Source organism: Pseudomonas sp. LB3P58 (assembly GCF_054897895.1).
On record NZ_JBUBVE010000001.1, the window covers coordinates 1,421,625 to 1,874,852 of the forward strand.

Below are 453,228 nucleotides of genomic sequence, written 5' to 3' on the forward strand. Positions count from 1 at the left end.
GATCATGCCGCCCCAGCTTGGTGCCAGCAGGATGATCGACATCGCCATGCCCAGCGACTGAGCCCAGTCCGGCAGTGCGGTGTAGTGCAGGTGGTGCGGACCGGCCCAGATGTACAGGGTGATCAGCGCCCAGAAGTGCACGATCGACAGACGATAGGAGTAGATCGGACGCTCGGCCTGCTTCGGAACGAAGTAGTACATCATCCCCAGGAAGCCGGTGGTCAGGAAGAAACCCACCGCGTTGTGGCCGTACCACCACTGGATCATCGCGTCAGTCGCACCGGCGTAGGCCGAGTAGGACTTGAAGAAACTGACCGGCAGGGAAGCGTGGTTGACGATGTGCAGCATCGCCGTCACAACGATGAAGGCACCGTAGAACCAGTTACCCACATAGATGTGCTTGGTTTTGCGCTTGGTGATGGTGCCGAAGAACACCAGACCGTAAGTAACCCAGACGATGGCCAGCAGAATAGCCAGGGGCCATTCCAGTTCCGCGTATTCCTTGGTGGTGGTGTAACCCAGCGGCAAGGTAACGATCGCGCCGACGATCACCGCTTGCCAACCCCAGAAGGTGAAGGCGGCGAGGCTGTCGGAAATCAGTCGCGTTTGGCAGGTTCGCTGCACGACGTAATAAGAAGTGGCAAACAGAGCACAACCACCGAAGGCGAAAATCACCAGGTTGGTGTGCAACGGGCGTAAGCGTCCAAAAGTCGTCCACGGCAGACCGAAGTTCAATTCCGGCCATACAAGCTGTGAGGCGATGAAGACACCAAGCCCCATGCCAAGGATCCCCCAGACCACCGTCATGATGGCGAACTGGCGGACTACCTTATAGTTATAAGCAGTCGGACTGATTGCTGTGCTCATTCTAAGGTTCCACGGTTTGGGTGTTTTATTAGGAGTAAAAATCGGCCGCAAGTATGGAGAAAGCGGGGGGTCATTGCAACGCGCCATGACCTGGGTCAATGCTTTCAAAAGCTGATTCTGCGGCCTTTCCATGCGCCGCGTAGGGACAAAATTGCCCAAGGGCAAAATGTCGCAGCGGACGAAAATGGTGAGGGGGTCAGGTCGGATGTAACGGGGTGTGTTCAAACGCAACGATCGGGTGACAGATGGCAATTGGCACGACAGCCGGTATCTACCAGCCTTTGCGGCCTGTCATCGAGCAGATTCGTCGAACACATCGGGTTGGGTCGACCTGGAACCGGCTCATGCCAGTCCGCATCGGGGGAAGCTTAGACCCGAATCTGGTGAACCGAAAGGAGGACCAACGGAGGGGTGCGACAATGGGTCGCAAAGGGGCAGGGAACTGCCGCATCCGGGAGAATGCGGCAGCAGAGCGGTCGAGATTTATTCGTGTTTGCCTTCAGCCTGCAAACGCTCGGTGTTCAGCCCATGAGACAAGCTGTAAACGTAAGCGGCCAGCAGTTGCACCTTGTCGTTGCCGAGCATTTCGTTCTGCGCCGGCATATGGCCTTGGCGACCATGACGAATCGTCTGTTGCAGTTGCGCCAGGCTTGTCCCGTAGATAAAACCGGCCGGTTGCGTCAGATTCGGCGCGCCCATGGCTTCAGTGCCCTGGCCGTTTGCGCCATGACAGGCTACGCACATAGTGCTGAACGTTTGCTGTCCTGCGTGCAGGTCGGCACCGCTGTCGGCAGCCAACGGCAGGCCGGCCAGGTCATGGCGCACATAAGCCGCGACGTTCTTCACGCCAGCATCACCAAGGATTTCACCCCAGGCCGGCATCGCCGCCATGCGACCACCCATGATCGTGGTTTTGATGGTGTCGGCGTTGCCGCCCCAGCGCCAGCTGGTGTCCGTCAGGTTGGGGAAGCCAAAGGCGCCCTTGGCATCCGAGCCGTGGCAGACCGCGCAATTGGAGGCAAACAGGCGACCGCCCATTTTCAACGCTTGCGGGTCCTGGGCCACTTCTTCCACGGGCATCGCCGCGAATTTGGCGAAGATCGGCCCGAACTTCGCATCGGCCTTGTTCATCTCCTTTTCCCACTCGTGGACGCCGGTCCAACCGTCCTCGTAACCCGGCAGAATGCCTTTCCAGTTGCCCAGGCCCGGGTAAAGCACCAGATAGCCCACGGCAAATACCAGCGTGCCGGCGAACAGCATGAACCACCACTGCGGCAGCGGGTTGTCGTACTCCTCGATGCCGTCGAAGCTGTGGCCCATGGTCTGGTCGACGCTGCCCTTGGTTTCGCCCTTGCGGGTGCCGATCAGCAGCCAGGTCAGGCCGATCAGGCTGCCGATGGTCAGTACGCAGATCCACGTACTCCAGAAGGTGGTCATGGCCGGGTACTCCTTGTTTCAGGTTCTTGGGTGGCGTCATCGGGTAGCGGTTCATCGGCGAACGGCAGCAAACGCGCTTCGGCGAATTCCGGATTGCGCTTGCTGTTGAACACCCACAGCGTCAGGCCGACGAAGGCTACGAACACCACGACCGTGCCCAGGCCGCGGATCATTCCACTGCTCATCTCACTCATTATTTCAAAGGGCATGGCTCACCTCTTGCTCTTGATGGATGTGCCCAGCACTTGCAGGTAAGCGACCAGTGCGTCCATTTCGGTCTTGCCCTTGAGCGAGGCGACTGAGCCGGCGATGTCGTCGTCGGTGTATGGCACGCCCAACGTGCGCATGGCGCGGATCTTGGTTTCGGTGTGGCTGCTGTCGAGTTGATTGGCCACCAGCCACGGATAGCCGGGCATTTTCGATTCCGGCACCACGTTGCGCGGGTTGTACAAGTGCGCACGGTGCCAGTCTTCGGAGTAGCGACCGCCGACCCGGGCCAGGTCCGGACCGGTACGTTTCGAGCCCCACAGGAACGGGTGATCCCAGACGCTTTCACCGGCGACCGAGTAGTGGCCGTAGCGTTCGGTCTCGGCGCGGAACGGACGGATCATCTGCGAATGGCAACCGACGCAGCCTTCGCGGATGTAGATGTCGCGACCTTCCAGTTGCAGCGCGGTGTAGGGCTTCATGCCTTCCACCGGTTTATTGGTCACGTCCTGGAAGAACAGCGGGACGATCTGGGTCAGACCGCCGATGCTCACGGCCAGCACCATCAGCAACATCAGCAGGCCGACGTTTTTCTCGATTGTTTCGTGTTTCATGGCGGCCTCCTCAGGCGATCTGCGCAGCAGCGGCGACTTCGGCAGGCTGCGAGGCCCGCACGGTGCGCCAGGTGTTGTAGGCCATCAGCAACATGCCACTGAAGAAGATCGCACCGCCTACCAGGCGCACGACGAAGCCTGGGTGGCTGGCCACCAGGGTTTCGACGAAGGAGTAGGTCAGCGTGCCGTCTTCATTGATAGCGCGCCACATGAGGCCCTGGGCGATGCCGTTGACCCACATCGACGCGATGTACAGCACGGTGCCGATGGTCGCGAGCCAGAAGTGCGCGTTGATCAGGCCGATGCTGTGCATCTGCGTGCGGCCGAAGATTTTCGGGATCATGTGGTACAGCGCGCCGATCGAGATCATCGCGACCCAACCGAGGGCGCCGGCGTGAACGTGGCCGATGGTCCAGTCGGTGTAGTGGGAGAGGGCGTTGACCGTTTTGATGGCCATCATCGGCCCTTCGAAGGTCGACATGCCGTAGAAGGCCAGCGAGACCACGAGGAAGCGCAGGATCGGGTCGCTGCGCAACTTATGCCAGGCGCCCGAGAGCGTCATCATCCCGTTGATCATCCCGCCCCAGCTCGGTGCCAGCAGGATCAGTGACATCACCATGCCCAGCGACTGTGCCCAGTCCGGCAGCGCGGTGTAGTGCAAGTGGTGCGGACCGGCCCAGATGTACAGGGTGATCAGCGCCCAGAAGTGCACGATCGACAAGCGATAGGAATACACCGGACGCTCGGCCTGTTTCGGCACGAAGTAGTACATCATCCCGAGGAAACCGGCAGTGAGGAAAAAGCCTACGGCGTTGTGCCCGTACCACCACTGAACCATGGCATCGGTCGCACCGGCGTACACCGAGTAGGACTTGGTGAAACTCACCGGCAGCTCAAGGTTGTTGACGATGTGCAGAATCGCCACGGTGATGATGAACGCACCGAAGAACCAGTTGCCGACGTAGATGTGCTTGGTTTTGCGCTTGGCCAGCGTGCCGAAGAACACCACGGCGTAGGCAACCCAGACGATGGTGATCAGAATGTCGATCGGCCATTCCAGCTCGGCATATTCCTTGGAACTGGTGTAACCCAGCGGCAGGCTGATAGCGGCCAGCAGAATCACTACTTGCCAGCCCCAGAAGCAGAACGCGGCGATTTTTGGCGCAAACAGTTGTGTCTGGCAGGTGCGTTGCACCGAATAGAACGAACTGGCGAACAGGGCGCAACCGCCAAAGGCGAAGATCACCGCGTTGGTGTGCAACGGGCGCAGGCGCCCGAAGCTGGTCCACGGCAGATTGAAGTTGAGTTCAGGCCAGACCAATTGAGCCGCGAGAAAAACCCCGAGCCCCATGCCGACGATGCCCCACACCACCGTCATAATGGCGAATTGGCGGACCACCTTGTAGTTGTAGGCGGTACTGATAGAAGTGTTCATGGTTCCCCATCCACGGTTCAGCCGAAGTGAAGGCCTGTCTTTGCGAGTAAGCCGCACGGCAGACGCTCCCTTCGCCTGGAGTTATAGGCAGACTAAAAGCGAGGCAAGCATGGACAAAGAGCACAAGGCCAGTATTGACGGGGATCAATGGGCGCGGTGTGTGCAGGATCATGGATGGTTGTGGAATGAGGCGGCTTCAAAGGCCTCGGTGGAACCTGTGACGCTGATTCTCGCCCATGGCGCGGGCGCACCAATGGACAGCGGCTGGATGAACGATATGGCTGCGCGCCTTACTGCATCTGGGATCAACGTGCTGCGCTTCGAGTTTCCGTACATGGCGCAACGGCGTGTCGATGGAAGCAAACGCCCACCGAACCCGGCCCCGAAACTGCTCGAGTGCTGGCGTGAGGTGTATGCCGTGGTGCGACGCCATGTCGCTGGACGTCTGGCCATTGGCGGCAAGTCCATGGGCGGGCGGATGGCCAGTTTGCTGGCGGATGAGTTGGGCGCGGATGCGCTGGTGTGTCTGGGGTATCCGTTTTATGCGGTGGGAAAACCGGAGAAGCCGCGAGTCGAGCATCTGGCCGGGTTGAAGACGTCGACGTTGATCGTTCAGGGTGAGCGTGATGCGCTGGGCAATCGTGAGGCGGTCGAGGGGTACAGTTTATCCCCGAGCATTGAAGTGATCTGGCTGGTGACGGGAGATCATGATTTGAAGCCTTTGAAGGCTTCGGGGTTTACACATGAGCAGCATCTCACGGCTGCGGCGAGCAAGGTGGCTGAGTTTCTTCTGTGATATTTGCGGTGCCGGTCAGGGCCTCTTCGCGAGCGAGCCCGCTCCCACCTTTGGAATGCATTCTCCTGTGGGAGCGAGCCTGCTCGCGATAGCGGTTTAGCAGACGACATCCTTCATTGATCGTCTCTTGTCAGTTTGAATGTGCCGTTTGGCTTCAAGCGGTAGCCTTCGCTTTTGAAAATGGCGTTGAAATCGCCTTGTACCGTTCCCTTGATCGGGTCAAGTGTGATTGTCAGTTCGGCATCATCCGCATCGACGGTTCTAAAACCGGTGAATCCAGGAGGGGCGGGGATCGAGTGGCTATGGGATAAATGCAGACCCTTCCCGTCCCCGAGCTTGTAGGTGTACTCCAGCACGTTGTCGTCGATGTAAGGCACCATCAACAGAAAGCTGAAAAAGTTCTCTTCATCGCCCGAGCCAGTAGAGCCGTCGAAGACCCAGCTTTTTTCGCCGGTAGGCTCGAACAGGCTTCGGAAAAAAGTGGTGTTCTCCGCAGGTATCGGGTCAGCCCCTAAGCTCCAGTGAAAATCGTTTCCCGGTGCCTGAATGCTGTTCTCTTTCGGGATGAAAATATCTTTTGTGCTCATTGCGAAATCCTTCTCTGTCCACATGGGTATGAAGCAAATGCCGACGGGTATGTCGGCACTCGATTGATATCCCGCCCATGCGGGTGCGTCTACTGTCAAACCTGACAGCTATACACCGGGTTTTAGATGTGTATGACGCTTGCCAACGTCCAATCGCGCGCCTCGGTATTGCTTTCCCTGACGCAATAAAAAACCCGGAAGTATCACCTTCCGGGTTTTTGCCCTGCTTGCAGAGATCAGCGGTTAAACCGCTCCACCAACGAATACTGGGTATTCGCTGTCTTCGTCAGCTCTTCACTCAACAACGCCGAGTGTTGCGCCTGTTCCGAGGTCTGATCCGCCAGGTGCGAGATGTTACTGATGTTGCGGCTGATCTCTTCGGCCACAGCACTTTGCTCTTCAGTCGCCGCAGCGATCTGGGTGGTCATATCGGTGATGTTGGCCACCGCTTCGCTGATCCCCACCAGTGCCTGATCTGCTTCCAGAACCCGCGCCACACCTTCTTCGGCCTGGCGATGCCCAGCTTCCATGGTTTGCACCGCCGTGCTGGCGGTTTGCTGGAGCTTGGCGATCAGGGCGTGGATCTGCCCGGTGGATTCGCTGGTGCGTTGCGCCAGTTGACGGACTTCGTCGGCGACCACCGCAAAGCCACGACCCATCTCACCGGCACGGGCCGCTTCAATAGCAGCGTTCAAGGCCAGCAGGTTGGTCTGGTCGGCGATGCCTTTGATCACATCGACCACGCCACCGATTTCGTCGCTGTCCTTGGCCAGTTGGGTCACGGTCAGACCGGTTTCACCGACCACCACCGACAGGCGCTGGATGGCTTCGCGGGTTTCCCCGGCGATGTCGCGACCGCGACCGGTCAAGCGATTGGCTTCCTGAGTCGCATCAGCCGTGCGCTGCACGTGGCTGGCGACTTCCTGCGTGGTGGCAGCCATCTGATTGACGGCGGTGGCCACTTGCTCGGTTTCGACGCGTTGGCGTTCCAGACCGTTGGAGCTTTTATGCGCCAGGGTGTCGGACTGTTTCGCTTGGTCGCTCAGGTGCTCGGCGGTGTCCTGCAGACGGGTCAGGCAGGTTTTCAGGCGGGCTTCCTGGCTGAGGATCGACATCTCCAGGCGTGCTTGAGCGCCGCGGCTGTCGGTGTACATCTGCGCGATCAGCGGGTCGGAGGTGGTCTGTCCGGCCAAGTGCAGCAGACGCTTGAGGCCGCGCTGTTGCCAGCTCAACCCCAACAGACCCAATGGCACCGACAGGCCGGCGGCCAACGCAAAACCCCATTGGGAGTTGAGCGACGCACCGATCATGAAGCTCAGCTGGCTGACCAGAATGAACGGCAGCCAGTCCTGCAGCACCGGCAGCCATTTGTCTGTTGAAGGAATCGCCGACTTGCCCTGGTTGATGCGTTGGTAGAGCGCTTCGGCACGGCGGATCTGCTCGGCGGTGGGTTTGACCCGTACCGATTCGTAACCGACCACCTGATTGCCTTCGAAAACCGGCGTGACATAGGCGTTAACCCAGTAATGATCACCGGTCTTGCAGCGATTCTTGACAATGCCCATCCATGGCAAGCCTTGTTTCAGTGTGCCCCACATGTGCGCGAACACCGCGGCCGGGACGTCAGGGTGACGGACCAGGTTATGCGGCGCACGGATCAGTTCCTCACGAGAATACCCACTGATCTCGACGAAGGCGTCGTTACAGTAGGTGATCACGCCCTTGGCATCGGTGGTGGAAATCAACCGTTGCTGAGCCGGGAAGGTCCGTTCGCGTTGTGTGTTGGGCTGGTTATTACGCATGGTGTTTTTTAATCCGCAAGACTTTGCAAGGCTTTGTCAGGTTGTCGGCAATGGGGGGGATTTATTGAAAATATTTTTCAATAGTGGGTGCTGTGTCTCAGAAATGCGTTGTTGGTAACACTCAGAGCTCAGTGCTTGGCAGCGTACGATTCGCCGCCGATTTGTACTCAAGGCATTTCTGCGAACGTAAGCTTGGCCATGAGTTTGGCCGAGTGGTCACGGTGTGGCTGTAGGTGAGCGTGCCAGGTCTCGTATTTTGGTGTGATCAGTATGGTTGCATCATTTATGGGGTGACGTGCTGATATTGGATTTCAATTCATCGCTGGATCGCGATATTCAGCAATGGCGATGGCGTGTGCCTGGTGACTACCCTGCGAGGAAGGGGCTGGTGGTCTGGCGAGACCGGCATGGGCAAAAACTGCAGGAAGAGGTCGTTGGCTATCAGCGTAATTTCGCTGATATTGTCCGGGACGCCGGGACGCCGCCGATATTCATCATCGAGGCTGCGCCGATCGAGCATCAGATGATTGATCATGATCTGGAAGAACCAACGGGCGTACGCCCCCTTTTATATGAACGAAATTGGTTTTAGCGACGAAGAAATTGCCGATCATGATCATGCCGGCCCGAAGGGCATCAAGCGCCTGACAAAATGGTTGTACGAGGCGCTTTTCTGTCCTCCCAATTCGCTGACCTGTTTGATGGAGTCAAAGGCTTAGCGCCTCTGATCTGCGGTATCGGAGGCGTGCTGGATTTAAAGCCTGAGCAGGCGTCGAAGGTCTCTCAGCGGGCGCGTCCAGCGCCATGAGTGGCTCTCGAGCAGGACGCGGTTGATTTGCGTAATTGCTTCGAGCTGTTGGCTCATGACGCTCATTTGCGAATCGCGCTCTGCCAGTGAAGCCCCCAGTGCATCGAGTTGATCGTCTTTTGCCTGCGTTACATCAGCCAACGCCACGCGAGCCGCTTCCAGTTGTGTGTTCTTCTCCCTCGTTACATCAGCCAACGCCACGCGAGCCGCTTCCAGTTGTGTGTTCTTCTCCCTCGTTACATCAGCCAACGCCACGCGAGCCGCTTCCAGTTGTGCGTTCTTCTCCCTCGTTACATCAGCCAACGCCACGCGGGCCGCTTCCAGTTCCGCGTTGTTCTTCCTCGTGACATCGGCCAACAACATTTGTGCGGCCTCTAGCTGTTGCTTTTTTTCCTGAATCACATCCGTCATTAGCAGGAGCTGTTGTTTCTCGATCAGGAGATCCTGTGTGGTCTGATCCAACTGCAGTTTGGTCTGCTGGTCCTGGGCGATGAGCTCGGCGATGCGTTCATTGTTTTTTGCCCGGGTGGCTGTCAAGTCCTGGATCTGTTGTTCCTGGATATGGATGCGAGGAAGGGTTTCCTGCAGTTGCTCTGCGATATCTTTGGAGTGCTGCTGCAGGATCAAGGACTGCTGAGCATACTCTTGAAGGTCAGCTTCGAGCGTCTGGATGTATGACTGGCTTTGCACAAGCTTGAGGCTATCGTCGGCACGGAGCGCCGCAGACTGCTCTAGCTCGTGCATCAGCGCTGCGCTTCCTTGAGCCAGATCGACAATACGGGTATCTCGTTCAGTCAAGGCGACGACGTGTTCGGTGTATTGCTTGTTTCGCGTATCGAGGTGCTCAGTCAGGGATTTTTCCATCAGCGTGAGCCGCTCGTTATTGTTCTTCAGCTCCTGGATTTGTTCGTCGCGCGTGTTTATGGCGTGTCGATAATCAACGGCTGCACGCTGGCTGATGCCAGCAAGTACAGAGGGGAGTGCGTCGATATCCTCAATGGGCAGGACCGAGTAAATTTCCGATATCGGGAGTTCTATGCGCCCCAGTTCCTCCCAGCTTTGAAGGTCCAGTGCCACCAGGTTTGCATTCACGATGGCACTGCTATCGATATTGCGTGAGCGACTCAAGCCGATGTACAGAATGTTGTCCTGAACGCAGATACCTCGGGTGTAACCGTCCAGCGTTTTGCTTCGCAACAGTTTTGCGCTGCCGTCGTATTCCCGTAACTCCCTGGTTTCGGAGTTGGCGAGTAACAGCTTGTCGCCAAACGGGACCAGGCTATGGGGTTGCGACAACGCCTCGATCAAGCGTTCTCCAGTGTGCAAATCCTGGACGAAACCGGCTTGGGTTGTATTGCCTTTGTACTCACGGTGGTCCGTGAAGTCACCAAAGGCGCTAAAGACTATGCGCTGATTCCAGAGCGCCAGGCAGTTGATATGTTTTGCGTCGTTTTCACCGGGAAAGGTCCATCGGCGCACCGGGATTGCATTCATATCCAACTGCAGGACTTCATTAGCGTTCGTCCCTACAGCGTAGAGAGAAGAGTCCACGATGAGCACATCATGGATGTCGGGAATTGACGTTCCCGAGTCCTCTGAAGTTTGGTTTCCCTGGTAAAAAACCAGCCCCTCAGGCTGAAAACCCCTCAAAAATTTGTCACCACTAAGGCTGATGCCCGTGGTGTTGATGTCGTCCAGACGAAATACCAGGCCATTGTGGATAAGGAGCAGCCCCCCTCCATTGGGCGAGGAAATCAGCAGATTTTCGAATGCATTGGGCATGCTTGGCGTGTTCCTGAGGCAGGCAGGGAAGGGTAAAAAGATGCGGCTGTAAACGAGGCCATGATAGAAGTAGTCGCTTCGTTGATGCGAACTATCAGCTGTGCGTTATCAGCAGCTATGAGGGTTTTTGAATCCTGAGGGGGTAGTTGGGATCAATTATGGCGAGCAGTTGATTGACCGATTCGTCCAGCGTCGAAATATTAGTGTCGATTCTCAGGTCAGGCTGCTCAGGTGCTTCATAAGGCGAGGAGATGCCAGTGAATTCCGCCAGGGTTCCCGCTCTCGCCTTGCTATACAACCCTTTTGGATCGCGAGACTCGCAAACGGCCAGAGAAGTGCTGACGTGTACTTCCCGAAAGTTGGCAGCGCCTATGATTTCGTGTGCCTGTTGGCGGTCATGATTAAAGGGGGAGATGAAGGCCGCGATGACGATCATGCCGGCGGAGTTCATCAGTTTCGCTACTTCCGCGACTCTGCGGATGTTTTCCGCCCGATCCTCCGGGCTGAATCCAATATTGTTGTTGAGTCCATGACGGACATTGTCGCCATCAAGCACGAAGCACATGCGTCCCATGTCCATCAAGGACCGTTCGAGAGCGTAGGCGAGGGTAGACTTGCCCGAAGCGCTAAGTCCCGTGAGCCAAAGCGTTACAGGCTTCTGGCCCAACAGTTGACGTCGTTCCTCGGCAGTGACCTGGCTGCCATGCCATACCAGAAGGTTAGGTTGTTTATGTGCCATGAAATGACTCAATCCAATCGTAATGTTGAAGCGGGTTTAGGGGAGCGCGATGACGTCAAAACAGCGCTACGCCGGGTTTTGCTGTGTGCGTAGGTCGAACTCGGTTCGAGCGGCGTATACCTGTGTTTGCATGTGCGTCGCAGAGAAACGGTTCGCCCAGAGATTGTTCTGGCGAAATTGATGAATAGTTGAATGATCGCTGTGACTGGCGAGCGCCTCAAGGGTGGTTTTACGCAAATCAGTTCCTTCATCCACTATCCAAACGCCAGGCTCTTGGCCACGTTGCGCCATTTCACCGAAACGGGTGGATATGACGGGCAAGCCGAGGGCGCGGTATTCATAGTATTTGATCGGGTCGACCGAAGCGGTCAGCCGGCTGAGTCTGAAAGGAATCAATCCTACCGAAAACGTTGCCATGGCTGCTATTGCACTGGCGTGGGAGCGCTCGGGGAGCAGCTCGATATTGGCAGGCAATACGCAAGGCGCCGGAGAGAATATGGGGCCGATCAGCCGGATTTTATTTTCAGGATTGGCTCGTGCTAGCGCAATGACCAGATCCCAATCGAACCACCGGCCCACCGTGCCGACGTAGCCGAGTACCTGTTGTTTTGCGCCCAGGTCAAGACTCTCGATCGGCGCCAGTTCCTGCACGTCACAGGCATTGAGGGCCAGTTCTACCTTGTCCGTCACGCTCAAGTGCTTGTCGCGAAGGGCCGTGGAGGACACCAGCACGTTAGATACCCGACGAATGAGGTGTTCCTGGCGACGTTCCATGGACCACCGTGACAGGCCCTGATAAAAGGCCGGAAAGTCATCCATGGCATCGTAGACGGCATAGCTTTCAGGCATGCGCGACAGCAACTGCAGCGCTAGTTCGGAGGGTTTTCCGACACAAATCATGCACGGTCCTCCCGCAGAAAACGCCGCGGTTTTTTTGAAAATGTTGCGCCAGAGTTGCTTTAGTAGCATCGCCGAGCCCGGAATGGGCTCGATCGGTAAGGTCTGGAGTTTGCAGACCTGCAGCCAGGGCGGAACGCTGACGCTTTGCTGATCGGCAACAGGCAGCTTGCGTCTGAAATCGTTCAGCGATGGCAAGCGTGTCGGGTACGGATCGATCCAGAACACGGACTCCCCGGTCTGGTTGTGATACCAGTTGACGAAATGATGCGAGCGCTGGCTGAAGCTGGCCCACGGCACCGGGGATAAGTAGATCATTCGCATTGTTGGAAGTGCTGCCTTAAAACGCCGACTATGCGCGCTGCGGCCTTGCCGTCGCCATAGGGGGAAACCCCACGTGCCATGCTCCGATAAGCCAGAGGGTCATCAAGCAAACGTTGTGCTTGTTCGATGATGGTGTCTCGGTTGGCACCTACCAGCTTGACCACGCCAAGGTCGACCGCTTCCGGGCGTTCGGTTTCCTCCCGGAGTACCAGAACGGGTTTACCGAGGGCTGGTGCTTCTTCCTGCACGCCGCCGGAGTCGCTGATGATCAGGTACGAGCGTTTCATCGCGGCAATGAACGGTGCGTAATCCAGTGGCGCACACAGAATGATGTTCGGTGTCTGGCCGAGCAACTGATATGCGACATCCTTGACGTTCGGATTGGGGTGTACGGGGTAAAGAATCTGGATGTCCGGGTTCCGTTCTGCCAGGCTCTTGAGTGCCTGGCAGATATTCTGGAACGGTTCACCGAAGTTTTCTCTACGGTGGGAAGTCACCAGTACCAGACGTTTGCTCGAATCCAGCTCGATATCGAGTGGCAGCGTCCGCGCAGCAGTCATCAGCAAAGCATCAATGACGGTATTGCCGGTCATGGTGATATTCGCTGGGGCTACGCCTTCGCGCAGTAGATTGTCCATGGAACCCTGAGTCGGTGCGAAATGCCAGCGGGCCAGTTTACCGGCGATCACTCGGTTGGCTTCTTCGGGGAATGGGTTGTAGATATCCCCGGTGCGCAGGCCTGCTTCGATATGACCGAAAGGAATCCGCAAATAGAAACACGCCAGCGCAGCGCTCATCACGGTGGTCGTGTCACCTTGAGCCAGCACTACATCCGGTTTCTCGGACTGCAGGACGCCATCCAGATCCAGTAGCAAACGTGCGGTCAGCGTCGTCAATGACTGATTGGGGCGCATGATGTCCAGGTCCAGATCGGGAGTAATTCCGAAGAACTCAAGCACTTGGTCAAGCATGCCGCGATGCTGGGCGGTGGCCAGAACCCGACAATCGATATTTTTTTCTGCCTGCAGAGCCTTGATCACAGGTGCCATTTTGATGGCTTCCGGACGTGTGCCGACGATGCAGAGTACCTTACGAATCATTACTTTTGATTTCCTATCGTTGTTGCAAGTGAACGCCCTATCCGGTCCGCGTTGGCCATGATAGTCAGGGTGTGCGATTTCTCGGTAAGGCTGGGCAGGCAAGCCCCGTCGACAATATGTATGCCGGGAAGTCCCGCCACTTCGCCAAAGATATCGGTCTGCCCGATCCCGGGCATCGAGTGCATGGGGAGGGTTCCCGCATAGTGGATATCCGCCCCTGGCTTTCCGACGGTGAAACTCATGGGCATCAACAGCGCGCCCATTTTCCAATAGATTCGACGCAGCTTTGCCTCGGCAGTTTTCATGAGCGTCGGTATCTCTGGTTGCAGATCGCCGTTGATGCTCAACGAACCATCGGGGCGCAACGCTGCCGTATTGTTGGACAGGTGGCCAGGAAGGAAGATATTTCCGACAAGGCAAGAGCTGAGCAGGTTTTTCAGCAGTTCGATGCTATAGCGTTTGCTCATCGGAACCCGGCTGACAAACTCGCTCATCGGCAAGCCTGTGGTGCTGAACGTCGAGCCGAAAGCCGTAGCATCAGAAGTCAGCTCCAGGGCGAACGATAGCTGGCCCAGACCAAACGCCGAAACTCTTGGGGTGCCGAGCATTTTCGGCATCCATAGCAGGAAGGCTGCCGTTGGCGACGATAACAGTGGTAATGGAGCTGAATAATTCAGGTGCTTAAGGGCGAGTCTGGTCGACGCAAGAGTTCCTGCCGCCAGCAGTAGGCGCGTACCAGAGAACCGTCGGGAGGAGCGATGGTCGGTGATTGCCCACGAACCGTCCTGTTTCAAGAGGTCATCCACCAGGAAGTCTTGAACGTGCTGGAATCCCGGGTATTGCTTGAGTTTCGGAAGCTCTTGCGATGCGCAATACAACGCCCGATTCTCACATTCCCACAAGCAGTTTCCAGACAGATCGCAGGCTTTGCGTTCTTCCAGAGGCTGGCTCAAGACTGCCACCCTGGAGCGGCCAAGACGAAACCCCGAATCGGGAAACGCCTGTCGGCGTCGAGTGTAGTTATCAAGTAGTCGTTGATGCAGTTTGTCCAGTGGCAAAGGCGGTTGCGACCACTCATCGAGGCCGAAGTAGCTTGAAAGATCGTCGTCGATCTGACCACTGATACCGATCCGGCGAGAGACCGTTTCGTAGGACTTCTCCAGCTCGGAGTAGTCGATGGGCAGATCGGAAAAATCGCTGGCGGGGAGACGCGCAACGCCGCAGCCCCAGGCATTCGACAGGCCACCGGTTGCCAATGATCCTATGCCGATAAAGTTGTTGGCTTCGATGCGATTGCTCGCGCTGAACCCCTGAAAGACATGGGCATGGGTCGGCGTCTTCAGTTTGGGTGATACCGCATCCAGTTGATTCAACGCGTGGAAGTTTTCGCCGATCATCCATTTCCACTGAAGCTCGTCGTTTGTCCTGCTGGTGAGGAACGGACGGGTCGGCGCTGCCGCTGAGCCAGCATCGGCCTGGGCATCCACCATGAGTACTTTCAGGCCGGCTTTAACCAGCGGATAGGCGGCCGAAGTCCCGGCCGGGCCGCTACCGACAATGATTACATCGAATTCAGTCTTCACGCTGGGCTTCCCTTCCAAGAAAAAGCTGGCGGGCAAAGGGTCGGCACAACAGGGTTGATATCCGCCACACAAGCTCTTTGACCGAGGTCAATCCCAGCGCTATCAGCGTGGTGACAAGGTTGCGCTGCTGCAGGGTGCCGAGAAACGTCTTCGCTCCCTGGGGGCTGGCTTCGGCAATACTGAGTGCAACCTGAAGCCGCCAGGAGAGATCCTGAGCGCAGGGCTCCTTCAGGACGCGGTGATTGTCGAGGAGTGTCAGGAGTATCGGCCAGCGCATCAACAGGCGTGAGCTGATGACCGGTCGGGTTTTGCCTGCGCGTTCCAGTGCTCTTGCGTACCGACTGACCAGGCTTCTTTGCGGCGGGTTTTTGAGCAGGTAGTTCAAGAGTACGGCGGCCTCTTGAAGGAGTTGCCGGCGTTGGCCACGGCCAGAGCGGTGCATGCCATGAGCAAGGGGACGCAACTTGACACCCAGCTTTTGCAGGGAGCGCTCGCTGTCCATGTGCGGGAGACTGATGAGTGAAAAAATCCGCTCCAAGCCCAGTTTCGTGCTCAGCGATTGCCCGAGTGACAGGCTGAGCAATTTGAGCAGTGCCACCGGCAGGGGGACTGGCAGGCGAGCGGCATGGATTCGGTGTACTGCGATCGACATGAGAAAGCGGCCAAACGAAATCGGCTGCACCGCGCCGAGATTCAAAATCTCGGCGCGAATGTCTTCCTGCTCGACCACGGCCAATATTGAGGCTGCAAGGTCGTCGACATGGATGGGCTGCACGCAAGGCGCAGGGATTAATATCGGAATGATGGGGAATCGGCGAACCAGTCTTGCCAACACACCAAACAGCCCGCGTTCGGGGCCGCCATACACTTGTCCGGGGCGGATCACGACTCCTCCGGCGGCAAGCACCTCCTGCTCGATACGCCATTTTGTCCGGCCGTAAGCACTAGGAGCGGTGGCCTCGGCAGTCTGGCTGGAAATGAAGATGAACCTGGCCGAGCCTTGATGGGCGCAACGGATTAGCGCTTGAGCTGCCCTTACTTCGTCGTCCGCGCCAGTGTGAGCGCCTGTCGATGTATCGGCAGCCAAATGGATAAGCGCCTGAATTCCTGTCGGGCAATCAGGGGGCGGCCCCTGCAGGTCGTAAGCGAGCCAGGTATAGGCTGCGGGACACGGTTGGCGCGTGGCGCAAATGACCTCGTGTCCGCCCGCTGCCGCGAGAGATGTCAGCCGTTGTCCGATGTAGCCCGTCGCACCGGTAATGAGCAGCTTCATCGTCATACGCCTTCAGTGCGGTCAGACGCGGCAGACGTGTGCGCATCGGACTTAAACACGAACAGTTTGCTGATCCAGTAAGTCACGACTACACAGACCACGTCGGAGACAAACTTCACCGGGGTAGGGCTATTGACGAAATACAGACCCGCGCTGAACAAGGCCGAAGCAACCGGGATATTAATGGCGAGCAATGAGAAGTAGCTGAGTGCTTGAGCTTTGCCGCTGCCACGGGTCGACTGGAACGTAAAGTACCGATGCAAAAAGAAAGCGAACACACCGGCGACCCCTTTGCCGGCGATATTGGCCAGGACCGGTTGATCCTTGAATAAAGAGATCAAAAGCAAAAAAGTTCCCATGTCCAACGCATAGGCTAGGAGCTGGATAGCGCCATACCTGATAAAGGTCAAGACTTCCTCCTGATGACCACGATGTGATGGAGTGCGAGCACACGCCGCAAGGGATAAAGCAGTTTTTCAACGACTTTAATCAAGGGGATCAGCGAATCAGGGAGCAACTGGCGAAAGTTTAATCCGCCCGAAATCAGGTAGCGGGGATAATTACCGCAAATTTCCTGATGGACGATCTCCAGACCAGGGTGCTTGAGCTCGAATGCGTTCCTGTCCCGAACGAAGACGATATAGCTGAGGGCCTGATTGGCGCCGTTCATGGGGCCGGTCGACGGTGTTTCCCACGACTCGAAGTGCATGTCGAATCCCTCGGACTTGAACAGACGCTTATAGAGAAAAGCGGCAAATGGTCCGTGAAAGGGTTCTATTAAAATGGCCCCGCCACCTGGTTTGAGCGTCCTCTCCAGCTCTGTGAAAAACCGATCGGGATGAGGAAAATGGTGAAAGCAGTTTTGGCCATAAAATGCTTTGACCGAGTGGTCGTCCAGGCTCATTGATTCAGCATTCAGTGCCATGTCCAGTTGCTCGGTGGAGACAATGTCCGTGGCCAATACTTCAGGGTACGAATTGCGCATGGGCGCGATGCCCGCACCCAGCTCCACCTCAAGACCTTTGACCTTGAAATACCGGTCGGCCAGGCGATGAAACGAATGATGGAATTCGATGAATACTTCCCGGAGCATTCGCTTGCGCTCAAGAACTCTCTCATGAAGTTCAAGGCGCTCGACGCCATCGACGTCCAATGCCTTTAGCGATGGATCGGCTAGAAAATCTCTCAGTGCCTTCATAGGTTTTTTTCTCGCAATGGCATTGCCTTACGGCGCCTGGAATGCCTTGGCCTGCTTGGCACGGAGGCGATGTCATGGCCGAGGAATGCCATGATCAACTGCAACCCCAAGAGCATGGGCAGAGCGCTAAGCATAACGGTCCCGGCTGGCGTCGCGATGGCATTCTGAGCGGATTCAAGCCAGTGATAGCTGCCGAAGAGGGTCCCGAACAAGAACATGAGAATCCCGATCGGTAATTCGATCGAGGCCAAAGACATGTCTCGCAGGTAGTAGTTGTAGAACACTCGTTTGGTAAAGTTTCGCAGGTGTTTGAATAGAAACTCGCCAATGATTTTCGAGATTTTAAGATTGCTGACTTCGTCGCCGTATCTGGCTTCCATTGGGATATCGACAACCACGGCGCGCACGGTGTTCAAGCGGAACAGAATGTCGGTCTCGAAAAAGTAGCGTTGGCTGACCTTGTCGAGGGGCAATAGCTTGGCGACGTCACGATGAATCGCGGTATACCCGTTAGTGGGGTCAAACAGATCCCAATATCCCGTCGACAGTTTGGCCATCAGCGACAATATGGCATTGCCGAAGAGGCGAACCCGCGGCATCGATTGAACTTCTTCCAGATCGAAAAAGCGATTGCCTTTTGTGTAGTCGGCTTCTCCCGCAAGAATCGGCTCAATAAAAAGCGGGATCAGAGCCGGATCCATCTGACCATCGCCATCGACTTTAACGATGATGCTCGCACCATCCTCAATGGCTGCTCGATAGCCGGTCATTACTGCACCGCCCACCCCTTTGTTGACGTCGTGGGGCAGCACCTTGACTCTCGGGTCGGTACAGGAGGTCAGCACATGCCCACCTGAACCATCTGGGCAAGCATCGTCAATGACATAGATACGCCACACTTCCGGGCCTATGGCTTCAATGACACCTGCGATGTGCGCAGTTACCCGGTAGCTTGGGATGACTACCGCAACTCGTTGTTCTTCCGTGAAAAGCTCTGTTTTTGAGTTCATCGATATCGCTGACTATTGTCTGAATGAAAGTGATTTGAACTCCAGAGGAGTATCGGTATGGCCGGACGCATAGATGATTACGGACGAGGCATTCAGAGGTGCGACTACGTTCATCTCGTGTGTCTCCCATTCCGTCGTGCAGTCAAACGTCTCGATGTCGGTAGTTATGAAGGCGTCTTGGGCATCCATCCAGTTGGCCTGGACTCTTCCGGGAGTGGGCGTCGTTGCGCAGCGTGCAGAGACGCTGTTTATGTAAGGTTGTCCCGGCATCACTTCGACACGCTGTGTTGCCGGTGTCTTTACATTGACGGTCAGGATTTTTCGAGACGCGTCATAGGTCGATGGCGAACTGAGACTCCAGCCTTCGAGGTTGGATAGCTCGGGGTTGAGCAACCGTTCGTAGTAAGTGTCATTAAGTTTGCGCAGGTCCAGATCACCGTTTTTTGCATACGAAGTGGACACATTGAGCAGTAGTTCGAGTTGAGCCTTGGGAGTGTTCTTGAGGTCGATAATCAGCCAGTCCACCTGACGGCGGCGTAATAGCTGCGTAAGTTTTGGTTGCGAGGTCGCCGCGTCGAATTCGGCTTTCCATTTCACGTTGTACCACGACGTGTAAAGGGCATCGCTGTTCAAACCCGCCATCAAGGGGGACGCAAAAACCGCCACGGGATGATGTTCGGTATTTAAAGCGTTGACTGCGTCGACCATTTTTCTGATGGGCAAACGCTCTGATAGATAGGCATCTCGACCGGCCGCACTGAACAGCGAAGATGGATTTATTTGACCATAGTAAGTCGCCGCCTGAATGAATCGGGTATTGGTCAGGACCAACAGGACACCGGCAATGATTGCGAGGGTCCGCGGGAAGACCTTACTGTCGGAGAAGGGCAGGGCGAGAATCACTGAAAACAGAGCGAAAGAGGGGAATATATAACGCAAATACGCTGTTGAGTGGAACGTCATGATCATCGCGCCGACGGCGACCAAGAGGATGCACAACGCTTTTTTGTTTCCGCTCAATACCAGGGCGGCGGCAGTCGTGGGCAGCAGTAGCCATTGGAAACCTGCCGCGCCAACTTGTCCTTCAATGAACTGATTCGACTTGAAGACCATTCGATAGAGGGTATCCCAGGTAACCCCTGTGCCGAAGATTGCCGGTGGTTCGAAGTTTTTGTTCGGCCATAGCGGCGATTGGAAAATGGCATTGAAAAACGGGAAGACGGGATTGCCCGTCAGACACCAGGCAGAGACGTAAGGTGTAACCCCCGCCAGTATCAAGCAGAGGCAGCCCAGGATGAGCGTCCTGACTATCCCTTGGAGGGCCCAGGCTTTGTATTGCAACAAGAGAAAAACCAGGAGGACCGGTAGAATATTCAGTGTCACGGCCTTGGCCGCCATGGCGAAGCCCAGCATTGTCCCTGCCAGGAGCAGGTGCGACATACGCTCTTTGGCATCAGGTGTGAAACTTGAGACTTTTAATATCGCGAGTGATCCGCCCATTATGAAAGCGGTCCACGCCGACTCTATATGCAGGCTGCTGCTTTCAGCGAAGGCGAGGGGAGTCGACAGGAAGATAAGGGTTGCCCACCGGGAGCTTGTGGCAGTTCCTCCGGCCCAAATTGTCATGTTCCGAACTTGCCACGCCAGCAACAAAGTAAATGCGGAGTTGGTCAGGCGCGATGCTGTCTCACCGGCCAGCATATAGGTAATACTGTAGATCCAGTCGACCAGCATGGGCATGACAGCCCACACATAAGTGTTTGCGTCGAACTTCCACTGATGTAGCTGTGCCAGATGTGAAGGGACGAAGAGGTGCATAGCCAGCGCGTCGTGCCCTACCTCCGGCATGAAGGCTACCAATACGTAAAGGCATGCGAAGCTACAAATCAGTACGTCAAGTACAGTCTGGGTTGTTGTTTCTGGGAGGCGGACGGCTCGAATTCGCGTCAGAAGTTCACGACATATCGACGTGGTGTGTTTGTGCCCCAATAAAAGCGGCAATAACAGCAGCGCTGAATACAGCCAGGGGTAGTTGATCGGGAAGTACGCCGCCAGGCCTGTCAGCGTGCCAAACGTACCCGCTCCGATCAGGAAGTGGACGGTCCAGTCGGCGGATATTCTTTGCCCCAGCATCCATCTGCCGAATACGGTTGAAGACAGCGCGAACACAGCGACGACAATCATTGGCCAAGCCTGTCCGAAGGCAATGGACAGGCATGCAATCAAACCGAAGCCCAGAACTATCGGTGACTGGCGGGTGATGACAGTGAGGGCGGTCAGACCTGCCACCGACAGCAATATCGTCCGGATGTCGCTGTTCATACTCGGAAGTTCAAGCGTCGAAAAACCGTACAGGCTGATAGCCGTACTTGCTAATAAAACGGACAGTACCACTGCGTATTTCAGGCTATCTCTATGCAAAATATCGTCTCTGGTGTTCAACACATCAGTGTCGTGCAAAGGGGCGCATAACGGGCTGCTTATACGTCTCGATACGTGTGCGGGACCCAAGGTCCCCACTTGCGCTCGTAAATCGCTTTGTTTTTTTCGAAAAGTGCCTGTTTTTTCTCTGCGCCTAATTTGTTGAACGAGGCGGACAAGTGGTGGTGAACGAAGACATCTTCGGCACAGGCAGCACGCATGCCGCTGTGCTGCACGCGGCGACAGTAATCGTCATCTTCGAAGAACCCCAGACCATACTCTTCGCACAGGCCACCTATTTGCTCATAGGTCGAGCGCGGGAACATTACGCAGAAAAAGGCCAGGGTATTGATTTCGAACCACTGGCCCATACGGACGCGGGTCATTTCTGAAGACTCGGTGTGCATGTCTTCTATCCGGCAATAACGGGTGCTGACTTTTGCTTCATTGCCGATGTTGTTAGTGATCGGGCCGATGATCCCGATGTCTTTGTTGTCCTGCAGGTGACGGATCAAGCCTTTGATCCAGCCGGCGGTGACCACTGTGTCATTGTTCAGGACAACCATATAATCGCCGCTGGCCGCTGCGAGACCCACGTTATTGCCCGCTGCGAATCCCTTGTTGTCAGGGTTGAGGATGACGATCCGGTCTGGATGTCCATCTGCCCAGCCGGTGAGGAATGCAGGGGTGTGGTCGCTGGAGTTGTTATCGACGACGATAATCTCAAGGTTCGCGTAGTGACTCTGGGTCAACAGGCTGTCGAGGCAGGCCTTGGTGAGCTCCAGATTGTTATAGGTCAACACCACGACGCTGACTTTAGGCAGGGGCAAGGTGTCGATGGCCTGACGCAAGCTTGCGGCCCGATGCTGCCAGGTCTGACCCTGTGCAAACGATTGACGCGCTTGCAGCGTGGAGTCGGCCTCTGGCAATGTTTCCAGAATATTGTGTATTGCCGAGATGAAGTCAGTCGGGTTTTTAGCCGTCCAGACCAGTTCCCCGAACTGGCTCAGCTCCGGTAGTTTCACCGACACCACGGGTTTCCCCGCGCTCAAGTATTCATAGACCTTTACCGGATTGGTGGCCAGGGTCAACGGAATGACTTTGAACGGAAGCAGGCAAACGTCTATGGCATGGAGATAGTGCGGTAGTGAGGCATACGGAACTTCGCCTTCCATGACCACATTCGGACAGGCCTTGAGGTGTCTTTTCGCCTGCACCGTATCATTGCCAATCAGCAGTATCAGGTGCTGCGGGAAGGATTGGGCGACTTGCTTGACCAGGTCCAGATCGAACCATTCGGCAATGGCGCCGTAATAACCGATGATTTTTCTATTTTCAGGATCCCGGTAGACGTTGTCGGGACGTTGGCTGAAGAAGTTGTACTCAGCGGCATTGCGGATCACTTCTACGTTGCGGTTTTCTCGCTTGGCGTGCTGTTCAATCCAGTCGGACGTCGCTACCAGCAGATCCGCTCTGCGCATCAAGGCGATTTCAAGGTCGAGCAATTCCTGCGCAACGTTGCCAAAGCCTTCATGATGATCCATGCAGTCATAGATCAACGTGGAATTTGGGATACGTCTTGCCAGCGGGAACCAGTAGGCATGCTGGACGATGCAATCCACAGTATCGACTTTCGCCCATTGCAGGAGCATGGCGATACTCTGGCACAGCTGGCTGATCGCGGCAGTTGAGGGCGGAGCATGATAAATAGCCGGTGCGCCGAGGACCTTAAGGCGGATCTGGAATAGTCCGCTGGACTCATCCAGTGGTTCTACTTCGAAGCCGGGGGCTTCGTCGTCGATAAAATGATTCGAGATATAAAATGTCGTCTGTCCCGCTCTGGCCAACTCTTTGGCCAGGTTTTGCGGGCGCTGAATGCGGAAGTGCCAGTCAATGACTCCGAACATCAGGACCGTGGGATGCGCAGTGGAGGACTGTACTTCAATGTTTGCTTGAGGTGGCGGGAGCGGCAACGATGTAACGCCCGACGATGTCAGTGATTTGCCCGACGTTGCCTTGCGTGGTTTTAGCCAACTGCGAACACGACGCGCCAGTCTGCTTTTTTGGTTTGCGGTGAGCGGCAGGTGCGCGTAGATGCTGCGCGATAATTTAAACAGTAGTTTGCGTATCGAATAATGCAGCGGTGCGCGCTCGATGGCGCTGCTCCAGTCAGAGAGCTTAAGCAGCTCTGCTTGCTTTGCAGCCAGTCGAGTGCGCAAATCCACCGCCCAATCGGAAATGGCGACAGCCTCGCGTTCTTTTGCCTGGAGTAACACACCGGCATCTTTCAGATACTGTTCAGTCGCCTGCAACTGCTCGTGCAGCAGTTCGATCTCGCGTTCCTGAAGCGATACGCGAGTCCGAAGTTCTTTTGAATCAAGGCGTAGTTGATCGATAAGCCTATCTCGATTCTCGATTTCCTTGACGAGCTGCAAGGCTTCGACGGATCTGGATTCTGCTGAACGAGTCAGTTGGTCGATGCAATCAACAAGACGATTGATCTGTTCCATGCGATTTTCTGGTCCTATGGTAAATGCGGTCAACTCAGGCGCGGCATCTACCGTTCGCGAGTCGCACGTTTTAAAACAAATTTTGAGCCGCGAGGTGTTGTCTCGCTCGGTTACTGCTGACCATTCGACGCAAGCTCATAGTCGAACTCCAGCAGTGCCTCACTGGCTCTTGCAACCCACGGGAAGCTGGCCGCGTCGCCGAGATTTTTCCAGGCGTAGCAACGGTTGTTCAGTGGTGGTTGGCCGAGATTTTTGTGATGGGGCAAATGCCGCAAATCCTTGCCGAGGCTCTGCCAATCCAGCATTCGATCATCGAACGCCACGTCAAGGAAATTGCACAAGGGCTGGAGTATGGACTCAGGGCCCGCCACGAGGTCCTCATAACGGACGAAAAAGTAATTCTCCGGTTTTTGAGTGGCGAACCGTCGGAGGTTGAGGTTGGTGTTGTTCCAGATGCCCGGGAATGTCTTCTCAATGTTTTGAGGTGCCCAAGCGGTACTTTGCAGGGACAGTACGACGTCACGTACATCCCGCACGATATGGATCACCTTGATGTTCGAGTTGAATACCTGGGTATTGCGCAGGATTCCGAATGAGCCCAAATCATTGGGGGATTTATCCCCGGCAATGGAGGCTCCTGTTTTCTCGGCGACCAGTGCGTACAGGCTTTCGAGTATGGCAGGCACGTTGTAATCAGCGCTATAGACGCAATTTTCGACTTCACTCGGGGCAAGGTAGCAGCCAATACTGGCGGTAAAGTCTTTGGTCGAAACAATCATTTCAGCAGCGAGTCTGCGACCAACTTGTTCATCGCGTATGCGGTCGATCAAAAACGCGAGAGGAACGATGAAGTCGGTTTCGTGAGGAATGACGATTGCCGGGTTCTGGTTCAGCGATTCTCTGAGGAACGTCGTACCCGAACGTGGGCTACCAAAGATTATGAACATTGCGGCGCTCGCTGAAGGCTGAACTCGGTATCGAAACAGGTCATGGTGCTGATTTTCTTGTGGCAACTTACGCTGAAGACGATCGCGTTGATAATTCGGTCGGCTACTATCAGTTGCAGCTCGCCGTCCTGTTCATAGGAGGTGCCGACGCTGATCGAGTAGTGCCCTGGATGTAGCAGAGGTATGTGGATTCGCGCTTCGACCGTAATGCGCTCGCCGAGGGTCGTGAATCGTTCCGCGGCCATGCCTTCGAGCCGCGTGTTGGTCGCCGCGATTTCCTCGCCTCTGAAGTTCCTGACGATGTAGCCGAATACCAGTGAATGTTCATGGGGCAAGCTGACGTTTGTCGCGGTGAATCTGAGGATGACATCAGAACCACCTTGTACCTCGTCGGTCGGGTTTCTGTCTTTATCGTACAGACGTGCACCAATTATCTGGCAGCGCTGATCGCCCAGGCGCCTGTCGATGTTTGCAATATGTTCTTCGTCGTTGCCCGCCTGCAAGCGGGGCGCTGGCTCAAGGCCCTTTGTTTCACTGGCGACGGGCATTTGAAAGAGCCACGCCAGGTAGTCATCAACCACGCCGTTGGCTGCGCCGATGCTTTGCACTTTGCCTTGATGCAGCCATATCGCGCGATCACAAAAGCGTTTGACCAGCATGCTGTCGTGGGTCACGAGCAGGATGGAAGTTCCTCGTTCCTGGAGTTGATGCAGGCGGTCCATGCAGCGATGGACGAAATGGGCATCACCGACCGCGAGCGCTTCGTCGACAATCAGGATTTCAGGGTCGATGTTGGCTTGAATTGCAAACGCCAGGCGGACGTACATTCCGCTGGAATAGCTCTTGACCGGTTGTTCAATGTATTCGCCAATTTCAGCGAAGGCTTCGATGGCGGCATAGCGCTCGTTGATCTCTGCAGTGCTGAGGCCCAGCATCGCACCGTTGAGATAGATGTTCTCACGCCCCGTGAACTCAGGATTGAATCCAGATCCAAGCTCCAGCAATGCAGCGATACGACCGTGGGTGGTGACCTGGCCGCTGCTTGGGTTCAGCGTGCCGCAGATCATCTGCAGCAACGTTGACTTGCCGCTGCCATTGCGGCCGATGATGCCCACCGTTTCGCCTTTTTTTATCTCGAAGCTCACGTCGTTCAGTACAGGGAAAACCTTGAAGTACTGCTTGCGCTGCCTTGAAAACATCTGCAGCAGGCGGTGAACGGGTTTTTCATAGACGTGATAGCGTTTGCTGAGCTGTTCAACACGGATAACAATTTCAGATGACATCGGCAAAGCCTTTGCGTGTTTTCTGGAACCAGGTAAAGCCTGACCAGGCAATCAATACAGACACTGCCGAATAAGCGGCCAGGCTGCCCCATTGCGGCGTCTTGCCCCAGAAAAGTACATCGCGAGCCATTTCTACTGGAAGGGTTAGAGGGTTTGCCTGCAAGACGGTTTGATAGCTTTCCGGAAGCGTCGAAAGCGGATAGAAAATCGGTGAAAGAAATAGCATCGCCGTGGTGAGAATGCCGATGAGTTGGCCAATGTCACGCAGGTAAACGCTGATTGAGGCGAGAAACCAGGAGATACCCAGCGTTAGCAATACCAAGGGAAAAAGCACCAGCGGTAGTAGAAGAATGGTTGCCGGTGGGATTCCGAACAGTACGACATAGAAAACCAGCCAGGCCAGGAGGCTGACAGTCGTGTGGAACAGGGCTGCACCGAGCGACACGAGGGGCAGTATTTCAAGTGGGAACACAATTTTCTTGACGTAATTGGTATTCGCCAATACCAATCCCGGCGCACGATTCACGCATTCGGAAAACAGGTTGAATACCAGCAGGCCAGCGAACAGTACCAGGGCGAATTCGCTCTTGGAGTCACCGCCACCAGCCCAGCGGGCCTTGAATACAACACTGAATACAAACGTGTAGACCACCAGCATGAACGCGGGCGTGAAGAACGACCAGAAAATGCCGAGCATCGAGCCTTTATAGCGACCGATCACTTCTCTGCGGATCAAGACATGGATCAAGTTTCGATTGATCAGAACACTCTTGATCATGGCTGCGGGGGAAGTGCTGAACGGCTGCATCGGTTGCTTGATCCTTAAGGCGATGTCGATCACATGCTCCCTGAGCGACGTCCTCATGGAGTGGTAGGCCAGATGTAAATCTATTCGGTGTAGTGGCGCATTCGACGTGAAGCGATGAGCTAATATTATTCAATCTTAACTGTCGAGCCACTCAAAACGAATCAACCTCCGTGTACCTGTTCGTTTGTAGCACTGCATGCTGACTTGCTGTGCTATCAGGCTGGTCCAGGCCTGCCGATGCTGTCGACTTCCTTTTTCGATACTACTACTGATTCCGTTAGTAGAGGGGGCGATACATTACGCGTACTGAAGTTTTCCTACAATCAAAACTCGTTTTTCTGCAGAGCCTTTTTTTGAGGATTGGGCGATCAGGTGCGTCCGAGTATTAGTCAGTTAACTGACGCCAGCGATAGGCGCGCTAGTTCATTGTGCCGGATCATTTTGGGATCGTTCTTTAGGTGTAAGTGGCAAACTCAAGAGGAGGCTGGGCGAAGATCGTGTTTTCATCGCGTCTGTGCTCAACTAGTTCGCAGCGCCCTGCTCAGTACTATTTTCAGGGTCCGTCGAAATAACGGTAGTGACGCACAGAAGGGTTTAGCCGATGTCGTTTGAAATGGCCATCAGCGCCGAAAACCTGAGCAAGTGCTATCAAATTTATGATGCGCCCAAGGACCGCCTGCTGCAGATGTTGGTGCGTGGCAGGAAGCGTTTTTATCGCGAGTTCTGGGCCCTGGACGATGTTTCCCTGACGGTCGGAAAGGGTGAGACAGTCGGTATCATCGGTCGTAATGGCAGTGGCAAATCTACGTTGTTGCAACTGATTTGCGGGACGTTGATGCCAACCCGTGGCAGTGTCCGGGGGCATGGCCGGATTGCTGCGTTGCTGGAGTTGGGGGCTGGTTTCAATCCAGAGTTCACCGGCAGGGAAAACGTCTATATGAATGCGGCGGTGCTGGGCTTGAAACGCTCGGAAATCGACGCTCGCTTTGATGAAATCATCGCCTTCGCCAATATCGGCGACTTTATCGATCAGCCCATTAAAATCTACTCCAGTGGAATGCTGGTACGGTTGGCCTTCGCTGTTTCGGTCTGTGTAGAGCCCGATATCCTGATCGTCGATGAGGCCCTCTCTGTCGGCGATGCATCCTTCCAGTTCAAATGCCTGAATCGACTGGAAGAGCTGACCACGAAAGGCACGACGCTGTTGTTCGTCTCTCATGACATGAGCATGGTTAAACGTTTTTGCCATCGGGTCATTTATTTGCGCGAAGGCCGGGTAGTAGCCAGCGGCGCGCCCGATGAAATGGCGGAGTTGTACTTGCTCGATATGCGCGACGAGCAACGCCGATGGGCAAGTGGCGGTGTCATACCGGTTACGCGCAAATCATTCATGGGTGGCCAGGACGGCATTGCTTTCGGTACCGAAGAGGGACACATCAGCTCTGCCTGTTTCACCAACACTCAGGAGCTTTCATCAAGTTACATGTATGGCGACGACATTGAGATTCGTGTTGAGGCGTTGCTTCATCAGTCGATCAGTCAACCCAACATCAGTTTCACCATCCAGGAGGCAAGGCTGCTGGTGATTGGTGGGGCGAATTTTGCGCTGCAGGCTGGCCCCGTCGAAAATGGCTGGCGGCGTACAGCGATCACCGTGCGCTTCCCGGCCAACCTCGCGGCGGGTCGCTACCACGTCACCCTAAAGCTCCTGCACGGAGTGACTGAAGACACCTCGCAATTGATCGAGAAGCAGGTAGCGCCGTTGGCGTTCGATATGTTGCCGAACCAAAGAGACTTTCTGGGCATGGTTAATCTGGGCCTGCAGAGTGTCAGCCCTCGGCCGAGTGAAAAGCTACTCAAGGTTGATCGAATACCCGAGGGCGGACTCAAGGTGAGTGAGGTTTTGGCAGAGCACATAAACGAGCCCGTGTGGCAGGTTGCTATATTCGGTACCTTTGACGTAGAAAACTACGGCGATCTGTTGTTTCCGATCATTGCCGAAGCGGAGCTGACTCAGCGTTTGGGCTCAGTTAACCTGCATCGTTTTTCCTACAATGCGAAAACCCAACCTGAATGGCCGTATACGGTGACGTCACTGACGGAACTGCCAAGTATTGCCGGTAACCTGGATGGCGTTCTGATCGGCGGTGGTTTTCTCATCCGCTTCGATAAAGTCGTTGCTCATGGCTATGGCCCGACAACCCACGACATCCATCACCCTACGGGCTATTGGCTTACACCTGCGCTAATCGCCTTACAGCATGCGGTCCCGGTAATGTGGAATTCCCCCGGGATGCATTGCAACAGTATTCCCACCTGGGCCAGGCCGCTATTGACGATGGCCCTTGAACAAAGCCAGTACGTGCGAGTACGCGACGCTTTGTCACGTGATGCCCTTGGCGCGCTCGCTCACCAGGCCGAGATCGAAGTATTGCCTGATACTGCGTTTGGCTTGCCCCGCTTGATCGATGAGCAGCAACCCTCCCGTGAATTCACTCGCCTGCGTGAGCAAACAGGGCTGACCGGGCCATATATCGTGATTCACGCCATTCACGTGGTGGAATCCTTTGTACAGCTGTTCGAAGACTACCCGGAGGCGTTCCAGCACTATCGGTTTCTGGTTATTCCGATTGGCCCCGTTCTGGGTGACGATCCATCGATCATTGCCAAGCGCCTGCCCCATGCCATCACCTTGTCGTTTTGGCCGCAGCCTTTGCTGATGGCTGAAATTCTCAGTCAGGCGCAAGCCGTGATCGGACATAGCTACCATCTGGCGATAACCGCACTGGCGTTTGGCGTCCCGGTGTTTTGCTCGGCGGATCTGACAACGGGCAAATACACGGCGCTGGCTGAATTCGACTCACTCCATGCGTTGCCGGACGTGGTGACCGTCGACCCTCAATGGTTTATTTCGCGTGTGGGGAAAACCAGTCCATCGCCCGCGGCTCGCGCAGCGGCGGATAAGTTGGTTGAGCACTGGGATCGGGTCGCTGCGATCATTCGCCAGGGCAAAACCTCGTCCCAGCCAGTGTTGGGCGCATTTTTGCAAAATCTGCCGAATCTGCTCGAAGCCGCAGTCGAGGGCAGTGATGCATTGCAAGCTGAATGTCCGGTACACCCCGTCGTACCTGAGATCATCAATCCAGCGCAAAACCTGCCAATACAAGAGCTGGCTCAGCAGCAACGGATTTTTCAGCTCAGTCAGCAGCTAGCACTAAGTGATGCTAGGGTTCTTGAATTGCAAAATTCCAGCTCATTCCGAATGACCGCACCACTGCGCTCCATCGCGCGTGGCATCAGAAACCTGGCAGCGAATAAGAAAAAATAATGTTAGATCTCTCTCGTCTCAAGCCCGCCGCTCTAAAGGCTCACCCTTTCTCATGGGCTGAAATCGGTAGTCTGTATTCAGTCAAGGATGCCGCAGCGCTGGCACAGTCTTTTCCCCATGATCACTTCAAGACGGTGAGTGGTTACGGGGGCGAAAAAAATTATGACTATGAGGCTCGTGCCTTGGTGGGCATGGGGACTAATACCATTGCTTTTCCCGAAGAGCTGAGCGAAGCGTGGCTGAGTCTGGCGCAAGATCTTGGTTCAGCTGACTATCGGGATGCCATGTCGCGACTGACGGGGATCGATCTGCGCAATGTGCCGATGGAGGTCAACGTGTTTCATTACGGACCTGGCGCCAGTCTGGGAGCCCATCCGGATCTGCCAGACAAATTGGTCACCCATATCCTGTATTTCAATGAGTCATGGAACCGCAACGACGGCGGTTGCCTGAATATTTTACACAGCAATGATCCCGCCTCTGTCGCTGCCGAGATTGAACCCCTGGTTGGCAACTCGGCGATCCTGGTGCGCTCGGATAACTCCTGGCATGCCGTCTCGCAGGTGGTGGGCGGCTGCAGTTCCTCACGCCGCAGCTTGACTGCAACGTTCTATCGCCCTGGCTCCGTCAGCTCCATGTGGCCGCAGGGCGACACTACTCTTTTGCATGGGTACCCACGTGGCTGAGCTCGATAGCATCTTGATCGACCGCGACGCGGCCTTGGCCCAGCGAGATTCAGCCATCAATGAGCGCGATACCGCGCTGGCAAAGATCGACTTTCTGCAAAATACTCGCTCGTGGCGCATCACCCGACCACTGCGCTCTCTTGTCCGGCTGATGCGTTATGGTTTTACAACTAGGCAAGATCTGCCCGAGACGGTGGGCGCAATCGTGTACCCCGCAGCACCAGAGCCGTTACTGATGCCTGAGGTGGATCCGGATTTCGTAACAGCAGGGCGCCTGGATATTCTCTGCTTCGCCAATATTGATTGGGCCGCACGATTCCAGCGACCACAGCAGTTGATGAGTCAGTTTGCGCACAATGGTTATCGGGTGTTTTATGTCGTCCCATCCAGTGTGCCTGAACAAGGACAGCTCTATAGGTTGACGTCCGTAGCACCGAATATTTTTGAGGTGGCACTGCAGCGCGATGTCCAAGAGGAGTATTACGAAAAAATAGTGACGCCTGAGAATAACCGGATTTACCTGCGAGCCGTTGCTGCGCTAGTAGCCGACATGCAGATAAAAAACGCTCTCTTGATGATTCACATTGCTTACTGGAGCCCGTTGGCACTCAGGCTGCGATCCGCGCATGGCTGGCGAATCCACTATGACTGTATGGATGACTGGGACGGCTTTCCGAACATCGGCGAACAGCTACTGAGTGAGGAGAAGATCCTGGTTGCCCAGGCTGATCTGGTGACCGTTTCTGCCGCCTCGCTTTATCAGAAGTGGTGCGCCTGTAACGCGCGATGCTTGCTGGTCAGAAACGCAGTAGATTTCGCTTTTTTCCAGCAACACTGTTTTGCCAATGAAGTGCTGAGTGGACTTACCGGGCCTGTGATTGGCTACTATGGTGCCTTGGCGCAATGGCTGGATTATCCATTGTTGGCGGCGTTGGCGGACAGGCGACCAGAGTGGAATTTCATTCTGGTGGGGGATATTTTCGTCGAAGATCTGGCGGGCCTTGAGCAGAAGCCCAATGTGCAGTTGCTGGGCAGGAAGCCTTACTCGCAAATGCCACTTTATCTGGACCATTTCGATGCCTGCCTGATCCCCTTCCGGCTCTACAACGTGACGCACGCGGTCGATCCAGTTAAGTTTTATGAGTACATCAGTGCGGGCAAGCCGGTGGTATCCACTCCGCTCAAAGAAATTAGCGTCTATAAAGACCTGCTGTACTTCGCAACCGGGGTCGATGAGTTCATCGAACAGATAGAGTGCGCTTTGGCTGAGTGCGATCTTGCCATGTACAAAAGGCGAGTTGAGCTCGCCCGTGCCAATGACTGGAAGGATCGATTCAATAGCATGCAACTTGCCATCGTCGAGCTGTACGAAAAAGTCTCCATCGTGGTCATTACGTACAACAATTTCAATCTGACGGTTCAATGTGTAAACAGTATTCTGCGTAATACGACCTGGCCCAACTACCAGCTCATTGTTGTCGACAATGGCTCTGACGATGGCACGTGTGACTATCTTGAGCGCCTGCGTCAAGAAGTGCCGTCGGTTAAGATCATCCTGAACCCGGAAAACCGGGGTTTTGCTGCCGCCAACAATCAAGGCTTGCGAGAAGCCAATGGCGACATTCTGCTGCTGCTCAATAATGACACTGTGGTTCCTAAAGGATGGTTGGACCCGTTAGTCCATCATTTAAGAGACTCAAGTATTGGCTTGGTCGGACCGGTCACAAACGCTGTAGGAAACGAAGCGAAAATCAAAGTTTCCTACACCGATATTCAACAGATGCAAGACTTTGCAGATGGTTACACCGAAGCTCACAAGGGACGGCTGTTCGATATTTCGATGCTTGCCATGTTTTGTGTTGCCTTTCGCAGGGATGTCCTGGATGAGGTCGGTTTTCTGGATGAGGCATTCGGTATCGGTATGTTCGAGGATGATGACTACAGTCGTCGCGTGCAGGCTAGTGGCTACCGAACGGTCTGTGCCGAAGATGCGTTTATCCATCATTACGGGCAGGCATCGTTCAGGAAGCTGATCGCCAGTGGCGAATATCAGGCACTCTGGGACAAAAACCAGGCGTACTTCGAAAGCAAATGGGGAGCCTGGCAAGCCCACGTTCATCGCGACGAGCTTGTTCCGGAAAAGACTGGGAGGGGGTAAGCCACACCTTGATCAGATGTTCCAGGGGCTGAGTCAGGCAGAGACCGGAAGGCCCGTTGCTAAATGTGATTTCAATGTCCTGGCAAGTCTTCGGGTGTCAAATGAAACGGTCTGGGAGAAAAGCCAAGCCGATCACTGGCGTCCGTATGGTCAAATACCAAATTCTGGTTCATGCGCTCCACCAGCGCGCTTGAAAGATGCCGGTAGCGTGGCAGGCACCGCATGATCGAAACAACCATGCTCAATGTCTTCGCGGAGAGGGCCAGTGTTCGCTCTGGACGTCCCTGAGCCTGGAATATTCGTCTCACCATTGCGTGATAAGGCAAGGTTTCTCCCCCTGAAAGGTTGTAACCGCCACTTTGCAGGTCAGGAATTCCAATGGCTGACAGACACGCCTGAACGACGTCATCACTATGTACCGGCTGGCGCAATCCGGTACTGCCACCGATCAGCGGGAAGAATCCGAAACGTTGAATGAAGCGTGCTACTTCAGTAATGTTTTTGTCGCGCCCATGTCCGTAGATCATTGTCGGTCGCAGGATCACCCATTCGATTTGTCGTTCGATCGCCCATTTCTCGAGATGCTCTTCTGCACTTATCAAGCGCTGCGCCAAGACCCTTTCTCGGGCGTCAGGCGATGCTTCTTTGGCAAAGCGGCTCGTGGAGGACAAGACGATAACGCGCTTGACGTTTGTGCTGGCGAGGCGCTCAAGGTAGTCCGGTAAAACCCAGATGGGGGCAAATGACAGGAAGGTGTCCAGTGCCAGTCCGTGCCAGTGGTCAGCATTTTTCCAGGTAGCGCCGGGGCAGGAAGCTTTGGGTCGCCCCCGAGTAAAGGCGGTTACCTGAATGCCAGCTTGTGCCAGCAATGGCAGTGCGCGTTCACCCAAGAGGCTGGAACCACCTAATATTCCTATCCGCAACTCAGGTCTCTTTCTGTAGGTTCAATACATTTAAAAGCTGGATAACAGCATGGCGAATGACCATCAGGCTGAATCGAAACCAGACCCCGATAACCACGCTGATCCACAAGAGGACAGAGTATTTGCTGCGGAAAAATTTGCTGTAGAAACGCAGGATCCCATGGTGCTTGTGCCACTCGACGAAATAGGGGCGATTACGACTGCAGCCACCGAATACATGAGTTATCTGAGCATCCGGCACGAATAGAACGCTCCAGCCTGCCTGGCGGAAGCGCATGCACCAATCGAGGTCCTCGCAGTGGAGAAAATAGTGTTCATCCCACAGTCCGACGCTTTCGATAGCTTCGCGCTTGACCAGCATGCAAGCCCCGGAAATGGCTTCAACGACAATGGGGGCGGCAGGTAGAGGCTCCTTATGCAGTAAAAAGTCGGAAAACGCAGATGGGAAAAACACGGCGAGCCGCGAAAGCCCGAAAGCCCGCATGAAAGCGCGTCTGGGTGTCGGAAACACTCGGCGCCCGCCGGCTTGTTCACTGCCGTCTGGGTTGCACAGAAATCCTCCGACCATACCGATCTCTGGCGACTTGTGCAGAGCCAGTAGCATACGGTCTATGGCATTTACGGCGAGTACGCTGTCCGGATTCAAAAACAATACATTGGGGGCCGCTGACCGGAGGGCGCCTTGGTTGCACGCCACGGCGAAGCCGAGGTTGGTTGCATTGCGTACGATTTGAAGCGAGTCGTCGGTAGTATGGGTTCGCTCCAGCGTCCTCAAACTATCATCGTGGGAGCTGTTATCCACCACAATGACCCTGGAAGCACCGGCGGCAAATGCTGACCCTACACAAGCAACCAATAGTTCACCTGCGTTGTAATTGACGATGATCACATCACACTCGCCATGTAGAGGCGACTTGACCAGTTCATCAATGGTGGGCAGTTCCACTGCTTTCAACTTCATCACTCCATTGGTCAGGCTTGGATGCATATTGGGTTGCAAGTACTTTCAGGTAAATGGTGACTGACTGGAGGCCGACAGGTCTTGGATCTGTAAGATGTGCAAAGGGTACCATCGTATCAATGGCATTACGCCACTTTTGTGAAATAAAACTGGCTACTGAATCGTTAGTCGAAAATCGTACCTTTAGTCAAGTGGTTGGCGACTCTATTGGCCATGATGAAATACAACCTAATCAGGCGGTTGAGGAATACGTAAGGAATGGGTTGTACTCCCAGCTGATTGCTCATTTTTTGTCTTTGTTTGATAGAGATAAAATTCATTTGCAAAGTGCGATGATTTGTAAACATCCGAATTACATCGCCTTGAAACTCAGACCTTAATATCCTTCAACCATTGATTGACGCGCTCCCATTCGAAAACCGTTGGACCGAAGCTATCTCCATGCCACTCCAACATGTCGTCATGATCTGGGTGGCTGGGATCAGTCATCGCGTCAAGAAACTCGGCATATCCTGGCGCACCGCCGATATCTTCCGGCGGGCAAGCATTGGCACCGTCGATGCAGTACGGCACTTGAGTACATGCCCCTGAGGGCAGTTTCTTTTCGACTTTTATCCGATGATCCCAGCCGTCGCCAAAGTCGTAGAGATAGCTAAACTTCTTTTTCCCGTACAACGCTTTGATCAGGGTCTTGCGGGTTTCCGAGTTGACGGGTGGCCCCATCCATCGGGGTCGGGGATGCCATAGTTTTCACCGGCTATTTCAAACTCGTGCATATGTCCTCCCTCCCGATTGAGGGCTACTGCACATTGAATTGAAATGGATCGAACCTGCCATTTGGCGCCGCGTGGCGGTACCCGAGAACATCACGTTGGGCAAATTGCACGCCTAACTCCGATTTTTTCGACAGTTGAGTCAGCGTCTGGCTGAGCCACGTGTTTATTGGTCAAGCAGTGGGCTTGTCCGGCTTTGTCGAACGGTTCTTCGTTGATCGGGTGGTTGCCCGCGAATCTCGCTTTCGATGGCATACAGGGCCGCTATCCGTTGCGCCACCTCGGCGGCAAGTCGTGAAGCCTGGTCTTTATAGACATCGTAAAACTTGCTGCGGGCGTGAGCCCAGCATGCGGCTTCCTGAATGGAGCCTGTGGCACACAGCTGAGCAAAGCCGGCGTAGCCTGCAAGATCCCGCTGAAGCTCTTGAGATGAGCACGGGGATGTTGCCCCTTGCGATCCGTCGAGTAGGCAAACCATACCGCCGCCGGCGTCGTGTAACCGGCAGGTCGGTCGTCACGCACGTATGTCCACAAGCGAGCCGTTTTGGTTTTGCTGTTGCCCGGCGTGAGTCCGCCAATCGGCGTGCCGTCGGCATGGACTTTATGGCTGCTCATGACGTGACGCTCAAGGGCGTTGATCAGTGGTCAATGGCGAAGCTGCCCACCGCAACCAGAACACTGCGACTCGGGCTGATGGACGTGTATTTCGCGTGGCAGGTGTTCAGGTAATGGCTTGTGCCGAGAGATTGTACGAAGTGGCGCTTCAGTTGGCGGCGTCAGTTCAGTCTGGCTGACTTCCAGCTCCTCAAGACTCAACTGGAGCTGGTCGATCATCGCTTCCAGTTGCTCGGAGCTGCGATCGAACTGCGTGCGACGCAGCTTGGCGATCATCATTTTCAACCGCTCAAACTCTGCCCGCAGGGCAGAGACCAGGGCCTTCAATGCTTGAAAATCGTTAGGCAGAGATTCGGTCACGAGAGTCATGCCCGAACGTCGCCGTCCCACCGCAGTAATTTGATCCGTTCACCGCGCCGTCCACGAAAGGCGAAGATTTGACCGGAGAATGGGTCAGCTTCAAGTTGGGTTTGCACCAATGCTGCCAGGCCGTCGAAGCCACGGCGCATGTCCGTGACGCCAGCGGCGATCCAGATACGGGTTCCAGCAGGAGGCGCAATCATCGCAGTAACTGCTATTCGTCGATGCCTGCATGAAGCTCATCAAGGTCGTTAAATTTATTCAGATAAAAGAATTCGGACTTCAGTGTGCCGAAGAAACTCTCCATGGCCGCGTTGTCATAGCAGTTGCCATTGCGCGACATGCTTGGCGTCACGGAGCTTTTTTTGAGAGCCCGCAGGTAAATGGGCATTCGGTACTGCCAGCCTTGGTCTGAATGCAAAACCGGTTTTTCATGCGGCTGAAGCCGCTCGAATGCGCCTTTGAGCATCTTCCCGGCCATATCGAACAGCGGTCGCCTGGCAACCTCATAGGAAATGATTTCACCGTTGTACAAATCCAAAATGGGCGACAGATAAAGCTTCTGACCTCCAACTTTGAACTCAGTAACGTCGGTTACCCACTTTTGATTGGGGGGCGGAGCTTCAAACTCACGCTTTAAAAGATTAGGCGCTGCCTTGCCTGCCTCCTCTTTGTAGGCTCGGTATTTCTTCACGCGCAATCGAAATCGACGATACTGACTTGATTACTCTTAAGGACTTATTTAGAGCAGATATTGAAAAAATATGGAGTTGGCTGGGCTGGAATTTTCGGATTGGTTTTAAGGTGAAAGTGGTTCGTCGACATAAATTGGCGTGATTTTTAATTGGGTTTTTTTTAGCTTTATTCAGGTTGAAAAAGTTGCGCTACTGTTTTCGGTTGCAGTTCTAGCCGCATTAACTGGTTGTGGGGTTGAAGAGCTGCGTATCCCACACCACGGGCGCGTCCAATCCAAGAAGATCAGGGTTTAACATGGACAATTTCCCTTGTCGCAATACGCAATTTATGTGAGCGAATATGAAAAATACTATTTAAATCATTGGGCTTGATTATTTTTTGTATTAAATCACAATCTGCGACATGTTTTCTTTCGAAAGCTCCCACATTGCAGCACTACGTCAGGATGATTGACGGTGCCTACACACTGGCGGGTGTCTCGACTGGTTTGCCCACACGGATGTCCAATACCTATGACCGCCTTTGCCTCTCCTGCACGCTGCATCGCCATCGTCGGCGCAGGTTTCAGTGGAACCCTCACGGCAATCAACACGCTTAGAGCCAACCCGGCAGGGGGACTGCGCATTCTGCTCATCGAGAAAACCAGTCAGACCTGTCGTGGTCTTGCCTATCGGTTCGATGACGATAATCTTCTGCTCAACGTTCCAGCAGGCAACATGAGCGCCATTGCTGATGAACCCAACGATTTCGTCGCGTTTTGCGAAGAGCTGGATCCGGCGTTCAATGCCAAGTCATTCATTTCGCGCCGGCTGTATGGCGAGTATCTGGAGCAGAAGTTAAAGGACGCCATGGATCAGTACCCCGGTGTCATTTCAATCGTGAATGCGCAAGTGAATGCCATACATCTTTCTACTGACTGCAAACCGTACCGGCTGCAACTGGAAAACGCTGAAGACGTGATGGCTGACAAGGTTGTGCTGGCACTAGGTCACTTTGCCCCGAAACTGCCAGCTGGAATCCCAATCGCAGTGAGCAGCCAGGTGGTAAATGCCTTGGACTTCGCCGCCATCGACGCCCTTGACCGAGACGCTCCAGTGGCTGTCCTCGGGATGGGCCATACCGCTATCGATGCGGTGTTCAGGCTGACCAGCTGTAACCCGGGCCGCAAGGTCTACATGATTTCCCGCCGTGGTCTTTTGCCTTTTGGTCACCGCTTCAATCCCCAGCCGCCACGCACCAGCGGATTCCCGTCCTGGCTTGTTTCCCTCCCCATGACCATACGCGCCTATACCCGTGCAGCGCGGGAAGAAGCAAGGGTTCGTGAAGCGGATGGCGGCAACTGGCGGGACATGCTCAATGAGCTTCGCCCTCACACAGCTACGATCTGGAAGAACCTTTCAGACTCGGAACGGGGGAAATTCCTGCATCGGGTCGTGCCGTACTGGGATATCCACCGCCACCGCCTGGCACCGGCCTCCGAGCGCCGTATCAAGCAGCTGATCGAGTCGGGGCAGGTTGTTCAACTGGCCGGCAAGGTGAGGGGGGTAGAGCAAACCTGCTCAGGTCTGCAGATCGAGGTGGCGCTCAGAGGTCATCAACGCGTAAGTAGTCTCCAGGTCGGCGCTCTGATCAATGGAACCGGCCCCAGCTACGACATTGCAGCTGTGGATCAGCCTATTCTCAATCAGCTGCTACGTGATGGCTTGATCAAGCAGGACCAACAGAAAATTGGACTTGAGGTGGATGAGCATTACCAGCTCATCACGGCGGGTGGTGATTCCTTACACGGGCTGCACTACATCGGCCCGATGCTCAAGGCAAAGTTTTGGGAGGCGATTGCAGTCCCCGAACTTCGCATCCACGCGCAACAGCTTGGCCGTCGGCTGGCGAGCCAGTCCTGATCAAGAGGCATGTCTGAAACCTTCGTCCGGCTTTGCAAAAGCCTGCTCAGCAGCCCGATACGTTGTCTGGATTACCACCTACAAAAACACCGCCCGAAGGCGGTGTTTCAGGTCGGGTGGATTTACGACGCAATCAACTGTCGCAACACGTAATGCAAAATTCCCCCCGATTTGAAGTACTCCACTTCATTAAGGGTATCGATCCGGCACAACACCTCGACTTTCTCGCGGCTGCCGTCTTCACGGGTGATCACCAGTGTCAGGTTCATCCGCGGCGTCAGCTCGACGCCGGTCAAACCCAGAATATCCAGCGTCTCCTTGCCGGTCAGGTTCAGGCTCTTGCGGTTTTGATCCAGCTTGAACTGCAACGGCAACACGCCCATGCCCACCAGATTGGAGCGGTGAATCCGTTCGAAACTTTCGGCGATGACCGCTTTGACCCCCAGCAGATTGGTGCCCTTGGCCGCCCAGTCACGACTCGAGCCGGTGCCGTATTCTTGCCCGGCAATCACCACCAGCGGCGTGCCCGAGGCTTGATAACGCATGGCCGCGTCGTAGATCGGCATCCTCTCCCCGGTGGGAATGTAAATCGTATTGCCGCCTTCTTCGCCGCCGAGCATTTCGTTACGAATGCGGATGTTGGCAAAGGTGCCGCGCATCATCACTTCGTGGTTGCCGCGACGCGAGCCATAGGAGTTGAAGTCCCGTGGTTCCACGCCTTTCTCGCGCAGGTAGTGGCCTGCGGGGCTGTCAGCCTTGATGTTGCCGGCCGGGGAGATGTGGTCGGTGGTCACCGAATCGCCGAGCAATGCGAGGACTCTGGCACCTGCAACGTCTTTGACCACCGGCGGCGGCCCGCCGATGTCATCGAAGAACGGTGGATGCTGGATGTACGTCGAGTCGTCCTGCCAGACATAGGTCGCCGCTTGCGGCACTTTAATCGCCTGCCATTGCTCGTCACCAGCAAACACTTCGGCGTATTCCTTGTGGAACATCGCGGTGTTGACCTGGTTCACCGCGTCGGCAATCTCTTTGGTGCTTGGCCAGATATCCCGCAGATAAACCAGATTGCCCTCTTTGTCGGTACCCAACGGTTCGCTGCTGATGTCGATGCGCACCGTACCGGCCAACGCATAAGCGACGACCAGCGGCGGGGAGGCCAGCCAGTTGGTTTTCACCAGCGGATGCACGCGACCTTCGAAGTTGCGGTTGCCCGACAGCACCGAGGCGACGGTCAGGTCGGCGGCCTGAATGGCTTTTTCGATCGGCTCCGCCAATGGCCCGGAGTTGCCAATGCACGTGGTGCAGCCGTAACCGACCAGGGCAAAACCCAGTTCATCAAGGTATTGAGTCAGGCCGGCAGCCTTGTAGTAGTCGGTGACCACTTTCGAGCCTGGGGCCAGCGAACTCTTGACCCACGGTTTGCGCTTGAGGCCTTTCTCCACGGCTTTCTTCGCCACCAGGCCGGCGGCCATCATCACGCTCGGGTTGGAGGTGTTGGTGCAGGAGGTGATCGCGGCGATAACTACCGCGCCGTTTTTCAATCGATAGGTCTGACCGTCGTATTCGTAGTCGGCTTCACCGGCCAGATCGGCATTGCCCACCGCAACGCCACCGCCGCCTTCACTTTCGAGACGACCGACTTCCTTGCTGGTGGGTTTGAATTGCAGGTCGACGAAGTCACTGAACGCTTGTGCGACATTCGGCAGCGAAACCCTGTCCTGCGGGCGTTTCGGCCCGGCAAGGCTGGCTTCGACGCTGCCCATGTCCAGCGCCAGGCTGTCGGTGAACGCCGGTTCCTGGCCCGGCAGACGCCACAGGCCCTGGACTTTGCTGTAGGCCTCGACCAGTTTCACGGTTGCGCTGGGGCGACCGGATAAACGCAGGTATTCCAGGGTGATGTCGTCCACCGGGAAGAAGCCGCAGGTGGCGCCGTATTCCGGGGCCATGTTGGCGATGGTCGCGCGGTCGGCCAGCGGCAGGTCGTCGAGGCCGTCACCGTAGAACTCGACGAATTTGCCGACCACGCCTTTCTTGCGCAGCATCTGGGTGACGGTCAGCACCAGGTCGGTGGCGGTGATGCCTTCCTTGAGCTTGCCGGTGAGCTTGAAGCCGATCACTTCCGGGATCAGCATCGACACCGGTTGGCCAAGCATCGCTGCTTCCGCTTCAATCCCGCCGACGCCCCAGCCGAGCACGCCGAGGCCGTTGATCATGGTGGTGTGGGAGTCGGTGCCGACCAGGGTGTCGGGGAAGGCATACGTGCGCCCGTCCTCGTCCTTGGTCCAGACCGTGCGCCCCAGGTACTCCAGATTCACCTGGTGACAGATGCCGGTGCCCGGCGGTACCACGCTGAAGTTGTCGAAGGCGCTTTGGCCCCAGCGCAGGAACGCATAACGTTCACCATTGCGTTGCATTTCGATGTCGACGTTCTGTTCGAAGGCGCTGGCACTGGCGAATTTGTCGACCATCACCGAGTGGTCGATCACCAGATCCACGGGGGAGAGCGGATTGATCCGCTGCGGGTCGCCACCCGCCTTGGCCATGGCGGCGCGCATGGCGGCCAGGTCGACCACGGCGGGAACGCCGGTAAAGTCCTGCATTAATACCCGCGCGGGACGGTATTGAATTTCACGGTCGGAGCGACGCTCCTTGAGCCAGGCGGCAATCGCCCTGAGGTCGGCGCCGGTGACGGTTTTTTCATCTTCCCAGCGCAGCAGGTTTTCCAGCAGCACTTTCAACGACATTGGCAGCTTGTCCAGATCGCCCAGGCTTTTGGCGGCATCCGGCAAGCTGAAATAGTGATAGGTCTTGTCGTCAACTTGTAAGGTTTTAAGGGTTTTCAGGCTATCGAGGGACGGCATTGAAATGACTCCTTTGAGTCCGCACGGCTACGGACTGACGGGACAGACAGAGCCTTTAACCTAGCCCTGTTCATTCGTTAAAGCTAATAACTGGACTCTATGGCCAAGTCCAAGGTTCCGAACTCGGCTATCATGCGCCCGTTTTCGTGACAGGCTTTGCTTCAACGCAAGTCTGGGCATCGCGCAGTGGTTGAATTTCTCGCCATCTGCCCAGGAGTAAGAATGAACACCCTCTTTATGCATTGCCGGCCGGGCTTCGAAGGCGAAGTCTGTTCCGAGATTTCCGAACACGCCGCGCGGCTGAACGTGGCCGGTTATGCCAAGGCCAAGACCGCCAGCGCCTGCGCCGAATTCATCTGCACCGAAGAAGACGGCGCCGAGCGCCTGATGCGTGGCCAGCGTTTCGCCGATCTGATCTTCCCGCGCCAGTGGGCTCGCGGGATCTTCATCGATCTGCCGGAAACCGACCGCATCAGCGTGATCCTCGCTCACATGGCGGACTTCCCGCTGTGCGGCAGCCTGTGGCTGGAAATGGTCGACACCAACGATGGCAAGGAACTGTCGAACTTCTGCAAGAAGTTCGAAGGCCACCTGCGCAAGGCGCTGATGGCCGCTGGCAAACTGGTTGAAGATGCCCACAAACCGCGTCTGCTGCTGACCTTCAAAAGTGGCCGCGAAGTGTTCATGGGGCTGGCCGAGTCGAACAACTCGGCGATGTGGCCGATGGGCATTCCACGCCTGAAGTTTCCGCGTGAGGCGCCGAGCCGTTCGACGCTGAAACTGGAAGAGGCGTGGCACCATTTCATCCCGCGTGATCAGTGGGATGAGCGTCTGCACAGCGACATGACGGGTGTCGACCTCGGCGCCGCACCCGGTGGCTGGACCTGGCAACTGGTCAACCGCGGCATGCTGGTGACCGCGATCGACAACGGTCCGATGGCCGAAAGCCTGATGGACACCGGTTTGGTGCAACACTTGATGGCCGACGGTTTCACCTTCAAGCCCAAGCAACCGGTGGACTGGATGGTCTGCGACATCGTCGAGAAACCGGCGCGTAACGCCGCGATGCTGGAAGAGTGGATTGGCGAGGGGCATTGCCGCGAAGCGGTGGTCAACCTCAAACTGCCGATGAAACAGCGTTACGCCGAAGTGAAGCGCTTGTTGGAACGCATTGCCGACGGGTTCAAGGAACGCGGCATTCGGGTCGAGATCGGCTGCAAGCAGCTGTATCACGACCGTGAAGAAGTGACCTGCCACCTGCGCCGGCTCGACGTAAAGAAACCCAAGTCCCGCTGATCCACGCGGACCCATGTGGGAGCGAGCCTGCTCGCGATGAGGCCATTACATTCAACATCTTTGTTGACTGATACACCGCTATCGCGAGCAGGCTCGCTCCCACAGGGAAGGCGTTATGCCACAGATGACCGAACACCCGGCAATGCGCGACAATGCCGGCAAGTTTCAGGAGTGAATCATGAGTGAAATGATTGATACGCCGGTTGACGGCACCCTCGACGCCACCGGCCTCAACTGCCCGGAACCGGTGATGATGCTGCACCAGCACATCCGTGACCTGGTGCCCGGCGGCCTGCTCAAGGTGATCGCCACCGACCCGTCGACCCGTCGCGACATTCCCAAGTTCTGCGTGTTTCTCGACCACGAACTGGTGGCGCAGCACGAAGAGGCAGGCACCTACCTCTACTGGATCCGCAAGAAACTCGCTTAACCCGCCGAATGGCTGATGCGAATCCGCTTGCGTGCACTGCGCGTCAGGCGGATCGACAGCATCAGCGCTGCGCAACTCAAGCCCACGATCAAACCCTGCCACAGCCCGCTCGGGCCGCTCGGCGCGCCGAACCAATCGGTCAGGCCCAACGCGTAACCCACCGGCAAACCAATCCCCCAGTAAGCGAACAGTGTCAGGATCATCGTCACCCGAGTGTCCTGATAGCCGCGTAACGCGCCAGCAGCCGTCACCTGGATCGCATCGGAAAACTGGAACAGCGCTGAATACACAATCAGCATTGCCGCGACATGAATCACCGTCGGATCAGACGTGTAGATCGTTGCGATGTGTTCACGCAGCAACAGCATCATGCTCGCGGAGATGCACGCATAGGCCAGCGCCGTGCCCATGCCGACACCGGCGGCGAAGCGTGCTTCACGCGGCTCCTGACGGCCGAGCGCCTGGCCAACCCGCACGGTCACGGCCATGCCGAGGGAGTAGGGGATCATGAACACCAGCGAGCTGAAGTTCAGCGCGATCTGATGCCCGGCCACCACCGTCGCGCCGAGGCTGCCGATCAGCAGCGCAATGACAGCGAAGATGCTCGACTCGGCGAACACTGCGATGCCGATCGGCAGGCCGATGCCCAGCAGGCGTTTGATCACCGACCATTGCGGCCAGTCGAAACGGCTGAACAACTCACTCGACTGATACGCCGGCGCCCAGCGCTCCCACCCGGCCATGCCCAGGGCCATCACCCACATCACGATCGCCGTGGCCCAGCCGCAACCGACACCGCCCATGGCCGGCACACCGAAGTGGCCATAGATGAAGACGTAGTTCAGCGGAATGTTCAGCGCCAGCCCGCACAGACCCAACACCATGGCCGGACGCGTGCGCCCCAGGCCGTCACTGAAGCAGCGCAGCACATGGTAGAACGCGACGGCGGGCAAACCGCTGGCGATGCCATGCAGGTATTGCATGCACGGGCCAATCAATTCGGGATCGACCTTCATGATGTGCAGAATCGGTTCGGCGCTGAACAGCATGCCGGTCGCCATCAACCCCACCACCAATGCCAGCCACAGTGCCTGGCGCACGATCGGGCCGATTTCGCTGTGGGTGCCAGCGCCGAAACGCTGGGCGACTTTCGGGGTAGTAGCCAGCAGCGTGCCGGTCATCAACAGAAACACCGGCACCCAGATCGAGTTGCCCAGCGCCACCGCCGCCAGATCCCGTGGCCCGACCCGGCCCGCCATCACTGCATCGACGAAGCCCATGGCGGTGGTCGCCAGTTGCGCGATCATGATCGGCAAGGCCAGGCCGAGCAGGTTTTTCAGCTCCAGGCGAACCCGGGCCGGGCGGGTGAGGGAAATAGCGGCGGGGCGGTCAGTCACGGAATTCAAGGGCGAAACGTCCAAAGATGTTGATGCGCAAGGCGGCGCATTCTACGCCCTGACGCAGTGGTCAGGAAAAGTCCTGTGTTGCGGATTTGTAATCGGATTTTGAATGTTTCTGCATCCCCGGTGGCCCAGCACCTCCATCTCCGCCTACACTGCCGATCCGCCAAAGGAGCCTGCCATGCTGATTGTTGCCGACGAAAATATCCCGCTGCTCGATGCCTTCTTCGAAGGTTTCGGTGAAATCCGCCGGGTGCCGGGACGTTCCGTTGACCGCGCCACCGTCGAACAGGCCGATGTGCTGCTGGTGCGCTCGGTGACCAACGTTAACCGCGCGTTGCTCGAAGGCAGCAAGGTACGCTTTGTCGGCACTTGCACGATCGGCACCGATCACCTGGATCTGGATTACTTTCAGCGGGCCGGCATCACCTGGTCCAGCGCACCCGGCTGCAACGCCCGGGGCGTGGTCGACTACGTACTCGGCAGTCTGCTGACCCTGGCCGAAATCGAAGGCGCCGACCTGACTCAACGCACCTACGGCGTCGTCGGTGCCGGTGAAGTGGGCGGCCGGTTGGTCAAGGTTCTGCAAGGTCTGGGCTGGAACGTGCTGGTCTGCGATCCGCCAAGACAAGCCGCTGAAGGTGGCGATTACGTCAGTCTCGAACAGATCATCGAGCAGTGCGATGTCATCAGCCTGCACACGCCGTTGAAGAAACACGGCGCCCAGTCGACCTGGCATCTGTTCGATAAAAACCGTTTGAACCAGCTCAAGTCCGGCACCTGGCTGATCAACGCCAGTCGTGGCCCGGTGGTGGACAACGCCGCGCTGCGCCAGGTGCTGCTGCAACGTGAAGACCTGCAAGCAGTGCTGGACGTCTGGGAAGGCGAGCCTGAGGTCGATGTGGCCCTGGCCGAACTCTGCGTGCTGGCGACGCCGCACATTGCCGGTTACAGCCTCGACGGCAGACAGCGTGGCACCGCGCAGATCTACCAGGCGTATTGCGATTTTCTCGGGCAAGCGGCCCAGATCAGCTTGAACGATTTGCTGCCCGCACCCTGGTTGTCGCAAGTGACCTTGAACGCTAACAGCGATCCGGCCTGGTCGCTGGCCATGTTGTGCCGCGGCGTGTACGACCCGCGCCGTGATGATGCGGATTTCCGTCGTAGCCTTGTAGGCAATGTGAATGAGCAGCGTGCAGCGTTTGATTCACTGCGTAAGCATTATCCGCTGCGGCGTGAGATTGATGGTTTGTCGGTGCGGATCGATGGGGATTCGCCGGCATTGCAGCGGATCGTGGCGGCGTTGGGTGCTTCGGCTGTCTGAATATCGAGTTGGCCCAATCGCGAGCAAGCTCGCTCCCACAATTGATCTGTGTCGTACATAAAGTTTGTATGCACTGAGAATCTACTATGGGAGCGAGCTTGCTCCGGGCGGCGTTCCGACGATTGGGTGCGCAGCACCCTCAAAAGGCACCCATAAAAAACCCGGCCATCAGGGGCCGGGTCAAGAAGACGGTGGCTATATCACTTTTGTTCGGCAGGCTTGACCAATCGCTTTTCCAGTTCGCGGCAAGCGTCCTGGATCATGCCTTCAGTGATCGGTACTTCGCGCCCATCCTTATCGATAATCGAGCAACCCAGAGACTGGTCTGGTTGTGTGCGGATCACTTCAATCTTGTCTTCGCTGCTGTTTTGCAAGGACATTGCCTGTCTCCTCTTCAGGTTGTGTGCTTACTGTAGAACCGCCACGTGACCGGGCTGTGACAACTCCCTGCGATCTTTCCAGGGCGACAACATCAGTCCATCAGAAATACCGCGGTGTTGCCACCCGGACTTTAGACCAATACCGTCTAGGATCTAGTCTTTGCGGTCATATTTAACCTGACTCATTATGATTTACAGCGTTCAAGCCCATCGACCGGTGTAGGCTTGATCGCGTCAAAACCCTACTGGTTGTGCCATCGAATGATCTCCATCCTCTCATCCCGTCAACGGCGCGCCATGCGTCTGGCCCTGCGTTTCATCGCGCCTTATCGCTGGCCGGCCGTCGGTGCCTTGCTCGCATTGATCGTCACGGCGGGCATCACCTTGTCCATGGGGCAGGGGATTCGCCTGCTGGTGGATCAGGGTTTCATGACCCAGTCACCGCATTTGCTCAACCAGTCCATCGGCCTGTTTATGTTGCTGGTGGTCGGGTTGGCGATTGGCACCTTCGCGCGTTTCTATCTGGTCTCATGGATCGGTGAGCGCGTCGTCGCGGACATCCGCCGTCAGGTGTTCAACCATCTGATCTACCTGCATCCTGGGTTCTACGAAGCTAACCGCAGCTCCGAAATCCAGTCGCGGTTGACCGCTGACACCACGCTGCTGCAATCGGTGATCGGCTCCTCGCTGTCGCTGTTTTTGCGCAATCTGTTGATGGTGATCGGCGGGATCGTCTTGCTGTTCATCACCAACCCCAAGCTCACCAGCATCGTGGTGGTCGCGTTGCCGTTGGTGATCGCGCCGATCCTGATCTTCGGCCGTCGGGTGCGCAGCCTGTCGCGCCTGAGCCAGGACCGGATTGCCGATATCGGCAGCTATGTTTCCGAAACCCTGGGCCAAATCAAAACCGTGCAGGCCTACAACCATCAGGTCCAGGACGAGCAGCGCTTTGCCGCAACGGTGGAGGAGGCCTTCAACACGGCTCGCAAACGGATCTTCCAGCGGGCCTGGCTGATTACCCTGGTGATCGTGCTGGTGCTTGGCGCGGTCGGGGTGATGCTCTGGGTCGGCGGAATGGATGTCATCGCCGGGCGGATTTCCGCGGGCGAGCTGGCGGCGTTTGTGTTTTACAGCCTGATCGTCGGCAGCGCATTCGGCACGTTGAGCGAAGTGATCGGCGAACTGCAGCGTGCCGCCGGCGCCGCCGAGCGGATTGCCGAGTTGCTGCGCTCGGAAAACATTATCCAGTCACCGACTACTGGCCTGGTGACCTTGCCTGAACGGGTGAAGGGTGACCTGGTGCTGCAAGACGTGCGCTTTTCCTACCCGTCGCGTCCCGAAAGCTATGCGGTCGATGGTTTGAATCTGACGATCAAAGCCGGTGAAACCCTCGCATTGGTCGGGCCCTCCGGTGCCGGCAAGTCGACGGTGTATGACTTGCTGCTGCGCTTTTACGACCCGGCCGAAGGGCGCATCCTGCTCGATGGCGTGCCGCTGACTCAACTTGATCCGTTGGACCTGCGCCGCTGCTTCGCCCTGGTCTCGCAATCCCCGGCGCTGTTCTTTGGCAGCATCGAAGAGAACATCCGTTACGGCAATCCGACGGCAACCCTGGCCCAGGTTCAGGAAGCGGCGAAAATCGCTTACGCCCACGACTTCATCGAACAAATGCCCAACGGCTACCAGACCCACCTTGGCGACGGTGGCCTCGGGTTGTCCGGCGGCCAACGCCAGCGCCTGGCCATCGCCAGGGCGCTGCTGGTGGACGCACCGATTCTGCTGTTGGACGAAGCCACCAGCGCCCTCGACGCCCAGAGCGAACACCTGATCCAGCAAGCCCTGCCGAGCCTGATGAAAAACCGCACGACGCTGGTCATCGCCCACCGACTGGCCACGGTGAAAAATGCTGACCGGATCGCGGTGATGGACCAGGGGAAACTGGTGGCAGTGGGGACGCATCAGGAATTGATTGCGAGCAACGCGCTGTATGCGCGGTTGGCGGCGTTGCAGTTCAGTGATGGGCACAGCGCTCTCACCGACCCAGTAACCGACTAAGTAATCGACCCAGTAGAGCCGCCCAAAAAAAATGCCCGCATCAATCGATGCGGGCATTTTTGTCAGTGCTTCAAAGCAGGTTCATTGATCGTCAAAGTAGCGCTCATGCCAATCCACCAGCGGTTGCGGTGAGTTGAGCTTCTGGCCGTAGATCACCGAATACGACAGCACGTTTTGTACGTACTGGCGGGTTTCGTCGAACGGAATGCTTTCCACCCAGACGTCGAAGCTCAGGTGGTCCGCACCGCGCAGCCACTGACGCACGCGACCCGGGCCGGCGTTGTAGGCGGCGGAGGCGAGGACGCGGTTGCCGTTGAACTGGCTGTGGACCTGGCTCAGGTAAGCGGCACCGAGCTGGATGTTCTTGTCCGGGTCCAGCACTTGCTGCGGCGAGGCCAGTGGAATGCTGAACTTGCGCGCGGTTTCCTTGGCGGTGCCGGGCATCAGTTGCATCAGGCCGCTGGCGCCGACGCCGGAACGGGCGTCGTCCATGAAGGCACTTTCCTGGCGGGTGATGGCGAACACCCAGCTCGAATGCAGGCCACGAATCTTGGCTTCGCGCACCAGGGTTTCGCGGTGGGCCATCGGGAAGCGGATGTCCAGGTCGTCCCAGTACTGCGCCTGACTGATGGTGCGGATCGCCGGGAAATACCATTTCAGGTCGTAGGCCAGTTTCGCCTGGGCGACCATTTCGTCGCGGCTGAAGTGGCGGCTGACGTGGTACCACTCGCGGCGACCATCGACGATCTGCCCGCGAGCGTGAAACTCAAGTGCCCGACGCACGCCTGGGGTATTGCGGACCTTGTTGATCAGTGCCTGGCTCAATACCAAGGGTTTGTTGACCAGCGAATAAGGTGATTGCGAACGATCAGCGGCGAGGAAGCCATAGAAATCTCGCTCGCGAGCCAGGTTCTTGTAGAGCGCTTGCGCTTCCGGGTTCTGCGGCTGCGCCAGTTCCAGGCTGCGGGCCTGCCAGTAGCGCCAGCGGTTGGTGGTCGCCAGATCCTGTGGCAAGCGGCGAGTCAGCTGATAGGCGTCGTCCCAGCGGGCCAGGCGCAGCAGCAGACGCAGGCGCCATTCGGACACGGTGTTGTCGCGCAGTTCCGGATCGTACTTGGTCATCACGTCCAGCGCGCGAGGGTCGAAGCGGCGGGCGAGGGTCAAGCCGATTTCACGGGCGATGGCCACTTTCTCATCACGGGAGAAGTGCATGCTGCTGGCGTAACCGTCGAGCAGTTCCATGGCCTTGTCCGGGTCTTGCTTGGCCAAGCGGCGCAGGCCGAGGCTGACGATGTCAGACATCGGTTCATCGGCCGGGGTGAAACGCGACGGCTGGTTGAGCAGTTCGGGTTTCTGCGCCACATCGATCAGCAAACGACCACGAGGGGCGAGGGTGGTCAGACCGTTGACCAGGCTGTTGGCCAGCGGATAGTTGCGCGCCTGGGCGGCAAGTTTGGTGCGCTCCCAGCGTTTCTGCTCGGTCAACTGGCCTTCGGCAGCCCATTGCCCGAACAGCGCATCGCACGCGGCGGGTTGGGATTTGCCGGTCAGCCAGAGTTTGTTGGCGTTGGCGTAGCCTTCGGCTTTCTGGTTATGCCCGATCTGATACTGCGCGTTCAGGCAGTCCAGTTCGGTGAAATTGAGCTTGGGGTCGTAGTACTTGACGAAGGTCGCCCAGTCGCCGCGTTCGGCCAGCCAACGCAACCAGCGTAACTTCATCCAGTTGGCCTGGGGCAGGTCACCGTGCTCGGCGAGGAATTTCTCGATTTCGGCATTGCTCGCGGTTTTAAGGCGAGCGGTCAGTTCGTCATACGCCAGGTACGGCTCCAGCGGGTAATCACTGAGCGCCTGGCTGTAACGGAAATAAGGACCGGTATCCCCCTTGGCGAGGGCACGCTTGGCTTCATCGTAATACTGGCGCTGGGTGGACAGGTCCACCGCCTGGGCGGTTTGAACGGCAGTGGCAGAAAGAAGAAAACAGGATAAAAGACTGAAAAGGCGACTGCGCATGAGACGTCCGGGCAGAGAAATCATGACAAGCGCGGGCAATGCCCGCGCTGAATTGTCTGTAGCTTAGCCTTTTGCCAGCAGCGGGCGAAAGCTTTGCCGGCCTGTCAGCATCAGTTCGCAACATTTGTCATGCAGAGTGTCGCGAAGGTGAAATTGCCGGCCTTCTGAAGCCTCAAGTCAGGTAGAATGCGCGCCCGGTTTTTGGAGAAGCTCATGACCCTGCTCAAATTCAGCGATGTGTCCCTTGCTTTCGGCGCTATGCCGTTGTTGGACAAGGTGTCCTGGCAGATCGCCCGTGGTGAGCGGGTGTGCATCATCGGCCGCAATGGCACTGGCAAGTCCAGCATGATGAAGCTCGTCAAGGGCGACCAGAAGCCTGATGAGGGCTCCGTTTGGCGCGCACCTGGCCTCAAGATTGGCGAATTGCCGCAAGAATTGCCGGTAGCCGACGAGCGGACCGTGTTCGACGTGGTGGCCGAAGGCCTGGACGGTGTCGGCGAGCTGCTCGCGCAGTATCACCACCTCAGCCAGAACATCGTCACCGACGCCGACCTGGACAAACTGATGCACGTCCAGCATGACCTCGAAGCCCGTGACGGCTGGCGTTTGCAGCAATTGGTCGACAGCACGTTGAGCCGTCTGCAGTTGCCGGCCGACAAGACCCTCGCCGAGTTGTCCGGCGGCTGGCGTCGTCGTGTCCTGCTGGCTCAGGCTCTGGTTTCCGAACCCGATCTGCTGCTGCTCGACGAACCGACCAACCACCTGGACATCGGTGCAATTGCCTGGCTCGAAGAAGCGCTGAAGGATTTCCAGGGCGCCGTGCTGTTCATCACGCACGACCGTTCATTCCTGCAGAACCTTGCAACCCGCATTCTCGAACTGGACCGCGGTGGCCTGATCGACTGGAACGGCGACTACGCCAGCTTCCTCGTGCACAAAGAGGCCTCGCTGGCCGCTGAAGACACCGCCAACGCGCTGTTCGACAAAAAACTGGCGCAGGAAGAAGTCTGGATCCGCCAGGGCATCAAGGCTCGCCGCACCCGTAACGAAGGCCGCGTCCGCGCCCTCAAAGCCCTGCGCAACGAGCGTAGCGAGCGTCGTGAGCGCACCGGCAAAGCCAACATTCAGCTGGATACGGCTGACAAGTCCGGCAAGCAGGTGATGGTCCTCGACAACGTGAGCTTTGCTCACCCGGGCGGCCCGTTCCTGATCAAGGATTTCTCGATGGTCCTGACGCGCGGCGACCGTATCGGTCTCCTGGGCGCCAACGGTACCGGCAAAACCACACTGCTGAAGCTGATGCTCAGCGGTCTGCAGCCAACCAGCGGCACAGTGGAAGAGGGGACGCGCATCGACGTGGCCTACTTCGACCAGTTGCGCCATCAGCTGGACCTGGAAAAGACCGTAATCGACAACGTTGCAGAAGGTCGCGACTTCATCGATATCGATGGTCAGAGCCGTCACGTGTTGAGCTACCTCGGCGATTTCCTGTTCAGCCCGCAGCGTGCCCGCACGCCGGTGAAGGCGCTGTCCGGTGGTGAGCGTGCTCGTCTGTTGCTGGCGAAACTGTTCAGCAAACCGGCGAACCTGCTGGTCCTTGACGAACCGACCAACGACCTCGACGTCGAAACCCTCGAGTTGCTTGAAGAGGTCTTGCTGACCTTCAACGGCACCGTGCTGATGGTCAGCCACGACCGGGCATTCCTCGACAACGTGGTCACCAGCACCCTGGTCTTCGAAGGTGAAGGCAAGGTTCGCGAATACGTCGGTGGTTATCAGGACTGGCTGCGTCAGGGCGGCTCGCCGCGCCTGCTGGGCGTGACCGAGAGCAAGTCCGGCAAAGCCGACCTGACCTCCGCTGTCGTGACGGCCGAAGCTGCGCCAGTCGCTGCTGTCGTCGAAGCGCCGGTGGCGAAGAAGAAGCTCAGCTACAAGTTGCAGCGTGAGCTGGAAATGTTGCCGGGCCAGATCGAAGCCATGGAGCAGCAGATCGCTACCGTTGAGGCGCAAATGGCCGATGCCGGTTTCTATCAGCGTCCTGCTGCCGAGACCGCTGCAGTGATCGCTCAGTTGGAGCAGTTGCAGGCTGAGCACGACGTAATGGTCGAGCGCTGGGCCGAGTTGGATGCCTGATTGATCCTGCTATAAAAAAAGCCCGGCGTTCAGTGATGAGCGCCGGGCTTTTTGTAGGCGCTGTGGTTTAGTTTTTGATCAGGCGCACCGCGAGCACATCACAGGGCGCACCATGCAGCACGTCATTGGCAGTCGAACCCAGCAGCAATGCCAGGCCGTGTCGGCCATGACTGCCCACCACGATCAGGTCGCAGGTTTGTTCCTTGGCCAGGTGGTGAATCTCCTGGCGTGGCTGGCCGTAGGTCAGGTGGCTGTATTCCTTGGAGAGTTCCGGATACTTCACGATCAGCCGGTCCAGGCGTTCCTTGGCCTGGTCGAACTGCTGCTGTTGCAGTTGTGACAGGTCCATGGGCACGTCGCCGCCAAAGGCCATGGCCATTGGTTCGACAATGTGCACCAGGGACAGCTTCGCCCCGTTGCTCACCGACAGTTCGCGAGCGCGGTGGATTACAGGATCGCACTCTTCGGTTAGATCTACAGCGACCAGAATGTGGTTGTAGGGCATGAGGTGCTCCTCCTGAGGGTTGCAATATTGGTAAGTATGGCTGGTTTCAAGCGCATTGTTTTCAAAGTGACTCAATGCGCTCATCAAGAATCGGGAGTACAGATATGACGGTCTGGATAGTGGTGTCAATCATGTTGGTGGTACTGAGTCCGCTGGCATGGTTGCGGCCGTCACGCCACCAGAGCGGCCGCATGGCCCTGCGCATGGAGGCGCGACGCATCGGATTGGCGATGCAACTGGCGCCTCAGGACTGGCCGCACTGGCTGAGCCAGGAGCCACCGAGCCCTTGCGCCCAGTACCATCGACCGCGGCGTGGCAATCGGCCGGCGTGCTGGAGTTACTGGCAAAAAGCGCCGGGTGTGTGGGTCAATCAGTGGCAGGAGGTCTGCGAGGAGCCTGCGTTACTGATTCATTTCGAAAAGTTGCCAGACAACGTTTACAAGGTCGAAGCAGACAAGCAGATGATCACGTTGTATTGGGGCGAGAAGGGCGAAGCGACGGTTTTGCAGGATATTGATGCGGTGCTGAAAGCGCTGGCATAAATCGCGGAAATTTCGCGCCGCAATGGCGCGAAACGTCCGGCAGACAGGCAATAAAAAGCCCGACATCATCGGGCTGGAGTTGGCCAGGCAGGCCGGTAATTCTGTGTGGCGCTGATATTACGCTGGGCATTCGCCAAAAGCGTTCATGTTTTTTCCTCAAGGTCCCGCCAGCGTAGCTTGTTAAACAAAGGCTGCAGCGAATTAGGGCGACTTTTCTAACTATTGATCCTATGAATGGCCTCACATGCAGCCGCGTGTTGCAGGGCTTCGCGGTACGGAAATGACCGGAAAGTCGCATTTCAACCCGTATTTTGGGCGATTGACAATTGTCGGAAATTCCGTGAAGGTGACGTACCCAAATCAAACGGGCGTATGAATTGAGCGTTTGTATTACAAACCGCTCCTACAGAATCCCGACTATCGCGTTGGCGGGTGTGCCGGGTGGATGGGCGTAGCATTGACGATAAACGTCCCTGCCGAGCCATTCGCCTGCGTCCGACGTGTACTGTTCAGCTTCCATATCGTGGAGATCAGTTGATGATTTACGAAGGTAAAGCCATCACGGTTAAGGCTCTTGAAAGTGGCATCGTCGAATTGAAATTCGACCTCAAGGGTGAGTCCGTCAACAAGTTCAACCGTCTAACCCTGAACGAACTGCGTCAGGCCGTAGACACCATCAAGGCAGATGCTTCGATCAAGGGTGTGATCGTCAGCAGTGGCAAGGACGTGTTTATCGTCGGCGCCGACATCACCGAATTTGTCGAAAACTTCAAGCTGCCTGATGCAGAGCTTGTTGCTGGCAACCTGGAAGCCAACAAGATTTTCAGCGATTTCGAAGACCTCAACGTCCCGACTGTCGCCGCGATCAACGGCATCGCCCTGGGTGGCGGTCTGGAAATGTGCCTGGCGGCGGACTACCGCGTCATGTCCACCAAGGCCAAGATCGGTCTGCCGGAAGTCAAGCTGGGCATCTACCCGGGCTTCGGCGGTACCGTGCGCCTGCCGCGCATCATCGGTGCCGACAACGCCATCGAATGGATTGCCGCCGGCAAGGAAAACCGTCCTGAAGACGCGCTGAAAGTCGGCGCAGTCGACGCAGTGGTTGCTCCCGAGAAACTGCAGGAAGCGGCCCTGGAGCTGATCAAGCGCGCCATCTCCGGCGAGTTCGACTACAAGGCCAAGCGTCAGCCGAAGCTTGAAAAGCTCAAGCTCAACGCCATCGAACAAATGATGTCGTTCGAAACCGCCAAGGGTTTCGTGGCCGGTCAAGCGGGCCCGAACTACCCGGCACCGGTCGAAGCGATCAAAACTATCCAGAAAGCCGCGAACTTCGGTCGCGACAAGGCGCTGGAAGTCGAAGCCAACGGTTTCGTCAAACTGGCCAAGACCTCTGCCGCGCAGAGCTTGATCGGTCTGTTCCTGAACGATCAGGAACTGAAGAAAAAGGCCAAGGCCTACGACGAAATCGCCAAAGAAGTGAAGCAGGCTGCTGTTTTGGGCGCCGGTATCATGGGTGGCGGTATCGCTTATCAGTCGGCCTCCAAAGGTACGCCGATCCTGATGAAAGACATCAACGAGCACGGCATCGAGCAAGGTCTGGCCGAAGCTGCCAAATTGCTGGTGGGCCGCGTTGATAAAGGTCGCATGACCCCAGCAAAAATGGCTGAAGTGCTCAACGGCATTCGCCCGACCCTGTCCTACGGTGATTTCGGTCACGTTGACCTGGTCGTTGAAGCTGTCGTCGAGAACCCTAAGGTCAAGCAAGCCGTTCTGGCTGAAGTGGAAGGCAAGGTCAAAGAGGACACCATCCTCGCGTCCAACACCTCGACCATTTCCATCACCTTGCTGGCCAAAGCCCTCAAGCGTCCGGAAAACTTCGTCGGCATGCACTTCTTCAACCCGGTGCACATGATGCCGCTGGTTGAAGTGATCCGTGGCGAGAAGTCCAGCGAAGTGGCTGTTGCCACCACCGTTGCCTACGCCAAGAAAATGGGCAAGAACCCGATTGTCGTCAACGACTGCCCGGGCTTCCTGGTCAACCGCGTGCTGTTCCCGTATTTCGGCGGCTTCGCCAAGCTGGTCAGCGCCGGTGTGGACTTCGTTCGTATCGACAAGGTCATGGAAAAATTCGGCTGGCCAATGGGCCCGGCGTACCTGATGGACGTGGTCGGCATCGACACCGGCCACCACGGTCGCGACGTGATGGCTGAAGGCTTCCCGGACCGCATGAAAGACGACCGTCGTTCGGCCGTCGACGTGCTCTATGAAGCCGAGCGCCTGGGCCAGAAGAATGGCAAGGGCTTCTACGCCTACGAGACCGATAAGCGCGGCAAGCAGAAGAAAGTTGCCGATCCGTCGGTACTGGAAGTGCTCAAGCCGATCGTCTTCGAACAGCTTGAAGTCACCGACGAAGACATCATCAACTGGATGATGATCCCGCTGTGCCTGGAAACCGTGCGTTGCCTGGAAGACGGCATTGTCGAAACCGCTGCCGAAGCCGACATGGGTCTGGTCTACGGTATTGGTTTCCCTCCATTCCGTGGCGGTGCGCTGCGCTACATCGATTCGCTCGGTGTTGCAGAGTTCGTTGCCCTGGCTGACCAGTACGCTGATTTGGGCGCGCTGTACCACCCGACCGCAAAACTGCGTGAAATGGCCAAAACCGGCCAGCGGTTCTTCGGTTAAGCGCCCCCAACTAGAGTGAGAGTGAATATATGAGCTTGAATCCTAGAGACGTCGTGATTGTCGACTTCGGTCGTACTCCGATGGGCCGCTCCAAGGGCGGCATGCACCGCAACACCCGCGCCGAAGACATGTCGGCGCACCTGATCAGTAAACTGCTGGAACGCAACGTCAAGGTTGATCCGGGCGAAGTTGAAGACGTGATCTGGGGCTGTGTGAACCAGACCCTGGAGCAGGGCTGGAACATCGCCCGCATGGCGTCCCTGATGACTCAGATCCCGCACACCGCTGCCGGCCAGACCGTCAGCCGTCTGTGTGGTTCGTCGATGAGCGCTCTGCACACTGCTGCGCAAGCGATCATGACCGGCAACGGTGACGTGTTCGTGGTTGGCGGCGTCGAGCATATGGGTCACGTGAGCATGATGCACGGTGTCGATCCGAACCCGCACATGTCCCTGCACGCGGCGAAAGCCTCGGGCATGATGGGCCTGACCGCTGAAATGCTGGGCAAAATGCACGGTATCACTCGCGAACAACAGGACGCTTTCGGCGTACGCTCCCACCAGCTCGCTCACAAGGCGACCCTGGAAGGGAAGTTCAAAGACGAAATCATCCCGATGCAAGGCTACGACGAGAATGGTTTCCTGAAACTGTTCGACTACGACGAAACCATTCGTCCGGAAACTACCCTGGAAAGCCTGGCGGCGCTGAAGCCAGCGTTCAACCCTAAGGGCGGCACCGTGACAGCCGGTACTTCGTCGCAAATCACCGATGGTGCTTCGTGCATGATCGTGATGTCGGCGCAGCGTGCACAGGACCTGGGCATTCAGCCTATGGCGGTGATTCGTTCGATGGCGGTGGCAGGTGTGGACCCGGCAATCATGGGCTATGGTCCAGTACCGGCCACACAAAAAGCACTGAAGCGCGCGGGTCTTGGCATTAACGATATCGACTTCTTCGAGCTCAACGAAGCTTTCGCCGCACAGGCCCTGCCAGTGCTGAAAGATTTGAAAGTGCTCGACAAGATGAACGAGAAGGTTAACCTGCACGGCGGCGCGATCGCCCTGGGTCACCCATTTGGTTGCTCCGGTGCGCGTATCTCCGGCACTCTGCTGAACGTGATGAAGCAAAATGGCGGCACCTTCGGGGTAGCTACCATGTGCATTGGTCTCGGCCAAGGCATCTCCACCGTCTTCGAACGCGTTTAAGCGTTTCGTTGAAGGAAGCCGGGGCCAAGTGCCCCGGTTTTTGTTTTTCTGAATTTATTTTTGTTTTTATTTTGAAAAGATTTGAGCGAGGGCCAAACCATGCCGATACAACCTGGGCTCTACCAACATTACAAAGGTCCGCAGTACCGCGTATTCAGTGTTGCGCGGCATTCGGAAACCGAAGAAGAAGTGGTCTTCTACCAAGCCCTGTATGGCGATTACGGCTTTTGGGTGCGTCCCTTGAGCATGTTCCTGGAGTCGGTCGAGGTTGACGGCGAACAGGTGCCACGCTTTGCTTTGGTGCAAGCCGAACCGAGCCTTTTTTTCAAGCCATAAGCTGAGTGCGCGCAATACCCTGCGCTTGACCTCACCTTGTAGCCACTATATATAGCGGTGCCGCGTCAGGCGCCAACCGCCTTTCACTTCTAGAATTCAGGAATTTTCTGATCCATGGGCAAATCGCTGGTCATTGTGGAATCCCCGGCTAAGGCCAAGACCATCAACAAGTATCTGGGTAACCAATACGTGGTGAAGTCGAGTATCGGCCATATCCGAGACCTGCCCACCAGCGGTTCGGCTAGCGCCAGCAAAGAGCCAGCCGCCAAGCGCGGCAAGGCCGCTGCGGGTGAAGGTCCGGTGCTCACGCCAAAAGAGAAGGCGCGCAAGCAGCTGGTCTCGCGCATGGGTGTCGATCCCGATCATGGCTGGAAAGCCAAGTACGAGATCCTCCCGGGCAAGGAAAAGGTCATCGAAGAGCTGCGCCGGCTCGCCAAAGATGCTGACACCATCTATCTCGCAACCGACTTGGATCGCGAGGGGGAAGCCATTGCCTGGCACCTGCGCGAAGCCATCGGTGGTGACGACAGCCGCTACAAGCGCGTGGTGTTCAACGAAATCACCAAAAAAGCGATCCAGGAAGCCTTCTCCAAGCCGGGCGAGCTGGACATCGATCGTGTAAACGCACAACAAGCGCGTCGTTTCCTCGACCGCGTGGTGGGCTATATGGTTTCGCCACTGCTGTGGGCCAAGGTCGCTCGTGGCCTGTCCGCCGGTCGAGTGCAATCGGTTGCCGTGAAGCTGGTCGTCGAGCGTGAGCGTGAAATCCGCGCGTTCAACCCGGAAGAGTACTGGGAAGTTCACGCCGACCTCGGCACTGCCAAGGGCGCAACCGTGCGCTTTGACGTGGCTCGCGAGAAAGGCGAAGCCTTCAAGCCGCTTAACGAAGCTCAGGCCATGGCCGCGCTGGAGAAGCTCAAGGCTTCCAGTTACAGCATCGTCAAGCGCGAAGACAAGCCGACCAGCAGCAAGCCGTCGGCACCGTTCATCACCTCCACCCTGCAACAGGCCGCAAGTAACCGCCTGGGCTTCGGCGTGAAGAAAACCATGATGATGGCCCAGCGTCTGTACGAAGCCGGCTACATCACTTACATGCGTACCGACTCCACCAACCTCTCGGCCGATGCCGTGACGATGGCGCGTACTTATATTGAAGGCGAGTTCGGCAAGAAATACCTGCCGGAAAACCCGAATGTCTACAGCAGCAAGGAAGGCGCACAAGAGGCTCACGAAGCGATTCGTCCCTCCGATGCCAACACCGAGCCAAGCAAGCTGTCGGGCATGGAGCGCGATGCAGAGCGGCTCTACGAGCTGATCTGGCGCCAGTTCCTCGCTTGCCAGATGCTGCCGGCCCAATACCTGTCGACCACTGTCACCGTCGGTGCCGGTGACTTCGAGTTGCGCGCCAAAGGCCGCATCCTGAAGTTCGACGGTTACACCCGCGTCATGCCGCAGATTGCCAAGCCTGGCGATGACGACGTGCTGCCGGACATGGCTCAGGGCGACGCGATGAAGCTGATCAAGCTTGATCCGACCCAGCACTTCACCAAGCCGCCGGCGCGTTACTCGGAAGCGAGCCTGGTTAAAGAAATGGAAAAACGCGGCATCGGTCGTCCTTCGACCTACGCGGCGATCATTTCGACCATCCAGGATCGTGGCTACGTAGCGCTGCACAACCGTCGTTTCTACTCGGAAAAGATGGGCGACATCGTTACCGAGCGTCTGGCCGAGAGCTTCTCCAATCTCATGGACTACGGCTTCACCGCCGGCATGGAAGAGAACCTCGATGACGTTGCTCAGGGTGAGCGCGACTGGAAGAACGTGCTCGACGAGTTCTACGGTGACTTCAAGAAGAAACTCGAAGTAGCCGAAAGCGCTGAAGGCGGCATGCGCGCCAACCAACCGGTGATGACTGACATTCCGTGCGTGTTGTGCGGTCGTCCGATGCAGATTCGTACCGCATCGACTGGCGTGTTCCTCGGTTGCTCGGGCTACAGCCTGCCGCCGAAAGAACGCTGCAAGGCCACCGTCAACCTGGTGCCGGGCGATGAAATCGCGGCGGACGACGAGGGTGAATCGGAATCGCTGGTGCTGCGTGGCAAGCATCGCTGCCCGATCTGCAGCACGGCGATGGACGCATACCTGCTGGATGAGAAGCGCAAGCTGCACATCTGCGGTAACAACCCGGATTGCTCTGGCTACGAAATCGAAGAGGGCACTTATCGCATCAAAGGCTACGAAGGTCCGAGCCTGGAATGCGACAAGTGCGGCAGCGAAATGCAGCTCAAGACCGGCCGTTTCGGCAAGTTCTTCGGTTGCACCAATGCGACCTGCAAGAACACCCGCAAACTGCTGAAAAGCGGTGATGCAGCACCGCCGAAGATGGATCCGGTGAAGATGCCTGAGCTGAAATGCGAAAAGGTCAACGACACCTACATCCTGCGCGATGGTGCTTCCGGCCTGTTCCTGGCGGCCAGTCAATTCCCGAAAAACCGCGAGACGCGTGCTCCGCTGGTCATGGAAATTGTGCCGCACAAGGATGAGATCGATCCGAAATACCACTTCCTCTGCGAAGCGCCGAAGAAAGATCCGGACGGCCTGCCTGCTGTGATCCGTTACAGCCGTAAAACCAAAGAGCAGTACGTACAGACTGAAGTCGACGGTAAGCCGACTGGCTGGAAGGCGTACTACGACGGCGGCAAGTGGACGGTTGAAGACAAGCGCCCGGCGAAGACCGCCAAGGCTTAACAGGCGCTGTACTGAAAAGGCCGCATGACAACCCTCGGGTTTTCATGCGGCCTTTTTGTTTTGTGCTTGCGGGAAGCGGAGCTGATCCACGACACTGTCTGACCTGCGTGAAGCAATTATTTCGTTGTGGAGGCTGCCGTCATGGCCCACGAACTCTATACCCGTACCAACCAGAAGATTTACTTCGCCGGCTTGTCGCTGGAAGCGCTCGCCAGAGCCGAAGAGGGGCGGGCGATGAACTCCCTGGCGCTGATCCAGGCCGGACGCGAGTCGGCCCTGTTTCATTTGTACGGTGCGCTGCTGGGGCTGTGCCATGAAATCGCCGGTTTCTATCGCTTGCCTCAGGCCAATGCGCCTCGGGCCGAGTTGTTGCTGACGCGCGAAGTGCTTGAAGCTATCGCGATTCCGGAAATGGCCGAGATGGTCGAGTTGGCCAATAATTCGGAAACCTGGCTGGCCAAACTGCTTGCGGCCCACGCTGCGCTGTTTCAGCCGCCACGGGCGCCGCACAAGCCTAAGGGTGACGTGACGCAGCCGCTGATCCTGGCCGTTAACCTGGATGAAGAAGAGGCTCCTCAAGAGCTGAGCCGGGAAGAGCTGGAGAGCTGGCGTCAGAACCTCAAGGGGCTGGCGATTCGGTTTCGCGAAGGTTTGAACGAGTGTTGAGGGAAGGATGACCCGATGGGTTGTCCGCTCAGGGATGAGTGCTAGCAGATATTTCTTCGCAATGACATCCGGTCAAGTTACCGAGCGAAGCCTGGCCGATGCCTATATAATCCCCGCCTTTCGTGGAGAACAGACCTTTATGCCAACGTCCTTTCTAGAAATCGTCGAGTTACCAGACGGCCGTATTGAGCTGCGCAGGGCTGAGGACGAGGGTTCTCTGGTTACTTTGGATTTCTCCGAGGATGCCAAAGCGTTCCTGCAGGGCCAGCACGTGGAAGTCGCCAAGGCGATGTTGAGCGTCGGCGTTCAGATGGCCGGACGCTTGGTCGAAGGCGATTTCAATACGGACGAGGCGTCTCGGGTTCTTCATTGATCCCGCCCGTCGGTTTTTTGCTGATATCGCTACAGGTTGGCTTCTCTTTCCTTGGAGAAGCCCCGCGCTGTTCAGCGCGCGCATTGTTTGTCAGTTAACCCAATCGAATATTCAGGCTTTGTGCGTCCCCGATCCGGGCGGCGCTGATCAACTGTTGCCGTGAGGTTGTGCTCAATGGGTTGAGCCAACTGACTACCGTGTGACTACGGCCCAGGCGCAAGGCCTCGCAGGTCAACTGCTGAGCGCTCTGAGTGCCGCGCGGTTGCAGCAGCAGGATGCGTTCGCGGTTAAGGCCGGCGTCCCGCAACCAGGCCTGGGTCAGGCTGGCGGGCGGCGCGATCAGCGTCAGCCAGCGCGCGTCCTGGTCCTGACTCAATTCCCTGAGAATCGGCGCAAGAAGGTTCAGGCAGTTCCCGGCTGCACCACGCAGCGACAGCTCACTGAAGACTTCGGGCTCGGTGCTCCAGGGGGACTCGACCACGTCTTTCAGGATCGGCGCCAATGGCTGCACCATGAAAGCCTCGAACAACGGCAGTTGGGCTTGCTGTGATGTGTGTGGGAACTGCATAAAGCCTCCTTTAGCGGCGAATGACGCCGACACTCAAGCCTTCGATCACCAGTTCCTGATCTTTCAGGTTCACTTCGATAGGGGCGAATTCAGGGTTTTCGGCAATCAGCCAGACTTTGCTACCATCGCGCTTGAAACGCTTGACGGTCACTTCGTCGCCGATCCGCGCTACTACGATCTGGCCGTTGCGGGCTTCGCGGGTGGTGTGCACTGCCAGCAGGTCACCGTCGAAAATGCCCACATCCTTCATGCTCATGCCATGAACCCGCAGTAGATAGTCGGCGCGAGGATGGAAGAACGACGGGTTGATGTTGCAGGACTCTTCGATGTGCTGCTGGGCGAGGATCGGAGCGCCGGCAGCCACTCGGCCAATGATCGGCAGGGTGGATTCGTCGGCCTTGGCTTCGAAGCCGGGAATGCGAATGCCACGGGAAGCGCCAGGCGTCATCTCGATCGCACCCTTGCGGGCCAGCGCCTTGAGGTGTTCTTCCGCAGCGTTGGGCGACTTGAACCCCAATTCCTGAGCGATTTCCGCGCGGGTGGGCGGATAGCCGTTGTCTTCGAGGCAGCGTTTGATGAAGGCCAGAATCTCTGCTTGGCGTGGCGTCAGCTTTAGCATATTGATCGCTCTGTCTTTTTATACAGTGACTGGGATTATATACAGTGAAACGGTCTTGGCAATGCTCCTTTTTTTGCCGGCCGCCAGACGGTCGATGAGCCTGCTGATTCAAGCTAGGGAGTTGTATGGTTAAATAGGTGACCGACCATTCCCAAAACGAACCGTCAGGCTTGACAAGGCCTGGGCTGAAACGTATGTTTCAAACAAGTGTTTGTCAGGCGGAGTAGCCATGGCCCAGTCGGAAACCGTTGAACGCATTCTTGATGCTGCCGAGCAATTGTTCGCGGAAAAAGGTTTTGCTGAAACCTCATTGCGTCTGATCACCAGCAAGGCCGGTGTCAATCTGGCGGCGGTGAACTATCACTTCGGTTCGAAGAAAGCGCTGATCCAGGCAGTTTTCTCGCGCTTTCTCGGGCCGTTCTGCTTAAGCCTTGATAAAGAGCTGGAGCGGCGTCAAGCCAAGCCGGAGAACAAACCGACGCTTGAAGAGCTGCTGGAAATCCTCGTCGAGCAAGCCCTGGTGGTGCAACCACGCAGCGGCAACGACCTGTCGATTTTCATGCGATTGCTGGGTCTGGCTTTCAGTCAGAGCCAAGGACACTTGCGACGTTATCTGGAAGACATGTACGGCAAGGTGTTCCGCCGCTACATGATGTTGGTCAACGAAGCTGCACCGCGTATTCCGCCGATCGAGCTGTTCTGGCGCGTGCACTTCATGCTCGGCGCCGCTGCGTTCAGCATGTCCGGCATCAAGGCCTTGCGCGCGATTGCCGAGACCGACTTCGGTGTGAACACCTCGATCGAGCAAGTCATGCGTCTGATGGTGCCGTTCCTGGCAGCGGGCATGCGCGCCGAAACCGGCGTGACCGATACGGCCATGGCCACCGCGCAGTTGCGTCCACGCAGCAAATCAACCCCGGTTGCCGCCAAGGTTTAACCGTGCACGGGTGGGCGCGGCAGCTGACATCCGCTAAGCTAGCCGCCCATGCCGACTCTCGTTCTGAACCCGCTCCCCATTTGTATCGCCGACCTGCCGGGCATTGCCCATGGCGGCGATTGCGTGCGAGCCGGGTTTATCGTTATCAAGGAATCTCTATGACTGCTGGCCTGCAAGGCTCGTTGATGGTGGACGTCGCCGGTACCTGGCTGACGGCTGAAGATCGCCAATTGTTGCGCCAACCCGAAGTGGGCGGCCTGATCATTTTCGCCCGCAATATCGAACACCCGCGCCAGGTGCGCGAGTTGAGCGCCTCAATCCGCGCCATTCGCCCCGATCTGCTGCTGGCAGTCGACCAGGAAGGCGGCCGGGTTCAGCGTTTGCGTCAGGGCTTCGTGCGACTGCCAGCCATGCGCGCCATCGCTGACAACCCGAATGCCGAGTACCTCGCCGAACAGTGCGGCTGGATCATGGCGACTGAAGTGCTGGCCGTCGGCCTCGATCTGAGCTTCGCTCCGGTGCTGGACCTCGACTTCCAGCGCAGCGCCGTGGTCGGCACCCGTTCATTTGAAGGTGATCCCGAGCGTGCAGCGTTGCTGGCGGGTGCATTTATCCGTGGCATGAACAGCGCCGGCATGGCCGCCACCGGCAAGCACTTTCCCGGTCACGGCTGGGCCGAGGCCGATTCCCACGTTGCGATCCCTGTTGATGAGCGCAGCCTCGACGAAATCCGCGCCAATGACCTGGTGCCGTTCGCCCGACTGAGCAAGCAATTGGCCGCGGTCATGCCGGCCCACGTGATCTATCCGCAAGTCGATGCCCAACCCGCCGGCTTCTCCCGTCGCTGGTTGCAGGACATCCTGCGTGGCGAGCTGCAATTCGACGGTGTGATCTTCAGCGATGACCTGTCCATGGCCGGCGCCCACGTGGTCGGCGATGCTGCCAGCCGTATCGAAGCGGCGCTGACTGCCGGTTGCGACATGGGCCTGGTGTGCAACGATCGCGCGGCCGCTGAATTGGCACTGAGCGCCGCCCAGCGTCTGAAGGTCAAGCCGTCCGAGCGCATCGCGCGGATGCGCGGTCAGTCGTACGCCAACATCGAATACCGCCAGAACCCGCGCTGGCTCGCAGCGGTTGGGGCGCTCAAAGAAGCTCAACTGATAGATTGAGGACTTTTCGTTATGACGGTTTACGCGATTATCGGCGGCACCGGCCTGACTCAACTCGAAGGCCTGAGCATTCGTCAGTCACTGGCGGTGGACACGCCGTACGGCGCGCCTTCGGCTGAAGTGCAGATCGGCGAGTACGCCGGCAAGGAAGTGCTGTTTCTTGCGCGCCACGGTCATCCTCACCGTTTTCCCCCGCATCAGGTGAACTACCGCGCCAACCTCTGGGCGCTGAAACAGGCTGGCGCCGAAGCGATTCTCGCGGTCAACGCCGTGGGTGGGATTCATGCCGTGATGGACACCGGATATTTCTGCGTACCGCATCAATTGATCGACTACACCAGTGGTCGCGAACACACCTATTTCGCCGATAATCTCGAACAAGTTACCCACATCGATTTCAGCTATCCCTACAGCGAAGCCCTGCGTCAGCAGCTAATCGCGGCATTGGCGGCTGAAGGCGTTGGTTTTGCCAGTCAAGGCGTGTACGCCTGCACTCAAGGGCCACGGCTGGAAACTGTCGCTGAAATCGCCAGACTGGAGCGCGACGGATGCGACATCGTCGGCATGACCGGGATGCCGGAGGCGGCATTGGCTCGTGAGCTGGAACTGGATTACGCCTGTCTGGCGCTGGTAGTAAACCCGGCGGCGGGCAAGTCGACGGCAGTGATTACCATGGCCGAGATCGAGCAAGCGCTGCATGACGGGATGGGCAAGGTGAAGTCGACGTTGGCTCGGGTGCTTAAAGGTTGATCAATCGTTAAACCGAGTTGACCCTTTCGCGAGCAGGCTCGCTCCCACAGGTACAGTGATAACCCTGTGGGAGCGAGCTTGTTCCGGGCGGCGTTCCGACGATGGCGATTTAATAATCGCCGCTATTTTTCCAACTTGTCCGGCAGCGGCGCAAACAACGCTTCAATATCATCACTCTGCAGCTTCCAGTCCCCGGTCTTGCGTCCATCCAGCACACCAGCCGCCAAGTCGGATTTTTCCTTCTGCAGATGCTGAATCTTCTCTTCCACCGTGCCCCTGGCAATCATCTTGTAGACGAACACCGGCTTCTCCTGACCAATGCGGTACGCCCGGTCAGTCGCCTGATTTTCCGTCGCCGGGTTCCACCACGGATCGTAGTGAATCACCGTGTCGGCTTCAGTCAGGTTCAGGCCGACACCACCCGCCTTCAGGCTGATCAGAAAGATCTGACGCTTGCCGCTCTGGAAGTCTTTTACCGGCGCGCGCCGGTCGCGGGTCTGCCCGGTCAGCAGCGCATAATCGACTCCACGTTTTTTCAGCTCATCTTCAATCAACGACAGCATCGAAGTGAACTGCGAGAACAGCAGAATCCGCCGACCTTCATCGAACAATTCCTCAAGCATTTCCATCAGGCTGTCGAGCTTGCCCGACGTGCTGCCGCGAGTGGGCAGGGTGGCATCGTTGACCAGGCGCAAATCGCAGCAGACCTGACGCAGCTTCAGCAGCGCCTCAAGAATGATGATCTGGCTGCGCGCCACGCCCTTGCGGGTGATCTCGTCGCGGACTTTCTTGTCCATCGCCAGGCGCATGGTTTCGTACACGTCGCGCTGGGCTTCGTTGAGCTCGACCCAATGGATGATTTCGGTTTTCGGCGGCAACTCGGTCGCCACTTGTTCCTTGGTTCGACGCAGCAGGAACGGTTTTATCCGGCCGTTGAGGTGCTGAAGTCGTACTTCGCTGGCGCGCTTTTCGATCGGCACGCGGTAATCGCGGTTGAAGCTTTTCACGTCACCCAGCCAGCCGGGCAGCAGGAAGTGAAACAGCGACCACAGTTCTCCCAGGTGGTTTTCCAGCGGCGTGCCGCTCAGGCACAGACGCTGACGGGCATTCAGCTCGCGGGCAGCGTGGGCGGCCTTGCTGTTGGGGTTCTTGATGTATTGCGCCTCGTCCAGAACCAACACGTGAAAAGGCTGCGCCGCCAGACGTTCGACGTCCTTGGGCAGCAGCGCATAGGTGGTCAGGATCAGGTCGTAATCGGCCAGCGTGTCGAAATGCTTTTTGCGACTGGCGCCGTACAGCGCCAGCACGTTGAGTTGCGGTGTGAAGTGCGCTGCTTCATCCAGCCAGTTGGGGATCAGGCTGGTGGGCATCACCACCATGCACGGCCGATCGAGGCGTCCGGCATTCTTTTCACTGAGAATGTGCGCCAGGGTCTGTAGGGTTTTGCCCAGACCCATGTCGTCCGCGAGAATCCCGCCGACTTCCAGTTGTCGCAACGACTGCATCCAGCTCAAGCCTTCCAGCTGATAGGGGCGCAAGGTCGCGTTCAGACCTTCCGGTGCGGTCGCGGTGAAGTCCTTGATGTCCCGCAGCCGCTGGGCAAAGGTGCGAATTTGCTCTCCGCCCTCCCAAAGCAACGGCAGGTCTTCCAGCGGATTCAGTCGCGTGGCATCGGCTTTGCTCAGGCGTAGCGTGGTTTCGCCGGGCCCTTGCAGGTAGAACTCGCCGAGGGTCGCCAGTACCGGTTTTAATCGGCCGAAGGGCAGGGCGACTTGCAACGGGCCGTACTCGGAGTTCGGGCGATTGGGAATGTTCACCAGGATCAACTCGTCGTCGCGACGTCGGGCCAGTCGCTCCGGGTTGAGGATTTCGGTGTGAGAGCGCATCAGGTTGAGCAGGATCGGTAGCAGACTCAGCCGCTCGCCGTTGACGATGATCCCCAGTTCCAGATCGAACCAGTCACGCTCCGGCGCTTGTTCGACGGTGGCGTACCAATCGTCCACGGCAGTCAGGTCGAAACCGAAATCTTCGTCGATCTGCAACTCCCAACCCTGAGTGCGCAGCTTCGGCAGTTCATTGAGAGTGAAGGTCAGCCAGGCACTGTCGTTGACCATCTCGAAAAGTTCGCCAGCACTTTCCGGCAAGGCTTTGCTTTGCCGGGTGGCGACCTTGAAGCCGAGGATTCGCAGCTGTTCCCTGTAGGTCTGTTCGACTTCCGGGTGGCGTTTTATCCGTAACGTTTGCGTCTCCTGACGAATCAGGATGTCAGCGTTCTTCTGCCCGGAAACGTATTCATCCAGATAGCTGAAAGACAGCGCCGCGCGATGCTGAATATAACGCTGCATCTTGCCGTTGCGCGGTTCGAAAGCGCTGAACTCGATGCTCGCCAGCCACAGGCGCGGCACCGGTTGCACGTTATCCACCAGCACTTGCGGCGGCGCCTTCGGGCTGCGGTTTTCCAGTACGGCTTGAAGTTTCTCGAGTAGCTCGGCGTCTTGCGCGGCGGCTGGATAGGCCAGGGTTTCTTGAACTTTCAGCAGCACCGCCGCGCAGTGTTTGCAGTTGCTGTGGACCGGGCAGGTGCAGGTGGCGTCAATCATCAGCAACGTGGCTTTGGCTGACTCGCGCAGGCGAATGGTCTGACGGTAAACGTTACCGCCAGAGCCCTCGCAGGCGGCAATGATCGTTGCGTCGCCAGCCTCGACGATCCTGACGCGGTTCTCCAAAGCGTAGCGACGGCCGCGCTCCAGGCTCTGTTCCTTGAATCGGCTGACCCAGGAAGGTGCCAGGGGTTTGCTCAGGGTCGCTGACATAAGGACTCAATCAGTCCGGAATTTCATCGGGGACTGGCCGAGGCGCAGGGGAAGTCAGCGAGGTGATCTTGATCAACATGCCCAAGTGGCCGTTGTCGAGGAAGTTCAGCTGGCCGTTCTTGGTGTGGCTATCCTGGTTCATGCGTTCGCTGGCGGTGACCATGCCGTTGGCGTCGATCTGGTTGACCCAGAAGTCTGCATCCACATCGGTGAATCGTCCCAGTTTCATGCTCAGCGTGCCCTCGATCGGGAACTGGCCGAACTGTTCTTTGCCCTCGCTGATCGCAACTTTGCTGGCTTCTTCGCCAAGGTTCTGTTGCCAGGCTTTGTGCAGCAACACTGTGTATTCATTGCTGGCGGTGAGTTTTTCCACTTCAGCATTGAGGCTCGGTGTGCGCAGGCTGTCGGGGTTGATGGGCTGGGCTCCGGCAGCCCAGTCTTCCGGCGCGGCGCGGCTGACGATAGCGGGCACGGCGTTTTGGCGGACCAGAATCATTTCTATCTGGTACAGGTCATCGGCAAACGTCGTCGGCGCAACGAGGGTCATCAACAGGATCAGTGAGCGAAACAGGCGCATGCGGCGTCCTTCAAGCAGTTTTCGGAATGAGGTGCTCAAACAGCGCCTCTACAGTATTAAAGCGCTCTTCCGGGCGCTCCATTGGCACCTGGAATTTAAACATCGTGGCGCCTTCGAATTTGTAGCGTTTGGGCTGGCTCTGGATCAGTTTGATCAGCGTCAGCGGGTCGACCGGGGTTTGCGTCGCGAACTCGATTCGGCCACCTTGCGGGCCGCCGTCGACTTTCTTGATGCCCAGTAGCTCGGCCTGCAATTTCAGCGCGGTAATGCGCATCAGGTTCTTGGTCGGTTCCGGCAACAGCCCGAAACGATCGATCATCTCCACCTGCAAGTCCTTGAGGCCTTCCTCGTCGGTGGCCGAGGCAATGCGTTTGTAGAGAATCAGTCGGGCATGCACGTCCGGCAGATAGTCCTCGGGAATCAACGCCGGTACTCGCAGATTGACTTCCGGACCACCGCCGAGCGGTTGATCGAGGTTCGGTTGTTCGCCCTTGCGGATCGACTTCACCGCGCGTTCGAGCATTTCCATGTACAGCGTGAAACCGACGGCCTGGATCTGCCCGCTCTGCCCGTCGCCGAGCAATTCGCCGGCGCCACGGATTTCCAGGTCGTTGGTGGCGAGCACGAAGCCCGCACCGAGGTCCTGGGTATTGGCGATCGCTTCCAGACGTTTTTCGGCGTCAGGCGTGATTTGCTGACGCGGGGGCGTCAGCAAATAAGCGTAAGCCTGGTGGTGACTGCGACCGACCCGGCCGCGCAACTGGTGCAGCTGCGCCAGGCCGAACTTGTCGGCACGCTCGATAATGATGGTGTTGGCGCTCGGCACGTCAATGCCGGTCTCGATGATGGTCGAGGCGATCAGCACGTTGAAGCGCTTGTGGTAGAAGTCGCTCATCACTTGTTCGAGATCACGTTCGCGCATCTGCCCGTGGCCGATACCGATCCGTGCTTCCGGCACCAGTTCGGCGAGGTCGGCGGCGCATTTCTCGATGGTCTTCACGTCGTTGTGCAGGTAATAGACCTGACCGCCACGCAACAGCTCACGGAGCAAGGCCTCTTTGACCGTACTCTTGTTCTGCTCCATGACGAACGTCCGTACCGACAGGCGACGGGCCGGCGGCGTGGCGATGATCGACAGATCGCGCATGCCCGACACCGCCATGTTCAACGTTCGCGGAATCGGCGTGGCGGTCAGGGTGAGGATGTCGACTTCACTGCGCAGGGCCTTGAGCTGTTCCTTCTGACGGACACCGAAACGGTGCTCTTCGTCGATGATCACCAGCCCCAGGTTTTTGATTTTCACGTCGTCCTGCAGCAGCTTGTGCGTGCCGATGACGATGTCGATCTTGCCTTCGGCGAGGTCCGCGACCGCGGCGTTGACTTCCTTGGTCGATTTGAAGCGGCTCATCACTTCCACGCTCACCGGCCAATCGGCGAAGCGGTCGCGGAAGCTGTTGTAATGCTGCTGGGCGAGCAGGGTGGTCGGCACCAGAATCGCCACTTGACGACCGCCGTGCACCGCGATGAACGCTGCGCGCATCGCCACTTCGGTCTTGCCGAAACCGACGTCGCCGCAGACCAGACGATCCATTGGTTTCGGTGCGAGCATGTCGGTGCGCACCGCTTCGATGGTGGTTTGTTGGTCCGGAGTTTCTTCGAACGGGAAGCCGGCGCTGAAGGTCGCGTAATCGGCTTTCGGGTCGGCGAACGCATGACCTTCGCGAGCGGCGCGGCGGGCATAGATGTCGAGCAGCTCGGCGGCCACGTCGCGCACCTGTTCGGCGGCTTTGCGTTTGGCTTTCTGCCAGGTCTCGGAGCCCAGACGGTGCAGCGGGGCCAGGGCATCGTCGCTGCCGGTATAGCGCGCGATCAAATGCAGGTTGGCCACCGGCACGTAAAGCTTGGCGTTTTCGGCGTATTCGAGGGTCAGGAATTCGGCGGCCTGACTATCGATTTCCAGAATCGTCAGCCCGAGATAGCGACCGACGCCGTGATCGATGTGCACCACCGGCGCGCCTTCGCGCAGCTCGGTGAGGTTCTTGATGACGGCATCGTTGTTGGCATCGGCGCGTTTCTCGCGGCGACGGCGCTGCATCACGCGCTGACCGAACAGCGGGCTTTCAGCGACCAGTGCCAGGGCTGGATCGTCAAGCACCAGGCCTTCGTCGAGCGGCGCGATAGTGATCGCCAGGCGATCCTTGCTCGCGACGAAGTCCGGCCAGCTGTCGACGGTTTTCGGTCGCAGCTTCAGGCGTTCGAGCAATTCCAGCAACACTTCACGACGGCCCGCGGACTCGGCGGTAAACAGCACGCGACCGGGAAACTCGTCGAGGAAACCGGCCAGCGCCGCCAACGGCTGGGTGGCCTTGGCTTCGATGGCCAGGTTCGGCAGCTCCCGAGCGGGGAAGCGCTCGCGGCCAACGCCGGTTTCCACGTCCTGTTGACTGGCAACCACGCGCGGCCAGTTTTTCAGCCGAGCGAAGCAATCTTCCACTGGCAGGAACAACTCGGCCGGCGGTAATAAAGGACGGGCCGGATCGACGCGACGCTCTTCATAACGATTGCGAACGTCGTTCCAGAAGTTTTCCGCCGCCTGCTCGATGCCGGGCAGGGAAAACACTTGCGTGTCCTGGGGCAGGTAATCGAACAGTGTGGAGGTTTCATCGAAGAACAGCGGCAGGTAGTACTCGATACCGGCCGGGGTAATCCCGCTGCTCAAGTCCTGGAAGATCGGGCAGCGACGGAAGTCGACATCGAAACGCTCGCGGAAGCGCGCCTTGAAGCGGGTGACCGCATCCTTTTGCAGCGGAAACTCTCTCGCTGGCAGGAGGCGAACCGTTTCAACCTTGTCGATGGAGCGCTGGTTTTCCGGATCGAAGGTACGAAGGGTCTCGATTTCGTCGTCGAACAGGTCGATGCGGAAAGGCAGTTTGCTGCCCATCGGGAACAGGTCGATCAACGAGCCGCGCACGGTAAATTCGCCATGCTCATAGACGGTGTCGACGTAGCGATAGCCGCTGGCCTCAAGCCGGGTGCGCATTTGCTCGACATCGAGCTTCTGGCCGATGTCCAGCACCAGGCTGCTGCCGAGCAGGAATTTGGTCGGCGCCAGGCGATGCAGGGCCGTCGTGATCGGCACGACCAAAACGCCATGACTCAGCTCCGGCAATCGATACAACGCGGAGATTCGCTGGGAAATAATGTCCTGGTGCGGCGAAAACAGATCGTAGGGCAACGTTTCCCAGTCCGGGAAATGCAGCACTGGCAAATCCGGGGCGAAGAAACTCAGCTCCTGTTCCAGCCGTTCGGCACTTTGGCTGTCGGCAGTCAGCAGCAGGGTGAAGCGCTTGGCAGCGCTGGCGGCCTCGGCAATGGCCAGGCTCAGGGCGGCACCGGGCAGGTTGCCCCAGTGCTGTTTACCTGCCGCGGCAGGGAGAAGCGGTAGACGCAGAACGGGCACGGAAGGTTGAGCTCCAAGCGTTGCGACAAAGTCGGTAATTGTAGCGGTCCCGGGTGCCGCCTGTCAGTTGCAGATGTGTCTATTACGCAGGTTGGGCGAAATGTAGTGGTAAAGACAAAATCGGCCCGTTTTTTAGTAAAAAAGACTGAATATGTAGTGGCAAAACGACTGAGTGTTACGGAGGGTTACAGACAAGACAGCGTTGTCTCCCAAAAAATGACTGCGCTGCAGGCCACGGTTTTATTGGGCTTGAGCCGTGCGTCATTTTTTTGAAGCGGATTTTGTTACTGGTCGCGCGACAGGCGCGCATTGCTACGGGAGGCACTCGGCGGCATAATGTAGCCCCTTTTTTCTGCCCCTACATGTGGAAGGTTCCCGTGACTCAGAAGCCCGACCAGTGTCTTGGTGAATGGATCGACCGTGAAGCACTCGCAGAAGCGATGATTCCGCTTATCGGTCAGCTCTACCGCAATAACAACGTGGTGAGCTCGATCTATGGCCGCAGTCTGATCAACCAGTCTGTCATCGCGATTCTCAAAGCTCACCGCTTTGCTCGCCATCGCCAGTCCGATGACAGCGAATTGTCCGTCCACGAAACATTCCCGCTGCTCAAGGCAATGAGCGAGCTCAAGCTCGGCGCTGCTTCGGTAGACCTGGGCAAGCTTGCAGTTAAGTTCAAGGCTGAAGGCAATGGCCGCACTGCCGAGCAGTTCGTCCGTGAAGAACTGGCTGACGTCGTTGGTCAGCAAAATGTTTCCGCCCGCAAAGGCACCGATGTTGTTCTGTACGGCTTCGGTCGTATCGGCCGTCTGCTGGCGCGCATCCTGATCGAGAAAACCGGTGGTGGCGACGGCCTGCGTCTGCGCGCCATCGTTGTCCGCAAGGGCGCCGAAAACGATCTGGTCAAACGCGCCAGCCTGCTGCGCCGCGATTCGGTACACGGTTCGTTCAATGGCACCATCACCATTGATGAAGCCAACAACACCATCACCGCCAACGGCAACCTGATCCAGGTTATCTACGCGAAAAACCCGACTGAAGTGGACTACACCCAGTACGGCATCAAAAACGCGCTGCTGGTGGACAACACCGGTGTATGGCGTGACGCCGACGGTCTGGGCCAGCACCTGGCTTGCCCGGGTATCGATCGCGTTGTTCTGACCGCGCCTGGCAAAGGCAAGCTGAAGAACATCGTTCACGGCATCAACCACGGTGAAATCACCGCTGATGACAAGATCGTTTCCGCGGCTTCCTGCACCACCAACGCCATCGTGCCGGTGCTCAAAGCCGTCAACGACAAGTTCGGCATCATCAACGGTCACGTTGAAACGGTTCACTCGTACACCAACGACCAGAACCTGATCGACAACTTCCACAAAGGCGATCGTCGTGGCCGTAGCGCCGCGTTGAACATGGTGATCACCGAGACCGGTGCTGCCACCGCTGCTGCCAAGGCGCTGCCTGAACTGGCCGGCAAGCTGACCGGTAACGCGATCCGCGTTCCGACGCCTAACGTGTCGATGGCCATTCTCAACCTGAACCTTGAGAAAGCCGCCACCCGTGAAGAGATGAACGAGTACCTGCGCTACATGGCGCTGCACTCCGATCTGCATAAGCAAATCGACTACGTCAATTCGCAGGAAGTGGTTTCCACCGACTTCGTTGGTTCGCGCCACGCAGGCGTGGTGGACGCTGAAGCAACCATCAGCCAAGACAACCGCGTTGTTCTGTACGTTTGGTACGACAACGAATTCGGTTACAGCTGCCAGGTGGTTCGCGTGATGGAAGACATGGCCGGTGTAAACCCGCCTGCATTCCCGCGCTAAGCGTTAGCTGCACATGAGAACGCCCCGACTTTGGTCGGGGCGTTTTTGTTTGTGTGGTTTGTCAGGTAGAGATGTGGTGTTTGTGATGGCCTCATCGCGAGCAGGCTCACTCCCACATTTAACCGCGTCCGCCTGGACAACTCGATCAATGTGGGAGCGAGCTTGCTCGCGATGGCTATCTATCAGGCGCCGCCGCTAACGATTGCTGCCTGCGCCGTCCGCAGTTCATGTTTGTTACCCCGGAACAACACTAGCGTCGCGATCAACCCCAACACTGCCGCACCGCTGAGCCAGATCCCTGGAGCAGCCTTGTTATCCAGCACATGAATCAGGTACGTACACGCCGCCGGCGTAAACCCGCCGAAGGTCGCGGTTGCCAGGCTGTAGGCCAAAGAGAATCCAGTCGTACGAACTTCCACCGGCATTATCTCGGTCAGCGCCACGACCATAGCGCCGTTATACGAGCCATACAGGAACGACAGCCATAACTCGACGATCAGCAAGTGGCTGAAGCTCGGGTTTGCTACCAGCCATGACAGGGCAGGGTAGGCGGTGAGGATCGCCAGAATCGTCGCCGCCAGCAGTAAGGGTTTTCGTCCGATCCTGTCGGACACAGCACCCATGACCGGCAGCCAGAAGAAGTTCGACAGCCCAATGCACACCGTCACCAACAACGCGTCCAGGTCCGACAAATGCAGTTCGGCTTTGCCGAAGGTCGGGGTGTAAGCGGTGATCAGATAGAACGACACCGTGGTCATCACCACCAACGCCATGCCAGCGAGGACGATGCCGAAGTTCTGACCAATCGAGCGGACGATATCCCGCAGGGTAGGGCGATGTTTGCGCGCCTGGAATTCCGGGGTTTCTTCCAGCGAGCGTCGAATCACGAAGATCACCGGCACGATCATGCAGCCAATCAGGAACGGCACACGCCAGCCCCAATCACCCATTTGTTCCGGGCTCAGCCAGTGGTTCAAACCCACGCCGAGCAGGCCGGCGAATACCACCGCCGCTTGCTGACTGGCGGACTGCCAACTGACAAAGAAGCCTTTGCGGCCCGGGGTGGAAATCTCGGCGAGGTAGACCGACACACCACCCAGTTCCACGCCGGCCGAGAAACCTTGCAGCAGGCGACCGAACAGCACGATCAGCGGCGCCGCAACACCCAGCGTGGCGTAACCCGGCACGCAGGCAATCAGGACCGTGCCGGCGGCCATCATCGCCAGGGTGATGATCAGCCCTTTGCGTCGACCATGGCGGTCAATATAGGCGCCGAGGAAAATCGCCCCCAATGGGCGCATCAGGAAGCCGGCACCGAAGGTGGCCAGCGATAACATCAGGGAAGCGAAAGCGCTATCGGCAGGGAAGAAGGTTTTGGCAATGGCCGTGGCGTAAAAGCCGTAGACCATAAAGTCGAACATCTCGAGAAAGTTACCGCTGACAACGCGAAAAATCGCTTTGCCTTTGCTCGTATTGGAAGACATTTGTAGGTACTCACGCTGGTAAATCTTGTTTGAGACGCTGCACCTGTGGGAGCGAGCAGGCTCGCTCCCACGCGCTCTGAGGCCCATAATGGCGGGCGCGGTTTTGAGGGGGGATGAAGAATTGTTAACTGGACGGTGGAGTGGACTTGTGGTGCTGGCCGGCATTTTGGCCGGTTGTGGCAACGGCGACAGCCTGGAACGCTTCGACGGTCCGACCATGGGCAGTCGTTATTCCATTCAATACGTAAGACATTCCTCCACGCCCGGCCCGAAAGCGGTGCAGGCCGAAGTAGAAAATATCCTCGCCGAAGTGGATCGACAATTCTCGACCTATCGCAGCGACTCGGACATCGAACGCTTCAATGCACTGCCGGCCGGTCGCTGTCAGGTCATGCCTGGCCCTGTGCTCGAATTGATCCGTGTGGGCGAGCAATTGTCATCCCAAAGCGAAGGCTCCTACGACCTGACCGTGGAACCGCTGCTCAATCTCTGGGGATTTGGCCCGCAAGGCCGTGAGGAAAAAGTCCCGACTGCCGAAGCGCTCGCCGAAGTAAGGCAGCGCGTCGGTCACGCGCACCTGCGCATCGACGGCGATCAACTGTGCAAGGACGCCGCGGTCGAGGTCGACTTCAACAGCATCGCCGCCGGTTACGCGGTCGACACGATTGCCGCAAAACTCGAAGCAATGGGCATCCACAGCTACCTCGCCGAAGCCACCGGTGAACTCAAGGCCGCCGGCAAGAAACTCGATGGCTCACCGTGGCGCGTCGCCCTGGAAGAGCCCCGCGACGACCAGCAAGTAGCCGAGCGCATCATCGCCGTCGACGGCTACGGCGTTTCCACTTCCGGCGATTACCGCAACTATTTCGAGCAGGACGGTCGGCGTTATTCCCACACCTTCGATGCCCGCACCGGTGCGCCGGTCCTACACACCCTGGCGTCAGTCACAGTAATTCATCCTTCCGCGTTGATGGCCGATGGCTTATCGACGCTGTTGCTGATTCTGGGGCCTGAAAGGGGTTGGGACTATGCCCAAACGCATGACATCGGTGCATTCTTTGTGATTCGTGCCGATACGGGTTTCGTCACACGAACCAATCAGGCTTTTGAGCGACTGAGTGGCGGAAAAACCGAGTGACGACGGCGATTCAAGCAGCAAAGACTGGCGTTGTAGTGCAGGCAAAACTAGCCTACGACGCGACCAAGGGTTAATGTGCGCGGCGTTGACGCTTATATAGACTGTGTCCGGGTTCTGCACTGGCCCCAAATTGTTCCTTCACGCCGCAGATCGGCGTGATTTAGCCGCAGGTGCCGAGGGCGCCGCGGCCTGTTCTGAGGAGTATGCATGGCTGTCTACAACTACGACGTGGTGGTGCTGGGTTCCGGCCCGGCGGGAGAAGGCGCGGCAATGAACGCCGCCAAAGCAGGGCGCAAGGTGGCGATGGTCGATAGCCGTCGCCAGGTCGGCGGCAACTGCACCCACCTGGGCACCATCCCGTCCAAGGCACTGCGTCACTCGGTCCGGCAGATCATGCAGTTCAACACCAACCCGATGTTCCGGGCCATTGGTGAGCCACGCTGGTTCTCGTTCCCGGACGTATTGAAAAGCGCCGAAAAAGTCATCTCCAAACAAGTCGCATCGCGCACGGGCTACTACGCCCGTAACCGCGTCGACGTGTTCTTCGGCACCGGCAGCTTCGCTGACGAGCAAACCATTGAAGTGGTCTGCGCCAACGGCGTGGTCGAAAAACTGGTGGCCAAACACATCATCATCGCCACCGGCTCGCGCCCGTATCGTCCGGCGGACATCGATTTCCACCACCCGCGTATCTACGATAGCGACACCATCCTCAGCCTCGGCCACACCCCGCGCAAACTGATCGTTTACGGCGCCGGCGTGATCGGTTGCGAATACGCCTCGATCTTCAGCGGTCTGGGTGTGTTGGTTGAACTGGTGGATAACCGCGGTCAGTTGCTGAGCTTCCTCGACTCGGAAATTTCCCAGGCCCTGAGCTATCACTTCAGCAACAACAACATCACGGTTCGCCACAACGAAGACTACGACCGCGTCGAAGGCGTGGACAACGGCGTGATCCTGCACCTCAAGTCCGGCAAGAAGATCAAGGCCGACGCCTTGCTCTGGTGCAACGGTCGTACCGGTAACACCGATCAACTGGGTCTGGAAAACGTCGGCGTGAAGGTCAACAGCCGTGGCCAGATCGAAGTCGACGAGGCCTACCGTACCTGCAAGCCGAACATCTACGGCGCCGGTGACGTGATTGGTTGGCCGAGTCTGGCCAGTGCTGCTCACGACCAGGGTCGTTCGGCCGCTGGCAGCATCGTTGACAACAATAGCTGGCGCTTCGTCAACGACGTGCCGACCGGCATCTACACCATTCCGGAGATCAGCTCGATCGGCAAGAACGAGCAAGAGCTGACTCAGGCCAAGGTGCCGTACGAAGTGGGCAAGGCGTTCTTCAAGGGCATGGCGCGTGCACAGATCGCCGGCGAGCCTCAGGGCATGCTGAAGATTCTGTTCCACCGCGAAACCCTGGAAGTGCTGGGCGTTCACTGCTTCGGTTATCAGGCGTCGGAGATCGTTCACATCGGTCAGGCGATCATGAACCAGCCGGGTGAAATGAACACGCTGAAGTACTTCGTCAACACGACGTTCAACTACCCGACCATGGCCGAAGCCTATCGGGTAGCGGCGTACGATGGCCTCAACCGGCTTTTTTGAGCGGCTCCGGCCGGTGGCCTGAGCCGGCCGGGGAGACCGATTTCAGCAATTCTCGAGCGTGGCGCTGGCCAAACCGGGAAAGTCTGTAATCAGGCTGTCAACGCCGAAGTCGGCGAGTCTGCGCATTAGCGCGGGCTCGTTGACTGTCCATACCGACACATGCAGCCCCTGACGCTGCGCCTTCTGCAGGCGTTCCGGCGTACACAGGGTCCAGTTCAGCGCCAGAATCTCACAGCCATAGCTTTGCGCGACCTTCAATGGGTCGAGCCAGGCGTACTCGGCCACCAATCCGCGAGACACATCTGGCACGAAGTCCAGGGCGGCTTTCAATACTTCCCGCGAACTCGAGGTGATCGTGACCTTGTCGAGCAGGCCGAAACGCTGAGCCATTTCGCGAATCGCCAGCACGGTAGTCGCGGCGCGGGTGCGCGAAGCGCTTTTGACTTCCAGTTGCCAGTGCTCGAAATCGCATTTCTCGAACAGTTCTTCCAGTGTTGGAATCGGGCACGGTTTGATCCAGCCCGGGCCGCCAGTGCGCGCGTCGTAGGTCACCAACTCGGCCGCCGTGTGTTCGACGACTTTGCCGCGACGGTCGGTGGTGCGCTTGAGCGTCGGGTCGTGGATGACCATCAACTCGCCGTCCATGGACAGGTGCAGGTCCAGTTCGCAGCGGCGCACGCCGTGCTTGAGGCATTGCTGAAAACTGGTCAGCGTATTTTCCGGTGCTTCGCCCTTGGCGCCGCGATGGCCGTAGATGAGAGTCACGGTTCTTCCTTAAATTAAATGCCTGATTCGTTTTGTTCGCGGGCCAGACGTCGTTCCTGGGCCTGCTTCTGCAAAATGTAGCGAGCCAGCAATTGGCGCTGGGCATCGGTCGGGTATTCGAACTCGGTGCCAACGTCGTAGCCGTCGCCTTTGCGATCGCAATGGGTGACGCGAGCCCGCAACAAGAGTCCGAGGGCTTGCGGCATCAGCACCAGTTTGACCGACAGGTGCGCGCCCTCGGCAATGGGCGTCGGATGCTGAAATTCGATCCCGCCTTCGGAAATGATCACCGGCTGCGGCTCGCCGATCTGCCCGAGCACGGTGATTGCGATCACCTGGCTGAGCAAATCGATGCGTTTATTCTGGGATTTCAGGAACGCCGCGAGATTCCGGTCGCGCTCACTGATCTGGCGCAGCAGGTGCTGTGACTCGAATTCGCTCAGGTGCAGTTCGCTGAGCAAGTTGAACAGAGGGGAAGCATCCTGCAACACTTCCTGGCCTGCGGCTTCGGGAGCGGACAGGGGCCGAATTTCCAGTGCGATCGTGTCCTCGATACGGTAGTATTCGCGGCGATCTTCTTCATCTAATGTCGACATGGCGAACCCATGGTAGCGGCGGTGGTCTGAGTGTAAAGCTGGTTATCGACCCCCGCCACAAGGACGTTCCTTTTCCCTCCGAACAAGCCCCGACATGTTCAGACCTCTCTTCGTATTTATTGGCACGCGTTATACCCGTGCAAAGCGTCGCAATCATTTTGTGTCATTCATTTCCCTGACCTCGATGATCGGACTCGCCCTTGGCGTGGTCGTGATGATCGTGGTGCTGTCGGTCATGAACGGCTTCGATCATGAGATGCGCACCCGCGTGCTGGGCATGGTGCCCCACGCGACCATCGAGTCCGGTGAACCGATCAGCGACTGGAAAAGCCTGGCCGCCAAGGTCAAGCAGAACCCGCAGGTGACGGCCGTGGCGCCGTTTACCCAGATGCAGGGGTTGCTGACCAACAACGGCAAGGTGTCCAAAGTCCTGCTCAATGCCATCGACCCTGCGCTGGAACGGCAGGTCTCGATCATTGATAACTTCATGCAGCAGGGCAAACTCGATGACTTGGCGCCGGGCAGTTTCGGCATCGTCATCGGTGACAAGGCCGCGGCCAAGCTGGGTGCGGCGATTGGCGACAAACTGACGTTTGTGGCGCCGGAAGTCACCGTGACCCCGGCCGGGATGTTCCCTCGCATGAAACGCTTTACCGTGGTCGGCATCTTCCATGTCGGTGCCGGTGAGCTGGACGGCTATCTGGGTATCACCAATCTGCAGGATCTGGCCAAGCTGCATCGCTGGAAACCGGATCAGGTCCAGGGCATCCGCCTGAAGTTCGACGACCTGTTCCAGGCGCCACGCGTGGCGTGGAGCATCGCCCAGCAACTCGGCGAAGACCATTTCTATGCCCGCGACTGGACGCGCACCCACGGCAATCTGTATCAGGCGATCCGCATGGAAAAAGCCATGATCGGCTTGCTGTTGCTGCTGATCGTCGCCGTTGCTGCATTCAACATTATTTCCACGCTGGTGATGGTGGTGAACGACAAGAAGGGCGACATCGCGATTCTGCGTACCCTTGGCGCCACGCCGGGTTCGATCATGGCGATCTTCATGGTGCAAGGCACCGTCATTGGTGTGGTCGGTACGTTGATCGGCGCCGTGGTCGGGATCTTCGCCGCGCTGAACGTCAGCGCCGCGATCTCGGCCCTCGAAGGGTTGATCGGGCACAAATTCCTCAACGCCGACGTGTACTTCATCGATTACCTGCCGTCGCAAGTGCAGAGCCAGGATGTGTTGATGGTCTGCGCCGCCGCGTTGGTCCTGAGTTTCCTCGCCACCCTGTATCCAGCCTGGCGTGCCGCGCGCACCCAGCCTGCGGAGGCGCTACGTTATGAGTGAGTTGGGCATGAGTGATAAAGCAATCTTGAGCTGCCGCAACCTGGGCAAATCCTACGAGGAAGGCCCGGAGTCGGTAGAGGTTCTGGCCGGTCTGCAACTGGAGCTGCATCCGGGTGAGCGTGTGGCGATTGTCGGTACGTCGGGCTCGGGCAAAAGTACCTTGCTCAACCTGCTGGGCGGCCTCGATACACCGACCAAGGGCAGCGTCTGGCTGGCCGGTGAAGAGCTGTCGGCGCTGAACGAAAAAGCTCGCGGTTTGCTGCGCAATCGGTCGCTGGGTTTCGTTTACCAGTTCCACCACTTGCTGCCTGAGTTCACCGCGCTGGAAAACGTCTGCATGCCGCTGCTGATCGGCAAGACGGCTATCCCGGAAGCGCGTCAGCGTGCGACGGCATTGCTGGAGCGGGTAGGGCTGGGTCATCGCCTGGAACACAAACCGGCCGAATTGTCCGGTGGTGAACGTCAGCGCGTGGCCATCGCCCGCGCTCTGGTGAACAAGCCGGGCCTGGTGATGCTCGACGAGCCGACCGGCAACCTCGACTCCCACACCGCCCAGGGCATTCAGGATTTGATGCTGGAACTCAGTACCTCGATGCGCACGGCGTTCCTGGTGGTGACTCACGACATGAACCTGGCTCGCCAGATGGATCGCGTCCTGCATTTGCAGGAAGGTTACCTGACGCCCATCTGATTGACCGAAACCCGACGTACTGAACAGTACGTCGGGTCTTTTATTTTTATACGGTGCCCAGCGAATGTTCAGACCGTTATCGATCTTTATCGGCGCGCGCTATACCCGCGCCAAGCGCCGCAATCGCTTTGTTTCCTTCATCTCGATGACCTCGATGATCGGCCTCGCCCTGGGCGTGCTGGCGATGATCGTGGTGCTGTCGGTCATGAACGGCTTCCAGCGCGAAATGAGCTCGCGCATCCTCGGCATGGTGCCTCACGCGACTATCGTCGGTGTCAATCCGATCGACGATTGGCAGCCTGTCGCTGCGGCGGCCATGAAGAATCCTGAAGTGACAGCCGCCGTACCGTTCACCGAGATGGAAGGCATGCTGTCCTACAAGGGGATGATGCAGCCGATCCAGGTCAGTGGCGTCGACCCAGCGCAGGAAGGCAAGGTGTCGATCGTTGCCCAGCACATCGTTCAGGGCCGTCTCGATGCCTTGAAGCCGGGTGAGTTCGGCGTGGTGATCGGCGAGATCACGGCACGCCGCTTCCGCTTGAACGTTGGCGACAAGATCACCCTGATCGTGCCGGAAGTCAGCACTGCACCGGGCGGCATCACCCCGCGCATGCAGCGCTTGAACGTGGTTGGCGTGTTCAAGGTTGGCGCCGAGCTGGACGGCTCCATGGCGCTGATCCACGTGGCCGATGCCGCGCAGATGCAGCATTGGGCGCCGAATCAGGTACAGAGCGTGCGCCTGGCGGTAAAGGATTTGTACGCTGCACCGAAGGTTTCCAGCGATATTGCTGGCGGGCTAGGCACCGCTTACAAGGCTGATGACTGGACTCACACTCAGGGCAGTCTGTTCAGTGCGATGAAAATGGAAAAAACCATGATCGGTCTGCTGCTGTTGATGATCGTCGCCGTGGCGGCGTTCAACATCATCGCAACCCTGATCATGGTGGTGAACGACAAGGGTGCGGACATCGCGATCCTGCGGACCATCGGCGCCACGCCGCGGCAGATCATGGCGATCTTCATGGTGCAGGGCACCGTGATCGGGGTTGTGGGTACGTTGATTGGTGGCGTGCTTGGCGTGATTGCGGCGCTGAACGTCAGTGAACTGGTGGGCTGGATGGAGCGGGTCAGTGGGCAGCACATCTTCAGTTCCGACGTGTACTTCGTCAGTAACCTGCCGTCCGAACTGCAGGGGGCGGATGTGCTGTTGATCTGCTCCGCCGGGTTCATTCTGAGCTTCCTCGCCACGGTTTACCCGGCATGGCGTGCGGCGAAAGTCGAGCCGGCTACCGCGTTGCGGTACTCGTAAGCCGTTACACCGCCTTCGCGAGCAGGCTCGCTCCCACAGGTGACCGAGTTGAATCACACATTTGTGAACGACTCAGATCTGATGTGGGAGCGGGCTTGCTCGCGAAGGGGCCAGTCCTGCTGGCCTCAATCTCCCTTGGGCAACTCAATCACAAACCGCGTCCACCCGTTATCCGATTCGCAACGAATCTGCCCGCCATGGGCGCGGATGATTGACTGAGTGATCGCCAACCCCAATCCCGCATGTTCACTACTGCCTTCCTGTCGCGCCGGGTCAGCCCGGTAGAAGCGATCAAATAAACGCGGCAGCAACGCCCCGTCAATTCCGTCGCCGCTGTTCTCCACCGTCAAGCTCAACCCCTTAGGCTGATCAACAATCCGCACCCGAACCTCGCCTTCGACCGGCGTAAACCGCAATGCATTGTCCAGCAAATTGGAAAGCGCCCGACGCAACATGCTGCGATCACCCTCCATGCGCGCACTGCCTTCACGACTCAACCTGACCTGAGCGTCCTCCGCCAACGGCGCAAAAAACTCCAGCAACAGATCCGCTTCTTCCGCCAGCTCCAGCGGTTCGCGCTTGGGCATCAACAACCCGTGGTCGGCCTTGGCCAGGTACAACATGTCGTTGACCAGTTGCGCCATCCATTGCAGTTCTTCGAGGTTGCTGTGCAGTGCTTCGCGATAATCCTCGATGGGACGTGGGCGGGTGAGGGTGACCTGGGTGTGAGTCAGCAGGTTCGACAATGGCGTGCGCAATTCATGGGCGATGTCGGCGGAGAAGGCCGATAGCCGCTGAAAAGAGTCGTCGAGGCGTCCGAGCATGGCGTTGAAGTTGTGGGCCATTTCCGCGAGTTCTGGCGGCATGTTTTCTTCGGGCAGGCGAGCATTGAGCGATTGCGCTGAAACGCCGCTGGCAACCGCACTCATGCGCCGCAACGGCCGCAACCCACTGCGTGCGGCCCAGGCACCGAGCAGGGCGGTGGCCAGTGCCGACAAACCGACCGTCAGCCAGATCAGGTGCTGCATGCGTTGCAGAAAGTGCTGGTGATGGGTGATGTCCAGCAGCAAGGTCAACTGTGGCGAGTCAGGTTTGTCGAGGTACAACGGAGCGTTGAGGACGCGGTAGTCGGTACCTTCGCTGCTCACCGTGGACAAACCCGGTTGGGTCGGCAATGCCTGGGGCAGGTTCGTCGAGCTGTCATACCAGCGCTTGCCGTCGCTGCCGGTGATCCGCAGCGACAGATCAGCCTGTCGGCTCAATTCATCGGCCAGTTTGATTTCGCTTTCATTCGACTGAATGTCATGAAGTGCTCGACGCAAACCAATCAACTTGCCATCCAGCAACTGCTGATCGAGTTCAACGAAATGCGCTTCACTGGCCCGGCTGAACAACACCCCGGCAAACAGCGACACCACAGCGGTGCACGCCGCAAACAGCAGCGCCAGGCGACTGCTTAACGAAAGTCGACGCATCAGGCGGGGCGCTCTTCAAGGACGTAACCCATGCCGCGCACGGTGTGAATCAACTTGTTGGTGAATTCATCGTCGATCTTCAGGCGCAAACGACGGATCGCCACTTCGATGACGTTGGTGTCACTGTCGAAATTCATGTCCCAGACCTGGGAAGCGATCAACGACTTGGGCAGGACTTCGCCTTGCCTGCGCAGGAGCATTTCCAGCAGGGCGAATTCCTTGGCCGTCAGGTCGATGCGCTGACCGCTGCGTTCGACCCGGCGGCGGATCAGGTCCAGACGCAAGTCCGCCAGTTGCAGGCTGGTTTCCTGAGGTGTGGCGTTGCCACGGCGCAACAGGCTCCGGACCCGGGCCAGCAGTTCGGAGAAGGCGAACGGTTTGACCAGGTAATCGTCGGCGCCCAGTTCGAGGCCGTGGACCCTGTCCTCCACCGCGTCGCGCGCTGTCAGAAACAGTACCGGCGTATCGAGGCCGGCGCCGCGCACCGCTTGCAGAATCTGCCAGCCATCGCGACCGGGCAGCATCACATCGAGGATCAACAGCGAGTAATCGCCGGTCAACGCCAATTGTTGGCCGGTGCTGCCGTCCGCCACCAGTTCAGTATTGAAACCGGCTTCGGTCAGGCCTTGGCGCAAGTAGTGGCCGGTTTTCGGTTGGTCTTCGACGATCAGCAGTTTCATGGGCGACTCGAGGCAAATGGAACGAACGCTTTATACCGTGGGCAGCGTTAATACAGGTCAACCTGACAAAGTTGTAATCTGGCTGTCAGGTTGCGGGCAGTCGCAGCAGTTTAGAGTTTTCCACAGGCTGAACCTTATCTTGTTGGAGTACGACTATGTTTTTGCGCAAATCATTGGTGCGCGTCGCGTGTTTGCTGGCGTTGAGCTCGCCGGCGTGGGCTTCCCCGGCGCATACCTACGACTTCGGCCAGCCGGCCCCGGCGGCCAAGGCGACTCGCAGCATTGAAATCGTCATGGGCGACATGTCGTTCACGCCCAAGGCGATTGATATCAAGGCCGGTGAGACCGTTCGTTTTGTGTTGGTGAATAAAGGTCAGTTGTTGCACGAATTCAACCTCGGTGACGCGGCAATGCATGCCAAACATCAGCAAGAAATGATGAAGATGCAGCAAAGCGGCATGCTCACGCCTACAGGTATGAAAGAAATGGACCACGGCGCCATGGCCGGTATGGAGCATGGAATGAAGCACGATGACCCCAACAGTGTGCTCGTCGAACCAGGCAAAACCGCCGAGCTGACCTGGACCTTCACCAAGGCCACCAACCTGGAATTTGCCTGCAACATCCCCGGTCATTACCAGGCCGGCATGGTCGGCAAGATGACTGTCAGTCAGTAAGCACTCAAAGGCGGGAGCAAAGGCTGGTAGAATCCGCTGATTCTTCAGTCAGGTTTCCGCCATGCATCCCGCAGCCGAACACTCGCCGCTGGGCAAATCCAGCGAATACATCGCCACCTACACGCCGTCTCTGCTGTTCCCGATCCCGCGCACCGCGAAATGGGCCGAGCTGGGCCTGACGGCTGAAACCCTGCCGTACAAGGGCGTGGATTTCTGGAATTGCTTCGAACTGTCGTGGCTGTTGCCGTCCGGCAAGCCAGTGGTGGCGATTGGCGAGTTCAGTATCCCGGCGGATTCGCCGAATATCATCGAATCGAAGTCGTTCAAGCTGTACCTCAACTCCCTGAACCAGACACCGTTTGCCGACACCGCGAGCCTCGAAGCGACGTTGGCGAAAGACCTGTCGGCCGCTGCCGGTAAACCGGTCGGTGTGCGGATTCGCAGCCTGAAGGACGTCGAGGCCGAAGGCGTTGTGGCGTTACCCGGCGTATGTATTGATGATCTGGACATCAGCGTCAGCAACTATGAGCATCCGCGTCCGGAACTGCTGCGTTGCGATGAATCGCGCATCGTGGAGGAGAGCGTGCACAGTCATTTGCTCAAATCCAACTGCCCGGTCACCAGTCAGCCGGACTGGGGCAGCGTGGCGGTGGAATACCGTGGTGCGGCGCTGGATCACGCGAGTTTGCTGGAATACATCGTGAGCTTCCGTCAGCACTCCGACTTCCATGAACAGTGCGTGGAGCGGATCTTTCTCGACCTGCAACGGTTGTTGAAACCGGAGAAATTGACGGTGTATGCGCGGTATGTGCGGCGCGGTGGGTTGGACATCAACCCGTATCGCAGTACTGAAACCGTTCAACTGCCAAACCACCGCCTGGTCCGCCAATAAGATCAAAAGATCGCAGCCTGCGGCAGCTCCTACAGGGAAATGCATTCCAATGTAGGAGCTGCCGCAGGCTGCGATCTTTTGATTTCAACGCTGGACATTAAAAAGCCCCGCTATCACTAGCGGGGCTTTTTTGCATCTGGGGGGTTCAGATCCCCATATTCGCCAAGGCTTGCACGATGTTGCGCAAGGTGCCGGCCAGGGTCGGGTGTTCGATTTCGAAGCGCTCGACGGCCAGGTTCACATTGTCGGCGAGGCTGGAGTCCTGGGTTTTAGTTTCGAGCTCAATTTCGAGTTCGATCTGTTGCATCAGCGCGTGCAGGTCTTCGCGCTCGGCTTCGGTCAGCGGTGGATTCTGTTCCAATTGCTCGCGCAGAGTATTGAGTTGTTGTTGCAGTTCGCGGGCAGGCATGGCGTTCTTCCTTTTATCGATAGGCACTGGCATAGACCGCAGCAGCATGCCAAAGGTCTATGGCTTGACCTTTAGATTAATCCACTCGCGCGCAACCTGCATGATCTCGATCAGGGCTTTTCGCCCTTGAGCCGGCGCAGGCTGATGTCGGCCAGACAGGTGTCGAGTTCACCGAGGTGATCGATCACCGAATGCACACCCAGGCCGAACAGTTGCACCGTTGCCTTGCCGCGTTTGAATTCCCGTTCCTGCTGAGTCAGCGCCTGCCAGTCGTTGGGCGCCAGGCCGCAGAGTGAGCCGCAGGACGCCAGCCCAATCGTCCACAATCCGGCATTGAGCCCCGCTTGCAGTAACCGCGGTTCGCCGCTGACCAGCACGCAACCCTCCAGTCGTTCGACATTCAACGTCATCAAGGCTTGCCAGCAGGCATGCGGTGCCGGCCATGGATTGATTGTTTCGGGGTGTTGCGAGGGTTTGATCCATGAAGGCAAGGCAGCGGCCAGGGAATGGCTGAGGGCAGGGGGGAGTTCATCGAGCCAGGCACAGGGAATCTGCTGATGTTGCAAGCTGCGCAGGCTATCCAGCGCACCGGGCGTGGCCTCGGCGTGTATGGCAGAGGGGATGCCGTGGGCGCGTGTGCGGGCACCGAAATCCACCAGGCAACCACTGAGGCCGAACAGGACGGCGGTCAGGCTGGGCGCAATGTGGGGCAAGGTTTCGGCGTGCGGCATATCAACGTCCCTGAAATAGCCTCAAGGCTAGGGGGCGACGGTGACAGTTGAGTGACACTGATATGAATCGCTCACAATCATGCCTCGCGCGGTGCTGCCTAAAGCGGCTATTCCGTCTTATACTAGCCCGCTTAACGCTTGGGCCAAGGGCCCGCGCCAGTACAATCCAAGGAGTTTTTCTATGCGCTGGAGCAATCATCTAGCTCAGTTTTGTGTGTTTACCAGCGTATTGCTGGTTCCGTTCGTTGCCCAGGCAGCCTCGGAAGACGACCCTTGGGAAAGCATCAACCGCCCGATCTACAAGTTCAACGATGTGCTCGACACCTATGCGCTGAAGCCTTTGGCCCAGGGTTATCAGTTCGTGACGCCGCAGTTCCTTGAAGACGGCATCCACAACATGTTTCGCAACGTCGGTGAAGTCACCAACCTTGCCAACGATATCTTGCAGGCCAAACCGGCCGCCGCTGGCGTCGACACCGCACGCTTGATCTTCAACACCACTTTCGGCCTGCTGGGCTTCTTCGATATGGGCACCAAGATGGGCCTGCAACGCAATGACGAAGACTTCGGCCAGACCCTCGGCTACTGGGGCGTAGGTAGCGGCCCTTACGTGATGCTGCCGCTTCTCGGCCCAAGCACCTTGCGTGACGCGCCGTCCAAGTATGTCGACGGCTACACCGGCCCGTACCCTTACATCAACGACGTGCCCGTGCGTAATTCGATCTTTGGCCTGAACATCATCGACACCCGCGCCAATCTGCTGTCGAGTGAGAAGCTGATCACCGGCGACAAGTACACCTTCATCCGCAATGCGTACCTGCAGAACCGCGAATTCAAAGTCAAAGACGGCCAGGTCGAAGACGATTTCTGATCTCGACCGGTAAAACGAAGAAGGCGGCCCGTTGGCCGCCTTCTTTCGTTTGGCTTTCCTGGCTGGTTTCACTCGTGGGTTTGAACCTTCCATTACGTTACGGTTTTGCCGGTTCTTATAACTCCCGGTGATTTGAAATGGAAAGACGTCAAGCGACCATCGGCGTGAGCTTGAAACGCCCCGCGGATGGGAGTACCGTCTGCGCCTTAGAAGGGCACCTCTGGTGTACCTGTGTGTAGGGCAAATGCTCGAAAACAGTGCAATAGAGAGGCTAGAAAGCGAATCCAGTAGTGTGAGCCGGGACAAAGCCCCTGCCTGCTACGCCAACCTAATTCTGGCGCCGTTTGCCCACATGCCAAAAACCAGTGCCACGCTGCTGATAATCGATGATGACGAAGTAGTGCGCGCGAGCCTCGCGGCCTACTTGGAAGACAGTGGTTTCAGTGTCCTGCAGGCCAGCAATGGCCAGCAGGGTCTTCAGGTATTCGAGCAAGACAAGCCCGACTTGGTCATCTGCGATCTGCGCATGCCACAGATGGGCGGACTCGAACTCATTCGCCAGGTCACCGAGCTGTCGCCACAAACCCCGGTGATCGTGGTTTCGGGCGCCGGCGTGATGAACGACGCGGTCGAGGCCCTGCGCCTGGGCGCGGCGGACTACCTGATCAAGCCTCTCGAAGATCTGGCTGTGCTCGAGCACTCTGTGCGCCGGGCCCTGGATCGTGCGCGCCTGCTGCTGGAAAACCAGCGCTACCGCGAGAAGCTGGAAAAGGCCAACCGCGAGCTCGCTGCCAGCCTGAACCTGCTCCAGGAAGACCAGAACGCCGGTCGCCAGGTGCAGATGAACATGCTGCCGGTCAGTCCCTGGACCATCAACGAGTTCCAGTTTGCTCACCAGATCATCCCGTCGCTGTACCTGTCGGGTGATTTCGTCGACTACTTTCGGGTCGACGAACGTCGGGTAGCCTTCTACCTGGCGGACGTTTCCGGTCATGGCGCCTCCTCAGCCTTCGTTACCGTGCTGCTGAAGTTCATGACCACGCGCTTGCTGTTCGAGTCCAAGCGCAGCGGTACATTGCCGGAATTCAAGCCTTCAGAGGTCCTTGGTCATATCAACCGAGGCCTGATCAGTTGTAAGCTGGGTAAACACGTCACAATGGTCGGTGGAGTCATCGACGAGGAGACAGGTTTGTTGACCTATAGCATCGGTGGTCATTTGCCGTTGCCTGTGTTGTACACGCCAGACAGTGTTCGTTATCTGGAAGGGCGTGGTCTGCCGGTGGGCCTCTTCAATGAAGCCACCTACGAAGACCACGTACTGGAGCTGCCGCCGACGTTCAGCCTGACGCTGATGTCCGATGGCATTCTGGACCTTTTGCCAGAACCTACACTCAAAGAAAAAGAAGCGGCTTTGCCCCAACGGGTCAAGGCAGCGGGCGGCAGCCTGGATGGTCTGCGGCAGGTTTTTGGATTGGCCACGCTAGGGGAGATGCCGGATGATATCGCCCTGTTGGTGTTGAGCAGGAATCTTTAATGAGTACCGGTAGAATCCAGTTCGCCGAGCAGGATGGCACCTTCGTCCTGAAGTTCGTCGGTGAAGTTCGCCTGACCCTGTGTTCGGCGTTGGATGCGACTATTGAGCGGATCTTCACGGCGTTGAACTTCAACGCAATCGTGATCGACCTGACCGAAACCCGCAGCATCGACAGCACCACCCTTGGTCTTTTGGCCAAGCTGTCGATCCTGTCGCGGCAAAAGGTCGGCTTGCTGCCGACCGTCGTCACCACCCACGAAGACATCACCCGTCTGCTGCAGTCCATGGGCTTCGAGCAAGTGTTCAACATCGTTGACCGCCCGATCCCGTGCCCTGAGTGCCTGACCGACCTGCCAGACCAGGATCAGTCCGAAGAAGTGGTACGGATCAAAGTGCTCGAAGCGCACAAGATCCTCATGGGCCTGAACGACTCCAATCGTGAAGCGTTTCATGATCTGGTGAACGCCCTCGAGCGTCACTGATTCCATAAGCGACCGCGCACAAAAAAGGGCGAACCTGTGAGGGTTCGCCCTTTTTGCGTTTGCTCTTATTGGATCAGAGCTTGGCTTGCAGCAATGCTTCGAGTTTTTCCTGGTCCCGAGCGAACTGACGAATACCTTCAGCCAGTTTCTCGGTCGCCATCGCGTCCTCGTTGGACAACCAACGGAACTGCGCTTCATTCAAGCTCAAACGCGCTTCACCGGCCTGACCCGGTGCCAATTTGCGCTCCAGCTTGCCAGTGTCCGCCGCCAGCTTATCAATCAGATCCGGGCTGATGGTCAGACGGTCGCAACCGGCCAGTTGCTCGATCTGATTCAGGTTACGGAAGCTCGCGCCCATGACCACAGTCTTGTAGTCATTGGCCTTGTAGTAGTTGTAGATGCGGGTCACCGACTGCACGCCCGGATCATCCGCGCCGGTGTAGTCGTTGCCGTTGGCCTTCTTGTACCAGTCGTAGATGCGACCCACGAACGGCGAAATCAGGAATACGCCTGCATCAGCACACGCCGCAGCCTGAGCGAACGAGAACAGCAACGTCAGGTTGCACTGAATGCCTTCCTTTTCCAGCTTCTCGGCAGCGCGGATGCCTTCCCAGGTGGAAGCGATCTTGATCAGCACGCGGTCACGGCCAATGCCGGCCTTGTCGTACAGCTCGATCAGACGGTGCGCACGCTTCAATACGGCGTCAGTGTCGAACGACAGGCGCGCATCCACTTCGGTGGAAATACGGCCAGGGATCACTTTCAGAATTTCTTGCCCTACCGCGACGCCAAAACGGTCGCTGGCCAGGCCCACATCGCCCTTGCAGTCGCTGACGCATGCGTTCAGCAACTCGGCATAACCGGGAATCGCCGCCGCTTTCAGCAGCAGGGAAGGGTTGGTGGTAGCGTCCACGGGTTTAACGCGAGCGATAGCTTCGAAGTCGCCGGTGTCGGCAACCACGGTAGTCATTTGTTTGAGTTGTTCCAGCTTGGAAGTCATGGGCGTGCTCTGTCCTATGGGTCTAATGACATTACCCGAGCGCTGACAGCCACTCAAGGGTGCGTGTACGTATCGAGGGCCCCAGCGGCAACATCCGGAAAACGGCTGTTTGAATGGCGGGGCGCGGTATCGATAAATACGATGCCAAATCAGACCACAGGTTCAACCGGTCTGACGGCTAACGCGGCTTAATGCCGATGGAGCTGAGGCTAAGTGACATTGTTCAAGATGAAATACGTCTTCCACGCCTCCATGCATTCCTGAGCGAGCTCAAAACAGCATTCATCGCCTCGTTCAGTCTCAATTCTTGCCTCGTCGATGCTAACGATCGAGGTAGTCCCAATTGGACCGACAGTCATCGTAGATGTGATCATGAAGACTCCAGGCTCTAACCCGCTTCGCAACTTCCTATCAAGCTTCCTGTGCTTAAGTTTGTTACAGACGTCGGCGCATATTCTCAGTGCAGGGCTTTGGCTTATGTAGTCTTCCACGTTGCTGAGCGAGGCGTAGCTAGGGGAGTGTTTCACCCAGTCTTTGAGGTGATAACAGACCTCAAAGAAGCTAAATAACTCAAACTCGATGTTCCCACCGTAGGCCGGAAAGATGCCATCGCGGATAGGTTGGAGTTTATTGAATTGATACTGAAGGCGAGCTCGGTGGTATTCCATTTCTCTCCTGGGCGTGTCGCGCTACGAATGCAAAGCGGTTGATTTGAGCGTGCCAAGTCACGCCAGGCGACGCATGCCTGCCGTCTTGGCGGCCTTGCTGTCGAAGGTGACGATGTACTCGCAGCCTGCCGCGTTGGCGCTGCGCTCAATCAAGCAATCTGCGAAGTCGGCGTTGGCCTGTGAGTATCTACGCAGCGCCTGCCAAACAATTTCGGAGTTTTCCACCGTCAATTCACGAGTCCGCAAAAGCGTTTCGAGGACAGTAATGATCTCGCTTTTTGCGCTCTCGTAGCAGGATTGAAGTACCCAGACCAACTCGACTATCGAAACCATCGTGATGAACCCAGGAGAAGCTATTGTCAGCGACTCAATCAGTTCGGAGGCTTTAGCTGACTGCTTTGGATCATCCTGAGCGACATACCTGACCAGTACGTTGGTATCCAGACCTATCATATGGCTTTGGATCCTTGTACCGCGATGGCCTGGTTCATGTCCTCGATGCTTACAGCTTTAGCGGGCTTGCGTATGAGTCCTTTGAGGTCGCGGGCCGAATGAGTCGCGGCCATAATGGCAAATTTACCATCGCCTATGGCTACAAATTCAATGCGATCCCCCGTGTCGAGGCCAAGAGAAGCCCGAACCTGTGCCGGAATTGTGATTTGTCCTTTTGAGGTCAGTGTGGCGGTTGCCATGGTGGATACTCCGTCAAATCAGATTTTCCTTACATTATGGTAAGGGGTTTTTGAAATCAACGTTCAAAGGGACACCGCGATGAATGGCACTGCCAGCGGCTCATAATCTCAGCGTCGCTTATCGTTTTTTTGAAGATTTCTGTGAGACGCATGGCCTTTTGGAAAGTTAATGCTGCACAGTCTGTCCGACGAGTGACTCGCTTAAAAAAGCGGGGATAAAGCTGAATCTTCTATCGACGAGAATTAGGTCTATCCCCATTTTTGTAGATCAGCAAGTAGACCCGTTAACGCCCCTCCAACAACTCCGCCGCCTGATCCAGCAACACCAAAGGCTCTTTAGCCTTGTGAATATCCACCGACAACAACTGCCGAAACTTGCGCGCACCGGGAAACCCGGTGCCCAGCCCCAGCACATGCCGAGTGATGTGGTGCATCGAGCCTCCCGCATCGATGTGCGCGGCGATATAAGGCCGCAACTGCGCCAGCGCCTCGGCCCGGCTGATCACCGGCGCCGTGCTGCCGAACAGTTGCTGGTCCACCTCAGCCATCACATAAGGGTTGTGATAGGCCTCGCGCCCAAGCATCACGCCGTCGAACGTCTGCAAATGCTCGTGACAGGCTTCCAGCGTCTTGATCCCGCCGTTGAGAATAATCTCCAGCTCCGGAAAATCCGTCTTCAACCGCGCCGCCACGTCATAGCGCAGGGGTGGAATGTCGCGGTTCTCCTTCGGCGACAACCCCTCCAGAATCGCAATCCGCGCATGCACCGTAAAACTCGTGCACCCGGCATCCCGAACCGTGCCGACGAAATCACACAACTCCTCGTAACTGTCCCGCCCATTAATCCCGATGCGATGCTTCACCGTCACCGGAATCGAAACCGCATCACGCATCGCCTTCACACAATCCGCCACCAACTGCGGATGCCCCATCAGGCACGCACCGATCATATTGTTCTGCACCCGATCACTCGGGCAGCCGACATTCAGATTCACCTCATCGTAACCGTGCTCCTGCGCCATACGCGCACACATCGCCAGGTCCAGCGGCACACTGCCGCCGAGTTGCAGGGCGAGCGGGTGCTCAGCTTCGTTGTGACGCAGGAAACGGTCGTGATCGCCGTTGAGCAGCGCGCCGGTGGTTACCATTTCGGTGTAGAGGAGGGCGTGCTTGGAGAGCAGGCGCAGGAAGAAACGGCAATGGCGATCGGTCCAATCCATCATCGGGGCGACGGAGAAGCGGCGGGAAAGCGGGGCGGGTGTGGCGGTGATTGGGGGCATTGGCGGTTCTGAGATGGGTGGGGCTGGGAGGTAGGGAGTTTATCAGGATTGGGGTTGCAAGGTTTAGGCGGGCCTTTCTGCGATTGTTCAGGACATCTGAACAATCGCATGGAGGAAATCGACGGGATAGTTACGAGTAAATAAGTCTGTCCCCATTTTTCGGTCAAATGTTCCCCCGGTCACATGTTGCGTATTGCGTCGTTCTCGTCAAGCACGAACTCCAGTCCAATGCCCACTTCCTTTAGCACCTCGGCAGCGCGATCAATGAAAAACTCGCCTTGCTCTGGAAGCTCATACAGACCGTTGATGCGAATGATGGGATGCTTCCCGAGTGCATTGGGTATCTCGGTGTAGATCTCGCCGCTTTCGATGAACGCAACGTAGGTATTGAGCTTGTCTTGCAGCAATTGCAGGTGCTCGCCTTGCTCAGCTTTGCCGCCCCATTCAAGGTGGTCAGAGATAATCAACACGACGTTGTCCGGTTCCCAAGTAGGGATTGCCCAGATATCTATCACCTGTGGATTTGTAATGGACATGTCTGCTCCCTCAGGGCTTTGGTCGAACAATTTCGACTCTGGTTGGTGGGATTACGGTGCCACCGGGAAAGCCGGGTTTCCCTTTGCCTACAACGACTGCACCGCTTTCTTCAATCTCTGGATACGCAAGTTTTTGGTTGCGAGTCAGTGGCGCCGTATCCGACGATTTGCATTCGATGCAGGAAATGTTGCCGTCTGCATCCCGCCCTAGCATATCGAACCTCGTGCGGACTCCGCTTTTGGTCTTGGCCGTCACTTCTCGGCCCACTTCGGGCGTTGTTTCGCGTAGCTCGTCATACTTGGAGTCTTCAAAAGCCTTGCCCTTCTCCTTGTTCTTCTCCAACTGCGTACTGAGCACAATGTAGATTGGCTCAATGCCCGAGTCAGGGAACCAGATAATTGCATCTTGGAACTCAGGGGGATGCGAAGGATTCGCCAGCACCGTGTCAGATTGTGCTGTCGGCGGATACACCCACACGGGGGGCAATTGTGGGGCGCCTTCCAGGGCAGGAATACCCAGCACACCGTCAGGATTTGCCGCTGGGGTCCAAGTGAGCCCAATCCCGTTGCCGATGTCAGCGACATATGTTTCGCCGACTTTCTCGCCCTTGATGACGGGGACATTTTCCCATTCCGCTTTACCGCCCGTGTAGAAGCCGTAAGCGTTGACGGAGCCGTCCGGCAATGTCTTCACGTTGACCCGCACACGGGTGCGGCCAGTTTCAAGCGTTGCGTACTGGTCGTTCGTGTAGAAAGCGCTGTCTGGTGAAATGCTGGTGTTCGGTATCAGCATCCCAACGATGCCCGTTACAAAGCCAGCAGCAACAACGCCTGATCCTTCCAGTAGACCCAGTGACAGCGATCCACCGAGGCGTTGAGCAATTGCACTGCCAGTAGCAGACCCGCCCACCAGTTGCAGTGGAGTGCCTTCGGCGGTAATCGCTGCCCCGGTGCCAAGCACAGCCCACAGTCCGTAGTCGGCCAGTTTCTCAACGGGCACAAACCCGGCGGGGTTCTTGTGATTGATTACACCGTCAGGAAGGTTGCAGCTCTTGGCAAACACACAGCCCATGGTGTCTGGCTTGTCTTCTGGTTCCGGAGCCAGGTCTTTGTATTCCGCCCAACGCTGGGCGTGGGTGTCGACAGGCTCGCTGCCGCTATAGCTATAGCCTTTCGGCGGGTTGGGCACATAACCGCTCATGCAGCGTCCTTGTTCGTCCTTGGAGGTTCCCGGCCTGAGGCGGGGGCAGAATGACGTTAACGGGAAGCACAAGCGCTGGCTGTAAGTGCTGACTTCCCTGTTCCATGTCATTGCAGAGAGCGGATGGTAACCGCACTAGCATGAGGGTTTGAATGGTGGCCTTTTGCGCACTCGCTGTCATTGTTACGAAAGTTGGCTTCTGGCTGATTGCAATCATCATCGCGGGCCGGACAGGGGAGTGGCGAAGAGGTGATCATGACCTGGCAACCTTCAGCGTTGGGAAGGCTGTGGCCGATGTTCAGGTTTGTTGCGGAGAGGGGTGAGTCTCGTCGAAGCGCTGGTGTCTGTTTCTATTCGGTCGGTGTCTTAGAAAAACAGAAACAGACACCTGAACAGACACCTAGTTGAAGCGGGTAAGGCTGGAGGCCTTGAAAACAGTGGAGCGGGTGAAGGGAATCGAACCCTCATTATCAGCTTGGGAAGCTCGCAACGAGAATCGATCTGGGCAGTACCACGAGTGACACCTATGATCAGATCACATCCATCTGCGTTCATCTAAAAGGGAAACAGTCATGCAGGTTGAACACCGCCGACCAACCCAAGCGACAGTGAAAGAGCTTTATGCAAACGCATTCAGATGCGCGTATCCGTCTTGCCGACGGCCGCTTTACAAGGTCGACTCGGAAACAGGTGAACGATCATTAAACTCCAACGTTGCCCATATATGCGCTCGTAGTGAAGGTGGTGAGCGCTGGGACGCCGAAATGTCCGAGGAGGAGAATCGTTCTACAGGCAACCTCTTAATACTCTGCCTTGAACATGCTTGGGAGGTCGACCGACCGAACAGAGCAATGGCGTTTCCCCCCGCGCTGCTTAAGGCATGGAAGCAGGAGCAACTCAACGAGTTTGATGCTATTGGAGGTCAAGGTTGGATGCTTACGTCTGAGATGGCAGACGACGCATTACGCGCCTCTGAAGAGCCCATCAACATCATTAACTCTGTATTGAACCTTGGCGCCCACGGCGGCAATGCCCCCGGTGCTGGAGGTGGAGGCGGGGGAGCGTTCGGGGCGAACTCTAGTGGAGGCGCCGGAGGAAAAGGTGGAGATACATATTACGACGGCGTACCAATAAGCGAATTTGCTTTTGATTACAAACTGCCTTCTGGTGAATACGCAGGTGCAGGTGGCGGCGGAGCAGGCGCGGAAGGTGAAAATACTGTGGGTGGCGGCGGTGGAGGAGGGGGGGATAGAGTTATCACGGCGTTCTCATCGAACGAGCTTGAATCTCTGGAAGGGCCATTGAAGATAGAAATACACGTTGGAGAAGGTGGACGTCCTGGGCAGCATCCTGGTGAACATTCTGGGAATGGGGGGGACTCAGAGCTTCGGTTCGTTACAGCCGATGGGAAAACAGTTAGATCCATCATGGCTAAGGGAGGAGTACGAGGACTACCTGGTTTTGCGATATCTCCAGAAGCTCGGGAAGCGACGCCTGTCGATATTGATTCAGGGCTCAGCGTGTCGACGCTTATGGTTGCAGATGCGTTTCATACAAAAAACGGTCTACTTTATGTAATGGGGGGGGCCGGGGAGTGCTGGTTATATCCAGAACTACCAGCAGCTATATTTTGGCCAACGACCATCGTTGTCTCGATGGGGCAGGTGCCCGATTCGCTTTTACTTACCTTTTATGTGGTTGTTGACGATCCGGATGGCCAAGAGGTTTTTCGACTCCCCTTCAATGTAATCAAGGGAGTAGAGCGACCTGTTGCTAATTTCACTCAATCCATATTGGTGCAGTTCAACGCAAAGGCCGCAGGCGTTTGGGTTCTACGGATTCTGTCGGGCGACTACGAATTTGCTCGGTTGCCCCTCGGTATCCAAGTTCAGGAAGCTTGAGCCACTATTTATGGCCACTCAGGTTTCACCGGGAGGAAGTGAGCGATACCTTCGTGGGGTGGTGTCCGCTCCTGGCCGATTTCTGCCTTTCATGAAGGGCAACCCACAGCGGACGTTCGCGAGAGACAGATATCAGCCAATCGCGACCCGTCGAAAAAGGGGCTGGCTTGGATGCTGGAAAAAACAATAGATAAAGCACGGTTAATGGCTTATGGCTACCAGTCGTGACATGATCAGAGTGTCTACACAATAGATGCTTGACTAAGATTTAAGAGTTGTTATTCCGCAGTTATGAGGATGGCTGTATTTTTTAAAGTGAGATTGTTAATGATATGAAAATTAGAATAATACGCCACACTAGCCATTCAAAAGCTATAGAGCTCGCAAAAACAGGAAAGTTTGTACTGAAATTTAAAGATCCGCTCAATCCGGATCACGGCTTCAATGGCTTTATTAAATCCAGAATGGAAGAATACAACCAGGATCAAATATTTACAGGTGTAGGGGCGGTAATGGAGTTTGAGTGGACTGGTAAGTTTATAGAGATACCTAGTAAATCTACTTCTTCACTCCCCACAAATATATTAATACACCAGCCAGGTTGGCGTGCGCACATCCGCGGCCTTGTCGATGAGAATAATCTTAAGTTGGTAGGTATAAGATTTAAAAATCGCGAAGAAATAAATGATTTAATTGATTATCCTGGCTGGGTATGTTTGGTTCCATTCTTTGGTAAGTTAATCAGGCGTCGCTTGAAGCTGAAATTCATTAAATTCTTTCGGGATTCGTATAAAAAAAGGGATTGCTTTGTTCGGTTTGTCATTGATGGCTCTTCTTTATAATACTTAGATTTGGATGATCACTAATTAGCGGTAAGTGCGATGAGTGCGATAAGTGCGATAAGTGCGATAAGTGCGATAAGTTCGCGGATAGCGGAAGCACGAGATCTGATTCGATCGCGGCGCGGGTGTGGCGGTGATTGGGGCATTTACGCGGAGCTTCTTTTCGCTGCCAGTTTCCATAAATCTGAAGGGGCGTCCGAGGAAGACGCCCCGTTGTGACGTCAGGACGGTTCAGCATCCATACGTCTGGCAACGACATCCAGCACATCACATCCATCGCGCAAGGGTATGCAGCAAAGCATTGCAAAGTCGCTGAGGATCACCGAGTCGGTGGTGATATCGCCGCGCATCGCGAGGTTTTCCAGGATCTGCGTTACCGCGCCAATTCGGTAGCGTGCGGTGCTAAGCAGTGAGTGCAGCGGTTGGGTGGTGTTTACATACAGCGAGGGAAGGTCGTCGGCGTTGCTGGTTAAAGCCATAAATTCTTTCATGAGTGATTGCCTTGAAGTGAAGTGAGATCACCTACCACTCGTTGTCGCCAAACAAAGGGTGGTAGCTGTACGCGGGTTGGCGAACCGGACAAGGCACAAACCGGCAGACCCGAAGATCTCCCACGCACAGCCACCAAAAAAAAGGTAGCCAAGTGCGTTTAGAAACTCTCCGAGCTGGCTCGGAGGTTTCTGTGCCTTATCACCGAGTCGCCAAACCCGATACGCCATTTTGGCGTGGACCGGACTATAGGCTTCGTGACAAAAGCACAGCAATGGACAAGTGTACGGACAATTCCCAGAGTCGTGTAGGACGTTGCTCTTTTAACAGTTTGTCTGGGACACGCCCTTTTTTGCCTCAAGCAATCACTACCTGAACCAACGCTGTCACCCAGCAAAGTTTCATAATTCCCGGCGGGCATGCGGCATAAGATGACTACCTAAGGTCACCGCGCTTCCAACCCAAAGGAAACTGAAAAATGATCTCGAACCTCTTCAAAGTCGCTCTGATCGCCGGCGCATTGCTATTGAGCGCCTGTTCGGGTGCAAGCACCCATAGCGAATATTCGGAAGCCAGCCTGCCGTCTGCCGGTTTTGGTCCGGGGCCTACCAACAACCCCAATAAGATGAATTTCCATGGCAGTGCGCTCGGCAACAGCTTCGGCGAGTACAGTTCGGGGTTGTTGCACGACGATTAACGGCGGAAGTGTTTCCGCCGTTTTGCGTTTTGCCTGATGTGCCGTGTGCTTTGGGTTGGCGACTGCTGCGCAGCCGGACGCAGGCTGCGTCAGTTGCTACATGGATCGAGTAGGTGGCGGCTATTTGGGCTCGGGTGTCGCTATCCATTGGCCCAAAACTTTTTGGTAGTTGCCTGTGACTTTGGCCAGGTGCAGCCACTGATCGACGTACAGCTTCCAAGTCATGTCATCACGCGGTAGCAAGTAAGCCTTCTCGCCGTATTGCATGAATTGCTTCGGGTTCACCGCGCACAGGCCGGGTTTGAGTTTCTGCTGATACAGCGCTTCAGAAGCATCGGTGATCATCACGTCAGCCTTCTTGTCCAGCAGCTCCTGGAAGATGGTCACGTTGTCGTGAAGGCGCAATTGCGCCTTGGGCAGGAAGGCGTGAACAAAGGCTTCGTTGGTGCCGCCGGCCGGTTCGACCAGACGAACCGAAGGCTGGTTGATTTGCTCGACGGTCTGGTACAGCGCCTGATCTTCGCAGCGCACCAGCGGGATTTTGCCGTCGACGTCCAGCGTGGTGCTGAAGAAGGCTTTTTTCTGGCGTTCCAGCGTGACGGAGATGCCGCCGACGCCGATGTCGCATTTGCCCGCGAGCATGTCGGGCATCAGGGTTTTCCAGGTGGTCTGCACCCACTCGACCTTGACGCCCAGGCTGTCGGCCAGCGAGCGGGCCATGGCGATGTCGATGCCCGAGTATTCGCCGTCCTCGGCTTTGACGGTATAGGGTTTGTAGTCGCCTGTTGTGCACACGCGCAGTTGGCCCTGTTGGAGGACGCTGTCCAAGTGCGATGGCTCTGCCTGAGCACCAAACGATAGAGCGAGCAGGCCACCGAGCATCATTGTGGTTTTCAGGTTGTTCATTGTTATCCGGCTTCCATGATGGAGTGGGGGCTGAGAGTACTTACTTTCTGCTGCCCCGCTCAACATTGGCGTGGATGTTGTAGAACTTGATTTGCTGCAGCCTGACCATTACTCGTGAGAGCTATTGCCCCACCACCTCCATTTCCGGACTCAACGTCCCTAACCAAGCCACCAACCCAACAATCAACACCGCCGCCGCCAATTCAACCACCACGCTGCGCCGCAACGTATTCGCTGCCACCCGATACTGACCCTCACGCAACGAGCGCTGCAAAAACGGCCCCAGGTGAAACCGGTTCAACGCGGCGAGCACTAGCATTCCGGCAAACAGCGCGATTTTGATGGACAGCAAAATCCCGTAGGTACTGAGCAAGACTTCGTCGAGCGTTGGGCCCACGATGAACAGGTAGTTCACGACGCCCGTGACCGTGATGACGGCCACGATCACCGCACCCACCCATTCAAATCGGCTGACTGCCCGAGCCAGCAATCTGATGCGTTCCTCGGTTTGCAGATCGTTGAACTTTGCCATCAAGGCAAGCGCGACCAGCGCACCGAACCAGGCCCCCGAAGCCAGCAGATGCAAGATGTCAGTGATGAAATGCCAGTAACGACGGCTGCCTTCATCCATCGCCCCATGACCGCTCCAGGCCAGGCTGGCCAAGGCGATAGCGCCGGCAAAAGACGCGATCAGCAGGCTGAGTCCGGGCGCACGGTGATTGAGCATCACCGCCAGACTGGCGATAACCAGCGCGATGATGCGCACGACCCAGGCCAACCCGACATCCGTCTCAAACACCGTCATCTCGATATGCGGACGCAGCTCGGCAAAGTCCGTTTCACCGCTCATGGCGCTCGCCATCATCACCATGCTGGCGACGGAAAGCAGCACACCCAGCAACGCCGCCCCCATCAACATCGACCGAAACGGCAGCGCCACCCCTGACATCCGCTCCTGTTCTTTCAGGCTGTAAAGCCCAAACAGCGCGAGCCCAAACAACAGCATCAAATCCACATACAACCCAAAGCGCAGTGCAATGCTGACCGAGTCGCTCATCAATCACTTCACTTTGAACGTGACGTTGCCGGTGATCGGGTGGGTGTCCGAAGACACCGCGCGCCATTCGACTTTGTAGGTCCCGGCAGGCAGTGGCGAAAGCGGTGTGATGACCATGGTTTTCGGATCGCTACCACCCGAGACTTTGGCTTTCATGGGCATGGGGGAGTGCGCCATGCCGGGCATTTCCGTCATGACCAGTTTTGCGCCGGAGAACTGGGTCATGAGGCTTTCGGAAAAGTGCAGTTCGATTTTGCCGGGTGTCGCGCCATCCGCACCTTCCGCCGGAGTGGAGGAGAGCAGTTTCGGGTGCGCTTGAGCGAGTGTGCTCATGAGCAATCCGAGGGCAACAGCGGTGATTTTGATTGTGCGCATGCAAGGCCTCTTACCGCTTTAAGCGGTTGTTTTTTTGGTTGTTGAGTTAATGCGTTTAGAACCACAGGCGAACGCCAAGAACGAGGCGTGCTTCGCTGCGATCCTCACCTTCATCGTTGGCGTAGTCGGCGGTTTTGCCGTAGGTGCGGTTCCAGGTCACGCCGATGTAGGGCGCGATTTCCCGGCGGATTTCATAGCGCAGTCGCAGGCCGGCTTCGGTGTTGGATAACCCTGAACCGATACCCCGTTGCGGATCGTTTTTGCCGTAGTAGTTGAGTTCGGCGGTCGGCTGCAGGATCAGTCGGTTGGTCAGCAGGATGTCGTAGTCGCCTTCCAGTCGCGCGGCGGTTTGGCCGCCTTCGCCGATGAAGGCGGTGGCTTCGGTTTCGAAGTTGTACAGCGCCATCCCTTGCACGCCGAACGCGGCCCAGGTTTGCGGGTCGCCGGGTTTGAAATCCTGGCGAATGCCGGTCACCACGTCCCACCACGGGGAGATCGCGTGCCCCCACAAGGCCTGGATTTCGGCGTCTTCGGTTTTGCCGTTGGTGCGTTCGCCTTCGGAGCGCAGCCACAGGCGATCGATGTCGCCGCCAATCCAGCCGGAGAGATCCCAGGCCAGGGTGCCGCCGTCGTCAGCGTCCTGCCATTCGAGTTTTTCGGCGAGGAAGTAATGGTTGAGCGCGGTGTCATGCACGCCGTGGCCGGTTGGGCTGGCGTACACAGCGGCGCGGTCGGCATCGGTCAGCGCCGGGATCGGCGTGCGACTTTCGGTTGGCGCGGCGGGCTGCATCTGGCCGTCGTCCATGCTTTGCATTTGACTAGGGTCCATGCCCTGCATCTGGCTGTGATCCATGTTCTGCATGTCGTCGGTGGCGGCCATCGCCGAAGAGAGGGTCAGGCTCGCGGTCACGAGTGCCAATGAGATTGGAGTGAGTCTGGTCATGGGTAGGCGCCTCATTCTTCCACGCGAACTTCACGGAACATGCCCATTTCCATGTGGTACAGGAGATGGCAGTGATAGGCCCAACGGCCGAGCGCATCGGCGGTCACCCGATAGCTGCGTCGGGAACCGGGCGGCATGTCGATGGTGTGTTTGCGCACCATGAACTCACCGTTCTCGTCTTCGAGGTCGCTCCACATGCCGTGCAGATGGATCGGGTGGGTCATCATCGTGTCGTTGACCAGCACCACCCGAACCCGCTCGCCATATTTGAGGCGCACGGGTTCGGCATCGGAGAACTTCACGCCGTTGAATGACCAGGCGAATTTCTCCATGTGGCCGGTGAGGTGCAATTCAATCGTACGGCTCGGCTCGCGGCCGTCCGGGTCTTCGAAGGTGCTGCGCAGGTCGGAATAGGTCAGGACGCGGCGGCCGTTGTTGCGCAGGCCCAGGCCGGGATCGTCGAGTTTGGGGGCGGTGGTCATGGCTTGCATGTCCACCAGCGGGTTGTTGTTTTCCGTCGCAGGGTGGGACTGCATGCCGGGCATGGCCATGGCGCTGTGATCCATGCCCGCCATGCTGCCGTGATCCATCCCGCCCATGCCCATGTCATCCATGGTCACCAGCGGTCGAGGGTCCAACGGCGGTACCGGCGCGGATAAACCAGCCTTCGCTGCAAGCGTACCGCGTGCAAAGCCAGTTCGATCCATCGACTGGGCGAACAAGGTGTAAGCCGCTTCGGTCGGCTCGACAATCACGTCGAAGGTCTCCGCCACCGCAATGCGAAACTCGTCGACGCTCACCGGTTTGACGTGCAGCCCATCCGCAGCGACCACCGTCATTTTCAGCCCGGGAATGCGCACGTCGAAGTACGTCATGGCGGAGCCATTGATGAAGCGCAGGCGTAACTTCTCGCCCGGCCGGAACACGCCCGTCCAGTTCGAGTTCGGCGCCTGGCCGTTCATCAAGTAGGTGTAAGTTGCGCCGCTGACGTCGGCCAGGTCGGTGGGGTTCATCTTCATTTCGGCCCACATCTTTCGATCGGCGACCGTGGACCCCCAACCTTTCTCGCTGACGTCGTGAATGAAATCACCCACGGTGGGTTTGTTGTAGTTGTAGTAGTCCGACTGTTTTTTCAGCGTCTTCATCAGGTCGACCGCGTCTTCGTCGGTCCAGTCGGTCAGCATCACCACATAGTCGCGGTCGTACTGGAAAGGCTCCGGCTCCTTCGCATCAATCACCAGCGGCCCGTAAACGCCGGACTGTTCCTGTAAGCCTGAATGGCTGTGGTACCAGTACGTGCCGTTCTGTCGAACCTTGAATTGATAGACATACATCCCACCCGGCTCGATGCCGTGAAAGCTCAGCCCCGGCACGCCGTCCATGTTGGCCGGCAGCAAGATGCCGTGCCAGTGAATGGAGGTGTCGGCGTTGAGTTTGTTCTTCACTCGCAGCGTCACCGTGTCGCCTTCGCGCCAACGCAGCAGGGGGCCGGGAATACCGCCGTTGATGGTCATCGCGGTGCGCGGGTTGCCGGTGATGTTGACCGGAGTTTCGCCGATGAACAGGTCGAAGTCGGTGCCCGCCAGCACCTGAGGCTCGCCGGGACTGGTGACCGCCCAGACAGGCGTGCGCCATAACCCGAGGCCGCCGAGGAGTCCGCCCGCGGCCAGCCCCTTCACGAAGGTGCGTCTTGATGTGTTGGTGTGCATGCCGTGTTCCCGGTCCGTCAGCGTGGAGAGAGCTTGACGACGAGGCTAACGGGCGATGCCTTTCAGCAGGCTGAGGCGGGGATTACAGTTTTGTCAGTTTCATGCCGTATTTATTGGCGTGTATCGGGCGTTGACGCTGCGGCCACAGTGCCGCTACCGCAATTGATATACGAAGACGACTTCAACCAACGCTGATCCGGATAGTAAGAAAACAACAACTGCCCATCTTTCATCGAATCAATCAACTTATGCGCAATTGCCGGCCGCACAGCCGGACAACCCAGGCTTCTACCGATCCGGCCATTCGCTCGGGCAAGAACCGGACTGACATAGGGCGCCCCGTGGATAACAATTGCCCGCTCAAATGCGTTGTCATTGAAGCCCGGCTCCAGACCTTCCATGCGCAAGGAATAACCGTTCTGGCCGACATAGCTTGACTGGGTGCGGTACAAACCGAGGCTGGTGGCAAAGCTTTCATTCTGGTTGGAGAACTTGACCGCCATGTTCTCGCCGCTGTTGCGACCATGGGCGACCAGTTCGTGGAACAGTAATTTACGTTTCTTCAGATCGAACACCCACAACCGTTGTTCGGTCGAAGGCAGTGAGTAGTCGATGACAGCAAGTCTTTGGACAGGTGCTTTACCTTGGGCCAAGCTGCATTGGGTAGCGCGTACGGCCAGCCCGATGACTTTGGCGTTGGCGCCTGGTGCTGCTTTGAGCAGCGCGGCTTCAAGCGAATCGGCGTAGGCTGCCGGTACCGAAACTGACGTCAGCAGCAAGGCCGTGAATAGGAAACCAAAGCGGTCTCGTGCCATATGTAAGTCTCACATTAATGTTTCGAGTCTAGCAGTGTGCAGGATGCTAGCCGTTGAATACGGGGCGATTAAGGATTATCCATGGGGCAGTTAACAAGGTTATTCGTCATAAGCCGCATCTTTTTTATGGGCTTTCTGATCAGCGGCGCAGCAATTGCAGAAACTTCGCCGATTGAGGCGGTATCGGCCGTCATCAGCAGAACTGGCGCAGCACCTGACGATTACGTCGCTCAAACGATTCAGGCGGCACTTGAGCCATTGAGTTCATCGTTTCCCCCCTTGCTCACTTCACGTGGTCATCAACGGGTGGATCCGAGTCGCGTGGTCATGGATTTTTACATGCACCGGGGTTATCGCTCGGCCTGGGCGAACGACAACGATGTCATTCAGTTATTGAAAAGCCTGAGCGAGACCCGGGCCGACGGGCTGGATCCTGCGGACTTTCATATTGATGAATTGGCGAACGCCAGAGCGTCGATGCAGGCAGCAGAGCCGACGGTGGCGCAACGAGCGGCGTTCGATATCGCGGCGACCCGGACCTTTATCACGGCGCTGCTGCAATTGCGGCGCGGCAAGGTTGACCCTTCGCGTCTGGACATCCATTGGAATTTCGACCCTGTCGGCGCCGATCCTCGTGGAGACATGAATAACTTGTTCGCCGCGCTCGATGCTCATGACGTGGCGCGGGCTTTCGCCGAAGCACCGCCACAAGAGGCGGTTTACCGCAGCCTGCGCGTGGGCCTGGCGCAACTGCGCAAGGTTCGGGACGCGGGCGGCTGGCCGAAGATTGCCGAAGGCCAATCGCTCAAGCCAGGCATGGATGACGCCTCTGTCGCGCAGTTGCGAGCACGTTTGGTGGTGGGTGGTTATCTGGCCCCATCAAAGAAGCCACGCACTGATTACGACGACAGCGTCACCGCGGCGGTGAAAAAGTATCAGACCGAGCAATACCTGGGGGCGGATGGCGTGGCGGGGGGCGCGACACTGGCTGCGTTGAATGTGCCCGTAGAGGCGCGGATAGACCAGGTTCGGGTGAACATGGAGCGCGCGCGTTGGTTGTTGTACAAACTTCAGGGCACTTTTGTCATCGTTGATATTGCGGGTTACAAGGTGGCGCTTTATCGCGACGGTAAAGCGATATGGCGTTCCCGGGTTCAGGTCGGTAAGCCGTTCCGCAGTACGCCGGTGTTTCAAGCCGAGATTACTTACGTAACGTTCAACCCCACCTGGACTGTGCCACCGACGATCCTCGTCAAAGACATGCTGCCCAAGATTCAACGAGATCCTGGCTACCTTGCCGCCAGCCGTATAAGAGCCCTTGATCGAGAGGGGAATGTGCTTGATCCGTCGACCGTCGACTGGGATAACCCGCGCGGTATCACGCTGCGACAGGATGCCGGGCCGGATAATTCGCTGGGACAGGTGGTCATTCGGTTTCCCAATGACTATTCGATTTATCTCCACGACACGCCGCATCGCGAGTTGTTTGCGCAGTCGCGCCGTGCCACCAGTTCAGGCTGCATACGGGTGGAGAACCCGCTGCAGTTAGTAGAGCTGTTATTCAACGACCCGGTTCGTTGGAACAGCGCCGGGATACAGGCTCAACTGGCGAACGGCAAGACCGAAAACATCAGGCTTCCCGTCAAGGTGCCGGTGCTGTTGGCTTACTGGACCGTGGACCTGAGTAACGATGGTCGAGTGATGTTTAAACCCGATGTCTACGGGTACGATTCCGCGGTACTGCGGGGGTTGAATCTGCCTTCGGATCTGCCCGTTCTGGATGTGCGACGAGCAGGAACTTCCTCTGTGGCGACGGGGCAAAATCGGCAATGGCCGTGAAGGAGGCAAGCGCTCTGCGTCAACCTTTGCACTCCGTCGCAGATTCCAGAGTTGGCGAAGCCAAAAGGTTGGCTCACCCGTTGAAAACTATCACAATGCCAAATAGTCACCGATCATCGATGTAAAGGGATAGGAAATTGAAGATGGATGTTGCGCAAAAAAAACCGTCACTCAACACAGGTATGCTTGATGTGCATGACTTCGATGAGTGCCGCAACATCCAAAAAGGTGCCGTGTTTATCATCGCCTCGGGGGCGTCCGCTAAAGATTTTCCGCTGGAAAAGTTTGCCGACATTCCGATGATTACGATGAATGGCGCCATCTCCATGTTCTCCGGGACAGGTACCAAGCCGTTCTTTTATGCCTGTACGGATCAAGGCTTTTCCCGAGAGCAACCCGAACTGTTTTCAGAGGCGATGCGCATCAGTCAGCGGGTTGCCCTGTGGCAAGAGCACAACTGGTATACGACGGTAGCGCCTGAGGGCGAACTGTATTTACTCGGCCGAGCACCCAAGCTCTCCTGGACTGACCTGGTTTTCAGGGCCGATAAAGAACTCGTCAGAAGTCGCAAACTCGGAAATGGCCGCAATAGAACCCTTGGTTTCAGCAAGAACCTTAAACGGGGTTTTTTTGATGCCCGTACCGTGGCTTATCTGGCTTTGCAAATTGCGTATCACGTGGGGTTTACCAAGGTGTTTCTGGTAGGCGTCGACTTTAATCAGTCTGTGAGTCGTTTTTACGAAGAGGGTGACACGCTAGCCTCCCCATGCCTGCTCGATCAGCATTTTTATACGAGAATCCTGCCGTCGTTCGAGATCTTGTCGAAGTACGTCGTGGATGATGATTTTCAGGTCTACAACCTGTCCAGTTCCTCAAGGATTTCGGGTGAACTCATTCCCCGAGTGACGTTGGATGAGATCGACAAGTTGATCTAAAGGTTGTTCGTGCTTTATTGAAATGGGCGCCCTCGGGGCGCCCATTTTTTGTTTGTAATTTATCGATCGTCAACCGTTCAGCACTTGTGTCGGATCTGCAAATAAGCGTCGCCTAAGCTTTGATTTATCCGGACATTCTTCCGGTACTTACAAGGACGGTGTGGCATGACTTTTTTAAAATTCGGCGCGTCGATCCTGATGGTCTGTTTGGCAGGCTGCGCAACCAGCAGTCGTTATGAACCTCCACCGGTTCCGGCATCAGCGATGACGCTAGACGATGGGCAAATTCATAGCACGTTAGTGGGTAAGCAGTTTTATGGAACCACCCGGCAGGGCAGTCACCCCTACTCGATCAGGTTTTTAGCCGATGGTATCGATGTGTTCGAGATGGCGCCTGACGCGCCGGAGAAAGAACGGTGGACTCTCAAAGACGGTGTTGTTTGCGTCATACCTAACAAGTACCCAACCGAGTGCAGCCAAGTGAAGGTCGCCAATAATGAGTATTGGTTTGTCGACCCGAAGAACGGGAGAGTCAACGCGCATCTGAAGCTCGCGCCTTGATGGTGATGCTCGTGAAGAAATGCGATGGCGACCCAGCGTGAACTCAAGCCGGTGCCCCATGAGATTGCCCGGCGGGCATACGAGCAAATGCGCCTGGGGGATGCAGAAAGTGCTCGGGCGCATTTGCACAGCGCGATGCGGCGACTAGCCAAAGGACATTTGCCCCATACCCCCCCGTAGACTAAGCTCACAAAAAATAAGGGTTTTGGGGTGTTACCCATGCCTTACCCTTACAGGACGCGCTTTTGCCTATCCCTCTTCACGATCCGCACAACGCCACCGGCGTCACGTTGAAACGGTTACCTCTGCGCAAAGCAGCGGTACTGTTTATTGCGGTCGTGTGCCTGAGCCTGTGCGGTTTGCTTTACCTGCAACTGGAGCAGTCGCGCCGGCATGACCTGGCGTTGGCGCAAGTGGCGTCATCAAACCTGACGCGGGCCATGGCGCAGCAGGCCGAAGACACCTTCATGCAAGCCGATCTGGTGCTGACCAGTCTGGCCGACTGGATTCAGGCTGACGGTTTCGGCACGCCCCAAAAGCCACGCTTGCAGAAAACGTTCGCCCGGCGGGTGCAGGCGCTGAGTCAATTGCACGGGATATTTCTGTTCGACCAGAAGGGGCAGTGGATCGTTAGCTCCTTCGAAAATCTGCCACGCGGCCCGGGTGTGTCGGATCGCGAATACTTCAAATTCCACCAGCAGAACGTCTCCTCCCTGGCGCACATCGGGCCGGCGATTCGCAGTCGGGAAAATGGCGAGTGGATCATCCCGATATCCAAACGGGTGAACGACAAGAATGGCAATTTCCAGGGCGTCTTGTTGGCCGGCATCAAGATGGCGTACTTCGATCAGTTCTTCAAAAGCTTCAGCATTGATGACAACGGTTCGATGTTTTTGGGCTTGACCGACGGAACGCTGCTGGCGCGACGGCCGTTTGTGGAATCGCTGATTGGCACATCACTGGCCAACAGCGAGATCTTCGAGAAATTGCTGCCCAACGCGCCCTCCGGCAACGCGATGTTCCGCTCGCTGGTCGATGGTGTTGTGCGGTTGTATGGCTACCGTCAGCTCGACGCTTATCCGCTGGTCGTGTCTGCCGCCTCGTCCAGGGATTCGATTCTCAAGGATTGGAACGACACGGCGTTTCGCTCCACAGTCATCGTTGCCCTGGTGGTGCTGGGCGTGGGGCTGTTCGGTTGGATGTTCCTTTATCAGGTGCGTGTCGGCGAACAGGTCGAGGCGGATTTGCGCACGGCGAAGGAAGCGCTGAAGCTGATCGCGACCCACGACAGTCTGACCGGCCTGGGCAATCGCCGGCTGTTCGAGGGAGCGCTGGACATCGAGTTCGGCCGAGGCGCCCGGCAGTCGAGTTCGCTGAGCCTGATCATGCTCGATATCGATTACTTCAAACGCTACAACGACGCTTACGGCCATGTGGCGGGGGACCATTGTCTGGCTGAAGTTGCGCGGGCGGTGAAGGGGTGCTGCCATCGAAAAGCCGATTTGGCCGTGCGCTACGGCGGTGAGGAATTTGCGGTATTGCTGCCCGACACCGACATTCATGGTGCGATGGTGATTGCCGAGCAGATCCGCCGCAGCGTCATGGACAAGAACATCATCCACAGCGGTTCACCCTCGGGCTTCGTGACGGTCAGTCTGGGTTGTTATTCGTTTGTGCCGACGGGGCGGGACAGCATGGAAGTGTTCATCGAACGTGCGGACGCGGCGCTGTATCAAGCCAAGCATTCGGGGCGAAACCGCTCGGCGGTGCTGTCGATGGAGGGCGGTGTCGAGGCACTGCTGCGTTCGGATCGTTGAGGTGTCTGTCGACGGTGTTTCACCCGCGCAACACCCCGGCCAGCCGGCTGTCTGCCTGTCAGATCCCCTTCAATTGATCGTCTAGAGTTGCGGTAACGCTGCCGATCCCGGCAGGTCCCCCCACCGCACGGATGATCGTCAAAATGTTGATTACTCAAGCATTGGCAGCCGTTGCTCTAACCGTTGCAGCCTGCGCCATCTTTCCGCTCGCGAGCCAGGCTCAATCGAAAGTCACAGCCGAAGAAGCACACGCCATCGGCGTGGATGCCTACCTTTATTTTTACCCGCTGTTGACCATGGACATCACCCGCAAGCAATTCACCAATATCGAACCGGGCAAGGAATTCGGTAAAGGTCCGATGAATACGTTTGTCAGCGTGCCGCAGTATCCACCTGCAAATTTCAAAGGGGTGGTGCGCTCGAACTTCGACACCTTGTATTCCATTGCCTGGCTGGATTTGACCCAAGAACCGCTGGTGATCGCAGCGCCCGATACGGCCGGGCGTTTTTACCTGCTGCCGATGCTCGACATGTGGACCGATGTGTTCGCCTCACCGGGCTGGCGCACCACGGGCACCCAAGCGGGGCAGTTTCTGGTGACGCCGCCGGGCTGGACCGGGACGGTGCCTGCCGGACTGAACCATCTGCCGGCGCCTACGCCCTTTGTCTGGGTCATTGGCCGCACCAAGACCGACGGCGCTGCGGACTACGCGGCCGTGCACAAAATTCAGGCTGGCTACACCGTGACACCGTTGTCCCGACTGGGTAAAAGCCCCGAGCCGGTCAGCGTGAACATTGACCCGGCCGTGGACATGAAGACCCCGCCAAAGATCCAGGTCGACTCAATGTCGGCGACCGACTACTTCGCCTACGCCGCCGAATTGCTCAAAATGCACCCTGCGCACATCACCGATCAACCGATCCTGGCACAGATGAAGCGTATCGGTATCGAGCCCGGAAAATCCTTCAACATGGATGCACTGGACCCTGAAATCAAAGCAGCGCTGCAGACCGTGCCCGAAGACGCGCAGACGCTGATGACGTGGAAGGTTCCAACCCTCGCTCGCGTGGTCAACGGCTGGTCGATGAACACCGACACCATGGGCGTCTACGGCAACTACTACCTCAAGCGCGCGATCGTTGCGCAGATGGGGCTCGGCGCCAACTTGCCCGAGGATGCGATTTATCCACTGAACATCGGCGATGTCGAAGGCAAGCCACTTGATGGAACGAACAAGTACGTGCTGCATTTCGACAAGGGTGAAATGCCGCCGGTAAACGCTTTCTGGTCGATCACCTTGTACGACCCTGAAGGATTCCAGGTCGGCAATGCGCTCAACCGGTTTGCGTTCAGTAGCTGGATGCCGTTCAAGACGAACGCCGACGGTTCGCTGGACATCTACTTCCAGCACGAAAACCCCGGCAAGGACCTTGAAGCCAATTGGCTGCCGGCACCGAAGGGCGGGTTCAACCTGACCATGCGTTTGTATGGGCCCAAGCCCGAGGTTTTGAACGGCAAGTGGAGCCCGCCGCCGGTCAAGCCAGCCTAGTACCGCGTTTCAGGCCAAAAAGCAGCCGACGATCATCGGCTGCTTTTACGCGTCCAGCTGCCCGTCCCGCCACCGGCGCCGCCCGTTCCACCGCCCGCCGCGCCCGTGCCACCCCCCGCGCCAGAGCCGCTGTTCCCGGCATTGCCACCATTTTCGCCACCCGACGAGCCCGATCCGCTATTGCCGCCGTTAGCGTTATGGTCGCTCGAGGGGTGGCCAGGGTTATTGTTGGGCGCCATGGTCGAGCCGCCGATTGAACCCGATTGGGTACCGGTCGCATCAGCGCCATCGCCGGAGGCTGCAAAGGTGCCGACGGACATGGCGGACAGCACTCCCGCCAGTAACAGCGAAGTCATTTTGATGATCATCATGGTGCGTCTCCCAAGATGAGGCATTCTCGACATCAAAAGGTACGCGAGCGATGCGTGCAATTACAGGGCAGCGGCCGTCGATTGGCAATGGTTGTGTTAACGGTTCTTCCATTGCGGCAATGGCTTGCGTTATCCAGGCGCCAGGGCCCAGCATGGCTGCTATGTTCAGTGAGCGTTCGGCGAGTGCCCCGGTAAAAAAGCATTGCGAGCGTCGCATCCCGATCAGGCAATCGATTGACAGGATCAAGTGCATGGATATGACCGCCGTTACCACCGTCGCCGCTCCCCGTCATACGCCGATAACCCGCAACCTGGTGTTGGTCGTCGGCCTGCTGTTTGTTCTGGGTGTGCTGATTGCCCTGTTGGCCTTGTTCAACATTGCCGGGCGTCTGGACGCCCAGGACCTGGCCAAGACCACGTTCTACACCCAGCGTGCGCTGGAAAACCGCATCACCGCCTCGAAAAGCTACGTCGCCAGTTATGCAAACTGGACGACCGCCTACGACCATTTGAACGGCGAGGTCGATGCGCAATGGGCTTACGTCGAGCAGAACGTGGGCAAAACCTTGTTCAGCATCGATCACTACGATGGCGTCTTCGTGGTCGATCATCAGCAAACCAAATACGCCGTGGTGCGCGGGCTTCAGGTGCAAGAGGCGGCGACCACCTATCTTTCGGCATCAATGGCGACGCTGATACAGGCAGTCCAGAGTCAGGAAAGCCTCATTGATCCGATCAGCCAGTTCACGCTGTTCGAGGGCAAACCGGCATTGCTGACGGCTGCCGCGATCGTCCCCAATGACGAAAGGCCGGCGGTCGATCCTCAAAGCACCTCGGTGCTGGTGTTCGTCGACCAATTAAGCCCTGACAAGCTCAGCGCCCTGGGCGCCGATTATGGTTTGCATGATTTAAACCTGGCGCCTGATAACGCCATCTCGCCCGGCAGGCCAGCCGTGGCACTGGCAGGCACTGGCTACAGCCTGGTTTCCCGACTTGAGCAACCGGGTCATCAGTTGCTCTGGTCGCTGCTGCCGCCATTGGGCGGCGCGCTGTTGGTGCTGGCGTTGTTAACGGCTTATTTCTTCCGGTATGTCTTACGCACGTCCGGGCACGTGGATGCCAGCTACACCAGCCTCGATTTATCGAACCAGGCGCTGGAGGCCAGTGAAGAGCGTTTTCGTGCCGTGGCTGAGGCCGCTTCCGACTGGATCTGGGAAATCGACGACAAGCATTGCATCTCTTATCTGTCAGGACGTTTCGCCACCGTCACCGGTTTTTCCGATCAGCAATGGATAGGGCAGGACATCGGGCAATTGCTCAATTGCGATACGCTGCCCTTGTCGCTGTGGCTGCATAAGCTCAATGAAGAACAACCCGTCAGCCATCTTCGCTGCTCCTATCGCGATCAGTCGGGGCAACAGCGTATTTGCCGGGTTTCGGCACGACCGATCCATCGCAAGGGCGCGGTGCTGGGCTATCGCGGAACGGCCAGCGACATCACCGATGAGGTCGCCGCCCATGCCCAGATCCAGCATCTGTCGTTGCACGATGCCCTGACGGGGCTGCCGAATCGCAACAAACTGGCGCGTTTCCTCGACGAGGCCCTGGCGCAGAAAGAGCATTCGGCGGCGCTGGTGCTGTTGATGATTGATCTGGATAACTTCAAGCCGATCAACGATTCCCTCGGTCACCCGGCCGGCGACGCCGTGCTGCTGGAAGTGGCCACCCGATTGCGCGAGTGCACGCGGGGCATCGATCTGGTCGCCCGGCTCGGTGGTGATGAGTTTGTGCTGGTGCTCAATGGCATGGACAGCCACGCCGAAATCGACCGGTTCTGCGAACGTTTGCTCGAGAGCCTGCAGCAGCCGATTCATTACGAGCATCACACGCTGCACATCGGCGCGAGCATCGGTGTCGCCTTGAGTCGGCGTCAGGGGCACATTCCCAATGAGCTGATCCGGTGTGCCGACATTGCGCTTTATCAGGCTAAATCCAACGGCAAGAAGACCTGGTGCTACTTTGCGCCGCACATGAACGATCAGATCCAGCACCGTCGGCAACTGGAAAACGACTTGCGCCGGGCGATCAAGAACAACGAGTTCGTGATGCATTACCAGCCGCGCTACAACATGGGCGGCAAGCAGGTGGTCTCGGTGGAGGCGTTGCTGCGCTGGCAGCATCCGGAGCAGGGGCTGCTGAGCCCCGACGAGTTTATCCCTTTGGCCGAGCAGACTGACCTGATCGTGCCTTTGGGGCGTTGGGTGTTGCGCGAAGCTTGTGAAACGGCCCTGACCTGGCCCGGTGCATTGATGGTGTCGGTCAATTTGTCGCCTGTTCAATTTGCCCGCAGCGACGTGGTGGAGGACGTCAGGGAGGCATTGATCCAGACCCGTTTACCGGCCAGTCGTCTGGAACTGGAAATCACCGAAAACGTGATGCTCATCGATGTGGATGGCGCGTTGGCGACCATGAATGCGCTCAAGGAACTGGGCGTGCGGTTGAACATGGACGACTTCGGTACCGGCTATTCGTCCCTCGGTTACTTGCGCACGTACCCGTTCGACGGGATCAAGATCGACAAGCGTTTCATCTCGTCCATGAGTGGCGGCGGCAATGACCGCGCCGTGGTGCAGGCGATCATCAACCTGGGCAAAGCCATGGGCCTGACCGTGACGGCAGAGGGCGTCGAGACCCTGGAACAACTGGACTTCCTGGTCTCGGACCAGTGCCATGAGGTGCAGGGTTTCTACTTGAGTCGGCCTATGGAAAAGCAGGCGTTGCTGCCGTTGCTGAAGGCATCGCATGACGAGTTTTCAGTGTAGGGGCGTGCCTTTAGTCGCCTGACTCGCTCGTAGAGGCAACTGCCGGGACGCAACCCCGGTCACAACTGGATATCGACCCTGCGTTGCGAGCGTTGGCCCATGAAGAACCTGAAAATCGCGACATTCAATGTCAACGGCATGCGCGCCCGACTGCCGAACTTGCTGGCCTGGCTTGCGCGGGAGCAACCGGACATCGCGTGTTTACAGGAACTCAAGTCGGTCGACAGTGCTTTCCCCGCCGCCGAGCTTGAGGCCGTTGGCTACGGCGCGATCTGGCAAGGTCAGTCTTCGTGGAACGGCGTGGCGATTCTGGCGCGGGATGCTCAGCCGCTGGAGAGTCGTCGAGGCCTGCCGGGTGATGACAGCGACACCCATAGCCGGTATCTGGAGGCCGCCGTGCACGGGGTTCTGGTGGGCTGCCTTTACCTGCCCAACGGCAACCCGCAGCCGGGGCCGAAGTTCGATTACAAGCTGGCCTGGTTCGAACGCCTGATCCGTTACGCGCAAACACTTCAGGCCAGTGAACATCCCGTGGTGTTGGCCGGTGACTACAACGTGGTGCCCACCGACCTCGACATCTACAACCCGCGATCCTGGCTGAAGGATGCGTTGCTGCAACCTGAAAGCCGCGAGTGTTATCAGCGCCTGCTGGCCCAGGGCTGGACCGACTCCTTGCGCCATCTGTATCCGGAGGATCGGCTCTATACCTTCTGGGATTATTTTCGTCAGCACTGGCAAAAGAACTCAGGGCTGCGCATCGATCATCTGTTGCTTAACCCGGCGCTCAGCCCTTATCTGCAGGAGGCCGGTGTCGATGCCTGGGTTCGCAACGAGCCCCATGCGAGTGATCATGCGCCGACGTGGATTCGGTTGAGTTCGCGCAAACTGCGTTGATATTGGCGTGTGCGCGATTGGTTAAATCAATTGTCAGTCGAACCGCTTTTTCCCTTATACATGGCGCCCATCGGCGGAGAAATCCGGCGCCATGCATAAGGACCGAGCAATGAGCGAGCCACACCTGAGCAATCTTGCGTTGTACCTGCAACGCCTGGGCTTCGACGCGCCTCCGGCGCCGACCCTGGAAACCCTGCGCCAACTTCAACTGCGCCACACCGCCGCCTTCGTGTTCGAAAACCTCACCACGCTGTCGGGTCAGCCGGTGCTCATCGACCTGCCGTCCATCGAGCAAAAGGTCCTGCACGACGGTCGCGGCGGCTACTGCTACGAACTCAACAACCTGTTCCTGGCCCTGCTTCAAGAGCTGGGCTTCGACGCTCGCGGTATCTCCGGCCGAGTGGTCATGGGCCAGCCCGAAGGCGCATGGACCGCCCGTACACACCGCTTGAGCCTGGTAACCCTGGACGGCGTGCGCTACATCACCGACGTCGGCTTCGGCGGCATGGTGCCCACCGCACCGCTGATGCTCGATACCCCGGCTGAACAGTTCACCCCTCACGAACCCTATCGCATCGAGCAGCACGAGGATGGCTACACCCTGCGCGCCAACGTCGCCGGCGAATGGCGGGCGATGTACATTTTCGATTTGCAGCGCCAGGAAGACATCGATTACGCCGTCGGCAACTGGTACGTCTCGACCCATCCCGAATCGTCGTTCGCCAGGCAGCTGATGGTGGCGCGCACCGGCGAAGGGGGGCGCCGCACGCTGAACAACGGCAGTTATGCGATTCATCGGATCGGCAGTGAGACTGAACGGCGGCAAGTGACGGATGTGGATGAATTGCTGGGTTTGTTGCGCAGCGAATTCGACATTCGGGTGCCACGGGAGGCGGCATTGCGCCGGGTTATTGAAGGGCTGATTCAACAGCCCTGAGCCTCACAGCTGCAGCCCCTCCTGCACCACCGACAGTAGATTGTCTTCGGTCATGGCGATCGCATCCGGTTGTTGCCCGGATTGATCGATCGCCTGCAGCCACCACTGCGTCTCGCCGTGTTCGCTCACGGTTCGCAGCATCGAGAGTGCCCTTGCCTGTGTGCGGATCTCGACCCGCCCGGCACCATCCTCGGTGAAACGAGCGACGGGGTCGAAGGTAATGCTGTGGTGGTTACCTTCAATCAGTAACTGGTCGATGGCGTAGTCGTAGGTCGCCCCGTCGGGATGACACTCGAAGACGTGCGTCGGTACTCGCCGGATGTTCAGCCCGGCTTCGCTGAGCGGCGCCAGCCAGGTTTCGATGAGGTGGTACAGCTCGTAAACCTGCGCAGGCCAGCCGTCTATCTGGTGATCTGCACAGAGTATCTCGTCGGCGCTGGACTGCTGGGTTTGCTTCAGTTTCGCGGCGAGTTGGTCAGCCTTGCTCATGTCGATGTCCTATCGTGGTCTCAGTGAGAGCGTACCTCTATCAAGGTAGTGCACGTCTTGCCTTGCGTCATGTTGCCGGGAGGTTTTGGCTTCATATCAGGGAAGGTGCGGCGCAAGTCTCAGGTGTGGAATGGCCATGTGTCCATAATCTGACTGATTAGTTGTATACAACTCTATAGACATTTGTCCTGAGTATTGAATACAGTGTGCGCACAACAAAAACCAGGGAACCCCCCAAACCATGAAAACGCCCCATGTTTCACACCAACGGCCTGAGGATGAAAATCTCGGGGTCGGCGCGAATATGGCTTACGGCCTGCAACACGTTCTGACCATGTACGGCGGCATCGTTGCGGTGCCTTTGATCATCGGCCAGGCGGCCGGGCTCTCGCCAGCGGACATCGGTTTGTTGATTGCTGCTTCATTGTTTGCAGGGGGGCTGGCGACGTTGCTGCAAACCCTGGGCTTACCGTTTTTCGGTTGCCAATTGCCGCTGGTACAGGGCGTGTCGTTCTCTGGTGTCGCGACGATGGTGGCGATTGTCAGCAGCGGCGGGGAGGGCGGGTTTCAATCGATTCTCGGGGCGGTGATTGCCGCGTCGTTGATCGGCCTGCTGATCACGCCGGTGTTCTCGCGAATCACCAGGTTTTTCCCTCCGCTGGTCACGGGCATTGTGATCACCACCATCGGCCTGACGCTGATGCCAGTGGCCGCACGCTGGGCCATGGGTGGCAACAGCCATGCGCCGGACTTTGGCAGCATGGCGAACATCGGTCTGGCGGCGGTGACGCTGGTGCTGGTCCTGCTGTTGAGCAAGATCGGCAGCGCGACCATCTCGCGCTTGTCGATCCTGCTGGCGATGGTTATCGGCACGGTGATCGCGGTGTTCCTTGGCATGGCGGACTTCTCGTCCGTCACTCAAGGCCCGATGTTCGGCTTCCCGACGCCGTTCCACTTTGGCATGCCGACCTTCCACTTTGCCGCGATCCTGTCGATGTGCATCGTGGTCATGGTGACCCTGGTGGAAACCTCGGCTGACATCCTCGCCGTCGGTGAAATCATCGGCACCAAGGTCGATTCCAAACGCCTGGGCAACGGCCTGCGCGCCGACATGCTGTCGAGCATGATCGCGCCGATCTTCGGCTCCTTCACCCAAAGCGCGTTCGCCCAGAACGTCGGACTGGTGGCGGTGACCGGGATCAAGAGCCGCTTCGTGGTGGCTACCGGCGGTTTGTTTCTGGTGATCCTCGGTTTGCTGCCGTTTATGGGCCGCGTCATCGCCGCTGTACCGACTTCGGTTCTCGGCGGCGCCGGTATCGTGCTGTTCGGCACCGTGGCGGCCAGCGGTATTCGTACGCTGTCCAAGGTCGACTACCGCAACAACGTCAACCTGATCATCGTCGCCACCTCCATCGGCTTCGGCATGATCCCCATCGCTGCGCCGAACTTCTACGACCACTTCCCAAGCTGGTTCGCCACGATCTTCCACTCCGGCATCAGCTCCTCGGCGATCATGGCCATCGTGCTGAACCTGACCTTCAACCACCTCACTGCCGGTAACTCCGATCAGCAGTCGGTGTTCGCGGCCGGTACTGAGCGCGTTCTGCGTTATCAGGATCTGGCAGCGTTGCGCGAAGGGGATTATTTCAGCGAAGGCAAACTGCGTGACTGCGACGGGAATGAGATTCCGGTGGTGGAGGTGGCTCATGCATCAGACGAGCACCACCCCATCCATGCGAAAAGCAGTGAGCATGTCTGACGGTGGTGCCCGTTAAGTAAGCAAACAACCGACCGCCGTCTTTTCAGACGGCGGTTTTTTCTTGGCCCTGACGCAAGCGGGTGCTGACCAGTGCCGCGAAGACCAGTAAACCGGCGATCACCAGCAAGCCATTGCGCGTGCTGCCGGTGGCTTGTTCGATCAGGCCCATCACCGACGGACCGACGAAGCCACCCAGTAAACCGCAGGTGGTGACGAACGCCAGGCCACCCGCCAGGGCGGTTCCGCTCAAGCGGCTGGAGGGGAAGACAAAGATGATCGACTGCACGACGAACAGCATCAGTGCCGTCAGTGAAAAGCCGATCAGGCCGATGTAAGAATTGGAAAACGAGGCCAGCAGCAGTCCGGCAGACATGGTCAGCAGGCCAAAGAATAGAATGCGTCGGCACCGCTGCGGTGACGTGGCCAGGCGCGGAAAAGTGGCGGCACCGATGGCGGCAGCAATCCACGGCACGGACGTCAGCAGGCCGATTTGCAGTGGCGACAAAGCACCATAGGTCCCGATGATGCCGGGCAGGAAGAAGATCACGGTATAGATAGTGATCTGGTGCACGAAGTAGACGACGATCGCCAGCCAGATTTGTTTATCGCGCAACATCTGGCTGAGGCGGGTTTGTTGTGGGGCGTCGTCGTTCTCGGCGTTCAAGCGCTCTTCGATTTCCCTCGCGTCAGCCGCCGACAGCCAGGACGCGGAGGAGGGGCCGTCGGGCAGTTTCTTCCACACTACATAGGCCAGCGCCACGGCTGGCAGACCTTCCAGTACGAACAACCACTGCCAGCCATGCCAGCCGAGCCAGCCATCGAGTTGCAACAGCGCGCCGCCCAACGGGCCGCTGAGAATATTCGCCACGCAGACACCGAGCAGAAAATACCCGGTGGCGCGGGCGCGTTGTTCGCGGTTGAACCAGTAGGTCAGGTACAGCATGACGCCCGGAAACAGGCCCGCTTCGGCGACGCCCAGCAACAGGCGCATGACATAGAACGAGGTTTCACCCTGGACGAACGCCATGCCCGTCGAGAGCAGGCCCCAGGTGATCATGATGCGAGTGATCCAGAATCGCGCGCCGACCTTTTGCATGATCAGGTTGCTGGGCACTTCGAACAGTGCGTAGGTCAGGAAGAACAACCCGGCACCCAGGCCATACGCCGCAGCGGAAAGCCCAAGGTCGATGCCCATGCTGGCTTTGGCCAGGGCAATGTTGGTGCGGTCAAGAAAACTCATGACATAGACCACGACCAGCAGCGGCATCAGTTTGCGCAACAGTAGGTTGGTCAAGCGTTGTTCGTTACAGGCAGCAGGGGCCTGGGCAACTGCGATGGTGCTTAGGATTGTCATTTTTATAGTCCTAATGTGGGCAAGTGCGCGAGTCATGGCGCCCGGTGCAAAGGGGCGCCACTGTGCCGTTGCGCTAACGGAAGGTGCTGCTTAGCGGTCAGGATTGGGCAAGATCAATCCACACCGGGCCGTTGGGATACTGGTAGCGTTCCAGGGTTTCGGCGGTCATTTCGATGCTGTAGCCGGGCCGTTGCGGCGGCATGTAGCGACCGTTGCGAATCACCACGGGCTCCAGGAAGTGCTCGTGCAGGTGATCGACGTATTCCAGCACGCGATTTTGCAGCGAGCCGGAGACCGCGATGTAATCGAACAGCGAGATGTTCTGCACGTACTCGCACAAGCCGACGCCGCCGCCATGCGGGCACACCGGCACGTCGAACTTGGCGGCCATCAGCAACACGATCAACACTTCGTTGAGACCGCCCAGGCGTGCGGCGTCCAACTGGCAGAAGTCCAGTGCCTGGGCCTGGAACATTTGCTTGAACATCACCCGGTTATGGCAGTGTTCACCGGTGGCGACGCCAATCGGTGCGATCCGCTGGCGGATGGTCGCGTGTCCGAGGATATCGTCCGGGCTGGTCGGCTCTTCGATCCACCATGGATCGAAAGCGGCCAGGCGACGCATGTTTGCCACCGATTCATCGACACTCCAGACCTGATTGGCGTCCATCATCAAGGTGCGCTCCCAGCCGATTTCTTCGCGCAGGATCGCGGCGCGGCGCATGTCGTCCTCCAGGTTGGCGCCGATTTTCTGTTTGAAGTGGGTCCAGCCATCGGCGACGGCTTCGCGGGCCAGTCGGCGCATTTTCTCTTCCGAGTAACCCAGCCAGCCCGGCGCAGTGGTGTAGCCGGGATAGCCTTCGCGCAGCATCTGGGCTTCACGCTTGGCTTTGCCGGGGGCCTGGCGACGAAGCAGGGCAATGGCTTCCTCAGGGGTGATGGCGTCGGTCACGTAGCTGAAGTCGAGGCAGGCGACGAGTTGTTCGGGCGTCATGTCCGCCAGCAGTTTCCACACCGGCTTTGCTTCGGTCTTGGCCCACAGGTCCCACACGGCGTTGACGATGGCGGCGGTGGCCAGGTGAATCACGCCCTTTTCCGGGCCCAGCCAGCGCAGTTGGCTGTCACCCACGGTGATGTTGTGCCAGAAGCGGCCCATGTCGGCGGTGATCTCTTCCAGCGTCAACCCGACGATCAGTGGCGCCAGCGATTGCACGGCGGCCACGCAGATTTCATTGCCACGGCCAATGGTGAAAGTCAGGCCATGGCCTTCCAGGCCGTGTGCCGAATCGGTGTGCAATACCACGTAGGACGCCGAATAGTCTGGCGCGCTGTTCATGGCGTCAGAACCGTCGAGTGACCGGGAAGTAGGGAAACGAATGTCGCGAACGCTCAGGTGGGTGATTCGAATACTCATGGAGAACTCTTTTTATAGGTGACCACTTGGGAGCTCGACTGTAGGGTGGTCGGCGATATAGGCATAATCGTCGATTCGTATAGATGGATATTAAAATTGATATGTCAGAGCAGCCGAAAGTCCCAACGCTCGCCAACCCGGCACCGGCGAAAACCTTCAGTTCGCTGAAGATTTCCAGTCGCCAGATTGCACTGCTCAATGCCTTGGGCGAGTTCCGTAACCTGCGCCGAGCAGCGGCTGCGATGCACACCACTCAGCCGGCCGCGAGCCTGTTATTGCAGCAGTTGGAAGTACGCCTCGGCGCCAAGCTGTTCGAGCGCCTGCCGCGGGGCATGGAACCGACGTTGTATGGCGAAGTGATGATTCATTATGCCCATGGGGCCATTCATGAATTCGAGCACGCCGAAGCGCAGCTGGCGGAGCTGGCGCGCGGTGCCTCGGGGTTGGTGCGCATCGGCACGGTGATGGGGCCGGTGCCGACCTTGTTAACCAGGGGCGTGTTGGCATTCAAGGCGGATAACCCGAAGGTGCGCATCTGTATTGAAGTCGGGACCAGCGACACGTTGCTGCCGGCGCTGATTCGCGGCGATTTTGATGTGGTGCTGGGGCGGCTCCCGGACCAGATCGACAGCCAGGGGCTGGATATTCAACTGTTCGAAAAGGGCGAGCAGATGCGCGTCATCGCGCGTCCCGGGCATGTGCTGGCCACGGCTGCAAAATTGAGCCTGGTCGACCTGGTGACGCAGACCTGGATTCTGCATCCAATCGGCAGCCCGATGCGTCGTCACGTGGAAAGCGCACTGAAGGCCGGGGGCATGGTGCAGACGCTGGACATCGTTGAAACCGCTTCGATTCTGACCACCACCTCGATGATCGAAGCGTCGGACATGATCGCCGTGGTGCCCAATGATGTAGCTGAGCATTACCTGCGCTATGGCATGGTGGCGATCCTGCCGGTCGAGTTACCCATCTCCATGGTCAACATCGGCCTGCTGACACGCCAGTCGCGGCCACTGTCGGCGGCCGTCAGCAAACTGCTGGGTTATCTCAATGAGTATGGGAAGGGGTAACCCGGAACGCTAAAACGAAAAAACCCGCCAGAAGGCGGGTTTTTCGAGTGGTTCAGAGATATTTCTCTGGAACCTTGTCTGGCTCCACGACCTGGACTCGAACCAGGGACCCAGTGATTAACAGTCACTTGCTCTACCAACTGAGCTATCGCGGAATGGCGTGTATGTTACTGATTCAAAAAGAGAAGTCAAGCACCTGTTAGCAATTTGGCGGGTTCATGGGGACGGACGGTGGTTTATCGACCGCGGGCGGTTACCAGAATCGCCTTAGAGGTCTACCATGGCTGCCCGGAAGTGGTTACACGCGCTGCCGGCCATTCGCCGAAAAGGTACGCGCCATGAATCACCCAACCACCACACCTCGCCACAATGGGGTGTTCGCATGAGCATCGCTCAGATCAGCCTGCCCAAAGGCGTCGGCCCGCACGCCGAAAAACTGTTCGACGCAATCACTCAGGCCAGCACCGCTGACGATTTGAACCGTGCCGGTGGCAAGGCGGAAGGTTTTGTATTGGGCCTGGAAAGCGCCAAGGCCATCAAAAGCCAGGTCGCCGAATCGCTCTACGTCGCCTATGACGACGCTGCCAGCCAGCGCGCAACCGAACTGGCCTAACCGCCGAAGGTGACGGTGGCGAGCATCAGTTTGGCGTACAACATCGTTGCGGCCAGCTGCACCAGCCACAAGGCCAGGCCGCCGAGAAACACACCGGCAGCGACTTGCATCACCAGGTTATTACTGCGTTTGGCCGGGGTGCGAGGCACGAAGTGGTCCAGCTCATCGCGGTCGGCGCGTAGGTCATCGTTTTTCATGTTGGTTCTCGTAAGAATTCGGGGTGTACTCAAAACCTGTGGGAGCGAGCTTGCTCGCGAATGCGGTACAACATTCAACAATGATGTTGGCTGACACGACGCCTTTCGCGAGCAGGCCCGCTCCCACATTTGATCTGTGTGCAGTCTAGAGCCCTCGGTCGTTGCTTTGAGAATTATCTCTGACAAACAAAAAACGGGAAGCCATTTGGCTTCCCGTTTTTCGTATCACCGGACGACTCAGATCACCGCAACGATGGCCTTGGTCACAACGTCGATGTTGCTCTGGTTCAACGCGGCCACGCAGATGCGGCCGGTGTCCAGGGCGTAGATACCGAACTCGCTGCGCAGGCGGGTCACTTGCTCAACCGTCAGGCCGGAGTAGGAGAACATGCCGCGCTGACGACCGACGAAGCTGAAGTCACGCTGTGGAGCTTGCTTCGCCAGCTGCTCAACCATCTGGATGCGCATGCCGCGAATCCGCAGGCGCATTTCAGCCAGTTCTTCTTCCCACTGAGCGCGCAGTTCCGGGCTGTTCAGTACAGCGGCGACGATGCTTGCACCGTGGGTCGGCGGGTTGGAGTAGTTGGTGCGGATCACGCGTTTGACTTGCGACAGCACGCGCGCGCTTTCTTCTTTCGATTCGCTGACGATCGACAGGGCGCCCACGCGCTCGCCGTACAACGAGAACGATTTGGAGAACGAGCTGGAAACGAAGAAGGTCAGGCCCGATTCAGCGAACAGACGTACAGCCGCGGCGTCTTCGTCGATGCCGTCGCCAAAGCCCTGGTAGGCCATGTCGAGGAACGGTACGTGACCTTTGGCTTTCACCACGTCCAGCACGTTATTCCAGTCCGCCGGGCTCAGGTCCACGCCGGTCGGGTTGTGGCAGCAAGCGTGCAGGACAACGATGGAGCCGGACGGCAGGGCGTTCAAGTCTTCCAGCAAGCCAGCACGGTTCACGTCGTGGGTCGCGGCGTCGTAGTAGCGATAGTTCTGCACCGGGAAACCGGCCGTTTCGAACAGCGCGCGGTGGTTTTCCCAGCTCGGGTCGCTGATCGCCACGACGGCGTTTGGCAGCAATTGCTTGAGGAAGTCGGCACCGATTTTCAGCGCGCCAGTACCGCCAACGGCTTGGGTGGTGATGACGCGGCCAGCAGCGATCAGCGGCGAGTCATTGCCGAACAGCAGTTTTTGCACAGCCTGGTCGTAGGCGGCGATGCCGTCGATTGGCAAGTAGCCACGGGAAGCGTGTTGAGCGACGCGAATCGTCTCGGCTTCGACAACGGCGCGCAGGAGTGGAATTCGCCCCTCCTCGTTGCAGTAAACACCGACCCCCAGGTTGACCTTGTTGGTACGGGTGTCGGCGTTGAATGCTTCGTTGAGGCCCAGGATTGGATCACGTGGTGCCATTTCGACAGCGGAGAACAGGCTCATTTTGCGGCGGCTCTGAATGGAAAGTGGAGGGACGTGTCGCGCTCCAGCCGAATGCACTAGAGCGGTGCACAAACGGGGAGCTAGTATAGAGGCCATCTGCGATTGATGGCGACAGACGATTCGGCTTTTACGGTAAGTTTTTCCGATTATTTCTCGACCGTTAGTCGATTGGCATCGTCAAAGGTTTTACCCGATGTAGGACGTTTGCCTTGAAAGCGCGGGCAATCGGCTCCACATTGAGCACAATCCAGTTTTTTCCTCGGGCGACATCGGTCGTTTGCGGTCTTTCCCGTTGCTGCCCGGTTCGCCCGGACAGGCGCGAACCCAGAGGTTTTTCATGTCTGAATTCCAGCTAGTCACCCGCTTCGAGCCCGCCGGCGATCAGCCGGAAGCCATCCGCCTGATGGTCGAGGGCATCGAAGCCGGGCTGGCGCACCAGACGTTGCTCGGTGTGACCGGCTCGGGCAAGACCTTCAGCATCGCCAACGTGATCGCCCAGGTTCAACGTCCAACCTTGGTGCTGGCGCCGAACAAGACCCTGGCCGCGCAGTTGTACGGTGAGTTCAAGGCGTTCTTCCCGAACAACGCCGTTGAATACTTCGTTTCGTACTACGACTACTACCAGCCCGAAGCCTACGTGCCGTCATCGGATACGTTCATCGAGAAAGACGCCTCGATCAACGATCACATCGAGCAGATGCGATTGTCGGCGACCAAGGCGCTACTGGAGCGCAAGGACGCGATCATCGTCACCACGGTGTCGTGCATCTACGGTCTGGGCAGTCCGGAAACCTATTTGAAGATGGTTCTGCATGTGGATCGCGGCGACAAGCTCGATCAGCGTGCGTTGCTGCGTCGCTTGGCAGACCTGCAATACACCCGCAACGACATGGAGTTTGCCCGTGCGACCTTTCGGGTCCGCGGTGATGTAATCGATATCCACCCGGCGGAATCCGATTTCGAAGCGATCCGCATCGAGCTGTTCGATGACGAAGTCGAGAGCCTGTCGGCCTTCGATCCGCTGACCGGCGAAGTGATCCGCAAGCTGCCGCGGTTCACGTTCTATCCGAAAAGCCACTACGTGACCCCACGAGAAACCCTGCTGGGTGCCGTCGAAGGGATCAAAGTCGAGTTGCAGGAGCGTCTGGATTACCTGCGCTCCAACAATAAACTCGTTGAGGCCCAGCGCCTGGAACAGCGCACCCGTTTCGACCTGGAGATGATCCTCGAGCTGGGTTACTGCAATGGCATCGAAAACTACTCGCGCTACCTGTCGGGCCGTGAATCCGGCCAGGCGCCGCCAACTTTGTTTGACTACCTGCCGGCTGACGCCTTGCTGGTGATCGACGAATCCCACGTCAGCGTGCCGCAGGTCGGCGCCATGTATAAGGGCGACCGTTCGCGTAAAGAGACGCTGGTGGAATACGGTTTCCGTCTGCCGTCAGCCCTGGATAACCGGCCGATGCGCTTCGACGAGTTCGAAAACATCAGCCCGCAGACGATTTTCGTCTCGGCCACGCCGGGCAATTACGAGGCAGAACACGCCGGTCGCGTGGTCGAGCAACTGGTGCGTCCGACTGGTCTGGTGGACCCGCAAATCGAAATCCGTCCGGCGTTGACCCAGGTCGACGATTTGCTTTCGGAGATCGGCAAGCGCGTGGCGCTGGAAGAGCGGGTGCTGGTCACCACGCTGACCAAGCGCATGTCCGAAGACTTGACCGATTACCTGGCGGACCACGGCGTACGGGTGCGTTATCTGCACTCGGACATCGACACCGTGGAACGGGTCGAAATCATCCGCGATCTGCGTCTGGGCACCTTCGATGTGCTGGTGGGGATCAACCTGCTGCGTGAAGGCCTGGACATGCCGGAAGTCTCGCTGGTGGCGATCCTCGATGCAGACAAGGAAGGCTTCCTGCGTTCCGAGCGTTCGCTGATCCAGACCATCGGCCGGGCGGCGCGCAACCTCAACGGTCGGGCGATTCTTTACGCGGATCGCATCACCGGCTCCATGGAGCGGGCGATCGGCGAAACCGAGCGTCGTCGCGACAAGCAGATCGCCTTCAACCTGGCCAATGGCATCACGCCCAAAGGCGTGTTCAAGGACGTTGCCGACATCATGGAAGGTGCCACCGTGCCGGGTTCGCGCAGCAAGAAGCGCAAAGGCATGGCCAAGGCCGCCGAGGAAAACGCCAGGTACGAAGCGGAACTGCGCTCGCCGGGCGAGATCGCCAAGCGTATCAAGGCGCTGGAAGAGAAAATGTACCAACTCGCCCGCGACCTGGAGTTCGAAGCAGCGGCGCAGATGCGCGACGAGATTGGCAAGTTGCGTGAGCGGTTGATCACTGTTTGAGATTTGTGGTGCCTGTCAGGCCCCCATCGCGAGCAAGCTCGCTCCCACAGGGATCACGCTGAACCCTGTGGGAGCGAGCCTGCTCGCGATGGGGGCGTCGCGGTCTTTAATGTGCCTCGCCAGCCTTCAATCCCGCCGGCAATGCCTTGGTCAGCAACACCGCCAGCATGCTGATCCCCAGCGCAATCCCGACAAAGTGAAACGCATCGTTGTAAGCCATGATCGACGCCTGCTGATGCGCAATTTCACTGAGCTTGCCCAACGCGGCCGTCTCACTGCCAAACCGATCCGTCAGCGACGCCATGCGCTCGGCCACCTGCGGGTTGGTCGGCACAATCGCTTCACGCAAGTAGTCAAAGTAAGTCTTGGTTCGCGCATCCAGCAACGTGGCGAGGAGGGCGATGCCGATCGCGCCGCCGAGGTTGCGCAGGATGTTGAACAGGCTCGATGCCGACCCCGCGTCCTGCGGCAGAATGTACGCCGTGGCGATCAACGAGATGGTCACCATGATCAGCGGCTGGCCCAGCGCGCGGATGATCTGGATCTGATTGAACTGCGGCCCGGCGAAGTCCGGGTTCAATACCCCCGATGAAAAACTCGCCAATCCAAACAGCCCGAAACCCAACGTGCACAGCCATTTCGGCGAGACGTACTTCATCAGCTTCGGCACCAGTGGAATCAGAAACAGCTGCGGTACGCCCATCCACATGATCACTTCGCCGATTTGCAAGGCGTTGTAGTTCTGGATCTGCGCCAGGTACAGCGGCAACAGGTAGATCGAGCCGTACAATCCGACACCCATCCCGACACTGGAAATGCTCGATAAACCAAAGTTTCGATTGCGCAGGATGCCGAGGTTGATCAGCGGATTGGGCTTGGACGTCTGCACGATCACAAAGGTGATCAGGCTGACCAGCGCGATGCTGCCCAGGGTCACGATCAGGCTCGATTCCAGCCAGTCCTTGCGATGGCCTTCCTCCAAAAACACCTGCAAACAACCGAGGCCGACGCCCAGCGTGAGAATGCCCAGGTAGTCGGTGCTTTTCAGCAGTTCCCAATGAGCTTCTTTCTTCTCCAGGCCGTACATCAGGCCGGCGATCATGATCAGGCCCGGCGGAATGTTGATGTAGAAGATGTATTCCCAGCCCCAATTCTCGGTCAGCCAGCCACCGAGGGTCGGGCCGATGGAGGGCGCGAATGTTGCGGTCATGGCAAACATCGCCATGCCTTTGGCGCGGTGGTGTTCGGGGAGTTTGATCAGGGTGAGGGTGAATGCCAGCGGGATCAGCGCGCCGCCGGTGAAGCCCTGCAAGGCACGGAAGACGATCATGCTTTCCAGGCTCCAGGCCATGGAGCAGAGCAGGGAAGCAGCGAGAAACCCGAGGGACACCCACACCGCCAGCCGCCGCGCCGAAAGCAACTGCACCAGCCAAGCCGTCAGCGGAATCATGATGATTTCCGCCACCAGGTACGAGGTGGAAATCCACGAGCCTTCTTCCAGAGTGGCCGACAGCGCGCCCTGAATGTCCTTGAGCGACGAGTTGGTGATCTGGATGTCGAGCACCGCCATAAAGGCGCCGAGCATCACGCTCATGACCGCGATCCAGTCCCGCCGAGTCGGTTCGCCGACCGGGCGGATCAGTTGATCACCGGCCATCGTCAGGGGCGTCTTTGATGTTCACTTTGGCGGTGACCGACATACCCGGACGAATCTTGCCTTGCAGCGGATTGTTCGCGGCAAAGGTCAGTTTTACTGGAATCCGTTGTACGACTTTGGTGAAGTTGCCGGTGGCATTGTCCGGCGGCAACAGGCTGAACTGTGCGCCCGAGGCGGCGAACAGGCTGTCGACCCGCGCTTCGATGGGCGTGTTGCTGTAGGCGTCGAAAGTCAGCTCGGCTGTTTGGCCGGGCTGCATGCGGCCGATCTGGGTTTCCTTGAAGTTGGCCTGAATCCAGATGTCCTGATCCGGAACGATAGACATCAGGTAAGCACCCGCCTGCACATACTGGCCTTCGCGGGCGGCGCGCTGGCCGATCAGGCCGTTTATGGGCGCGTGGATTTCGCTGCGGGTCAGGTTCAGTTCGGCCTGGGCCAGATCGGTTTTGGCGTTGGCGATCATGGCGTCGAGGCGTTTGATCTCGGCGCTCAGTGAGTTGATTTGTTGGCGCTGACTTTGGGCGTCCGCCTGGGCCTTGGTCACTTGCGAGCGGGCGATGTGGTTGTCGGCGGAGAGGGTGGTCACCCGTTCTTCCGAGACATAGCCGGGTTTGCGCAGGGTTTGCGCGCGAGACAAATCGATCTGCGAACGGCCGAGACTCGCCTGGCTGGACGCGACTTGCGCGTCGCTGGCGGCGATCAGGCTGGCTTGCTGAGTGAGTTTGCTCTGGGCTTGCAGGCGTTCGGCCTGGCGGGTCGCGAGGGTAGCGTTGGCGCGGTCGACGGCGAGGTGGAAGTCATCGCCTTCGAGTTTGATCAGCAACTGGCCTTTCTCGACGTGCTGGTTGTCCTGTACAAGCACCTGTTTGATGCGCGCGCCCAATTGACTCGACACACGGGTGATCTCGCCCTGGACATAAGCGTTGTCGGTGCTTTCATAGAATCGACCCTTGAAGAACCACTGGGCGAAAAAGCCCCCGGCAACCAGCAGGACGATCAACAGGAAAATAAACAGGCGACGCTTGAGTTGGGCAGGCATGGGCAGACTGTAGTCGAGAAATTGTAAGGGAAGTTATCAGCGGTCAAATCTGGCATACAGCGAATGATGGGTAAATGCCATCGGCTGATAATCGGCCATTCACCAAGGCTAGAGCGCGTTGTAGACGCAACCTTGGCTTAAATGCCCTGCTCACTGGAGCCGGGCGGGCAACGCCTGTTACCATTCGCCCTTTGTTTTATCTTCATTTCGAGACTTGCCATGACCACCGTCCGCACTCGCATCGCGCCATCGCCTACCGGGGACCCCCACGTAGGTACCGCTTACATCGCTTTGTTCAACTACTGCTTTGCCAAGCAGCACGGCGGTGAGTTCATCCTGCGGATCGAAGACACCGACCAATTGCGTTCGACCCGCGAGTCCGAACAACAGATTTTCGACGCCCTGCGCTGGTTGGGTATCGACTGGAGCGAAGGCCCGGATGTTGGCGGCCCGCACGGTCCTTACCGTCAGAGCGAGCGTGGCGACATCTATCAGAAGTACTGCCAGCAGCTGGTCGAAATGGGCCACGCTTTCCCGTGCTTCTGCACCGCTGAAGAACTCGACCAGATGCGCGCCGAGCAAATGGCCCGCGGCGAAACCCCGCGTTACGACGGCCGTGCGCTGTTGCTGTCCAAGGAAGAAGTCGATCGTCGTCTGGCCGCCGGCGAGCCGCACGTGATCCGCATGAAAGTGCCGAGCGAAGGCGTTTGCGTGGTGCCGGACATGCTGCGTGGCGACGTCGAGATCCCATGGGATCGTATGGACATGCAAGTGCTGATGAAGACCGACGGTCTGCCGACGTACTTCCTGGCCAACGTGGTCGATGATCACCTGATGGGTATCACCCACGTTCTGCGTGGCGAAGAGTGGCTGCCATCGGCACCGAAACTGATTCTGCTGTACGAGTACTTCGGCTGGGAACAACCCGAGCTGTGCTACATGCCGCTGCTGCGTAACCCGGACAAGAGCAAGCTGTCCAAGCGCAAGAACCCGACCTCGGTGACGTTCTACGAGCGCATGGGCTTCATGCCGGAAGCGATGCTCAACTACCTCGGTCGCATGGGCTGGTCGATGCCGGACGAGCGCGAGAAGTTCTCGCTGCAGGAAATGGTCGATAACTTCGACCTGAGTCGCGTCTCCCTCGGCGGGCCGATTTTTGACGTCGAGAAGCTGTCATGGCTCAACGGCCAATGGCTGCGTGACCTGCCGGTGGAAGAGTTCGCTTCGCGCCTGCAAACATGGGCGCTGAACCCGGAATACATGATGAAGATCGCGCCGCACGTGCAGGGTCGGGTTGAAACCTTCAGCCAGGTCGCACCGCTGGCCGGTTTCTTCTTCGCCGGTGGCGTGAACCCGGACGCCAAGCTGTTTGAGTCCAAAAAGCTGTCGGGCGATCAGGTGCGTCAGTTGATGCAGTTAATCCTGTGGAAGCTGGAAAGCCTGCGTCAGTGGGAGAAAGACAGCATCACCGCAACGATTCAAGCGGTGGTCGAATCCCTGGAACTGAAGCTGCGTGACGCCATGCCGCTGATGTTTGCCGCGATCACTGGCCAGGCCAGTTCGGTGTCGGTGCTCGATGCGATGGAAATCCTTGGCCCGGACCTGACCCGTTTCCGTCTGCGCCAGGCGATCGACTTGCTGGGCGGCGTGTCGAAGAAGGAAAACAAGGAGTGGGAAAAACTCTTGGGCAACATCGCCTAAGGTTGTTTGATCCTGCGTAGGAGCTGCCGGAGGCTGCGATCTTTTGATCCTGCTCTTCGGCGCCACCCCGGTTTTTCAGGGGGAGGGCGGTAAGTGATTGTTATGTCGGCAAAAAACTTTGAAATATTTTAAAAATAAGTTTGACAGCCTTCCGATGCGCCATTAAGATTCGCCCCGTCCTCAGCGATGAGGGGCTATAGCTCAGCTGGGAGAGCGCTTGCATGGCATGCAAGAGGTCGACGGTTCGATCCCGTCTAGCTCCACCAATTTACACTTCAAGGTCTGGCCACACCGGCTTTGAAGCGATCACCACTCAGCGGTGATCTGTTGTATAGAAGGGTTTGCGTCCCCTTCGTCTAGTGGCCTAGGACACCGCCCTTTCACGGCGGTAACAGGGGTTCGAGTCCCCTAGGGGACGCCAGTTTTACAGAAGTGATGTTGCAAGATGTCGCTCCGCCGCGAGGCGAAAAATCCGGGGCTTTAGCTCAGCTGGGAGAGCGCCTGCATGGCATGCAGGAGGTCAGCGGTTCGATCCCGCTAAGCTCCACCAATTTTACAGTTCAAGGTCTGGCCACACCGGCCTTGAATCGATCAGCTCTCAGCACTGATCAGTTGTATAGAAGGTTTTGCGTCCCCTTCGTCTAGTGGCCTAGGACACCGCCCTTTCACGGCGGTAACAGGGGTTCGAGTCCCCTAGGGGACGCCACGATTACCCGCTCTGCGGGATTTTATAAGGGTCATTCAATTATTGAATGGCCCTTTTGTTTGTCTGGCGTTTGGCCAAATCCCTCATTTCTTCCAAACTGTTCTTCAGACCAGCGGTCACATCCACGACTTGCGTAAAATTATTATGAGAATAATATTCTAGTCGTAATATTCGGAGGCAACGATGAACGATAAAAAAGCTCAAACCCGCGAACGCATCCTCAAGGCTGCCAGCGCAGCGCTGATTCAGCGCGGCCCGGCCGAACCGAGCGTGGGCGAAGTGATGGGCGCGGCCGGCCTGACCGTCGGCGGCTTCTACGCGCACTTCGAAAGCAAGGACGCGATGATGCTGGAAGCGTTCAAGCAACTGCTCGGTCATCGCCGTGGCTTGATCGCCGACATGGACGCCGAATTGACCGGCGAAGAGCGTCGCGCGCTGGTTGCTGCGTTTTATCTGTCACGCAAACACCGTGATTCCTCTGATTCGGCGTGCCCGATTCCGGCTTCGGTCGGTGAGCTGGGCCGCCTGCCGGACGCGTTTCGCGTGGCGTTGAATGAACATGTGGAAATGATGGTCGCGCAGTTGGCGGCCAGCCCGGAAGACACCGACAAAGCCTTGGCCGACATGGCCTTGATGGTCGGTGGTTTGGCTTTGGCTCGCGCGTTGGGGCCAGGAGAATTGTCCGATCGATTGCTGCGCGCCGCCAAGTCTGCGGTGCTGTGACCTAAAAGCATTAGCCTGAGGAGTGAGAGCGATGAGCACGTTGAAGTGGGTTCGTAGCGTTAATGGCACCTTGGGCTGGTTCGCACCGAAACTGGTCGCGAGCAAAATGCGACTGGCATTCATGACACCGCGGGAGCTGCCGCCGCGTGATTGGGAATTGCCGCTGCTGGCGAAGTCCGAGCGAATCACCCTGCGTTTCGGCCTCTCGGCGCTGCGGTGGGGGCAGGGCCCCGCGGTGTTGCTGATGCACGGTTGGGAAGGCCGGCCGACGCAGTTTGCCAGCCTCATCACCGCGTTGGTCGATGCCGGTTACACCGTGGTTGCGCTGGACGGTCCGGCCCACGGTCGCTCGCCGGGTCGCGAAGCCAATGTGGTGCTGTTCGCCCGGGCCATGCTTGAAGCCGCTGCCGAGTTGCCGCCGCTGCAAGCCGTCATCGGCCACTCCATGGGCGGCGCCAGTGCCATGCTCGCCGTTCAGTTGGGCTTGCGTACCGAAACCCTGGTCACTATCGCTGCCCCGGCGCGGATTCTCGGCGTGTTGCGCGGTTTCGCACGCTATGTGCGGCTGCCACCGAAAGCCCGCTCGGCGTTCATTCGTCAGGTCGAAAGAGACGTCGGCATGCGCGCTGCGGCACTGGATGTCGCGCACTATCAGCTCGACATGCCCGGCCTGATCGTTCACGCCGAAGATGATAACTACGTTCCGGTCAAGGAATCGCAGCTGATCAACGAAGCCTGGTTCGACAGCCGTTTACTGCGCCTGAAAGAGGGTGGTCATCAACGAGTACTGGCTGATCCTCGGGTGATCGAAGGCGTTCTCTCGTTGCTGGCCGGTCGCAGTCTGCAATCGCGCCAATCGGCCTGAGCATCCGTTACACTGGCCCGGTGAAAATTTTCTGACCGGGAGTGGGGCATGGGCTGGGATCGGGCAACGCCATTTATCATTGATCTGGAAGTCGGCGCAGAGGACATCGATGGGCTGGGTCACGCGAACAACGCGGTGTACGTGACCTGGCTCGAACGCTGTGCCTGGCGCCACTCCCAGCGGCTTGGCCTGGACCTGGTCGAGTATCGTCGGCTGGATCGGGCGATGGCGGTGGTGCGGCACGAGATCGATTATCTGGCGGCCGCCTATGAAGGCGATGAGTTGCAATTGGCGACCTGGATCGTCGATTGGGATCAGCGCCTGAAAATGACCCGACACTTCCAGTTGAAGCGCCCCAGTGACAACACCACATTGCTGCGAGCCCAAACCACCTTCGTTTGCATCGAACTGTCGACCGGCAAGCCCAAGCGCATGCCCGCGGAGTTCATCGAGGGCTACGGCCCTGCGTTGTTGTCGCAAAATCTCGAAGCATCCAAAATCTAATGTGGGAGCGACGGTGCGACGATTCGACCTGCTCGCGATAGCGTTGTGTCAGCCAACAGTGATGCTGCTGATGCACCGCTATCGCGAGCAGGCTCACTCCCACAAGGGTATCTGCGATGTTCTGCAGATTTTCCGCGCAATCCAGTAAACTGCCGCACGTTTTTCGTTGAGTGTGTTTTTCATGCAAATTGCTTTGGCGCCCATGGAGGGGTTGGTCGACAACATCCTGCGGGACGTGCTGACCCGTGTGGGCGGTATCGATTGGTGCGTGACCGAGTTCATTCGGATCAACGATCAACTGCTTACGCCTGCCTATTACCACAAGTTCGGCCCGGAACTGCTGACCGGCGCCCGTACCGCATCCGGCGTGCCGCTGCGGGTGCAGCTGCTCGGTTCCGATCCGGTATGCCTGGCGGAAAACGCCGCGCTGGCTTGCGAGCTGGGTTCCGAGGTGATCGACTTGAACTTCGGCTGCCCGGCCAAGACTGTGAACAAGTCCCGTGGCGGTGCGGTGCTGCTCAAAGAGCCTGAGCTGCTGAACCAGATCGTCGAACATGTCCGTCGCGCCGTTCCGGCGCACATTCCGGTGACTGCCAAGATGCGCCTCGGTTTCGACAGCCCCGACGGTGCGCTGGTGTGTGCCACGGCCCTGGCCGAAGGTGGCGCGGCGCACATTGTGGTTCATGCGCGGACCAAAACTGACGGCTACAAGCCGCCGGCCCATTGGGAATGGATCCCTCGGGTGCAGGATGTGGTCAAGGTGCCGGTGTTCGCCAATGGCGACATCTGGAGCGTCGAAGACTGGCGTCGTTGCCGTGAAATCAGCGGTGTCGAGGACATCATGCTCGGTCGCGGCCTGGTGTCGCGCCCGGACCTGGCACGGCAAATCGCAATGGCGCGGGCCGGTGAGGACGTCGTCGAGATGACCTGGGCCGAGCTGCTCCCATTGATTCAGGACTTCTGGCTGCAAGCCAAGGCGCAAATGACGCCACGCCAATCGCCGGGTCGCTTGAAGCAGTGGCTGGCGATGCTGACCCGCAATTATCCCGAAGCGGTCGAGCTGTTCACCGTGCTGCGTCGCGAGACAGAGCTGGATCAGGTCTCGCGTTTACTGGGGCTTCAGGTGTCCGAAGCAGCCTGAAAAAAACCTGTAAATAATCTCTTGAAAAGCAATCTGCGGTCCTTATTTAAGGCCCGCGCCGCCTGAATTCACGACTGCTGCGTCCGAATGCGGCCCAAACCGAACGCAGCCTCGCAGGCTCGGCAGCTGCTACAAAATTGCAGGTGTGCTGCGCTCATTTGAGGAGCTTTTGGAAGTCCTCCACCGGCAGCGGCGGGCTGTGCAAATACCCCTGATAAAAATGGCAGCCCAGCCCCTGCAAGAACTCCAGCTGCTCCGGCGTCTCTACCCCTTCGGCAATCACTTTCAATTCCAGGCTGCGGGCCATGGCAACGATGGCGCGGATGATCTCGGCGTCGTTGGGGTCGGTGGTGGCGTCGCGGATGAACGATTGGTCGATTTTTAGGGTGTCGACCGGCAGACGCTTGAGGTAGGTCAGCGAGGAATAGCCGGTGCCGAAATCGTCCATGGCAAAACTCACGCCGAGTTTTTTCAGGCTGCGCATTTTGTTGATGGTGTCTTCCAGGTTCTGGATCACGATGCCTTCGGTGATTTCCAGTTTCAGCAGCGAGCAGGGCAGACCGTGGCTGGCGAGGCTGTGTTCGATGCGTTCGACAAAGTCATTCTGACGAAATTGCCGCGGGCTGATGTTGACGCACAGGCTGAAGTCGAGCGGATCGACCAGGCCCTTGGCGATCAGTTGTTTGAAGGCGCTGCAGGCTTCGTCGACGATCCAGGTACCCACTTCCAGAATCAGTCCGCTGTCCTCCAGCACCTTGATGAACTCGGTGGGCGATTGCGCGCCGAGGTCCGGATGGTTCCAGCGCACCAGCGCCTCGGCGCCGACGATGCGGTCGTTCCGGGCGTCCACCTGAGGCTGGTAGTGCACGCGGAACTCACCCCGGGAAAGGGCCAGGCGCAGGTCGGTTTCCATGCGCAAGCGCTCGCTCGCCGCCTTCTGCATGGTGTTGTGGTACATCTGCGCGGTGTTGCGGCCCGAATCCTTGGCCCGGTAGAGGGCGATGTCGGCGCGTTTGAGCAGGTCAGTCGGGGTCGAGCCGTGATCGGGAATCAGCGCGATGCCGATGCTCGGAGTCACTTGCAGGCGTTGTCCATCGAGGAACATCGGCTCCGACAGCAGTTCACGCAAGGTGTCCGCCAGTTGCAGGACTTGCTCGCTGACGTCGTTGCGCGAGCCTTCGAGCCCGCTGAGCAGCACCACGAATTCGTCACCGCCCAAACGCGCGACGGTGTCTTCCATGCGCACGCTGGCTTCGAGGCGCGCGGTGATGATTTTCAGAACGGTATCGCCCACCGGATGACCGAGCGAATCATTGATGTGCTTGAAGTGATCAAGGTCGAGAAACATCAGGGCGCCGCGCAGGTTGTGGCGCTTGAGCAGGGCAATCTGCTGACTCAGGCGATCCATCAGCAGGGCGCGGTTGGGCAGGTTGGTCAGCGGGTCGTGGTAGGCCAGGTGACGGATCTGCGCTTCGGCGTTTTTCAGCAGGCTGACGTCCCGCGCGGTCAGCAGCAGGCAGGCGGTTTCGTTGAGGGTGATCGGTTCTACCGAGACTTCGACGGTCAGCAACTCGCCGCGCTTATTGCGCCCGAGCATTTCCTGGTGGTGCACCCGGCCCTTGATCTGGAGTTCGGCGAGCAGCGCCGAACGTTGTTTTTCCTCGGCCCAGATGCCGACCTGATACACCGTGCGACCTACCACTTCATCGGCGCGGTAGCCGGTCAGGCGGCAAAAGCCATCGTTAACCTCCAGATAACGCCCGGTGTCGCGCTCGGTGATGGTGATGGCGTCGGGGCTTGAGTGGAACGCCTTGGCGAACTTCTCTTCGCTGGCCTTGAGCGCGGCTTCCGAGCGTTGTTGCTGAGTGATATCGCGCAGGGTGGTGACGATGCATGGCTGCTCGCCGACGCTGATCTGGCGGCTGGAAATCACGCACGTCAGGGCTTGCCCGTCTTTGTGCTGAACGAGGATCGCCACGTTGTTCAGACCCTGTTCACGGATGACCTGCTCGATGCGTCGCAGGCTTTGCGCCGATGCGTCCCATAGACCGATTTCGTCGGCGCCGCGGCCAATCACGTCGGCGGCGCTCCAGCCGAAGGTCTGGGTGAAGCTGGAGTTGATCTCGATAAATTGGCCGGTGTCCTGACGGGTCACGCAAATCGGGTCCGGGCTGACCTGGAACAGGGTGGCGAACTTCTCTTCGGACGCTACCAGCAGCTGCTCCCGCTCCACCTGATCGGTGATGTCGAGCAGGGTGCCGGCCATGCGCAGCGGGACACCGTTTTCATCGCGATAGAGTCGGGCGCGGCTTTCCAGGAAGCGCGAGCTGCCGTCCGGCAGTTGCACGCGGTAGGTCAGTTGATAATTGCCGGCAGGGCCTTCTCGCAGGCTGCGATAGGCATCGCGCATGGTGTCGCGTTCTTCGCCGGGCACGCCTTCGAAAAACTCGTCGAAGGATTCATGGAAAGGTATGGGGTCCAGCCCGTGCAGCTGGGCGGCGCGTGCCGAGCCGTAGAGCATGCCACTGGGAATGTGCCAGTCCCAGGTGCCGAGTTGCGCGGAATCCAGCGCCAGGTCGAGGCGCTCCTGGCTGTCTTTCAGGGCATGTTCGGCGGCTTTGCGTTCGGTGGTGTCAAGGAACGTACTCAGCAGATAAGGCTGACCTTCGAGCTCGACCTTTTGCGCGCTGAGGATGCCGTCGTGGATCTGGCCGTTGCTGGCACGAAATTGCACCTCCATGCTGACCAGTTCGCCCTTGGCCTTGGTGGCTGTGACGAGTTGCGCCCGTTGCTCCGGATGCACCCAGAGGCCCAGTTCCAGGGTGGTGCGACCAATAGCGTTCTGTACCGGCCAGCCAAACAGGCTTTCGAAATACTGGTTGGCTTCGCTGATCAGGCCGTCTTCCTGGCGAGTCAGCAGCACCATGTTCGGACACAGGTGGAACAGCGTGGCGAAGCGCTTTTCCGAGCTGCTCAACGCCTGTTCGCGCTGGCGCTGGTGGGTGATTTCACGGATGACGCCAATCATGCGTGGCCGGCCGTGTTTGTCCGGCAGCAGGCTGCCGTTGATCTCCAGCCAGTGCAGGCTGCCGTCGGGCCAGCGGATGCGGTGATGCATCGCCTGTTCCAGCGGGGCGCCGGCGATCACCGCGTCGAAGGCGCGAATGGTTTTCGCCCGATCCTCTGGCGGCAGCAAGTCGAGGTATTCCAGATCCGCCGGCAGCGGTTGCCGGGGATCGAAGCCGAACAGCGCCTGGGTACCCCGCGACCAACTGATCTGCCCACGCTCGATGTCCCAATACCAGGCGCCCAAACGTGCACCGTTGAGGGCGGCCAGCAATTGTGGGGCGCTTTCCCAGCTCTGCTCGGACCGTTTTGGGTCAAGCGCCTGTATACGCGGCATCGTCGGAATACGGTCAACAGATTTCGGCATTGGCAAGCCTTGGCTGAGTGGGGTGTCAGGTTCAGTGACTCGAGGCTCTATAGACGTAGCACAGCTTAGCCGAGAGTCCCTGGCAGATCGATTTGTGCATCCAGCAAGGCCATGAAGGCTCGCGCCGCATTCGACAGCGTCCTTTCTGTGTGCAGGATATAGCCTAGCTGGCGAGTGAGTTGTATGCCTGGTAAAGGTATTCGCGCAACCTGATCATCAAGCATGGTGCGCGGCAACACGCTCCAGGCCAGGCCAATCGAGACCATCATCTTGATGGTTTCCAGATAATTCGTGCTCATGGCGATGTTCGGCGTCAGGCCTTGAGCTTCGAACAGACGTCGGACGATGTGGTGAGTAAAGGTGTTGCCACCGGGGAAAACCGCCGGGTGCAGGGCAATGTCCGCCAGGCTGACCGGGCCGTGGCTGATCAGCGAGTGCTCCGGGGCGACCACGAAGTCCAGGGGGTCGTCCCACACCGGCGTGGCCTTGACCAGTGCGTGGGGCTCCGGCGCCAGGGTAATGACCGCCAGTTCGGCGCGGCCATGGAGGATTTCTTCGTAGGCCACTTCCGAATCGAGGAACTGAATATCCAGCGCCACTTGCGGGTAACGTCGGGTGAACTCCCTTAATAAGGGAGGCAAGCGGTGCAGGCCGATGTGGTGGCTGGTGGCCAGGGTCAGGCGGCCGGTCACTTCGCCGGTCAGGTTGGTCAGGGCGCGACGGGTGTCGTCCAGCACATTCAGAATCTGATAGGCCCGCGGCAGCAAGGCGCGTCCGGCCTCGGTCAAGCTGACTTCACGGCCCAGGCGATCGAACAGGCGCACCTTCAATTGCTGCTCCAGTCCGGCGATACGCTTGCTGATGGCCGGTTGTGTCAGGTGCAGCCGTTCGCCAGCGCCGGAGAAGCTCCCAGTCTCGGCAATCGCGATAAAAGCATTGAGGTTGGCGAGGTCCATTGCAGTATTCCAGTTGGTTATCCAAAGCATGAAAAATATGAATTTGAGTTATTTAATGTAACCCCCTAGGATCGACCTCACAAGCCAAGGGGTTATTGAATTTCTCAAGATCCAGGGCATAGAAACACGCTGATGAGGACCGTCTGATGGCCGGCAAAACGCTTTACGACAAGCTTTGGGATTCCCATGAAGTGAAACGGCGCGACGATGGGTCGTCGCTGATCTATATCGACCGCCACATCATCCATGAAGTGACTTCGCCCCAAGCTTTCGAAGGCCTGCGACTGGCCGGGCGCAAGCCTTGGCGCGTCGACTCGATCATCGCCACCCCGGACCACAACGTACCGACCACTCCGGATCGCAAGGGCGGCATCGAAGCGATTACCGACCAGGTCTCGCGTTTGCAGGTTCAGACCCTCGATGACTACTGCGATGAATATGGCATCACCGAATTCAAAATGAATGACGTGCGTCAGGGCATCGTTCACGTGATCGGTCCGGAGCAGGGTGCCACCTTGCCGGGCATGACCGTGGTCTGCGGCGATTCGCACACCTCGACTCACGGCGCGTTTGGCGCATTGGCCCACGGCATCGGGACTTCCGAGGTCGAGCACGTGTTCGCCACGCAGTGCCTGGTGGCGAAGAAAATGAAAAACATGCTGGTGTCGGTCGAGGGCAAATTGCCGTTCGGCGTGACCGCCAAGGACATCGTGCTCGCGGTGATCGGCAAGATCGGCACCGCCGGCGGTAACGGCCACGCCATCGAGTTCGCCGGCAGTGCCATTCGCGACTTGTCCGTCGAAGGCCGCATGACCATCTGCAACATGTCCATCGAAGCCGGCGCCCGTGTTGGCCTGGTGGCTGCTGACGAAAAAACCGTGGCTTACGTCAAGGGTCGTCCATTTGCCCCGAAAGGCGCGGAATGGGACATGGCGGTCGAAGCCTGGAAAGACCTGGTGTCCGACGCCGATGCGGTGTTCGACACCGTGGTCGAACTCGACGCCACTCAGATCAAGCCGCAAGTCAGCTGGGGCACTTCGCCCGAGATGGTCCTGGCGGTTGATCAGAACGTGCCGGACCCGGCGAAGGAAATGGACCTGGTCAAACGCGGTTCCATCGAACGCGCCTTGAAATACATGGGTTTGAGCGCCAATCAGGCGATCACCGACATTCAACTGGACCGCGTCTTCATTGGTTCCTGCACCAACTCGCGGATCGAAGACTTGCGCGCTGCGGCGGTGATCGCCAAGGGCCGTAAAGTCGCTTCGACCATCAAGCAAGCCATCGTGGTGCCGGGCTCGGGCCTGGTGAAGGCGCAAGCCGAGGCCGAAGGCCTGGACAAGATTTTCCTCGAAGCCGGTTTCGAGTGGCGTGAACCGGGTTGCTCGATGTGCCTGGCGATGAACCCGGACCGTTTGGAGTCGGGCGAGCATTGCGCCTCGACCTCCAACCGCAACTTCGAAGGGCGTCAGGGCGCCGGTGGCCGTACGCACCTGGTCAGCCCGGCCATGGCCGCGGCGGCTGCCGTCCACGGTCGTTTCATCGACGTTCGCGAACTGATCTGAGGAACCGCACATGAGAGCTTTTACCCAACACACCGGTTTGGTCGCGCCATTGGACCGTGCCAACGTCGACACCGACCAGATCATTCCGAAGCAGTTCTTGAAGTCGATCAAACGCACCGGTTTTGGTCCGAACCTGTTTGACGAATGGCGCTACCTGGACGTGGGCTACGCCTACCAGGACAACTCCAAGCGTCCGCTGAACAAGGATTTCGTGCTCAACGCCGAGCGTTATCAAGGCGCCAGCGTGCTGCTGGCCCGCGAGAACTTCGGTTGCGGCTCCAGCCGTGAACACGCGCCGTGGGCGCTGGAAGAGTACGGTTTTCGCAGCATCATCGCGCCGAGCTACGCCGACATCTTCTACAACAACAGCTTCAAGAACGGCTTGCTGCCGATCATCTTGACCGACGCTGAAGTGGATGAATTGTTCCAGCAGGTCGAGGCGAATCCTGGCTATGAGTTGACGGTTGATCTGCAAGCCCAGACCGTGACCCGGCCTGACGGCAAGGTCTACAACTTTGAACTTGACGAGTTTCGCAAGCATTGCCTGGTCAACGGCCTGGACGACATCGGCCTGACCTTGCAGGACCATGAGGCGATCGCGGCGTTTGAAGCCAAACACCGTGCTAGCCAGCCGTGGTTGTTTCGCGACAAGGCGTAATGACGCCATCGCGAGCAGGCTCGCTCCCACATTGGATTTGCGGCGTAGACAAAACCCCTGTGGGAGCGAGCCTGCTCGCGATGAGGCCCGCATAAGCACCACATGACCAAACCCTGAAAAAGGAAGTCCATATGACCAGCAACGCCCAGCACAGCCAGGTAGTACAAAAGCAATTCGGTGAACAAGCCTCAGCCTATCTGAGCAGCGCCGTACACGCTCAGGGCACCGAATTTGCGCTGCTACAGGCTGAACTGGCAGGGCAGGGCGATGCTCGTGTGCTGGATCTGGGCTGCGGCGCCGGTCACGTGAGTTTTCACGTGGCTTCGCTGGTGAAAGAGGTGGTGGCCTACGATTTGTCGCAGCAGATGCTCGACGTGGTGGCCGGTGCCGCCGTCGATCGCGGTCTGACCAACGTGTCTACCGTGCTGGGCGCCGCCGAGCGCCTGCCGTTTGCCGACGGTGAGTTCGATTTCGTCTTCAGCCGTTATTCGGCGCACCATTGGAGCGATCTTGGCCTGGCCCTGCGAGAGGTTCGCCGGGTGCTGAAGCCGGGCGGCGTGGCGGCGTTCGTCGACGTGTTGTCACCGGGCAGTCCGTTGTTCGACACTTACCTGCAAAGCGTCGAAGTGCTGCGCGACACCAGCCATGTGCGCGATTATTCCGCCGGCGAGTGGTTGCGTCAGGTCAGCGAAGCGGGGTTGCATACCCGTAGCACCACCCGTCAACGGCTGCGACTGGAGTACACCTCCTGGGTCGAGCGCATGCGCACGCCAGAGGTGATGCGCGCGGCAATCCTCGAGTTGCAGCAGTCGATGGGTAATGAAGTACGCGAATATTTTGAGATTGAGGCCGATGGTTCGTTCAGCACCGATGTACTGGTGCTGATGGCTGAGCGATAAGCGCTGAACGATAGAATTTTTCCCGGCTAGCCCGTGACCCACGGGCGCACCGACTGATGACATGAGGAAAGCATGAGCAAGCAGATTCTGATTCTCCCAGGCGACGGTATTGGCCCGGAAATCATGGCCGAGGCGGTCAAGGTGCTGGAACTGGCCAACACCAAGTACAGCCTGGGCTTCGAGCTGAGCCATGACGTGATCGGTGGCGCTGCCATCGACAAACACGGCGTGCCGCTGGCTGACGAAACCCTGGACCGTGCACGCGCGGCCGACGCTGTACTGCTCGGCGCCGTGGGCGGCCCGAAATGGGACACCATCGAGCGTGACATTCGCCCTGAGCGCGGCCTGCTGAAAATCCGTGCGCAACTGGGCCTGTTCGGCAACCTGCGTCCGGCGATCCTGTACCCGCAATTGGCCGAGGCTTCGAGCCTGAAGCCTGAAATCGTTGCTGGCCTGGACATCCTGATCGTCCGTGAACTGACCGGCGGTATCTACTTCGGCGCACCACGCGGTACCCGCACCCTGGAAAACGGCGAGCGTCAGGCTTACGACACCCTGCCGTACAGCGAAAGCGAAATCCGCCGTATCGCCCGTGTCGGTTTCGACATGGCCATGGTGCGCGGCAAGAAGCTGTGCTCGGTGGACAAGGCCAACGTACTGGCCTCCAGCCAACTGTGGCGTGAAATCGTCGAACAAGTGGCCAAGGATTACCCTGAAGTCGAACTGAGCCACATGTACGTCGACAACGCCGCCATGCAGCTGGTGCGTGCACCGAAGCAATTCGACGTGATCGTCACCGACAACCTGTTCGGCGACATTCTTTCCGACCAAGCGTCGATGCTCACCGGTTCCATCGGCATGCTGCCGTCGGCGTCGTTGGATACCAACAACAAAGGCATGTACGAGCCGTGCCACGGTTCGGCGCCGGACATCGCTGGCAAAGGCATTGCCAACCCGTTGGCGACCATTTTGTCGGTGTCGATGATGCTGCGTTACAGCTTCAATCTGCAGGATGCGGCCGATGCGATCGAGAAGGCCGTCAGTCTGGTATTGGACCAAGGCCTGCGCACTGGCGACATCTGGTCGGCCGGTTGCACTAAAGTCGGTACGCAGGAAATGGGCGACGCAGTAGTCGCCGCGCTGCGGAATCTGTAATCTCTCGGGCCCGCTGCAACTTTCACTCTTGAAAGCAGCGGCCCACTTTTTAAAGAAGGTGTAGTTGCGATGAAACGTGTAGGTCTGATCGGTTGGCGCGGTATGGTCGGTTCCGTGCTCATGCAGCGGATGCTGGAAGAGCAGGATTTCGATCTTATTGAGCCGGTGTTTTTCACCACTTCCAATGTCGGTGGCCAAGGCCCGTCCGTGGGCAAGGACATTGCTCCGCTCAAGGACGCTTACAGCATTGATGAGCTGAAAACCCTCGACGTGATTCTGACCTGCCAGGGTGGCGACTACACCAGCGAAGTTTTCCCGAAACTGCGCGAAGCCGGCTGGCAGGGTTACTGGATCGACGCCGCTTCCAGTCTGCGCATGCAGGATGACGCGGTGATCGTGCTGGACCCGGTGAACCGCAAGGTCATCGACCAGCAGCTCGACGCGGGCACCAAGAACTACATCGGCGGCAACTGCACCGTCAGCCTGATGCTGATGGGGCTGGGCGGTCTGTTTGAAGCCGGTCTGGTCGAGTGGATGAGTGCCATGACCTATCAGGCGGCCTCCGGTGCCGGTGCGCAGAACATGCGCGAACTGATCAAGCAAATGGGCGCGACCCACGCCGCTGTCGCTGATCAACTGGCCGACCCGGCCAGCGCGATCCTCGACATCGATCGCCGTGTGGCCGAAGCCATGCGCAGCGACGCGTACCCGACCGAAAACTTCGGCGTACCGCTGGCCGGCAGCCTGATCCCGTGGATCGACAAGGAACTGCCGAACGGTCAGAGCCGCGAAGAGTGGAAAGCCCAGGCCGAGACCAACAAGATCCTCGGTCGCTTCAAGAGCCCGATCCCGGTCGATGGCATCTGCGTGCGTATCGGTGCCATGCGCTGCCACAGCCAGGCGCTGACCATCAAACTGAACAAAGATGTGCCGATCGCCGACATCGAAGGGCTGATCAGCCAGCACAACCCTTGGGTCAAACTGGTGCCGAACAGCCGCGAAGCCAGCATTCAGGAACTGAGCCCGACGAAAGTCACCGGCACCCTGAACGTACCGGTTGGCCGTCTGCGCAAGCTGAACATGGGCACGCAGTACGTCGGCGCGTTCACCGTCGGCGACCAACTGCTGTGGGGCGCGGCTGAACCGCTGCGTCGCATGCTGCGGATCCTGCTTGAGCGTTGATCGATTGAAGTAATGAACGAACCCGTGCCTTGAAAGAGGTGCGGGTTTTTTTATACCCAACAGTCTGATGTCGATAAGTTGTCTGTACCGGCCCCTTCGCGAGCAGACTCGCTCCCACAGTTGATCGCGGTCTAATGTGGGAGCGAGCCTGCTCGCGAAGGGGTCGGGTCTGCCTGCGCAGATCCCAGCCGAATTGCCTGTGCGCCAACCACCCGGTAAAGTGCCGCTCCCCCCGTTTCGCCAGAGGTAGAACCATGAGCCAGTCCTTTGATATTGCCGTGATCGGCGCCACCGGTACTGTCGGCGAAACACTCGTGCAGATTCTCGAAGAACGCGACTTCCCTGTCGGCAATCTGCACCTGCTCGCCAGCAGCGAATCGGCCGGGCATTCGGTGCCGTTTCGCGGCAAGAACGTGCGGGTGCGGGAGGTCGATGAGTTCGACTTCAGTAAAGTCCAGCTGGTGTTCTTCGCGGCCGGCCCGGCGGTAACCCTGAGTTTCGCTTCGCGTGCCACGGCGGCCGGTTGCTCGCTAATCGACTTGTCCGGCGCCTTGCCGGCTGATCAGGCGCCACACGTCGTGCCTGAAGCCAACGCGCAGGTGCTGGTCGGTTTGAAAAAGCCGTTCCAGGTCAGCAGTCCAAGCCCTTCGGCCACCACACTGGCGGTAGTGCTGGCGCCGTTGCTCGGTTTGCTCGACCTGCAACGCATCAATTTGACCGCCAGTCTGGCCGTGTCTGCCCAGGGCCGCGAAGCCGTCACCGAGCTGGCACGGCAAACGGCCGAGCTGCTCAATGTGCGTCCGCTGGAGCCGACCTTCTTCGATCGGCAGATGGCCTTCAACCTGCTGGCGCAAGTGGGCAAGCCTGATGAGCAGGGTCACACGCTGCTGGAAAAACGCCTGGTACGCGAGCTGCGTCAGGTCATGGCGCTGCCTTTATTAAAGATTTCCGTCACTTGCATTCAAGCCCCGGTGTTTTTTGGCGATAGCTTTAACGTGACCTTGCAGTCATCGAGCGACATCGACCTGGGAAAAGTCAACGCCGCCCTGGAAGACGCGCCCGGTATCGAGCTGGTGGAAGCCGGCGATTACCCGACACCGGTAGGCGATGCGGTAGGGCAGGACGTGGTCTACGTTGGTCGGGTTCGCAGCGGGATCGACGACCTGTCGGAACTTAATTTGTGGCTGACGTCAGATAACGTACGCAAAGGTGCCGCGCTCAATGCTGTGCAGGTGGCTGAATTGTTGATAAAAGACCTGCTGTAAAAGATACTTGGCAACAATTTGTCGAATGAATCCAGCCGGGCGCTATGCTTGGCCGGACTGCTGAAGGCGGGCTCCCTCCGGGGCTTTGCGTGGCATGAATGAAATGATCGCGCGCGACGACTCTTCGCCGCCGCGCGCAATGCCTTACGGCAGCGACTATCAACACCTTCTCGCTGGCCGAGGAATGTTCAAACAAAGGATGAGGCTATGGTTCAAGTTCGCAAACTGGTGTTAGCAATAGCGGCCGCCTCGGCGCTGTCCTCCGGTATGGCGCATGCCCTCGGGCTTGGGGAATTGACCCTGAAGTCGACGCTGAACCAGCCCTTGGTGGCGGAAATCGAGTTGCTCGACGTCAAGGACCTCACCGCTGCCGAATTGGTGCCGAGCCTGGCTTCGCCCGAAGATTTCGCCAAGGCCGGTGTCGACCGCCAGGCGTTTCTCAATGACCTGACCTTTACCCCGGTGCTCAACGCCAGCGGTAAAAGCATCCTGCGTGTGACATCCAGCAAACCACTCTCCGAACCGATGGTGAAATTCCTGGTTCAGGTGATGTGGCCTAACGGTCGCCTGCTGCGCGATTACAGCGTGCTGCTCGATCCGTCCAAATTCTCTCCGCAAACCGCTGATGCGGCTGCGGCTGCGCAGCCTGCACCGACGCAAACCGTCACCGCACCGGTGACTGGTGGTACCAAACCAACCCAATACACCACCGCGCCGCGCGATACCCTGTGGGAAATCGCTGAGAAGGCGCGCAATGGCGGCTCGGTCCAGCAAACCATGCTGGCCATCCAGGCGTTGAACCCGGATGCCTTTATCGACGGCAACATCAACCGGTTGAAAGCCGGTCAGGTGCTGCGTCTGCCGGATCAGGCGCAGAGCACCAGCCTGCCGCAACCGAAAGCCATTGCTGTAGTCTCCGCGCAGAACACCGCGTGGCGTCAGGGTCGTCGTTACGTGGCGAAGCCCGGGGCCGGACAGCAGCAGCTCGATGCCACCAAGCGCGCTCGCGGCGAAGGCCCTTCGTCGCAAACGGCGACAGACAAGCTGAGCCTGGTTTCTGCCGAGTCCGGCAAGGCCGGTGGCAAAGGCGCTGCGGGTGACGCCAAGAACTTGAGCAACAAGCTGGCCGTGACCAAGGAAAGCCTCGACACGAGCCGTCGTGACAACGCTGAACTGAAAAGCCGCGTGACCGATCTGCAAAGTCAGATGGACAAGCTGCAACGCCTGATCGAGCTGAAGAACAATCAACTGGCCAAGTTGCAGGCTGAAGGCGCGGCGGATGCGCCGGCACCCGGTGCGACCGCTCCGGCCATGTCAGCCGAACTGGCGGCCAACCCGGCGGCAACAACGCCTGCGGACGCGGCTCCGGCTGCACCTGAGGCTGCTGCGCCCGAGGCCACTCCAGCTCCGGCCGAGAAGCCAGTTGAGCCGACGCCGGCAGCATCCGACGATCAGCAATTCAAAGAACTGCTGACCAATCCTTGGCTACTGGGTCTGGCGGGTGGTGGGGCAGTAGTGGCGCTGTTCCTGCTGTTGTTGCTGGCGCGTCGCCGCAAAGCCCAGCAAGAAGCCGAGAAGCATTTGCGCATGGCCCGTGACTTGGCCGAGGAGCAGGCGTTCTCCGCTGAACTCGACCTGCCAAAAGGCATCTTCGATGACCTGGAAGTGCCGCCGCCAAGCGTGAAGCTCGCTACCGCGCCAACCCCAACACCACCGCCTGCACCAGCCCCGGCGCCGGTAATTGCTCCGGTTGTGGTAACGCCGCCGATCGCCGCGCCACTGGTATCGCCTGCTGGCGAACGCGACGACGACGTACTGAGCAAGGCTCAGTCGCACATCGCTGCCGGTCGTCTGAATCAGGCGGCTGCCTTGCTGGAAGACGGGATCAAGCAAGAGCCGCAACGCAGTGACCTGCGGCTCAAACTGATGGAAGTCTACGGTCAGCAAGGCGACCGCGATGCATTCGTTGCCCAGGAACGCCAGTTGGTGGCCAACGGTGACAACTTTGCTCAGGTCGAAAAACTCAAGAGCCGCTTCCCGGCCATGGTCATTGCCGCAGCTGGTGGTATCGCAGCCGCTGCGATCGCTGCCGAACTGGACGCGCAATACGTCAAGGACCTGCTGCTGGACGAGCCTGAAGTGCCGGCACCGGCAGTGCCCGATGACTTCGAAAGTGCCTTCGATTTGAGCCTGGATGATCTGGAATCTGCCACTCCGGCAGTGGTTGCACCAGAGGCAGAAGCGGAGGCAGCGCCCGATGACTTCGACAGTGCCTTCGATTTGAGCCTGGATGATCTGGAAGCTGCCTCTCCGGCGGTGGTTGCACCAGAACCAGAGCCAGAGGCAAAGTCCGATGACCTCGACAGTGCTTTCGATTTAAGCCTGGATGATCTGGAAACTGCCTCTCCGGCAGTGGTTGCACCAGAAGCAGAAGCAGAGCCAGAGCCAGAGCCAGTGTCTGCGGCTGAGCTGGACGAGTTCCCGCTGGACGACGACCTGAGCTTCGAATCGGTGTTGCAGCAGCAGACCGACATCAAGGAAAACCTTGATGACCTGTCGGACTTCGATTTGGATATGGATCTTGGTGGGGATGCCTCTCCAGCGACCCTGGCCGAAGACGACTTCCTGTTGAGTCTGGATGAAGGCGTCAAGGACCTGGATCTACCTGTCGCTGAAGCGCCGGCTGTTCCCGAGATTGCGCTGGACGATCTGGAGCTGCCAGCCGATTTCGACCTGTCGCTGGCTGACGAAATGGACGCGCCAGACGCTCCGGACGCGTTTGCAGCCGAACTGGATGACGTCAACGCCGAGCTGGATCGTCTGTCCCAGAGTCTTGGCGAGCCGAGCTTTACGGCGGAAGACGCCATGGCCTCCGCAGCTGACGAGCCGGAATTCGATTTCCTTTCCGGCACTGACGAAGTCGCGACCAAACTCGATCTGGCCCAGGCCTACATCGACATGGGCGACGCCGACGGCGCCCGGGACATCCTCAATGAGGTGGTGACCGAGGGTGATGCAGGTCAGAAGAGCGAAGCGAAGGAGATGCTTTCGCGTCTGGCTTGATTGATCGGTAAGGCGTAAACAAAACGGCAGCCATTGAGGCTGCCGTTTTTGTTTCAGCGGGGATGCGATGGGGTCTGTCGGGCCGCTATCGCGAGCAAGCTCGCTCCCACATTGGATCGGCGTTGCTCAAACTATTTGTGTTCGACGCCAATCCCTGTGGGAGCGAGCTTGCTCGCGATGAGGGCATCACATTCAACGCAGTACCACCTGTTGCACTGGCGTCCCCGTCCGGCGGCCTTATAATGCCTGCCTTTGCGTACATCAGCAGGCTGTCACTCCTTGGCAAATATAGATAATCCGGCCGCCGAAATGGTGGCCGACGGCTTTTTTCGGATCGCGTTGGGCGTTGAATACAAAGGCTCACGCTATCGCGGCTGGCAGCGCCAGGCTTCCGGCGTACTCACCGTGCAGGAAACCCTCGAAAAGGCCTTGTCCAAAGTCGCCGACTCACCCGTGTCGCTGCTCTGCGCCGGGCGTACGGATGCCGGTGTGCATGCGTGCGGTCAGGTGGTGCATTTCGATACCCAGGTCGAGCGTTCGATGAAAGCCTGGGTCATGGGCGCCAATATCAATTTGCCTCACGACGTCAGTGTCAGCTGGGCCAAGGTCATGCCAGCGCATTTTCATGCGCGGTTCAAGGCGATTGCCCGGCGCTATCGCTACGTGATCTACAACGATCAGATCCGCCCGGCACACCTGAACGAAGAAATCACCTGGAACCACCGTCCGCTGGACGTCGAGCGCATGGCCGAGGCGGCGCAGTACCTGGTCGGCACTCACGACTTCAGCGCTTTCCGTGCTGGTCAGTGTCAGGCCAAGTCGCCGATCAAGGAACTGCATCACCTGCGCGTCACGCGCCACGGCAAGATGATCGTGCTGGACATCCGCGCCAGCGCTTTCCTGCACCACATGGTGCGCAACATTGCTGGCGTGCTGATGACCATCGGTGCCGGCGAGCGCCCGGTGGAGTGGATGAAAGAGGTGCTTGAGAGCCGAATTCGCCGTTCCGGCGGGGTGACGGCGCATCCGTACGGCCTGTACCTGGTGCAGGTCGAGTACCGCGACGAGTTCGAATTGCCCGAGCGTTACATCGGGCCGCACTTCCTGACCGGTTTCTCGGAACTTGACGGCTGACGCCCTCGAACGCTTTTGTTACCATCCGGGACTTTCTCGGATTTACCTTGGGGTTCTATCGACATGTCGGCCGTTCGCAGCAAGATTTGTGGGATTACCCGCATAGAAGATGCGTTGGCGGCGGTTGAGGCCGGGGCTGATGCGATCGGATTTGTGTTCTACGCCAAAAGCCCACGGGCCGTGACGTTTCAGCAGGCGCGCTCGATCATCAAGGCGTTGCCGCCGTTCGTGACCACCGTAGGGTTGTTCGTCAACGCCAGCCGCTGCGAGTTGGGAGAAATCCTCGACGCCGTGCCGCTGGACCTGTTGCAGTTCCATGGCGACGAAACCGCAGCCGAGTGCGAAGAATGGAATCGTCCGTACATCAAGGCGCTGCGGGTCAAGGCCGGTGACGATATCGCGGCTGCGTGCGATGCGTTTCCAAGTGCCAGCGGTATCCTGCTCGACGCCTACGTTGAAGGTGTACCCGGTGGAACCGGTGAAGCGTTTGACTGGTCTCTGATACCGCAAGGCTTGAGCAAACCGATCATCCTGGCGGGTGGCTTGACGCCGGACAACGTCGCCGAGGCGATTACAAGGGTTCGGCCTTATGCCGTGGACGTCAGCGGTGGGGTGGAGGCGAGCAAGGGCATCAAGGATCACGCAAAGATTCAGGCATTCATTAAAGCGGTACGCAGTAGCTGATGTGACGGCTGGCACACTGCCGCCGTCCACAGGCATGGCTGAGGGTTTTTGGGGTGTACGCAGGTCACGTTTAGCTGATCCGGCAACCCATCGATCATCGCCACACACATGAATTTAGCTCAAGGGCATACGCGGGGCTGCGAACCAGAGCGTTCGGGCCGCCGGTACTGGAGAAAGAAAGCATGAGCAACTGGTTAGTAGACAAACTGATCCCTTCGATCATGCGTTCCGAGGTCAAGAAGAGCTCGGTGCCTGAAGGTCTGTGGCACAAATGCCCGTCTTGCGAGGCTGTGCTGTATCGTCCGGAGCTGGAAAAGACCCTGGACGTTTGCCCCAAGTGCAACCACCACATGCGTATCGGCGCACGTGCCCGCATCGATATCTTCCTCGACGCTGAAGGCCGTGCCGAACTGGGCGCGGACCTTGAGCCGGTTGACCGTCTGAAGTTCCGCGACGGCAAGAAGTACAAGGATCGCCTGACCGCTGCCCAGAAGCAGACCGGCGAAAAAGACGCACTGATCTCCATGAGCGGCACGTTGCTGGGCATGCCGGTTGTGGTGTCGGCGTTCGAATTCTCCTTCATGGGTGGTTCGATGGGCGCCATCGTTGGTGAGCGTTTTGTTCGCGCTGCCAACTACGCGCTGGAAAACCGTTGCCCGATGATCTGCTTCGCTGCTTCCGGTGGTGCGCGGATGCAGGAAGCCCTGATCTCCCTGATGCAAATGGCCAAGACCTCTGCGGTGCTGGCGCGTCTGCGTGAAGAAGGCATTCCGTTCATCTCCGTCTTGACCGACCCGGTCTACGGTGGTGTTTCCGCCAGTCTGGCGATGCTCGGCGACGTGATCGTCGGTGAGCCGAAAGCCCTGATCGGCTTCGCTGGCCCGCGCGTCATTGAACAAACCGTGCGTGAAAAACTGCCGGAAGGCTTCCAGCGCAGCGAATTCCTGCTGGAACACGGTGCGATCGACATGATCATTCACCGTCAGGAACTGCGTCCGCGTCTGGGCAATCTGCTGGCACAAATGATGGGCCTGCCGACGCCGAAATTCGTCGCCGCGCCAATCGAGCCAATCGTGGTTCCACCGGTGCCCGCCAACATATGATCGAACGTACCCTTGGCGAGTGGCTCGCCTACCTTGAGCAGTTGCACCCTTCGGCCATCGACATGGGCCTGGAGCGCTCGCAACAGGTAGCGTCCCGCATGGGACTGGGCAAGCCGGCGCCTCGGGTGATCACAGTCACCGGCACCAACGGCAAAGGTTCTACCTGCGCATTCGTGGCTTCGTTGCTGCGGGCGCAGGGCCTGAACGTCGGTGTCTACAATTCTCCGCACCTGCTGCGTTACAACGAGCGGGTGCAGGTCAATGGCGTCGAAGCCACTGACGCCGAGCTGTGCGAAGCCTTTGCAGCGGTCGAGGCGGGCCGTGGCGACACATCCCTGACGTACTTCGAAATGGGCACCCTGGCAGCGTTCTGGCTGTTTCAACACGCCAGTCTCGATGCGGTGGTGCTGGAAGTCGGGCTGGGCGGGCGTCTGGACACGGTCAACGTGGTCGATGCCGATATGGCGCTGGTCACCAGCATCGGTGTCGATCACGCGGATTATCTGGGTGATACCCGTGAATCCGTAGCGTACGAAAAGGCCGGCATCTTCCGCCAGGGCGCGCCTGCGCTGTGTGGCGACCTGAATCCTCCACAACCTCTGCTGGATAAAGCGCGCGAGCTCAATTGCCCGTTTTTCCTGCGTGGGCGTGATTTCGATCTCGGCATCACCGATCACAACTGGCAATGGCGCGGTCTTGACGCTCAAGGGCGTGTGGTCGAGCTGCATGATCTGCCGTTGCTCGATCTGCCGATGGAAAACGCCGCGCTGGCGTTGCAGGCTTACCTGTTGCTCGGGTTGCCTTGGGTGGATGCACACATTGTTGCTGCGCTGAAAGCCACTCGCGTGGTCGGTCGCCTCGATCGCCGTCAGTTCAACTGGCAGGGCAAGCGCCTGAACCTGTTGCTGGACGTGGGGCATAACCCGCATGCGGCCGAGTACCTGGCTCGCCGTCTGGCCAGCCGTCCACCGGTCGGCAAGCGTCTGGCGGTGTTCGGACTGTTGGCGGACAAGGATCTGGATGGTGTTGTCGGTGAATTGAATGCTAGTGTCCAGCAATGGGCTGTTGCGCCGCTGGATTCACCGCGAGCGCGCCCGGTTGCCGATTTGCACGCAGCATTGCAGAACCTTGGCGCCTCGGTAACATCCTATGACAGCGTGGCCGCCGCCCTGGATGGGCAGTGCGCGCTGGCGACGAGCGACGACGAGATTCTGTTGTTCGGATCATTTTATTGTGTCGCCGAGGCCCTCGAATGGCTGGCCCGGCGCTCCACGGAGGAAGCGGCAAATGGCATTGCTGGATAAGGCATACAAACAGCGCATGGTTGGCGCCCTGGTTCTGGTGGCGCTGGCGGTGATTTTCCTGCCGATGCTGTTTTCCCGTCAGGATGAACAGCGTCAAGTGACGGTTGAAGCCCCGGCTGCGCCGCAAGCGCCTGCGGTGCCGCAAGTTCAGGTTGAACCGGTGGCAGTACCTGAGCCGCAAGCCCTGCCTCAGGAACCTGTGCCGAGTGATGATGAAATCGCTCAGCAAGAAGCACCGTCGACAGCGATTGCCCCGAGTGTGCCGGTGACGCCTGCGCCTGCCGCCAAACCGGTCGCTCCGGCTCCTGTTCCGGTCGTCAAGCCTACGACAGCACCTAGCCAGCCCATCACGGCTGCACCGGGCAAGCCGGACACGACTCAAAGCCGCGTCGATGCCAATGGCCTGTCGGTCAGTTGGTCGGTGCAACTGGCCAGCCTGTCGAGCCGTGCAAGTGCAGAAAGCCTGCAGAAATCCCTGCGCAGCCAAGGCTACAACGCCTACATTCGTACTGCCGACGGCAAGAATCGGGTGTTTGTCGGACCGCTGATCGAGCGTGCAGAAGCCGATCGTCTGCGTGACTTGTTGGGTCGTCAGCAGAACCTCAAGGGTTTTGTGGTGCGTTTCCAGCCTGAGCGTGGCTAACGAATCGTCAATTGGCTCTATGTAGCAGCTGCCGAGCCCGCGAGGCTGCGTCCGGCTGCGAAGCAGTCGTAAACCCTGCTTGCACGGTGTGCCGGATAGACCGAATTGCCTGATTTTACGGCTGCTGCGCAGCCGGACGCAGGCTTCGCCAGCTGCTACAGGGGCGAGTGCAGCTTCGATAGGGGCTAAAACTATCTCCCCGATTTGAAATGCACTGACAATCGCAGCTTACCGATAGCCATGCGCTCTGCTAAAATGCGCCGCCTTATCCGTCTGTAGGCTGCACTGTGCCATTTACCTGGGTTGACTGGGCGATCGTTGCAATCGTCGCCATCTCCGCATTGATCAGTCTGAGCCGCGGCTTCGTCAAAGAAGCACTGTCGCTGGTGACCTGGATCATCGCAGGAGTCGTCGCCTGGATGTTCGGTGGTTCATTGTCCGAGTACCTCGCCGGATACATCCAGACGCCGTCGGCCCGTGTGATCACGGGCTGTGCCATCATGTTTGTCGCCACGTTAATCGTAGGCGCAATGATCAATTATCTTATCGGCGAATTGGTTCGCGTCACCGGGCTGTCCGGGACCGATCGATTCCTCGGCATGGCCTTCGGCGCCGCGCGTGGCGTGTTGCTGGTGGTCGTGGCGGTCGGGCTGTTGAGCCTGGGGCCGGTACAGCAGGACGGGTGGTGGCAAGAGTCACAGCTCGTGCCAAAATTTCTATTGGTTGCAGACTGGTCCAAAAACCTGATTCTCGGGTGGAGCAGTCAGTGGCTTGCCAGCGGTATCAGCGTACCCGCTGATATACCGTTCAAGGAGCACCTCTTGCCGATGGCCAAAATGCCTCAGTGAGTTGTGTTCAGTTCAGATCCATTAAGTAGGGGTTGCGTCGCATGTGTGGCATCGTCGGTATCGTCGGTAAGTCGAACGTCAATCAGGCGCTGTATGACGCGCTAACCGTCCTCCAGCACCGCGGCCAGGACGCTGCCGGTATCGTGACCAGCCATGATGGCCGGTTATTCCTGCGCAAGGACAATGGCCTGGTACGTGACGTGTTTCATCAACGTCACATGCAGCGCCTGGTCGGCCACATGGGTATTGGCCATGTGCGTTACCCGACCGCGGGCAGTTCGACTTCGGCCGAAGCCCAACCGTTTTACGTCAACTCGCCTTACGGCATCACCCTGGCGCACAACGGTAACCTGACCAACGTTGAACAGTTGGCCAAGGAGATTTACGAATCTGACCTGCGCCACGTCAACACCAACTCCGATTCGGAAGTGCTGCTTAACGTGTTCGCTCACGAACTGGCCCAGCGCGGCAAGTTGCAGCCAACCGAAGAAGACGTGTTCGCCGCTGTTACTGACGTGCACAACCGTTGCGTCGGTGGTTACGCGGTCGTGGCGATGGTGACCGGTTACGGCATCGTCGGTTTCCGTGACCCGCACGGCATCCGCCCGATCGTCTTCGGTCAGCGTCACACCGACGAAGGCGTCGAGTACATGATCGCCTCCGAAAGCGTTTCCCTGGACGTGCTCGGTTTCACCCTGATTCGCGACCTGGCACCGGGCGAAGCGGTCTACATCACTGAAGACGGCAAGCTGCACACCCGTCAGTGTGCGACCAACCCGTCCCTGACCCCGTGCATCTTCGAACACGTCTACCTGGCGCGTCCGGACTCGATCATCGATGGCGTGTCGGTCTATAAGGCACGCCTGCGCATGGGCGAGAAACTCGCCGAGAAGATCCTGCGCGAGCGTCCAGAACACGACATCGACGTGGTCATCCCTATTCCGGACACCAGCCGCACCGCGGCCCTGGAGTTGGCGAACCACTTGGGCGTCAAGTTCCGCGAAGGTTTCGTGAAGAACCGCTACATCGGCCGGACCTTCATCATGCCGGGCCAGGCTGCACGGAAAAAATCCGTACGCCAGAAGCTCAACGCCATCGAGCTGGAGTTCCGCGGCAAAAACGTGATGCTGGTGGACGACTCCATCGTTCGCGGCACCACCTGCAAGCAGATCATTCAGATGGCCCGCGAAGCCGGCGCCAAAAACGTCTACTTCTGCTCCGCGGCACCGGCCGTTCGCTACCCGAACGTCTACGGTATCGACATGCCGAGCGCTCACGAGTTGATCGCGCACAATCGTTCGACCCAGGACGTGGCTGATCTGATCGGCGCTGACTGGTTGATCTATCAGGACTTGCCTGACTTGATCGAAGCGGTCGGTGGCGGCAAGATCAAGATCGAGAAGTTCGATTGCGCGGTGTTCGACGGCCAGTACGTCACCGGCGACGTCGACGAGGCTTACCTGAACAAGATCGAGCAGGCACGTAACGATGCCTCCAAGGTCAAGACGCAGGCAGTCAGTGCGATCATTGATCTGTATAACAACTGAGTAACTACCGGCCCTGAGGGGCCGGTTTTGTATCTACTAAAAGAGCAAGGCAAGGAGTGACAGCATGAGTCAGGATTGGGATGCCGGTCGGCTGGACAGCGACCTCGAAGGCGTAGCGTTCGATACCCTGGCCGTACGCGCCGGTCAGCACCGAACGCCGGAAGGCGAACACGGTGATCCGATGTTCTTCACTTCCAGCTACGTATTCCGTACCGCTGCCGATGCGGCGGCACGCTTTGCCGGTGAAGTGCCGGGCAACGTTTACTCGCGCTACACCAACCCGACCGTGCGCGCGTTCGAAGAGCGCATTGCCGCGCTGGAAAGCGCCGAACAAGCCGTGGCCACGGCCACCGGCATGGCCGCGATCATGGCGGTGGTGATGAGCCTGTGCAGCGCCGGCGATCACGTGCTGGTATCGCGCAGCGTATTCGGTTCGACCATCAGTCTGTTCGAGAAGTACTTCAAACGCTTCGGCATTGAAGTCGATTACGTGCCTCTGGCGGACTTGTCCGGTTGGGATGCGGCGATCAAGGCCAACACCAAACTGCTCTTCGTCGAATCGCCATCTAATCCTCTGGCCGAGCTGGTGGACATCGCCGAGTTGTCGAAAATCGCTCACGCCAAAGGCGCGATGCTGGTGGTCGACAACTGCTTCTGCACCCCTGCGTTGCAACAGCCGCTGAAGATGGGCGCGGACATCGTCGTGCACTCGGCGACCAAATTCATCGACGGCCAGGGCCGTTGCATGGGCGGTGTTGTGGCCGGTCGCAGCGAACAGATGAAAGAAGTCGTCGGTTTTCTGCGGACTGCCGGGCCGACCCTGAGCCCGTTCAATGCCTGGATCTTCCTCAAAGGCCTGGAAACCCTGAGCCTGCGCATGAAGGCGCACTGTGCCAATGCCCAGCAACTGGCCGAATGGCTGGAGCAGCAGGAAGGCATCGAGAAAGTCCATTACGCCGGTCTCAAAAGCCATCCGCAGCACGCGTTGGCCCTACGTCAGCAGAAAGGCTTTGGTGCGGTCGTGAGTTTCGAGGTCAAGGGCGGCAAAGAGGGCGCCTGGCGCTTTATCGATGCGACCCGTCTGATTTCCATCACCGCCAACCTCGGTGACAGCAAAACCACCATTACGCACCCAAGCACCACCTCTCACGGCCGTCTGGCGCCGCAAGAGCGTGAGGCAGCGGGCATTCGTGACAGCCTGATCCGCATCGCGGTCGGTCTGGAAGACGTGGCCGACCTGCAAGCCGATCTGGCGCGCGGGTTGGCTGCCTTGTGATCGAGTTGTCCACGCCAAGCACTGGCACCAATGGCCGCGTTGCACTGGTCACGGGTGCTGCGCGGGGTATTGGCCTGGGGATCTCGGCCTGGCTGATCAGCGAAGGCTGGCAGGTGGTGCTGACTGATCTTGATCGGGTGCGCGGTTCGAAAGTGGCGAAGGTGCTCGGCGACAACGCCTGGTTCATCGCCATGGACGTCTCGAACGAAGGGCAGGTGGCGTTGGGCGTCGCCGAGGTGCTGGGGCAGTTCGGGCGTCTGGATGCGCTGGTGTGCAACGCGGCGGTTGCCGATCCGCACAACATCACCCTTGAAAGTCTTGATCTGGCGTACTGGAATCGGGTGCTGGCGGTGAATCTCAGTGGGCCGATGCTGTTGGCCAAGCACTGTGCGCCGTACCTGCGCGCTCACAGCGGCGCAATCGTCAACCTGGCCTCGACCCGCGCCGGGCAGTCAGAACCCGACACCGAGGCTTATGCGGCGAGCAAGGGCGGCCTGTTGGCCCTGACTCATGCCTTGGCGATCAGCCTCGGACCGGAAATCCGCGTCAATGCAGTCAGCCCGGGTTGGATCGATGCGCGGGATCCCTCCGCACGTCGTGCCGAACCGCTGACCGATGCCGATCATGCCCAGCATCCGGCGGGCAGGGTAGGGACGGTCGAGGACGTAGCGGCGATGGTCGCCTGGCTGTTGTCGAAGAACGCCGGTTTTGTCACGGGCCAGGAGTTCGTGGTCGATGGCGGCATGACCAAGAAGATGATTTACAGCGAGTAATTCGAGCAGGGGCCGCGACAGCGGCGGCTTGAGGTTGCAGACGGCCGTTGGCAACGCTGCGGGAAATGACATGATTTTGTCTTTTTCAGAAAAACTTCAAGCGGGGTATTGACTTAGCATCGGTACCTGCGTAAATTTCGCGGCCTCGGAGATGCAAACGGGTGATTAGCTCAGCTGGGAGAGCGTCTGCCTTACAAGCAGAATGTCGGCGGTTCGATCCCGTCATCACCCACCACTTCCGAGAGTCTTGCGAAAGCAAGATGGAAGCTTTTAAAAGCCTCCACCGACGCGCAGCGGTAGTTCAGTCGGTTAGAATACCGGCCTGTCACGCCGGGGGTCGCGGGTTCGAGTCCCGTCCGCTGCGCCATATTTTCCGAGTCAGAGTTTATTCTGGTTCGAGATTGAAAGCCTCGAAGCTTTCAGTCAGACGAGTTACTTGGACGCAAGTCCAAAGCGATACGCAGCGGTAGTTCAGTCGGTTAGAATACCGGCCTGTCACGCCGGGGGTCGCGGGTTCGAGTCCCGTCCGCTGCGCCATATCTGCCTCAAGGCCCACTGAACGCCTTGGAGCTACGAAGAAAGCCGCTGGTAAAACCAGTGTCTACTTCGAGTCGATAGCAAAGACCCTGGTCGAAAGACCGGGGTTTTTTGTGTCTGCGATTTGGATTTTCTCTCCTGCTCCCCGCAACCATGGGTATTCGCATCTGCCAGCCCAATGCGGCCGTGTGTCGAATTGTTACTCCTATCGACGATTTCCCTCAATAACGCTCAGCCCTGATCAACCGGTGGCTGCGTGGCAGAAACACCTGTCTCTCATTCGCGTATTCAAATTTTTCCTGGGGGCGAAACGCATAAAGCGCTTGGTTTGAAGTATCAACACTAATTAGAATGAGTCGCATTTAAAATATTTCTTCGCGCAGGGTTCCTTTAGATGAGTGATGCAGCGATGCCGGCGGCGCAAACCTTCCACGACCTGTACCGCGACCATCGTGGCTGGCTCGAAAGCTGGTTGAGGCGGCGCATGAGCAATGGCCATGATGCGGCGGACTTGAGCCAGGATACGTTCGTGCGTTTACTCGCCAGCTCCCAGCACATCGCTGACCTGGAAGAACCCCGCGCCTATCTGGCGACGGTCGGCAAGCGACTGCTCACCAACTTCTATAAGCGCCGCAGCCTGGAGCAGGCCTACCTCAGTGCGCTGGCGCTGCTGCCTGAGGATTGCGTGCCGTCGCCCGAGCAACGTTGGTTGCTCCTGGAAACCCTGCAAGCCCTGGACGAATTGCTCGATGGATTGCCGACCGCGGTGCGACGGGCGTTTCTCTGGAGCCAGCTGGAAGGCTTGGGTTATCACGAAATTGCCGAACGCCTGCAAGTCTCGGAGCGCACGATCAAACGCTACATGGCGCAAGCCTATGAACATTGCCTGTTGGTGGAATTGTGATCGGTTCGACCCCTTCGGCAGAAGCCCGGCAAGTCGTGCGGGCTGCCGCTCAATGGCTGGCACTCATGGAATCAGGCGCCGCCAATGATCGCGATCGTGCCAATCTGCAGCACTGGCGTGACAGCCATCCCAGTCACGAACAGGCCTGGCAGAAAGCCCAACTCTTGCGCCAACGCTTTGCCGACCTGCCGTCGGCACTGGCCATGGCCAGCCTGGATCGGCCGCAGACGAGTCGGCGCACGGTGCTCAAGCGCGCCGTCGGGGCGGTGGCGTTGGTGCCCACCGCCTGGCTGATCAGCCGGCAGCTACCGCTGGACGTCTGGCGCGCTGACCTGCGAACGGCGACCGGGGAGGGCAAAAAAGTCCAGTTGGCCGATGGCAGTTCACTGCAATTGAACACCGCAAGTGCCGTCGATATCGACCTGAAGAACCGCCGGCTGAGACTCGTGGAAGGCGAAATAGCGCTGAATGTGCCCGGCACCTCGCCGCTGACGATCCAGACGCACTTCGGGCAAGTGGTCGTCAGTCAGAGCGAGGTGTGCGTTCGTCAGGGGCAGACGGGGTGCAAGGTCTCAGTGCTTAAAGGTGCCGTGCAGTTGCAGCCTTTGCGCGGACCGGTCTTTTCATTGCGCGCAGGCCAGCAAGTCAGCCTTCAGGCGATGGGTGCCGGGCGCGTCGAACCTTTCGATGTGCTTGCCCCAGGCTGGCGCGACGGCGTGTTGATGGCACAGAACCAGCCCCTGGGCGATTTTCTGCGTGAACTCAGCACCTATCGTCCGGGACTGTTGCGCTGGGAACCGGAGCTCGAATCCCTGCGCGTCACCGGCAGTTTCCGTCTGGAAGACACCGATCGCATCCTGACGTTGCTGGCGGCCAGCTTGCCGCTGGAGGTGCATAGGCGAACCCGCTACTGGGTCACGTTGCTGCCGCGCAAAAATAGTGTTTGAGGTGTGTCCCCTTTTTTCGCGTCGCTTGTCATTCAAGGCAAGTGAAACGAAATCAGAGAGATTCTCAATGCCAGTTGTGATGCCCTGCAGTACGCGTCTGGGTTCTTCCAGGCTGCGCCCGTTGTTGCATTTGAGTCTGTTGTTGAGCCTGAGTGCCTGTCCGTTGTTCATCACTGCCGGTTGGGCCGAAGACGCGCCTCGACGCAGTTACCAGGTGCCGGCAGGAAGCCTCAGCGCAGCGCTGACCCGTTTCGCCGGGCTGGCCGGGGTCAACCTGTCAGTGGACCCGGCACTGGTGGGCAGTCGCACCAGCCCTGGACTTTCCGGTGAATACGCGGTCGAGGAGGGCTTTGCCCGACTGTTGCAGGGTTCCGGTCTGCAACTGCAGCCGGTGGGCGAAGAGGCGTACATCCTGACCCCGGTGCCAGAAGGCAGCAGCCTGCAACTGGGCGCCACCTCGATTGTCGGTGCCACTGACTCGGAGCACGGCGATCCGTATGTCGGCGGCCAGGTCGCGCGTCGCGGGTCGCAAGGCTTGCTGGGCTCGAAAGACTTTATGGAAACGCCGTTCAGCATGACCACCTACACCAGTGAGGTGGTCAAAAACCAGCAGGCGCGTACCTTGGGCGACCTGATCGCCAACGATCCTTCGGTTCGCGCCACCAACCCGGCGGGTGGGCGCTATGAGCAGTTCACCATTCGAGGGTTGAGCCTGTTCAACAGTGATGTTTCCTACAACGGCCTCTACGGCGTCCTGCCGACCTATACGATTGACATGGAGATGGCCGACCGCGTCGACGTCCTCAAAGGCCCGAGCCAGCTCATCAACGGCATCTCGCCGCGGGGCAGCGTGGGTGGCGCGATCAACGTGGTGCCCAAGCGTGCGACCGACAAGCCCATCACTTCATTTACCGGCAGTTACGCTTCCGACAGCCAGGTCGGCGGTGCCGTGGATGTCGGCCGGCGCTTTGGTGAAGACAACAAGTTCGGTCTTCGTTTCAACGGCGTAAAACAGTCCGGCGACACCGAATGGGATCACCAGAATGTCGACCGCGAGATGGCCGTGCTGGGCCTGGATTTTCGCGGTGAACGCCTGCGGCTCTCGACGGACATCGGGCGCACTGAACGTGATACCGACGCACCGCAGGAGCGCGTACAGGTTGGCCCTAACGCGCAGGTTCCGCATGCCAGCGATGTGCGCCGCAACTATGCGCAGCCCTGGAGCAAGGCGAGTACCAACGACACGTTCGGCACGGTGAATGCTGAGTTCGATGTCAACGATTCCGTCATGTTGTACGGCGGTGTGGGCGCGCGTAAAAGTAACCATGACTTCCTTCGACATGCTGTTTCGGTCACCAACGACGCCGGTAATTTCAGCGTTCAACCGCGTGACTTCACTCGTGACGAAAATGTCCGGACGGCCACAGCGGGTGTGCGCAACTGGTTCCATACCGGCCCGGTAAGCCATGAAGTCAACCTGGCCGCCAGCTATTACTACATGGACTTTGAAAACGGCGGCGCCCGGTATGCCTCGGCCAACAGCAACATCTATAACCCTGTGGTAACACCAACGCCGGTCAGGCCCACGCGACAGGATTCGGAGGTCTATACCGAAAACCGTTCCACCGGTGTGGCGTTGTCCGACACCCTGGGTTTCTTCGATGACCGGCTGCTGCTGACCCTCGGCGCCCGCTGGCAGCGCGTGAAGGTTGACGACTGGACCGATAACGTCAGAGGCGACACCGGCTACGACGAGGAAAAGGTCTCGCCATCGGGCGGCATCCTGTTCAAGGCCACCGATAAGCTGTCGCTGTATGCCAACTACATGGAAGGCCTGAGCCAGGGCAAGATCGCACCGTCGACTTCGGTGAACGAGGACGAGATCTTCCCGCCGTTCATCAGCCGCCAGGTCGAGGTCGGTGCCAAGTATGACGCCGGTGCGTTCGCCGTCACCGCCGCCGTGTTCCGGATCAAGCAGCCGGCTTACGAGACCAATGCCACGACGCGCGTCTTCGGCCCGAACGGCAAGCGTGAGAACACTGGTGTGGAACTGAGTGTGTTCGGTGAACCGCTCGATGGTTTCCGTCTGCTCGGCGGTGTCATGTACATCGACAGCGAGTTGAAGGACACCACCAATGGCACCTTCGACGGCAACCGGGCGCCGGCCACGCCGAAATACAACGTCAACCTGGGCGCCGAGTGGGACGTGCCGACTGTACAGGGCCTGACCCTGACCAGCCGCGGCATTTACTCCAGCTCGCAGTACCTGGACCAGTCCAACAACAAGGAAATCGACTCCTGGGAGCGTTTCGACGTGGGCGCACGCTACGCGTTCAAGGTCGACGAAACGAACGTCACTGTGCGTGCCAATGTCGAGAACGTGGCGGACAAGCGCTACTGGAGTTCGGCCGGGGCTTCGGATGACAGCGAGCCTGGCTTGACGCTGTCGACCCCACGCACTTACCTCCTTTCGGCGACCGTCGACTTCTGATTCACCCGTGTCATGCGCCCCAGGGAGCGGGGCGCCATCGTTGGACCATGACCTGATTCATATAGAGGAAGGACATATGCACACCATCAGTTAATGAACAATCAAGACACTTGCGTATAAGTCGCTATCTGTCGGTAGCCTATACCGAAGTTGTCAGTTGCATTAAAAGATCATGGCTAGATCATGGCACATCCGGAATATAAACCAGGTTTATTAACTTGGTTTTTTGCGTGCCTGATTATTTTTAAAATAGTTCAAATCGCTCTATGTAAATTTCCAAATAGGTTGTAAGAATTAGTTGCAACAACTTGGTAATGAGAATAAGTTGCATATCGAATTTAACGAGGGTGAAGCGATGTTGAATGATGGCGTATTGCACTCTAATCCTTTGCAAAAAACCAATGCCGACTATTTGGCTCGACAAAGCAAGTTCGAATCTAATGTACGCAGTTATCCACGCAAGTTACCACTGGCGATCGCCAAGGCGCACGGGCTCTGGGTGACTGATGTCGAGGGCAATACTTACCTCGACTGTCTGGCTGGCGCCGGTACTTTGGCCCTGGGGCACAATCATCCGGCCGTCATGGCCAGCCTCGACAGCTTCCTCGCCTCAGGCCTGCCGATGCACACTCTGGACCTGACCACCGCGGTCAAGGACGCTTTCAGCGAAACCTTGCTCAGCCTGTTGCCGAACCAGGGCCGTGATTATTGCCTGCAATTTTGCGGGCCGTCCGGGGCGGATGCAGTGGAGGCCGCGCTGAAACTGGCCAAGACCTACACCGGGCGCAACAACATCATCAGTTTCTCAGGGGCCTACCATGGCATGACCCACGGCGCCCTGGCCCTGACCGGCAACACCGCGCCGAAAAATGCCATCGCCAGCCTGATGCCCGGGGTGCAGTTCATGCCGTACCCTCACGAATACCGTTGCCCGCTGGGCATTGGCGGCGAGGCGGGGGTCGAGGCCTTGACCCACTATTTCACCCAGTTCATCGAAGACGTCGAAAGCGGTGTGTCACTGCCGGCGGCGGTGATCCTTGAAGCGGTGCAGGGTGAGGGCGGGGTCAACAGTGCCCCGGTGAGCTGGCTGCGGGCGATCCGCGAGGTGACGCGCAAGCACGGCATCCTGCTGATCCTCGACGAAGTGCAGACCGGTTTCGGCCGCACCGGCAAGATGTTTGCCTTCGAACACGCCGACATCGAGCCGGACCTGATCGTCATGTCCAAAGCGGTCGGTGGCGGTTTGCCCATGGCGGTGCTGGGCATCCGTCGTGAGTTCGACGCCTGGGAGCCAGGCAATCACGCCGGGACTTTCCGCGGCAACCAGATGGCCATGGCCGCCGGGCTGGCCACGTTGCAGGTGCTGCAACAGCAAAACCTCGCCGCCCAGGCCGAGCGTCGTGGCCAGTGGCTCAAGGACCGACTGGTCGAGTTGCAGGCGCATTATCCGGCCCTTGGCCAGGTGCGCGGTCGCGGCCTGATGCTGGGCATCGAGATCGTCGACGAGCGCCAGCCGGCTGATCGCCACGGGCATTTCCCGATGGACCCGGCGCTGGCCGTGGCCATCCAGCAACAGTGCTTCAAACAAGGCCTGTTGCTGGAACGCGGCGGGCGTAAGGGCAATGTCATCCGCTTGTTGCCGCCATTGATTATCGACGATGAACAATGCCAGCAAGTCATCCAGCGTTTTGATAACGCAATGGCTGCAGCGTTATTGCAGTTGCGTCCTTGAATGAATCAGTCGAAGTTGCGTTAGCAGTCCGTCGAATTGCAGTTCGATGACAGTACTGCAAGTAACTTTGATGGTTGTCTGATTGTTTAAATAGGTTCAGTGAAGTGATGTCGTTACGTGGGGTTTCGTCGGCCGTTAAACAGGTCGATCAGCAACTAATTTTTTCGCCATATAACGTGTCCAGTGGCCTCGCGGGCTACTGTGGAGCACCCATGAATCATCCAGATCGCAATGTTTTATCGAATATGGTCAGTGAGTTGGCGACGACGCGTGCGTTGCTTAATTGTTTGATCAAAGAGTTCGCCTTGCCGGAAAACTGCCTCAGTTACAGTTGGCCGACGCAGATGCAAGGTATCGCCCCGGGCAGTTACCTCGAGGGTCTGGAATGGAAGGGCATTCCCCTGACCATCAGCCTGCCCAACCAGCAGCAGTTCTTTGTGATGGTGGACCGCCGTGATGGTCTGGGCAGTCACCGTTACCTGTCGGACGTTTATGCCCGGCGTGGCGAAGGCGACTGGTCGTGCCTGAGGTTTGCCGAGTTCGTCGAGCAGTTGCTCGCGGCGTGCGAATACATGACCCGCGCGAGCAACGACGAGTTGCTGGATCAGGTGTTGCAAAGCCAGTTGCTGACCGCGGCCATCGTCGGCCACAACATGGACGGCCAGCACCCGGCACCCCTCAGCGGTTACCTCGCCAGCGAGCAGGGCTTGTGGTTCGGTCATCCGAATCACCCGGCACCCAAGGCGCGCCTGTGGCCAGCTCATCTGGCCCAGGAAACCTATGCCCCGGAATTCCAGGCCCGCACGCCATTGCACCTGTTTGAGGTGCCGCTGGAAGGATTGAACGTCGGGGCCAACGGCCTGAGCAAAGCCCAGGTGCTGGCCGGTTTTGCCGATCAAGCGCAGGCGCGGCCAGGGCACGCCGTTATCTGCATGCACCCGGTTCAGGCGCAGCTGTTCATGCAGGATGGTCGGGTTCAGCGTTTGTTGAAATCCGCGGCCATCGTCGACCTTGGCGCCACAGGGCTGATGGCCAACCCCACGGCGTCCATCCGCACCTGGTACATCGAGGGCCATGAGTTCTTCATCAAGGGCTCGCTGAACGTGCGCATCACCAACTGCGTCAGGAAAAACGCCTGGTACGAACTGGAAAGCGCACTGATGATCGACCGAGTCTTTCGTAACCTCCAACAGACCCGGCCGGAAACCCTTGGCGGGCTCTCGGTGGTGGCCGAGCCGGGCAATCTGAGCTGGGCGCCGCAACAGGCCAGCGAAGCCGATAACCACTGGTTCCGCGAACAGACCGGGGCGATCCTGCGGGAGAACTTCTGCCTCGACACCGGCACCGACTGCAGCATCATGGCCGGTACGTTGTTCGCTCGTGGCCTGCATTTACCGCCGTTGGTGCATGAGTTCCTGAGCCGGTTCAACGGCAATGACATCGACGATCAACAGCTGTTGAGCTGGTTCGACGACTATCAGGCGCTGCTGCTGCGGCCGGTGCTGGCGCTGTTCTTCAATCACGGCATCGTCATGGAACCGCATTTGCAGAACAGCGTGCTGGTGCATGACAACGGTCGTCCACAACGCTTGCTCTTGCGGGATTTCGAAGGGGTCAAACTGACCGACGAACTGGGTGCTTCCCGGATCGATGCAGACGCTCATCCACGGGTGCGTGAGTCGCTGCTCTATTCCCGCCAGCAAGGCTGGAATCGCATCGTTTATTGCCTGTTCGTCAACAACTTGTCCGAGGCGGTACTGGCCCTGAGCTGGGAGCGTCCGCACCTGGCGCCGCTGATGTGGCAACGGGTGGAGCAGCAGTTGATCAGCATCCGCGCCGAATTGACCCGCGCTGCGCCGGAACTGGACGCACTGATCGCCGGTCAGCCGATTGCCTGCAAAACCAACCTGAAAGTTCGTCTGGCAGCCAAGGCTGATCGCCAGGCCAGCTACGTCAGTCTGGTGTCCCCGTGGGGCAAGGAGGCCAAGCATGGATAAGCTGCCCGCAGCGGTTTTGGCCGCGATCGACGACGCCCGTACACAACATGAAGACCCGTTGGCGCTGTTCATCTATGACCTGGACGCGCTGAAACAGCACGTCACGCAGGTAATGGCGGCGCTGCCCGAAGGTGTAGAGCTTTACTACGCGATCAAGGCCAACAGCGAAGCGCAAATCCTGGCCACCGTGGCGCCGTTGGTGCACGGGTTCGAGATTTCCTCCGGCGGCGAGATCGATCGTCTCCAGGCCTGCCCGACGCGCAAGCCATTCATCTTCTCCGGCCCCGGCAAACTGGACTCCGATCTGCGTTCGGCGCTGCAACACCAGGTCGAAGCGATTCACATCGAAAGCCTGAACGAAATCGTCCGCTTGCAACGGCTGGCACTGGAAGCGGGGCACGTGCAAGACGTCTTGCTGCGGATCAACCCCGAACTGCCGTCGCCGCTCTCCAGCAAACTGGCGATGGCCGGCACCGCCACACCGTTCGGGATCGACGAGTCGGAACTGGCTCAGGCGGTCAGCTGGGTCGATAACGCCAGCCACCTGCGGCTCAAGGGCTTTCATGTGCATGCGATGTCCCATCAATCGCAGGTGGAGCGCCATGAACAATTGCTCGATCTGTACTTGCAGCGCTGGCCGCAATGGAAAGCGTTGTCGGCCGATCCCGCAGCGATCACCCACCTCAATGTGGGCGGTGGCATCGGCGTTAATTACCTCGGGCCGCAGCAATTCGATTGGCAGCGCTTGTGTACGCATTTGGGCCAGTCCCTCGCGGCGTGTGCCGATGCGCCCATCGTGCGCTTTGAGCCCGGTCGATTCATCAGCGCCTTCTGCGGCTATTACGCGATTGAAGTGCTGGACAAGAAAACCAGTCACGGCAAGCACTTCCTGGTCTGTCGGGGCGGCACCCATCAGTTCCGTTTACCGGTTGCCCAGGGGCATGATCATCCGATCATTCATCTGCCCCGGCATCGCGTAACACCACCGGCGACACAACAGGACTGGACCGTCGTGGGGCAGCTCTGCACGCCCAAGGATGTGCTGAGCCGCGATTGCCCGCTCACCGGGGTGGAGCTCGGCGACATGCTGGTGCTGCCGCTGGCCGGTGCCTATGGCTACAACATTTCCCATGCCGACTTCCTCTGTCATCCGCGACCGCCGCAGGTGTTTGTGCAACAGGCCGGAGCCGCCCCGTGGGACTGACATTTGCCGTTCCGCGCTGGTTGGTAGTGGTCAATGTGTTGTTGGGCACGTTGACGGTCAGCCTGAACAACAGCTCGCTGAATCCGGCGTTGCCGGCGTTCATGGAGGCCTTTGATATCGGTCCGCTGTTGGCCACCTGGATTGTGGCGGCGTTCATGGTGAGCATGGGCATGACCATGCCCCTCACCAGTTTTCTCAGCCAGCGGATGGGGCGCAAAACCCTGTATTTGTGGGGCGTGGCGTTGTTTGTCTGTGGTTCGCTGCTGGGGGCGCTGGCCAACTCCATCGCGCTGGTGATTGCCGCACGCGTGGTGCAAGGCATCGCCAGCGGGCTGATGATTCCGCTGTCGTTGGCGATCATTTTTTCGGTGTACGCCAAGGGTGAGCGGGGCAGGGTCACCGGCCTGTGGGGCGCGGCGGTCATGCTGGCGCCAGCATTGGGGCCCTTGTGCGGGAGCCTGATGCTGGAGTGGTTCAGTTGGCGCTCGCTGTTCCTGATGAATGTGCCGATTGGCCTGCTGGCGCTGATCCTTGGCGTCGGCGTTTTGCCTGCTTCTGAAGCATCGGAACGCAAACCTTTCGACCTGGCGGGTTACCTGCTGATCGCGACGGGCATCGGTCTGCTGATGGTCGCTGTTGGCCGCCTGCGCCATGCCGAAGCCCTCACTGATCCGCTCAACCTTGGCATGCTGCTGGCGGCGATCCTGTGTCTGGTGGCGTTCGTGCGACTGGAGCTGAACCGGACTTCGCCGCTGCTCAACCTGCGCATCTTTGCCCTGCGCGGTTATCGCTTGAGCGTGATCATCGCGGTGGTGCAGTCGGTCGGCATGTTCGAGTGTCTGGTGCTGCTGCCGCTGCTGGTGCAAGTGGTGATGGGCTACAGCGCTATCTGGACCGGTCTGTCGCTGCTGTGCACGGCGCTGTTCGCCAGCCTGTTCGGGCATCTCGGCGGCAAGTGGCTGGACCGTCACGGCCCGCGTGGCGTGGTGCTCTGGGGGCTGCTGCTGACCGGGGGCGCCACGCTGGGATTGGGCGTGCTGGGGGCTGGCGCTTCAATCGGTGTGGTGTTTTTCCTGATGATGGTCCGCGGCGCCGGACTGGGCCTGTCCTATATCCCCATCACCACCGCCGGGCTCGATGCGCTGCCTGAACCGATGGTCACTCAAGGCGCGGCGATGAACAACATTTCCCGTCGTCTCGTCTCGTCGCTGGCCATCGTGATTGCCTCCCTGTGGCTGGAATTCCGCCTGACTGCCGAGACCGGGGGCGGGGTGGTTTCGATGGCCAGCTCGGGGGCGATCAGCGAGGTCTTCATGGCCACCGGCATCCTCATCCTGCTGGCATTGCCCTGTGCCTGGCGTTTTCCCGTTCACGCATCCGACGAGCCGGCCGAGGCACTGCCCTCAGCCCTCGAACACCGTTAATTCTTTCACGGACAAGGTTATGACTATGGCGACTTCTTCACAGGCAACACATCAGGCTGCGGACTCTGCGCCAGGCGTCTGGCTGGCGACGGCTGATCCGCGCCACTATCAGCAAGTGGAACAGCGCGTGGTGGGCCAGCTGCTGCAAACGCTGCTGTATGAAAACGTCCTGCCGTATCGCCATTCGTCCCTCGATGGCGGCCAGTACCGTTTTGTCGTCAGCGGCATCGATGCGCAGCAACAACCGGTGGAGTACCACTGCTCCGGATTGCTCAGCGAAAGCTTCGAGCTGATCCGCCTCGACTATGCCAGTCTCGAACGCGTAAATGCGTTGGGCGCACGCAGCCGGCCGCACCTTCATCAAGCATTGGCGGAGCTGCTCAGCGAACTTCAGGACAGCCCGCACCTGCCACGCTTCACCCATGAGCTTGAACAAACGATGCTCAAGGATCTGCAATCGCGCAGTCAGGGTTATCAAGCGGCCAAGCCAAGCCATCAACTGGATGTCGATGCGCTGGAACAGCACTTCATGGACGCCCACAGCTATCACCCTTGCTACAAATCGCGCATCGGTTTCTCGCTCAAGGACAACGCCAGCTACGGGCCGGAATTTGCCGCGCCCATCGCGATTGTCTGGCTGGCCGTGGCCAAATCCTGCGGGGCGATGAACATCTCGCGGCACCTGGATTACGACGGATTTATCCAGCAGGAATTCGGACTTCAGCGCTGGCAGCAGCTGGCTGAAAGCCTCACCGACCAAGGCAAGGCGATGGGCGATTACTGGCTGATGCCGGTGCACCCGTGGCAGTGGGAAAACATCATCGTTCCTGTGTTCTATCCAGAACTGGTCAGCGGTGAGGTGATCTATCTGGGCACAACGGATGACCGTTATCAGGCGCAACAGTCGATCCGCACCCTGGCCAACGTCACAGAGAAAAAGCGACCTTACGTCAAGCTCGCGCTGAGCATGACCAATACCTCCAGCACTCGAATTCTGGCCCGGCATACGGTGATGAACGGCCCGATCATCACCGACTGGTTGCAGCAGTTGATCGGCAGTGACAGCACCGCCCGCGACCTTGGCTTTGTGATTCTCGGCGAAGTGGTCGGCGTCAGCTTTGACTACGATCACCTGCCCGCCACGCGGATGTCCCAGGCCTACGGCACGATGGGCACCCTGTGGCGCGAGAGCATTCACCAGTACCTGCAAGACGACGAGCAAGCGGTGCCGTTCAATGGTTTGAGCTCCGTGGACAACCGCTACGGATCGGGTGAACAGAAGCCGTTTATCGACGCCTGGATCACTCAGTACGGCCTGCACGCCTGGACCCGTCAACTGTTGCAGGTGGCGGTGTCGCCGATCATTCACATGCTCTACGCCGAAGGGATCGGCATGGAATCCCATGGGCAGAACATTGTCCTGATCGTGAAGCAGGGCTGGCCGCAACGTATCGCCCTGAAAGACTTCCACGACGGCGTGCGCTATTCACCGCAACACCTCGGGCGCCCTGATCTGTGCCCGACCCTGGTGCCGCTGCCCGCCAGCCACGCCAAGCTCAACCGCAACTCGTTCATCCTCACCGACGATCTGGATGCGGTCCGGGATTTTTCCTGTGACTCGTTCTTTTTCATCGCCCTGGCCGAGATGGCGATCTTCCTGCATCAGCACTATCAACTGGAAGAAGCCTTGTTCTGGCAGATGACTGCCGAGGTCATCACTGCTTACCAGGCCGAGCATCCGCAACACCGTCCGCGTTACGCAGCGTTTGATGTTTTCGCGCCGTTCTATGAAGTGGAAGAACTGACCAAGCGCCGCCTGCTGGGCGACGGCGAACGTCGTTTCAAATCGGTGCCGAATCCGCTGCACGCGTTCCGGCCGCAATCATGCTGAGGACCAATCTGCTCAAACAGAAACTCACCACGGGTGAGCCGGTCTACGGCCTGATCAGCTCGATTCCGTCGCCGGCCGCCATCGAATTGATTGCCGAGGCGGGTTTTGATTTTGTGATCATCGATATGGAACACGTGCTGATCAATCCCGAGACCGTGGAGAACATGATCCGCACCGCCGAGAGTTACGCGCTGACCCCGCTGGTGCGGGTGGCGGACCTCAACCCGAAAACCCTGCTGCGCCTGCTCGATGGCGGCGCCCAGGGCATTGTCTTGCCGATGATCGAAGGCCCCGAGCCTTTGGCCGAAAGCATTCGTGCCTGCAAATACCACCCGCAGGGCACCCGCAGCCTGAATGCCGGTCGCCCCGGTGCGTTTGGCAAACACAGCCTGGCGGAATACGTCGCGCTGGCCAACGAGCAAATCATGGTCGTGGCGATGATCGAGAGTGCCGAAGGTGTGCGGCGGGCGGCGGAAATTGCCGCTGTGCCCGGCCTCGACATGATCCTCGAAGGGGCCGCCGACTTGTCGCAATCGATGGGCATGCCCTGGCAGATCGACCGATCCGAGGTGCAGCAAGCGCTGCTCGCCAGTTGGCAGGCAGCCAGCGCCGCGGGCGTGCCGTATTGCGCGATTCCACGTCAGCCGGGTGACCACGAACGGTGGTTGAGCCGGGGCGTAAAAAGTTTTGTTTTGGGTGACGAGCGTGGCATCGCTTTTCGTGCCCTCCAGGCCAAATTGGCCGCCACTTCAGCAGAAGGAAAATAATCGGATGAACTTCACCACAATGGCCGCCGACAAGGTGATGCAGGATTTGGTCGATTGTTTGCTGGCCGAACATTTTTTCGGTACCGAGCCGCTGAACCTGGTGGCGCCATCGTCATCGGCCGATCAGCCGTTTAACGGGTTGAGCGCCGAACAACGGATCTGGGAATGGCCCAGCGATCACCAAGGTTGCATCGTCATTGCCCTGCGTCCCGGCATTACCCAACAATGGGAAAAAGTACCGGGCACGCCGGTATGGGCGCGACAGAATGACCAGCTGATTGTGCTGTCACCCGAGGCCTTCACGACCCAGGTGTTGGCCGGGATGACCGATCGCTACCCGGACAATGAAAAAGGCTTCGCCCTGTTTCTGGATGTGCTGCGCACCAGCGTCCGCCAGACCGAGTTGTCCCTCGCCCATCGGGTCGACAGCGAACGTTTGCTGGAAAAGAGCAACGCGGACTTTTTCCTGGCGATGGAGCAGTGGGCTTCGCTGCGTGATCGTCCCTACCATCCGCTGGCCAAAGCCAAACAGGGTTTGGACGACGCGGAATATCAGCAGTATCAGGCGGAATTCGCCCGTCCGGTGGCGCTCAATTGGGTCGCGGTCGATCGCACGTTGCTGCAATGCGGCGACGGCGTGACGGACCTGGCGCAGAGTTATCCCGCTCAATACCTATTGCCGCCGCTGCTGCAGGCCAGCCTGCAACAAGAGTTGCAGCAGCGGGGCATTGCCCAGAGCCACATCGCGTTGCCGGTTCACCCGTGGCAGTTCGAACACGTGCTGGAGGCGCAACTCGGCGACGCGTTCGCCAAGGGTGATTGCCATCGACTGGACTTCACCGACGGTGATTTCTTCGCCACCTCGTCATTGCGCTCGATGACGCCGTGCTTCAACAGCGCCGATTACCTCAAGTTGCCGATGGCGATCTATTCGCTGGGCGCTTCGCGTTATCTGCCGGCGGTGAAAATGATCAACGGTGGCTTGAGTGAAGCGCTGTTGCGCCAGGCACTGGGCAAAGATGAAACGCTGCAACAGTCCCTGCACCTATGCGATGAAACCAAATGGTGGGCGTTCATGCCGCCGGACGCGACACTGTTCGACGAAGCGCCGCGTCACCTGTCGGCCATGGTGCGCGGCTATCCGCCCGCGCTGCTCGAAGACCCGGACACCCGACTGGTGCCCATGGCTGCGTTGGGCACACCGCTGCCGGGCAGCAATCAGCACTTCTTCGATGACTGGATGGCCTGCCGCCAACTGCCGGCCAACGCCGCGTCGGTGATGACGCTGTTTCGCGAGTTGTGCCACAGCTTCTTCGATATCAACCTGCGGATGTTCCGCATCGGCATGCTCGGTGAAATTCACGGGCAGAACGCGGTGCTGGTGTGGAAGGCCGGCTACGCGCAGGGCCTGCTGTTGCGCGATCACGATTCGTTGCGCATTTTCGTGCCGTGGCTGGAACGCAACGGCCTGGCCGACCCGGCTTACCGGTTGAAGAAGGGGCACGCCAACACGCTGTACCACGAGCGTCCTGAGGACCTGCTGTTCTGGTTGCAGACCCTGGGCATTCAGGTCAACCTCCGCGCCATCATCGATACGCTGGCTGAGGTCTACGCATTGCCGGCGACCGGTTTGTGGACGGCGATGGGCGAAGTGCTCAACGAGTTGATCGACACCATCGAGTTTGACGCCGAGGCGCGGATCATGATCAAGCACCAGTTATTCGAATCGCCGCACTGGCCGCAGAAATTGTTGCTCACCCCGATGATCGAACGCGCGGGCGGCCCTGGCAGCATGCCGTTTGGCAAAGGGCAGGTGGTCAATCCGTTTCACAGGCTCGATCGTGAAGCCTGAGCCGCGATGTCATCCCTCCAGGCGCACGCTGTTGCGCCTGTCCCTGGGGGCGCTCGCCCTCAGGTTTTCTGCGCCGGCGTGGGCCGACGCTGGCGCCGCGCCGTTGCGGGTGATCACCCTGTTTCAGGGCGCCACCGACTGCGCCGTGGTGTTGGGCGTGACCCCGTGTGGCGTGGTTGATTCCTGGAGCGAAAAACCGACCTATCGCTATTTGCGCACGGCACTGGGCGCTGTGCCCCATGTCGGGCTGGAGACCCAGCCCAGCCTTGAAGACATCGCGCTGCTCAAACCTGACTTGATCGTTGCCTCGCGCTTTCGCCACGAACGCATTGCACCGTTACTCAAGCAGATCGCCCCGGTGCTGATGCTGGAGGAAGTGTTTGAATTCAAGAAAACCCTGGCACTGATGGGCGCTGCATTACACCAGCAACAGAGGGCCGACGAGATTCTGAACCGATGGCAGCAACGCGTGGCACAACTGTGCGAGCAACTGCAGCAGACATTTGCCGGCCGCTGGCCGCCCACGGTGTCGATTCTGGACATCCGCGAAGACCACATCCGCAGTTACCTGCCGGCGAGTTTTCCGGGTTCCGTGCTCAGCGAACTGGGATTCAATTGGAGTGACAGCAGCCGGGAGGCGAGCGGGGTATCGATCAAACTCACCAGCAAGGAAAGCCTTGCCGTGGTGAACGCCGATATCTTTTTTGTGTTCCTGCGCGCGCAGAACGCGGCGGTGCAGCGCAACTACGAGAGCCTGGTGCAACACCCGCTGTGGAAGCAGATGCGTGCCCCGCAGCAAGGACAGGTGTGGCAGGTCGATGGCGTCGCGTGGAGTCTGTCGGGCGGGATGTTGGGGGCCAACCTGATGCTCGACGACGTGGCCCGCGTGGCCGCCGCGCAGGTGGCCTCATGAGCCCGGGAGTAAAGCTGTGCAGCGCGAGTGTCGTGTTGCTGCTGTGCTGCGTGTTGAGCCTGGCGGTCGGAGCCACCTGGATTCCACTGCCACAGATTGCCGCGGCGTTTATCCATCCCGACCCGCTGAGTATCAGTCATGTACTGGTGACCACCACGCGCCTGTCGCGCACCCTGATGGCGATTTCCGTAGGCGCCAGTCTGGCGGTCGCGGGCGCCCTGATGCAGGCACTGACGCGCAATCCGTTGGCGTCCCCCGGGTTGTTCGGGATCAACGCCGGTGCGACCTTTTTTATCATCCTGTTTTCCTCGATCTTTTCGCTGTCATCCCCGGATGCCTGGTTATGGTCGGCGTTCATTGGCGCGGCCGTGGCGGGTTGTCTGGTGTGGCTGATCGGCAACATGGGGCAAGGCAGTCTCAGTCCACTGCGTATCGTGCTGGCGGGCGCGGCGATCGCCGCGTTGTTCTCCGCCTTCAGCCAGGCGCTGCTGGTGGTGAATCAGGATGGCTTGGACACGGTGCTGTTCTGGATGGCCGGTTCACTGACCGAACGCAGCCTGTCGACCGCTGCGCCGTTGTTGCTGTGCGGTGTGCTCGGGTTGTCGGGGGCGCTGCTGCTGGCCGGGCAGCTCAACGTGCTGAACGCCGGGGAAGAGATTGCCACAGGTCTGGGGCAGCGAACCGGCCTGATCCGACTGCTGATGAGCGTGCTGGTGATCTGTCTCGCGGGCAGCGCGGTGGCGTTGGCCGGCAGCATTGGTTTCATCGGTCTTCTGGTGCCGCACATGGTGCGCAAGGGGTTGTCCATCGATCATCGCTGGTTGCTGCCCGGTTGTGCGCTGCTCGGTGCGATTCTCCTGCTGTTGGCGGATACGCTGTCGCGGGTTTTGATCCTGCCTCAGGAGGTGCCGGTGGGGGTGATGACGGCGCTGTTCGGCGCGCCGTTTTTCATTATGTTGGCCCGGCGTGGAGGTCGTTATGGATAAGGTGGTGACCTGGCGCCGAGGCGGGTATTCCCGGCAGGTGAACCTTTCCACGTGGTTGCGGTTGGCGGCGGCACTGGTGCTGACGGTGCTGGTGATGCTCGGCTCGTTGTCGCTGGGGAAAGTCATCCTTTCGCCCCTCGAGGTGATGCGAATCCTGTTTTCCAGTCAGGACGCCAGCCTGACGTTGATCGTCGAGCAACTGCGTTTTCCACGCATTGTGCTGGCGGCGCTGGTGGGCGCTGCGTTGTCGGTGTCCGGGCTGATCCTGCAAAGCATCATCCGCAACCCGCTGGCATCGCCGGACCTGCTGGGCATCACCAGCGGTGCCAGCGCCGCCGCCGTGCTTTACCTGTCGTTCCTGTCCGCGACGCTGGGACAACAATTTTTGCCCCTGGCCGCGATGCTCGGTGCGGCTTTGGCGACACTGGCCATTTATCTGCTGGCCTGGAAGCAGGGGACCTCGCCGCTGCGACTGGTGCTGATCGGCGTGGGCGTCTCGGCAATGTTGACGGCCGCGACCACCTTCATTCTGGTGTTCAGTCCGCTGACCACCACCCTGTCTGCCTACGTTTGGCTGACCGGCAGCGTGTACGGCGCCAGTTGGCCTGAACCGCTGGCGCTGGCTGGCTGGTTGTTGGGCATTTGTCCGCTGCTGGTGCTGCTGGCCCGTCAGGTGATGGTGCAACAGCTGGATGACAACCTGGCCCAGGGCATCGGCGTGCGCGTGCAATGGCTGCGAGCCGGTTTGTTGCTGGTGAGTGTGGCGTTGGCCGGTGCGGCCATTGCCTGGGGTGGGGCGATAGCGTTTGTCGGGCTGATCGCGCCGCACATTGCCAAACGCCTGGTGGCACCCGGTTTCGGTGGGCAGGCCGTGATGGCGGCCCTGATTGGCGCAAACCTGGTGATGCTGGCGGACCTGGTCGGGCGCACGCTGTTCTTGCCCCTGGATCTACCGGCCGGGATCTTTGTCGCGGTGCTGGGCACACCCTTTTTTCTCTATTTATTGATTAAACAGCGTCATTAAGGAATTCAACGTATGACGTCGATTGCAAGTCGCGGCCTGACCCTGAGTTATCAGCGCCAGGTGATTATTGACGCGCTGGACATGCAACTGCCCAAGGGCAAGATCTCGGTGCTGATTGGCAGTAACGGCTGCGGCAAAAGTACCTTGCTCAAATCCTTTGCCCGACTGCTGAAACCGCAGCAAGGCTCGGTGATTCTCAACGGTGTGGATATCCAGCAAAAATCCACGGCGGCGGTGGCGCGTGAGTTGGCCATCCTGCCCCAGACACCGACGGCGCCGGAGGGCATCACCGTTCGCCAGCTCGTGGCCCTGGGCCGATACCCTTATCAGAGCTGGATGCAGCAGTGGTCGGCCGAGGATGAAACCATGGTCAATCGCGCGTTGACGCAGACCAGTCTGCAGGCGCTGGCGGATCGGCCGGTGGATGCCTTGTCCGGTGGGCAGCGCCAGCGTGCGTGGATCGCCATGACCCTGGCCCAGGACACCGGCATCGTGCTGCTGGACGAGCCGACGACCTTCCTCGACCTGGCTCACCAGATTGAAGTGCTGGACCTGCTGCGCGACCTCAACCGGCTCCAAAACAAAACCATCATCATGGTGCTTCACGATCTCAACCTGGCCTGTCGTTATGCGGATCATATGGTTGCGGTGCATGACCGTACGGCATTTGCCCAAGGCCGCCCTGAGGACGTCTTGACTCAGGCGCTGGTTAAAACCGTGTTCGATCTCAACTGCAGGATTATTCCTGACCCGTTCTTTGGTACGCCGATGTGCATCCCGTTTGGTCGGGAATTGCCGCAATGAATCTGGCTCACCACTTCACCGCGCAAGAATGGAACGTGCTGGGCGGTGGGTTGCGGTTGAAGGACTGCGCCGAACGTGACCCATTACGCTCGCTGATGGCGCGTGACCTGTTGCAGGAAAAGGTGTGCGAGCGTTTGCTGGACGCATTGAGCCCGGTCATTGGCTCACCGTCGCGGGCGATCACCGCCTCGCTGTTGGGCAAGCGCCTGTCATTCCTGGCAACCGGGGCCTGTTTGTACGCCATGTCGGTGTACGACAAAGGGCTGCTGCTGTCACTGGACAACACGGTGATCGAATACGGTCACGATGAAGGGCTATGGACGTCTTCGATGCCGCTGGTTCCTTCCCTGCCGCTGACGTACGGGGCAGGTGAGCGTGAGGCCTGGCGGGAAGCCGTGGTGCAGGCACTGTTTGCCGGACTGTTGAAGCCGCTGTGGCAAACCTTCAACCGTGTGAGTGGCGTTTCACGGCGCATCTTGTGGGAAAACACCGCCGTGCGCGTGTATTCGTTGTATGAAAAACGCATGGCGAAAATCGATGAGCCGTCGGTACGCGAGCGCTATGAGGCGGACTTCAGTTGGTTGCTGACTCAGGCAGAACCTGCTCTGTTCGGCCTCGATTACAACCCGCTGAGCCATTTCCGCCGACCGCCGACACTGCTCGACGAGGGCCAGCGCAGCATTCGCTTTCGGCGAACCTGCTGCTTCTACTACCTGGCTACTGAGCCCGCTGAATATTGTTCGACCTGCCCACTGCTACGCCCGGGGAAATGCCGATGAGTTATCAGATCAACCCTCGCCAGCAGCCCGTCACCCCGGAGTTGCTCAACGCCTACCGGTCGATCCCTTCGTCCACCATCGGCCATTTTTCTGATCAGGGTTTCCTGCGGGGGATCAAGCCGCTGTTCAACAACATCCGCATGGTTGGCACTGTCGTTACCGTCAAAGTCTTCCCGCCGGATGGCAGCATTTTGCGTGAGGCTTTGTTATTGAGTGAGCCGGGCGACGTGCTGGTGATCGAATGTGTGGGCGACGAGGAGTGTGGTTGCTGGGGCGAACTGCGCACCCTGGCCGGGCTGATCAAAGGGTTGGCCGGGGTGGTGGTGTCGGGTGCGGTCACGGATGTCAGCGCATTGCGTCGCCATGGGTTGCCGATCTTTTGTCGGGACGTCAGTGCGTACACGACTCGTGGCATTGGCGCCCATGGGGAAGTCAATCAGTCGATCAGTGTGGGCGAGGTTCAGGTGCAGCCGGGGAGCCTGGCCATTGGTGATGATGACGGTGTCTTCATCCTCGATGCCCAGCGTGCGGCCGAGCTGCTTCCCGAACTCTTGGCCAAAGAGGAAATGGACCAGCAGCGCCGGGCTGAATTCTTGCAGAGGCTCAATCAGCGAAGGGGCTGACTTCCCGAGCTGAAATGAAAAGGGGCAACTGTGCAGTTGCCCCTTTTTTGCGTCTATCGGTCAGAAGCCGAATTTGTCTCGCAGTCCGTAATACCAGGCGCCCAACGCAGCGAACGGTGTACGCAGTAGTTGTCCACCGGGGAACGGGTAGTGGGGCAGGTCGGCAAATGCGTCGAAACGTTCAGCCTGGCCACGCAACGCTTCGGCCAACACCTTGCCCGCCAGGTGTGTGTATGTCACACCGTGGCCGCTGCAACCCTGGGAATAGTAGATGTTGTCGCCCAGGCGTCCGACCTGAGGAAGACGCGACAAGGTCAGCAAGAAGTTGCCGGTCCAGGCGTAATCGATCTTCACGTCCTTGAGCTGCGGGAAGGCCTTGAGCATCTTCGGCCGAATAATCGCCTCGATGTTCGCCGGATCCCGTGCGCCGTACACCACGCCACCACCGAAGACCAGACGCTTGTCGCCGGTCAAACGGTAGTAGTCGAGTAGGTAATTGCAGTCCTCGACGCAGTAATCCTGCGGCAACAGGCTCTTGGCCAATGCTTCGCCCAAGGGTTCAGTGGTGATTACCTGAGTCCCGCAGGGCATCGATTTGGCGGCCAGTTCCGGCACCAGATTACCGAGATACGCATTGCCCGCAACGATGATGAACTTGGCTCTGACCTTGCCCTGAGGCGTATGCACCACCGGATTCGCGCCGCGCTCGATGCGCACCGCTGGCGATTGCTCATAAATGGTGCCGCCCAGCGACTCGACAGCTGCCGCTTCGCCCAACACGAGGTTCAGCGGATGAATGTGCCCGCCGCTCATGTCGAGCATGCCGCCGATGTACTGATCGCAAGCGACCACTTCACGGATGCGGCGCTGATCCATCAGTTCAAGCTGCGTGTGACCGAAACGTTCCCACAGACGCTTCTGGGATTCGAGATGGCCCATCTGCTTGGCGGTAATGGCGGCGAATACACCACCGTCCTTCAAGTCGCACTGGATATTATATTTGGCAACCCGCTCACGAATGATCCGCCCACCTTCGAACGCCATCTGCCCCAGCAACTGAGCCTGCTTGGGACCGACACTGCGCTCGATCACATCGATGTCGCGGCTATAGCTGTTAACGATCTGGCCACCGTTACGCCCCGATGCACCAAAACCTACCTTCGCCGCTTCAAGCACCGTGACCCGGAAACCGTTTTCCAGCAGAAACAGGGCAGAGGACAGGCCGGTGTAACCGGCACCGATCACACAGACATCAGTCTCTACGTCATCCTGCAAGGCCGGGCGCGGCGGAACCGCATTGGCCGATGCGGCATAATAGGATTCCGGGTAGGGGGTGTTCGCCATCCTGCAGCCTCTGTTTAATATATTTTACGAGTGCATCGATCCTACCCGAGTTAAAAATCGACCGCCAGCCACCGCAAAATCTTCTTTGCGGCGGCAAAATTAAATATTTTGCATATTCATAGGGTTAGCTCGAAAAAAGGTGTTGACACCCCTCCGGAATTCCGTAGAATGCCGCCTCACAGCAGGCACGTAGCTCAGTTGGTTAGAGCACCACCTTGACATGGTGGGGGTCGTTGGTTCGAGTCCAATCGCGCCTACCAAACAAAATCCGCTCTGCTGGGCGGTCTAGAAGGGCTCACCGAAAGGTGGGCCCTTTTTTGTTGCCTGCGATTTGCAAAACTCCCACCTCAGAACGCCAATTCGGCGCCCACCTCCAGGTACTCGATCTTCTTTTCGTCGTGCCCCTCCTGATAGTGCTTCGTCATCTTCTCGTCCGCATGCCCCATCAAAGCCTGGATGTATTCCTGTGGGAATTTCTGCTGCTCATACAGCCATGCCCCTAAAGCGCGGATCTCGTGAAAAGTGGGTCGCTCGCCGGCCGGCACATTGTCGTAGGCGTGCGCGGCATCCCTGGCTTTGCTGAACTCCTTGGTCAGATAGTCCGGGGTCTGTTTGACGTTTTCCAGGCTGATGACTCTGGGCTTCTTCTTGCCTGCCCACTTCAGGCCGATCCACGACAGGTTACGAATCTCGCGCTTGCGCGGTTGGCCACCGGCTGCCTGGCTGTGGTGCGTGTAGTCCGGCGACATGTGGAACCAGCCAACGGCCTTGCCGCCGCATTCGGTGTCCGGATCACCATCGAATACGTCCGTGGTGTAATGCACGGCGCCCGGGTGATTGACGGTGTGCATGCTGATCGCCTGAGGGCTGTGATTCTTGGCTACGTTCACAGCCCGACCCAAGCCCATTTCCAAGCCGGTACCGGCTCCGCCACCACCACAGAAGAAGTCGACAACGATCTCATCGTCCTGAGTGCTGAAGCCGAGTCTGTATTGAGTTTTGAAATCGAAGGGGTGTTTCTTCTGTTGTACGGACATAGAGGATCCTCGCCGGCTGGCGTGATTCGTTGAAGTGAGGTATTTGTGTTCAGCCCGGCATGGAGCCGGATCAAGGAGATCGAAATGGTGTTAGTGGATAGGCCGTACCCAGTTGTCTATGAGCATCGAGGCGTTAAAGCGAAGATTGATTTCGAATGGGATAGCGACAGTGATTCTGTGCCAACAGGACTTAGAATCGCTGTTGAGATCAAAGAAAGGCAGGTTGAAGCAATCCGTGAAAATGCCAAGTACAACAGCTTCAATGAGGCGTTAGCCCGCGGTAAAGCATTGGCGAGGCTAGACATCGATTTGACTCTTGGGCCTGATCTTTCGGCTTGAAAACAGTACTCAGCGCAATAGGTGAGGATGGGTCAGGCGGTGATGCGTTCGCCGATCACCTTGTTGGTGAAGATGACGGAATGCTCGGTGGTCAATTCGAATTGGCCGCGCATGTATCGCAGTCCATGCTCTTGTCGCCGTAGTCCTCCGACTCAAGGTGCATGACAGTGGCGCAGTTCGGGTATTTGCATTCGTCCTGGCCGCGATAGTCCCATTCGTCGTAGTCGCGCTCGGCGACCTTTGCCAGCGCCTCGGCTTTGGTCTTCGCATCTTCTGCGTATTGGCAGGGCTTGCAGGTAAAGCCGTCCGGGTGACCCCATGGCATTTCCGTCAGTTTTCAACGGTGAGTGCACACAGGCGACAAACGTTGTGTTTATCGCAAACCGAGTAGCTGTATTTCTCACCGCTTTCGTTGCACTTTGCGCACCCTGACACCCAATGTCCCGTCCTGAATAAGGTTTACACCTTCATGTAAACCATTCGAGGGAGTGGGGAGCTTTGCAGCTGGAATGGCTGACAACAAAAAGCCCGCGCATGGCGGGCTCTCTGTATGGGGTCAAATCCTTTTGTCTGCTCAATCTGCGCTGCGTTCTGTGAGTGTTTCGTGAAAAGCATGTCGATGGAACGAAAAAACCCGGCACTTGGCCGGGCTCTCTGTAGATGGGGCCAAATCCTTTTGGCTGGCTGCATTGTGCAGGGTGGTTGTGACGAAGGTGTGACAGGGCAGATACGAAAAGCCCGACTCTGGGTCGAACTCGATGATGGATGCCTATATTGATACCGCCAAGGCATTACGCCTCACAAGCAGTTGGATCTTCATAGACTTCGCACCACGCAGCCTTCATTAGCGGCTTGCACTGCGCGTCAAACTTCCCCCTCAGCTTGGCAGTGCTAGCCAGGGTCATCGACCCTGGCATCTCCTCGCCTATGTCCACCATTTTTTGCGCTACGGCGTTCTGGACTTCGCTGTATCTGGCCAGTGAATCATTGAGCGGCTTCACGGTCATATCGCTGACCTTTGCATTCAGGACGTTCAAATGAAGCGTGCAGTAATAATGTTCATGGCCATTTCGGGCTCTCTCCTGCTGGGAGGCTGCGGGCCTCACTGGGACGACGGAGAAAGGTACGGTCGAGATCGTGATCGAGGTCATGATTACCGTCGTGGATACGACCGAGGTTATGATGATGATCGAGGGTATGACCGCCGATATGATCGTCGTGACAATGATCAGGGGTATGATCGCAATCACGGTCGTGATCGTGATCGTGACGATAGAGACGACTGAAGGCGCTGGTCATCGGCTAGCGAGCGACGGCGGTGACAGGCTCTCCTCGGGCCGGTCAATGACCACCCGGTTTGCCGATTAGCTTCAGCGGCACGGGTTGCCAGTGATTCAGGCGTAAGATAGCGGTGCTACCTCATCAAAAGGAGCCGCATATGATCGCCGACCAAATGAACAAGCAGGTATCTGAGGACAGAACTGTTTGGGATCAATACTTCTGTGCTGCGTTGATTGCGGAAAGCAATCTGACGGCACCGGTTGTCGGAGGGGCTACTCATGAAGACAGGCAGAACCTGTTGATTGAAAGGGCCAAAGCTCTCGCCGACAAGATGATGGAAAACAGAAAATAACCAGAGCCCAGCCATCGCGCTGGGCTCTTCACATCTGGATCTCGGCATTGATGCAGCGCTAATGAATCAGGCAATCAAGTCTACTTTGCCGCTAGCAAGGCGATAGACGCCTCCTACTATCTTCAACGTGCCCTTGCTGAGCGCATCAGTCAGCAGTGGTGAGGCATTTTTAAGGCGGTTGACCGAGTCTTTGACATTCTGCGCTGTAGCGTTGTCGATAAGGCTTCCGGGTTGATTGAGCACTTTCTCGATGGCAGGTTTAAGTGCGTCAGTCAATTTTGGGATGTGGCCAGGGAAAACAGTGTGATCTTTTACTGCCTTTATACCTGCGCTGATCGCGCCGCAGCTCTCATGCCCCAGTACGAGGATCAGTGGTGCGCCGAGCACCGCGACAGAGTACTCAAGGCTTGCCAAACCCTCATCGGTAACGAAATTGCCCGCGACGCGTATGGCGAAAAGATCGCCTCGTGCAGTGTCAAAAGCATACTCAGGGGCAATACGGGAGTCAGAGCAGCCGAGTACCGACACGAACGGGTTCTGACCGGAGACCAGGGCTTCCCGCTCTGACTTGAAGTCGTGTGTCTTGGAGTTGCCGGAAACATACCGTTCATTTCCCTCCATAAGCCTTTGAAGTGCCATGTCAGGAGTGATGGAGTTTTGTGGTTTTGGCGGAGCAGCGGTTTTCTCGGCAGCCTGAACGAATGTGTCGGGCAGTGCGCCGGCAAGTAGCAGAGCGCCTGCTCCTAGTCCGGCAAACTGAAGAAATCTACGACGACCACTCGCGTTTTGAACAGGGTTTGAATCACATGATTTACACATGATCTTGTGTACTCGGGTCAGTTGATGGGAATGACTTGCTGTTGGGGGCAAGTGCTTCCAGGGACCTTCGGCACTTGTGGTTGGAGTCTAGACGGGATGTAACGTTATGCTGCTCAGGGCTTGCTGCCAGGCAATGTAGGTGCGTGGGTTCGGTCGCTTTTAGTAGCGAGAACGTCAAATGCTTTCAAGCGTTTTCAAAAACTCCCGGATGTGTCCGGCCGCCTCTTCAGGCGCAACCTGAAGCAGGCAGTGCGGTGCTTCGATTTCAATGATTCGTGTATCACCGTTCATTGAAGAGACCTGCGCAGACGCTGTCCCTGGAACCACTGAATCATGCGTAGCGCGAAGGTAAATAGTCGGTACGCTGACTTGGGCGAGCTTGGCGGATACGTCAACGGCAAGAACCGATCGTAGTCGTGAACGCATTACCGAAGGGCTCACTTGAGTGATGGCCTGACGCAGAGTTGCGCGCAAGGCGCTCGTGGAAAACCGGCCGAGCAATACTTTGCTGATCCATCCGACAGGTGCAAGGCTGAACGGCAGTGCGCCGAGCAAAAAACTCAAGTGACTGAATATGGGTCTTGGATTGCGTGCGAATGTGCTGCATAGCACGAGTCCCACTTGCCGGGGGAGTTGTCTGGCGCTCAGGGAAATAGCAATCGGTCCCGAGAAGGATTCACCCAGCAGTACGAATGGGCGGTCGGTCGGCAGCGACTCTCGGACCAGCGACTCCAGCGCTGTGTAGCTCAGCGGAATATTGGGGGGATAGGTGATGATTAGCGTATCGAGTTCGCGCTCCATGATGGATGCAAAGGCTGCGAACAATTCACCTGTCCCGTCCATTCCAGGTAGTAGAACCAGTGTGGGAGTTGATCGATTCATGTGTTCCGTCCTTGCCTGCGAATCGTTGGCGTCGACCAGCGTTATGGCCAGTGATATCGCCGGCCTAATGGAAGGCCCGCAGCGCTAGACGGCACTGTAACGAGGGGATTGCCCCCTCGTTACAAATGTTGCATGAAGAGCATGAATCACTACTGGCGTGGTTTCATCTCAACAACGTCGGACCTGCGTGGTAGGTCCAACCCACTAAAACCAATCTTACCTGGCGTTCAACTTCTTCAGTTCTTCATAAGTCGCCGACTGTACAAACCAGAAGCCGGAGATGATGCACCACGTCAGGGTGCCGGTAATGAAAACGCCTGCCCCGGACCAGAAGCCCTGAACGAAGATCATGACCACTGCGGCGATCCAGATAACGGCCAGTGCGACGTACAGAACTACGTTGTTTACGCCAATTACGAACTCTTTCACGTCTATTCCCTTTTGAATGTTTATCCTCTGGCTCCTTACGCAAGGGCCAGTGGGCGGCATGATAGGGAGATAGCTGGCTGTTCGCCAGTCATGTCGCCCTGAGCAGGCAGGCTTCGAAAAAAACGTCCTCAGCCTGTGGGTGCCTGGCAGGCAGATTTGAAGATTTTGGACTACTACTGACAAGCCCATTTCCTTCTCCCTGTCAGGAGCATCCCTATGCTGTTTCACTGGTTTCTTGCGGCGATCCACCTCTTGGCTGTTGCCTTGGGCCTCTGGGCGGTGCTCACCCGAGGGACGGCGTTAAGCCGCCTGGTCGCCGGTACGGCGCAGGTTCGCAGCGTGCTGATTGCCGATAACGTATGGGGCATCTGTGCGGGTATTTTGCTGATCACAGGTTTGATGCGGGCCTTCGGTGGGTACGAAAAAGGCACCGACTATTACCTTCATCAGCCGTTGTTCCATCTGAAGATGACGCTGTTCGTGATCATTCTGCTGCTTGAAGTGGCACCCATGATCACCTTGATCAAGTGGCGGATCGCCTTGGGCAGGGGCGCTTCGATTGACCAGGGTCGAGCCCGGCTGTTTGCACGCATCAGCCATATCGAAGCGCTGTTGTTGATGTTGATGGTGATTGCAGCCACCGGCATGGCGCGCGGTGTGACCTTCGGCTAATAACGGCGTGATTCGTCGGGGTTAAAGCGAATAATCTGACAGCCACGGCTTGGCCGAAGCCGGTAGCATCGGCTTCACGTAATGGGGGGAGGAGGCGAGTGCTCAGCAAAATGCCGAGCATGAATCTTTAGCCAGCCATTGCGCTGTAACGAACGGGCTGGCTACTGACTGCAGCAGGATTCAGGGAGTCTGCGGTTTGTCTGGAGCGGTGAGGCCAGCCTGAATGCGCTGATAGATTTCTTCGCGATGAACCGCAACGTCTTTCGGGGCATTGATGCCAATTCTGACTTGCTGGCCGCTAACGCCCAGAATGGTGATCGTAATGTCATCACCAATATTTATGCTTTCACCGACTTTGCGGGTGAGTATCAGCATGGTCTTCTCCTTGATTGCTTTGTAGGGCACCTGATTCGGACAGTGCAGAGGTCGGTGGTATGTATAGATTAGTGCGAAGTCTCACGGTTTGGGTGCCTCTTTCTGACGCGCAGATGCTGCATTAATTCCCAAGGCGTAACTATACAGAGGCCGCAACCATCATTCTCGTTGTTTTGAGCCCATTTTGCGGCACTCGGGAAGTAATCATGGATGCTAAAATCGCCGCTTTAAGCATTCTGAGGGAAGCGTTGTGCGCAAAATGGTCTTGGTAATCGCGGTACTGGCGCTGGCGGGATGCGGTGAGGGCAAGAGTGTTGAGGCGCAAAAGCCGCAATCGGCAGCTGCGGCTGCACCTTCGGTGGCATCCGCACCACAATGGGATCTCGAAGTTCGAGGCGAAACACCTCAGGCGGTCAGCGATTTGAGCGGCTGGCTGATTGAGCACAGTTTCGTTTCCAATATCGTCAAGGAAAATGGAAAAACCCGGATTCTGCTCGGGCCATTCAGTTCGAAAGCCGAGGCCGAGGCCAAACAGACAGAAGTGCGCGCGGCGCTCACCCGGGCGAAGAAACAGAACATCGAATTGCTGGTTGTCGACCATCCCGTGACCCGATAACAGTCTATTCCAGGGGGATTTCGACGGAACGCCTTAAAGGGGATCCACATTGACTCGTTTCTAGACGTAGTCACTGTCGATTCCCAGTAGGAGTTCCCCCCCCATGGCCTCCGCCACCCCTTACAAAATATTCGACGCAGTCCTGCTGCGCAAAAGGGCGCTGAGTCCTCATTTGATGCGTGTCACTCTGGCCGGTCCGATGGTTACCGAAATGGCAACCTGGGCACCGGACCAGCGCGTGAAGCTGTTCTTTCCGGCTGTGGACGGTTCGCCTGCGAGGCTCGCTCATGGCGATGGATGGTACGCACGTTACCGCTCGATGCCGGTTGCCCAGCGCCCGGCGATGCGCACTTACACCATCCGGCATTTGCGTGCCGAGCAGGGCGAAGTGGATATCGACTTCGTGTTGCACGGCGAAACCGGCCCTGCATCCCGTTGGGCAATTCATGCAGTGGCGGGTGAACCGATCCAGATCGTCGCACCTGATCGCCAGTTTTCGGCACAAGACGCGGGCGGTTTCGAATGGAAGCCGCCTCAACAGCTCAAGCATCTGTTACTGGTCGCCGATGCCACGGCCTTGCCCGCGGCGCTCGGCATTCTGGATGAGCTGGCAGTGCTTGCCGTGCCACCGATAACCCAGGTGTTTTTTGAAGTAGACAGCGTGGACGATGCGTTGCCGGTTCCTGACTGGCCCGGGCTTTCGGTGGAATGGCTGATTCGAGATCACGCCACCGCGACTGGCGCGGGTTCGCTGATGGTCGACGCGGTCTGTCGGGCAATTCTGCCGTCATCCGCTTCGAAAGCATTCGAAACGGTGGAACTGGCGGAAGTCGATGTCGACGAAGACATGCTCTGGGAAACGTCCGACTCTGCCCGTGATGGCTTCTACGACTGGATCGCCGGGGAGACGGTTGCCGTGATGAGTCTGCGCAAATACTTGATCAAGGAATGCGGCATTGCCAAGGAATCACTCAATCTGATGGGCTATTGGCGCTACAACAAAGTGGACGGTTAGAAACGACAAAGGCCTCGGGTATCAAACCCGAGGCCTTTGTGTTTTCAGCGAGCGCTTAGCCGCAGGTTTTCATGTCGATCGGGCCGACAAACTCGTTGCCGCGGCCCATGACGCACGCCACGCTTTGGTTGCGCTGTCGTTCCCAGGCCTCTACCGGATAGGTTTTGTTCCAGGCTTCGTAGAGCTGTCGATCCTGTTTCGACAGGCGCAGACCGTACTGCTTGCTCATGTAGAAATACGTTCGGGCGATCATGCCGCGTATGGACGGGCGGGGCATGACCTTCTTCGCCTTGAAGTCGACCTGGGTCAGGCAAGAGCCATATTGACCCGACTGCACCGGCAACCAGCCGAAACTGAAGTTGCTGCGATCGCCATTCACTTCACCAATGCTAGGCACCAGGTTGTGCAGGTCGGCTTCGGCCTTCTGGTAGGTCGGATCGTAGCGCGTGCAGTTCTTGCGCCCACCTTCTTGCCAGCACTGACGCTGATGGCCGATCTGCCAGGCCGGAACAATGTGCTCCCACTCGATGCGGGAAGCGCGCTTGGCGTTTTTACGCGGTACATAACCGCAGGCTGCGAGGTTGACCTTGTTGCCGGTGTATTTGCACCCGCAATAGAACTCTGTGGATTGCGGTGCGTAGAGCTTCCAGGCAACTTTCTTGGCTTCGTTGAAAGTGCGTGGGGCGGCAGCCTGGGCGCCGACGGTTATGAACAAAAACAGCAAAGCAAACCAGCGGACACTCATTGACTCAATCTTCCTTCGGCACAACCCAAAAAATCTGCACGCCGCCATCGTCGCGATAGGCGAGGGTGACGTTGTCGTTCTCGTCGATTTCTTCGAGCAATTGTTCCCACTCATCCACGGGTTCGTCCGGTAGACGGAAGATCAAGGCTGCTTTGGCTTTTTGAGCGGTAGGGGAATTGATGATTTTTTGAACGCGCATACCCATGCGTGCATAGGAGTCAGGAGAGGCAGAGGTGGTGGCCACGGAATTATCCTTATTAAGCTGTACGTGCATACAGTATTTAACTGTAAGCATTTTCGCAACTGCTTAAAATTCAAGAAAATCCTCTGACAGCAATTTTTTCCGTTTGGTGTAGGACGAAGCGAAGTTTTTTATCGAAATATCGGAAGGGAGTGTGAGCCACTCGCCTGGGTAGGCGAGTGGTGAAAGCAGTGCCCGACCGGAACCGGTCAGGCGAGGGCGAATCAGTATTCCCAGAACATCCGTTGCAGCTCTTTGCTGTCGTTGGTCTTGGTCAGTGCGACCATGGCCAGGATGCGGGCCTTTTGCGGGTTCAGGTCATGCGCCACAACCCAGTCGTACTTGTCGTCTGGCTGTTCGGCGTTACGCAGTACGAAACCGCCGGCGTTGACGTGGGACGAGCGAATGATTTGCACGCCGTCCTTGCGCAGGGCTTGCAGCGACGGGACTACACGGGCCGAAACAGAGCCATTGCCGGTACCGGCGTGAATGATGGCTTTGGCGCCAGACTGAGCCAACGCTTTGTAGGCGGTATCGCTGACATTGCCGTAGGAATAGGCGATTTCGACGTCAGGCAGGCTCTTGATGGTTTTGATGTCGAATTCCGAGTCCATGGTGTGACGCTTGGCCGGCAGACGGAACCAGTAGGATTTGCCCTCGACCACCATGCCCAGTGGGCCCCAGGCACTTTTGAACGCCTCGGTCTTGATGTTGATCATTTTGCTGACGTCGCGACCCGACTGGATTTCGTCGTTCATGGTCACCAGTACGCCTTTGCCGCGTGCCTCTTTGCTGCTGGCAACGGCCACTGCGTTGTACAGGTTCAGCATGCCATCGGCCGACATGGCGGTGCCTGGGCGCATGGAGCCGACAACGATGATTGGCTTGTCGGTTTTTTCCACCAGGTTCAGGAAGTAGGCAGTTTCTTCCAGGGTGTCGGTGCCGTGGGTGATAACGATGCCGTCGACGTCTTTGCTGTCGGCCAGTTCAGCCACGCGACGACCCAGTTGCAGCAGGTTGTCGTTGGTGATGCTTTCGGACGCGATCTGCATGACCTGTTCGCCACGAACGTTAGCCAACTGGCTGAGTTCCGGAACCCCGGCGATCAATTGTTCGATGCCGACTTTTGCCGCTTGATAGGTAGCGCTGTTAGCGGCGCTGGCAATGGTGCCGCCGGTGGCCAGGATCACCACGTTCGCCAGTTTCTGTTGGGTTTCGACTTCTTTTGCCTGAAGGGCAGTAGGCAGGAGCAGCAAGAGGGCTAAAGCGCCCGGAACAAAGGTCTTGAAAGCAGATGTCATTATTTTTCTCTCTAGTAGTGAGACGGTGCTGATGCAGGTTCATCTAGATGCGCCCCAAGCGGATCTGAACGCTTGGGGTGAATGAGATGAGCAGGATCTGTACCAGTCGTACTTTGAATCAGAAAAATTTTTAACTTGATGATTCGTATCAGTATTTATTTGATTGGCCAGAATGGTTACACAGTCTGTTGTCCGGGTTTCCGAACGCGTTGAGCGTTTGTGTTCGGCTCTCCGAAAAGTACTACGACCTCTGTAGAAAAAATCGCCTTGCGAGATTGCGAATCAGTGCTAAAGAAACCCGCGCTTCGGTCGATGTTCCTTTAAAGGATCTTTCTACTCAGGAGTTCACATGTCGTTATCCATTGGTATTCCATACGCCGCAGGCGTCACCATCGGCGGCAAGTCCGCCGCTACGATTCAAGCGTTGAGCGATCAGACGGCCGATGCCGCGGATCAAGCGTTGGGTACGAAGGAAAGCGACAGCAAGCAAGTCAGAACCGGCGCTGACGGCTTGGAAAAAAGTGCGCAGGCGTCGACTGAAACGGATGGCGCCGACAACGCTTCGGTGGCGGAAAAGATTTTGCTCAAGCGCCTGAAAGAACTGCAAGAGCAACTGCGTCAGCAACAGCAACAATTGGCAGCGGCCCAATCGGCGTCTTACCCGACGCCTGAAGCCAAGACCACCGTAGTGATGGCGATTCAGGGGCAAATGGCCGATACCACTGCTGCAATAATGGAAACGGCCAACAGCCTTTACAAGGAAATGGCCAAGCGATCGGGTGACGGATCGGTGGTTAACACGACGGCCTAACGTAAATACCCGGTGTTTGCCGGTTACCCCGCAAAACGTCTTTCCCGGCCGTTGACAAATCACGGCAGGGTTCGCATAGTTCGGTCTCCGCAAACGTTTGCGCGGTGCTCCCGGTGGTTTCCATCAGCGAGCGCAATGAAGCCTACGCCAGCGCAAGCGTTGCTCACAATAATCATAAGATCGGAGTGAACCCATGAAGCTGCCATTCGCTGGACGTCTTCTCGCTGTCGCTATGCTGGCTGCCGCATCCGTCGCGTTGCCCGTCTCTTCGGCCTTCGCCGAGACTGAAAAACCCAAAGTCGCGCTGGTCATGAAATCCTTGGCCAATGAATTCTTCCTGACCATGGAAGACGGCGCCAAGGCCTATCAGAAAGACCACTCCGGCGATTTCGAGCTGATCTCCAACGGCATCAAAGACGAAACCGACACGGCTGGCCAGACACGCATCGTCGAGCAAATGATTCTGGCCAAGGTCAATGCGCTGGTCATCGCGCCGGCTGATTCCAAAGCCATGGTTCCAGTTATCAAGAAAGCCATCGATGCCGGTATCACCGTGATCAACATCGACAACCAGCTGGACCCGGCTGTGGTCAAAAGCAAAAACATCACCGTACCGTTCGTAGGCCCGGATAACCGCAAAGGCGCGCGTCTGGTGGGCGAGTACCTGGCCAAGCAACTGAAGGCCGGAGACGAAGTCGGCATCATCGAAGGCGTTTCAACCACCACCAACGCACAGCAAAGAACCGCAGGCTTCAAGGATGCGATGGAAGCGGCGCAGATCAAGGTCGTCTCTATGCAGTCCGGTGACTGGGAAATCGACAAAGGCAACAAGGTTGCTGCCTCGATCCTCAGCGAATACCCACAAGTCAAAGCCCTGCTGGCCGGCAACGACAGCATGGCCGTCGGCGCAGTATCCGCCGTGCGTGCAGCGGGCAAGGCCGGTAAGGTGCAGGTGGTCGGTTACGACAACATCAACGCCATCAAGCCAATGCTCAAGGATGGCCGCGTTCTGGCCACCGCTGACCAGTTTGCAGCCAGGCAAGCGGTGTTTGGCATCGAGACTGCGCTGAAGATCATCAAGGGTGAGAAAGTCGACAGCGGCGCCAATGGCGTGATCGAAACTCCGGTAGAGCTGGTCACCAAGTAGTCCTTCTGGCGACACAACGGTGCTCGCCCGTCGGGGCGAGCGCATGGAGAGTTTTTATGTCAGTTTCTGCCCCGAACGCTGTCCTCTCGGTCAGCGGTATCGGTAAGACCTACGCCCAACCGGTCCTGACCGGCATCGACCTGACGCTGATGCGCGGTGAAGTGCTGGCGCTGACCGGCGAAAACGGCGCGGGAAAAAGCACGCTGTCGAAGATCATCGGCGGGCTGGTCACGCCGACCACCGGCCACATGCAATTCCAGGGGCAGGATTACCGCCCCGCAAGCCGCACCCAGGCCGAAGACCTCGGCATCCGCATGGTGATGCAAGAACTCAATCTGTTGCCGACCCTGTCGGTGGCGGAAAACCTGTTTCTCGACAACCTGCCCAGCAAGGGCGGCTGGATCAGTCGCCGGCAATTGCGCAAGGCAGCGATCGAAGCCATGGCCCAGGTCGGCCTCGACGCGATTGACCCGGACACGCTGGTGGGCGAATTGGGCATCGGTCACCAGCAAATGGTGGAGATCGCCCGCAACCTGATCGGCGATTGCCACGTGCTGATTCTCGACGAACCGACCGCGATGTTGACGAACCGTGAAGTCGAGATGCTGTTCGAGCAGATCACTCGACTGCAAGCTCGCGGCGTGTCGATCATCTATATCTCGCACCGTCTCGAAGAACTGGCGCGGGTCGCCCAGCGTATTGCGGTACTGCGCGATGGCAACCTGGTTTGCGTCGAGCCGATGGCCAATTACAACAGCGAGCAATTGGTGACGCTGATGGTCGGCCGTGAACTCGGCGAACACATCGACATGGGCCCGCGCAAGATCGGCGCTCCAGCCTTGACGGTGAAAGGGCTGACCCGTTCCGACAAGGTTCGCGACGTGTCCTTCGAAGTGCGCGCTGGCGAAATCTACGGGATTTCCGGTTTGATCGGGGCAGGGCGCACCGAGTTGCTGCGCTTGATCTTCGGTGCTGATACCGCGGACAGCGGCACGGTTGCACTCGGTTCGCCAGCACAGGTCGTCAGTATCCGTTCGCCGGCTGACGCGGTCGGTCATGGCATCGCCCTGATCACTGAAGACCGCAAAGGCGAAGGCCTGCTGCTGACTCAATCGATCAGCGCGAATATTGCCTTGGGCAATATGCCGGTGATTTCCAGCGGTGGCTTCGTCAACAATGGTGACGAGATGGCGCTGGCCCAGCGTCAGATCGACGCCATGCGCATCCGCAGCTCCAGCCCGACGCAACTTGTGTCGGAACTGTCCGGCGGCAACCAGCAGAAAGTCGTGATCGGCCGGTGGCTTGAGCGTGATTGCTCGGTGATGCTGTTCGACGAGCCAACGCGTGGCATCGACGTCGGCGCCAAGTTTGACATCTATGCCTTGCTCGGTGAGCTGACCCGTCAAGGCAAAGCGCTCGTGGTGGTGTCCAGCGATTTGCGTGAACTGATGTTGATCTGCGACCGCATCGGCGTGCTCTCGGCGGGACGTCTGATCGACACCTTTGAGCGTGACAGCTGGACTCAGGATGATTTGCTTGCCGCCGCGTTCGCCGGCTACCAAAAACGTGATGCGTTGCTCAATGAAGCAGCGCCTAGGGATCTCGCATGAATACTGCAGTGACTGTCGGCAAACGTAGTGGCAACTTCTACGGCCTCGGTACCTATCTGGGGCTGGCCGGTGCCTTGCTGGCAATGGTCGCGCTGTTCTCGGTTCTGAGCAGCCATTTCCTGTCCTATGACACCTTCAGCACCCTGGCCAACCAGATTCCGGACTTGATGGTGCTGGCGGTCGGCATGACGTTTGTGTTGATCATCGGCGGCATCGACCTGTCAGTGGGCTCGGTGCTCGCGCTTGCGGCGTCAACGGTCAGCGTGGCCATTCTCGGTTGGGGCTGGAGCGTATTGCCTGCGGCGCTACTCGGAATGGCGGCGGCAGCACTGGCCGGGACCATCACCGGTTCGATTACTGTGGCGTGGCGGATTCCGTCGTTCATCGTGTCCCTCGGTGTGCTGGAAATGGCCCGCGGCGTGGCGTATCAGATGACCGGATCGCGCACGGCCTACATCGGTGATGCCTTTGCCTGGTTGTCCAACCCGATTGCCTTCGGCATCTCGCCATCGTTCATCATTGCCTTGCTGATCATCTTCATTGCCCAGGCCGTGCTGACGCGTACCGTGTTCGGTCGTTACCTGATCGGCATCGGCACCAACGAAGAGGCGGTGCGTCTGGCAGGGATCAATCCGAAGCCCTACAAGATCCTGGTATTCAGTCTGATGGGGCTGCTGGCCGGCATCGCAGCGCTGTTTCAGATTTCTCGCCTGGAAGCGGCGGATCCGAATGCCGGCTCCGGGTTGGAGTTGCAAGTGATCGCCGCGGTCGTGATCGGCGGCACCAGTTTGATGGGTGGCCGCGGTTCGGTCATCAGTACGTTCTTCGGGGTTCTGATCATTTCCGTATTGGCGGCCGGTCTCGCGCAGATCGGCGCGACTGAACCCACCAAACGCATCATCACCGGCGCAGTGATCGTGGTGGCGGTGGTGCTTGATACTTATCGCAGTCAGCGCGCAAGCCGGCGGACCTGAGTCATGGCAACAATCAAGGATGTGGCAGCGCTCGCGGGAATTTCCTACACCACGGTTTCCCACGTCGTGAACAAGACCCGGCCGGTGAGCGAAGAGGTGCGGGTCAAGGTTGAGGCAGCGATCAAAACTCTCGACTACGTGCCCAGCGCCGTGGCCCGGTCTCTCAAAGCCAAAACCACGGCGACCATTGGGTTGCTGGTGCCCAATAGCCTCAACCCGTACTTCGCCGAACTGGCGCGCGGCATCGAGGATTATTGCGAGCGTAATGGCTACTGCGTGATTCTCTGTAACTCCGATGACAACCCGGACAAGCAGCGCAGTTACCTGCGCGTACTGCTGGAAAAGCGCATCGACGGGCTGATCGTTGCTTCGGCTGGTGGTGACGAGGGGCTGGCGGAGGGCCTGGCAGGTGTGCGTACGCCGATGGTGATCGTCGACCGTGGACTGAAAGGTGTGAATGCCGACCTGGTGCGAATCGATCACGAATACGGCGCTTATCTGGCGACCCGCCACCTTCTGGAATTGGGGCACCGGGACATCGCCACTATTGGCGGCCCGGCGAGTACCAGCGTGGCGCAGATGCGTCTGGCCGGTTATTGCCGTGCCCTGAAAGAGGCGGGAGTCGAAGTATCCAGCGAGCGCATGCTGGAAAGCGACTTCACCAGCACCGGTGGTTACAACGCGGCCGCGATCCTGTTGGAAGAGAACCCGCCGAGCGCGATCTTCGCCGGTAACGACATGATTGGCATCGGTGTGCTGCGAGCGGCGGCCGAGCGCAACATTCGTGTACCGACAGAACTGTCGGTGATCGGCTTCGACGATATTCAGATGAGCCGCTATGTGTACCCGGCGCTGACCACCGTGGGGCAGTCGATCCTGCAACTCGGCGAGATGGCGGCCGAAGTGCTTTTAAGAAGAATCGCTACACCGGATATGGCCACCGATCAACGGATCGTGACGCCCAGTATTGTCCTGCGGGAGTCGACTGCGCCGCTGGCCGACGTGTTCGCACAGTTCCGTTGAAATAGAAAGCCGCTGAATCGAAAGCACCGCTGAAACAGAATTGATGAGTAGTGACGTATGCCAGCAAAAGTAGTGGTTATAGGCAGCCTGAACATGGACCTGGTCACCCGGGCGCCACGGTTGCCCCGTGGCGGTGAAACGCTGATCGGCGAGTCGTTTGCCACGGTTTCCGGTGGCAAGGGCGCGAATCAGGCAGTCGCCGCGGCGAGGCTGGGGGCGCAGGTGTCGATGGTCGGTTGCGTGGGCAGTGATGCCTACGGCGAAGAGTTGCGCGGGGCGCTGTTGGCCGAGCAGATCGATTGCCAGGCGGTCAGCACCGTCGATGACTCCAGCGGCGTAGCGTTGATCGTGGTCGATGACAACAGCCAGAACGCAATCGTGATCGTTGCCGGTGCCAATGGTGCGCTGACGCCAGCGGTGATCGACCGCTTCGATGCAGTATTACAAGCCGCAGACGTGATCATCTGTCAGCTGGAAGTACCGGATGCCACTGTCGGTCATGCGCTCAAGCGCGGCCGTGAGTTGGGTAAGACCGTGATCCTCAACCCGGCGCCGGCCAGCCGCCCACTGCCGGCGGACTGGTACGCGTCTATCGATTACCTGACACCCAACGAAAGCGAGGCCTCGGCGCTGAGTGGTTTGCCAGTGGATTCTCTGGCCTCCGCCGAAACCGCTGCGACCCGGTTGATCGCCATGGGTGCCGGCAAGGTCATCATCACCCTTGGTGCTCAAGGTTCGCTGTTCGCGAACGGCAAAGGCTTCGAGCATTTCCCTGCGACGAAGGTGAAGGCTGTCGATACCACGGCGGCTGGCGACACCTTCGTCGGTGGTTTCGCCGCCGCACTGGCGGCCGGCAAAAGCGAAGCTGACGCGATCCGTTTCGGCCAGATTGCTGCGGCGCTGTCGGTGACCCGTGCTGGCGCGCAACCCTCGATTCCCACCTTGTCCGACGTACAGGCCTTTAAAGCACCATGAAAAAGACACCTTTGCTCAACGTCGCGCTGTCGCGGCTGATCGCTTCCCTGGGTCATGGCGACATCGTGGTGATCGGCGATGCAGGTTTGCCGGTGCCACCTGGCGTTGAACTGATCGACCTGGCCCTGACCCACGGTATCCCGGATTTCGTCAGCACGTTGAAGGTTGTGCTCAGCGAAATGCAGGTCGAGAGCCATATATTGGCCCAGGAAATCCTGGATAAAAAACCTTCGGCGTTGGCGACGCTCGATGAGCTGAATGCCAAAGGTGCGCTGGGTCATCGTGAGCTGCTCGGTCATGACCAATTCAAAGTCCTCAGCCGACAGGCACGGGCGATTGTTCGTACGGGTGAATGTCAGCCGTACTGCAACATCGTGCTGGTGGCAGGGGTTACGTTCTAACTCGCTGTTGTCTTTCTGCTGTCCCCTGCACAAGGAGTGCGCTATGCACCGCTATGCTCAGAAACTGCACCACCTGCTCCGGAGTCTGCTGCTTTTGTCCTTGATTACCGCAACAAGCGCCCAGGCGGCGGAAAAGATCGACTTGATCATCGACACCGATCCGGGTGCCGACGACGTGGTTGCCTTGCTGTTTGCCCTGGCATCGCCGCAAGAGCTGAACATTCGTGCGCTGACCACCGTCGCCGGCAATGTGCGTCTGGACAAGACGTCGCGTAATGCGCGGCTGGCCCGCGAGTGGGCGGGGCGCGAGGAGGTGCCGGTCTACGCGGGCGCTCCGAAGCCGCTGATGCGCACGCCGATCTATGCCGAGGACATCCATGGCAAGGAAGGCCTGTCGGGTGTCACCGTACACGAGCCGAAAAAAGGCCTGGCCCAGGGCAATGCGGTCAACTACCTGATCGACACCTTGAAAGCCGCCAAGCCGCATAGCATTACCATCGCCATGCTCGGTCCACAGACCAACCTGGCCCTGGCGCTGATCCAGGAACCTGAGATCGTTCAGGGCATCAAGGAGGTGGTGATCATGGGCGGGGCGCACTTCAACGGTGGCAACATTACCCCGGTGGCTGAGTTCAACCTGTTCGCCGACCCGCAGGCTGCAGAAGTGGTATTGAAAAGCGGCGTGAAGCTGACCTACCTGCCGCTGGACGTGACCCACAAGATCCTCACCAGCGAAGCGCGCCTGAAGCAAATCGCAGCGATCAACAACAATGCCAGCAAGCTGGTGGGCGATATTCTCAATGAATACGTCAAAGGCGACATGGAGCACTACGGTATTCCGGGTGGCCCGGTGCATGACGCCACCGTCATCGCCTACCTGCTCAAACCTGAGTTGTTCACCGGTCGTTCAGTCAACGTAGTCGTTGATAGTCGCGAAGGTCCGACGTTCGGCCAAACCATCGTCGACTGGTATGACGGCCTGAAAGCGCCGAAGAACGCTTTCTGGGTAGAAAGCGGCGACGCCCAGGGCTTCTTTGACCTGCTGACCGAGCGTCTGGCTCGTCTGAAGTAAGCCATAGACCCGCAGGTGCCGCCCTGCGGGTTTCACTCCCTTTCGTTATATTCAGCGCCCTTGTAGTCGGCCGGGTATTTCTCGAATACCTGAGCGATGAAGGATTGCGCTGCTTCAGTCCCCAGCTCCTTGACCAATAGATCGATACCAATGATTGCCAACTCTTCCGGGCTGCCCGGGCTGTAAGAGCTGTGGCCCTGTGGCCACTTGGCTTTGATGTCGGCGTCGATACTTACGGTGGTCATGATGGCGCTCGTGAAGTCGGGAAAGTCTGAGTGTCGAGTTAACCATTTTGCGCGGCTTTTGGCACTCCGACTTAGGCATGAGGGGAGGGCTATGCGACACTTGGTCTTTGACGAATTTTCAAGGACTGTGCTGTGCAGATCGATTTGAACACTCCTGACGGCTTGACCCTTGAGGCGGTGCGTCAGTTGCTGGCCTCTGCCAGCGACGATGAGCACACTCAATTGCGCGTCACCAAGGGCGGCATCGCCTACATTTCGTCAGGCGTTGTGGGTGGCACTGATATCAGCGGGCTGTTGTTTCGTCTGGAGACGTGGGCCAAGGGTTCCGGTTATGTCGGAATGGTCGCGGCCAGTGACGAGGTCTGGGTCATGCAGATTTTCAATGCGCTGAAAGAGAACTGGCCGAATCCGCCGTTCGACTACATTGACGTCTATTGAACGCTGTTCATATTCAGTCACGATTGAGTGGTAAACGGCAGGGCGATGCTCAGGCAAACTCGCCGCGTGTCCGAATAGAGGGCAGGGTGCTAGTGCTCCTTGTGAAACCAAACGCCAGATTGGCGGTCGCACGATCTCAGCTTAACTATTGAAAAAAGGAGGCTTCATGCCTTGGAAGCTCGCGTCATTGGGTACTTTGTTGGCCGTTGCCATGCTGGCCGGTTGCAGCACTACCTCCACCGAGTCGACAACAGACCCTGTCACGTCGACTGACACGGGTCACAGCCGTTGTGAGGCAAAGGCTGCCGAATTCACCATTGGCAAAAAGGCTTCGCCTGAACTGCTGGAGCAGGCGCGTACTCGCGCAGGCGCGCAGAATGCACGGTTCCTCTTGCCTACAGACATGGTGACCCTGGAGTACCGCTCCGATCGCCTGAACCTGAATACCGATGCCAATCGGGTCGTCACCCGCGTCAACTGCGGCTGATCGCTTCGGGCTTTTGTTTCACCCATAAAAAACCCCGTCACGTGGACGGGGTTTTTTTAGTGCGGCTGAAAATTACTCAGCGCGGACTTGTGCAGCTTGCATACCCTTTTGGCCTTTCTCAGCCACGAAGGAAACGGTCTGGCCTTCTTTCAGGCTTTTGAAACCGTCGCTTTCGATAGCTTTGAAGTGTACGAACAGGTCGTCACCGCCACCTTGAGGAGTGATGAAGCCGAAGCCTTTTTCATCGTTGAACCATTTAACGGTGCCGGTTTGGCGATTAGACATGGTGTATCTCCAAGAAACATATATTTTCAGTAGTGCTGTGCTGCTCAGGCCAACTGGGCACACCGGGGTATCATAGTCGAAATGTTCGCTTTGGGAGCCCCCCGGACGTGCTGTTTGCCCTGCAGTCGCGTTCTGTTTGCTGCTTTGTTTGGCTGCAAGCCCCGTTTTAAAAGGCTTTCAGCCAAAAGTAAAGACAATAAAAAAACCTGTAAAACCTGAATAAATTGTACGAAAAAGCGGTTTTCAGAGGCTTTTTACTGTCATTGCAGGCGCAAAAAGCGCTCTGTCGGGCTTATTTTTTGGCCTTGTCAGCGGCTTTGCACGCGCCAATTTGCGTCAGTGCCTTTTGCTTCAGGGCGTCACTGGCGGTGTTGTCCATCAGGGACTGGATGTCTTTGGCCGGGTACGATTTGATGGCGTCGGCGCCGCAAGCGCAGTGAGCCTTCGCTGCTGCAGCACCGATCTGCGGAGTGGCCGCTTCTGTGCACTGAGCCATGTATTTCTCGCGTTCGCCCTTCGGCCAATCGGCATGGGCGGCCAGTGGCAGCAGCAGAACGATGGGGGCGACTACTGCGAATAAACGTTTCAGATGCATGCTGGGATGCTCCTTGTGGGTCAATGTCTTGTTATCTGAGGGGTAAAGCAGGGTTCTAGTTCAGCACTCTGGCATAAAATTGCTCGATTTGCCCCAAGACAAAGCCTCGGTGCATCGACGACCGTTCATCTGTGCTAGCATGCCTGGCTCGGGCGTTTGCAGGCTCCGGATGACCTTCAGTCCCGGTAGCGGCAAATGTGCGAATAACCCTGATTTGAATCCCAGTCACTCTGGTTCGGTTTTCCGGTTGGCCGCAAGGCTCCTGCCGCTGTAAGGCAGGCGTTCGTCATTGAATGGCCTGGATCGGATCTTGTACTGGCTCATCCCAACCCACGTGACCTTTGGTAGGGGTCACCACTAGGAGAGGAGGCGCCATGCCAACTATTACTCTTCCCGACGGCAGTCAACGTTCATTCGATCACCCGGTATCCGTAGCCGAGGTCGCCGCATCCATTGGTGCAGGTCTGGCCAAAGCCACCGTGGCCGGCAAGGTCGATGGCAAGCTGGTCGACGCCAGCGACATCATCGGCAGCGACGCTACGCTGCAAATCATTACGCCAAAGGATGAAGAGGGGCTGGAGATCATTCGCCACTCTTGCGCCCACCTGGTTGGCCATGCGGTCAAGCAGCTGTACCCGACGGCCAAAATGGTTATCGGCCCGGTCATCGACGAAGGCTTCTATTACGATATCGCCTTCGAACGTCCTTTCACTCCGGACGACCTGGCCGCCATCGAACAGCGCATGCAGCAGCTGATCGAAAAAGATTACGACGTGATCAAGAAAGTCACTCCGCGCGCCGAAGTGATCGAAGTGTTCAAGGCCCGCGGCGAAGACTACAAGCTGCGCCTGGTCGAAGACATGCCGAACGAACAGGCCATGGGCCTGTACTATCACGAAGAATACGTCGACATGTGCCGCGGTCCGCACGTGCCGAACACGCGCTTCCTGAAATCCTTCAAGCTGACCAAGTTGTCCGGCGCCTACTGGCGTGGCGATGCCAAGAACGAGCAATTGCAGCGCGTTTACGGCACGGCGTGGGCAGACAAGAAGCAGCTGGCGGCTTACATTCAGCGCATCGAAGAAGCTGAGAAGCGCGATCACCGCAAGATCGGCAAGCGTCTGGGCCTGTTCCACACCCAGGAAGAGTCGCCGGGCATGGTGTTCTGGCACCCGAACGGCTGGACTCTGTACCAGGTGCTCGAGCAATACATGCGCAAGGTTCAGCGCGACAACGGCTACCTGGAGATCAAAACTCCGCAGGTCGTTGACCGCAGTCTGTGGGAGAAGTCCGGGCACTGGGCCAACTACGCCGACAACATGTTCACCACGCAGTCGGAAAACCGCGACTACGCCATCAAGCCGATGAACTGCCCTTGCCACGTGCAAGTGTTCAACCAGGGCCTGAAAAGCTACCGTGAGTTGCCAATGCGTCTGGCCGAATTCGGTGCTTGCCACCGTAATGAGCCATCGGGTGCGCTGCACGGCATCATGCGTGTGCGTGCGTTCACTCAGGACGACGCCCACATCTTCTGCACTGAAGAGCAGATGCAGGCCGAATCCGCTGCGTTCATCAAGCTGACCATGGACGTTTATGCCGACTTCGGCTTCAAAGACGTCGAGATGAAGCTGTCCACTCGTCCGGAAAAACGCGTCGGTTCCGACGAGCTGTGGGATCGCGCCGAAGCGGCCCTGGCTGCAGCCCTTGATAGTGCTGGCCTGCCGTATGATCTGCAGCCGGGCGAGGGTGCGTTCTACGGTCCGAAGATCGAGTTCTCGCTGAAAGATTGCCTTGGCCGCGTCTGGCAGTGTGGTACCCTTCAGCTCGATTTTAACCTGCCTGTCCGTCTGGGAGCCGAATACGTCTCTGAAGACAACAGTCGCAAGCACCCGGTTATGTTGCACCGGGCGATCCTTGGCTCCTTCGAACGTTTCGTCGGAATCCTGATCGAGCACTACGAGGGTGCATTCCCCGCGTGGCTGGCTCCGACCCAGGCAGTGATCATGAATATCACTGATAAACAGGCTGATTTCGCCGCTGAGGTTGAAAAAACTCTCAACGAAAGCGGATTTCGTGCCAAGTCTGACTTGAGAAATGAAAAGATCGGCTTTAAAATCCGCGAGCATACTTTGCTCAAGGTTCCTTATCTCTTGGTTATCGGAGATCGGGAAGTCGAGATGCAGACTGTCGCTGTGCGTACTCGTGAAGGTGCTGACCTGGGCTCGATGCCCGTCGCCCAGTTCGCCGAGTTCCTCGCTCAAGCGGTTTCCCGGCGTGGTCGCCCAGATTCGGAGTAATTACTATTAAGCGTGAAATGAGACAAGATAAACGAGCTGCACCGAAGGCCCCGATCAACGAGAATATCTCGGCACGCGAGGTTCGGTTAATTGGGGCTGAAGGTGAACAGCTTGGGATTGTGTCAATTGAAGACGCGCTTCTTAAGGCTGAAGAGGCCAAACTGGATCTGGTGGAGATTTCCGCCGATGCAGTACCCCCTGTTTGCAAACTGATGGACTACGGCAAATCGATCTTCGAGAAGAAGAAGCAGATTGCCGCGGCCAAGAAAAACCAGAAGCAGATTCAGGTTAAAGAAATCAAGTTTCGTCCAGGGACGGAGGAAGGGGATTACCAGGTAAAACTGCGCAACCTGGTACGTTTCCTGAGTGATGGGGACAGGGCCAAGGTATCCTTGCGATTCCGCGGCCGTGAGATGGCCCACCAGGAGCTGGGGATGGAACTCCTCAAGCGAGTTGAAGGTGACTTGCTCGAGTACGGTTCGGTCGAACAGCATCCTAAGATGGAAGGACGCCAACTGATCATGGTCATCGCCCCGAAAAAGAAGAAGTAATCAATAGGGCACGGCAGGCCTTCTGATTATGTTTATCAACTGAATGCGGAGTATCCGAACATGCCAAAAATGAAAACTAAAAGTGGTGCTGCTAAGCGGTTTCTGAAAACTGCTAACGGTATCAAGCACAAGCACGCTTTCAAGAGCCACATCCTGACTAAAATGTCGACCAAGCGTAAGCGTCAACTGCGCGGTAGCAGCTTGCTGGCACCGTGTGACGTGGCAAAAGTCGAGCGCATGCTGCGCCTTCGTTAATTTAGTCAAGAATAGAGGAAGTAACTCATGGCTCGTGTAAAGCGTGGCGTCATTGCCCGTAAACGTCACAAAAAAATTCTGAAACTTGCTAAAGGCTACTACGGCGCTCGCTCGCGCGTATTCCGTGTTGCCAAGCAAGCGGTAATCAAGGCAGGCCAATACGCCTACCGTGACCGTCGTCAGAAAAAACGTCAGTTCCGCGCTCTGTGGATCGCTCGTATCAACGCTGGTGCACGTATCAACGGTCTGTCCTACAGCCGTTTCATCGCCGGCCTGAAAAAAGCGTCCATCGAGATCGACCGTAAGGTTCTGGCTGATCTGGCAGTGAACGAAAAAGCGGCGTTTGCTGCGATTGTCGAGAAAGCTAAAGCCACCTTGGCTTAAGTACCCCCGACAGTCACCCGGCCTCACCTCTGTGGGGCCAGGTGTTAAACGTCATAAATAGGGGAAGAGCCTTCAAGCTCTTCCCCTATTTTGTATCTGGAGTCTGTACATGGAAAACCTGGATGCGCTCGTCTCTCAAGCACTAGAGGCTGTGCAAAGCGCTGAAGATATCAATGCCCTGGAGCAAATCCGGGTTCACTACCTTGGCAAAAAGGGTGAATTGACTCAGGTGATGAAGACCCTGGGGAATTTGCCGGCAGAAGAGCGTCCGCAAGTCGGCGCCCTGATCAACGTTGCCAAGGAGCGTGTCACAGAGGTTCTCAATGCGCGCAAGGCACAGTTTGAAGAGGCCGACCTGGCCGCGAAACTGTCCGCCGAGTCCATTGACGTGACCCTGCCTGGTCGCGGTCAGACCTCGGGTGGTCTGCATCCGGTCACTCGCACTCTGGAACGTATCGAGCAGTTCTTCACCCACATCGGCTACGGCATCGCCGAAGGCCCTGAGGTCGAAGACGACTACCACAACTTCGAAGCGCTCAACATCCCAGGCCATCACCCGGCCCGGTCGATGCATGACACCTTCTATTTCAATGCCAACATGTTGCTGCGCACCCATACCTCACCGGTACAGGTCCGCACCATGGAATCGAAACAACCGCCGATCCGCATCGTCTGCCCAGGCCGTGTGTACCGTAGCGACTCCGATATCACTCACTCGCCGATGTTCCACCAGGTCGAAGGCCTGCTGGTCGACCGCGATATCAACTTCGCCGACCTGAAAGGGACCATCGAAGAGTTCCTGCGCGTGTTCTTCGAAAAAGAACTGGCCGTGCGTTTCCGCCCTTCGTATTTCCCGTTCACCGAGCCATCCGCCGAAGTCGACATGGAATGCGTGATGTGCAGCGGTAAAGGCTGCCGTGTCTGCAAGCAGACTGGCTGGCTGGAAGTCATGGGCTGCGGCATGGTTCACCCGAACGTGTTGCGTATGTCCGGGATCGACCCGGAAGAGTTCTCGGGCTTTGCCTTCGGCATGGGTGTTGAGCGTCTGGCCATGCTGCGTTACGGCGTGAACGACTTGCGTCTGTTCTTCGACAACGACTTGCGGTTCCTCGCGCAATTTCGCTAGTCGTAACGAATTCTTAGGAGAGCAGGATGAAATTCAGTGAACAATGGCTGCGTGGCTGGGTAAGCCCGCAGGTAAGTCGTGACGAGCTGGTTGCTCGTCTGTCGATGGCCGGTCTTGAGGTCGATAGCGTTACGCTGGCCGCCGGCGAATTCACCGGTGTGGTGGTGGGCGAGGTGCTGAGCACCGAGCAGCACCCGGACGCCGACAAGCTGCGCGTTTGCCAGGTCAGCAATGGCTCGGAGACCTTCCAGGTCGTTTGCGGTGCACCCAACGTGCGCCCGGGCCTGAAGATCCCGTTCGCCATGATCGGTGCCGAACTGCCGGGCGACTTCAAAATCAAGAAAGCCAAGCTGCGTGGTGTTGAGTCCAACGGCATGCTGTGCTCGCAAGCCGAGCTGCAAGTCGGCGAAGGTAACGATGGCCTGATGGAATTGCCGGCCGATGCGCCGGTCGGCCAGGACATTCGTGAGTACCTGAGCCTGGATGACGCCAGCATCGAGGTCGACCTGACCCCGAACCGCGGCGACTGCCTGTCCCTGGCCGGTCTGGCCCGTGAAGTCGGCGCGTTGTACGCTGCTGAAGTCACCCGTCCGGTGGTTGCTGTCGTGCCAGCCGTGCACGACGAAGTGCGTTCGATCGAAGTGCTGGCGCCAGCCGCTTGCCCACGTTACCTGGGGCGTGTGATCCGTAACGTTGACCTGTCCAAGCCGACGCCACTGTGGATGGTTGAGCGCTTGCGTCGTGGCGACGTGCGCAGCATCGACGCTGCCGTCGACATCACCAACTACGTGATGCTGGAGCTGGGTCAACCGCTGCATGCCTTCGATCTCGCCGAAATCAATGGCGGCATCCGCGTGCGCATGGCTGAAGAAGGCGAGAAGCTGGTACTGCTCGATGGTCAGGAAGTCAGCCTGCGTAGCGATACGCTGGTGATTGCCGACCACACCCGCGCCTTGGCAATCGCCGGCGTGATGGGTGGCGAGCACAGCGGCGTCAACACCGCGACCACTCGCGATGTCTTCCTCGAAAGCGCGTTCTTCGACCAGATTGCTGTAGCCGGCAAGGCCCGTTCCTATGGCCTGCACACCGATGCCTCGCACCGCTACGAGCGTGGTGTGGACTGGCAGTTGGCCCGTGAAGCCATGGAGCGCGCCACTGGCCTGCTGCTGGAAATCACTGGCGGCGAAGCTGGCCCGATCATCGAAACCGTCAGCGAGCAGCACCTGCCGTCGATTGCGCCAGTTACTCTGCGTGCGCAACGCATCACTCAGATGCTGGGTATGGAAATGGAGTCGGCCGAAGTGGAGCGACTGCTCAGCGGCTTGGGTCTGAAGATTTCTGCCGATGGGGCAGGGCAGTGGCGCGTAGAAGTGCCAAGCCACCGCTTTGACATCAGCCTGGAAGTCGATCTGATCGAAGAACTGGCTCGTCTGTATGGTTACAACCGTTTGCCGGTTCGCTACCCGCAAGCTCGTCTGGCGCCGCAGGCCAAGGCTGAAGCGCGTAGCGATCTGCCTGAGTTGCGTCGTCTGCTGGTAGCCCGTGGTTACCAGGAAGCGATCACCTACAGCTTCATCGATCCGAAACAGTTTGAGCTGTTTAATCCGGGTGTCGAGCCGCTGCTGCTGGCCAACCCGATTTCGAACGACATGGCGGCCATGCGCTCGTCCTTGTGGCCGGGTCTGGTGAAGGCGCTTCAGCACAACCTGAACCGTCAGCAAGATCGCGTTCGTTTGTTCGAAAGCGGCCTGCGTTTCGTCGGTCAGCTGGAAGGCCTGAAGCAAGAGCCTATGCTGGCGGGTGTTGTTTGCGGTAGTCGTCTGCCGGAAGGCTGGGCACAAGGTCGCGATGTTGTGGATTTCTTTGACGTCAAAGCCGACGTGGAAGCGGTGCTGGGCTTCGCCGGTGCACTGGGTTCATTCACTTTCGTACCGGGCAAACACCCTGCGTTGCACCCGGGTCAAACCGCGCGTATCGAACGTGAAGGTCGCTTGGTCGGTTTCGTCGGTGCTATCCACCCTGAATTGTCGAAAACCCTCGGTCTCGACCGTCCAGTCTTCGTATTCGAGCTGGTTTTGGCCGAAGTAGCGTTGGGCAAAATGCCTAAATTCCAGGAGTTATCGCGCTTTCCTGAAGTGCGTCGTGATCTGGCACTGATAGCGTCCACGGACGTTGCGGCCAGTGCCGTACTGGACGTAATCCGTGAAAATGCAGGCGAATGGCTGACAGACCTCAGGCTATTTGACGTGTATCAGGGTAAAGGCATTGATCCTGATAGAAAAAGCCTTGCAGTCGGCTTGACCTGGCAGCATCCATCGCGCACTCTTAATGACGATGAGGTGAATACCACGACGCAAAACATCCTCACCTCGCTCGAACAAAGGTTGAACGCCACGTTAAGGAAGTGACGTATGGGGGCTCTGACGAAAGCTGAGATGGCGGAACGTCTGTATGAAGAGCTGGGCCTGAATAAACGGGAGGCCAAGGAATTGGTCGAACTGTTTTTTGAAGAAATCAGGCACGCTCTTGAAGACAACGAACAAGTCAAATTGTCCGGTTTCGGCAATTTCGACCTTCGGGACAAACGCCAGCGGCCTGGCCGCAATCCGAAAACGGGGGAAGAAATCCCGATCACGGCTCGCCGTGTGGTCACCTTTCGTCCAGGGCAGAAGTTGAAAGCCCGAGTTGAGGCTTATGCTGGAACCAAGTCATAACGACGAGCTCCCCGTCATCCCAGGCAAACGCTACTTCACCATTGGTGAAGTCAGCGAGCTGTGTGCGGTAAAACCACACGTGCTGCGTTACTGGGAGCAGGAGTTTCCTCAACTCAACCCCGTCAAACGCCGCGGAAACCGCCGGTATTATCAGCGACAAGACGTGCTGATGATCCGGCAGATCCGCGCGCTTCTTTACGATCAGGGGTTCACCATCGGCGGCGCACGCTTGCGTTTGTCCGGCGATGAAGCCAAAGACGACACTACCCAGTACAAGCAAATGATTCGGCAGATGATCGCTGAATTGGAAGATGTACTGGTTGTGCTCAAGAAATAAATTCCTGCTTTTAAATACTTCCAGTTTTCAAAAGCTTGCGATATATTCTTGAGCGTTCTTCGAGAAGAGGAACGGGTTTCACGCCTAGTCGGGGCGTAGCGCAGTCCGGTAGCGCACTAGCATGGGGTGCTAGGGGTCGAGTGTTCGAATCACTCCGTCCCGACCATATAATTCAAGGGGTTGCGAGATTTTATCTAGCGACCCCTTTTTATTTTTGGTCGTTTTTCCCCCTACAAAACGACTGGCTCTGGGTGGAATCTTCAGTTGATACCAAGGCCAGAGTTCGGGCACAAGCAGTACGTCGATGCGTCCAGCCAGAGCTTCGGGCTGTGGGGCAACGACGGATCGCTCCAATTGACCTGTTCATCGCTCGGTATGCTGCGCTGCCGATCGCATCTGTTTCAATGATGCTCTGGCGTCCACAGCAATTCCTTCGCCCTTGACCAGGCGAGTGTCATTGAACAACCATCGAAACAGATCACTGTCCCGAAAACAGCCGTGTCGATTTTTGGAAAACGTCGAGTGGTGGAGACTTCATCTTGAAGGCTCAACCGGCAGAACCAGCGATACGCCAGGTTCAAATGGGCCTCTTCGCACAACCGACGCTCTGAGCGAATGCCGTAGCAATAATCCACGATCAGCATGCGGATCATCAGTTCAGGATCAATCGACGGACGCCCAATCGAGCTATAGAAATCGACGAGGTAATGGCCCAGGTCGCTCAGATCGAGTCATTGATCAATGCTGCGCAGAAGGTGATTGGCGGGGATGTGATCTTCAAGGTTGAACGAGCAAAACAGTCGCTCCTGCCCATTCGATAACTGTCCCATCATGCAGTGTGATCCCCCTCCGGCGAATGCAGAGATTTTGCCGTAGGCCAGACAGGGGGCTACTTATTCAACAGAATCGGCTGATTGCTGCCTGCCGCGAAGGGTCATAACCGACCCATACTGTGTGAAAACGTTTTAGAGCAAGTTTGACAGTCAGGACTAGAGAGAAAATCGCGTTCCTACGCAAGCTTCCGGCCTGCTGATAACCAACCGCTGGCAGATTTTACGTAGTAACGCGGACTTCAAAACGGCGCATGCGTTTTCACACAGCCTGGACCCAAATCTGACGATCAAAGTATCAAGCGCCAACTGTAATTTACCTTGTCGACCTCACGCGCAATGGCTTTGCCACCTCCGAAGGATCGCTACTTCCCAGGGTGGCCAACACTCAGTCAGTCACACAGCCCTGCGGTATTCTCCCGGCGAAACTGTCCACCAGGCTCGCCACCACCATCTCGCCCATCCGCGTGCGGGTCTGTAGCGTCGCACTCGCGCGATGGGGCTGCAGCACCACGCTCTCGTTACCAAACAGTGCCTCGGGAATGTTCGGTTCATCGACAAACACATCCAGCGCCGCACCCGCGATCTCACCAGCGGCAAGGGCCGCCACCAGATCGACCTCGTTGACCAGCTTGCCCCGCGCCACGTTTATCAGATATCCGTCCTTGCCCAGCGATTGCAGCACATCGGCATTGATGATGGCTTCGGCCTTGTCGGCAGCGGCGGCGAGAATCAATGCGTCACTGTTGGCCGCGAGTTGCTTCAGATCGGCGATGAAGGTGTGGTTCACATCGCTCATTGGTTGCAGATCGGTGTAGCTGATCGGGCAACCGAACGCCGCGGCCCGGGTCGCCACTGCACGGCCGACCCGGCCCATGCCGACGATCCCGATGCGCATGCCCGACACCTGACGCGCCAACGGCAACGGGGCCAACGGTGTCGGGCTATGGGGCCATTGCCCCGAACGCACATAACGATCACTGGTGCACAGACCCCGGCACACGGCAATCAACAATCCGATGGCCAGGTCGGCGACGTCTTCGGTCAGCGCTCCGATGGTTGCGGTCACGCGGATCCCGCGATCTCTGGCGTAAGCCAGATCCACCGCATCGGTACCCACGCCGTTGACCGCCACCACTTCCAGTTTCGGTAGCTGCGCCATCAGCGCCTGGCTGATCCCGGTATGCCCGCCGGTGATCACCCCGCGAATGTTCGCGCCGTGTTCCTGCAAATAAGCCTGTTTGTCGGCCTGCTGGAAGTAACGTCTGACGGTAAACAGCTCATCGAGGCGCGCGTTGATTTCAGGGATCAGGATCGGGCTGAGCTGCAAGACTTCTGGCTTCATGTAAACCTCGCGTAACGGAATAAAAAGGCCGGTTTAACCGCGACCGGCAAACGGCATGGCACTGGCCATGACGGTCATGTTCAGGACGTTAGCCTCCAGCGGCAGGCCGGCGATGTAGCGCACAGCATCGGCCACATGCTTGACGTCCACCATCGGCTCCACCGCGATGGTGCCGTTGGCCTGGCGCACGCCTTTGGTCATGCGCACCGACATTTCGGTCAGGGCGTTGCCAATGTCGATCTGGCTGCAGGCGATGTTGAATTCGCGCCCGTCCAGGGCCAGGGATTTGGTCAGTCCCAGCACCGCATGTTTACTGGCGGTGTAGGCGCTGCTGAAGGGGCGTGGGGTATGCGCCGAGATCGACCCGTTATTGATGATGCGTCCGCCCTGTGGCTGTTGCCGGCGCATCAGTGCGAAGGCACCACGGGCGCAGAGGAAAACGCCGTTGAGGTTGGTGTCGATGACGTTTCGCCACTGCTCGAACGTCAGCTCATCGAGCGGCACTGCAGGGGCGTTGACCCCGGCGTTGTTGAACACCACGTCGAGGCGTCCGTATACCTCGGTGATGGTGGCAAACAGCGCATCGACGCTGGCCGGGTCGCGCACATCAGTGGGCACCGCCAGCGCTTCGTGTCCTTCGTTGAGCGCCAATTCGACCAAGGCCTGCAACGGCTCCGGCCGACGTCCGGCCAATACCAGGGTGAATCCGTCGGCCATCAGAGCCAGCGCCACGGCGCGGCCGATTCCGCTACCGGCGCCGGTGACCAGGGCCACTTTCAAAGGACTGGACATGTTGTTATCTCCTTTTTTCAATTCACGAGAGCGTATGCCGGGTTCAAGGTCGCTGACCGACGCGCATTTCCAGTTGGCCGACGCCGTCGATCCCAGCGTTAATGATGTCGCCCGGTTGCAGCACATCGACACCTGCCGGGCTGCCGGTCATGATCAAGTCACCGGCCCGGAGCGCTACCGATTGCGAGATGCGGCTGATGATTTCACTGACTGACCAGATCTGACTGTCCAGGCTGTCGCGTTGGCGCTCTTCGCCGTTGACGCTCAGCCACAACTCGCCGTCCGGGTGTCCCGCGCGAGTCACCGGCACGATGGCGGTCATCGGCGCGGCGCCGTCGAACACCTTGGCACCTTCCCACGGCAAACCATTGCTTTTGGCCGCACGCTGGACATCACGACGGGTCAGATCAAGACCGACGGCATAGCCCCAGACATAGGCCTGCGCCTGACTCTCCGGAATATTGGCGCCGCCTTCACCGATGGCCACGACCAATTCGATTTCGTGGACAAACTCTTCGGTCAACGGCGGGAAAGTCACTTCACCCGCCGCATCCACCACGTTGCTCGCCGGTTTCATGAAGAACACTGGCGGCTGGCGGGACTGGCCTTGGGTGTCTGGCCAAGGGTAGTTGCGGCCGACGCAAAATACCCGGCCAACGGGAAAGCGCTGCTGGCTGCCGGCAACCGGTAAGGTCACGGGCAGATCCGGGGTAAATACATACTCGGTCATCGTCATTTTTGTAGTCGTCCTGTTAGAAGCGTCAGCGTAAGGCGGCAATCTTTTGCGAAGTTGGACGAATGCCGCTTCGTGTTGGAGAAAAACGGTGTCTTGGCTCAGCGCGCCTTGAGTTCGATGCGATACAAGCGACCGAGCAGCAACGAATAGGACAAGGTCCCGATCAGCGCCACGCCACCAATGAACCAGAAGGCGTAGGCAAACGAGCCTGTCGCGTGGACGATGCCGCCAATCACGATCGGGGTGACGATCCCGCCAATGTTGGCGGCCAGGCTGGTGACTCCGCCGGTCAGGCCGATCAGTTCCTTGGGCGCGACTTCCGATACGGCCGCCCACGACGACGAAGCGATTCCCTGGGCGAAGAAGGCAATGCTGAGCACGGCAATGCAGATCACGTTCGAGTCGGTGAAATTCACCAGCACAATCGACATACCCAGCATCGATCCGACCACTAATGGCAACTTGCGAGCGAAGGACATTGAGTAACCACGGCGTATCAGCAAGTCAGAGACGATGCCAGCGAGCAAAATGCCGACCGTTGCGCCCACGAACGGCAGCACCGCGAAGATCCCGGCCTTGATCATGGTCAGCTTGCGTTCTTCGATCAGGTACGTCGGGAACCAGGTCAGGAAGAAGTACAACGCCGAGGTGCTGGCGAACTTGCCAATGCAAATCGCCCAGATCTGCCGATAGCTGAACAGCTCGGCGATCTGCCGCCAGTTGAACTGGGTGCGCTCCTGACTGCTCTTGACCAGTCCACCCCCGGCTTCGATGTACTTCAGTTCTTCCTGGCTGACGTTCTTGCAGCTCAGCGGATCGCGGTACAAGTAGAGCCAGATCACACCGAACACAATGCCGAGTATCCCGGTGCTGTAGAAAACATGGCGCCAGTCGTAGGTAGTGGCCAGCCATAACAGCGCGCCGGTAAACAGCGCGGTGCCCAAATACTGGCCGCACACGTAAATGCTGCTGGCCAGGCCCCGTTCGCGGGCCGGGAACCACACCGTGACCGCTCGGCTGTTGGCCGGAAACGCTGGAGCTTCCATGGCACCGACGGCCAGTCGCAGCCCGAACAGCGAAGCGAATCCTGTGGCAAAGCCTTGGCAGACGGTGACCGTCGACCAACTGATCAGCGACACCCCGTAAGTGAACCGGGAACCGAAGCGATCGGCGATGAACCCGGCGGGGACCAAGGCGAGTGCGTAGGTCCAGGCAAACGCGGAAAAAATCAGGCCCATTTCGATCTTGTCCAGGCCCAGATCCTTGGCCATGAACGGTGCGGCAATCGAGATGTTTACGCGGTCGATGTAGTTGATGATGGTCGCAATCAGCAGCAATGACAGCATGAACCAGCGCCGACGCGTCGGCAGTCGCTGAGGCAACAGGGCGTCCCGGGCGCCGGTGCTCACCGGCGGTGCGGTGGACGGGGAGGTTTGCGAGTTCGACATGAGTAGACCTTTTTATTGTTAGAAGAATCGAGATGTTCGCGCGCAGCCGAAGCCGATGCCCCCAGTGTCGGGGCAGAGCAATCGCTACTTGAATGAGAGGCGCGGACAGCCGCTGTCAGGCGCTCAGATACGCCTTCGGACTGGCTCGATCGGGGGAGGGTTGGCGAGGGGGAAAAACAGGTTCATCACGTGCGCACCTTTTGATTGTTTTTGGAAGGGTCGGGCTGCATTGGTCGTTACAGTGGTCGTACAACCTTTCAGAATCAACGAAGGCGTTAGATCTTTTTTTCTTCTGAAAAAGGGGGTTAATGCAGGTGTCCAAGAAAAATCAAATCAGCTCATTTCCTTCGTTATGCTTTATGTGTTTCATAAGTGTATGTTTTTAAATGATTAAATATTTTTGTGTGTTCGTGGTTTTTTGGACAGACGATACATCACACACGGATACAATTAATTCTCTGTATTTCGTTGTCATCCTATGACGTGTTGAAGCCAGCGGTGTCTGCCTTCACAATCACCGCGGTCGCCGCCTGCATCGCGGCGCGACGATAACCTGTCCATGTACCTGTCGAGGATCTTCAGGAGATGTCGTCACCGAGTCGAGTACCCACTTACGTCATGCAGCAACGCAGCGAGTTGACGGACTTTTACATCCGCGACAAAAAGGGACGGCGCGCCGAAACCAGCCCGCATCGCCATGAGTATTTCCAGATCCAGGTCAACCTCGGTGGCGATACCGTGCAGCACATCGGCAACGTCGAACGTCCGTTTCCGCGCAATACGCTGGCCTTCATCCTGCCGCATCGCGTGCACGTGATTCCGCATCCGGCCGACAGCAATTTCATGGTGATCAATTTTTCCCAGACCTTTCTGCTGCCGCACTTGCAGTGCGACCCGATGGACCTGGAGGAGGTCTCGATTCTGTTGGCGCCCGAGTTGTCGCCATTCCGCTTCCAGGAATATCTGGATTTCATTCTGGGTGATGAGGACTTTCGCAAAGTCTGTGCCTTGATCGAACAGATGCGAGTCCTGGATGAGAACCGTCAGTTTGGCACCCGCGAAATGCTCAAGGGCTTGTTGCTGCAACTGGTGGGAAGCGTCTGCGCCTTGTATGCGGAACCCCTCAAGCGATTGGCCGAAGAAAATGCCGCCGAAGTCAGTCGACGTGATGCGCTGAGCAGGATGTCCGAATACTTGCGCAAGAATATTGCCGACCCCGATCTCAACCTGATCAAGGTGGCTGCTGCGACGTACCTGTCACCGACGTATCTGACGCACTGGTTGCGCAAGGAAATCGGCAAGACCTTCACTGAGCTGGTGCTCGAGCGCAGGATGCACGCGGCACGCAATTATCTGCTCAATGGCACACGACCGGTGGGGGAGGTGGCGAGGTTGTGCGGTTTCGCTGACGAGGCTTATTTCTCCCGACGCTTTCGCCAGATACATGGCCAGCCTCCAGGGCAATTCAGACGTCAGCAACTCAATCCCGATACGCCGCAATCACCGTCCAACACGTGATCGACAGCTATGGGTGATGTGGCGGTAGGTATCGAGGTCGATCCGGGCGCACCGAATTGTCGAGGTTGATTCGCCTCGGAAAACACCGACCAGATTTTCGCTTCTTTCTACACGACCAAGCCCACCGGATTGGGGGTGGGTGATCGGCAGTGGGACGCAACGCAGCGCCCCACAAACGCCACGTTGCTCAAGCACGTTTCACTGCGTCGGCACCAAGAGGCGGTAGGTGAACATCAGCTGTATTGATTTGCCGATCCAGCAGCGGATTTTAGCTTTCTGGAATGGGTCAGCTGATAAGCAATTGCCAACCAAATGAACCACCCGGGCATGACCAGCAAGGCAATACGAGTGTCAGGTCTTAATGCCAGCAGGCAGAGAACAAACCCTAGGAACGCCAAGGAGAACCAGGCCATCGGCACGCCACCAGGCATCTTGTAGGTCGATTGCGCATGCAGGTCGGGTCGGCTTTTGCGATAGGCAATGTACGACGCGAGGATGGTCGACCAAGTGAAAATCACCAGGATCGCCGACACGGTAGAGACGATGGTGAACGCTGTCATGACTTCCGGAACGATGAAAAGCAGCAGTACACCCACCAGCATCAACAGTGTCGTGAACGCCAGGCTTAGCAAGGGCACGCTACTGCTCGACAGGCGCCGAAAAATCCCCGGAGCATTGTCGTGATTAGCCAATCCAAACAGCATACGACTGGATGAAAATACGCCACTGTTAGCCGATGAGGCGGCAGACGTCAGCACCACAAAGTTAACGATACCTGCTGCTGCGGGAAACCCCGCAACCAGAAACAGTTCGACGAAGGGGCTCTTGTTGGGCGAAACCTGCTGCCAGGAAGTCACTGCAATAATGCAGGCCAGTGCCAACACATAAAACAGGATGATTCTCAGCGGAATCGAGTTGATGGCTTTTGGCAGGGTCTTCTCGGGGGAACGGGTTTCGGCAGCTGCGATGCCGATCAGCTCGGTGCCGGCAAATGAGAAGATGGCCATCTGGAAACCGGCGAAGAAACCGAATAAGCCGTTGGGGAAGGCTGCCTGTTTATCCAGCAGGTGGTTCAGGGATGCAGTAACGCCACTAGGTGATACAAAGGAGCTGGCAATCATCACCATGCTGACGCCAATCAGGGTGACGACGGCAATGATCTTGATGATCGCGAACCAGAACTCCACTTCACCGAAAAGTCTGACGGTCAGCACGTTTAGGGCGAACAGCGTCATCAGCATACCGATGGCCGGGATCCAGGCGGGTACATCGGGGAACCAGTACTGAAAGAATCCGCCGACCACGACGGCATCGCCCACCACTGCGACGCTCCAGCTCAGCCAGTACGACCAGCCGAGGAAGAATGCCGCTCGCGGGCCAAGGTAGGCACCGGCAAAATCCGCGAAGGTTTTGAAATTCAAGTTGGAGAGCAACAGTTCGCCCATAGCGCGCATGACGAAGTAGACGAACATCCCGATGATCATATAAATGAGGATGATCGACGTGCCCGAGAGGGCAATGATCTTCCCGGAACCCATGAACAGACCTGTACCGATGGCACCTCCCATGGCCATTAATTGAATGTGACGATTGCTGAGCGTGCGCTGCAGCGCGGGCTGTTCAACCCGCTCGGATGGAGTCGATTTCATTACAAAACCTCTTGATTTTATGTTTTTGAGTTTTGGCAGAAAGTGGGTGTCTAGCGTTCTTGTTAGAGATGCAACGGCTACTGACGGTGGTGGTTTGGGGGTGGCAGGGTTTCTCCTCCGCTAACAAGGTGCACGGCCCATTGGCACTTGCTCAGGGGGCTATCAGCTGACTGTGCGCAGGCGCGAGAGAACTGCTGGTTGCTGCCCAAGCAGTTGGTAGAGATTTTTTATGTTGGCAGGCGTCGGCACCAGATGGATGCGCTCACCGATGGCATGCTTGCGCGCCAGGTCGTGCAGGTAGCGCAGTGACGAAAAGTCTTCCAGGGCAAAACCCACCGAATCGAAAACGGTGACCTGTGCGTCGTTCTCGCGCCCCAGTGCCTCGCCCAGAACAATCCGGAAAAACTCTACGACCGGAAAGTCGGGCTCCAGTTGTTGAATATCGCCTTCAATTCGGGTTTGAGGTTCAAACTCAACGATGACCCGGGCATTGCGCAGAATGTCGGCGTGCAGTTCGGTTTTCCCCGGGCAGTCACCGCCGACGGCATTGATATGCATGCCGGGCTCGATCATCTCGGGCGTCAGAATCGTCGCATAGGCTTTGTCTGCGGTAACTGTGGTGACGATGTGCGCGCCCTTGACCGCTTCCTGTACAGAGTTGGCCAGAATCACCTCAATATCCGGGAATGCGGACAGGTTGTGCTTCAACTTGAGTGAAGCGTCGCGATCGATATCGAAAATGCGTAATTCCTTGATGGACAGCATTTCGTGGAAGGCGAGGGCTTGAAATTCGCTCTGAGCGCCATTGCCGATGATTGCCATGATGCTTGCACCGGGGCGCGCCATAGACTGCGCGACCAAGGCAGAGGTCGCGGCAGTGCGCACGGCTGTGGTCAGCGTCAGTTCACTGAGCAGCGTTGGATAGCCACTGTGGACATCGGCCAGGACACCGAAGGCCATGACCGTCAGCAAGTCCCTTTGACCGTTGTCCGGGTGGCCATTCACGTATTTGAACGAGTACTGTTGGCCATCGTCGGTCGGCATCAACTCGATCACACCGGCGGCCGAATGATTGGCGGTGCGAGGCGACTTATCAAACTGTGCCCAGCGTGAATAGTCAGCTTCGATGTAAGCCGCCATTTCGCGGATTGCCCGGCGGACTCCTACCTTGGCGAACAGGCGTGCGGCATGATCGACGTCTATAAAAAGAGTCATGTTTTTATTCTCCGATTCAATAGTTGAAACGCTGCGATTCAGGGGATGACTCAGGCGCGTTTGCTCTCGTAACCGTGCAGCACGTTGACCGCATTAATCCCGATTTCATCGACCATGTAGCCGCCTTCCATCACGAACAGGGTGGGGCAGCCCACGCCCGCTATCAGCTCGCCGATGCCGATGAAGTCTTCGCTTTCCAGCAAGAAGTGGCTGATGGGGTCGTCCTTGAACGTGTCGACGCCCAGTGAAATAACCAGCACCTCAGGGGCAAATTGCTGGAGTTTCTTGCAGGCGTGGAGCAAGGCGTTGCGGTAGCTTTCCCAAGTGGTGTTCTTCGGCAGCGGATAGTTCAGGTTGTAACCTTCGCCGTGGCCAGCGCCGACTTCGTGGCTGTAGCCTGAGTAGTACGGATAGGACACCGTCGGTTCGCCGTGCAGCGAGACAAACATGACGTCACTGCGCCCGTAGAAAATATTCTGGGTACCGTTGCCATGATGAAAGTCGACATCCAGTACCGCGACACGTTTGGCACCTTGGGTAATGGCCTGCTGTGCGGCAATGGCTGCGTTGTTCAGATAGCAATAGCCACCCATGTATTCACGTGCTGCGTGATGGCCGGGCGGACGGCATAGGGCAAAGGCACTGTCGTGACCTTCATCGATCAGCGCCAGTCCGGTCAGCGCGATATCGGCACTGGTTTTTACCGCTTGCCATGTGGTGGCGGTAATGGGCGAGCCGGCGTCCATGGCGTAGAAACCCAGTTTGCCGTCGATGAAAGTCGGCACTTGCTCGTTGGCCAGATCACGCACTGGCCATACCAGCGGCAAGGCATCGTGGGTGCGCCCGGTTGCGCACCATTCAGACCAGGCAGATTCCAGAAAAGTTACGTAGCGCTCGCTGTGCGCGTTGACATAGCACGACCGATCAAATGCTTGCGGTTCGATGATCTGGCCAAGCCCTACCTGTTTGACCCGATGATGGACGGTATCGGCCCGACTGGGCTGTTCGAAGGACGGCTTGAGCACGCCGTCTTTCAATTCGGTGCCGTGGTGCAAACGGTGGGAATCACTGAAAACTGTAAACATTGTGCGCATCCGTTGATGTGAGCCAGTGCAAATATTCTGTTCCGGCTGTGATGCGCTTTCTTTGCTTTGTTTTCGTGGTTTACTAGATTAATCGGGAATTTTTACTCAGGAATGGCGTAATGCAGAAAAAATCATCCAAACGCATCAGTCTCGACGACACCGACCTGGCGATTCTCGCGTTGCTGCAGGAGGACGCGAGTATTTCCAATGCCGAGCTCAGTGAGCGGCTGTCGTTAAGCCTTACGCCTTGCTGGCGGCGGCGTAAGAGAATGGAGGAGGCGGGCGTGATAAAGGGCTACCAAGCCATCCTTGATCGACGAATGCTGGGGCTGGATATCATGGCGTTCGTGCACATCCGTTTTTCCACCCACGCCGATCACGCTCCGGACGCCTTCGAGGCGGTGATTGCGCAATTGCCCGAAGTGTTGTCCTGTCACAAGATCACCGGGGATGCCGATTACGTGCTGCAAGTGCTGGCAGAGGATCTAGATAGCTACAGCGACTTTATCGAGCAGGTACTCAGGCGTCAGGTGGGTATTGCATCCATCCAGTCCAGTTTGTCGTTACGCGAAGTCAAGACCAGTAGCCGTATAGCGATACCCCAATCGAGCAGAGGGTAAAACGATTGAGGTAGTCCGGAGCCCCGACGATGACCCAGGCAACATTGGGCGACAGCCGCCGAACAATCATGTCCTCCTGAAAAACAGATCAGAAGGTGTAAAGCTATTTCAGGACTACACACAGCCATTAAAAAAAGCAGCCCTTTGGCACCGATAACATCGTTTCTCGGGCGCACCGCTTTTCAATATATTGGCCGCCAGATCTGGTGAATGACTCAACACTCACCACCCTCAGTGCGAGTAGTCTTAATGAACAATAAACCTGACAACGCAGGGCTTGATAACGCCGGAGCGGGGACCCGAGCGGTCTGGGGCGGGGAGCAAGTCAGGCACCCCTACAATGCCACTCAAACACCGATCGTGGTCAGCGCCGCTTACGGGTACGACGACATCGACGTCTGGTACGACGTTGCGTTGGGCAAGACGCCGGGCTTTATCTACAGCCGCATGAGCAACCCGACGGTCGAGACCCTCGAAGCAAAAATTCGCGAGTTGGAAATGGCCGAGTCCGCCGTGGCCTTCAGTAGCGGCATGGCGGCGATCAGCAGTGTACTTTTCACCTTCCTGGCCAATGGCGATCGTGTGGTGTCGACCAAGGACAGCTACGGTGGCACCAACAAGATTTTCGAAGAATTCCTGCCGCGCACGGGCGTTAAGGTGACCTTGTGCGAGACGTTCGATCACGAGGAGATCGAGCGTGAAATCGCCAAAGGCTGCCAGTTGGTGTACCTGGAGACGCCGACTAACCCGACCCTGAAAATACTCGATATCCAGCGTTTGGTAGCTGCAGCCAAGCGCGTCGGTGCCGTGGTGGTGGCGGACAACACCTTTGCCACGCCATTGAATCAAAACCCCCTGGCGTTAGGTGTGGACGTGGTCATCCACAGCGCGACCAAGTTCCTCAGTGGCCATGGCGATGTGCTCGGCGGTCTGGTGTGCGGTAACGAATCCTTGATGGCCAAGGTTCGTCATTACCGGGAAATCAACGGTGCGACGCTCGACCCGTTCTCGGCCTACATGATCATCCGGGGAATGAAAACGCTGGTGCTGCGCATGCGTCAACAGCAACGCAGTGCCCGTGCCCTGGCGGAGTTCCTCTGCACCGAACCGTTGGTGGAGTCGGTCAACTATCCCGGCTTGCCCGGTCATCCGAATCACGCTGTGGCGTGCACGCAAATGTCCGGCTTCGGCGCCATCGTCAGTTTTGTTCTGGTCGGCGGAATGGACACGGTCAAGGTGCTTTTGCCACGACTTCGATTCGCCCACTGCGCGGGCAATCTCGGTGCAGTGGAAACCATTTACGGCCCGGCCCGGACCACCAGCCATGTCGAGAACACGCTGCAGGAACGACTGGCTCTGGGTATCTCCGAAGGACTGGTGCGGGTATCGGTCGGCATTGAAGACACTGACGATCTGCTCGACGATTTGAAGCAGGCGTTCGCTTTTGTCAGGTGTTCGCGCGATGAGTTGGCACAGGCAAACACACAGCACTCAAACAACAAAACGTGCATCGAGGCAGCAAGCTGAAGTTTTAACGTTAGTACCTCACGACAAGGCCGTTAGTGAGGCGTTCATGAAGTGGAATAATAATAAAACTAGTGGCGACCTGTTTTTACTCTGCCCCGTAACTCATCGCAGACGTCAATGCGCGCCCTAACAACTTTCATGAGAACAACCATGTCCATAAAAGAAGAACAACTCAACACACGTACCGGTTTTAAACAGGAAATGCAAACACGGCATATTGTCATGTTGGCATTAGGCGGCGTTATCGGTACCGGACTGTTTCTCACGTCCGGGTATACGGTTAACCAGGCCGGTCCCTTGGGCGCGGTGATCGCTTACATCATCGGCGCGCTCATGGTTTACATGGTGATGATGTGCCTGGGCGAACTGGCGGTACAGATGCCGGAAACCGGTTCGTTCAGTACTTATGCCACCCGCTTTCTGGGGCCTGGTACCGGGTATACCGTCGCTTGGCTGTATTGGCTGACCTGGACGGTGGCCATCGGTTCTGAATTCACCGCCGCCGGTATCTTGATGGCGCGTTGGTTCCCGGATACACCGGTATGGATCTGGAGTGCGTTGTTTGCAGGTCTAGTGTTTCTGACCAATGTGATTTCGGTGCGTTTGTTCGCTGAGACCGAGTTCTGGTTGTCTCTGGTTAAAGTGGTGACCGTCATCGTGTTTCTGATGATCGGCGGTGGCGCGATTCTCGGTCTGCTGCACATCGATCAGGGCCACAGTATCGGGTTGAGCAACTTCACTCGCGAAGGACTTTTTCCTACCGGAGTCATGCCGATAGCCATGACGTTGTTGGCGGTGTCTTTTGCATTCTCCGGCACTGAGTTGATCGGTATTGCCGCTGGGGAAACCAAGGATCCGCAACGCAACGTGCCGCGTGCCATTCGCACGACGGTGCTGCGCCTGGCGATCTTTTTCGTGGGGACCATTTTCGTCCTGGCGACGCTGTTACCTCGTGAGCAGGCCGGCCTGGTAGAGAGTCCATTCGTGACTGTGTTCACCTACATCGGGATTCCCTATTCGGCAGACATCATGAACTTCGTGATCATCAGTGCCTTGCTGTCGGCCGCCAACTCCGGTTTGTATGCCGCGTCACGGATGATCTGGACACTGAGTGACCAGGGTCACCTGCCCAAGCGATTCTCGGCACTGACGCGTATGGGCACGCCGCTCAACGCGATTATCATCAGCATGGCGGGTGGGGCTGCCTCGTTGCTCAGCAGTGTGTTTGCCGCCGACACCATCTATCTGGCGCTGGTGTCGATCTCCGGATTGGCGGTGGTGGTGGTCTGGATGAGCATCGCTGCGAGCCAGATTGCTTTCCGCCGTCACTATGTGGCCAACGGCGGTGACATCCGCGACTTGAAATTCCGTGTCCGGGGTTATCCATGGGTGCCGTTGGGAGCGCTGGTCTGCTGCAGTCTGGCGTGTGTCGGGATTGCCTTCGATCCGGAGCAGCGAGTGGCGTTGTACTTCGGTTTGCCCTTCATCGCCTGGTGCTATTTCGTGTATTACATTACCCGCAAAAGCCGCGAGCGACGCTTGTCGGTTGCCCCCTTGGCACAACCGTCCGATGCGTTCTAGTCCGCGTCGACGGGATGGGCAAGCGTGCTCGGTGGAGGGGGCGTCCTAGAGGTTCAAGCCATGAAGCAAAAGACGCTACCCCCATTGAACTGGCTGCGGGCATTCGAGGTGTCTGCCCGCTGTTTGAACTTCACCCATGCTGCCGAAGAGCTGTTTTTGACCCAGGGGGCAGTCAGTCAGCAGATCCGCCAACTGGAAAGCCATCTTGGGGTAGCACTGTTCAAACGCTTGCCCCGAGGTCTGGGACTGACCGAGGAAGGCCAGGCGTATCTGCCGGTGGTGCAGGATGCGATCACGCGGCTGGCAGTGGGGACCAACGAAATTTTTGGTCAGCACAAGCGTCGACCGATCAAGGTGCGTGGCAGCCTGGCGTTCTTCGTGCATTGGCTGGCGCCCAAGCTGGCGGGGTTTAGCCAGGCGCATCCGCATGTCGATATCCGCTACATCAGCAATATCTGGGTCAAGGAACTGGACGGTGAGGATGACATGGAGATTCGCTGGGGCCACGGTCAATGGCCCGGCCTGGTGTCGCAGCGCCTGACCTGGGACACGTTGTTCCCGGTCTGCTCGCCGGACCTGATGGCGAGGTCGCCGCTGACGGTCCCTGTGGACGTGTCGCACCATCCGCTGTTGCATGTTCTGGGTTACGAAGAGGGTTGGGGTTACTGGTTGAACATGGTCGGTGCGGACACCGTCGACTCCTCGACCGGCATGCAGTTCGACACATTGATTTCCACTTTGCGCATGGCCGAGTTAGGGCAGGGGATCGCCCTGGCGCGGTCTTCGATGGTGGAGGAGATGCTTCAGGATGGACGACTGGTCGAGCCTTTCGACCAGCGCATCGAGGCCAGCGAGTCTTTTTACCTCGTACGCGGTTCCGGGGCCGACCAGCACCCTGACGCGGTCATGTTTTCCACCTGGCTGGTCGAGCAGGCACATCGTTTCAAATGAATGGCCGGAGCCAACCATGCGCTATGTAAGTACCCGAAATTCGGCCGTTCAGGTCGATTTCGAAAGGGTCGTGTTGTCTGGGATTGCCGAGGACGGTGGGTTGTTCGTGCCGCTCGAACTGCCACTGTTCGAACCGCAGGACATCGCCAACTGGTCGACGTTGCCCTATGACGAACTGGCCTATCGAGTGATGAGTCCGTTTGTTGGCGAGGCAATCCCCGAGGCAGACCTCAGATGCATGCTCAAGGAGGCTGGCAGCCAATTCAGCCATCGATCCCTGGCACCTTTGCATCAGGTGGATCGCAACGAATGGGTGCTGGAGCTGTTCCATGGACCGACCCGCTCCTCGAAGGATTTTGCCGCCCAGTTGCAGGCACGGCTGGTGCAATACTTTCTGCGCAAACGCGGGCGTCGCGCGGTGGTGCTCGGTGCCACCAACGGCGATACCGGACTCGCCGCCATCGAGGCATTCAAGCACTGCGACGAAACGGACGTGGTGGTGTTTTACCCGGAGGCAGGTGTACCGCAAGACCAACTCCAGCAGCTGCAAGTGGTGGCGCATCCCAAGGTTCATCAGTTCGCAGTGAATGGCAGCTTCGACGAGTGCCAGGCCATCGTCACCCGGCTTTTCCTTCAGTGGCCGTACACGCAGCACGAGGCGATCAGTTTCAACTCCAGCAACTGGGTCAGTGTGTTGGCGCAACTGGTGTTTTATTTCCACGCCGTGCTGCAACTGGGGGGCGGTCAGCGTCCGATCGGTTTCAGCGTGCCTGCGGCGAGTTTTGCCGAGGTGTATGCAGGCTATATCGCGCAAAAAATGGGCCTGCCGATCACCCAGATGATTGTTGCGACCAACCAGAATGACGCGTTGCATCAGTTGTTTCAGAAGAACCACTACAGCAGGTCACGAGCCAACAAGACGCTTTCGCCTGCCATGGACCTGTCGATCTTTTCCAATCTGGAACGGTTCCTTTGGGAACTCTACGGGCGTGACGGCCAGGCGGTGTGTGCCCTGATGGAGGGGTTCGAGTCCAGCGGCGAGATGGTCATCGCCAACGAGTTCTGGTTGCAGGCGCGGATGATCATCGACTCCTACGCGGTCAGTGATGAGCAGACGCTGACGGAAATCACCTCGCTGTATCGCGACACGGGATACGTCATCGACCCGCACACGGCCACTGGTGTGCTGGCCGCCCGGTTGTATCGGCGAAGCCTGGTGGCGCCAATGGTGACCCTGGGGGAAATCTCACCGGTCAAGTCGGCGGCACTGCTTGGCGAGTTGGGCATCAGTGTGGCGGAGTTGCAACCTGAGGTCCCGACGCAAGGACAGGCGCAGGTTTACCGAATTCAACCGGACGATCCCGACACCATCCATGAGCTGCTTGGCGCGCTGTGAAGGCGCGCCAACAGGAGGCCAAGTGAAGCGAATTCTGGACCCTCTCGATGAACGCATCATCGCGGAGCTACAGCTCAATGCCAGGGCTGCACATGCGGAGCTTGCGGCCAAGGTCAATCTGTCACGCAATGCGGTGCGCCAACGTATAGAAAGACTTGAACGTGACGGGGTAATACAGGGATATACGGTACGCACGGGGGAGGGGCGACAAGCCACGTCGAACATCAACGCGGTGATTTTCGTTTACCGCTACGACCGGATGCGGGGCGCGGAAGTGCTGCAAGCGCTGCGGGCCATTCCGGAAGTCATCCAGTGTGATGTCATGAGCGGTGAATTCGACTTGATGCTGCGGGTGGGCGCTGGGAGTCCGCAGCGGGTGCACAAGGTCTGGACTGAAATTGCCGCGTTGCCTGGAGTGGAAAACACTGTGACCTCCTTTGTGCTGTCGTCTGTCGTGTAGCCCATTTTCCGTACCGCCAAAAGCCAACCTGTGTTGGCTTTTTTTATGTCTGAAGCAATGTCATGACTGTGGTCAAAACGCCCACAAAATAGAGCAAATTGGCCTATGTCACTGCCCTGGACTCAGCCCTAACCTAGTGCCCAACAACCCATCACCCGGATCAAGGGCATAACAAAATGACTGAATACAAATTGGCGCTGGTTGGCTTTGGCGGTGTTAACCGGGCATTGGCTCAGCTGATTGCCGAACGTAACGAACAGTGGAAAACAGAACTGGGTTTCACCCTGAAAATCGTCGGTGTGACTGACTTGTTTCTCGGTTCGGTGATTGGCCGCGAAGGGCTGGACGCCAATGTGCTCGCCCAATTGCCGGCAGTCAAAGGTGCATTGGCGCAACTGTCGGGTGGCGACGTCACAGCCCTCAATGAAGCGGTGATCAAGGATTGCGGCGCGGACATTATTGTTGAAGCCACGTTTACCAACCCGGTGGACGGTGAACCGGCGACGTCGTTCTGCCGTTGGGCGCTGGAGGGCGGCCAGCATGTCGTCACCACCAACAAGGGCCCGATCGCTTTGCACGGCGCCGAGCTCAAGGCACTGGCTCGACGCAAGCATGTCGCCTTTGAATACGAAGGCTCGGTCATGAGCGGCACGCCGGTGATTCGCCTGGCCAGGCAGGCGCTGGCCGGCAGCTCCATTGTCGGTTTTGAAGGAATTCTCAACGGCACGTCCAACTTCGTGCTGACCAGCATGGAAGGTGGCCTGGGGTTTGCCGAGGCCGTCAGCAAGGCTCAGGAGCTGGGTTACGCCGAAGCCGACCCGACGGCGGATGTCGAGGGTCATGACGTACGCCTCAAGGTGGTGATCCTGGCGAATGAACTGCTGGACGCGAAGCTGACGGTCAGCGACGTCACGTGCAGTGGCATTTCCTCCCTCAGCCTTGGCGACATCGAAAAAGCCCGGCAGGACGGCGCTCGCTGGAAGCTGATCGGGTCGGCGATGCGTCATGCCGATGGCTCGATCAGTGCCAGTGTCGAACCGCGGCTGTTGAACAACGACCATCCGCTGGCCAGTGTTGGCGGCGCAACGAACGCGGTGTCGTTTACCTCCGAACTGCTCGGTGCGGTGACGGTTTCGGGACCGGGAGCCGGGCGCACGGAAACAGCGTTTGCGCTGCTCTCGGACATCATCAGCATCCATCAATCCATTGCACGCAACCAGGAGTAAACCTGTGAAATTATCGCGCCTGGTTCTGGATATCGTGGAGCCGCCCATTGAAGTCTTTAACGCCTATGACGGTTCCCTCATAGGTAGCGTAACGAATGTCTGTGCGTCGCAAGTTCCGCAGTTGTTGGAGACAGGACGCAGTGGTGCACGAGCGTGCGCCGCGTTAGCGCGTCATCGTCGGGCTCGCATTCTTGAGCAAGCCGCAATCAACATCGAACATGATGCCGGTGTGTTTGCCAGGCTGATCGTCGACGAGGCCGGGAAGACCCTCAAACAGGCGGAAAAGGAGGTCAAGCGTTGCGTCAACACCCTCAAGCTGTCGGCCGAGGAGGCCAGGCGCAATGCCGGGGAAGTGGTGCCTTTCGACGCTTATGAAGGCTCCGAATCGCGTCAGGGCTGGTTTTCCCGTGAACCTCTGGGGCTGATCGTTGCGATCACGCCGTACAACGATCCGTTGAACCTGGTGGCGCACAAACTCGGTCCGGCCATTGCGGGCGGTAACGCGGTGATTCTCAAACCCTCTGAGCTCGCGCCATTGTCGGCCATTAAACTGGTGTCTTATCTGGTCGCGGCAGGCTTGCCTGAATCAGTGGTTACCGTCGCCACCGGCGGCGCGGAACTGGGCAAGGCGTTGGTCGCCGCCCGTGAGGTGCGGATGATTTCCTTCACCGGCGGTTTCGTCACCGCAGAGCAGATCGCCCGCATGGCCGGGTTGAAGAAACTGGCCATGGACCTGGGCGGCAATGCGCCAGTAATCGTCATGGGCGACTGCGACCTTGAGGCCGCTGTCGAGAGTTGCGTGTCCGGAGCCTTTTGGGCAGCGGGGCAGAACTGTGTAGGCACTCAGCGCTTGCTGATTCAGGCGTCGATTTATGAAGCGTTCCGAGAGCGATTCGTCAGCCAGGCCCGTGCGCTTGTGGTCGGCGATCCATTGCTGGCCGACACCGATATCGGCCCCATGATTACTGCGCAAGCCGCGCAGAATGCCGAGCAAGTGGTCAACGAGGCCTTGCAAGAGGGCGCCACGTTGCTCTGCGGCCATCGGCGTGAAGGATCGTGCTATGCCGCCACCGTGTTGGAAAGCGTCGATCACGCCAGTCGACTCTGGCGCAATGAAGTCTTCGCTCCGGTGGTGGTACTGCAATGCTTCGAGAGTTTCGATGAAGCCATCGCGTTGGCCAATGAGCCCGAATACAGCCTGCATGCAGGGATTTTCACCAATGATCTGGCAACCGCGATGAGCGCTGCACGGAGGATCGAAGCCGGGGGAGTGATGATCAACGACTCTTCCGACTACCGCTTCGATGCGATGCCGTTTGGCGGTTCCAAGTACGGTAGCCTGGGCCGGGAAGGTGTGCGTTTTGCCTACGAGGAAATGACCCAACCCAAGGTGGTGTGCCTTAACACGTTGGGTTAGTCGATTCGCGGTAAATGGATCAGCTCGTATGGCATTGGGTCGGTTTGGTCACCGGCCCAATGCGTTTTGCTGAATGGGGAGAATGGAGAAGTTGAATATTTCCACTGAGCTGATAATCGCCAAGAAAGCGTCTGTTGCGATCTGAGGGGCGGTGAGATTTGAAGAATGACGACTTCTGGCCGTTTTGTGCATGTCGTGACTGAACCTTTGGGCTTAAGCGGTCGGTGACAGGCCAGTGGCAAATCGAAAGCAAGCGGGCGCGCTATCACCGAATTAACTAAATCTTATAGCGATGCCCTGACCACCAATGGACAATCAACTGGCTGGGCTCCCGATACGTCGAGGGTCTCGATCAGGTGCCGGGCAGCCTTGCGACCGATCTCGTAGTACGGCAGTTGCACCGTGGTCAGCGGCGGGATGAACAGCTCAGCAATACCGATCATGTTGTCGTAGCCGAGCACGGCGACATCGTCGGGAATTTTCAGGCCACGGCCCAACAATAGCTGATAGGCACAAAAGGCAATGCGGTCGTTGCCACAGATCAGAACATCGAACTGGGGACGACCCTCGATGATGTGCCGGTCGAGGATGGCTGCGGTTTCACCATAGGCATCATGATCGGAAAGGTCGTATTGCAGCAGTGCGTCAGGCGCCAGGCCGAATGCCTGACAGGCACGCTGCAGACCTTTTTGTCGCAGGTTCCAGGCCAGACTCTGTTTTGGCAGATTGATACACAGAGGGCGCCGATAGCCCTGGCTCAACGCGTGATGTACGGCTCGATACTGCCCCGCTTCGTCGTCTGGCACATAACTCACCAGGCGACTGTCATCGGCCAGGCAATTGGCGAGTACCAGGGGTTTGCTTTTCAAGCGCTCGGGAATGCACACCTGGCGAAACCCCATGGCGCTGAAGATCAACCCGTCGGGGCGGTGCGACAACATCAGGTCGATGTTCTGGTCGGTGGGCGGATTGCTCAACAGGTTAAGGATGAACACATTCCAGCCGGCTTGCTGCGCGGTCTGTTCGATGGACAGCAGCAACTCGACTGCGAACGGTGTGGTCGCGGTGTCCAGCGCGAACACACCGATGGTTCGCGACTGGAGGTTGTCGCCGCGCATCTTGCGCGCCGACAGGCTCGGTACGAATTGCAGTTCATCAATGGCGCGACGCACCCGCAGAAGGGTTTCGGGGCTCAGTTTTTCCGGATTATTGAGCGCTCGAGAAACCGTCATCAGGGACACGCCGGCCAGCTGTGCAACGTCTTTCACTGAAGTCATGCGAGGCGAGCCCGGTCAGGTTGACGCAGAATCATGACACAGGGCCCGGGCTTCTCGCGACTCGAATGACGCTGCTCACAGCCATCCAGAGCCGAGAGGCCATGCCTTGGGAATCGAGACACGCCCGCCACTCCCGCTTGCCAGAAGCTTCACGCCCAGACTGTCGGGCCGCGGATAGAGGCGACTGCTGAGGCTGAAGCGCCCGTTTTCGTCGAACACCTCGATGGACGAGCGATCGAGGAACACACGCAGTTCCAGTCGCTCTTGTGTCGGGTCTATCGACACGCTGCGCTGACCTGTGACTTGCGCACCAGAGTGGCTGCGGTCAAGCACCAGACGCTGCAACGCCGCATCGTAGTAGAGCAGGGTTTGTTCATGGCCATCGTCGCTGCAGCGCAACGCGATTCCCAGGTGGCCATCGGTGCAGCCGAGTAAATCCAGGTGCACGTGGATTTCGAGCATATCGCCATTCACTTCCGGCACCCACCGGGTTCCCGATTCATCCCACCAGGACGTGCCTGGCAATGGCGCTTTGCGCAGAGCGGTGAGCTCCCGTGCCGGATACACGCAAAGGCGATCGGCGCACAGTTCCAGTTCGCGCGGCAATCCGAGCATGCCGCACCAGTGATGGGCCTGGCTCGGCATCGGGCTTTCCCACATGTCGAGCCACGCCCACACAAGGCGCCGACCATCGGCGGCCAATAGCGTTTGCGCGGCATAGAAATCATGGCCGTTATCCAACTCGATAAAAGGCCCGCCGGTGAAGTGCCATTCTCTGTCGAGTCGGCCCACTCGATAACCGGTCTGGTATTTGTTGAGCCGATCGTAACCCTGGGGTTGCATGCCCTGGGGGGAGTACAGCAGCACATCGCGCCCGTTCAGTCGGAACAGATCCGGGCACTCCCACATATAGCCATCGCCCTCGCTGCCGCTGGACACATAATCAAGGAACTCCCAGGCGTGCAGATCCGTGGAACGGTATAGCGGCAGTAGCGGTTTATCCCCCAGACGTGCGCCGGCAATGAGGTACCAATAGTCATCCTCCTGCCATACCTTGGGGTCACGAAAGTGCATGATCGTGTCTTGCGGCGCGGTCTCGATGACGGCGCCATGTTTGACGAACCGGATGCCGTCGATGCTGGTGGCCAGGCACTGGACTTGACGGATCAAGCGTTCGTCACCCACGTCCCCCAGCCAGGTGTGTCCGGTGTAGATCAGTGCCAGGGTATCGCCACACACCACCGCGCTACCGGAAAAACATCCGTCACGGTCGAAGTCATCGCCGGGTGCCAGCGCAATGGGCAGGTGCTGCCAATGGACCAGATCAGCACTCTTGGCGTGCCCCCAATACATCGGGCCCCATTTCGCGTCGAAGGGGTAATGCTGATAGAAAACGTGATATTCGCCACGAAAGTACACGACCCCGTTAGGGTCGTTCATCCAGCCCACTTGGGGGGCAAGATGATAACCGGGTCGATAATCCTCGATGACGCGAGACAGGCCGTCACTCAGCGCATGCTGCGCAAGGTCAAGGGAAGAAGACATTGGATCGCTCATGGTATTCAAAGACAAGGTCATAGGGCGCGTGCTCGGACTGAGCGTAGAGAGACGTCATCCGGCAGGGTTTCAATGGCTTGTGGGTGGCGACTCAAGGCAGTGCCGTCGGCGTCGAACAGGTGCAGATTGCCGAACTCCAGCTGCAGCTCGACCTGATTGCCCACCTGCCATCCGGCGTTGACCTCACAACGACAGATCAGTGGCTCGTCCTGACCTGTATCGAGGTGCACATAGGTTTCACTGCCCAGGTATTCGACCCCGGTCACGACGACGCCGGTAGTTCCCTGCGCCGCCTTGAGCGACACGTGTTCCGGGCGAATCCCCAGACTCAGTGGGGCGTCCGCCGCCAGGTTCGAGCTGTCGAAGGGCAGGGAGGTCATACCCAGGACGGGAGTATCGACCAGGCTGGTTTCACCCGGGGCATGCAGGCGTGCCGCCAGAAAGTTCATTCTGGGCGAACCGAGAAAACCGGCGACAAAGCGGCTCGCCGGGCGCTCATAGAGATCGCGCGGTGAGCCGACCTGCTCTACGCGACCGCCATTGAGCACAACAATTTTGTCGGCCAGGGTCATCGCTTCCACTTGATCGTGAGTGACGTAGATCATGGTCGAGCCCAGTCGATCATGCAGCCGGGCGATTTCGTTGCGCATCTGCACCCTCAAGGATGCATCCAGATTGGAGAGCGGCTCATCGAACAACAAAATGTCCGGCTCACGCGCCATGGCTCTGCCCATTGCCACACGCTGGCGCTGCCCTCCAGACAGTTCTTTTGGCTTGCGTTGCAGCAGTTTGTCCAATTGCAGGATTTGCGCTGTTTTCAGCACACGCTCGCGCAGGCTGTTCTTTTCAGTCTTGGCCAGTTTGAGACCAAAGCTGATGTTGTCGTAGACGCTCATGTGCGGGTACAGCGCATAGGATTGAAATACCATGCCGACGCCACGCTCGCGCGGCTCCAGGTCGTTGACCCGGCGCCCGTCGATCAGCAGGTCGCCGCCGCAGATCGAATCCAGTCCGGCGATCAGGCGCAGCAGGGTCGACTTGCCGCAGCCCGAAGGGCCGACGAACACCACGAATTCACCCGCCGCGATTTCCAGGCTGACGTCGCGAAGAATCCGCGCGCCGCCCAATTGTTTGTTCACGTTGTCCAGTTTCAATTTGATCACGATGCTGTTCCTTGTCTTTGTTGGGCATCAACCCTTTAACGCGCCGGCAGTGAGACCGGAAACGATTCGGCGCTGGAAGATCAGCACCAGAATCACCAGTGGGACGGTGACCAGCACCGATGCAGCCATCAACAACCCCCAAGGCAACTCATGGGGGCTGCCGCCGGAAATCAAGGCGATGGCGACCGGCACCGTGCGTTGCGTGTCAGTGAGGGTGAAGGTCAGGGCAAATAGGAACTCGTTCCACGCGGCGATGAAGGCCAATAAGCCCGTGGTGACCAGTGCGGGCCAGAGCAGCGGCAACAGCACGCGGGTCAGCGTGACCCAGGGTGAAGCGCCATCCATGATTGCCGCTTCTTCCAGTTCATGGGGCAGTTGCCCCATGAACGTGGTCAGCACCCAGACGGTGAACGGCAGGGTGAAAATTGTGTAGCTCAGGATCAACGCCCAGGAGGTGTTGTACAGACCCAGGGCGCGGATCACTTCGAACAGCCCCGACAGCACCGCGACCTGGGGAAACATCGACACCCCAAGGACCATCATTAAGACCGTGCCACGCCCACGGAACTTCACCCGGCCCAAGGCATAGGCGGCGGTCAGGCTGAGGAACAGCGCCAGTGTCACCACGCACAGCGCAACCACCAGCGAGTTACCGATAGCTCGCAGGAATGAGGCTTGATGGAGTACCGCCGCGTAATTGGAGAAGTCGGGGTTATCGATCCAGTAGCTCACCTCGAACAAGGCGCTGGATGGCTTCAGCGACGTCACGATGGCGTAGTAGAAAGGGAAAACCGCATACAGCAGCAACACCCCGATCAGACACCAGAACCCGAGGCGCAACAGCGCTTTTTTCAGCAGGCGCGGGCTCATGAGCGGACCTCCAGTTGACGGCGTCCGAGGTAGAGGTAAAGCATGGCGATGACCGCAACCACCAGAAATAACAGCGTCGAGGCTGCGCTGCCGTAACCGACGTCCTGGAACTCCACCAGGTGCTGACGGGCATACACCGACATACTCATGGTGCTCGACGAGTTCGAGGTCAGCACATAGATCACGTCAAATACCCGCAGCGAGTCGAGGATGCGGAAGATCGCCGCCACCAGCAATGCGGGCATCAGCAGGGGAAGCGTGACATGCCAGAATACCTTCAGCGGATGAATGCCATCGACCCTGGCGGCTTCGTAGCAATCACTCGGCAACATCTGCAAGGCCGCCAGCATCAGCAGCGTGACAAACGGGACGGTCTTCCAGACATCGACGATGATCACCGCCCACATCGACAGGTCTGCATCGGCCGTCCAGGCCAGGGGCGCGTCAATCAGGCCGAGGCTCAGCATCAGGTGATTGATGATGCCGAACTGGTCGTTAAGCATCCATGACCAGATCTTCGCCGAGACAATGGTGGGAATCGCCCAGGGAATCAGAATCAACGCACGCACCAGAGAGCGGCCGGTGAACTTGATGTTCAGCAGCAACGCCACCAGCAGCCCCAATACGACTTCCAGTCCCACTGACACCACGGTGAAATGCAAGGTGTTGCGCACCGCGTTCCACCACTGCGGATCGACCAGGATGCCCGACCAGCTGGAGCCGTTGTGGAACAGATAATTGCTCAGGCCAACGAAGGATCCGCCACCGGTGTCCGCCAGGTTGGCGTCGGTCAGGCTGAACCAGAATGTGCGCAGTAGCGGCCACGCTGCCACCAGGGCCAGGCACAGCAACATCGGCGTCAGAAACAGCCAGGCGGCGCGTACTCGACGACGCTGCACAGGCGTTTCCCGGGCGAGCAGGAGCTCGTCACAGGGGGCATGGGTAGTAGAGACAGACATGGTGATTTCCTTCCTTGTGGCTTACCAGTTCCGGCGTTTGATGCGCGTGAGTTCGCTTTCCAGTTCAGCCAGCGCCTGATCGACAGGCAACTCGCCCGCCAGCACGCCATGCACTCGATCGAAGAACGCATTGGAGACCCGTGGATAGCGATCGGCAGTGATGGAGGCGGGACGCATCACCCCATCGTTGAGAATGCTGTGCAGCTGAGCGTAATAAGGCATTGCCGCGAGCAGTTCGGGGTCTTGATACAGCGACTCGATAACCGGGTTGTAGGCGCCTATCAGGGCACGGTGTTTTTGCTCTTGGGCACTGGTCAGGTAGCTCACCAGTTCTGCGGCAAGTTTTGGATGGGCGCTGTAACGCGATACCGCCAGGCCCCAGCCACCGAGGGTGGAGGCATGGCTGCCGGTCTCGCCGCCGCGGGGCAGGGGAGCGACCCCGACCTTGTCTTTTACGGCACTGTCCTGGCTTTGCACCAGAGCCCAGACATAAGGCCAGTTACGCATGAACAGCGCATTTCCCGATTGGAATACACCCCGGCCTTCTTCCTCGGTGTAATTGAGTACGCCCCGCGGGGAGATGTCTCCTACCCAACTTTTCGCCAGGGTCAAAGCCGTTCTTGAAGCCTGGCTGTTGACCACGATGTCACCTCGTGGATTGATCAGCCCGCCTTCCGGTTGGCTGCTGATCCATTCCAGCGCATTACACGTCAGGCCCTCGTAGGCGCGCCCCTGAAAGATGTAACCCCACGCATTGGGGTTCCCGGCATTGCGCTCAGCCTGTTGAATGTTCCTGGCGGTAGCGGTCATTTCCTCCCAGGTCTGGGGAACCTGCTGGTTGTACTTCTCGAGCAAGTCCTTGCGGTAATACAGCAGGCCCGAGTCGGTGAACCACGGCATCGTCACCAGCCGTCCGTTCACCGTGGCGTTATCCACCTGTGCCTGGAAATAGCCTTGGGTCGGGTTGGCAGGAAGCACCTCGCGCAGATCCATCAAGTGTTTGGCCAGCATCCCTGGCCACACCATATCGATTTGAATGATGTCGATGTCGCTGGATTGCGCACTGAGGATCTGTTGATAGAACGACAACCTCTCGGTCGCCGAGTTAGGCGTGGAAACCACCTCGACGTTGTTGCCGGTCTGTTTCGACCACGCCTCGACAGCCTCCTTGCAGAGCTGCAACTCCGCACCCACCGCGCCACACGAGATCGTTAAATCGGCAGCGCTCGAGAGGCATGGAAATCCGGCACAGAGGGTGAGTAGTGCGGCTGGAAGGAGAGTTTTTAGCTGTTTCATAAAGCCCTCTTTATTTTTGTTTTTAGAAAAGTTAACGTTAACATCGCCAAATGTAGCAGCGTATTTGCGATGTGGCATCCTTTTTTTCGTCAATTTTGACAATTCACAATTGACGAAAAAAGGCCGCTCGCGGGAACAGAAAAATAAAAACAAAACAGGAAATTCACATGCAGAAAGCATCAAGCTGGCTACTCGCAGGCGTGCTCGGCACCTCGGCGGTAACCTCTCAGGCCGCGACTCTGGAAGAACGCATGGCCGCGTTTGAAGCCCGTGCCAGCGCCGCGGAAAAGCGTGCAGCCGCAGCCGAGCAGCAAACCCAGGCACTTGCCAGGGAATTGCAGCAGATCAAACTCGCCACTGCTCCCTTGCAGCCCGCAGCGTCTACAGCGGCAGTAATTTCGGTGCCCGCTTTGGATACCCGACTGGCAAAACTTGAAGCCCGTCAGCAAAGCCTGGAGAAAGAGGGCAGTACCGGACATCTCACTGATGGGTTCAGCTTCAACGGCTACGCCCGCTCCGGATTGCTGATCAACGATGGGCTGGGTGGTGGTCGTGGCGGCCCTTATGAAACTCCTGCCGGTTCAGTCGGTGGTGCAGTCGGGCGACTCGGTAACGAGGACGACACCTACATGCGTATAGACCTGTCGAAAGAAATCTATGCGCAAAACGGCACCCGTTCCAAATTCACGGTCTCCATCGCCGATGGTGTGGAAAGTTCCAATGACTGGACGGCCGACGAAAGCAAACTGAACGTGCGCCAGGTATTCACAGCGCTTGACCATGTCGCTGCGTTCAAGGGCAATTCAGTGTTCGAGAACGCCACCCTGTGGGCAGGCAAGCGATTCGATAGAGATAATTTCGATATCCACTGGCTGGACTCGGACGTTGTCTATCTGGCCGGCACCGGGGGTGGAATCTACGATATGCAGATGAACAAGAATTGGCGTTCGAACTACTCTTTGATCGGGCGCAACTACGGGGATTTCAGTCAAGGCGGTCTTAGTGCCGATGTGGAAAGCTACATCCTGACCTCCAACCAGTTCTTCGAGGATGGTCAGTGGCAGTGGATGTTCAATGCCATCGGCGCAAAGAAAAACGATTTCGGTACCCGCACCAATGCAGCGGGTTTGACGCCTGCGGATTCCGGCTTGCACAGCATGCTGGCCAATCACCAGAAAAACTTTTTCGGCAGAGAAGGCTTCTTCAAAACGGCGCTGCTCTATGGGCAAGGTCTGGGAGCTGAGGTCAAGAACATCGGCTCGGATGGCGAACTCATCGACGATGCCCGCGCTCTGCGTCTGGCACTTTACGGTGAGACACCCCTTGCGCCTGACTGGCGCATCGGGCCCAGCTTGCTGGCCGAACAGAGCAAGGATAGATACGTCAAGGGTGACGACTACCGCTGGCTGACCCTGAACGTGCGATTGGCTAACAAAATCAACAGCAATTTCGAGATGGCCTACGAAATAAGCTGGCAAACCATGAACCTCGACCCGAAGGACTATCTACAACGTAATGCGGTCGACGGTAACTTTTGGAAATTCACTGTCGCCCCGACATTCAAACCTGAGGTTGGAGATCTTCTTACACGTCCCGAATTGCGAGTGTTCGCAAGCTTCATGAACTGGTCTTCGGATCTGGACAGATTCAGTACCACAGACTCCTTTGGCATGACGGACTTCAAAGCCGGAGGTGTATGGCAATACGGTATACAAATGGAAACCTGGTTTTAATACTTGAACGTGTCCGGCCAACATCTGCTTTGAAGTTGGCTATGAAAACTTCTCTAACTTCAACAAACCCTGCCTTTCATCAAAGCGCATTGAGTAAGTGATTACTGGTCGATTCTGATCAGCCAGCAGTTCCCTACGACAAAAAATTGAGGAAATGACGATGGTATTGCCTCGCGCAGTAGTGTTTGGCGAAGCCCTGACCGATCTTGTCCAAGGCACTCCTGGACAGTGGAAGGGCTACCCAGGTGGTGCTCCCTGGAACGTTGCACGAGCGCTAAGTCGCTTGGGTGTTAGCAGTGCTTTTGCCGGGTCGGTGAGCACGGATTCACTGGGTGACGAGATAGTTTCGCAGTCGGAAGCAGCTGCAATGGATATGAGGTTTATCCAACGGGTAGACCGAGATCCTTTGGTCGCCATCGTTCCATCGAGCCGTCCCCCAAGATACTTTTTTGCTGGAGATGCCGATCTGTTTTTTGATCCAGATCTGATGCCCGAAGGATGGATCAACCAAGCAGAGCTGTGTCATTTCAGCTGCATCAGTTTGGCTCGACAGCCACTTGCAGACAAGCTGGTTAAAATTGCTCAGCAGGCCAAAAAAGCCGGTAAACGGATTAGCTATGATCCGAACTGGCGCAATTTAATGGATAGCCATTATCGGGAGCAGACCTTCCCTACGATGACCACCCTTGCTGACATGATTAAGCTTTCCGATGAAGACCTTCGGCAAATTTATCCAGGGCTGACAGAACACCAGGCAATGGATGAGCTTCGCGCTCTTAATCCTCAGGCGCAGATCCTTTTTACCCGAGGAGAACACGGGATGATTCTCCACACCCCGGACAGCCAACTCGATCAGCCGGCGATTGCCGTGAAGGTGGAAGACACGGTTGGAGCAGGAGACGCTTGTATGGCTGGTTGGCTGGCTGCGCAGTTGCTGGGGATCGTGGACTTGAGAGAGCGCCTGCAATTTTCAGCGGCTTGCGCATCCATATCTTGCCGCCATGCCGGAGCCCATGCTCCAGCGCTAGCTGATGTGGAAGGTTTGCTGCAGCTGCTAAAACATACTTGACCATGGTTACCGACGCCGAGGAGTTGTCTAAGTAAAAAGACGCTGCGCCGACCCTGGCCATAAGCGTTGCTGAGCTCGCAAGCTCTCCAAAAAAACCAGGCAAGTTCAGGTCATGGTCTGGAGGCTAAGCCAGTCCCGCGGAACTAGCTTGTGCGTTCTTGGATTGAACGCCAGGCGCGATGCTCGCTCAACATCAACGTCGCTATAGCCACCAGCACAGGTACAAAGGCAAGCGCACAGATAACGGTCCAACCGTATCGATTCAAAATACCTCCCGATGCAAACGAGCCGAGCACTACGGCGCCAAAGACAATGAAATCATTGAGCGCCTGGACACTGTTTCTTTCGCTTGTTTTATGGCTCTGAAGGACGAGTGCAGAGGCGCCGACAAAACCGAAATTCCAACCAATCCCTAGAAGCACCAAACATAGATAAAAGTGGTAGGACTGCACACCGGCAAGCCCGACAGCAATAGACGCGCCGGTTAACATCAACCCCACCAACACAACGCGGTTTGCTCCAAAACGGCGGATCAGATTTCCAGTGAAAAAACTGGGTGCGTACATTGCAATGACGTGCCACTGCAATGCCAGGTTCGATGATTCCAGTGAAAGATCCTCATGCTTCATTGCTAGTGGGGCCGAAGTCATCAGGAAATTCATCAAGGTGTAAGTTATGACGCCACGGAGCATGGCGTTGATGAGTCGAGGCTGCCGAACAATCACCGCAAGCGGGCGACCTGGAGTACGAACAGCCGCCTCATGGCGTGGCAAATCGACACCTAGCAGCACCGCCGCCGAAACCACTGCCATTAATGCGGCTGCAACGTAAGTAGCGATAAACAGGTGTGACTCCCATAGGTCCATCGTATAGGTGACCGTCTGTGGACCTAGTACACCCGCCACTAACCCGGCAGCCATGACGATTGAAAGCGCCCAGGGCTGCCTGTTTTCTGGAACACATTCTGCGGCGGCGAAACGAAACGTCAGTACCACAGCGGCATAAGCGCCACCAAACAGCATCGCAGCACAGAAAATGAAGAAGGAAGACAAATAAATGCCAATCGCAGCCAGCACTCCCATCAGGATGCCGCACAACGCTCCCAGCATAAATACGAGACTGCGCCCATAGCGCTGCGCAATGGCGCCGGCAAGTAGCGTGCAGCTCGCCATGCCCACGACAAAAATGGAGATAGGCAGCGTCGCCAATGCTTTATCCGGTGCAAGCATGTCTCCCACGATAGCGCCGGTTGCATAGACGATGACTGAGTTACCACCCGCCAATGCCTGGGCGGTTGCCAGTCGAAAAATGTTGCTGTTCCCAGATGCGGCTGACACGACTTCTCTCCCTTGAATGATTCGTCCCTGATGCACGTGCAGCGTGCCTATTATCAATGAACACTAACGACCGGGCTGCCCCTTACGAAATCCAGGCGCCGGTACCGGCGCACGTCATCGACAAGAGCCTCCCGACAGCGGGTCTGCCAGCCCACGTTATGATGGCCAGGTTCGCCGACCATCTGCCGCCTCTTACACACCGCCGTACTGATACACGGTCGCACTCCAATACTGGCTGCCGTTACCTTTTTGGCGAGCCCATCCGTCGGCTACCAGTTGATTGGCGATCATTCGATTCATAAAGCCATGACCGAGCAGCAGAACCGGTCCATCGCTGGCAAGGGACTGCAATCGTTTGGCTGCCGTGCTGGCGCGCATCCTCGCAGTGCCGGCGGATTCGACATTGCGTGAGTAACCGCACAGCCATAAGACTCGAAGGATAAATGCCCAGGTAAACGGCGATAGCCGTGGCAGTTTCCAATGACCACAAGGTAGTTGTGCTTCGCAGAAAAGTGCGTCGACCAGCGCCGGCTTCAGACCGAGCGCCTGGACGGAGGTCAGCGCACGAGGCGCGCTGCTTGAAACAATCACCGTGGCGGATGCGGCGAGTTGCATACTGGCTTGCGGGACCGGGTGGTGGGTAATTTCGGATCGGTTGTATTGCTCGATCCAGTCTTTCATCTCGAGCGCTGAAATTTTGTCGGTTGCGGCCAGTTTTGGCTGGCCGTGACGCATCAGGATTATTTCCCTGTTCACAATTTTACGTCCTTGTTCTGGTGTGTGGTAAATGACCAGCAAGTGCGGTTTCGGGATCTCCAGGTACGCCTCGCGTGCCAGCATAAAACCGCACAATGCGGCTCGAGATTATCGGCTTTGGGGCTAGACGGTAATCCCGTTTCCGAAAGTTAGTTGTCGACCATGACGGATGAGCTTTTTTTCTTCGAGGCACGCGCACTGTGGTTTTCAAACCAGCCGTGATCGCGGTACCACGCCACGGTGTCGGTGAGTGTCCGCTCTAGCGCCCGGAAACTCAGGCCAAGCTCTTGTTCACTCTTGCTGTGGTTGAAACAGGTGCGGTCCTTCTCTCGTACCAACAGGCGCAACGTAGCCATGCTTAGCAGAATGGGCTTGCCGGTAATACGCGCATACATCTCCTGCACAGCCGCCAAGGTGTATAGAAAGGGGAGCGGTAGTTGTCGAACGGGTGTCTTGACGCCCGCTATACGTCCTAGAACAGGGACCAGCTGACGCATCGTCATATGCCGGCCCGCCGCGAGATAGCGCTCACCTCGTCGGCCATGTTTGGCGGCAGCAATCAGCGCCCACGCCACATCACGGGCATCGACAACGGAGAAGCTGCCAGGGATCAGCCCGGGCAACTTGCCGAGCACGACATCGTTGACCAACTGTCCCGAGGAGGTCGGGCCAATGTCGGCAGGACCCCACATCCAACCGGGCAGGACCATGCAGGCATGCATCTCGGGATGGACCTCCAGGAACGACAAGACGACACGGTCGGCGAGGATCTTGCTGCGGTAGTAGTCATCCGCGTCGGCGTCGGCCCGCAGACATGTCTCATCGATGGACGTGCCAGGTGCGCCGTCGAGCACGGCAATGGAAGACGTATGGATGAACCGTCGTATACCGGCGCGGTAGGCCTGGTTAAGCAGGCGCCGCGTACCAGACACATTGATCTTTTCGAGTTCTTTCCAGTGGCTGCCGCCCTTGTAGTTGTCGCGAAAGAACGCCGCGGTGTGAAACACCGTATCGCAGCCTTGCAGCGATGCTGCGAATGCGTCGACATCGGCCATGTCACCCACGACCAGCTCGACACTCGGCAGATTGTTGAACTGCTGTTCACCTTTGGCTCTTGAACGGACCAGGGCTTTGACCGCGTAGCCACGAGCGACCAATTCACGCACCAGGTTGTTGCCCAGCAAGCCGGTTGCACCAGTAACAAATGCGCTGCGCATGGCTCAACCCTCGGCCGGATAGGCTAACGGCATCAGCACCGCACTGTCGAAGAAGGCTTCTTCACGGATGGCCAGGCCGTCTCTGAAGGTGAAGTGTGCGGCGTAGTACGCGGTAATATGGCGTCCATGAGGTGGAATCACCCGGCCTGGCAACACCAAGGGGGCGGCGAATGTGCCGGTCAGGAAGGCAGTCAGCGCCAAACGATCGTTACCGACGGCGAATGGGCTGAAAATCACTTGGGCATCGGGGAGCGCTTCGAACAATGCGATCTCTCGTTTGCGCATGGCTTCGCGACCGGTTTGTATCCCCGTGCCATCGAGGTAGATGAAGTCTTCGCAAACCAGCGCAAGCATCGCCTCCACATCACGGCGATTGAAGGCACTGGCGGCGCGTTCCGCATAGTCTTTGGGGCCAGTAGTCATGCAGTCCATTCCATTCGTTTCCAGGGCCTGTAGATATACCTTTGAGGCGTCTCCCGAAAAACAGCGACTACTGCATAATGGATTTGCACATATGCAGACCAGGGAGGACAGGACGCATGGCGTTGCAAGCAAATTGGGACGATCTTCGTCTGCTGTTGGCAGTCTCGCGGCGTGGCAGCTTTCTTCAAGCTGGCCAGTTGCTGGGTATCGCGGCGTCTACCGTGTCCCGCCGCCTGACCCAACTTGAGGTCGCACTGGGCGAGCCACTCGTCGAGCGGGGCGTTGAAGGATGCTGGTTGACCTCGCGGGGCCAATCACTCGTGGAAGTTGCCCTGGCTGCGGAAGCTGGCTTGAGGCGTCAAACCGCTGCTGGCATATCCGAGCTACACACAGAGCTATCTGGCAGTGTCCTGGTCAGTGCAGGAGAGGGGTTCTCGTCTTGCGTGCTGGAGGCCGCGAGTCGTTTCACTTCTCTGCACCCGCGTTGCTCGGTGGAGTTGATGGTAACAGCCGACTTTCACAAGATCGTCCGCGGCGTGGCAGACATTGCTGTACGTACAGCTCATCTGGGTGAGCCGTCGCTGATTTATCGACCAATAGGCCGGCTCGCCTACGGTGTCTTCGCTGATGCAGGTTATCTGAAGCGGTTTCCAGGGGTGACCCCGGCCACTTCGGTCAATATTGCCTTGCTTCCCCCGCTGGACATGTTGCCGCAAATGCGTGCGGCAAAGGCCGGTGGTCTGGACCGCGCGCAGATCAGCGTGAACTCGTTCGCCGTGCAGCTCGAATCGGTGAGGCGAGGTATGGGGGTGGCTGTACTGCCCCGTATATTGGCGAAGGATCTGATCGGGTTGTTCCCGGATCTCCACCTTCCAGATATGGAGGTCTATCTGGTAACCCGGCCACAGGGATTAAAGCAGGCTCACATCAAATGTTTTTTTGCCATCCTGGAGCAAGTGCTGCTCGAAGCCCTATCCCTAGAAAATGTTGAAGGTTACCTCTTAGGGGGCGACCCGTGAGTATCGGAACAGCAACTCGGCATTGCCGTCTTTGCGCGCCACGCCATCCAACAGCCACGCCTTGGCCAGATCCTGGACGGTCAGCGTTTGCACCTTCGACGTCTTTACCTGTTCGGCCTCCACGTTAGCAGCAGCATGCACTTGTGCCTTGACGGTTTTCTTGTGTTCGTTGGGATTGATCTGCTCGTCGATGAGCGCTCGGGCCTGGTTGCGGGCCTTGCGGATGTCCGTCAGGGATTTGCGTGGCTAGGACCCGCAGGCGTACTCTTTGTTCTGGTCGCCCCACCGATACCGATAGAAAAAGCTGACCGACATGCCGTCCTTACGCAGGGAAATTCGACCGGCCAGATTGCCGTCCTCCCTGAGGATTCGGCCGGCATCGTTGGCGGTCAGCGACTCGAGTTTTTTGATGGTGATTTTGGCCATAAAATGGGTTCCCCCTACTTTTACCCCCACAAAAACGTCGGCTCTTGATGGACGTTACTGGACTCTCGTAGAGCAGAACACCGCTGGAGCTCAAGTAAATACTCGCTTGGAAAAATCCAGAGTGAAATTTTCAAAGCTTTCAAGAAGTATGCAAAAGGAGATGGGGTGCTAGGGGTCGAGTGTTCGAATCACTCCGTCCCGACCATATAATTCAAAGGGTTGCGAGATTTTATCTCGCGACCCTTTTTTATTTTTGGACGTTTTTACCCCCACAAAACGACTGGATCTAGGTAGAAACTTCACGATATCCATACAGCTTTACACCCCCGCATCTGATGGCTTTCTCGGCCCCAGTGCGCTGGCCGAGGCGATGGCGGCGGCTGAGCAATGGATCGACAGTCAGCTCCATTAGAGCGAAACCGATCGTCATTCCCAAACCACATGATGATGCTCGTATCAGCCCTGCAGGTTTCCGGTTATCCATGGGGGAAGCTGCCAGGCGCCAAAGCTGGCGTGTGAGATATGGGCAGCTTTTCTTTATGCACAGAAACTGACCCGATGCCGCTCCTCGACGGCCGGCCGGAGGGCAGCTTCTTCCCGCTTCGCGCAGATTATGAGCGCTCCATGGGAGTTCCATTGTTGGTGATCAATGGCCGTGGGCTTGATTGGAGAGAATATTTAAAGTACTCCCCTGCAAGTAATCGGCGTTAAGCGTCTTGAAGCAGTTAATACCCTACGCTAATAGTTATTTTTAGCATTATGTAGGAAACCCTCTATTCAGTTTTTAGTGTTGATACAAATTTAGCCAGCAAAGGATCTTTTTCAGCATTTTGCTTGTGCCTGCCGATGAAAATCCACTCGTCCTCTGTCCAAAGAATTCGTGTTGTTTTAGGTGCTTTGCAGTCAAAAACAACCTGATAGATTTTTGTTTCTCGCTGCTGGACGACGACGCATTGCTCAAGGCAAACCAACAATCGCTGCCCGGGCTCTAGTGTCGGCACATTGAGCGGGACACACATATTAATTTCTGTTTTTCGCATGATGACTTTCGTCCTTAAAATTCAGAAACCGTACGCGGTAAATCAAAAGCAAAGGCGATCCGTTGCGGTGAGGGACTCGTCTCATGTCTTTGAACATGACGTCCTATGTGCACTTCAAGGTGCAATCATTACGGTGAAGTAGTCACTTTGAACCCGTACAGGCAATTACCTCCAGGGTGTGGAGCTGATAGCTCATTGCTGATCGTGAGAGCTTTTTGGGTTCGGTTTTGTTCTCGATCTGGCCGTCAGAGCTTTATCACTTGACGCTTACCCGCAAGGTTGTGGGCTTTCAAAGACAAAACATTGGGTGGGAGCGCTCAGGCCGGCGTACCTCATAGAGTTCAGTGGTTCTGTTCATGACTAGCCTCCGAGGGTTCATATGTGCATAATATTATCATTCAGTGATAATAGAAAGGCAATCTGCTCGACCTTGCCTCAGGCAGGAGCGACGTTTTTTGCTCAACTGCCGGGAGGCAAAATCACGCATGAGAACAGAAAGATGTGAGCGCTTGGAGAGCTGCATGAAACGTGAGGACGTAAAAATCAAACACGCTGAAGGCATTCAGTTTGACACCCATTTAATTGCCAATCCGGCCAACACCCAGGAGTGGATCGCCTTCTTTAAAAAGGAAGCAGGAAGAAGCTTTTTCCTGGTCAATGACAATGAAGAAATTGAACCCTTCCGACACCTTGATGATTTGATTCATGAGCTGCGTGAAATCGGTATCAAGGTGGCTGAAATTCATTTTTGAATTCTTTTTTCTTGGAGTGTCGTCATGTCTGTCAGGGTCGAACATCTGTCTAGTCAGAGTGAAGATCTATGGTCCGTGTGTGTAGGTGCCCGGCGAATTCAGTTCCGCAATGAGCAGGGTGCAAAGGACTATGCGGCAAAGCTGAAAGAGCGTATAGAAGCTCCACATATATACCCGTATGCAGTGCCGGCAACCGGCGACAGAAACTGCAGTAAGTAATTAAATGTGTTGCCCTTGTTTTATTATAAAGATTGAAACATAACAAAAAATAACAAGATTCCCTGCTTGAGGGTGATGCAAGACTCGACGAGTTATAAGTCCTAATCAGAGGAACACCAGGAGATTTTTTAATCGGTTGGCCTGTCTTCCTGTTGCGAAGGGGCGCCAGTGATTCCTGGGCGTTTTTGCCTGGGGTCGGTGCTGATGGGTAAAGATCTACCCCTCTTGGGCATTTTGATTTCTCTTCAATCAAAGAGGGGCGGTAGGCGTGGCGCAGGATATAAAAACGCCAGCTCTGACTGAGCTGGCGATTACGTTTATCTAGTCACGCAAGTAGGCCACCAAGGCGTCAGCGAAGGACTCAGTCGTTCCGGTTCCCCCCATATCCGGTGTCACCTGATCGCAGGCGGTTTTCAAAACAACGCGGATAGCGGTACGAATGCGTGTCCCCTTGTCCACCATGCCCAGATAATCAAGCATGTCCGCGGCAGCCAACAACAATGCACAAGGGTTCGCGATGTTCTTGCCAGCGATGTCCGGTGCCGAGCCGTGGACCGCTTCGAAGATGGCCGCATCGGCGCCGATGTTAGACCCGGGCGCCAAGCCCAATCCACCCACCAGGCCTGCGCACAAGTCTGAAAGGATGTCACCAAACAAGTTGGTGGTGACAATGACATCGAATTGATGGGGATTCATTACCAGCTGCATACAGGCGTTATCGACGATCATTTCGTGGAATTCGATTTCCGGATAATCCGCAGCGACCTCACGCGCAACCTCAAGAAACAAACCGGAGCAAGACTTTATGATGTTGGCCTTGTGCACCGCGGTAACTTTCTTGCGGCCTTTGCTACGAGCCAGCTCGAACGCGTATCGCACGATGCGTTCGGAGGCTGTGCGTGTTACGCGAATACTCGCCAAAGCGACTTCGCCGTCTTCTGAAATACTCTGTCCTTCGGGTAAGTAAGCCCCCTCGGTATTTTCGCGCACTGTGATGATGTCGATATCTTCGAAGCGCGAACGGGTCCCCGGGAAACTGATCGCTGGTCGGACATTGGCGTAGAGGTCGAAATGGCGGCGAAGGTGAACGTTGATCGATGAGAACCCACGGCCAATCGGTGTCGTCAAAGGGCCTTTAAGTGCGATGCCATGTTTGGCGATCGTATCGATAGAGGCGGGTGGCATCAGCTGTCCATGTTGCTGCAACGCCTCCAGGCCGGCCTCAACGAAGTCGTAGCGAAGATTGCAGTCAAGGGCGTCGAGTACGCGTAGCGTCGCTTGCATGATCTCGGGGCCGATGCCGTCGCCCTTGATGATTGCGATTGTTCTGCTCATGGTCTCTTCCTTAACAGAGCTTTGTCAGCCTGCTGTATTGATTGGGTCATTGAGACTGGTGTCACGAGTCTGCTGATAGGCATTGACTGTTGGACGGCTTTCACCGCGCCAGTGTGCTGTGTTTCATCCTCCGCGCCGTGACTGCGCAGGTCATCGCGGATCAAATGACGGGCGTCCTGAGACGGGTGTCAGATCTCGCGCCGCACAGAACTACTCGAGGATGCTGCTGCTACGGGGCGAGCTACCGGATCAAGCGTACTGTCACTGCTCCACCGAATATGCGCATAACATTAACATACAATGTTAATGTTTGCGGTAGGCGCGCTCAGCAAAAGTCATTGGCTCACTTTCGCATGACGCGGCGGACCAAAAGCCTGGCGTCATCAAAGGCAGGCACGATTGCCAGCGTCACCAGAACCATCGCGAGCGGTACCGTTGAGATGTAACCAATGTGCTTGAACCCAAATGCCCCCATCACGCCGCCGAAGAAAAAATTCAGCGCCAGCAGTATCAGTATTTTGAGCCGGGTCCGATTGGCGAGAACTTTTGGGTGTGTTGATGTGCTGGCGGCATTCCAGTAAAAGAGTTTTCCCAACTCAATTCCGATGTCCGTGATGATGCCGGTGATGTGTGTCGTTCGGATTTCGGCTTTTGAAATTTTGGTGATCACCGCGTTTTGTAGCCCCATGATGAAGCACAGGAGCATCACGGTGACTGACACGAACAAACCATCCACGGTGGATAGTTGGGCGCCCAGAAAGCCAAAGCAGATAAGCAGAAAGGCCTCGACCAAAAGTGGCACTGCAAACTCACTGTGCATCCGTCTGCGTCGGGAGTAATTGACCATGACCGCAGAGCACGCAGCCCCAACCAGAAAAGACAACAATGCGCCGGCGCCACTAAGTACCAGGTCGTAGGCTCCCAGCACACTGTTGTCTGCCATCGAAGAGACGATGCCCGTCATGTGTGAGGTGTACTGATGCACTGCCAGGAAACCGCCAGCGTTGATTGCTCCCGCGACGAAGGCCAAGGCAAAGCCAAGATGTCGGTTTGCGGCGGTGGTACGCCTTCGCCCGGTGAGACTCCTGACATATTTGATCGGCATTTATTCACCCTTGTCTCAAGGGTATGAGGCGCAAAAAAGCCAACCGATTATGTATGTCTGATATCACCAGGTCCTCGCAATTTAGACGGGGCTGCTCGTTGAGTGTTGAAGCCGTTGGCTGTTGTTTCTACTGGTCGGTGAACAGGATCGCCTGCTGGAGCAGCAGACGGTGCAACGACTGGATAGTCCCAAGTGCGGCAGCTGCCAACCGTGCAATAGGTTGTGCAGCTGCGACACATCAGCATGATTGACGTCAGCTTAGAGCGGGTAGTGCGCCGGGTAATGCAGCTTCGCAACGCCGGTGTCGATAGCGGCCTTGGCCACCGCGCCGGCTATTGCACCGAGCAGGCGAGCATCGAGCGCTTTGGGGAGGATGTAATCGCGCCCAAACTCAAGCTTATCGACGTTGAACGCTTGCAGCACTTCCACAGGCGTCGGCTCTTTGGCCAATTGGCGCAGTGCTTCCACCGCCGCAATTTTCATCGCTTCGTTGATCCGGGTTGCGCGAACATCCAGCGTCCCGCGGAAAATGAACGGAAAGCCCAGAACGTTATTGACCTGGTTAGGGTAATCAGAGCGACCGGTCGCCATGATCAGGTCATCACGTGTGGCCATGGCCAGCTCGTAGCTGATTTCAGGGTCCGGGTTCGAGCAGGCAAACACGATCGGGTTAGGTGCCATCGCTGCCAATGCTTCTGCCGGGAGGAGATTGGCTCCAGACAGGCCGACAAACACGTCAGCACCGGTCATGGCTTCCATCAGCGTACGAGGGCCACCGTCGTTAACGAACTGTGCTTTGTATTGATTGAGGCCTTCCCGAGCGGAGTGGATAACACCGACACGATCGACCATGTATAGGTTGCTTTTTTGAGCGCCGAGACTAAGCAGCAGGCGCATGCAAGCAGTGGCAGCTGCACCGGCGCCGAGGCAGACAATTCTCGCATTACCCAGGGTTTTGCCCTGAATCTCAAGTGCATTGAGCATGCCGGCGGCAGTGACGATGGCCGTACCGTGTTGGTCGTCATGGAAGACTGGGATGCTGCACTGTTCGATCAGTGCTTCTTCGATTTCAAAACACTCAGGCGCTTTGATGTCTTCCAGGTTGATGCCACCAAAGGTGTCGGCAATGCGCACGACGGTCTCAATAAAGGCCTGGGAGCTCTCGGCATTGACTTCGATATCGATCGAATCGATTCCGGCGAAACGCTTGAACAGCAATGCTTTGCCTTCCATGACCGGCTTGCTGGCCAAGGGGCCTAGATTGCCGAGGCCCAGAATGGCCGTGCCGTTGGTGATCACGGCCACCAGATTGCCTTTACCGGTGAAGCGGTAAGCATTCTCTGGATTCTTCGCAATTTCGCGTACAGGCTCCGCTACGCCTGGGCTGTAGGCCAGTGCGAGTTGGGCGGCTGTGTCGGCAGGCTTGGTCAGCGCGATGCTGATTTTTCCTGGGGTTGGGAATTCGTGGTAATCCAGTGCAGCCTTCTTGAAGTCGGTAGTCATGCGATCACCTAATTAGATGTTGATTACAATCACATGCTAACACTATTATAATTATAGGCAACGAGGTCAAGACCCACAGACCAGGATCAAATTGCCAGTTGCGCGCTGCTGATGAAGGGGTTTATCAGCCAGCGGACCCACTCTATTGGCCCTAAGACTTCAGGGCGGGCCTGTATCTGTTGGTCAATAGAGATCCTCCTATGCTTGAACCCGTATTAGGCCACCTCGTGTGGCCATTTTTTTGCGCGCTCGAATGTCCCCAGCGTCAAGACGCTGAGGTGATGGACGTGGCTCAAATGAACGCGGTGATCAAAATAGCAGGGGGCGAAAGGGGAGCAGGCCATGACAAAGGCGCTGAGAGAGGTTTAGCCGGCCATCAACTAACAGGCAACAGTTCAGGTGTTGTGCTGAGCTGTCTTTCGATGCGGTCCATCTTCAAGGTGTTTGGTGTTCTGTTCCTGTTAGCCAAACGTCGAGCCTGTCCAATGGAAGGAAATGACCTGGGTCTGCGTTGATCAGTGGTCTTGACTGTGAGAGGCGTGGTGGGTTCGCGGGAAGGCATGGGGTGCGTCGATTCTTTCTTTGAGTGTGGCGGCATAGTCCTTTGCTCCCTGCTCAGTCCGAAATTGGCAGCGGCTACCGAAACAAACAGACCAAAGCGCTTCGCTCTGACCGGACAGATACTCGACTTTTACTGACAGGGTCAAACTCTCTAAGTGGAACAATCAGAAATGAACTTCGGCGGACTTGATACCCAGCTCTCGAAGCTCGCGGATCAGTTCATCGAGGTGTCCAAATGACTCAATTTCCTCATTGTCATTGACCAGGAAATAGCTTCTCCCGGCTTCCTTTTTGAAAAGAATGATCCACTCGTGCGTATTGGCCGGGTTGGCTATCACGTGCGTGTCGAAGTGCATGCCTTCACCGTGTTTGGTTTTGACGTCTTCGCGTTTCATTCGGGGTCTCCGGGCATATGTTTCTGCGCTCTCGACACTGTATCTACAGGGTCGCTGGTGTCGTACGAGGCTAGGCCAATTGCTTTACTATTATCACTACGTGTGAATAGTATGCACATGCCACCAGCGCGAGGCTAGTCATGATTGCCATACGAGAAGCTTGGAAAGCGGGCTTGTTAGGGCGCAAGCACTGGCTTCGAAATATCGTCTCGGGGGTCATCGTCGGTGTCGTGGCGTTACCCTTGGCCATGGCGTTTGCCATCGCCTCGGGCGTCAAGCCGGAGCAAGGAATCTACACGGCAATTGTTGGTGGCTTATTGGTTTCGCTTTTCGGCGGGAGTCGACTACAGATTGCCGGCCCTACTGGGGCGTTCATCGTCATTTTGGCCAGCGTGACAGCCAAGTACGGCGTTGATGGCTTGCAGATCGCGACAATGATGGCGGGTGCAATATTGTTACTGCTTGGCATCACCAAGCTTGGCGCACTTATCAAGTTCATTCCCGATCCCGTGATCGTTGGGTTCACCGCCGGCATCGGTGTGATCATTTGGGTCGGGCAGTGGAAAGACTTTTTGGGCTTGCCGAACATCAGTGGCGACCATTTTCATGAGCGGCTTTGGCACCTCATCCAGGCTCTGCCCGGACTCCATGTGCCCACGACCCTATTAGCCCTTTTGAGCCTGCTGTTGGTGATACTCGCGCCTAAAGTACCAGGCGTAAGGCGTGTTCCTGGTCCTCTGATTGCCATGGTCGTTGTGACGGCGTTGCATTCCTGTTTTAAGTTCGATGGCGTGGCAACGATCGGGAGTGCATTCGGGGGGATTCCTCAAGGACTGCCCAAAATTGGCCCTCCTGAAATAACGCTGCCGCAGATCATTGAATTGATTGGTCCTGCGTTCGCGATCGCGATGCTGGGGGCGATCGAGTCGCTGTTGTCTGCTGTTGTCGCCGACGGGATGGCCGGCACCAAACATGACTCCAATCAGGAGTTAATCGGACAAGGCATTGCTAACCTGGTCACTCCTCTGTTTGGTGGTTTTGCTGCGACAGGCGCGATCGCTCGAACAGCGACCAACATCCGCAACGGTGGCAACAGCCCCATTGCGGGTTTTGCGCACGCCGTCACGTTGATTTTATTGATCTTCTTCCTGGCACCTCTGGCTTCGGATATCCCGCTGTGCGCGTTGGCTGCGATCTTATTCGTGGTCGCTTACAACATGAGCGAACTGAAGCACTTCACACGCATGGTCAAACGAGCCCCAAAAGCGGATGTTGCGATCCTTTTAATCACTTTCAGCCTGACCGTTTTCAGCGATCTGGCGATTGCAGTGAATATCGGGGTCATTCTCGCCATGCTGCAGTTTATGCGTCGGATGGCTGCATCTGTAGAGGTGCAGTTAATGGTCGAAAAAGAGCTGGAGGCAGAGTTGCGCTTGAATGGGCATGTACATCTTCCACCCGGTGTTTTGGTTTACACCATTGAGGGGCCTCTCTTCTTTGGCGCAGCAGAAACCTTTGAGCGCGTTTTGGCTCAGACGCACACCGATCCCGGGACGTTGATTATTCGTCTGAAACGGGTGCCGTTCATGGATATCACGGGCTTACAAACGCTGCTCGAAGTTATTGAGCAGTTGCGTAAACGCAGCATCGTCGTGAAGTTGTGTGAAGCCAACGAAAAAGTCCTTGGCAAGCTCGATAAGGCAGGGGTTCTTCAGGCACTCGGCTCACAGCATTATCATGCTGACTTCAGTGGTGCACTGGGCAGCTACGCCGAGATCGACAAGCCCCAGGGCTAGAGATGAGGTGCAAGAGAGTAGAAGGAGCGATGAGCAGGCATTCGTCGTGCCCGCTCATGCGCAGATGAATCACTTACCATTGGCCGCAGTTTTGCTTTTGGTGGCGTAGGACACGCCATGCGTCTCCAGATAGTCCCGAATAAGCTGACGAACGACCTGAGAGGGCGTCAGATCCTGAGATGCGCACAGTTCTTCAAGTGCTTTTTTCTTGACGGGATCAATGAGCACAGTTAGTCGTGCAGTCTTATTTTCCATGGAATTGCCAGTACCTTAAAACGGTCGATGTTAATCAAATTGTAATGGTCGGGGATTTATTTGTCACCGATTAGGTTCGTTACAGTTAACTGGATTGACCGTGATCAGAAAATGGCGACGGTACGTCTACCAGAAACGGGTAAAAGAAGGGATAGATGGCCTCGCCCGAATCAATTGCCGCTCTAGCCACTGCTCCAGCTACCCCCGAATGCAGGCGCCCATCCAACGGCTTGGGAATAATGTAATCCCTCCCCAGCACCGCTGCAGGCGAGTACTGCGTGGGTCCATACGAGATGAGTGCGCACCCACGTTCAGCAGCAGCCTCACACACTCGGTCGCCGCACGCTCGTTGTGGCTGATTACCTGTAAAGCGGTAAACGTCGTCCGGATTTTTGGCTATCGCCAAGCAGGGCTGCGCGACCCCTGGGCTGTACGCCATTGCCAGGTCACCTACCGTTTCGACCCGCACCCTTGATTCGACAGTGGTTTTTCCAAGTGGATAACCCTGGTGACGATACGCGGCTGTGTTTTTTGCACTGTATTCATTGCACGCCTAAATTGTACTTTTATTATCATATTATGATAATGTAATTAGACCTTGATGTGTGTCTTTGAGGGCGCTTCATTTCAAGAACTTCTCCCATTTGCAGTACAGGCTGGTTCCGTAGATGAAGGCTTACCACGCTGGTTGGGTGATTTATTACTGTGAGTTGTCAGGCGTTGCAGCCTTCGCAGTGACAGGCACCCTGATGGCAGGGCGAAAATCGTTGGACTGGTTCGGTGTAATCACCATCAGTTTAGTCACCGCTTTAGGCGGCGGTGCCTTGCGTGACGTACTGATGGCACATTATCCGATCGAGTGGGTTTCCAATGAGAATGGCTTTTTGGTAGGGGTTAGTGCTTCGCTAGGAACCATGATTTGGGCGAGGACCTTGAAAACCTTCAACGAGAGGGTGTTGTTGGTAGCCGATGCATTTGGATTGGCTGTATTTACGGTCAGAGGAACAGATATGGCTCTTCAGCAAAACCTCCCTCCCAGCATCGCAGTGATCATGGGTGTAGCTACCGCAGTCGCTGGGGGTGTGATGCGTGATGTGTTGTGTAACGAAATACCGTTGGTGTTTAAGCGTGAGGTTTATGCATCCATCAGTATTTTGGGTGCCGTCGCCTACATCACGCTGTTGGATTTGCAGATTTCTCTTGAAGTGGCGTCTGCAATCGCCATTGCGTTCGTTTTTGTCAGCCGTATTGCCGCCATTCGTTGGAAATGGTTGCTACCCAGGTTCCATGTAGTCGATTGATCTTGTTGCCTGGCCGACAAAGCTACGCTCTATAAGAAAACATGAGTGATGCTTAGTCATCTCTGCCCCCCCATCCTTGAGGCTGCACCTGCAGCCTTTTTTTTCCTTCGCCATTAGATGATTACGCGTCAAGGGAAGGGCTGAAAAGCTGCCGGCACGTTTACTCGACATTATCTGGTAGGCCCCAGATCACCGCCTTCGAATTCGAGTGCGCACGCCGTCATATACAAGCGCCACGTGCGGTAGGTGGCCTTGCTGACGAACCCCAGCAGCTGATCTTGATTCGCCAAATTACGGGTGTTGGTGTGCTGGCAGGTATGGCAGCAACCGCTCAGTTTCATTTTTCACGACGGCATAGCACTCGCAGCTCAGTTGCTCGAGTTGCGCTCGGTCTATGACTTTGACGTGACCGCGGCTGTACTCGATTACCTCCTGTCTTTGTAGTTTGCCGGCGGCCTCGTTCACACTTTCGCGGCGCACACCAAGCATGTTGGCAATAATTTCCTGGGTCACGGACAAGTCGTTGCCCGGTAAACGGTCGAGGTATAACAGAAGCCAACGACACAACTGCTGATCGATCGAGTGATGGCGGTTGCAAACGGCGGTCTGCGCCATTTGGGTAATAAGTGCCTGGGTGTAACGCAACATCAGCAGGAGCATGTCGCCATGCCGATTGAACTCATCCTTCAGCCGACGCCGGGGTAGCCGGTATGCATGCCCAGCACTTTGAACAATCGCACTACTCGGTGTGCTTTCACCGCCCATAAACACGGCGACGCCGATCATGCCTTCGTTACCCACTACCGATATCTCTGCCGTGGCCCCGCTCCCCATCACGCAATGCAATGAGACGATGGCATCAGTTGGGAAGTACACGTGGCGCAAGGTGTCACCTGACTCGTACAACACATTACCTAGCGGCAATGTGACGAGTTCAAGATGGCGCAGGAGACGGCTCTGAACTTGCGCCGGCAATGCGGCAAGCAAATGATTCTGTTTTGGATTGGGGGAGTCGGACATTTACGTTCCTGTTCAAGGAAGAAATTTCTAGCCGCATAGAGAGTGGCTGCGGTGATGAGCTACTTTGCAGAGCGGTCTTGCACCGCTTCGTTATCAGTCAAATGTGCCAGGCAGCCTGTTTTTGACTTTGCGTGTGCTCAAATTTGCGATCTGATCCGCAACACCGTTGATCGTGAGCGTTTGGCAGAGATCCGAACCGAAAAGCACGCAGGACCAATGACCACCCTGTTTCCTCACGCAAGACATGCCCTCGACCAAGGCAACGATGAGGTGACTCAGTGCGCCTGGCAGGGAGGGCGAAATTTTAACCACGCTGTCAGGGTTCGACGGAGATATGCACGCTTGATTATCACTAAATGTGCGTGATTTGTCTGTGCGATGCCGAACATAGTCTCAGTGGGGTCAAGGACAAAATGGGGCGTCTATGGTGAGGAAGGACGATTTTGAGCACTCGACAGCCGCAGGAGTACGAGTCGGGCAATTTTGACCATAAAATGGACTCCCCCTACTTTTCCCCCCACAAAAACGTCGGCTCTTGATGGACGTTACTGGACTCTCGTAGTGCAGAACTCCGCTGGAGCTCAAGTAAATACTCACTTGGAAAAATCCAGAGTAAAATTTTGGAAGCTTTCAAGAAGTATGAAAAAGGAGATGGGGTGCTAGGGGTCGAGTGTTCGCTCGGCGAAAATACGGCGCGCGCCTGCGCAAAATCGTCCCGCACAGCGGTTCGTCTGCATCCCGCTAGGCCAAAGCGTCGCGCTTGGCGAAGATGCTTGCCATTTGCGCCGCGTTCTCGGTTCCCCAGGTGCACAGCGGGATGATCGCATCAGCCAGACTACGGCCGAGGGGGGTCAGCGTGTAGTCCACGCGCGGGGGCACTTCCTTGTAGTCGGTCCGTGCAAGCACTTGATCGGCTTCCAGATCCTTTAACTGCTGGATCAGCACCTTGTCGCTGACGCCAGGGATCAAACGCTTGAGCTCGCCATAGCGTTTCGGACCGTCGCGCAGGAAAAACAAGACCAGCGGTTTCCACTTGCCCGAGATGATGCGCAGCGTGGCGTTGAGCCCGCAGCCGGTGTCGCAGATTTCAGATTTCGTCGTCATTTTTTGATACTTACCAAAAGGTGCATACTTGTCCTTAGGTTATCAGCGCTGCATCCTCGTCTCAAGCAAGCAATTTCCTGCTTGGGTACAACGCCAACGAAGGATGCACGTCATGACCAGACTGAATGGAAAGACCGCCGTGATCACCGGCGGTGCTACCGGTATCGGCCTCGCCGCAGCGAAGCGCTTCATCGAGGAAGGCGCCTTCGTCTTCATCTTCGGCCGCCGCCAGGAAGCGCTCGACGCCGCCATGGCCGAGCTCGGGCCCAATGCCCGTGCGGTGAAGGGCTCGGTCTCCGATCAGGCCGACCTCGACCGACTCTACGCGGCGGTGAAGGTCGAGCGCGGAACCCTCGACATCGTCTTCGCCAATGCCGGGGCGGGAAGCCCGCTTGCGCTCGGCAAGATCACCGCCGAGCACATTGACGAAACCTTCGAGACCAACGTGAAGGGCTTGATCTTCACGGTCCAGAAGGCGCTGCCGCTGATGGGGCAGGGCGGTTCGATCATCCTGACCGGATCGAGCGCCGGCACCACGGGCGCCCCGGCATTCAGCGTCTACAGCGCAAGCAAGGCGGCAGTGCGCAACCTCGCGCGGACTTGGGCGCAGGACCTGAAGGGCACCGGTATCCGGGTCAACGTGTTGTCGCCCGGGCCGACGGCGACCGAACTCGCGAAGGCAGCGCTAGGCGAGGAAGGCATGAAGGTCTTCGCCTCGATGAATCCGCTCCAGCGCATGGCCGATCCGGCGGAGATCGGAGCGGCAGCCGCGTTTCTCGCGTCGCAGGACAGCAGCTTCATGACCGCCAGTGAGGTCGCCGTCGACGGCGGTCTGGCGCAAATCTGATTCGCTACGCCTGAGCGGTCGCTCCATTCCATCTTCGGAGCCCGCAAGGCGTGGCAAACCAAAGGAGATTTTTATGAGCTACGCAATTATCGGCTTCGGCAAACTCGGCCAGGCGCTTGCCAAGGCGTTTGCCCGCAAAGGCATCGAAGTATCCGTTGCAACCACGCGCGACCCGGAAAGTTTTGCCGCCGATGCGGCCGCGATCGGACCCTCGATCATCCCCCAAAAACTGGTGGAAGCGCTCACGGCGGACATCATCTTTTTGGCTGTCCGTTTTGAGTCGCACCGGGAAGTCGCGAAGGCGCTGCCAACCTGGAAGGGCAAGACCCTCATCGATGTGACCAATGCCTACGGCGTGCCCCCTGAGGAACTGGGAGGACAGCCTTCCTCCAGGGTCGTCGCGCAGGCCTTCACGGGTGCAAGACTGGTCAAGGGCTTCAACCATTTGGTTGCTGCCGTTCTAGACCAGGACCCGGCCGTACAGGGTGGCAGGAGAGTCGTGTTCCTGGCGAGCGACGATGACGGGGCCGCAGCCGAGATTGGTGCGCTGGCGGAAAATCTCGGTTTCTCGCCGATCAAACTGGGCGGGCTTTCGGAAGGTGGACTGCTTGTGCAGGCGCGCGGAAATCGCTGGGGTCAGCTGATCTTTAAGGACTTGGTCAAGTTCGACTGATGGATCAGTGATCGCAAATTTTGATGCGAGGCTGCCTCGTGGAAAAGGGCGGCTTCAGGTCCTCGCTGATAGGCAGGCGGCGTTTGCCGCCTTGTTCATCCCCCGCTCTCAGGAAAGATGCACCCGCCATTGCGGACCAGCGCCTTTACTTCCTCGCTCACCTGCATCGGGTTTTGACTTAATCGAGCCACAAACTCCTCACGGCGCCGCACGTACGACTTCGAATCATGCTTCGCGCTCCAGAGCACAATGTTGATCACAATGGGAATGAGGTCCAGACCCTTCTCTGTCAACGTGTAAAAGTCCTTGCGCCTGTCGTCGGGGCTTGGCGCCTTCGAGAGAACGCCTTGCTTCTCAAGAAAGGCAAGTCGCGAAGCAAGCACATTGGTCGCGATTCCCTCTTCCGATTTCAGGAAATCGCCATACGTCTTCTTTCCAACAAAAACGATGTCGCGAATGATCAAGAGCGACCACCGGTCGCCGAAAATCTCCACGCCGTAGTTCACCGCGCAATGGGATCGAAAGTCTTCTTTAAGAGTTTTTTTCATGGCTGGATCTTAGCATCGCTTGCATGTCGCAAGTAAAACTCAGTAGATCGCTTGCTTTTTGCAAGTGAAGCGCCCAGCATGGATCTCACGTTGGATGAGTTCGCCGGATCGCACCAGCAGCCTTGGAATGATCTACCCCATACCTGCAAGGAAACCGCGCATGAGCACTATCAGCATTATCGGCTCAGGTGACATGGCCGCAGCGATCGGCGGCCTTGCCGCCAAAGCCGGACACCCCGTCGAGGTGATGAGTCGTGACGCCGCCAAGGCGCGGGCGCTGGCCGAGCAGATCGGAGCCGGCGCCACGACAGGAACGTTCGGCGCCGCGCCGGCTGGGGATATTGTCATCCTGGCGGTTCCGTACGCCGCCGTTCTCGACGTGGTGAAGCAATACGGGGAAGCACTGGCTGGCAAGCTTCTTGTCGACATCACCAACCCCGTCGCCCCCGACTTCACAAGCTTTGTGACCCCTCAGGACAGTTTCGGTGCACAGGAGATCGCCAACGTCGCCCCTACCGACGCGGAAGTCGTCAAGGCGTTCAACACCCACTTTTCCCACGTCCTGGCCGCCGGTCCTGTCGAGGGTCACCCGCTGGACGTGTTCATCGCCGGGGACGGCGCGCAAGCGAAGGTACGCGTCTCGGCGTTCATCAAAAGCCTTGGACTGCGCCCGATGGACACTGGGCCGCTGCTTATGGCTCGAACGCTGGAGCACGTCTGCCTGTTGTCGCTGGGCCTCATGACCCACTCGGTCAAAAGCACCCATTTCGCGATCGGCGTCAGCCTTCCCGGCTTAGCGCACGCGCACCAGCACGTCTCGTATCACTCTGCTCAGAAGGGCCAATAACATGCTCGTTTTCGTCACTGGCGGCACCGGCCACGTCGGTTCGTACGTCATCCCCGACCTCATCGCAGCCGGGCACGAGGTCGTCGCTCTGGCAAGGTCAGACGCGTCCGCGTCAGCGGCGTCCGCGCTCGGCGCCAAGGTGCGTCGTGGAGATCTTGCCGACCTCGAAGGGCTCAAGGCGGCGGTCGAGTCCGACGGCGTCATCCACCTCGGATACAGGGCCGAACTGCTTCCGTCCGGCGGGATCGCCGCCTTAGTCGAATCGGAACTCGCGACCGTCCTCGCGTTCGGCGAGGCGCTGGCGGGCACGGATAAGCCACTGGTCGTTGCAGGCAGTATCGGCACGCCCATGAACGTGGGCAGGGCGGCGCCTATCGGCGCACCGGTCAGTCTGGGCCGCCCGGCGACCGAGGATGATCCCGCTCTACCTGGCGGCCCGATCAATTCCGGCACTCTGTTGGCACGCAATATCGTGGAAACCGCTGTCGTGGGCCTCGCCGAGCGAGGTGTTAGATCGTCGGTCGTGCGGATTCCCACTCTCTTACACAGTTCGACCGGTCGCCTGCAGCTGATCATGCTCGCGAAAACAAAGGGTTTCGCCGGCTATCCGGGAGACGGCAAGAACCGGTGGCCCGCCGTGCACGTCCGCGATCTTGCCTCTCTGTTCCGCCTGGCGCTCGAGAAGGGGGCCGCAGGCAAAACCTGGCACGGGATCGGCGACGAGGGAATCCCGTTCCGCGAGATCGCCGAAGCTATAGCCACTCGCCTCGCAATACCCGCCGTGAGTATCCCCGCGGACGAACTGATGCTGCCGGGCTACTTTGGTTTCCTGGCGGCAGTGGCCACGCTGGACCTCCCCGCGTCGAACGCCATCACCCGCCAGGCGCTTGGCTGGAACCCCGTTCAGCCCGGTCTGATCGAGGACCTGGACAACGGCCATTACTTTCCACCGACTGACTTGGGCTGACGGCGGGGCGCTGGATCGCAAATGCGTCCGGCACAGTCCCCTGGCACCTTTTTCCGCACCCCATCACCCACGAGGAGCACGCATATGCACGTTTTTGTTACCGGCGGCACCGGCCATTCCGGTCCGTACATCATCTCTGATCTTATCGCCGCCGGCCATGAGGTCACTGCCCTGGCTCGGTCCGACACGGCCGCGGCGCAGGCTGCTGCGCTCGGCGCCAAGGTACGTCGCGGCAATCTCGAGGATCTCGACGGGCTAAAGGAAGCGGCCGCAGCGTCGGACGGCGTCATTCACCTCGCGCACCGGCAGGACCTGATTCCAACCGGCGGGATCAACGCCGTTGCGGCTGCGGAGCTTGAGATCATGCTCGCCTATGGCGAAGCACTGGCCGGAAGCGCAAAGCCGTTGGTTGTGTCTGGAAGCGTCGGCTCGCCCGGGTGGGAGGGCTTGGGCCGGCCGGCCACCGAGGAGGATCCGCCCCTTCCTGGCGGCGATCCGTACAAGAATACCCTGCGGGTTCGGAACATCGTGGAAACCACGGTGATCGGTCTCGCCGAAAAGGGCATACGGTCTTCTATCGTGCGGATACCTGAGATCATGCACAGCTCCACCGATAACGCCGGCTTCCTTCCGCTGTTGATCGGGCTGGCCAAGGAAAAGGGTGTCGTCGGCTACCCCGGAGACGGTGCCAACCGCTGGGGGGCCGTGCATGCCCGTGACCTCGCCACCGTGTTTCGCCTGGCGCTGGAAAAAGGCGCAGCGGGCAGAAGCTGGCATGCAATCGCCGACGTGGCTGTCCCGTACCGCCAGATCGCCGAAGCCATTGCCAGCCGGTTGAATCTGCCGGCCGTGTCTATTCCCGCGGACGTGCTGATGCTGCCTGGCTACTTCGGGTTCCTTGCGAATCTGGTCACACTGGACACCCCGACATCGAACGCCATCACGCGCCGGGTTCTTGGCTGGGAACCGACCCAGCCCGGACTCTTTGCCGATCTTGATAGCGGTCATTACTTCCCGGCCGACTGATGAGGTGACGGCACACCGCCGGGTCGCACTGCGCCCGGCGGGTGGCCAAGCCGCGACGGCGTAACCCGTCCAGAAAAGCTGGAAAATACCTGATTTCAGAACGGAGACTGCACATGAGCACTATCAGCATTATCGGTTCGGGAGGCATGGCCGCAGCTGTCGGCGGCCGTATCGCCAAGGCCGGACACACCGTCGAGGTGGTCAGCCGCGATCCCGCCAAGGCCCAGGCGCTTGCCGACAAGCTCGCATCCGGAGCGATCACGGGAACTTACGGTGCCACTCCGGCGGGCGAGATCGTCATTCTCGCCGTACCGTACACCAATGCGGTGGCTGTACTGGCCGACTTTGGGAAAGCGCTCGACGGTAAAGTGATCATCGATATCACCAACCCGGTCGCTCCCGATCTCTCGGGCCTCGTTACCCCCCACGGCAGCTCCGGCGCGCAGGAGATCGCCAAGGTCGCCCCGGCCAGCGCGCATGTCGTCAAGGCGTTTAATACCCTCTTCGGCCACGTACTTGCCCAGGATAAACGCCTCGATGCGTTCATCGCAGCGGACGATGCGGACGCCAAGGTGCGCGTCTCGGCCTTCCTCGAGAGTCTCGGGCTGCGTCCGTTGGATGTCGGCGGCCTGCAGATGGCCCAGACGCTCGAGTGGCTCGGTCTAATGATGATCGGCCTGGCTAAAAACGGCGCCGGCACCTGGGACATCGCCATGAATGTCGATATCGGCTGAATCACCGACACCACGTCCTCACCAGCAGGCCCACAACGTGCCCGATGAGATCGGACACGATCCTGGGCAAAGGAAATGGATAGATTTCGATGAGCACACAAGAGAATGTCCAGACTGTGAAGAATTTTTTTGCAGCCATGGGCCGCGGCGATAAGCCGGGTCTGCTGGCGTTGTCTGCCGCAGATATCGAGTGGATCGCCCCCGTGCGGCGCAGGTCATGCGGTCAGCGACTCGAGTTCTTTGATGGTCATTTTGGCCATAAGATGAGTTCCCCCTACTTTTCCCCCCACAAAAACGTCGGCTCTTGATGGACGTTACTGGACTCTCGTAGAGCAGAACACCGCTGGAGCTCAAGTAAATACTCGTTTGGAAAAATCCAGAGTGAAATTTTCGAAGCTTTCAAGAAGTATGCAAAAGGAGATGGGGTGCGAGGGGTCGAGTGTTCGAATCACTCCGTCCCGACCATATTTTTCAGTAACTTAGCCGAACGCTAGCCAGTTCGGCTTTTTTACGCGTAAGGACTTATGCGGGGGATCATCCCGTTTTCCTCCTGAGAATGGTCAGTGCCTGTCCGCGGGAATCCGTGGTCGACGCTTTGTTTGCCGCTTCGATCAGTTGCCCAAGCTCTGCGGTAGAATAATGGCTCGTGATGCTGCCGTTCTTGTGTTCAAGCAATGCTTTGCGATCTTCCTCGGTCACGCATGGGGCCGGAACTGTCACCGGCCACGTTCTTGGTACTGCTGGAAAACCCAAAAGCCCCGGAGAGGATTTGATCTAACCTGGATCAACAGTAAGTGACTGTTTTGGGGAGAATTTTTTGTTTTTGATCTTCCCAGATGAAGCGAAAGTTGATAAATTCCCGCGCATCTTGCAGAGGCCCTTACAGGGCTTATAGCGTAAGGACGCAGCATCTCGATGTTGCTCGCAAGCTGCAAAATCAGGAAGAGAGTGCTGGGCACTCGTAGCAACAGATACAGGGGCGTCGCCAAGCGGTAAGGCAGCAGGTTTTGATCCTGCCATGCGTTGGTTCGAATCCAGCCGCCCCTGCCATTTTCCTTATACTCATTCAGGTATAACTCCGCCGACATGCTCGAAAGCATGCCCGGATGCACCACAGTCAACGTCTGGCCGTTGTCGGAACCCTTCCGTTATTTTCTCACCTGGCTGGTATGGCGCAGAGGTTCTGTGTCGCAGAGCCTGACCGTGAATCGCCCACTCTCGAGCGACCGCGCCATCATTCGTCTCGCGAGCGTTTGCAAGCGGGACCCTATCGACTTTGCCATTTCGGGTGAAGCGCCAGTCGTTCGCAGTCCCGGCGACAGAGTTGAGGACAATGCAGTCGAACGGCGATTCAATGATGATAAATTTCGAGTCGTTAGCAAGATGCATGGGCGAGAAGGGCGCGCCTAATCCTGGGCTCGGACGACGGCAACAGCTTCACCGAGCCTCAGAGCGACACTTGTTCCGGTGGGCGATGTATTCGCACTAACAATTGAAAGACAGAGCTATGCCCTGCAGAAGGGTTACTGAATGCCGAAGAAAAAGCCGGAAAGTAAAGTAGCAGCGACGGCTACTGCTAATGAAATTGAGCACGCCATCCAAGCCTTGAACAGAATGGCTGAACGCCTTTGGGGAGATGGTCGAGAGATCGAGGCGAAAGCCCTCCTTGACGCCTTGGACTCTCTAAACAGGGCACTGGACCGGATCAGGATTGGCGAAAGCCGCAGGGTTGTGACTCTTCATTGAAGACCGCCATGGACGCATTGAAAGGCCTAAAGCAGCCAGAATGTGTATGAGGCAGCAATACCGGCACTTGTTTGGCGTTGTAGCCCCGGAAAAATCGGCGCTCGGTGCTTGTATGAGTTCCGGTTTTTATCCGTAACACTGGCTTAATCAAGCGATGGTGAGATCACGTTTCTTCAGCGTCTTTCACTAGATAGCTAAAGACATTGTTCGAATGTTAATCGCTGTTTTCAAAGACTACACTCCAGCCCATGAAACGCTATCTGCGGTTTTGCATCATCTTCATGATTAGCCTGGCGCTTCCCCTCAGCGGGATGGCGGGTGTTCAGGCACCGACAGAACCTTGCCCAATGAAGACGATGGGCATGGCGATGATGGACGACATGGGGATGGACTGCTGCAACGATATGAAAAGTCCTTCCGAGCACGGCAAACCTTGTAAGCCGGGCCAGGAATGCAAGACAGGCGGCATGCTGCAAGTCTCGATCTTCAAGCCTCCTGTAACCGTATTCAACCCCGTTGTGATTTCCTTCTTCAGCGACTCCCTACCCGTACAGACCCCGTCCGGGGTATGGCGACCGCCTCGCGTTTGATTCCTGTCCCACATTGAGCCTCTTTCCGCATTAGCGGGATGGACTAGCTGCGCGCGTGTCTTTTGCCGCGCGCAGTGGATGATCACAGGAATCGTAAACATGAACTCCAAGTGCTATTGCACAGGTTGGTCACTCGTGGCCGGTCTGGCGGCAAGCGTATTGGCATTGCCGAGCTTCGCTGCCGCCTTGACACTCGATGAAGCGTTGCGGCTGGCCGAAAACAATGCACCGTCGCTGACCGCACAAGACGCCAAAATTCAAGCTGCCAGCAGCGCGGCTATTCCAGCCGGTGAGCTACCTGACCCCAAACTGCTGCTGGGTGTGCAGAACTACCCCATTGGCGGTCCGGATCGCTGGAGCATCGACCATGATTTCATGACCATGCAAATGGTCGGGGTCAGGCAGGAGATGCTCAACAGCGACAAGCGCAAAGCTCGCATTGAAGTCGCCGATGCGGCGGTTGATCGCGCCGCTGCGGAGCGTCGAGTCGAACGTCTGAAGGTACGCCAGTCCACGGCGTTGGCCTGGATCAGTAGCTACTCGGTTGAGCGCAAAGATGCGCTGTTCCAGGACTTCTACAAAGAAAACCGCCTGCTGAGCGATACCGTCCGGGCCCAGATTGCCGGAGGCCGCGCTCAACCCGCCGATGCAGTGACGCCCAAGCAAGAAGCGGCTCAACTGGTGGAGCAACAGGACGATCTGACTCGCCAGCGCACGCAGGCCCGAGCGGCCCTCAAACGCTGGATTGGCTCGGCTGCCAACGACAAGCCTGTGGGCAGCTTGCCTGAATGGCCCGTCGATCCCTCAAGCTACTCTCATAAACTGCAACACCATCCCGAGTTGGCCGCGTTTGCGCCGATGACCCGCGAAGCGCAAGCCAAGGTTCGTGAGGCTGTGTCGGAGAAGCAGTCGGACTGGAGCTGGGAACTGGATTACCAGCGTCGTGGCCGTGAGTTTGGCGATATGGTCAGCGTGCAATTTTCCTGGGACCTGCCGCTGTTTCCTGACTCTCGCCAAAACCCCAAAATCGCAGCCAAACAGGCTGAACTCAGCCAGCTTGAGGCCGAGCGCGAAGCTCTGTCACGCGAGCACACCCAGCAACTGGAAAACGAACTGGCTGACTATGAGCGCCTGAATCGTGCCGTGCGCCGCAACCAGGAAAGTCTGTTACCACTGGCCAAGGAAAAGGTCGAACTCAGCATGGCCAGCTACCGCGCCGGCAAAGGCGATTTAAGCGCCGTTGTTGCCGCCCGACGTGAACTCATCGAAGCCCGTCTCAAACAGATCGATGTGGAAGAGCAGCGAGCACTGACCAGTGCGCGTCTGTATTTTGCTTATGGGGAGACCAGCCAATGATCCTTAAAAAATGGAACGGGGCATTGCTGGTAGGTATCTCGCTGGCATTGGGTGTTGCCGGTGGTTACTGGTTCGCTCACCAGCGCATGAGCGGAGTGCCAGGTACCGCCCCGGAACAGAGCCACAATTCACCGGATGAACGCAAGGCTCTGTATTGGTACGACCCCATGTACCCGCAGCAAAAGTTCGATAAGCCGGGGAAATCCCCCTTCATGGACATGCAACTGGTCCCCCAGTACGCCAGCGGCACAGGGGACCGTGCGAGCGTCAGTATCGATCCAGGTCTGACCCAGAATCTAGGTCTGCGTTTTGCGACTGTCACTCGTGGGATTTTTGAGTCGAGCCTCGATGTGACAGGTGCCTTGACGTTCAACGAACGTGATGTCGCTGTGATTCAGGCACGCACCACTGGCTTTGTGGAGCGGGTCTATGCCCATGCTCCCGGCGATGTACTCAAAGCCAACGCGGCGTTGGCAGATATCCTGGTGCCTGAGTGGGCCGCTGCCCAGACAGAGTTTCTTGCACTGAAGCGCAACGGGGATGCTGACCTGTTGGCTGCGGCTCGCCAGCGACTACGACTCACAGGGATGCCGGCAACACTGATTACTCAGGTAGAGCGTGGCGGTAAGGTTCAGCCCTACCTGACGCTCACCAGCCCCATTGCCGGTGTGCTGCAAGAATTGAACGTACGTGCGGGCATGACCGTGGCGACTGGCGATACGTTGGCACGCGTCAATGGCTTGAGCAGTGTCTGGCTAGCCGTGGCCGTTCCAGAATCGGATGCCGGATCGATCACCGTGGGGCAGGCGGTCGAAGCGCGTCTGCCAGCCCTCCCAGGGACAACGCTCAATGGCAAGGTCAGCGCGATTTTGCCCGAGACCAATCCGGACAGCCGCACCCTTCGTGTGCGGGTGGAACTACCCAATCCGGACGGGCGCCTCAGGCCGGGTTTGACCGCGCAGGTACGCCTGAACCGCTCGACCGAGCAAAGTGTGTTGTGGGTGCCGAGCGAAGCCGTCATTCGCACGGGCCGACGTGCTCTGGTGATGCTCGCCGAAGACGCCGGCCGCTACCGTCCCGTGGTGGTGCAACTCGGGCAGGAAAGCGACGGCAAGACGGCGATAGTGAAAGGTCTGGAAGAAGGCCAGAAAGTGGTTACCTCTGGCCAGTTCCTGCTCGACTCGGAGGCCAGTCTCAAGGGCATCGTTGCAAGCTCGGAGGAAGAGTCACCACCCAGCGCAGCAGCCTCCAGCTTTCATGAAGCGGATGGGCAGATCGTTGAGATCAACGACAAAGAAGTCACGCTCGCCCATGGTCCTTTCAAGACGCTGGGCATGCCTGGTATGACGATGACGTTCCCACTCGCCAACCCGGCGCTGATGCAGGGCTTCAAAACGGGTGACAAGGTTCGGGTTGCGGTGAGTCAGACCGACGATGGCCTGCGTGTTGAGCACCTGGAAAAATCGGGGAGCCAGCCATGATCGCTGCCCTGATTCGTTGGTCAGTGGCCAACCGATTCCTGGTGCTACTGGCGACGCTGTTTGTCACGGCTTGGGGCATTTGGTCGGTGCAGAGCACGCCCATCGATGCGCTGCCAGATCTCTCGGATGTTCAGGTGATCATCCGCACCCCTTTTCCGGGACAAGCGCCGCAGATTGTCGAGAACCAGGTGACCTATCCGTTGGCCACCACCATGCTCTCGGTGCCGGGTGCCAAGACGGTGCGTGGCTATTCCTTCTTCGGTGACAGCTTCGTTTACGTGCTGTTCGAAGACGGCACTGACTTGTACTGGGCTCGCTCGCGGGTGTTGGAGTATCTGAGCCAAATACAAGGTCGGTTGCCGGCCAGCGCGAAGCCGGCGTTGGGACCAGACGCGACGGGCGTGGGCTGGATCTTCCAATACGCGCTGGTGGATCGCAGTGGCGGGCACGATCTGGCGCAGCTACGCGCACTTCAGGACTGGTTCCTCAAGTTCGAACTCAAGACCCTGCCCAACGTTGCGGAAGTGGCCACCGTGGGTGGCATGGTCAAGCAGTACCAGGTGCAGCTTGATCCGCTCAAACTGGCCAGCCTCGGTATTACTCAGGCTGAGGTGACCGAAGCCATCGGCAAGGCCAACCAGGAAACCGGTGGCGCGGTGCTGGAGATGGCAGAGACCGAGTTTATCGTGCGTGCTTCCGGTTACCTGAAGACGCTCAATGACTTCCGTGCGATCCCGCTCAAGCTGGCTTCGGGAGGAGTGCCGGTGACCCTTGGCGATGTAGCCACGATTCAGTTGGGACCGGAAATGCGGCGTGGCATTACTGAACTCGACGGCGAAGGCGAGACCGTCGGCGGCGTGGTGATATTGCGCAGCGGCAAGAATGCGCGCGAGACCATTGCAGCGGTCAAGACCAAGCTCGACGAACTGAAAAGCAGTCTGCCGGCCGGGGTGGAAATCGTCACCACCTACGACCGTAGCAAGCTGATCGACCGCGCCGTGGAAAATCTCAGCCACAAGCTAATCGAAGAGTTCATCGTTGTCGCGTTGGTGTGTGGGATCTTCCTCTGGCACCTGCGCTCATCCCTGGTGGCAATCATCTCCTTGCCGGTGGGGGTGCTGATTGCCTTCATCGTCATGCGTTACCAAGGGATCAACGCCAACATTATGTCCTTGGGCGGGATAGCCATCGCCATCGGCGCCATGGTCGATGCTGCCGTGGTGATGATCGAGAACGCCCACAAGAAGATTGAGGCGTGGCACGCGGCCAATCCGGGGGAAGAACTGAAGGGTGAGCGTCATTGGCACGTGATGACCGAAGCGGCGGCAGAGGTAGGCCCGGCGTTGTTCTTCTGTTTGTTGATCATCACTCTGTCGTTCATTCCGGTGTTCACGCTGGAAGCTCAGGAGGGACGGCTGTTCGGTCCTTTGGCTTTCACCAAGACCTACGCCATGGCCGCAGCGGCGGGATTGTCAGTGACCTTGGTGCCGGTGCTGATGGGCTACTGGATTCGTGGACGAATTCCCAGTGAACATCAGAACCCGTTGAACCGGTGGTTGATTCGGATCTATCAGCCAGCCCTGGACGCAGTCTTGCGTCGACCAAAGATCACGCTGCTGGTGGCGCTATTGGTTTTTGTCAGTGCGCTATGGCCAATGTCGCGCCTGGGGGGTGAGTTTCTCCCCCCGTTGGACGAGGGTGATCTGCTGTATATGCCTTCAGCTCTGCCGGGATTGTCGGCGCAGAAAGCGGCACAACTGCTGCAACAGACTGACCGTTTGATCAAGACCGTGCCTGAAGTCGAACACGTCTTCGGTAAAGCGGGGCGCGCTGAAACCGCCACCGACCCCGCACCGCTGGAGATGTTCGAAACCACGATCCAGTTCAAACCACATGAGCAATGGCGTCCAGGCATGACCCAGGAAAAGTTGGTGGAAGAACTGGATCGAGTGGTACGAGTTCCTGGGCTGACGAATATCTGGATACCACCGATTCGCAACCGTATCGACATGCTGGCTACGGGGATCAAGAGTCCCATCGGAGTGAAAGTTGCCGGCACCAACCTGACGGAGATCGATGCCGCGACTCAGGCGGTTGAGCGAGTGGCCAAGGACGTGCCCGGCGTCAGTTCGGCTCTGGCCGAGCGTCTGACTGGTGGCCGCTATATCGATGTGGATATCGACCGCAAAGCCGCCGCTCGCTACGGACTGAATATCGCCGATGTGCAGTCCATCGTGGCTGGCGCAATCGGCGGTGAAAATGTCGGTGAGACCATTGAAGGGCTCGCACGCTTCCCGATCAACGTGCGTTATCCACGGGAGTGGCGTGACTCGCTCGGCGCCTTGGAGCAATTGCCGATCTATACCCCGTTAGGTAGCCAGATCACCCTCGGCACAGTGGCGAAGGTCAAAGTCACGGACGGTCCGCCGATGCTCAAGAGCGAGAACGCACGACCTTCGGGCTGGGTGTACATCGATGTGCGGGGGAGGGACATTGCGTCGGTGGTCGCTGATCTACGACGGGTCGTCAATGAGCAGGTCAAGTTGCAGCCCGGCATGAGCCTGAGTTACTCAGGGCAGTTCGAGTTTCTCGAAAGGGCCAACGCACGACTCAAACTGGTGGTGCCTGCCACGCTGTTGATCATCTTCGTGTTGCTCTACCTGACTTTTGCTCGCTTCGATGAGGCCTTGCTGATCATGGCCACGCTGCCATTCGCCCTTACTGGCGGGGCATGGTTCCTCTATCTATTGGGATTCAATTTGTCAGTCGCCACCGGGGTCGGCTTTATCGCCTTGGCCGGTGTTTCCGCCGAGTTTGGCGTGATCATGCTGCTCTACCTGAAGAACGCCTGGGCCGAACGTGAAGACCTCGGCGACAGCACTGAGCGCGGTCTGGTTGCGGCGATTCGCGAAGGCGCCGTGCAGCGTGTTCGACCTAAGGCCATGACCGTGGCCGTCATCATTGCTGGCTTGTTACCCATCTTGCTGGGCAGCGGGACCGGCAGTGAGGTGATGAGCCGAATTGCTGCACCCATGGTCGGCGGCATGGTCACTGCCCCCTTGCTTTCCCTGTTTGTCATTCCGGCGGCCTATCGCCTGATGCGTCGCCGCCACCTCTCAGTTGAACCCATCAACCCTCAAGGAAAAGTCGTATGAAACTGACCCTGATTGCAGTTGCCAGCACCGTAGTAGCGTTGTCTTTTTCTGCCATGGCAGAGGACATGCCGGGCATGAAAATGGACGGAATGGAGGGCATGCAGATGAAGCAGGAAACAACGCAGGCTCCAGTCGCCACCGCCGACGGAACGATCAAGGCTATCGATACTACGAAGCATACGGTGACCATCTCTCACGGCGCTGTTCCAGCTGTGCAATGGCCGCCGATGACCATGGCCTTTTCCGTGACGGAAGATCAGCTGACAGGGCTGACGGCAGGAGACCGAGTGTCGTTTTCATTTCGAGTCGAGGGTGGCAGAGCGGCGATTGTTTCAATAAAAAAGTGAGATAGCGGTGGTGGAGGTGACCGGCGCACCATGTCGCGCCGGTCGTTACCCGTGCCAGATGCGGCATTAGCTCGCCGAAGACCGCGCAACTCCCTTCCGACGGTTGGACTTTTCCTCGAGTTGGATGGCGAAATCCATGGCCTCTCGGTAGTTGAAACGGTAGGCCCAGGTCTTGCCAGTGTATCGCTCGACGACCTGGAAGATGCCGAGCTTCATGGTCACCACCTGGAAGCGAACACCGCGGCGCGACTTCAGTCGATTAGTGCGCCGGAAGAAATCGATGCCTGCTGCGTTGGAGTGGACTAGCAGAACGCCGAGCTCATCGATGCGCTGCAGAAAGGATGGATGCATGTCTGATCCTCTAAGTGGGGAGCATGTATTCGTATGCACTCGTGCCGATAGCTGCTTGTTTATGGATGCAGAGGTAGTTCTGACGGATAAAGGTAGTCGTAAAAAAGCCACATCGAAACCTGACTCGTCTTTGTGCGACACACGGACTTCTTCGCGAACCCGAGGGTTTTCTCTCACAACCCTTGCTGGGCCTAGGGCAAGCTATTGAGAAATGCGGCAATCTGCCGGGTATCGCGCAAGTGCAGCGTAGAAATTTGCGGGCCTAGGGCCAGGCGCACCGCCTCGATACCCGGGCGATAGCCACGATCGAAATTCCACACGAAGTTCAGGAAGGTCAGGAACGCCCGGTCGAGCTTCTCTGTACAGCCTGCTGCAAGGTCAGGGCGAGGGCGGTTCATTACGCTGCGCATGATCACCCGGGTGAAACAGGTGAGCCGCGACGTATCGAGCCAGATGATCAGGTCGGTACGGGGCAGGCGAAGGTCGAAGGTTCTCCGCGCATAGTTGCCTTCACAAATCCAGGCATCCGGTGCGATCGCTTCGCCGACCCGTGCGCGGAACTGCTCAGCGTCGGGTTCGACCCAACCGGGTTCCCAGAACAGCGTGTCCAGGTGCACCACGGGCAGACTCAGGCGCTTGCCGAGGGCGCGGGCGAGGGTGGATTTGCCGCTACCGGCATTGCCCAGAATTACAATCCGTTGCATGAGGACTTCCTGTCGCAAAAAAAGCCGCCGATTGTGCAGGTTTTGGATGGACAGTTAAAGGCTGATGGATGGGTGTAAACCTTATTCAGGAAGAGACAGTTGCTGCAAATAAGCCTTCGGCGAACACCCTGTTTTTTGCTTGAAGCAACGGTAGAACGTGGACAGCGAGTTAAAGCCTGAGGCACTGGCAATCTCGTCAATGCGCGAGGCGTGGCGTTGCGCATTCAAACGTGAAAGGGCTTCATCCAGGCGCAGCTGATTGAGCAGCGTATAAAACGTTTGCCCCCGAACCTGATTGAGAAAGAACGAGATCTGGTTGCGTGTGTAGCCAGTCGATGCCGCGACATGAGACAGGTCCAGCCGCGGATCGAGGTAGGGCTTGGTCTGTTCGAAGTACTGCTGCAAATCATTGGCGAGCGCCCCGACCTGACGGGCTGATAATCCCAAACGACTGACCGCCTCAGCGCTATAGGCCGGGCGGGTTAACGTTGGGGCATGGCTGACCAGCATTGCGTGTTCGTTGACTTTAATGATCAGCCCGTCCCGTACCGACAGTGCTTCAACAGTGCGGAATGAAACAAGACCCTCGCTGCCATTGAGCGTCACCCGGTACTGCAGGAACGCGGTGTCGCCATCGATGCGCAAGCGATCGGTGTAAATCTGAAACTCTTCTGATCCCATCGGCATGCTTGCCGCGAGATAGTCGCGCAATTGCGAGTACTCGATGGTCCGGTTCTGGAAAAAATCGTTGTACTCGATGGCCGGGTGATAGAGCGCCATCACAGCGTCCAGGTCACGCTGCTTCCACGCCTCGTGATAATGCACCGCAACTTCATGAGTCTGCGTGCTCGAAGGATCCGCCAGGAAGGTTGGGGTGGTGGGTAAATCAGGTACTTCCACGACGAACTCCAGGGTGCAGATCAGGGCAAAGCCCAGAGTATTCCAGAAGCCGTACTTTTCCGCCCGTGTCCGCTGCGATGTTTGCCTGCCCGTTGCGCCTGTGAAAGCGTCGGTTATTGCTTTAGCGTCAGCCCATGAATTTTACGGAGCATGAGCGCATGACACTTCCCATCGCGACCCAGTCCCTGGCGGACGCTCGGCCTTATCCGGTCTGGCAGGAAACACAAACGCCAGCGACCGCCGCGCCGAGGCTCACGGGTGAAGTGACGTGTGATATTGCGATTGTGGGCGGGGGATTTGTCGGGCTATGGACTGCGCTGATGGCGCGTCAGCGCTGGCCTGAAGCAACCATCGTTGTGCTTGAAGCCGGGCAGTGCGGTGGCGAGGCGAGTGGGCGCAATGGCGGGTTCTGTGCGCCGAGTATTTCCCACGGTGTTTCGAATGCGCTGAAGCGTTGGCCCAAGGAAGCAGAGCAACTGGTGCGACTGGGCAGGGAAAACCTGGTGGCATTTGAGGAGGATCTGCAGCGCTATGGCATGGACGTAGCGTTTGAGCGCTCCGGAAAATTGAATGTCGCGAGTCAGCCCTGGCAGGTTGAAGGGCTAAGGTCGATGCAGCGTAACTACGAGCGCTTTGGCATCGCCTGCGAATTTCTGGATGGCGCGGCGCTCAAGTCACACCTCGACTCGCCGGCCTATGTTGCGGGCGTTTTTGAGCCCAATTATGCGTTGCTGAATCCGGTGAAGATGGTCGTGGAACTGCGGCGCGTGTGCCTTGCGCAAGGTGTGCAGCTGTTCGAGCATTCGCCGGTGATCGCACTGCATCAAGATGGCAATCATCAGGTACTGGAAGCCGGACTGGGCTCTGTCAAAGCGGTCAAAGTCGCACTCGGCACCAACGTCGCGCCGCCGTTGCTGGGGGAGTTGAAGTCAAAGGTCATTCCCATTTATGACTACGCATTAGCGACTCAGCCGCTCGACGATGCTCAGCTGCGCGCCATCGGTTGGGTCGGCCGCTACGGGATTGCCGACAGTGGCAATCAGTTTCATTACCTGCGCAAGACCGAAGACAACCGCATCCTCTGGGGCGGTTACGACGCCATCTATCACTTCGGGAGCCGGCGCGATGAGGCGTTAACGCAACGTCCGGAAAGCTTCGCGACACTCGCCCGGCAATTCAAATCGGCTTTTCCGGTATTGGCGGACGTCACGTTCAGCCATGCCTGGGGCGGCATCATCGATACCTCCGCACGCACCACGATGTTCTGCGGCACCTCGTCTGACGGTCGCATTGCGTATGCCCAAGGGTTCACGGGGCAGGGCGTGTCCGCCAGCCGTTTCGCGGCGTTGACCATGCTTGATTTGCTCGAGGGCAAATCTACCGAGCGCACGAAACTGGCAATGACTTCGACAGCACCTTTTCCGTTTCCCCCCGAGCCCCTGCGTTATGTGGGCGTTTCGCTGGCGCAGCGCTCACTGGCCCGCGAAGACCTTACCGGCCACCGCGACTGGCTGCTTAAAGGGTTTGATGCGCTGGGCATCGGTTTTGATTCTTGAAACGGAGTGAGAATGACCATGAGTAAACCTGATCACATCATCGATTTTGCCAACCCCGATTTGCCCGCGGTCGAGTTGGAAACCAGCGATCCCCAAGTGGTCGACACCCCATATCACAGTCGTAGCTGGCGGCACTTTGTGGCGCCGCAGAAAAAAGCGGTCGGTGGCATCTGGGAAGCGCCGGAGCACCTCGAGCGATGTGAATGCGACTACGACGAACTCTGTCATTTGCTCGAAGGACACGTTCGTCTGACTGACAGCAATGGCGTCAGCCAGGAGTTCAAGGCCGGCGCCACGTTTGTGGTCGCCGCCGGCTTCAAAGGCACCTGGGAAAACCTGACGCCGGTGCGCAAGGTGTTCATGATCCTCAGGGGTGGCGTCGAAACCGCTAGGCGTCAGGCAACGCCATGATCGCTCGCGCCGCAATGTCAGTGCCGCGAGTCGCCTGCATATTTTTGCTGAACGCTTCGAGGCGCTGTTTCATCGACTGATCGGCCAGCAGTTTTTCGAGAGCGGCGGGTAGCGCGGACAGTGGATCGGCAAAGCGCGGCAAGTAGCGGCCGACGCCGACTTCCTCGGCGCGTACGGCGTTGTCGTGACCGTCCCAGCAGTAAGGAATGATCAGTGACGGCAAGCCGAAGTACAGCGCTTCGCAGAAGCTGTTGTTGCCACCGTGGTGGATGAACAACTGGCACTCCTTGAGCACGGCCGGCTGTGGAAACCAGCTGTCCAGATACACGTTGTCCGGGACGGTGGTGTACATGTCCCGATAGGCGCCAACGTTGATGAGAAAGCGATAGGGCAGGGCTTCGATGGTCCCGATCAGGCGCTTCATCATGTCGGTGTCGGCGGCACCGAGGCTGCCGAAGCTGATGTAGATCAGCGGCGCGTCGTTGTGCCGTGGGAAGTCGGGAACGATGTAAGGCGCCTCGCGGCGTACGCAACCGTCGAGGTACACATAGCGCTGCGGGTCCAGCGGCGATTGGCGTTCATAACGCACCGGCGTTGGCGACAGCAACAGGTTGAGCCACGGTGAATCATTGAGGAACTGACCGGGTGGGCAGGGCGTCGTACCGTTGCTCGCGAGAAACTGCGAAAAGCGTTCATGGGCCGGCGCGACAGCTTTGCGGTAATGCTCGGCAAAACGTTCGCGGGCATCTACGTCGTCCGCCAGGCAGCCCGACAAATACGGCGGTACGGCGGCATCCGGCAGTTCGGTTTCAGCGCAGGAAACCATCCGCACCCACGGGCATCCCGCGTTGGCGATGGCGGGGAACATGACCACGTTGTCGAGGACGATGACGTCCGGTTTAAGGCGCCCGAGCAACTGTTGCAGCGGTTTTTCCGCTTCAATCGCGGTGTCGATAATGGCTTCCCAGGCCGGCGCCACATAGCTGTCGATCTGCGCCAGCGGAGTCTGGTCGAAGTAGGGAATGTTGCGCTCGATAAAACGTTCCCAGTAATGCTGGTGTTCCGCTGCCGACAACGGACTGGCTTGCGGAATCGGGTATTCGTCGAAGCCGTATTCGGCGAAAAGCCCTTGAAAATGTTCGTGGCAAATAAAGACCGGTTTTGCTCCCAGCTCACGCAGCGATTGGGCGATACCAATGCAGTTCAAGGCCGCGCCGAAACTGGCTTCCGGAAACAAGGCGATAAGTTTTTGTGTGTGCATGGCGAGGACGTCCAAGGCGGGTACAGCCCGCCGTGCCTGAAGATGACTGGATCCTGTCTTATTTTATAAAAAAAATCATCATGTTTTTTGAGCTGTTCAGCGACGCCCGAACAACTGGCCTTGCGGGATGCCGCGGTTTGCGGTTTGCGGGCGCTGGGCGGCGCTCAGGCGCAGGTGCAGTCGCAGCAGGTCGGCGGCGATCTCCAGCTGGCCACGCTCGATGTGCGCGATGATTTGCAGATGTTCGCGCAGGGCTTCCTGGAGGCGGTGCACGCTGACGGTCGGCAACAGATTCGGCAGGCGCCGCAGGCTCTGATGCTGGAGCAGGGCGTCACCGATAAAACGATTGCCGCAGCTCTGGCCGAGCAGTTCATGGAAGCTGATATCCAGTTCGCGAAATTGCTGGGTATCGAAATGCTCTACGGGGCTCGAGAGCAAGGTTTGCATAGCGCTTCGCAGTAACGCCAGGCGTTGTGGGTCGGCGTTGAAGTTAGGGCTGAGCAGGGCTTCCGGCTCCAGAATCAGCCGGAATTTGAGGCTTTCTTCGAGGGCGGCGAGGCTGTTCAGTGAAGGGCGAAACAGCCAGGACTGGCCGGGGCCGCGCTCAATGGCCTGGTTTTCACTCAGTTGTTGCAGGGCTTTTTGCGCGGCCGGCCGGCCGATGTCGTAACGACGCATCAGTTCGCTGATGCTGATGCTGTCCCCGAGGCGTCCGGCCATGCGGTCGCGCAGCACCGAGGTCGCCAGCTCTTCTTCCTCGGCTTGTGGCAATGCGGCATTGAATGCCTGGCCGGTCGGCGGTGCGATCAGTCGATAGCCTTTGCCGGCCTCATGACTCAGCAGGTTTTCTTCCAGCAGCACTTTAAGTGCGCCACGAATCAGTGTGCGTGACACCTGGAATGTCCGCGCCAGCGCTTGCTCGGCGACCGGGTCGCCGGCCACCAGCCCGGTTTCCTGGGTGTGCTCCAGAATCCGGCGGGCGAGTTCCAGGTGGTTGGTGCGGGGTTTCTTCTCGGGTGTTGTGCTCAAGCGTCTATCTCTTTTGGGCGCGTCGACTCAGGTGCTCATCTTATGCCATGCATCGCAAAACCGTCAGGCGCAAAAAAAAACCGTTGACATCGAATCGTGCTGGTCCTAATTTCTAAAAAAAAACATATGCAATCGTTTCTCTTTACGCCGTACTGCCTTCGAACACAAAAATAATCAATCGTCGGGTGAGTATTATGAGAAAGCTGAAAGGCCTTATGTGTCTGGGATTGAGCGCCTCCCTGGCGATCGCTTCACAGGCCGCAAGTGCAAAAGACATGGTGATTTCGATCTGGGACGGCTACATGGCCCCGGATGCGCTGGACAAGTTCAAAGCGGCCAGCGGCGTTGACGTCGACAAGGCATTGCACGCGACCAACGAAGAAATCATGGGCAAGCTGATGGCGTCTGGCGGTGAAGGCTATGACGTTGTGTTTGTCTCCTCTCCTTTCGCCGAAGTCCTGCACAAGCAAGGCCTGCTGGCAGATATCGATCCCGTCAAAGTCCCCAATCTTAAAAACCTCTATCCCGAAGCCACCCAGCTGGAATATGACCCGGGCAACCATTTCTCGGTGCCGTACACCTGGGGTACAACCGGGATTTGCTACCGCTCCGACAAGGTCACGCCAGCGCCGGTGAGCTGGAATGAACTGCTCAACCCGAGCGATGCGCTCAAAGGCAAAGTGACGATGCTCGCCACTGACCGCTGGATGCTCGGGGCCGGTTTTCTGGCCAAGGGTTGGTCGGTCAACGACAACGATCCCAAACAGATCGCCGCCGTCCGCGATCAGTTGATCGCTACCAAGAAACGCATCCTCTCCTTCGACGACACCACCTTCTACTCCAAGCTCGCTTCCGGCGAATCGCTGATGGCGCACGCGTGGGATGGCTGGTGCAACTACGGCACCCAAGCCAATGCGGCCATCAAGTTTGTCGTGCCCAAGGAAGGTTCCGACCTTTGGGTGGACACCATGGTCGTGCTGAAAAGCTCGAAGCATCAGGAGGAGGCGTTCAAGTTCGTCAACTTCATGCTCGCCAGGGAAAACCACGTCTGGGTGGCTGAAAACATCCTCTACAAAATCCCCAACCAGGCCGCAATGGCTGGTTTGTCCGCTGACCTGCTCAAGCAATACCCCAACTTGACGATCGCCCCGAGCGAACTGTTGAAGATGGAACAGTTGCGCGATCTGGGTGGCACGACGCAAAAGGCCTACACCCGGGCCGTCACCGAAATCATGGCGGCACAGAACTAAGCCGCACAAAACGTAAGCCGCACCGAACCGAGGCATGCCCCGCATGCCTCGCCACGCTCGCATGCCGCCTCCGTTCCGGGGCGGGAGGATATGGGTAATGAGTGCTTTGCATGCTGACAGGCGTCTGTCGGCCTGGCTTCTTGCGCCCGGCTTTGGCTGGCTGCTGACCTTTTTGGTGATTCCGTGCCTGCTGGTGCTGGTCTACAGCTTCGTCGAGCGCGGTGCTTATGGCGGTATCGACTGGCTGTTTACCTGGGAAAACTACCAGCGCGCGTTCGATCCGCTGTACCTGGGCATCTTGCTCAAATCGGCAAAGATCGCCGGTCTGGCGACGGTCTTTGCGGTGCTGATCGGCTACCCGGCCGCCTACGCGATTGCTCGTGCTCCGCGGCGCCGGCAAGCGGTGTTCCTGTTTTTGGTGATGCTGCCGTTCTGGAGTAACTACCTGATCCGCACCTATGCCTGGATCGTCCTGCTGAATCGCGAAGGCTTGATCAACTGGATGCTGCAGATGTTCGGCTACAGCGGCGAACCGATCAGCTTGCTGTACACCGAAGCGTCGGTGGTGCTGGGGCTGGTCTACAACTACATCCCGTTTGTGATCCTGGCGATTTTCTCTTCGCTGTCACGGATCAACAACGAACTCTGGGATGCGTCGAAAGACCTGGGTGCCTCGGGCTGGATGACTTTTCGGCGGATCATCTTGCCGCTGAGCGTTCCCGGAGTTGCGGCCGGCGCCGTGTTTGTCTTCGTCCTCAGCATCGGCAACTTCATTACTGCCGACCTGTTGGGCGGCAAGCAGGTGCAGATGGTCGGCAACCTGATTTACTCGCAATTCCTCACGGCGCGGGACTGGCCGTTCGGTGCAGCGCTGAGCTTCTTCCTGATCGCGATCATGCTGATTCTGTTGTTCGTTCAGGCACTGGTTGCCCGTCGTGCAGAAGGGGGTCGCGCATGAGTCAGTCACGTTCGGTTGGCGGCACGGTACTCGGCACGCATCTGGGTTTGGTTTACGCCTTCCTTTATGTGCCGATCCTGGTGTTGATCCTGCTGTCGTTCAACAAGTCCGGTTTGCCCACGGCGTGGGGCGGCGTATCGCTGAAGTGGTACGTGGCGCTGGCGCATAACTCGGCCATTTTGTCGGCGGCCCTCAACACCTTGATCGTCGCGCTGTCGGCGACATTCATTGCCTGCGTGCTCGGGACGTTCCTGGCGCTGGGCATCGAGTTGCGCCGCAAGGGCAATGACAAGGGACAAGTCGTCGACACCTTGTTGATGGCGCCGATGATCATTCCCGACATCGTCCTGGCGATTGCGCTGCTGAGCTTTTTCAACCTGCTCAAGGTTGGGCTGGGCCTGCACTCGATCATCATCAGCCACGCCGTGTTCAACATTGCCTTCGTCTGTGCGGTGGTGCGCACGCGGCTCAAACATTTCGACTATTCGATTCTCGAAGCCTCGATCGACCTGGGTGCGAGCTGGTTCACCACCTTTCGCCGGGTGCTGCTTCCAGCGATTTTCCCCGGCGTGCTGGCGGGCGGATTGCTCTCGTTCACCTTGTCGGTGGACGAATTCATCATCGCCTTTTTCAACTCCGGTTCCGGCCAGGCTTCCACCACGTTGCCCATGCAGATCTACGCCATGATCCGATTTGGCGTCACCCCGGAAATCAACGCTCTGGCGACGCTGGTGATGCTGGTCAGCATCACCGCGCTGCTGGCTTCGCAGCGTCTCAACAAGGCTCCTCGCACCCATGAATAATTCATCTGCGGTACTGATCCTGGACAAGGTCAGCAAGTCTTATGGCAACGGTCTGGCGGTTGACGAGGTGTCGCTGAACATCCGCGAGAACGAGTTCTTTGCGCTGCTGGGGCCGTCCGGCTGCGGCAAGACCACGCTGTTGCGCATGCTCGCCGGTTTCGAAACACCCAGCGCCGGCTGCATTTATCTGGATGGCAAAGACATCTCGCCGCTGCCGGCCAACAAGCGTCCGTTGAACCTGATGTTCCAGTCTTACGCGCTGTTTCCCAATATGACCGTGCGCAAGAACATCGCCTACGGGCTGGAGATGGAGCGTCTGCCGGAGGCGGAGATCCGTCGCCGGGTCGATGAAGTGCTGAGCACCGCGCAGCTCGGTGAGCTGGCGGACCGTAAACCGGATCAGCTCTCCGGTGGTCAACGTCAGCGTGTCGCACTGGCGCGGGCGCTGGTTAAACGGCCGCGGGTGTTGCTGCTCGATGAGCCGTTGGGCGCACTCGACAAAAAGCTTCGGGAAAAAATGCAGCTCGAACTCAAACGCCTGCAACTCGAGAGCGGTATCACTTTCATCATCGTCACCCACGATCAGGAAGAAGCGTTGGTGATGTCGGATCGCATGGCCGTGCTCGACGGCGGCAAGGTCTGCCAGTGCGGCAGCCCGACCGAACTCTACGAGAATCCCAACAGCCGGTTTGTCGCCAACTTTATCGGTGTCAGCAACCTGTTCGAAGGCGTGCGATCGGGTGAGCACTCGGTGCGCGTCAACGGCCAGGAGCTGGCAGTCGAGACCGACGCGCCGTTGATTCCGGGGCAAAAAGTTGCCGTCGTCGTTCGCCCGGAACGTTTACAGGTGCTGACGGAGGAGGGCGACGACTGCGCCAATCGGGTGATCGGCAATATCGTCGAAATCGCCTATCACGGCCTCGACACCAACGTGCATGTACAAACGGCGCTCAGCGACAAGGCCTTGATCGTCCGGGTGCCGTCCTCGCAATTCGAATTTGCTCATTTTGCTATCGGTATGAGCGTCCGGCTCGGCTGGCAGGCTCGCCACGCCCGTGTTCTGACGCGCTGAACAATAAAAAAAGACCAGGCAGGAGTACCGCTCGATGAAACAGAAAGTAATCGCCTTCTTTCCGGAAGCCGCTTATGGCCCGGCGCTCAACTCAGTCGGTATCGCCCAGGCGTGCGAAGCCCTCGGCCACAAAGCAGTATTCCTCACCGACCCGGGCATGAGTGGCGTGTATGCCGGATATGGTTTTGAAGAGCACATGGTCAACATGTCGGCGCCCATGCCGGCCGAAGAAATGGCCCGTTACTGGGTCGATTTCATCAACGGCCACATTCCCAACTTCCGCAAATCCCCACTCGATCAAATCGACAACTACGTAAAGGAATGCTGGGCCGCCATCGTCGACACCGCGAAGTGGGCGCAAAAGGATCTGCCGGCGGTGCTGGACAAGGTCAAGCCGGACTTGATCTGCGTCGACAACGTGATCCTGTTCCCGGCGATCAAGAAATACGGCAAGCCCTGGGTGCGGATCATTTCCTGTTCGGAAAACGAGATCGAAGACCCGGATATCCCACCGCACCTGTCGGGCATGAGCATCGACGACAAGGCCGGTCACGCACAGTTTCGGCAGCGTTTTGAAGACGTGATCGGGCCGATCCACGAAGACTTCAACCAGTTCCTGCAAACCCATGGCGAGCAGCCGTATCCGCTCGGCACATTCTTCGAAGCCTCGCCTTACATGAACCTGTTGCTGTACCCGGACGCGGTCAAGTTCGAGCGCCGTCATCCGTTGCCGGCCGAGCGCTTCCACTACCTGCAAGGGTGCGTGCGTCACGATACGACGTACGAGATTCCCGAGTTCCGCGCCAACAACGACAAGCCATTGCTCTACGTCAGTTTTGGCAGCCTCGGATCCGGTGATGTCGATTTGCTCCAACGTCTGATCAGTGCGGTGGGCAAGTTGCCTTATCGCGCGTTGTTCAATGTCGGTGAGCACCTCGATGAATACCCGGACCTGCCGGACAACGTGCTGATCTCCAACTGGTTCCCGCAGCCGTCGGTGATTGCCCAGGTCGATGCGGTGATCCACCACGGCGGCAACAACAGCTTTACCGAGTGCCTGTTCTTCGGCAAACCGGCGATTGTCATGTCGTACGTCTGGGACGGTCACGACAACGCCATGCGCGCCGAAGAAAGCGGTCACGGTTTCAAGCTCGATCGCTACGACTGGAGCGAAGCGCAGTTGGCGGAAAAACTCGCCGCCTGCCTCAACGACGCGGCGATGCGCCAACGTTTGCAGCACACCAGCGTGCAAATGCAATCACGCAAAGGGCCAGCGGATGCGGCCGACATTCTCGACAAGGTGCTGAACAATGCCTGATCAAAACACGACGGCGGATTTTACGCCGCACCTCGAAGCCGTCAGCAGTCGCACCGATCTGGTGGACTGGGGCGTGCAGAGCGACGCCGTCGAAGGCGTCTCGCACTCCAGCGGCCGACTGTTGTTCAAAGGTCCGAATAACAGTCCTGAAACCGGGCTTTGGGTCTGCACGCCCGGTCGCTGGCGGCTGTCGATTCCCCGTGACGAGCTGTGCCATTTCATCGCAGGCCATGCCACTTACCGCAATGACGACGGTGAAGTGATCGAAGTGCGGCCCAACACACTGGTGTTGTTCCCGGCTGGCTGGACCGGCGAATGCCACGTCCGGGAAACCCTGCGCAACGTTTACATGCTGGCTTGAGCCTGAATTTTTTTGGAGAGCAACACATGACTACCCCGTTTCTGTACGACCCGCTGAGCATCACCGACGTTAAAGATTGGGGCGTGATCCCGACCATGCTCGAAGGTCAATCCCATGTCTCTGGCGTGGTGCTGCACAAAGGCCCCGAAGGCCAGTCCGAGTGCGGTGTGTGGATCTGCACGCCGGGTAAATGGTTTTGCCATGTCACCAGCGACGAGTTCTGCCATTTCCTCGAAGGCCGCTGCACTTACGTCCATGAGTCCGGCGAAGTGATCGAGATCAAACCCGACACGGCCGCCTTTTTCCGCAAGGACTGGAAAGGCGTATGCACCGTCCACGAGACGGTGAAAAAGGTCTACATGATCCGGTGAATGCCATGACTGAAACACGTGCGTTATCGCCAACGCGTGAGGACCAGCGCGCAGCCTTTCTGGCGCGTGCCGGCTTCGCCGAGGCGCAGCTGGTTGCGTTGCCGGCGGATGCCTCGACCCGGCGCTACTTTCGTTTAAGCGGCGAAGGTCTGTTGCTGATGGACTCGCCACCGCACAGCGAGCCGATCGGTCCGTTTGTGCAGGTCGCCCGTCACTTGCACGGGCTGGGGCTTTCCGCGCCGGCCCTGGTGCAGGTTGACGAAGAGGCGGGTTTGGCGTTGATCGAAGATTTCGGTCACGACACCTACACCCGATTGTTGGCGGCGGGGCATCCGGAAGCGACGCTGTATCGCTTGGCCGTCGATGCGCTGGTGGCGTTGCATCGCGTACCACCAGCGGCAGAAATGGCGCCTTACGATGCCCGACAACTGAGTGACGAGTGTGCGCTGCTGATCGACTGGTACATCCCGCTGCTGATTGGCAAGGAGGCGGCGCTCAACCTGCGCGAGTCGTTTCTGACGCTGTTCGCCAAAGCTTGCAGCGATGTCGCGCAACGTCGCGAAGCCTTGGTGTTGCGCGACTTCCACGTCGACAACCTGATGCTGCTGGAAGGCCGCGAAGGCGTTGCGGCCTGCGGACTGCTGGATTTTCAGGACGCACTGATCGGTGCGGCAGCGTACGACTTGATGTCGTTGCTCGAAGACGCTCGCCGCGACGTGCCCGAAGCATTGCGCGTGGCGTTGCTGACGCACTACCTGATGCAACGCCCGGAGCTCAATGCGCCGCGTTTTCTCGAAGATTACCGGCGGCTGGCCGCCCAGCGTCACGCCAAGGTGCTGGGGATTTTTGTGCGCCTGGCGGGCCGCGATGGCAAGCACGGTTACCTGGCGCATCTGCCGCGCACCCTGGGTTTGTTTGTTCGAGCGCTGGACGCCGAGGCCTTTGCTCCGCTGCGCGATTGGCTCAACCGGCACGTACCGGGTTGGCGCGAGGATCTATCGCCCGCGACCTTGGCGACATTGCGCGAAACCCCTTATCGATTGGTTCAAGGATCATCCCATGGCCACGTTTAACACTGACACTGCCCTGCGTTTCATCAACGCCGAGTACCTGCCCCTGACGAATACCCGCGCCCGCGAAGTGCTTGACCCGGCGACGCTGCAACCGGTCGGGCAGGTCGGCCTGTGTGGCGAAGCCGACGTGCAAGCCGCCGTCGATGCCGCCACCACCGCGCAAAAACAATGGCGGTTGATCGACGCCAAAAGCCGTGCCGCGCGTTTGCATCAGTTGGCCAATGCGATCGAACAGAACGTCGCGTGCAACCGCGAAGTCGCGCGGTTGATGACCCTGGAAATGGGCAAGCCGTTTCCCGAAGCCATGGGCGAACTGGCGAACTGCGCGCCGATCTTTCGCTACTACGCGGAAATGGCTCGGGACGATGCGGGCAAGGTCGCCGGCACCACGCAGATCGGCTCGTTCCAGCATGTGCGTTATGAGCCGTATGGCGTCAGCGTGCACATCATGCCGTTCAACTTTCCGATCCTGTTGATGTGCTGGACGGTCGCCGCATCGCTGGCGGCGGGTAACGCCTGCATCGTCAAACCGGCCGAAGCCACAACCCTTTGCACGCTCAAGTTTATGGAGCATTTCACCTCGCTGTTGCCGGGTCTGGTGTCTTGCGTGCCGGGCGATGCGGTGACTGCGCAGCTGCTGGTGAAGTCGACCGGGACTCACGCCGTGGTTTTTACCGGTAGCGTCGCGGCGGGCAAAGCGGTGGCGGTGGCGTGTGCAGAACAGATGAAACCGTGCGTCATCGAGGCCGGTGGCAGCGACCCGTTGATCATCTCAAAACACGCACCACTGGACGTCGCATCGGCGGGAGCGGTGACCGCTGCGTTCCACCTGAGCGGGCAGATTTGCACCTCGGCAGAGCGCTTCTACGTGGTCGATGAGATCCACGATGAGTTCGTCGAGAAGTTCGCCGAACGTACGCGTGCCTTGCGCATAGGTCATGGTCTGGAGCGTACGGAAATCGGGCCGATGGTCAGTGAGGCCGCACGCAACAAAGTCATGCGCCTGGTCGACGACGCCTTGGCCAAAGGTGCGACGCTGGTCTGCGGTGGACGGATCCCGCCACAGCACACGGTGGGCTGGTTCTACGAACCGACCATTCTCACCGGCGTGACCCGCGACATGGCGATTCTCCAGGAAGAGTGCTTCGGCCCCGTCGCGGCGATTTGCCGTGTCAGCGATTTCGACGAAGCGGTGCATCTGGCCAATGACTCGCCGTTCGGTCTCGGCGCATCGCTGTTCACAACCGATCTTGCCGAAGCAATGGAAGCCGCCGAGCGTCTTGAAGCCGGGATGGTCTGGGTCAACAACCCACTGATCGACAACGACGCGCTGCCATTTGGTGGCTGGAAGATGTCGGGCCTGGGACGCGAACTCGGGCGTCAGGGCCTTGAAGCGTTCCGTCGCTCGAAAATGGTCATCATCGATCACCAGCCGAAGATTCAGGACTGGTGGTATCCGTATGCCGACGACGTGTTCTATCGCGATCAGGTTTAACGCCGCGGTACTTGGGAGGATCGCAATGAGCGACAACATTTCCTGGTCAACCCTGGCGGTGATTCTCGCGGCCGGGCAGGGCACTCGCATGCGTTCGCAACTGCCGAAAGTCATGCACCCGGTGGGTAATCGACCGCTGCTCGGCCATGTCCTGGCGGCGGTCGAGGCGGCGGGCATCGAGCAAGTGGCGGTGGTGCTGGGTGCTGGCAGTCGACCGGTTGCCGATTACTTGCAACAGGCTGCGCCCACGGCGCAGTTGTTTACCCAGCACGAACAATTGGGCACGGCGCACGCATTGCTCGCGGCTCGCGCCGCGTTGCAGGCCCATGAGCAGGGCTGCGTGTTGGTGTTGTTTGGCGATTCACCGTTGATCAGTCCGCAGACGTTGTTGCAGCTACGTCAGACGCTGATCGACGGTGCCGCGGTTGCGGTTGCCGGGTTTCAGACTGAAAACCCCGGGCCTTATGGGCGACTGTTGGTGGAAGAAGGTCGCTTGCTGGCCATTCGCGAAGCCAAGGACGCCAGCCCGCAAGAATTGGACGTCGGCTTCTGCAATGGCGGTGTCATGGGCTTGCGTGCCGACACCTGTCTCTGGTTGCTGGAACGTATCGGCAACCAAAACGCACAAGGCGAGTACTACCTCACCGACGCGGTGGCCGTGGCCAACAGCGCCGGGCTGCAAGTCACGGCGGTGGAGGTCGATGAAGACGACGTGCTCGGGGTTAATGATCGCGAGCAATTGCATGCTGCCGAACAGCTTTTCCAGCAGCGGCGACGCCAAGCGGCCATGCAGTCGGGCGTCAGCCTGATGGCGGCGGATACGGTGTTCTTCAGTGCTGATACGCAGCTGGCCAGGGACGTATGCATCGAACCTTGCGTGGTGTTTGGACCGGGAGTGAGCGTGGGCAGCGGGGTGCGGGTCGACGCGTTCAGTCGTCTGGAAAATATTCGGCTGGAGCCGCCGCTGAATGAAGGAGTTTGCCATGCGTGATTATCAACGGCTGTACATCGGCGGCGAATGGATCGCCCGACGCTTTCGCGCCGGGATCGTCTGGGTCAGGTACTTGAACTGAAGCACCAGTTAACTCCAAACCATGTAGCAGCTGGCGAAGCCTGCGTTCGGTTCGGGCCGCGATCGGACGCAGCAGTCGTTAAACCTGAGCGTGCGGTCTTCCTGATCCACCGCGTCTCCTGATTTCACGACTGCTACGCAGCCGAACGCAGGCTTCGCCAGCTGCTACAGGGGCGCGTTTTGGCTGGCTATTTCAGATACCAGCCCCATGGCTGGTCGCTGACGTATTCGGTCACTTGCTTCACCTCCAGATAATTGTGCAGCCCCCATTGGCCGAGTTCCCGGCCAATGCCGCTGTGTTTCATGCCGCCCCACGGCGCCTCGACGAAGGTGGGTTGCGAGCAGTTGACCCAGATAATCCCGGCGCGCAGTTGGTTGGCGACGCGGGCGGTACGTTGCAAATCAGCACTCATCACGGCGGCGGCAAGGCCGAAGCGACTGGCGTTAGCCATTTGCAAGGCTTGCTCTTCAGTCTTGAAGCGCTTGATGCACAGCACCGGGCCGAACACCTCTTCGCGCCAGAGGATGCTGCTGTGTCCGGGCTCGTCGAAGATGGCCGGTTCGATGAAATAACCCTCTGGCAGATACGCCGGCTGCCGACCTCCGGTGAGCAGGCGTGCGCCGCTGGCCAGTCCCTGATCGATAAAGCCGAGGACCTTGTCGTGTTGACCCCGACTGACCAAAGGGCCCAACAACACGCCGGGTTCCAGCCCTGGGCCGATGGTGATCTTGCGGGTTTCCTCAACCAGTCGCTCGATCAACCGCGAGGCGATGTTTTCCTGCACCAGCAAGCGTGAAGTGGCGCTGCACACCTGGCCCTGGTTCCAGAAAATCCCGAACAGTATCCACTCCACCGCCGCGTCGACATCGGCGTCGTCGAACACAATCAACGCAGACTTTCCGCCCAGCTCCAGGCTGATGTTCTTGATGTCGCGAGCGGCCGCCGACATGATTTTTGCCCCGGTGGGCACGCTGCCGGTGAAGGCCAGTTTGTCCACGCCAGGGTGTTCGGTGAGCGGGCCGCCGGCGTCGGCTCCAAGACCGGTCACAACGTTCAGGACCCCGGCCGGCAGACCGATGCGGTCGGCGGCCGCGGCCAGTTCCAGTGCCGTCAGTGGTGTCAGTTCGGACGGTTTCAACACCAGCGTGGCCCCGGCGGCCAAGGCGGGCGCGACCTTCCACGCGGCCATCAGCAGCGGGTAGTTCCAGGGGATGATCTGCCCGGCAACGCCGATCGGCTCATGACGGATGCGGCAGCGAAAACGCTCGTCCGGCAGCGCCAGCGGTTGGTCCTGCTGTTGATCCAGTTCCCGGGCCAATCCGGCGTAGTAACGAAAGCAACCGATCGCATCGCCAACGTCCCACTGCGCTTCGGGCAACGGTTTGCCGTTGTCGCGCACTTCCAGTTCAGCCAACGCCTGTTGACCACTGTCCAGTTCATCAGCCAACGCTTCCAGCCACTGCGCGCGCTCGGCGCCAGTGGTTTGGCTCCAGCCGTTATCGAACGCTCGCCTGGCGGCGCGGACCGCATGATCGACGTCTTCCTCAGTGCCCGCGGCGACCCGATGGAAAGCCTGTCCGGTGGCCGGGTCGATGACGTCCAGGTAACCGCCCAGATCCGGGCTGACCCACTCGCCGTTGATGTAAAGCTGATCACGCATGGTGAGACTCCTGGACGCCGGTGCGGCGGTTTTGCAGGTGACGGGAAGTGAACAGCAGCGCCAGCGACGCGCAGATGATGACGGTCGAAACCGCGTTGATCTCCGGGGTCACGCCGCGGCGGATGGATGAAAAGATGTAGATCGGCAAGGTTGTTTCGGAACCGGCGACGAAGAACGCGATGATGAAATCGTCGAAGCTGAAGGTGAACGCCAGGAGAAACCCGGCCATGATCGCCGGACTGATCTGCGGCAGGGTGACCCGCCAGAACGTTTGCATTGGGGGGGCGTAGAGGTCGGCCGAGGCTTCCAGCAAGGCCTTGTCCAGTGAGTCGACGCGGCTGCGCACGATCACCATGACCAACGCCATGGTGAACAGCGAGTGCGCGGCGATCACGGTAAAGAAGCCCATGTTCAACCGTGGAACGCTCGGTATCCAGCTCGCCAGCAACGGGTTGATCAGGTCGAACAGGCTAATGAACGCAATCAGCGTCGAGATACCGATGACGATCCCAGGCACGATGATTGCGCAATAGGTCAGCGCATCGAACAGCAACCGCACTTTGGCGCCGGCACGTTGCAAACCGAACACCGCGAGCGTGCCGAACAACGTGGCAATCACCGCTGAAGTGAAGGCAATGAACGCGCTATGGCCCAGCGCTTCCATGATGAACGGGTTGCCAAACGCGCGACCAAACCACTGCACCGAGCAGCATTCGAACGCCAGGCCACTGCGCCCGGCGTTGAAGCTGAACAGCACGATCAACGCGATCGGTGCGTAGAGAAACAGGTACAGCGAAGTCGAATAGCTGCGCAGCCACATGTCACAACCCTCCGTCGGCAGGGCGGCCGCCATAGCGCGCCACCAGTTTCAAATACACGCCGATGATCAGCAGCATCATCGCCACCAAAGTCATCGCCAGCGCGCTTCCAAAGGGCCAGTTGCGCGATTGCAGAAACAGGTCGACCAGTGCGTTGCCGACGAAGAACACTTTGCCGCCACCGAGAATGGCCGGGATCAGGAACTCGCCCATCAACAGGATGAACACCAGCATCACCCCGGTGATGATCCCGGGCGCGGAGAGTGGCAGGGTGATCCGCCGGAAACTTTCGAAAGCGCTGGCACCCAGGTCCGCAGAGGCTTCGAGCAGACGCTTGTCGAGTTTTTCCAGGCTGACGTAAATCGGAAACACCATCAGCGGCAAGTAGCCGTAAACGATGCCGATCAGCACCGCCCACGGCGTATTGATCAGCCGCACGTCCTCAAGGCCAAGGCTGGCGAGCAGGGCCGGAATGCCCTTGCCGCTGAGGATGAAAATCCAGGCGTAAGTGCGGATCAGGAAACTGGTCCAGAACGGCACGATCACCAGCGTCAGCAGCAGCGAGCGGTTCTTGCTGACCTTGACTGCCAGAAAATACGCCAGCGGGTAAGCCGCCACCAGGCACACCAGCGTGCCCAGCGGCGCCAACATCAGCGTGTTGCTGAACGCCGCGCCACGGGAACCGAGGTTCAGGTAGTTGGCCAGCGTGAAGCCACCGGCGTAACCGCCCACGGCACTGCGCTCGCCGAAACTGAAGACCAGGATGATCACTAGCGGCATCAACAACAGCAGCAGGAACCACAAGGTCGAGGGCAAGAGCATCAGCAGGGTGATCCGCCGGCCGAGGCTGCGCCGTTGGCGAACCTCGACCGACAGGGCATTGCCCGGCTGCACCGTTTGTGGGTGGGTGGCGACGTTCATGGGGGACTCCTCATTGGCCATGGCCAGGCGATCAGGCGGACTTGAAGCGAGCCATCAATTCGGCGCGCGCCGGGCTGGTGAGCGTCGCCGCGGCACCGAACTCCAGAGGACTGAGCGCTTCGGCGGCCGGGTACATGATCGGATCGTCGAGCATGGCGGTGGGCAGCAACGCATCGACGCGTTTGTCGCCGCTCGGGTAGCCGTGGCTCAACACTTCGAGCTTGTTGTGCTGCGGATCGAGCAGGTAGTTGATGAAGGCGTAGGCCGCGTCCTTGTGCTCCGAGCTTTTGGGTATGGCAAAGAAGTCACTCCACAGTTCGCCACCTTCCTTGCCCAGTTCGAACTGCATCTGCGCGTTGTCGCGGTGCAACTGAGAGGCATCGCCGGTCCAGGACATCGCCAGCCAGGCATCGCCGCTGCGCATTGACGGCTGGATGTCGGAGTTGATGGCGAACAGGTGCGGCTTGACCTCGATCAGCAGTTTTTCGGCATCGGCCAGTTCTTTCGGGTCCAGGGAATTGAAGCTATAGCCGAAGCTTTTCAGCGCGTTGCCGATGGCGGTCAGTTGGTAATCGTGAACCATTGTCCGGCCGCTGGCGGGGCCTTGAGCTGCTGCCCAGAATTCTTTCCAGCTGGCGGGGCCGTTCTTCAGTTTGCCGGCGTCGTAGAGCATGCCGGTAGTGCCCCAGTTTTTCGGTACCGCATACACCTTGCCGTCCACCGTTCCTTGGGCCATGAACTTTTGCTGGAAAGCCGACGCCTCAAAGTTGGGAATGCGCGACAAGTCCAATGGTTCGATCAGGCCCAGGCCAACGTAAGTGCTGATGGTGTAGTTGGTCGGCACCAGTACGTCCCAGCCACTGCCACCGGCCTGCAATTTGGCAAGCATCTCTTCGTTGGAACCGAACACGCTCATCGAAACGCGCGCACCGGTGGTTTTGGCGAAGGTGTCGAGGTTTTCCTGGCTGTGGTAATTCGGCCAGGTCGCCAGCGACAGGCGATCGCCCAGCTTGGCCTGCTCGGCGGCCTCGGCGGTGGAAGTCAGCAGGCCAGGCATGTTGGTTGCGACCACCGCTGCGGCAATTCCCAGGCCTGTGCGGCCAAGGAACTCGCGGCGGCTGATCGAGCCGTTCTGCCAGCTACGCAGGGTTTTGATAAACGTCTTCTGGTCCATAGCACGCTCCACATTCGGTTGATGAAACGAATCGATGATTTACAACGCCATGGCCAGGCCATTGGCGTGATCCCAGCCGACGCTCACTGCAGCGCCGTGTTCGAATGCATTGGCGCCGTGATCCTGTTGGCGCGGCACACGCACGCAAACCACGCCAAAGGCTTGGGTGCGCACGCGGTATTCGGTGGAGTTGCCGAGGTAGATGCGGTCTTCCACGTGGCCTTGCAGCTTCACTTCTCGGGTCATGTCGGCGTTGGCGCTGGCGATGCTGATCAGCTCAGGGCGCACCGCGATGCAACCGGCGACGTCTGCGCTTAAGGCTTTGCCGGTGGGCGTCAATGGGCTGGTCAGTTCCAGTCCTTGCTCGGTGCGCAGCACTACTGAATCGCCCTGCATTTGACGAACCGTGCCGTTGAACAGATTGGATTCGCCAATAAAGTCGGCCACGTAACGGCTGGCCGGCGCTTCATACAGTTGTTCCGGGGTGGCGGTCTGGATGATCGAACCGTTGTGCATCACGCTGATGCTGTCACTCATCGACAAGGCTTCTTCCTGATCGTGGGTGACCAGCACAAAGGTGATGCCGACTTCGCGTTGCAGGCGCAGCAATTCGGATTGCATTTCCTTGCGCAGCTTGCGGTCCAGCGCCGCCAGCGGCTCGTCCAGCAGCAACACGGTCGGCTTGTTCACCAGCGCCCGGGCCAGGGCCACGCGCTGCTGTTGGCCGCCGGAAAGTTCACTCGGCTTGCGTTGGCCGAAGCCGCTCAGGCGCACCATTTCCAACGCTTCATCAGCCATGCGCAGTTGAGTTTTTTTGTCGGGTCGCGGGGTGCGATAACGCAGCCCATAGGCGATGTTCTGCGCCACTGTCAGGTGCGGGAAGAGGGCGTAATGCTGGAACACCATGTTCACCGGCCGCTCAAACGCCGGCACTCCGGCAACGTTCTTGCCCGACAGGCGCACTTCGCCGCTACTGGGCTGTTCGAAGCCGGCTATCATGCGCAGGGTGGTGGTTTTGCCGCAGCCGGAACCGCCGAGGAAGGAATGGAATGAGCCGCGACGCACCGCGAAGTTCAGGCCATTGACGGCCGACACCTCGCCATAGCGTTTGACCACGTTGCAGAATTCGATATCGCTTGGCGAAGTGTCGTTCACGCTGTTGTTCACGAGGCGGGCTCCCTTGCAGTGATGAATCAGTGCGTCGGGGGCCAAACTAGCAATCGGGGTTTTGCGCTGTATATATCCCTTGGGGGATAGAGTCGGTTTCAGGTGTCAGGCTTCGACGACCAGTTCCTGACCGGTAAGGTCGCGGATAAACAGCCCGAGCAATTCGGACTGGCTGCCGATGCCGAGCTTGGCGTAGATGTTCTTGCGGTGAATCTTCACCGTGCCAGGACTGATGCCCAGTTGTTCGGCGACCGAGGCGCTGGAGTGACCGCGTAGCAGCAACTGCACAATCTCTTGTTCGCGGTGGGTGAGGATGTGCGCGCCGAACTGATCGAAGGCTTCGCGGATCTTGAAGTCCAGGTCCTGCGCCGGGCGTGGTTGCAGGGCTTGACGCAAACGCCAGGCTTCATTGATGACCTGTTCAACCACAGCCTGCGCACACTCGATCAACTGCATCTCGTCACGACCAAAAGCACAGCTGGCGGTGGATCGCATCAACGACAGAACGGCCATGGCGCCGCCGCCGAGGTCGACGAAAAACGCCACTTCTTCAGCCAGCCCGGTTTGCTGGTAATACGTCAGGTAATACTCGCCGAGGTAGAAGTGGTCGGGTGCGAACTGGCGCAAACGCCACAGTCCAGGCGCTTGCCCGCGAGTGCATGCCAGGTAGAACGGATCAAGTAAATAGGGCCCGCATTGATAGTCATCGACATACACCGCACGCTTGTCGGCTGCGAAGGTGTCGAACAGCGCCAACGGCCGATGATTGCCTTCGTAGACGAACAGAACGAAGTGATCGACCGGGCATACTTGCCGCAACCAGTGACTTAAGCCTGCTAACCGCGCATGCCCGGGAGGAAGGTCCAGTAAATGGGCAACACCGGTAGTCCAGAGTTTCAATTCCTTGGGGCGCATGGCGGCTTCAAGCAGGATTGGATTGCGTTTAGATGCACAATTTGCGCCATGGCTGTTTTTGGCCTTGTAGAGCGGGGCGCGTGACGTCGAGTCGTTGAAAAGACGCACCGTAACAGCGCCGGATGTTACCGAGTGCCACAGGGTTGGTATCAGAAGTGATGGGGGCGGTGCATCAAGATCAAAAGCTGCAGGCGAGCTAACGCTCGGCCTGTTTCACGCCATCGCGAGCAAGCTCGCTCCCACAGGGTTGTGAAGTGAACCCCACCTTTTGGAACTGGCCAAAATCACTGTGGGAGCGAGCCCGCTCGCGATGACTATTGAAAGGGCGACGCAGAAACATCTGCATCGCCCACGCTTTTTTAGAAGAAACCCAGCGGATTGATATCGTAGCTCACCAGCAGGTTTTTGGTCTGCTGATAGTGATCGAGCATCATTTTGTGGGTTTCACGACCGACGCCGGATTTTTTGTAACCGCCGAACGCGGCGTGCGCCGGGTACAGGTGGTAGCAGTTGGTCCACACACGACCGGCCTTGATGGCGCGGCCCATGCGATAGGCGCGGTTGATGTCGCGGGTCCACAGACCGGCACCCAGGCCGAACTCGGTGTCGTTGGCGATGGCCAGGGCTTCGGCTTCGTCCTTGAAGGTAGTGATGCTCACCACCGGGCCAAAGATTTCTTCCTGGAACACGCGCATTTTGTTGGTGCCCTTGAGCAGGGTCGGCTGGATGTAATACCCGGTCGCCAGGTTGCCCTCGAGTTTTTCAATCTTGCCGCCGGTCAGCAGCTCGGCGCCTTCGCCCTTGGCGATTTCCAGGTACGAAAGGATTTTGTCGAATTGCTGCTCGGACGCCTGGGCGCCGACCATGGTGTCGGTGTCCAGCGGGTCACCACGTTTGATCGACAGCACTTTCTTCATCACGACTTTCATGAAGTCGTCGTAGATCGATTCTTGCACCAAGGCGCGGGACGGGCAGGTGCAGACTTCGCCCTGGTTGAAGAACGCCAGCACCAGGCCTTCGGCGGCTTTTTCGATGAAGGTTTCTTCGGCTTGCATGATGTCAGCGAAGAAGATGTTCGGCGACTTGCCACCCAGCTCCACGGTGGACGGAATGATGTTTTCGGCGGCGCATTTCATGATGTGCGAGCCGACCGGGGTCGAGCCGGTGAAGGCGATCTTGGCGATGCGTTTGCTGGTGGCCAGCGCTTCGCCGGCTTCTTTGCCGAAGCCTTGCACGACGTTCAGCACGCCCGGCGGCAACATGTCGCCGATCAGCTCCATCAGCACGGTAATGCCCAGCGGGGTTTGTTCGGCGGGCTTGAGCACCACGCAGTTACCAGCCGCCAGGGCCGGGGCGAGTTTCCAGGCGGCCATCAGGATCGGGAAGTTCCACGGGATGATCTGGCCGACCACGCCCAGTGGTTCATGGATGTGATAGGCCACGGTGTTGCCGTCGATCTCGGCGGCGCTGCCTTCCTGAGCGCGGATGCAACCGGCGAAGTAGCGGAAATGGTCCGCCGCCAGCGGGATGTCGGCGTTGAGGGTTTCACGCACGGCTTTACCGTTGTCCCAGGACTCGGTGATTGCCAGGACTTCGAGGTTCTGTTCGATGCGGTCGGCGATTTTCAGCAGCACCAGCGAGCGAGCCTGGGCGGACGTGGCGCCCCAGGCATCAGCCGCCGCGTGGGCAGCGTCCAGGGCCTTTTCGATGTCTTCGGCCGTGGAGCGCGGGAATTCGGCAATCGGTTGGCCATTCACGGGAGAAGTCGTGGTGAAGTACTGACCATTGACCGGCGCAACGAACTCACCGCCGATGTAGTTGCCATAACGGGACTTGAAGGAAACGATGGCACCGGGAGTGCCAGGTTGGGCGTAGATCATGATGAGTCTCTCTTGTTGTTATCCGTTGCGGCCGTCCGTGGACGGCCACTGTCAGCTTCAGCCGCCGTATGGCGTCAGGAACCCTGAGGGGTTTCACCGCGCGCCAGGCGGGCATTGATGTCTTCGATGACTGCCGGCAACTCGACGATGGTGTCGATCAGATAGTGCGGGCGAGAGCCTTCGAACATCTTGATGATGCGGGCACGTTCTTCGGCCAGCTTGTCGGAGGGCAACGCCTTGTACTGATCGTAGGTCAAGCCCAGTGCGTTGCCGGAGCAGGTCAATGCGACTGTCCACATACCTGCGCTACGACCTTCGAGAATGCCGGGCCACGTGTCGTCGACCTTCACGCAAGCCGCGACGTCACTGATCCCCAAGGCGATAACGTTGGCCAAGGCCTGAGCAGGGTGCGGGCGACCATTAGGCACTTCGTCTGTCGCTACCACATGGTCGGCGACGTAGCCGTTCTGTCGCGCCAGCTCCACCACTTTTGCCATGACGACGGCCGGGTAACCGGAACACGAACCGATTTTCAGGCCCTTGTCGCGCAAGGCACCGATGGCATCCAGTGCTCCGGGAATCACGGCGGAATGCAACGCGATCTTCTCGATTTGCAGCGGCATGAAGCGCTCATAAAGCGCCGTGACATCATCATCGGTCGGCAGGCGATCAAAGACCGCTCGGTAGCGTTCGGCGATCTGTGGCTGGTTGCATAACGTGCGGATGTGGTCCCACTTGCCCATGCCCATGGGGCCACGTGCTTCCTCCAGCGAAACGGCTACGCCAAACTCGCCGAACGCTTCGACGAAAATTTGAGTTGGGGCGAAGGAACCGAAATCAACGACGGTGCCCGCCCAGTCCAGAACAACGGCTTGCAGATGAGTGGGTTGTTTGTAGTGCATGACGAATCTCCATTTTTGGGTATGGGTAGGCCGTCCCTCTCGTCACCAGGAGGTAAGCCTATTGAGTGTTGAAACGCGTTACGGAATCAGGTTGTCGGTATTGGACTGGAGTCGAACAACTCCGCGATCATTGGCCGGTTCCTTCGAATACCCAGGCAGCACAGGTGGTAATCGATCGAAAACGGATGATTGACGAAGGTGATCGGCTTGGTGCCCGGCGTTTCGGCGTACTCGACGGCCGAAACGAAACCGATGCCGATGCCCTTGGCGATGGCATGGACAATGGCTTCACGACTGTTCAACTGCATGACGCAGTTCAGGGCGACGTCCAGGCGCTTGCAGCTCTCTTCCACCAGTTGGCGTGTGCGAGAGCTTTTTTCACGAAGGACCCACTTCTCGCTGCTGATCTGCTCGACATGCACCTCTTTCTGACTGGCCCAGGGATGGTCGTCGCGGACGACGGCAATAATCGGATAGCGTCGATAAAGCTGAGTATCAAAGCGCTGGTCGAATTCGGAGAGCGCAAGAATCGCCACATCGATGTCGAAGTTGAAGAGACGATCCAGTGTTTCTTTTTCGGGAGAAAACGACGTCTCCAGCTCGATGTCCGGATGCCGCTGCATCAATTCGTAAGTCAGGTTCATCGCAATGGGAGGAGAGACCGCGCCCAAGCGCAGCATGCCTGTCTTGCGTTGCTTGAAACTTTGCAGAAGTTGCACGGCTTCATCCTCTTGGCCGAATAGCCCCTGGGTGATCGCATAGAGCTTGTGTCCCGCCGAACTCATTTCGATAAAACGGCCTCGACGATGAAAGAGTTCCACGGAGAACTTCTTCTCCAGCGCGTTGACCTGTTCACTGACAGTCGGCTGACCAACGCTCAGGTACTCGGCGGCGAGGGTGAAACTGCCGGTCTTCGCCACCGCATGAAAGGAACGTAACCACTTGTGGTACTGGTACATAGAAGGTCCTGTTCCTGAGTCGTTGCCTGTCTACCAGCATCCATGCTGCGTAATCAGCGTCTGATGAACAACGCGACCGCCGCACTGCACAGGCATGCAGCGGTGACCACGATGAAGATCAATGAAGTGTTGCCGGTACTGTCGAGCATACTGCCGATCAACGGTTCCGCCAGGCCGGCGAACAGATAGGACGAGAAGTTCATCACGCCGGTTGCCGTGCCAGCTCGCTTTGCGCCGACCAGGTCTGGGCAGAGCGCCCAGAAACTCGACGCCGGGCCGTAAACGAAGAAACCACAGAGGAACAGCGCCACCAGGCCAATTGCGCTATGAGGCGGGAGGCTCCACATCCACAGGCTGGTCGCTGCACCGAGGAACATGTAGAGCATGATCGCCAGGTAGCGTTTGGAGCCGAACAGCTTGTCCGAAACCCAGCCATTACTGAGGGCGCCGATGGCCATGCCCACCGGCAGGGCAACCGTAATCCATTTCGGATCGACCATGCTGTCGCCGCTTTTCCAGTTGGCACCCAGAAAATGCACCGGCACCCAGACGATCAAGCCATAGCGAGCAGCGTTCTGGAATCCCAGGGATACCGCGGCGATGATCAAACGAAAGTTCTTTAGAACGGCTTTGTAGCGTTGCGCGGACGATTCGACTTCACCGTGTGCCACTTCGTGGTTTTTGTCATCGGCATTGGCGACGCCGGTATCGGCGAGCGGTTCGAAACCCATGTCCTGCGGACGTTCACGGGCCACCAGATAGAAGATGATGCCGCCAGCCAGCATCAGCAGCACGGGCAACCGAAAGATCCAGCGCCACTCCAGATGCATCACCTCAAGCACAACGATTGAGGTCACGTACGAAAGGACAGAGGCGCAACCGGCGGCAAACACGTAAAAGCCATACACCTTGCCGCGCTCGCCGGCACTCCACCAATTGGAGATGAGTCGACTCCCGGGCGCCCAGCCCAATGCCTGGAAATAACCGTTGAGACCCCAAGGCAAGATCAGAGCGGTAAAACCACTGGCGAAGCTGGTCACCCAGTTGGCGGCGCAGGACAATACGGCACCGGCGGTCATGATGCGTCTGCCGCCGAATTTGTCGGCAAGGTTGCCGTTGATGGCCTGGCCGATGGCATAGGCCCAGAGCATGGCCGCCGATGCCCACCCTAGGTGCTCCTTGGTAAAGCCGAACTCGGCCTGGATACCCGGAATGGCGAAACCGAATGTCTGCCGGCCGGTGTAGAAAAACAGATAGCAGAACATCGCCGCCAGCAGCATGCGCCACTGGGCTACTCGGAACGATGAGGTGCGCACTGCGAGTCCAGGCATGGTTTGGGCACGATTCATGATCTTTTCCTTATTATTGTTCGGTCCCCCCGAATGGTGTCGGAGGGTGCACTCTTTTGTGGGTGCGGCAGGAAATCGTCGCGGCTCGTCACGCCGCTGACAGTGCTTGGTTGGGGTTGGCAGGCGCTAGGCCGCCTGTGAGCCGATGAAGTTTTTGCCTCTGGCGCCCTGCATGGCGAAATTGATCATTTCCTCGGCTTCCGATGGCGTTACACCGTAGTCGGCAAACTCCGTCTTCACTCCCAGGCTATGCAGGAACTCGCGCAATTGGTCTTGAGCGCTCTGCAGGTCGTTGCCGAATATTCGCTGAAGGGTTCGGTCGCGCGCTTCGTCGTGGCCCCAGGCGAGGCCCAACACCAGCGGCAGAGTGAAGGAGCAGGCGATACCATGCGGCAGGCCGTAGCGCAGGGTCATTTCGTAAGAAATCGAATGGGCCAGTGCAGTTTTGGTATTGGAGAAAGCCAACCCTGCCTTGAGTGCAGCCAATGCCATGCGCGAACGTAGTTCCCTGCTGGACAAGTCATGACGCAGCAGCGGCAGGCATTCCAGGATGTCCTCGATGGCGGAGATGGCGAAGGTGTCCGAGATCGGGTTGGCATTGATGTTCCAGATCGACTCCAGCGCATGAGACAGGGCATCCAGGCCCGTTGAAACAGTGACCCCCGCCGGAACCGTCAGCATTAACTGCGGATCGACAATGGCCACTTTCGGCCAGGTGCTGTCCAGGTGCAGAGAGTATTTCTTGTGGCTTGCCGAGTCCCAGATGGTGGCCCAAGGGGTAACTTCACTGCCGGTACCCGCCGTGGTCGGGGCTGCAATCAGTAACTTGCTACGCGCCGGGACGAAGGGTTTACCCGTTGCCAGCAACGCGAGCAATTCATCAAAACGACCCGACTCAGTGCCCACGATCAACGCCTTGGCGGTGTCGATGGCGCTGCCTCCGCCCACAGCGATGACTGCGTGACATTCGCCGGCCTCCTGCCAAAAGCGCTCATACGTATCGCGCAGTTGAGCCACGTCCGGATTGGGCTGGACATCCTCGATGACGTACACCAATCGGTCGCCCAGCAGGTCCTCAATACGATCGACCAATCCCAGCCCGCGAGCTTCGGGAAAAGTGACAAGGGCGACCTTTTGGTTTTCGGTGATAGAGGCAAGCTCGAGAAGGCTGCCCCAGCCGAAACGTGTATCAACTGGATTGTGGAATCGGGCAGTCATAGCGGGTCCTTTGTTTTTGTTGTTGGAGGTGGCCCCATACTCGGGGGACGCCGACGTCAGCTCAAATCGATAATTCGCAGGCTTCTATCGGCTGAACCGATACCGAGGTCAGAGTGAAGGCCTGCTCGTAACCGGCTCGGCATCGCCCATTCGGACTAGGCAGGGCTGACGTTTCTGTCGTGTGCCGCTGGCACCAAACTCGAAGGCCAGAGGGGTGTCGCTTCATGCGTGCCCCGCCTAACGAGCAGAAGGCGCCGCGATGGAGTTTGCATTCAGCGACGAACAGGAAATGATCCGCGCATCGGCCGAGGGCTTTCTCGCCGATGTCTCGGATTCTGCCGCCGTGCGAGCGGCGATGGTCAGCGAGCGAGGTTTTGACGAGGCGCTGTGGCAGCGCCTGTGCCGCGAAATGTACTGGCCGGCGATTCATATTCCCGAAGCGTACGGCGGCCTGGGACTGGGCTTTGTCGAACTGTCGATTTTGCTGGAACAGATGGGCCGGCGCTTGCTGTGTTCGCCGTTCTTCGCCACCGCTTGCATGGCCACGCCAGCGCTGTTGCTGGCCGCCAACGAACAACAAAAACAACGCTGGTTGCCCTTGATCGCCGACGGCAGCCTCACCGCTACGCTGGCCTTCAGCAGCGCCAACGGCTGGGCGGCCAAGGATGTTCAGGCCACGGTGGTGACCGAGGGCGAGGGGTTTGTGCTTGATGGAACCCTCAATCATGTGCTCGACGGGCACAGCGCTGACCTCTTGATCATCGCCGCACGGGTTCCCGGATCGACCGGCGAGGCGGGCATCAGCCTGTTCGCAGTGGACGCGGACCGGTTGGGGATCGAGCGTCAAATGTTGCCGACCATGGACCAGACCCGTCGTCAGGCACGGGTTCAGCTCAAGGGTCTGTGCCTCAGCGCTGACTGCCTGCTCGGTGAGTTCGGCGCGGGCTGGCCGCACCTGGAGCGGGTGCTGCAACTGGCGTGCATCGGCCTGGCTGCCGAACAGACCGGTGGCGCGCAGCAGGTGCTCGACCTGAGCGTTGCCTATATGCAGGAACGCCAGCAGTTCGGTCGACCCATCGCCAGTTTCCAGGCGCTCAAACACCGTGCCGCCGACATGATGCTGCAGGTCGAATGCGCACGTTCGGCCAGTTATTACGCGGCTTGCGTGGCCCAGGAAGTCCTCGATCCTGAAGGCGATCCGCAGGTGGCCGCCGAGCTGTCGCTGGCGGCGGCGCTGGCCAAGGCGCAGTGCTCTGAAACCTATTTCCACTGCGCGTCCGAGTCGATCCAGTTGCACGGCGGCGTCGGTTTCACCTGGGAATACGACCCGCACCTCTACTTCAAACGCGCCCGCGCCAGCGAAAGTTTTCTCGGCGCACCTGCCTGGCATCGAGAGCGCATTGCCGTGGCGATTCTTGGGGAGCAGCCATGAAAATCAGTTTCAGTGAGCAGGACGAGCGCTTCCGTCAGGAAGTGGCCGACTGGTTGAGCGCTAACCTGTGCGGTGAATTCGAGCCCCTGCGTTTTCGCGGCGGACCGGGTGACGAACACATGTTTCCCGAGGAGCGCAAAGCCTGGGAACGCAAACTCGCCGAGGGCGGCTGGACGTGTGTGGGCTGGGCGTCAGAGCACGGTGGGCGTGGTCTGTCGATCAGCCAGCAAGTGATTTTCCACGAAGAGTACGCCCGCGCTGGCGGCCCGGGACGCATGGGGCATATCGGCGAAGGGCTGGCCGGACCGACCATTGCCGCGTTCGGCACTGCCGAGCAGCAACAGCGCTTTCTGCCGGGCATCGTCAACGGCACGTCCTTCTGGTGCCAGGGCTATTCCGAACCGGGGGCCGGGTCCGACCTGGCCAACGTCAAGACCCGCGCGGTGCTTGATGACGCCAGCGGCACTTGGGTGATCAACGGACAAAAAGTCTGGACCTCCCTGGCCCATGAGTCGGACTGGTGTTTTGTGATCGCCCGCACTGAACCGGGCAGCGTTGGCCATCGCGGCTTGTCCTTCTTGCTGGTGCCCATGGCCCAGACGGAGATTACCGTGCGGCCGATCGAGCAGCTCACAGGCACCTGCGAGTTCAACGAAGTGTTCTTCGATGATGCCTGCACCGACGCCGCCAATATCATCGGCGCACCGGGCGAGGGCTGGAAGATCGCGATGGCGTTGCTCGGTTTCGAACGCGGGGTATCGACCCTCGGCCAGCAGATGCAATTTCACAATGAACTGAACGAAATCATCGCCATCGCCCGGGCCAATGGCGCCGCGCGTGACCCGATCCTGCGCCAGCGCCTGGCCGAAGCCTGGAGCGGGCTGCGGATCATGCGCTACAACTCGCTGCGCATGCTGTCCGGAGCGCAGGACGGTTCGCTGCGCAAGGAAGCGACCATCTACAAACTGTTCTGGTCCACCTGGCACGCCAGCCTCGGCAAGCTGGCGATGGACGTCCTCGGCGCCGAGGCGGAACTGCTGGAAGCCGGGCCTTACCAACTCACCCGTTTGCAATCGCTGTACCTGTTCAGTCGCGCCGACACCCTCTACGGCGGCAGCAACGAGATCCAGCGCAACATCATCGCCGAGCGCGCCCTGGGAATGCCCAAAGAACTGCGCCTGCGCACCTGACCAAGGAGTTTTCCATGTCTGTTCCTCACTATGTTGCGGGTCACGGTTTGCTGCGTGACAAGTCAGTGCTGATCACGGCCGCGGCCGGGGCCGGTATCGGTTTTTCCGCCGCGATGCGTGCCGCCGAGGAGGGTTGCCGCGCCTTGATGATCAGCGATATCCATGAAGGTCGGCTGGCAGAAGCGCTGTCGAAAATCCGCGAAACGACCGGTCTGCAACAGGTCTTCGGTCAGGTCTGCAATGTCGCTGACGAAGCTCAGGTTCAACAGCTGATCGCCTGCGCCGAGCGCGATCTGCAGGGCGTCGATGTACTGATCAACAACGCCGGTCTTGGTGGTTCACGACTGCTGGTGGACATGACGGATGAGGAGTGGAACCGGGTCCTCGATGTGACGCTCACCGGCACCATGCGCATGACCCGTGCCATGTTGCCGAAGATGATCGAGCGGCGTGCCGGGGTCATCGTCAACAACGCTTCGGTGCTGGGCTGGCGGGCGCAGAAAGAGCAGTCGCACTACGCCGCGGCCAAGGCCGGGGTCATGGCGTTGACCCGTTGCGCCGCGGTCGAGGCCGCCGACTACGGAATCCGCATCAACGCGGTGAGCCCGAGCATTGCGTTGCACGATTTCCTGCGTAAGTCCGCCCCTCAGGCAGTGCTTGATCAACTCGCCGCCAACGAGGCCTTTGGTCGTGCCGCCGAGGTCTGGGAAGTGGCCAACGTGATGATGTTTCTGGCCAGCGACTACAGTTCCTACATGACCGGCGAAGTGTTGTCGGTTTCCAGTCAGAGGGCGTGAACATGCCACGTATTTTCGACACACCTCTCGCGTTGCACGATGCTGTGGGAGAGGTGCTGGGCGTCAGCGACTGGCTGGTTCTCGCGCAGGACCGCATCGACCGGTTCGCCGAGGCGACCGGTGATCACCAGTGGATTCACGTCGATCCGCTCAAGGCAGCCAGTGGTCCCTTCGGCGCCTGCATCGCCCATGGCTATCTAAGCTTGGCGTTGGTCAATCTGTTTTTACCGCAGATCGTCGAGGTACGCGGCATTGCCATGGGTGTCAATTATGGCTGCGAGCGGGTGCGCTTTCCCACGGTGGTGCGTGTTGGCTCGCGGGTGCGCGGCAGTGCGCAATTGATGGCGGTCGAGGAGGTCAAGGGCGGCGTTCAGGCGACCATACGCGTCAGCGTCGACATCGACGGCGAGGAACGTCCCGGCTGTGTGGTCGACACCATCAGCCGTTACTACCCCGTGTGAACCCTTTAACAGAACATTCGAGGAATCCAGCATGAAAGAAGCCGTCATCGTTTCGACCGCCCGTACCCCGATCGGCAAAGCCTTTCGCGGTGCATTCAATGACACCGACGCCCCGCAGCTCGGCGGCCATGTGGTGCGCGAAGCTGTGCGTCGCGCCGGCATCGAGCCGGGTGAAGTGGACGATGTGATCATCGGCGCAGCAGCGCAGCAGGGCACGCAGTCTTATAACCTCGGGCGCCTCTGCGCGATTGCCGGCGGCTTGCCGACCTCGGTCGCCGGGATGGCGGTCGAGCGCCAGTGTTCATCGGGGCTGATGAGCATTGCCATGGCCGCCAAAGGCATCATGTGCGACGAAATCGACATTGCCGTGGCCGGTGGCCTGGAGTCGATTTCGCTGGTGCAGAACAAGCACAAGAACCTGTACCGCAATCAGTCAGGCTCGGTGATCGAGCTGGATCCGCACGCTTATATCCCAATGATCGAAACCGGCGAGATCGTCTCCGCACGCTACGGGATTTCCCGCGAGGAACAGGACGAATACAGCTATCAGAGCCAGGTGCGTACCGCGCTGGCCCAGAGTAATGGATTGTTCGACCGTGAACTCGCGCCGCTAACCAGTCGCAAGGCGATCTTCGACAAGGACAGTGGCGAAACCCGATACGAATCCGTCACCTTGCTGCGCGACGAGTGCAACCGCATCGACACCACCCGCGAAAGCCTGAGTGCGCTGGAACCGGTGTGGCCGGGCGGTCAGTGGAGTGAAAAGGGCCGCTTCATCACGGCCGGCAACGCTTCGCAACTGTCCGACGGTGCTTCGGCCTCGGTGTTGATGAGTGCCAAATTGGCCGAGAAACGTGGCCTGGAGCCGCTGGGGATTTATCGCGGGATGGCGGTCGCTGGCTGCAACTCCGACGAGATGGGCATCGGCCCGGTCTACGCCATCCCGAAACTGCTCAAGCGCCATGGCCTGACCGTGGACCACATTGGCCTCTGGGAGTTGAACGAGGCGTTTGCCTGTCAGGTGCTGTATTGCCGCGACACCCTGGGCATTCCCGCTGAACACATGAACGTCAACGGTGGTGCAATTTCGGTGGGCCATCCTTTCGGTATGTCCGGTGCGCGGATGGTCGGTCACGCGTTGGTCGAGGGGCAGCGCCGTGGGTTGCGTTACGTGGTGGTGAGTATGTGCATCGGCGGCGGCATGGGTGCCGCCGCACTGTTCGAGGTGGTCTGAGTGATCAGTGCACAACAGATTCAAGCGACCATGGCGCGTTATGTGGAATTGGTGGACGCCGGTGATATCGACGGGATCGTCGCGCTGTATGGTCAGGACGCGGTAGTCGAAGACCCCGTCGGCCAACCGCCGATTCAGGGCCTTGTCGCCGTCGAACGTTTCTACCGTGAAGGGCTGGGCGCGAGCAAAGTCTCGGCGACCCTGACCGGCCCGGTTCGGGCGACACTCAACGGTTGTGGGGCGATGCCGTTTCGGGTCGATATAGAATGGGCCGGGCAACCGTGCTCGATCCATGTGATCGACGTGATGGAGTTCGATGCGGACGGCAAGATTCGCTCGATGAAAGCCTATTGGAGCGAGGTCAACATGGGCCCGCAGCCCTGAGACGATTCCCTGTAGGAGCTGGCGCAGCCTGCGATCTTTTGATCTTGATCTGGTCGGCGACGCAGAAATCGCCAAGATCGCAGCCTGCGGCAGCTCCTACATTGGCCGGTTACACCCTGAGGGCTTGGGAATATTCCGCATTCTGCGTCTGCCCGGTTTCGTAGAAGGCCTTGAGGTTCTCGGCGATCTCATGCACGACGTTGTTGAACGCCTTCGCCAGCAACCATTCCACCAGCCGGCCACCGCGCAGGCTGTAGTTCATTTGGGTGGTGATGCGTGTCGCGTCACCCTCGGCCTGCAAGGCATAACTGAAGCTGGCTTCGCGGAACGGAAAGGGCGCACCGCCGCTGGCCTTGTGCAAAATCAGCACGAAACCGACACCTTCCTGCCATTGCACCACGCTTTCATCCAGCCACTGCCCCCCTTTGCGGAACACCCGGCGACTGGCGCCAACCCCTTCACGTGTGCCGGGATGAAACTGGCAACCGGTCAACCCCGGCACGTAATGCGGGGCGAGGCTCAGGTCGCGCAGTTTGGCCCATGCGGCTTGTGGGGTGAGGTCGAGCAGGACGCTGTGGCTGGCAATCGCGGGCATGTTGGAATTCCTCTTGTTCAATGGGATTGTGCCGCGTCGAGAAACGCCGGGCGTTCGCCACCGCCATGCACGGTAATGTCCGCGCCGCTGACATAACGTGCCAGCGTTGATGCCAGGTACAGACAGGTATCGCCGATGTCTTCCGGAGCCGCCAGGCGTTGCAGCGGGATGGTCGCCGCCACCCGGGCAATGCCCGCCTGATCGCCATAATGCATGGCCGCCTGCTCGGTGAGAATCAACCCGGCCGTCACAGCGTTAACCCGCACCTTGGGCGCCCATTCCACGGCCAGCGAGCCGGTCAGGTTCAGCAACCCGGCCTTGGCCGCGCCATAGGCAGCAGTGCCCGGCGAGGGACGGGTCGCGCTGACGCTGCAAATATTGATGATCGCGCCACCGTCGGCTTGCGCCTGCATCACCTGATTGGCCTGCTGACACAGGTTCAGCGGCGCCAACAGATTAAGGCGAATGATCGCTTCGCTAAAACGCGGCGAGGCACTGGCCGCGTCGGCATTCGGTGAACCGCCGGCATTGTTGACCAATACATCGAGGCGACCGAAACGCTCGACGATACTGTCGATCAACCGCCCGGACTGCTCGACATCCCGCAGGTCGCAGGGCAGAAACAGCGCCTGGCGCCCAGCGCTGGCAGGCAGGGTGTCCGGTGTTTCGCGGCCGCAGATCACCACGTCGGCACCACAGTCGAGAAAACGCTGACTGATGCCGCGACCGACTCCTTTGCCACCGCCGGTGACCAGTACCACTTTGCCGCGAAAGTCCATCGGATCAAGCATGGGATGCCTCGTTCTGTCGCTCGGGAATGCTGTCGATGCTAGGTGCGTGGCACCCGGTAGCCAACGTCCGAAAAGACTAGGGCAGCGTAGTCCTGTCGGACGATGTTGTTTGCCCGGGCGCTCGGAATAATCCGGCGACAACAACAGGCCGGGAGGACACCTTATGAGCGCATCAGCGCAAGGGCACTTCGTTACGCTGCCGCAGGGTTTGCAGCTGCACTACTTGGATATCGGCGGGCAGGACATCGGCAGCGGCGAGCCGGTGGTTTTCATTCACGGCAGCGGGCCGGGCGCCAGCGGTCACAGCAACTTCAAGCAGAACTACCCGGTGTTTGCCGCGGCAGGCTACCGGGTCATCGTCCCCGACCTGCCGGGTTATGGCGCTTCAGATAAGCCAGACACCCTCTACACCCTGGACTTCTTTGTCGCCGCCTTGAGCGGTTTGCTCGATGCCCTGGATATCCAGCGATGCGTGTTGGTCGGCAATTCTCTGGGCGGTGCGATCGCGATCAAACTGGCCCTCGACCAGCCGCAGCGGGTCAGCCGGCTGGTGTTGATGGCGCCCGGCGGCCTGATGGAAAAAGAACAGTATTACTTGCAGATGGAAGGCATCCAGAAAATGGGCGCGGCGTTCGCCAAGGGTGAACTGCACGATGCGGGCGGAATGCGCCGGCTGCTGGCGCTGCAACTGTTCGATGACTCCTTGATCAGCGACGAAACGGTCAATGAGCGGGTCGCAGTGGTGCGACAGCAACCGGTCTGCGTGTTGTCGACCATGCAAGTGCCGAACATGACCTCGCGCCTCGGCGAGTTGCAGTGTCCGATCCTCGGTTTCTGGGGCATGAACGACAAATTCTGCCCGGTGTCTGGCGCGCAAACGATGATGCAGCACTGCCAGAACATTCGCTTTGTCCTGCTCAGCGAATGCGGGCATTGGGTGATGGTCGAGCACCGTGAACTGTTCAACCGCGAGTGCCTGGCGTTCTTTGAGGAGGCTCGCTCATGAGTGAACAACTGCGCCATCAATACGGTGAAGAGCTGTATCAGGCGTTGCTGAGCGGCACCACCCTGGCGCCGCTGACCGAGCGTTGGCCATCGATCAGCATCGAAGACGCCTACCATATTTCCCTCTACAGCATCGAACGCCGGGTGGCCGCCGGTGACCGGATTGTCGGCAAGAAAATCGGCGTGACCTCCGCAGCGGTCCAGGAAATGCTCAATGTGCATCAACCGGATTTCGGTTTCATCACCCGGCAGATGTCATTCGCCAATGACGCGCAAATCTCCCTCGCCGCGAACAAGCTGATTCAGCCCCGCGCCGAGGGCGAGATTGCCTTCAAGCTCAAGCACGATCTGATCGGCCCCGGTGTTACCGAAGCCGACGTGCTGGAAGCGACCGAATACGTGATGCCGTGCTTCGAAATTGTCGACTCACGGATTCATGACTGGCGGATCCGCATACAAGACACCGTCGCCGACAACGCCTCCTGCGGTGTGTTCGTGCTGGGCGATGTTCAGGTCGATCCACGGACGCTGGATTTGCCCAACTTGCGCATGCGTGTGTTCAAGAATGGCGAGCCCCTCAGCGAAGGTTTGGGCTCGGCGGTGCAGGGTAATCCGCTGACGGCCGTGGCCTGGCTGGCCAATACCCTGGGCGCCTTCGGTATTCCGTTCAAGGCCGGGGAAATCATTCTCTCAGGCTCTTTGGTGCCGCTGGAGCCTGCGCGTGCGGGCGACCTTTTTTCTCTGACCATCGATGGCCTGGGCAGTGCCCAGGTGTCCTTCTGCGCCTGACCTGTGGGGTTTAACCGGATGAGCAAGAAACTCAGAGCGGCCATTATCGGCCCGGGCAATATTGGCACTGACCTGCTGATGAAAATGTATCGATCGGAATGGATTGAGCCGGTCTGGATGGTTGGCGTGGACCCCCGATCCGAGGGCCTTAAACGCGCCCGTGAATTAGGCGTGAAAACCACGGCCGAGGGCGTCGACGGGCTGCTGCCCCATGTGCTCGACGATGATATTCGCATCGCCTTCGATGCCACCTCGGCTTATGTGCACGCGGAAAACAGCCGCAAGCTCAACGCGCTGGGGGTGATCATGATTGATCTCACGCCCGCGGCCATCGGCCCGTTCTGCGTGCCGCCGGTCAATCTCAAGGAGCATGCGGCGACGTTGGCGATGAACGTCAACATGGTGACGTGCGGTGGCCAGGCGACCATTCCGATGGTCGCGGCAGTGTCGCGGGTCCAGTCGGTGAGTTACGGCGAGATCGTCGCCACCGTGTCCTCCGGTTCGGTCGGCCCGGGCACTCGCCAGAACATCGACGAATTTACCCGCACCACGGCCGGTGCGGTCGAGAAGATCGGCGGCGCCCGATGTGGCAAGGCAATCATCGTCATCAACCCGGCCGAGCCACCGCTGATGATGCGCGACACCATCCACTGCCTGACGGATGACGAACCGAATCAGGACGCCATTCGCACTTCGGTGTTGCAGATGGTCAAGGAAGTGCAGCGTTATGTTCCCGGCTACAAGCTGATCAATGGCCCGGTGTTCGATGGGCACAAAGTGTCGATTTTCATCGAGGTCGAAGGCCTCGGCGACTTCCTGCCAAAGTCTGCCGGCAACCTCGACATCATGACCGCTGCGGGGCTGCGTACCGCCGAGATGTTCGCCGAAGAAGCCCACAAGGGCACCCTGCAACTGCCCGTCCGTTGAGTGGAGAATTGCCATGAATTTGCAAGGTAAGAGCGTCCGTCTGCACGACATGAGCCTGCGCGACGGCATGCATGCCAAACAGCATCAAATCAGCCTGGAACAGATGATCTCGGTAGCGACCGGTCTCGATGCGGCCGGCGTGCCGCTGATCGAAATCACCCACGGCGATGGCCTGGGCGGTGCGTCACTGAACTACGGTTTTCCCGCCCACAGCGACGAGGAATACTTCGCGGCGGTGATCCCGCGTATGAAACAGGCCAAGGTTTCGGCGCTGTTGTTGCCGGGTATCGGCACCCTCGATCATTTGAGAATGGCCCATGAACACGGGGTGTCGACTATTCGTGTGGCCACCCACTGCACTGAGGCGGACGTTTCCGGCCAGCACATCGGCATGTCAGCGAAGATGGGCCTGGATACCGTCGGCTTTCTGATGATGGCGCACAGGGTCAGCGCGGAAAAACTGCTGGAGCAGGCGCGGTTGATGGAGAGTTATGGGGCCAACTGCATTTACTGCACTGACTCGGCGGGCTACATGCTGCCTGATGAAGTCACTGAGAAAATCGCTGCATTGCGAGCAGGGCTGAGTGCCGGGACCGAAGTCGGTTTTCACGGTCACCACAACATGGGCATGGCGATTGCCAATTCCCTTGCCGCGATCGAGGCGGGCGCTGCACGTATCGACGGTTCGGTGGCGGGGCTGGGCGCAGGGGCGGGCAATACGCCGCTCGAAGTGTTTGTCGCGGTGCTTGAGCGGATGGGCGTCAACAGTGGCATCGACCTGTACCGGATCATGGACGTTGCCGAAGACCTGGTAGTGCCGATGATGGACCAGCCGATCCGCCTCGACCGCGATGCGCTGACCCTGGGTTACGCCGGGGTCTACAGTTCGTTCCTGTTGTTCGCCAAACGTGCCGAGCAAAAGTACGGCATTGCCGCACGTGAGCTGCTGGTGGAACTGGGTCGACGCGGCACCGTCGGCGGTCAGGAAGACATGATCGAAGACCTGGCGCTGACCCTGTCACGTTCGCGGGGTGTCTTGCCAACCTGATCTGGCGACAGCAGAAAAAAAGCCACCGGCCTTGCTTGCAGGCCCGGTGGTTTTTTTATGGGAGCAGATTACGCACCAGCGGGGGATAGCAATTGATGGCACTGGCCGAGCAACTGAAGAACGCGGTGGTCGGTCGGTAGGCTTCATTCTTGAAGCGCTGACACAGGCTGGCGGTGCTGCCGGCGCAGACGATGATGAACAGGGCACAGGTGGCTTTTCGCATAGCGAGCCTCGACACGGATTTTATTGTTGTAGAGGCAAGGTATTGCGGCTGGCGGAACGTGGCTTCGTCCGAATGGACTACACGGGCCCCTTGTGGGAGCGAACTTGCTCGCGATGGCGGTGTGTCAGACGACATCAATGTTGAATGTGCCGCCCTCATCGCGAGCAGGCTCGCTCCCACAGGTTTTGCGTGTCAGCCGCGTCGGGCCAATGCGCCCATGGCCATGAACAGTGCAGCAATGGCCCGCGCTTCATTGAGTTCGCCGCGGGCCACCAGGTCGGGGATCTGCGCCAGTGGCACGCGCAGGCATTCCAGCGGTTCGGGCTCGTCGCCGACCAGTTGGCAGGGACTCAACTGTTCGGCCAGCACCACCCGGTAGTGATGGCACAGGTGACCCGGCGCCAGGGTCAGTTCGCCCAGTTCGCTGAGGCGTGCAGCGCGCATCCCGACTTCTTCGCAGAGTTCGCGTTGCGCCGCTTGCAGATAGTCTTCATCAGGCTCCGCGCCGCCCTTGGGCAGGCCGAGTACGGTTTTTTCGACACCGACCGCATATTCACGCACCAGCAACACATGCAGCGGATCGGGCATCGCCACCAGCATCACCGAGCGATAACCGGTACCGCGCAGACGCTCGTAAACCCGCTGCTGGCCGTTGCTGAATTGCAGGTGTAAAGCTTCGATCTGAAAATAGCCGCTTTCAGCCAGCAATTCAGTCTTGAGGATGGTTGGACAGTTGCGCATGGTCAGGCCCCTGGTTGGGATGAAGCCACTGTGCGCCGTGCCGGGATGGCCGCCATCGTCCGAGCGGACGAGGGCGGAGCTTGAACGCTAACCGAGGGTCGCCACGCTGCGCAGGATTAGCCGCACGAGCATGGTCTGGCGGGTCACGCCGGTCTTGGAGAAGGTTGACCGCAGGTGCGCCCGCGAGGTGTTGCGGCTGATGCCCAGCTCCTCGGAGGCTTCGTCGAGGGTCAAACCGTTGGCCAACAACATGGCCAGTTGAGTTTCGGCCGGGGTGAAGTCGAACAGCGCGCGGACGATTTCCTGTGGCGCGGTGGACTGTTGTTCCGGGTCGCTGATGAAAATCACCACGGTGGGGCATTGTTTGCCTTCGCTCCAGTCCGACAACGGCACCGAGCGCACGATGATCCCCAGGTCCGCCCGCCCGGACGGTCGTTGCACGCGCAGGGCTTCGACCACCGACGGGTTGCTGCTTTTTTGCGAGAGCAGCGATTGCTTCACCAGGCGCCGGAACTCTTGAGTGTCGCGCGCGGTGCCGACTTGCAGGCCGTCGTTGACCAGTTTGATGCCGTCCTTTTCCTGGATCAGCCGATCGGCGACCTGGTTGGTTTGCAGCACTTTGCCAGCCTCGTCGAGGATGATCGTACCGACCGCCAACTGATTCACCGCGCCGGCGTAGAGATTGCGCTCGGCCTCGATGCGATTGAGCTGCATGTGGATCTTGATCGAGCGTTCCAGGTGCGGAATGAAGTGCGTCAGCAAGGCTTTCTCTTCGTTGCCGAAGGCCTTGTCATCGCGTCCGCGACTGATGCGGATACGGCACTGGGCGCCGTCGCAGGTGTTGATGTCGGCGCCGAGGATGTGGAACACATCCACCGGCTCGAGGAAATTCTTGTAGAACTCCGAGTGCTGCCAATCGTCGTTGGAGACGAACTCGGCGAGGGTCACCACTTGGCGGTTGGGCAGGTCGACGAATGGGTCGAGGGTGAAAAAGTGTTTGTTATACGACGCGGTCGCCTCGGTCGACGTACCGGTGGTGTTGACCATCAAGCCATCCACATGCGCGCTGGGCGGACGCAGGATGAAGGTCACGTACTTGCTTTCCAGGTACACGTTGAGCTGGTTGAGAAAGGTCGCCCAGGGAATGGTTTCCAGCGGTCCCTGATAGAGGTTGCCGATCAAATCACTGAACGTATCGAGGCTGAGGCTCTGCTGCATAGGGAAAACCGTTTTTATTATTAGCGTTGGCGGTGGCCGAGAATAAGCGCCGATATCGACTCCATGCAACGCTCGGGCTCAAGGCCTGACGGGCGGCTGCCAGTCAGGCTCAGGAAGCGCAAAAGGCCGCTGTATTCAGGCCTGTTCGGTGGCGCGCACGACGAACCGTTTTTGCTCCAGCACGTCGGCCGAGAGCGCCGCGACGTCGGTGTAGAACTGCTCGTACCAGCGGCGCAGCTGATAGACCGGGCCATCACCGTCACACAGCAGCGGGTTGTCGACACGGGTCTTGCTGTGCCAGATGGTCACGTCTTCGTAGAAGGCTTCCTGGGCCTGTTGCACATAGGCCTTGGCCATCGCCTGATTCTGTTCTTCGCTCAGCCCCGGAATCTTTTTCACCAGCACGCCGTAGCGCAGGGTGAAGCTGTCGAGGTCGATCGGCACATGGCAGTTGAGCAGGATCGAATGGATCGGCTGGCCGTTCATCGCGCCGGTCATTTCGGTGATCTGGTAGGCCGGGCCGAAGTAGGTGGCCACGGTGCTCAACGCGCCGTCGCCGGACAAGCGCTCACTGCGGGCGCTCATGATCTGGGTGGCCAGGTGACCTTCGAAGACGTTGCTGAATTCCTCGACGGGGGCGCCATGCACCGTACCGAAGTGCGCCATGTCGGCGATGTTGTCGATCAATTCGCGGCAATTGGTGCCGATCTGCAGTTCGGCGACTTCCCACGCGGCCCACTCGTCACTGAAGCAGGCGTCAATGCGCGGGATGCGCTGCTCAGGGAGCGGCGGGTTGCCTTCCGGGTCATTCCAGACGAACAGCAACTGGTTTTCCTCCATGAGTGGCCAGCTCTTGAGCCGTGCCCGTGGCGGAATGCGTTTGGCGTAAGGAATGTCATCGCAGACACCATCGGCACCCCAGCGCCAGGCGTGGAACGGGCAGCGAATCGAGTTGCCTTCAACACAACCGGTACTGAGGTCGGCGCCCATGTGCGGGCAATAGCCATCCAGAATATGCAGCTCGCCGTCTTCGCCCTGAAAGGCCACCAGCCGGGTGCCGAACACCTCCAGGCGATGGGCCTTGCCGTCGCGGTATTGGGCGGCCAGACCCAGACAATGCCAGCCACGGGCGTAGCGGTCTTCCAGCAGTTTGGCTTCGATGCGGTGCAAGGTACTCATCTTATTATTCTCCCAGGGTTCACGGGCTTGGCGCCTGTCACGGATTCTGCCGCCCCTGTAGAAGCGGGCATCGTCTGAATGGACGATGGCCGGTTTACGCCCGCCCGCTCTACTGACGCCATTGGACCCAGTGCAGGAGTTGGCGATGAGCAATGAACAAGGGCCGGTCGCGGTGATTACCGGGGCCGCCAGTGGTATTGGCCGGGGTTTGGCCGAGCATGCGGCAAGACTGGGGATGCGCCTGGTGCTGGCCGATCTCGATGGGCCGGGGTTGCAAGCGCTGTGCGATGAACTCCAGACGGGCGGTACGCAGGCGATTGCTTGCGTCACGGATGTTGGCGATCTGGCGCAAGTCGAGCGCTTGCGCGACATCGCCCTCGAACACTTTGGCGGGGTTGATCTGCTGTTCAACAACGCCGGAGTGATGCAGACCGGCTACAGCTGGGAAATCACTGCGCAGCAATGGCAACGAATGCTCAACGTCAACCTCAGCGGTGTGATCAATGGCATTCGCAGTTTCGTGCCGCTGTTTTTGCGCCAGGGGCGGGCGGCCCATGTGATCAACACGGCGTCCCTCGCGGGCTTGCTCAGCAGCCCGTTGATGGCGCCTTACAACGTGACCAAGCAGGCCGTGGTCGCACTCTCGGAAACCCTGCACTACGAATTGAGCATGCTCGGTGCGCCGGTATCGGTCTCGGTGGTGTGTCCCGGGCCGGTGGCCAGCGAAATCATGGCGTCGAATCAAGTGGTGGGCACGGCCGGTTCGTCATTCAGTCAATTGCTTGATAGCAGCATCCGCCAAGGCATGACGCCGAGCGAGCTGGCGGAGCAGGTGTTCGCCGCCATCGCCGAAAAACGCTTCTGGATCTTCCCTCACAAAGGTTTCAAACCGGCGCTGGAGCGACGTGTGCAAAGCATCCTGGAAGAAACCAATCCGCAGTTTCAAATGACTGATGTAGGGGGAGATGCCCATGCCGCTCGATAAGCAGATCGCCGCAGTGCTCCAGCAGTTTCGCGACCTGCCGGAGCCCGATTTCAGCCAGCTCGATGCCGGGCAATATCGGCAGTTTTCCGACAACCTGCTGCCCGCCATCCCCGGCGACCCGATGATCGAAGTGCGTCACCTGCGGGTCGCAGGCGCGGCGGGCGAGCTGGATGCGCGGCTGTATCGGCCACTGGAGCAGGACAACCTGCCGCTGCTGGTGTTCTTCCACGGAGGCGGTTTTGTCATGGGCAACCTCGACACCCATGACAACCTCTGCCGTTCACTCGCCAGCCTGACGGAGGCGGTGGTGGTGTCGGTTGCCTACCGACTGGCGCCGGAAAACCATTTCCCGGCGGCACCACTCGATTGTTATGCGGCCACCTGCTGGCTGGTGGAGCATGCGTCTGAACTGGGCGTCGATGGCCGCCGACTGGGCTTGGCCGGGGACAGCGCCGGGGGCAACCTGGCGCTCGCCGTGAGTCGGCTGGCGGCGCAACGCCAGGGGCCGAAGGTTAGTTACCAGTGCCTGTTTTACCCGGTCACCGATGCACGCTGCGACAGTCAGTCTTATGAGGATTTTGCCGAGGGCTATTTCCTCACCGGTGCAATGATGTACTGGTTTTGGCAGCAGTACCTGCAGGATGCCGATCAGGGGGATGATCCCTTGGCCTCGCCGTTACGCGCCGACCGATTGGCGGACTTGCCGCCGACCACCCTGATCAGCGCCGAGTTTGATCCGCTGCGCGACGAAGGCGAGGCGTTTGCCTTGCGCCTGCGAGAAGCCGGCGTGTCGGTACGCGTGCAGCGCTGCGAGGGCATGATTCACGGATTTATCAGCATGGCGCCGTTTGTCGAGCGCGCTGCGCAAGCCTTGTCCGATGCCGCGGCAGACCTGCGCAGGGCGCTATCTGGAGCGAACACATAACCTGTGGGAGTGAGCCTGTCGCGAAAGCGGAGTTACCCGCGACGTAGATGTTGATTGTGCCGGCCCCTTCGCGAGCAGGCTCGCTCCCACAAGGGATTTAGGGTGTTCACAGGCTTGTGTTTACCGACGATCAACTGTGGGAGTGAGCCTGCTCGCGAAAGCGGAGTTACCCGCGACGTAGATGTTGAATGTGCCGGCCCCTTCGCGAGCAAGCCCGCTCCCACAAGGGATTTAGGGTGTTCACAGGCTGTGTGTTTACCGACGATCAACTGTGGGAGCGGGCTTGCTCGCGAAAGCGGAGTTACGAGCGACGTAGATGTTGAATGTGCCGGCGTCTTCGCGGGCAAGCCTCGCTCCCACAGGTTTTGCGGTGTCTCAAGGTTTAACGTCTCGCAACATTTCCTTCGCCTGATCCTGCACCGCAACCGGTGCGCTCATGTTGCCGTCGATCACGGTGATCACCGCGTGCCCCTGCCACAACTGATATGCATCGGCCTGTTGCTGGGCGGCCGTCGGTGTCGGCGGGGCGACCAGGTTGACGTGAACCACGCCGTCGGCGCCGCGCTGGGAGGTGAAGTTCACCCGGTCCCAATTGCCGATCGGGGCAAAACTCACGCCTTTGACCTCACTGGCGGCCAGCGCCGGGTAATTGATATTCAACCCGCTGACACCCGGCAAACCGAGCACATTCAATTCGCAGTCGAGGTTGTTTTTTCCGCAGGCCTGTTTGGCTTGAGCTCCCACCAGGCTTGCCTGCTCGATGACCTTCACCGCAAACCGGGCGGTGTCGTCCATGGCGCCGAGGGTTTTGCGGTAGCCGGCCTGTTGGTCGCGGATGATCAGGTCCATGTCGATGGCCGTTGACACCGCCACCGCCGGAATGCCCTTGAACATCGCGCGGACCGCTGCGTTCAAGGTGCCGGACATTTGCGTCAGCGGGCCGACGTTTTCACCAAAATTACTGCCCGACACCACCAGGTCTGGCGGATTGCCTTTGAGCAGCACGTCCAGGCCAACATTGACTGCATCCACCGGGGTGCCGATGGCGGAGGTCTTGCCCGTGGGCGGGGTGTAGCCCTCGGGTGGGCCGACGCAGAACTTGCCCGGCGCCAGTTCGGTCACCGCCAGGGCCTGGCCGGGCACGACCACGCTGGCGGCGCTGATGCCGCTGCTGTCGTTCAACGGGCCAACCAGCGTGACCTTGTGCCCGGCGGCGGTGAGGGCGCGGTACATCGCATCGATCCCGGGGGCACGGCAGCCATCGTCGTTGGTCAGCAGAATGTTCAAAGCGTTGGCCTGCATCGACAGACCGACGCTGGCCAGGGCGAGAGTGCCAACAAGCAGTTTGTTCATGGGAGAGTCTTCCGTGAAAGGATGGTTTTGAAAAAGCACAACGCCCCGACCGAATAAATCGGTCGGGGCGCGGAGGGGTTAGCGAGTGCCGAGTTTGCGCAGGTTGCCGGGGGTGAATTCGTCGTCAGTAAAAGCAGTGGCATTCAGCTTCGCCGGTTTTTGATCGACCAGCATGCGGTCCACCAGATACGAACCGGCGATCAGGTCGTGGTAGATCCCGAGGCGAGCGTGGTAGCGCTGCATCTCATAGGCGTAGATCGAGGTCTGCATGTTGGTGCGCCACAGTTGCCCACGGCTGTCGTAGTTGTCGGCGAGGGTGGCGGCCCAGGTGTCCTCGTCCAGGTACATCACGCGCTTGGCGTACACGTGGCGCGCGCCTTCCTTGAGGGTGGCTTGCAGTACCCAGACGCGGTGCTTCTCATAGCGCATGTACTGCGGATCAACGTGGCCGGTGGTGGCCAGAATCTGGTCCGAGGTCACGCTCGGGTCGTCGATCTTGTAGTTGTGGTACGGGATGTAGATTTCTTTCTTGCCGACGATGGTCCAGTTGTAGCGATCCGGCGCACCGTTGAACAAACGGTCCTCGTCGTAGACCCGGAAGCCACCGGCCCCGGTCGGCGAGTCATAACCTACTGTCGGCGCACGACGGACCCGACGTTGTCCCGGGCTGTACTGCCAGGCCTGACGCGGCGACGCGGTGGGGTTGATGAACTCGTGACCGACGACGATCTCGCCTTTCTTGCGCACCGGTTCCAGCGTGGTGATCAAGAAGTTGGTAAGAATCCCGTTGGCGCTGTCCAGGGTTTTGTCCGGGCTGGACCAGATCGAGTAGATCTTGTAATTGACCTCTTCCAGTACCCGTTCCTTGTTGGAGTAGACCACCGCTTGTTGGTAGTTGGCCTCTTCGGTATTGGCGCGCCCGGCGAGGGTGTGGTTGAACATCAGCTCGCTGCCGTTTTTCGGAATCGGAAACGGTGAAGCGGCCCAGGCGTTTTGCGTGTCGTTGTTGTCGTTGGACAGTTCGGCGGTGACCGCGTTTTTTTTCACGGCCTCTTCCAGGCGCTGATCGAAACGGAAGTCCCGATGGCTCGGGTACACCGGAATGTTGAACGTATCGGGGTAGCGTTTCAGCAGCGCTTTCTGGCCATCGGTCAGGTTGTCGGCGTACTTGTCCATGTTCTTGGCATTGATTACGAACAACGGCTTTTCGGCCGCGTACGGGTCCGGGTACGGCGAACCGGGGCCAGCGTATTTGAGCTGCGGTGGCAGGCCGCGCCATTTACCGGTCCAGGCCGGGATGCTGCCGTCGGCGTTGCCGGCTTTTTCGGCGCCCATCGGGGTCAGGTCCTGACCCAGGCGTGCGGCTTCTTCGTTGCTGATTTTGGCCTGAACCAGGCCGCTGCCAAGCAGGCTGACGGCCAACGCCGTGCCCAACAATGTGTGGGTGAATCTAGACATGCTGTGCTCCTCCATCAGGGGAATCAGAACCGGTACTTGAAGTTGAGCGCGACGTTGTCGCGGTCGGCCAACGGGCTGTTGTTGGCGTTGCCGAGGTAGGCGTTGTAACGGGCTTCGACGGTGAAGTTGCCGAGGTAACGCCACGAACTGCCGATACTGGCGCGGTTGTCGTTTTGGCCAGAGTTGATGGAACCCACCAACGAGCTGTCACCGTGTGCGGCGGCGCTGAAGGTGACTGGCACCGACATGTCCCAACCGCTGAACACGTCGTTGTAGTCAAAGTTCGCTTGCACCGTATAACCCCAGGCATCGCGGTCGTAGACCAGGCTGTCAGTGCCCGGCAGCGAGAAGCCGGGGGCCAGGTTTACTGGGGCGGACTTGTCGTTACTGAGCACGGTGTTGTAGACCAGCTCACCCGTCAGGGTGGTGTTATCGGCAAATGAAGTCGGGCCGACCACGTAAATCATCGACGTCTGCGCCTGCAGGGTTTTGCCACGCAAGGGGCTGGAGAAACCGTTGTCGACCATCACCGGCGAACCGTCGCGGTAGCTGACTTCACCGGCCCAACTCACGCTGCCCAGTACGGTGGCGAAACTCGCGCCGAACAGGTCGATGTTGTCGAAGTAGCGCACCCGGTAGTGCCCCAGGTCGGTCTGGAAATCCAGCGACGGGGTCTTGTCGTGGTAGCGCGAGTAGTAGAGGCCGAACTCGGTGTTGTTCAGCGACGCGGCGGCGTAGGTAAACGCCACACCGTACTGGCCGCTGTCGCTCGGCTTGTCGTCACCCAGGCGTGTCAGGAAACCGCTGGCGTCGTTGAAACCACCTTCGTCAATGAAGTCGGTGGTGGAAAAGTAGCTCCCCACGCCGAACAGCTCGGTCTTCTCCCATTTGTATTGGTAGTAGGCCTGGATATCGAGGCTGTCGGTCAGGCTGAACTGGGTGAACAGTTGGCCGACCGGCAACAGGATCTCCTTGACCTCGACGCCCGGCGTGGTCGCCTTGGTCGCATCCACCGGGCTCTGGGCGGCGGAAATGCCGGGGTAGAACAGGCTTTCACCCCAGCTCACCACCTGATTACCCAGCCGTGCGTTGAGGGCGTGGCCGCCCATGTCCCAGGTGCCATACGCGTAGTAATCGAGCATGCGCAGTTCATTGCGATGCTGATCGATGGTGTCCTGGGAGAACCGGTCGGGACGGTTGCAATGACCGCCGGCGAAGCAGTTCGAGGTGTCTGTGTCGTTGTCGTTGCCCCGATCGTAAACGTTGTCGTAGAAGCCCGTCCCCCGCAGGAACACGCCGTAGTCCTCACGCCATTTGATGTTGGCCTCGGTGAGAAAACCGCTGCGGTTGTTGATCAGGCTGCCTTTGTCGAACGCGTTGTCGCCATCGTTGCCGTTGGCATTGGCCGTCAGCTTGTGATCGCGAGACTCGGTCCGCCAGGCCAGGCTGTACGTCAGCGTGGTGTCCCAGTCGACGCTCAAATCCTCGTTCGGCTGGAAACTCATGGCGCTGGCTTGACTGCCCAGTCCACTGGCCAGCAAGAGCATGGCCAGCTGTACGCGAGGGTGCAGCGATTGTGGGGCGATTATTGTTTTTATCATGTCGTCCTCATGCCCAGGTCAGACCTGCCCGACCTGCATTTCAGGGGGGTGATTGGTGCTGTGGGCGACTATGGAGTCAGCTTTGTGGCGCAACATCGTCCAAGCGGACTAAGCGATTTGCACGGGGCTGGGGCGCCCATCGCCTTAGTCCCATCGGACGATGACCGTTCAGGGCTCGCGGCGAACAATCCCGAGACCGACTGCACCGGGCGAAGATCTGGCGGCGGCGGTTTTTGCCTGATGGGCGCTGAGCAAAGGTGATCGCATGAATGCTGCCGGGATCAAATGGGATGAGTGCTGCGATGTACTGGTGATTGGCTCCGGAGCGGGGGGAATGACTGCGGCGCTGCGTGCCCACGATCTGGGGCTCAATGCGCTATTGATCGAGAAGAGCGCCGAATACGGCGGCACCTCGGCGGTGTCTGGCGGCGGTATCTGGATACCGGACAACCACCGGATCAAAGCCCTTGGCGGCAGTGATTCGGCGGAAGAAGCGATCGCCTATATCCGTGCGGTGACCCATGGCGAGATCGATGACGGGCGTATCGAGGCTTACGTCGAACACGGCCGCGAGATGGTCGAATACCTTGAACAACAGACCCGCGTGCGCTTCGAGGCGCAACCCGCTTATGCCGATTACTACCCGGAAGTCGAAGGCGGAAAACCGGGTTACCGCTCCATGGACCCACAACCGTTTGATGCTGCCGAACTGGGTGAGGAATTTCTGCGCATGCGTGCGCCATCCCCCGGAACACTGATGATGGGACGCATGGCGATGACCATGAAAGAGGCGCAGGTGCTGTTGTGCCGTGGCCCTGGCTGGTTGCGATTGACGCTGCGGGTGATGTGGCGTTACTGGCGTGACCGCGAGGGGCGGCGGTTGTCACGCCGCGACCGCTTCCTGACCCTGGGCAATGCCTTGATCGGTGCCTTGCGCTGTTCGTTGCAGGACCGCGGCAAGTCCCTTTGGCTGAACTGTGCACTGGAAGAACTGCTGCTTGTTGGTGATCGGGTTGGCGGCGCTCGCGTCTGTCGCGACGGGCAGTTACTCAACGTCAAGGCACGCTACGGCGTGATCATCGCGGCCGGTGGTTTCGAGCGTAATCAGGCGATGCGTAAGCTGTATCTGCCGCAGCCGTCCCAGGCCAACTGGAGTGCCACACCGCCGCACAATACCGGTGACGGTATTCGCGCCGGTCAGGCAATCGGTGCTCGCACCGCGCTGATGGACCATAGCTGGTGGGCGCCGACCACTCATGTCCAGGGCGAAGAAAAACAGCGTGCACTGTTCGTCGAGCGGACCTTGCCGGGCTGCGTGCTGGTCAACTCTGCCGGCGAGCGTTTCGTCAACGAAGCCGCGCCCTATACCGATATCGTTTACGCGATGTATGCCAACAATCGCGAAGGCGCGGTGAGTGTGCCGTGCTGGATGGTGTTCGACGCCGAATTTCGCCGCAAGTACCCCTGCGGCGCGTTACTGCCAGGCTACGCGCAGCCCGATTGGCAGCTGCCCGAGCATCTGCGCGAGTACTTTTACAAGGCTGCGAGTTTGCAGGCGCTGGCAGAAAAAATTGGCGTCGACGGTGCCGGTCTGGCCCGTACGGTGCAGCGTTTCAACGGCATGGCCGTGCAGGGTGTCGACGCAGATTTCCATAAAGGTGAATCGCTGTTCGATCGCTACTACGGTGACCCGAATGTGCAGCCCAATCCTTGCCTGGCACCGTTGCTCAAAGGTCCGTTCTACGCCGTGCGCATTGATGCCGGGGATATCGGCACCAAGGGTGGTTTGCTGACCGATGTTCACGCCCGCGTATTGCATGAGGACGGGCAACCCATCAACGGTTTGTATGCCATCGGCAACAGTGCCGCTTCGATGATGGGGCGCACGTACCCGGGCGCCGGTTCGACCATCGGCCCGGCAATGACCTTCGGTTACGTGGCGGCCAATCACATCAAGTGTCAGAGCGAGACCAGCTCGGCCAAAAGCCTGTTCAGGAGCGTCGAATGAATCAGCCACTTAAACAAGTTGCCGTCGTGACGGGCGCCAGTCGCGGGGTTGGTCAGGGCATCGCCCTGGCCCTTGGCGCTGCGGGCATGACGGTGTTCGTCACCGGACGTGCGCCGGAGCACGGTGGATCGAATGTGTATGGGCATGCATTGCGCGGCTCACTCAAGGACACGGCTGCCGCGATTACTGCGGCAGGTGGGCGGGGTATCGCGGTGGTCTGCGATCATGCCGATGATGCGCAAGTCCAGGCACTGTTCGCTCGGGTTGAAAAGGAATGCGGCCAACTGGATTTGCTGGTGAACAATGCCGCGTTCATTCATGACCAGTTGATCGAGCCGGGTCCTTTCTGGGAGAAACCGCTGGACCTGGTACGGATCCTCGACGTTGGTCTGCGTTCGGCTTATATCGCCAGTTATCACGCCGCGCCGTTGTTGCTGCGCAGCGGTCGAGGGCTGATCTGTTTCACCTCGTCATTCGGTGCCGGGTGTTACATGCATGGCCCCGCGTACGGTGCGCAAAAGGCGGGTTGCGACAAACTGGCGGCTGACATGGCCATCGACTTCGAGGGGCGGGGCGTGGCGGCGTTATCGCTATGGCTCGGCCCGCAACTGACCGAACGCACCCGGATAGCCGGCGAGCAACATGGCGAGCAATACAAGGCCTTTCTGGCGGATGCCGAAACCCCGCAATTCAATGGCCGGGTGATTCACGCATTGCTCAATGACCCGCAGTTGATGACGTTCTCCGGGCAGACATTAATCACCGCCGAAATAGCCGCCGGTTACGGCATCAGCGAAGCCGGCGGCCGTCAGCCACCTTCCCACCGCGCCATGCTCGGCGACCCGCGCCAGCAGCATCCGGCACGGGTGGTCTAGCCCACATTCGGCAGGTCAAACACAAAACCCTGTGGGAGCGAGCTTGCTCCGGGCGGCGTTCCGACGATGAGGCCATCACATTCAACATCTATGTTGACTGTCAGACCGCTATCGCGAGCAAGCTCGCTCCCACAGGGATTGCGTTTAATTGACTGGCAGCAATGCCCACTCACGCAACACATTCTTGGTCACTTTGCCCGCTGCGTTGAGCGGCATGCTCTCAAGCACCCGCACCCGTCGCGGGACTTTGTAGTTGGCCATCTGCTCGCGGCACCAGGCGAGGAATCGGGCCTGCTCGATCTCCATGCCCGGCGCTGGCAGCAGGAAGGCCATTGCCACTTCACCAAGACGTTCATCGGGGATGCCGATCACCGCGACCTGGGCCACGCCCGGGTAGGTCAGCAAACAGTGTTCAATCTCCGCCGGGTACACGTTGAAACCGCCAGTGATGAACATGTCCTTGAGGCGGTCGGTGATGCGCAGGTAACCCTGTTCGTCGAGCACGCCGATGTCCCCGGTGTGCAACCAGCCGTCGGCATCGAGGACTTCCCGGCTGGCCTGCGGATCATTGAAATAACCCTGCATCAGGTTGTAGCCGCGTACCTGAACCTCGCCGGGAACGTTGGCCGGCTGGCTGCGACCGGTGCTGCCAACGCAGCGGATTTCCACGCCAGGCATGGCCCGGCCACTGGTGTTGGCGACCAATTCCGGCGAATCACCAGGACGGCAGATCGTCGCAAAACCGCAGACTTCGGTAAGTCCATAAGCGGTGACGATGGTGGCAAACCCCAGTTCGTCACGCATGCGCTGGATCATCTCCACCGGAATCGCCGCGGCCCCCGTCACCGCTATCCGCAATGACGACAGGTCAAATTCGCTGCGTTGCGGATGGGCAAGCAATGACTGATAGAGGGTCGGCGGGCCGGGCAGCACGGTGATCCGTTCGCGCTCGACGCATTCAAGCACCGCCTGCACATCGAATACCTGCTGCGGCACGATGGTGCAGCCGCGCATCAGCGCCGCCAGCCAACCGGCCTTGTAGCCGAAGGAATGGAAGAACGGATTGACGATCAGGTAACGATCGCCCTCACGCAAACCCACCACCTCGCTCCAGTCGCGTATCACCCGCAGGTTTTGTCTGTGGTTGGTCATAACGCCTTTGGGCTTGCCGGTGGTGCCTGAAGTGAACAGCAGGTCAGACAGCGCTTGCGGGCCAAAGCTTTGTTCGCGGGTTCGCAGGGACAATTGCGAAACGTCGGCGGCCAGATCGAGAAAATCTTGCCACCCCAGCGTGCCCGACCCACCGCTGCGCAAGGTGACGATCTGGCGCAGCGCCGGCAGATCTTCAGACGCCAGCATGCGCGGGTAATCGGCACCCAGAAATTCACCGATGGCAAACAGCACGCAAGCGCCACTTTCACGCAGGATGTAACCCGCCTCGCTGCCTTTCATGCGGGTGTTGAGTGGCACCAGTGCTGCGCCGACACTTTGTAGCGCGCCGGCGGCCACGATCCATTCCCACATATTAGGCGCCCAGATCGCCACCCGATCCCCGGTTTGAACGTTCATTGCCAGCAGCGCGCGGGCGGCTTGGCGGCGCAACTGGTCGAGTTCTCGGTAGCTGATCGAACGCCCGTCATCCTCGATGGCCGGGCGGTCGCCGTAGGCCTGGGCAGCGTTGGCGAACAGTTGGGCGATGGTCAGTGCGTTTGCGACAGGCGGCATGGGGCCTCCTCGGCTAGAGGACAAGTGCGAAAAGGGGAGTGGCCGGGCAGGGTGCCCGGCCGGATAGACGTTACGCGGCGGGCGGGGCGAAGCGGCGACCGGCGGAGAAACCACCGTCCACGGCGATCATCTGACCGCTGACAAAGGACGCTTCGTCTGAAGCCAGGAACAGCGCGACGCTGGCCACTTCTTCCGGTTGCCCGGAGCGGTTGAGCATGTGCTGCGAGGCGAAGAAGGCGTGGAAGGCTTCCTGCTCGCGGACCATGCTGGTCATCGGCGTTTCGATCAGGCCGGGGCACAAGCCGTTGACGCGGATATTGGCGTAGCCGTAATCAATGGCCATCGAGCGCGTCAGCTGGTTGATGCCGCCCTTGGAGACGTTGTAAGCAACGTTGCCGTCGCAGCCTTGCAGGCCGAAGATCGAGCCGATGTTGATGATCGAACCGCCGCGTTGCGACACCATCGATTCCAGCGCGTATTTGCTGGTGAGCATGCTGCCCGTCAGGTTGATGTCCATCACCCGTTGCCAGTTGGCGGTGGTGGTCTGGGTCACGCTGCCCTGATCGGCAACGCCGGCCGCGTTGACCAGCACGTCGATGCGCCCGAAGTGAGCGATGACTTCTTGCATGACCTGCTGGACCTGCGCTTCGTCGCGCACATCGAGGGTCATGAACAGGCCAGGGAAATCCGCCGGTGCGGTGCCTATGTCCAGCCCGACCACTTGCGCGCCTTCAGCGGCGAAGCGGCGCACACAGGCCAGACCGATCCCTGAAGCGCCGCCGGTAACCACCGCGACCTTGTTCTGCAAACGAGCCATAACTGCACCTCTTTTATTGTTGTGGGCTAATGCTGTGGCCGAGTCTAACCGCAGACCCGGCCAAGGTGATCGTCCGTTGAGACTATGGCTGACGGACGTTCAATCCGGGAATTTCAACCGTACCCGGGCGCCGGTTGGACGGCTCTGGCAGGCCAGCGTCCAGCCTTCGGCCAACTCTTTGGGGCTGAGCACATCGTTGCGTGCCAGCTGGATCTCACCTTCCTGGACGACGCACATGCAGGCCCCGCAAAAACCTTCTTCGCAAGAAGAGGGCACGTCCAGGCCTGCCGCTTTGCAACTCTGCAGCAGGGTGTCGCCGGGGCGGCAGGCAATTTCGTGTTGCTGACCATCGAGCTCGACAATCAACGCCTCACACAGTGATCCGAGGGCCGCCAGACGGGCCAAGGTATCTTCGGCGAGTAGTTCGTCGGGATCCGGAGGCGAGACAAAGCGCTCGACATGGATGCGTTCGGCGGCTTCGCCCTGTTCCAGCAGCGTGCGCTCCACGGTGTCCATGAACGGCCCCGGTCCGCAGATGAAGTAATCACCGCCAGCCGAACCTTGCAGCAGATGACGCACCTGGGCGTCGGTCAGGAAACCCTGAACCGAGTCGAGGACGTGCACCACGTGCAGTTGATCAGGATGCGCCTTGATCAACTGACGCAGCTCATCCTTGAAAATCACCGAGGCTTCATCGCGGTTGGCGTAGACCAAGTTGATCGGCCGCCGGCTGCTGTGCAGCACTGATTTCAGGATCGAAAACACCGGGGTGATGCCCGATCCTCCGCCGAACAGCACCAGCGGTCTGTCAACCGATTGCTCCTCGTTCAGGCAGAAATGCCCGGCTGGCGGCAACACCTCCAGCCAGTCACCGACCTGTACCTCGTTCATCCAGTTCGACACCCGGCCGCCCTCGACCCGTTTGACCGTGACCTTGGGCAGCGCATCCGACAGCGGCGAGCTGGCCATGGAGTAACAGCGGGTCAACAGCTTGCCGGCGCAAGGCACGCGAAAACTCAGGAACTGGCCCGGTTTGTAACGAAAGCGCTCACGCAAGGTTGGCGGTATATCCAGCACCAGCGAGCGCGCATCAAAGGTCTCGTCGATCACCGCGCACACTTGCAATGAGTAGCTTCCCGTCGCTGATTCGGCCGGTGTCAGGTTCTGCTGTTGCGTGCCCATGTTCACCTCGGCCTCAGAGCCCGCTGATCAATTGGGCGTTGTCGACGCGGATCTCGGCACCGTTGACGAAACGTGACTCGTCAGTGGCGAGGAACAGCACCACATTGGCAATGTCCCGGGGCGCGCACATGCGGTTCATCGGGTCTTGGTCGAGGGCTTCCTGAGGGATCGGCTGGCCGCCGGTCAAGGCCTGGGTCATCGGCGTGTTGACGCCATCCGGGTGCACGCTGTTGCAGCGAATGCGGTAGCCCTGTTGCTTGCAGTGCAAGGCAATCGAGCGAGTCATTGCCGCCACCGCGCCTTTGGACGCCGAGTAGGCACAGAACATCGGCATCGCGCCCAGCGCGGCCACCGACGACATATTGATGATCGAGCCGCCGCCGGTTTCCTTCATGGCCTGGATCGCGTATTTGCAGCCGAGAAAGTAACCGTCTCCATTGATTTTCTGCACCTTCTGCCACAGTTCCAGCGTGGTGTCCTCGATGCTGCCCAAGGCCAGAATCGCAGCGTTGTTCACCAGCACGTCGAGGCGCCCGAAGTGTTCCAGGGTGGTTTTGATCACTTGTTGCCAGTCGCTTTCGCTGGCGATGTCATGGCGAATGAACAGCGCATTGCTGCCGATTTCCGCGGCGACCTGGCGTCCGGCTTCTTCGTTGAGATCGGTCAGCACCACTTTGGCACCTTCACGGGCCAGCAGCAGGGCGTCTTCGCGACCGATGCCGCTGGCGGCGCCGGTGATGATGCAGACTTTGCCTTCTACACGTTGCATTGTTGTTCTCCTGAGCGTGTGGTTTGAAGTGCGACTTGATCGGCCAGATGGGCAGCGGCCCGGCGACCGGAATAGATGCAATCGGCCAGCGACAGGCCGGAGACATAAAGGTTGGAAGCGACCCCGACTGCATTGCGGCCGGCGCTGTACAGACCACGGATCGGCTGACCGGCGTGGTCCAGCACCTGACCGCTGTGCTCGCAGACTTTCAGCCCGCCAAGGGTGATGACCGGGCAGGGAAACAGGCGGCTGGCGAAGGACAGATCGAGGGCGTACCACGGCCCCTGGTCCATGTCGGCGAGCATGGCTTGCGACTTGCCGAACGTATCAACGACTTCGCCCCGCGCGGCGCGGCTATAGGTTTCCACGCTCTGTCGCAGGGCCTCGACGGGTAATCCGCAACGCTTGGCCAGCTTCGTCAAGCTGTTGCTGCGCCGGGCGTTGAACAGCAAATTGAGCAGCACCGGCAGGCGCTGGAATTGCCAGACCTTGCCCGGCCCGACCTGACGTAGCGCCTCGCGCACCAGCGCCCGGTCGAGAATCAGAATCGCGCGACCGTCCTGTTCTTCGACCATCGCGTGGCCGAGGGTCGCACCGTAGATTTCTTCGTTGGCGTAACGCTGACCCCGAGCATTGACGATCAGCCCTCGGGCCCAGGCCAGCGGTGGATTGATAAAGCGCCAGGCGCTGACCTTGTCCATCCGTGCCACGCTGCCACCGGCGCTCTGGCCAAGGGCGATTCCACTGCCGTTACAGCCAGTGGTCCCCAGCGGCAAACCGGCCAGATACTGCGGCGCATGCTGGCGGACCCACCCGCGATTGAAGATAAAGCCGCCGCTGCTCAACAACACACCCTGTTCGGCGCGAATCAGCTGGCGTTCGGCACTGGTTTGTTCGATGCGTCGCAAGCGAGCGCGCAAACGGTCGGCCAATGCCGGGGCGTACATGTGGATGGCGCTGGCCCAACGTGACAGCCGGGCATGTTGACGGGCTGCGTGGCTACCAGGCGGCAGGTGCCAGGCTTCGACCCCCAACACGTGATCGTTGGTGTCGAGCACCAGCCGGCGCACTTCGCACTGGCTGCGCAGGCGCGCACCGTGACGCAAGGCGCTGGCCTTGAGCGGGGCAAACAGGCTGGCGCCGGACATGCCGGGGCCTTTGGTGCGGTGACCGCGAGGTGCCGGTTTGGCAATGGCGGCATAGGCCGGCACGGCTTCGTTGCCGGAGTAATAAAGGTAGTACTGGTCGCTTGGGTACGAGGTTTTTTGCGGCGGCACGCTGGATTCGAAGGCGACACCCTGACGCTCAAGCCAGGCCAGTTGCTCACAGCTGCCTTCGCAGAAGTCCCGCAAAGTTTGGCTGCTGACGGCCTCGCCGACTTCCCGGTGCAGGTAGTTGAACATCGCTTCGCTGCTGTCTTCATAGCCGGCCTGGCGCTGATATGGTGTGCCGCCGCCGGCATACACCACTCCGCCACTGAGCGCGGTGGCGCCGCCACCTTCAAAGCGGTCCAGCGCCAGCACCGCCAATCCGCGACTGGCCGCTTCGATGGCGGCACAGGCGCCGGCGCCGCCAAAACCGACCACCAGCAAGTCGCAGCGATCATCCCATTGCAGTTGGTCGGCGCTGCTCACTCGCAATGCCGTCAACCCTTGTATGCCGTCCATATTCACGCCTCAGCCCGCGACAGCGAAGGCGGCTGAGGGTTTTGCGGTGGTGGTGTAGGTGCCGTCGAGGTAGACCAGGGGGGTGATCGCTTCGCTGGTGTGGATTTGCAGGATGCGCCCGATGAAGACGGTGTGGGTGCCGTAGCTGAAGTGGCCGTCTTGCCGGCAGAGGATTGCCGATTGGGCGTCTCCCAGGTAGGGAATGCCGCCGGCACTGGTCAGCCAGTTGCCTCGGTCGAATCGTGCTTCGCCTTTGATTGCGCCGCTGCACAGGTGGGCGAGGTCTTGTTGTTCGACGCCGAGGATGTTGACGCAGAAGTCTGCGCCGGTCGCCAGTGCGGCGTGGGGGGAGGCGGTTTTGTTGATGCAGATGAGTAGTGATGGGGGTTCGGTGCTGAGGGAGTCGACTGCCGTGGCGGCCATGGCGAAGCGCTCGGAGCCGTTACTGGTGCTGATTATGGTGACTGACTTGGCCAGGCGGCGCATGGCCTGGAGCATGTCGGCTTTCAGATTGATGTCGTTCATCGCACTTGCCCTTTCGTTGTGCATGGAGTGCGATGGATTCTTGCTCTGACGCCCCTCTGTAACATCGTCCGAGGGGACTAGGCCTTGGCGGCCTCTGGGCCGACCAGGCTCTTGTTGGTTGTGTACATATCCATTTCTTCGGTGATGGCGGCTGACGGTTTCGCCCTTACGGCGACTCACTTTTTTTCAAACGCCAAAAATAAGTAAGCAAAAAAAGGCTCGCCCCGAGCGTCCGGCCCCTCGCTTAGGCTCGGCGTTCCTTCGTTCCGGTATCCATCCGGGGACACTGCCCTCCGGTCTGCTTCGCTACGACCTACATGCAGCGTGTTCGACTGCGTCGAACGGCGCTGCGCGCCACTCCCCGGATGCACACCTCCACTCAGCCTCCCGATGGGGCGGGTGGATCAAGATCAAGAGCTGCAGGCGAGCTAACGCTCGGCCTGTTGAGTGGTGAGGAGCGAAAGGCGAAAGGCGAGCACCGATCCCCGATCCCCTGTGGGAGCGAGCCTGCTCGCGATGGCGGTCTATCTGCCAGCCAATCTCTCAGGGTTGACTCAACGACTTCAGGAATTACCGGAGGCTGCATTCTTTCGCTCTTCTCTTAGGCGCATGGTCCGTTTGAGGGATGCCCACCGCCCCACGCATTGCTTGAATGCCGCTGTGGAGGCGAGCACCACCGGTGCTGCATCCGCCCCGCTGCACGCGCGCCCCGGCGGATGGGGTGAACAGAGGAGAACAATAAAAATGCTCAACCAAGACCTGATTCGCCAGCGTCTGAGCCAACGTGCCCGCGAGCTGGTGCCGATCCTGCGTGAGCGCGCCCAGAACGCCGCGCAAGCCGGCCAGTTGCCTGAAGAGACCCTGAAGGATTTCCACGACGCCGGGTTCTTTCGCATCCTTCAGCCATCACGCTGGGAAGGTTATGAACTGGAGCCCAGGGACTTCTTCGAGGTGCAGATGACCCTTGCTGAAGGGTGCATGTCTTCGGCCTGGGTGCTGGGGGTGGTGGCGATCCATAACTGGCAACTGGCGCTGTTCGATGACCGTGCGGCACAGGATGTCTGGGGCGCCGATTCCAGTGTGCTGATCTCTTCTTCCTATATGCCGGTGGGCAAGGTCGAGCGGATCGAGGGTGGTTTCAAGCTGAGCGGGCGCTGGGGGTTTTCTTCCGGCAGCAAGCATTGCGACTGGGTGTTCCTGGGGGCGTTGGTGCCACCGGAGGAGGCGGGCGGGGCGCCGGATTACCGGACTTTCCTGGTGCCGCGCAGCGACTATCAGGTGCTCGACAACTGGAATGTCATGGGCCTGGAAGCCACCGGTTCCCACGACATCCTGGTGGAGAACGCCTTCGTTCCGGAGTACCGCACTCATCGGGCGTTCGACGGTTTCATGCAGGACAGTCCGGGTAACGCAGTGAACACCGCGTCGCTGTTTCGCCTGCCATTTGGGCAGATTTTTGTGCGGGCGGTGTCGTCCTCGGCCATTGGTGCCCTGCAAGGCGCGGTGGATCAGTTTGTCGAGCACAACCGCGCGCGGGTCGGGGTCAACGACGGTCGCAAAATGGTTCAGGACCCGGCCGCGCAATCCGCGCTGGCCAACGCCATGGTCTGCGTCGACGAGTGCAAAACTGTCCTGCTGCGCAACTTCGCTCTGATGATGCAACGGGCCCAAAGCGCAGAGCCGTTGAGCATGCCCGAGCGGGTGAAGATGCGTTACGACTCGGCGCTGGTGGCCGACAAGTGCGCCAAAGCGGTTGCCGACCTGATGTTCAACAGCGGCGCCTCGACCATCTTCCGCAGCCACGCAATCAACCGGGCATTCCGCGACATTCACACCGGCCGCGCCCACGTCGCGAACAACCCGGCCAAGTACGCCTGGAATCTCGGCGGGGTCAGCATGGGCCAGGACAGTAGCGACTTTTTTCTCTGACTTTCCCTTTGAGTCAGCTAGTCCGTTTGCGTGATTCGAGCGCCCCGTCGATGCCCGAGCATGGGGGCAAGGCACAGGTCTCTGGCGCCGACTGCGCATCCAATAAACACAAGGATCAACCATGAAATTTTCACTGATTTACGAAGCCCAGACGGTGGACTCCAGCCGCGAAGGCGACCGCAAGATTTTCGAAGATACCGTCGAGCAAGCTGTGCTGGCCGACAAGCTTGGCTTCGACACCTTCTGGTGCGTAGAACACACGGCGCTGAGCAACTACTCGCACATGTCCGCGCCGGAAACCATGCTGGCCTTCGTCGCTGGCAAAACCGAACGCATCGGCATTGGCCATGGCGTGGTCTGCTTGCCGCCAGCGATGAACCACCCGGTGAAAGTCGCGGAACGCATCGCGACCCTCGACCTGTTGTCCAAGGGCCGGGTGCATTTTGGCGTCGGCAAGGGTGGCACCCAGCAGGAGGCCGGCACCTTTGGTTATGACCTGGCCACGTTGCAGCCGCAGATCGACGAGATGATGTACCTGATCCCGAAAATGTTCGTGCAGGACGAAATAGAACACAACGGCGACTTCGTGCAGATTCCTAAACGGCCGATCCATCCCAAGCCTTATCAAGACCCGCACCCGCCGATGTACCTGGCCTGCACCAATACCGAGTCGCTGAAAAAGGCTGGTGGTCGCGCAATGGGTGCATTGGTGCTGGGCTTCGGTGGCCCGGAAGAAATTGCCAAGAAGGTCGAGGTCTATCACGAAGCCTTTGATAACCGCGATGAGAAGCAGCAGGTGGGCTTCCGCCCCAACCGCCACATTGCCGCGCTGTGCCCGGCCATCGTGCTTGAAGACAACGAAGAGGCGCGCCGCATTGGCATTCGTGGCCAGCGTTACTTCATGGAATCGTTGGGCTATTGGTACGGCGGTGGTGAGCGCCCGGACCCGGAGAAGTGGAAGGACGACACCTTCGTCGATGGTAACGGCCAGAGCGTGATCAAGTCGCGCTTCGCCTCGGAAGAAGTCAGCGTCGATTTCTCCGACCCGACCATGGCGATGATGAACCCCAACCACGCCTACGGCACCGTCGAGGATTGCATCGGTTACGTGCAGCGCCTGATCGACGCCGGCGCCGACGAAATCCTGTTCATCTGCCAGATGGGCACCGTGCCGCAATGGGCGCAACTGGAGACCCTGCGCAACATTGGCGAGAAAGTGATCCCGCATTTCCGCAAGGCTTAAAACCCGTCACTTAAGCATCTGAACACCCCATCACCCCTGTGGGAGCGGGCTTGCTCGCGAAGGCGGTCTTACATTCAACATCAATGTTGACTGATATGGCCTCTTCGCGAGCAAGCCCGCTCCCACATGTTTTTATGCCCGCCCCAATCATTTCCGCTAGTCCCATTGGACGATGTTCCCCCCGCTCAAACCCGCTTGAATAGCCCTGCATAAAGTCTCCCCCGGCAGCCGCCGAGTGCGGCGGGGCCTTAGAAAAAGAACGAGGAGTGCATCCATGGATATCCGTGGTCTGGGTTACGTCACCCTGTTATCCAGCGACCTGGCGCAATGGCGTCAGTACGCAAGCCAGGTGCTGGGCATGATGGTGGTCGGCAGCGACGACGATGAGCGGCTGTACCTGAAAATGGACGAGCGCCATTACCGCATTCTGGTGGAGAAAAGCACTGAGAACGGCTTCGGTGCGTGCGGCTGGGAAGTGCCTGGCAAAGCGGCGCTTGAACACGCGGTCAGCGTTCTGGAACAAGCCGATGTTCAAGTTACCCGCGGCACCGTGGCCCAGGCCGAGGTTCGCAAGGTCCAGGAGCTGGTGCACTTCAGCGACCCGGATGGCAATCGCCACGAACTGTTCTGGGGCCCGTTGCAGGACTTCGCGCGCTTCGTCTCGCCGGTCGGGGTCAAGGGTTTCGTCACCAACGAATTGGGCATGGGTCACGTGGTACTGCCGGCGCCGAGCTTTGAGCGTTGCCGGGATTTCTACGAGCAAGTGCTCGGTTTCGGTCTGTCCGACCTGATGAAAGTCCGCTTCACCCCGGACCCGGCCGAGCCGCAAAAGCGCATCCACTTCCTGCACTGCAACAACGGCCGCCACCACTCGCTGGCGATTTTCGAGTGCCCGATGCCCCACGGCTGCGTGCACATGATGGTCGAGGTCAACGCGCTGGATGAAGTCGGTCGAGCGCTGGACCGGGTGCACGCCAACGGCGTGAAGCTGTCGGCCACCCTCGGTCAGCACACCAACGATCAGATGATCTCGTTCTACATCAAGACGCCGTCCGGGTTTGACCTGGAGTACGGCTGCGATGGCCTGGTGGTGGATTGGGATCGCCACACACCTTTTGAAAGCACCGTGGTCAGCCACTGGGGCCACGACTTCAGTGTCGGTCGCCAATGAGGACGATGACGATGGACAAGCGAATGACCACGGCCGAGATGGTCGGCCAACTGCGTGACGGCATGACCATCGGCATCGGTGGCTGGGGGCCGCGGCGCAAACCCATGGCTCTGGTGCGGGAGATTCTGCGCTCGGACCTCAAGGACCTCACCGTGGTCGCCTACGGTGGCGCGGATGTCGGCACGCTCTGCGCGGCCGGCAAAATCAAGAAGCTGGTATTCGCCTTTGTTTCCCTGGATTTCATTCCACTGGAACCGTACTTCCGCAAGGCCCGCCAAGAGGCGGCGCTGGAGGTGATGGAGATCGACGAAGGCATGCTCCTGCTCGGTCTGCGGGCCGCAGCGATGAATGTGCCGTTTATTCCGACGGCGGTAGGCCTGGGCACGGATGTGCTGCGGCACAACCCGCAGATAAAAATGATCGCCTCGCCCTATGCCGACGGCAAGGACTGGGTTGCCATGCCGGCGCTCAAACTCGATGCGGCGCTGATTCACGTCGACCGTGCCGATGCGCGCGGTGTCTGCCAGATCAGCGGCCCCGATCACTACATGGACGACCTGTTCGTGCGTGCCGCGACTCACAGCTACGTGACCTGCGATGAACTGGTGGACAGCGAGTATTTCCACGCCGATGCCGGGCAAGCACATCAAGTGTTCTGGGAACGCAACCTGACCACCGCCGTAGCCCACGTGCCGGGCGGCGCGCATCCGTCTTCCTGCGCGCCGTTGTACGGTTTCGACGTGGCGCACTTCAAGGCTTACAACGCTTCAGCCCAGGCCGTCGATGGCTGGCAGGGCTACGTCCGGGACTACGTCGACCGCACCCACGAACAGTACCTGGAAAAGGTCGGCGGTCTGGCTGCGATCCGCCAACTGCCGTTGCCGATTTTTTAAGGGAGCCTTGCGATGAGCACTACCACTTACAGCCTCGCCGAACTGATGATCTGCGCCGCCTCCGAAGCCTGGCGCGACGATGGCGAGGTGTTGGCCAGCGGCATCGGCGTGATCCCACGCCTCGCCGCGTCACTGGCCATGCTCAGCAGCAATCCGCAGCTGCTGATGACCGACTCCGAAGCCTACATGGTCGCCGAACCGGTGCCGTTGGGCGCGCGCAACGGTTATCAACCCAAGCGCGACAGCTGGATGGGTTTCTCGCGGATTTTCGACAATGTCTGGGGCGGCAAGCGCCATGCGCTGGTCGGCCCGACCCAGATTGACCGCTTCGGCCAGGCCAACATTTCCTGCATTGGCGATTACGCCAAACCCAAGGCGCAAATGCTCGGCGTACGCGGTTTTCCCGGCAACTCCATCAGCCACGCCAACTCCTTTTGCGTGCCCAGCCACAACCGTCGGGTGTTCGTCGAAGGCGAGGTCGATATGGTCGCCTCGGTTGGCTACAACCCGGCGCGTCTGGCGCGCGGCTGGTCGCTGGACGAGATCGATATCCGCCTGATCATCACTGACCTCTGCGTGCTGGATTTCCTGGGCCCGCAGCGGCAAATGCGGATTCGCTCGCTGCACCCCGGCGTGACGGTGGCCGAGGTTCAGGACAACACCGGATTTGCCCTGCATGTGCCGCAAGACTGCCCGACCACGGCTGCCCCGACCGTCGAACAATTGCAGCTGATCCAGCGCCTGGACCCGCACAACCTGCGTGCCAGCCAGCTCAAAGACAACCCGCCAGGCCAACGCTGAGCGCCCCCGTTTCGGAGAAAAGTGATGGCTGAACATAACGACAAGAACGAGGCCGACGTGGTGTTGTACGAAGTGCGCGGCGCGGTGGCCCTGGTCACCATGAACCGCCCCGAGTACCACAACGCGCAGAACTCGCAGATGACCTACGCGCTGGACGCGGCGTTTCGCCGGGCCTGCGATGACGATGAGGTGAAAGTCATCGTGCTGTGTGGCGCCGGCAAGCATTTCTCCGCCGGGCATGACATCGGCACGCCGGGTCGCGACGTCGATCAGACCTTCGACCGCGCGAGCCTTTGGTACGACCACACCAACAAACCGGGCGGCGAATTTCTCTACGCCCGAGAGCAGGAAGTCTATCTGGGCATGTGCCGCCGCTGGCGCGAAATGCCCAAGCCAACCATCGCCATGGTTCAGGGGGCGTGCATCGCGGGCGGGCTGATGCTGGCCTGGGTGTGCGACCTGATCGTCGCCAGTGAGGATTCATACTTCGCGGATCCGGTGGTGCGTATGGGCATTCCCGGGGTCGAGTATTTCGCCCATGTGCATGAGCTGAACCCGCGCATCGCCAAGGAGTTTCTGTTCCTCGGCGAGCGCATGCCGGCGGCGCGCGCCTACCAGATGGGCATGCTCAATCGGGTGGTTGCCCACGATCTGCTGGAACAGGAAACCCTCGACATCGCCGGACGCGTCGCACAGATGCCGCGCCTCGGTCTGCAATTGAGCAAGCAGGCAGTCAACAACGCCGAAGACCTGATGGGCAAGCGCGCGACCATGGACATGGTGTTTGGTCTGCATCACTTCGCCCATGCGCACAATGAGCTGGTGTCGGGTGACCGACTCGGCGGATATGACGCCAAGGCCATGGCCCGTTCGCAACGCACCTCGGGCGGGGCGTGAGCATGGCGATCTCTTTGAATACCCGTCTGACCGAATTGCTCGGCTGTCGTTATCCGATCATCCAGACCGCAATGGGCTGGGTCGCCGACCCGAAACTGGTGGCGGCCACCGGCAATGCCGGCGGCTTCGGTTTTCTCGCCGGGGCAACCATCGAGCCGCAGCGGATGGAGGCAGCAATCCTCGAAACCCGGCGTCTGACCGATCAGCCTTTCGGGGTCAATTTTCATATGTACCAGGCCAACGCCGCAGAGATCGTCGAGCTGGTGCTACGCCACAACGTCAGGGCGGTCAGCTATAGCCGTTCGCCCGGCAAGCAAATGATCAGCCGTCTGAAGGATGCCGGCGTGGTGTGCATCCCCACGGTCGGTGCCCTGAAGCACGCGCAAAAAGCCGTGGAAATGGGTGCCGATGCGGTCACCGTACAGGGCGGCGAGGGCGGCGGGCATACCGGCTCGGTGCCGACTTCGTTGCTGCTCGATCAAGTGGTCAACGCGGTCTCGGTGCCCGTGGTGGCAGCCGGTGGTTTCAAGGATGGTAAAGGCCTGGTCTCGGCCCTGGCCTACGGAGCCGAAGGCATCGCCATGGGCACGCGCTTTCTGATGTGCGCCGACAGTCCGGTGCCGCAGGCGACCCTGTCGCGTTACCTCGCGGTCAACGACCCGGCGGCGATCATCATCAGTCGCGCCATCGACGGGATGCCGCAACGGATGATTCGCAACGAATTGCTCAACCAGCTTGAAGCCAGTGGTGGTCTCAAACGTTTGTTGTTGGCATTCCAGAGTGGCTTGGCGTACCGCCGCCACAGTGGCATGAGCCTGACGCAACTGCTCGGCAGCGTTTTGAAAATGCGCGGCAGCGGTGAGCTGACGGCCGCCCAAAGCATCATGGCCGCCAACGCGCCGATGGTGATCCAGAAAGCCATGGTCGACGGGTTACCCGCCGAAGGTGTACTGCCCGCCGGCCAGATCGCCGCGTCCATCGACAGCTTGCCAAGCTGCGCCCAATTGATTGAGCAGATCGTCCGCGACGCCGAAGCGCGTCTGGGCGAGCTGTGCCGCCGTGTGTCGTGAAGGGGAAAGGCATGAAACCATTTAGCGTCAGTATCGATAACGGCATCGCCGAACTGGTGTTCAACCAGCCACCGGTCAACGCCTTCAATTGCCAGGGCTGGGCCGATATCGCCAGCGAGATTGAAGGCCTCGGTCGCGACGCCAGCGTGCGGGTGATCGTGATTCGGGCCGAAGGGCGCGGATTCTGTGCCGGGGTCGACATCAAGGAACTGGCCGCCGACGGCAACCTGATCGTGGCGGTGAACAAAGGCAACTACGACAGCTTCAAGGCGATCCACCGCAATCCGAAACCGGTGATCGTCGCCGTACACGGCTTCGTCCTCGGCGGTGGCATCGGCATCTGCGGCGCGGCCGACATTCTGGTGGCCTCCGAGTGCGCCAGTTTCGGCGTGCCCGAGGTCGATCGCGGTGCCATGGGCGGCGGCGCGCATTTACAGCGGCTGTTCCCGGTGCAGAAAGTCCGTCACATGTACTTCACCGGCGAAATGATCGACGCCGCCGAGGCCTGGCGCCTGGGTGCAGTAGAGCGTGTGGTCAAGCGCGAGGACTTGCGTGAGGCCGCGCTGCAGATCGCCCGCACCATCGCCGCCAAGAGCCCGGCCATGATCAGCCTCGCCAAAGAAGCGCTGAGCGGTATCGAAGACGGCAATCTGGAAGACAAATATCGCTGGGAGCAGGGCTTCACGCTCGAGGCCTATCGCTCACTGGACTCACAGGAAGCACGCGACTCGTTCGTCGAGAAGCGCGATGCCCACTTCAACGGCTGAAGGCACTCTCATGGACCTGACATACACCCCGGCCCAGCAGGCCTTTCGCGCCGAGGCGCGAACCTGGCTGACGGCCAATGTACCCGGTGAACCGCTGCAATCGTTCGACACCGAGCAAGGCTTTGCCGAGCACCGTACCTGGGAAAACCGGCTTAACGACGGTCGCTGGGGCATGGTCACCTGGCCGATCGATCTCGGCGGGCGCGGTTGCGACTTGATCGAGTGGTTGATCTTCGAGGAGGAGTACTACCGCTCTGGCGCGCCTGCACGGGTTAACCAGAACGGCATCTTCCTGCTCGGCCCGACGCTGATGGAATATGGCAGCGAGGAACAGAAGGCGCGCTTTCTGCCACGCATGGCCACTGGCGAAGACATCTGGGCCCAGGCCTGGTCCGAACCGGGCGCGGGTTCCGACATGGCGGCGATCCGCTCGCGCGCCGAACGGGTCGGCGACCACTATGTGATCAACGGCCAGAAAACCTGGTCGACTCGCGCCGTGTGGGCCGACTGGGTGTTCGGTATCTTCCGCACCGACCCCCATTCGCAGCGCCATCAGGGCCTGACGTTTATTCTGCTACCGCTCGACAGTCCGGGGATCACGGTACGACCGATTCCTCAGCTCAATGGCTTGCCCGGGTTCGCCGAGATTTTCTTCGACGACGTCAAGGTTCCGGTGGAAAACGCGCTGGGCGGCGAGGGCATGGGTTGGCATGTGGCGATGTCCACCGCCGGGTTCGAGCGCGGTTTGCTGCTGCGCTCACCCGCACGTTTTCAGGAAACCGCTCGGCGACTGGTGCAGCTGTACCAGGCCAACCGCGAGCAGGCCGACCGCGACCCGGCCATTGGCGAGTCGGTGATGCGCGCCTGGCTGGACGCCGAGGCTTACACCCTGAGCACCTACATGACCGCCTCGAAACTGGTGCAGGGCGGCAAGATCGGGCCAGAGTCTTCGACCAACAAAATCTTCTGGTCGGAACTCGATCAGCGCATGCACGACACCGCCATGAGCATTCTCGGCTTGCGTGGCGAGCTGCTGCCCGAAGCACCTGCTGCGGGCGATGTCGGCCATTGGCTGGAAGGTTTTCTGTTTGCCCAGGCCGGGCCGATCTATGCCGGCACCAACGAGATCCAGCGCAACATCATTGCCGAACGCATGCTCGGCATGCCGCGTGCCTGAGGAATAGACCATGGACTTTAGTTTCAGCCGCGACCAATTGCTGTTCCAGGACAACGTCAGAAGTTTTCTGATCAACGAGGTCACCCCGGAACGCATTCGCGAGTTGTGGCTCAGCGACAGCGGGCGCAGCGATCAGCTCTGGGCCCAATTGGTGGAGTTGGGCCTGACGGCGCTGACCGTTCCCGAAGAGCAAGACGGGATGGGCATGAATGAATTGGACTTCATTCTGCTCGCTCAGGAATGTGGTTATGCCGGCCTGCCCGAACCATTGGTGGAGACGATGCTGATCGGCGTGCCGTTGCTCGCCGCCCTTGATGAAAGCCACGCGGCACTCAAACAGCACTGGCTGGCGCGCGTCGCTGAAGGCCGTGCACGGTTGGCGATTGCCGAACCGGGTAACCCGCTGGTCAGCGATGCTCATGTCGCCGATTTGCTGTTATTGGCTCATGGCGATGAGGTGCATGCGGTCGAACCTGGCGCGGTGCGCCTGACCCGCAATGTATCGGTCGATCCCAGTCGTCAGCTGTTTCAGGTCGACTGGACGCCAACGCCCGCCACCTGCGTGGCCGCTGGCGAACAGGGGCGGCGCTTGTGGGCCGCCGCGTTTAATCGTGGCGCGCTGGGCTGTGCCGCGCAAATGCTGGGGCTGGCCAAGCGCATGGTCGACCTCGCGGTGGATTACACCTTTGAGCGCAAACAGTTCGGCAAACCGGTGGGTTCGTTTCAGGCGGTCAAGCATTTGATGGCCAACGTCGCGGTGCAGATCGAGTTTGCCAAAGGGCCGCTGTATCGCGCCGCCTACGCAGTGGCCGAGCAGCAACCGGGGCAAGACGTGCTGGTGTCCCACGCCAAACTGGCGACGGCGGAAGCGGCGATGCTGGCCGCAAAAAACACCATTCAGGCCCATGGCGCCATGGGTTACACCTGGGAAGTCGACCTGCACTTGTTCATGAAACGCGCCTGGGCGCTGGACAAGGTTTGGGGTGATCGCGGCCATCATAAAGGGCGGATCCGAGCGGCCTTGTTCGACGGCAATCCAGCACTGGGTGCTGGCAAAACTTTCTGACGGCGACTGTGCCTGACGTCAACATTTACCCCGAGGTACACCATGCCTGAAGCCTATATTGTCGACGCCCTGCGCACTCCAACCGGGCGGCGCAAAGGTGGTTTGAGCCAGATTCACGCCGCCGATCTGGGCGCCCACGTCTTGCGTGCGCTGGTCGAGCGCAACGACATCCCCGATGACGATTACGACGACGTGATCTTCGGCTGTGTCGACACCATCGGACCGCTGGCCGGGGACATTGCCCGCACCTGTTGGCTGGCCGCGGGCCTGTCGCATGCGGTACCCGGCACCACCATCGATCGTCAGTGCGGTTCGTCCCAGCAAGCGGTGCACTTTGCCGCCCAAGCGGTGATGAGCGGCACCCAGGATGTGGTCGTCGCCGGCGGCGTGCAAACCATGACCCAGATTCCAATTTCCTCAGCCATGATCGCTGCCGAACCACTGGGCTTCAGTGATCCGTACAGCGGCTCCGAAGGTTGGGTCCGGCGCTATGGCGCACAACCGCCGACTCAATTCCGTTCGGCGCAGATGATTGCCGAGAAGTGGGGGTTGTCCCGCGAACAACTGGAAGCCTATTCACTGGAGTCCCATCAGCGGGCATTGCGGGCCATCGAGCAAGGGCGGTTCAACCGGGAAATCGTGCCACTGGCCGGAGTTCTGCACGACGAAACGCCGCGCCAGACCAGCCTGGCGAAAATGGCCGAACTGGACGTGCTGTTTGGCTGCGACCGGGTGACCGCAGCAGTGTCCAGCCAGACCTGCGACGCGGCCAGCGCGATGCTGATCGTTTCTGAAGCGGCACTCAAACGCTACGGGCTGACACCGCGCGCGCGTATCCACCACCTCAGCGTACGCGCCGAAGACCCGATCTGGATGCTCACCGCTCCCATCCCGGCCACCGCTTATGCACTCAAGCGAGCCGGGATGAAGCTGGAAGACATCGACCGGGTGGAGATCAACGAAGCCTTCGCCTCGGTGGCCATGGCCTGGCTCAAGGAGACGGGTTATCCCCATGAACAGACCAACGTCAACGGCGGGGCGATTGCCCTCGGCCATCCGCTGGGCGCCACCGGCACCCGGTTGATGTGCACGCTGTTGCATGAACTGGAGCGCAGCGGGGGACGCTTCGGTTTGCAGACCATGTGCGAAGGCGGCGGCCAGGCCAACGTGACGATTATCGAACGCTTGTAAGCGATGTATTTGAAGGGAGCAGGAACATGAAAATCTGTGAGAACCGCGTAGTGATCATCACCGGTGCCGGCGGTGGTCTGGGCCGGGCCTACGCGCGGGCCTTCGCTGCCGAAGGCGCTAAAGTGGTGGTCAACGATATCAATCGTGAAGCGGCGCTGGTCGTGGTCGGCGAAATTCTCGGGCAGGGTGGAAGCGCCGTGGCCAACAGCAACGACATCACCCGCTACGACGATGCGGCGTTGATCGTGCGCCAGGCCATCGAAACCTTCGGCGGCCTGGACGTGGTGGTCAACAACGCCGGCATCTGCCGCGACCGCATGTTCGCCAGCCTCACTGAAGCCGACTGGGATGCGGTGGTGGCCGTGCACCTCAAAGGCCACTTCTGTATCGCCAGCCACGCCGCGCGTTACTGGCGCGAGAAGGCCAAGGGTGGTACGCAGCTGAGTGCGCGGATCATCAACACCAGTTCCGGGGCCGGTTTGCAGGGCTCCATCGGTCAATCCAACTATGCCGCTGCCAAGGCCGGCATCGCTGCGTTGACGCTGGTGCAGGCGGCCGAACTGGGCCGCTATGGCATAACCGTCAACGCCCTGGCCCCGGCCGCGCGCACCGGCATGACCGAGCAAGTGTTCGCCGATAGCATGAAAAAACCCGAAGAGGGCTTCGACTACTTCGCTCCGGAAAACGTTGCGCCGTTGGTGGTCTGGCTCGGCTCGCAAGCGTCCAGTGCGGTGAACGGGCAGATGTTCGAAGTCGAGGGCGGCAAGTTGTCTATTGCCGACGGCTGGCGTAGAGGTCCGGAACTGGACAGGCAAGGGCGTTGGGCGGTGGGTGAGGTGGGGCAGGCGGTAGAGCAATTGATGGCCCGGGCGGTGCCGGCGGCGAAAGTGTATGGCAGCTGATTGGGCCGCCCTCTATATAGAAGGATTCGTTTTGCTCTTCTATATAGAGGAGAAACGGGCTGTTTTCCGGCGTTCTGCACGTGATTGATAGAAAAACATAATTAAGGGTTGACGGCAGATTCTGGAAGTCTATAATTCGCCCCACTTCCGGCGCAGTCGAAACGGAAAACTCCTTGGTAAACAATGAGTTACGCAGTTTTCGACAGCGAGTTGCTTCAGCTCATCGAAGCCCAGAAGGAGTCGGTCAGGCAGGGTGGTTTAGCTTGATTGACGATTCGATCTTCTCGGTCGAAAGCGGAACAAAAGAGGTGTTGACAGCAGCGACTAACGCTGTAGAATTCGCCTCCCGCTAACGAGAGATCGCAAGCGCAAGTGGTTGAAGTTGCAAAGGAAACTTTGAAAACTTCGGAAAATAACCGCTTGACAGCAACAGAGGCTGCTGTAGAATGCGCGCCTCGGTTGAGACGAAAGATCTTAACCAACCGCTCTTTAACAACTGAATCAAGCAATTCGTGTGGGTGCTTGTGGGGTCAGACTGATAGTCAACAAGATTATCAGCATCACAAGTTACTCCGCGAGAAATCAAAGATGTAACCAACGATTGCTGAGCCAAGTTTAGGGTTTCTTAAAAACCCAAAGATGTTTGAACTGAAGAGTTTGATCATGGCTCAGATTGAACGCTGGCGGCAGGCCTAACACATGCAAGTCGAGCGGCAGCACGGGTACTTGTACCTGGTGGCGAGCGGCGGACGGGTGAGTAATGCCTAGGAATCTGCCTGGTAGTGGGGGATAACGCTCGGAAACGGACGCTAATACCGCATACGTCCTACGGGAGAAAGCAGGGGACCTTCGGGCCTTGCGCTATCAGATGAGCCTAGGTCGGATTAGCTAGTTGGTGAGGTAATGGCTCACCAAGGCGACGATCCGTAACTGGTCTGAGAGGATGATCAGTCACACTGGAACTGAGACACGGTCCAGACTCCTACGGGAGGCAGCAGTGGGGAATATTGGACAATGGGCGAAAGCCTGATCCAGCCATGCCGCGTGTGTGAAGAAGGTCTTCGGATTGTAAAGCACTTTAAGTTGGGAGGAAGGGCATTAACCTAATACGTTGGTGTCTTGACGTTACCGACAGAATAAGCACCGGCTAACTCTGTGCCAGCAGCCGCGGTAATACAGAGGGTGCAAGCGTTAATCGGAATTACTGGGCGTAAAGCGCGCGTAGGTGGTTTGTTAAGTTGGATGTGAAATCCCCGGGCTCAACCTGGGAACTGCATTCAAAACTGACAAGCTAGAGTATGGTAGAGGGTGGTGGAATTTCCTGTGTAGCGGTGAAATGCGTAGATATAGGAAGGAACACCAGTGGCGAAGGCGACCACCTGGACTGATACTGACACTGAGGTGCGAAAGCGTGGGGAGCAAACAGGATTAGATACCCTGGTAGTCCACGCCGTAAACGATGTCAACTAGCCGTTGGGAGCCTTGAGCTCTTAGTGGCGCAGCTAACGCATTAAGTTGACCGCCTGGGGAGTACGGCCGCAAGGTTAAAACTCAAATGAATTGACGGGGGCCCGCACAAGCGGTGGAGCATGTGGTTTAATTCGAAGCAACGCGAAGAACCTTACCAGGCCTTGACATCCAATGAACTTTCCAGAGATGGATTGGTGCCTTCGGGAGCATTGAGACAGGTGCTGCATGGCTGTCGTCAGCTCGTGTCGTGAGATGTTGGGTTAAGTCCCGTAACGAGCGCAACCCTTGTCCTTAGTTACCAGCACGTAATGGTGGGCACTCTAAGGAGACTGCCGGTGACAAACCGGAGGAAGGTGGGGATGACGTCAAGTCATCATGGCCCTTACGGCCTGGGCTACACACGTGCTACAATGGTCGGTACAGAGGGTTGCCAAGCCGCGAGGTGGAGCTAATCCCAGAAAACCGATCGTAGTCCGGATCGCAGTCTGCAACTCGACTGCGTGAAGTCGGAATCGCTAGTAATCGCGAATCAGAATGTCGCGGTGAATACGTTCCCGGGCCTTGTACACACCGCCCGTCACACCATGGGAGTGGGTTGCACCAGAAGTAGCTAGTCTAACCTTCGGGAGGACGGTTACCACGGTGTGATTCATGACTGGGGTGAAGTCGTAACAAGGTAGCCGTAGGGGAACCTGCGGCTGGATCACCTCCTTAATCGACGACATCAGCTGCTCCATAAGCTCCCACACGAATTGCTTGATTCATTGAAGAAGACGATAAGAAGCAGCCCTAACAGGTTGTAGCTTAGTTGGTTGGAACGCACCCCATGCTCTGTGGTAAAGAGCAGGGTGAGGTCGGCCTTAAAGCTCGAAATTGGGTCTGTAGCTCAGTTGGTTAGAGCGCACCCCTGATAAGGGTGAGGTCGGCAGTTCGAATCTGCCCAGACCCACCAATTTTGTGTGGGAACCTGTAGAAATACGGGGCCATAGCTCAGCTGGGAGAGCGCCTGCCTTGCACGCAGGAGGTCAACGGTTCGATCCCGTTTGGCTCCACCACTACTGCTTCTGTATTGTAAAGCTTAGAAATGAGCATTCCATCGTAGGATGGTGAATGTTGATTTCTGATCTTTAAGATTAGATCGTTCTTTAAAAATTTGGGTATGTGATAGAAAGATAGACTGAACGTTACTTTCACTGGTAACGGATCAGGCTAAGGTAAAATTTGTGAGTTGCTCTTTATGAGCAAGAATCGAATTTTCGGCGAATGTCGTCTTCACAGTATAACCAGATTGCTTGGGGTTATATGGTCAAGTGAAGAAGCGCATACGGTGGATGCCTTGGCAGTCAGAGGCGATGAAAGACGTGGTAGCCTGCGAAAAGCTTCGGGGAGTCGGCAAACAGACTTTGATCCGGAGATGTCTGAATGGGGGAACCCAGCCATCATAAGATGGTTATCTTAAGCTGAATACATAGGCTTAAGAGGCGAACCAGGGGAACTGAAACATCTAAGTACCCTGAGGAAAAGAAATCAACCGAGATTCCCTTAGTAGTGGCGAGCGAACGGGGACTAGCCCTTAAGTGGCTTTGAGATTAGCGGAACGCTCTGGAAAGTGCGGCCATAGTGGGTGATAGCCCTGTACGCGAAAATCTCTTAGTCATGAAATCGAGTAGGACGGAGCACGAGAAACTTTGTCTGAATATGGGGGGACCATCCTCCAAGGCTAAATACTACTGACTGACCGATAGTGAACTAGTACCGTGAGGGAAAGGCGAAAAGAACCCCGGAGAGGGGAGTGAAATAGATCCTGAAACCGTATGCGTACAAGCAGTGGGAGCCCACTTTGTTGGGTGACTGCGTACCTTTTGTATAATGGGTCAGCGACTTATTTTCAGTGGCGAGCTTAACCGAATAGGGGAGGCGTAGCGAAAGCGAGTCTTAATAGGGCGTCTAGTCGCTGGGAATAGACCCGAAACCGGGCGATCTATCCATGGGCAGGTTGAAGGTTGGGTAACACTAACTGGAGGACCGAACCGACTACCGTTGAAAAGTTAGCGGATGACCTGTGGATCGGAGTGAAAGGCTAATCAAGCTCGGAGATAGCTGGTTCTCCTCGAAAGCTATTTAGGTAGCGCCTCATGTATCACTGTAGGGGGTAGAGCACTGTTTCGGCTAGGGGGTCATCCCGACTTACCAAACCGATGCAAACTCCGAATACCTACAAGTGCCGAGCATGGGAGACACACGGCGGGTGCTAACGTCCGTCGTGAAAAGGGAAACAACCCAGACCGTCAGCTAAGGTCCCAAAGTTATGGTTAAGTGGGAAACGATGTGGGAAGGCTTAGACAGCTAGGAGGTTGGCTTAGAAGCAGCCACCCTTTAAAGAAAGCGTAATAGCTCACTAGTCGAGTCGGCCTGCGCGGAAGATGTAACGGGGCTCAAACCATACACCGAAGCTACGGGTATCACTTAGGTGATGCGGTAGAGGAGCGTTCTGTAAGCCTGTGAAGGTGAGTTGAGAAGCTTGCTGGAGGTATCAGAAGTGCGAATGCTGACATGAGTAACGACAATGGGTGTGAAAAACACCCACGCCGAAAGACCAAGGTTTCCTGCGCAACGTTAATCGACGCAGGGTTAGTCGGTCCCTAAGGCGAGGCTGAAAAGCGTAGTCGATGGAAAACAGGTTAATATTCCTGTACTTCTGGTTATTGCGATGGAGGGACGGAGAAGGCTAGGCCAGCTTGGCGTTGGTTGTCCAAGTTTAAGGTGGTAGGCTGGAATCTTAGGTAAATCCGGGATTCTAAGGCCGAGAGCTGATGACGAGTTACCCTTTGGGTGACGAAGTGGTTGATGCCATGCTTCCAAGAAAAGCTTCTAAGCTTCAGGTAACCAGGAACCGTACCCCAAACCGACACAGGTGGTTGGGTAGAGAATACCAAGGCGCTTGAGAGAACTCGGGTGAAGGAACTAGGCAAAATGGCACCGTAACTTCGGGAGAAGGTGCGCCGGTGAGGGTGAAGCATTTACTGCGTAAGCCCATGCCGGTCGAAGATACCAGGCCGCTGCGACTGTTTATTAAAAACACAGCACTCTGCAAACACGAAAGTGGACGTATAGGGTGTGACGCCTGCCCGGTGCCGGAAGGTTAATTGATGGGGTTAGCTAACGCGAAGCTCTTGATCGAAGCCCCGGTAAACGGCGGCCGTAACTATAACGGTCCTAAGGTAGCGAAATTCCTTGTCGGGTAAGTTCCGACCTGCACGAATGGCGTAACGATGGCGGCGCTGTCTCCACCCGAGACTCAGTGAAATTGAAATCGCTGTGAAGATGCAGTGTATCCGCGGCTAGACGGAAAGACCCCGTGAACCTTTACTATAGCTTTGCACTGGACTTTGAATTTGCTTGTGTAGGATAGGTGGGAGGCTTTGAAGCGTGGACGCCAGTTCGCGTGGAGCCAACCTTGAAATACCACCCTGGCAACTTTGAGGTTCTAACTCAGGTCCGTTATCCGGATCGAGGACAGTGTATGGTGGGTAGTTTGACTGGGGCGGTCTCCTCCTAAAGAGTAACGGAGGAGTACGAAGGTGCGCTCAGACCGGTCGGAAATCGGTCGTAGAGTATAAAGGCAAAAGCGCGCTTGACTGCGAGACAGACACGTCGAGCAGGTACGAAAGTAGGTCTTAGTGATCCGGTGGTTCTGTATGGAAGGGCCATCGCTCAACGGATAAAAGGTACTCCGGGGATAACAGGCTGATACCGCCCAAGAGTTCATATCGACGGCGGTGTTTGGCACCTCGATGTCGGCTCATCACATCCTGGGGCTGAAGCCGGTCCCAAGGGTATGGCTGTTCGCCATTTAAAGTGGTACGCGAGCTGGGTTTAGAACGTCGTGAGACAGTTCGGTCCCTATCTGCCGTGGACGTTTGAGATTTGAGAGGGGCTGCTCCTAGTACGAGAGGACCGGAGTGGACGAACCTCTGGTGTTCCGGTTGTCACGCCAGTGGCATTGCCGGGTAGCTATGTTCGGAATAGATAACCGCTGAAAGCATCTAAGCGGGAAACTAGCCTCAAGATGAGATCTCACTGGGACCTTGAGTCCCCTGAAGGGCCGTCGAAGACTACGACGTTGATAGGTTGGGTGTGTAAGCGCTGTGAGGCGTTGAGCTAACCAATACTAATTGCCCGTGAGGCTTGACCATATAACACCCAAGCAATTTGCTGACCTGAAGAGGCACCAGATTGCGGTGTGTGAAGACGAAACGAACCGAAAGTTCGAGATACTCACCAAACACCAAACTATCGCATACCCATTCGCTGGAGCGTAATCCGCAAGGAGAACGACCTGGCTACCGAATTTCTTGACGACCATAGAGCATTGGAACCACCTGATCCCATCCCGAACTCAGCAGTGAAACGATGCATCGCCGATGGTAGTGTGGGGTTTCCCCATGTGAGAGTAGGTCATCGTCAAGATTAAATTCCGAGACCCCTATCTGCGTATGCAGGTAGGGGTTTTGTTTTGTCCGCAGGAAAGTGCGAACGGACATTACCGGTACTTGATCACAATCCCTTTGAGTTTCCGACCTTCGATGGTTTTTACGTCGCGAGCCCACAGTGGACCGTTGACATAGGCGCCCACCGGTTGGATATGGTCGTAGACCACCACCACGGCATCGCCGCCGAGCTTGGCGGACTCGTCGCGTAGTTTTTCTTCTACCTGAGTGATGGGAGGAGCAGGCTCGACGCTGGCATCGATGACCACCTCACCCAATCGGACGTGAGGGCGAAGAGGCTCGGTGCGCAGCACCACGACCTCGCTGGCGAGCGTCGGTGCGGGATGCTCCACGCCCACATAGGCGGTGGTCTGGGCGTCGACGGTGGCGCAGCCACTCAGCGCGAGCAGAGTGGCGGTGAGTCCTCCGGCCAGCAGTGACAGTTTGAAACGAGTGGACCAAGGCACATCATGGGCAGGCATGGTGGGGTTCCTCCGAACAATCCGCAGTTGTACGAGGTAGCGTGTTGACGGTAGCAGACGGTCCGGCAGTTGCCAGAAGCCCAACCTTTCCAGGTTGGGCTTTTTTCATGCCTTGAGAAAGTGAGTTTCACTGATCCTTTTCGCAATTCACCATCCACGACACACCAAACCGATCAACCAACATGCCGAAGCGTGCTGCCCAGAACGTCGCTTCCAGTGGCATTTGAACGCTGCCGTCTTCCGACAACGCAGCGAAGACCCGTTCAGCCTCCGCAATGCTGTCGACATTCAGCGAAACCGAACAGCCGCTCATTTCGTCAGTAGGGCGATCAGGTGTTGTGTCCGAGCCCATGATCGCCTGATCGCCCACCAGCAGGCGGGTGTGGATGATCAGGTTGTGGTAGTCCGTCGGAAAGTGCTCGCGCGCGGGGCTTTCGCCGAAGGTCATCATGACTTCGATCTGGCCTGGCAGGCTTTGGGCATAGAAGGTGAAGGCGGCTTTGCAGTCGCCGTTGAAGATCAGGTAGGGATTGATTTTCATGCTTTGCTCCCGGTAACGAAGAAGCGGAGGGAGGCTGAATTCACCTCCGGCTCCGCAGTGATTGGGCTCCCTTTAGCAAAGCGTTAGATATCGTGATTGGCAGGAATCGTTTAGATGTTTTTTCTATTGAAGCGGCGTGGCTTATGGCTTCTAGCGCCTCAGTAGTGATCCCGGTTCCTCAAGCTACTGCCCGTGGAGCCGCGGGGCGTAGCAAACGTTCGATGGCTCCACTCACCAGACTCTCCAACAGCTCAACGCGCTCTCGCTCATCCAGCGAATGTTGCGCCAACCAGCCGGGTGCGCTGTTGAGTAAGTTTGCGATGGCATGTCCGGCGGCCAGCAATCCCTGTTCACTGAAGCGGGATCGGGCCCCGAGCATCAGCAGCAATTTGCGCTCGTATTGCTCGCGCAGCTGCCGAACCCGTTCCTGTTGCTCTTCATTCAGGCAGCCGCTGTCACGCTCTGCCAGACGAAAATGCCAGGGCATCTCCTGATGCAGGTTCAGATGCGCTCGGATAAGGGCATGGAGTTTGTCACGTTTTGCCGGCGCCTTTTGCTCGATACGCCCCAAGGTTGCCAGCAGCTCTTCGTAGAACTCTTCGATCAGATCGAGCAGCAAGTGCTGTTTGCTGGGGTAATGGTGATACAACGAGCCGGGAGCGAGCCCCAGGCAGGTCGCGAGCTCACGCATGCCGACCTGTCCGAAACCTTTGCAGGCGAACAGCTCCAGCACCTTGTCCCGGTACTCGGCAAAGCGCGAGCAACGCTCAGGCATAGGCATGGAAGCCACGCCCCGTTTTGCGCCCCAGGTAACCGGCGGCGACCATTTCCTTGAGCAGTGGAGCAGGGCGGTACTTGCTGTCGTTGAAGCCGTCGTAGAAGGCTTCGAGGATCGCCAGCACGGTGTCCAGGCCGATCAGGTCCGCCAACGCCAACGGCCCGATCGGCTGATTGCAGCCCAGGCGCATGCCGGCGTCGATGTCTTCGGCGCTGGCCAGGCCTTCCTGAAACACCAGGATCGCTTCGTTGATCATCGGCACCAGAATCCGGTTGACCACGAAACCCGGACGGTTGCCCGCGGTGATCGCGGTTTTGCCGAGAGTGGTCGCCATGTCCAGCGCCAGGGCGTGGGTGGCGTCGCTGGTTTGCAAACCGCGAATCACCTCGATCAGGCCCATCACCGGCACCGGGTTGAAGAAGTGCAGACCGATGAAGCGCTCAGGCTGGCTCACGCTGGCAGCGAGTTGGGTGATGGACAGCGAAGACGTGTTGGAGGCAATCACGCAATCGTCGCTGACCTGCGCGGCGATCTGTTGCAGCACGCGCAGTTTCAGCTCGAGGTTTTCGGTCGCGGCTTCGATCACCAGTTGCACGTTCTGCAGGTTGCTGTAGTCGGTGCTGGTGCGGATCTTGTCGAGAGCGGCGAGCTTTTGCTCTTGCGTCAGCGTTTCCTTGGCAACCTGTCGATCGAGGTTTTTACTGACGGTTGCGAGGGCCTTTTGCAGAGCGCTCTCGGAGATGTCGAGCAAGGTCACGTTAAAACCGGCCAAGGCGCAGACTTGCGCAATGCCATTGCCCATGGTGCCTGCGCCGATCACGCCGATGTTTTGCAGATTCATGTTCTGTCCTTCCGATCAAATCCCGCGATACCTTGGCCGCCGTAGTGGCCGAAGGCGTACTATTGGCCGCGAGTCTAGAGCCGGCAGGGCGGTTGTTCTATGCCGAAACTGTTCAACGGCACTGGTGTTTTTTGCCATTCGGGTGATGGGGAGAGAAGCGTTCACATGCGGGAAAAGGACTCGGTTTCTGCCTACTTCGTGCAGGCAATGATCCATGGGCTGGGCAACAATCCGCAACGTCAGAGGGCTGCGCTTGAACAGGCCGGCATCGATCCGGCGTTGATGGAGCAGCCCACCGCACGTGTACCGGCGAGTGCGTTTGCCGCGTTGTGGTTGATTCAGATCCGCGAGCTCAACGATGAGTTCTTCGGGCTCGACTCCCATGGCATGCCGCCGGGCGGATTCGCGCTGATCTGCCGGGCATTGATTCAGGAACCCGACCTGCACAAAGCCATGCGCCAGTGCCTGGCCAATTTCGCGCTATTCCTCCACGACTTTCGCGGCACGCTGACGGTGCGCGGCAAACGTGCAGTGATCAGCCTGCAGAACCACTCGCCAAACAGCGACGTCAGTCGTTTGGGCGAGGAGACGTTTCTGGTGTTGATGATCAGTCTGCTCTGCTGGCTGGGTGGGCGGCGCATCCCCATCGACCGCGCAGATTTTCGCCATGAACGTGTGTCGCTCAGCGATGACCGTTTGCTCTGGGGACCGAACCTGACCTTTGGCGCGGAGCGCACCGAAATCGAATTCGCCAGCCACTATCTGCGTCTGCCGGTGGTACAGGATCTGGCCTCACTGAAAGTGTTTTTGCGCACCGCACCGCAATGGCTGGTGATCCGTTTTCGTAATCAGCATGGCCTGGCGTCGCAGGTCCATCAGCGCCTGCGCAACAGTCATTACAGCCAATGGCCGACCTTGCAAGCCTTCGCCCTGGAACAGCACCTGAGCCCCAGCACCTTCCGCCGAAAGCTGGAGCGTGAAGGGTGTTCGTATCAGGAGATCAAGGACGAGGTACGGCGTGGCGTTGCGTTTGAGCAACTGCGTCAGAGCAAGGCGAGTATCAGTGACATTGCCGAACAGCTTGGCTTTCAGGAGCCAAGCGCGTTTCATCGGGCGTTCAAGAAGTGGACGGGAGAAAGTCCGGGACGGTATCGGGCGAGGTATCAGGGGGAGCTCACGGAGTGAACCCTGTTCTTGATCGTTTCACCTCGTTACTCGACCAGGCGAGACGCGCCTTGCTGCTGGTCTGGGCAACGTCACGCGGACTGTTTCTGGGATTGGTGCTGGCGACGCTGATCGCCGGCGTACTCCCGGCACTGGCCGCCTGGTTAGGCCAACGTATCGTCGATGCGGTGGTCACCGCCATGCAGTTGCACGCACAACAGGGCAGTGCGCCGTTGTGGCCGGTCGTGCGTTACGTGCTGTTTGAAGCGGGCGTGCTCGCGTTGCTGTCCGGGACTCAGCGGGCGCTGTCGGTCCAGCAATCGCTGTTGCGGGTGCAGTTGGGGCAGAAGGTCAACACGATGATTCTGGAGAAGGCCCAGACGTTATCGCTGGTGCAGTTCGAGAATTCCGAGTTCTACGACAAGCTGGTTCGGGTGCGTCGCGAGGCTTCGACTCGGCCGTTGGCGCTGGTGATGAAGTCGTTGGGGCTGATCCAGAACCTGATCGTGTTGATCAGCTTCGGTGTGTTGCTGGTGCATTTTTCGCCTTGGGCGCTGGTGCTGCTGGTGGTCGGTGCACTACCGGTATTCTTTGCCGAAGCGCATTTCTCCGGCGATGCTTTCAGACTGTTCACTCGCCGCGCGCCGGAGAGTCGGCAACAGAATTACATCGAAACGCTGCTCTCCCACGAGGGCTACATCAAAGAGGTCAAACTGTTCGGTTTCGCGCCGCTGTTGTTGAAGCGTTATCGCGAGACGTTCGCACGGCTCTATGCCGAAGACCGGCGCCTGACATTACGTCGGGATGGCTGGGGATTTGTCCTCGGTCTACTGGGCACCGGCGCGTTTTATCTGGCCTATGCCTGGGTAGTGGTCGATACCGTCCATGGCAATATCAGCCTCGGTCAGATGACCATGTACCTGGTGTTGTTCAAGCAGGGGCAGACGGCGGTGAGCAGCAGCCTGAGTGCCATCAGCGGTCTTTACGAAGATGGCCTTTACCTCTCCAGTCTTTATGAATACCTGGCCGAGCCTGTTGTGGCGGATACCGGCAGCCTCACCGTGGGTGCGGTCCCCGGCGATGGCCTGCGTTTCGAGAACGTCGGTTTCCGCTATCCGGGCGCCAGTCGCGCCGCGCTCGAAGGCATCGATCTTCACCTTGTGCCCGGCCACAGTGTGGCGCTGGTGGGGGAGAACGGTTCGGGCAAGACCACGCTGATCAAATTACTGACGCGGCTGTACCGTCCTGATCAGGGCCGTATCCTGCTGGACGGCAGCGATCTGCAAGCGTGGGAAGAAGACGCGCTGCGGCGGCGCATCGGGGTGATTTTTCAGGATTACATCCGCTACCAATTCTCCGTCGGCGAGAACATCGGTGTGGGTGACACACTGGCGTTCAATGATGAACAGCGCTGGCAGGAGGCCGCCGCCGAGGGCATGGCTGCACCCTTTATCGAAGGGCTGGATCGAGGGTATGCCACGCAATTGGGACGGTGGTTCGCCGGGGGGCAGGAGCTGTCCGGCGGGCAATGGCAGAAGATCGCGTTGTCGCGCGCCTACATGCGGCGCAACGCCGATATCCTGATTCTGGATGAGCCGACCTCGGCACTCGACCCGGCGGCGGAAGCAGCGGTGTTCGAGCACTTCAGTGAGCACACTGAAGGCCGGATGACGTTGCTGATCTCTCACCGGTTTTCCAGCGTGCGCAATGCGGACCACATCATCGTGCTGGATCAAGGCTCCATCCTAGAGCGAGGCGATCACGACAGTCTGGTGGAGGCGGGCGGGCGCTATGCGCAGCTATTTGATTTGCAGGCCCGCGGCTACCGATAGCGCTCAAGATTCCCGAGAAACCCGAGTTACCGTCGGCCCGGCCATCTGCGCTGGTTTTGCCTTCATCAAGCCGTCGAGTGCCTGGCGATACTGGCTACCCCCCAGGCTCATGCTGTTGTTGTGCGTACCGCCGGGTACCAACAGCAAACGCTTGGGTTCGCTGGCGGCATTGAACAACTGCTGGCTGAACCGCGATGGCATGAACGGGTCGGCCAAGCCATGAACCACCAGCAACGGCATGTTGATGTCGACGATCTTGTCGATGGAATCGAATTTCTGCGACAGCAGCCAGCGCACCGGCAACCATTTCACTGGCAGGTTGCTGTCGGCCACTTGCGCCACGGCATCGCCCAGCGAGGTGAAGGTGGACTCGATCACCAGACCGCGCACCGGCACCACGCCATGGTCCTTTTTCGCCTGCGCGGCCAGGTCTGCTGCCAGGTCGATAGCCACCGCGCCACCGAGTGAGTGGCCGTAGATCAGGCGCTTGTTGGCGTCCGGTTGCATCTGGGTGAAGCGCTCCCAGGCGGCTCGCGCGTCCTCGTAAACACTGGCTTCCGATGGCAGATCACCCTTGCTCTGGCCAAACCCGCGGTAGTCGATGGCCAGCACCGAATAGCCCATGGCGCGCAATTGCTCGATGCGGAACGCCTGACCCGTCAGGTTCCAACGCACGCCGTGCAGGTAGAGGATCGACGGCGCATCGCGACGCGCGGCCGGCCACCACCAGGCATGCAGGCTTTGCCCGGCCTTGAAGCTGGCGGGCTTGATGTCGAATTCCTGAACGTCCTGCGGCAGACCGCGATACCAGCCAGCGTTGCCCGGCTCAATACGAAACAGCAGCTCGCGCTCTGTGTACTTGAGCGCGCCGCAGCTCACCGGCAAGCCGACGATTAGCACGGCCATGCACAACAGCGGCAGCCAGCGTCGGCTCAAGCGGCTCATCACATTCGAAAACATGCGGGGGTCCGGAGGATGAAAAGGAAAGCTCGGGTTTTAACAGAAGCGTGGGGAAAGGTGGGGATAAATTCGACAGTCGTATGAATGGCCCGGCGCAGTGCCGGGCAATGACTTACTGGCAACTGCCACCTTTATGGTGCGAGCCGGTGCCGCCGACGGGGTGCGTGCCTTTAGGGCATGCTTGGGCCATCAGTGGGCTGGTGCAAAGAATAACGAGCAGGGTAAGCAGAGATAGTTTTTTCATGGATCCTCCGTGATAGCCACGACGAGTGGTCGTCGCAATGATATCACTTCATTCCAGTTTCGGCGGTGCTGCTTCGGGCCTCATCGCGAGCAAGCTCGCTCCCACAGGGGAACGCATTCCAATGTGGGAGCGAGCTTGCTCGCGATGAGGCCATTACTGCCCATAAATCTTTATAGCCATCCGCAAAGCCATTCGTCTTTGCTTCATACACCACTCAACAAAAAGATTGAGTAATCACACAAAATGTTATTTAAATAACAAAACAACAACGCCAGCGTCAGTCTGGCAAGCCGGATCAAGGTGGGATAGCAATGAGCAAGATCGCAGTCATCGGCAGCAACATGGTGGATCTGATCACCTACATCGATCGCATGCCGGCCCAGGGCGAGACGCTCGAAGCGCCGGGGTTTGCCCTCGGTTGTGGCGGCAAGGGCGCCAATCAGGCGGTTGCCGCCGCCAAACTTGGGGCGGATGTGTTGATGCTCACCAAGGTCGGCGACGACCTGTTTGCCGACAACACCCTGGCCAACTTCCAGCGCTTTGGCATCGACACCCATTACGTGCAGCGTGTCCCCGGCGTGTCCAGCGGGGTGGCGCCGATCTTCGTTCAGGCTGACTCGCACAACAGCATCCTCATCGTCAAAGGCGCCAACGCGCATCTCGCCCCGGCAGATATCGACGCGGCCGCGCAGGCGTTGCGTGAGTGCTCGCTGATCGTTCTGCAACTCGAAATCAACGTCGACACCGTTTACTACGCCATCGAGTTCGGCCGCGCACACAACATTCCGGTGCTGCTCAACCCGGCGCCGGCCTTGTCGGGCCTGAGCCGTGAACACCTGGCGCAACTGGATTTCCTGGTGCCCAACGAGTCCGAGCTGGCGTTGATTACGGGCCAGACCGTGGACTCGCCGGAGTCGGCCCATAACGCCGCCCAGACATTGGTCGCCAGCGGCATCCGCCACGTCATCGTGACCCTCGGCCAGCAAGGCGCGCTGTATGTCGGCGAGGAGGGCGAGTTTCAGATTCCCGGCCTGCCTGTTGCCGCGCGCGACACCACCGGGGCAGGAGACGCCTTCATCGGTTGCTTCATTCATCACTGGAGTCGCGACCGCGATATCCGCGCCGCCATGACTCAGGCCGTGGCGTATTCCGCCTGCTCGGTCACGGGCCTTGGCACCCAGACGTCCTACCCGGATGCCACTGCATTCGCTGAATTCCAGCGCAGCCTCGACGCCTGACGTCGAGCTGATTCACCACTCAACGCTCACCACGGAGAACAACAATGACAAAGCCTCCGCTCCAACAGACGCCCGATGGTTTCTACCTGAACCGCACGCCCTGGTTCGCCTTCATATTGCTGTGCAGCATCTTTGCGCTGTGGGCGGCGGCCGCGAGCATGAACGACGTGCTCATCGCGCATTTCAAGAAGGCCTTTCTGCTCAGCGATTTCCAGACCGCGTTCGTGCAGTCGGCGTTTTATCTGGGCTATTTCTTCGTGGCGATTCCGGCCGCGCTGGTGGTCCGCCGATTCAGTTACAAGCCCACCATCCTGATCGGCCTGATGCTGTACATGTTCGGATGCCTGCTGTTCTTCCCGGCAGCGTCGACCGCCAAGTACGGCATGTTCCTGCTGGCGCTGTTCGTGATCGCGGCGGGCCTGTCGTTTCTCGAAACCGCGTGCAACACCTATTCGACGTTGATGGGCCCGCGTGAAACCGGTACCCGTCGCCTGAATATTTCCCAGACGTTCCACCCGTTTGGTGCGATGGCCGGGGTGTATGTCGGCAGTTTCGTGATGTTCAAGGACACCGACGCCACTCGCGAGCAACTCACGCAAATGAGTGCCTCGGACGCGGCGATCCAGCAACTGCAAATGATCCAGTCCACGTTGCTGCCGTACAAATGGATGATCGCGGTGCTGGTGCTGATGTTCATCCTGATCGCCATCACCCGGTTTCCCGCGTGCAAAGGCAATCAACCGAGCAGCAAGAAAACCGCCAGCCTCGGCCAGAGCCTGTCGCGGCTGTGGCGCAACAAGCGGTTTACCTTTGGTGTGTTGGCGCAGTTTTTGTACGTGGGGGCCCAGGTCGGTGTCTGGAGTTTCACTATCCGCTTGGCGATGCAGTTGGGCGGCATGAACGAGCGCAGTGCCTCGTGGTTTCTGCTGACGACGTTTGCCGCCTACTTTGTCGGCAAGCTGATCGCCAACGTGCTGATGCGCAAACTGCACCCGGCCAAGGTATTGGCGGTGTACGGCGTGCTGTGCATCGCGTTGCTGGCCTACACCATTCTGGTGCCGAACATCACCGCGGTGTATGCAGCCGTCGGCGTGAGCGTGTTCCTCGGTCCGTGCTGGCCGACCATCTACGGCCTGACGATTGACGGCTTGGGTGAAGACACCGGTGTCGGCGGTTCGCTGCTGGTGATGAGCATCGTCGGTGGCGGGGTGATTCCGATCTTCCAGGGGCTGCTGTCTGACTACAGCGGCGGCAACATGCAACTGGCCTATAGCGTGCCGCTGCTGTGCTTCATCGTGATCGTGATGTACGCGGTGCGTTGCCTGCGTCATTCCGACAGCGAGCGGGCACCGGTGGGTGCGGTGGTCGCGTCATGAATACGCGGATCAATCTTCATCCGTCGCAGTTTGGTGAGGCGCGCAAAACCTTGCTGGAATCCGAGGCGTTCACGGTCAGCGCCTGGGTCTATCCCAGTGGCGTGCTGGCCGTGGAATTGGCCAACGGTCGCGGCAGTCTCGTGGTGCTGCCGTATCAGGGGCAAATGATTTGGTCCGCCGTGTTCGACGGTTGCGACCTGACCATGCGCAACCTGTTCAGCCAGCCCAAACCCAGCCCGACGGTAATCGGCACCTACGGCTGTTTCATGTTTCACAGCGGCCTGCTGCGCAACGGTTGCCCGAGTCCCGAGGACGATCATCCGTTACACGGCGAGATGCCCTGCGCGGCGATGGATCGCGCCTGGCTGGAGGTCGGTGAAGACAGCGTCGGTCAATACCTGCGATTGGGTGGCGAGTACGAATACGTGCAGGGTTTTGGTGACCGTTATCGGGCCAGCCCGAGCGTGACTTTACGGGCTGACTCAGGGCTGTTCGACATCGCCATGCAGGTGACCAATCTCGCGGGCAAACCGATGGACCTGATGTACATGGCGCACATGAATTACGCCTATGTCGAGGGTGCTCGTTTCATCGAGCCCTTGGGTTTCGAACGTGTGCGCCTGCGCAGCAGCGTGCCGGCCCATGTGAAACCGACACCGGCCTGGAGTCGTTACATGGAAGAGTTGGCGTCTGCGCCGGAACAGCTGCAGTGCCTGGATCGGCCCGCGCTCTATGATCCCGAGATCGTGTTTTTCTTCGACGGTGTGCGGGCGGATGACAGCGGCCATGCGCACTTTCTGTTGAGCCATCCGGACGGTGCGGCGTTCTACACGCGCTACCGCCCCGACCAGTTCGAGCATGCGGCGCGCTGGATTTTGCACAACGCTGATCAGCAAGTGTCGGCGTTCGTGCTGCCGGCTACATGCGAACCGGAAGGCTATCGCGCCGAGTCCGCCAAGCGCCACGTGCGGTCACTGGCAGCGGGGGCGACGGCTGATTTCAGCGTCACCACCGGCTACCTGAATGCAGTGGAACAGCAGGCGCTGATCAGATGATCAACTGCGCGCCGCTGGCGGCAATGGCGTCGCGGTAGGCCTTGGGGATTTTCTTGTCGCTAACCACGAACTGAAAATCCTCAAGGTTAGCGAAGTGCGCGGTGCGCACCGTGTCGAACTTGCTGTGGTCGGCCAGCAACAGCCGATTTTGCGCCTGGCGCAGGACCTTCTGCTTGACCTCCACTTCATTGAAGTTGAAGCAGGTCACGCCGAAGTCCGGGCTGATGCCAGCAGCGGAAACAAAGGCCCAGGTCAGACGCACGCTGTCGAGAATGCCGGTTTCGCTCTGGTTTTCGAACACCTGGTTCTTGCGGTGGAACGTGCCGCCGCACACCACGATGTGACAGTTGGGTTTTTGCGAAAGTTTGAGCAGCACGTTCAGGGAGTTGCACACTGCCGTGAACTCGAGCTCGTCGGGGATGAAATCAACCACGAAAGGCGTGGTGGTGCCGCAGTCGAAGAACACCGTGTCGCCTGGCTGGATAAACCCGGCGGCGAGTTTGCCGATACGGCGTTTTTCTTCGACGTGCCGGGTGTCCTGTTCGGCCACTCGGTAATCCCCGGGCTCGCTGCCGTCGTGAATTTTCGTGATGTAGCCACCGAGCAGCCGCAGGTGGTCGGTGTACTTGCTCAGGTCGCGGCGCAGGGTCATCTCGGACACGTCCAGCAACGCCGCCATCTCGCGCAGATGAATGGCGCTCTGGTCTTGCAGGGCTTGTTGAATCAGCTTGAGACGCTCGGCTTTTTTACTGTCCACAGGCATTCCGGGGTTGATTGTTGGTGTTATTTAAGTAACATTATTTGTTAGATTTGTAACGTTTTTGCGCGAATCACCCTCGATTGTGGCGCAGGGGCATTTGAATATACAAACAGGAGTTTTTGCGATGGCACACCTCGAACCCCAAGCGTTGGCGCAGTACATCGATCATACCTTGCTGGCGCCCGATGCTTCCCGCGAGCAAATCGCAACGTTGTGCCGCGAAGCCGTAGAGCACGGCTTCTATTCGGTGTGCGTGAACTCGGGGCAGGTCCCTCATGCGGCTCAATGCCTTGCAGGGCAAAGCGTCAACATCTGCGCAGTGGTCGGCTTCCCGCTGGGTGCCGGTCTGAGCGACACCAAAGCCTTCGAAGCCGAGCGGGCGATTGCCGCCGGTGCCGGGGAGGTCGACATGGTGTTGAACATCGGCGGGTTGAAAGACGGCTTGTTCGATCTGGTGCGGGACGACATCGCTCAGGTCAAACAGGCCTGCGGCAGTGTGCCGCTGAAAGTCATTCTGGAAAACTGCCTGCTCACCGACGCCGAAAAAGTGAAGGCCTGCGAGATTTGCCGGGAGCTGAATGTTGCTTTCGTCAAAACATCGACCGGCTTCAGCCGCAGCGGCGCCACCGTGGAAGATGTCGCCCTGATGCGCCGCACCGTCGGCGCGGTCATCGGGGTCAAGGCTTCCGGTGGCGTGCGCGATTACCCGACCGCGCTGGCGATGATCGAGGCCGGCGCCACCCGACTGGGCACCAGTTCGGGCATCGCGATCATCAGCGGCGCCCAGGCGGCAGGTGAGGGGTATTGATCAGTTAGACCTGCGGCATACCGCTCGTGTACGAGTGGTTATTGATGAAATTGTCGCGGTGTTTTCTGGCACTCGGGACGAAAGCTAAAGATCGCAGCCTCGTTTCACTCGACAGCTCCTACAGGTGTACGCAAATCCCTGTAGGAGCTGTCGAGTGAAACGAGGCTGCGATCTCTTGATCTTTATGGCATTTCCGGCAGCTCTTGGGGCCGCAGGTCAAACACCAGCACTTCGGCATCCACGCCGTTGCTCAGGGCCAGTACCTGTTCATCGCGAACCCGCACACCATCACCTTCCTGCAAAGGCACGCCGTTGAGTTCAACACTGCCGCGGGCCACATGTACATAAGCATAGCGATTGGAGGCCAACTCCAGCGTTGCGCTTTCCTTGCCGTCGATCAACGCGGCATACACCCGTGCATCCTGACGCACCTTCAGCGAACCCTTCTCCCCGTCGGGGGAGATGATCAGTTGCAGACGGCCGCGTTTCTTCTGCGTGCTGAAGTGCTCTTGCTGATAACGCGGTTTGGCGCCGCTGACCTCCGGCACGATCCAGATTTGCAGGAAGTGCACCGGCCGGGTGGTCGAGTGGTTGTATTCGCTGTGCGCCACGCCGCTGCCGGCGCTCATCAATTGCACGTCACCGGGGCGGATCACCGAGCCGGTACCCAGGGTGTCTTTGTGTTCCAAAGCACCTTCGAGCACATAAGAGAAAATCTCCATGTCGCGGTGTGGGTGCTGGCCGAAGCCTTTACCGGCGGCAACCCGGTCATCGTTGATCACCAGCAGGTCGGAAAAACCCTGCTCTTTAGGGTTGCGATAGTTGGCGAAGGAAAAGGTATGGAACGACTTCAACCAACCGTGATTGGCCGCGCCGCGATCCGAAGCTTTGCGAAGGGTCAGCATGATGAAATCTCCTGTGGGGACGTTGATTCGTCCGAGTGAGGAGAAGGTTAATAGTTACTGGCTGATGCAATAAGTAGATGGAAACTGAAATACTGTCCCTTTTAGGTTGACAGTAATCGACTGGCGATCACGTATTCTTCTCCGACGCTGATGCCACATTTGGCCATAATGCACCGCACTCTTCGGATGCCGGTATTTGGCAGACGGACCTTCTTATGACTTCAGTGATTTGAACCCATGAAAACCGTGGCTATGGTGTTGTTTCCGGACTTTCTGCTGCTGGACATGGCAGGCCCGATGGAAGTTTTTTCCATCGCCAATCGCTATCTGGCAGCGGATGATCGTTACGAACTGTCGACCATCGGCACCGAACATGGCGCACTGCGTGCCTCCAACGGCGTCAGCGTCCAGGCCGATTTGCACATCGATCAGGCGGATCGGGCGTTCGACCTGTTGCTGGTGCCGGGCGGTCCGGGTGCCTACAACGAAAAACATCCGCCATTGTTGTGTTGGCTCAAAGCCGCGGTCGGTCGCGCCGAGCGATACGGCTCGATCTGCACCGGCGCGTTTGTGCTGGGGCATGCCGGTTTGCTGGACGGTTATCGCGTGACCACCCACTGGCATTACACCGAACGACTGATCAAAGGCTTCCCCAAGGCTACCGTCGAGACCGATCAGATTTACGTGCAGGACCGCAATCTCATTACGTCCGGCGGTGTCACCGCGGGGATTGACCTGGCGTTGTCGGTAGTGGCTGAGGACCATGGCAAGAAAGTCGCCCAGGACGTGGCCAAAGTGCTGCTGGTGGTGATGAAACGTCAGGGTGGCCAGGCGCAGTTCAGTCCGTTGATGGCCGCCGTCGCGCCACATGAAACGCCGATGACCCGAGTACAAATCTATGTGCTTGAGCATCTTGATGAAGCCTTCAGCATTGAACGCATGGCCAGCCTCGCGAACATGAGTACACGGCACTTCGCCCGGATGTTTGTCCGGGAAGTGAACATGACACCCATGGAGTTTCTGCAAAGCGCACGAATTGATTGCGCCAGGAATTTGCTGGAAACCAGCGACTTGCCGCTCAAGACCGTGGCTTTCAAAAGTGGCTTCGGCAGCGTGCGGCACATGCGCTTTCTGTTCAGTGAAAAGCTCGGTTTGACGCCGACCCAATACCGCGAACAGTTCAGCTAGAGCCTTCTTGTCCGTTATGCGCACCGTGATGGCTGTGACGCTCCCACCGTGGCAGTTGTACCGTCACTGATGCCTGCCAAGATACCCTGAACGCTTAGCAATGGAGGTGCGGGAGCCTGGAAGGTGGGTGCAAGGGATGTTGCTGCACTGTGAGCCGGGCCAGGTTTCAGCACGTGAATGTGCATGAACAGCCTCAGAGATTTAAACAGCGATGCGGTGCTGCGATTCGGGCCTTATGCATTCCACCTGCGGCAACGGCTGATCCTTGACGGTGATCGACCGCTGCGCATGGGCGGTCGGGCACTGGATATCCTCCAGGTGCTGGTCGAGCGCGCCGGCAACGTGGTCAGCAAGGACGAACTGATTGCTCACGTCTGGCCGACGTCCGTGGTCGAGGAAATCAACCTGCGCGTGCACATTGCGGCCCTGCGTCGGGCGCTTGGCGACGGGCAGAATGGCCAGCGCTACATCGTCAACATTCCCCAACGCGGTTATAGCTTTATCGCCCCGGTGCAGCCTGCGCCCGCGGGCACGCAGGTCTTGATCGAGACCGTTCAAAAACATCAGCACAACCTGCCTGCACGACTCACGCCGGTGACTGGCCGAGATTCGATGGTCGGCAGTCTCGTCCGGCAGTTGCCGGTTCGGCGTTTCATGACCCTGGTCGGCCCTGGCGGCGTCGGTAAGACCACGGTGGCGTTGCGTGTCGCCGAACTGCTGTTGCAGCACTATGAAGATGGCGTGTGGCTGGTTGATTTCGCGGCGATCGATGACCCCACTCAAGTGGTCGATCATCTGACCCAGACCCTTGAACGAGAGATCGGCACGACGCTGGACGGGCTGGCAAACCGGCACACGTTGCTGGTGCTCGACAACTGCGATCACCTGCTGGAACACTGCCGAACCCTGGTCGAGGATTTGCTGATCTCGGCGCCTCGGTTGTCCATTCTGGTGACCAGCCGCGAGCCTTTGCAGGCGGCAGAAGAAACGGTCCAGCGCCTGCCATCTCTGACGGTGCCGCCCATGTCGGCGTTGCACAGTGTCGCCGAAGCCATGGGGTATTCGGCGGTGCAGCTATTCGTCAGTCGTGCCCGAACCCGTCAACAAGGGTTTGCCTTGCGCGAACAAGACCTCCAGGCGGTCCGTGAAATCTGTCGGCGGCTCGATGGGTTGCCACTGGCCATTGAACTGGCAGCGGCGCAGATCCACGCGCTGGCGTTGGTCGGTTTGCAAGCTCAGCTGGATAACTGTCTTCAGCTGCTGACCCAAGGTCGGCGCACGGCGGTGCCCCGACATCAGACGCTCAAAGCTGCGCTGGACTGGAGCTATGAGCGGCTGAGCCTGCTGGAACAAACCGTGTTGCAGCGCCTGTCGGTGTTCAAAATGTCCTTCACCCTCGATGCCGCGATTGGCGTGTGCAGTTGCGTGGAGCTGAAGCCCGATCAACTGGCGGAACGGGTGAAGCGATTGGTCGCCAAATCGTTGCTCTCGATGGATCAGGTCAACGGCACAGACCGTTATCGCTTACTCAACACCACGCGCACGTATGCCCTTGAGAAGCTCGAACACAGCGGCCATCTGCGGGCGTTTGAGCGGCGCTATTCGCACTACATCAGCCGGGCGCGCCGGGTCTCAGGCGTGCAGTTGCCCATGGAGCTCGTCGAGTAATCGACGGACTTTGCTCAGGTCCGGTGTAGAAAATCCCTCGGTGAACCGATGGTAGATCGGTGCCAGCAGCTCATGTGCTTGCTGATACAAGCCCTGACGCTGCCAAAGTTGCGCCAGCGAGGTGGCGCTTCGCAGTTCCCAAGCCAGGGCTCCCTGATGTTTCGCCACGTTTAATGCCCTGATCAGCACGGCCTCGGCCGCTTCGGTTTTCAGTGGGCAATTCTCGGTCAGCAGTGCATCAGCCCGGGCCCGCAGAACTTCCGCCGTGCTCCAGCCGGCCGTACCGGTGTCGGCCCGTTGCAACAGGACGTCATCGACGAAACCGCCATCCAGGGTGACCATGATGTCCTTGATCAGCCCCACGCCTGGCTGAAGAGGCAAGTGCGCCTCGGCGCGGTCGATCACCTGCGCATAGTGCCGGGCCCAGGTGTAGAACAGCAGCACCGAGTGTTTCTGTGCTTGTTCCAGCAGCAGGCGCAAGAGTTCACGAGCGGTACGGGTATCGCCGTTGTAGTGAGCGATCGGGCAACCGGCCAGCGCCAGGGTGTAGCAGATGGACGTGCCGTGGTTGATCTGGATCGCAATGTCCAGCGCTTGCCGGGCGGTGCGCCAGGCTTGTTCCGGTTGCCCCTGCAACCAGAGGATGCGCGCCAGAATCGTCAGGGCTGCGACGCTCTGATCGTAGTGCACGCCAAAACCGTAGGTGAAGCGGTTGAGGTGGCCGCTCTGGGCCATGCGCTGAAGGACCTGTTCGGCATTCATCCGCGCTTGCTGCTGGTCCCCGGCAAAGTGCAACGCCAGCACCCGCAAGCGATGCGTGCTAAGGGACACCACCGCATCGCCGTGCAGCCCCAACCGATCGAATTGCCGGCTCTGTTCCAAGGCCATTTGATAGTTGGCGCAACAGAGGTTGACCGCCATATGCCCGGACACCGCCCGCAACTGACCGGCCAAATCGTTGCAATGTCTGGCCAGGGTTCTGGCGCTGACGAAAGCCTCGATGGTTTCCGCCGTGCCGATCTGAGTGTGATAGCAAGAATTGCCGAGGGCGAGATGGAGGGCTATTTTCAGCTGCGGGCAGGGATCGGACGTTGCATCGAGCAGTGCCAGCGCCCTACGCACGTACAGACCGTGCTCCTTGAGCAGTGACAGTTCCTGCCACAGCGGCGTGGAAGCTGCCGTCAGGCGAATCGCCAATGCCTGCGGTCCTTGCGCGTTAAAGCACCAGTCGAGGGCCGAACGAATGTCTTCCAGACCGCGGACATAACGCTCGATCCACGTGCCCGTCGGAATCAGCTCCCAGTCGTGCTGGGCCTGATTCATCAAAGCCAGGCAGCGCTCGGCGTGACGTTCCAGGGTATCGGGCAGGTCGGCGGCCTGGTCGAGTTTTTCCAGGGCATAGCTGCGGGTGGTGTCGAGCAATCGGTAGAACACCTCTTCGTCACCCACTTCCACGTTCAGCAGCGATTTGGCCACCAGTTGCGTGATCGAGCCAAAAACTGCCTGCGGTTCGATGTGTTCGCCGACGATCACCGCCGCCGCCGATTCCAGGGTGAATCCGCCTCTGAACACACCCAGTCGGCGCAGACAGGTTTGTTCGCAGGCACTCAGCAGCTCGAAGCTCCAGTCCAGCGTGGCACGCAGGGTTTGGTGTCGGCCCAACGTGGTCTGGCAACCCTGGGTGAGCAGGCGAAAACTGCCTTGGAGTTGGGTCAGCAATCCGCTTAATCCGAAGCCGCTGACTTGCGCGGCCGCCAATTCGATCGCCAGTGGAATACCGTCCAGACGCCGGCAGATTTCAATCGCCAGCGGCAGCTCGTCATCGGTCAGTTCGAAGCTGTCGTGGCTGGCCATCGCGCGTTCGACGAACAACTGCAGGGCGGAAAATGTAAGGGCCTGAGCGCGGTCTGGTACGGCGATGGGGGGAGGGCAGTCCAGCGATTCCAGGCGCTGGACACATTCACCTTCGGCCCGCAGGCTCTCACGGCTGGTGGCCAGAATGTGCACCTCTGGCGCGGCGCGCAGGATGCTCTCGCTCAGCAATGCGATGGCGTCGACCAGGTGTTCGCAGTTGTCGATCACCAGCAGCATCTGCCGGTCGCGCAAGAACGCGGCAAGGCCGCTCATCGGCTCGGCGTCGTGCAAGGACAGTTCGAGCAATGTCGCCAGGTGAACGGTGATCATCGACGGATCGTTGATCGGCGCCAGGTCCAGCAGACGAATGCCATCCCGGTAGCGCCCGATCAGTTGTTCGGCAACACGCAGGGCTACGGTGGTCTTGCCGATCCCGCCGGGGCCGACCAGAGTAATGAAACGCTGGCGTGACAGCTGGACCATCAGGTTCTCGACGAGGGACTGGCGACCGATCATGCGGGTTCGACGAACGGGCAGGTTGTGACCGCTCGGCGCGGGCGTTTCGCTCCCTGGAGGGTGCTCGATGTGCTCAAGCGAATAGGGCGCGACAAAGCTGTACCCGCGCTGCGCCACGGTGACGATGTAACGCTGGCCGGCCTGGCCGTCACCGAGGGCCTTGCGCAATGCGGCCATGTGCACCCGCAGGTTGATGTCTTCCACCACGCTTTTGGGCCAGACCCCGGCGATCAGCGTTTGTTTGCTGACCACCTTCCCGGCGTGTTTCAAAAGGATCAACAGAATGTCCATGGCACGCCGACCCAGGCGCAGGGGCTGATCGGCCTCCATGACCAGACGTTGTCCGGGATAGATCCGGTAGGGGCCGAAATGGATGGCTTGTTCGGGGGGAAGGGTCAACGTGTCACTCCTGCTTGCCGCCGTCTGGTACGCGGTTTCCGAGCATATTCGTCAGGTTTTTACGGCAGCGCAATGCGCTGGCCGGATGACTCTGCAATGTCCGCCTGAACCGCTGGTTTGCGGCCCCTGTTCATGAGTTCCGTATTTATTGGGCGCGACGGTCTTGAAGATATCGCTGAGGCTTTTGGCGCACCAGGGAAAATTAACAACGTTTAACTCGTCCTGAGTCTGGTCTACGCCCAAAACTCTCCCCTGTAGGGATTAAACATGTCATGAGGACGCGGGAATGAGCAACGTGGTGGTGGTCTATCACAGTGGCTACGGGCACACCCGCGTCATGGCCGAAGCCGTGGCCCAAGGTGTGGAAAGGCACTTGAGAAGTACCTGCCAGCTGATTTCGGTCGAGGACGTGGACCGGCACTGGGACCATTTGCACAACGCCGACGCGATCATCTTCGGCGCGCCGACTTACATGGGCAGCGCGTCGGCACCCTTCAAGGGGTTCATGGAAGCCACGGCGGCGTTCTATCTGGCCCAACCCTGGCGCGACAAACTGGCGGCCGGCTTCACCAATTCCGGCTGCCTGTGCGGCGACAAACTCAACACCTTGCTGCAGATGGCAGTGTTCGCCGCGCAGCATTCAATGATCTGGGTCGGCCTCGACCTGCTGCCGGCGCGTTCGAGCACGGGGGTGTTCGATGGGCAAATGAATCGCCTGGGCAGCTCGCTCGGCGCCATGGCGCAGTCGAATGTCGAACAGCCCCCCGAATGCGCACCGCCTCCCGAAGACCGCTGCACCGCCGCGCATCTTGGCGAGCGAGTGGCGCGGCTGGCTGAACGCATGAGCCACTCACCGGTTTGATACACCCCAACACTCGCTAAGGAGACATTGCATGAGTACGTTCACGACCCGAGACGGCACCGAGATTTATTACAAGGACTGGGGCACCGGTCAGCCTATTGTCTTCAGCCACGGCTGGCCGTTGAACGCCGACAGCTGGGAATCGCAAATGATCTTCCTGGCCTCCAAAGGCTACCGGGTGATCGCCCATGATCGCCGCGGTCATGGCCGCTCCAGCCAGCCATGGACCGGCAACGACATGGACACCTACGCTGATGACCTGGCGCAGTTGATCGAGTTATTGGATCTGCAAAACGTCGTGCTGTTCGGCTTCTCCACCGGCGGCGGCGAAGTGGCGCGTTACATTGGTCGTCACGGCACCGGGCGCGTGGCCAAGGCCGGGCTGATTTCTTCGGTGCCGCCGCTGATGCTCAAGACTGAAGCCAACCCCGGGGGCCTGCCGATCGAAGTGTTTGACGGCATTCGCGAGGCATCCCTGGCCGACCGTTCGCAGCTTTACATCGACCTCGCAAGCGGTCCGTTCTTCGGCTTCAACAAACCGGACGCCAAGTCATCTCAGGGCATGATCGACTGGTTCTGGATGCAAGGCATGACCTCCGGCCACAAGAACGCTTATGACTGCATCAAGGCGTTCTCCGAAACCGACTTCACCGAAGACCTGAAGAAGTTCGACATACCGACGCTGGTGGTGCATGGCGATGCTGACCAGGTGGTGCCGATCGAAGCGGCGGGCATTGCGTCTGCAAAACTGGTGAAAGGATCTACGTTGAAGATCTACCCCGGCGCTCCCCATGGCTTGACGGATACCCACAAGGATCAGCTCAACGCTGATCTGTTGGCGTTTTTGAAGGACTAAGCGTCCCGATCCTATGCCATGGAGGCTCTGTAGCAGCTGTCGAGCCCCGGCGAGGCTGCGTTCTCGGATTTTGCGACTGCTTCGTCCGAATGCGGCCCAAACCGAACGCAGCCTCGCCGGGGCTCGACAGCTGCTACAGGAAATGTGTTGGCGGGTCTACGGGGCGTTGGGGCAGGGCGCGCACAGCGCGGCAACGCCACGCAAACGGAGTGATGCCTTCATTGCGAGTGAAGATGTGGCAGAAGTGCGCCTGATCGCAGAAGCCGCATTCGAGACTGATTTGCGTCAGCGTCAGGTCGGTGCTCTGAATCAATTGCTTGGCGCGGGCGATGCGCTGGTTGCGAATCCAGTCTTGAGGTGAGAGCCCGGTGCTGCACTTGAACGCGCGGGAGAAATGACTGCGTGAGAGGGCGCAGGCCCGTGCCAGTTCAGTGACTTCTACGGTTTCACCAAGGCGCTCGAGGATCAGTTGCTTGGCCAGGCTTTCGCGCCAAGGGGTCAGGCCGCCGGTGTTTTTCTTTCGCGTTTCAGTGGCCGTCGCGCGGGCGACGCTTTGCTGAGAATGGGCCATGACAAATGTCCGTGTCGGTGAGCTTCATTTTTGGCAGCAGGGCTCTGGCAGGCGAGTTAAACGTTGTTAATTCCGTCGGTGTGGGTGGCAACCAACGGCGCTAACTCAGCACATTGCTGCAATTTCTACGGGGGCGAGCCGTGCAAAATCGACGTCATCTGGCGGCGTTGTACGTGGCCGCTCTTCTGACTCGACCAAGGTGGTGGCATGAAACATTCTCTGGTTTGCACGTTGGGGCTCGCAGTAGCGCTGGCGTCCGGCATTTCCTCGGCTCAGGCACCGGCGCAAGTCGGCACACAAGTGCCGGGTTACTACCGGTTGGCGGTGGGCGATTACGAGGTGACGGCGTTGTTCGACGGCTACAACGATCTGTCGCCCAAACTGCTCAAGGGCCTGACCCAAAGTCAGATCCGCGCGCTGCTGGCTCGCCGTTCGATTGAAACGCCGGGCGTACAAACCGCGTTCAACGCCTTTCTGATAAACACTGGCAAGCAGTTGATCCTCGTCGATACCGGCGCCGGCCAGTGCATTGGTGCTACAGCCGGGATGCTGTCAGACAATATGAAAGCCGCCGGTTATGAGCCTGCGCAGGTCGATACGATATTGTTGACCCACCTGCATTTGGACCATGTCTGCGGACTGGTCGACGGCCAACAGAAACCGGTTTTCGCCAACGCCACGGTCTTTGCTGCGAAGGCAGAAGCCGACTACTGGCTTGATCCCCAGGCCCTAGCCAAGGCGCCCGAAGGTGCCAAACCGTACTTCAAAATCGCCCAGGACTCGACCGCGGCGTATGTGGCCGAAGGGCGTTTCAAGACCTTCGCCGCCGGTCAGTCGCCAGTGCCGGGCGTGGTCGACGCGGCGCTGGAACCCGGTCACACGCCGGGCAGCACCACGTACCGCTTCACCTCGCAGGGGCAGAGCATTCTGTTTATGGGCGATCTGGTGCATAACCTCGCGGTGCAGTTCGAACATCCGGAGGTGTCGATCGGCTTCGACGTCAACAGCCAGCAGGCAATCAAGAGTCGCGCCCAAGTGTTCAGTGATGCGGCGGCAAGCAAAACCTGGGTAACGGCGGCGCACTTGCCGTTCCCCGGCATCGGCCACATCGCGGCGCAGGGCAAGCATTTCCAGTGGGTGCCGGTGGAATACGGTCCTTACAAACGTGCGGCCAACGTACCGCTGATCGAGTAAAGTCCACCGCTTAGTGCCTGGCTGAACACACAAAGGAACCGTGCCTGTGAACCGTAACGATTTGCGCCGCGTCGACATGAACCTGTTAGTGATTTTCGAAGCGTTGATGTTCGAAAAGAACCTCACCCGTGTGGCTGAAAAACTGTTCATGGGGCAGCCGGCGGTGAGTGCTGCGCTGGGGCGGTTGCGGGATCTGTTCGACGATCCGCTGCTGTTGCGCAATGGCCGCGGGATGGAACCGACGGGGCGTGCACTGGCGATCCTCAAGGAGCTGCAACCGGCGATGGATGTGATTTCCGGGGCGGTCAGTCGAGCCAAGGAGTTCGATCCGACGACCAGTTGCGATGTGTTCCGCATTGGTTTGTCGGACGACGCGGAGTTCGGCTTGTTTCCGCCATTGTTGCGGCAACTGCAGGAAGAGGCGCCGGGGATCGTCGTGGTGGTGCGTCGCGCCAACTATCTGCTGATGCCGGCATTGCTGGCCTCGGGAGAAATTTCCGTGGGGGTAAGCTACACCACGGATTTACCTGCGAATGCCAAGTGTAAGAAGTTGCGGGACATTCCCTGCAAAGTGCTGCGTGGGGACAAACGACCGGGGACGCTGACGCTCGACGAATACTGCGAACGACCGCATGCCATGGTGTCGTTCTCCGGCGACCTGAGCGGCAACATCGATCTGGATCTGGCCAAGGTCGGCCGCAGCCGCCGCGTGGTATTGGGCGTGCCGCAGTTCAGCGGGTTGCGCGCGTTGCTTGCCGGCACTGAAATGATCGCCACCGTGCCTGATTATGCGGCGTGCGCGCTGGTTGAAGGGTGTGCGTTGCGGGCTGAAGATCCACCGTTTCCCATCGATGCGGCGCAGCTTTCGATGGCCTGGAGCGGGGTGCATGATAACGATCCGGCAGAGCGATGGTTGCGGTTGCGGATCAGTGAGTTCATGTCAAAGCCTTTGCCTGTTTCGGCTTGAACATGGCGACCTCCGGGCCGACCACATTCCCGCCTGCCCGATTCCCTGTAGGAGCGAGCGGTGCGGCGATCCGACTTGCCCGCGAAGACGGCCTGGCAGCCGACCTGTTTATATCCTGATGTACCCCGTCCAACTGTGGGAGCGAGCCTGCTCGCGAAGGCGGCCTGGTAGCCGACCAATCTCTTTCAGGTGTACATATCCATTCCTGCGGTAACGGCCACTAATGGTTTCGCCCTTACGGCGACTCCCTTTGGCAAACGCCCCAAAGGAAGCAAAGGTCTCGCCCCAGCGTCCGGCCCCTCGCCTGGGCTCGGCGTACCCTCGCTCCGGCATTCATCTGGGGGCATCGCCTCCGGTTGGCTTCGCTTCAACCTCCTCTCGATGTGTTCGACTTCGTCGAACGGCGCTACGCGCCTACCCCCAGATGAACACCTCCACTCAGCCTGCCGAAGGGGCGGGTGAATCAAGATCAAGAGCTGCAGGCGAGCTAACGCTCGGCCTGTTGAGTGGTGAGGGGCGAAAGACGTGCGCCGATTCCCTGTGGGAGCGAGCCGCTCCCACAAGGGATCTGCGGTGGGTCGTACCGCCGGGCTCATCCACAAAAAGAGCACGTACATCCAATTTTTCCCCTCCCCACACCGGCACTATCGAATGACGTTCCGGCACATCGCTGCCGGTGGTTTTTCATTAGTGCAGGTAGCCCATGAACGCTTCGCGATGGGATGAACGAGCCCAGGATCTCGGGCTGTTTTTTTTGCGGGTCAGCGGTGGTTTGTTTCTGCTGTGGGTGCACGGTTTGCCGAAACTGCTTAACTACAGCACTCAACTGCAAACCATCGAAGACCCGTTTCACCTGGGCGCGAACGTCACGCTGATGCTGGCGATTTTTGCCGAGGTGCTGTGTCCGTTACTGATCGTCGCCGGGGTGTTTGTGCGTTTGGCGTGCCTGCCGATTCTGTGTGTGCTGCTGATCGCTCTGTTGATTGTGCATCCGCAATGGAGCCTCGATGAAGGGCAGTTCGGCTGGCTGCTGATGATGTTGTTCACCAGCCTTCTTATCGCCGGGCCGGGACGGCTGGCGCTCAATGTCCGTTTCCCTGGAGCTTTGCGTTATGCCTGAATCCAATCGTTTCGAGGAAGTCGTGACACTGGTCATCAAGCACAGGGTCAAGGCGGGGTTTGAAGTGCCCTACGAAGCCTGGTTGCGCAACATTGTCAGCATTGCCGGGCAACAGGAAGGGCACTTGGGTGTCGATGTGATTCGCGGCAAGAGTGCCGGTCTTGACCTCTACACCTGCGTGCTGCGCTTCTGCTCGACCGAATCGATGCAGCGCTGGCTCGATTCGCCGCAACGTCTGGGACTGGTCAACGAAGCCACGCCGATGCTCGCTGACGGCGACCAGACCGAGGTCAATCCGGTCAACGAATTCTGGTTCGCGCCGCAAGCCGACGCCGCTTCGCCGCCACCGCCGCGCTGGAAGCAGGCCGTGGTGACGTTGTTGGTGATTTTGCCGCACACCTTGCTGGTGCCGCTGATCTGGGGGCCGCTGCTGCAGCTCAACGCCTTCCTGTCCAATTACGTGGTCGCGACGTTCCTGATCACGCTAACCATCGTCGTGTCGGTGGTGTACCTGTTCATGCCGATGGCGACGCGGTTGTTCGCGCCCTGGCTGTCCTCTTCCACTCAGCCCAAGGAAACGCGATGAACGCCGATCTGATTTTATTCAATGGCCAATTTCATACCGTTGACCGTGAAAACCCACGCGCCAGCGCTGTAGCGATCAGCGACGGTCGCTTTGTCGCAGTCGGCACCGACGCCGACGCCATGGCCCTGCGCGGTTCGGGCACACAGGTCATCGATCTCAAGGGTCGCTGCGTCATTCCCGGCCTCAACGACTCGCACTTGCACCTGATCCGTGGTGGCCTCAACTACAACCTCGAACTGCGCTGGGAAGGCGTCCCCTCACTGGCCGACGCACTGCGCATGCTCAAGGATCAGGCCGACCGCACACCGACGCCGCAATGGGTGCGTGTGGTCGGTGGCTGGAACGAATTCCAGTTCGCTGAAAAGCGCATGCCGACCCTCGAAGAACTCAATCAGGCCGCGCCGGATACACCGGTATTTGTCCTGCATTTGTACGACCGCGCCTTGCTCAACCGTGCCGCGTTGCGCGTGGCCGGTTACACCCGCAACACGCCGAACCCGCCGGGTGGCGAGATTGTGCGCGATGCCAACGGTGAACCGACCGGCATGCTGGTCGCCCGGCCCAACGCGATGATCCTCTACTCGACCCTGGCCAAGGGGCCGAAGTTGCCGCTGGAGTATCAGGTCAACTCCACCCGCCAATTCATGCGCGAGCTCAACCGTCTCGGCCTGACCAGCGCCATCGATGCAGGCGGCGGTTTCCAGAATTATCCGGACGATTATCAGGTGATCGAGCAGTTGGCCAAGGACCAGCAGCTGACCGTTCGCATCGCCTACAACCTGTTCACCCAGAAGCCCAAGGAAGAGCTGACCGACTTCAAAAACTGGACCAGCAGCATGACCCTGCATCAGGGCGACGATTACCTGCGGCACAACGGCGCCGGGGAAATGCTGGTGTTCTCGGCGGCGGATTTCGAGGACTTCCTCGAGCCGCGTCCGGACCTGCCGCAAACCATGGAAGACGAGCTGGAGCCGGTGGTGCGCCACTTGGTCGAGCAGCGCTGGCCGTTCCGTTTGCACGCCACGTACAACGAATCCATCAGCCGCATGCTCGACGTGTTCGAGAAGGTCAATCGCGACATTCCGTTCAACGGTTTGCCGTGGTTTTTCGACCACGCCGAAACCATTACACCGCAGAACATTGAGCGGGTGAGGGCGCTGGGTGGCGGTATCGCGATTCAGGATCGCATGGCATTCCAGGGCGAATACTTCGTTGAGCGTTATGGCGCCAAAGCCGCCGAAGCGACCCCGCCGATCAAACGCATGCTGGCCGAAGGTGTACCGGTCGGCGCCGGCACCGATGCCACGCGAGTGTCCAGCTACAACCCCTGGACTTCGCTGTACTGGATGGTCAGCGGTCGCACGGTCGGTGGTCTGGAACTGCATGCCGAGGGCTTGTCCCGTCAAACCGCACTGGAGCTGTTCACCCACGGTAGCGCCTGGTTCTCTTCCGAGCAGGGCAAGAAAGGCATGATCAAGGTCGGCCAACTGGCTGACGTCGCAGCCTTGAGCGCGGATTTTTTCAGCGTCGACGAAGAAGCGATCAAGTGGATCGAGTCGGTGTTGACCGTGGTCGGCGGCAAGGTGGTGTACGCCGCCGGTGACTTCGAAAAACTCGGGCCGGCCAGCGTACCGGTGCTGCCGGACTGGTCGCCGGTGGTGAAAGTGCCGGGGCACTGGCGTCCGACCTCACCGATGCAGGCGCAGGTTCACCATTGCAGCGGGCCGTGCGGCGTGCATTCCCATAACCATGAAAAGGCGCGGTTGTCGAATGCGCCGGTCAGCGATTTCGCGGGTTTCTGGGGCGCGTTTGGCTGCTCGTGCTTCGCGTTCTGACGATCAAAAAAAGCGCCGACCCTTCGCGTCGGCGCCGTATGTAACACCCATCCACCGAGGAGTTTCACATGAGCAACGTTCCGTACAAACGCCTGAACAAAGATGACGCCGTTGTCCTGTTGGTCGACCACCAGACGGGCCTGATCTCGCTGGTTCAGGATTTCTCGCCGAACGAATTCAAGAACAACGTACTGGCCCTGGGCGATGTGGCCAAGTTCTTCAAGCTGCCGACCATCCTGACCACCAGCTTCGAAAACGGCCCGAACGGCCCGATGGTTCCCGAGTTGAAAGAGCAATTCCCAGACGCGCCGTATATCCCGCGTCCAGGCCAGATCAACGCCTGGGATAACGAAGATTTCGTCAAAGCCGTTAAAGCCACTGGCCGCAAGCAACTGATCATCGCCGGTGTAGTCACCGACGTTTGCGTGACGTTCCCGACGCTGTCGGCGCTGGCTGAAGGGTTTGAAGTGTTCGTGGTGACCGATGCCTCGGGTACTTTCAACGAAACCGTGCAACAAGCAGCCTGGGCGCGCATGGCGGCGGCCGGTGCTCAACTGGTGAATTGGTTCTCGGTGGCCTGCGAGCTGCAGGGCGACTGGCGCAACGACATGGAAGGCCTGGCGAACCTGCTGTCACCGCGCATTCCGAACTACCGCAATTTGATGAACAGCTACTCGGTGCTGTCTTCGAAGTAAGTTTGCGATCGCACAGAAAGATGCCCGCGAATGCGCGGGCATTTTTGCGTCTGGCGAATGAGCTTTTTGTAGCCGCTGTCGAGCTTGCGAGGCTGCTGCTACATGGACCGTGTGGCCCGTTACACCGGTTGGCGTTTGTGCAGCCAACTCAGGAATCCGCTTTTCCTGATCGGCACCGGTGTGGTCATCAACGCCAACCGACTGCTCTGCTGTCTGACTGCCTGCAACTTGTTCAACGCCCGACCCACTTCGACACGTTGTTCCATGCAGTTACGGGTCAGGGATTTGTCGATCCGGTAAATGATGCACGAGGTCAATGTGGTGAAGGTCGCCTGCGAGGGCGTATCGGCGAGAATGCTTTGCTCGCCCATGACTTCGCTCGGCCCCATACGCCCGGCTTCGGTTTGCCCAGTGCCATTGGGCACGGTGGCGCTGACCACGCCGGTGGCGATCACCATCAAGCTGTCTGGCACTTCGCCCAATTCCAGTACCACCTGACCTGCCGCGTACTGCTGCGGGACCATCGACTGGGCGATCTGATCACGCTCATCCTCGCTCAAGGAACGGAAGATTTTCACTTCATCGAGCAACGCCCGTGCGCGGGTCGTCGGTTCAATCACGCCATCGAGCTGCCGGGAAATCCCCGCCGCTTCGAGGTGCCGATGCACCAGGTCGAACAGTTGATTGCGCACTTCGCTTTTTTTACCCAGCTCGGCGATAAACCCGCTGGCTACGTATTCAGACATGGTTTCGCCAGACTCTTTCAGCACTGCTTTCGGTGCCGGGTTGAGCAGCAAACTGCTGCTGCCCTGAAGCGTGCGGTCCAGTGCATCCAGCACCCGACGCGGGCGAATGTGGTTAGGCACTTGAATGCTGATCGACACGCCGTGCATGTTGTTCGGCCGACTGAGGTTGACGATTTTTGCCTTGGCCGCCACCGAGTTCGGCACCACCGCGGTACTGCCGGCACTGGTCAGCAGGTGGGTGGCGCGCCAGTCGATGTCGAGCACTTTGCCCTCGACGCCGTCGATCATGATCCAGTCATCCACCTGATACGGCTTGGTGGTGTTGAGCACGATCCCGGAAAACACGTCGCTCAAGGTACTTTGCAACGCCAGGCCCACGACAATTGCCACGACGCCGGAAGTCGCCAGCAAACCTTTCACCGGCAGCTCCAGTACATAACCGGCCGCCGCGACGATGGCGATCAGAAACACCAGCGCGCCGATGACATCCTGCAGCAACCGACCGCTGTGACCGATGCGGCGCATCAGTACCAGACCGATGACTTCGGTGAGCACCCGTGCGGCATACAGCCACCAGAGAATCCCCAGCGCCGTGGCGCCCGATTGCGCCACGCGATCCTCGGCGAACAGCGGCGCCTGCAACGGACTCACGCCGGCATTGATCGCGAGTGCGCTGAACATTACGAATAGCGTCAGTCGCACACCGACCCGCGTGACGCGATGCTTGAACGGCGCGAGGTGCCAGAGCACAGCGTCGATCACCAGCAGCAGAGCACTCCACGACAGCAGATGGGCAAGGAAAAAAGACATGGGGAAACTCCGGCTAAAGATTGCTTTCGATCGCGTAGCAGCTTCGCCACGCATTTCTGTGTGGCGAGTCGAGGGGACTCAGTTCAGATGCGTCTTGAGTTCCAGTGCCGCCTGGCGAACCGCCGCTTTCACCTCCGGTATCTGGCTCAGTGGGTTGAGCAGGCCGAAGTCGTGAATCATGCCGTTGTAGCGCACGGCCGTGACCGGCACACCGGCCGCGTCGAGGTGGCGGGCATAGGCTTCGCCTTCGTCACGCAACACGTCGAACTCGGCGGTTTGCACCAGGGCCGCTGGCAAACCTTTGAGCTGTTCGGCGCTGGCTTGCAACGGCGAGGCATGGATCTGCGCACGCTCGGCTGTGTCGGTGGTGTAGCTGTCCCAGAACCAGTTCATCATGCCCTTGGTCAGGAAGTGGCCTTCCGCAAATTGCTGGTACGACCCGGTATCGAACTGTGCGTTGGTCACTGGCCACATCAACAGCTGGAAGCGCAGCGCCGGAGTTTTCTGTTCCTTGGCCATCAAGGCCACGACCGCCGCCATATTGCCGCCGACGCTGTTGCCGGCCACGGCCAGGCGTTTACCATCGACGCCGATGTCCTTGCCATGCTCGGCCACCCAACGGGTCGCGGCGTAAGCCTGGTTGATCGCGGTCGGGTAGTGCGCTTCCGGCGACGGCGTGTAATCGACATACACCGCGACAGCACCGGAGCCGACCACCAGGTCGTGGATCAGACGCTGGTGAGTCGGGTAATCGCCCAACACCCAGCCGCCACCGTGGAAGAACATGAACACCGGCAATTCACCTTTGACCTTGGCCGGCCGCACGATTTTCAGGTTGATGGTTTGCCCATCGACCTTGATCGCACGGTCGCTGACGTCCACACCTGACAGATCGACCTTCACCGAGTTTTGCGCGCCGGTCAGTACCGCACGGGCATCTGCAGGGCTCAGTTGCTCAAGCGGCTTGCCACCGCCGGCAGCGAGGGCTTCGAGGAAGGCTTGCGTGTTGTGTTCGACACCCGGGCTGCCAGCGGCAAAGGCGTTGCCTACGGCCAGGGCGAGGAGGGAAGCGGTCAGGGTTGTTTTGACGATGTTCATGGTTAATTCCTTTTTAATTGTGTGTTCGGTCTGGGGTTAGAAGCAGCGGCTGTCGCTGCACCGTGGACACAGATTAATAAGGTGTCTAAAAAGGAAAAAGCGGCTATAAAATGTTTGACTGTCAACCAAGGCGTGACAATGAACCCATTCGAAGATATGCGTATTTTTTGCCAGGTCATGGACTCCGGCAGCTTCACCGCGGCGGCCGATCAATTGGGCCTGTCCAAGCAGTTCGTCAGCCGGCGCTTGATGCAACTCGAAGAACGTCTGGGGGTGCGTCTGCTCAATCGCTCCACGCGGCGACTGGACGTCACGCCACTGGGGCAGAGTTATTACGAGTCAGCCTTGCGCCTGCTGGGCGAAATCGAGCAAGTGGAGCAGGGCATCGCCGGCCAGACCACCGAGCCCCGCGGCACTATTCGTATCACCGCGCCGTTGTCGTTTGCGGTGGCGCATTTGGGCTGTTTGCTGCCGGTGTTTTTGCAGCGTTATCGCGATGTCACGGTGGAAGTCGACCTCAGTGATCGGCCGGTGGATTTGCTCAGTGAGGGTTATGACCTGGCGCTGCGCATCGGCATTCTGGAGGACTCGACGCTGATCGCCCGACGCATCGCCTCCATCCAGCGGGTGTACTGCGCCAGCCCGGCTTACCTGGCCGAGCGCGGCACGCCGCTCAAACCCGAAGACCTGCACAGCCATGACTGCCTGCCTTACGGCCACGGGCGTCAAGTGCAATGGCGTTTCGAAGGGCAGGGCAAGCCGTTGGTGGTCAATGTCACCGGGCGGATGCGGGTCAACAATGGTGAATTGCTCAGGGATGCGGCGATTGCCGGCATGGGGATTACTTACTTGCCTACCTTCATTGTCGGTTCGGCGTTGAAGGACGGCAGGCTGGTGCCGGTGCTGGATGAGTTGCGTCCGCAGCCGCTGACGTTATCGGCGGTGTATCCGCAGCATCGACAGAGTTCACGGCCGGTGCAGGCGCTGATCGAGTTTTTGCGCGAGCGCCTGGATCAGACTGAGGGTGTGTTGTAGAGCATGAGCACATGCCAGTGTGCGAGCCTGCTCGCGATGGCGGAGTGTCAGACGACATCATGTTGAATGACAGATTGCTATCGCGAGCAGGCTCGCTCCCACAGGGGATTTGTGGAGCTTTGGGGTTCAGCGGTTGTCAGGACCTTTTGTCATCGCCTGGCTCGCCACCAACATGCACACCATGGTCGTCACCCGGTTCACCGCCGACATGTACGCCGTGGTCATCGCCGATTTCGCCGGCACGATGTACGCCGTGGTCATCGCCGACTTCGCCGGCACGATGAACGCCGTGGTCATCGCCGACTTCACCGGCGCGATGCACGCCGTGATCGTCGCCGATTTCACCGGCGCGATGCACACCGTGGTCATCGCCGACTTCACCTGCGCGATGAACGCCGTGGTCGTCACCAATTTCACCGGCGCGATGAACCCCATGATCATCACCGGGCTCGGCGTGAGTGCCATTGCGTCCGGAGGAGGCTGTGTTACCGGAATGGCCCGAGCCATGGTCGCTGCCACTGTGACCGCTGCCGCTATTGCCGCCACTGCCGCTTCCCCCGTTGCCGCCGCTATTGCCTCCGCTGCCGCTGCCACCGTGACCACCGCCATTGCCGCCGCCACCGCTTCCACCGCCGCCGCCAGAGCCCCCGCCACCCCCGGAGCCGCCACCCCCACCGCCAGAGCCTCCACCGCCACCAGAGCCGCCACCCCCTCCGCCACTCCCGCCATCCTTGGCCTGTGCGCTCGATACACCGGACAGGCTGTCCGGAATCAATACGGTAGACGCCGACAGAACTGCGCCAATCGCTACTGCCAGTAAAAGCTTGTTGATGTGCATGTCGTTCTCCGTCTTCTTGTTCGGGTTGGAACGTTGATGAACAATGCAACGTGCTGCTTGATTCAGTTGATAAACACTTCAACGCATCGATTTATTCATTTGTAAGTCGATGAACAATGCAACGTGCCGCTCGACCCTGTTCCAGGGGTCAGTGAATACTCGAGGCCAGCTCGAAAATCGGGATGTACATCAGGATCACGATCACCCCGATCAGCAGGCCGATGAAGGTCATGAGCAAGGGTTCGAACAGCCGCACGAACCATTCGATCCAGCGGCTGATTTCTTCGTCGTAGAAGTCGGCGCTACGCTCCATCATTTGCCCGAGGTTGCCGGACTGCTCGCCGGCGCGCAGCAAGCGCAGGGACACCGGTGTCACGAGGTGATTGAGTTCCAGGGCGGTCGACAGCGACTGACCCTCGCGCACCCGTTCGCAGGCCTGGTCCAGGCGCGCGCGGGAGGCGACGGTGAGCAGGCCGCGAACCATGCCCATGGCGGTGACGAGGGGAATGCCGCCTTGTAGCAGAATCCCCAGCGAGCGGTAGAAGCGCGCCAGTTCGTACATGAAGATGCGTTGATGGAACGCCGGGAGTTTTTCGATCACACGGTCCAGGCCCCGACGAAAGGCCGGTTGGCGCTGGAGGAAGGTGAGGGCGACGATGATCGCCAGCAATGCGCCGAAGAATTCGCCCTGATGGGCGTGCAGGAACATCCCGCTGCTCATCAGGATCTGCGACAGCCACGGCAGGTTCGAGCCCAGTCCTTCGAACACCAGGCTGAAGCGCGGCACCACGTAACCCATCAGAAACAACACCACGCCACCGCCCACCACCAGCAACAGCATGGGGTAGATCGACGCGCTGACGATTTTTTGCCGAACCTCGTCCATGCGCTGGCGATAGCTGACATAGCGGCCCAGGGCATCGCCCACGGCGCCGGTCTTCTCGCTGGACTGTACCAACGCAACGTAAAGAGGAGGGAACACCGCCGACAACTGGGCCAGTGCCTGGGAGAACGATTTACCTTCATAAAGCAGACGCACCAGTTCGCTCAAGGTCTTGCGGGCCTGGGGCGCGTTCTCTTTTTCCGCCAGGCTTTCCAGCGCATCGATCAACGGCAGGCCGGCATTGAGCAACGTTGTCAGTTCCTGGCTGAACAGCACCAGGTTGAAAGTCTCGCGCTGTCGAACCCGCAACGCACGCCAGTGACGCTCGGCGTACAGGCTGATCACTCGATAGCCCTGGTCTTCGACGATGCGCCGGGCTTCGCTGTGGCCGAGCGCCTCGACGGTCATCGAAACGACGCCTGCCTTGCCAACGGCTTTGAGATGAAAACGCATGATCGCCTCCCGTCATTGCCAACTGGTGACTTCGGCGTTTTCGCCTTCGCCGCCGGGTTGGCCGTCCTTGCCCATGGACAGCAAGTCGTATTCGCCATTTTCGCCGGGGCAGCGATAGGTGTAGTTACGGCCCCACGGATCCTGCGGCAGTTTTTTCTGCAAGTAAGGGCCGGTCCATTTGGTTTCATCGCTGGGCGCGGTCACCAGCGCCTGCAAACCCTGTTCGGTCGACGGGTAATGACCTACCTCCAGTCGGTACAGATCCAGTGCTTTGCCCAGGCCTTCTATTTGCGCCTTGGCCACCTTCACTTCGGAGCGGCCCAGTTGGGCGAAATACTTCGGCGCGACGATGCCAGCCAGCAGCCCCAGCACCACCAACACCACCAACAGTTCGAGCAGGGTGAACCCGCTTTGAGCACGCGGGGCGGAACGCAAACGCTGATTCATGATGACCTCACACAGTCGGCAGAAGGGTCGCCGAGAAGGCTTATGCAATTGCCATGCACATGCCCGGGCATTCCTCTGCAACCCCTGAATTACGGGCCTTCGCGCATCCGGCACAGTGCTTGCGTATGACTGGTTTACTACCGGCCATTGGGGCATTAGCCCCATTTTTCGGGGCCGGGCAGGAGAGGCATAAAAATGAAAACACTCACCACAGGACTGCTCGGCCTGCTTGTGCTGGCCGGCGTCGTACAGGCCGATGTGTTCGTTTCCGTGGACGCCAAGGGCAGCTACGTTCTGTCCAATGTCCACCGTCCCGGTCGCACCTATGAACGGGTGATTCACGAGCCTGAAACCGCCCGGGTCAGCATGGATCAGCAACCGCAGATGATTGCCCGGCAGCCCTATGCCGAGCTGGTTTCGGCGGCTGCCACAGCCAATGAATTGCCGGCGGCGCTGTTGCATGCGGTGATCCAGGCCGAGTCCGCGTATGACTCCCATGCGCAGTCACCCAAAGGCGCGGGCGGGTTGATGCAATTGATGCCTGACACCGCCCGGGAGATGGGGGTGAAGAATGTCTACGACCCGAAAGCCAATATTCAGGGTGGCGCCAAATACCTGAAGCACCTGATGACCCTGTTCGACAACGACATCAGCCTCGCCGTGGCGGCCTACAACGCCGGTCCGAAAGCGGTGCTCAGCCGTGGCGGGGTGATCCCGCCGTTCGCCGAAACCCAGCGTTACGTGCCCAGTGTCTTGCGCCAATACCGACGCTTGCAGGGCCTGGCCGTGGATGCGCCGCTGTGATTGGGGGTTTCCCCCCATTTGTGGGGCAACACATTTGTAGCCGCTGTCGAGCCTGCGAGGCTGCGTTCGGTTTGGGCGTTTTGGGGGGATTTCTTCAGCCCGAAAAGTGGGGGGAGTAAGTGGGGAATATCCCCCGAGTTGTTAAGTCATTTATGTAATCGATTGAAAAATAACAAAATTATTTATGGCATGCGGATTGCTCAAGGGGATTTGTCGAGACTTATTCCTAATGAGTACCACAGCGAGGCCCGTGATCATGACCGGCATACCCTACGCTCCGTCCTTGTTTAATCTGCTGCTGTTGGTGGCGTCGATGCTGGGCATCGAGCTGGCCGAAGCGGCCGTGCGCTGCGAGCGCAATCTGGTGGCCAACGTCGTGGCCCTGGATCAGCCGCTGATGTTCAACCGCCTCGGCGCGCAGAACGCCAACGGCATGATGTTCGCCCTGCGCCGCGATGTGGTCGATGATCACGAGATGTCCCTGGCCCAGGGCGGGGCGGCGGTGCCGGGCAAAGTCTCGCTGCGGCCCGACAAGCGTCCGCGTCCCCTGGTACTGCGCGTCGCTGCCGGTGACTGCTTGACCATCAACCTGCAGAACTTGCTCGCCTACCAGGCCAACCCCGGCAGCCATGAAAACGGGGAGGAGGGTGAGATTGAGGGCGAAGTCGCCATCGGCAACGTAGACCCATTCAAGGTCGATGAGCAGGTCGCCGACCGCCACGTCGGTTTCCAGGTCAATGGCATGCAAGCGGTCAACAGCATCGACGACATTGCGTCCTATACCGGGCGCAACGCCAATACCTTGATTGCCCCCGGCGCTACCCGTTCCTACACCTTGTACGCCGAGCGCGAAGGGGCGTTTGCCGCCAGCAGCCGCGGCGCGACCTTCGGCGGTGAAGGGGATGCAGGCAACGTGGCCAACGGGCTGTTCGGCCAAGTGGTGGTGGTGCCCAAGGGCGGCCGCACCTATCGCAACACCGTGACCGAAGAAGAGATGCGCCTGGCCAGCGTCGGCCGCACCCCGGCCGGTCAACCGATTGTCGATTACCAGGCGCGCTACCCGCAACGCGCGCCGTGGATACGTGAAGGCAAGGCCGGCACGCCGATCATCAACATGGTCGACGGCAATGAAATCATTTCCAGCGAGAGCGACGCGATCGTGATGGGCAGCAACGCTGACGGCAGCTTCCCGCCGTCGACTTATCCGCTGGAAGCCATCGGTAAACGCAACCCGGCGATCCCGAACCGTCTGGAACCGTTCCGCGATTTCGCCTCGCAGTTCCAGGATGAAACCGCCGCGACCCAGGCGTTCCCCGCTTACTGGGCGGACCCGGTGATGGCCCACGTGCTGGAGCCGACGCGCGACTCGTTCATGATCAACTATGGCTCCGGTGGCATGGGCGCCGAAGTGGTTGCCAACCGTTTGGGCGTCGGGCCGATGCACGATTGCCTGTCGTGCGCCTATGAAGAATTCTTCCTCAGCTCGCACACTGTCGGCGACGTGGCGATGCTGGTGGACGTGCCGGCCAACGCCGGACTGGAAAACATTCGTCCCGGTGAAACGCCGAGCGCCGATCAGATCGGGGTCAAGGCGACCATGGCGCTGTACCCGTCCGAGCCGTCCAACGTCAACCACAGCTACATCGGTGATTTCATCAAATTCCGCAATACTCACAACGGTCACGAGCAGCACATTTTCCACCTGCACGGGCACCAGTGGTTGTTCAACCCCAACGACGACAACTCTGACTATGTGGACGCCCAAGGCATCGGTCCGGGCGCCGGTTACACCTACGAAATCGCCAACGGGGGTTCGGGCAACCGCAACCGGGTCGCGGGCGACGCGATCTATCACTGCCACTTCTATCCACACTTTGCCCAAGGCATGTGGAGCATGTGGCGGGTGCATGACGTCTTTGAAGAAGGCACCAGACTCGAGGTGTCCCAGCAGGGCGCCGACGGTTATCACAGCGAACCTTATGCACTGCGCAGCGGTAAACCGGCGGCAGGCGCCCGGGCCTTGCCCGATGGCGAGATCGTCGCCGGTACGCCGATTCCAGCCGTTGTGCCGCTGCCAGGCAAAGCCATGGCGCCGATGCCGGGCAAAGTCGCGGTCGTGCCGAAAATCGGCGAAACCCTGGTGGCCGGTGATGATGACGACGATGACGAGGAGGATGACGACGACGGCGAACAAATCAGCGGTAACGGCGGCGCTCAGGCCATCGGTTCCCTGGCCCTGGTGGATCGCAGTGAAGCCAACCGCAATGCCGACGGCAGCCTGAAAAACCCTGGCTATCCGTTCTGGATCGGCGGCATGGAAAGCTCGGTCGGCCAACGCCCACCGACCCCACCGCTGGACATGCTCGACGCTGCCAAGGCGCAGGCCTTGAAAACCAGCGGCAACGCCTTGTGGGCCAATCTCGACCCGGCTCAGTCCGGTGGTTGGGATGGCGGTCTGGGGCGCCATTCTCTGGATGGTTTCTCCTCCGGCGGCCAGGCGCACACCATTACCACGTCCCTGGATTTCTCCAAGGAAGTGACGCGCGCCAAACCCATTTACATGCCGGAAGAGGGCACCGAAGTCGAACAGGCGGCCATGGCGTTCCACGCAAAAAAAGACCATCCGAGCTTCGCCGTGCTGCCCGGTAATCAAATCGTGGCGCGCAACTTCCGCACCAACGGCGCCTTGCCGATCGCAGGCGCACCGTATTACGAACCGTGCATGGATGACCGGCAAAAACGCCTGACCAGCAGCGCCGGGACCGGTGAGTTCAACAGCGGTGAACGGGTTGACGGCATGTCCTTCAGCGGTTCCTCGACGTTCACCGCCGACCGTCCACGGGTCTATAAAGCCGCGAACATCCAGTTCGACGCGGTCTACAACAAGGTCGGTTACCACTTCCCGCAAGCGCGCATTCTCGCGCTGTGGGAAGACGCCTGGCCGGTGATTACCAAACAGCGTCCTCCAGAGCCTTTGGTGATGCGCATGAACACCTTCGACTGCGTGCAGTACCAGCAAACCAACCTGGTGCCGGCCACTTATGAAATGGACGACTATCAGGTGCGCACGCCGACCGACGTGATCGGCCAGCACATTCACCTGCCGAAATGGGACCTGACGGCCGCCGACGGTTCGGCCAATGGCTGGAACTACGAGGACGGCGTGCTTTCCCCCGGTGCGGTGCAAGAACGCATCCGCGCCATTCGCGAGTTCAACCAGTGCCAAGGCACCGATCCGCGTGACGGCACGCCGGCCTGCCCGAAAGCCAAGGCTCACCCGTTCTTCGGCCAATACGGCCGGGCCGACTGGGTCGGAGCGCGGACGGCGATGCAGCGCTGGTTTGTCGATCCAGTGGTGAACGCCAAAGGCGTCGACCGTGGCCTGGGAACCATTTTCACCCACGACCATCTCGGGCCATCGACTCACCAACAGATCGGTCTGTACGCCACCGTGCTGGCTGAACCGGCCGGTTCGACCTGGTTCCACGCCGAAACCGGCGAGCCGTTGTACAGCGGCGCGCGGCAGGACGGCGGGCCAACCTCGTGGCAAGCGGTGGTGTCCACCGGTGACCTGGACGGCGACGGCAAGAACGACAGCTTCCGTGAGTTCTTCCTCGAATACAGCGACTTCCAGCACGCCTATGAAGCCGGTGTGTACGTCGGCGCCGGCCCCAACGGCGTGCCCAATCCGCAAGCCTTCCCGGCCACCGCTGACAGCTTCCGTTACGCGATCAACCCGCCGGTGCGCAAAGAAGCCGAGACCCTGCTTGAACAGGTGGTCGAAGCCCGCGGTGGACTGATGCCCGGTTGCCCAAGCCGGCCATGCCCGCAAGCCATCTCGGTCGATGACCCTGGCATGTTCGTGGTCAATTACCGCAACGAACCGCTGGCCCTGCGGGTGTACGACCCGAACAAGGTCGGCCCGGACGGCAAGCGCGGCATGCAGGCCGACGGCCTCGGCGGCGACCTGGCGTACGCCATGCAAAGCCGTACCGACCGCGCCATCCCAGCGATGAACCTGGCACCGAACCTCGTCACCGCGGCCACCGGTCCAACCGGCGGTACTACGCTGTTCCCGCCACATATCAACCGTGGCGGCGCCGAACCGGGTGACCCGTTCACCCCGATGCTGCGCACCTACACCGGTGACAACGTGCGGCTACGGGTGCATGCCGGTGGCCACGAAGAAGAGCACAACGTGACCCTGCACGGCGTGAAGTGGCTGCAAAGCGGTTCCGGTTTCGGCAACAGCTCCAACTCCGGCTGGCGTTCGTCGCAAATGATCGGGATCTCCGAGCAGATGGGCTTCAATACGCCGGTGTCGATGATCTCCAGCGCGGCCGCGACCACCGGGGACTACCTGTACTCGATGGACGCCTCCCTGGAAGGTTACTGGAGCGGAATCTGGGGCGTGATGCGCAACTACACGGCCCAGCGCAGCGACCTGTTCGCGCTGCCGAACAACGCGAAACCGGCCGGTATGCGCAACACCGTGGCGTTCGATGGTATCTGCCCACGGATCGGCGCCAACCCCAATGGCATCGGCACCCGGCCGACACCACAACGCAACTATGAAGTGGTCGCGGCACTGGCCAACGACATCCTTGGCAATCCGTTGAACCTGTCGATGGCCGATCCGGCCGGCATCGGGCAACACGTCGGCGGGGCTTTGAAGCCGGCGGGCGGCACCCTGGTGTACAACTCGCGGGCAGTGAGCATTCCTCAGGTCACGGTGAACGACCCCGAGGACGGGACGACCTTCACCATCGGCGGGCAAAGCGGCCCGTTGCATGACCCGACGGCGATCCTTTATGTGCGCAAGGGCGATCTCGATCCGATCACCGGCAAGCTCAAACCCGGTGTGCCCGTCGAACCGCTGGTGCTGCGCGCAGCGGCGGGTGACTGCATCAACATCACCCTGGAAAACCGTCTGCCCAGCGTGATGCCGGACCTGACCCAGACGGCCTCGGTGATGGGCATGGTCAAGCGTGACCGCAACCATGGCGAGGGCTCGACCACCTTCAGCAATAACCTGATGCGGCCATCCAGCACGGTGGGCCTGCACGCACAATTGCTGGCGTACGACATCACCAAATCCGACGGGACCAACGTCGGCACCAACCCGATCCAGACCGTGCCGCCGCGTGTCGGCAATGTCGGCGCGTACCCGACGCGGACTTATCAGTACTACGCCGGGCACCTGGAGCGTGAAGGCAAGCCGATCACGCAACTGGGCCGCAGTGTCGACAACATCAACGCCACGGCGGTGGAGTTCGGCGGGTTGAATTTCACCCCGGCAGACGTCATCAAGCAGCCGCAAAAAGGCCTTGGCGGTGCGATGAGCATCCTGCCGGTCGGCGCCACCTGGGTTGACGATGCACGCAAAGTCTCGGCGACGGTCACCGCACCGGGGCAAACCACCTACCGCGATTTTGCGATGGTCTGGCAGAAGGCGTTGAACATGCGCTGGGCCAATGGTCGTCCGGTAGAAGGTATTGCCTCGGAGGCCGGTGTACCGACCGATCCGCAGGACAACTCGAGCATGGCCATCAACTACAAGACCGAGCCGATGTGGTACCGCTTCGGCCTGCCACCGGATGCGCCGTTCGGCCACGCCGACGGCCATGGTTACGGCGACGTGCCTAACGCGCACATGGCCTTCAGCAATGCGCTGGTAGGGGGCGATCCGCAAACGCCGGTGCTCTATGTGAAGCCGGGGCAACCGTTCCGCACGCACATCATGATGCCCACCGGTGGCAGCCGTGGCACGACCTTCCAACTGGATGGTCACGTCTGGTCGGTCAACCCGTTCCAGTCGGAGAAGAGCGATACCGGCGGCTATCCGATGAGCACGCCAGGGGTGGGCTCGGTGCGGTTCGGCTACAACCCGATGTCGATGTACATCGGCGCCCACGAAAGCATCTTGCCGGCGGCGCACTTCAGCTTCATGCACCCAAGCGCCGGGGGCAGCAATGCAATACCGGGCGACTACCTGTTCCGAGACTACGGCGCTTACGGCAACACCGCCGGGCTTTGGGGATTGCTGCGGGTGACCAACGAACCTGAACCGGCTCCGGCACCTTGAGCCATAGCAGACACAGATCTGAAGGGGAGAAGTGTTATGAACAGGACCATCAAAATCGCCGGATGTGCGCTCGTTGTAGGGTTGGCGCTGATCTGGCTGGGGGTATGGCGGACGACGCCTGCGGCCACGCTGAGCGAGGTCGCGCTGCCGAATACCTGGGGCGGCCAGACGCTTGAGCGTGACGGGGTGTCGGTGGCGCTCGAGGTGCGGCCGCTGGCGCAGGACGGCGTGCTGCGCGAGGGTGGATTCGCCGACGTGCGCTTTCGGGTCACCGACAGCGCTTCGGGCCAGCCACTGTCGGGTGTCGCACCCGGTGCCTGGCTCGATCCGGAAACCGTCGCCGCCGACCAGGCCCAGGGCCGCGAACATAGCTGCAAATCCCGGGTCGGGGTGTTTCTGAAATCGAGCATCGGCGCGCGGCCGTTGCTCGATCTGAACAGCTACTTCCTGCTGGTGATGAACCGCGATGCCAGCGTCTCGGTGGTCGATCCGTCGGTGTCGGTGGGCGGGATCACCAGCACGATGGCGCGGATTGACATCAAGCAACCGCCGATGGATTGGGTCACGCCCAGAGACAACAAGCGGGCGTTCGTCTCAATGCCGACCGCTGATGAGATTGCGGTGATCGACAGCGAGCAATTCAAGTTGATCGACTCGGTAGCTGCCGGCAGCAACCCGGTACGGCTGGCATTACAACCGGATGAGCGTCTGCTGTGGGTCGGCAACAACGCGAAATCGGCCGAGGCGTCCGGGGTGACGGTGATCGACACGCGCAGCCTCAAGACGCTCAAACACTTGGCCACCGGTGCCGGGCATCACGAAATCGCCCTCAGCAAGGACAGTCGTTTTGCCTTCGTCACCAACCGCGATGACGGGACGGTGAGCCTCATCGACATCGCCAGCCTGACCATCAGCAAGCAACTCAAGACCGGCTCGCACCCGTTGTCCGTGGCGTACTCGCCGCTGTCCCAGGCGGTGTATGTCGCCGATGGCAAGGACGGCACGGTGACCGTGGTCGACACCGCCAGCCTCGCAGTCCGGCGGGTGATCAAGATGAAACAGGGCCTGGGCCCGATGGGTTTCAGCGCTGACGGTCGTTTCGGCATCGTGCTCAACACGCTGGAGAACCAGGCCTCGGTGATCGACGCGGCCACCGACTCGTTGATCCATGAACTGGACGTGTCCGCTGAACCCTATCAAGTGGTGTTCACCAAGGCCTACGCCTACATTCGCGGACTGGCCTCGGCCAAAGTCACGATGATCAACCTGTCGTCCTTGGGTGAAGGCCGCACGCCGATCAGCCAGGGTTTCGAAGCCGGGCCTCAGGCGCCACGGCTGGCCGGTGACCTGCCGCTGGCATCGAGCCTGGCGGTGTCGCGGGACGACAACGCGGTGTTTGTGGTCAACCCGGTGGACAACACCACCTACTTCTACGCCGAAGGCATGAACGCGCCGATGTCCGGCTACCCCAATCGCGGGCAGGTGGCGCGGGCGGCGATGGTCATCGACCGCAGTCTGCGCGAAGTCGAGCCGGGACTGTACAGCGCCCGGATCAAACTGCCCGCCGCCGGACGCTTCGACGTGGCCTTCCTGCTCAACCAGCCGAACATCATCCATTGCTTCACGGCTTTGGTTGAGCCGGATAAAACCCTCACCCGGCACCCGGGTGTGCCGAAGGTGGAGTTCATGCTCGACACGTCAACGGCCGCCCTCGGCAGTCCTTACGTGGTGCGTTTTCGCATCGTTCAGGGCAAGCAGAAAGCACAGCGCAGCGGGGTCAAGGACGTTCAGGTGCGCTACTTCCGGGCTCCGACGTCCAGGGTCCGGCAAGTCGCCGCGCTGGAAGTGGGCGACGGCGTTTATGAAGCCCCGGTGACCCTCGACCAGAACGGCGCCTGGTACCTGCACGTTCGCGCGGCGTCGCTGGGCGCGAGTTTCGACGACAAAACTTTTGCCAGCGTTCGGGTCCTGCCCGGCGATGCCCACTAAAAGGAGTTCGACATGAACCGATTCGCACACCGTGGACTGCTGACGTTCTGCCTGCTGGCCGCCGGTATCGGCCAGGCCTTGGCCCACTCGGCGGATGAACACGCCGGTCACGAAATGCCGGCCAGCAGCGCCCGTTCGGAAAGCGCCCAAATCAAGTTCGCCGACGTGACGCTGGTGGACCAGAACGGCAAAGCGGTGCGCCTGGAAAAAGACCTGGTGACCAACAAGATTGTGGTCATGAGCTTCATCTACACCAGCTGCACCACGGTTTGCCCGGTGGTGTCGTCGATCATGGGCAAGGTGCAAAAACAGCTGGGTGCCCGGGTCGGCGGCGAAGTGCAACTGGTGTCGATCAGCATCGACCCGCAGCGCGATGACGCCAAACGCCTGAACGACTACGCCCGCCACTTCCAGCACGGCCCGGGCTGGAGCTGGCTGACCGGCAGCTCGCAGTCGATCAACGAAACCCTCAAGGGACTGGGCACCTTCAGCGGGGACTTCAAAAACCATCAGCCACTGATTCTGGTGGGCGACGGCAACAGTCGCCACTGGACCCGCTATTACGGCTTCACCGACCCGACGGTGCTGGCCCGTGAAGTGGAGAAACTCAGCGGGCAGCGCAACGTCCACGCCAAGCACACGGCCATCGCGATGGAGCAGCAGCCATGAGAGCCCTCGACTGGATCGCCCTGACGGTTTGCTTTTGCCTGTTCAGTTCGCTGGCGTCCGCCCACGAAGGGCACAAAGAGCCGGCACCTGAGGTGTCCGCCGTTGCCGCACCGCCCGGCTTGGTTACGAGCTCTGGCACCCGCGATGCGAAAACCTGGTTCACCGACACGCCGTTGCAGGACCAGAACGGCGAGACCCTGCGCTTCTACAGTGACGCGCTGCAGAACCGCGTGGTGCTGCTCAATGTGATTTTCACGAGTTGCAACGATGCCTGTCCGCTGATCACCCGCAAGCTCAAGGAAGTGCGTGAGTTGCTGGGCGACAAAGCTGACGGCATCACGTTTATCTCCCTTACCAGTGATCCGCTGCGCGACACGCCAGCGGTACTCAAGGCTTACACCTTGAAGCAGGGCGTCGATGGCCCCCACTGGCTTTTTCTTACCGGCGACAAGGCACAGATGGACCTTGTATTGGGGCGCATCGGCCAGATCGTACCGACCCCCGAACAGCATTCAACACAACTGATCGTGGGTGATGTGGCCAATAAACGCTGGAGCAAAATCCGTCCCGATGCCCCGGCCGCCGCCATTGCCCAGCGCTTGCAGTTGCTGACAATGCCCGTGGCCGGTCGTTGAGCCCGCACCATGAGAACTTCACTCGCTCTCGGCCTGCTACTGCTTGGCGGCCTGCATTTCGCCGCTGATGCGTTGCCGCTGAGCCCTAACGAAAGCGCCGGTAAACGGCTGTATCGCGAGGGTGTGTCCGCGAGTGGCGAGCCGATCATGGCGCGGGTCGGGGCGGCGGACATACTGTTGCCCGCCACCAGCCTGCCGTGCGCCAACTGCCACGGCGCCGATGGCCTCGGGCGGCCCGAAGGCGGGGTGCGACCGCCGGATCTCAGCTGGTCGCGGCTCACCAGCACCTACGGCCAGCAGCACATCAATGGCCGTGCGTACCCGGCGTACACCGAAGACACCTTGGCGCGGGTTATCCAGGAAGGGCGTGATCCGGGCAACAATCGGCTCGACCCGGCGATGCCGCGCTTCGTCCTGTCGATGAATGATCAGCGCAACCTCACGGCCTACCTCAAACGCGTGGCCGAGGACCGCGACCCCGGCCTGACCCCCGACAGTCTGCACCTGGGCACCTTGTTGCCAAGCCAGGGGCCGTTGAGCGAGGAGGGCGCCACGGTGGCAGCGGTGCTCCGGGGCAGCGTGGCGCGAATCAACGAAGCGGGCGGGATTCATGGCCGGCAGTTGCGCCTGACCATCGTCGATCCGGGCCCGGACCGCGCCAGTGCCGAGCAGGCGCTGGACCGATTGATCGAGCAGGAACAGGTGTTCGCCCTGATCGCGCCGCTGGCGCCGGCACTGGACTCGGACCTGGCCGCGCGCCTGGAACGGGCCGGCATTCCGCTGATCGGACCGCTGTCATTGCTGGGCACGGCGCAGGCCAGTCGGCAGATTTTCGAACCGCTGCCGGGGTTGCGCGAGCAACTGATCGCCCTGGCCGATTACGCCACCGTTAATTTACGGGTGCTCCAAGGACCGACGCTGATCACTTACCCGGACGAGCCCAGTCAACGATTGGCAGCGCAGAGCCTCGGCCAGTACTTGCAGGATCACGACTGGCAAAAGGTCAGTCTGAAAGTCTACGACTCGGCGCAAGACGAACTGCCACTGGGCTCGCGGTCGGTGTTTTACCTGGGCAGCGGCGGCGGTTTCAGTCGCCTCGCCGAGCGCTTGCAGGCGGCGGGGCAGGTGCCTTATCTGTTCGCCGCGTCGAACCAGGTGGCGGGTGATCTGTTGCAGGTGCCCAGTGATTTTTCCCGGCGGGTGTTTCTGGCTTATCCGTTCGTGCCCAGTGACTGGACTCTGGCCGGACGCCTGGCATTGACCCAACTGCGCGAACGCCAGGGGCTCGGCGGTCAGCATGCGATGTTGCAAGTCGGCGCGTTCAGTTCGATGTTGCTGCTCAGCGAAGGCATGAAACAGGCCGGGCGCGACGCCAGCCGCGAGAAGCTCATCAGTGCGCTGGAAGGCCTGCATGACTTCGATACCGGGCTGACCCCGCTGATCAGCTTCGGTCCGGGCCGCCGCCTCGGCTTGCGTGGCGCGCATATCGTCACCGTGGACTTGCCCGGCCAGCGCTTTTATCTGGTCGCACCCTACAAACCCATTGCCGCTACACCCTGACTGGAGGTCTCGATCATGGCGCTCAAGACTCTGTTGCTCCTGCTCACGCTGTGGGTTCCCGTGGCGTTCTGCAGCAATGGCCCGGCCGCCGCGCGGGTCAATGGCGAGGAAATTTCCGAGCTTCGCCTGGAGCGCTATTTCGCCGAATACCTGGAGGATCAGGGCCGGGCGGTGGGCAGCCTCCGCAACCCCAAGGCCTACAAACACTTACGTCAGGCGGCACTGACAGCCTTGATTGACAAAGAGTTGCTGTGGCAAGAAGCCGTCAAGCGCGGGGTGGTGGTCAGTGACGCGGTGGTGCAACGTCAGGTCGATCAGACCCGGCAGGCCATGGGCGGTGCCGACGTGTTCGCCCGACGCCTGGAAGACGCCGGTTTCGACGAAGTCGGTTACATCGAGTACACCCGCCGTGAGCTCGCGGCCCAGCAAGTGTTTGCCGACCTCACGCAGGTCGCCGGGCCTGACGAAAAACAGGTCCGCGCGTTCTATGAAGAGCATCGCGCCGAGATGAACCGGCCGGAACACATCCAGGCACGGCACATCCTGATCAAAGTGCCCCAAGGCGCGGATGCCGCCGCGGTTGAAGCGGCCCGGCTACGCTTAGAGGAGATGCGTGTGAAAATCAGTGCGGGTGAGGACTTTGCCAGCGTGGCCCGGGCCGATTCCGAAGATGCTTCCGCCAGCGAGGGCGGTGATCTGGGCTATTTTCCTCGTGGACGGATGATGCCTGAATTCGAAGCCGCGGCCTTTGCCCTGGCACCGGGGGCTGTCAGTACACCGGTGCGTACAGCGTTGGGCTGGCATTTGATTTACCTGCAGAACCACTTAGAGGCGACCGATGTCTCAGAGGTGCAAGGGCTTGAAATGGTCCGGGCTTACCTTGCCCGACAGCAACAGGCTCAGGCTCGTCTACAGGTTCTCGCGCAACTGCGATCAAGCAATCGAATCGAACGGGTTGACGATGATTGAGGGTTCCCCCCCAATAGTGGGGAAATGCTTCAAGGTCCATCCGAGTGCTTCCCCGCCTTTGGGGGATGGAGTTTCTGGACGAAATGGTTTTTTCATGAAAATCAAAGACGTGCAACGGTAAAAAACCGACGCTCAGCCTGGCATGAAGTGTGCGTTAGCCTCAGTGAAGGCGCGTACTCCCAGGGCTGGAACATCGGACCTGCGGCTTCAAGGAGTCGACCTTGTTAAACAAAATACTGGTTGTCGAAGACGAACAGCTGCTTGCCGAAAACCTCAAGGATTACCTTCAGGCGCAAGCGCTGGACGTCCGGATAGCTCACGACGGTGCGATGGCAATCGGCGAGGCCGAGCGTTTTTCACCCGATGTGATGGTGTTCGATTACCGCTTGCCCGACATGGAAGGCTTTGAGGTGCTCGATGCTGTCCGCCAGAACAGGAAGTGTCATTTTGTGCTGATTACCGGGCACCCAACCGCTGAAGTCTGTGAGCGGGCCCGGCAACTGGGAGTCAGCCATATCCTGTTCAAACCGTTTCCATTGGCGGAATTGGCCCGAGCAGTCTGCGACCTTCTGGGGATGGAGCGCGAACCCAAAGCAGGTATGAGCAATTCGCAAGGTTTTGTCGAACGACGCCAGAGCAGGTCCGAGAGTTTCCCGCTGCAGTTGTACGACGGCAGTTGGGTGCTGGCAGATCGTCGACGAAACACATCGACCTCCAAGGCACCAGACGACGAACAATTGCTCACCGGGGAGTAGTGGCGCGACAAGACGTTCCGGCTTCCGCCGCAATGGCCTGCCGCGTCGACAGGGCTCAAAGCCCCCGGCGTTGGAGAGCATGCCATGGACCGTCTATTCCTTGCCGTCGAACCGGCGCTGTCGGACTGTGTACCGTCTCGCTTTTCCAGTGAGCAACTGGCCCTGGCACGCTCGCTCGCCGCCAGTTCCGGCGAACGGGTACTGGAAGCCCTCGGGGGGTTATGCGAACTGGCCCCCATGCCCTTCATCCAGTGCCTCGGCGCGACCCTGCATTATCCGGTGCTCGACACCGACAGCCTGTTCAAAGCCACTCCGGTGTTCGACCGGGTAACCCTGGCCCAATGCCTCAAACGCGAATTCATCCTGCTGCGTCACGACGATGCGGTCATTGGCGTCTTTGCCGACCCCTTCGATACTTCACGCCTGGCCTGGATCGACGATTGCCTGCACGGCGCGCCGCTGTACCTGGTGCATGCCGACGACCTGAAGGCCTACCTGGCACGCCACGAAGAGAGCTTCCACGCCGTGGAATCGCTCAACGCCCAAGCCGACGCCAATGTCGAAATCGATACCCTGCAAAGCCTGTCCCTGACCAGCATCAGCGAAGACGCCAGCGTCGTCGTCAAACTGGTCAACTCGACCCTCTACGACGCGCTGAAAATGCACGCCAGCGATATCCATCTGGGCACCACCGGCAGCGGTCTGGTGATCAAGTACCGGATCGATGGCGTGCTGAACAACATCAGCAAAATCCAGGGCAGCGAATTCGCCGAGCAAGTGATTTCCCGGGTCAAGGTCATGGCCGAACTGGACATCGGCGAAAAACGCGTGCCCCAGGACGGTCGCTTCAAGATCGGCATCAGCGGCCGGCAGATCGACTTTCGGGTGTCGATCATGCCGAGCATTTTCGGCGAAGACGCGGTGCTGCGGGTCCTCGACAAACAGGACCTGGCCGACAAGGTTTGCGGCGTGCAGTTGCAAGCCCTGGGCTTCGAAGAAGAAACCCTGCGCCATCTGCGTCGGCTGGCGGCCGAACCTTACGGCATGGTGCTGGTGACCGGCCCCACCGGTAGCGGCAAAACCACCACGCTGTACGCGATGATCACCGAGATCAACCACGGCGTGGAAAAGATCATCACCATTGAAGACCCGGTGGAATACCAACTGCCGGGCGTGCTGCAAATCCCGGTCAACGAAAAGAAAGGCCTGACCTTCGCCCGTGGTTTGCGCTCGATCCTGCGCCATGACCCGGACAAGATCATGGTCGGTGAAATCCGCGACCCCGACACCGCGCAGATCGCCGTGCAATCGGCGCTCACCGGGCACCTGGTGTTCACCACCATTCACGCCAACAACGTGTTCGACGTGATCGGCCGGTTCACCCAGATGGAAATCGACCCTTACAGCCTCGTGTCGGCACTCAATGCGGTGCTGGCCCAGCGGCTGATCCGCCTGGTCTGCGCCAGTTGCAGCGCACCGGCTTACCCGACCGATGAAGAGTTGCGCCTCTCCGGTCTCGATCCGCAACAGGTCGATCACTACCACTTTGTCCACGGCAAGGGCTGCGGTCATTGCCGGGGCACCGGTTACCGCGGGCGTACGGCGATTGCCGAACTGCTGCACCTCGACGACGAGCTGCGGCAAATGATCGTCGAGCGCCAACCCATTTCGAAAATCAAGGCCCTGGCGTGCAGCCGTGGCTTGCGCCTGTTGCGCGAGTCGGCACTGGAACTGGTTGCAGAGGGGCGGACCACGCTCGAGGAGATCAATCGTGTCACTTTTATCTCGTGATCGTTTTGTCGCCGTGCTCGGTGCCAGTGGTGTCGGTCTGGGCCAGCGTCGTGGCAGTGAAACCCTGTGGCTGGGCAGCGCCGGCTTTATCGACGAAGGCTTCCATGCCTGGGCCGTGGCGCTGGAAACCCTCGACCGTCTGCTGGGCGAACACACCCGTCCCGGTGCCGAATTGAGTGTGGTGATCTCCGGGCACTTCAGCCGCTTCTGTCTGGTGCCCTGGAGCGAACAAATCAGCAGCCCTGCTGAATTGCTCGGGTTTGCCCAACTGTGTTTCGAAGACCTTTACGGCGTACCGGCGCAACCCTGGAGCATGGTGTTGTCGGCTGAGCCGGCGGGTTATGACCGGGTCGCCACCGCGCTGCCGCAAGACTTGCTGACGCATCTGCGCACGCTGGTCACGGGGCGTGGCCTGCGCCTGCGTTCGGTGCAGCCGTACCTGATGGCGGCGTTCAATCACTTCGATAAAAGCTTCGACGCCGGCGACTTCCTGTTCGTCGTCGCCGAACCGGTGCGCAGTGTGTTGTTGCTGGCGCGGGAAGGGCGCTGGGCATCGGTGCGTTCGGTGGGCAGCAGCGACAGCGACGTCGCGCTGACCGCGTTGATCGGTCGTGAAAGCCAATTGCAGGCGTCCACCAGCGAGCGACCTCTGAACGTTTACCTGCACGCGCCGGCACGCATTGACTCGCACCCTGACGTACCCGGTGTGCACCTGCGCACCCTCGAAGAACACCGGACATCCGTACGCGATGGCTTGTACGTCATGTCCCGGGCGGTGGCCTGACATGCGCCCCCTGATGCTCGACTTCCAGCCGCGCCGTCGCTCGGGCCCTTTGGGCTGGAGCCTGCTGGTCGGTGGCGTGGTGCTGACGCTGACCTGCTTCTTTGTTCAGCAGCATGTCAGTGAACAGGCCGCGCAACAGCAAGGCCATTTGCAAACCACTCAGCGCGTACTCACCGGCGACACGGGCGGCAAGGTCAGCCTGACCCCGGCCGAAACCCGTGAACAGGCGCACAACCTGGCCGAGATGCGCAAGGTGTCCCAGCAGTTGCGCCGGCCTTGGGAGCGTCTGTTCGCCATGCTTGAAGCCATGCCCCGGGACGACATTGCGTTATTGACCCTGACCCCGGATGCCCGCAAAGGCCAGGTGCGAATCAGCGCCGAAGCGCGGGATCTGGAAGCCATGCTCAACTTCCACCGCAGCCTCGAAGCCAGCGAAGAGCTGTCCGATGTGTCGCTGCTCAGCCACGAAATCGTCGCGAACGTGCCGGAACACCCGGTGCAATTCAACCTGTCGGCTAGCTGGGAGATTGGCGATGCAAATCCCTAGATTGATCGTCCACGAATACCTGCAAGGCTTGGGCATTCCTGGCCTGGCAGGGCTGGCGATGTTGCTGCTGGCGCTGGTGTATGGCCTGGTGGGCCTGATGCCGGACTGGCAGTCGCTGCAAACGCTCAGCCAGCAGACGCGCGAAGCCGGCGAGTACCTGGCCAAAGTCGAAGACGGCAGTGTTGCCGCGCCGGTGGTGCCGCAACGTCAGCTCGACGACTTCCGCAGCAAGTTGCCGTCCCAGCCGCAGGCCACCGTGGCCATCGACAAGATTTACGCGCTGGCGGCGCAGGAGCACATCACCCTGGCCCGTGGCGAATATTCCCTGGGCATCGACCCCAAGACTCACCTGGCCCGTTATCAGATTCTGCTGCCAGTGCGCGGCAGCTACCCGCAACTGCGGCGCTTCCTGCACGCCTTGCTCGGCCAGTTGCCGGCGGTGGTGGTGGAGGACGTGGAGTTCCAGCGTAAAAAAATCGCCGACACCGACCTGACCGGGCGGATCCGCATGACCCTTTACTTGTCGAGGTCATGATGAATACCAAACGCGCAGTGGGTTGGGTGGCGTTCTTCGGTGTGGCGGCGGCGCTGACCTGGTTGCCTGAATACTTCACGTCGTCATCCGAGGAGGGCGATGCGTCGGTGGCCGCCGTGGCCACCCCGACCAACAGCAAAACCCGTGGTGCGCTGCCCGCCGCATCCGCCGGCAAAACAGCGGCAGCGATCAAGGACCTGAGCCCGGCGGGTGACCTGTTCACCGCCCGCAGCTGGACGGCAGCGCCGCAGCTCGCCACCGTCAACGAACAACCCGTCAACCTGACCACGGAGGTGAAAGTCCCCACGGCACCACCGATGCCTTTCCAGTTCATTGGCAAGCTGAATGACCGTTCCGACCTGCAAGTGTTTTTGCAGAGCGGCGAAAAAATATACGTCGTGCGCAAGGGGGATGTGATCGACGACACCTGGCGGATCGAGGGGATTTCCGACGTGGAACTCAGCTTTGTCTACCTGCCTCTGCATTTGTCTCAGACTTTGTCTGTGGGGAGCACGCAATGAACAGATCCCGTTTGCTGATGAACCTTTGCCTTTGTGCAGGACTGGCCGCGTGCAGTTCGGCGCAGGTCGCCAAGCAAGAGGCGACCGACCTGATGGAGTCGGGACAGTACGAAGCCGGACTGGCCCGCATCGAGGAAGGGCTGAAGGAAAACCCTCGCGACACCGAGCTGCATCTGGCCCTGAACAGCGGCCGTGCTCGTGCAGTGACGGCGCTGTTGACCCAGGGCGACATGGATCGCGCCCAGCGTGATTTTGCTTCTGCCCGCCAGGCTTTCGGCCGGGTGTTGACCATCGAACCGAACAACCGCCGTGCCCAGGACTCGCTGCGTCAGCTCGATCACATGCGCAGCCTGGATGAAAAACTCGAATTGGCCCGTGGTGACCTGCGACGCGGTGACATCTACGGTGCCGACCGCCAGGTGAAACAGATCCTCGAACTGGACCCGAATAATGAAGGGGCCCTGGAGCTGCAAAGCAACGTCCGCCTGGTGCAAAGCCGCAACGTGATTCCATACCCACAACTGCGGACCCGTCTCGATCGGCCGGTGACCCTGGAATTTAGCGAAGCCAACCTGAAAACCATCTTCGAAGTGCTGTCGCAGGTCGCCGGTTTGAACTTCATCTTCGACAAGGACCTGCGCCCGGACATGAAAGCCACCATTTTCGTGCGTGACGTGCGCATCGAAGACGCGGTGGAACTGCTGCTGCAACAGAACCAGCTGCACCAGAAAGTGGTGAATGAAAACACCTTGCTGATTTACCCGGACTCACCACAGAAGCTCAAGGATTACCAAGAGCTGGTGATGCGCACCTTCTACCTGACGAGCATCGATGCCAACACCGCGCTGAACATGATCAAAACCATGCTCAAGACCCGCGATGTGTTCGTCGACGAACGCCTCAATACCCTGACCATGCGCGACTCTGAAGACGCTGTCCGCATGGCTGAAAAACTCCTGCAATCGCAGGACCAGTCCAACCCTGAAGTGGTACTGGAAGTGGAGGTGATGGAAGTCGCCACCCAGCGGATTCTCGACCTTGGCCTGCAATGGCCGAACACCTTCGGCGTGGTCAACAGCGACGGCTCGGCCGTGACCCTGCTCGATCAACTCAAAGGCATCAACTCCAGCCGGATCTCCATCTCGCCGTCGCCGCAGGCCAAGATCAACGCCCAGGACAACGACATCAACACCCTGGCCAGCCCGGTGATTCGCGTCAGCAACCGCGAACAGGCGCGCATCCACATTGGTCAGCGCGTACCGATCATCAGCGCCACTTCGGTGCCTTCGACTCAAGGCCCGGTGATCACCGAAAGCGTCACCTACCTCGATGTCGGTCTTAAACTTGAAGTACAGCCGACCGTGCACCTGAACAACGAAGTGGCAATCAAAATCGCCCTGGAAGTGAGTAACGCCACGCCGCTGGAACCGACCCGCCAAGGCACGATTCCGGTTCAGGTCGATACCCGCAACGCCCAGACCACCCTGCGTCTGCATGACGGCGAAACCCAGATCCTCGCCGGCCTGGTGCGCAACGACCATGGCGCCACCGGCAACAAAATCCCCGGCCTTGGCGACATTCCAGGTCTTGGCCGCTTGTTCGGCAGCAACAAGGACACCGTCGGCAAATCGGAGCTGGTGCTGTCGATCACGCCGCGGATCGTGCGCAACCTGCCGTACCAGAGCCCGTCGGACATGGAGTTCACCACCGGTACCGAAACCAGCATGCACATCCAGGCGCCGGACCGTCGGATGGAAGCGCCGATCCAGAACGAACACATCGATCGGCCGGTTGCTTCCACTTCCACCACTGTTGTCGTCGAGAAGCGTTGATCATGAACGCCTCGCAACGCGGTTTTACCCTGATCGAAGTCGTGGTGACGCTGGCCCTGATCGGCCTGCTGGCCGGCATGGCCGCGCCGCTGACCGAGACCGTGGTGCGCCGGGGCAAGGAGCAGGAATTGCGCACGGCGTTGTATCAGATTCGCGATGCCATCGACGCCTACAAGCGTGCATTCGACGCCGGCTACATCGAGAAATCCCTGAACAGCAGCGGCTACCCGCCGAACCTGCAAGTGCTGGTGGACGGGGTGCGCGATGTGCGCAGTGCCAAGGGCGCCAAGTTCTTCTTTTTACGGCGCGTGCCCCATGACCCGCTGGCGCCGGTCAAGCGTGACGACGAAGGTGGCTGGGGCCTGCGCTCTTATGACAGCTCGGCTCAAAACCCGCGGGAGGGCGAAGACGTCTTTGACGTTTACTCCAAGGCGCGCGGCAAGGGGCTCAACGGCATCGCGTACAAGGAGTGGTGAGCATATGCGTCGGGAAAAGGGTTTTACCTTGCTGGAACTGATGGTGGTCATGGCAATCATCGCCACCCTGATGACCATCGCCTTGCCACGCTATTTCAACAGCCTCGAGGTCTCGAAAGAGACCACGCTGCGCCAGAGCCTGTCGGCCATGCGCGAAGCGCTGGACCACTACTACGGCGACACCGGGCGTTATCCAGACTCCATCGAACAACTGGTCGAGCAGCGTTACCTGCGCAATCCGCCGATGGACCCGATCGCCGAACGCAAAGACCTCTGGGTGCTGGTGGCGCCACCTGACGGCGTCCCGGGCGGAGTCGCCGATATCAAAAGCGGGGCCACAGGGAGGGCGCGTGATGGCAGCCTTTATTCCGAGTGGTAAGCCCTCGAACGAGGCCGGTTTCACTTACCTGGGTGTGCTGTTTCTGATCATGTTGATGGGCCTGGGCCTGGCCAGCGCCGGCGAGTTGTGGTCCACCGCGTCGCGCCGTGATCGTGAACGCCAGTTGCTCTGGGTCGGCACTCAATACGCTCAGGCATTGCGCAGTTATTACCGCAGTTCACCTGGCCTGGCCCAGTACCCGAAGGAGCTGGCGGACCTGTTGCAGGACGAGCGTTTTCCGTCGCCCAAACACCACTTGCGCAACTTGTACCCGGACCCGATTGGTGGCGGCGAGTGGACGTTGATGCGCGGGTTCGACGGACGCATCACCGGCCTCAGCAGCCCCTCCACGGACACGCCGCTCAAGCAGGCGGATTTCCCCAGTCAATGGTCGGACTTCACCGGCATGGCGAGCTACAAGGACTGGCAGTTCGTGGCCGAGAAAGCCTTCCTCGATGGCGCGTCCGCGCCCAAAGGCCAATCCAAAACACCTCAGGCGCTGGGGCAGTGATGCCATGAACAGACACTGGCTACCGACCCTGGTCCTGATGCTGATGACGTCCTTCGTGTCGGCTGCCGAAGAAGACGAAATGCTGGGTTTTATCGTCGACGACACGATCTCGCACATCGGCCACGACTTTTACTACTCGTTCAGTGAACGCCTGCGCGCCACCAGCCCGATGGATTTCAACCTGGTGGTGCGTGAACGACCTTCGGCACGCTGGGGCAGCCTGGTGACCGTGGAATATCAGCAACGTTTGGTTTACCGGCGCTTCCTGCCGCCGAACACCGTGGAGTTGAAGGACGAGGCCTATGAGGCTGCCGATCTGGTCCGCGTGCAGATCGTCCAGCGCAAGCTGGAAACCTTGTTGCAAGACACCACCGACCTTGAGAGGGACGAACTATGAACACTGGAACTTTCTCGAAACGCACGGGCATGTGGTTATTGGGGCTGGGCAGCTGTGGGCTGGTCCAGGCCACGGAGTTGGTCTACACGCCGATCAACCCGTCGTTTGGCGGCAACCCGTTGAACGGGACCTGGTTGCTCAACAACGCCCAGGCGCAGAACGATTACGACGACCCTGACTTGAAGAACCGTACCAGCGCGGCCGGCACGTCGGCCCTGGAGCGCTTCACCAGTCAGCTGCAATCACGGTTGCTGGGGCAGTTGATGGACAACATCTCCGCGGGCAATGCCGGGAGCCTGACCACCGACGCTTTTGTTGTGAACGTCATCGACGACTCCGGTGCACTGACTATTGAAGTGACCGACCGAGCGACCGGTGAAGTTTCCGAAATCCAGGTGAATGGCCTGGCCCCTTGACGGGGATATGGATCGATGGGGAGTCAAGGACATGAAAAAAATAATAGCGCTAGGGCTGATGTTGGCGGCATTGCAAGGGTGCAGTTTGCGCGAGCCGATGGGGGCCGAGCAGGACACCGAATCACCGACCCTGACACCTCGGGCGTCGACCTATTACGACTTGCTGAACATGCCACGGCCCAAGGGCCGGTTGATGGCGGTGGTGTATGGTTTCCGGGATCAGACCGGGCAGTACAAACCGACCCCGGCCAGTTCGTTTTCCACCAGCGTGACCCAGGGCGCGGCAAGCATGTTGATGGATGCGTTGCAGGCCAGTGGCTGGTTTGTGGTGCTGGAACGTGAGGGGCTGCAGAACCTGTTGACCGAGCGCAAGATCATTCGCGCCTCGCAGAAAAAGCCGAATACGCTGGTGAATATCCAGGGTGAGTTGCCACCGTTGCAGGCGGCCAATTTGATGCTTGAGGGCGGGATTATTGCCTATGACACCAACGTGCGCAGCGGTGGGGAAGGGGCGCGGTATTTGGGGATCGATATCTCCCGGGAGTATCGGGTGGATCAGGTGTCGGTGAACCTTCGTGCTGTCGATGTGCGCAGTGGGCAGGTGTTGGCCAATGTGATGACCAGTAAGACGATTTACTCTGTCGGGCGCAGTGCCGGGGTGTTCAAGTTTATCGAGTTCAAGAAGTTGCTGGAGGCTGAGGTCGGGTACACCACGAACGAGCCGGCGCAGTTGTGTGTGTTGTCGGCGATCGAGGCGGCTGTGGGGCATTTGCTGGCGCAGGGGATTGAGCGGCGGTTGTGGCAGGTGGCCGGGGATAATTCTTCGCCTGATAACAATGCGACGCTTGACCGCTATTTGACTCAGAACAAGGTTGCGCCTGAGGGGGAGGAAGAGTGAGCCGAGGCGGCCTTCGGGCCGACTTGGCTGTTTCAGATGTACCCCGATCAACTGTAGGAGCCGAGCTTGCTCGCGAAGGCGGCCTGACAGCCGACCAGCCTCCCCCAGATGTACCCAGTCCAACTGTGGGAGCGAGCCTGCTCGCGAAGGCGGCCTGAAAGCCGACCTATTTCTATCAGGTGTACATATCCATTTCTGCGGTAACGGCCGCTAATGGTTTCGCTCTTACAGCGAGTCACTTTTTCAAACGACAAAAAGTAACCAAAAGTCTTCGCCCCGAGCGTCCGGCCCCTCGCTTAGGCTCGGCGTTCCTTCGCTCCGGTGTCCATCTGGGGGCATCGCCTCCGGTCGGCTTCGCTTCGACCTCCTCTCGATGTGTTCGACTTCGTCGAACGGCGCTGCGCGCCTCCCCCCAGATGAACACCTCCACTCAGCCTCCCGATGGGGCGGGCAGATCAACATCAAAAGCCAGATCAAGATCAAAAGCCAGATCAAGATCAAAAGCGGCAAGCGAGCTAACGCTCGGCCTGTTGAGTGGTGAGAAGCGAAAGGCGTGCCCGATCCATTGTGGGAGCGAGCTTGCTCGCGATGGCGGCCTGACAGTCGACCTGTTTCTTACAGATGTACTCGGTTCAACTGTGGGAGCTGGCTTGCCTGCGATGGCGGCCTGATAGCCGACCTATCTCACACAGGGTGTACGCCCAGTAGCCCAGTGGCCAAAGCGCTACCAAACCGAAGAATGAACAGGCAGTAAATCTCAGAGACTCGTATTGGGTCGTAGAATTAGCTGCTGGTTCTTCATTTGAGCAGGCCGGTGTATTTTCCATATAACCAAAGAACCACCACCGCCCCTGTAACGAAATAGGCAATATGAAATGGATACGCTGCCCAGCGCTTAAGCCTTTTAGGCAACCGTTTCACTTCTTCAACTGATAAGGGTTCCTGGCGCTGAATTTTTTTAGACGAGATTAAAGCGCTGATTGCGGCCAGACGAAAAATTCTTCCATGATGCCCCGTGCCCCACGTGAGGCGGTTGACGCCTATGGAATCCAGTTGTTTGAAATGCTTTTCCAGCGCTTCGAGTTTTGTGTGAGCAGCATAAAAAATGATAGCTACGTCGAAAAGACTCAGCAGGATAAGCGCTCCCCAGACCCAGGCGAGTGTTGTTCTAGTGAGTTCCATTATTCAGAATGCTCATAGAGTTCTTGCCCAATCAGTTCGCTGCCGTCGGTCATCAGCGTTCCGGTTCCGGTGGCGCCTACCGCGCCGGCAACGAGTACACAAACGAGTTTTCCGAGTCCTTTTACTTTTGCACACACAGCGGTGCCTATTTTCGAGCCTGCTGCACCCCCGGCGACAGCTCCAGCTGTACCGCCCACCATTTTTGCGCCCTCAACAAATTTCATTTGCTTGCATTCATCCTCGCGACCAGTCGTGCATACCTCATGAATTTTTAAACTGGATGCGCCTAACTGCAGACCAATCCCGACATAACCACCGGCTTTCATATATTTTGCCGCTCGTGAGACACCCTCAATGTTCGTTGCGTACCCAGGCAACTGTGTTGGTGCCCCAGCCTTGTCCCAACGATGAATCGTTCTGCGAGTTGATAACCCCAAGGCTCGCTTGAGTTTTGGGTGATCCGCAATGCCGGTGCCTTTGCGTACGAGTGACCCAAGGCTGGCATCAAGCTTCGCCATAAGTCGTTTACGCTTGGAAAAAAACTCTGGCGAATGCAGATTGCGGTACTGGCGATATTGTTGCTGATGCAGCTCCTCCAGTTCTTTGAGGGCATTTTTCAAGCCCTCCAGATGCTGCCCAATCATGAACGACGCCACACCCAACGATCCCGCCGACACTTCCAGAAACGGCTCAATCACCTCATGGTGCTCAACCATGAACGACGCCTCTTCATCACTCAGATCCTTGAGCGCGTCATTGACCTTCTGCGCAGCGATCATCATCTGCGCCTCTTCACGCCGGCACATGTAGTGCCGTGAATCGCTGAAGATCACCATTTGCCCCGGTTTCACCCTTTCGCCGAGATGGCGATTGAGCGAACGAAATTCGCGACGTAGCGCATCGCTTGGCGAGCTCTCGTACAGTGAGCGTTCCAGGGACTCAAGGCTCATGGGCCGTTCAACAATGTGAAAGCCCGACTCCGCCGGTTTGGGCTGCGTGAAGGCGTGATCTTCGACCAGATGTTGCGCCGGTGGTGGCTCGGGCTTGGTCTTGAAACCGTTCCATGAAGCGCCACCGTTATCTGGATTCGCGCGAGGCGCAACCATTACCCAATCACCGTTGCTCACAGCGTTGATCAGTTTTTGCTGGTGGGTGGCCTGCATGTAGTTGGAGTGGTTGGCACCTACGGCATTCAGCAGGTCGTCGAAGCCTTGCAAGTCATACGGGTAGTTAAGGGCTTGGCGAAGGGCGTCGATGGCTTGATGGCTTTCGAGTACCTGCCCGCGCTGGTTGGCGAGTTGGTGTTGGGGGATGAGTTTGGTCACGCTTGTCGCCCAGTCCTTGGAAACGGGGCACTTTGGCGATCGGGCTCAGGGGTGGATGCCGGGAGATTCTGTATGTCTTGTAGGGGAAGTCCGAGTTTTTTGCGGTGTTTGGGGGAGGGTGGTTTGTCAGTAGGTTATTGGCTTGCCTGCGATTGCGGCCTGACAGCCGGCCAGTCTCTTGCAGATGTACCCAATACCCCTGTGGGAGCGAGCCTGCTCGCGATAGCGGTGGGTCCGCCACCATCAAGGTTGAATGGCACACCGCTATCGCGAGCAGGCTCGCTCCCACATTTGATCTTCATGGGACACAATTTTTGTGAACGACGAAAATCCACTGTGGGAGCGAGCCAGCTCCGGGCGGTGTTCCGACGATGGCGGCTTCATAGCAGATGCATTTCCATCAGGCATAAAAAAAACTGCGACCCTCCACCCAGGACCGCAGTTTTTTACGCCCTGCGATTATTGCTGCAGCACAGTCGCCTTGTTGTCAGCACCCAGCTGCTGCACCGTCGCAGTCTGGGTCATGCCACTCTGAGTGACGCTGGCAATGTTGCCGGTGCCGCCCTGAGTGACGTAGGCCACGTTCATGGTGCCGGACTGGTCGAAGTTGGTGGTGTTGCCGATGCCGGTGCTGCTGCCCTGGGCCAGGTTGGTGGTGCCGCGCTGGTCGGCGATGAGGATGTTGTCGCTGCCATTCTGGTCGAAGTACAGCTCGTTGTAGTTTTCGGCCTGTTTGACCGTGGTTTTGTTGCCGTAGCCTGTCTGATTGGTGGTCATCACGTGGCCGATGCCGTCCTGTTTGAAACTGGCGGTGTTGTTGGTGCCGTTCTGGTTGACGGTTGCACGTTGGTTGCTGCCGAACTGGCCACCCTTTTCCGGGCCTTTCCAGTCGCTGGCGTAGACCTTGTTACCGCTGCCCACGGAGGTGGCGTTCAGCACATGGCTATCGCCCTTCTGGTAGGTGAAGTGCACGTTGTTGGTGCCTTGTTGGTATAGCGCCAGGGTCGAGCCGACGGATTCGAACTGGTCGGCGTAGATCGCGTTGAGGTCGCCGACTTGCAGCACCTGGGCGACGTTGTTTTCGCCAAAGCTTTGGTCGACCACGGTCTCGTTGGTTTTCCCGTACTGGTTGACGGTGGCCTCGCTGGCGGTTTGCCCGCCTTGCCAGACTTCGGCGCCGTTGAAGTCGCCGAACTGGTTGATGGTCACGGTGCCGCCGTTGCCGTCGCGCTGGTCGCCATAGGCGTAGTTGCCTTCGCCCGCCTGGTTGAGATTGATCTGGCCGCCCATGTGGGCGATCTGTTCGGCGGTGGCGTAGTTGGCGGTGCCGTACTGGATGATCACTGCGTTGTTGGCCGTGCCCAGTTGGATCTGTTCGATGTTGGCCTCGTTGCTGTCACCAAACTGGAAGGTCTGACCTTGGGTGCCTTCCTGAGTGTCCTGATAAATGAACGAGAAGTTACCGGTGCCGTGCTGTTGTTGCAGCGCTTCGTTGCCGCCCACGCCTATCGACTGGCTGGCGTGGCTGGTGTTGGAACTGCCGACCTGTTGCTGGGTGATGGTGCTGCCGTTTTCGAACAGTTGCTCGGCGTAACCGGCGTTGTAGTCGCCGAGTTGATCCTGGGTGATGGTGCCGGTGGCGTTGTCTTGCACCGCTGCGGCGTCGTTGCCCTGGCCGACTTGTTGTTGGGTGGCGGTACTGTACGGGGCCGCGGTCTGTTTCACGTCGGCGATGTTGGCGGTACCGACCTGGTCCTGGGTGGAAACGCTGTCGTCGGCCATCGCCTGGGCACTGACTAGGACCAGGATGGTGGCGGTGAGGGGCGTCAGTTTGAACATGATGAAACCTCCATGTGGTGCAGTGCTTTAGCGGTATTGTTTGACCGAAACGCTCATGCCGTTTCCGGACTGGGTCACGGCGCTTGAAAGCCCCGTGCCGGCCTGGTCGATGCTGGCGTCGTTGTTGTTGCCGTTCTGGGAAATCTGCGCGCGGTTGTGACTGCCGTTTTGTGTGATTGAGGCGGCGTTGCCACTGCCTTGCTGGGTGATCATTGCCATCAGGTCGCTGCCTTGTTGCAGGATGTAGGCTTCCTGATGACTGCCCGACTGGACGATGGTGCCGAGCAGCGACTGACCGTTCTGTTGCAGCAGCGCCACGTTGGCCTGGCCGTTCTGGTCGATCAGCGCGTGCTGGCCAACCGGTGGCGGTAACTCTCCCAGATCGCCACCGGGACCCAGGTCATCGTTTTCCATCAAGTCATCGGCGCGCACACCCGCACTGCTGCAAAGCAGAAGCAGGCAGAGCAGGGCGGCGGTCGAGGTTTTCATGGCTGCGTCCTTTGCGAAGAGGCCGGCCCCACCCACCGAATCGGCGGGTGGGGCGAGGGCTCAGTTGGAGATCACCGAGACCGTGCGCACGGTGCCTTGGGACGAGGTGATGGTGGCTGTCGGGTTCGCCGATGGAATCACCGCAGTGGTGTTGTTCACCGTCAGCCTCCAGCGACCGGTCGCCGGTACCGTGGTGGTGCCCAGGGTTGCCAGCCCGGTCGGGGTGGAGACCTTGATGGTGATGGTGTTACCGGTGGTCACCGATGAGGTGCCTGCAAAGTCCCAGGTGAAGCGGTTGTTGGAGCGAGCCGACACCGTAGCCGTGGTCACCGTGAAGGTTTCCGCAGCAGGCCTTGGCGAGACTTGCACGGTGACCGTGGCCGGTGTCGACAGGGCGCCGAAGCTGTCCCGGGCGATGTAGGTGAAGGTCGTGGTGAAGGCCGTCGTGACCGTGGCCGGTGGGGTGTAGGTGATCACTGTGCCGTTACTGCTGACGGTGCCGCGACCTGCCGGTGGTTGGGTGAAGCTGGCGACTGCCAACGGCACGTTGCCTTCCGGATCGGTGTCGTTGGCCAACACGTTGATCGGTATCGCCACGCCCAGGGTCGCGACGGCGTCGGCGACTGCCACCGGTGGCCGGTTAGGCGCCACGGTGATGGTCACGGTCGCTGGGGTAGTCGAAGCCAGGCCTTTGATGTCTTGAGCCTTGTAGGTGAAGGTCGTGGTTAACGGCACAGTGACCACGGCGGGCGGGGTGTAGACCACCGCAGTCGTGCCGCTCAACGCCACGGTGCCTTGGCCTGCGGCCGGTTGGGTCAGCGCAGTGATGCTCAGCGGCGTGTTGCCGTCCGGGTCTCTGTCGTTGGCCAGCAGGTTGAGGGTGATGGGCACGCCGAAGCTGGTGCTGCCGGTGTCGGCCACGGACAGTGGCGCCTGGTTCTCACCGGCATCCGGTGCAGAACCCACCACGACGACAGGCTCGGTGTCACTGCCGCCGGCGGCGGATTTGACCGTCACAGTGGCGGGTGGCTGGGACAGATCGGCGACGGTGATTTTTTGCAGGGTGCCGGTTTTCGACAGACGTCCGTAACCCTGCGCGACCATGTCTGGCACCGCCACTTCGTCAGTGGACGTGGCCTCGATCAGCAGGCTGTGATTGCTCCAGTTGTAGCGAGCAGTCTGGATTTTCACCAGGTCAACGAGCTTGCTCGAGACCGCCGTAGGGCGGGTGGTGCCGGCCGGGTTGGTGGCGGTGAGCACCACGACCGGAGGCACGGGGCCGCTGAGCAGGCGTTGGCCGAAGTACAACCCGGTGCCGTCACCCACCATATTGGTCAGGCATGGCGTAGGCGGTGGGCCTGGCACAAGGGCGAGGGTTTCGCGGAAGCACAATGTAGAGCTGTTGTCCGCTTTGCCAAAAATTTCGACCCGGGTGCTGGTACCGGTGCCCGAGGCGATGCGACGGTAGGTTGCACGGCTAAGGTCGACATGGGTTTGCGCACGATTGTCGAGGACTTTGCCGGCCAGCGTGAACAGGTTGCTTTGGATCGTCCCGGCCGGGCCCTGGATGCGCACAAAGTTGGTGTTGTTGGGGCTGCCGGTGACTTGTTCGGTGAGGTTCGGGTCGCCGACGAAGGTTTCGATTGCGCCGGTGTCCGGGTTCACTTCGGTGTAGGGGCCGTTGACGCTGCGCAGGAATGGCCCGATAGCACCGCTCAATGCCCCGTTGAAAACTCCCGGCACACCGACGCCGATGTCTCTGGTGATGTTGATTGCACGACGACCGGGGGTGGTGACTTTGACCGTTTCCACGCCATAAGGGTGAGTGATGGTGTAGGTCCCGGCGACGGGCACGTTTATCCGCATACGAATCCGCGCAAAGCTGATTTGATCGCCATCGAGCGGATTTCCGCCGGCAAAAGCGGCTTCTATCCCGGCCACGTAGGCGTCCATTCCATAACCAGCGGCGTTGTTGGGAATGTTGGTCTCGGCGAGGAACCAGAAGGCTTCGTCTGGCCAGTTATCCGGGAACACCATCGGCAGGGTGTCGTCGAAAATGCCCGGTGCCGGCAGCAGGGTACACATGTAGGCCGGTGGCGTGGCAGCCGGCACCCGCGAGCTGGCGGCCCGGGACTGGCACAGTTCCATCGACAGCAGATTGTTGTCCTGGTACCACATCGGGAATTTCCCGGTGGCAAAGGTATAAGGACCGGGGTCGACAGCAGCGAGTTGCGCGAATGCACTGCCGGACAGCGATAGAGTCAGTCCCAGTGCGTTGAGCGCCAGGCGTGGCCAATTGTTCATGATGCCTCCTGATGAGGATCTGGGCATGTGAGCGTTCATTGCACGATGACCACTTCTTCGGTGTCGCTGCCGCCATTGGATGACGTCACTCGAACCTTGGCAGGTGGTATCGGCGAGATGCCGGTGGCCAGGGATTTCACTGCGCCATCGCCACTGAGTGCGCCAATGGCGACACCTGTGCCAGAGGTGGCAGTGAGCACCGGTGGCGAAGTTTCGTCGCTGGTCGAGGCCACGACCGTTATTTGCCCGGTGCTGAGGCTGTATTCGGCACGTGAAATCACCACCAGGTCCGTCAGGGGCATGGGTAAGGTGGTCGGTGTGCTGCTAGCGATGGCCAAGTGGTTGTCGGCGGTCACTTGCAAAGTGCTTGGCAAGCTCGGGTTGGTCGAAGACTGCGCATACCAGTTGCCGGTGGTGTTGGCCTCGGTAAGGTTCAACACCGGGTTGTTGCTGTCCAGCGTCACTTTGGCCGGTGGCGGCGGGGCCAGGACGAACACGTCTTGCTGGGCCACCGGAGCGCTGGCGCCGGGTTTACGCGAGTAGGTGCTGCGCTGGGTGATCATTGGCGTCGGCCGTGCCATTGTCGCCAACTTGCCGGAGATGGCCATCACCGCAGTGCGCAAATCCAGCCCGTTGGGTCCTTCAATGCGGATGTAGTTGGTATTGAAAGGGCTGCCGGTGAAGGCCTCCTCCAGGTTCGGGTCGCCGACGAATTGCTCGGCTGAACCGGTGACCGGATTGGTCTCGGTATAGGGGCCATTGACGCTGCGCAGGAACGGCCCGACATCGCCCTTCAGGGCACCGTCGTAGGTTTTCGGCACGCCGATGCCGATGTCCCGGGTCATGTTGATCGCCCGCCGCCCGGGGGTGTCGACGTTGAAGACATCGACGCCGTAGGGGTGGGTGATGACGTAGGTGCCCGCGGTCGGTACATCGATACGTATGCGGATGCGGGCGAAGCTGATCTGGTCACCTTCGATTGGGTCGCCACCGCTGAAGGCCGCTTCAACGGCGCTGACATAGGTCAGGTCGATACCTCGGGCTGCGTCGACGATGGTGCCGTCGCCGGTGAACCAGAACGCCTCATCCGGGAAATTGCTCGGGAAGACGAGCGGTTGCGTGTCGTCGAAGATCCCGGGCGCCGGCAGCAAGTTGCACATGTACGTCGGTGCGCCCGGTGCGCTGGGCACTCGCGAGCTGACGGCCTTGGACAGGCAAAGCTCGAGGGTTCGACCGTGAGTGTCCTGATACCAGGCGGCGAACGAGCCGTTGGCTGGCACGTAGGGGCCTGGGTCGACGGCAAACAACGCCGCATGGGCGACGCCTTGGGCCAGTGCGCTAACGACCAGGGCGGCCGCGGTTTTGGACAGTAAAGGGTGCATGAGTTAAGCCCTCTATATCGGAATGCCTGCCCCATGGAGACGGGCCAGTTGAGAGGGGGTCGGCAACTTCCATACCAACCGGCGAAAACGGCCGGCAGAGGCCCGAGTCACGGGCGTGTCACTCACAAACGGCATCGGAACGCGGTTTTTGGGCGCGGGCCACTGTCCCCAGGATTGGGGGTAGATGGGGATAAGGAAGAAGTGGGGGGACGAGACCCAACGTCGGGCAAACAGCCGTTAGTGGGCTATAACCCTATAGGGGGAATCGTCGGGAACACGTCCATGGACATGCCTACTCAAACACTCCAGGCCGAGGGAGGTGATATTCGCCTGAGCTCGCGCAAGCAGCCGTTCAATTTACTGCGCTGGTTTTCGCTCATCAGCCTGGCGGTGATTGGCACGGTGGCGGTGGCGTTGGGGGCGGTGTCCACCCGGTTCGTGATTGCCGAAAGCGTGCAACGCGATGCGTTGTTGACGTCCCAGTTCATTCAGGCAATTGCCTTGGTCGAGGTACGCCACGGTTCGATTCCCAGCGGGCGGACCATGGGCGAGCTGCTCGATCCGCGTAAAGACAAGGGCTTTTCCGACGTCGACCCGCTGGCCCGCGCCATTGTCCGGGGCGAATTTCTCGACCATATCGAACACTTGCCGGACGTGATTCTGGCCAACATCTATGCCCCCGACCGCATGGTGATCTGGTCGACCAACCCGGCGTTAATGGGCACCACGATCCACGCCGACGAAGACCTGGAGCAAGCCTTTGCTTCCAGAATTCCTGTGTCGGCCAGTTATCACGATGTGGACAAGAGCCGCTTGGAACAGAAGTTCGTGACGCCTCCGGAATACATCTTCATCGAGAACTACATTCCGTTGTTCGATGCCAACGGCGACAAAGTCACGGCGATGGTCGAGATCTACAAGGAGCCCAAGGACTTGATCAGCCGCATGGAGCGCGGCCTGGTGTTGATCTGGCTGGCCACTGCACTGGGCGGCGGGCTGATTTACCTGGGGCTGTACTGGATCGTGCGCCGGGCGGCCATTTTGCTGGCGGCGCAACAAAAGCAACTGATCACCAACGAAACCTTTGTCGTCCTGGGCGAGATGTCGTCGGCGGTCGCCCACAGTTTGCGTAATCCGCTGGCGACCATCCGTTCAAGCGCCGAACTGGCGCTGGAGTTCGACAGCGGCCCGGCTCACAAGAACATCAACGACATCATCGGCCAAGTGGATCGCATGACGAAGTGGGTGAGGGAGCTGCTGCAATCCTTGCGTCCGCTCAACGATGACGCCGAGCCTGTCAATCTGGTGGCGGCGCTGCATGACAGCCTGATGGCCTTCGAGCATCAAATCACCAAAGCCTCGGTCCACGTGGTGTTCGACCCGAAGCTGACGCCCATGGTCCTGAGCCAGCAGGTGCAGTTGACGCAGATCCTCAACAGTTTGCTGGCCAATGCACTGGAAGCCATGGACAAGCGCGGCACGTTAACCATCACATTGGAGCCGACCGATTCCCGTGGCCTCAGCGTGGTGGTGAGCGACACCGGCAAAGGCATGAACGAAGAACAGCGCAGCATGGCCTTTCGGCCGTTTTTCACCACCAAACAAGGTGGGCTGGGTGTCGGGCTGGTGCTGGTCAAGCGGATCATGGAGCGGTTTGGCGGTGCGGTGACCATGGAAAGCCGTGAAGGCGAGGGCACGAGTGTCCGTCTGTCGTTCAAATTGGTCCCCTGAAAACGGGTGTGAACTTTCCCCGTTAGCGGGTGTCATTCCCCAGTCGTTTCCCCGGTCATGGCACATTGATGTTGATAAGCCATTGTTTTGATGAATATTAATGCTTTCGTAAAAAACGCTTACAACTCTGGCGAGGTCCTTGCAAAACCCCCATTACCCCCTTCATGACTCATGACTTCGAGGCGGCTGGTGATGGACAGAAAAGCGCGGTACCCCTTCAAACGGTTTGGCCTCCTGACGCCTCTGAGCGTTCTTCTGACAATGACGCTGGGCACAACGACTCTGCGCGCCAGCCCCATCGATGATGAGCGACAGCCAGAACCTTCCGACCCCTCGGCTTACCAAGATGAAGCGGCTGACAAAGCGGCGGCATTGAACGCCATTTTGACCATGCCCGAGGCCAACAGAGATTCCTTCGATTTACCCGGTGGCGTCAAAGGCAGTAAAGACACCACGCGGGTGGAAAACATCCTGCCGCCGACGGTGCAGACCAGTTTCAACTACCCCTCCAATGGCAAGCCGAGCCCACTGTATGGCGCTCAGCCGTTCACTCAGCAGTTGGTGCTGTTCGAAGAATTCGGCCTGGAAAAACTCGACCCCACCACACCGGCGGCGCCATTGGGCTTCCCACCGGCAGCCATCGGCCCGTTGCCACAGCAGGACCCCACCAGTGCGGCCCGCAGTGCGCCGCCGAGTGCGGCACTCGACGCCTTTCTGCGTCAACCGGGGCTGACACCGTTCCCGAGTCTGTACTCCAACGTGATCGACCGTAACCCGTGGCAGAAGCAGATCGAATTTTTCCTCAACCGCCGTATCGGCTCCTCGGCTGAAGGCCGTCCGCCAGGAAAAGGCTGGTCACACCAGCGCTGGAACGAGTTTTACCCGCAGGCCGCCTACAAGACCGTGCAAACCGGCGCACGGTTGAATACCGGTTTGCGTGACAGTCGTCAGATGCACCGCTATGCCGTGGGCGAGTTTGGCCCGGGCGGCCTCTATCACAACGTGGCTGGCATACCGGCGACCGATGGCACCGCCAAGGGCGTCGATGCGCGTTTTCACCCGAAAATGCCGGTGCAGAACCACAACTCGGTCTGGACCTTTGACGGCACCTTGCCGCCAAAATTGCTGATGGTGCGTTACGGGCAACCCACGTTGATGCGTCATTACAACGGCTTGCCGATCGACCCGTCGGCGAATATGGGGTTCGGTTTGCACACCATCACCACCCACGAACACAACGGCCACACACCGGCGGAAAGCGACGGTTATGCCAATGCGTTTTTCTTCCCCGGGCAATTTTACGACTATCGCTGGCCGATCCAGTTGGCCGGCTACGACAGCATCAACACCAAGGCTGAAGACCCGCGTGCAGCCTTTCCGTGCTCGCCGGGCGAAACCCTGTGGACCAACGACCTCATCCCCAGCCGCAAGACCTGCAACAACGGCACGATCAAGATCCGCGGCGACTGGCGCGAAACCATGAGCACCCACTGGTTCCACGACCACATGCTCGATTTCACCGCGCAGAACGTCTACAAGGGCAACGCGGCAATGATGAACTACTACAGCGCCCTGGACCGCGGCAATGAATCGGTGAATGACGGCGTCAACCTGCGTTTTCCCAGTGGCAGCGCCTTGCCTTGGGGTAACCGCGACTACGATGTCAACCTGCTGTTTGCCGACAAGGCGTGGGACAAGAACGGTCAACTGTGGTTTAACCCGTTCAATACCGACGGCTTCCTCGGGGATCAGGTGCTGGTCAACTGGCAGTGGAAACCGATCCTGGATGTGCGCGCCCGCAGCTATCGGTTCCGCATGCTCAATGGCTCAGTGTCGCGCTTCTTCAAAATGGCGCTCGTGCGCGAGATCAAGGGCACCAGCGGGGAGTTCCAAGGACCTGCCGGGTCGGGAGTGTCGTATGCCCGCGTGCCGTTCCACATGATTGCCAACGACGGCAACATCATGGAACACAGCGTGCCGTTCGACGGCAGCATGGACCTGGATGCCGACGGCGATAAACAGAACCACAACGCGATCCTGCCAACCCTGGGCATCGCCGAACGTTTCGACATCATCGTCAACTTCTCGAAAAACGGGATCAAACCGGGTGACAAGCTGTTCTTCGTCAACCTGCTGGTGCACGAAGACGGCAAGGGCCCGGAAGAACCCGTCTCCCTGGCTGACGTGCTGTCCGAGAAATACAAGGCGATTATCAAGCAAACCAGCAAGGGGCCGAAGTGGGAGGACGGTGATCCGGCGGTAGGCAAGGTGTTGCAACTCAACGTCAAGGCGTACACCGGCCAGGACCTGGCCATGGACCCGGGCGCTTATGAACCGGCCAAACCGGGCAAGGCTGAAGGCCTGGTGATGATCCCGTTGAAGATCCATCGCGACAACGTCGCCGACAAGGCGCTGTTGGCCAAAGCCCGCCACCGCACCTTCACCTTCGGTCGTTCCGACGGCACCGATGAAGCACCGTGGACGGTCAAGACCGATGGCGGGTTCGGCTTCCACATGGACCCACGTCGCTTGAACACCTCGACCCAACTGGCCAGTGGCCCCACCGATGCCGGTGCCACCGGTTTCGGCACCCTGGAAGTGTGGAACATCAAGCTCGGCGGCGAGGGCTGGAGCCACCCGGTGCATGTGCACTTCGAGGAGGGGATCATCCTCAGTCGCGGCGGCAAGGTGCCACCGGAATGGGAAAAATGGGCACGCAAGGACGTGTATCGCATCGGCTCGGAAAAGGATGGCCTGGACAGCGTCGAGATGGCGATCAGCTTCCGCGAATTCGCCGGGACGTACATGGAGCACTGTCACAACACTCAGCATGAGGACAACTCCATGCTGCTGCGCTGGGACATTGAAAAACCGGGGCAATTCCAGCTGATGCCGACACCGCTGCCAAGTTGGGATGGTGTGCGCTACGTGAACTCCGCCGCGCTGCCAACCTTCCGCACTGGCGACGGCTTCGGCCCTAAAGTGGTGGTCAAACCATGAGCCGCGAGGGAGCCGACATGAAACTGCATACGCCGCGCTCCCGCGCCTTGGGCATGCACCTGGTGTTGATGCTGGTCACCTGCCTGCTGGCCAGTCGGGTGCTGGTGGCTCATGAAGCGGCTCCGTCGGTGTCAGCGTCACCGACGGAGTCGGCGACACCCTGGGGCGGCGATTACTTCCCCAACACCTTGCTGACCGATCAGAACGGTCGGCAGGTGCGTTTCTTTGATGACTTGATCAAGGACAAAGTGGTGGTGATCAATTTCATCTTCACGTCATGCAGCGACTCTTGCCCGCTGGAAACCGCGCGCTTGCGTCAGGTGCAGAAGTTGCTGGGGGACCGGGTCGGCCAGGACATTTTTTTCTACTCCATCAGCATTGATCCCTTGAGCGATACACCCGACGTGCTCAAGGCCTACGCACAACGCTTCAAGGTCGGACCGGGCTGGAAGTTTCTCACCGGGGAATTTGCCGATGTCACTGATCTGCGGAAAAAACTCGGGCTGTTTATCGAAGGCGTCGACAACGGTCGCAGCAAGGACCACAACCTGAGCCTGATCGTGGGTAACCAGGCCACGGGCCGCTGGATGAAAGCTTCACCTTTCGAAAATCCGTGGATTCTGGCCGATCAGTTGGCCAACACGCTGCACAACTGGAAACAGCCCAGCGTTGAAGAAAACTACGCAGATGCGCCCGAGATTCGTCCGCCGAGCAATGGCGAAGAACTGTTTCGCACCCGCTGCGCGTCGTGCCACAGCCTGGGTCCGATGGACGGGCAGGGCATCGGCATGCGCAGCATTGGCCCGGACCTGATCGGCGTCACTCGCCTGCGTGATCCGGCCTGGCTGAGTCGCTGGATTCGCGAACCGGACCGCATGCTGGCGGAAAAAGACCCGATCGCGATGGAGCTGTTTGAGCGTTTCGAAAAAATCCCCATGCCCAACCTGCGCCTGGATGAGAACGCGGCGCAGTCCATCGTGGGTTTTTTGCAGGAAGAAACCGATCGTCAGCAACCGCTACAGGCGGCACAAACGCAATAGCGGCTTAATCCTGTCATTAGGGCCGTCAGTTTCGATCAATGCCACCTACACTGATCCGAACCGCGGCTGAAAAGGCTTGATGCAAGGCATCCGGGAAGGTCCTATGCAGATACCAGGACAACAAAAAACACCTGCGGCGGCTATGTCGGCAGCAGAAAGCAAGGGCTGGCGAGGACAGTTCAATTTGCTGCGCTGGTTTTCCCTGGGCAGCTTTTTCATCATCGCCGCTGTGGCGCTTGGATTGGGCTACGTGTCCACGCGTTTTGTCGTCGATGAGAGCATCGAGCGTGATTCCTTGCTGACTGCGCAGTTCATTCAGGCCATTGGTGATGCGGAAGTTCGCCATGCCGGCATCACCCTGCAAAGAACCATGGGTGAAATGCTCGATCCGCGCGATGACCTTGCCTATCCCGACGTAGATCCGGCGGCGCGTGCCGCTGCCCGCATAGAGTTTCTCGATCATGTCGAACACCTGCCGGACACACTGTTGGCGGTGGTGTACGCCCTGGATCGCACCGTGGTCTGGTCGACCAATGCGCAAATGATTGGCATGCGCGTCGAAGGTGATGAGGAACTGGACGAGTCCTTCGAAATGAAGGAACCCGTGTCCACCAGCTACCACGAAATCGATGAGGAACGTCCCGAGCAGCAACTGCTGCGTGAGCCTGAGTTTCTGTTCATCGAGAACTACATCCCGATGTTCAATGCCGACAAGAGCAAAGTGATCGCCATGGTGGAGATCTACAAGGAGCCCGCGGACCTGGTGGAGCGTATCCAGCGCGGTTTCAAGTCGATCTGGCTGGCAACCCTGCTCGGCGGCCTGGCCATCTACCTCGGACTGTTCTGGATTGTGCGGCATGCGTCCATGCTGCTGCAGAGCCAGCAGAAACAACTGATCAGCAACGAGACCTTCGTCGCGCTGGGGGAAATGTCCTCGGCGGTGGCCCACAGCTTGCGCAATCCGTTGGCCAACATTCGTTCCAGCGCCGAACTGGCTCAGGAAATCGCCAGCCAGAATGCGCAGAAGAACATCGGCGACATCATCAGCCAGGTCGATCGCATGTCGCGCTGGGTTCGGGAGTTGCTGGTGTCATTGCGACCCATAAACGACGACTACGAAACGGTAGACCTGGTGCTGGTCATCGACGACACGTTGAGTGCATTTGACGCGCTGATTAAACGCTCCGGCATCGACGTGCGTTTCACCCCTCAGAGTTGTCCGCCGGTCATCAGCCAACAGGTGTTGCTCACGCAAATTCTTAATAGCCTGTTTGCCAATGCCCTGGAAGCCATGCCCAAGGGCGGCGTGCTGAGTATCGATATTGAAACGCCGCAGCCCGGACTCGTGCACATGACCCTGAGCGATACCGGCAAGGGCATGACCACACAGCAACAACAAATGGCCTTCAAGCCGTTTTTCACCACCAAACAAGGAGGGTTGGGCGTGGGCCTGGCCCTGGTCAAAAGAATAATGGAGCGTTTTGAAGGCTCGGTCGAATTGACCAGCCGAGAGCAGGAAGGAACCCGCGTTTGTCTCAATTTTAAAGTGGCAACGGGAGGGGTATATGGAGCACAGCATTCTGCTGGTCGAGGATGATGAACTCCTCGCCGAGAATATTCAGACCTACCTGGAGCGCAAGGACTTCGAGGTGACGGTCTGCCACTCGGCTGAGGACGCGCTGGACCAATTGGGCACTTTCGTCCCGGACGTGGTGCTGACCGATAACTCGCTGCCGGGCATGAGCGGTCACGACCTGATCCAGAAGCTGCGCATCAGCGCGCCGGATCTGAAAGTGATCATGATGACCGGCTACGGCAACGTCGAAGACGCCGTGGTGGCGATGAAAGAGGGCGCTTTCCATTACGTCACCAAACCGGTGGCGCTGCCGGAGCTCAAGCTGCTGCTGGACAAGGCCCTGGCCACCGACCGAATGGAACGCACACTGTCGTTCTATCAGGAACGCGAAGCACAGAAGTCAGGGGTGCAGGCATTGATCGGCGAATCGGCACCGATGCAGTACCTGAAAAGCACCATTGGCCAGTTAATCGACGCCGAGCGGCGCATGGCCAATACCGATCTGCCTCCGGTGTTGGTGGAAGGCGAGACCGGCACCGGCAAGGAACTGGTGGCCCGTGCGTTGCACTTCGACGGCCCGCGCAGCAAAGGTCCGTTCATTGAATTCAACTGTGCCTCGATTCCTTCCAATCTGGTGGAGTCGGAGCTGTTCGGTCACGAGAAGGGCGCCTTCACCGACGCCAAGGACCGCCGCGTCGGGCTGGTGGAAGCAGCCGATGGCGGGACGCTGTTTCTCGATGAAGTCGGCGAGATGGACTTGTTGCTGCAAGCCAAACTGCTGAAGCTGCTGGAGGATCGGACGATCCGCCGGGTCGGCTCGGTGAAGGAGCGCAAGGTCGATTTGCGGGTGATCAGCGCCACCAACTGCAACCTCGAACAAATGGTCCAGCAGGGCAAGTTCCGCCGCGATCTGTTCTTCCGTTTGCGGATTATTTCGATCAAGGTGCCGCGCCTCTATGCCCGTGGCGCAGACATCCTGCTGCTGGCTCGGCACTTCCTGGCGGTTCACGGCAAACGCTATGGCAAACCGAACCTGTATTTCAGCGATCAGGCTGAAGAATTGCTGCTCAGCTACAGTTGGCCGGGCAACGTGCGCGAGTTGCGCAACATGCTTGAGCAAACCGTGTTGCTGGCCCAGAGCGACACCATCGCCGCCCATCAATTGAACGTGTGCCTGAGCCTGGTGGATGAGCCGCTGGTGTTCCAGCAAGAGCCGCAACACTACGAGCCGCGTCCGGTCTACAACGGCACCGAGTCCATGAACCTGCCGGAAGTGGAGCGCGACATGGTGCGCAAGATGCTCGACAAGACCGACTGGAACGTCACCAAGTCCGCACGGCTGCTGGGCCTGAGCCGCGACATGCTGCGCTACCGAATCGAGAAGCTCGGCCTCGCGCGCCCGGAAAAACGCCAATGGTAGACCTTATTGCATCAATGGCCCCTGACGGCTGAGACACGCGAGCAGGCACGTGGGGTCGAGGACTTCTTCGTTCACGTAGACACCGCGTTGCTGATCGTAGGAGCGGATGAACACTCGAACCGTGGCATCCGCTACTGTCGGCAATCTTGAGTCGTAGAACTCATGCTGGCTCGAAATGGGGATGAAGTCCTGAGGCGCTGTCGGGATGTACGAGCCGGGCGGCACCGTGCTCAGTGACGGTGGCACGGGGTGAGCGAAGGGTTGGTCGGCCCCGTAATAGTTGAACTCACTGCTGTAATCGGTAGTGGGTGTCAGGCTGTCGTCCGCGTAAGCACCGGTTGTGGTGATCAAGCAGAGGGCGAGCAGTAGCCTCGGATCGGTTGTTTTCATGGCAGCACCTGCGAAATCGGTTTTTCCCGCAATTCCCCAAGGTCATTAACTATAGCTCCCGTACGGGCGCGCGTTCGCGATGCCTGGATTACAAGATTTGAACAAAGACTCAATGGGGTTTTTCGAAACGCTGATCTAGACTCGTGCCGGTCAACAAAGACCCCCGTCTGGAGCGCGCAATGGAAATGCCGACAAAAGAAAAAGCCATCGCCAGCAACCGCGATGCCTGGAATGACTCCGCCCGACACCACAAAGACACCCCCGAATGGCAGGCCCGTTTGGCGGCTGTGGGTGAGAGGGATTTTTGCTGCATGGACGACACCCTCCGAGGTTTGCTGGAACAAGTGGGTGTCGACGGCAAAGACGTGGTGCAACTGGGCTGCAACAACGGCCGCGAAAGCTTGTCGCTGTTTGCGCTGGGTGCCCGCAGCGTCGTAGGCGTCGACCAGTCCGAGGCTTTCCTCGATCAGGCGCGGGAACTGGCGTCACGCTCGCCCCATGTGCCTGAGTTCATCGAGGCAGACATCCATCACTTGCCGACTGAACTTCATGGCCGCTTCGACGTGGCCCTGATCACCATCGGCGTGTTGAACTGGATGCCGGACATCGGCGAATTCTTCCGCCATGTCGCACAAACCCTCAAGCCCGGTGGCAGCCTGGTGGTGTACGAAACCCATCCCTACTTGGAAATGTTCGACCCCGAGTCCGCCGATCCGTATCGGCCGGACAGCTCGTACTTTCGCAGCGAACCTTTCGTGCAGGACCAGCCGATCGTCTACGAAGGCAAAATCGACCAGCAGGCGGCTTCGTCCTACTGGTTCGTCCACACCCTCGGCGCCATTTTCACCGGCGCCATCGACGCCGGATTGCAGATCAGCCACTTCAAGGAGTACCCGCATTCCAACCGCGAGGAACTCTATGATCGGTATGAGCAGCAAACGGCGCAGTTGCCGTTGTGTTTTACGTGGGTGGCGGTGAAGCGAGCAGTCTAGTCAGAAGAGTCTCTCAGAGCGTCGAGTGATTGACCGAATGGCCTGGCTGCGCGCAGAGATCAATGCCAAGGGCGTGAATGACCTTTAAAACCGTATCGAAACGTGGTTTTGCACCGGGTGCGAAGGCCTTGTACAGGCTTTCGCGGCCCATACCCGAATCCTTGGCTATCTGTGTCATTCCACGCGCTTTCACCACATAGCCGATAGCGCGAAGAAATTCTTCGTTGTCGCCGTCTGCGAGCACTTGCGAAAGGTACTCGCTGATGGCTTCGTCACTGTCCAGCAGAGCCGCCATATCGAAAGTAGTCAAAGTCTGGCTCATGTTTAAACCTCCTTCCAAAATTCATTGCTCAAATGTATCCATATGGATACGAGTGAGCAGTCAGGCAATTCCTTGGTTGTGTATGTTTTTTCCCTGAAGTGTGTGGGCTATGGGCTGTCTGAGCGGACCTATTCGCGGTGCTGCTGCCGTCCGCTATCCTTGCTCCACGCACATCGAACGGTTTTCCCCATGCTTTCGGTCCAAGGCGTCTTCAAAAGTTACGCCACTCCCCAGGGCCCGCTGCCGGTTCTGCAAGGTGTCGACCTCACCTTGAAACCCGGCAGCAGCCTGGCGTTGATGGGGGAGTCGGGCAGTGGCAAGAGCACCTTGCTGCACCTGATTGCCGGACTGGACAAGGTCGATCGCGGCAGCATCCGCAGTGGCGAACATCGGCTGGAGCAGATGAGCGAAGGGCAACTGGCGAACTGGCGGCGGACCGAAATCGGCCTGGTGTTTCAGCAGTTCAACCTGATCGGCAGTCTGCGTGTGGAGGACAACCTGGCGTTTCAGGCACGACTGGCGGGGCGCCATGATCCGCGCTGGCAGGCGCATCTGGTGCAACGTCTGGGCTTGGGTGATTTGCTGCAGCGTTATCCGGAACAGCTGTCCGGCGGACAACAGCAACGGGTCGCGCTGGGCCGTGCCCTGGCGTCGCAGCCGAAATTGCTGCTGGCCGACGAACCCACCGGCAGCCTCGATGAAGCCACCAGCGATGAAGTCTTGAAGTTGTTGCTGGAGTTGCTCGACGACAGTCCCACCACCTTGTTGATGGTCACCCACAGCCCACGGGTTGCCGCGCGTCTGGCCGAAAAAGTGGTGCTCCACGGTGGCCGTCTGGCTGGCGTGGACGAGCGCTGAGGTGCAGGTCTTTCGCGAAACGCTGCGGGCGCTGCTCAGTCATTGGCGGCAGCACCCGGTGCAGTTTTTCAGTGTGCTGACCGGCCTCTGGCTCGCCACCAGCCTGCTGACCGGTGTGCAGGCGCTGAACAGCCAGGCGCGTGAAAGCTATGCCCGGGCCAGTCAGTTGATCGGCGGCGAACCCCAGGCCAGCCTCAGTGCACCCAGTGGCGCGACCTTCTCGCAGCACGTGTTTGTCGACCTGCGCCGTGCGGGCTGGCCGGTGTCGCCGGTCCTGCAAGGTCGGGTGACGCTCAAGGGGCATGAAGACCAGCGCTTGCAGCTGATGGGGATCGAGCCGGTGTCGCTGCCCGCCGGTTCCTCAGTGGCCGGGCAGGCGTTGGCGATTGAGCAGGTCGTCGAGTTTTTCAGTCCGCCGGGCAGTACCTGGATTTCGCCGCAGACGTTGCAGGCACTGGGTCTGCACGAGGGCGAACGCCCGCTGACTTTGAGTGGTCAGGCATTGCCGCCGCTGCATGCCCAACCCGATATGGCCCCCGGTGTGTTGTTGGTCGACATCGGCTTCGCCCAGCAGATTCTCGGCCTGTCGGATCAGCTGTCACGCCTGCTGCTGCCGAAGGATTTCACCGCGACCCTGCCCGAGCAATTCAAGGGTCAACTGCAACTCAAGACCCGCGGAGAAGAGAACAATTTGTCGCGCCTGACCGAAAGCTTTCACTTGAACCTCGATGCGCTGGGTTTTCTGTCATTCGTGGTCGGCCTGTTCATCGTCCACGCCGCAATCGGCCTGGCGCTGGAACAACGTCGTGGTTTGCTCAGAACCCTGCGTGCCTGCGGTGTCAGTGCACGGATGCTGATAGCCTGTCTGGCGGTTGAACTGGGCGGTCTGGCGTTGATCGGCGGATTGGTCGGCGTCGCCAGCGGCTATCTGCTGGCCAGCGTGCTGTTGCCGGACGTCGCCGCCAGCCTGCGCGGGTTGTACGGCGCCGAAGTGGCGGGGCAGTTGAGTCTCAGTCCGTGGTGGTGGCTCAGCGGCGTCGGCCTGAGTCTGTTGGGCGCGTTGTTGGCGGGTGCCAACAGTTTGTTGCGGGCCGCACGCCTGCCTTTGCTGGCCCTGGCCGACCCGCAAGCCTGGCATCAGGCTCACGCGCGCTGGTTGCGGCGCCAGGGTTGGGTTGCCGTGATTGCCGCGGTGATCGCACTGCTGGCGTTGATCTTTGGCGACAGCCTGAGCAGTGGCTTCGTGCTGATGGCTGCACTGTTGATCGGCGCTGCGCTGGCGTTGCCGGTGGTGCTCAACTGGGTGTTGAATCGGGTGCTGCATCGCAGTCGTTCGGTGCTCGGCCAATGGTTTCTCGCCGACTGCCGCCAGCAATTGCCGGCCCTGAGCCTGGCGCTGATGGCGCTGTTGTTGGCACTGGCGGCGAACATTGGAGCGGGCAGCATGACGGCCGGTTTTCGTCAGACCTTCAGCGATTGGCTCGAACAACGCCTGACCGCCGAACTGTACGTCAATCCGCGAAATCCGGCCCAGGCCAGAGAGCTGCAAACCTGGCTCAAGCAGCAACCTGGGCTCACGGCGGTGCTGCCCAACTGGCAAGTGTCGATCCAGTTGCAAGGCTGGCCGGCGGACGTCTTCGGCGTGATCGATCACCCGACGTATCGCCAGCATTGGCCGCTGCTGGAAGCCTTGGGCGACAACCCTTGGGACCGACTGGCCAAGGACGACGCACTGATGCTCAGCGAACAACTGGCCCGTCGGCTGAAGGTGCGCGTTGGCGATCACTTGACGATCTCCACACCCAATGGCGCCTGGTCGCCACGGATCGTCGGCATCTACGCCGACTACGGCAATCCCAAGGGCCACATGCTGGTCAACGTCAACCATCTGCTGCGCGGCTGGCCGCAGCTGACACCAAGCCGTTTCAACCTGCGCATCGACCCGACGTTGATCCCTGATTTCCTGACCGCGCTGCAAACACGCTTCACGCTGGAGGACAGCCGCATCGTCGACCAGGCCCGACTCAAGGGTTGGTCCACGCAAGTGTTCGAACGCACCTTTGCCGCGACCGCCGCGCTCAACAGCCTGACCCTCTGTGTGGCGGGCGTGGCGCTGTTCATCAGCCTGTTGACCCAAAGCCAGAGCCGTCTCGGGCAACTCGCCCCTCTGTGGGCACTCGGCGTGACTCGCCGGCAATTGATGCTGCTCAATCTCGGGCAAACCTGGTTGCTGGCGGTGCTGACCCTGGTGCTGGCGTTGCCGTTGGGGATCGCGCTGGCGTGGTGCCTGGACACGGTGATCAACGTTCAGGCCTTCGGCTGGCGCTTGCCGCTGCGGGTGTTTCCGCTGCAACTGTTGCAGTTGATGGGGTTGGCGCTGTTGGCGACTTTACTGGCGTCGGCGTGGCCGCTGTACTCGCTGTACCGCACGCAACCGGCGGATCTGCTGAGGACGTTTGCTCATGAAGATTAAGGTCGGCGTGTTGCTATTGGCGTTACTGAGCGGGTGCGATAACTCGGCGCCTGTTGAGAAAGGCTTCGCGGGGCTGGGTCATCAGGCGACCGCGTTTACGCCGGTGGTGCCCGGTCGGGTGTTCAGCTTTCCGGCGGATCACGGTCCTCATGACGGTTTTCGCATCGAATGGTGGTACGTCACCGCCAACCTCAAGGACGATCAGGGACGCGAGTTCGGCGCGCAGTGGACATTGTTTCGCAGCGCCTTGAAAGCGACGCCCGAAGTGGCTGGCTGGGGTAATCAAACTATCTGGCTTGGCCACGCGGCCGTGACGTCGGCGACAGTGCATCACGCCGCCGAGCGTTACGCCCGTGGGGGTGTTGGTCAGGCTGGCGTGAGCCTGGCGCCGTTCAACGCGTGGATCGATGATTGGCGTTTCAGCAGTCAAGGCTCCGACCCTATGGCGGAGCTTCAACTCAGCGCCCGGGACAAGGATTTTGGCTATCAACTGCGGCTGACCTCCACACGTCCTTTGGTGCTTCAGGGCGACAAAGGCTTCAGTCAGAAATCCGAACAAGGGCAGGCGTCGTACTACTACAGCCAGCCGTTTTTTCAGGCCAGCGGCACGCTGGAAATCGACGGCAAAACGTATCAAGTCAGTGGTCCGGCCTGGCTCGACCGGGAATGGAGCAGCCAACCCCTGACCGCCAACCAGACGGGCTGGGACTGGTTTTCCCTGCACCTGGACAGTGGCGAGCAGGTGATGCTCTACCGCATGCGGCAGAAGGACGGTGCGCCATACCTCACCGGCACCTGGATCGACGCTCAGGGCCAGACGCAGCTACTGCACGCCGCCGACATCAGCCTTACACCGCAAGACACCGCCAACGTCGCCGGGCGTTCGATGCCGGTGCGCTGGTCGATCAAAATCCCCGACAAACACCTCGACATCACGATCAGCGCGCTCAACCCCAAAGCGTGGATGGCTTTGCGCATTCCCTATTGGGAAGGACCGGTGCAATTAAGCGGCAGCCATGGTGGGCAGGGTTATCTGGAAATGACCGGGTATTAAGGCACCCCTGTAGGAGCTGGCGAAGCCTGCGATCTTTTGACGTTGATCTTGATCTCCCCGAAATCCCATCGGAACTCCTCGCGACGCCCAACCCTCTACCGTGAGAACCCCCGCAGGAGCCCACACATGAGCGACGACCTAAAACCGCCTGATCTTGATTCGTGGCAGCGCCTGTTCGACGACAAGGCCTATTGGCAGCAGTCCCCCGACGCCCATTACACTGAGCTGCTGCGGGTGGCCGATGATTTGCTGGGGCAGGGCGCCATTGACCTGGAACAATGGCAAGCCTTGAAGGCCAAGGCCGATCAATCCCATAAAGATTCGCCTGCCGTGAACGTCGCCCAAGAGGTTGACGATCCCGAGGCTTGAGGAGAACCCACATGAAACCGACGACCCCCACTGAACACCCTGACGAACCGCGGCCACCGGGAGAAGTCGAGCGCGACAACGACGCTCTGCGCCCGACCGATCCGACCCGGCGTAAGGAAAGCGGCAAGGGCACAGAAAGCGGTGAATCCACCGCACAAGAAACTGCGAACACTCCCTGATCAGCGTCTATGCTCATCTGCGCAGAGGGCGCCGGACGGTGGTTCAGCGCTCGTTGCTGCCTCCAATTCACAGGGAATGTACCGCTTATGAAACGTCACGCACTGACCAAAGCCTTCACCCTCGCAACGCTGCTGTCTGCCGCCAGCCTTAGCGCCATGGCGGCGGACATCCCGCTGTCTGCCGTTGTGGAGGCGGATCAGGTCACCACCAAAGTTGTCTCGGTCGATGCTGCCAACCATCAGGTTGTTCTTGAAGGGCCGGAAGGTCGTCAGGTCCATGTGCAATTGACCGAAAAGGCCAAAAACCTCAAAGCTCTGAAAGTCGGCGATCAAGTTAACGTCAAGGTTACCCGCTCCGTCGCAGCCTATCTCGACACCGATGTCGACAAAGGTCTGCCTGGCACCGTCGAGCGCGCTGGTGAAGTCCGCGCAGCCCCCGGCAGCGACAACCCGGGCGGCGAAGCCTACCGTCAAGTGCAGGTCCAACTGATAATCACCAAAATCGACCTGAAGAAAAACCGGGTAACCTTCAAAAACCCCGCCGGCCAGTCCAAGACCGTTGACGTCGTAAGACCCGAAGTGCAAGCGAAATTGAAAGACCTGAAAGTTGGACAGAGTGTCGTTGTGACCTATACCGACATATTGACAGTGACCAGCAAGCACTGAAGTTGAGTATTAGCTCTATATGTTGATTGTTCTTGTGCAACTTCTTTGTATAAGAACAATCAGTTTTAATGGTCTAACTGGTGAGTTTGCTGGTCTGAAAAATAGTATTTGGGCCGACATTTAATCAAATGTTGTTTCGATAAATTTCATGTTCATATACGCGGACATATTCGAAGACTTCAATTAAAATACTTCCCGTTCGCCCAGTGTCAGGGCTCTTTACCGGTGCATGGATTGCCAGGCCATTACACTGGGCGAACACCTTCTCGAAGTGCGGTACGCACCTGCAACAATACGCTGTTTCAGTGGAGGCCGTCTCCCGATTGCCATTTCGCTACCTCAAGCACATCTCCAAACTGATCTGCAAACTCGACAACTCCGATCTCGCCTTGCAGCACAACGAAGTCATCAGCCTGAATCTGGCGTTGGCCAGCATCGACGGCATCGTCACCGCACCCGGAGAATACTTTTCCCTTCTGCCGCCTGGTGGGCCGACCCACCCGTCAACGCGGTTATGTCGAAGGGATGGAGCTGTCATTGGGGTGAAGCGCGCAGCGGCATCGGTGGCGGGATCTGCCAACTGAGCAACCTGATTCACTGGATGGCGATTCACTCGCCACTGGTCGTGGTTGAACGGTCGAACCACCGCTTCGATCCCTTTCCTGATGAAGGGCGGTTACTTGAGACCGGCTAATGGGTGTCCCCTTTGTTTTCTGACTGAATGTTTTTCCACTGACTGTCCTCACTTAATATCGACACACGCTGAGCGAGCCAACTTTTGCGCTCAACGTCAGCACAAATGCCTCTTCAGACGTGAACCGCGAGGTTTCCAGAAAGCCCAGAAACCACTCCACGTCCAGCGCCGTGAATATCGCCCTCCACTCAGGCCTTTTCGCTTCGCCAGCCGATATTGCTGTCCCACCCAGACCATGACCCTTGCCTTCAAAAAACAAGAAATAAGCATCGTCGTAGCAGTAGCCGATCAACTTGGGCCAATCAGAACTATGGGGCTGCTGCGGTACAAGATCCTTTTCCGCAATCACGTAGTAACTGCGGACTTTGTCGGGCTGTGTGGAAGGGCGGCTGCCAGAAAGCCAGATCAGGCATTGGGTTGCTTTGTCTACGTCATCCATCCAGGCCGATTCTTTCTTGTCCAACTCAGTCATTGTCCCCGCCGCGTCTGCGCGATAAAACATCAGCCAACCGTCTCGACCTTCGTTGACAATCAAATAAGTGCGCCCATGACCTTCGACGGTCAGCGACCAACAACCGAAGTAGGCTCGTTGATCCGAGTAATCAGTGATGGTGAACCCGGCACGTTGAACAGCGTTTTGCAGATCGGGGTAAGGCATGTGGTGGACTCCTGTCCGGAGTGAAAGCGCTGGTTGAAGGACTAACAGGGGGGGCACGACTGTCCTCAATTAATATAGAAAAGGGGACGAATTTATTTTCATGTGTGGAAAATAAATCCGTCCAGTTTTCTCGGTCCAACTTTTTCTATTTTTGATTGTTAAAGAGTATCGAGTTCGATAGTGCAACCATGTTTTTTTAATCTCTGAATTTCTTGTTCGAACGAATAGTTTGTTAGGTCTTTGTTTTTGATATCGTACTCTTTTCTTAGGAGTCTAAATAGGAGTCCTATATTCTCTTTGCGTTTTTTGTCGAGGCTTTTTATAAGGTCGTAATTTTCAGCAGATAAGAATGTATACTTGGATTTTATCACGTAATAGGCTGTTAAATTTGAAAGTAGGCCTGCAGCATCGTCGTAGTTTTCGTTAAGGAATTTTACGTACTCATCAAATATAGTTGTCAGCAAGCTTTGTGCTGCTTTTTGATTTTTAAGTACGCTGCACATCCCCTGCCAGTTGCTTATATATAGATGATCGCCCCACTCGGATCCCCTAGCGAAGTAGATGCCTTTCCCTTTGAAAAAGTCGGAAATTTCATGCTGGTCTAAAGCCATTTCGAACGTGGTTTTCATTGAGGTTTTTCCCTGTCCTCAAATTGGTTTGAACCAAAAAGGGACAGATTTATTTTCGTGGTTGCGTGGAAAATAAATCGGTCCTCTTTGTTTCTATTCTCCGAGAGTTTAGTCTTGGTATTCAAAACATCCGCGGTATGTAAAGAGATTGTTTCTGAGTTTGGTGTTTTTGGGGGGCGCGAAAAGGAATAGTCGTAGATTGCAACTATGGTGTTTATAGGCGCTTCGGTCAGAGGGGTGTTTTTATTTTTCATGTCAGACGCGATGTCAAAGTTGTATGAGCACCCGTCAATTGCATCAATTAGAGAATTTGTTGGCTCGATTTTATCTGCTTCGACAGTGTCATCGTCAACAAAACCAAGTGAGAAAGCCTTGCTGAACTCAGAGCCAAGAAAGTCTCCGTCGTCAGAATACTCTGGGCTCATCACATATCGAAGCGTAGATGGTTCCCAATCGGTGTTCGCCGTCCAAATAGAAACGATTTTTTTCGAGCCAACTTTTTGTTTCCTCAATTTTTAGTCCTTAAGGCAGAGCATCGGCGCAGCGAACAAAAGGGGACAGATTTATTTTCGTGATTGCGTGGAAAATAAATCTGTTCCATTTTTTAGTCCCGTTTTTCTATTTTTTTGTCGAAAGATACCACCTGACAAATTCAAAAAAACCACTCCATTTTGGAGGAGTCAGGCCAGATACGAAGTCTTCTCGTTGAGCTAAGTCGAAGTCCCAAACGCCACCACTATTCTTGTCGAGCAAATAACCTCCTTCACCTTGCAAGGAGGTGAAGCCTATGTAATTTTCTGGTAGCTCCCACATGCCGTGAATGAACTCAGTCCCCATCAGAATCTGCTCTGTGGGCTCGGATACGTCACAAATGTATTCGTCAGATACAGAGCTCTGAAAATTAGCAAGTAGGTAATTTATATAAATACTACCGAACTCGCTGTCTGGAGAGACCCCAAGTGTTTCAAGAGCGCTTATAGCCAGGTCCTTGTCGGTTCTATGTATGTTGCCTGGCTGCTTTTCTATCAGGCTAACTAAGTCTTTGGGTATCATTTGTTTACCTCGGCTGCGCGCCCCCTACAACATTGAGGAACCTCTTTGTCAAATAGCTTTCTGTCTACAGGTGCCAGCATAGAAAATAAATCCGTCCCCTTTTCCTTTACTCTTTTCGTCGAAGGCCGGTCAGGTATTCAAGTGTGAAGAAAGGGCTCGGCTACTCGTAAAGTCCTTTAGATGAATCCAGAGCGTTTAGCAGTTCCTCTTCAGATATTGAATATTGACTAAGGTTGTCTGTATCTAAATCCCCCCATTCCTGTTCATCTTCGATTTCCAGGAGCAGCAGTGGAAGTTTCTTTTGACTGAAGAAGGTAATTATGTCGCGAATGTCTTTTTCGCGCTGAACATGGTCATTTCCGTAAAGATCACATGTGTAAAAAAACCTCTATCACCCATGGCAAGTTTTTTTTGTGAGCCCATCAGTGACATCTTAAATCGTTGGTGCAGAAATTTTGCAGCTTCGAGGTCATCAGAAGGGGGTGCAGAAGCAATACTAATCTTGGTCATGGCTCTAAAATCCTCAGGAACCAACAACAAAAGGGGACGGATTTATTTTTGTGACTGCGTGGAAAATAAATCTGTCCCCTTTTGTTCAATTTTTTTATAGGTCCATAAAGCTGTCGCGGTCATTATAATGTTTTATGGCTTTTAGTATTTCCTCATTTGTAGCAGATTTTTTTTGCTTCAGTACGTTGAATGTAACATCTTCCAAAAGCTCATCGGTAAACCAAAATTCGAGATTGTTTTGAGTAATGCTCTCTGGGAAAATCTCTTCATCGTCATCGGTGATCTCCGAGTATTCATCAATCACGCAGTCGGATTCCAGAGTCGCTTGGTCCGATGATCCTTTTCCATAAACACAATAGGTAAGGGTTTTCTTCTGTGTTTTTAAAAAATCGATTAGATCGGTAAGTTTGATAGTTTGTTTGTATTGCACCGTTAATGCTCCAATTATTCTGTTTTGATTTTCCCTTCTCGGCCTTCTCTACCACCACCCCATATATCTCGCCCACCTTTTCCAGTTGGGTGGTATACAGAGTGTTCGCCTGCATGGTCCGTTCTATGGACAAGCTGCAACAATCCGGGTTTTTCGTTGTGGTGCCAAGTGTAGCCTGTTGGACTGGAGCCCATGTTTCGCTTTGGATCGTCGACCCAGGTTTTGAGCTCAGGGTTTCGGCGATACATATTCTTTCGAAACGCTGGATCGTCATTCAGTTTTTTGATCAAGTCTTTGTTAGCTCTGTTGAACTGTACCTTGTCACTCTTCAAATACAGGTTTTCAGGCACTTTGTAGTCATGGAAAGAATTAAATTGATGGGCTTTCCTGCCGGTTTCAGGAACCTCAGGCTGACCCTCGTCGACAGCCGCTTTCGCTGTTGAGTTTTCAACCCCAATTTCTGGCTTACACCCGTCCGCTCCCGGACAATTATCCAACCCCAACGGATCCACCCACCCCGTAGGGTTAGGCACGTACTGGTAGTTGTTCAACCCACCTGCAAGCTTGATCGGATCAGGCGTGAGATACCGTCCAGTGCCCGGATTGTAGTAGCGATGCCTGTTGTAATGTAAGCCCGTTTCCGCATCGAAGTATTGACCCTGGAAGCGCAGCGGGTTGTCGATTTCTGCAACGTCGAGGGTGGCGAGGTTGCCGTAGGCGCGGTATTTCGCCGACCACATGATCTCGCCGCTGTAGTCGGTGAGTTCCTGTGGGGTGCCGAGATGGTCGAGTTGGTAGTAGAACGGCTCGGCTTTTAGCGGGCCTTCGCCATCGAGCATCGCCAAGGGGCGGAAGGTGCCCGGCTCGTAGATGTAGCTGCGATAGCGGTTGTCGGCGCTTTCGGCGATGAGGCGTTCGCCTTGCCACAGAAACTCTGTGATTTGACCGTCGACGGTTTTGGCGATTCGACGGCCGAAGGCGTCGTACTTGTAGCTTGCGACGCTTCCACCCGGGAGGCTGACGCCGATCAATCGGTGCTGGCAGTCATAGCGGTATTCGGTGATCAGCTTTTGCCCGGTTCCACGGCGTTCGCGGATCTGGTTGCCGTAGGCGTCGTAGTCGTAATGGCGATCACCCTGCATGAGCAGGCGGTTGCCTTTTACGTTGGCCTGGTTCGTGGTTGGCTGGTCGCCTTGGCCGAGGAGGTTGCCTGCCGGGTCGTGGGCGAAGCTTTCCGGGGTGGTGCCACGGACGTTGATCAGGCGGTCGAGCGGGTCGTAGTGGTAGCTGCGGTTGCCTTTGCGACTGTCGTCGATGCCGGCGAGGTTGCCGTTGGCGTCGTATGCGTAGCGACGCTGGAATAGGTTGCGATCCTGCTGGCTAACACTGTGAGCTTGCAGCCGGCCTTGGTCGTCGTACTGATATTGGCTGAGCAGCAGACCTTGCTGACGCTGCTGTTCGCGACCGGCGCCGAACTGGTGAGTGGTCAGGCGCGAGCCATTGAGGTCGATGCTGCTCAGACGTCCGCCGGATTGGTGGCGGTAGTCGAGTTTGCTGCCGTCGGGTAGGCGGCAGTGGCTGAGTTGACCGAGTTTGTCGTACTCGTAGCGCGTCGTACCCCAGCCCTGGTGTTCGGTGATCAGGCGGTCTTGCAGGTCGTATTCGTAGGCGAGCGGCCAACGACCGTCGTCGACGTTTACGAGACGGCCGAGGGCGTCGTAGCTGTAGTGAGTTTCCTCGCCGTCGGCCAGGGTTTTCACCAGCAGACGGCCAGCGGCGTCGCGCTGGTACTCGGTAACCAACTCACTGCTGTCGTCGCCGAATTCGGTTTTCTTCAGCAACTGCCCGTTGAGGTCGTATTCGTAGGCGGTACGACGGCCATCGAAGCCTGTTTCCTGCTGGATTAGGCCGTTCGGGTAGTAATCAAGGTGGTAGTGCTCGCCACGTTCGTTTTCGATCTCGCTGAGTAGCAGGCGCGAATTGTCGTAGCGATAACGCAGCTGGCTGCCGTCCGGGTTGATGCGGCGACTGACCAGGTGAAGGTTATCGGCATATTCGTAGCGAGTGACACGGCCCAGTTCATCACGTTCGGCGGTGACTTTGCCATAGGCGTTGTAGGTGAATGCACGGGTTGCGCCACCGGGCAGGGTGATTTGCGCGAGGCGGTTCGCCGCGTCCCATTGGTATTGAGTGATTGCTCCGCTTTCGTCCTGACGAGTGATCTGCCGACCCAAGGCGTCATAGCGATATTTGCGTTGGCCGCCGTCCGGTAGCTGTTCTTCGAGCAGTTGGCCGAGGTTGTTCCAGCCCAGTTGATGGCGGCTGCCATCCGGGTGACGGATCTCCAGCAGGCGGCCCTGGGGGTTGTAGCTGTAGTGGGTCGAATTGCCATCTGGATCGACTTGTTCGGTGATGTCGCCCTGATCGTTGCGCCAGTATGTCCACTTTGCCGGGCCACGGTTCACTACACGGACAAAACCACGGTAGTACTCGTAAGTGGTGGGAGCGTCCTCCGGCGGAATCACCGCAACCAGTCGGCCGGCTTCGTTGTACTGGTATTCGGTGACTGCGCCGAGTGGGTCTTTTTCGGCGATCAGGCGACCCTTGTCATCATAGGCCTTCAGGTGTTCGGCGCCATCCGGGTCGACTTTGGCAACCAGTCGAGCCTTATCGTCGTGGGTGTAGACCTCTTCGCTGCCATCAGCGTTGGTAACCGTAACGCTGCCCTTGTCATCCCAAGCGTAATTCGCGTCCATCTGCGAGAAGCTTGCCCAGTGATGGATGCAGCGCGCCGATTTGCCTTCTTTTTCCCATTCCCAGTAGAAACTGGCGCCACCGGCCAGTTGGCGCTCAAGAATGACGTTTTGGTCGTTATAGGCATAACGCTCGGCTTCACCGACGGCGTTTTTGGCTTCGATCAGGCGGTGCTGGGTGTCGTAGCCATAGGTGACGAGAGTCTGGACGGTGCTCCAGGCATCTTCCAGGTTGTCTGCCGGGCTGAACTGCTGATAGTCGATGGCGACGATGTGCTTTCGATCGTAGCGCACGAGGAGGGCGCGACCGGCACCGTTATCGACACGTTTGATTCGACCGTGGATATCACGGGTAATGTGCAGACGATTGCCGTAATCGTCACTGATGGCAATCAGCGTCGCGCCTTTGCTGTTGTAGCGGAAGTGGTAAAACTGGGTGCGTTCTCCGGCTTGGGTGAGGATCAGTTCGGACGGGTCGTCACCGAGGAAAATCGCCGCTTCCGACAGGCTGTTGGTGATGGCCGGGCGCTGCACACTAGGCAACGGGAATGTGGTGACGCGGTTTTCGTGGTCGGTCCAGACCACCTCGTCGCCATTGATGTCGACACGTTGCGCGAGGGCGTGGCTCCAGCCATAGCCGAGGCCGCAGTCGATTTCTGCGGCACTGGTGCGATAGAGACGTGTCCAGCTGAAGGGCAGTAGACCGCCGAGTTCGCCGTCGGTCAGGGTGAGCAGCTCTTCGCCAGTGACCATCGATACCGGGCAACCATTGGTGCAGGTTTTCTTGGCGCAGGCGGCACTTTTGTCATCAGGCGTTTTCGACTGAGTAGAAGCGTCGTCGACCTTTTCCTTTGGTGTCAGGGTGGTCTGTTTTTCTTTCTTGCCACGCGGAAACGAAGAAGCGTCTTTCACTTCTTGTTTCGGCGTATCCGTGGTTTTCGGCACCTGACTTTTAGAACCGTTGGCGGCAGCCTCGTCAATTTTGAGCGCTGCTGTTTTGGCAGGCTTCATCGGCACGTTATTGGCGCTGGCAATCAACGGCTTCGACACTTCGGCGTGCGCTGGCAGGCTGTGCTTGCCGCTCAGGGTCATCAGTTTCGCGGCTAATTCTTCAAGGTACTTGATCGCCGTGCCGGATTTGACTGTGGACAGGGCTTTGGTCCCCACCCGCACCGCAATTCCGGCACCGCCAGTGAGGCAAATACCCAGCACTACGTTGATCAGAAATTCCGATGCAATGGCCGTCACCACGTCGACAATGACTTGCGGCGGCAGCATTCCGACCCACGCCACAATCGCCGAGATGTAGATGAACATCAGTGGTTCGTCGCTGAGGATCAACAGGCCCGACGCAATGGATTCCTTGGATGCGGCATAGAGCTTGTCTATCTCGATGTCCGACAGGTATTTGCGGAGTTTTTCGAGATTTTCCTTTGGGTGCGCGAGCAGTTCGAACAGGCTTTTGATGTCATCCCACAGCCTGAGCAGCGCTTTCTCCAGGCCATCCATCGCTCGTTTCAACAGAATGACGGAGCGGCCCGCGCGGTCAGCAGCGGAATAACTGGCCTACTGAGGCTGGAACTTGCTCGACCATTCGCTTTGCAACCAGCCATTGAGATTGCCGATTACGCCCTGGTAGGAGTCGTACAGCGCTTTGACGTTGCTCTGGGATACGTTCGGGAAAAAGGTGATGCGGTACATCTGGCCTTTCTTACAGCCGTCGATCACCTTGATGCCGCTCGGGCCGATCGTTGTTTCAATAACGGGGCCGGTGACATCGTCGTACAAAGTGCCTTTGGTGACGGGCTCCAATTTCACTGGGGTGTTGCCGATCGGTACGAATCGCGCCGACTCGAACATGTGGATCAGCGTGAAGTCGCCCGCCAGAGGGCAGGTTGCGTAGGTCTCGACCTTACCGGTTTTGGTCTTGCGTTTGGTCACGCTGACTTCATTGCCGACTTTGAAGGTCTGGTCGACATCCAGTGCCCAGCCGGTCAGGAAGCCGTCCGCCCAGTCCTTGTAGTCGCTCAGGCAATTGTTGAAGTCTTTGAGAATCAGGTTCACGTCAGGGGTTTTGGCGTCCAGCACGCGCAGGACCAAGGTACCAATCGGGGTATTCATGACGTGACTTCCTTTGTCAGCTGAGCAGCAAGACGCTCTGCCAGATCTTCTGTGTTGGGTTGTTGGCGCACAAAGCGCTCGACCTTGTGGCGCAAGTTACTTTCGGGGAAGGCGAAGAACAGTTCCTGGCAATCCTCTCCCAGCCACTGCATCAGGTTATCGACGACGGTGGTGTGGTCTTTTTCCGTCAAACTGTCGAGCAACTTCGGCGGCACCTCCCACCACGGCCAGGCCTTGGCCGGTGGCACTCCCCTCGGTCCCACTTCCAGTTTCTGGCCATTGATCAGGTAGCGGTCAAACACCGGCAAAACTTCTCCCGCGCCAGCCCCCAATCCTTCAAGAATCGGGAAGATATGCCGCCCATCCCAGAACCGAAAAAACACCTCGGTGCCATCGGGCATACGCACTTGAGTCAAACTGCGAAGATGTTCGAACACCACGTCCGGGGTGCTGGTGGACACCGCCAGCCAGCCCCAATCCTGAGCGTCGGTTTCAGCAATCCACTGAAGGAAACCGGCGTTGGGTTTCAGTTCGGCGAGGTAGGGCATCACTGGCTGCCAATCGGCGTACGGCGTGCCGCTCCAGATCGGGATCAGCTCCGACGCCATCTCCTGCTGGTAGAAGGCTTTCAGTGGCTCGGCATCGCTCGCTGCACTGACAATCAAATAAAGACGTTCATTAGCCTGCAATGGCCGTTCAGCCAACCAATCCTGCGGAGTCAAAAGATCAGATCGCACAAGCACCTGCCTTGCATTTTTCGCACTCTTCACAGAACGGCGCGTTGCGTTTGAGGGTGTTGATCTGCGCCGGGGTCAGGACCGCGCCGGCCTTGTCGGCATCCGCCTGTTTCAGCACACCGGGCATCAGTGGTGCGGCGCCGGTGCCGTTGCCGGGGCTGCCACCTGAGTTCATGTTGATCACCGGGCCGCTCAGGGTGACGCCGCTGCCATCAATCTTGATGAAGCTGCCACCGCCCTTGAGGGTCAGTTCGCTGCCGGCTTCGAGCACAACTTTCATGCCGCTGCTCAGGTGGATTTCCTGGCCGGCTTCGATGAATTGGCCAGTGCCGACTTTGATGTGCTGGTTGACGCCCACAGTGAGATGGTCGTTGGCGCGGGTTTCGACTTTGCGGTCGGCGTAGACGGTGTGGTGTTCTTCGGCTTTGAATTCGCTGTAGCTGTTTTGCTCGACGGTGTCGTGGCGTTCGTTGCCGACGCGGATTTTCTGGTCGTGTTCGACGTTTTCGTCCCAGTCGCGTTGGGCGTGCAGGAAGATTTGCTCCTGGCCCTTTTTGTCTTCGATGCGCAGTTCGTTGTAACCACCGCCACCGGGGGAACTCAGGGTTTTGAAGGTGCTGCGGGTCTTGTTCGCCGGCAGGGCATACGGGACGACGTTTTCCTTGTGGTACAGGCAGCCGCTGATCAGCGGTTGATCGGGGTCGCCTTCGAGGAAGGTGACGAGCACTTCCATGCCGATGCGCGGGATGGCGATGCCGCCGTAGTGGGCGCCGGCCCAGGCGGAGGAGACGCGCAGCCAGCAGCTGGTCTTGTCGTCGGCCTGGCCTTCGCGGTCCCAGTGGAATTGCACTTTGACGCGACCGTATTGGTCGCAGTGGATCTCTTCACCCTTGGGCCCGGTGACCACGGCGCTTTGGCTGCCGAGGATGCGCGGTTTCTTTTGCGTCAGGGGCGGGCGGTTCGGTACGTCCCACGGGGTGGCCTGGAAACGGTTGCGGTAGCCCTGGTGGAAATCGTCTTTCAGGTTAGTGGTGTTGCTGGTGACCGACTCTTCCAGCACTTGCGGCTGTTTGCCTTCGTGGAGGATTTCGGTGAGCAGCCACAGGTCGTTCCATTTGGCCTTGGGGTGTTGGGTCAGGGCCAGGAAATGGCCGCTGACCAGCAACGGCTGATCGCTTTTGCCTTCCGCGAGCTGGAAGTCGCTGCGGTGACGTTCGAGGGCGCGTTTGGCCAGGTGCTTGCCGCGTTCGCGGTCGATGAAGCGGCCGGGGTAGTCGTAGTCTTCGAGGTCGGGCAGGGCGTCGCCGCGGTTCTCGCTTTCCAGGGTCAGGCGCGGTTTTTCGAAGTCGTAGTCGCGGCGGGTGGTGCGGCTGGTGCGGGTTTCCAGGCGCAGGTCGAAGCGCTTGATCACCGGGTCGTTGGCGACCATGCCGGAGTCTTGCTGGTAGGCCACGGGCGCGAGTTTCGGGAACACCGTCTGGTCATCGCCGAACACCAGTTTGTGGGCGGTGGCGCTGTGCTGGAAGTGGTAGTGGATACCTTCTTCCTCGCACAGACGCTGGACAAACTGCAGGTCCGATTCATCGTACTGAACGCAGTAAATGCGCTCCGGATAAATCGCCCCGACTTTGAATTCGTAGGCATTGCTTTGGATGCCGTGCTCTTCGAGGACGCTGCCGATGATTTTCGGCACGTTAAGGTTCTGGAAGATGCGTTGGTTGATGCGGTGCGCGAGGTAAGACAGGTGCGGGCGCAGGGTCACCGCGTAGCGGGTCAGGCGTTTGCCGGAATCACCCTGGGCGGCGCGGTAGATCTGGCCATGAATGCCGCTGCCGTCGGGCGAGAGCTGCAAGAAGGCCGGTTTGTGCAGCAGGGTCTCGAGGTCCAGGGACGGCTGTTCACTGACCAGCTCCACCTCAAACACAAAAGGCTGGCTGATGGCTTCCCGACCTTGCAGGGAGAAAACCTGGAAGTCGCTGGAAAGACCTTCGATGGTCAGGGCAAAGTGAGTTTGATTGGCCGGCGCGAACATCCCTTGTTCCTCGTGCAGTGCAGCGGCGCTCGCCGGCACCCGTGCAGGGAGCTTGCGGACGCGAAAATTCTGGAAAGGCGAAAACAACATCGACCAGCAGAGCTGGCCGATGCTTGAGACGGTCGGCCTGAGTTAGGCGACCGGCTGACGCCAGTCATCGGAACCCGAAGTGCCGGATACTTCGTGGGTCCAGGTGATTTTGCGGTAGGTGAACTGCACTTCTTCCAGGTGAGTGAAGTGCGAGTTCGACGGGTCCTGGCAGTTGTGCATTTTGTTGTTGATGGCGACGATGATCGCGTCTTCCAGTTTGGTGGTGTAGTAGTGCTCTTGGGTACCTTGAGCCGAGGTGCGGTACCACTGGATAACGATTTCGCTCATGCGCTCGCCGGAGGTCAGAGCTGCTTGCAGCAGTGGCGAAGCCTTGTCGTACACCTTGGTGATCACGACTGGCTTGTGGACGCGCTGACCGGTCGGTTGGCCGGACTGCGGGTCACGCGGGATGATCACGTCGTGGCTGAAAGCCTGAACCATGACCTGGTCTTCGTGACCTTCCTGGTAGGTGTTGCCAACCGAGTCGGCGGTGAATGCGCCGGCAGTGATCAGACCTTGTTTCTCGCCAGTGACGGACATGTACGCTGGTGTAGCCATGGATGTGCTCCTTGCTAAAAGTTAGGGTGCCCGGGAGGCGGTATCGCCCGGTGGGTGCCTGACTGTTATCAAGGTCCGTGCCAGAAGCGGTTAAGGCTATATAAATCAGTGGGTTGAGAGAGTTTTCAGAGCTCGCGAAGGATGTTTGGCAGAGATCGCCGGTGAATGTGCGCAAGAAGTTGCGCAGTACTGCGCAACTTCTTGCGCACTTGGCTGGGGCGCCTGACAGGCCGGGCGATCAGCGTCCCGGGAAGGGCTTTCGCAGCGTTGAGTGCGCAACTTCTTGCGCATCAAGGCGGTTAGCCATCATTCGGTGACCCATCGTCTGATTTGCCGAAAACCGGTAGCAGAACCGCTAGGGTGACTGGTGCAACGAATGCTGCAGCCTGAAGGTCAAACTCAGCGCCGAGATGAATGAACATCTGCGAACTCAAGGAGAACGACATGAAAATCCTGATGGTTCTAACGTCACACGATCAATTGGGTGACACGGGTAAGAAAACCGGCTTTTGGCTGGAGGAATTCGCCGCACCGTATTTCGCCTTCAAGGACGCCGGCGCTCTGTTGACCCTGGCCTCGCCCAAGGGTGGTCAACCACCGCTGGACCCAAAAAGCGACGAGCCCGACGCGCAAACCGCAGCCACCGAGCGCTTTCGCAAAGACTCCGCCGCCCAGTCCGCATTGGCGTCTACCGCTCTGCTGAGCAGCGCGAGAGCTGAAGATTATGACGCGATTTTCTATCCGGGCGGCCATGGCCCGTTGTGGGATTTGGCCGAAGACAAAATTTCGATCGCTCTGATCGAGGCGTTTTCCCAGGCGGGCAAACCGGTCGCGGCCGTCTGCCATGCACCGGGTGTGTTGCGTCACGTCAAGGGCGCGGACGGCCAGCCGCTGGTCAAAGGCAAGCGCGTGACGGGGTTTACCAACACTGAGGAAGAGGCTGTGCAACTGACGAAGGTTGTGCCGTTTTTGGTGGAGGACATGCTAAAGGAGAAGGGTGGTGTCTATTCCAAAGGTGCTGACTGGGCGAGTTATGTGCTCACTGATGGTTTGCTGATTACTGGTCAGAATCCGGCATCGTCCGAGGCTGCCGCTGAGGCGTTGTTGGCGAAGCTGAAATAGGATCAAAAGATCGTCCGAACGCGGCCCGAACCTGCGGCAGCTCCTACAGGAGTTCGCGTTCCCATGAGCTGCCGCAGGCTGCGATCTTTTCAACGTGTCATCGCGTAATAGCGGCGAAACATTCCTCGATCGAGCGCCGCTGTGTCTCGGCATACAACGCCAATTCATCGATCGTCGATCGCCCCAGCGCCTTCTCGAACACCTGCCGGTTCGATTGCACGCCATAGTGGGTTTGCGCCGCATCCCCCAGGTTCGACTGAAAAATCCCCGCAGCGCTAACCGGCAGAAAATCTTCGTACACCAACGGTTCAACCCGCAAATACCCGCCGCTGAGCAGATCCTCCAGGGACCACGATTTCAGCTCATCGGCCCCCAAGCCTTTTTCCGTGACGAAGTAGCGAAAGTACGCCAGTTCCTGTTGGCGCATGCCCTCAACGGTGTCAGGGAATTCTGCAAAGTGCTGCGCCATCAGCGCGTTGTAACGTGCGGCATTGGCTTCATTGGGGAAGTCTTTCAATTCATCTCGGGCAGCGTTGAGCAAACGGTCGTAAAGCGCCCGGCCTTTGGGGGTGAGCGCCGCGCCGCGTTGCTCGATTTCGCCGAAACGGGCGCTGTGGCTGCCACGATTCTCGGCTTGATCGGTGAAGGCGACAGGCTCGTCCAGGGCCTTGAAACTGGTCTGGCGCAGCAGAATCGGGCACTGACGGCGGGGCGGGCCTTCGATCACCGCTTTGGGGGTGATGCCGTGCGCAGGCATTTGCGCCTGGACGATGTCGATGTCCAGGGTGCGCGGCGTCAGGTGGTTGATATGCGGGCCGGTGAATGCCACCACGTCGGCGATCAGGCGATGCTGGGCGCTGAGTTTGCGGTACTGCTCGGCGGTCACGGTAGCGGTGTGATGCCAGCGGAACGTTTCCAGCGCCTGCTCGACGAAGTCCTGGGCCTCCTGTTCGGTGAGGCCGCCCTGTGTTTCGGCGCGCTCGATGAGAATCAGCGCAGTGGGCGTGAAGATCGAACGCTTATCCAGCACCGACTGGGCGAACGCTCGCAGTTCCAGGTCTTCGATCAGTTCCAGGCGCAGCAGGGAGGTGAATACCCGGAACGGGCTGACCTGCAACGCCGCCTCATGCACCGCGCGAAAAGCGGTGGAGTGCACCGGCACACCGGCCGGGGTCAGGTCGTAATAACCCACCGGCTGCATGCCCATCACCGCAAACAGCCGGGCGAGGGTGGCCAGTTCATCGGCGGTGCCGACACGGATCGCGCCATGTCGCTCCAGGTCCAGGCGCTGGATTTCACCGGTGCTGTTCAACTGTCGGGCGATCTGTGGATCGCTGTCCAGCACGTGACGGTTGGTCTGTTCCACCAGTTCCATCAGCGCGCCGTACAGCGGCACTTCTTCGCGGTACATGTCGGACATCGCTTTGGAAAAGCGTTGACGGATCAGGTCAGGGCTGACGAAGTTCGGGTGACTCATGAAGGAATTCCTGATGCGGTGACGTAAAGGATGCGGGAAAAGATCGCAGCCTTGCGCGGCGCCGACAAACGAAGAATCTTACGAACTTCATTCTGCAAAGGACTGCATGTTCAGTGCAGCCGCTGATCCTGAGGGCTTTCCGAACGCAGCGATGCCAAAAATTCCCGATACAGCCGCGCCGTGTTCGTCGGTTGCTCCACCATCGGCATATGGCCGGTGTGATCCCAGACTTCCACTCGCAGATCGGCGATGCCTTTGCTCCAGATCGCCACGCTGCTGACATCGATCAAGCGGTCCTTGTGTCCCCACAGCAACAGCGCCTGGCACTTGATGTCGGGCAGTTTCGGCTCCATCGGCGGGCTGGCACGCAAGTCCCTGAAGATTTCTTCCAGCTCTTCGCATTGCTGTTCATAGCGTTGCGCGATGGCGTCCAGCACCACCTTGGGTACCCACGGCGGTTCGGCCATGGTCATGGCGTAGAAGCGCTGGAATTCTTCCCGTGAATGAATCAGGAACGGATTATGGCCCTTGGCCAAATGGCGCTCCAGGTCGCTGGCTTCGGGGGCGGTGACCCCCGCCGGGTCGATCAGGGCCACCGAAACAATACGATCCGGGTACGTGGCCGCCAGCCACGCTGCCATGTAACCGCCCATCGAGTTGCCGATCACGTGGACTTTCTCGACGCCGCAGACATCGAGCAACTGGATCATCCGCTTGGCCTGCAAGGGAATGTCGTAGCCGCCGCCGGCCTTGAATCCGGTTTCGCCATGGCCGGCGATGTCGGGGATGATCACCCGATAGTTGCCGACAAAGTGCCGGGCAAAGCGCAGCCAGATATTTTTGTCGGCGCTGTAGCCGTGGAGCATCAGCACGCTGCTGGACGCTTCGTACGGCCCGCCTTGCCAGGTCGAGACGGTCATTTCGGCGATCGGCACGACAATTTTGTGCAGTCCATACAGCTTGGCCTCTATCGACATGTTCAAGTCATAGAGCCAATGACCGATGGCCGGGTAACTCAACCAGCTCCAGGCCACGAAAACTGCGATTGCGACAACCAACAAAAGCATCAGGCATCTTCCTTTTACGTGATCAGGACAGAATGTGATCGGCGGGTTTCAGCGCCCTGGTCAACCGGTGATAGCTGAAACTGAACCCCGGAAACATCGCAATCACATGACCGCTCTTGCTTTGATACCAACTGTGGCAACCCCCGGACTTCCATACCGTGCGTTCCATCTCCCGGTGGATCATTTCAGTGTAGGTACGTTCTGCTTCGGGGCGTACTTCGATGCTGCGCAAACCGTGTTCTTTTAACGTGCGGATGCAATCCAGAATGTAGTTCATCTGAGACTCGATGATGAACAGCGCCGAGGTGTGGCCGATGCCCGTGTTGGGGCCAGTGACGATAAACAGGTTGGGGAAGTCCGGCAGGCTGGTGCCGAGATAGGCCCGCGGGTACTGGGCCCAGAACTCTTTGAGTTGTGTGCCGTTTTTGCCGGTGACCGGGTAAGAAATCACCCCGTCGGTGGCGTCGTAACCGGTGGACCAGACGATCAGGTCCAGGTCGATGTGTTGGCCGTCCTGGGTGACGATGCCGGTTTCATCGATGGCGGCGATGCCTTGCTCGCGGCTGTGCAGGCTCACGTTACTGCGACCCAACGCCGGGTACAGGGTGCTTGAGATGATTATCCGTTTGCAGCCGATGACGTAGTCGGGTGTCAGTTTTTGCCGTAATTGGGGGTCGGGCACTTGTCGTTTGAGGAAGCGCAGGGCGTGTTGCTGGACCAAGCGGATCGCTGGTTTCGAATACTTGAAGGCAATCACTCGGGTTTCGAACAGCCAGTAGATCATCCAGCGCAACAGTTTGTAGGCCGGTTTGAGCCCCAGTAACCAACGCTGGAATGGCCCAAACGCGCGGTCGGCCCGAGGCAATACCCAGTGAGGCGTGCGCTGGAACACATGCAGATGCTCGACGTCCGGGGCAATGGTTGGAATCACCTGGGCCGCGCTGGCGCCGCTGCCAACGATGGCCACGCGTTTTTGCCGGTAATCGTAGGTGTGATCCCAGTTGTTGGTGTGAAAGGTCTTGCCCTGAAACCGCTCCTGGCCCTCGAAGTGGGGGACCATGGGTTGGCTCAGCGGCCCGGTGGCGTTGATCAGGAACTGCGCATGGAATGTGCCTTTGCTGGCGGTGTGCACCGCCCAGTATTTGCCGTCGTCGTCCCACTCGATGCGCTCGACATTGGCCTGCAGTTCCACCTTGTCTCGCAGGCCGAAGTGCTCCACCACGTACTGGGTGTAGTGGTGCAGTTCGGCCTGTTCGGCGAACATTTGCGTCCAGCGGTAGGGCGCGAAAGACAGCGAGTAGAGCGGCGAGGGCACGTCGACCGCCGCACCGGGGTAGGTGTTTTGGCACCAGGTGCCGCCGAAAAAGTCCCGTCGTTCCAGCAGGCGGAAATCGCTGATGCCTGCCTTGAGCAAATTGATCGCCGCACACTGGCCGCCAAAACCGCTGCCGATGATCAACACTTGAAAGGTCTGCATGGGCCTCCTTTTTTATCGTTATTGATCGAACCCTCCTTTCATGTATAGCCAAACATTGGGCGCTCGCCTCATGGCTATGCCTTGGTATTCAGACCGCCAGCCGGTGATGGCTATTTGCCGTTGCCCTGATAGACTCTCACCACACTTGAAACCCTTGTGTTTTCAGGTTCCGTTCTGTGGCGCAGAGGCCTCTATGGAAAAAACGGGAGGAAAAGGACTTTCACTGGCCAGGAGGCTCTATACATCGCGAACCCTGGGTTTGGCCTTGGGGCTGTTGCTCGTGAGCGCGGCGATGTACCCACTCAACCCTGCACCGTGGGTCTGGGCGGTGATGCTGCTCAACGCCATCCTCTGGCCGCACCTGGCTTACCAGTGGGCGCGCCGCGCGCCAGTGCCTTATCACGCCGAACACCGCAACCTGCTGGTGGACGCCTTTCTCGGCGGCTTTTGGGTCGCCGCCATGCACTTCAATCCACTGCCCAGCGCGACGACCCTGGGCATGATGGCGATGAACAATGTGGCCATTGGCGGTTTGCGTTTCCTGTTGGCGGGAACCGTGGCGCAGATTCTCGGGATGGGCGTCGGACTGCTGATTTTCTCCCCCGCGTTCATCCCACAAACCAGCCAACTGCAGATGTATGCCTGTTTGCCCTTGATGTGTTTGTATCCGCTGGCATTGGGCTGGATCTGCTTCCGCCAGGCCCACACCCTCGGCCGACAAAAGCGTGAATTGCTGGCCCTGAGCCGCACCGACAGCCTCACCGGCCTGCTGAACCACGGCGCCTGGAAGGATCAGCTCGAAGTCGAATTCCAGCGTTGCAAACGTCAGCAGCAGGGCGGGGCGATTGCGCTGATCGACATCGACCATTTCAAATCCATCAACGACACCTACGGCCACGTTGCCGGGGACATCGTCCTGCGTCAGTTGAGCAAAATGCTCAAGCAGAACCTGCGCGCGGCGGATGTTGCCGGGCGCTACGGTGGCGACGAGTTCTGCGTGATCCTCCCGGACCTACCGCTCACGAGCGCTGCGGCCGCCATGGATGCCCTGCGTGATCGCTTCGCCACCTTGGGTTATGAGCAGAGCCCGGCGCTGACAGTCAGCCTGAGCATCGGCCTGGCCGCCTTCAACCCGGCACACACCGACGCGACCCTGTGGCTCAACGACGCCGACCAAGCGCTTTACGAAGCCAAAGCCACCGGTCGCAACCGCGTCATCTGTTGCGGCGATGGCAAATCGCATCACGAAATACTTGATTCGGTGTGAACCGTTTCGCAGGTGTCGCATTCGGTCTAGAGCCTTGCGTCGTAGTCAGGTAGGGTGTTTTTCACCCCCGACACGAAACAAGGATCGATTCATGACGTTCAATCTCCCTCGCTCCCTGCTGGCCACCAGCCTTGGCCTGACCCTCGCCCTCGGCGTTTTCGCTCCCGCAGTTTCCGCCGAACCGCACAAACAAGTCCTCGCCGATTCCGAACAGTACAAGGGTGAAGCCCTGAAGTTACTCGAACGTTTGGTGAACATCGACTCCGGTTCCGGCTATGAACCGGGCCTGACGAAAGTCAGCGACATCGCCATCGACGAACTGAAAAAACTCGGCGCGACCATTGAACGGGTGCCCAATACCCCGGACAAAAGCAGCCATGTGATCGCGACCCTGAAAGGCACCGGCAAGGCAAAAATCCTGCTGATGGCGCACATGGACACCGTCTTCAAGGAAGGTTCGGCCGCCGAGCGTCCGTTCCACATCAAGGACGGCCGCGCCTACGGGCCTGGCGTGATGGATGACAAGGGCGGCATCGTTGCCGGGATCTACGCGCTGAAGGTCCTGAAAAACCTCGACTTCAAGGACTACGCGCAAATCACCTTCCTGCTCGACGCCAGCGAAGAAACCGGCTCGGATATCGCCACCGACCTGATCAAGAAAACCGCCAAGGCCCACGACGTCACCCTCAACCTCGAACCCGGCCGCCCGGCGGATGGCCTGGTGGTGTGGCGCAAAGGCAGTGCCACCGCCGTGGTCGAGGTCAAGGGCAAAGCCGCTCATGCCGGTGTCGCGCCAGAACTGGGACGCAACGCCGCCATGGAAGCGGCGCACCAGATTTTGCAGCTCGGCAAACTGGGCGACGCGGAGAAGAAAACCACCATCAACTTCACCGTGCTCAAGGCCGGCGACCGCACCAACGTGATTCCGGATCAAGCCACCGCCAAGGCAGACGTGCGGGCGGCGGTGCCGGAAGAATTTGACCGGATCGAGAAGGACCTGGCGCGGGTTTCGAAAGACAAGCTGATTGCTGATACGGAAGTCACCACCACACTTCAGCGTGGATTGCCGCCGATGCCGCAAACGCCGGAATCGGATCGGTTGATGGCCATGGCTCAGGGGATTTACGGGGAGATTGGCCGTAAGTTGACGGAAGAGGGAAGTGGTGGGGCGGCGGATGCGAGTTTGTCAGCGGGTGTGGGTACACCGACGCTGGATGGGTTCGGGATAGTGGGCGGCAATATTCATACGCCGGAGGAATACGCGGAGGTAGAGAGCGTGGCGCCGCGGATTTATCTGTTGTCGCGGATGATTATGGAGTTGGCTAAGGCTCACTGAATTGCGTGCGGTTTTTTTTGGGGGGGGGGTGGGTCAGTTGGATCGACCCCTCACCCTAACCCTCCCGAAACGTCGGACCGCCCCAAGGGGGCGAGGGGACTGACCGTGGGTTTCTTGAGGAATCCGGCGACGTGAACGACCGAGTTGAATGCGATTTTTAAGTGATTTGCTGTTGGCCGAATCCAAGTTCGACTCAACCTTTCAGGTCGCAGTAAATAGCCAAAACAACTCGGTCAGTCCCCTCTACCCTCTGGGGAGAGGGTTAGGGTGAGGGGATCTCTCCCGCCGGACACCGCCGTCAAAACCACCCCACAACTTTCCAAGACGTTTCCTACGACGTACCCTGTTGCCGCGTTTCAGCATCGACCCTTATAGTTGCGTCTCGCGGCAACTCTCCGCGACGATCTTGGCCGATCGAACACCCGGAAAACTCATTAATAAGGAGCTACCAATATGTTCGACCAAGTCATGCCCCGTTACCTCCCCATCGACACCTACGACGCCGAAACCCCGGTGCTCTTCATCAACACCCATAAAGAACTCAGCGACATCGCCGCTTGCGCTGCGCATCGCTTCACCGTGGTTCGCGATCTGGCGGACACCTTGTCCAGCCTGAACCTCAAAGACATTTCCGATTGCGACCTGATGCGCGTTACCCGGGCGGTTCATCTGTTGATGCGCGAAGGCTGCGCAATGCTGAATGTGGTTCAGGCGCGGGCGTTGCAGCGGGAGGAGGGGTTCAAAACTGCAGTTTAGTGGTGTGGCATCTGGCCCCTTCGCGAGCAAGCCCGCTCCCACACTCGATCACTGGTGTGCACAAATAATGTGTTCACCGAGAGTCTAATGTGGGAGCGGGCTTGCTCGCGAAGGGGCCATTGCAGCCACTACTTCGACATCTGCTAAACCGCTACTCCTTAACGCTCATAAACTCTTCCGCCCAGCGGATGTATTCCTCAGGCTGCGTATAGGTGTGAGTCAATTCGGTAGCATTCAGGTCCGACGCCTGGGTAAAGATCTGCCGTTGTTCCCGCAGGCTGTCATACGTGGCCTTGATCGCGGCGAAGTAGGCGCCGTGACCATCGATGGTGACCCGCACGCCCAGTTCGGCCAGGCGTTTATCGTCGCGCAGCAACGGGTTGCCGTAGGTGACCAGCATCAGCGGTACGGTCAGGTGCTCGGCGATTTGTTCGAGGTGGTCGAAGTCCCGCACGCCCACCATGCAAATCCCGTCCGCACCGGCCTGCTGGTAATGACAGGTACGGCTGATGACTTCCTGCACCGGCAGAATCCCGGCGTTGGTGCGGGCGATGATCGCCATTTCCGAATCGACCCGGGCTTCCAGCGCCGCACGAATCTTGCCGACGCCTTCCGCCACCCCGATCAGGTCGGTGGATTTGCGGCCGAACTGGGCGGGCAGGAGTGTGTCTTCGATGGTCAGGGCGGCCACACCGGCACGTTCGAGTTCGACGATGGTACGCATGACGTTGAGCGCGTTGCCGTAGCCGTGGTCGGCGTCGGCGATGACCGGCAGTTGGGCAACACGGCCAATGCGAGTGGCCTGCTCGGCAAACTCGCTGAGGGTGATCAGGGCGAAGTCAGGCGCACCCAGTACCTGCAACGATGCGACTGAACCGCCCAGGATCCCCACTTCAAAACCCAGGTCAGCGGCAATGCGGGCCGACATCGGGTCGAAGACCGACGCCGTGTGGTAGCAGGTTTTGGAAGCGAACAGCTCGCGAAAGTTACGGCGTAAATCTTGATGAGAAAGCCTGGACATATGAGTTCCACCACTGCAATGGGAATGGAAGGGCTTGAGCAAAAGTGTCAACGCCGAAGGAACAAAAGGCTATCACGCGAGCGGGGGAAGGATGATGACGAATTTGCAGAGGCGGATGGACCGCCGTCGGTCACGCCGCAACAGCCTGCTGTTGTTGATTGAGCAGCGGCACGGCGCGTACCGAGTCGCCGGGTTGCAGTTGCAGGCGTTTGGCGGTGAGGCGGTCGACGATCAGGCTGTTGCCCACCTGCCTGGCCTGGGCGGCGGTGATGCGGCAGTTTTCCAGGCGACGGTTGTGGATCAGCCACACCGGCGCCTGCTCGTCGGGTGTGCCGATGGCCAGCAGCAGCGGTTGGCTGTCGCGCACGGTGCGGATATTCGAGACAGGGGCTTCGATCACCGGGCCTGCGTCGAAGATGTCGATGTAACCCTTATGGGCAAAGCCTTCGGCGGTAAGGATTTTCAGCGCCGGTTCGGTGTTCGGGTGCGCCTTGCCGATCACGGCCTGGGCCTGTTCGGTGAGCAGGCAGGTGTAGAGCGGCTGGCGTGGCATCAGTTCAGCGATGAACGACTTGCTGCCCAGGCCCGACAAGTG

At 58.7% G+C, this 453,228-nt stretch carries 402 protein-coding genes, 13 tRNA genes, 3 rRNA genes and 13 pseudogenes (2 of these 431 running past the window's edge); 249 read left to right on the forward strand and 182 right to left on the reverse strand.

The annotated features are described in order from the left end of the window. From ccoN (ACYZTZ_RS06590) to ccoN (ACYZTZ_RS06610), 5 genes are all read right to left on the reverse strand, one after another. Window positions 1-867 carry the 5' portion of a cytochrome-c oxidase, cbb3-type subunit I gene (gene ccoN / locus ACYZTZ_RS06590; RefSeq protein WP_008157290.1) on the reverse strand. It extends 576 nt beyond the left edge of the window, so the window shows 867 of its 1,443 coding nt (coding positions 1-867); its start codon is at window positions 865-867; its stop codon lies off the left edge, out of view. A gap of 483 nt (window positions 868-1,350) precedes the next feature. Continuing rightward, window positions 1,351-2,304, reverse strand: a complete 954-nt coding sequence (ccoP, locus tag ACYZTZ_RS06595; protein ID WP_056744269.1) for a cytochrome-c oxidase, cbb3-type subunit III — start codon at window positions 2,302-2,304, stop codon at window positions 1,351-1,353. Then, entirely contained in the window at window positions 2,301-2,501 is a 201-nt protein-coding gene (locus ACYZTZ_RS06600) for a cbb3-type cytochrome oxidase subunit 3 (protein ID WP_177338877.1), read from the reverse strand. The genes ccoP and ACYZTZ_RS06600 overlap by 4 nt, the downstream gene beginning before the upstream one ends. A gap of 15 nt (window positions 2,502-2,516) precedes the next feature. Continuing rightward, entirely contained in the window at window positions 2,517-3,125 is a 609-nt protein-coding gene (gene ccoO, locus ACYZTZ_RS06605) for a cytochrome-c oxidase, cbb3-type subunit II (RefSeq protein ID WP_150655306.1), read from the reverse strand. Between the two features lie 10 nt (window positions 3,126-3,135). After that, window positions 3,136-4,560 (reverse strand): cytochrome-c oxidase, cbb3-type subunit I, encoded by a 1,425-nt coding sequence (gene ccoN / locus ACYZTZ_RS06610; protein ID WP_056744275.1) that lies wholly within the window; start codon window positions 4,558-4,560, stop codon window positions 3,136-3,138. Window positions 4,561-4,669: 109 nt separating this feature from the next. Here ccoN (ACYZTZ_RS06610) and ACYZTZ_RS06615 point away from each other — a divergent pair, with 109 nt between their 5' ends. Further along, window positions 4,670-5,356 (forward strand): alpha/beta family hydrolase, encoded by a 687-nt coding sequence (locus ACYZTZ_RS06615; RefSeq protein WP_461997584.1) that lies wholly within the window; start codon window positions 4,670-4,672, stop codon window positions 5,354-5,356. Between the two features lie 113 nt (window positions 5,357-5,469). On the opposite strand, the gene ACYZTZ_RS06620 is transcribed toward ACYZTZ_RS06615, so the two are convergent. The 3 genes from ACYZTZ_RS06620 to ACYZTZ_RS06630 form a co-directional block, all read right to left on the reverse strand. Beyond that, entirely contained in the window at window positions 5,470-5,943 is a 474-nt protein-coding gene (locus tag ACYZTZ_RS06620; protein WP_461997585.1) for a hypothetical protein, read from the reverse strand. 236 nt (window positions 5,944-6,179) lie between these two features. Next, window positions 6,180-7,745 carry a methyl-accepting chemotaxis protein gene (locus tag ACYZTZ_RS06625; protein ID WP_461997586.1) on the reverse strand — a complete coding sequence of 522 codons (1,566 nt, stop codon included), beginning with the start codon at window positions 7,743-7,745 and terminating at the stop codon, window positions 6,180-6,182. Window positions 7,746-8,061: 316 nt separating this feature from the next. Further along, on the reverse strand, window positions 8,062-8,280 hold the full coding sequence (locus ACYZTZ_RS06630; protein WP_461997587.1) for a hypothetical protein: 219 nt from the start codon (window positions 8,278-8,280) through the stop codon (window positions 8,062-8,064). On the opposite strand from ACYZTZ_RS06630, the gene ACYZTZ_RS06635 reads away from it, so the two are divergent. Beyond that, complete coding sequence (locus ACYZTZ_RS06635; protein ID WP_461997588.1) at window positions 8,279-8,464, forward strand: hypothetical protein; 186 nt, start codon at window positions 8,279-8,281, stop codon at window positions 8,462-8,464. The genes ACYZTZ_RS06630 and ACYZTZ_RS06635 overlap by 2 nt on opposite strands. 35 nt (window positions 8,465-8,499) lie before the next feature. On the opposite strand, the gene ACYZTZ_RS06640 is transcribed toward ACYZTZ_RS06635, so the two are convergent. The 14 genes from ACYZTZ_RS06640 to ACYZTZ_RS06705 all read right to left on the reverse strand — a co-directional run bounded on the left by ACYZTZ_RS06640 (window position 8,500) and on the right by ACYZTZ_RS06705 (window position 26,428). Continuing rightward, window positions 8,500-10,335, reverse strand: coding sequence for a DUF4915 domain-containing protein (locus ACYZTZ_RS06640; protein ID WP_461997589.1), 1,836 nt, complete (start codon window positions 10,333-10,335; stop codon window positions 8,500-8,502). Window positions 10,336-10,450: 115 nt separating this feature from the next. After that, window positions 10,451-11,074: an adenylyl-sulfate kinase gene (gene cysC / locus ACYZTZ_RS06645; RefSeq protein ID WP_461997590.1), complete on the reverse strand. Its 624-nt coding sequence runs from the start codon at window positions 11,072-11,074 to the stop codon at window positions 10,451-10,453. Window positions 11,075-11,140: 66 nt separating this feature from the next. After that, entirely contained in the window at window positions 11,141-12,295 is a 1,155-nt protein-coding gene (locus ACYZTZ_RS06650; RefSeq protein ID WP_461997591.1) for a glycosyltransferase family protein, read from the reverse strand. Next, entirely contained in the window at window positions 12,286-13,395 is a 1,110-nt protein-coding gene (gene wecB / locus ACYZTZ_RS06655) for a non-hydrolyzing UDP-N-acetylglucosamine 2-epimerase (RefSeq protein WP_461997592.1), read from the reverse strand. The genes ACYZTZ_RS06650 and wecB overlap by 10 nt, the downstream gene beginning before the upstream one ends. After that, complete coding sequence (locus ACYZTZ_RS06660; protein WP_461997593.1) at window positions 13,395-14,978, reverse strand: FAD-dependent oxidoreductase; 1,584 nt, start codon at window positions 14,976-14,978, stop codon at window positions 13,395-13,397. The genes wecB and ACYZTZ_RS06660 overlap by 1 nt, the downstream gene beginning before the upstream one ends. Beyond that, a complete protein-coding gene (locus tag ACYZTZ_RS06665) occupies window positions 14,968-16,251 on the reverse strand; it encodes an NAD-dependent epimerase/dehydratase family protein (protein WP_461997594.1) in 1,284 nt (427 codons plus the stop codon). Before ACYZTZ_RS06665 ends, ACYZTZ_RS06660 begins: the two co-directional genes overlap by 11 nt. A 2-nt stretch (window positions 16,252-16,253) precedes the next feature. After that, window positions 16,254-16,661, reverse strand: a complete 408-nt coding sequence (locus ACYZTZ_RS06670) for a GtrA family protein (protein ID WP_461997595.1) — start codon at window positions 16,659-16,661, stop codon at window positions 16,254-16,256. Then, the gene (locus ACYZTZ_RS06675; RefSeq protein WP_461997596.1) at window positions 16,658-17,449 is read right to left on the reverse strand and encodes a class I SAM-dependent methyltransferase; all 792 of its coding nucleotides are present in this window, start codon (window positions 17,447-17,449) and stop codon (window positions 16,658-16,660) included. The genes ACYZTZ_RS06670 and ACYZTZ_RS06675 overlap by 4 nt, the downstream gene beginning before the upstream one ends. Then, a complete protein-coding gene (locus ACYZTZ_RS06680; protein ID WP_461997597.1) occupies window positions 17,446-18,459 on the reverse strand; it encodes a glycosyltransferase family 2 protein in 1,014 nt (337 codons plus the stop codon). The genes ACYZTZ_RS06675 and ACYZTZ_RS06680 overlap by 4 nt, the downstream gene beginning before the upstream one ends. Before the next feature lie 12 nt (window positions 18,460-18,471). Next, the gene (locus tag ACYZTZ_RS06685; RefSeq protein WP_461997598.1) at window positions 18,472-20,904 is read right to left on the reverse strand and encodes a phospholipid carrier-dependent glycosyltransferase; all 2,433 of its coding nucleotides are present in this window, start codon (window positions 20,902-20,904) and stop codon (window positions 18,472-18,474) included. 35 nt (window positions 20,905-20,939) lie between these two features. Beyond that, window positions 20,940-23,390 carry a glycosyltransferase gene (locus ACYZTZ_RS06690; protein ID WP_461997599.1) on the reverse strand — a complete coding sequence of 817 codons (2,451 nt, stop codon included), beginning with the start codon at window positions 23,388-23,390 and terminating at the stop codon, window positions 20,940-20,942. Between the two features lie 110 nt (window positions 23,391-23,500). Continuing rightward, window positions 23,501-24,337: a sulfotransferase family protein gene (locus ACYZTZ_RS06695; RefSeq protein ID WP_461997600.1), complete on the reverse strand. Its 837-nt coding sequence runs from the start codon at window positions 24,335-24,337 to the stop codon at window positions 23,501-23,503. Then, window positions 24,328-25,620 (reverse strand): ABC transporter ATP-binding protein, encoded by a 1,293-nt coding sequence (locus tag ACYZTZ_RS06700; RefSeq protein WP_461997601.1) that lies wholly within the window; start codon window positions 25,618-25,620, stop codon window positions 24,328-24,330. The genes ACYZTZ_RS06695 and ACYZTZ_RS06700 overlap by 10 nt, the downstream gene beginning before the upstream one ends. Further along, on the reverse strand, window positions 25,610-26,428 hold the full coding sequence (locus ACYZTZ_RS06705; protein ID WP_462000648.1) for an ABC transporter permease: 819 nt from the start codon (window positions 26,426-26,428) through the stop codon (window positions 25,610-25,612). The genes ACYZTZ_RS06700 and ACYZTZ_RS06705 overlap by 11 nt, the downstream gene beginning before the upstream one ends. Window positions 26,429-27,029: 601 nt before the next feature. Between ACYZTZ_RS06705 and ACYZTZ_RS06710 the strand changes: the two are divergent. The 4 genes and pseudogenes from ACYZTZ_RS06710 to ACYZTZ_RS06725 form a co-directional block, all read left to right on the forward strand. Continuing rightward, a pseudogene (locus ACYZTZ_RS06710) lies at window positions 27,030-28,295 on the forward strand (ABC transporter ATP-binding protein); the annotation flags it as partial. 111 nt (window positions 28,296-28,406) lie between these two features. Beyond that, window positions 28,407-29,756: pseudogene (locus ACYZTZ_RS06715) on the forward strand (polysaccharide pyruvyl transferase family protein); the annotation flags it as partial. After that, window positions 29,756-30,442: a 2OG-Fe(II) oxygenase gene (locus tag ACYZTZ_RS06720; RefSeq protein WP_461997602.1), complete on the forward strand. Its 687-nt coding sequence runs from the start codon at window positions 29,756-29,758 to the stop codon at window positions 30,440-30,442. The pseudogene ACYZTZ_RS06715 and the gene ACYZTZ_RS06720, both read left to right, overlap by 1 nt. Continuing rightward, window positions 30,435-32,600: a glycosyltransferase gene (locus ACYZTZ_RS06725; protein ID WP_461997603.1), complete on the forward strand. Its 2,166-nt coding sequence runs from the start codon at window positions 30,435-30,437 to the stop codon at window positions 32,598-32,600. The genes ACYZTZ_RS06720 and ACYZTZ_RS06725 overlap by 8 nt, the downstream gene beginning before the upstream one ends. 71 nt (window positions 32,601-32,671) lie before the next feature. On the opposite strand, the gene ACYZTZ_RS06730 is transcribed toward ACYZTZ_RS06725, so the two are convergent. The 3 genes and pseudogenes from ACYZTZ_RS06730 to ACYZTZ_RS06740 all read right to left on the reverse strand — a co-directional run. Then, entirely contained in the window at window positions 32,672-33,490 is an 819-nt protein-coding gene (locus ACYZTZ_RS06730) for an NAD-dependent epimerase/dehydratase family protein (RefSeq protein WP_461997604.1), read from the reverse strand. Window positions 33,491-33,524: 34 nt separating this feature from the next. Beyond that, a complete protein-coding gene (locus tag ACYZTZ_RS06735) occupies window positions 33,525-34,523 on the reverse strand; it encodes a glycosyltransferase family 2 protein (protein ID WP_461997605.1) in 999 nt (332 codons plus the stop codon). Window positions 34,524-34,853: 330 nt separating this feature from the next. Beyond that, a pseudogene (locus tag ACYZTZ_RS06740) lies at window positions 34,854-35,272 on the reverse strand (plasmid pRiA4b ORF-3 family protein); the annotation flags it as partial. Between the two features lie 14 nt (window positions 35,273-35,286). Here ACYZTZ_RS06740 and ACYZTZ_RS06745 point away from each other — a divergent pair. After that, window positions 35,287-35,370, forward strand: a pseudogene (locus tag ACYZTZ_RS06745) (IS1096 element passenger TnpR family protein); the annotation flags it as partial. Window positions 35,371-35,373: 3 nt separating this feature from the next. On the opposite strand, the pseudogene ACYZTZ_RS06750 reads toward ACYZTZ_RS06745, so the two are convergent. The 3 genes and pseudogenes from ACYZTZ_RS06750 to ACYZTZ_RS06760 all read right to left on the reverse strand — a co-directional run. Next, window positions 35,374-36,241 (reverse strand): annotated as a pseudogene (locus tag ACYZTZ_RS06750) (IS66 family transposase); the annotation flags it as partial. Beyond that, complete coding sequence (gene tnpB / locus ACYZTZ_RS06755) at window positions 36,238-36,435, reverse strand: IS66 family insertion sequence element accessory protein TnpB (RefSeq protein WP_461997606.1); 198 nt, start codon at window positions 36,433-36,435, stop codon at window positions 36,238-36,240. The gene tnpB and the pseudogene ACYZTZ_RS06750, both read right to left, overlap by 4 nt. A 14-nt stretch (window positions 36,436-36,449) precedes the next feature. Next, window positions 36,450-36,932 (reverse strand): annotated as a pseudogene (locus ACYZTZ_RS06760) (IS3 family transposase); the annotation flags it as partial. 508 nt (window positions 36,933-37,440) lie between these two features. Between ACYZTZ_RS06760 and ACYZTZ_RS06765 the strand changes: the two are divergent. Then, window positions 37,441-38,829: an FAD/NAD(P)-binding protein gene (locus ACYZTZ_RS06765; RefSeq protein WP_461997607.1), complete on the forward strand. Its 1,389-nt coding sequence runs from the start codon at window positions 37,441-37,443 to the stop codon at window positions 38,827-38,829. Between the two features lie 122 nt (window positions 38,830-38,951). Here the strand turns inward: ACYZTZ_RS06765 and acnA are convergent, their stop codons facing one another. Then, window positions 38,952-41,693 carry an aconitate hydratase AcnA gene (gene acnA, locus ACYZTZ_RS06770; RefSeq protein ID WP_461997608.1) on the reverse strand — a complete coding sequence of 914 codons (2,742 nt, stop codon included), beginning with the start codon at window positions 41,691-41,693 and terminating at the stop codon, window positions 38,952-38,954. A gap of 222 nt (window positions 41,694-41,915) precedes the next feature. Here acnA and rlmM point away from each other — a divergent pair, with 222 nt between their 5' ends. Further along, a complete protein-coding gene (gene rlmM, locus ACYZTZ_RS06775; RefSeq protein ID WP_008157308.1) occupies window positions 41,916-42,989 on the forward strand; it encodes a 23S rRNA (cytidine(2498)-2'-O)-methyltransferase RlmM in 1,074 nt (357 codons plus the stop codon). A 178-nt stretch (window positions 42,990-43,167) separates the two neighbouring features. Continuing rightward, complete coding sequence (tusA, locus tag ACYZTZ_RS06780; protein ID WP_007907805.1) at window positions 43,168-43,419, forward strand: sulfurtransferase TusA; 252 nt, start codon at window positions 43,168-43,170, stop codon at window positions 43,417-43,419. Here the strand turns inward: tusA and ACYZTZ_RS06785 are convergent. Then, window positions 43,416-44,825 carry an MATE family efflux transporter gene (locus ACYZTZ_RS06785; RefSeq protein ID WP_461997609.1) on the reverse strand — a complete coding sequence of 470 codons (1,410 nt, stop codon included), beginning with the start codon at window positions 44,823-44,825 and terminating at the stop codon, window positions 43,416-43,418. The genes tusA and ACYZTZ_RS06785 overlap by 4 nt on opposite strands. A 175-nt stretch (window positions 44,826-45,000) precedes the next feature. Here ACYZTZ_RS06785 and pdxB point away from each other — a divergent pair, with 175 nt between their 5' ends. After that, complete coding sequence (gene pdxB / locus ACYZTZ_RS06790; protein WP_461997610.1) at window positions 45,001-46,143, forward strand: 4-phosphoerythronate dehydrogenase PdxB; 1,143 nt, start codon at window positions 45,001-45,003, stop codon at window positions 46,141-46,143. Window positions 46,144-46,343: 200 nt separating this feature from the next. Here pdxB and ACYZTZ_RS06795 read toward each other — a convergent pair whose 3' ends face one another. Beyond that, window positions 46,344-46,523 (reverse strand): PA1571 family protein, encoded by a 180-nt coding sequence (locus ACYZTZ_RS06795; RefSeq protein ID WP_033061931.1) that lies wholly within the window; start codon window positions 46,521-46,523, stop codon window positions 46,344-46,346. A 261-nt stretch (window positions 46,524-46,784) separates the two neighbouring features. Here ACYZTZ_RS06795 and ACYZTZ_RS06800 point away from each other — a divergent pair, with 261 nt between their 5' ends. Next, a complete protein-coding gene (locus ACYZTZ_RS06800; protein ID WP_461997611.1) occupies window positions 46,785-48,578 on the forward strand; it encodes an ABC transporter transmembrane domain-containing protein in 1,794 nt (597 codons plus the stop codon). A gap of 81 nt (window positions 48,579-48,659) precedes the next feature. Here ACYZTZ_RS06800 and ACYZTZ_RS06805 read toward each other — a convergent pair whose 3' ends face one another. Continuing rightward, the gene (locus ACYZTZ_RS06805) at window positions 48,660-50,588 is read right to left on the reverse strand and encodes a transglycosylase SLT domain-containing protein (RefSeq protein WP_461997612.1); all 1,929 of its coding nucleotides are present in this window, start codon (window positions 50,586-50,588) and stop codon (window positions 48,660-48,662) included. Between the two features lie 213 nt (window positions 50,589-50,801). On the opposite strand from ACYZTZ_RS06805, the gene ACYZTZ_RS06810 reads away from it, so the two are divergent. After that, window positions 50,802-52,721, forward strand: coding sequence for an ATP-binding cassette domain-containing protein (locus ACYZTZ_RS06810; RefSeq protein WP_056744292.1), 1,920 nt, complete (start codon window positions 50,802-50,804; stop codon window positions 52,719-52,721). 67 nt (window positions 52,722-52,788) lie between these two features. Here ACYZTZ_RS06810 and ACYZTZ_RS06815 read toward each other — a convergent pair whose 3' ends face one another. After that, the gene (locus ACYZTZ_RS06815) at window positions 52,789-53,226 is read right to left on the reverse strand and encodes a universal stress protein (protein ID WP_461997613.1); all 438 of its coding nucleotides are present in this window, start codon (window positions 53,224-53,226) and stop codon (window positions 52,789-52,791) included. 104 nt (window positions 53,227-53,330) lie between these two features. On the opposite strand from ACYZTZ_RS06815, the gene ACYZTZ_RS06820 reads away from it, so the two are divergent. From ACYZTZ_RS06820 to ACYZTZ_RS06850, 7 genes are all read left to right on the forward strand, one after another. Further along, window positions 53,331-53,768, forward strand: coding sequence for a hypothetical protein (locus ACYZTZ_RS06820; RefSeq protein ID WP_134421747.1), 438 nt, complete (start codon window positions 53,331-53,333; stop codon window positions 53,766-53,768). Window positions 53,769-54,305: 537 nt separating this feature from the next. Then, on the forward strand, window positions 54,306-56,453 hold the full coding sequence (gene fadB / locus ACYZTZ_RS06825; RefSeq protein ID WP_461997614.1) for a fatty acid oxidation complex subunit alpha FadB: 2,148 nt from the start codon (window positions 54,306-54,308) through the stop codon (window positions 56,451-56,453). 29 nt (window positions 56,454-56,482) lie between these two features. Beyond that, window positions 56,483-57,658 (forward strand): acetyl-CoA C-acyltransferase FadA, encoded by a 1,176-nt coding sequence (fadA, locus tag ACYZTZ_RS06830; RefSeq protein ID WP_461997615.1) that lies wholly within the window; start codon window positions 56,483-56,485, stop codon window positions 57,656-57,658. A gap of 99 nt (window positions 57,659-57,757) precedes the next feature. Beyond that, a complete protein-coding gene (locus ACYZTZ_RS06835) occupies window positions 57,758-57,994 on the forward strand; it encodes a DUF1653 domain-containing protein (RefSeq protein WP_461997616.1) in 237 nt (78 codons plus the stop codon). 114 nt (window positions 57,995-58,108) lie between these two features. After that, window positions 58,109-60,742, forward strand: a complete 2,634-nt coding sequence (gene topA, locus ACYZTZ_RS06840) for a type I DNA topoisomerase (protein ID WP_046047844.1) — start codon at window positions 58,109-58,111, stop codon at window positions 60,740-60,742. A gap of 141 nt (window positions 60,743-60,883) precedes the next feature. Continuing rightward, the gene (locus ACYZTZ_RS06845) at window positions 60,884-61,408 is read left to right on the forward strand and encodes a DUF6586 family protein (protein ID WP_046047843.1); all 525 of its coding nucleotides are present in this window, start codon (window positions 60,884-60,886) and stop codon (window positions 61,406-61,408) included. A gap of 139 nt (window positions 61,409-61,547) precedes the next feature. Further along, the gene (locus ACYZTZ_RS06850) at window positions 61,548-61,781 is read left to right on the forward strand and encodes a hypothetical protein (protein WP_008151412.1); all 234 of its coding nucleotides are present in this window, start codon (window positions 61,548-61,550) and stop codon (window positions 61,779-61,781) included. Window positions 61,782-61,875: 94 nt separating this feature from the next. Here the strand turns inward: ACYZTZ_RS06850 and sulA are convergent, their stop codons facing one another. Together sulA and lexA are read right to left on the reverse strand one after the other, a co-directional pair. Continuing rightward, the gene (gene sulA / locus ACYZTZ_RS06855; protein WP_076030379.1) at window positions 61,876-62,349 is read right to left on the reverse strand and encodes an SOS-induced cell division inhibitor SulA; all 474 of its coding nucleotides are present in this window, start codon (window positions 62,347-62,349) and stop codon (window positions 61,876-61,878) included. Window positions 62,350-62,359: 10 nt separating this feature from the next. After that, window positions 62,360-62,968 (reverse strand): transcriptional repressor LexA, encoded by a 609-nt coding sequence (lexA, locus tag ACYZTZ_RS06860; RefSeq protein ID WP_007933171.1) that lies wholly within the window; start codon window positions 62,966-62,968, stop codon window positions 62,360-62,362. A gap of 229 nt (window positions 62,969-63,197) precedes the next feature. Between lexA and ACYZTZ_RS06865 the strand changes: the two genes are divergently transcribed. The 3 genes from ACYZTZ_RS06865 (at window position 63,198) to ACYZTZ_RS06875 (ending at window position 65,824) form a co-directional block, all read left to right on the forward strand. Then, complete coding sequence (locus ACYZTZ_RS06865; protein WP_007933170.1) at window positions 63,198-63,905, forward strand: TetR/AcrR family transcriptional regulator; 708 nt, start codon at window positions 63,198-63,200, stop codon at window positions 63,903-63,905. A 170-nt stretch (window positions 63,906-64,075) separates the two neighbouring features. Further along, on the forward strand, window positions 64,076-65,074 hold the full coding sequence (gene nagZ / locus ACYZTZ_RS06870) for a beta-N-acetylhexosaminidase (protein ID WP_462000649.1): 999 nt from the start codon (window positions 64,076-64,078) through the stop codon (window positions 65,072-65,074). Between the two features lie 12 nt (window positions 65,075-65,086). After that, window positions 65,087-65,824: an S-methyl-5'-thioinosine phosphorylase gene (locus ACYZTZ_RS06875; protein WP_461997617.1), complete on the forward strand. Its 738-nt coding sequence runs from the start codon at window positions 65,087-65,089 to the stop codon at window positions 65,822-65,824. 122 nt (window positions 65,825-65,946) lie between these two features. On the opposite strand, the gene ACYZTZ_RS06880 is transcribed toward ACYZTZ_RS06875, so the two are convergent. The 3 genes from ACYZTZ_RS06880 to mfd are packed head-to-tail and all read right to left on the reverse strand — an operon-like array spanning window position 65,947 to window position 72,674. Then, window positions 65,947-68,637, reverse strand: a complete 2,691-nt coding sequence (locus ACYZTZ_RS06880; protein WP_461997618.1) for a DEAD/DEAH box helicase — start codon at window positions 68,635-68,637, stop codon at window positions 65,947-65,949. A gap of 10 nt (window positions 68,638-68,647) precedes the next feature. After that, window positions 68,648-69,214: a CsiV family protein gene (locus tag ACYZTZ_RS06885; protein WP_461997619.1), complete on the reverse strand. Its 567-nt coding sequence runs from the start codon at window positions 69,212-69,214 to the stop codon at window positions 68,648-68,650. Window positions 69,215-69,224: 10 nt separating this feature from the next. Beyond that, window positions 69,225-72,674 (reverse strand): transcription-repair coupling factor, encoded by a 3,450-nt coding sequence (gene mfd, locus ACYZTZ_RS06890; RefSeq protein ID WP_461997620.1) that lies wholly within the window; start codon window positions 72,672-72,674, stop codon window positions 69,225-69,227. 362 nt (window positions 72,675-73,036) lie between these two features. Between mfd and ACYZTZ_RS06895 the strand changes: the two genes are divergently transcribed. Next, window positions 73,037-74,500, forward strand: a complete 1,464-nt coding sequence (locus tag ACYZTZ_RS06895; RefSeq protein WP_046047834.1) for a glyceraldehyde-3-phosphate dehydrogenase — start codon at window positions 73,037-73,039, stop codon at window positions 74,498-74,500. 182 nt (window positions 74,501-74,682) lie between these two features. Here ACYZTZ_RS06895 and tcuC read toward each other — a convergent pair whose 3' ends face one another. After that, entirely contained in the window at window positions 74,683-75,984 is a 1,302-nt protein-coding gene (tcuC, locus tag ACYZTZ_RS06900; protein ID WP_461997621.1) for a tricarballylate/proton symporter TcuC, read from the reverse strand. A gap of 88 nt (window positions 75,985-76,072) precedes the next feature. Here tcuC and ACYZTZ_RS06905 point away from each other — a divergent pair, with 88 nt between their 5' ends. Both ACYZTZ_RS06905 and sthA read left to right on the forward strand, forming a co-directional pair. Then, window positions 76,073-77,122: an FAD:protein FMN transferase gene (locus ACYZTZ_RS06905; protein WP_461997622.1), complete on the forward strand. Its 1,050-nt coding sequence runs from the start codon at window positions 76,073-76,075 to the stop codon at window positions 77,120-77,122. A 207-nt stretch (window positions 77,123-77,329) separates the two neighbouring features. Further along, window positions 77,330-78,724 carry a Si-specific NAD(P)(+) transhydrogenase gene (gene sthA, locus ACYZTZ_RS06910; RefSeq protein ID WP_046047831.1) on the forward strand — a complete coding sequence of 465 codons (1,395 nt, stop codon included), beginning with the start codon at window positions 77,330-77,332 and terminating at the stop codon, window positions 78,722-78,724. Window positions 78,725-78,766: 42 nt separating this feature from the next. Here sthA and ACYZTZ_RS06915 read toward each other — a convergent pair whose 3' ends face one another. Beyond that, window positions 78,767-79,489, reverse strand: a complete 723-nt coding sequence (locus tag ACYZTZ_RS06915) for a glycerophosphodiester phosphodiesterase (protein ID WP_056744312.1) — start codon at window positions 79,487-79,489, stop codon at window positions 78,767-78,769. Window positions 79,490-79,503: 14 nt separating this feature from the next. After that, the gene (locus ACYZTZ_RS06920; RefSeq protein WP_046047829.1) at window positions 79,504-80,085 is read right to left on the reverse strand and encodes a PilZ domain-containing protein; all 582 of its coding nucleotides are present in this window, start codon (window positions 80,083-80,085) and stop codon (window positions 79,504-79,506) included. A gap of 94 nt (window positions 80,086-80,179) precedes the next feature. On the opposite strand from ACYZTZ_RS06920, the gene ACYZTZ_RS06925 reads away from it, so the two are divergent. The 3 genes from ACYZTZ_RS06925 to ACYZTZ_RS06935 all read left to right on the forward strand — a co-directional run bounded on the left by ACYZTZ_RS06925 (window position 80,180) and on the right by ACYZTZ_RS06935 (window position 83,430). Continuing rightward, window positions 80,180-81,430: a lipoprotein-releasing ABC transporter permease subunit gene (locus tag ACYZTZ_RS06925; protein ID WP_461997623.1), complete on the forward strand. Its 1,251-nt coding sequence runs from the start codon at window positions 80,180-80,182 to the stop codon at window positions 81,428-81,430. Window positions 81,431-81,437: 7 nt separating this feature from the next. Next, window positions 81,438-82,121 carry a lipoprotein-releasing ABC transporter ATP-binding protein LolD gene (lolD, locus tag ACYZTZ_RS06930; RefSeq protein ID WP_185753189.1) on the forward strand — a complete coding sequence of 228 codons (684 nt, stop codon included), beginning with the start codon at window positions 81,438-81,440 and terminating at the stop codon, window positions 82,119-82,121. A gap of 64 nt (window positions 82,122-82,185) precedes the next feature. Then, entirely contained in the window at window positions 82,186-83,430 is a 1,245-nt protein-coding gene (locus ACYZTZ_RS06935) for a lipoprotein-releasing ABC transporter permease subunit (protein WP_461997624.1), read from the forward strand. 125 nt (window positions 83,431-83,555) lie between these two features. On the opposite strand, the gene ACYZTZ_RS06940 is transcribed toward ACYZTZ_RS06935, so the two are convergent. Together ACYZTZ_RS06940 and ACYZTZ_RS06945 are read right to left on the reverse strand one after the other, a co-directional pair. Continuing rightward, window positions 83,556-84,905 (reverse strand): heavy metal sensor histidine kinase, encoded by a 1,350-nt coding sequence (locus tag ACYZTZ_RS06940; protein ID WP_461997625.1) that lies wholly within the window; start codon window positions 84,903-84,905, stop codon window positions 83,556-83,558. Further along, entirely contained in the window at window positions 84,905-85,585 is a 681-nt protein-coding gene (locus ACYZTZ_RS06945; RefSeq protein WP_461997626.1) for a heavy metal response regulator transcription factor, read from the reverse strand. The genes ACYZTZ_RS06940 and ACYZTZ_RS06945 overlap by 1 nt, the downstream gene beginning before the upstream one ends. Before the next feature lie 155 nt (window positions 85,586-85,740). On the opposite strand from ACYZTZ_RS06945, the gene copI reads away from it, so the two are divergent. Next, window positions 85,741-86,262: a copper-resistant cuproprotein CopI gene (copI, locus tag ACYZTZ_RS06950; RefSeq protein ID WP_461997627.1), complete on the forward strand. Its 522-nt coding sequence runs from the start codon at window positions 85,741-85,743 to the stop codon at window positions 86,260-86,262. A 61-nt stretch (window positions 86,263-86,323) separates the two neighbouring features. Next, complete coding sequence (gene queF, locus ACYZTZ_RS06955; protein ID WP_027921667.1) at window positions 86,324-87,154, forward strand: NADPH-dependent 7-cyano-7-deazaguanine reductase QueF; 831 nt, start codon at window positions 86,324-86,326, stop codon at window positions 87,152-87,154. Window positions 87,155-87,299: 145 nt separating this feature from the next. Here queF and ACYZTZ_RS06960 read toward each other — a convergent pair whose 3' ends face one another. Continuing rightward, complete coding sequence (locus ACYZTZ_RS06960; protein ID WP_056744326.1) at window positions 87,300-87,563, reverse strand: DUF4404 family protein; 264 nt, start codon at window positions 87,561-87,563, stop codon at window positions 87,300-87,302. Window positions 87,564-87,673: 110 nt separating this feature from the next. Continuing rightward, window positions 87,674-88,294, reverse strand: coding sequence for an HAD family phosphatase (locus tag ACYZTZ_RS06965; RefSeq protein ID WP_461997628.1), 621 nt, complete (start codon window positions 88,292-88,294; stop codon window positions 87,674-87,676). Between the two features lie 181 nt (window positions 88,295-88,475). On the opposite strand from ACYZTZ_RS06965, the gene ACYZTZ_RS06970 reads away from it, so the two are divergent. The 3 genes from ACYZTZ_RS06970 to rssC all read left to right on the forward strand — a co-directional run bounded on the left by ACYZTZ_RS06970 (window position 88,476) and on the right by rssC (window position 91,181). Next, the gene (locus ACYZTZ_RS06970) at window positions 88,476-89,165 is read left to right on the forward strand and encodes an MlaA family lipoprotein (protein ID WP_461997629.1); all 690 of its coding nucleotides are present in this window, start codon (window positions 88,476-88,478) and stop codon (window positions 89,163-89,165) included. A 352-nt stretch (window positions 89,166-89,517) separates the two neighbouring features. Beyond that, the gene (gene rssB / locus ACYZTZ_RS06975; protein ID WP_309675646.1) at window positions 89,518-90,699 is read left to right on the forward strand and encodes a two-component system response regulator RssB; all 1,182 of its coding nucleotides are present in this window, start codon (window positions 89,518-89,520) and stop codon (window positions 90,697-90,699) included. Further along, entirely contained in the window at window positions 90,699-91,181 is a 483-nt protein-coding gene (gene rssC / locus ACYZTZ_RS06980; protein WP_007935262.1) for an anti-sigma factor antagonist RssC, read from the forward strand. Before rssB ends, rssC begins: the two co-directional genes overlap by 1 nt. Window positions 91,182-91,254: 73 nt before the next feature. On the opposite strand, the gene tal is transcribed toward rssC, so the two are convergent. The 6 genes from tal to ACYZTZ_RS07010 form a co-directional block, all read right to left on the reverse strand. Then, complete coding sequence (tal, locus tag ACYZTZ_RS06985) at window positions 91,255-92,181, reverse strand: transaldolase (protein ID WP_046047819.1); 927 nt, start codon at window positions 92,179-92,181, stop codon at window positions 91,255-91,257. A 725-nt stretch (window positions 92,182-92,906) separates the two neighbouring features. Further along, on the reverse strand, window positions 92,907-93,302 hold the full coding sequence (locus ACYZTZ_RS06990) for a PIN domain-containing protein (RefSeq protein WP_461963288.1): 396 nt from the start codon (window positions 93,300-93,302) through the stop codon (window positions 92,907-92,909). Further along, window positions 93,299-93,541, reverse strand: a complete 243-nt coding sequence (locus ACYZTZ_RS06995; RefSeq protein ID WP_140679683.1) for an AbrB/MazE/SpoVT family DNA-binding domain-containing protein — start codon at window positions 93,539-93,541, stop codon at window positions 93,299-93,301. Before ACYZTZ_RS06995 ends, ACYZTZ_RS06990 begins: the two co-directional genes overlap by 4 nt. Window positions 93,542-93,825: 284 nt before the next feature. Then, window positions 93,826-94,821 (reverse strand): tRNA dihydrouridine(20/20a) synthase DusA, encoded by a 996-nt coding sequence (gene dusA, locus ACYZTZ_RS07000; protein ID WP_008151348.1) that lies wholly within the window; start codon window positions 94,819-94,821, stop codon window positions 93,826-93,828. 179 nt (window positions 94,822-95,000) lie between these two features. Then, entirely contained in the window at window positions 95,001-95,357 is a 357-nt protein-coding gene (locus ACYZTZ_RS07005; RefSeq protein WP_461997630.1) for a DUF6572 domain-containing protein, read from the reverse strand. 10 nt (window positions 95,358-95,367) lie between these two features. Then, complete coding sequence (locus tag ACYZTZ_RS07010; RefSeq protein WP_461997631.1) at window positions 95,368-96,558, reverse strand: S-type pyocin domain-containing protein; 1,191 nt, start codon at window positions 96,556-96,558, stop codon at window positions 95,368-95,370. 572 nt (window positions 96,559-97,130) lie between these two features. Between ACYZTZ_RS07010 and ACYZTZ_RS07015 the strand changes: the two genes are divergently transcribed. Both ACYZTZ_RS07015 and ACYZTZ_RS07020 read left to right on the forward strand, forming a co-directional pair. After that, on the forward strand, window positions 97,131-98,459 hold the full coding sequence (locus ACYZTZ_RS07015; protein WP_461997632.1) for a glycine-rich domain-containing protein: 1,329 nt from the start codon (window positions 97,131-97,133) through the stop codon (window positions 98,457-98,459). Between the two features lie 332 nt (window positions 98,460-98,791). Beyond that, window positions 98,792-99,301, forward strand: a complete 510-nt coding sequence (locus ACYZTZ_RS07020; protein ID WP_461997633.1) for a hypothetical protein — start codon at window positions 98,792-98,794, stop codon at window positions 99,299-99,301. 221 nt (window positions 99,302-99,522) lie between these two features. Here the strand turns inward: ACYZTZ_RS07020 and ACYZTZ_RS07025 are convergent, their stop codons facing one another. Beyond that, window positions 99,523-99,792 (reverse strand): hypothetical protein, encoded by a 270-nt coding sequence (locus tag ACYZTZ_RS07025; RefSeq protein ID WP_008151340.1) that lies wholly within the window; start codon window positions 99,790-99,792, stop codon window positions 99,523-99,525. Window positions 99,793-100,268: 476 nt separating this feature from the next. Here ACYZTZ_RS07025 and ACYZTZ_RS07030 point away from each other — a divergent pair, with 476 nt between their 5' ends. Next, window positions 100,269-100,487: a hypothetical protein gene (locus ACYZTZ_RS07030; RefSeq protein ID WP_461997634.1), complete on the forward strand. Its 219-nt coding sequence runs from the start codon at window positions 100,269-100,271 to the stop codon at window positions 100,485-100,487. Window positions 100,488-100,607: 120 nt separating this feature from the next. Here the strand turns inward: ACYZTZ_RS07030 and ACYZTZ_RS07035 are convergent, their stop codons facing one another. From ACYZTZ_RS07035 to ACYZTZ_RS07060, 6 genes are all read right to left on the reverse strand, one after another. Then, the gene (locus ACYZTZ_RS07035) at window positions 100,608-101,393 is read right to left on the reverse strand and encodes a transporter substrate-binding domain-containing protein (RefSeq protein ID WP_461997635.1); all 786 of its coding nucleotides are present in this window, start codon (window positions 101,391-101,393) and stop codon (window positions 100,608-100,610) included. A 121-nt stretch (window positions 101,394-101,514) separates the two neighbouring features. Next, window positions 101,515-102,450, reverse strand: a complete 936-nt coding sequence (copD, locus tag ACYZTZ_RS07040) for a copper homeostasis membrane protein CopD (protein ID WP_461997636.1) — start codon at window positions 102,448-102,450, stop codon at window positions 101,515-101,517. Window positions 102,451-102,453: 3 nt separating this feature from the next. Beyond that, window positions 102,454-102,825, reverse strand: a complete 372-nt coding sequence (gene copC, locus ACYZTZ_RS07045; RefSeq protein ID WP_461997637.1) for a copper homeostasis periplasmic binding protein CopC — start codon at window positions 102,823-102,825, stop codon at window positions 102,454-102,456. Between the two features lie 55 nt (window positions 102,826-102,880). Further along, complete coding sequence (locus tag ACYZTZ_RS07050; protein WP_461997638.1) at window positions 102,881-103,768, reverse strand: copper resistance protein B; 888 nt, start codon at window positions 103,766-103,768, stop codon at window positions 102,881-102,883. An 11-nt stretch (window positions 103,769-103,779) separates the two neighbouring features. After that, a complete protein-coding gene (locus ACYZTZ_RS07055; protein ID WP_461997639.1) occupies window positions 103,780-105,477 on the reverse strand; it encodes a copper resistance system multicopper oxidase in 1,698 nt (565 codons plus the stop codon). A 110-nt stretch (window positions 105,478-105,587) separates the two neighbouring features. Further along, entirely contained in the window at window positions 105,588-106,292 is a 705-nt protein-coding gene (locus ACYZTZ_RS07060; RefSeq protein WP_461997640.1) for a murein L,D-transpeptidase catalytic domain family protein, read from the reverse strand. Between the two features lie 81 nt (window positions 106,293-106,373). Here ACYZTZ_RS07060 and ACYZTZ_RS07065 point away from each other — a divergent pair, with 81 nt between their 5' ends. The 6 genes and pseudogenes from ACYZTZ_RS07065 to ACYZTZ_RS07090 all read left to right on the forward strand — a co-directional run bounded on the left by ACYZTZ_RS07065 (window position 106,374) and on the right by ACYZTZ_RS07090 (window position 112,994). Next, window positions 106,374-108,131, forward strand: a complete 1,758-nt coding sequence (locus ACYZTZ_RS07065) for a L,D-transpeptidase family protein (protein WP_461997641.1) — start codon at window positions 106,374-106,376, stop codon at window positions 108,129-108,131. A 143-nt stretch (window positions 108,132-108,274) separates the two neighbouring features. Continuing rightward, the gene (locus ACYZTZ_RS07070; RefSeq protein ID WP_461997642.1) at window positions 108,275-109,066 is read left to right on the forward strand and encodes a lipopolysaccharide biosynthesis protein; all 792 of its coding nucleotides are present in this window, start codon (window positions 108,275-108,277) and stop codon (window positions 109,064-109,066) included. Window positions 109,067-109,231: 165 nt separating this feature from the next. Continuing rightward, window positions 109,232-109,627 (forward strand): hypothetical protein, encoded by a 396-nt coding sequence (locus ACYZTZ_RS07075; RefSeq protein ID WP_461997643.1) that lies wholly within the window; start codon window positions 109,232-109,234, stop codon window positions 109,625-109,627. Between the two features lie 21 nt (window positions 109,628-109,648). Further along, window positions 109,649-109,807 (forward strand): annotated as a pseudogene (locus tag ACYZTZ_RS07080) (aldolase); the annotation flags it as partial. Between the two features lie 65 nt (window positions 109,808-109,872). After that, the gene (locus ACYZTZ_RS07085; RefSeq protein WP_461997644.1) at window positions 109,873-111,444 is read left to right on the forward strand and encodes a sensor domain-containing diguanylate cyclase; all 1,572 of its coding nucleotides are present in this window, start codon (window positions 109,873-109,875) and stop codon (window positions 111,442-111,444) included. A 143-nt stretch (window positions 111,445-111,587) separates the two neighbouring features. Continuing rightward, window positions 111,588-112,994, forward strand: coding sequence for a DUF1254 domain-containing protein (locus ACYZTZ_RS07090; RefSeq protein ID WP_461997645.1), 1,407 nt, complete (start codon window positions 111,588-111,590; stop codon window positions 112,992-112,994). 32 nt (window positions 112,995-113,026) lie between these two features. On the opposite strand, the gene ACYZTZ_RS07095 is transcribed toward ACYZTZ_RS07090, so the two are convergent. Next, complete coding sequence (locus tag ACYZTZ_RS07095; protein WP_461997646.1) at window positions 113,027-113,365, reverse strand: hypothetical protein; 339 nt, start codon at window positions 113,363-113,365, stop codon at window positions 113,027-113,029. Window positions 113,366-113,616: 251 nt separating this feature from the next. On the opposite strand from ACYZTZ_RS07095, the gene ACYZTZ_RS07100 reads away from it, so the two are divergent. The 3 genes from ACYZTZ_RS07100 (at window position 113,617) to ACYZTZ_RS07110 (ending at window position 118,018) form a co-directional block, all read left to right on the forward strand. Then, window positions 113,617-116,187: a bifunctional diguanylate cyclase/phosphodiesterase gene (locus ACYZTZ_RS07100; RefSeq protein WP_461997647.1), complete on the forward strand. Its 2,571-nt coding sequence runs from the start codon at window positions 113,617-113,619 to the stop codon at window positions 116,185-116,187. Between the two features lie 99 nt (window positions 116,188-116,286). Further along, window positions 116,287-117,081: an exodeoxyribonuclease III gene (locus ACYZTZ_RS07105; RefSeq protein ID WP_461997648.1), complete on the forward strand. Its 795-nt coding sequence runs from the start codon at window positions 116,287-116,289 to the stop codon at window positions 117,079-117,081. A 109-nt stretch (window positions 117,082-117,190) separates the two neighbouring features. Then, the gene (locus ACYZTZ_RS07110) at window positions 117,191-118,018 is read left to right on the forward strand and encodes an arylamine N-acetyltransferase family protein (protein ID WP_461997649.1); all 828 of its coding nucleotides are present in this window, start codon (window positions 117,191-117,193) and stop codon (window positions 118,016-118,018) included. 3 nt (window positions 118,019-118,021) lie between these two features. On the opposite strand, the gene ACYZTZ_RS07115 is transcribed toward ACYZTZ_RS07110, so the two are convergent. After that, a complete protein-coding gene (locus ACYZTZ_RS07115) occupies window positions 118,022-118,507 on the reverse strand; it encodes a hypothetical protein (RefSeq protein ID WP_461997650.1) in 486 nt (161 codons plus the stop codon). Window positions 118,508-118,748: 241 nt separating this feature from the next. On the opposite strand from ACYZTZ_RS07115, the gene ACYZTZ_RS07120 reads away from it, so the two are divergent. Beyond that, on the forward strand, window positions 118,749-120,266 hold the full coding sequence (locus ACYZTZ_RS07120) for a nucleobase:cation symporter-2 family protein (protein ID WP_046047754.1): 1,518 nt from the start codon (window positions 118,749-118,751) through the stop codon (window positions 120,264-120,266). Window positions 120,267-120,309: 43 nt separating this feature from the next. On the opposite strand, the gene ACYZTZ_RS07125 is transcribed toward ACYZTZ_RS07120, so the two are convergent. Further along, a complete protein-coding gene (locus tag ACYZTZ_RS07125) occupies window positions 120,310-121,620 on the reverse strand; it encodes an MFS transporter (RefSeq protein ID WP_461997651.1) in 1,311 nt (436 codons plus the stop codon). A 97-nt stretch (window positions 121,621-121,717) separates the two neighbouring features. Continuing rightward, window positions 121,718-123,034 carry an L-fuconate dehydratase gene (locus ACYZTZ_RS07130; protein WP_461997652.1) on the reverse strand — a complete coding sequence of 439 codons (1,317 nt, stop codon included), beginning with the start codon at window positions 123,032-123,034 and terminating at the stop codon, window positions 121,718-121,720. Between the two features lie 83 nt (window positions 123,035-123,117). Between ACYZTZ_RS07130 and ACYZTZ_RS07135 the strand changes: the two genes are divergently transcribed. Next, window positions 123,118-124,104, forward strand: a complete 987-nt coding sequence (locus tag ACYZTZ_RS07135) for a LysR family transcriptional regulator (protein ID WP_461997653.1) — start codon at window positions 123,118-123,120, stop codon at window positions 124,102-124,104. Between the two features lie 79 nt (window positions 124,105-124,183). Here ACYZTZ_RS07135 and ACYZTZ_RS07140 read toward each other — a convergent pair. Then, window positions 124,184-124,259: transfer RNA gene (locus ACYZTZ_RS07140), tRNA-Asn, on the reverse strand. A gap of 227 nt (window positions 124,260-124,486) precedes the next feature. Between ACYZTZ_RS07140 and ACYZTZ_RS07145 the strand changes: the two genes are divergently transcribed. Further along, a complete protein-coding gene (locus ACYZTZ_RS07145) occupies window positions 124,487-124,717 on the forward strand; it encodes a hypothetical protein (RefSeq protein ID WP_010456061.1) in 231 nt (76 codons plus the stop codon). Here ACYZTZ_RS07145 and ACYZTZ_RS07150 read toward each other — a convergent pair. Beyond that, entirely contained in the window at window positions 124,714-124,914 is a 201-nt protein-coding gene (locus ACYZTZ_RS07150) for a hypothetical protein (protein ID WP_095128607.1), read from the reverse strand. The two genes, ACYZTZ_RS07145 and ACYZTZ_RS07150, sit on opposite strands and share 4 nt — an antisense overlap. 237 nt (window positions 124,915-125,151) lie before the next feature. Beyond that, window positions 125,152-126,348, reverse strand: a complete 1,197-nt coding sequence (locus ACYZTZ_RS07155; RefSeq protein WP_033061869.1) for an amino acid aminotransferase — start codon at window positions 126,346-126,348, stop codon at window positions 125,152-125,154. A gap of 337 nt (window positions 126,349-126,685) precedes the next feature. On the opposite strand from ACYZTZ_RS07155, the gene uvrB reads away from it, so the two are divergent. After that, a complete protein-coding gene (uvrB, locus tag ACYZTZ_RS07160) occupies window positions 126,686-128,701 on the forward strand; it encodes an excinuclease ABC subunit UvrB (RefSeq protein WP_461997654.1) in 2,016 nt (671 codons plus the stop codon). A 106-nt stretch (window positions 128,702-128,807) separates the two neighbouring features. Here the strand turns inward: uvrB and ACYZTZ_RS07165 are convergent, their stop codons facing one another. Continuing rightward, entirely contained in the window at window positions 128,808-130,358 is a 1,551-nt protein-coding gene (locus ACYZTZ_RS07165; protein ID WP_033061865.1) for an MDR family MFS transporter, read from the reverse strand. Then, entirely contained in the window at window positions 130,348-131,397 is a 1,050-nt protein-coding gene (locus ACYZTZ_RS07170) for an HlyD family secretion protein (RefSeq protein WP_461997655.1), read from the reverse strand. Before ACYZTZ_RS07170 ends, ACYZTZ_RS07165 begins: the two co-directional genes overlap by 11 nt. Window positions 131,398-131,616: 219 nt before the next feature. On the opposite strand from ACYZTZ_RS07170, the gene gltX reads away from it, so the two are divergent. The 10 genes from gltX (at window position 131,617) to ACYZTZ_RS07220 (ending at window position 137,037) form a co-directional block, all read left to right on the forward strand. Continuing rightward, window positions 131,617-133,098 carry a glutamate--tRNA ligase gene (gene gltX / locus ACYZTZ_RS07175; protein ID WP_046047745.1) on the forward strand — a complete coding sequence of 494 codons (1,482 nt, stop codon included), beginning with the start codon at window positions 131,617-131,619 and terminating at the stop codon, window positions 133,096-133,098. A 190-nt stretch (window positions 133,099-133,288) separates the two neighbouring features. Next, window positions 133,289-133,364: transfer RNA gene (locus ACYZTZ_RS07180), tRNA-Ala, on the forward strand. Window positions 133,365-133,443: 79 nt separating this feature from the next. After that, window positions 133,444-133,519 (forward strand) — tRNA-Glu (locus ACYZTZ_RS07185). A gap of 53 nt (window positions 133,520-133,572) precedes the next feature. Then, window positions 133,573-133,648 (forward strand) — tRNA-Ala (locus ACYZTZ_RS07190). 80 nt (window positions 133,649-133,728) lie between these two features. Continuing rightward, a tRNA-Glu gene (locus tag ACYZTZ_RS07195) sits at window positions 133,729-133,804 on the forward strand. Window positions 133,805-133,987: 183 nt separating this feature from the next. Next, window positions 133,988-134,527, forward strand: a complete 540-nt coding sequence (locus ACYZTZ_RS07200; RefSeq protein ID WP_008151286.1) for a TetR/AcrR family transcriptional regulator — start codon at window positions 133,988-133,990, stop codon at window positions 134,525-134,527. A gap of 31 nt (window positions 134,528-134,558) precedes the next feature. After that, window positions 134,559-135,392, forward strand: a complete 834-nt coding sequence (locus tag ACYZTZ_RS07205) for an alpha/beta fold hydrolase (protein ID WP_461997656.1) — start codon at window positions 134,559-134,561, stop codon at window positions 135,390-135,392. Window positions 135,393-135,440: 48 nt separating this feature from the next. After that, window positions 135,441-135,896 carry an acyl-CoA thioesterase gene (locus tag ACYZTZ_RS07210; protein WP_192407334.1) on the forward strand — a complete coding sequence of 152 codons (456 nt, stop codon included), beginning with the start codon at window positions 135,441-135,443 and terminating at the stop codon, window positions 135,894-135,896. A gap of 13 nt (window positions 135,897-135,909) precedes the next feature. Beyond that, window positions 135,910-136,044, forward strand: a complete 135-nt coding sequence (locus tag ACYZTZ_RS07215) for a hypothetical protein (protein ID WP_461997657.1) — start codon at window positions 135,910-135,912, stop codon at window positions 136,042-136,044. A 33-nt stretch (window positions 136,045-136,077) separates the two neighbouring features. Then, on the forward strand, window positions 136,078-137,037 hold the full coding sequence (locus ACYZTZ_RS07220; protein ID WP_046054225.1) for a tRNA dihydrouridine synthase: 960 nt from the start codon (window positions 136,078-136,080) through the stop codon (window positions 137,035-137,037). A 154-nt stretch (window positions 137,038-137,191) separates the two neighbouring features. Here ACYZTZ_RS07220 and ACYZTZ_RS07225 read toward each other — a convergent pair whose 3' ends face one another. Then, entirely contained in the window at window positions 137,192-140,470 is a 3,279-nt protein-coding gene (locus tag ACYZTZ_RS07225) for an EAL domain-containing protein (protein ID WP_461997658.1), read from the reverse strand. Window positions 140,471-140,535: 65 nt separating this feature from the next. Next, on the reverse strand, window positions 140,536-141,426 hold the full coding sequence (locus ACYZTZ_RS07230) for a LysR family transcriptional regulator (RefSeq protein ID WP_008151271.1): 891 nt from the start codon (window positions 141,424-141,426) through the stop codon (window positions 140,536-140,538). Window positions 141,427-141,572: 146 nt separating this feature from the next. Between ACYZTZ_RS07230 and leuC the strand changes: the two genes are divergently transcribed. The 35 genes from leuC (at window position 141,573) to ACYZTZ_RS07405 (ending at window position 181,400) form a co-directional block, all read left to right on the forward strand. Further along, on the forward strand, window positions 141,573-142,991 hold the full coding sequence (gene leuC / locus ACYZTZ_RS07235; protein ID WP_008151269.1) for a 3-isopropylmalate dehydratase large subunit: 1,419 nt from the start codon (window positions 141,573-141,575) through the stop codon (window positions 142,989-142,991). Between the two features lie 10 nt (window positions 142,992-143,001). Next, complete coding sequence (gene leuD / locus ACYZTZ_RS07240; protein WP_461997659.1) at window positions 143,002-143,649, forward strand: 3-isopropylmalate dehydratase small subunit; 648 nt, start codon at window positions 143,002-143,004, stop codon at window positions 143,647-143,649. A gap of 131 nt (window positions 143,650-143,780) precedes the next feature. After that, window positions 143,781-144,548, forward strand: coding sequence for a class I SAM-dependent methyltransferase (locus ACYZTZ_RS07245; protein WP_461997660.1), 768 nt, complete (start codon window positions 143,781-143,783; stop codon window positions 144,546-144,548). Window positions 144,549-144,620: 72 nt separating this feature from the next. Next, window positions 144,621-145,703, forward strand: a complete 1,083-nt coding sequence (gene leuB, locus ACYZTZ_RS07250) for a 3-isopropylmalate dehydrogenase (protein ID WP_056744397.1) — start codon at window positions 144,621-144,623, stop codon at window positions 145,701-145,703. A 69-nt stretch (window positions 145,704-145,772) separates the two neighbouring features. Then, window positions 145,773-146,885 (forward strand): aspartate-semialdehyde dehydrogenase, encoded by a 1,113-nt coding sequence (gene asd / locus ACYZTZ_RS07255; protein ID WP_033061853.1) that lies wholly within the window; start codon window positions 145,773-145,775, stop codon window positions 146,883-146,885. 254 nt (window positions 146,886-147,139) lie between these two features. Beyond that, the gene (locus ACYZTZ_RS07260) at window positions 147,140-148,150 is read left to right on the forward strand and encodes an aspartate-semialdehyde dehydrogenase (protein ID WP_461997661.1); all 1,011 of its coding nucleotides are present in this window, start codon (window positions 147,140-147,142) and stop codon (window positions 148,148-148,150) included. Between the two features lie 207 nt (window positions 148,151-148,357). Next, on the forward strand, window positions 148,358-151,213 hold the full coding sequence (locus ACYZTZ_RS07265) for a FimV/HubP family polar landmark protein (RefSeq protein WP_461997662.1): 2,856 nt from the start codon (window positions 148,358-148,360) through the stop codon (window positions 151,211-151,213). Between the two features lie 309 nt (window positions 151,214-151,522). Beyond that, a complete protein-coding gene (truA, locus tag ACYZTZ_RS07270; protein ID WP_046047735.1) occupies window positions 151,523-152,347 on the forward strand; it encodes a tRNA pseudouridine(38-40) synthase TruA in 825 nt (274 codons plus the stop codon). A gap of 63 nt (window positions 152,348-152,410) precedes the next feature. Beyond that, window positions 152,411-153,031, forward strand: coding sequence for a phosphoribosylanthranilate isomerase (locus tag ACYZTZ_RS07275; RefSeq protein ID WP_056744403.1), 621 nt, complete (start codon window positions 152,411-152,413; stop codon window positions 153,029-153,031). A gap of 182 nt (window positions 153,032-153,213) precedes the next feature. Continuing rightward, the gene (accD, locus tag ACYZTZ_RS07280; protein ID WP_056744405.1) at window positions 153,214-154,134 is read left to right on the forward strand and encodes an acetyl-CoA carboxylase, carboxyltransferase subunit beta; all 921 of its coding nucleotides are present in this window, start codon (window positions 153,214-153,216) and stop codon (window positions 154,132-154,134) included. After that, window positions 154,131-155,438, forward strand: a complete 1,308-nt coding sequence (gene folC / locus ACYZTZ_RS07285; protein ID WP_461997663.1) for a bifunctional tetrahydrofolate synthase/dihydrofolate synthase — start codon at window positions 154,131-154,133, stop codon at window positions 155,436-155,438. The genes accD and folC overlap by 4 nt, the downstream gene beginning before the upstream one ends. Beyond that, window positions 155,422-156,081, forward strand: coding sequence for an SPOR domain-containing protein (locus tag ACYZTZ_RS07290; protein WP_461997664.1), 660 nt, complete (start codon window positions 155,422-155,424; stop codon window positions 156,079-156,081). Before folC ends, ACYZTZ_RS07290 begins: the two co-directional genes overlap by 17 nt. Before the next feature lie 287 nt (window positions 156,082-156,368). Then, window positions 156,369-156,929: a CvpA family protein gene (locus ACYZTZ_RS07295; RefSeq protein WP_046047730.1), complete on the forward strand. Its 561-nt coding sequence runs from the start codon at window positions 156,369-156,371 to the stop codon at window positions 156,927-156,929. A 41-nt stretch (window positions 156,930-156,970) separates the two neighbouring features. Continuing rightward, window positions 156,971-158,476 (forward strand): amidophosphoribosyltransferase, encoded by a 1,506-nt coding sequence (gene purF, locus ACYZTZ_RS07300; protein ID WP_010456022.1) that lies wholly within the window; start codon window positions 156,971-156,973, stop codon window positions 158,474-158,476. 64 nt (window positions 158,477-158,540) lie between these two features. Further along, window positions 158,541-159,752, forward strand: coding sequence for an O-succinylhomoserine sulfhydrylase (locus tag ACYZTZ_RS07305; RefSeq protein ID WP_056744410.1), 1,212 nt, complete (start codon window positions 158,541-158,543; stop codon window positions 159,750-159,752). Further along, window positions 159,749-160,525: an SDR family oxidoreductase gene (locus ACYZTZ_RS07310; RefSeq protein ID WP_415770108.1), complete on the forward strand. Its 777-nt coding sequence runs from the start codon at window positions 159,749-159,751 to the stop codon at window positions 160,523-160,525. Before ACYZTZ_RS07305 ends, ACYZTZ_RS07310 begins: the two co-directional genes overlap by 4 nt. Window positions 160,526-160,684: 159 nt before the next feature. Next, window positions 160,685-160,760: transfer RNA gene (locus ACYZTZ_RS07315), tRNA-Val, on the forward strand. A gap of 55 nt (window positions 160,761-160,815) precedes the next feature. Then, a tRNA-Asp gene (locus ACYZTZ_RS07320) sits at window positions 160,816-160,892 on the forward strand. A gap of 93 nt (window positions 160,893-160,985) precedes the next feature. Beyond that, a tRNA-Asp gene (locus ACYZTZ_RS07325) sits at window positions 160,986-161,062 on the forward strand. 394 nt (window positions 161,063-161,456) lie between these two features. Then, entirely contained in the window at window positions 161,457-161,966 is a 510-nt protein-coding gene (locus tag ACYZTZ_RS07330; RefSeq protein ID WP_461997665.1) for a sigma-70 family RNA polymerase sigma factor, read from the forward strand. Continuing rightward, on the forward strand, window positions 161,963-162,913 hold the full coding sequence (locus tag ACYZTZ_RS07335; protein WP_461997666.1) for a FecR domain-containing protein: 951 nt from the start codon (window positions 161,963-161,965) through the stop codon (window positions 162,911-162,913). The genes ACYZTZ_RS07330 and ACYZTZ_RS07335 overlap by 4 nt, the downstream gene beginning before the upstream one ends. A 67-nt stretch (window positions 162,914-162,980) precedes the next feature. Further along, window positions 162,981-165,404, forward strand: coding sequence for a TonB-dependent siderophore receptor (locus ACYZTZ_RS07340; protein WP_461997667.1), 2,424 nt, complete (start codon window positions 162,981-162,983; stop codon window positions 165,402-165,404). A gap of 355 nt (window positions 165,405-165,759) precedes the next feature. After that, the gene (locus ACYZTZ_RS07345; protein WP_462000650.1) at window positions 165,760-167,136 is read left to right on the forward strand and encodes a diaminobutyrate--2-oxoglutarate transaminase; all 1,377 of its coding nucleotides are present in this window, start codon (window positions 165,760-165,762) and stop codon (window positions 167,134-167,136) included. A 212-nt stretch (window positions 167,137-167,348) separates the two neighbouring features. Next, entirely contained in the window at window positions 167,349-169,133 is a 1,785-nt protein-coding gene (locus ACYZTZ_RS07350; RefSeq protein ID WP_461997668.1) for an IucA/IucC family protein, read from the forward strand. Beyond that, window positions 169,126-170,337, forward strand: a complete 1,212-nt coding sequence (locus ACYZTZ_RS07355; RefSeq protein ID WP_461997669.1) for a type III PLP-dependent enzyme — start codon at window positions 169,126-169,128, stop codon at window positions 170,335-170,337. Before ACYZTZ_RS07350 ends, ACYZTZ_RS07355 begins: the two co-directional genes overlap by 8 nt. Next, window positions 170,334-171,761, forward strand: a complete 1,428-nt coding sequence (locus ACYZTZ_RS07360; RefSeq protein ID WP_462000651.1) for a DHA2 family efflux MFS transporter permease subunit — start codon at window positions 170,334-170,336, stop codon at window positions 171,759-171,761. The genes ACYZTZ_RS07355 and ACYZTZ_RS07360 overlap by 4 nt, the downstream gene beginning before the upstream one ends. Before the next feature lie 19 nt (window positions 171,762-171,780). Further along, window positions 171,781-173,652 carry an IucA/IucC family protein gene (locus ACYZTZ_RS07365; protein ID WP_461997670.1) on the forward strand — a complete coding sequence of 624 codons (1,872 nt, stop codon included), beginning with the start codon at window positions 171,781-171,783 and terminating at the stop codon, window positions 173,650-173,652. Further along, the gene (locus ACYZTZ_RS07370; RefSeq protein WP_461997671.1) at window positions 173,646-174,419 is read left to right on the forward strand and encodes an HpcH/HpaI aldolase family protein; all 774 of its coding nucleotides are present in this window, start codon (window positions 173,646-173,648) and stop codon (window positions 174,417-174,419) included. The genes ACYZTZ_RS07365 and ACYZTZ_RS07370 overlap by 7 nt, the downstream gene beginning before the upstream one ends. A 4-nt stretch (window positions 174,420-174,423) precedes the next feature. Beyond that, window positions 174,424-176,271, forward strand: a complete 1,848-nt coding sequence (locus ACYZTZ_RS07375; RefSeq protein WP_461997672.1) for an IucA/IucC family protein — start codon at window positions 174,424-174,426, stop codon at window positions 176,269-176,271. Then, window positions 176,261-177,184, forward strand: a complete 924-nt coding sequence (locus tag ACYZTZ_RS07380) for an ABC transporter substrate-binding protein (protein ID WP_461997673.1) — start codon at window positions 176,261-176,263, stop codon at window positions 177,182-177,184. Before ACYZTZ_RS07375 ends, ACYZTZ_RS07380 begins: the two co-directional genes overlap by 11 nt. Next, a complete protein-coding gene (locus ACYZTZ_RS07385) occupies window positions 177,181-178,170 on the forward strand; it encodes a FecCD family ABC transporter permease (protein WP_461997674.1) in 990 nt (329 codons plus the stop codon). Before ACYZTZ_RS07380 ends, ACYZTZ_RS07385 begins: the two co-directional genes overlap by 4 nt. Continuing rightward, window positions 178,163-179,194 (forward strand): FecCD family ABC transporter permease, encoded by a 1,032-nt coding sequence (locus ACYZTZ_RS07390; protein WP_461997675.1) that lies wholly within the window; start codon window positions 178,163-178,165, stop codon window positions 179,192-179,194. Before ACYZTZ_RS07385 ends, ACYZTZ_RS07390 begins: the two co-directional genes overlap by 8 nt. A gap of 12 nt (window positions 179,195-179,206) precedes the next feature. Then, window positions 179,207-179,998, forward strand: a complete 792-nt coding sequence (locus ACYZTZ_RS07395; RefSeq protein ID WP_461997676.1) for an ABC transporter ATP-binding protein — start codon at window positions 179,207-179,209, stop codon at window positions 179,996-179,998. Further along, on the forward strand, window positions 179,995-180,777 hold the full coding sequence (locus tag ACYZTZ_RS07400; RefSeq protein ID WP_461997677.1) for an IucA/IucC family C-terminal-domain containing protein: 783 nt from the start codon (window positions 179,995-179,997) through the stop codon (window positions 180,775-180,777). The genes ACYZTZ_RS07395 and ACYZTZ_RS07400 overlap by 4 nt, the downstream gene beginning before the upstream one ends. Then, entirely contained in the window at window positions 180,774-181,400 is a 627-nt protein-coding gene (locus tag ACYZTZ_RS07405) for an RraA family protein (RefSeq protein ID WP_461997678.1), read from the forward strand. Before ACYZTZ_RS07400 ends, ACYZTZ_RS07405 begins: the two co-directional genes overlap by 4 nt. 60 nt (window positions 181,401-181,460) lie before the next feature. Here ACYZTZ_RS07405 and ACYZTZ_RS07410 read toward each other — a convergent pair whose 3' ends face one another. After that, on the reverse strand, window positions 181,461-182,744 hold the full coding sequence (locus ACYZTZ_RS07410) for an NAD(P)/FAD-dependent oxidoreductase (protein WP_461997679.1): 1,284 nt from the start codon (window positions 182,742-182,744) through the stop codon (window positions 181,461-181,463). Between the two features lie 183 nt (window positions 182,745-182,927). Here ACYZTZ_RS07410 and ACYZTZ_RS07415 point away from each other — a divergent pair. Then, window positions 182,928-183,004 (forward strand) — tRNA-Val (locus ACYZTZ_RS07415). An 87-nt stretch (window positions 183,005-183,091) separates the two neighbouring features. Here ACYZTZ_RS07415 and ACYZTZ_RS07420 read toward each other — a convergent pair. Together ACYZTZ_RS07420 and ACYZTZ_RS07425 are read right to left on the reverse strand one after the other, a co-directional pair. After that, entirely contained in the window at window positions 183,092-183,289 is a 198-nt protein-coding gene (locus ACYZTZ_RS07420) for a tyrosine-type recombinase/integrase (RefSeq protein WP_177014432.1), read from the reverse strand. A gap of 63 nt (window positions 183,290-183,352) precedes the next feature. Continuing rightward, window positions 183,353-183,781 (reverse strand): annotated as a pseudogene (locus tag ACYZTZ_RS07425) (DNA cytosine methyltransferase); the annotation flags it as partial. A gap of 45 nt (window positions 183,782-183,826) precedes the next feature. On the opposite strand from ACYZTZ_RS07425, the gene ACYZTZ_RS07430 reads away from it, so the two are divergent. Beyond that, window positions 183,827-184,120: a hypothetical protein gene (locus ACYZTZ_RS07430; RefSeq protein ID WP_415770088.1), complete on the forward strand. Its 294-nt coding sequence runs from the start codon at window positions 183,827-183,829 to the stop codon at window positions 184,118-184,120. Window positions 184,121-184,211: 91 nt separating this feature from the next. Here the strand turns inward: ACYZTZ_RS07430 and ACYZTZ_RS07435 are convergent, their stop codons facing one another. Continuing rightward, window positions 184,212-184,445: a hypothetical protein gene (locus ACYZTZ_RS07435; RefSeq protein ID WP_461997680.1), complete on the reverse strand. Its 234-nt coding sequence runs from the start codon at window positions 184,443-184,445 to the stop codon at window positions 184,212-184,214. Between the two features lie 466 nt (window positions 184,446-184,911). Beyond that, window positions 184,912-185,271 (reverse strand): hypothetical protein, encoded by a 360-nt coding sequence (locus ACYZTZ_RS07440; RefSeq protein ID WP_462000734.1) that lies wholly within the window; start codon window positions 185,269-185,271, stop codon window positions 184,912-184,914. On the opposite strand from ACYZTZ_RS07440, the gene ACYZTZ_RS07445 reads away from it, so the two are divergent. Next, window positions 185,158-185,406: a hypothetical protein gene (locus ACYZTZ_RS07445; protein WP_461997681.1), complete on the forward strand. Its 249-nt coding sequence runs from the start codon at window positions 185,158-185,160 to the stop codon at window positions 185,404-185,406. The two genes, ACYZTZ_RS07440 and ACYZTZ_RS07445, sit on opposite strands and share 114 nt — an antisense overlap. A 152-nt stretch (window positions 185,407-185,558) precedes the next feature. Next, window positions 185,559-185,753 (forward strand): hypothetical protein, encoded by a 195-nt coding sequence (locus ACYZTZ_RS07450; protein ID WP_095128577.1) that lies wholly within the window; start codon window positions 185,559-185,561, stop codon window positions 185,751-185,753. A gap of 66 nt (window positions 185,754-185,819) precedes the next feature. On the opposite strand, the gene ACYZTZ_RS07455 is transcribed toward ACYZTZ_RS07450, so the two are convergent. The 3 genes from ACYZTZ_RS07455 to ACYZTZ_RS07465 all read right to left on the reverse strand — a co-directional run bounded on the left by ACYZTZ_RS07455 (window position 185,820) and on the right by ACYZTZ_RS07465 (window position 187,883). Next, window positions 185,820-186,572, reverse strand: a complete 753-nt coding sequence (locus ACYZTZ_RS07455; RefSeq protein WP_461997682.1) for a carbonic anhydrase — start codon at window positions 186,570-186,572, stop codon at window positions 185,820-185,822. Window positions 186,573-186,746: 174 nt separating this feature from the next. Beyond that, a complete protein-coding gene (locus tag ACYZTZ_RS07460) occupies window positions 186,747-187,454 on the reverse strand; it encodes an alpha/beta fold hydrolase (protein WP_461997683.1) in 708 nt (235 codons plus the stop codon). Window positions 187,455-187,670: 216 nt separating this feature from the next. Then, the gene (locus tag ACYZTZ_RS07465; protein WP_033061943.1) at window positions 187,671-187,883 is read right to left on the reverse strand and encodes a hypothetical protein; all 213 of its coding nucleotides are present in this window, start codon (window positions 187,881-187,883) and stop codon (window positions 187,671-187,673) included. Window positions 187,884-188,099: 216 nt separating this feature from the next. Here ACYZTZ_RS07465 and ACYZTZ_RS07470 point away from each other — a divergent pair, with 216 nt between their 5' ends. Further along, a complete protein-coding gene (locus ACYZTZ_RS07470) occupies window positions 188,100-188,555 on the forward strand; it encodes a DUF2214 family protein (RefSeq protein ID WP_046047717.1) in 456 nt (151 codons plus the stop codon). Window positions 188,556-188,735: 180 nt separating this feature from the next. Here ACYZTZ_RS07470 and csrA read toward each other — a convergent pair whose 3' ends face one another. Next, window positions 188,736-188,930 (reverse strand): carbon storage regulator CsrA, encoded by a 195-nt coding sequence (gene csrA, locus ACYZTZ_RS07475; RefSeq protein WP_007938114.1) that lies wholly within the window; start codon window positions 188,928-188,930, stop codon window positions 188,736-188,738. 250 nt (window positions 188,931-189,180) lie between these two features. Between csrA and ACYZTZ_RS07480 the strand changes: the two genes are divergently transcribed. Continuing rightward, window positions 189,181-189,546, forward strand: a complete 366-nt coding sequence (locus ACYZTZ_RS07480) for an SPOR domain-containing protein (protein ID WP_056744459.1) — start codon at window positions 189,181-189,183, stop codon at window positions 189,544-189,546. Window positions 189,547-189,649: 103 nt separating this feature from the next. After that, window positions 189,650-190,561 (forward strand): siderophore-interacting protein, encoded by a 912-nt coding sequence (locus ACYZTZ_RS07485; protein WP_461997684.1) that lies wholly within the window; start codon window positions 189,650-189,652, stop codon window positions 190,559-190,561. A gap of 55 nt (window positions 190,562-190,616) precedes the next feature. Here the strand turns inward: ACYZTZ_RS07485 and ACYZTZ_RS07490 are convergent, their stop codons facing one another. The 3 genes from ACYZTZ_RS07490 to ACYZTZ_RS07500 all read right to left on the reverse strand — a co-directional run bounded on the left by ACYZTZ_RS07490 (window position 190,617) and on the right by ACYZTZ_RS07500 (window position 192,848). Then, window positions 190,617-191,306, reverse strand: a complete 690-nt coding sequence (locus tag ACYZTZ_RS07490) for an endonuclease (protein WP_461997685.1) — start codon at window positions 191,304-191,306, stop codon at window positions 190,617-190,619. 4 nt (window positions 191,307-191,310) lie between these two features. Further along, the gene (locus ACYZTZ_RS07495; protein ID WP_461997686.1) at window positions 191,311-191,601 is read right to left on the reverse strand and encodes a DUF1654 domain-containing protein; all 291 of its coding nucleotides are present in this window, start codon (window positions 191,599-191,601) and stop codon (window positions 191,311-191,313) included. Window positions 191,602-191,771: 170 nt separating this feature from the next. Next, a complete protein-coding gene (locus ACYZTZ_RS07500; RefSeq protein ID WP_461997687.1) occupies window positions 191,772-192,848 on the reverse strand; it encodes an asparaginase in 1,077 nt (358 codons plus the stop codon). Window positions 192,849-193,197: 349 nt separating this feature from the next. Here ACYZTZ_RS07500 and ACYZTZ_RS07505 point away from each other — a divergent pair, with 349 nt between their 5' ends. The 8 genes from ACYZTZ_RS07505 to ACYZTZ_RS07540 all read left to right on the forward strand — a co-directional run bounded on the left by ACYZTZ_RS07505 (window position 193,198) and on the right by ACYZTZ_RS07540 (window position 200,861). Then, on the forward strand, window positions 193,198-193,659 hold the full coding sequence (locus tag ACYZTZ_RS07505; protein WP_461997688.1) for a hypothetical protein: 462 nt from the start codon (window positions 193,198-193,200) through the stop codon (window positions 193,657-193,659). A 193-nt stretch (window positions 193,660-193,852) separates the two neighbouring features. Continuing rightward, complete coding sequence (locus tag ACYZTZ_RS07510) at window positions 193,853-194,806, forward strand: substrate-binding domain-containing protein (protein WP_461997689.1); 954 nt, start codon at window positions 193,853-193,855, stop codon at window positions 194,804-194,806. Window positions 194,807-194,862: 56 nt separating this feature from the next. Beyond that, window positions 194,863-196,416, forward strand: a complete 1,554-nt coding sequence (locus ACYZTZ_RS07515) for a sugar ABC transporter ATP-binding protein (RefSeq protein WP_461997690.1) — start codon at window positions 194,863-194,865, stop codon at window positions 196,414-196,416. Beyond that, complete coding sequence (locus tag ACYZTZ_RS07520) at window positions 196,413-197,390, forward strand: ABC transporter permease (protein WP_056744476.1); 978 nt, start codon at window positions 196,413-196,415, stop codon at window positions 197,388-197,390. Before ACYZTZ_RS07515 ends, ACYZTZ_RS07520 begins: the two co-directional genes overlap by 4 nt. A 3-nt stretch (window positions 197,391-197,393) precedes the next feature. Further along, window positions 197,394-198,413, forward strand: a complete 1,020-nt coding sequence (locus tag ACYZTZ_RS07525) for a LacI family DNA-binding transcriptional regulator (protein WP_461997691.1) — start codon at window positions 197,394-197,396, stop codon at window positions 198,411-198,413. A gap of 57 nt (window positions 198,414-198,470) precedes the next feature. Next, window positions 198,471-199,388 carry a ribokinase gene (gene rbsK, locus ACYZTZ_RS07530; RefSeq protein ID WP_461997692.1) on the forward strand — a complete coding sequence of 306 codons (918 nt, stop codon included), beginning with the start codon at window positions 198,471-198,473 and terminating at the stop codon, window positions 199,386-199,388. Further along, the gene (rbsD, locus tag ACYZTZ_RS07535; protein WP_461997693.1) at window positions 199,385-199,789 is read left to right on the forward strand and encodes a D-ribose pyranase; all 405 of its coding nucleotides are present in this window, start codon (window positions 199,385-199,387) and stop codon (window positions 199,787-199,789) included. Before rbsK (ACYZTZ_RS07530) ends, rbsD begins: the two co-directional genes overlap by 4 nt. A 43-nt stretch (window positions 199,790-199,832) precedes the next feature. Then, window positions 199,833-200,861, forward strand: a complete 1,029-nt coding sequence (locus tag ACYZTZ_RS07540) for a nucleoside hydrolase (protein WP_008145650.1) — start codon at window positions 199,833-199,835, stop codon at window positions 200,859-200,861. A 32-nt stretch (window positions 200,862-200,893) separates the two neighbouring features. Here ACYZTZ_RS07540 and ACYZTZ_RS07545 read toward each other — a convergent pair whose 3' ends face one another. After that, complete coding sequence (locus ACYZTZ_RS07545; RefSeq protein WP_033061806.1) at window positions 200,894-201,106, reverse strand: hypothetical protein; 213 nt, start codon at window positions 201,104-201,106, stop codon at window positions 200,894-200,896. Between the two features lie 132 nt (window positions 201,107-201,238). Here ACYZTZ_RS07545 and ACYZTZ_RS07550 point away from each other — a divergent pair, with 132 nt between their 5' ends. Continuing rightward, complete coding sequence (locus tag ACYZTZ_RS07550; protein ID WP_461997694.1) at window positions 201,239-201,544, forward strand: hypothetical protein; 306 nt, start codon at window positions 201,239-201,241, stop codon at window positions 201,542-201,544. Between the two features lie 166 nt (window positions 201,545-201,710). Continuing rightward, the gene (locus ACYZTZ_RS07555; protein WP_415770060.1) at window positions 201,711-202,031 is read left to right on the forward strand and encodes an I78 family peptidase inhibitor; all 321 of its coding nucleotides are present in this window, start codon (window positions 201,711-201,713) and stop codon (window positions 202,029-202,031) included. 72 nt (window positions 202,032-202,103) lie between these two features. On the opposite strand, the gene ACYZTZ_RS07560 is transcribed toward ACYZTZ_RS07555, so the two are convergent. Continuing rightward, on the reverse strand, window positions 202,104-202,316 hold the full coding sequence (locus tag ACYZTZ_RS07560; RefSeq protein WP_007905882.1) for a cold-shock protein: 213 nt from the start codon (window positions 202,314-202,316) through the stop codon (window positions 202,104-202,106). A 292-nt stretch (window positions 202,317-202,608) separates the two neighbouring features. Next, window positions 202,609-202,911 (reverse strand): hypothetical protein, encoded by a 303-nt coding sequence (locus ACYZTZ_RS07565; protein ID WP_056744489.1) that lies wholly within the window; start codon window positions 202,909-202,911, stop codon window positions 202,609-202,611. A gap of 374 nt (window positions 202,912-203,285) precedes the next feature. Here ACYZTZ_RS07565 and thrS point away from each other — a divergent pair, with 374 nt between their 5' ends. The 9 genes from thrS to ACYZTZ_RS07610 all read left to right on the forward strand — a co-directional run bounded on the left by thrS (window position 203,286) and on the right by ACYZTZ_RS07610 (window position 210,741). After that, on the forward strand, window positions 203,286-205,208 hold the full coding sequence (gene thrS / locus ACYZTZ_RS07570) for a threonine--tRNA ligase (protein ID WP_008145656.1): 1,923 nt from the start codon (window positions 203,286-203,288) through the stop codon (window positions 205,206-205,208). Beyond that, complete coding sequence (gene infC / locus ACYZTZ_RS07575; protein ID WP_169857083.1) at window positions 205,208-205,759, forward strand: translation initiation factor IF-3; 552 nt, start codon at window positions 205,208-205,210, stop codon at window positions 205,757-205,759. The genes thrS and infC overlap by 1 nt, the downstream gene beginning before the upstream one ends. Before the next feature lie 60 nt (window positions 205,760-205,819). Further along, window positions 205,820-206,014: a 50S ribosomal protein L35 gene (rpmI, locus tag ACYZTZ_RS07580; RefSeq protein WP_008145659.1), complete on the forward strand. Its 195-nt coding sequence runs from the start codon at window positions 205,820-205,822 to the stop codon at window positions 206,012-206,014. A gap of 27 nt (window positions 206,015-206,041) precedes the next feature. After that, window positions 206,042-206,398, forward strand: a complete 357-nt coding sequence (rplT, locus tag ACYZTZ_RS07585; protein ID WP_007905879.1) for a 50S ribosomal protein L20 — start codon at window positions 206,042-206,044, stop codon at window positions 206,396-206,398. Window positions 206,399-206,507: 109 nt separating this feature from the next. Further along, on the forward strand, window positions 206,508-207,524 hold the full coding sequence (gene pheS, locus ACYZTZ_RS07590) for a phenylalanine--tRNA ligase subunit alpha (RefSeq protein WP_461997695.1): 1,017 nt from the start codon (window positions 206,508-206,510) through the stop codon (window positions 207,522-207,524). Between the two features lie 26 nt (window positions 207,525-207,550). Then, a complete protein-coding gene (gene pheT / locus ACYZTZ_RS07595) occupies window positions 207,551-209,932 on the forward strand; it encodes a phenylalanine--tRNA ligase subunit beta (protein ID WP_461997696.1) in 2,382 nt (793 codons plus the stop codon). A 3-nt stretch (window positions 209,933-209,935) separates the two neighbouring features. Beyond that, entirely contained in the window at window positions 209,936-210,238 is a 303-nt protein-coding gene (gene ihfA / locus ACYZTZ_RS07600; protein WP_002553164.1) for an integration host factor subunit alpha, read from the forward strand. Continuing rightward, the gene (locus tag ACYZTZ_RS07605) at window positions 210,219-210,575 is read left to right on the forward strand and encodes a MerR family transcriptional regulator (RefSeq protein WP_003179985.1); all 357 of its coding nucleotides are present in this window, start codon (window positions 210,219-210,221) and stop codon (window positions 210,573-210,575) included. The genes ihfA and ACYZTZ_RS07605 overlap by 20 nt, the downstream gene beginning before the upstream one ends. Window positions 210,576-210,664: 89 nt before the next feature. After that, a tRNA-Pro gene (locus ACYZTZ_RS07610) sits at window positions 210,665-210,741 on the forward strand. Between the two features lie 175 nt (window positions 210,742-210,916). Here the strand turns inward: ACYZTZ_RS07610 and ACYZTZ_RS07615 are convergent. The 5 genes and pseudogenes from ACYZTZ_RS07615 to ACYZTZ_RS07635 form a co-directional block, all read right to left on the reverse strand. Beyond that, window positions 210,917-211,408 (reverse strand): annotated as a pseudogene (locus tag ACYZTZ_RS07615) (transposase); the annotation flags it as partial. 385 nt (window positions 211,409-211,793) lie between these two features. Beyond that, a complete protein-coding gene (locus tag ACYZTZ_RS07620) occupies window positions 211,794-212,750 on the reverse strand; it encodes a 2-hydroxyacid dehydrogenase (RefSeq protein WP_223532645.1) in 957 nt (318 codons plus the stop codon). A gap of 33 nt (window positions 212,751-212,783) precedes the next feature. Continuing rightward, entirely contained in the window at window positions 212,784-213,542 is a 759-nt protein-coding gene (locus tag ACYZTZ_RS07625) for an SDR family oxidoreductase (protein ID WP_223459296.1), read from the reverse strand. Window positions 213,543-213,585: 43 nt separating this feature from the next. Next, window positions 213,586-214,278, reverse strand: a complete 693-nt coding sequence (locus tag ACYZTZ_RS07630) for a fumarylacetoacetate hydrolase family protein (protein WP_223459294.1) — start codon at window positions 214,276-214,278, stop codon at window positions 213,586-213,588. A gap of 98 nt (window positions 214,279-214,376) precedes the next feature. Then, entirely contained in the window at window positions 214,377-215,726 is a 1,350-nt protein-coding gene (locus ACYZTZ_RS07635; RefSeq protein ID WP_461997697.1) for an MFS transporter, read from the reverse strand. 585 nt (window positions 215,727-216,311) lie between these two features. Here ACYZTZ_RS07635 and ACYZTZ_RS07640 point away from each other — a divergent pair. Continuing rightward, the gene (locus ACYZTZ_RS07640; protein ID WP_461997698.1) at window positions 216,312-217,244 is read left to right on the forward strand and encodes a helix-turn-helix transcriptional regulator; all 933 of its coding nucleotides are present in this window, start codon (window positions 216,312-216,314) and stop codon (window positions 217,242-217,244) included. Window positions 217,245-217,477: 233 nt separating this feature from the next. Here ACYZTZ_RS07640 and ACYZTZ_RS07645 read toward each other — a convergent pair whose 3' ends face one another. The 3 genes from ACYZTZ_RS07645 to ACYZTZ_RS07655 all read right to left on the reverse strand — a co-directional run bounded on the left by ACYZTZ_RS07645 (window position 217,478) and on the right by ACYZTZ_RS07655 (window position 221,193). Continuing rightward, window positions 217,478-218,893: an amino acid permease gene (locus ACYZTZ_RS07645; protein WP_461997699.1), complete on the reverse strand. Its 1,416-nt coding sequence runs from the start codon at window positions 218,891-218,893 to the stop codon at window positions 217,478-217,480. 162 nt (window positions 218,894-219,055) lie between these two features. Beyond that, window positions 219,056-220,108, reverse strand: a complete 1,053-nt coding sequence (locus ACYZTZ_RS07650) for an ornithine cyclodeaminase (protein ID WP_461997700.1) — start codon at window positions 220,106-220,108, stop codon at window positions 219,056-219,058. 50 nt (window positions 220,109-220,158) lie between these two features. Then, on the reverse strand, window positions 220,159-221,193 hold the full coding sequence (locus ACYZTZ_RS07655; RefSeq protein ID WP_461997701.1) for a histone deacetylase family protein: 1,035 nt from the start codon (window positions 221,191-221,193) through the stop codon (window positions 220,159-220,161). 119 nt (window positions 221,194-221,312) lie between these two features. Here ACYZTZ_RS07655 and ACYZTZ_RS07660 point away from each other — a divergent pair, with 119 nt between their 5' ends. The 8 genes from ACYZTZ_RS07660 to ACYZTZ_RS07695 all read left to right on the forward strand — a co-directional run bounded on the left by ACYZTZ_RS07660 (window position 221,313) and on the right by ACYZTZ_RS07695 (window position 230,371). Then, window positions 221,313-221,813, forward strand: a complete 501-nt coding sequence (locus ACYZTZ_RS07660; protein WP_046048637.1) for an Lrp/AsnC family transcriptional regulator — start codon at window positions 221,313-221,315, stop codon at window positions 221,811-221,813. Between the two features lie 249 nt (window positions 221,814-222,062). Further along, window positions 222,063-223,340 (forward strand): cystathionine gamma-synthase family protein, encoded by a 1,278-nt coding sequence (locus tag ACYZTZ_RS07665; RefSeq protein ID WP_461997702.1) that lies wholly within the window; start codon window positions 222,063-222,065, stop codon window positions 223,338-223,340. A 150-nt stretch (window positions 223,341-223,490) separates the two neighbouring features. Then, a complete protein-coding gene (locus ACYZTZ_RS07670) occupies window positions 223,491-224,921 on the forward strand; it encodes an amino acid permease (RefSeq protein ID WP_461997703.1) in 1,431 nt (476 codons plus the stop codon). Between the two features lie 60 nt (window positions 224,922-224,981). Further along, complete coding sequence (locus tag ACYZTZ_RS07675; protein ID WP_461997704.1) at window positions 224,982-225,872, forward strand: LysR substrate-binding domain-containing protein; 891 nt, start codon at window positions 224,982-224,984, stop codon at window positions 225,870-225,872. 16 nt (window positions 225,873-225,888) lie between these two features. Beyond that, complete coding sequence (gene thrC, locus ACYZTZ_RS07680) at window positions 225,889-227,268, forward strand: threonine synthase (protein ID WP_461997705.1); 1,380 nt, start codon at window positions 225,889-225,891, stop codon at window positions 227,266-227,268. A gap of 22 nt (window positions 227,269-227,290) precedes the next feature. Further along, window positions 227,291-227,728, forward strand: coding sequence for an Lrp/AsnC family transcriptional regulator (locus ACYZTZ_RS07685; RefSeq protein ID WP_461997706.1), 438 nt, complete (start codon window positions 227,291-227,293; stop codon window positions 227,726-227,728). A 176-nt stretch (window positions 227,729-227,904) separates the two neighbouring features. After that, window positions 227,905-228,954, forward strand: a complete 1,050-nt coding sequence (locus ACYZTZ_RS07690) for a homoserine dehydrogenase (protein WP_461997707.1) — start codon at window positions 227,905-227,907, stop codon at window positions 228,952-228,954. A gap of 4 nt (window positions 228,955-228,958) precedes the next feature. Continuing rightward, on the forward strand, window positions 228,959-230,371 hold the full coding sequence (locus ACYZTZ_RS07695) for an aldehyde dehydrogenase family protein (protein ID WP_461997708.1): 1,413 nt from the start codon (window positions 228,959-228,961) through the stop codon (window positions 230,369-230,371). A 284-nt stretch (window positions 230,372-230,655) separates the two neighbouring features. On the opposite strand, the gene ACYZTZ_RS07700 is transcribed toward ACYZTZ_RS07695, so the two are convergent. The 6 genes from ACYZTZ_RS07700 to ACYZTZ_RS07725 all read right to left on the reverse strand — a co-directional run bounded on the left by ACYZTZ_RS07700 (window position 230,656) and on the right by ACYZTZ_RS07725 (window position 237,493). Next, window positions 230,656-231,648 (reverse strand): LacI family DNA-binding transcriptional regulator, encoded by a 993-nt coding sequence (locus ACYZTZ_RS07700; protein ID WP_461997709.1) that lies wholly within the window; start codon window positions 231,646-231,648, stop codon window positions 230,656-230,658. A 75-nt stretch (window positions 231,649-231,723) separates the two neighbouring features. Next, window positions 231,724-233,226, reverse strand: coding sequence for a glycoside hydrolase family 32 protein (locus tag ACYZTZ_RS07705; RefSeq protein WP_461997710.1), 1,503 nt, complete (start codon window positions 233,224-233,226; stop codon window positions 231,724-231,726). Then, window positions 233,223-234,368 (reverse strand): ABC transporter ATP-binding protein, encoded by a 1,146-nt coding sequence (locus tag ACYZTZ_RS07710; protein ID WP_461997711.1) that lies wholly within the window; start codon window positions 234,366-234,368, stop codon window positions 233,223-233,225. The genes ACYZTZ_RS07705 and ACYZTZ_RS07710 overlap by 4 nt, the downstream gene beginning before the upstream one ends. A gap of 27 nt (window positions 234,369-234,395) precedes the next feature. Beyond that, on the reverse strand, window positions 234,396-235,238 hold the full coding sequence (locus tag ACYZTZ_RS07715; protein WP_046048665.1) for a carbohydrate ABC transporter permease: 843 nt from the start codon (window positions 235,236-235,238) through the stop codon (window positions 234,396-234,398). Next, complete coding sequence (locus ACYZTZ_RS07720) at window positions 235,235-236,197, reverse strand: carbohydrate ABC transporter permease (RefSeq protein WP_461997712.1); 963 nt, start codon at window positions 236,195-236,197, stop codon at window positions 235,235-235,237. The genes ACYZTZ_RS07715 and ACYZTZ_RS07720 overlap by 4 nt, the downstream gene beginning before the upstream one ends. Window positions 236,198-236,218: 21 nt before the next feature. Then, window positions 236,219-237,493, reverse strand: a complete 1,275-nt coding sequence (locus ACYZTZ_RS07725) for an ABC transporter substrate-binding protein (RefSeq protein ID WP_461997713.1) — start codon at window positions 237,491-237,493, stop codon at window positions 236,219-236,221. A 167-nt stretch (window positions 237,494-237,660) separates the two neighbouring features. On the opposite strand from ACYZTZ_RS07725, the gene ACYZTZ_RS07730 reads away from it, so the two are divergent. Next, the gene (locus tag ACYZTZ_RS07730; protein WP_461997714.1) at window positions 237,661-239,226 is read left to right on the forward strand and encodes a carbohydrate porin; all 1,566 of its coding nucleotides are present in this window, start codon (window positions 237,661-237,663) and stop codon (window positions 239,224-239,226) included. A 160-nt stretch (window positions 239,227-239,386) separates the two neighbouring features. Next, window positions 239,387-240,295: a carbohydrate kinase family protein gene (locus ACYZTZ_RS07735; protein WP_461997715.1), complete on the forward strand. Its 909-nt coding sequence runs from the start codon at window positions 239,387-239,389 to the stop codon at window positions 240,293-240,295. Between the two features lie 143 nt (window positions 240,296-240,438). Here the strand turns inward: ACYZTZ_RS07735 and ACYZTZ_RS07740 are convergent, their stop codons facing one another. The 4 genes from ACYZTZ_RS07740 to ACYZTZ_RS07755 form a co-directional block, all read right to left on the reverse strand. After that, complete coding sequence (locus ACYZTZ_RS07740; RefSeq protein ID WP_461997716.1) at window positions 240,439-241,632, reverse strand: MFS transporter; 1,194 nt, start codon at window positions 241,630-241,632, stop codon at window positions 240,439-240,441. 192 nt (window positions 241,633-241,824) lie between these two features. Beyond that, complete coding sequence (locus ACYZTZ_RS07745) at window positions 241,825-242,367, reverse strand: histidine phosphatase family protein (RefSeq protein ID WP_462000652.1); 543 nt, start codon at window positions 242,365-242,367, stop codon at window positions 241,825-241,827. A gap of 170 nt (window positions 242,368-242,537) precedes the next feature. After that, a complete protein-coding gene (locus tag ACYZTZ_RS07750) occupies window positions 242,538-243,605 on the reverse strand; it encodes an SDR family oxidoreductase (RefSeq protein ID WP_461997717.1) in 1,068 nt (355 codons plus the stop codon). A gap of 3 nt (window positions 243,606-243,608) precedes the next feature. Then, window positions 243,609-244,028 (reverse strand): ester cyclase, encoded by a 420-nt coding sequence (locus ACYZTZ_RS07755; protein WP_461997718.1) that lies wholly within the window; start codon window positions 244,026-244,028, stop codon window positions 243,609-243,611. Between the two features lie 116 nt (window positions 244,029-244,144). Between ACYZTZ_RS07755 and ACYZTZ_RS07760 the strand changes: the two genes are divergently transcribed. Further along, entirely contained in the window at window positions 244,145-245,047 is a 903-nt protein-coding gene (locus ACYZTZ_RS07760; RefSeq protein ID WP_461997719.1) for a LysR family transcriptional regulator, read from the forward strand. On the opposite strand, the pseudogene ACYZTZ_RS07765 reads toward ACYZTZ_RS07760, so the two are convergent. Next, window positions 245,042-245,473 (reverse strand): annotated as a pseudogene (locus ACYZTZ_RS07765) (Arm DNA-binding domain-containing protein); the annotation flags it as partial. The gene ACYZTZ_RS07760 and the pseudogene ACYZTZ_RS07765 overlap by 6 nt on opposite strands. A gap of 773 nt (window positions 245,474-246,246) precedes the next feature. After that, entirely contained in the window at window positions 246,247-246,513 is a 267-nt protein-coding gene (locus ACYZTZ_RS07770) for a hypothetical protein (protein WP_461997720.1), read from the reverse strand. Window positions 246,514-247,034: 521 nt separating this feature from the next. On the opposite strand from ACYZTZ_RS07770, the gene ACYZTZ_RS07775 reads away from it, so the two are divergent. Further along, the gene (locus ACYZTZ_RS07775; protein ID WP_045060682.1) at window positions 247,035-247,265 is read left to right on the forward strand and encodes a hypothetical protein; all 231 of its coding nucleotides are present in this window, start codon (window positions 247,035-247,037) and stop codon (window positions 247,263-247,265) included. Between the two features lie 540 nt (window positions 247,266-247,805). On the opposite strand, the gene ACYZTZ_RS07780 is transcribed toward ACYZTZ_RS07775, so the two are convergent. The 3 genes from ACYZTZ_RS07780 to ACYZTZ_RS07790 all read right to left on the reverse strand — a co-directional run bounded on the left by ACYZTZ_RS07780 (window position 247,806) and on the right by ACYZTZ_RS07790 (window position 251,427). Further along, window positions 247,806-248,819 (reverse strand): isocitrate dehydrogenase, encoded by a 1,014-nt coding sequence (locus ACYZTZ_RS07780; RefSeq protein WP_046047633.1) that lies wholly within the window; start codon window positions 248,817-248,819, stop codon window positions 247,806-247,808. 343 nt (window positions 248,820-249,162) lie between these two features. Further along, complete coding sequence (locus ACYZTZ_RS07785) at window positions 249,163-249,924, reverse strand: YoaK family protein (protein ID WP_046047632.1); 762 nt, start codon at window positions 249,922-249,924, stop codon at window positions 249,163-249,165. 258 nt (window positions 249,925-250,182) lie between these two features. After that, window positions 250,183-251,427, reverse strand: coding sequence for a malic enzyme-like NAD(P)-binding protein (locus ACYZTZ_RS07790; protein ID WP_134101589.1), 1,245 nt, complete (start codon window positions 251,425-251,427; stop codon window positions 250,183-250,185). Between the two features lie 200 nt (window positions 251,428-251,627). On the opposite strand from ACYZTZ_RS07790, the gene ACYZTZ_RS07795 reads away from it, so the two are divergent. Beyond that, complete coding sequence (locus tag ACYZTZ_RS07795; RefSeq protein ID WP_056744497.1) at window positions 251,628-251,942, forward strand: hypothetical protein; 315 nt, start codon at window positions 251,628-251,630, stop codon at window positions 251,940-251,942. A 210-nt stretch (window positions 251,943-252,152) separates the two neighbouring features. On the opposite strand, the gene ACYZTZ_RS07800 is transcribed toward ACYZTZ_RS07795, so the two are convergent. Then, a complete protein-coding gene (locus ACYZTZ_RS07800) occupies window positions 252,153-252,383 on the reverse strand; it encodes a hypothetical protein (RefSeq protein ID WP_046047630.1) in 231 nt (76 codons plus the stop codon). A 140-nt stretch (window positions 252,384-252,523) separates the two neighbouring features. On the opposite strand from ACYZTZ_RS07800, the gene ACYZTZ_RS07805 reads away from it, so the two are divergent. After that, a complete protein-coding gene (locus ACYZTZ_RS07805; RefSeq protein ID WP_056744499.1) occupies window positions 252,524-254,179 on the forward strand; it encodes a SulP family inorganic anion transporter in 1,656 nt (551 codons plus the stop codon). Window positions 254,180-254,248: 69 nt separating this feature from the next. Here the strand turns inward: ACYZTZ_RS07805 and ACYZTZ_RS07810 are convergent, their stop codons facing one another. Beyond that, window positions 254,249-254,434 carry a ribbon-helix-helix protein, CopG family gene (locus ACYZTZ_RS07810; protein ID WP_045060687.1) on the reverse strand — a complete coding sequence of 62 codons (186 nt, stop codon included), beginning with the start codon at window positions 254,432-254,434 and terminating at the stop codon, window positions 254,249-254,251. A gap of 668 nt (window positions 254,435-255,102) precedes the next feature. Here ACYZTZ_RS07810 and ACYZTZ_RS07815 point away from each other — a divergent pair. Next, window positions 255,103-255,735, forward strand: a complete 633-nt coding sequence (locus tag ACYZTZ_RS07815; protein ID WP_461997721.1) for a trimeric intracellular cation channel family protein — start codon at window positions 255,103-255,105, stop codon at window positions 255,733-255,735. A 291-nt stretch (window positions 255,736-256,026) separates the two neighbouring features. Here ACYZTZ_RS07815 and ACYZTZ_RS07820 read toward each other — a convergent pair whose 3' ends face one another. Both ACYZTZ_RS07820 and ACYZTZ_RS07825 read right to left on the reverse strand, forming a co-directional pair. Then, window positions 256,027-256,755, reverse strand: a complete 729-nt coding sequence (locus ACYZTZ_RS07820; RefSeq protein WP_461997722.1) for a Crp/Fnr family transcriptional regulator — start codon at window positions 256,753-256,755, stop codon at window positions 256,027-256,029. A 741-nt stretch (window positions 256,756-257,496) separates the two neighbouring features. Next, a complete protein-coding gene (locus tag ACYZTZ_RS07825; protein WP_461997723.1) occupies window positions 257,497-257,859 on the reverse strand; it encodes a winged helix-turn-helix transcriptional regulator in 363 nt (120 codons plus the stop codon). Window positions 257,860-257,971: 112 nt separating this feature from the next. Between ACYZTZ_RS07825 and ACYZTZ_RS07830 the strand changes: the two genes are divergently transcribed. Together ACYZTZ_RS07830 and ACYZTZ_RS07835 are read left to right on the forward strand one after the other, a co-directional pair. Continuing rightward, window positions 257,972-258,706: an SDR family NAD(P)-dependent oxidoreductase gene (locus ACYZTZ_RS07830; protein WP_461997724.1), complete on the forward strand. Its 735-nt coding sequence runs from the start codon at window positions 257,972-257,974 to the stop codon at window positions 258,704-258,706. Between the two features lie 73 nt (window positions 258,707-258,779). Further along, the gene (locus ACYZTZ_RS07835; protein ID WP_461997725.1) at window positions 258,780-259,379 is read left to right on the forward strand and encodes an NADPH-dependent F420 reductase; all 600 of its coding nucleotides are present in this window, start codon (window positions 258,780-258,782) and stop codon (window positions 259,377-259,379) included. Window positions 259,380-259,474: 95 nt separating this feature from the next. Here ACYZTZ_RS07835 and ACYZTZ_RS07840 read toward each other — a convergent pair whose 3' ends face one another. After that, window positions 259,475-259,927, reverse strand: coding sequence for a winged helix-turn-helix transcriptional regulator (locus tag ACYZTZ_RS07840; RefSeq protein WP_461997726.1), 453 nt, complete (start codon window positions 259,925-259,927; stop codon window positions 259,475-259,477). Between the two features lie 160 nt (window positions 259,928-260,087). On the opposite strand from ACYZTZ_RS07840, the gene ACYZTZ_RS07845 reads away from it, so the two are divergent. The 5 genes from ACYZTZ_RS07845 to ACYZTZ_RS07865 all read left to right on the forward strand — a co-directional run bounded on the left by ACYZTZ_RS07845 (window position 260,088) and on the right by ACYZTZ_RS07865 (window position 263,809). Beyond that, window positions 260,088-260,774, forward strand: coding sequence for an NADPH-dependent F420 reductase (locus tag ACYZTZ_RS07845; RefSeq protein WP_461997727.1), 687 nt, complete (start codon window positions 260,088-260,090; stop codon window positions 260,772-260,774). A gap of 1 nt (window position 260,775) precedes the next feature. Then, window positions 260,776-261,741, forward strand: coding sequence for an SDR family oxidoreductase (locus ACYZTZ_RS07850; protein WP_461997728.1), 966 nt, complete (start codon window positions 260,776-260,778; stop codon window positions 261,739-261,741). 84 nt (window positions 261,742-261,825) lie between these two features. After that, on the forward strand, window positions 261,826-262,767 hold the full coding sequence (locus ACYZTZ_RS07855) for an SDR family oxidoreductase (RefSeq protein WP_461997729.1): 942 nt from the start codon (window positions 261,826-261,828) through the stop codon (window positions 262,765-262,767). Between the two features lie 113 nt (window positions 262,768-262,880). Continuing rightward, the gene (locus ACYZTZ_RS07860) at window positions 262,881-263,501 is read left to right on the forward strand and encodes an NADPH-dependent F420 reductase (protein ID WP_056744519.1); all 621 of its coding nucleotides are present in this window, start codon (window positions 262,881-262,883) and stop codon (window positions 263,499-263,501) included. Window positions 263,502-263,590: 89 nt separating this feature from the next. After that, a complete protein-coding gene (locus tag ACYZTZ_RS07865; RefSeq protein WP_461997730.1) occupies window positions 263,591-263,809 on the forward strand; it encodes a nuclear transport factor 2 family protein in 219 nt (72 codons plus the stop codon). Between the two features lie 226 nt (window positions 263,810-264,035). Here the strand turns inward: ACYZTZ_RS07865 and ACYZTZ_RS07870 are convergent. Further along, window positions 264,036-264,200, reverse strand: a pseudogene (locus ACYZTZ_RS07870) (tyrosine-type recombinase/integrase); the annotation flags it as partial. A 276-nt stretch (window positions 264,201-264,476) separates the two neighbouring features. On the opposite strand from ACYZTZ_RS07870, the gene ACYZTZ_RS07875 reads away from it, so the two are divergent. The 8 genes and pseudogenes from ACYZTZ_RS07875 to ACYZTZ_RS07910 all read left to right on the forward strand — a co-directional run bounded on the left by ACYZTZ_RS07875 (window position 264,477) and on the right by ACYZTZ_RS07910 (window position 272,176). After that, window positions 264,477-264,551: transfer RNA gene (locus ACYZTZ_RS07875), tRNA-Gln, on the forward strand. A gap of 36 nt (window positions 264,552-264,587) precedes the next feature. Continuing rightward, window positions 264,588-264,737: pseudogene (locus tag ACYZTZ_RS07880) on the forward strand (LysR family transcriptional regulator); the annotation flags it as partial. A 294-nt stretch (window positions 264,738-265,031) separates the two neighbouring features. Beyond that, window positions 265,032-265,247, forward strand: coding sequence for a hypothetical protein (locus tag ACYZTZ_RS07885; protein ID WP_033053546.1), 216 nt, complete (start codon window positions 265,032-265,034; stop codon window positions 265,245-265,247). Window positions 265,248-265,495: 248 nt separating this feature from the next. Then, window positions 265,496-265,837: a hypothetical protein gene (locus tag ACYZTZ_RS07890; protein WP_461997731.1), complete on the forward strand. Its 342-nt coding sequence runs from the start codon at window positions 265,496-265,498 to the stop codon at window positions 265,835-265,837. Between the two features lie 99 nt (window positions 265,838-265,936). After that, on the forward strand, window positions 265,937-267,193 hold the full coding sequence (locus ACYZTZ_RS07895; RefSeq protein WP_461997732.1) for a TolC family protein: 1,257 nt from the start codon (window positions 265,937-265,939) through the stop codon (window positions 267,191-267,193). Beyond that, complete coding sequence (locus ACYZTZ_RS07900) at window positions 267,190-268,674, forward strand: efflux RND transporter periplasmic adaptor subunit (protein ID WP_461997733.1); 1,485 nt, start codon at window positions 267,190-267,192, stop codon at window positions 268,672-268,674. Before ACYZTZ_RS07895 ends, ACYZTZ_RS07900 begins: the two co-directional genes overlap by 4 nt. Then, window positions 268,671-271,829 carry an efflux RND transporter permease subunit gene (locus ACYZTZ_RS07905; protein WP_461997734.1) on the forward strand — a complete coding sequence of 1,053 codons (3,159 nt, stop codon included), beginning with the start codon at window positions 268,671-268,673 and terminating at the stop codon, window positions 271,827-271,829. Before ACYZTZ_RS07900 ends, ACYZTZ_RS07905 begins: the two co-directional genes overlap by 4 nt. Further along, window positions 271,826-272,176: a copper-binding protein gene (locus tag ACYZTZ_RS07910; RefSeq protein WP_461997735.1), complete on the forward strand. Its 351-nt coding sequence runs from the start codon at window positions 271,826-271,828 to the stop codon at window positions 272,174-272,176. Before ACYZTZ_RS07905 ends, ACYZTZ_RS07910 begins: the two co-directional genes overlap by 4 nt. 66 nt (window positions 272,177-272,242) lie before the next feature. On the opposite strand, the gene ACYZTZ_RS07915 is transcribed toward ACYZTZ_RS07910, so the two are convergent. From ACYZTZ_RS07915 to ACYZTZ_RS07925, 3 genes are all read right to left on the reverse strand, one after another. After that, window positions 272,243-272,527 carry a hypothetical protein gene (locus tag ACYZTZ_RS07915; protein WP_461997736.1) on the reverse strand — a complete coding sequence of 95 codons (285 nt, stop codon included), beginning with the start codon at window positions 272,525-272,527 and terminating at the stop codon, window positions 272,243-272,245. A gap of 191 nt (window positions 272,528-272,718) precedes the next feature. Beyond that, window positions 272,719-273,231 carry a P-loop NTPase family protein gene (locus tag ACYZTZ_RS07920; protein WP_461997737.1) on the reverse strand — a complete coding sequence of 171 codons (513 nt, stop codon included), beginning with the start codon at window positions 273,229-273,231 and terminating at the stop codon, window positions 272,719-272,721. Window positions 273,232-273,312: 81 nt separating this feature from the next. Further along, window positions 273,313-274,131, reverse strand: a complete 819-nt coding sequence (locus tag ACYZTZ_RS07925; RefSeq protein ID WP_461997738.1) for a helix-turn-helix domain-containing protein — start codon at window positions 274,129-274,131, stop codon at window positions 273,313-273,315. A 158-nt stretch (window positions 274,132-274,289) separates the two neighbouring features. On the opposite strand from ACYZTZ_RS07925, the gene ACYZTZ_RS07930 reads away from it, so the two are divergent. Together ACYZTZ_RS07930 and ACYZTZ_RS07935 are read left to right on the forward strand one after the other, a co-directional pair. Beyond that, a complete protein-coding gene (locus ACYZTZ_RS07930) occupies window positions 274,290-275,687 on the forward strand; it encodes an NAD(P)/FAD-dependent oxidoreductase (protein ID WP_461997739.1) in 1,398 nt (465 codons plus the stop codon). A gap of 18 nt (window positions 275,688-275,705) precedes the next feature. Then, a complete protein-coding gene (locus tag ACYZTZ_RS07935; protein WP_461997740.1) occupies window positions 275,706-276,098 on the forward strand; it encodes a cupin domain-containing protein in 393 nt (130 codons plus the stop codon). On the opposite strand, the gene ACYZTZ_RS07940 is transcribed toward ACYZTZ_RS07935, so the two are convergent. Both ACYZTZ_RS07940 and ACYZTZ_RS07945 read right to left on the reverse strand, forming a co-directional pair. Continuing rightward, window positions 276,076-277,359: a nucleotide disphospho-sugar-binding domain-containing protein gene (locus ACYZTZ_RS07940; RefSeq protein WP_461997741.1), complete on the reverse strand. Its 1,284-nt coding sequence runs from the start codon at window positions 277,357-277,359 to the stop codon at window positions 276,076-276,078. The two genes, ACYZTZ_RS07935 and ACYZTZ_RS07940, sit on opposite strands and share 23 nt — an antisense overlap. A 96-nt stretch (window positions 277,360-277,455) precedes the next feature. Then, window positions 277,456-278,388 (reverse strand): GntR family transcriptional regulator, encoded by a 933-nt coding sequence (locus ACYZTZ_RS07945; protein ID WP_461997742.1) that lies wholly within the window; start codon window positions 278,386-278,388, stop codon window positions 277,456-277,458. 275 nt (window positions 278,389-278,663) lie between these two features. On the opposite strand from ACYZTZ_RS07945, the gene ACYZTZ_RS07950 reads away from it, so the two are divergent. The 10 genes from ACYZTZ_RS07950 (at window position 278,664) to ACYZTZ_RS07995 (ending at window position 288,080) form a co-directional block, all read left to right on the forward strand. After that, window positions 278,664-279,638, forward strand: coding sequence for a polyamine ABC transporter substrate-binding protein (locus ACYZTZ_RS07950; RefSeq protein WP_461997743.1), 975 nt, complete (start codon window positions 278,664-278,666; stop codon window positions 279,636-279,638). Between the two features lie 97 nt (window positions 279,639-279,735). Next, window positions 279,736-280,596: an ABC transporter permease gene (locus tag ACYZTZ_RS07955; RefSeq protein ID WP_461997744.1), complete on the forward strand. Its 861-nt coding sequence runs from the start codon at window positions 279,736-279,738 to the stop codon at window positions 280,594-280,596. Further along, on the forward strand, window positions 280,593-281,399 hold the full coding sequence (locus tag ACYZTZ_RS07960) for an ABC transporter permease (protein WP_134101625.1): 807 nt from the start codon (window positions 280,593-280,595) through the stop codon (window positions 281,397-281,399). The genes ACYZTZ_RS07955 and ACYZTZ_RS07960 overlap by 4 nt, the downstream gene beginning before the upstream one ends. Beyond that, the gene (locus ACYZTZ_RS07965; protein ID WP_461997745.1) at window positions 281,392-282,471 is read left to right on the forward strand and encodes an ABC transporter ATP-binding protein; all 1,080 of its coding nucleotides are present in this window, start codon (window positions 281,392-281,394) and stop codon (window positions 282,469-282,471) included. Before ACYZTZ_RS07960 ends, ACYZTZ_RS07965 begins: the two co-directional genes overlap by 8 nt. A 34-nt stretch (window positions 282,472-282,505) precedes the next feature. Next, entirely contained in the window at window positions 282,506-283,789 is a 1,284-nt protein-coding gene (locus ACYZTZ_RS07970) for a nucleotide disphospho-sugar-binding domain-containing protein (protein ID WP_461997746.1), read from the forward strand. Continuing rightward, window positions 283,782-284,150, forward strand: a complete 369-nt coding sequence (locus ACYZTZ_RS07975) for a cupin domain-containing protein (RefSeq protein ID WP_461997747.1) — start codon at window positions 283,782-283,784, stop codon at window positions 284,148-284,150. Before ACYZTZ_RS07970 ends, ACYZTZ_RS07975 begins: the two co-directional genes overlap by 8 nt. 26 nt (window positions 284,151-284,176) lie before the next feature. Beyond that, window positions 284,177-284,521 carry a cupin domain-containing protein gene (locus tag ACYZTZ_RS07980; protein ID WP_008145703.1) on the forward strand — a complete coding sequence of 115 codons (345 nt, stop codon included), beginning with the start codon at window positions 284,177-284,179 and terminating at the stop codon, window positions 284,519-284,521. Window positions 284,522-284,526: 5 nt separating this feature from the next. Beyond that, entirely contained in the window at window positions 284,527-285,594 is a 1,068-nt protein-coding gene (locus ACYZTZ_RS07985) for an aminoglycoside phosphotransferase family protein (protein WP_461997748.1), read from the forward strand. Next, window positions 285,581-287,089, forward strand: coding sequence for an aldehyde dehydrogenase family protein (locus tag ACYZTZ_RS07990; RefSeq protein ID WP_461997749.1), 1,509 nt, complete (start codon window positions 285,581-285,583; stop codon window positions 287,087-287,089). Before ACYZTZ_RS07985 ends, ACYZTZ_RS07990 begins: the two co-directional genes overlap by 14 nt. Before the next feature lie 25 nt (window positions 287,090-287,114). Continuing rightward, the gene (locus ACYZTZ_RS07995; RefSeq protein ID WP_461997750.1) at window positions 287,115-288,080 is read left to right on the forward strand and encodes an NTP transferase domain-containing protein; all 966 of its coding nucleotides are present in this window, start codon (window positions 287,115-287,117) and stop codon (window positions 288,078-288,080) included. A 269-nt stretch (window positions 288,081-288,349) separates the two neighbouring features. Here ACYZTZ_RS07995 and ACYZTZ_RS08000 read toward each other — a convergent pair whose 3' ends face one another. The 11 genes from ACYZTZ_RS08000 to psrA all read right to left on the reverse strand — a co-directional run bounded on the left by ACYZTZ_RS08000 (window position 288,350) and on the right by psrA (window position 301,125). Further along, window positions 288,350-289,822 carry an aldehyde dehydrogenase family protein gene (locus tag ACYZTZ_RS08000; RefSeq protein ID WP_461997751.1) on the reverse strand — a complete coding sequence of 491 codons (1,473 nt, stop codon included), beginning with the start codon at window positions 289,820-289,822 and terminating at the stop codon, window positions 288,350-288,352. Continuing rightward, window positions 289,815-290,642: an ABC transporter permease gene (locus tag ACYZTZ_RS08005; RefSeq protein WP_095128548.1), complete on the reverse strand. Its 828-nt coding sequence runs from the start codon at window positions 290,640-290,642 to the stop codon at window positions 289,815-289,817. The genes ACYZTZ_RS08000 and ACYZTZ_RS08005 overlap by 8 nt, the downstream gene beginning before the upstream one ends. Before the next feature lies 1 nt (window position 290,643). Then, a complete protein-coding gene (locus tag ACYZTZ_RS08010; RefSeq protein WP_461997752.1) occupies window positions 290,644-291,561 on the reverse strand; it encodes an ABC transporter permease in 918 nt (305 codons plus the stop codon). Window positions 291,562-291,592: 31 nt separating this feature from the next. Further along, window positions 291,593-292,735 carry an ABC transporter substrate-binding protein gene (locus ACYZTZ_RS08015; RefSeq protein WP_461963421.1) on the reverse strand — a complete coding sequence of 381 codons (1,143 nt, stop codon included), beginning with the start codon at window positions 292,733-292,735 and terminating at the stop codon, window positions 291,593-291,595. 39 nt (window positions 292,736-292,774) lie between these two features. Next, window positions 292,775-293,902 (reverse strand): ABC transporter ATP-binding protein, encoded by a 1,128-nt coding sequence (locus tag ACYZTZ_RS08020; RefSeq protein ID WP_403144341.1) that lies wholly within the window; start codon window positions 293,900-293,902, stop codon window positions 292,775-292,777. Between the two features lie 105 nt (window positions 293,903-294,007). Continuing rightward, window positions 294,008-294,817, reverse strand: a complete 810-nt coding sequence (locus ACYZTZ_RS08025) for a response regulator transcription factor (protein ID WP_461997753.1) — start codon at window positions 294,815-294,817, stop codon at window positions 294,008-294,010. 359 nt (window positions 294,818-295,176) lie between these two features. Further along, the gene (gene exaC, locus ACYZTZ_RS08030) at window positions 295,177-296,697 is read right to left on the reverse strand and encodes an acetaldehyde dehydrogenase ExaC (protein ID WP_461997754.1); all 1,521 of its coding nucleotides are present in this window, start codon (window positions 296,695-296,697) and stop codon (window positions 295,177-295,179) included. 74 nt (window positions 296,698-296,771) lie between these two features. After that, a complete protein-coding gene (gene phnX / locus ACYZTZ_RS08035; protein ID WP_056744705.1) occupies window positions 296,772-297,599 on the reverse strand; it encodes a phosphonoacetaldehyde hydrolase in 828 nt (275 codons plus the stop codon). 86 nt (window positions 297,600-297,685) lie between these two features. Continuing rightward, window positions 297,686-298,558, reverse strand: coding sequence for a LysR substrate-binding domain-containing protein (locus tag ACYZTZ_RS08040; RefSeq protein ID WP_056744707.1), 873 nt, complete (start codon window positions 298,556-298,558; stop codon window positions 297,686-297,688). Window positions 298,559-298,611: 53 nt separating this feature from the next. Then, the gene (locus ACYZTZ_RS08045; protein ID WP_461997755.1) at window positions 298,612-299,907 is read right to left on the reverse strand and encodes an MFS transporter; all 1,296 of its coding nucleotides are present in this window, start codon (window positions 299,905-299,907) and stop codon (window positions 298,612-298,614) included. Between the two features lie 126 nt (window positions 299,908-300,033). Next, on the reverse strand, window positions 300,034-301,125 hold the full coding sequence (gene psrA, locus ACYZTZ_RS08050; RefSeq protein ID WP_056744711.1) for an iron-containing alcohol dehydrogenase PsrA: 1,092 nt from the start codon (window positions 301,123-301,125) through the stop codon (window positions 300,034-300,036). A 259-nt stretch (window positions 301,126-301,384) separates the two neighbouring features. On the opposite strand from psrA, the gene ACYZTZ_RS08055 reads away from it, so the two are divergent. Genes ACYZTZ_RS08055 through ACYZTZ_RS08080 form a run of 6 tightly spaced genes read left to right on the forward strand, consistent with a single transcriptional unit; the run spans window position 301,385 to window position 306,623 of the window. Continuing rightward, entirely contained in the window at window positions 301,385-302,557 is a 1,173-nt protein-coding gene (locus ACYZTZ_RS08055) for an acyl-CoA dehydrogenase family protein (protein ID WP_461997756.1), read from the forward strand. Then, entirely contained in the window at window positions 302,554-303,747 is a 1,194-nt protein-coding gene (locus ACYZTZ_RS08060; protein WP_461997757.1) for an acyl-CoA dehydrogenase family protein, read from the forward strand. Before ACYZTZ_RS08055 ends, ACYZTZ_RS08060 begins: the two co-directional genes overlap by 4 nt. 14 nt (window positions 303,748-303,761) lie before the next feature. Continuing rightward, on the forward strand, window positions 303,762-304,544 hold the full coding sequence (locus ACYZTZ_RS08065) for an SDR family oxidoreductase (protein ID WP_461997758.1): 783 nt from the start codon (window positions 303,762-303,764) through the stop codon (window positions 304,542-304,544). Between the two features lie 2 nt (window positions 304,545-304,546). Continuing rightward, window positions 304,547-305,005, forward strand: coding sequence for a MaoC family dehydratase (locus tag ACYZTZ_RS08070; RefSeq protein ID WP_461997759.1), 459 nt, complete (start codon window positions 304,547-304,549; stop codon window positions 305,003-305,005). A gap of 31 nt (window positions 305,006-305,036) precedes the next feature. After that, window positions 305,037-306,239 (forward strand): acetyl-CoA C-acyltransferase, encoded by a 1,203-nt coding sequence (locus ACYZTZ_RS08075; protein WP_461997760.1) that lies wholly within the window; start codon window positions 305,037-305,039, stop codon window positions 306,237-306,239. Further along, the gene (locus tag ACYZTZ_RS08080; protein WP_461997761.1) at window positions 306,240-306,623 is read left to right on the forward strand and encodes a steroid Delta-isomerase; all 384 of its coding nucleotides are present in this window, start codon (window positions 306,240-306,242) and stop codon (window positions 306,621-306,623) included. 109 nt (window positions 306,624-306,732) lie between these two features. Here ACYZTZ_RS08080 and ACYZTZ_RS08085 read toward each other — a convergent pair whose 3' ends face one another. Both ACYZTZ_RS08085 and ACYZTZ_RS08090 read right to left on the reverse strand, forming a co-directional pair. Next, window positions 306,733-307,218, reverse strand: a complete 486-nt coding sequence (locus tag ACYZTZ_RS08085) for an SRPBCC family protein (RefSeq protein ID WP_461997762.1) — start codon at window positions 307,216-307,218, stop codon at window positions 306,733-306,735. Window positions 307,219-307,235: 17 nt separating this feature from the next. After that, the gene (locus tag ACYZTZ_RS08090; protein WP_461997763.1) at window positions 307,236-308,009 is read right to left on the reverse strand and encodes an SDR family oxidoreductase; all 774 of its coding nucleotides are present in this window, start codon (window positions 308,007-308,009) and stop codon (window positions 307,236-307,238) included. A gap of 163 nt (window positions 308,010-308,172) precedes the next feature. Between ACYZTZ_RS08090 and ACYZTZ_RS08095 the strand changes: the two genes are divergently transcribed. The 4 genes from ACYZTZ_RS08095 to dmpG are packed head-to-tail and all read left to right on the forward strand — an operon-like array spanning window position 308,173 to window position 311,778. Next, the gene (locus tag ACYZTZ_RS08095) at window positions 308,173-309,015 is read left to right on the forward strand and encodes an alpha/beta fold hydrolase (protein ID WP_461997764.1); all 843 of its coding nucleotides are present in this window, start codon (window positions 308,173-308,175) and stop codon (window positions 309,013-309,015) included. Then, window positions 309,012-309,803, forward strand: a complete 792-nt coding sequence (locus ACYZTZ_RS08100) for a fumarylacetoacetate hydrolase family protein (protein ID WP_461997765.1) — start codon at window positions 309,012-309,014, stop codon at window positions 309,801-309,803. Before ACYZTZ_RS08095 ends, ACYZTZ_RS08100 begins: the two co-directional genes overlap by 4 nt. Before the next feature lie 18 nt (window positions 309,804-309,821). Next, window positions 309,822-310,730 (forward strand): acetaldehyde dehydrogenase (acetylating), encoded by a 909-nt coding sequence (locus ACYZTZ_RS08105; RefSeq protein ID WP_461997766.1) that lies wholly within the window; start codon window positions 309,822-309,824, stop codon window positions 310,728-310,730. Window positions 310,731-310,743: 13 nt separating this feature from the next. Next, the gene (gene dmpG, locus ACYZTZ_RS08110) at window positions 310,744-311,778 is read left to right on the forward strand and encodes a 4-hydroxy-2-oxovalerate aldolase (RefSeq protein WP_461997767.1); all 1,035 of its coding nucleotides are present in this window, start codon (window positions 310,744-310,746) and stop codon (window positions 311,776-311,778) included. 55 nt (window positions 311,779-311,833) lie between these two features. On the opposite strand, the gene ACYZTZ_RS08115 is transcribed toward dmpG, so the two are convergent. The 4 genes from ACYZTZ_RS08115 to ACYZTZ_RS08130 form a co-directional block, all read right to left on the reverse strand. Beyond that, complete coding sequence (locus ACYZTZ_RS08115; protein ID WP_461997768.1) at window positions 311,834-312,001, reverse strand: hypothetical protein; 168 nt, start codon at window positions 311,999-312,001, stop codon at window positions 311,834-311,836. A 192-nt stretch (window positions 312,002-312,193) separates the two neighbouring features. Further along, entirely contained in the window at window positions 312,194-312,742 is a 549-nt protein-coding gene (nudE, locus tag ACYZTZ_RS08120; RefSeq protein ID WP_461997769.1) for an ADP compounds hydrolase NudE, read from the reverse strand. A gap of 87 nt (window positions 312,743-312,829) precedes the next feature. After that, a complete protein-coding gene (locus ACYZTZ_RS08125) occupies window positions 312,830-313,960 on the reverse strand; it encodes a helix-turn-helix transcriptional regulator (protein WP_046054842.1) in 1,131 nt (376 codons plus the stop codon). A gap of 135 nt (window positions 313,961-314,095) precedes the next feature. Further along, on the reverse strand, window positions 314,096-315,139 hold the full coding sequence (locus ACYZTZ_RS08130) for a Rieske 2Fe-2S domain-containing protein (RefSeq protein WP_461997770.1): 1,044 nt from the start codon (window positions 315,137-315,139) through the stop codon (window positions 314,096-314,098). 145 nt (window positions 315,140-315,284) lie between these two features. Between ACYZTZ_RS08130 and ACYZTZ_RS08135 the strand changes: the two genes are divergently transcribed. Both ACYZTZ_RS08135 and ACYZTZ_RS08140 read left to right on the forward strand, forming a co-directional pair. Then, entirely contained in the window at window positions 315,285-316,124 is an 840-nt protein-coding gene (locus ACYZTZ_RS08135) for an SDR family NAD(P)-dependent oxidoreductase (protein ID WP_461997771.1), read from the forward strand. Then, entirely contained in the window at window positions 316,111-317,049 is a 939-nt protein-coding gene (locus ACYZTZ_RS08140) for an alpha/beta hydrolase (protein ID WP_461997772.1), read from the forward strand. Before ACYZTZ_RS08135 ends, ACYZTZ_RS08140 begins: the two co-directional genes overlap by 14 nt. 375 nt (window positions 317,050-317,424) lie before the next feature. On the opposite strand, the gene ACYZTZ_RS08145 is transcribed toward ACYZTZ_RS08140, so the two are convergent. The 3 genes from ACYZTZ_RS08145 to ACYZTZ_RS08155 all read right to left on the reverse strand — a co-directional run bounded on the left by ACYZTZ_RS08145 (window position 317,425) and on the right by ACYZTZ_RS08155 (window position 321,461). After that, window positions 317,425-318,402 carry a 5'/3'-nucleotidase SurE gene (locus ACYZTZ_RS08145; protein WP_461997773.1) on the reverse strand — a complete coding sequence of 326 codons (978 nt, stop codon included), beginning with the start codon at window positions 318,400-318,402 and terminating at the stop codon, window positions 317,425-317,427. A gap of 78 nt (window positions 318,403-318,480) precedes the next feature. Then, window positions 318,481-319,860: a DUF1329 domain-containing protein gene (locus ACYZTZ_RS08150; protein WP_461997774.1), complete on the reverse strand. Its 1,380-nt coding sequence runs from the start codon at window positions 319,858-319,860 to the stop codon at window positions 318,481-318,483. A gap of 23 nt (window positions 319,861-319,883) precedes the next feature. Continuing rightward, a complete protein-coding gene (locus ACYZTZ_RS08155; RefSeq protein WP_461997775.1) occupies window positions 319,884-321,461 on the reverse strand; it encodes a DUF1302 domain-containing protein in 1,578 nt (525 codons plus the stop codon). 265 nt (window positions 321,462-321,726) lie between these two features. On the opposite strand from ACYZTZ_RS08155, the gene ACYZTZ_RS08160 reads away from it, so the two are divergent. Together ACYZTZ_RS08160 and ACYZTZ_RS08165 are read left to right on the forward strand one after the other, a co-directional pair. Continuing rightward, window positions 321,727-323,469, forward strand: a complete 1,743-nt coding sequence (locus ACYZTZ_RS08160) for an FAD-dependent oxidoreductase (RefSeq protein ID WP_461997776.1) — start codon at window positions 321,727-321,729, stop codon at window positions 323,467-323,469. Further along, a complete protein-coding gene (locus ACYZTZ_RS08165) occupies window positions 323,466-324,344 on the forward strand; it encodes an SDR family NAD(P)-dependent oxidoreductase (protein WP_461997777.1) in 879 nt (292 codons plus the stop codon). Before ACYZTZ_RS08160 ends, ACYZTZ_RS08165 begins: the two co-directional genes overlap by 4 nt. Before the next feature lie 144 nt (window positions 324,345-324,488). Here the strand turns inward: ACYZTZ_RS08165 and ACYZTZ_RS08170 are convergent, their stop codons facing one another. From ACYZTZ_RS08170 to ACYZTZ_RS08195, 6 genes are all read right to left on the reverse strand, one after another. Continuing rightward, window positions 324,489-326,069 (reverse strand): FadD3 family acyl-CoA ligase, encoded by a 1,581-nt coding sequence (locus tag ACYZTZ_RS08170; protein ID WP_461997778.1) that lies wholly within the window; start codon window positions 326,067-326,069, stop codon window positions 324,489-324,491. 70 nt (window positions 326,070-326,139) lie between these two features. Further along, window positions 326,140-326,886 carry an SDR family NAD(P)-dependent oxidoreductase gene (locus ACYZTZ_RS08175; protein ID WP_461997779.1) on the reverse strand — a complete coding sequence of 249 codons (747 nt, stop codon included), beginning with the start codon at window positions 326,884-326,886 and terminating at the stop codon, window positions 326,140-326,142. 99 nt (window positions 326,887-326,985) lie between these two features. Beyond that, a complete protein-coding gene (locus ACYZTZ_RS08180) occupies window positions 326,986-328,068 on the reverse strand; it encodes a 2Fe-2S iron-sulfur cluster-binding protein (RefSeq protein ID WP_461997780.1) in 1,083 nt (360 codons plus the stop codon). 13 nt (window positions 328,069-328,081) lie between these two features. Next, on the reverse strand, window positions 328,082-328,837 hold the full coding sequence (locus ACYZTZ_RS08185; RefSeq protein ID WP_046049827.1) for a glucose 1-dehydrogenase: 756 nt from the start codon (window positions 328,835-328,837) through the stop codon (window positions 328,082-328,084). Continuing rightward, a complete protein-coding gene (locus ACYZTZ_RS08190) occupies window positions 328,825-330,504 on the reverse strand; it encodes an FAD-binding protein (RefSeq protein ID WP_461997781.1) in 1,680 nt (559 codons plus the stop codon). The genes ACYZTZ_RS08185 and ACYZTZ_RS08190 overlap by 13 nt, the downstream gene beginning before the upstream one ends. Before the next feature lie 9 nt (window positions 330,505-330,513). Further along, window positions 330,514-331,029 (reverse strand): flavin reductase family protein, encoded by a 516-nt coding sequence (locus ACYZTZ_RS08195; RefSeq protein WP_056744756.1) that lies wholly within the window; start codon window positions 331,027-331,029, stop codon window positions 330,514-330,516. 744 nt (window positions 331,030-331,773) lie between these two features. Here ACYZTZ_RS08195 and ACYZTZ_RS08200 point away from each other — a divergent pair. The 17 genes from ACYZTZ_RS08200 (at window position 331,774) to rrf (ending at window position 350,076) form a co-directional block, all read left to right on the forward strand. Then, entirely contained in the window at window positions 331,774-332,958 is a 1,185-nt protein-coding gene (locus ACYZTZ_RS08200) for an acyl-CoA dehydrogenase family protein (protein ID WP_461997782.1), read from the forward strand. Between the two features lie 121 nt (window positions 332,959-333,079). After that, window positions 333,080-334,201, forward strand: a complete 1,122-nt coding sequence (locus ACYZTZ_RS08205; protein ID WP_056745006.1) for an LLM class flavin-dependent oxidoreductase — start codon at window positions 333,080-333,082, stop codon at window positions 334,199-334,201. A 274-nt stretch (window positions 334,202-334,475) separates the two neighbouring features. After that, on the forward strand, window positions 334,476-335,372 hold the full coding sequence (locus ACYZTZ_RS08210) for a VOC family protein (protein WP_415760044.1): 897 nt from the start codon (window positions 334,476-334,478) through the stop codon (window positions 335,370-335,372). A gap of 11 nt (window positions 335,373-335,383) precedes the next feature. Then, on the forward strand, window positions 335,384-336,265 hold the full coding sequence (locus ACYZTZ_RS08215) for a CoA transferase subunit A (protein ID WP_461997783.1): 882 nt from the start codon (window positions 335,384-335,386) through the stop codon (window positions 336,263-336,265). A 12-nt stretch (window positions 336,266-336,277) separates the two neighbouring features. Then, entirely contained in the window at window positions 336,278-337,066 is a 789-nt protein-coding gene (locus tag ACYZTZ_RS08220) for a CoA-transferase subunit beta (protein ID WP_461997784.1), read from the forward strand. A gap of 24 nt (window positions 337,067-337,090) precedes the next feature. Continuing rightward, window positions 337,091-337,963: an enoyl-CoA hydratase gene (locus ACYZTZ_RS08225; RefSeq protein WP_461997785.1), complete on the forward strand. Its 873-nt coding sequence runs from the start codon at window positions 337,091-337,093 to the stop codon at window positions 337,961-337,963. 2 nt (window positions 337,964-337,965) lie between these two features. Continuing rightward, a complete protein-coding gene (locus tag ACYZTZ_RS08230) occupies window positions 337,966-339,033 on the forward strand; it encodes an NAD(P)H-dependent flavin oxidoreductase (RefSeq protein WP_461997786.1) in 1,068 nt (355 codons plus the stop codon). 11 nt (window positions 339,034-339,044) lie between these two features. Then, window positions 339,045-339,800, forward strand: coding sequence for an enoyl-CoA hydratase family protein (locus ACYZTZ_RS08235; RefSeq protein WP_046049769.1), 756 nt, complete (start codon window positions 339,045-339,047; stop codon window positions 339,798-339,800). A 10-nt stretch (window positions 339,801-339,810) separates the two neighbouring features. Beyond that, window positions 339,811-340,977, forward strand: coding sequence for an acyl-CoA dehydrogenase family protein (locus ACYZTZ_RS08240; RefSeq protein WP_462000653.1), 1,167 nt, complete (start codon window positions 339,811-339,813; stop codon window positions 340,975-340,977). 10 nt (window positions 340,978-340,987) lie between these two features. Continuing rightward, window positions 340,988-342,043, forward strand: a complete 1,056-nt coding sequence (locus ACYZTZ_RS08245) for an acyl-CoA dehydrogenase family protein (protein ID WP_461997787.1) — start codon at window positions 340,988-340,990, stop codon at window positions 342,041-342,043. A gap of 42 nt (window positions 342,044-342,085) precedes the next feature. After that, on the forward strand, window positions 342,086-343,234 hold the full coding sequence (locus ACYZTZ_RS08250) for an acetyl-CoA C-acetyltransferase (protein ID WP_461997788.1): 1,149 nt from the start codon (window positions 342,086-342,088) through the stop codon (window positions 343,232-343,234). A gap of 26 nt (window positions 343,235-343,260) precedes the next feature. Next, window positions 343,261-344,136, forward strand: coding sequence for an SDR family oxidoreductase (locus ACYZTZ_RS08255; RefSeq protein WP_461997789.1), 876 nt, complete (start codon window positions 343,261-343,263; stop codon window positions 344,134-344,136). A 645-nt stretch (window positions 344,137-344,781) separates the two neighbouring features. Further along, window positions 344,782-346,320 (forward strand): 16S ribosomal RNA (locus ACYZTZ_RS08260). A gap of 161 nt (window positions 346,321-346,481) precedes the next feature. Next, window positions 346,482-346,558: transfer RNA gene (locus tag ACYZTZ_RS08265), tRNA-Ile, on the forward strand. A 27-nt stretch (window positions 346,559-346,585) separates the two neighbouring features. After that, window positions 346,586-346,661, forward strand: a tRNA-Ala gene (locus tag ACYZTZ_RS08270). Between the two features lie 249 nt (window positions 346,662-346,910). Next, window positions 346,911-349,802, forward strand: a 23S ribosomal RNA gene (locus ACYZTZ_RS08275). A gap of 158 nt (window positions 349,803-349,960) precedes the next feature. Then, window positions 349,961-350,076, forward strand: a 5S ribosomal RNA gene (gene rrf / locus ACYZTZ_RS08280). The 16S, 23S and 5S rRNA genes sit together here with 2 tRNA genes alongside, the layout of an rRNA operon. Window positions 350,077-350,149: 73 nt before the next feature. On the opposite strand, the gene ACYZTZ_RS08285 is transcribed toward rrf, so the two are convergent. The 4 genes from ACYZTZ_RS08285 to ACYZTZ_RS08300 form a co-directional block, all read right to left on the reverse strand. After that, window positions 350,150-350,578 (reverse strand): YajG family lipoprotein, encoded by a 429-nt coding sequence (locus ACYZTZ_RS08285; RefSeq protein WP_056746503.1) that lies wholly within the window; start codon window positions 350,576-350,578, stop codon window positions 350,150-350,152. A gap of 127 nt (window positions 350,579-350,705) precedes the next feature. After that, window positions 350,706-351,119, reverse strand: coding sequence for a VOC family protein (locus ACYZTZ_RS08290; RefSeq protein ID WP_046048345.1), 414 nt, complete (start codon window positions 351,117-351,119; stop codon window positions 350,706-350,708). A 178-nt stretch (window positions 351,120-351,297) separates the two neighbouring features. Further along, on the reverse strand, window positions 351,298-351,900 hold the full coding sequence (locus tag ACYZTZ_RS08295; RefSeq protein ID WP_046048346.1) for a TetR/AcrR family transcriptional regulator: 603 nt from the start codon (window positions 351,898-351,900) through the stop codon (window positions 351,298-351,300). Then, entirely contained in the window at window positions 351,887-352,738 is an 852-nt protein-coding gene (locus tag ACYZTZ_RS08300; RefSeq protein ID WP_283183892.1) for a 3-hydroxybutyryl-CoA dehydrogenase, read from the reverse strand. Before ACYZTZ_RS08300 ends, ACYZTZ_RS08295 begins: the two co-directional genes overlap by 14 nt. 165 nt (window positions 352,739-352,903) lie before the next feature. Here ACYZTZ_RS08300 and ACYZTZ_RS08305 point away from each other — a divergent pair, with 165 nt between their 5' ends. Together ACYZTZ_RS08305 and ACYZTZ_RS08310 are read left to right on the forward strand one after the other, a co-directional pair. After that, window positions 352,904-353,923, forward strand: a complete 1,020-nt coding sequence (locus tag ACYZTZ_RS08305) for an AraC family transcriptional regulator (protein ID WP_056746510.1) — start codon at window positions 352,904-352,906, stop codon at window positions 353,921-353,923. Continuing rightward, window positions 353,920-355,734, forward strand: a complete 1,815-nt coding sequence (locus ACYZTZ_RS08310; protein WP_461997790.1) for an ABC transporter ATP-binding protein — start codon at window positions 353,920-353,922, stop codon at window positions 355,732-355,734. The genes ACYZTZ_RS08305 and ACYZTZ_RS08310 overlap by 4 nt, the downstream gene beginning before the upstream one ends. 3 nt (window positions 355,735-355,737) lie before the next feature. Here ACYZTZ_RS08310 and ACYZTZ_RS08315 read toward each other — a convergent pair whose 3' ends face one another. Beyond that, entirely contained in the window at window positions 355,738-356,694 is a 957-nt protein-coding gene (locus ACYZTZ_RS08315) for an alpha/beta hydrolase (RefSeq protein ID WP_461997791.1), read from the reverse strand. Between the two features lie 555 nt (window positions 356,695-357,249). On the opposite strand from ACYZTZ_RS08315, the gene rbsK (ACYZTZ_RS08320) reads away from it, so the two are divergent. The 3 genes from rbsK (ACYZTZ_RS08320) to ACYZTZ_RS08330 are packed head-to-tail and all read left to right on the forward strand — an operon-like array spanning window position 357,250 to window position 360,607. Further along, the gene (gene rbsK / locus ACYZTZ_RS08320) at window positions 357,250-358,176 is read left to right on the forward strand and encodes a ribokinase (protein WP_461997792.1); all 927 of its coding nucleotides are present in this window, start codon (window positions 357,250-357,252) and stop codon (window positions 358,174-358,176) included. Between the two features lie 44 nt (window positions 358,177-358,220). Further along, a complete protein-coding gene (gene fucP, locus ACYZTZ_RS08325; RefSeq protein ID WP_461997793.1) occupies window positions 358,221-359,552 on the forward strand; it encodes an L-fucose:H+ symporter permease in 1,332 nt (443 codons plus the stop codon). Next, window positions 359,549-360,607, forward strand: a complete 1,059-nt coding sequence (locus ACYZTZ_RS08330) for an aldose 1-epimerase family protein (RefSeq protein WP_461997794.1) — start codon at window positions 359,549-359,551, stop codon at window positions 360,605-360,607. The genes fucP and ACYZTZ_RS08330 overlap by 4 nt, the downstream gene beginning before the upstream one ends. Here the strand turns inward: ACYZTZ_RS08330 and deoR are convergent. Continuing rightward, window positions 360,600-361,370 (reverse strand): DNA-binding transcriptional repressor DeoR, encoded by a 771-nt coding sequence (gene deoR / locus ACYZTZ_RS08335; protein WP_461997795.1) that lies wholly within the window; start codon window positions 361,368-361,370, stop codon window positions 360,600-360,602. The two genes, ACYZTZ_RS08330 and deoR, sit on opposite strands and share 8 nt — an antisense overlap. 121 nt (window positions 361,371-361,491) lie before the next feature. Here deoR and deoC point away from each other — a divergent pair, with 121 nt between their 5' ends. Next, window positions 361,492-362,175, forward strand: a complete 684-nt coding sequence (gene deoC / locus ACYZTZ_RS08340) for a deoxyribose-phosphate aldolase (protein ID WP_461997796.1) — start codon at window positions 361,492-361,494, stop codon at window positions 362,173-362,175. Window positions 362,176-362,357: 182 nt separating this feature from the next. Here the strand turns inward: deoC and ACYZTZ_RS08345 are convergent, their stop codons facing one another. Next, the gene (locus ACYZTZ_RS08345) at window positions 362,358-363,080 is read right to left on the reverse strand and encodes a pirin family protein (protein WP_056746527.1); all 723 of its coding nucleotides are present in this window, start codon (window positions 363,078-363,080) and stop codon (window positions 362,358-362,360) included. 237 nt (window positions 363,081-363,317) lie between these two features. Between ACYZTZ_RS08345 and ACYZTZ_RS08350 the strand changes: the two genes are divergently transcribed. Together ACYZTZ_RS08350 and ACYZTZ_RS08355 are read left to right on the forward strand one after the other, a co-directional pair. Continuing rightward, window positions 363,318-364,268: a GlxA family transcriptional regulator gene (locus ACYZTZ_RS08350; RefSeq protein WP_461997797.1), complete on the forward strand. Its 951-nt coding sequence runs from the start codon at window positions 363,318-363,320 to the stop codon at window positions 364,266-364,268. 183 nt (window positions 364,269-364,451) lie between these two features. Further along, window positions 364,452-365,936 (forward strand): ATP-binding protein, encoded by a 1,485-nt coding sequence (locus ACYZTZ_RS08355; protein ID WP_461997798.1) that lies wholly within the window; start codon window positions 364,452-364,454, stop codon window positions 365,934-365,936. On the opposite strand, the gene ACYZTZ_RS08360 is transcribed toward ACYZTZ_RS08355, so the two are convergent. Next, the gene (locus ACYZTZ_RS08360; RefSeq protein WP_461997799.1) at window positions 365,901-368,705 is read right to left on the reverse strand and encodes an ATP-binding protein; all 2,805 of its coding nucleotides are present in this window, start codon (window positions 368,703-368,705) and stop codon (window positions 365,901-365,903) included. The two genes, ACYZTZ_RS08355 and ACYZTZ_RS08360, sit on opposite strands and share 36 nt — an antisense overlap. 286 nt (window positions 368,706-368,991) lie before the next feature. Here ACYZTZ_RS08360 and ACYZTZ_RS08365 point away from each other — a divergent pair, with 286 nt between their 5' ends. Then, window positions 368,992-369,567 (forward strand): flavodoxin family protein, encoded by a 576-nt coding sequence (locus ACYZTZ_RS08365; RefSeq protein WP_461997800.1) that lies wholly within the window; start codon window positions 368,992-368,994, stop codon window positions 369,565-369,567. 31 nt (window positions 369,568-369,598) lie between these two features. Beyond that, window positions 369,599-370,423, forward strand: a complete 825-nt coding sequence (locus tag ACYZTZ_RS08370) for an alpha/beta fold hydrolase (RefSeq protein ID WP_461997801.1) — start codon at window positions 369,599-369,601, stop codon at window positions 370,421-370,423. A gap of 133 nt (window positions 370,424-370,556) precedes the next feature. Here the strand turns inward: ACYZTZ_RS08370 and ACYZTZ_RS08375 are convergent, their stop codons facing one another. After that, window positions 370,557-370,994: a helix-turn-helix domain-containing protein gene (locus tag ACYZTZ_RS08375; protein WP_056746533.1), complete on the reverse strand. Its 438-nt coding sequence runs from the start codon at window positions 370,992-370,994 to the stop codon at window positions 370,557-370,559. 207 nt (window positions 370,995-371,201) lie between these two features. Here ACYZTZ_RS08375 and ACYZTZ_RS08380 point away from each other — a divergent pair, with 207 nt between their 5' ends. From ACYZTZ_RS08380 to ycaC, 6 genes are all read left to right on the forward strand, one after another. Continuing rightward, on the forward strand, window positions 371,202-372,188 hold the full coding sequence (locus ACYZTZ_RS08380) for an MBL fold metallo-hydrolase (protein WP_461997802.1): 987 nt from the start codon (window positions 371,202-371,204) through the stop codon (window positions 372,186-372,188). A gap of 46 nt (window positions 372,189-372,234) precedes the next feature. Beyond that, window positions 372,235-373,155: a LysR family transcriptional regulator gene (locus tag ACYZTZ_RS08385; protein ID WP_461997803.1), complete on the forward strand. Its 921-nt coding sequence runs from the start codon at window positions 372,235-372,237 to the stop codon at window positions 373,153-373,155. Window positions 373,156-373,858: 703 nt separating this feature from the next. Next, window positions 373,859-374,275: a DoxX family protein gene (locus ACYZTZ_RS08390; RefSeq protein ID WP_461997804.1), complete on the forward strand. Its 417-nt coding sequence runs from the start codon at window positions 373,859-373,861 to the stop codon at window positions 374,273-374,275. Next, window positions 374,268-374,861 (forward strand): antibiotic biosynthesis monooxygenase, encoded by a 594-nt coding sequence (locus ACYZTZ_RS08395; protein ID WP_056746538.1) that lies wholly within the window; start codon window positions 374,268-374,270, stop codon window positions 374,859-374,861. Before ACYZTZ_RS08390 ends, ACYZTZ_RS08395 begins: the two co-directional genes overlap by 8 nt. Further along, window positions 374,858-376,696, forward strand: coding sequence for an amidohydrolase (locus ACYZTZ_RS08400; protein ID WP_461997805.1), 1,839 nt, complete (start codon window positions 374,858-374,860; stop codon window positions 376,694-376,696). Before ACYZTZ_RS08395 ends, ACYZTZ_RS08400 begins: the two co-directional genes overlap by 4 nt. A gap of 68 nt (window positions 376,697-376,764) precedes the next feature. Continuing rightward, window positions 376,765-377,391 carry an isochorismate family cysteine hydrolase YcaC gene (gene ycaC, locus ACYZTZ_RS08405; protein WP_045061273.1) on the forward strand — a complete coding sequence of 209 codons (627 nt, stop codon included), beginning with the start codon at window positions 376,765-376,767 and terminating at the stop codon, window positions 377,389-377,391. Window positions 377,392-377,510: 119 nt separating this feature from the next. Here ycaC and ACYZTZ_RS08410 read toward each other — a convergent pair whose 3' ends face one another. Continuing rightward, complete coding sequence (locus ACYZTZ_RS08410) at window positions 377,511-378,947, reverse strand: mechanosensitive ion channel domain-containing protein (protein WP_461997806.1); 1,437 nt, start codon at window positions 378,945-378,947, stop codon at window positions 377,511-377,513. A gap of 78 nt (window positions 378,948-379,025) precedes the next feature. After that, window positions 379,026-380,045 (reverse strand): alpha/beta hydrolase, encoded by a 1,020-nt coding sequence (locus ACYZTZ_RS08415; protein ID WP_461997807.1) that lies wholly within the window; start codon window positions 380,043-380,045, stop codon window positions 379,026-379,028. Between the two features lie 138 nt (window positions 380,046-380,183). Here ACYZTZ_RS08415 and ACYZTZ_RS08420 point away from each other — a divergent pair, with 138 nt between their 5' ends. After that, complete coding sequence (locus ACYZTZ_RS08420; protein WP_461997808.1) at window positions 380,184-381,080, forward strand: LysR family transcriptional regulator; 897 nt, start codon at window positions 380,184-380,186, stop codon at window positions 381,078-381,080. Between the two features lie 126 nt (window positions 381,081-381,206). On the opposite strand, the gene ACYZTZ_RS08425 is transcribed toward ACYZTZ_RS08420, so the two are convergent. From ACYZTZ_RS08425 to gspG, 3 genes are all read right to left on the reverse strand, one after another. Next, window positions 381,207-381,800 carry a hypothetical protein gene (locus ACYZTZ_RS08425; RefSeq protein WP_461997809.1) on the reverse strand — a complete coding sequence of 198 codons (594 nt, stop codon included), beginning with the start codon at window positions 381,798-381,800 and terminating at the stop codon, window positions 381,207-381,209. Between the two features lie 266 nt (window positions 381,801-382,066). Further along, entirely contained in the window at window positions 382,067-383,254 is a 1,188-nt protein-coding gene (locus tag ACYZTZ_RS08430) for a type II secretion system F family protein (protein ID WP_461997810.1), read from the reverse strand. A gap of 12 nt (window positions 383,255-383,266) precedes the next feature. Beyond that, window positions 383,267-383,701, reverse strand: coding sequence for a type II secretion system major pseudopilin GspG (gene gspG, locus ACYZTZ_RS08435; RefSeq protein ID WP_461997811.1), 435 nt, complete (start codon window positions 383,699-383,701; stop codon window positions 383,267-383,269). Window positions 383,702-383,896: 195 nt separating this feature from the next. Between gspG and ACYZTZ_RS08440 the strand changes: the two genes are divergently transcribed. The 20 genes from ACYZTZ_RS08440 to ACYZTZ_RS08535 all read left to right on the forward strand — a co-directional run bounded on the left by ACYZTZ_RS08440 (window position 383,897) and on the right by ACYZTZ_RS08535 (window position 406,254). Continuing rightward, window positions 383,897-384,505 carry a lytic transglycosylase domain-containing protein gene (locus ACYZTZ_RS08440; protein WP_461997812.1) on the forward strand — a complete coding sequence of 203 codons (609 nt, stop codon included), beginning with the start codon at window positions 383,897-383,899 and terminating at the stop codon, window positions 384,503-384,505. Between the two features lie 256 nt (window positions 384,506-384,761). Then, window positions 384,762-390,590, forward strand: coding sequence for a manganese-oxidizing multicopper oxidase MnxG (mnxG, locus tag ACYZTZ_RS08445; RefSeq protein ID WP_461997813.1), 5,829 nt, complete (start codon window positions 384,762-384,764; stop codon window positions 390,588-390,590). Between the two features lie 36 nt (window positions 390,591-390,626). After that, window positions 390,627-392,579 carry a YncE family protein gene (locus ACYZTZ_RS08450; RefSeq protein WP_461997814.1) on the forward strand — a complete coding sequence of 651 codons (1,953 nt, stop codon included), beginning with the start codon at window positions 390,627-390,629 and terminating at the stop codon, window positions 392,577-392,579. Window positions 392,580-392,591: 12 nt separating this feature from the next. Further along, the gene (locus ACYZTZ_RS08455; protein ID WP_461997815.1) at window positions 392,592-393,248 is read left to right on the forward strand and encodes an SCO family protein; all 657 of its coding nucleotides are present in this window, start codon (window positions 392,592-392,594) and stop codon (window positions 393,246-393,248) included. Continuing rightward, complete coding sequence (locus ACYZTZ_RS08460) at window positions 393,245-393,883, forward strand: SCO family protein (protein WP_461997816.1); 639 nt, start codon at window positions 393,245-393,247, stop codon at window positions 393,881-393,883. The genes ACYZTZ_RS08455 and ACYZTZ_RS08460 overlap by 4 nt, the downstream gene beginning before the upstream one ends. Before the next feature lie 9 nt (window positions 393,884-393,892). After that, on the forward strand, window positions 393,893-395,443 hold the full coding sequence (locus ACYZTZ_RS08465; RefSeq protein WP_461997817.1) for a cytochrome c/ABC transporter substrate-binding protein: 1,551 nt from the start codon (window positions 393,893-393,895) through the stop codon (window positions 395,441-395,443). A 15-nt stretch (window positions 395,444-395,458) separates the two neighbouring features. Continuing rightward, window positions 395,459-396,412, forward strand: coding sequence for a peptidylprolyl isomerase (locus ACYZTZ_RS08470; RefSeq protein WP_461997818.1), 954 nt, complete (start codon window positions 395,459-395,461; stop codon window positions 396,410-396,412). Window positions 396,413-396,633: 221 nt separating this feature from the next. After that, a complete protein-coding gene (locus ACYZTZ_RS08475) occupies window positions 396,634-397,167 on the forward strand; it encodes a response regulator (RefSeq protein ID WP_056746566.1) in 534 nt (177 codons plus the stop codon). Window positions 397,168-397,251: 84 nt separating this feature from the next. Continuing rightward, entirely contained in the window at window positions 397,252-398,958 is a 1,707-nt protein-coding gene (locus ACYZTZ_RS08480; protein WP_056746568.1) for a GspE/PulE family protein, read from the forward strand. Next, a complete protein-coding gene (locus tag ACYZTZ_RS08485) occupies window positions 398,939-399,742 on the forward strand; it encodes a hypothetical protein (protein ID WP_461997819.1) in 804 nt (267 codons plus the stop codon). Before ACYZTZ_RS08480 ends, ACYZTZ_RS08485 begins: the two co-directional genes overlap by 20 nt. Before the next feature lies 1 nt (window position 399,743). After that, window positions 399,744-400,289, forward strand: coding sequence for a pilus assembly protein (locus ACYZTZ_RS08490; protein WP_461997820.1), 546 nt, complete (start codon window positions 399,744-399,746; stop codon window positions 400,287-400,289). Beyond that, complete coding sequence (locus tag ACYZTZ_RS08495) at window positions 400,276-400,824, forward strand: GspMb/PilO family protein (RefSeq protein ID WP_129443230.1); 549 nt, start codon at window positions 400,276-400,278, stop codon at window positions 400,822-400,824. Before ACYZTZ_RS08490 ends, ACYZTZ_RS08495 begins: the two co-directional genes overlap by 14 nt. Further along, window positions 400,824-401,345, forward strand: coding sequence for a hypothetical protein (locus ACYZTZ_RS08500; protein WP_461997821.1), 522 nt, complete (start codon window positions 400,824-400,826; stop codon window positions 401,343-401,345). The genes ACYZTZ_RS08495 and ACYZTZ_RS08500 overlap by 1 nt, the downstream gene beginning before the upstream one ends. Then, on the forward strand, window positions 401,342-403,177 hold the full coding sequence (locus ACYZTZ_RS08505) for a secretin N-terminal domain-containing protein (protein WP_461997822.1): 1,836 nt from the start codon (window positions 401,342-401,344) through the stop codon (window positions 403,175-403,177). Before ACYZTZ_RS08500 ends, ACYZTZ_RS08505 begins: the two co-directional genes overlap by 4 nt. Window positions 403,178-403,179: 2 nt before the next feature. Beyond that, window positions 403,180-403,653, forward strand: a complete 474-nt coding sequence (locus tag ACYZTZ_RS08510) for a type II secretion system protein (RefSeq protein WP_461997823.1) — start codon at window positions 403,180-403,182, stop codon at window positions 403,651-403,653. Between the two features lie 4 nt (window positions 403,654-403,657). After that, window positions 403,658-404,032 carry a type II secretion system protein gene (locus tag ACYZTZ_RS08515; protein ID WP_056746582.1) on the forward strand — a complete coding sequence of 125 codons (375 nt, stop codon included), beginning with the start codon at window positions 403,658-403,660 and terminating at the stop codon, window positions 404,030-404,032. Beyond that, entirely contained in the window at window positions 404,007-404,543 is a 537-nt protein-coding gene (locus ACYZTZ_RS08520) for a type II secretion system protein (RefSeq protein ID WP_461997824.1), read from the forward strand. The genes ACYZTZ_RS08515 and ACYZTZ_RS08520 overlap by 26 nt, the downstream gene beginning before the upstream one ends. A 4-nt stretch (window positions 404,544-404,547) precedes the next feature. Then, a complete protein-coding gene (gene csgE, locus ACYZTZ_RS08525; protein WP_461997825.1) occupies window positions 404,548-404,940 on the forward strand; it encodes a curli production assembly/transport protein CsgE in 393 nt (130 codons plus the stop codon). Then, window positions 404,937-405,356: a curli assembly protein CsgF gene (locus ACYZTZ_RS08530; RefSeq protein WP_056746587.1), complete on the forward strand. Its 420-nt coding sequence runs from the start codon at window positions 404,937-404,939 to the stop codon at window positions 405,354-405,356. Before csgE ends, ACYZTZ_RS08530 begins: the two co-directional genes overlap by 4 nt. A gap of 31 nt (window positions 405,357-405,387) precedes the next feature. Next, on the forward strand, window positions 405,388-406,254 hold the full coding sequence (locus ACYZTZ_RS08535) for a CsgG/HfaB family protein (protein WP_461997826.1): 867 nt from the start codon (window positions 405,388-405,390) through the stop codon (window positions 406,252-406,254). 798 nt (window positions 406,255-407,052) lie between these two features. On the opposite strand, the gene ACYZTZ_RS08540 is transcribed toward ACYZTZ_RS08535, so the two are convergent. The 6 genes from ACYZTZ_RS08540 to ACYZTZ_RS08565 all read right to left on the reverse strand — a co-directional run bounded on the left by ACYZTZ_RS08540 (window position 407,053) and on the right by ACYZTZ_RS08565 (window position 414,775). Beyond that, on the reverse strand, window positions 407,053-407,436 hold the full coding sequence (locus tag ACYZTZ_RS08540; protein ID WP_461997827.1) for a hypothetical protein: 384 nt from the start codon (window positions 407,434-407,436) through the stop codon (window positions 407,053-407,055). Beyond that, on the reverse strand, window positions 407,436-408,761 hold the full coding sequence (locus ACYZTZ_RS08545) for a hypothetical protein (RefSeq protein ID WP_461997828.1): 1,326 nt from the start codon (window positions 408,759-408,761) through the stop codon (window positions 407,436-407,438). Before ACYZTZ_RS08545 ends, ACYZTZ_RS08540 begins: the two co-directional genes overlap by 1 nt. A 459-nt stretch (window positions 408,762-409,220) precedes the next feature. Then, window positions 409,221-410,600 (reverse strand): curlin, encoded by a 1,380-nt coding sequence (locus ACYZTZ_RS08550; RefSeq protein ID WP_461997829.1) that lies wholly within the window; start codon window positions 410,598-410,600, stop codon window positions 409,221-409,223. A gap of 27 nt (window positions 410,601-410,627) precedes the next feature. Then, complete coding sequence (locus tag ACYZTZ_RS08555; protein WP_461997830.1) at window positions 410,628-411,089, reverse strand: curlin; 462 nt, start codon at window positions 411,087-411,089, stop codon at window positions 410,628-410,630. 60 nt (window positions 411,090-411,149) lie between these two features. Further along, window positions 411,150-413,393, reverse strand: a complete 2,244-nt coding sequence (locus ACYZTZ_RS08560) for an Ig-like domain-containing protein (RefSeq protein WP_461997831.1) — start codon at window positions 413,391-413,393, stop codon at window positions 411,150-411,152. A gap of 35 nt (window positions 413,394-413,428) precedes the next feature. Continuing rightward, window positions 413,429-414,775, reverse strand: coding sequence for a hypothetical protein (locus ACYZTZ_RS08565; protein ID WP_461997832.1), 1,347 nt, complete (start codon window positions 414,773-414,775; stop codon window positions 413,429-413,431). A 282-nt stretch (window positions 414,776-415,057) separates the two neighbouring features. Between ACYZTZ_RS08565 and ACYZTZ_RS08570 the strand changes: the two genes are divergently transcribed. The 5 genes from ACYZTZ_RS08570 (at window position 415,058) to ACYZTZ_RS08590 (ending at window position 423,542) form a co-directional block, all read left to right on the forward strand. Next, window positions 415,058-416,506, forward strand: a complete 1,449-nt coding sequence (locus tag ACYZTZ_RS08570) for a sensor histidine kinase (protein WP_461997833.1) — start codon at window positions 415,058-415,060, stop codon at window positions 416,504-416,506. Between the two features lie 192 nt (window positions 416,507-416,698). After that, window positions 416,699-419,506, forward strand: coding sequence for a multicopper oxidase domain-containing protein (locus ACYZTZ_RS08575; protein WP_461997834.1), 2,808 nt, complete (start codon window positions 416,699-416,701; stop codon window positions 419,504-419,506). Between the two features lie 17 nt (window positions 419,507-419,523). Next, complete coding sequence (locus tag ACYZTZ_RS08580; protein ID WP_442965810.1) at window positions 419,524-420,546, forward strand: SCO family protein; 1,023 nt, start codon at window positions 419,524-419,526, stop codon at window positions 420,544-420,546. A gap of 103 nt (window positions 420,547-420,649) precedes the next feature. After that, window positions 420,650-422,143, forward strand: a complete 1,494-nt coding sequence (locus tag ACYZTZ_RS08585; RefSeq protein WP_461997835.1) for a sensor histidine kinase — start codon at window positions 420,650-420,652, stop codon at window positions 422,141-422,143. Further along, window positions 422,112-423,542: a sigma-54-dependent transcriptional regulator gene (locus ACYZTZ_RS08590; RefSeq protein WP_461997836.1), complete on the forward strand. Its 1,431-nt coding sequence runs from the start codon at window positions 422,112-422,114 to the stop codon at window positions 423,540-423,542. The genes ACYZTZ_RS08585 and ACYZTZ_RS08590 overlap by 32 nt, the downstream gene beginning before the upstream one ends. A 3-nt stretch (window positions 423,543-423,545) precedes the next feature. Here ACYZTZ_RS08590 and ACYZTZ_RS08595 read toward each other — a convergent pair whose 3' ends face one another. Beyond that, window positions 423,546-423,932: a hypothetical protein gene (locus tag ACYZTZ_RS08595; RefSeq protein WP_461997837.1), complete on the reverse strand. Its 387-nt coding sequence runs from the start codon at window positions 423,930-423,932 to the stop codon at window positions 423,546-423,548. 179 nt (window positions 423,933-424,111) lie between these two features. Here ACYZTZ_RS08595 and ACYZTZ_RS08600 point away from each other — a divergent pair, with 179 nt between their 5' ends. Further along, on the forward strand, window positions 424,112-424,924 hold the full coding sequence (locus ACYZTZ_RS08600; protein WP_461997838.1) for a class I SAM-dependent methyltransferase: 813 nt from the start codon (window positions 424,112-424,114) through the stop codon (window positions 424,922-424,924). Between the two features lie 13 nt (window positions 424,925-424,937). Here the strand turns inward: ACYZTZ_RS08600 and ACYZTZ_RS08605 are convergent, their stop codons facing one another. Then, window positions 424,938-425,246 carry an addiction module antidote protein gene (locus ACYZTZ_RS08605; RefSeq protein WP_008153842.1) on the reverse strand — a complete coding sequence of 103 codons (309 nt, stop codon included), beginning with the start codon at window positions 425,244-425,246 and terminating at the stop codon, window positions 424,938-424,940. A gap of 189 nt (window positions 425,247-425,435) precedes the next feature. Between ACYZTZ_RS08605 and ACYZTZ_RS08610 the strand changes: the two genes are divergently transcribed. The 7 genes and pseudogenes from ACYZTZ_RS08610 to ACYZTZ_RS08640 all read left to right on the forward strand — a co-directional run. Then, a complete protein-coding gene (locus tag ACYZTZ_RS08610; protein WP_461997839.1) occupies window positions 425,436-426,104 on the forward strand; it encodes an ABC transporter ATP-binding protein in 669 nt (222 codons plus the stop codon). A 1-nt stretch (window position 426,105) separates the two neighbouring features. Continuing rightward, entirely contained in the window at window positions 426,106-428,577 is a 2,472-nt protein-coding gene (locus tag ACYZTZ_RS08615) for an ABC transporter permease (RefSeq protein WP_462000654.1), read from the forward strand. Then, window positions 428,567-429,631, forward strand: coding sequence for a lipocalin-like domain-containing protein (locus tag ACYZTZ_RS08620; protein WP_461997840.1), 1,065 nt, complete (start codon window positions 428,567-428,569; stop codon window positions 429,629-429,631). Before ACYZTZ_RS08615 ends, ACYZTZ_RS08620 begins: the two co-directional genes overlap by 11 nt. Before the next feature lie 126 nt (window positions 429,632-429,757). Beyond that, a complete protein-coding gene (locus ACYZTZ_RS08625; protein WP_461997841.1) occupies window positions 429,758-430,000 on the forward strand; it encodes a hypothetical protein in 243 nt (80 codons plus the stop codon). Window positions 430,001-430,011: 11 nt separating this feature from the next. Then, on the forward strand, window positions 430,012-430,179 hold the full coding sequence (locus tag ACYZTZ_RS08630; protein ID WP_162842855.1) for a hypothetical protein: 168 nt from the start codon (window positions 430,012-430,014) through the stop codon (window positions 430,177-430,179). Window positions 430,180-430,266: 87 nt separating this feature from the next. After that, window positions 430,267-430,845, forward strand: a complete 579-nt coding sequence (locus tag ACYZTZ_RS08635) for a hypothetical protein (protein ID WP_461997842.1) — start codon at window positions 430,267-430,269, stop codon at window positions 430,843-430,845. Between the two features lie 320 nt (window positions 430,846-431,165). After that, a pseudogene (locus tag ACYZTZ_RS08640) lies at window positions 431,166-431,536 on the forward strand (VanW family protein); the annotation flags it as partial. Between the two features lie 55 nt (window positions 431,537-431,591). Here ACYZTZ_RS08640 and ACYZTZ_RS08645 read toward each other — a convergent pair. The 11 genes from ACYZTZ_RS08645 to ACYZTZ_RS08695 all read right to left on the reverse strand — a co-directional run bounded on the left by ACYZTZ_RS08645 (window position 431,592) and on the right by ACYZTZ_RS08695 (window position 443,110). Next, window positions 431,592-432,197 (reverse strand): hypothetical protein, encoded by a 606-nt coding sequence (locus tag ACYZTZ_RS08645; protein WP_461997843.1) that lies wholly within the window; start codon window positions 432,195-432,197, stop codon window positions 431,592-431,594. Window positions 432,198-432,355: 158 nt separating this feature from the next. Then, window positions 432,356-432,826 (reverse strand): hypothetical protein, encoded by a 471-nt coding sequence (locus ACYZTZ_RS08650; protein ID WP_461997844.1) that lies wholly within the window; start codon window positions 432,824-432,826, stop codon window positions 432,356-432,358. Then, entirely contained in the window at window positions 432,823-433,338 is a 516-nt protein-coding gene (locus ACYZTZ_RS08655) for an immunity 22 family protein (protein WP_461997845.1), read from the reverse strand. Before ACYZTZ_RS08655 ends, ACYZTZ_RS08650 begins: the two co-directional genes overlap by 4 nt. Before the next feature lie 106 nt (window positions 433,339-433,444). Next, the gene (locus ACYZTZ_RS08660) at window positions 433,445-433,879 is read right to left on the reverse strand and encodes an SMI1/KNR4 family protein (protein WP_461997846.1); all 435 of its coding nucleotides are present in this window, start codon (window positions 433,877-433,879) and stop codon (window positions 433,445-433,447) included. A 318-nt stretch (window positions 433,880-434,197) separates the two neighbouring features. After that, a complete protein-coding gene (locus ACYZTZ_RS08665; RefSeq protein WP_461997847.1) occupies window positions 434,198-434,389 on the reverse strand; it encodes a hypothetical protein in 192 nt (63 codons plus the stop codon). A 94-nt stretch (window positions 434,390-434,483) separates the two neighbouring features. Further along, window positions 434,484-434,819, reverse strand: coding sequence for a DUF7716 domain-containing protein (locus ACYZTZ_RS08670; protein ID WP_461997848.1), 336 nt, complete (start codon window positions 434,817-434,819; stop codon window positions 434,484-434,486). Between the two features lie 14 nt (window positions 434,820-434,833). Continuing rightward, window positions 434,834-439,081, reverse strand: a complete 4,248-nt coding sequence (locus tag ACYZTZ_RS08675; protein ID WP_461997849.1) for an RHS repeat-associated core domain-containing protein — start codon at window positions 439,079-439,081, stop codon at window positions 434,834-434,836. A gap of 57 nt (window positions 439,082-439,138) precedes the next feature. Next, window positions 439,139-439,693 carry a hypothetical protein gene (locus ACYZTZ_RS08680; RefSeq protein WP_461997850.1) on the reverse strand — a complete coding sequence of 185 codons (555 nt, stop codon included), beginning with the start codon at window positions 439,691-439,693 and terminating at the stop codon, window positions 439,139-439,141. After that, window positions 439,690-440,430 carry a DUF4123 domain-containing protein gene (locus ACYZTZ_RS08685; protein WP_461997851.1) on the reverse strand — a complete coding sequence of 247 codons (741 nt, stop codon included), beginning with the start codon at window positions 440,428-440,430 and terminating at the stop codon, window positions 439,690-439,692. Before ACYZTZ_RS08685 ends, ACYZTZ_RS08680 begins: the two co-directional genes overlap by 4 nt. Then, a complete protein-coding gene (locus ACYZTZ_RS08690) occupies window positions 440,420-442,462 on the reverse strand; it encodes a type VI secretion system Vgr family protein (protein ID WP_461997852.1) in 2,043 nt (680 codons plus the stop codon). Before ACYZTZ_RS08690 ends, ACYZTZ_RS08685 begins: the two co-directional genes overlap by 11 nt. A gap of 132 nt (window positions 442,463-442,594) precedes the next feature. Next, window positions 442,595-443,110 (reverse strand): Hcp family type VI secretion system effector, encoded by a 516-nt coding sequence (locus ACYZTZ_RS08695; protein ID WP_054051032.1) that lies wholly within the window; start codon window positions 443,108-443,110, stop codon window positions 442,595-442,597. Between the two features lie 444 nt (window positions 443,111-443,554). Here ACYZTZ_RS08695 and ACYZTZ_RS08700 point away from each other — a divergent pair, with 444 nt between their 5' ends. Beyond that, window positions 443,555-444,232, forward strand: coding sequence for a type 1 glutamine amidotransferase domain-containing protein (locus tag ACYZTZ_RS08700; protein WP_461997853.1), 678 nt, complete (start codon window positions 443,555-443,557; stop codon window positions 444,230-444,232). 97 nt (window positions 444,233-444,329) lie between these two features. Here ACYZTZ_RS08700 and hglS read toward each other — a convergent pair whose 3' ends face one another. The 3 genes from hglS to ACYZTZ_RS08715 all read right to left on the reverse strand — a co-directional run bounded on the left by hglS (window position 444,330) and on the right by ACYZTZ_RS08715 (window position 448,253). Beyond that, window positions 444,330-445,709, reverse strand: a complete 1,380-nt coding sequence (hglS, locus tag ACYZTZ_RS08705) for a 2-oxoadipate dioxygenase/decarboxylase HglS (RefSeq protein WP_461997854.1) — start codon at window positions 445,707-445,709, stop codon at window positions 444,330-444,332. A 110-nt stretch (window positions 445,710-445,819) separates the two neighbouring features. Next, window positions 445,820-446,776, reverse strand: a complete 957-nt coding sequence (locus ACYZTZ_RS08710; RefSeq protein ID WP_461997855.1) for an alpha/beta fold hydrolase — start codon at window positions 446,774-446,776, stop codon at window positions 445,820-445,822. Between the two features lie 22 nt (window positions 446,777-446,798). Then, window positions 446,799-448,253, reverse strand: a complete 1,455-nt coding sequence (locus tag ACYZTZ_RS08715) for a flavin-containing monooxygenase (RefSeq protein ID WP_461997856.1) — start codon at window positions 448,251-448,253, stop codon at window positions 446,799-446,801. A 193-nt stretch (window positions 448,254-448,446) separates the two neighbouring features. Here ACYZTZ_RS08715 and ACYZTZ_RS08720 point away from each other — a divergent pair, with 193 nt between their 5' ends. From ACYZTZ_RS08720 to ACYZTZ_RS08730, 3 genes are all read left to right on the forward strand, one after another. Continuing rightward, window positions 448,447-449,520 (forward strand): diguanylate cyclase, encoded by a 1,074-nt coding sequence (locus tag ACYZTZ_RS08720; RefSeq protein ID WP_461997857.1) that lies wholly within the window; start codon window positions 448,447-448,449, stop codon window positions 449,518-449,520. A 91-nt stretch (window positions 449,521-449,611) separates the two neighbouring features. Next, window positions 449,612-450,856, forward strand: a complete 1,245-nt coding sequence (locus tag ACYZTZ_RS08725; RefSeq protein WP_461997858.1) for a M20/M25/M40 family metallo-hydrolase — start codon at window positions 449,612-449,614, stop codon at window positions 450,854-450,856. 453 nt (window positions 450,857-451,309) lie between these two features. Further along, complete coding sequence (locus tag ACYZTZ_RS08730) at window positions 451,310-451,612, forward strand: hypothetical protein (RefSeq protein WP_046049619.1); 303 nt, start codon at window positions 451,310-451,312, stop codon at window positions 451,610-451,612. A gap of 151 nt (window positions 451,613-451,763) precedes the next feature. Here ACYZTZ_RS08730 and ACYZTZ_RS08735 read toward each other — a convergent pair whose 3' ends face one another. Next, window positions 451,764-452,633: an isocitrate lyase/PEP mutase family protein gene (locus ACYZTZ_RS08735; RefSeq protein ID WP_461997859.1), complete on the reverse strand. Its 870-nt coding sequence runs from the start codon at window positions 452,631-452,633 to the stop codon at window positions 451,764-451,766. A 130-nt stretch (window positions 452,634-452,763) separates the two neighbouring features. After that, on the reverse strand, window positions 452,764-453,228 hold the 3' end of the coding sequence (gene astA / locus ACYZTZ_RS08740; protein WP_461997860.1) for an arginine N-succinyltransferase. It continues 570 nt past the right edge of the window; only the last 465 of its 1,035 coding nucleotides appear in the window; its start codon lies off the right edge, out of view; its stop codon occupies window positions 452,764-452,766.

What these genes read in the sequence shown, in the direction of transcription:
- ccoP (WP_056744269.1), bottom strand. Translation starts at nt 2,304, where the DNA reads ATGACCACCTTCTGGAGTACGTGGATCTGCGTACTGACCATCGGCAGC.
- ccoO (WP_150655306.1), bottom strand. Translation starts at nt 3,125, where the DNA reads ATGAAACACGAAACAATCGAGAAAAACGTCGGCCTGCTGATGTTGCTG.
- ccoN (WP_056744275.1), bottom strand. Translation starts at nt 4,560, where the DNA reads ATGAACACTTCTATCAGTACCGCCTACAACTACAAGGTGGTCCGCCAA.
- ACYZTZ_RS06615 (WP_461997584.1), top strand. Translation starts at nt 4,670, where the DNA reads ATGGACAAAGAGCACAAGGCCAGTATTGACGGGGATCAATGGGCGCGG.
- ACYZTZ_RS06620 (WP_461997585.1), bottom strand. Translation starts at nt 5,943, where the DNA reads ATGAGCACAAAAGATATTTTCATCCCGAAAGAGAACAGCATTCAGGCA.
- ACYZTZ_RS06625 (WP_461997586.1), bottom strand. Translation starts at nt 7,745, where the DNA reads ATGCGTAATAACCAGCCCAACACACAACGCGAACGGACCTTCCCGGCT.
- ACYZTZ_RS06635 (WP_461997588.1), top strand. Translation starts at nt 8,279, where the DNA reads ATGATCTGGAAGAACCAACGGGCGTACGCCCCCTTTTATATGAACGAA.
- ACYZTZ_RS06630 (WP_461997587.1), bottom strand. Translation starts at nt 8,280, where the DNA reads ATGATCAATCATCTGATGCTCGATCGGCGCAGCCTCGATGATGAATAT.
- ACYZTZ_RS06640 (WP_461997589.1), bottom strand. Translation starts at nt 10,335, where the DNA reads ATGCCCAATGCATTCGAAAATCTGCTGATTTCCTCGCCCAATGGAGGG.
- cysC (WP_461997590.1), bottom strand. Translation starts at nt 11,074, where the DNA reads ATGGCACATAAACAACCTAACCTTCTGGTATGGCATGGCAGCCAGGTC.
- ACYZTZ_RS06650 (WP_461997591.1), bottom strand. Translation starts at nt 12,295, where the DNA reads ATGCGAATGATCTACTTATCCCCGGTGCCGTGGGCCAGCTTCAGCCAG.
- wecB (WP_461997592.1), bottom strand. Translation starts at nt 13,395, where the DNA reads ATGATTCGTAAGGTACTCTGCATCGTCGGCACACGTCCGGAAGCCATC.
- ACYZTZ_RS06665 (WP_461997594.1), bottom strand. Translation starts at nt 16,251, where the DNA reads ATGAAGCTGCTCATTACCGGTGCGACGGGCTACATCGGACAACGGCTG.
- ACYZTZ_RS06675 (WP_461997596.1), bottom strand. Translation starts at nt 17,449, where the DNA reads ATGAAGGCACTGAGAGATTTTCTAGCCGATCCATCGCTAAAGGCATTG.
- ACYZTZ_RS06680 (WP_461997597.1), bottom strand. Translation starts at nt 18,459, where the DNA reads ATGAACTCAAAAACAGAGCTTTTCACGGAAGAACAACGAGTTGCGGTA.
- ACYZTZ_RS06690 (WP_461997599.1), bottom strand. Translation starts at nt 23,390, where the DNA reads ATGGAACAGATCAATCGTCTTGTTGATTGCATCGACCAACTGACTCGT.
- ACYZTZ_RS06695 (WP_461997600.1), bottom strand. Translation starts at nt 24,337, where the DNA reads ATGTTCATAATCTTTGGTAGCCCACGTTCGGGTACGACGTTCCTCAGA.
- ACYZTZ_RS06700 (WP_461997601.1), bottom strand. Translation starts at nt 25,620, where the DNA reads ATGTCATCTGAAATTGTTATCCGTGTTGAACAGCTCAGCAAACGCTAT.
- ACYZTZ_RS06705 (WP_462000648.1), bottom strand. Translation starts at nt 26,428, where the DNA reads ATGCAGCCGTTCAGCACTTCCCCCGCAGCCATGATCAAGAGTGTTCTG.
- ACYZTZ_RS06720 (WP_461997602.1), top strand. Translation starts at nt 29,756, where the DNA reads ATGTTAGATCTCTCTCGTCTCAAGCCCGCCGCTCTAAAGGCTCACCCT.
- tnpB (WP_461997606.1), bottom strand. Translation starts at nt 36,435, where the DNA reads ATGATTGCGCCTCCTGCTGGAACCCGTATCTGGATCGCCGCTGGCGTC.
- ACYZTZ_RS06765 (WP_461997607.1), top strand. Translation starts at nt 37,441, where the DNA reads ATGACCGCCTTTGCCTCTCCTGCACGCTGCATCGCCATCGTCGGCGCA.
- acnA (WP_461997608.1), bottom strand. Translation starts at nt 41,693, where the DNA reads ATGCCGTCCCTCGATAGCCTGAAAACCCTTAAAACCTTACAAGTTGAC.
- rlmM (WP_008157308.1), top strand. Translation starts at nt 41,916, where the DNA reads ATGAACACCCTCTTTATGCATTGCCGGCCGGGCTTCGAAGGCGAAGTC.
- tusA (WP_007907805.1), top strand. Translation starts at nt 43,168, where the DNA reads ATGAGTGAAATGATTGATACGCCGGTTGACGGCACCCTCGACGCCACC.
- pdxB (WP_461997610.1), top strand. Translation starts at nt 45,001, where the DNA reads ATGCTGATTGTTGCCGACGAAAATATCCCGCTGCTCGATGCCTTCTTC.
- ACYZTZ_RS06795 (WP_033061931.1), bottom strand. Translation starts at nt 46,523, where the DNA reads ATGTCCTTGCAAAACAGCAGCGAAGACAAGATTGAAGTGATCCGCACA.
- ACYZTZ_RS06800 (WP_461997611.1), top strand. Translation starts at nt 46,785, where the DNA reads ATGATCTCCATCCTCTCATCCCGTCAACGGCGCGCCATGCGTCTGGCC.
- ACYZTZ_RS06805 (WP_461997612.1), bottom strand. Translation starts at nt 50,588, where the DNA reads ATGCGCAGTCGCCTTTTCAGTCTTTTATCCTGTTTTCTTCTTTCTGCC.
- ACYZTZ_RS06810 (WP_056744292.1), top strand. Translation starts at nt 50,802, where the DNA reads ATGACCCTGCTCAAATTCAGCGATGTGTCCCTTGCTTTCGGCGCTATG.
- ACYZTZ_RS06815 (WP_461997613.1), bottom strand. Translation starts at nt 53,226, where the DNA reads ATGCCCTACAACCACATTCTGGTCGCTGTAGATCTAACCGAAGAGTGC.
- ACYZTZ_RS06820 (WP_134421747.1), top strand. Translation starts at nt 53,331, where the DNA reads ATGACGGTCTGGATAGTGGTGTCAATCATGTTGGTGGTACTGAGTCCG.
- fadB (WP_461997614.1), top strand. Translation starts at nt 54,306, where the DNA reads ATGATTTACGAAGGTAAAGCCATCACGGTTAAGGCTCTTGAAAGTGGC.
- fadA (WP_461997615.1), top strand. Translation starts at nt 56,483, where the DNA reads ATGAGCTTGAATCCTAGAGACGTCGTGATTGTCGACTTCGGTCGTACT.
- ACYZTZ_RS06835 (WP_461997616.1), top strand. Translation starts at nt 57,758, where the DNA reads ATGCCGATACAACCTGGGCTCTACCAACATTACAAAGGTCCGCAGTAC.
- topA (WP_046047844.1), top strand. Translation starts at nt 58,109, where the DNA reads ATGGGCAAATCGCTGGTCATTGTGGAATCCCCGGCTAAGGCCAAGACC.
- ACYZTZ_RS06845 (WP_046047843.1), top strand. Translation starts at nt 60,884, where the DNA reads ATGGCCCACGAACTCTATACCCGTACCAACCAGAAGATTTACTTCGCC.
- ACYZTZ_RS06850 (WP_008151412.1), top strand. Translation starts at nt 61,548, where the DNA reads ATGCCAACGTCCTTTCTAGAAATCGTCGAGTTACCAGACGGCCGTATT.
- sulA (WP_076030379.1), bottom strand. Translation starts at nt 62,349, where the DNA reads ATGCAGTTCCCACACACATCACAGCAAGCCCAACTGCCGTTGTTCGAG.
- lexA (WP_007933171.1), bottom strand. Translation starts at nt 62,968, where the DNA reads ATGCTAAAGCTGACGCCACGCCAAGCAGAGATTCTGGCCTTCATCAAA.
- ACYZTZ_RS06865 (WP_007933170.1), top strand. Translation starts at nt 63,198, where the DNA reads ATGGCCCAGTCGGAAACCGTTGAACGCATTCTTGATGCTGCCGAGCAA.
- ACYZTZ_RS06875 (WP_461997617.1), top strand. Translation starts at nt 65,087, where the DNA reads ATGACGGTTTACGCGATTATCGGCGGCACCGGCCTGACTCAACTCGAA.
- ACYZTZ_RS06880 (WP_461997618.1), bottom strand. Translation starts at nt 68,637, where the DNA reads ATGTCAGCGACCCTGAGCAAACCCCTGGCACCTTCCTGGGTCAGCCGA.
- ACYZTZ_RS06885 (WP_461997619.1), bottom strand. Translation starts at nt 69,214, where the DNA reads ATGCGCCTGTTTCGCTCACTGATCCTGTTGATGACCCTCGTTGCGCCG.
- ACYZTZ_RS06895 (WP_046047834.1), top strand. Translation starts at nt 73,037, where the DNA reads ATGTGGAAGGTTCCCGTGACTCAGAAGCCCGACCAGTGTCTTGGTGAA.
- tcuC (WP_461997621.1), bottom strand. Translation starts at nt 75,984, where the DNA reads ATGTCTTCCAATACGAGCAAAGGCAAAGCGATTTTTCGCGTTGTCAGC.
- ACYZTZ_RS06905 (WP_461997622.1), top strand. Translation starts at nt 76,073, where the DNA reads ATGGCGGGCGCGGTTTTGAGGGGGGATGAAGAATTGTTAACTGGACGG.
- sthA (WP_046047831.1), top strand. Translation starts at nt 77,330, where the DNA reads ATGGCTGTCTACAACTACGACGTGGTGGTGCTGGGTTCCGGCCCGGCG.
- ACYZTZ_RS06920 (WP_046047829.1), bottom strand. Translation starts at nt 80,085, where the DNA reads ATGTCGACATTAGATGAAGAAGATCGCCGCGAATACTACCGTATCGAG.
- ACYZTZ_RS06925 (WP_461997623.1), top strand. Translation starts at nt 80,180, where the DNA reads ATGTTCAGACCTCTCTTCGTATTTATTGGCACGCGTTATACCCGTGCA.
- lolD (WP_185753189.1), top strand. Translation starts at nt 81,438, where the DNA reads ATGAGTGATAAAGCAATCTTGAGCTGCCGCAACCTGGGCAAATCCTAC.
- ACYZTZ_RS06935 (WP_461997624.1), top strand. Translation starts at nt 82,186, where the DNA reads ATGTTCAGACCGTTATCGATCTTTATCGGCGCGCGCTATACCCGCGCC.
- ACYZTZ_RS06940 (WP_461997625.1), bottom strand. Translation starts at nt 84,905, where the DNA reads ATGCGTCGACTTTCGTTAAGCAGTCGCCTGGCGCTGCTGTTTGCGGCG.
- ACYZTZ_RS06945 (WP_461997626.1), bottom strand. Translation starts at nt 85,585, where the DNA reads ATGAAACTGCTGATCGTCGAAGACCAACCGAAAACCGGCCACTACTTG.
- copI (WP_461997627.1), top strand. Translation starts at nt 85,741, where the DNA reads ATGTTTTTGCGCAAATCATTGGTGCGCGTCGCGTGTTTGCTGGCGTTG.
- queF (WP_027921667.1), top strand. Translation starts at nt 86,324, where the DNA reads ATGCATCCCGCAGCCGAACACTCGCCGCTGGGCAAATCCAGCGAATAC.
- ACYZTZ_RS06960 (WP_056744326.1), bottom strand. Translation starts at nt 87,563, where the DNA reads ATGCCTGCCCGCGAACTGCAACAACAACTCAATACTCTGCGCGAGCAA.
- ACYZTZ_RS06965 (WP_461997628.1), bottom strand. Translation starts at nt 88,294, where the DNA reads ATGCCGCACGCCGAAACCTTGCCCCACATTGCGCCCAGCCTGACCGCC.
- ACYZTZ_RS06970 (WP_461997629.1), top strand. Translation starts at nt 88,476, where the DNA reads ATGCGCTGGAGCAATCATCTAGCTCAGTTTTGTGTGTTTACCAGCGTA.
- rssB (WP_309675646.1), top strand. Translation starts at nt 89,518, where the DNA reads ATGCCAAAAACCAGTGCCACGCTGCTGATAATCGATGATGACGAAGTA.
- rssC (WP_007935262.1), top strand. Translation starts at nt 90,699, where the DNA reads ATGAGTACCGGTAGAATCCAGTTCGCCGAGCAGGATGGCACCTTCGTC.
- tal (WP_046047819.1), bottom strand. Translation starts at nt 92,181, where the DNA reads ATGACTTCCAAGCTGGAACAACTCAAACAAATGACTACCGTGGTTGCC.
- ACYZTZ_RS06990 (WP_461963288.1), bottom strand. Translation starts at nt 93,302, where the DNA reads ATGATAGGTCTGGATACCAACGTACTGGTCAGGTATGTCGCTCAGGAT.
- ACYZTZ_RS06995 (WP_140679683.1), bottom strand. Translation starts at nt 93,541, where the DNA reads ATGGCAACCGCCACACTGACCTCAAAAGGACAAATCACAATTCCGGCA.
- dusA (WP_008151348.1), bottom strand. Translation starts at nt 94,821, where the DNA reads ATGCCCCCAATCACCGCCACACCCGCCCCGCTTTCCCGCCGCTTCTCC.
- ACYZTZ_RS07005 (WP_461997630.1), bottom strand. Translation starts at nt 95,357, where the DNA reads ATGTCCATTACAAATCCACAGGTGATAGATATCTGGGCAATCCCTACT.
- ACYZTZ_RS07010 (WP_461997631.1), bottom strand. Translation starts at nt 96,558, where the DNA reads ATGAGCGGTTATGTGCCCAACCCGCCGAAAGGCTATAGCTATAGCGGC.
- ACYZTZ_RS07015 (WP_461997632.1), top strand. Translation starts at nt 97,131, where the DNA reads ATGCAGGTTGAACACCGCCGACCAACCCAAGCGACAGTGAAAGAGCTT.
- ACYZTZ_RS07020 (WP_461997633.1), top strand. Translation starts at nt 98,792, where the DNA reads ATGAAAATTAGAATAATACGCCACACTAGCCATTCAAAAGCTATAGAG.
- ACYZTZ_RS07025 (WP_008151340.1), bottom strand. Translation starts at nt 99,792, where the DNA reads ATGAAAGAATTTATGGCTTTAACCAGCAACGCCGACGACCTTCCCTCG.
- ACYZTZ_RS07030 (WP_461997634.1), top strand. Translation starts at nt 100,269, where the DNA reads ATGATCTCGAACCTCTTCAAAGTCGCTCTGATCGCCGGCGCATTGCTA.
- ACYZTZ_RS07035 (WP_461997635.1), bottom strand. Translation starts at nt 101,393, where the DNA reads ATGAACAACCTGAAAACCACAATGATGCTCGGTGGCCTGCTCGCTCTA.
- copD (WP_461997636.1), bottom strand. Translation starts at nt 102,450, where the DNA reads ATGAGCGACTCGGTCAGCATTGCACTGCGCTTTGGGTTGTATGTGGAT.
- copC (WP_461997637.1), bottom strand. Translation starts at nt 102,825, where the DNA reads ATGCGCACAATCAAAATCACCGCTGTTGCCCTCGGATTGCTCATGAGC.
- ACYZTZ_RS07050 (WP_461997638.1), bottom strand. Translation starts at nt 103,768, where the DNA reads ATGACCAGACTCACTCCAATCTCATTGGCACTCGTGACCGCGAGCCTG.
- ACYZTZ_RS07055 (WP_461997639.1), bottom strand. Translation starts at nt 105,477, where the DNA reads ATGCACACCAACACATCAAGACGCACCTTCGTGAAGGGGCTGGCCGCG.
- ACYZTZ_RS07060 (WP_461997640.1), bottom strand. Translation starts at nt 106,292, where the DNA reads ATGGCACGAGACCGCTTTGGTTTCCTATTCACGGCCTTGCTGCTGACG.
- ACYZTZ_RS07065 (WP_461997641.1), top strand. Translation starts at nt 106,374, where the DNA reads ATGGGGCAGTTAACAAGGTTATTCGTCATAAGCCGCATCTTTTTTATG.
- ACYZTZ_RS07070 (WP_461997642.1), top strand. Translation starts at nt 108,275, where the DNA reads ATGGATGTTGCGCAAAAAAAACCGTCACTCAACACAGGTATGCTTGAT.
- ACYZTZ_RS07075 (WP_461997643.1), top strand. Translation starts at nt 109,232, where the DNA reads ATGACTTTTTTAAAATTCGGCGCGTCGATCCTGATGGTCTGTTTGGCA.
- ACYZTZ_RS07090 (WP_461997645.1), top strand. Translation starts at nt 111,588, where the DNA reads ATGTTGATTACTCAAGCATTGGCAGCCGTTGCTCTAACCGTTGCAGCC.
- ACYZTZ_RS07095 (WP_461997646.1), bottom strand. Translation starts at nt 113,365, where the DNA reads ATGATGATCATCAAAATGACTTCGCTGTTACTGGCGGGAGTGCTGTCC.
- ACYZTZ_RS07100 (WP_461997647.1), top strand. Translation starts at nt 113,617, where the DNA reads ATGGATATGACCGCCGTTACCACCGTCGCCGCTCCCCGTCATACGCCG.
- ACYZTZ_RS07105 (WP_461997648.1), top strand. Translation starts at nt 116,287, where the DNA reads ATGAAGAACCTGAAAATCGCGACATTCAATGTCAACGGCATGCGCGCC.
- ACYZTZ_RS07110 (WP_461997649.1), top strand. Translation starts at nt 117,191, where the DNA reads ATGAGCGAGCCACACCTGAGCAATCTTGCGTTGTACCTGCAACGCCTG.
- ACYZTZ_RS07115 (WP_461997650.1), bottom strand. Translation starts at nt 118,507, where the DNA reads ATGAGCAAGGCTGACCAACTCGCCGCGAAACTGAAGCAAACCCAGCAG.
- ACYZTZ_RS07120 (WP_046047754.1), top strand. Translation starts at nt 118,749, where the DNA reads ATGAAAACGCCCCATGTTTCACACCAACGGCCTGAGGATGAAAATCTC.
- ACYZTZ_RS07125 (WP_461997651.1), bottom strand. Translation starts at nt 121,620, where the DNA reads ATGACAATCCTAAGCACCATCGCAGTTGCCCAGGCCCCTGCTGCCTGT.
- ACYZTZ_RS07130 (WP_461997652.1), bottom strand. Translation starts at nt 123,034, where the DNA reads ATGAGTATTCGAATCACCCACCTGAGCGTTCGCGACATTCGTTTCCCT.
- ACYZTZ_RS07135 (WP_461997653.1), top strand. Translation starts at nt 123,118, where the DNA reads ATGGATATTAAAATTGATATGTCAGAGCAGCCGAAAGTCCCAACGCTC.
- ACYZTZ_RS07145 (WP_010456061.1), top strand. Translation starts at nt 124,487, where the DNA reads ATGAGCATCGCTCAGATCAGCCTGCCCAAAGGCGTCGGCCCGCACGCC.
- ACYZTZ_RS07150 (WP_095128607.1), bottom strand. Translation starts at nt 124,914, where the DNA reads ATGAAAAACGATGACCTACGCGCCGACCGCGATGAGCTGGACCACTTC.
- ACYZTZ_RS07155 (WP_033061869.1), bottom strand. Translation starts at nt 126,348, where the DNA reads ATGAGCCTGTTCTCCGCTGTCGAAATGGCACCACGTGATCCAATCCTG.
- uvrB (WP_461997654.1), top strand. Translation starts at nt 126,686, where the DNA reads ATGTCTGAATTCCAGCTAGTCACCCGCTTCGAGCCCGCCGGCGATCAG.
- ACYZTZ_RS07165 (WP_033061865.1), bottom strand. Translation starts at nt 130,358, where the DNA reads ATGGCCGGTGATCAACTGATCCGCCCGGTCGGCGAACCGACTCGGCGG.
- ACYZTZ_RS07170 (WP_461997655.1), bottom strand. Translation starts at nt 131,397, where the DNA reads ATGCCTGCCCAACTCAAGCGTCGCCTGTTTATTTTCCTGTTGATCGTC.
- gltX (WP_046047745.1), top strand. Translation starts at nt 131,617, where the DNA reads ATGACCACCGTCCGCACTCGCATCGCGCCATCGCCTACCGGGGACCCC.
- ACYZTZ_RS07200 (WP_008151286.1), top strand. Translation starts at nt 133,988, where the DNA reads ATGAACGATAAAAAAGCTCAAACCCGCGAACGCATCCTCAAGGCTGCC.
- ACYZTZ_RS07205 (WP_461997656.1), top strand. Translation starts at nt 134,559, where the DNA reads ATGAGCACGTTGAAGTGGGTTCGTAGCGTTAATGGCACCTTGGGCTGG.
- ACYZTZ_RS07210 (WP_192407334.1), top strand. Translation starts at nt 135,441, where the DNA reads ATGGGCTGGGATCGGGCAACGCCATTTATCATTGATCTGGAAGTCGGC.
- ACYZTZ_RS07220 (WP_046054225.1), top strand. Translation starts at nt 136,078, where the DNA reads ATGCAAATTGCTTTGGCGCCCATGGAGGGGTTGGTCGACAACATCCTG.
- ACYZTZ_RS07225 (WP_461997658.1), bottom strand. Translation starts at nt 140,470, where the DNA reads ATGCCGAAATCTGTTGACCGTATTCCGACGATGCCGCGTATACAGGCG.
- ACYZTZ_RS07230 (WP_008151271.1), bottom strand. Translation starts at nt 141,426, where the DNA reads ATGGACCTCGCCAACCTCAATGCTTTTATCGCGATTGCCGAGACTGGG.
- leuC (WP_008151269.1), top strand. Translation starts at nt 141,573, where the DNA reads ATGGCCGGCAAAACGCTTTACGACAAGCTTTGGGATTCCCATGAAGTG.
- leuD (WP_461997659.1), top strand. Translation starts at nt 143,002, where the DNA reads ATGAGAGCTTTTACCCAACACACCGGTTTGGTCGCGCCATTGGACCGT.
- ACYZTZ_RS07245 (WP_461997660.1), top strand. Translation starts at nt 143,781, where the DNA reads ATGACCAGCAACGCCCAGCACAGCCAGGTAGTACAAAAGCAATTCGGT.
- leuB (WP_056744397.1), top strand. Translation starts at nt 144,621, where the DNA reads ATGAGCAAGCAGATTCTGATTCTCCCAGGCGACGGTATTGGCCCGGAA.
- asd (WP_033061853.1), top strand. Translation starts at nt 145,773, where the DNA reads ATGAAACGTGTAGGTCTGATCGGTTGGCGCGGTATGGTCGGTTCCGTG.
- ACYZTZ_RS07260 (WP_461997661.1), top strand. Translation starts at nt 147,140, where the DNA reads ATGAGCCAGTCCTTTGATATTGCCGTGATCGGCGCCACCGGTACTGTC.
- ACYZTZ_RS07265 (WP_461997662.1), top strand. Translation starts at nt 148,358, where the DNA reads ATGGTTCAAGTTCGCAAACTGGTGTTAGCAATAGCGGCCGCCTCGGCG.
- truA (WP_046047735.1), top strand. Translation starts at nt 151,523, where the DNA reads ATGGTGGCCGACGGCTTTTTTCGGATCGCGTTGGGCGTTGAATACAAA.
- ACYZTZ_RS07275 (WP_056744403.1), top strand. Translation starts at nt 152,411, where the DNA reads ATGTCGGCCGTTCGCAGCAAGATTTGTGGGATTACCCGCATAGAAGAT.
- accD (WP_056744405.1), top strand. Translation starts at nt 153,214, where the DNA reads ATGAGCAACTGGTTAGTAGACAAACTGATCCCTTCGATCATGCGTTCC.
- folC (WP_461997663.1), top strand. Translation starts at nt 154,131, where the DNA reads ATGATCGAACGTACCCTTGGCGAGTGGCTCGCCTACCTTGAGCAGTTG.
- ACYZTZ_RS07290 (WP_461997664.1), top strand. Translation starts at nt 155,422, where the DNA reads ATGGCATTGCTGGATAAGGCATACAAACAGCGCATGGTTGGCGCCCTG.
- purF (WP_010456022.1), top strand. Translation starts at nt 156,971, where the DNA reads ATGTGTGGCATCGTCGGTATCGTCGGTAAGTCGAACGTCAATCAGGCG.
- ACYZTZ_RS07305 (WP_056744410.1), top strand. Translation starts at nt 158,541, where the DNA reads ATGAGTCAGGATTGGGATGCCGGTCGGCTGGACAGCGACCTCGAAGGC.
- ACYZTZ_RS07330 (WP_461997665.1), top strand. Translation starts at nt 161,457, where the DNA reads ATGAGTGATGCAGCGATGCCGGCGGCGCAAACCTTCCACGACCTGTAC.
- ACYZTZ_RS07340 (WP_461997667.1), top strand. Translation starts at nt 162,981, where the DNA reads ATGCCAGTTGTGATGCCCTGCAGTACGCGTCTGGGTTCTTCCAGGCTG.
- ACYZTZ_RS07345 (WP_462000650.1), top strand. Translation starts at nt 165,760, where the DNA reads ATGTTGAATGATGGCGTATTGCACTCTAATCCTTTGCAAAAAACCAAT.
- ACYZTZ_RS07350 (WP_461997668.1), top strand. Translation starts at nt 167,349, where the DNA reads ATGAATCATCCAGATCGCAATGTTTTATCGAATATGGTCAGTGAGTTG.
- ACYZTZ_RS07355 (WP_461997669.1), top strand. Translation starts at nt 169,126, where the DNA reads ATGGATAAGCTGCCCGCAGCGGTTTTGGCCGCGATCGACGACGCCCGT.
- ACYZTZ_RS07365 (WP_461997670.1), top strand. Translation starts at nt 171,781, where the DNA reads ATGACTATGGCGACTTCTTCACAGGCAACACATCAGGCTGCGGACTCT.
- ACYZTZ_RS07370 (WP_461997671.1), top strand. Translation starts at nt 173,646, where the DNA reads ATGCTGAGGACCAATCTGCTCAAACAGAAACTCACCACGGGTGAGCCG.
- ACYZTZ_RS07375 (WP_461997672.1), top strand. Translation starts at nt 174,424, where the DNA reads ATGAACTTCACCACAATGGCCGCCGACAAGGTGATGCAGGATTTGGTC.
- ACYZTZ_RS07385 (WP_461997674.1), top strand. Translation starts at nt 177,181, where the DNA reads ATGAGCCCGGGAGTAAAGCTGTGCAGCGCGAGTGTCGTGTTGCTGCTG.
- ACYZTZ_RS07390 (WP_461997675.1), top strand. Translation starts at nt 178,163, where the DNA reads ATGGATAAGGTGGTGACCTGGCGCCGAGGCGGGTATTCCCGGCAGGTG.
- ACYZTZ_RS07395 (WP_461997676.1), top strand. Translation starts at nt 179,207, where the DNA reads ATGACGTCGATTGCAAGTCGCGGCCTGACCCTGAGTTATCAGCGCCAG.
- ACYZTZ_RS07400 (WP_461997677.1), top strand. Translation starts at nt 179,995, where the DNA reads ATGAATCTGGCTCACCACTTCACCGCGCAAGAATGGAACGTGCTGGGC.
- ACYZTZ_RS07405 (WP_461997678.1), top strand. Translation starts at nt 180,774, where the DNA reads ATGAGTTATCAGATCAACCCTCGCCAGCAGCCCGTCACCCCGGAGTTG.
- ACYZTZ_RS07410 (WP_461997679.1), bottom strand. Translation starts at nt 182,744, where the DNA reads ATGGCGAACACCCCCTACCCGGAATCCTATTATGCCGCATCGGCCAAT.
- ACYZTZ_RS07435 (WP_461997680.1), bottom strand. Translation starts at nt 184,445, where the DNA reads ATGCCATGGGGTCACCCGGACGGCTTTACCTGCAAGCCCTGCCAATAC.
- ACYZTZ_RS07445 (WP_461997681.1), top strand. Translation starts at nt 185,158, where the DNA reads ATGAAGCGTGCAGTAATAATGTTCATGGCCATTTCGGGCTCTCTCCTG.
- ACYZTZ_RS07440 (WP_462000734.1), bottom strand. Translation starts at nt 185,271, where the DNA reads ATGACCTCGATCACGATCTCGACCGTACCTTTCTCCGTCGTCCCAGTG.
- ACYZTZ_RS07450 (WP_095128577.1), top strand. Translation starts at nt 185,559, where the DNA reads ATGATCGCCGACCAAATGAACAAGCAGGTATCTGAGGACAGAACTGTT.
- ACYZTZ_RS07455 (WP_461997682.1), bottom strand. Translation starts at nt 186,572, where the DNA reads ATGTGTAAATCATGTGATTCAAACCCTGTTCAAAACGCGAGTGGTCGT.
- ACYZTZ_RS07460 (WP_461997683.1), bottom strand. Translation starts at nt 187,454, where the DNA reads ATGAATCGATCAACTCCCACACTGGTTCTACTACCTGGAATGGACGGG.
- ACYZTZ_RS07470 (WP_046047717.1), top strand. Translation starts at nt 188,100, where the DNA reads ATGCTGTTTCACTGGTTTCTTGCGGCGATCCACCTCTTGGCTGTTGCC.
- csrA (WP_007938114.1), bottom strand. Translation starts at nt 188,930, where the DNA reads ATGCTGATACTCACCCGCAAAGTCGGTGAAAGCATAAATATTGGTGAT.
- ACYZTZ_RS07485 (WP_461997684.1), top strand. Translation starts at nt 189,650, where the DNA reads ATGGCCTCCGCCACCCCTTACAAAATATTCGACGCAGTCCTGCTGCGC.
- ACYZTZ_RS07490 (WP_461997685.1), bottom strand. Translation starts at nt 191,306, where the DNA reads ATGAGTGTCCGCTGGTTTGCTTTGCTGTTTTTGTTCATAACCGTCGGC.
- ACYZTZ_RS07495 (WP_461997686.1), bottom strand. Translation starts at nt 191,601, where the DNA reads ATGCTTACAGTTAAATACTGTATGCACGTACAGCTTAATAAGGATAAT.
- ACYZTZ_RS07500 (WP_461997687.1), bottom strand. Translation starts at nt 192,848, where the DNA reads ATGACATCTGCTTTCAAGACCTTTGTTCCGGGCGCTTTAGCCCTCTTG.
- ACYZTZ_RS07505 (WP_461997688.1), top strand. Translation starts at nt 193,198, where the DNA reads ATGTCGTTATCCATTGGTATTCCATACGCCGCAGGCGTCACCATCGGC.
- ACYZTZ_RS07510 (WP_461997689.1), top strand. Translation starts at nt 193,853, where the DNA reads ATGAAGCTGCCATTCGCTGGACGTCTTCTCGCTGTCGCTATGCTGGCT.
- ACYZTZ_RS07515 (WP_461997690.1), top strand. Translation starts at nt 194,863, where the DNA reads ATGTCAGTTTCTGCCCCGAACGCTGTCCTCTCGGTCAGCGGTATCGGT.
- ACYZTZ_RS07520 (WP_056744476.1), top strand. Translation starts at nt 196,413, where the DNA reads ATGAATACTGCAGTGACTGTCGGCAAACGTAGTGGCAACTTCTACGGC.
- ACYZTZ_RS07525 (WP_461997691.1), top strand. Translation starts at nt 197,394, where the DNA reads ATGGCAACAATCAAGGATGTGGCAGCGCTCGCGGGAATTTCCTACACC.
- rbsK (WP_461997692.1), top strand. Translation starts at nt 198,471, where the DNA reads ATGCCAGCAAAAGTAGTGGTTATAGGCAGCCTGAACATGGACCTGGTC.
- rbsD (WP_461997693.1), top strand. Translation starts at nt 199,385, where the DNA reads ATGAAAAAGACACCTTTGCTCAACGTCGCGCTGTCGCGGCTGATCGCT.
- ACYZTZ_RS07540 (WP_008145650.1), top strand. Translation starts at nt 199,833, where the DNA reads ATGCACCGCTATGCTCAGAAACTGCACCACCTGCTCCGGAGTCTGCTG.
- ACYZTZ_RS07545 (WP_033061806.1), bottom strand. Translation starts at nt 201,106, where the DNA reads ATGACCACCGTAAGTATCGACGCCGACATCAAAGCCAAGTGGCCACAG.
- ACYZTZ_RS07555 (WP_415770060.1), top strand. Translation starts at nt 201,711, where the DNA reads ATGCCTTGGAAGCTCGCGTCATTGGGTACTTTGTTGGCCGTTGCCATG.
- ACYZTZ_RS07560 (WP_007905882.1), bottom strand. Translation starts at nt 202,316, where the DNA reads ATGTCTAATCGCCAAACCGGCACCGTTAAATGGTTCAACGATGAAAAA.
- ACYZTZ_RS07565 (WP_056744489.1), bottom strand. Translation starts at nt 202,911, where the DNA reads ATGCATCTGAAACGTTTATTCGCAGTAGTCGCCCCCATCGTTCTGCTG.
- thrS (WP_008145656.1), top strand. Translation starts at nt 203,286, where the DNA reads ATGCCAACTATTACTCTTCCCGACGGCAGTCAACGTTCATTCGATCAC.
- rpmI (WP_008145659.1), top strand. Translation starts at nt 205,820, where the DNA reads ATGCCAAAAATGAAAACTAAAAGTGGTGCTGCTAAGCGGTTTCTGAAA.
- rplT (WP_007905879.1), top strand. Translation starts at nt 206,042, where the DNA reads ATGGCTCGTGTAAAGCGTGGCGTCATTGCCCGTAAACGTCACAAAAAA.
- pheS (WP_461997695.1), top strand. Translation starts at nt 206,508, where the DNA reads ATGGAAAACCTGGATGCGCTCGTCTCTCAAGCACTAGAGGCTGTGCAA.
- pheT (WP_461997696.1), top strand. Translation starts at nt 207,551, where the DNA reads ATGAAATTCAGTGAACAATGGCTGCGTGGCTGGGTAAGCCCGCAGGTA.
- ihfA (WP_002553164.1), top strand. Translation starts at nt 209,936, where the DNA reads ATGGGGGCTCTGACGAAAGCTGAGATGGCGGAACGTCTGTATGAAGAG.
- ACYZTZ_RS07605 (WP_003179985.1), top strand. Translation starts at nt 210,219, where the DNA reads ATGCTGGAACCAAGTCATAACGACGAGCTCCCCGTCATCCCAGGCAAA.
- ACYZTZ_RS07620 (WP_223532645.1), bottom strand. Translation starts at nt 212,750, where the DNA reads ATGAAGCCAGAAGTCTTGCAGCTCAGCCCGATCCTGATCCCTGAAATC.
- ACYZTZ_RS07625 (WP_223459296.1), bottom strand. Translation starts at nt 213,542, where the DNA reads ATGTCCAGTCCTTTGAAAGTGGCCCTGGTCACCGGCGCCGGTAGCGGA.
- ACYZTZ_RS07630 (WP_223459294.1), bottom strand. Translation starts at nt 214,278, where the DNA reads ATGACGATGACCGAGTATGTATTTACCCCGGATCTGCCCGTGACCTTA.
- ACYZTZ_RS07635 (WP_461997697.1), bottom strand. Translation starts at nt 215,726, where the DNA reads ATGTCGAACTCGCAAACCTCCCCGTCCACCGCACCGCCGGTGAGCACC.
- ACYZTZ_RS07640 (WP_461997698.1), top strand. Translation starts at nt 216,312, where the DNA reads ATGTCGTCACCGAGTCGAGTACCCACTTACGTCATGCAGCAACGCAGC.
- ACYZTZ_RS07645 (WP_461997699.1), bottom strand. Translation starts at nt 218,893, where the DNA reads ATGAAATCGACTCCATCCGAGCGGGTTGAACAGCCCGCGCTGCAGCGC.
- ACYZTZ_RS07650 (WP_461997700.1), bottom strand. Translation starts at nt 220,108, where the DNA reads ATGACTCTTTTTATAGACGTCGATCATGCCGCACGCCTGTTCGCCAAG.
- ACYZTZ_RS07655 (WP_461997701.1), bottom strand. Translation starts at nt 221,193, where the DNA reads ATGTTTACAGTTTTCAGTGATTCCCACCGTTTGCACCACGGCACCGAA.
- ACYZTZ_RS07660 (WP_046048637.1), top strand. Translation starts at nt 221,313, where the DNA reads ATGCAGAAAAAATCATCCAAACGCATCAGTCTCGACGACACCGACCTG.
- ACYZTZ_RS07665 (WP_461997702.1), top strand. Translation starts at nt 222,063, where the DNA reads ATGAACAATAAACCTGACAACGCAGGGCTTGATAACGCCGGAGCGGGG.
- ACYZTZ_RS07670 (WP_461997703.1), top strand. Translation starts at nt 223,491, where the DNA reads ATGTCCATAAAAGAAGAACAACTCAACACACGTACCGGTTTTAAACAG.
- ACYZTZ_RS07675 (WP_461997704.1), top strand. Translation starts at nt 224,982, where the DNA reads ATGAAGCAAAAGACGCTACCCCCATTGAACTGGCTGCGGGCATTCGAG.
- thrC (WP_461997705.1), top strand. Translation starts at nt 225,889, where the DNA reads ATGCGCTATGTAAGTACCCGAAATTCGGCCGTTCAGGTCGATTTCGAA.
- ACYZTZ_RS07690 (WP_461997707.1), top strand. Translation starts at nt 227,905, where the DNA reads ATGACTGAATACAAATTGGCGCTGGTTGGCTTTGGCGGTGTTAACCGG.
- ACYZTZ_RS07700 (WP_461997709.1), bottom strand. Translation starts at nt 231,648, where the DNA reads ATGACTTCAGTGAAAGACGTTGCACAGCTGGCCGGCGTGTCCCTGATG.
- ACYZTZ_RS07705 (WP_461997710.1), bottom strand. Translation starts at nt 233,226, where the DNA reads ATGACCTTGTCTTTGAATACCATGAGCGATCCAATGTCTTCTTCCCTT.
- ACYZTZ_RS07715 (WP_046048665.1), bottom strand. Translation starts at nt 235,238, where the DNA reads ATGAGCCCGCGCCTGCTGAAAAAAGCGCTGTTGCGCCTCGGGTTCTGG.
- ACYZTZ_RS07720 (WP_461997712.1), bottom strand. Translation starts at nt 236,197, where the DNA reads ATGTCTGTCTCTACTACCCATGCCCCCTGTGACGAGCTCCTGCTCGCC.
- ACYZTZ_RS07725 (WP_461997713.1), bottom strand. Translation starts at nt 237,493, where the DNA reads ATGAAACAGCTAAAAACTCTCCTTCCAGCCGCACTACTCACCCTCTGT.
- ACYZTZ_RS07730 (WP_461997714.1), top strand. Translation starts at nt 237,661, where the DNA reads ATGCAGAAAGCATCAAGCTGGCTACTCGCAGGCGTGCTCGGCACCTCG.
- ACYZTZ_RS07735 (WP_461997715.1), top strand. Translation starts at nt 239,387, where the DNA reads ATGGTATTGCCTCGCGCAGTAGTGTTTGGCGAAGCCCTGACCGATCTT.
- ACYZTZ_RS07745 (WP_462000652.1), bottom strand. Translation starts at nt 242,367, where the DNA reads ATGCGTCACGGCCAGCCAAAACTGGCCGCAACCGACAAAATTTCAGCG.
- ACYZTZ_RS07750 (WP_461997717.1), bottom strand. Translation starts at nt 243,605, where the DNA reads ATGCGCAGCGCATTTGTTACTGGTGCAACCGGCTTGCTGGGCAACAAC.
- ACYZTZ_RS07755 (WP_461997718.1), bottom strand. Translation starts at nt 244,028, where the DNA reads ATGACTACTGGCCCCAAAGACTATGCGGAACGCGCCGCCAGTGCCTTC.
- ACYZTZ_RS07760 (WP_461997719.1), top strand. Translation starts at nt 244,145, where the DNA reads ATGGCGTTGCAAGCAAATTGGGACGATCTTCGTCTGCTGTTGGCAGTC.
- ACYZTZ_RS07770 (WP_461997720.1), bottom strand. Translation starts at nt 246,513, where the DNA reads ATGCGAAAAACAGAAATTAATATGTGTGTCCCGCTCAATGTGCCGACA.
- ACYZTZ_RS07775 (WP_045060682.1), top strand. Translation starts at nt 247,035, where the DNA reads ATGAAACGTGAGGACGTAAAAATCAAACACGCTGAAGGCATTCAGTTT.
- ACYZTZ_RS07780 (WP_046047633.1), bottom strand. Translation starts at nt 248,819, where the DNA reads ATGAGCAGAACAATCGCAATCATCAAGGGCGACGGCATCGGCCCCGAG.
- ACYZTZ_RS07785 (WP_046047632.1), bottom strand. Translation starts at nt 249,924, where the DNA reads ATGCCGATCAAATATGTCAGGAGTCTCACCGGGCGAAGGCGTACCACC.
- ACYZTZ_RS07790 (WP_134101589.1), bottom strand. Translation starts at nt 251,427, where the DNA reads ATGACTACCGACTTCAAGAAGGCTGCACTGGATTACCACGAATTCCCA.
- ACYZTZ_RS07795 (WP_056744497.1), top strand. Translation starts at nt 251,628, where the DNA reads ATGCTTGAACCCGTATTAGGCCACCTCGTGTGGCCATTTTTTTGCGCG.
- ACYZTZ_RS07800 (WP_046047630.1), bottom strand. Translation starts at nt 252,383, where the DNA reads ATGAAACGCGAAGACGTCAAAACCAAACACGGTGAAGGCATGCACTTC.
- ACYZTZ_RS07805 (WP_056744499.1), top strand. Translation starts at nt 252,524, where the DNA reads ATGATTGCCATACGAGAAGCTTGGAAAGCGGGCTTGTTAGGGCGCAAG.
- ACYZTZ_RS07810 (WP_045060687.1), bottom strand. Translation starts at nt 254,434, where the DNA reads ATGGAAAATAAGACTGCACGACTAACTGTGCTCATTGATCCCGTCAAG.
- ACYZTZ_RS07815 (WP_461997721.1), top strand. Translation starts at nt 255,103, where the DNA reads ATGAAGGCTTACCACGCTGGTTGGGTGATTTATTACTGTGAGTTGTCA.
- ACYZTZ_RS07820 (WP_461997722.1), bottom strand. Translation starts at nt 256,755, where the DNA reads ATGTCCGACTCCCCCAATCCAAAACAGAATCATTTGCTTGCCGCATTG.
- ACYZTZ_RS07825 (WP_461997723.1), bottom strand. Translation starts at nt 257,859, where the DNA reads ATGACGACGAAATCTGAAATCTGCGACACCGGCTGCGGGCTCAACGCC.
- ACYZTZ_RS07830 (WP_461997724.1), top strand. Translation starts at nt 257,972, where the DNA reads ATGACCAGACTGAATGGAAAGACCGCCGTGATCACCGGCGGTGCTACC.
- ACYZTZ_RS07835 (WP_461997725.1), top strand. Translation starts at nt 258,780, where the DNA reads ATGAGCTACGCAATTATCGGCTTCGGCAAACTCGGCCAGGCGCTTGCC.
- ACYZTZ_RS07840 (WP_461997726.1), bottom strand. Translation starts at nt 259,927, where the DNA reads ATGAAAAAAACTCTTAAAGAAGACTTTCGATCCCATTGCGCGGTGAAC.
- ACYZTZ_RS07845 (WP_461997727.1), top strand. Translation starts at nt 260,088, where the DNA reads ATGAGCACTATCAGCATTATCGGCTCAGGTGACATGGCCGCAGCGATC.
- ACYZTZ_RS07850 (WP_461997728.1), top strand. Translation starts at nt 260,776, where the DNA reads ATGCTCGTTTTCGTCACTGGCGGCACCGGCCACGTCGGTTCGTACGTC.
- ACYZTZ_RS07855 (WP_461997729.1), top strand. Translation starts at nt 261,826, where the DNA reads ATGCACGTTTTTGTTACCGGCGGCACCGGCCATTCCGGTCCGTACATC.
- ACYZTZ_RS07860 (WP_056744519.1), top strand. Translation starts at nt 262,881, where the DNA reads ATGAGCACTATCAGCATTATCGGTTCGGGAGGCATGGCCGCAGCTGTC.
- ACYZTZ_RS07865 (WP_461997730.1), top strand. Translation starts at nt 263,591, where the DNA reads ATGAGCACACAAGAGAATGTCCAGACTGTGAAGAATTTTTTTGCAGCC.
- ACYZTZ_RS07885 (WP_033053546.1), top strand. Translation starts at nt 265,032, where the DNA reads ATGCCGAAGAAAAAGCCGGAAAGTAAAGTAGCAGCGACGGCTACTGCT.
- ACYZTZ_RS07890 (WP_461997731.1), top strand. Translation starts at nt 265,496, where the DNA reads ATGAAACGCTATCTGCGGTTTTGCATCATCTTCATGATTAGCCTGGCG.
- ACYZTZ_RS07895 (WP_461997732.1), top strand. Translation starts at nt 265,937, where the DNA reads ATGAACTCCAAGTGCTATTGCACAGGTTGGTCACTCGTGGCCGGTCTG.
- ACYZTZ_RS07900 (WP_461997733.1), top strand. Translation starts at nt 267,190, where the DNA reads ATGATCCTTAAAAAATGGAACGGGGCATTGCTGGTAGGTATCTCGCTG.
- ACYZTZ_RS07905 (WP_461997734.1), top strand. Translation starts at nt 268,671, where the DNA reads ATGATCGCTGCCCTGATTCGTTGGTCAGTGGCCAACCGATTCCTGGTG.
- ACYZTZ_RS07910 (WP_461997735.1), top strand. Translation starts at nt 271,826, where the DNA reads ATGAAACTGACCCTGATTGCAGTTGCCAGCACCGTAGTAGCGTTGTCT.
- ACYZTZ_RS07915 (WP_461997736.1), bottom strand. Translation starts at nt 272,527, where the DNA reads ATGCATCCATCCTTTCTGCAGCGCATCGATGAGCTCGGCGTTCTGCTA.
- ACYZTZ_RS07920 (WP_461997737.1), bottom strand. Translation starts at nt 273,231, where the DNA reads ATGCAACGGATTGTAATTCTGGGCAATGCCGGTAGCGGCAAATCCACC.
- ACYZTZ_RS07930 (WP_461997739.1), top strand. Translation starts at nt 274,290, where the DNA reads ATGACACTTCCCATCGCGACCCAGTCCCTGGCGGACGCTCGGCCTTAT.
- ACYZTZ_RS07935 (WP_461997740.1), top strand. Translation starts at nt 275,706, where the DNA reads ATGAGTAAACCTGATCACATCATCGATTTTGCCAACCCCGATTTGCCC.
- ACYZTZ_RS07940 (WP_461997741.1), bottom strand. Translation starts at nt 277,359, where the DNA reads ATGCACACACAAAAACTTATCGCCTTGTTTCCGGAAGCCAGTTTCGGC.
- ACYZTZ_RS07950 (WP_461997743.1), top strand. Translation starts at nt 278,664, where the DNA reads ATGGTGATTTCGATCTGGGACGGCTACATGGCCCCGGATGCGCTGGAC.
- ACYZTZ_RS07955 (WP_461997744.1), top strand. Translation starts at nt 279,736, where the DNA reads ATGAGTGCTTTGCATGCTGACAGGCGTCTGTCGGCCTGGCTTCTTGCG.
- ACYZTZ_RS07960 (WP_134101625.1), top strand. Translation starts at nt 280,593, where the DNA reads ATGAGTCAGTCACGTTCGGTTGGCGGCACGGTACTCGGCACGCATCTG.
- ACYZTZ_RS07965 (WP_461997745.1), top strand. Translation starts at nt 281,392, where the DNA reads ATGAATAATTCATCTGCGGTACTGATCCTGGACAAGGTCAGCAAGTCT.
- ACYZTZ_RS07970 (WP_461997746.1), top strand. Translation starts at nt 282,506, where the DNA reads ATGAAACAGAAAGTAATCGCCTTCTTTCCGGAAGCCGCTTATGGCCCG.
- ACYZTZ_RS07975 (WP_461997747.1), top strand. Translation starts at nt 283,782, where the DNA reads ATGCCTGATCAAAACACGACGGCGGATTTTACGCCGCACCTCGAAGCC.
- ACYZTZ_RS07980 (WP_008145703.1), top strand. Translation starts at nt 284,177, where the DNA reads ATGACTACCCCGTTTCTGTACGACCCGCTGAGCATCACCGACGTTAAA.
- ACYZTZ_RS07985 (WP_461997748.1), top strand. Translation starts at nt 284,527, where the DNA reads ATGACTGAAACACGTGCGTTATCGCCAACGCGTGAGGACCAGCGCGCA.
- ACYZTZ_RS07990 (WP_461997749.1), top strand. Translation starts at nt 285,581, where the DNA reads ATGGCCACGTTTAACACTGACACTGCCCTGCGTTTCATCAACGCCGAG.
- ACYZTZ_RS07995 (WP_461997750.1), top strand. Translation starts at nt 287,115, where the DNA reads ATGAGCGACAACATTTCCTGGTCAACCCTGGCGGTGATTCTCGCGGCC.
- ACYZTZ_RS08000 (WP_461997751.1), bottom strand. Translation starts at nt 289,822, where the DNA reads ATGCGTGATCAGCTTTACATCAACGGCGAGTGGGTCAGCCCGGATCTG.
- ACYZTZ_RS08005 (WP_095128548.1), bottom strand. Translation starts at nt 290,642, where the DNA reads ATGTGGCTGCGCAGCTATTCGACTTCGCTGTACCTGTTTCTCTACGCA.
- ACYZTZ_RS08010 (WP_461997752.1), bottom strand. Translation starts at nt 291,561, where the DNA reads ATGAACGTCGCCACCCACCCACAAACGGTGCAGCCGGGCAATGCCCTG.
- ACYZTZ_RS08015 (WP_461963421.1), bottom strand. Translation starts at nt 292,735, where the DNA reads ATGGACCAGAAGACGTTTATCAAAACCCTGCGTAGCTGGCAGAACGGC.
- ACYZTZ_RS08025 (WP_461997753.1), bottom strand. Translation starts at nt 294,817, where the DNA reads ATGCGCCCCAAGGAATTGAAACTCTGGACTACCGGTGTTGCCCATTTA.
- exaC (WP_461997754.1), bottom strand. Translation starts at nt 296,697, where the DNA reads ATGATCTACGCCCAACCTGGCACTCCCGGTGCCATCGTTTCCTTCAAG.
- phnX (WP_056744705.1), bottom strand. Translation starts at nt 297,599, where the DNA reads ATGCACTACAAACAACCCACTCATCTGCAAGCCGTTGTTCTGGACTGG.
- ACYZTZ_RS08040 (WP_056744707.1), bottom strand. Translation starts at nt 298,558, where the DNA reads ATGTACCAGTACCACAAGTGGTTACGTTCCTTTCATGCGGTGGCGAAG.
- ACYZTZ_RS08045 (WP_461997755.1), bottom strand. Translation starts at nt 299,907, where the DNA reads ATGAATCGTGCCCAAACCATGCCTGGACTCGCAGTGCGCACCTCATCG.
- psrA (WP_056744711.1), bottom strand. Translation starts at nt 301,125, where the DNA reads ATGACTGCCCGATTCCACAATCCAGTTGATACACGTTTCGGCTGGGGC.
- ACYZTZ_RS08055 (WP_461997756.1), top strand. Translation starts at nt 301,385, where the DNA reads ATGGAGTTTGCATTCAGCGACGAACAGGAAATGATCCGCGCATCGGCC.
- ACYZTZ_RS08060 (WP_461997757.1), top strand. Translation starts at nt 302,554, where the DNA reads ATGAAAATCAGTTTCAGTGAGCAGGACGAGCGCTTCCGTCAGGAAGTG.
- ACYZTZ_RS08065 (WP_461997758.1), top strand. Translation starts at nt 303,762, where the DNA reads ATGTCTGTTCCTCACTATGTTGCGGGTCACGGTTTGCTGCGTGACAAG.
- ACYZTZ_RS08070 (WP_461997759.1), top strand. Translation starts at nt 304,547, where the DNA reads ATGCCACGTATTTTCGACACACCTCTCGCGTTGCACGATGCTGTGGGA.
- ACYZTZ_RS08075 (WP_461997760.1), top strand. Translation starts at nt 305,037, where the DNA reads ATGAAAGAAGCCGTCATCGTTTCGACCGCCCGTACCCCGATCGGCAAA.
- ACYZTZ_RS08085 (WP_461997762.1), bottom strand. Translation starts at nt 307,218, where the DNA reads ATGCCCGCGATTGCCAGCCACAGCGTCCTGCTCGACCTCACCCCACAA.
- ACYZTZ_RS08090 (WP_461997763.1), bottom strand. Translation starts at nt 308,009, where the DNA reads ATGCTTGATCCGATGGACTTTCGCGGCAAAGTGGTACTGGTCACCGGC.
- ACYZTZ_RS08095 (WP_461997764.1), top strand. Translation starts at nt 308,173, where the DNA reads ATGAGCGCATCAGCGCAAGGGCACTTCGTTACGCTGCCGCAGGGTTTG.
- ACYZTZ_RS08100 (WP_461997765.1), top strand. Translation starts at nt 309,012, where the DNA reads ATGAGTGAACAACTGCGCCATCAATACGGTGAAGAGCTGTATCAGGCG.
- ACYZTZ_RS08105 (WP_461997766.1), top strand. Translation starts at nt 309,822, where the DNA reads ATGAGCAAGAAACTCAGAGCGGCCATTATCGGCCCGGGCAATATTGGC.
- dmpG (WP_461997767.1), top strand. Translation starts at nt 310,744, where the DNA reads ATGAATTTGCAAGGTAAGAGCGTCCGTCTGCACGACATGAGCCTGCGC.
- ACYZTZ_RS08115 (WP_461997768.1), bottom strand. Translation starts at nt 312,001, where the DNA reads ATGCGAAAAGCCACCTGTGCCCTGTTCATCATCGTCTGCGCCGGCAGC.
- nudE (WP_461997769.1), bottom strand. Translation starts at nt 312,742, where the DNA reads ATGCGCAACTGTCCAACCATCCTCAAGACTGAATTGCTGGCTGAAAGC.
- ACYZTZ_RS08125 (WP_046054842.1), bottom strand. Translation starts at nt 313,960, where the DNA reads ATGCAGCAGAGCCTCAGCCTCGATACGTTCAGTGATTTGATCGGCAAC.
- ACYZTZ_RS08130 (WP_461997770.1), bottom strand. Translation starts at nt 315,139, where the DNA reads ATGAGTACCTTGCACCGCATCGAAGCCAAACTGCTGGAAGACCGCTAC.
- ACYZTZ_RS08135 (WP_461997771.1), top strand. Translation starts at nt 315,285, where the DNA reads ATGAGCAATGAACAAGGGCCGGTCGCGGTGATTACCGGGGCCGCCAGT.
- ACYZTZ_RS08140 (WP_461997772.1), top strand. Translation starts at nt 316,111, where the DNA reads ATGCCGCTCGATAAGCAGATCGCCGCAGTGCTCCAGCAGTTTCGCGAC.
- ACYZTZ_RS08145 (WP_461997773.1), bottom strand. Translation starts at nt 318,402, where the DNA reads ATGAACAAACTGCTTGTTGGCACTCTCGCCCTGGCCAGCGTCGGTCTG.
- ACYZTZ_RS08150 (WP_461997774.1), bottom strand. Translation starts at nt 319,860, where the DNA reads ATGTCTAGATTCACCCACACATTGTTGGGCACGGCGTTGGCCGTCAGC.
- ACYZTZ_RS08155 (WP_461997775.1), bottom strand. Translation starts at nt 321,461, where the DNA reads ATGATAAAAACAATAATCGCCCCACAATCGCTGCACCCTCGCGTACAG.
- ACYZTZ_RS08160 (WP_461997776.1), top strand. Translation starts at nt 321,727, where the DNA reads ATGAATGCTGCCGGGATCAAATGGGATGAGTGCTGCGATGTACTGGTG.
- ACYZTZ_RS08165 (WP_461997777.1), top strand. Translation starts at nt 323,466, where the DNA reads ATGAATCAGCCACTTAAACAAGTTGCCGTCGTGACGGGCGCCAGTCGC.
- ACYZTZ_RS08170 (WP_461997778.1), bottom strand. Translation starts at nt 326,069, where the DNA reads ATGCCGCCTGTCGCAAACGCACTGACCATCGCCCAACTGTTCGCCAAC.
- ACYZTZ_RS08175 (WP_461997779.1), bottom strand. Translation starts at nt 326,886, where the DNA reads ATGGCTCGTTTGCAGAACAAGGTCGCGGTGGTTACCGGCGGCGCTTCA.
- ACYZTZ_RS08180 (WP_461997780.1), bottom strand. Translation starts at nt 328,068, where the DNA reads ATGGGCACGCAACAGCAGAACCTGACACCGGCCGAATCAGCGACGGGA.
- ACYZTZ_RS08185 (WP_046049827.1), bottom strand. Translation starts at nt 328,837, where the DNA reads ATGCAACGTGTAGAAGGCAAAGTCTGCATCATCACCGGCGCCGCCAGC.
- ACYZTZ_RS08190 (WP_461997781.1), bottom strand. Translation starts at nt 330,504, where the DNA reads ATGGACGGCATACAAGGGTTGACGGCATTGCGAGTGAGCAGCGCCGAC.
- ACYZTZ_RS08195 (WP_056744756.1), bottom strand. Translation starts at nt 331,029, where the DNA reads ATGAACGACATCAATCTGAAAGCCGACATGCTCCAGGCCATGCGCCGC.
- ACYZTZ_RS08200 (WP_461997782.1), top strand. Translation starts at nt 331,774, where the DNA reads ATGCTCAACCAAGACCTGATTCGCCAGCGTCTGAGCCAACGTGCCCGC.
- ACYZTZ_RS08205 (WP_056745006.1), top strand. Translation starts at nt 333,080, where the DNA reads ATGAAATTTTCACTGATTTACGAAGCCCAGACGGTGGACTCCAGCCGC.
- ACYZTZ_RS08210 (WP_415760044.1), top strand. Translation starts at nt 334,476, where the DNA reads ATGGATATCCGTGGTCTGGGTTACGTCACCCTGTTATCCAGCGACCTG.
- ACYZTZ_RS08215 (WP_461997783.1), top strand. Translation starts at nt 335,384, where the DNA reads ATGGACAAGCGAATGACCACGGCCGAGATGGTCGGCCAACTGCGTGAC.
- ACYZTZ_RS08220 (WP_461997784.1), top strand. Translation starts at nt 336,278, where the DNA reads ATGAGCACTACCACTTACAGCCTCGCCGAACTGATGATCTGCGCCGCC.
- ACYZTZ_RS08225 (WP_461997785.1), top strand. Translation starts at nt 337,091, where the DNA reads ATGGCTGAACATAACGACAAGAACGAGGCCGACGTGGTGTTGTACGAA.
- ACYZTZ_RS08230 (WP_461997786.1), top strand. Translation starts at nt 337,966, where the DNA reads ATGGCGATCTCTTTGAATACCCGTCTGACCGAATTGCTCGGCTGTCGT.
- ACYZTZ_RS08235 (WP_046049769.1), top strand. Translation starts at nt 339,045, where the DNA reads ATGAAACCATTTAGCGTCAGTATCGATAACGGCATCGCCGAACTGGTG.
- ACYZTZ_RS08240 (WP_462000653.1), top strand. Translation starts at nt 339,811, where the DNA reads ATGGACCTGACATACACCCCGGCCCAGCAGGCCTTTCGCGCCGAGGCG.
- ACYZTZ_RS08245 (WP_461997787.1), top strand. Translation starts at nt 340,988, where the DNA reads ATGGACTTTAGTTTCAGCCGCGACCAATTGCTGTTCCAGGACAACGTC.
- ACYZTZ_RS08250 (WP_461997788.1), top strand. Translation starts at nt 342,086, where the DNA reads ATGCCTGAAGCCTATATTGTCGACGCCCTGCGCACTCCAACCGGGCGG.
- ACYZTZ_RS08255 (WP_461997789.1), top strand. Translation starts at nt 343,261, where the DNA reads ATGAAAATCTGTGAGAACCGCGTAGTGATCATCACCGGTGCCGGCGGT.
- ACYZTZ_RS08285 (WP_056746503.1), bottom strand. Translation starts at nt 350,578, where the DNA reads ATGCCTGCCCATGATGTGCCTTGGTCCACTCGTTTCAAACTGTCACTG.
- ACYZTZ_RS08290 (WP_046048345.1), bottom strand. Translation starts at nt 351,119, where the DNA reads ATGAAAATCAATCCCTACCTGATCTTCAACGGCGACTGCAAAGCCGCC.
- ACYZTZ_RS08295 (WP_046048346.1), bottom strand. Translation starts at nt 351,900, where the DNA reads ATGCCTATGCCTGAGCGTTGCTCGCGCTTTGCCGAGTACCGGGACAAG.
- ACYZTZ_RS08300 (WP_283183892.1), bottom strand. Translation starts at nt 352,738, where the DNA reads ATGAATCTGCAAAACATCGGCGTGATCGGCGCAGGCACCATGGGCAAT.
- ACYZTZ_RS08305 (WP_056746510.1), top strand. Translation starts at nt 352,904, where the DNA reads ATGCGGGAAAAGGACTCGGTTTCTGCCTACTTCGTGCAGGCAATGATC.
- ACYZTZ_RS08315 (WP_461997791.1), bottom strand. Translation starts at nt 356,694, where the DNA reads ATGTTTTCGAATGTGATGAGCCGCTTGAGCCGACGCTGGCTGCCGCTG.
- rbsK (WP_461997792.1), top strand. Translation starts at nt 357,250, where the DNA reads ATGAGCAAGATCGCAGTCATCGGCAGCAACATGGTGGATCTGATCACC.
- fucP (WP_461997793.1), top strand. Translation starts at nt 358,221, where the DNA reads ATGACAAAGCCTCCGCTCCAACAGACGCCCGATGGTTTCTACCTGAAC.
- ACYZTZ_RS08330 (WP_461997794.1), top strand. Translation starts at nt 359,549, where the DNA reads ATGAATACGCGGATCAATCTTCATCCGTCGCAGTTTGGTGAGGCGCGC.
- deoR (WP_461997795.1), bottom strand. Translation starts at nt 361,370, where the DNA reads ATGCCTGTGGACAGTAAAAAAGCCGAGCGTCTCAAGCTGATTCAACAA.
- deoC (WP_461997796.1), top strand. Translation starts at nt 361,492, where the DNA reads ATGGCACACCTCGAACCCCAAGCGTTGGCGCAGTACATCGATCATACC.
- ACYZTZ_RS08345 (WP_056746527.1), bottom strand. Translation starts at nt 363,080, where the DNA reads ATGCTGACCCTTCGCAAAGCTTCGGATCGCGGCGCGGCCAATCACGGT.
- ACYZTZ_RS08350 (WP_461997797.1), top strand. Translation starts at nt 363,318, where the DNA reads ATGAAAACCGTGGCTATGGTGTTGTTTCCGGACTTTCTGCTGCTGGAC.
- ACYZTZ_RS08355 (WP_461997798.1), top strand. Translation starts at nt 364,452, where the DNA reads ATGAACAGCCTCAGAGATTTAAACAGCGATGCGGTGCTGCGATTCGGG.
- ACYZTZ_RS08365 (WP_461997800.1), top strand. Translation starts at nt 368,992, where the DNA reads ATGAGCAACGTGGTGGTGGTCTATCACAGTGGCTACGGGCACACCCGC.
- ACYZTZ_RS08370 (WP_461997801.1), top strand. Translation starts at nt 369,599, where the DNA reads ATGAGTACGTTCACGACCCGAGACGGCACCGAGATTTATTACAAGGAC.
- ACYZTZ_RS08375 (WP_056746533.1), bottom strand. Translation starts at nt 370,994, where the DNA reads ATGGCCCATTCTCAGCAAAGCGTCGCCCGCGCGACGGCCACTGAAACG.
- ACYZTZ_RS08380 (WP_461997802.1), top strand. Translation starts at nt 371,202, where the DNA reads ATGAAACATTCTCTGGTTTGCACGTTGGGGCTCGCAGTAGCGCTGGCG.
- ACYZTZ_RS08390 (WP_461997804.1), top strand. Translation starts at nt 373,859, where the DNA reads ATGAACGCTTCGCGATGGGATGAACGAGCCCAGGATCTCGGGCTGTTT.
- ACYZTZ_RS08395 (WP_056746538.1), top strand. Translation starts at nt 374,268, where the DNA reads ATGCCTGAATCCAATCGTTTCGAGGAAGTCGTGACACTGGTCATCAAG.
- ACYZTZ_RS08400 (WP_461997805.1), top strand. Translation starts at nt 374,858, where the DNA reads ATGAACGCCGATCTGATTTTATTCAATGGCCAATTTCATACCGTTGAC.
- ycaC (WP_045061273.1), top strand. Translation starts at nt 376,765, where the DNA reads ATGAGCAACGTTCCGTACAAACGCCTGAACAAAGATGACGCCGTTGTC.
- ACYZTZ_RS08410 (WP_461997806.1), bottom strand. Translation starts at nt 378,947, where the DNA reads ATGTCTTTTTTCCTTGCCCATCTGCTGTCGTGGAGTGCTCTGCTGCTG.
- ACYZTZ_RS08415 (WP_461997807.1), bottom strand. Translation starts at nt 380,045, where the DNA reads ATGAACATCGTCAAAACAACCCTGACCGCTTCCCTCCTCGCCCTGGCC.
- ACYZTZ_RS08420 (WP_461997808.1), top strand. Translation starts at nt 380,184, where the DNA reads ATGAACCCATTCGAAGATATGCGTATTTTTTGCCAGGTCATGGACTCC.
- ACYZTZ_RS08430 (WP_461997810.1), bottom strand. Translation starts at nt 383,254, where the DNA reads ATGCGTTTTCATCTCAAAGCCGTTGGCAAGGCAGGCGTCGTTTCGATG.
- gspG (WP_461997811.1), bottom strand. Translation starts at nt 383,701, where the DNA reads ATGAATCAGCGTTTGCGTTCCGCCCCGCGTGCTCAAAGCGGGTTCACC.
- ACYZTZ_RS08440 (WP_461997812.1), top strand. Translation starts at nt 383,897, where the DNA reads ATGAAAACACTCACCACAGGACTGCTCGGCCTGCTTGTGCTGGCCGGC.
- mnxG (WP_461997813.1), top strand. Translation starts at nt 384,762, where the DNA reads ATGACCGGCATACCCTACGCTCCGTCCTTGTTTAATCTGCTGCTGTTG.
- ACYZTZ_RS08450 (WP_461997814.1), top strand. Translation starts at nt 390,627, where the DNA reads ATGAACAGGACCATCAAAATCGCCGGATGTGCGCTCGTTGTAGGGTTG.
- ACYZTZ_RS08455 (WP_461997815.1), top strand. Translation starts at nt 392,592, where the DNA reads ATGAACCGATTCGCACACCGTGGACTGCTGACGTTCTGCCTGCTGGCC.
- ACYZTZ_RS08460 (WP_461997816.1), top strand. Translation starts at nt 393,245, where the DNA reads ATGAGAGCCCTCGACTGGATCGCCCTGACGGTTTGCTTTTGCCTGTTC.
- ACYZTZ_RS08465 (WP_461997817.1), top strand. Translation starts at nt 393,893, where the DNA reads ATGAGAACTTCACTCGCTCTCGGCCTGCTACTGCTTGGCGGCCTGCAT.
- ACYZTZ_RS08470 (WP_461997818.1), top strand. Translation starts at nt 395,459, where the DNA reads ATGGCGCTCAAGACTCTGTTGCTCCTGCTCACGCTGTGGGTTCCCGTG.
- ACYZTZ_RS08480 (WP_056746568.1), top strand. Translation starts at nt 397,252, where the DNA reads ATGGACCGTCTATTCCTTGCCGTCGAACCGGCGCTGTCGGACTGTGTA.
- ACYZTZ_RS08490 (WP_461997820.1), top strand. Translation starts at nt 399,744, where the DNA reads ATGCGCCCCCTGATGCTCGACTTCCAGCCGCGCCGTCGCTCGGGCCCT.
- ACYZTZ_RS08495 (WP_129443230.1), top strand. Translation starts at nt 400,276, where the DNA reads ATGCAAATCCCTAGATTGATCGTCCACGAATACCTGCAAGGCTTGGGC.
- ACYZTZ_RS08500 (WP_461997821.1), top strand. Translation starts at nt 400,824, where the DNA reads ATGAATACCAAACGCGCAGTGGGTTGGGTGGCGTTCTTCGGTGTGGCG.
- ACYZTZ_RS08505 (WP_461997822.1), top strand. Translation starts at nt 401,342, where the DNA reads ATGAACAGATCCCGTTTGCTGATGAACCTTTGCCTTTGTGCAGGACTG.
- ACYZTZ_RS08510 (WP_461997823.1), top strand. Translation starts at nt 403,180, where the DNA reads ATGAACGCCTCGCAACGCGGTTTTACCCTGATCGAAGTCGTGGTGACG.
- ACYZTZ_RS08515 (WP_056746582.1), top strand. Translation starts at nt 403,658, where the DNA reads ATGCGTCGGGAAAAGGGTTTTACCTTGCTGGAACTGATGGTGGTCATG.
- ACYZTZ_RS08520 (WP_461997824.1), top strand. Translation starts at nt 404,007, where the DNA reads ATGGCAGCCTTTATTCCGAGTGGTAAGCCCTCGAACGAGGCCGGTTTC.
- csgE (WP_461997825.1), top strand. Translation starts at nt 404,548, where the DNA reads ATGAACAGACACTGGCTACCGACCCTGGTCCTGATGCTGATGACGTCC.
- ACYZTZ_RS08530 (WP_056746587.1), top strand. Translation starts at nt 404,937, where the DNA reads ATGAACACTGGAACTTTCTCGAAACGCACGGGCATGTGGTTATTGGGG.
- ACYZTZ_RS08535 (WP_461997826.1), top strand. Translation starts at nt 405,388, where the DNA reads ATGAAAAAAATAATAGCGCTAGGGCTGATGTTGGCGGCATTGCAAGGG.
- ACYZTZ_RS08540 (WP_461997827.1), bottom strand. Translation starts at nt 407,436, where the DNA reads ATGGAACTCACTAGAACAACACTCGCCTGGGTCTGGGGAGCGCTTATC.
- ACYZTZ_RS08550 (WP_461997829.1), bottom strand. Translation starts at nt 410,600, where the DNA reads ATGTTCAAACTGACGCCCCTCACCGCCACCATCCTGGTCCTAGTCAGT.
- ACYZTZ_RS08555 (WP_461997830.1), bottom strand. Translation starts at nt 411,089, where the DNA reads ATGAAAACCTCGACCGCCGCCCTGCTCTGCCTGCTTCTGCTTTGCAGC.
- ACYZTZ_RS08560 (WP_461997831.1), bottom strand. Translation starts at nt 413,393, where the DNA reads ATGAACAATTGGCCACGCCTGGCGCTCAACGCACTGGGACTGACTCTA.
- ACYZTZ_RS08565 (WP_461997832.1), bottom strand. Translation starts at nt 414,775, where the DNA reads ATGCACCCTTTACTGTCCAAAACCGCGGCCGCCCTGGTCGTTAGCGCA.
- ACYZTZ_RS08570 (WP_461997833.1), top strand. Translation starts at nt 415,058, where the DNA reads ATGGACATGCCTACTCAAACACTCCAGGCCGAGGGAGGTGATATTCGC.
- ACYZTZ_RS08575 (WP_461997834.1), top strand. Translation starts at nt 416,699, where the DNA reads ATGGACAGAAAAGCGCGGTACCCCTTCAAACGGTTTGGCCTCCTGACG.
- ACYZTZ_RS08580 (WP_442965810.1), top strand. Translation starts at nt 419,524, where the DNA reads ATGAAACTGCATACGCCGCGCTCCCGCGCCTTGGGCATGCACCTGGTG.
- ACYZTZ_RS08585 (WP_461997835.1), top strand. Translation starts at nt 420,650, where the DNA reads ATGCAGATACCAGGACAACAAAAAACACCTGCGGCGGCTATGTCGGCA.
- ACYZTZ_RS08590 (WP_461997836.1), top strand. Translation starts at nt 422,112, where the DNA reads ATGGAGCACAGCATTCTGCTGGTCGAGGATGATGAACTCCTCGCCGAG.
- ACYZTZ_RS08595 (WP_461997837.1), bottom strand. Translation starts at nt 423,932, where the DNA reads ATGAAAACAACCGATCCGAGGCTACTGCTCGCCCTCTGCTTGATCACC.
- ACYZTZ_RS08600 (WP_461997838.1), top strand. Translation starts at nt 424,112, where the DNA reads ATGGAAATGCCGACAAAAGAAAAAGCCATCGCCAGCAACCGCGATGCC.
- ACYZTZ_RS08605 (WP_008153842.1), bottom strand. Translation starts at nt 425,246, where the DNA reads ATGAGCCAGACTTTGACTACTTTCGATATGGCGGCTCTGCTGGACAGT.
- ACYZTZ_RS08610 (WP_461997839.1), top strand. Translation starts at nt 425,436, where the DNA reads ATGCTTTCGGTCCAAGGCGTCTTCAAAAGTTACGCCACTCCCCAGGGC.
- ACYZTZ_RS08620 (WP_461997840.1), top strand. Translation starts at nt 428,567, where the DNA reads ATGAAGATTAAGGTCGGCGTGTTGCTATTGGCGTTACTGAGCGGGTGC.
- ACYZTZ_RS08625 (WP_461997841.1), top strand. Translation starts at nt 429,758, where the DNA reads ATGAGCGACGACCTAAAACCGCCTGATCTTGATTCGTGGCAGCGCCTG.
- ACYZTZ_RS08630 (WP_162842855.1), top strand. Translation starts at nt 430,012, where the DNA reads ATGAAACCGACGACCCCCACTGAACACCCTGACGAACCGCGGCCACCG.
- ACYZTZ_RS08635 (WP_461997842.1), top strand. Translation starts at nt 430,267, where the DNA reads ATGAAACGTCACGCACTGACCAAAGCCTTCACCCTCGCAACGCTGCTG.
- ACYZTZ_RS08645 (WP_461997843.1), bottom strand. Translation starts at nt 432,197, where the DNA reads ATGCCTTACCCCGATCTGCAAAACGCTGTTCAACGTGCCGGGTTCACC.
- ACYZTZ_RS08650 (WP_461997844.1), bottom strand. Translation starts at nt 432,826, where the DNA reads ATGAAAACCACGTTCGAAATGGCTTTAGACCAGCATGAAATTTCCGAC.
- ACYZTZ_RS08660 (WP_461997846.1), bottom strand. Translation starts at nt 433,879, where the DNA reads ATGATACCCAAAGACTTAGTTAGCCTGATAGAAAAGCAGCCAGGCAAC.
- ACYZTZ_RS08665 (WP_461997847.1), bottom strand. Translation starts at nt 434,389, where the DNA reads ATGACCAAGATTAGTATTGCTTCTGCACCCCCTTCTGATGACCTCGAA.
- ACYZTZ_RS08675 (WP_461997849.1), bottom strand. Translation starts at nt 439,081, where the DNA reads ATGGATGGCCTGGAGAAAGCGCTGCTCAGGCTGTGGGATGACATCAAA.
- ACYZTZ_RS08680 (WP_461997850.1), bottom strand. Translation starts at nt 439,693, where the DNA reads ATGAATACCCCGATTGGTACCTTGGTCCTGCGCGTGCTGGACGCCAAA.
- ACYZTZ_RS08690 (WP_461997852.1), bottom strand. Translation starts at nt 442,462, where the DNA reads ATGTTCGCGCCGGCCAATCAAACTCACTTTGCCCTGACCATCGAAGGT.
- ACYZTZ_RS08695 (WP_054051032.1), bottom strand. Translation starts at nt 443,110, where the DNA reads ATGGCTACACCAGCGTACATGTCCGTCACTGGCGAGAAACAAGGTCTG.
- ACYZTZ_RS08700 (WP_461997853.1), top strand. Translation starts at nt 443,555, where the DNA reads ATGAAAATCCTGATGGTTCTAACGTCACACGATCAATTGGGTGACACG.
- hglS (WP_461997854.1), bottom strand. Translation starts at nt 445,709, where the DNA reads ATGAGTCACCCGAACTTCGTCAGCCCTGACCTGATCCGTCAACGCTTT.
- ACYZTZ_RS08710 (WP_461997855.1), bottom strand. Translation starts at nt 446,776, where the DNA reads ATGCTTTTGTTGGTTGTCGCAATCGCAGTTTTCGTGGCCTGGAGCTGG.
- ACYZTZ_RS08715 (WP_461997856.1), bottom strand. Translation starts at nt 448,253, where the DNA reads ATGCAGACCTTTCAAGTGTTGATCATCGGCAGCGGTTTTGGCGGCCAG.
- ACYZTZ_RS08720 (WP_461997857.1), top strand. Translation starts at nt 448,447, where the DNA reads ATGGAAAAAACGGGAGGAAAAGGACTTTCACTGGCCAGGAGGCTCTAT.
- ACYZTZ_RS08725 (WP_461997858.1), top strand. Translation starts at nt 449,612, where the DNA reads ATGACGTTCAATCTCCCTCGCTCCCTGCTGGCCACCAGCCTTGGCCTG.
- ACYZTZ_RS08730 (WP_046049619.1), top strand. Translation starts at nt 451,310, where the DNA reads ATGTTCGACCAAGTCATGCCCCGTTACCTCCCCATCGACACCTACGAC.
- ACYZTZ_RS08735 (WP_461997859.1), bottom strand. Translation starts at nt 452,633, where the DNA reads ATGTCCAGGCTTTCTCATCAAGATTTACGCCGTAACTTTCGCGAGCTG.